The organism is Ekhidna sp. (genome assembly GCF_965228795.1).
Classification (GTDB): domain Bacteria; phylum Bacteroidota; class Bacteroidia; order Cytophagales; family Cyclobacteriaceae; genus Ekhidna.
In genome coordinates this window covers 807,400-1,268,772 of record NZ_OZ245839.1, presented here as the reverse complement: position 1 = coordinate 1,268,772, position 461,373 = coordinate 807,400, and the positions used below count along the sequence as shown (strand labels likewise).

Sequence of the window (461,373 nt, the reverse complement as noted above, 5' to 3'; positions counted from 1 at the left end):
GCGCAAAAGCAGTTGCGGTATCATCAAAATTGATTGACTCTGATTGCATATTTTTGAAAATCGGTGTGCAAAGATAGCTAACAGATTCACACCATTATCTGTTTAATCAAATGTCTAATAATCTTCCATCATATCTTACCATTTCAGCGGATGTCAATAGTGATTTAAGCAATGCAATTGAAACATTGAATCCGGACAAAATCGCCATACTGGTAGATGAGAACTCCAAAAAGCATTGTCTACCTCACTTACATCTTTCGGTAGATACCCAAATCGAAATTTCAAGCGGCGAACAACATAAAACGTTGGATACCTGTAGCCATATTTGGCAGCAGCTTACATCTATTGGTTGCACTCGAAAAAGTTTGTTGATTAACCTCGGAGGCGGGGTAATTGGCGATATGGGTGGGTTTGCAGCAAGTACATACAAGAGAGGAATGCCTTTTATCAATATTCCTACGACGCTGCTCTCACAAGTGGATGCGAGTGTTGGAGGAAAACTTGGTGTTGATTTTCAAGGGTTGAAGAATCATATTGGTGTTTTCCAGGATCCTGTCCGTGTCATAATCAATACCGAATTTCTTAAATCACTTCCGAAAAGAGAACTGAAGTCGGGATTTGCTGAAATCATTAAACACGCGTTGATTCGAAGCGAGGAGCAATGGCAATACCTGAACCGACATTCATTTGAAGCAATGGATTGGAATGAAATCATTCCAAATTCAATAGCGATTAAAAACGAAGTGGTGCAGGCTGACCCAAGAGAAGGAGGAGTTCGTAAGATTTTGAATTATGGACATACTATAGGGCATGCTTTAGAATCTCATTTTCTAAATTCTGACACTCCATTGTTACATGGAGAAGCCATTGCTTGGGGAATGATTTTGGAAAATGATATTGCGGTTGAGGCAGAGATACTTGAAAAAGAAGCGCGTGATGAAATCAATGCATTTATACGCTCTAATTACAAGCTGTCTCAAAATTTACCAAGCTATGAATCACTCAAAACTCATCTTTTACAGGACAAAAAAAATGATGCACAAGGCATCAGATTTTCATTAATAAAAAAAATTGGGGCGTGTGCCCATGATGTACTAACGGAAGAAGCTATACTTAAGAAAATTCTTAAATAAACAGATCTTCCTTGTCGCTGTTTCTGTCATCCTGAGAAGTCTGCTGTTCTTTCTTTTTTACCGTTTTTTTCGGTGTACTTAAAAAGAAAGTAAGAGCTCCTAAGGCGATAGAAGCGAAAATTGTTCCTATGGTTTTAGTCCTTGACATATTATGAATTATTGACAACTTAGCAACGAAAAAAGTTGTAAGAATGTTTGTCAAAAAGCCTGCCAAAAATTGAAGATTCGATTAAAAAGAAATAATTCCGGATTAAAAGGTGCTGCCACTCTTGAATCTTCCAAAAGTGAGAGTAACCGAGCACTCATTATTAATGCATTGGCAGGTGGAAGTATGGATAATATTAATAACCTCTCCAATGCTCGCGACACACAGACCATGCGCTCCTTACTGCAAGAGAAACCTGAAATATACGACGTGAAAGATGCAGGTACTACCATGCGATTTTTAACCGCATTTCTTGCTGTTCACGGGGACGGAGAAACCATCACCGGAACTGACCGCATGAAGAACCGCCCGATTGGTCCTTTGGTAGATGCATTGCGAACCTTAGGTGCGGAAATTGAGTACCTGGAGAAAGATGGCTATCCGCCGCTAAAGATTCGCCGAATCGAAAAACAACTGACTAATAAAATCGTTATTCCCGGAAATATCAGTAGTCAATACATCAGTGCTTTACTGATGATCGCTCCATGCTTGGAGCAAGGGCTTGAAATCACCTTAACATCTGAGATTTATAGCCGACCGTATATCGAAATGACACTTTCGTTGATGAAGGCTTTCGGAGTAGATAATGAGTGGAATGGGAACACGATTAAAGTATCCAGTCAGACTTATCAACCTACTGAATATACCATTGAAGGAGACTGGTCAGGAGCCAGCTATTTGTATTCGTTTCTTTCTCTGGCTCCCGAAGGATCTGAAATTGCTCTGCCCACATTAAGGAAAGATTCTACTCAGGGAGATATTGCCATAGCTTCCATTATGAATGACTTGGGGATTGATACACGGTTTGAATCCGATGGCGTGCACTTGAGGAAGAAACCACTCAATCAAAAGAAACTCTCAATTGACTTCCGAGGTTGTCCTGACCTTGCGCAAACGGTCATGGTTTCTGCAGCGGTATTAGGTGTCGAATTAGAAATGACCGGACTGGAGAGTTTAAAAATTAAAGAGACAGACCGCATTGCAGCCATGCAAAATGAGCTGTCGAAAATCGGAGCTACACTTACTGAAAATGAAAATACATGGCACCTGCTCCCAACCAACCAATTACCAGATTCAGTAATGATTGAAACCTATGAAGATCACCGCATGGCCATGGCTTTTGCTCCGCTCAGCATGAAGATGAACGTAACCATTGAGGACCCTTCCGTTGTTGAAAAGTCTTACCCTGGATATTGGAGTGAGGTGAAACAACTTTCAATTGAAATAGAAGAAGCCTAACTAATAACCTACTTCTAAATCCGTAATCTCCAAATCAATGACCATGCTTGGATGAAAGGTCGAAAACCATACGCTCTAACAACACATGGCTGGTGCGAGCTTATAGCTCGTACCTTTTACTTTTACTCATATAAAATCAATATCTAACAATCCTTTGGAACCAGAATAATCCACCGCACTACTATATTTCCAATGCTCAGGTTCATTTACAACCCCCGAAACAACTGGATTCATGTGTATGTAATCAACTTTCTGATCAATCACCTCTGAACTCCAAAGTTCAATCGGTTTATTGTGTTGCTGCCAAAATTGCCTTGATTTAATATTGCTGTTAGTCTTGCCTGCCTTTTCCATCATCCACAATAACCATTCTTTTCTGCTTTCTTGATTGTTGTTATAAATCTGGTTTTGGAGCTTCTTCGAAGTATATGTTTTGAAATCCCTAAGTAGGTCACCAGGATTTTCATTTTTTGCACGAAATATTAAATGTATGTGGCTCGGCATAATACAGTACGAATAGATTTCCATACCCTTTGCCGTTCTGCAATATGCCAAACTATCCAGAATCGTTTGAAAGTACTCATCCCTAACGAAAACATCCATCCAATACACAGTAGCAAAACTGACAAAATATAATCCTTCCTTATTGTAGAATTTATACTTTCTGCTCACATGACAAAAATAGTATCATGATCAATTGGTTGTGTACATCACGAGCTACAAGCTCGTGCTAGCAAGGGATTTCAACAATCTCAATACCTCTCCCAAAAGGAGAGCAGGCTGCTAAGCAAAACAAACTGAAAATTTGTATCAATCTTAGCATTGAGGTTTTAATTATTCATAATAATGAATTGTTTTTTTTCTTAAAGCTCGAGCTAGCGAGGAGTTTAACTCATTAAGGAATTGAGGAACTTGAATAAAATTTATCACAATTAAAAATTGTGATAAAAACTTAGTTCTATCTTCAAATTCCCTTCATTGGTGTTAGGTGCTCTGTAATCAATAGTATAGCTAGGTTCATAGTAGTCTCCATTTTCAATTAAAGCATCCACAACTCCAGGACCTAATGTTTTATTGTTAACTAAAATGGTATCACTTACTTCACCATGAACTCTTACTTTCAATTTATATACGTACTTTCCTTCTGGAATCGATGCTATTATCTTCTCTGATTGAGTTTTAGAAACGTCATGAATTTCAATTATAGCTTCATCTTTATTCCATTCACTACAGCTGCAAAAAAGTAAAACGGCACTTATATAAATTATTATTCTATACATGTAGAGGAAGATATAAGGTTTGAGCTACTTGTAGTCATATTATTTCGATCAAGGTTTGAAATCACTAGTAACTCTCCATCATATAGTTTTTCAAGCAGATGAGAAACTAAGTGATCTTCAGGAACACCTGGATTAAAAGTAGCAACGTTAATTCCAACATCATTGTTATGTAGATCCATATCTGTTTCAAGCTCGTCACTAGAATCGCACTCGTGTGCTTCTCCAAATTCTCTAGCGACACTTGCTCCAACATCTATTGCATTAATCATATTAAAATAAGCGTGTCTAAATGCGTCGGAACAATCATTACGGCTATTATGCCCAAATAACTCAATTGTTTTCGCATAGGCTTTTGAAACATTTTGATGTATTTTGTATGCTTGACTTGGATATTCTATAATCAATGCTACTTCACATGGATTTTGATCTTCCCCATCATTATCTAAATCAAAGCTCATTTTTTCACACCCACGATTTCCATCGGGACCGTATCCTTCAGGACATGAATTTTCATTACATGGCACTGACACACTAGGATCTAACGGACTGGGACAAAGGGATTCACTTGTATCACCGGTATTTCCACCCCCACCTTCGCCTTCGGGCGAAAGTGTCGTGAGGTTATCATAAATACCCAGATCATTGGTATATGTACAAGTTCGACTATATCCACCATATTCACAAGGATCACCAGCTGTTGGTTCCGTACCCTTCTGAGTGCAGTACCAGTAATGTGTTTTTGTACATTCCAATCCATCCAATCGACTGTTTTCATCTGCTGGTCCTTCTGATTGAAAAACTCCGTTTTCAAAATAAAAGGTATGCTTTGCTTCTCCCTCCCAGTCACTTACCGTAACAATTCCTGTAAATGGATCGCTATTGGTGGTGGGTACCATCTGAACATGCTCCAGCATCACTTTTCCATCTTGTTTATAAGCAAACGCTAGTGAAGTTGTTGCAACAGAGAATCGCCGAGTGTCTTCGCTTCCACTTACATAAATCTCCCTTTTTGGAGATACCGGGAAAAGGATAGCATCTTCATCTGTCTGCCTGAGCAGCTTATAAGCAGCTCTTTCCCATTCTATTCCTATTTGTGTTGCCCGACTCTTGGGATTCTGAGGTAGGCTATTAAAATGAGATTTTACTTCGTCAATTGTAATACTTTTGACCTGTATTTCTTCGTTTTCCTGACACCCAAAAAATATAAATGCAATTATAAAAGGTATCTGGAGGTGATTAGTGAATTTCATTTTTGAAAATAATGGTTAGCGTTAGATGTCGCTAATCTATTTAAGTACAACGCAATAACCAAATCCATTATCTGAAAATCATTCCACCTCCAGCCCTGTAATCTCCAAATCAATGACCATGCTTGGATGAAAGGTCGAAAACCATACGCCTTCTTTTTCTACCCAGCCTCCCCAGCCTACTTTCAATCCACCTAATGGCACATTGGAGGTCCAAAGTTTCCATGCTTTTGGAAATCCATCCTCATCAATAATCCACAGGTAAGAGTCTCCTGGTGTCACACCCCCGGATGTATAGGTCACCAACAGCCCTCGGCCATCTTTCAAGTCGACAGTGGATCGCATAACGCCTTTATCCCGAACTTTGAAGGGCGCTACCAACCAAAAGGTGTCATTCAGAAAATACTCATACGCCTGATACTCTGTCGCATCGTAATCATCCGGTGATTGATTTAAGTCCAGGTATACATCCTTATCATCCCATTGTACACGTACCTTATTATTTTCCTTATCCCATTCATAGGTGTGCCCTGGAGGGTAAGTAAAACGGATCATGGATAAGGTATCATAGCCAGGCTTATTAAGTGCCTGTAACATCTCGTCAGCCAGTGCCTCTGCCTCCTGACCCTGCGTGCCATCGGGTACGGACTCATCAATGTACAGGTAGGCTAAAATCCCAATGATGATGAGGACAACAAGCCCTGCTCCCAGGTATTTTAATATCGCTTTTATCATGCCAGATCTAATGTTGGTAATAGTTTAGGTGCTTTTCTCACTTTTGTCGCCTGCTCAAACGCGTAAGCCATACCGATTAGTTTCGGCTCCTGGTACTTTCCACCGAAAATAGACATCCCAACAGGCAAACCATGCACATACCCCGCTGGCACAGTGATGTTAGGATAACCCGAACGTGCAGCAGGTGAAGAACTTCCAGTACCAAAATGGTCTCCATTGATTACATCAATCGGCCAGGCCGGACCACCTGTCACACCAATAATGGCATCCATGTTATGCTCTTTCATCGCATTATCAATCCCGTTTCGAGAAACTTCAGTCACAACTTTAAGATGCTTTTTGTACTCTTCATCCGTAAGCGGCCCCTTCATCTCAGCTCGTTCCAGAATCCCTTGTGGGAAGTAGGGCATCTCTACATCTGCATTGTCTTTATTGAATTGAATGACATCAGCCAGTGACTTTACCTTGGCATCAGGGCGAGAAGCGAGGTACTTATTGAGTCCATCTTTAAATTCATAAAGCAGCAGCTCCAAGCCTGAGTTTCCAAAGGCATCATTTTCATAGAGTTTGATATCCTGAACCAGTGTTGCTCCCTGTGCTTCCATTGCTGCAAATGCTCGCTCCATGATTTCATCCACCCGCTCGTGATAGCCAAGCGTTCCACTTAGCACACCGATTCGCTTACCCTGAAGTCCATTTTCATCCAAAAATTGCGTATAATCAGCAAAGCTATTTCCTTCACTCTCCTGTGTTCGTTTATCTGATTCATCCACGCCAACACATGCTCCCAACAAACTTGCAGCATCTGCTACTGTCCTTCCCATTGGCCCGGCTGTGTCCTGCGTTTCAGAAATCGGGATGATGCCATCCCTGCTCCACAACCCTACGGTTGGCTTAATGCCTACCACCCCATTTGCCGATGAAGGACAAACGATCGATCCATTTGTCTCTGTTCCAATGGTAATCGCACACATGTTTCCGGATACTGCTGAACCTGATCCTGAGCTCGAACCGCATGGATTCCGATCGAGTGCATACGGATTTCGTGTCTGCCGTCCCCTCCCACTCCATCCGCTGGATGATCGGAACGATCTGAAATTCGCCCACTCACTCAAATTCGTCTTTCCAAGGAGCACAGCACCCGCTTCACGTAATTTCTTCACAATGAATGCATCATCCGGAGCTGTGGAGCCAGCCAGTGCCATCGAGCCGGCAGTAGTCATCATTTTATCACCCGTATCAATGTTGTCTTTGATCATCACCGGAATGCCGTGCAAAGGCCCTCTAACCTTTCCATCTGCTCGTTCTTTATCCAATTGATCAGCAATAGCCAGTGCTTCGGGATTGGTTTCAATCACACTATTGAGGCCATTTTCACTTTGGTCTTTTTCTTTGATTCGCTTCAGGTATAACTCGCAGATTTGTCGTGAGGAGTATTTTCCAGTCTCCATCGCCTCTCGCAATTGATCGACTGTCCATTCTTCCAGTTCAAAAGGTTGCTCTCCAGAATTAGAAGGTTCGTTTGTTGATTCGGTGGGCGCACATGCTTTAATTCCAAGAAAAGGAATAGCTCCGGTAATTGCACTGAGTTGGATGAAGTTTCTTCGTTTCATGTGTATAGTTTTTGTTTCAACGATTACATGGAATTCGCATGATAAAGATTCCTATTTGAGGACGTCCCTTTTGGGTTTTTATTCATCCCTCGGCTAGTATTTGTCAAACATGCTCATTTCATTTTATAATATTTAGGAAGGTTAATTCTGTCTAAACACTAAATTTAACCTTTGAACAATCGGAATCAAACCAGCTAAACAATTAAGAACTATTATGAGAAAATTTCTATTTGCGATCATTGCTCTTTTCAGCTATTCCTTTAGTCAGGCACAACCAAGCACTGAAATCTATGTCATGGATCTTCGCCGATCCCCAGAAGGTTTGCTTATAGAAAAACCACAAAATATTTCAAACAATGAAGGATACGACAATCAACCTTCCTTTTGGGTTGATGGGGAATCCGTTTTGTATGCGAGAACCATCAACGGCCAAACCGACGTAGCGCGGTATTACTTTGACTCCAAAAACACCCTCATTATATCCGATACGAAACAAGGAAGTGAGTATTCTCCTACACCTATGCCCGACAGTCGAATTTCAAGCATCCGTTTAGACACTACTGGTTTGCAATTGCTTTATGCATACAAATTCGATGGATCAAATGAAGTATTGGTCCCGGATCTGAAAATCGGATATCATGCCTGGATTGACGCTGACCGTATTGTTGCCTTTGTTTTAGGAGAGCCGGCCACAATGCAGATTGTGAACACAAAAAGCGGAGAAGCAACTGTGGTTGGAGAAAAAATCGGTCGGTCACTTCATAAAATTCCTGATTCAAAAGACTTCAGCTATTTGGACAAATCTTCTGAAAAATGGGTCATCAAGCGCATGAATCCAGCAAGCAAAGAGTCAGCTGAAATCACTACCACAATTGGTAAGGGTGAAGATTACTGCTGGACGCCAAAGGGTGAAATCCTGATGGCTGATGGTGCTAAATTATTTGTGTGGTCTGAAAACTCAGAGTGGAAGCAGTTTGCTGACTTGAGCAAACTAGGTATCACGTCAATCACAAGACTGAGCGTCTCACCTGATGGTAAAAAGCTGGCTATAGCTGCAGAATAGGTTGTTAACGATTCTCAGTAGTAAATTTTAGACAATGTTTACACCTATTATATAAGTTTTCCAACCTGGTTAGGCGAGGCACGTTACTTTTTTTCAAATCAAATTTATGATGCGAAAAAACCTAACTGCTACTTTGATTGTAACCACTCTACTATCGTGTAGCTCACAACAAGAAAAACTCGAAGCACCAGAATCAGTCTTATTCCAACTGGTCGATAACCGACCGTACATCGATGTAGAAGTCAATGGAGTAAAAGGAAAATTCATTGTTGATACTGGTGGTGTGCATGGAATGAACACTGACTTTGCTGAAAAAGCAGGAATAAAAAAAGGTCGATCATTCATGATCCAGGGTGGTGGAAACGGTGAACAGGAGGCCTGGTACGGAGAAAAAACAAATTTTGAAATTGTTGGAACCTCCATTCAAACACAATCAGATGGTCCGATAATCTTAAACCTAAATGCAATCCGAGATTCGTTATCTCTCCCTTTTGCAGATGGCGTTCTTGGTCTGGATTTATTCAGGAAGTACGATCTATCTATAAACTACCCCAATAGGCAAATGACCTTTTACGAAAAAGGTAATCATCCCACTAACGGTTACGAAGTAGTACCTTTTGAGTTTTATCGTAACCAAATTCCCATGATCAAAATGGAGATCGATGGGGTAGAAGGTGATTTTACAGTCGACACAGGAGATCGGTCAATGCTCACTACTTTCTCAGCATTTTACAATTCGCTAGATACATCCAATATTGAGTTAAGCGAGCTACGACGAACTGGTTACGGAGTTGGAGGACCAGTAATGGCCAGGGAGTATGTTTTACCCTCTGTCAAGATCAGTGAAGAATTACAATTTCGTTCCGTTAAGACACGTGTACCTGATCATTCGGCTGGCGCCTGGGCAAGAAGTACGCATGCCGGTAACCTGGGCAGTGGCATCTTAAAAGATTATGAGGTGATCTTCGACTATGACAAGCAGGAAATGCTACTTAAAAAGCCTCCCTCTCTCAATATTAAAGAGTTCATTTACAGAGCTGTAAATTTTGACTCTACTACGCAATGGTACCTAGATCGCCTGCCTTTTGAAGTAGTTGCACAGACAGACTCTTCAATGACACTTCAATATCAGAATGCTCGGATAAAATTTATCAGGGAATCAATGCTGCCGACATTGACTGAATACAAAACAGCGCGAGACAACAAAAACCCAAATGGAGTTTTCAAATTTGGTTTTGACGTCCCTAATACGCAGGATGTAATAGAAAAACACTTCCCTGGACCTGATGATTTAATGTTTGGAAGGCCAATCGTTTTCTGGGGTCAACCCATGTTTCTCGTCCGGGATCCGGAGGGCAATGTGATCCAGTTTTTTGAGGGCGGTTCTTTTTGGAAAAATAGCTTTTATGCGCTCCTTACTGATTCTGATAGCCAATATGCTCAGTTTACAGAGTTCGTAATGGAAAATGGATTGGTATTACACTCTGACTTTAGCAACGACAGTACCGGAGTGAATCAGAAAAATTTTGTTCATGGAGACGTTAAAATAGAACTACTGAAAGTAGCACGAATGGCAGAGACTCCTTACAATGAAAAAGGGGCTTCTGGAGTACAGTTGCGTGATGCACACCACAGTTTAAAAAAAGAATGAAACTGACTAAGTCGTGAAAAAATATTTCAAACCACATCGCTACTATTTTTTGTTTACGCAAGCCATGCCCAGGTAAACCTAAAAAACCTCGACGGTATCATTTCTCCTGAAGAGGATCAAAAATTAAATGAACTCGGGAGGAATGGTGACAATCAATTACTGATTGATCCTTCTTCAGATAGTTACCTTAAAATAACAGTCAAATCAAAAGAGCTCTATGTGGCAAGTCTTTGCATCTGCGATGAGCAAAATGAAGTAACCGTTTTGCATGCGTCAGCAGCATTGGGTCAAATTCTTTACAAAAAAGAGGGAGATCGGTGGGTCACAAACCAAAAGTTTGATTGGAAAATGCGAGAAGTAGACATGAAAGATGCTACCATCACTAAACGCAACCAATATCTGAAAATTAATGGATGGGGAGCCAATACCATGAGCATGGGCAATGTGGGTGAGACTGAATTCATCATCGATCGAAAGGCATTTTCAGGTGAATTAAAATTGGCCATCGGATTAATGACAGCTGAAGATCCGAATAATATTGTTGGCATACCTTCAGGTGGAGCTGGAGATTGTGCAGATCAAAGACTGGTGAGCGGAGATCCTAAATCCAGCTATTCTTTTAATTCAACCAATTGGCTTAGTTATAAATAAAGCAACCTCTTTTTTTACAAGAGGTTGCTGAATTTTGAAAGGCTATTCTGCCCGTGTATAATTGATTCTCCAGCTCAGATTCCAGTTCTCTCCTCCATCCGTAGAAGCTTCCCAATCCCATGTGAATGAATCTTTAGTGATTTCATAGAATCGCATTCGTGAAACGATCTCTTTTCCATCAGGGAGTTTTGTCGGACTTGTCATTTGGAAAATGCGTGTATCTCCGTCCATGGTGCCTATCAAATCAATGTACCCGCCATTACTATCCGCCCAAGCCTGATGCCACTTACCATCTCTCGGGTTGAATGTGCTTATACTGGTTCCCAGATATCCTTTGAAATTGCCTTCTGTTGCTTCAAAGTTTTCCTGAATGACACGGCCATTCAGTTTCTTCTCAATGAGGTTGGTTCCTTTTCCTCCATCCCAGGTCAAATCCCATTTTCCAATCCAAAAATCAAGCTTGGAAAGATCCTCTTCAGAGGGTTTTGGAGGCTGCTGAGCTGATGCCGTCAGACAAATAATCAGACCTGTAATTAGTAGTGTCGCTTTCATATTTTTTGTTTTTAGTTAGGATAATGATAACGCCACAAACCATTGATTCACTTAGTTTAACAGCATTAAGGAGTTAACATTAACGAATATTTATGCCCTAATTCCGTTTCCTGATTACATTTAGCCGTTGAGGAATAAACTATTTTGTGATATTTAATAGATGAAAAGGTTTTCTTAATGAATCTTAAAACCCCTGCCCTAAAGGGTGATATTGAAAAGTTCCTTCAGGGAATAAAAAGGGTAGTTATTTGATTCCATTTTCATAGCAAAAATCTTTTTAAAATTTTAATGGAATGACATGACCTGGGAACTCATACTCTTTCTGGCTGCTGCAATCAATGGGCTGATTCTCTCACTGATGTTTCTTGTGAGCGATAGTAAGCGCAAACGATTTTTAGGGCTATACCTACTTATGTTTTCTATTACAATCATCCACTATGTCAATTATTGGGGGCAAGTGTTTAGTTCTCCCGCTCCCATCACATGGCTATTTGTTACTTCCAATTGGTTTATGCCCTTTGCCTTCTATTATTACATAAGAAAAGGTGCCAAACTCAAACATCTTCCCTTTCATCTCATTTCGGCGCTGGTTTTTACTATTTACTGGGTATCTCTTTCATTTTTCATTCAAGCTTCTCACGGATATGTTCCGGTCATTAGAACCCTACTACCGTGGGTTAAGATCGCCTTGTTTACAGCGTATGGAATTGCAATCGTTCGATCAATGAAATTTAATATGATCAACAGATTATTTTTGGTTGCTTATACATCATTCATCATCGGTCAAATTGCCTATTTCACCTCGCTTTACTTAGGTTTTTATACGCTCCGACTCGACTATATCATTTGTGCGGGATTTGTAATCCTCACCTATGGCATCACTTACTTTGGAGAATACAGCTTCATTAAAGAGAAGGTAAAACCAAAATACTCTACCAGTAGCCTGACTAAAGAAGACGGTGATTATCTGGTGCAGAAAATCAACTCTGTGCTGGAGCAAAACAAATACTATAAAGACCCGGATTTCAATCTTTCTTCCTTTGCTGAGAAACTAGGTGTTCCAAAATACAGAATCTCCCAGGCACTCAATGCCTTCTCTGAAAAGTCGTTCTCCGAGCTGATCAATGAGTTTAGAGTGGAAGAAGCAAAAAACAGGCTCTTAAACGAATCATCAAATCACCTGAAGCTGGAAGCAATCGGAGCAGAAGCTGGATTTCGAAATAAAGTCTCATTTTACAAGAACTTTAAAAAACTGGTCGGATCATCTCCTGGTGAATTCAGAGAAGAGCACATGCAAAAAAGTGCCTAGTCGTACTGCCAAGTTTTTTTTTCAAGAGATACTGAAACAAGTTCAGCATGACAGTATTCTTTATGTGCTCAATAAACTCTTCAAGAGTCATACTGAATTAAGTTCAGTATCTAAAACATGGAAAAGTAGGACTGAAGCTAACATCTTATTACAAACGTGGTTAATTGATCATGGGACTATTTAGCAAAACAACTCCGAAAGAAAAGCTTCAGAAGAAATACGAGAAGCTGATGAAAGAATCGTACACGCTTTCAAAGACAAACCGAAAGGCCAGTGACGAAAAAGCCGCAGAAGCAGACAAAGTGCTAAAAGCAATCGAAGCACTTTAATGGGTGTAAAACGACCCTGGAATATGGTAGATATGCCGGTTTACAGCCTGGCTACCTATGATGGTGACAAGGTGAACATGAATATCTGCACGTATGTGACCGCTATAAGCATGAAGCCTAAAATGTTCATGGTAGCCATTGATTATGTAACCAAAACATTCGAAAATCTTGAAAAAGACTCTAATGTCATTCTTCAAATACTCCACCAGAATCATCAGTCGCTGGTGCGTTTGCTGGGAAAGAAAAGTGGTAAAAATGTAAACAAGCACGAGAAGCTCACTGAGAAAGGTCTGATCGGGAAATGGAATGGTCATCAAGTGCTTATAGATGCATGCGGCTACTTATCGCTGCAATTGAAAGGCAGACAGGATGTTGGTGGTGATCATGAGCTCTTCTGGTTCGAGGTACAGAAATCCAAAACAAATTCGGAAGACAACATCTTAATGTTCCAGGATTTGATACGAGCAGGGATTATTCTTTAAATCCTAACTCTTTCTTTCTTTCATTCCGAACCTGTCGGCTGCTGTCAGGCGGATGTGAGGAATTCTTCCAATAAAAGTAAAGATTTCTCCCTGTGGTCGAAATGACAAAAACTGTATGATATGGAGTTAAACGAACGAGATAAAAACAGAATCATAGAAATGGCATGGGAGGATCGTACGCCATTCGAAGCAATCGAATTTCAATTTGGAATGCCGGAGAAAGAAGTAATCAAACTCATGCGATCTGAATTGAAACAGAGCAGTTTCAATCTTTGGCGAAAGCGAGTCAACTCAGGCCCTAGTCAAAAGCATTTGAAAAAACAGCCTGATGATATGACTCGCTTCAAATCATCCAGGCAAAAACAAATCAGTTTAAACAAAATCAGCAAACGATAATGTTTACCACCGATTACAAAGATATTTTGGATCAGGTAGGATCAATCGATCCCATTAAATACGGGAAAACAAGAAACTTTATAGATGGTGCCGTCACTAAGCTTTCCCCTTACATTTCGCGAGGAGTTATCTCCACCAAACAAGTGATGAAATCAGTGCTAGATCGAGGCTATGATCCTAAAAATATTGAAAAATTTATCCAAGAGCTGGCATGGAGAGACTACTGGCAGCAAATATGGATCGCCAAAGGAGATGAGATTAACAAAGATCTTCGCAGGGAGCAACCCAATGTAAAAAATCATGAAATGCCCAAAGCATTAATTGATGCCAATACCGGAATAAAGGCAATTGATGATGCTATCAAAGAATATTACGAGACCGGATACTTACACAATCATGTTCGAATGTACATCGCAAGTATTGCCTGCAATGTCGGTGGATCTCACTGGTGGGTGCCGGCACAATGGATGTACTACCACCTCCTCGATGGTGACTGGGCAAGCAATGCACTTAGCTGGCAGTGGGTGTCGGGAGCTAATGCAGGAAAAGAATATTACGCGAATCAGGGCAACATCAACAAATATTGCTACACAAGACAAAAAGATACATTCCTGGATGTTGATTACAGTGAATTTGAAAATATGGACACACCGGATGTTCTTCGAGATACAACGATCCCCGAACTGAAAACTCCTCTTCCTAAATCTGATGAACTATCTGTTGATATCAAAAAACCAACATTGATCTACAATTTTTATAACCTGGATCCAACCTGGCATCAAAACAAGGATGTAAATAGAGTGCTTTTGCTAGAACCTAGTGTGTTTGAGAAATACCCTGTTTCTCAGAACTCCATTGACTTTATGATGAATCTGGCAAAGAACGTTGAAGATATTCAGGTATTTGTAGGTGAATACGACGAGCTGTTAGAAGAACACACGATCAATGATGTGACTTACAAAGAACACCCACTTAACAATTACAGTGGCCTGGAAGAACCCAGAGATTGGATGTTTAATGTGACTGGGTACTATCGCTCATTCTTCGCATTTTGGAAGAAGTGTAAAAAGGAACTGAAGGAATGGAACCAACCAACCTTGTTTGGCTAAAGCGAGACCTCCGTACTCAGGATCACGCTCCATTTCAGGCTGCTGAAAAAGCAGGGTTGCCTTACATTCCTGTTTACATATTCGAACCCTCGATAATCGCTCATCCTGATTCTTCACTGAGACATCATCAGTTTGTTTACCACTCGATTCTTGCACTGAATCAATCACTCAATAAGTATAATCGCCAGGTAGAAGTATTTTATGGAGAAGCTATTTCGGTTTTTAAGTTTCTTTCTACGAAAATTAATATTCAATCGATTTTTAGTTATCAGGAAACAGGCATTGGACGTACCTGGAAGCGAGATAAGGAAGTAGCGAAATTCTTTGATACCGAAGGAATTCTCTGGAAAGAATTCCAGCGGGACGGTATCGTTCGCGGCATTACCAATCGAAATGGCTGGGATAAAAACTGGTTCATCACCATGTCGCAATCTGCAATTGAAAATACTTATTCCAATTCAGATCAATTGATTATTGATCACCCCTTTAAACTGCCCACTGAATTTCAAAAACAATTAGAAGAGTATCCGTCTGTCTTTCAACCTCCGGGTGAAGAAAATGCATGGCGATATTTAAGGTCTTTCGCCAATGAGCGTGGATTCAATTACAACAAACACATCTCCAAACCAGCAGAAAGTCGCTTTTCCGGAGGACGCATTTCTCCCTATCTAGCGTGGGGCAACCTGAGTATTAAGCAGGCGTACCAGCACGTAAAGTATCATAAAAACTTTGCTTCAAACAAGCGACCCTTCGGTGCATTCCTTACGCGACTCAAGTGGCATTGCCATTTCATTCAGAAATTTGAGCAGGAATGTGAATACGAGCACACCTGTATAAACCGAGGCTATGAGTTATTGCCTCATGAGAGCGATCCTGAAAAATTGAAGGCCTGGAAAGCAGGAAAAACAGGATTTCCGATGGTAGATGCGTGTATGCGCTGTGTCACCGAAACCGGATGGATCAACTTTCGCATGCGAGCCATGCTGGTTTCTTTCCTCTGCCACCATCTGGATCAGAATTGGAGAGATGGTGTCTACCATCTCGCACAACAATTTTTGGATTATGAGCCCGGCATTCACTATCCACAGTTTCAAATGCAAGCTGGAACCACCGGTATTAATACTGTTCGTATTTACAATCCGGTAAAGCAAAGTAAGGATCACGACCCAGAGGGAGCATTCATCAAAAAATGGGTTCCTGAATTGGAAGCTGTTCCCGCAGAATATATCCATGAGCCCTGGCTCATGACAAATATGGATCAGGCGTTTTGCGGGACACAGATAGGCAAAGATTATCCTGAGCCCATTGTGGATCTAAAGGAGAGCGGCAAACATGCGAGAAACAAGATTTGGGGCCACCGAAAGAATCAGGCGGTGAAAGAGGATAGCAAGCGTATTCTCGCGAAGCATACCCGAGTTGGAAGAAGGGATCGCTAATCCTCTGCCCCTTGGAGAGTTAGCAGGACCACTTGTCATACTGAGCCTGTCGAAGTATTGACAATTGGATGTGCTCAAATTAACATCCCCCTCCTCACGCTTGACCTTGCACACCCCCCTTCGAAGGGGGAATATGCTACGTCATCGCGAGCAGCCGATAGGCAGAGAAGCAATCTCAAGCTGAGACTGATTCGTTTTACTTCCTCGCAGTGACGTTTATATCCAAACATTCCTCCCTTATTTTAGTCTTACTGACATGTACTTAACTAAATCTGACATTGAAAATTTGGAGCGTAAGAAGCGCCTCAACATCATCAATTCCGTATCCGGTATAAAACCAGCCAATCTGATAGGTACAAAATCCAAAGACGGCCAAACCAATGTAGCAATATTTAGCAGTGTCTTTCACTTAGGTAGTGACCCTGCACTCCTGGGTTTTATTACCCGTCCAACAGGAGAAGTGCCTCGACACACGTATGAAAACCTAAAAGAAACGGGATTTTACACAATCAACCACGTACCTACCACCATTGCGGATAAAGCCCATTATACCTCTGCCAAGGTGGATCGAGAAGTGTCAGAGTTTGAGCGGTGTGGGCTGACTGAAGAATACCTCAATGGTTTTCATGCTCCGTTTGTAAAAGAGAGTTCGTTGAAAATTGGCTTAAGCTTCCAGGAGGAACTGCCCATTAAAATCAATGGTACAATTATGATCATTGGACAGATTGAGGAGTTGATCATTCCTGATGAAGCAGTAGATGAAAAAGGTTACATCGATTTATCGCTTTACAACACCGCAGGAATATCCGGTTTAAATACGTACTATTCGCTCCAACCGGTGGCCTCATTCCCTTATGCCCGCCCAAGCGAAATTCCTGATTTTGGCGCATAGAAAACCACATCTACCAACCAAGATTTGTGCAACATGCGGCAAACCCTTTACCTGGCGGAAAAAGTGGGAAAAGGTATGGGGTGAAGTGAAGTACTGTAGTGAGCGGTGCAGGAGGAAAAAGTCCTAATCTAATCCAACTTTATTTGTAATGATTTCTATTCAAGGCTGTTGGATTAAATTTAATCTGCAAGCTACAATGAATAATCATGAAACGAGTGTTGGTCACAGGGGCAACAGGAAACATAGGCACTGAAGTCATTCACTATTTAACCAAATTAAAAGTTGAAGTGGAGATCATTGCTGCTGTTCGAAACATTGAAAAAGCACAACGAACCTTTCAACATCCAGGCATATCATTCGTCTCATTTGATTTCGAAAGTCCGGAATCATTCCGGGAAGCCTTCAAAGAAATAGATGTTCTTTTTTTGCTTCGGCCACCGCATATTTCACAGGTAGAAAAGGTGTTCCGGCCGCTATTGGAGGCAGCTAAAAGGTATGGAATCAAAAATGTGGTTTTCCTTTCGGTTCAGGGAGTTGAGAAAAGTAAGGTGATCCCCCACAACAAAATTGAACGGCTGATTCAATCCCTGAATTTCGACTATATTTTTGTTCGTCCCGGCTATTTCATGCAAAATCTGACTACCACGCTTCTTCCTGAGATCAGAGATCAACATTCCATTATCCTTCCTTCAGGTAATGCCAAATTCAATTGGGTGGATGTTAAAAACATTGGAGAGGCCACAGCTAAGTTGATTACCCAGTTTGAAACGTATAAAAACCAGGCATATGAAATAACCGGCACAGAAAATCTTGATTTCTCAACGGTTGCTCATCTTTTATCAGAAATAAGCGAAGTGCCAATTAAATATAGAAGCATCAATCCCATTCGTTTTTATTTTAAGAAAAAGAAAGAAGGAGTTAAAAGCGGTTTTGCAGCAGTAATGACAATTCTTCATTTTCTACCCAGACTTCAATCAGAACCGGAGATATCGGACAGTTTTGAAAAAATTACCGGCAAAAAACCTACCACCTTGTCGTTCTTTATAAAACGCGAAAAGGACACCTTTATCGGGCAGTCATGAAGATATCACCAAAAGCGAAAAGAAACCTCAATAGAATAATTCCATTCGGGTTAATCTGGTTGCTCTCCGGGTGGGTATTTCTGCTTACAGAATTCGTCGCTACTCGCAATCAGTCCGGTAGCTCAGAGACAGAAATTGAGCTAACACTTCCGGTTTTCATATTCGCCAGTATCGCAATCACTATCATTGGTTTATTTGTTGGCACATTGGAGATGGTCTACCTGGAGAAGCGATTTCGCAAACACAGCCTGCGAGGAAAAATCTTCTACAAATTCCTGATCTACTTCATTTTATTCCTTGTAATTATTGCTGTAAACTACCCCATAGCGGCTAGTTTAGAACAAGGCGTTAGCATTATCAGCTCTGACGTTTGGGAAAGAACAGGTAAATTTTTTCAAAGCATCACTTTTCTCAATACATTATTTCAGCTTTCACTTTCATTGTTTGTCAGCCTGATTTATGCCGCTATCAGCGAAAACTTAGGACATCAGGTATTTATCAATTTCTTCACAGGTAAGTATCACAAGCCAACTGTAGAGACACGTATTTTCATGTTTCTGGACATGAAGTCCTCCACTACCATTGCCGAGTCATTAGGTCACGTTCGGTATTTCAAGTTGCTTCAAGAATATTACGATTTGATGTCTGATCCAATCGTGAGCTGCCAGGGAGAAGTGTATCAATACATTGGGGATGAAATTGTTGTGTCATGGAAGCTTGAAAAAGGATTGGCCAATGCAAATTGTGTCAATTGCTTCTTTGAAATTCAAGAACAACTGAAAGACAGAAGAGACTACCTCCTAAATGAATATGGCTTTGAAGTAGGTTTCAAAGCAGGTATGCATTATGGTGAAGTGACCATCGGAGAAGTTGGCGCACTCAAAAAGGAGATTGTTTTTACCGGAGATGTGCTAAATACAACTGCACGCATTCAAAGCCAATGCAATGATCTCAACAGTGACCTGTTAGTATCCGGAAAACTCAAAGAAGCCCTGTCTCGCCATTCATATGAATTCAATTCTCGTGGAGCGATAGAATTAAGAGGCAAGGATAAAAAAATAGAGCTCTTTTCAGTGACTGCTTAATTTTCAGTCAAAAAGGCTGTAAAAATATCTTTAGTCGTAACTATCCCAACTAATTCATCATTCTCCAAAATCGGCAAAGACTGAAAAGACACATTACTAAATACCTGTGCTGCCTCCACAGTAGTCGCATTGGTTGTTAGCGATTGTACTTTCTCGGTCATTAACTCCTCAATGGAAAGTGATTTAAAAACCGTACTTTCTTCCAGTCGTTCACCAATAAAATCACAGAGGTATTGCACTTGTTTAATGTCGTTGGAGCTGAGCATTCCAACCAGCTTGCCCGACTCCATTACAGGCAAATGGTGAATTTCATATTTGTCCATCAGGTTTCGTGCATTGATCACTGGGTCATTGATATCAATGTAGTGGACTTGCTTGGTCATTATTTCGGAAATCGGTCTCGTTTTCATAGCATTATCGTTTTGTCACAACGAAGATGGACACAACCGATTTCCTTCTCTATGGGCATGATCAATCGCAAGCATGATTTATATCAATGCACTTTTTGAAACCTTATGAATAAACGGTAACCACTAGTTTTCGACTGCCTCCATGATCCCTATGCTCCCCCAAATAGATCCCTTGCCAGGTACCCAGATTCAGTCGGCCATTGGTGATAGGAATGGTCACTGAGCTTCCCAGTGTGCTTGCCTTCAGATGCGCTGGCATATCATCAGGCCCTTCATAAGTATGCTGATAATACGGTGCGTTCTCCGGTACACAAGTATTGAAATGACTTTCAAAATCCGTCCTTACAGTGGCATCTGCATTTTCATTGATTGTCAGACTTGCGGAGGTATGCTTGATGAAGACATTGAGAAGTCCTGCGTCTACTCCTTCCAGATCAACATGCTTTAATATTTCGTCTGTAATGAGGTGGAAGCCTCGAGAAAAGGGTGGAAGGTTGAATGCTATTTGTCTGATCATTTGGTAAAACTAAAAAAGCCATCAATTCAATAAACCATTCATATCAAATTCCATTCTTTCTTTGAAAAGAGATGGCTAGCTTACATAATCAGAATCTTAACCTTTCTAACATGAAACGAAACTTCTTTATTCTATTGATGCTATGCGCCACCATTCTGGTGGGGCAGTCGGCAAATGATTATTTCGCTCCGCTTAAATACCGTATGATCGGACCCTTTAGAGGTGGAAGATCTGTCTCTTCCAGTGGGGTCATTGGTGACCCGCTAACCTACTACATGAGTACCACCGGCGGAGGATTATGGAAAACCACTGATGCAGGTCAGCGGTGGAAAAACATTTCCGATGGTTATTTTGAAACCGGATCGATGGGGGCGATTGCTGTGTCAGAATCTCATCCTTACATCCTTTATGCGGGAATGGGTGAACATGCACCCAGAGGTGTGATGACCTCTTACGGTGATGGGATTTATAAGTCTACAGATGAGGGAGAAACCTGGACAAAAATGGGACTGGATGCTACCCAGCACATCGCCAGAATCGTTATTCACCCAACCAACCCGGACATTGTGTATGTGGCTGCCCAGGGAGCGCTACATGCGCCTAATGAGGAGCGAGGCGTTTATAAGTCTACCGATGGCGGTAAAACATGGAAGAAGATGCTTTTTGTCAACAACCTCACAGGATGTAGCGAACTATCTATGGATATGAACCACCCGGATATTTTGTATGCCGGCATGTGGGAGCATCAGCGTAAACCATGGAAAGTGATCAGTGGTGGTGAAGGAAGCGGCGTTTACAAAAGCATGGATGGTGGAGAAACCTGGAAAAGAATTGAAAAAGGCCTGCCAGACCCTATGGGTAAAATCGGAATATCTGTGAGCAGAGCCAATTCACAAAAAGTCTATGCCATTATCGAAGGAGATTCCCAAAAAGATGAAGGTGGATTATTTGTTTCTAACAATGGCGGAGAAAGTTGGTCTATGGTGAGTGGAGACAATAGACTTACCCAACGTGCATGGTATTACACCGAAGTATTCGCTGATCCACAAGATGAAAACACGGTGTATGTGCTTAGCGCTCCTGCACTCCGCTCCATAGATGGTGGAAAAACCTGGGAGCGTTTAAGTGGAACACATGGAGACTACCATGACCTTTGGATTAACCCTAAGAATGCAAAAAACATGGTCATATCCAATGATGGAGGTGCTGCTATCACGTTTAACAGAGGTGAAACCTGGTCTACCCAGGCAAACATGCCAACAGCTCAGATCTACCGATTAAATGCAGACAATCTGTGGCCTTACAACTTATACGGTGGGCAGCAAGACAACTCTTCAATCAAAATTGCTACGCTCTCACAGTATTCCGGTGGCATTAACCGAAAAGACTGGAGCCGGTCTGCCGGAGGGGAGAGTGCCTTCCTAGCCTTTGACCCGGACAATCCCAAGTATGTAATGGGAGGAAGCTACCTGGGTAGTATGGAGGCAATTAATCAAGAAACCGGAGCTGGAATGCCGGCAATAGCAGCACCTATTCAGTTTTTAGGTAAGGCTGCCCGTGATATGAAGTATCTCTACAATTGGAACTCTCCGATTATTTGGTCTAAACATGAACCGGGGACCTTTTACCATGGTGCCCAGCTGGTTTTGAGAACACGAGATTTGGGTCAAACATGGGATGAGGTCTCTCCTGACCTCACACGAAACATTGATGAAAAGCAAGGCAAAGGAGGTGGACCACTTACAAATGAAGCAGTAGGTGCAGAGAACTACGGGACCATTAGTTACCTGTTGGAGTCTCCACACGAAAAGGGAGTGATCTGGTCAGGGAGTGATGACGGGCAAGTATACCGTACCAACGACGGTGGAGAAAGCTGGGAAAATGTGACTCCAAAGAATTTGGGTGAGTCGTTAGTCAATGCGATTGAAATATCACCACATGATGCTTCAACTGTCTATATCGCTACCACGAAATATAAATTCAATGATTACACACCTGCCATTTACAAATCGACTGATAATGGGAAAAGTTGGAAGCCCATCAATAATGGCATCCCATATGGAGCATTTACCCGAGTGGTAAGAGAAGATCCGGGAAGAAAAGATTTGCTTTACGCAGGAACAGAAAAAGGCATCTATGTATCATGGAATGGTGGAGATTCATGGGAGCCGCTTCAGCTCAACTTGCCGGTGACACCTGTCTTGGATCTAATGGTTCATAAAGGAGACTTATCAGTAGCAACATCCGGACGATCTATCTGGATATTGGATGATCTCAATGTCTTGCAACAGAAAGCAAATGGTTCATCTACCAAACTTTACCAACCTGAAGATGCGTATTATGGCTTTTGGTATGGTCCGCTTAACAGCAGCAATACCTCCAACTTCGATGGAACTGATCCATTTGAAGGGGTGAATCCGGCTAATGGTGTCGTAATATATTATGAGCTCCCTGAGCTTGCTGACTCTGCAGCAGTTTCATTAATCATCAAAGATGCATCAGGAAATACGATAAGGGAGATTTCCTCTGAGTCCGACAAATCTTATAAACGTTATGATGGTGGTCCTCCGCCCTCACCCACGGTGAGCAAAGAGGCAGGACTCAATCGGTTTGTTTGGGACATGCGTTACCCGATCATGCCAGGTGTAACAGATGTGTACATAGAAGGTAGTTATCGAGGACACAGAGTGTCTCCGGGTACCTACACGCTGACATTAAATGTCAACGGAGAGGAAATATCTACTGAAGCTAAAATCCTGGAAAACCCGACAATGGATGTTTCTAAGGCAGATTTCGATTCGTATGATAAAATCATGACAGAGATGGAGGCCAAATTGACCGACATGCACAATACCATCAATCAGGTAAAACGAGTGAATGATCAGTTGAAAGAGATGAAGTCGGAGCTACCAAGTGATGATCTGAAAAGCACATGTACAGATCTCATCGAAAAAATCAATAAATGGGATGAGGACATGGTTCAGCGCAAATCGAAGGCATACGACGATGTAGAGAATTTTGAAAACAAGTTTACTGCAGACTATCTCTATTTGATCAATGCAACCGAATCCCAGATCCCACGGGTGAACGCTTCTTCGGTAGAACGAAAGAAGGAACTGGATGCCATTTGGAAAACGTATGAAACACAAGCTAACCAGTGGTTGAATGAAGATATTCCTGCATTCAACCAAGCACTTTGGGAAGCCGGGGTTGGGGCGATTAAGACTAAATAGAAATTGAATTAGTGATATTAAAGGGCTATCCGCCAGTTGGTGGGTAGCCTTTTTTGTTTATGTGACTCTTAAGTTATGAATGCAAGCTTCCTCTCTTACAAATCGGCTAGCCAGGATCCTACTGAGAACCTTCGATACGAATAAGAACAGGCAAGTATTTATTAACTTGAAGCACCTAATCAATCCTGATATGAAGAACCTATCATTGATTTTTCTCCTACTTTTCATTTCTTGTGCTCAGACGAAAGAGAAGGACTCTAAGTCTTTGCTATCATTTGCAAGCCCTTCAAATGTAGGAATGAATGCAGATTCGCTCACCCTTATTGATGAGGTCGTTCAGCGATATGTGGATGAGGGGAAATTCCCTGGTGCTGTCACGCTAATTGCTAAGAACGGTAAAATCATCTATGAATCTGAAATAGGCTTTGATGATTCATTGAAGTCAGAAGCATATAAAAAACACCATCTGTTTCGCCTGGCATCCATGACCAAACCCATCACCTCAGTTGCCGTGCTCCAACTGGTAGAACAGGGCAAGGTGAACTTGGATGATCCCATTTCCAAGTACATTCCGGCATTTAGCAATATTGAAGTGCTTGATGAATTTAACCCGGAGGATACCACCTGGACAACCATTCCCATCGAACGACCTCCAACCATTCATCATTTGCTTACTCATACCTCCGGAATCCCATATGCTTTTATGGACCCTCCCGTAAATGGAGCCATGTTGTTGAAATACGAAATCCCAGATCTAACTTCTCACACGGATATAACGATGGAGGAAGTCGCTGATGAGCTGGGGAAAATCCCATTAGTGCATCAGCCGGGAGTAAAAATGACGTATGGGTTAAATATTGACGTTTTAGGGCGAGTGGTTGAAGTGGCTTCCGGAAAGGATTTGTCTAGCTATATCAATGAAAACATTTTAGATCCCTTAGGCATGGACAGCACTGACTTTTTCTTTGATGACTCGTACGCTTCAATGCTTACCACATTGTACCAACCAGACACAGCTGGTAGCTATCAACCATTGATATCTACTAACCCCCTTAATCATGAAGATTTTCCTGTGTATGGTGCGAAATCACATTACTCGGGAGGCAGTGGCCTAAGTGGGACAGCCAGAGACTATTTCAAGTTTTGTCAAATGATATTGAATGATGGCACCTACAATGGCAACCAAGTACTTAGCCCTGAAAGTGTTGAAATGATGTCTTCGAATCAAATCGACACCTTATGGACGGGAAAAAATAAATTCGGTTATGGGTTTGTCATTCAGCAATCGCCTTCAACCATTCCTGAAGGTACCATTTATTTTGGAGGGGCATTCAGCACCAGCTTCTGGATCGATCCTGAAAATGAACTCATAATTATACAGCTAAGACAGGTTTACTTTAGTCCTAATGGATGGTCACTGGGTAATAAGCTTTTAAAACATGTTTATTCAGCTATGGAAACAAAAAAGGCTACTTGAAACAAGTAGCCCTTTCATTTTGAGTAGACCTTCAGAGTTCATCTACCGATTTCTTGTACATCCTGAAAAACAGGAAGGGTAAAAAACCGATTCCAAAAATCAGAAAACTGAGTCCTAACATTAGTCCTGCTCCCATAAGATGAAGTAATTTCATGGTGATGGAAGTCACCAATAATAGAAATGATATTCCTCCAAATATCCATTTCAATCGTTCGGACAGTACCTCCCTAGCAAAATTCTTATACCGATTTATTAAAAACATGGGGATAAAAATAAATGCCAGACCTAGTGCCCCAATACCAAGTAATACTCCTGCACCGGCTAGATGCAGCAATTTAAATGCAATCCCGGCCATCCAGGTCACTGTGAATAGATAGCCCACTACATACATTAGTCGTTTCATAAAAATAATTTTTGAGTAATTGAATAAAAAAATTGTTTCCTGTTGTATTTCTTCTAGTCCGTTAGGGGCGGTTTGTTGATAAGCTTTTTCCAGTGCCTTCTCGAAGGATAATCCACGGTCCATTTCGATCTCCACCAAACAACAGAAATGATCAATAAGATCATCTTTCAGCGTTTGATTTTTAATCGCGCTGTTTTCGACTTCTTCAATGATACGATCTTCATATTCTTCAGCAATCATATCGCCGGTGATGTTTTTAAGTCACTAAAAATTACTTTCTCGATCGTTTTGATGAAATCTCTCATTTCGTCAAGTAGGGTGTCTTTTTGCTTCTCCCCTTTTTCTGTAAGCTTATAGTATTTTCTCACCCGCTTACCAATACTGACCTCTTCAAAGGTGAGTATGCCGTCTTTCGTCAGCTTATGTAACGCAGGATAGAGTGATCCGTCCTTTAAATGGATCTTTCCCTCCGTCTCCTCTTTCACTCGCTGTGAGAGCTCATATCCGTACATCTTACCTTGCTCAGATAGAAGCTTTAGCACAATTACCTCCAATGTTCCCTTTAACAGTTCTTTTGAATACATAATGCAACAATACATCAAGTTATGATATATCGCAAATAAATACCTCATTATTTGAGGTATTATTTAATAAATCATTCATTAATGTTCATAAGAGGATTTTCTATGATCAAATTAACAATCGACTTGTCCAAAATTGGACGCTTATTAAAAGCAGTACCACTCCAATATAGAAATATGAGACATACTTTCATTTACAGCTTAGTATCTTGATCAGCCACTTAGCATGATTCGTATTAATTATTGCTAGTAAGGCGCTACTTTAAAGCATCAATCATTAGATATGAATCACGACAAAAAAACTACAGCAATCGCACTAGGTATATGTTTCGGCACTACTATTGGTGCGATTACAGGCAATATTGCCATATGGCTAAGTGTAGGATTAGTATTAGGGGTTGCCATTGGAACTAGTTTACAGAAAAAGGCAAACAAAGAAAAGTAAGGGCAATTCGAAGCATCGCTTAGATGATTGTTATTTCAAAAAAGTAAATTTGAATTATGCGTATCAAAGATCACTGGCAGTATACCGACGAGGAATTCGAAAATCAATTCGAGACGTATCGACTAAAACCTGGGTTGTTTTCACATGAAGCTCACCTCCGTCTGGCATACATTCATATTCAGAAATACGGATCAGAGCAGGCGGAAAAAAACATGTGTGAACAGATCAAAGGTTTTGCTGAATCACTCGGCGTTTATGATAAATTCAATAAAACTGTAACTATCGCCTCAGTGAAAGCCATGAATCACTTCATGCAAAAAGCTAAGTCGGACAATTTCAAAGACTTTATTCAGGAATTTCCTCGATTGCTTACCAACTTCAAAGACATTTTAGAACAACACTACGGTTTCAATGTTTTTGCAGATAAACGAGCCAAGAAGGAGTTTGTGGAACCAGATTTACTTCCTTTCTAAAAAATGGCCACTTTCTTCTCCACTCCCAAAGATTTCAGAAAGTGGTTGAAGGATAATCACGAAACAGAAACCGAGCTATGGGTTGGCTATTATAAAAAAGCTACCAATAAACCCAGCATCACCTGGCCGGAATCAGTAGATCAGGCGCTTTGTTTTGGATGGATAGATGGAATACGTAAGCGTATTGATCAGGAAGCCTATCAAATCCGATTCACTCCCCGGAAACCCAATAGTCATTGGAGTCATGTCAACATTAAACGAATTGAAGAGCTAAAAAAGGCCAACTTGGTTACTAAAGCCGGGTTAGCGGCTTATGCTAAAAGAGACCCTGAAAACTCCGGTAAAGCTTCTTTTGAGCAAGACAAGGTGGAACTCAGCCCCGACTTTAAAAAGCGGTTCAAGGCGAATAAGGAAGCATGGACTTTTTTCTCAAAAAATCTCGCGCCTTCTTACCAAAAGCAATCCATTCACTGGGTGATGAGTGCTAAACGAGAAGATACGAGGGAAAAAAGAATGAACACATTGATTGAATGTTCCAGTAAGAATCAAAAGGTGCCTCCACTTAAGTGGAGCCAGTAGTCTTTCCGTTATATTTATACCAAATAATAGTCACATGAAATCTTATTACCTACCTTTTATTTTGGCACTTACTCTTTCTCAATACATTATCGCACAAGATCAGGGTTTTGGAGTCCCAGCCATTCTTCAAAATAAAAGTGAGTGCTTAAGTGAAAACGAGAGAAATAGGATCCTGCAAATCTTAGCAGATTACCGAACAATCCATACAGCACGATCCCATAGTAGTATTAAGCTTGAATGGCCAGTAAGACAATCCATGAACTATGACGAAAAGGAGGTTATAGGCATATCGAATTATGTTGATTGGAATGAAGCGTATCCAAATACGCTTACCGATTATAATTGCGGCACACGATCTTATGACACAGAAGGTGGTTACAATCATAAGGGAACGGATGTTTTTTCCTGGCCTTTTACCTGGCATAAAATGGATAATGACCATGTTGAAATTATAGCTGCAGCTGCCGGCGAGATCATTTACAAGGAGGGAAATCAAGATGACAAAAGCTGTTCATTTAACAGCAACTCATGGAATGCCGTCTATATTCAACACGATGATGGCTCGGTAGCTTGGTACGGGCATTTAAAAACCGGATCACTTACCGAAAAGAATGTAGGTGAACGTGTGGATGTAGGTGAATACCTGGGTGTCATGGGGAGTTCCGGTAACTCCACCGGGCCGCACTTACATTTAGAAATTTATGATGCAAACGGAAATCTCATTGATCCTTTCGCAGGAACCTGCAATGATTCAGTTTCAGAATCATGGTGGGTGAATCAACCCGATTATTATATGTCAGGAATCAGCAGGGTACTTACTCACGATGAAGCTCCCGTGTTTGGATGTTATGGTGAGGAAGAACCAAATATTCGCGTAGACTTCACACATGGTGAACGTGTATACTTTGCTACATACTTTCGCGATCAGATGGCGGATGGAGTGAGTACTCATGTAGTATACAAGCCTGACGGATCTGTTTTCCAACAATGGAACACAGTATCTCCCCAGTTCTACGCAGGGTCATACTGGTATCGATCCTTTTTGCTGCCGACTGTTGGAGATGAAGGACAATGGCGATTCACCTCATCATATGAAGGGGATGAAGTAACATTCTATTTCTACTTAATAAGCAATGCAAGTGATAATATTGATTTCTCTGAGGATTTTCTTTTAGTTAAGGATTATGAAATTGGAGAAATGATTGAAGGTTCATTTGAAATAATTAATAGTGGTAATAATGGTGTGATCGTAACAGATATCAGATATCCGAATGAATTCAAGGGTCACTGGGATGGCATCATTGATGCTCAGCAATCAAAGGCAATCGATTTTACTTTCACTCCAAAAAGTATTGAACCGCTTGAAGACGCGATCACAGTTATTACAACTAGAGGCTCATTTAAGCTTGATGTATTTGCTGAAGCACCTATTTTAGGGTTAGCCCCTGAAAAGGAACCGGTTTTTTATCCAAATCCTGTAAGAGACGGTCATATAAACTTCCTTAAACCAATTGATGGAGCTGAGGTCATCTCCCTTAGTGGTAAAATACTATTAAACATAAGGGAAAAAGTAAACCAAATTGATGTCTCCCATCTACCAAAGGGTATCTATTTACTGAAATTAAATGATGAAGCCCAAGAATCAATCGAGAGGTTAATCATTGATAGAACTGAGTGATATTGTTGTAGGCATTTAGATGTAATTCATGAAGAATACGGATCCACTATCCCCTGAAACGTATTATCATATCTACAATCGTGGCATCAATGGAGAAGACATTTTCAAGCATGAGGAGAACTACAATTACTTCTTATTAAAGTATGAAAAGTATATAAGCCCTATAGCTGACACTTATGCGTATTGTCTTCTAAGGAATCATTTTCATTTACTCATCCGGACCAAAAGTGAAGATGAAATTCTATCGAATAATGATAACCCTAACAGGGTTCAAAACCCTGCTAGGGTTAGAAGCTGCTCACAAATAATCAGTCTGCAGTTTTCTCATTTCTTTAATGGGTACACGCAAGCAATTAACAAGCAAAATGATCGCACTGGAAAGCTATTCGAACTTCCGTTTAGAAGAATCCCAATTGAAAATGACTATTATTTTTCCAGATTGGTGTATTACATTCATTTCAATCCGCAAAAACATGGGTTAATAGATGATTTCAGAGAATACCCTCACTCCTCCTATCATACTCATTTGAGTAATAAATCCACAAGATTGCAACGCAAAGAAGTCATTGATTGGTTTGGGGGTAAAAAGTCATACAAGGAATTCCACCAATCCTTTCAGGATTTGAGGGATATCAGTCCAGTTACTTTCGAGTGAAAAAAACCCTAACAGGGTTTCAAACCCTGTTAGGGTTGGCAAACTCATTTCTTCTTCGGATGCAACTCATGGAAAAAGATGTCTCCATTTGGCACGTCAAATTCTATACCTTCAACTTTTAAGTTGTTATCAAGCTCAAATGACACAGTTCCAAAATCAAACCATGCGTGCTCTTCGTCCCATTTAATCTCATAGGTATCATAATGCCAGTGCTCCAGCGTTGCGCTCAGTAATGGCGCATCCTGAAAATCAATTCTTAAATCACCTTCATCATTGGAAACAGTGATTTCTCCATACATTGGATCATAGTAGGTACCTACCATCTCAGCTTCATCAACGGACGGTTGGGTTCCCATTTTTCGTGCCGCCCTTCTCTCCTCTACATCTTCTTTGTGACCATTTCTTGAGCGCACCCTATCCAGATACTCTGCTGACCAGTCCCGCATATCTTTTTTCATGTATTGATTGACGATGTAATAAGCCAACGGTGTAGAGATCCCTTCCATGGTATTTGTTAGAACCACCACACCCAGCTTAAGATCAGGAACCATCATGACACGTGAATACATGCCATCGTATCCGCCACCATGACTGACTGCCATGGTACCATGATAATCCATAAGGCTCCACCCTAGTCCATAACCGGCAAAGTGCCTGCCGGGAATTGATTCCTTAGAACCCTCACTCAGCTTGAAGTTATTATGAGGGGTCCATAGCAGGTTTTGTTGTTCTTTGTCAATGTATTGCTTTCCGTCCCACTCACCTCCATTCAGGTTCATCATCATCCATTTAGCCATATCCGAAGAAGATGAAATGATACCTCCGGCTGCACTTGGAGCATCCCAGCTGGCCCAATTAATCGGAACCGTGCCATTTTCTAAAGTTGGTTTATGCGGAGTAGCTGTATTTTCGGGTAAATCATTGATACTAATAACCGTATTCTCCATGCCTAGTGGGTTCATAAAATGCTTCTTCACATAAGCTTCCCATGGTTCTCCGGTCACTTTTCGTATGACCTCACCAGCAGCAATAAACATCAGGTTGGTATAGCCATAGCCATCCCGGAACTCAAAAGCCTCTGGCACATATGCTGCTTGTTTAATGATTTTTTCAGGTGATTTTTCGGTTTTATACCAGATTACATCACCACTGAAAGTTCCCAGTCCTACCCTATGGCAAAGCAGATCCTCCACAGTAACCATAGAAGAAATGTATTCATCGCCATACAAAGTGAAGTAAGGCAAGTAGTCCCTTACCTTATCTTTCCATGAAAGCTTCCCTTCCTCTACAAGCTTAGCAATGCAAGAGGCTACAAAAGCTTTGGAATTAGATGCTATTGCAAAAAGGGTATTATCATCCACTTTATCTTTTCCGTCAATCTCTTTAACACCATATCCTTTGCTCAGCACCACCTCCCCATCTTTCACGATAGCTACTGCCATTCCGGGTACGTTCCAGTCCTTACGAGCTTTCTCAATGTATTTATCAATAGACTTGACATCTACCTGTGCCTGAACGGAAGTAAATAAGACTAATAAAAATAGAGATAATAGCTTTTTCATTCTTCTTGATTTGATGAAGAACGAAAATAGTAAAGAAAAGCGATAGCAATTACCAGGTAGAACTCTTGGCGTTGAGTACCGCCTTCATAATGTCTTTTTGACTGATCTGTCCGATAAGTTTTCCTTCGTGGACAACAGGGAATCGTCTGAGCCTTTTCTCGAGAAACATTTTAGCCGCTTCGAAGATATTAAGGCCTGGACCTACAGTTACCACATTTTTGGCCATATGCTCAGCAACCAGTCCGGTAAAGATGGGCATATTATCATATTTACCCTTTACTACTTCTTTCAGGCAGTCACCTTCTGATATTACGCCGACTAATTGACCGTCATCATTCACTACAGGTCCACCGGAAATTTTATGCTTCATCAAAGCGTCCACCACTTCGTGCATGGCCTGGTCAGGCTTAAAAGTGATAAGCTTTCGTGCCATATAATCTTCTACTTTGAGTGCTTGTGTTTCCTGTATTTTTGGAGCCTCGGCTCCTCTGTAGCTCATTACCATATTTAGCTGAATTTAAATGATTAAGTAGCATAGAATCTACTCAAAAAACAGCTTATCACCAAATTTAGTGTGTTAAAGAATCAGCTTGAATGGTCGGAGACTATCACCCATTCATCACCCAATCTCCTGAAAATCAGTGTGAAATGCCCTTGAGGATTATCATTTTTTCTTTTCAAACTCCACTTGCCTATTACAGACCAGAAGTCCTCGCTTAATGGCTCAAGTAAAATAAGTTCGAAAGTAAGTTGACCCATGGCAGCCCTGTCAGGATAGCTCTTCTTGTAATTGTCCAGGGTTTTCTGCCAACCATAGGTTACCCCTTTGCTACCAATGAAAACCAACTGATCTGACTTCCAATAGCCTTCCATAAAACATTCCAGATCGCCGGCATTCCAACATTCTTCCTGCTGAGCAAGAACATCACGAATGGCTCGTTCATCAATGTTTTGAGATTTACCTATGAAATGTGAAAAAATAAGACAGAAGAACAGCAGCTTCTTCATTTTCTAAGATATGTTTGAATCTTAGCTTTTAACGTCTCTTTGTCTGTGGTAATGTGTGGATCGCTGTAAATTTTCAGCATCATCTCCCGAAGTACATCCTCATCATATCCCAACTTGCTGGCAATTTTAGCACAGAACTTTATCTCTTCTTTATAAATGCGTCCATCGATCTTCATCAGTTGAACCACATTATACAAGTAATCGTATCGCTGATCATCAGATAATGTTTCCAAACCCTCAATTACCGATGGGTCCTCAAAACATTCGCTTATCTCCTCTGCAGACATACCATTGGCTTTACCTATCTGCTTGATAAGGTCTATTTCTTCCTGCACCACCACTCCGTCAACCCTAGCAAGTTGTACCAGCATATTCAAATGTGATCGGACGATATTTGGAAAGTTACTTTCGATGATGTTTTAAGTTAATCTAATTATCGCAACCGTTTTCGTTGCTTCACAAAAGTAAGGCCACACACGTTAATCTCAAACTATAATAATTACTCCTTATCTTAGGAATAGAATGAATTTTTTAGCACATCTATATTTAAGTGGTGATGACGAGGAAATTACTGTGGGTAATTTTATAGGAGATTTTGTCAAAGGGTCTCAGTTGGATCGTTATTCTGAAAAAATTCAAAAAGGTATTCGACTGCATAGAAGCATTGATCAATTCACAGATACTAATGATATCGTTCTGGAGAGTAAAGTGAGGCTCAGAGAACAATTCAGGCATTTCGCGCCGGTTATTGTGGATGTGTTTTATGATCACTTTCTAGCAAAAGATTGGCTGAAGTATTGCCATATCCCGCTACTTGAATACACAGAAAACTTCTACCAAACCATTTCGAACTATTTCGATCAGGTTCCAAAAGGTGTAATAAGTATGCTGACATACATGTCTCGAGATAATTGGCTTTACAATTATCAATTCATTGAAGGCATTGATCGTGCATTGACAGGAATGAGTAAGCGAACCAATTACGAAAACCGTATGGATGAGGCCTCAATAGCCCTGAAAAAGCATTATTCAGAATTTGAACGAGAATTCAACTTATTTTTTCCTGAATTACAAGCTCATGTCAACAACTTTGAGCAAACTGAATAGTAAATGAAAGATATTTTGATTGTTGGGTTGGGTGGCTTCATTGGAAGTGCAGCCCGATATGGTGTGTACCTATTTACTACGAAACTGGAGCTGGACAAGCCCTATTTAAGTACTTTAATAGTCAACTTAGTCGGGTGTTTTTTAATCGGCCTATTGAGTGGTGAATTCATGAAGTTGAGTAATCAGGTTGGTCTTTTCCTTATTGCAGGACTATGTGGTGGGTTTACCACTTTTTCAACATTCGCCCTGGATGGTCTTAAACTTATCCGAGACGGAATGATTGCACAATTTATTATTTATGCAAGCATAAGTATAGTTGGAGGCCTGATTGTTTGTTTAATAGGATTCTATTTGATGAATAAGGCATAATCTTTATTTACATATATTCGTTATAAAGAAGAATTACCATTTCAGATGACCAACTATTACCATGTATTAGGGCTCTCTGAGGATGCCACACCTACCGAAATAAAAGCTGCTTTTAAGCGTCTTGCGGTAAAATACCACCCTGACAAACACCCGGGCAGGCCAGAAATGGAGGAAAAATTCAAAGAAGTTAATGTAGCACATCAAATTCTTTCGGATGAATATGAAAAAGCACGATTTGACTTAAAACTAAAATACCGTCAATTTTCTGAAAGCCAGGAAAGGACACATTCCTATCGTCCTCCAAACCCTAACCAATGGAAAAATCAAGCCAGAAGAAGATATGCAACTGCTAGAGTTGATACCCGTCAAAATGCAATTGCCACTGCATATGCTTTTGGAATTACCTTTTTAATTGCCTTGTTAGTAATGACCGGTGTGTGGGTAAAACGCAGCTACGATGATCGACAAATAGAAAAAATGCTGGCTGAAAGAAGATCCACTTACCTGGAAGCTAAAGACTACTTTGAAGCTGGGGACTATCGTTCCGCTTTTGAAATGATGACATCCTTGAAGTTTTTCAGAACTGAGGAAAAAGACATGAAGACCTTCAAGAATACCATGCTTGACCGCATCATTGAAGAAGGCAATAAGTCATTTCGCAGGGGTCAGTATGCTACTGCGATTGAATTGTATGAATTGGTGCAGGAATTTGCTCCTCACCTCCCGTTTTATGAAGTGAGACAAAGACTGGCTGATGCTTATAAACAGAATAATCAGCCGGATAAGGCCATAGAAATCCTGAAAGATTTCCTTGTTGGAGAGTATGAGATCATTGGGTCGCTTGTCAAAATAGCAGAAATTCAACGCGATGAATTCAATAATTTAGAAGAAGCGCTGGATCATTTAGTGATTGCCCACCGATTGGCAATAAAGCGCTATAAAGCAATTTATGGTGAAGGGTATGCTTTAGTGATTAACCAGAAATATGTGCCTCAATCACATTTCTATCTGTACACTAATCTGGCTGACGTATACTTAAGACTAAATGATACGGAAATGGCCATCAAGGCCGCCGATTGGAATAAATATGTTTGGCCTGACAGTGCCATTTCTTACATAACATCAGCTCAGGCATACGCTGCACTTGGCGATCTAAACAGAGCGTGTATTGAGTATAGTGGTGCCGTTGATAGAAACTGGCATGGAGAAACACCTGCTTATTGTAGATAAATGGCCGGTTATTCCAAAAACCCTCTGTGGAAGAAACTCAATATCAAAGAAGGATATAGGTGCTTTTTATATCAATCCCCTGAGAACTATTTTGAGTTACTTGAAGAAACCCCTGCAGAAACCGAATGGGATGAGGGTATTTCATCCCCGCCTTATGATTTTGAACATTTATTCGTCACAAAGCTCACAGAACTATCCGGTAATTGGAGCCAGTGGAAAAATGCATTGAAAAAAGATGGAACCTTGTGGGTATCCTGGCCAAAGGGATCTTCAACAATTGAGACCGATTTAAATGGGAATATTGTGAGAGAATTTGGACTAAAAGGAGGCTTAGTAGACGTGAAAGTATGTGCAGTAGATGAAAATTGGTCGGGACTAAAGTTTATGTATCGGAAAAAAGATCGTTGAATTCATCATCCACCTTGAATTCCACTTTACAACGTTGATCTTTTAGTAGCTCCATGTCATCTACCATGATAAACTCATCTTGTTCTTTTTGAATCTTGGCATTAGCCTCTCGCTTTACTTTTATGCGTTTAATTGCTTCTACGAAGCGTCTCATTTCCGTAATGTTTTCTAAAACTAATTCCGGAACTTTGGTTGGTTTTCCGTCATCTCCTTTGGCCACCATGGTGAAGTAGCTATTATTGGTGTGCTTTACTTCATTCGTCTTTACATTCTCAGAAGTCACTTTGATCCCCACCACTAATGAGCTATTTCCTACATAATGAACCGCACCGTCCAGTGTTACCAGCTCTCCCACCTCAACCGGCTGAAGAAACTCAACACCATCTACCGTTACAGTCACGCAATAGGTCCCGGCATGTTTGCTGGCCACCGCATATGCTACCTTATCCATCAATGAAAGAATAAGTCCACCGTGTACTTTCCCTCCAAAATTCGCGAAGGAAGGAATCATCAATTCGGTAAGCTTGGTTCTGGAAAACTGTACGGCACGTGGTTTCATAACTAAAATTCAACTTTTACATCTGCAGACTGAGAACCTAAGAATAACTTGATCAGCTCAAACTCATAGGTTACATCCTTTCCTACTTTTCCAACCAGCTGTTCTTTGGATACTTTATCCGCCTTTCTTGGTAGGTGCAGAATCAATCTGGATTTTGATTCTTTTAGTAAGGATCCAATAACCATCATGGTTGAATCACTCAAGTCTTTGATCTCCGGCATCATTACTTTTCTAGAAAATGAACTTCCATCAAAGTCAAATTTGACTCGCATTTGAGGAATATCCATGTTCATTCCGACGCTGGAGGCACTTTGATTATCGCTAAGAAAATCATTGAATTCCTGCAGCTCCTTGACGCTACTGAACGCGAATTTCATCCCTGAATTTAGATAGCCTTTTTCCTTGCTACCTTTCATGAACATCTCCATTTTATCGAGGTATTTTTTCTTATCCGGATCGTTTTTAATACTGTCCGGAACTCTTGATGAAAAATCGATAATCGAGTCAACCTCAGCAGGAAATTGCTCCCATAATTGCGCTTCGACAATTTGCCGAAGGCTATCCTCAGAAGCATCAGGATAAACACTCCCCATCATACCCATCATCATTGTTCGGGTGCTGGACACTACGTCTGTATAGGCCATATACACGCCACTACCATCTGCATTGAGATAGATTTCTTCAGTAATATTGGCGCAAGAAGATAAAATCAGCAAGAAGGCAACTAAGGTGCTTTGAGGTATTCTTTTCAGGGGTTTCATTAAGTGAAATTAGGTAAATAATCAGCCCACCAAATCCCCACTCATCTTACGGCATTTTTTGATTTTCCGATTGAGAATAAGCTTCCAAAATGGCGAACGTGTTACTACTAATTTAGTCTTTACCCAGAGGTTATTCAAAAATTTCCCTTTCCAGGTCTTACTACTGTTCATATTTGAAGGCTCGACCATGTATTCAAACCCCATTTTATGAGTAGCCTCTAAAACACATGGATTCCCATACAGTATCTTGTTGGCATCCGGAACATAGATGAATGAATAATTCTTTCTCTTTGGCCTATTTGAGCTTTTGTTAGCATCCTTGCGCATCTCCAGATTCTCTGTAGGCAAATATTCCTTTACCGCTTTTTCTTTTTGAGAAAAGCAGAAAATGGAGACCCCCATAGAGGCAAGAAAAAAGATCGTTCTATGCATTAAAGAACAAAATAGAGAAATTTTCAGCAATGATTGCTGGTAGTGAGGTGAATAAATAACTTGCGGAGCGAAATTGAGTCCAAGTGAAGTTTTTAATATCATTTTTCCTAAGAAAAATACCACGGAGATATCTTCAACTTTTCAGTCATACGGCACTGAGAATTGTGTCAGTGTTTTATCGAGGTGACAAAGTTGAGTGTCCGGTTTGTGAATCGCGCTTTAGAAAATTTCTGCCCTATGGAAGAATGAAGTCCAGACCCAATGCTTTGTGCCCAAAATGTTTGGCACTGGAACGGCACAGACTCATCTGGCTATACCTGAAAAGAAAGACTGATTTTTTCACAAAAGAGGCAAAAATGCTGCATGTTGCACCCGAACTGTGCTTCATGGATCGCTTTGAGGCGTTACCTAATCTCGAATACATCACTGCAGATATCGAATCGCCTTTGGCGAAAGTGAAAATGGATATTCACTCCATCCCTTTTGAGGATGACTCCATCGATATCATCTTTTGCAATCATGTACTGGAACATGTAGACGATGATAAAAAGGCCTTAAGTGAAATGAGAAGGGTACTGAAACCCGGTGGATGGGCCATTCTGCAGGTGCCATTCTTTTATCCCTTACCAAAAGTCACGTATGAGGATAAATCCATTGTGGACCCTAAAGAACGGGAAAAAGCATTTGGACAGGATGATCATGTACGCATGTACGGAGAAGATTATGGTGCTCGCTTAGCTGAATCAGGTTTTCAGGTAGTGGAAGAGCATTTGATTGATGAACTAATTCCGGAAGAAAAAACCAGATTTGCACTACCGGAAAAAGAGGTGATCTATAAGGTGGTGAAATAGCACCTTAATAAATCACCTCAAATCAAACAAACACCTTTACTTATGGAAGCCACGCATATCCGTGTCTGTTCTTCCACATGAAATACTTCTCTAATAATACTTTACCAAAATCATTAAAAATGTTTGGAAGCAGAATAGCGAACTGACGTGGCTTAAACAAATGATTGGCTAATAGATAGACTTCTTTGTGACCAGCATCCATGATGCAAATGGCAGGGATTTTACCCCACTCTTTTTCAATCAACTTTTTCTTACCATCAATCAATCTCACGATATTCTTCGCCACAATTTTTCCCGTGACATCACTCGGGTAACCTGTTTTAGGTACTCCAAATGGTGTCTTCTCAATCTTAAAGTTTGGTGTAACTTTCACGGCTAGTCCAGCTGCAAAAACGTTATCATATTTCACATGCTGATAAGAAGCTTTCGTTTCTACAAACCCCTTCTCATCGACAAGCTTCGGACTGTCTTTCATCACCTGTGCACCTTCGAATGGCGGCATCAGCATAGCCATTTTGTAGGGTAATACCGTTCCGTCCTTTAGGTGAATCTTATCTTCGTCAATACGATCAATGCTGGCATCAATGATATACTCAATGTTGTAGAGTTTCATAAACATCTTGAGCATGCCTTCTCCTCCTGGCATCCCATCAATTCCGAAGTTACCTAAATACGGCTCTGGTGTAATCCAATATAATTTTACCTTATCCCGCACTTTATGTCTTCTGAGTTCCTTATCCATATTAAACAGGTACTCATAAGCAGCACCCATACAGCTAGCTCCCTGGGTGGCTCCTACAATCACAGGGCCGGGATCATCCACTAGCTTTTCAAAAGCTTCCCGTGTTTTCATGGCCAACTTAGGAATTACAATGTTGTGAATTTTATTGTCCTCAGGTCTAAGACCATCGATTACATCAAAATTCATAGAGACCCCTGTAGCGATCACCAGGTAATCGTAGGTAATCTCCTGATCATCATTCAGATATACGATGTTTTTATCAGGATCAACCCGATCAGCTGCTTTTTGAATGAATTCAATATTGTTTTTCTGAAATATAGAGCGCAAGTCAAACTTGATATCTTTTACTTCACGTCTACCAAACGGAACCCAGATAAGGGACGGGACATAGAGAAAGTCATGGGTAGGAGAAATCACCACTACCTTGTACTCTTCTCTTTTTCTTTTCAATTTTTTGGCGAGCTGTATTGCTGAGGTGAATCCGGCAAAATTGCTCCCGAGTACTACGATACTTTTCATGACTTTGGTGTTTTAATTAACTACACCTAATCTAGAAATACAGCCCCAAACCCTCTATGACATTGATCATAGCTGATAATGACGTTTAACCATCCATGGCTGAATGAAACACAATTGTCACAGGTGCGACAATTTGCTATTTGAAGCTATACTCTACTCCAAAATACACTTCATAAACAAACTCATTCAACGGAATGATTGGCTTATCATCTAAAAGGAAATTGGAAGTCATTTTCAATTTAAACCGATCAGTGAGCGCATTCTTAAATTCAAGCTGACCGCTGAGTCGATTTCTAAAGGCATCAATGACTCCATCTCTTCCGGACTGGAAGTAGACGATTGCATTGATATTAATTGCTTCTGAAAGTTTGATATCAGCACTGAGGTAAGAATTCAACTTCCATAAGTTCTTGACGATTTCCTGTTCAGGCCCATTCCATCGCTCATTTTCTCTGAAAATACCTATTCCTGCAAAAAGAGAATTTCTTTTCTGAAGAATGTTCCAGCGGAGACCTCCTCCATACAGCATTCTCAACTCCATGTTTCTCGACTCATCAAATTGTCCCTGAATAAAAAACTCGGGTGTCAAAGGCGCGGATCGTCTTAAAACCTGACGCAGATGAGCTGATCCATTGTAAATGAGTGGGCCTTCTCCAATTTTAAAGTAATTCAACCCACTAATGAGAACCGTTGCAGATCGCTCAGCGATGTAAACAAGGTCCACATTATTATTCACACCTACATAGATGTTTTGCTGATTGACGGTTGAACTTCGATTATTTATGGCGAAAGTCGCATCAATCACTCCGGTAAAGTAATTAGCAGAATCTGTAGCCAGAAACCCTTTATCTACTTTAAGGATTTGACTTTCCGCATACAGAAGAGTTAGAAAAAATAAGAGGCTCAGTACATGCCGCATCGTCATCATTGAGCGCAAAACTATGAATCGGAATCCATAGAAGATAAAAAAAGCGGCTCAAAGGCCGCTTTCGTATTTACTCAGTTTCTTCCTCTTTCTCAGAGGGCGCCATCCGGTTATCATTCGAAACAACATCAATGAGCTTGTTGTATGGATCAATTCCAACTGATGTTGGTTTCTCATCCACTACCACTGTAATCTCATTGTTAATTTGATCAAACCGCCGCTTTTCAAGGTAAAGTGGGACTTCCTTCATTTTTCCCTCAATCTCCTTTTCAGTAAAAACTCCAACCTCTACCCAGTCAGCAAGTGGTAAGGAATAAGTCGGTTTTCTTGCTCCTTCCACCTGAAATGAGAGACTATCAGCTCCATCCGAATCTGTAAACATTCGCTTACCTCTTTCATCTGCTCGATATTTAGCAACTATTGCATTGATATTCACTTCGTACTTACCGTTTGGCAATTCACGATATGTGGCTTCTTTTACCTCATTGTCATAAAGGGTAATGGTCTCAAACATATCTCTCACCAGATAATTGAGTGAATCCGGTACAGCTTCTTTAACAAATTCAAGATATTCCAATGAAGTGGTGTACGGAGGTTCCTGAAACGCCACACTATCAATATATCGACTCATCGCTGCGTTGAAAACTTCATCTCCAAGGTAATCGCTCAACGCATACAATATCAGCGATCCTTTATTGTAATGAATATATTGCTGGTTTTCGTTGAAGAGTAGCGGCTTTTCTTTCAACCGCTCAAACGATCGTCCCTGAAGGTAGCTGTCCAAAGCATCCTTAAGGAAAGAGCGCATTTGCTCTTCTCCCCTTACTTTTTCTAATACTTTGAGTGAACTATACTCAGACATACTTTCTGACATTAGCGTTGCACCTTGCACATTCGCCCCGATCACCTGATGTGCCCACCATTGGTGAGCTACTTCATGAGCGGTGACACTAAATGGATAGTCCACGCCATCTGGGTCATCATCGTCAACTTTTGCTATAAAACCAATGCCTTCAGAAAAAGGAATCGTATTGGCAAATGACTGAGCAAATGACCCACTCGTGCGAGGAAACTCAATGATGCGCACCTGACGATGCTGATAAGGACTGAAATTTTCCGTATAATACTCCAGCGCCTGCTTTACCCCTTTTACCATTCGGTCCAGGTTGTACTCATGGCCCTCGTGATAGTAAATTTCAATGTTGATGTCTTTCCATTGATCTTTCAGCACCTCATATTGGGCTGATTGAAAGGCATAGAAGTTGAGCATTTTACTATCCATTTTGTAATGGAAATAGCGCCTTCCATCCTCCTCCCACTCTCGCTGTAAATAGCCAGGCGCAATCGCAATTTGATCCGGAGAAGTACTCACAGTCGTTTCAAAATCAATCCAATCTGCACTGCTGGATATATAAGTATTTCCTAACGCAGTGGTGTCGTACGGAGATTTCATTCGTTCCTTCTCCGGAAGATCATACTTTTTACGCACTTCATTATCCCTCAACTCTCCCTGTCCTGAATATCCAAACGTTGGGAAAATGCCATTATTCATAAATGTTCCATTTGAGCGAACCGGAGAGTTATTACTCAGCCAGGTGTTGGGTTCATTCCACATCTCAAAGGTGAATGAAATGGTATCACCAGGTTCCATTGGTGTATTCAAAGCATGGAAATCAAAATTGTATGTTGTATCCTCAAGCACTCGTTCATTAGGTACTGAAAATGAAAACTCGCTTGGGTAGCTATTGTGATTCAAAAGTATGGAGTCAATGGATTCCTGCGTTTTATTTACCAAAACATAGGTTCCCTTTGCTCTAAAATCCCTGGATTTTGGAAACAGGTCCAGATCAACTTTTACATCCACAATTCGAGGCTGAGCCATCGATTCGTATTTTGAATATAATTTCTCTTGCTCGACTCTTCTAAGCTCTCTTTCCTTCTGAGATACATATTCATCCACCACATTATTTTCATACCAAATGAAGGTGCCCAATCCCAAAAAGAGGATTAGAAGTGAAAAGAAAGCAACCTTCAATGGGCCTGTGAATGATTGGAAGCCAACCTTAACACGGTTTTTAAATGAGGTTGATACTCCTCTTCTCCAAAAGGCAATAGCAAAGACGTACAGCGCTCCACCTAGTAGTAGCCAATAAAATTTATACGTTAGGTATGGTCGAAGAGAAACTCCATAACCATTCATCGGTGAGTAGGTAGTTCCCGGTCCCTGATTGTATTTAAAAATTGATTGTTCGATACCTATGGAATCCAAAAACCCAATGCCAATAGCAACACCAAGTGTCACAAAGAAGCCAATCAGATAATTTGGTATCAATGTGTGAATGAAAATCGCTAATAAACTCCATACCACAATACTCCAAATGCGAATGAAGTAGAGTTCTTTTAAATACAATCCAATTTCAAAGTCATAAAACCCTGCATAAATCTGGATTAGCATTCCTGCCACCATAATCAGCAACAGTAAAACAACCTGTACTTTCAGTAGTGCTAAAAACTTTGAAAACAGCATCGTCCAGTTTGGTACCGGAGTTACATCCACCATCTGATCTATTTTCGAAAGCCGATGACGGTGAATCAACATACCTGAATAAAGGTACGTGATTGGCAAAATTGCTAATGTGCTAAACACATTTCCCGCGATTTCAAGCATCTGCCAGGTAACAGGATAGGTAGCTGTGCCAAAAATCTGCTGACCTACTGCCAATGTTGTAGTGAGAATCAGGAGCCCGATCAGAGAAATGATAATGAAAGGCCAGCTTTTTACAACAAATAGGAAATCACTATTAGATAATGTCCAGGCAGTTTTTATTCGATGAATAAAACTGTAGTCGAACGTGACTTTAGGTAGATTGATCCTCACCATGCTACCGAAATTGTTTTTGGTCACACGTACTCCAGCCTTTTTCTTGAATGAAAATGCAAATGGATTGTGTGAAAACCGAAAAACTGAAAACACAGCAAAATAGACCAATAAGCCTAGTCCTCCCCAGATCAATCTGTTGTAGATAATATAACCTTTAAAAGGAAGCAGGTTTTCGTTTTGCTCCGAAACGGTCCAGTATTCCGTATAGTAGCTACTTGCACCGGCTCCAAAAGGATCAAGTAATGCTCCCAGCTCTTTATTGTCCAACTGCCCTATTATTGTTTCTGCTACTCCCTGGAGTAAGAACAAAGCAATAATTGCCACAAATCCTGAAGCAACATTTCTGGAGAATGTAACAACCCCAAAAACAATCGCACTAAAAAACACCAGGTTAGGTATTACATAAATCAAGTATGGTTGTATGTAATTGAAAAGGTTAAATGGCCCTGATAACTCCGGATTTGTACCCGGCATATAGCCGCCAACCATGGCGCCCAAAGCGATGGAAAATAAGACTAAAATAGTGATGACCAATCCACTTAGGTACTTTGCAAATAGGTAATCCGTCTTCCGAAACGGAAAGGAATACAGCACATTGCTCGTATTTGAGGTGTAATCCTTCGCTATTGTCCCTCCGATTATTGAAGGAATAAGAAAGAATCCAATAATGGTAAATCCATTAATGAAGTTATTGAGTGAGAAGGCTGAATTGATATAAGCGATTGAGCTTCTGGTTACTGTAACTGAATCAAAAACTCCGGCACTTGAGGCCATTGCTAAAGTAGAAATAGCGAACAGCGATCCGACGTATATATAGAATAAAGGGTTCTTAACCCAATATTTTATTTCAAATGAAAATATCTTAAAAAACATATAACAGGGTGGTTTTAGGCTACTGAAACTTCTTTGTCTTTCCCAAGTGTGGTAAAGTACACATCCTCGAGGTTGGCATCCACAGACTGAAATCCATCACCCGGATTGGCATCTGCCATGACACGAATATTTACAGTATTATCATCATTGAAGCTGGATGAAATGACATTGAATTTAGCCTCTTCTGCCTCCAGATCTTCTCTGTCAATCACCTTTTTCCACATCTTTCCAGCCAAAGCTTTTACAGCCTCTTTTGGTGTCTGATGGGATAAAATGCTGCCACCATTCAGAATGGCCATATCTGTACATAGTTCCTTCACATCATCTACAATGTGAGTAGAGAAAATCACAATATTATTGGTTCCAATCTCCCTCAAAACATTCAAAAAACGTTGACGTTCTGTTGGATCTAATCCTGCAGTTGGCTCATCTACAATGATCAGCTTTGGATTGTTAAGCAGCAGTTGTGCAATGCCGAATCGTTGCTTCATACCACCGGAATATTTCGCTACATGCTTCTTTCTCACATCATACAGATTGGTCACTTCCAGAGCGCTTTTGACTATTGCATCACGCTCGGCTTTTGTCGCCACACCTTTGAGATTTGCAAAGTACTCAAGCAATGCCTCTGCAGACATTTTACCGTACACCCCAAATTCCTGTGGAAGGTATCCCAACCGCTTTCTGAACTCCATCTGATTTTGATGTACGTCCATGTCATCTATATGGATGGTGCCGGTATCTGGCGTTTGTAGAGTAGCGATGGTACGCATCAATGATGATTTACCGGCACCATTTGGACCTAGCAGACCAAACATTCCGGAAGAGATTTCCAGTGATACATCATCCAGGGCTTTAACCCCATTTTTATAGGTTTTTGAAAGGTTAGAAATCGTGAGTTTCATTCGTCTAATTTTAATTCATTGTGATTAGTGCACCGCAACTTAAAAAACTTACAGCAGTGCAAAGAAATATTATGGTAAGTTGATGAAAAAGCTGAGTGAGTGGCTAGAAGTGATGCTTATTAATTCTTTGGTATAAAGCCACTGGTTATCTAACTTCGGAATATGTCATCTATCATCACTAAACTACTAGTCGCATACCTGCTGCTGATTGCAATGAATCTTTCAGCACAAATTTCAAATGATTCACTTTTTAAAGTTCAGGATAAAGCCACCGAGCTATTCATGGAGTATCGGTTTCAAGAAGCGGTACCCATGCTCAAAGAAGTTGCGGCCTCTTCCAGGAAACGAGGGCTTTGGAAAAATTATTTCGAGTGTAAATATTACATCAATCTTACTTATGTCATTCTAGATAGAGACGTCCAGCAATCGATTGACAGCATGAATGCGGATTTAAATCTTGCCATTTCAAAAATGGGAGAAAATAGCTCAGGTGTTGGTGAAATGTATTTTGGCCTTGGCTGGCTATATGATAACCCATTAAAGCAGAAAGAAAAAGGAGAGGAATACTACAGCAAATCGCTGGAAGCCTTTGAATCAGCTTATGGTCCAAATCATAAAAAAACAGCTAAAGCAATTGCGAATTATACGCTAACTCTGATCGCGCTGAGTAGAAATAAGGAGGCAGAGGAATACTTACAAAAAGCCTTGAAAATATATGATAATGTGTATGACGAGAATGATAGTGAATGGAGCAGAGTCTACAATACTGCCTTTTACTATTACACTGGTTTAAGTCTCCGTGATCAGGCATTGAAATATGCTCAAGCACAATATGAATTAGCTTCAAATGGAGGTATGAATAAGCGAATAATGCTAACTGCCTGCAGAAACCTATGTATGAGTTATTTCTATCTTCAGGATTATGAAAAAGCAAAAGAATATGCGCTGGAAGAATTGAAAATCGGTGAAGGTGTACAGTCTGAGGAACGGAAAATTTCCGTTTACAATAATCTCGGAAGAATTTACACTTACCTCGATTATGATAAAGCCTTGGAATACACAAAAAAAGGATGGGAAGAAAAAAGGCGAATATATGGTGAAGGACACCCACTTACGGTTAGTTCAGCAATCAATTATGGCAATTTGTTATCAGGAATCGGAAGATCACAGGAAGGTCTTGAAATATTAAAAAGCCAAAAGAAATTGTCCAATGATCCTGAAAACAATTTAAGACTCACAGCCTTAATTGGAACTGCTTATAAGATGAATGAAGACTGGAGAGAGGCCATTTCACAGTGGGAAGCGACAAGAAGTGAATTTTTTCAAACGGAAATGATGAATAGGCTTCTGGCTTTTTATTTCTATGGACAGTCAGCGATAGCAGCCATTGAAAGCGGAATTAAATTGGGTGATGATGAGTCTCTCATGACCGCTTCTAGAATTTTTGAAGAAGCCGATTCTCTTGCCAGTTATTATTGGAGCAATATTGAATACTATGATAACCAGCGTAATTTCCTTGACCTCAATACGGATTTGTACACCATAGGATCTAAACTCTTTTATGAGTTGTTTGAAAAAAGTAATGACATTGCTCATGCAGATCAATTTCTCTATACAACCGAGAAAAGTAAAGCAGCCATCTCTTTCACCACATTCCAGTTGGCGCAAAAGATGGATCAACTCAACGTTCCAAAAGAAATTCTTAGCCTAAAGTCTGAAATTGAACAGGAAATTTTGAGCTTGCAAAACCAAAATGAAGGATCAAAAACAGACTTGCTTAAAAAGAGTAATCGGAGAGATAGTTTGAATCGGGTCATTCGTGAGTCCTACCCCTCCTACTACCAGGAACGAATTAACACATCATATGCGTCCATCTCACAACTTCAAGAACGACTAAATGATAAATCAGCTTTTCTAGTCTATAACAATGGAGAGTATGAAGTAGATAAGAAATCAGAAATCTATACCATGCTTATCACAAATAAGGAAGTGAAAATATGGAGTAAGCAAACCGAAGGCTTTAGTGATAAACTGGAAGCCTATTTATCAGACATTAGAAATAGAAAAGAAGACCTTCGTTTTGAAGAATCGTTGTTTGACTTATTAAGCTTATCTGAAGTTGCAGCATTCGATCAAATCTCCAGATTGAACATTGTTCCTAGCAATGAGCTTTTTTACCTGCCTTTTGATCTGCTGACCGATGAAGAAGGTAACTACCTGTTAGAAAAATATACCATTAGGTATTTGCAGTCAGCTTCAATGGATGCTTTGTTGGCTCAACCTGAGCCTCAACTTGTCCAGGTGAGCACCCTGCTTTCTCCAGGCTTCAATTCTCAGACAATTGACAACCAAGGTGTAGTTCGAGAAGACGCTCAAGCAACCCTTGTAAGTGCTAAAAAAGAGATCAATCAAATTAGAAAAATGATAGGAGGCCAAAATTTAAGTGGCAATTCGAAAAAGCAAATCATCCAGCAATTTGAACAGTCAGACTTGATACACCTTGCCACTCATGCTAAAGTGAATTTGCAGAGCCCGGGAAGGTCTGCCATCTACCTATCAGGTGCTGAAGACAGTGTGATTTATGCTTATGAACTATATAATCAAAGGTTTAATGCGGACTTAGTAACTCTTAGTGCTTGTAATACAGGTGTTGGAAAACTCCAGAATGGAGAAGGTTTGCAAAGTTTGGGTAAAGCATTTCTCTACGCCGGTTGTCCAAACTTAATTATGAGTCACTGGGAGGTGAATGATGAAGCCACAGCTGAATTAATGCGCTATTTATATGAAAACTTAAGAGAAGGGATGAATAAAGATGAAGCGCTTCGTCAGGCGAAATTAACCTATCTCAAAAACGCCGACCCGGTTAAATCCCATCCTTATTATTGGGCTGGTTTCACCTTTACGGGTAATCCCGAGCCGCTTGAGTTTGAAAATGATTTCAATCAATGGTGGTTGCTAATACTTCCGGTCCTTATCGTTGTATTTATGGCACGAAGAAAGAAGCGTCAAAGATGATCCAGGATTTCTTTTGCTTTTTTAGCTAATCCATTATCCTTTTCCACGAGTGATTCCAGCAATTCACTTGCTTCATCAATCTGATCCAATTTGATAAGTGTAAGCGACTGATACCAGATCCCAATATCGTAGTATTTAGATGAATCAGGTATTTGATTTAATACTTTCAGTGCTTCATTATACTTCTCAGTTTCTAACAAGCAAATCCCTGCATATAAATTATAACCTACTTTGTTATTCTCCCTTTGTAATTGAATGATTAGGTCATAAGCCTCACTGTATTTTCCTGCCTTATACGCTCCAAAAGCCATACTTTCCAGCTCATCACGTTCGCTTTCCCCTCTCACCTCACCAAATTCATACACTCCATAAGGTTCATAGTAATCAGCATAAATTGAATTTGTATTCTGGGAGTCATAAATGAAAAGATAACTTATGATCAAGAGTGGAATCAATGCCGCAACAACGTACCAATATTTTGTTTGGGTTTTATTTTCGTGACCAAGAGAGCTTTTTAAGCGCTCCCTCTCAGCCAAGGCAATGCCTTTCATGACCAAGCGCTCTTTCTCTACTTCCTCTCTCAAGTCAGAATCACGATCTAGACTCAGTTCAAAATCAGCCTTCTCATTCGAAGAAAGTTTATCTTGAATGTATTTCCGTATTTGCTCTATATCTTCCATACCTTATCCTTTAAGTATTTGACACACCTTGACTTTTGCACTTTCAATACATTTTTGTCAGAGTATTTTAGCGTTTCGGCAATCTGCTCTAAACTCATCGATTGATAATAAAACATTTTTAGTATCGATTTGCATGGCTCTTTCATTTCACCAAAGTGCTTTTTTAGCTGATTGATTAATCCGTTTTCATTCTCTTCTTCTTCCAGCCATTCCCGGTAATAAACCTTTATCTGATCTACCTTATCATCCTGTCTTCTCTGCATTTTAAATCGCTTCAGCAATTGGTTTCTGCAGACAGCAAAAAGGTATGTTTTTAGTGTGCACGTCAAGTCTTTCAACTTCCCGTCAAGAGCAGCTTCGTAAAGCACGATGACAGAATCCTGATACACATCCTCAAACGAAAAATCGGTACCAAAATGCTTGATCAGCCAGTTTCTTGACTCCTCTTTGTAAGTGTTATAAACTTCTTTAAAAGCAGCCTCATCGCCTTGGGCTAGCCGATCAATTACATTTTTATCGCTGGCTATTTTCACTACTTAGTATTTCTTAAGCCAAGAAAGTTAACACCTAATCGAAAAAAAATTTTCAACAGCTGTTAACCATTCCGCTCATCGGCTATCAAGGATTGAAAAAAATCGCAATAGCCATGAAAACACTTAACACTACTGATCAAGACCATAGAAGGTTAAAACAAAAGCTTTGGATAATCGAGGCACTTATTTTTATCGCTAGCTTATTTTTAGTTCATGCTAGTGAGGCTCAAAATGTTACTATACCTGATACCAACTTCAAATCTTATCTTTTAGGCAACACGTCCATAAATACAAATATGGATACAGAGATTCAGGTGAGTGAAGCGACTGCTTACACCGGAGTAATTACCTGCAATAATCTAACTATTTCAGATTTAACCGGAATTGAAGCATTTATAAACATTACCGAGCTTAACGCTTCTCAGAATGCTTTAACAAATGTCGATTTGAGTCAAAACACTGCCATAAGGATACTCTATCTATCATTTAATGATCTCACATCAATTGATCTATCTGATCTCGTCGGACTGGAGGAGCTTTATATCAATAGAAATGATCTCACAAGCCTTGACTTATCTAGTAATACTTCGCTACTGAAGCTGGAGGTTGATTACAATCCACTCTCATCACTGGATTTGAGTATGAACACAGCTTTGGAGTGGTTAAGTGTCAGAGGTGTTACATCATTGTCATCATTGGATGTGAGCTCAAACACGGCACTACACACAATTTATATTTCTGAAAGCAATTTCACATCTATTGATTTATCGCAAAACACACAACTTGAATATCTTTTTGCTAACAGTAATTCACTCACATCTCTGGATGTTTCTGCTAACACCATGCTTAAGGAACTTCATCTTTGGGGCAATGATTTAACATCACTTGACGTAACAAACAATGTGAATCTTTTGGAGCTGGGTTGCGCTAACAACTCTGGAATAACATCACTTAATATCTCTCAAAATACTGCATTAATTGATCTGGATGCCTCTGAAACAGGAATCACCACGATTGATTTGTCCAATAATACGCTTCTGGAAACTGTATCTATTACTGATAATAATTTAAGCTCAATAGATGTCACAGCTCTCACAGCGCTTGAGGAATTATATGTATACAGCACACTAATTGAAAGCATTGACCTTTCACAAAACACCAACCTTCAATACCTTGATATTGAGTATAATCAGCTAGAAGAAATTGATATTTCAAATAATACGGTGCTGGTAGAAGCTATTCTGAATGGTAATTCTCCATTACGTCATTTAAATGCTGCTAATGGCAACAATGAAAATTTATATCTTGAAGTCGATACATCTCCCAACCTGGAGTGCATTCAGGTAAGCAACGTAGACTATGCCAATGCTAACTGGGGAAAAGATGAAACTGCATCATTTAGCCTCGATTGTCCGGGTCCTTTTGAGTTGGTCTCGTTGACTCCTGGTGACAATTCGACTAATGCTTCAAAGGAATCTGTTTTGACCTTGACATTTACTCATGATGCAGCTATTGGTGCTGGCAATATCAGGGTTTATAAAGTTTCTAATGATGACCTGGTGGCACAACTTAATAATTTCAATGGTACATATATGACCATTGATGGTCCAAGCATAACCTTCGATTTTCCGGTAGATTTTCCTCAAGGAGAAGAGCTATATGTACAGGTATCTGATGCTTACCTTAGAAGTGATGAAATTAGTGAAGACTGGGAAGGGATTCAGGATGACAGAAGTTGGACTTTTACAGTAGAAGATACCCGACCCCAAATCGTTTCCTTTTCTCCTACAAGTGAAATCATACCTGCCAATGTGGAGTTGTCAATTACATATGACCGAAACATGGCATTAACCACATCTTCTATTCCAGCCATTAGGATCTATAACTCTGACGATACACAAGTTTTCTTTGCCAATAAAAACAGCCCTTACATCTCATTAGATGGGGCGATAGCTACTATTTCGCTACCTAACCCTTTAGCTTCTGGAACAGATTACTACGTCACACTGGGGGAAGGCCTTTTTGTGGATGCTGAGGATATTGCAAATGGAGGTGAGGATATCGATGACGATGAAACCTGGACTTTTAGTACAAGAGCCAATGATGGAAACGGACCTGATATTGTTTCATTAAGTCCTGCCAATGGAGCTACAAAAGTCGAACGAGCCGGAAATGCCATTGATTTTGAGATCACATTTGATGAACCGGTTTATCTGGGCAATCCAAACGGAGCTGTAAAGCTATATCGAGAAGCAGGCGAAACGGATGTGCTCTATTACAATATTGGAGCAAATGCATCAATAAGTGAAGATAACTTAACGGTAACCTTCAACTTACCCGGTAACTATACCATGCAGGAAAACACAGAATATTACATTCTGCTAGATGCGACAAACGGATCCAGTCAGGTGATCTTTGATGCAGACGGGAATAATGTCACAGCCATTGATGGAGAAAATGATTGGCGTTTTACAACGTATGGGGCAGTAGAAATTCTCTCGACTGTTCCCTCAGATGATGCTGTTGATGTCAGTACTTCTGGAGTGGTGTCATTCACAACAAATAATTATATTACTGTTGCGACGGGTGCACCGATTTATCTTAAATACGCAAGTAATAATGCAAATGCATCTGTTGTCACTACAGACTCAGAAGAGGTTACACTCAATGGTAAGGAGGTGACAATCGATTTTGGTGAGTTAAATACAAACACTTCCTATTATGTATATATTCCAAACAGTGCGTTCAGAGATGAATTCAATCAGACATTTACTATTACGGGTGCTGATACTTGGAATTTCACTACCGGTGATGAAGTCCCTCCCAGTGTCGTAACGCTTTCTCCCTCTCATCAATCTACAGACGTTGCAGCAGATGCAGATTTGGTTTTAACCTTTAATGAAGATGTTCAATTGAGCGGTGAAGGCTTATTTAAAATGTATGATCGATCCAATGATCAGCAAATAGGAACCATTTGGTCTTTCGATGGCGGAGCTTCTGTAGTTGATAATGAAGTAACATATGATATTCCTATTGACTTGCCTTATGGTACAGAAGTCTACTTTGAAATAACCAATGCGATCGAAGATTTAGCTGGTAACAGAGCAGAAAATATCACAGGCAGTGATGATTGGTATTTTACTGTCGAAGGTGAGCTGGATCCTCCACAAATAACATCTTTATCACCGACGAATGGAGCAACGGATGTTTCGATTACTTCAAATCTGGTCTTAACATTTAATGAGGAGGTTCAACTTACTGGTGCTGGCACTTTTAAGATGTTTAACAAAGTAACAGGTGAACAAATTGGGCCAAATTGGTTCTTTCCAGGTGGAGCAACGGTAGATGACAATATGGTAACATATGACATCCCTATTGACCTTCCTTATGAAACAGAGATATATTTCACCATAACCAATGCAATTGAAGATGTTTGGGGAAATGCCGCCGAAAATATCACAGGTGATGCTGATTGGGTCATCACGACGGAATTAGCTCCAGATGAAATAGCTCCAGTAATGACCAGTCTAAATCCATCTGACAACTCATTAAATGTTTCGTTGGATGAAGATTTAGAAATCACATTCGATGAGCCAATTGTAGGGAGCGCTGATGGAGGATTTGTTAGAGTCAAAAAGGTATCGAATGGGGCTCAGATATTAGGCGGTAGACCTGCGTTTGAAGAAGATCAATTTAGCATTGATGGAAACGTATTAACTATACATTTATCAGAGTACACTAATCAAGCTCCAGAATATGAAACAGAGTATTATGTAACAATCCAAAACAATGCTATCGAGGATCTTGCTGGAAATAAGTTTGCAGGCTTTGATGATACCATGACCTGGACCTTTACAACCGAAGCTGCTCCAGATGAAACTGCTCCAGTCATTACATCCTTAAATCCTACTGATGATGCAACCAATATTGCGGTAGATGAAGCCTTGACCATCACTTTTGATGAAGATATCATGATAGCTACAAGTGGTGCAACCAAGCAAGCAATTATAAAATTCGGAAGCAATCAAAATTTTGAAGTAGTTCCTCTTACAGCAGATAATATAGACGGAAACGTACTTTCCATTCCTCATCAAGATTTTGATAGAGAATCTTCTTATTACATATATCTAGCTGATGGAGTAATTGCGGATCTTTCCAATAATTGGTTTAGCGGCATCATTGAATCAACCGAATGGAACTTTACTACTGAAAGTAAGCTCGATCAGACCATCACATTCTCCGAAATAGAAGATAAAGTTTTCGGTGATGATTCATTTCAGCTTGAAGCTTCAAGTTCATCCGATCTTGACGTGCTATTTACAGTCGTTGATGGACCGATCTCATTAGATGGAAACACCGTGACAATTACAGGAGCAGGAACAGCTACTATTACAGCCAATCAGACTGGTGATGACACTTATAATCCGGCCCAAGAAGTCACTCAGACTTTCGAGATTGATAAAGCAAATCAGCTTATCACAATCACTCCAATTGATGATAAATTGATTGATTACAGTCCTTTTGAAATTGATGCTGAAGTGGACTCAGGCCTTGAACTAACCTATAGTGTTTCAGGCCCTGCCACTAATGAAGGAGCTACTGTCAGCTTAACAGGTGAAACAGGATCTGTGACAATCACAGTATCGCAGGCTGGTAATGTTAATTACAAAAGCACCTCAGCATCTGTGTCATTTGAGGTTACCGATCCATCCAAACAGAATCAGACTATTACATTCGCTGAAATTGGGAACAAAGTCTTTGGAGATGATCCATTTCAGATCTCAGCTTCAAGTTCTTCAGGCCTTGACGTATTGTTAACTATAGTTGAGGGGCCTATTTCATTGAATGGTAATACGGTGACTATTACAGGAGCAGGCACTGCAACCATAGCCGCCAATCAAGCCGGTGACGATACATTCAATCCTGCATCCGAAGTGATTCAATCATTTGTAATTGTAAAAGCAGATCAGGTTATAACAATCACTCCTATCGAGGATAAGTTGACCACCGATGCAGCGTTCGATATAGTTGCTGAGATTGATTCTGAGCTTGATTTAACTTATGAAGTGAGTGGACCTGCTACGATTGCCGGCACCACCATCACCTTAGACGGAAATGTTGGAACAGTAACCGTGACCGTCTCTCAAACAGGAAATGATAACTACAACAGTGCTTCAGCCTCTGAATCATTTGATGTAACAGATCCTTCAAAACAAGATCAAACCATTACTTTTTCTGAGATTACTGACAAGGTCTTTGGCGATGATCCGTTTCAGCTTTCCGCTTCGAGCACATCAGATCTGGATGTAACATTCAGTGTGGTAAGTGGGCCTGTTTCTTTGAATGGAATTGAGGTAACAATAACCGGAGCAGGAACTGCTGTGATTGCTGCTAATCAAGCAGGCGATGATACATACAACCCTGCACAGGAAGTAACTCAAACTTTTGAAATTGCAAAAGCAGATCAGGTTATAACAATCAATCCTATCGAGGATAAGTTGACCACCGATGCAGCGTTCGATATAGTTGCTGAGGTTGATTCCGAGCTTGATTTAACTTATGAAGTAAGTGGACCTGCTACGATTGCTGGCACCACCATCACCTTAGACGGAAATGTTGGAACAGTAATCGTGAACGTCTCTCAAACTGGAAATGATAACTACAACAGTGCTTCAGCCTCTGAATCATTTGATGTTACGGATCCTTCAAAACAAGATCAAACCATTACTTTTTCTGAGATTGCTGACAAGGTCTTCGGTGATGATCCATTTCAGCTTTCTGCTTCAAGCACATCAGGTCTGGATGTAACATTCAGTGTGGTAAGTGGGCCTGTTTCTTTGAATGGAATTGAGGTAACAATAACCGGAGCAGGAACTGCCGTGATTGCTGCTAATCAAGCAGGCGATGATACTTACAACCCTGCACAGGAAGTAACTCAAACTTTTGAAGTTGCAAAAGCAGATCAGGTTATCACAATCACTCCTATCGAGGATAAGTTGACCACCGATGCAGCGTTCGATATAGTTGCTGAGGTTGATTCCGAGCTAGATTTAACTTATGAAGTGAGTGGACCTGCTACGATTGCTGGCACCACCATCACCTTAGACGGAAATGTTGGAACTGTAACCGTGACCGTCTCTCAAACAGGAAATGAGAATTTCAATGCGGCATCTGAAAGCACCTCCTTTGAAGTGGAAGAAGCTGTGCTTTCAGCGAATCCTGGCCCCCAAATAAATATCTATCCAAATCCGGTAATTGATTATTTAACCATAGAATCAAACAATACATCAAGAATGCGGCTAGTAAACCTGAACGGTCAGGTTATGATAGAAAAAGAAATGAGCTATGGAATACTAAATCTATCAGATTTAAAAGCTGGTGTCTATGTTCTTGAAGTAGTTTCAAATGACACCATCACACGAAGAAGGATCGTGAAGGCAAACTAAGGAGGCAATAGCTTAGGCTAATGCGATTTCGGGCGGCTCCAGGAGCTGCCCTTTTTTATGACTTCAAAAAACAGCTATAATTAGTAAATTGAGGTACATTCAATGACTAAAACCTATCCTCATCATGCTAACCAAAAGACTCCTCCATTTTACATTATGCATACTATGTGTATTTATCCTTGTTGCACAATCCACGCAAAAACCTGTTCTACATGGTAAGCACTGGATAGCCATTACCGGCAAGCCCTTAGGAGCAACCGCTGGCGCTATGATCTTTAATCAAGGTGGAAATGCTGTAGATGCAGCTTGCGCCATGCTCGGTGCGACAAGCACTATGTGGGACGTACTTAGCTGGGGTGGTGAAACGCAAGCATTGATTTATAACCCCAACACTGGGAAGGTAATCGGAATCAATGCCCTTGGTGTGGCGCCTTCTGGTGCAACTGCAGAGTTCTATAAAGAAAAAGGATACGACTACCCTCCCAATTTCGGTCCACTTGCAGCAGTAACTCCCGGAACTCCCGGAGGGTTGATGACTATGCTTGCGGAATATGGAACCATGAGCCTAGAAGAGGTCCTTGCTCCTGCCATGGAAATGGCACAAGGTTATCCGATGGAAGGACAAACAGCGAGTAGAATTGAAGGATCAAAAGATGAAATAAAAAAATGGCCACCCTCTGAAAAGGTTTTTCTAACTAATAAAGGTGAAGAATGGGAAGCTCCTGAAGCAGGTGAAATTTTTGTTCAATCAGACCTGTACAATACACTATCTAAACTTGTTGAAGCTGAACAAAACGCGCTTAAGGCAGGAAAAAACAGAAAAGAGGCCATTTATGCTGCGTATGATCGATTTTATACCGGGGACATTGCCGATGATTTCGTGAATGGAGTAAAAGATTTAGGTGGATTGATCACCAAGAAAGACCTGGCAGACTGGAAAGTCTACATCGAAGAACCATTAAAGACAAACTACAAAGGGATCGATGTGTACAAGCTTACCTCTTGGGTACAGAGCCCTGTCATGCTCCAATCCCTGAACATGGTGGAGCAATTGGATGTCAAGTCAATGGGTTACAATTCGGTCAACTACATCCATGCACTTTATCAGATCATGAACCTGACCTTCGCTGATCGTGACTTTTACTATGGTGACCCTTATTTCCCCCCTGAAGAACCAATTAAAGGACTGATGTCTAAAGAGTACGCCAAAGCAAGGCTGAAAGAAATCAACTGGGAGGAAAATAACGCTGAGGTAAAACCTGGAGATCCGTACCCATTCCAGGATGGAAAAAATCCATACTTGAAATACATTGAGGATTGGACGAAGGAAATGAATGGGAAAACAGGGTTTGTTCCTGATATCCAATCTCCTCAATCAGAATTTCCAACCGGCACAGAGATATATAATGGTACCACTTCGATTCAAGCTGCCGATGAAGAAGGCTGGGTTGTATCAATCACTCCAAGTGGTGGTTGGGTGCCCGCAGCAATTGCAGGGAATACCGGGATTGGGCTAAGTCAACGAGCCCAGAGCTTTGTACTCAATGAAAGTGAAAATCCCTACAATGTCATCGAACCTGGTAAACGACCTAGAGCTACACTAACTCCGACATTGGCCTTGAAAGATGGCAAGCCATTCCTTTCATTCGCAGTACAGGGTGGTGATTCTCAAGACCAAAACCTCTTGCAGTTTTTTCTGAATATGGTAGAGTTTGATATGAATGTTCAGGAAGCGGCAGAAGCAGCAAACATCAACAGCTATCAAATGCGCGGATCTTTTGGTCAACATGAAATAGAGCCAGGGAAACTTTTAATTCGAGAAGATACTCCTGACTATGTGAGAAAGAAATTGAGAGAGATGGGTTATACGCTACAGATTCGTGAACGTACCTCAGGTCCTATCAATGCCATATTCTTTGATTGGGAAAATGGCAGCATGTGGGGTGGCAGCAGCAATTTTGGTGAGGATTACGGAATTGGTTGGTGAGCATAGCAATGCGTATTGTCAATTTCTTGAAACGTGAGTTTGGTCCCTACTTTAGGGATTTTAGTGAATATGATTTCCGGTTTTTTCGAACCTTCAGAGATTCTTTTCTAAGATCCACCAAAGTCATTGAAGCCAATGATGGTACCTATACAGGTGAATTGAAGTTTACTTTCAATGTATTTACCGTTCTTTTTGTTATTTATTACTTATACAATTCAGCAGGCTTTGATATTGGTGATTTTCAAATGTGGAAATATCCTCTTCCACATCAACGATACGTAGAGTTAAATAAGAGTATTGAAGAAGATTATTACGGCTAAATAACAGCAATTGCATTTATACCCTTCTATTTTTTTTCACTCAAACTCCTTTTTTATAGAAAAAAACCATGGGGATTTTTTCTTTCTGCCTCATTTTACCTGACGTCTGTAATGTTCACGCTTTTAATCATTTTGGTTTTCGTATTGAACAGCCTAGATATTGAATCAGAATTAATCATCATTCCTACTTTCTTCTTCATCTCTGTTTACCCTGTAATTGCACTTCGAATTCAGCATTGGTCCTGGTCAATTCTAAAAGGAGTTATCGCGGTTATTATTCCCTTTTTGATTAGTTCTGCTTTTATGATCAATATGCTGGATAACCTCATAATAAATCTCATACAGAATGAAGAGGTGTTGGAGATGAAGCCGTCCAATGAACTTGTGATAAAAGTAGATGCTTTAGAATTTGAACCAGGGAGAATTCAACAGGTTACAATGATCGATCATAAAAACTTTATCATTCTGGGAGAGAATAATATTTCCTGGTTTAAAAACCAAGAAATATCAGCCAGCATACCACTTACAGACTATCACTCAAAGAAAATGATGTTATTGAGTGATAGAGGACCATTGCTTGTGGTTTGCTACCATGAACATGATGGTGTTTTAGAACAGGGTATTATGACACTTTATTCAATGAAAGGAGATACTCTCTGGAATAAAAGGATAAATGCAAGTAATCAGCAGAAATCATTGTCATTTACTCTATCTGATAGAGATAAATATTCAATATTTTCTTTAGGCAATAGAGTTAGCCTATCCAAAACAAATAATAAATGGGTGGGTGATATAGAAGTTTTACCAACTTCACATGTATTAACAGAGTTCCAATCAACCGATAGCGGGGATATCCGCATTATCACTAAAAAAGGAAATCATCATATCATCAGTTATTCACTTGAATTTGTTGGTATTTCTGATACTGTTCAGTGGAAAAGAGACATTTATACTAAAAGTGGCCCATTTGACCCACTTGATGAACTTACCGTTTCCTATGACTCATTAAATCAAACCATTTACACCCATTATACTTTAGCCAATGATTCCACATATGAAGCATACCTGAATGCAATTGATATAAAAACCGGCCATTTGAATTGGAGTAATTCGATTACTATTCCAGCTCATGTTACTGAATATGAAGGATTAACGTTTGATTATGATTATCTCTACCTCTACGGAGAAGGACATAAATTTTATTCAGAATGGTTTTGGCAACCGACCTATCATATCGGACTTTTAGTTAAAGTGGATAAAAAAACTGGAATGAAAATGAATCATATCTTCTTGGGACCAAATGAGAATTGGGATGCTCATTCTCACATTTATGGAGTTACTTCAATAAAAGACTCCTTATTTCTTCTTACCTATGACGAACCAAAAGAATCTATTTTGGGAGAAGATACAGATGAAATTCTCTTAAAAAAACTACCACGAAATTTCTGAAATGGAACTGAAATGCACCGAGGATAGGTTGCAGAAGTAGACCTTTTACATCCAATGAAACAAATAGAATCCAGAGAGGATATTTCATTACTAGTACACACCTTTTACAATCGCATTCGGAAGGATGAGTTACTTGGGCCAATTTTTAATCATCACATTGAAGAAGAAAGATGGCCGGTACATTTGGAAATGCTGACAGATTTCTGGGAAATGAATTTGTTTGGAACCGGAAATTTCAATGGAAAACCAGGTATGAAACACATCATGGTGGATCGATCATTAAAAAATGGAGTCACAGAAGATCATTTTCGACAGTGGGTGGGCCTATGGTTTGATACGCTTGATTCACTTTTCGAAGGCTCTAAAGTAGAACTAGCCAAAAACAGAGCCATTCAAATGGCCAATGGACAATTCAATATGATTGTAAAAAGTCGTGTTTAAGACGGAGTAGAATTAGCAATCAATATCCTCACCTCTTTGCCACATTTCCAACGCTTTTGATATGAATTCCTCAATCCGTGTTTCCGCAATATTGGTGGATTTTTTAAACCTAAGGCATCCTTTACCATGATTGATACCCGCTAATAATTCACCAGATGGATCTACCTTGCTTGCATTTCCAACATATAAGGCCACATAGTTTTTCTGAGCATTCAACTGAAATATCACACCCTTATTATCTGCATAACTGAGCATTTTATATTTGATCCCTTCCATAACCCAAATTATGCGATAAGCATAATTTGCCCAATGGGCAGACGAAAGCTTTGCTTTGTCTGGGTACCCTGACAAAAATTTCCGGAAAGGAAATTTTTCGTCATTATTCAATAGAAAATTTGGCAACACTTTGACAGAAATTCTCTTGAATAATTCGGGTTAAATGGATGTAGCTCAAACAGCATTGATCTGATTTCCATTAATTTCTCTTTCCTCCAGTCAGTCTCTAACTGTTGTAAGTATTCTTTTGGGGTTTTTGCTTCGTACTGCATTACATATTTCTGCGGTATTGGCAGAGATCCTTCGCTTCGCTCAGGATAGGCGGATGTTAATTCTCCTTACATATTACGCCTATATTGTCCGCCTACCTCAAACATGGCATGCGTAATCTGACCCAGTGAGCAATACTTCGTGGCTTCCATTAGGGTTGCAAACGTATTTTCATTGTGAAGTGCTGTTTCCTGAAGCTTGCTTAACATCTCCTCAGCTTTCGTCTCATTACCTTCTTTCAACGCATTGAGGTTCGTGATTTGCTGCTCTTTTTCATCCTTCGTTGCACGAATCACCTCATCAGGGATGATGGTTGGTGATCCCTTGGAAGAAAGGAAGGTATTCACCCCTATGATTGGTAGTTCGCCTGTATGCTTTTTGGTTTCGTAATAAAGTGACTCTTCCTGAATTTTACCTCGCTGATACATGCTTTCCATAGCACCAAGCACGCCTCCTCTTTCGGTGATTCTGTCAAACTCCAACATCACAGCCTCCTCAACTAAATCAGTCAACTCCTCGGTAATGAACGACCCCTGCATCGGGTTCTCGTTCTTCGCCAGACCAAGCTCTTTGTTGATGATTAGCTGGATCGCCATGGCACGTCTCACAGAACCTTCCGTTGGGGTAGTGATCGCCTCATCATAAGCATTCGTATGCAATGAGTTACAGTTGTCATAAATCGCATAAAGCGCCTGAAGTGTGGTTCGGATATCATTGAAATCGATTTCCTGTGCATGAAGGGAACGACCGGAAGTCTGGATGTGGTACTTCAATTTCTGTGCACGCTCATTCGCTCCGTACTTCAGCTTCATGGCCTTCGACCAAATTCTTCTGGCTACTCGTCCGATCACCGCATATTCCGCATCCACTCCATTGGAGAAGAAAAACGATAGGTTCGGCGCAAAGGCGTTGATGTCCATACCGCGTGACAGATAGTACTCAACAAACGTGAACCCATTGGCCAATGTGAAGGCCAACTGAGTAATCGGGTTGGCTCCTGCTTCCGCAATGTGATACCCAGAGATAGAAACTGAGTAAAAGTTTCTGACATTATTGTCAATAAAATACTGCTGCACATCACCCATCAGTCTCAGCGAGAATTCCGTGGAGAAAATGCAGGTATTCTGTGCCTGATCTTCTTTCAAAATATCCGCCTGTACCGTTCCACGCACAGAAGAAAGTGCTTTCACTTTCATTTCCTGATATACATCTGCCGGAAGTACCTGATCACCGGTAACCCCCAGCAATATCAACCCAAGTCCATTGTGTCCCTCAGGTAAATCGCCTTTGTAGACTGGACGAGCTACACCTCTGTCTTTATAGATTTTCTCAATTTTCTTCTCTACTTCTTTTTCCAGCCCATTCTCCTTGATGTACTTCTCACACTGCTGGTCAATCGCCGCATTCATGAAGAACGCACAAATCGTTGCAGCAGGACCATTGATGGTCATGGATACTGAAGTAGTCGGATCGCACAGATCAAAGCCCGAGTACAGTTTCTTTGCGTCATCCAGGCAGCAAATGCTTACCCCAGAGTTTCCGATCTTTCCGTAGATGTCCGGACGATAATCAGGATCTTCTCCGTACAGGGTCACGGAATCAAATGCGGTAGATAGTCGTGCCGCAGGTAGGCCATGCGACACGTAGTGAAATCGTTTGTTGGTTCTTTCTGGCCCTCCTTCTCCGGCAAACATTCGGGTTGGATCTTCGCCTTTTCGTTTGAATGGAAATACTCCAGCGGTGAAAGGAAACTCACCGGGCACATTTTCCTGTAGGCTCCAATGCAGGATGTCTCCCCAGCCATCGTATTTCGGTAGGGATACGCGTGGCACTTTCGTATGGGAAAGCGTTTCGGTAGTCGTTTCTACCTTGATTTCTTTGCCGCGTACTTCGTAGGTATACTCTTCCCCTTCGTAGTTGGCTTTCTTTGCCTCCCACTCTTCCAAAAGTTTCAAGTTGTGTGGATCAAGATCCAGTTTCAATTCTTCTTTGGCTTTATCAATGGCGGCTAAAGCGTCTTTCTGATCCTTTAGAATTTCACCGGATTTCTCCAAACTGTAAAGCTTCTGCGCGACCTCCTTCTGTTCAAGGGCTTTCTCATTATAGCCTCGAATCGTTTCGGTAATCTCTGAGAGGTATCGTGTTCTTTTTGGTGGGATAATGAACACTTTTTCGCTCATCTCATCTGTGCTGGCAAACGAAGACTTCAGTTCTGCTCCGGTTTTCTCCGCGATGAGGTTCATCAGCGACAGGTATAGTTTGTTCATGCCCGGATCATTGAATTGTGATGCAATGGTTCCGAAGACCGGCAAATCTTCCTCTTTCGCATCCCACAGCTGATGGTTGCGCTGATATTGTTTCTTCACATCTCTCAAAGCATCCAAAGCACCACGCTTATCGAACTTATTGAGGGCAATCATGTCTGCAAAGTCCAGCATATCGATTTTCTCAAGTTGAGTGGCCGCCCCATATTCTGGTGTCATCACGTAAAGCGACGCATCAGAGTGGTCAGTGATCTCCGTATCAGACTGACCAATACCGGAAGTTTCCAGGATGATCAGGTCAAAACCTGCTGCTTTTACAATATCTATAGCGTCCTGTACATACTTGGATAGTGCGAGGTTAGATTGACGAGTAGCCAGTGAGCGCATGTATACACGGTTGTTGAAAATGGCGTTCATACGGATTCGGTCACCAAGTAGCGCTCCGCCTGTCTTTCGCTTGGACGGATCAACAGAGATTACTGCAATGTTTTTGTCTTTGAAGTCTACAAGAAAGCGACGTACCAGCTCATCTACCAGTGAAGACTTACCAGCTCCACCCGTTCCGGTGATTCCAAGCACCGGGGTATCAGCAGCCTGCTTGCGCAAGGCCTCCATCTCTTCTTTATTTTGGTCGGGATAGTTTTCTGCAGCTGAAATAACCCTAGCAATCGCTGCATGATCGTTGGTGTTGATCTTCTTCACCTGTCCATTCAGGTTTTCACCTACGGCAAAATCGCTTTGCTTTACCAGGTCATTGATCATACCCTGCAATCCCATGGAGCGTCCATCATCCGGGGAGTAGATACGCGTGATGCCGTGATTGTGCAGCTCTTCGATTTCTTCCGGAAGGATGGTTCCTCCTCCTCCACCAAAGATTTTGATGTCTGCCCCCCGCTCTTTCAGCAGGTCATACATGTACTTGAAGTACTCCACGTGCCCGCCCTGATAAGAAGTGATGGCGATGGCTTGTGCATCTTCCTGGATGGCACAATCCACGATCTCCTGTACGGAGCGGTTGTGACCCAAGTGGATCACCTCACAGCCGGTCGACTGGATGATTCGTCGCATGATGTTGATCGCTGCATCGTGCCCATCAAAAAGGGACGCTGCAGTTACAATTCGAATGTGATTCTTGGGCTTATAAATCTCAACTTTTTGGGTCATGTCGCTTCAAAATTTTGAACGGTAAAGTTACTGAATATGAAGGTGATTTGGAGAGATTTGGTTCACAGGGAATTAAGTTGAATAACCTTTGGCTTGACTGAATTAAAAGTGAGATTTTGTTTGGTGAATTATATCACGAGCTGTAAATCAAGAAATAATCATTTAGTTACTAATAACGCTATAATAAAATAATGACATTTCTTAAATTTAACAAATGAAGTCAACTTCCATTACTATATCATTTCTTGCAATTTTGATAATTGCATGTCAAAGTGCTAATAATGACGATATCCTTGTCGATTTAAGTCAAACTATTAATCTTCCTTCAGATTCGCTTTTTCAACAACTTGGAGAAATCACAGAGAAAGTAAATCATTCAGGCAAGTATCCTTGTGAAAAATCTGATTGCATGAAATTCACCTTTCAAGATGGGAAATATGAAGTTATTACAAGGAATGATATGGTTGAATGGTTAACCATAAACAAAATTCCAGACTACTCTGGAAATGAAAACGCACTTCAATATTTAGGTTTATCCAATGCTAACCCTGACTTTATCAATCCGGGAATAGTTACTAGATGGGAGAATTATAACAATATTCACGAAATAAGTTTCTTTCCCGATTATGCACTAATCATATTCAGCGAACCAGACTAACTTATACTATACATAAAGTGTGGCTTTTATTTTAGTTACTCATGGCAATCTCCCTAGCCCTCGAAACGTCGAACCGCTTTCCACAAAGGGGGAATACATCCATTTTGATTTGAATAAAATAAGGAAGGAATCCCCCTTTCCTAAAGGGGGGTGGCTTGGTTTTTCAAACCAAGTCGGGGGATTCGACGCAACGTTTCTATTTTTACTTCATGTACTACCTGCCGTATAATAAGAAACTGAAGCAATTCTCCCGTGACCTTCGCAATAACAGCACACTTGGTGAGGTGCTGCTGTGGCAGGAGCTGAGAGCCGGCTCCATCAAAGGCTATAAATTCAACCGGCAGAAACCGCTCGATCAATACATCGTGGATTTCTATTGTAAGAAGCTCAACCTGGTAATCGAAGTGGATGGCAGTAGTCATTATCATGAAGAAGCACGAATGAAGGATCAGGCCAGGCAAGAGGTGCTGGAAGCTATGGACTTATCCTTCCTCCGGTTTGATGATCTGGATGTGAAGCAAAACATGGCTTTTGTGTTGGGGGAGATTTATCGGTTTGTAGAGGAGTGGGAGAAAATCAAGGGAGTATAACAATCCCCCTGGCCCCCTTTAGGAAAGGAAGAATACTTCTGATTTTGAATTAACTGAATTTTGAGGGAATCCCCCTTCTAAAAAGGGGGTGGCTTGATTCTCCGAATCAAGTCGGGGGATTCGACGTAACATATAATCCTTCCCTAGCTTTACCCCATGCAAAGAACCCTCTCCTTCCTCTCTGACTTGTCACAAAACAATAGCCGAGACTGGTTTCAGGCTAATAAGGAGGTATACGATGCGGCTCATGAGGAGATGATTGCTTTTGCGGATAAGTTATTAAGTGAGATGAATTCGCATGATGTGATTGGGACGCCAAGCGGAAGGAAGAGCTTGTACCGCATATATCGGGACGTACGCTTTTCGAAAGATAAGACGCCTTACAAAACGCATTGGGCAGGGCGAATGCGACGAGCGGGAGCAGAACGCAGAGGGGGGTATTATTACAAAATCGGTTTGAAGGAGTCCTACGCTGTTGGCGGCTTCTTTGGTCCTAATGCCAAAGACCTGCTGCATTTCAGAAATCAAATCGCACTGGATGCTGACCCTTTGCGGTCGATTCTTGAATCCAAGGCATTCAAAACGACTTTTGGTGAACTACAAGGTGAGCAACTCAAAACAGCCCCCAAAGGGTTTGAAAAAGATCATCCGGAAATTGACCTACTTCGATACAAGCAGTATTTCATCCGACATGATTTTACCCAAGAACAGGTCCTGGATGCTGATTTTCCTAAAACCGTATCTGAGACATTTAGAAAAATGCGACCGTTTTTCGATTGTATGACCGAGATGATCACCACGGATTTGAACGGGATACCATTGGTTTAGAATTTCAACAAAAAATCCCGATCTCTGAGATGAAACCGGGATACCCTAAATAACTAACCTAACCTAATAACTGAATTATCATGTAAAAGGCCAGCATACAGGACTTTACCCCCAATCGATTCGTCTACATTCAAGAGCAATTGATCTAACTTTCCATACGAAATGGCTCAAATAATTGGCTTAGGTGGCGTTAGCAGGTCTGAAAAATCTACTCTGGCCAGAAGACTGAAAGAAAAACTTGAACCAAGGCAAGTGCCGTCACTGGAAATGAATGAGTATATTTTTGATGTGAAGTAAAACATGGGTTTTGTACTCGGAGAGATTTATCGGTTTGTGAAGGAATGGGAAAGACAACTTTTCCCATAGTCCATTGCCTACATAAGAAATGCTTTCTATTTGCTTTCAGCCGGTTTTAATTTCAATAAAAGGCCTACAATCCAATACATAAGAATACCTTCGTATAATGAACTTGAATAATATACGTAAGGAAGTGATGCTTACGCTCGAGAAATCGATGGATGAGCTCTTAAGTAAATACCTGAAGCCTATTGAAGAAATATGGCAGCCATCTGATATTCTTCCTGATTCTAATTCTCCGGATTTCATTGAGGAGATACGTGATATTCAAGGGCATTCAGCGGAAATGGACTATGACCTATTTGCTGTACTGATTGGAGATACTATCACTGAAGAGGCACTTCCAACGTACGAATCGTGGCTAATGGACATGGAAGGGGTAAATCAAAATGAACGAAGTGGATGGACTCAGTGGGTAAGAGGCTGGACGGCTGAAGAAAACCGTCACGGAGATTTACTAAGTAAATATCTCTATCTATCCGGAAGAGTAAATATGAGAGAAATGGAAGTGTCTACACATCACTTACTGAATGATGGATTCGATATTCAAACAGCTAAGGATCCCTACCGAAGCTTTATCTATACTAGCTTTCAAGAACTCGCAACCAATATATCGCATAGAAGAGTGGCTAGTCTGGCCAAAAAAGCAGGAAACGACTTACTAGCCAAAATGTGTGGTATCATAGCCTCTGATGAAGCACGTCATGCGAATGCATACAAAAATTTCATAAAGAAAATTTTCGAAATAGATCCAAGTGAAGTGATGCTTGCTTTTGAAGATATGATGAAGAAAAAAATTGTGATGCCTGCACATTTCCTGCGTGAATCCGGAGGGAAAATCGGAGAGCTATTCAAGCATTTTTCAGATGCAGCACAACGAACCATGGTTTATACCACCCAGGATTATATCAACATTCTGAATGCTTTAATTAAAGAGTGGAACGTTGAGAATATTAAAGGAATCAATGAAAAAGCTGAAAAAGCGCGTGATTACCTTATTGCTCTTCCGGACAGGTTGCAGCGACTATCCGAGCGAGTACAAATTCCTGAAAAACAATATCAATTTAAGTGGATTTTATAACTGCACATTAAAGCATCTGTTGAATTGATTTACGGTAATTGGAAGGGCTTTTTCCAGTAAATGACTTGAACTGATCTACAAAATGAGAATAGTTGCTAAAGCCACACTGAAAGCATATTTCCGTAATGCTGATTTCTTTCTCTGCCAGTAGTTTGGAGGCATGCACCAGGCGGTACTCATTTAAAAATTGTGTAAATGTTTTTGAGGTGATCTTCTTGAAATAGCGACAAAAAGAAGTCTCTGTCATGCTTACTAATTCAGATATCTCCATGATAGAGATTGATCGCTGAAAATTATTTCGGACATAATTTAGCACTGCGTTCAATCGATCATTGTCTTGCGGCGCTGCAACCATTGAAAAGCCATTCGCATTTAAAATACTATACTCTTGTGCCATGGATAGGTCTCTAAGGATATCCAACAGACTTAATACCTGATCGAATTTATTCTTAGCGGATAAAGCAACAATCTTCTCACCAACCCTTTCCTTACTTTTCCCGTAAAAGGCCAGGCCTTTTTTAGCCCGCTCGAATAATGCACTGATATTTTTCATTTCAGGCAATCGCAAAAACTCGTCTCCCAGAAAATCCGGACGCATCTGAATCACTGTCTCACTTTCATGACCTGATAATCTATCAGTAAATCCCTGATGTGGCAAGTTTGATCCAATCAAGACTAATTCACCATCATTGAAATAGGATAGATGACTTCCTATGTGACGTTTCCCCCTGCCCTTGTTTACAAATACCAACTCCAACTCGGGATGATAATGCCAATAAGGACGCGTATTTCGATGATTCTCGGTGAAATGACGCACAAGAATAGATCCCTCATGTGGAAAAACTACTTTTTCCAGAGGTGGACTAGTGAATTTCTTATTTGATACCTTAGGCAATCTTTTATTGAATTAAATGATAGTAAATATCAATTTCACTACAAATTTCTTCAATGAATTTTACATTTCAATGAATTTCATTCAATAATGGATAATATACCATAGATATAAGGAAATATTCAGGTGATTCATGCTGGCTGTGACCTCTAGGTTTGCATTATTACAAATTCATAAAGTAGTAAGACAATGAAAAAGCTAAGAAACTTAGTTATCGCGATGATCTTGATGGTGTCAACGATCAACGCAGGTGTAGTATTCGGTATGGGGCATTCGCTCTTTGTTCATGTAGTTGGTGAAAAGCAGATTGACCTTCATCTAACGGACATTGATGGTGATGTGAGGTTATACTTAGCTGATGAGAATGGAGAAGTTTTTCATCAGGAAAAATTGAAGGCTAAAGGAGAAATGAAGATTAAAATAGATCTTACGAATATCGAAGAAGGCAGATATATGCTCACACTGAAAGATCAGGCCAAACAGCAGCAGGTTCCTGTAATTATCAGCAAAGAAGAAGTACGTGTAGAGATGAATAAGCTTTCTAAAACTTATTTCCCAAAAGTGAAAGTAGATCAAGAGCTAGTAGTGGTTCAATTGCTTTCTGACGGAGAAAATGATTTAAATGTAAGTATTCATTCAAGTGAGGGGGAGTTGCTATTTGACGATCAAATAAAAGGAGCAGTTGGCCTTATTGGCAAACGATTCAAATTTTTACCGGGTGACTACAAATTGACTTTGACCAGCGAGGGTTACTCCGAGGTGAAGTATTATTCATTTTGATTAATTAATGGTTATTAGTATTTGGTTAAAGTATCCTGTTCTAGCAGGATATTTTTTTTGTCTTTTCAAGACCCTGATAGCCTTTAGAAATAATAATTCAATGTGAAAATCTTATCGAAAGTGAAGTGATTAATAATATTAAAGTTGACATCTACTGAATCCCCTTCGCCCTTAATCCGCTCTCCATTTTCGTTCAAGACCGAAGTGATCTCCATGTCACTGTAGCCAAGGGCAAATCGCGCAAGATTTGTCTCAATGGTCAGCTGGGATAGGATAAAGAAATATAGACCTGCTTCAGCATCAATTGATCCGGTAATTGTCCATGTATCCTGTGAACTCCATTGATCAGGAAAAGAATCATTAAAGGAAACGTTTGTAAATAAACTTTCAGACTTGGAATGTCTCAGATCGATTCCCGATTGAACAAAAACCCCAAACCTATCCGTTGAAGGAAAATACTTCCTGATAAATCCGCCAATTCCGTATGATCTTGTTGAATATTCACTAGTCCAAATAGAATTATCATCTCCATTTTCTCTGTCAATACTACTATTTGCGATATTAAGCCTAATACCTACCATCGTGTGATCCTCATAGATTCTCCCATAATAAGGTGAAAATGAAAACGATGATATACTTGTTTCTTCATCCTGGTAATAATAGTTGATAGGATGTTCACTATTTTGATCACTTTGGGTTATTGCAAATCCTCCACCAATGATTCTATTACCCGTTAATAGCGCATCTTGAGCTGTTGCATTGATCATAAAGACTAATAGAAAAGGAATGATGAGTTTCTTTTGAGTCATGGTTGTGCTTTAAATTCGTTATAAACAAAACCAGACTAACTGATTAATATTATGAATCTACTACTTTAGGGTTTTAGTTTTCATTTTAATCAACATGTCCCTGATCATCGGCATAGGCGGAGCAAGCCAATCTGGAAAATCGACTTTGTCAAAAAGGCTCGAAAAGCTTTTTTCTCAAAAGAAAGTACACATTATAGAGATGGACAAGTACACTTTTCTTGAAAAAAACATTCCTAAAATCAATGGGCTCACCAATTGGGAAGTTCCCGAATCAATTGATTTCAATAAGATTCTAGAGGCAATTAAAGACAGTCGACAGAATTACGATATCATTATCGTTGAGGGCATGCTGGCATTTATCTATGAAACATTAAATAAGGAGTATGACCTCACGATTTTCATGAAGATAGGTAAGAACACGTTCATCCGGCGAAGAGAAAAAGAAACCAGATGGGGCTCAGAGCCAGCCTGGTACTTAAAACATGTATGGGAAGCGTACTTAAGATTTGGCCAATATCCTGCTGCAGATATTGTTATTTCAGGTGAAAACATAACTTCAGCAAATGACTTAACTCCCATCATTCAAAAAATCAACGCAACCATGTCTTAGCCTTTTGTGGGTCGCATTAACTTCGCTGACTCAAATCCATCATCATGATCGAATACAAAGGTGCAAGCATCCAAGAGTTATTCTATAAAAAAATCAAAGAAGAAGCCGATGAACAGCATCTGCTACAATCCGAATTTTCTCCTTCAGAAGAGGAGACGTTGAAGAACATTTTGCTTAAGCCATTTAGTGAAACCATCAATACTTATCAGTTTAAGCATGATGTAGACCTTGAGCTTAACGTACTTTTTCAGCTTTCTAGAAAAATAGCTGGTGATGGGCAGCTTGGCAATACGCCTGAAGGCATAGTCACCCACTTACGAAATAGCTCACGACACCCAAACATCAAAGAGGGGGACCTGTTTATTGTTCATTTCAGCGACATCATGTTTGGTGGTGAACCTGTAGAAGGACTTGGAATCTTCAAAGTAGAGAAGAAAGATGCGTTTATAGAAACACCGGATTGGGTCAAGGAGCCCACTTTGCTTTTCAAAGAAGGAATTGGGGAAAAGAAACTAGATAAAGCATGCCTTATTCTATTTACGCCCGAACCCTTTACCGTGCTCGCCTATGACAACAACAGCAGTGAAGCGGTTTACTGGAAAAATGACTTTCTAAGTCTTGATTTTAAAAAAGACCATGTAAATGACACCAATCATTTTCTTCAGCTAACCAAAAACTACATTACTGATCAGATGCCTGAAGAATTTGAAGTCTCCAAAACAGATCAGATCGACCTACTCAATAAATCCATTAAGTACTTCAAAGAGGCCGAAACATTTGATAAAGGAGAGTTTGAACTTTCGGTTTTCGGTCAGGAGGAAGAAGCCATCAACTCCTTTAGGTTCTTCGACAAACAATACCAGGATGAAATGGATCTGGAACTATCTGAGAACTTTAAAATTGCTGCAAACTCAGTAAAAAAACAGGCACGAATCTTCAAAAGCGTGCTGAAACTGGATAAGAATTTCCATGTTTATATACACGGAAATCGCGAACTGATCGAGCAGGGTCAGGATGCCGATGGACGTAAATACTACAAGATCTATTATGAGAATGAGTCCTAACTAGGAAACCATAAGGAAAGTCTTTAGTACACGCATCCCCTCATCTTTATAAGAGCTTAAGTCACCATCCATCATGGATTTGTAGTAGGCCATTTTTTGATCACTTATGGAAGTATGAAAACGCACTTTGTTTTCATCTATTCTTTTACCTGCCATATTCCAGTCTGAGAAATAACGTTTAGTTACCGGCTCACAGAATCGCATAACCGAACCACCATGACGATTATCATGATTAATTTTCTCATACAGTGCTTTCACCTTACGCTCCTCGCCTTCCAACACCTGTAAAAACCGATCTTTGGTATGAATTAGAATCCCTGTAATATTTTGCTTGGCATTGTTTTCTCGAGAGATTTCAAGTATTTGCTCTATATCCTCATCCGTGCAACGAGGCATTCTGGCACTCGTATAAACCAGCCGATACAGCGGTTCGCTTTCCACAAGCGGCTGATCTTCTTTACTGTATTCTTCCCCAATAGCTAGCATTAATCGAATCAGCTTCTCATCAGCTTTGTCTATTAGGGTTATTAGCTTTGATTTAAGTTCCTCCATCATTACCTTATTCAAGAGTATAGACTATCCAAATCCATAAATGTTTGAAACCGTCGAAATCAAATGCCACAAGGAAAGAATACGCCGTATTCTATCAGATAATCCACATCAATAAAGGAGCATTTGACCAACTATTAATAATGTGAGAAAAGTCAATATTTTTATAAAAAATCTTCAAATAAGCACAATTTTATTAGTTTTAAGGTTCCAGCGCTGGCATTCACCGTTCTATTTATTATCACTCATGAACACAACTCGCTTGAATATTCCCTATGCGCGGATACTTGCTTTATTAGCACTCTGTCTGTTTAATCTAACCTTAATAGGGCAAACCACTTATTACAGTAGAAATGGAGCCACTGCTCCCAGAAATTGGGATGAAGCTGATTCCTGGACATTAAACGCTGATGGATCCGGAGCTGCAGCGGCAATACCAGGCCCTACAGATAATGTAGTAATACTAAATGGCCATAATATAATTGTCAATGCCACCACTGATAATGGAGGGGCTGGTACTTCTGCAGATGGGTTGGGACAAGCTAACGTTGGAACTTTTGCAGGCTCAGGCACAGCAAATTTCTACCATACCGGAAATATTTACATTAGAAGTGGCGGCACCTTTACAACATCAAGAGCTATGCTAGCCGGGAACCTAACTGTATATGGTACGCTTACAGCAAATAATGATTTGATTATCCTGGGCAGGATGGAAGTAACTGCCAATGCCACCACAACCATAGGTGATGATTTAATTCTATCCGGCTTTAGTGAAACCTTGATCTATAACACTTCTACTTCATCAGATGACCTTTATTTGGATCATACGGACGCATTACTTTGCGGAGATAACTCTGTAAATCTTGGAGACCAGATTCAATATTTAAACGGAGCGTCTTCAGATCAGATTTGTACAGACATAACAGTAGATGAAAATGGAACCCCAACTTCAGGAACAGGATCCAATACCATAGGTACTGAGCAAAACATGCTAAACAGAGGCGCTACATGGAGGTACTTGGATGATGGATCCAACCAGGGAACGGCCTGGCAGGCAAGTGGCTTTGACGATACCGGCTGGTCATCGGGTAATGCGGAACTTGGATATGGAGATGGTGACGAAGCAACTACTGTGAGTTTTGGAGGTGATGCTAACAACAAATACACAACCACATACTTTAGAACCAGCTTTTATGTGGAAGACCGGTCCAATTTCACTAAGATTTTGGCAAACGTAAAGTACGATGATGGATTTGTCATGTACATCAATGGCAATGAGGTATTAAGAGATAACATGCCAACCGGCACCATTTCTTCGTCGACGTTTGCTTCCGGCACAGTAGGTGAAGAAGATATCTATCATGAGTATACGCTCTCAGTCTTTGATGTTTCTAATGGCACGAACTACATCGCAGTAGAAATTCACCAGGCAAATCTGACTAGTAGTGACATTAGCTTCGATATGGAATTAGTAGGCAGTTTTTCCAATGAGCTTATTGGAAAAGGCGAGACCTGGAACTACTTGGATGACGGTACAGACCAGGGAACAGCATGGACCGGAACCTCATTTGATGACTCTGGATGGTCAAGTGGTGATGCAGAGCTGGGTTATGGTGATGGCGATGAAGTAACAACTGTTGGTTTCGGTGGTGATGCTAATAATAAATACGTGACTACCTATTTCAGAAAATCCTTTTCTAATTCAGAGGCCTCCCCTTATGCACTAAAGGTTGGATTAAAAAGAGATGATGGTGCTATTGTTTACTTAAATGGAAATGAGATAATCAGAGACAACATGCCTGCCGGAACGGTAACATATACCACACTGGCGTCAAATGCGGAAGGTGAACCCGAAGAACAAACCTATTACACCTTTGAAGTAGATCCTTCAGACTTGGTTGTTGGCACGAATTACATTGCTGTGGAAATACATCAGGCAAATGTCACCAGTAGCGATATCAGCTTCGATTTGTACTTGGAATTTGTACAGGCTGGAGCCTTATTACCGGTAACATTACTTGATTTTTCGGGAGAGCCGGAAGGAAACACCATTACACTTGACTGGAGTACAGCTACAGAAAAAAACAATGATTACTTTGTGATTGAACGAAGTGCAGATGGGAAGGCATTCACTGAGCTAGCTCGCATACCCGGATCAGGAGACTCGGATGAGGTAATTCATTACACTATATCAGATTATCAACCACTCAGAGGAGCAAATTTTTATCGGCTTTCACAATTTGATTATGACGGCACTACTGAAAGACTTAAAACGATTCGAATTGATAGCAACCCAACAGATCTTCAATCTGTAAGTGTTTACCCAAACCCCGCAAGTGATAAAGTAAAGATAGTAATGAGTGGTAGTTCTGCACCCGAGCATGTCGAGTTATTTGACCTTGCCGGGAACAAGCACAAAATCCAATTAAACAACAAAAATGGAATCATCCAATTGGATTTGGGGAGTTTAATGCCTGGAATTTATGTGCTAAAAGTGAGCAACGGAAGTGATACCTGGTCTCGGATGATTACCAAAAAATAGCTTAGAAAAGATGTATAGCATCCATTTTGCTAAACAGTATCTTTCTAAACTCACCGGGACTCTTTTCATTTAGCAACTGAAGCGGACCCTTCTCTTTAATCAATTCCTGAAAACGCTCTTCAGCTTTGTCAAAAGCCGCTCTATTGGGATACGTAGTTTTAAGAATCAGATGGAAGGGTGCTTCTGCAGATGATTTTGTTTGCAGAATCTCAAAGGAGTCGATATACCCTCTCTCAACTGCCATTTCCCGCAGTTTCAACCAGTTATTCTCATAATAAAATATGGCTTCATCGTGGTTGTTATTTTGCACCTGCACAAAGTCCATTGTACTGATCTTTTGAGCTGATGCGAATACCGAAACAAGTAGTAGCAATAATGTAAGTAGTTTCTTCATTTATTGTGAGTCTTGTTTGTTAAACAACATTCAAACGAAATCACTTATCCCTTGGATGCATTTTTCTGGCAATGAGCTTTTTCTGATACTTTCCCTGAACGATATCGATTATCACCAATATGAATATGATGAAATAAAAGGTGGTTTTACTCATCGGGGTAATATGGTTTCCAAAGATTGACAGATGTGAAAGGTGACCACCCTCTGAAAGAAGCATTACTCCAACAAGAAATAAAATGAAAAGACCTAAAACCTCATAAAGTCTATTCTTCGCCAGAAACTGAGAAACTCCGTCGGAAAGCCAGATCATCAGACCTCCACTAATTATAATAGCTGTCGCCATTACCCAGAATACGTCGCTTAGAGCCATAGCACTTAAAATGGAATCAAATGAAAAGATCAAATTCATTAACACAATCATGGTGATGGTTTTAGTAGTACTCTGACTCCTTTTTTCCTCACCCTCATGCTCTTCCAGGTAAACCAGGTGAAAAATCTCCTTCACTGCTGTGTATAGAATGAAAACACCTCCAAAAAGCACTATCAAACTATGTACGCTTATTGCTCCACTAATAAATTCAGAATCAAGCTCCAAAAAGGGATCTTGAAAGTACTTAATCACACTAACTAAAACATAGAGTAAAATGATCCTCAATGCGATTGCGATCCCTATCCCGATCGATCGGACGGCTTTTTGTTTATCCAGAGGAGCTCTTTTGGATTCAAGTGAGATATAAAGCAAATTGTCAAAGCCCAAAACTGCCTGAAGCAAAATGAGCATTAGTAGAGTAAGTATATTTTCAGCCATGCTTTGTTGAATTTACCGCAAGAAATCAAAAAGCCATGTTTCTTGCAACTCACGATGTGGTCTTGTTTGAAGTCAAGATTCTCTATTCAAGTCGAATGTGACTATTTTTAGTCCATGCGATCTCTTAGTTATTTGATTTTTCTGATTTTCACTATTTCTCTATTCTCTCAAGAGCTAAAAAAAGAGAAAGAATCTCGATTGAAAAAAGATAAAGTACCTGAATATATGTTGGAGTGCCTTCAACCGTATCTTTCAAAAAAAGCGACCTTTTATCGTGAAGTAGATGGAAACAAAAAAAGCTATGAAGCAAAACTTCAATACGATGGAGGCAAATACAGTATCGAATTTGACGATTCACTCAAACTAGAGGATGTTGAGCTCTCCATAACTATTGATCAGATAGACGTTAATGTGAAGGAAAAAATAAATGCACACCTCTCCCATTCACAAAAGTTTAAAATACTGAAAATACAGAAACAATTCTCCTCTGATAAAAGGAATGACAGAGAAGTCATTGATGAAGCACTAAAAAATAAAACCGGTGACATCATCAACTACGAATTGGAAGTGGGTATAAAACATAAAGGCAAATGGAAATTCTTTGAAATGACCTTTTCCGATGTAGGAAAATTCCTTTTCCAAAGAGAAATATCAGAACGTACCTCAGGCTATGTACTCTACTAATGAGAAAGTTTATACTCTGCTTCATTTTAGTGATGATCGTATTTACGACAAAATCCCAGGAAACTTCTCTTGCCTGGGAAAGTGCTATTGCAGCAAATTATTCGATCGACCAATGGGACCTAAACACCTCTGTAGGACACAGGACATTAAAACTAAATCAGCCAGATGGCTCATCCACAGAGTGGGCATTTTTTGATCTAAATCAATTTATTTCCCGAAGACTCTCACCTGACTTCTCCATAGCAATCGGTTATAAATACAGAAGGATTGACCCTATTGATCACATGGGAATCATAGAGCAGCGTATAACTCAACAGCTGGCTTATACTCATTTAAATGATCGAATAAGGTTGTTAAGCAGATTTAGAGCGGAACAGCGGTTTTTCACCAATGTTTTCGAACATCGCTATCGCTATCGGTTTTCAGCTGATATGCCATTGTCCGGATTTGAAATTGATGTGAAGGAATTTTATGTTTTGGCATCAAACGAAGTTTTACTGACCTTTTCAAATGAAGATTATATCCTTGACAATCGTATAAATATTGGAATAGGATATGTTGCAACTCATTTTTTGCGCTTACAGCTGGATCTGACTCAGCGTTCGGAGAATTTAAACCAATCAGCGATCCAAATTCCATTTATTACCTCATCAGCCGTTTTTAAGCTGTGAATGTCCATACTCTGTTCATATTTAGACCCAAATAGTTATATTCACTTTTGAGTGAGTACCAGCTATTGAATTTTCAAATCAAACATATTTTACCTTCGACAGACCGTTCAGCTAAAATTGAATTTCGGCTGTTTGAAGTCACTTTAGCCTTGACGGTTCTTGTGTTTATTTTTTGGTCCATCTACGGACTCATTGTAGGGTATGATTCGTTTATTCAGACTGTGTATATCAGTGGAATTTTTATTTATTCCACACTTTATATCCTTCAAAAAAGGAAAATGGCTTTCAGGCCACTTTCACTAACCTATTATTACCTGGCGTTATTTCTTTTGGCAATATCATGGCTGCCATCAGGAGGTATAAAAGCTGCTATTCCCACCTTCCTGGGATTGGTCTACCTTTCCGGTCTTCTTGTGCTACCCCTTAAAGATTACCTGATTTTCATAATCATAACTTTTGCAACTGCTTGGGGCTTGGCGGTCTATGAAATGAACTTCCCTGAAGCTGCAGTTCCTTACACCGATGATGGTCTTCTTCTGCAAGATCTTACCATTGCTACCCTTACTTCATTGGGCATTATGGGGTTTTGCCTATACATATTTAAAAGGTCATACATAGACGACCGCCGCGAGCTTAGGAAACGAAATAAAGAACTCAACGAAGAGAAAATCAAAGCAGAGTCCACCGATAAAGCAAAATCTACTTTTCTTGCTACTATTTCGCATGAAATGCGAACACCCCTCAACGGCATTGTTGGAATGACGGAATTACTTGCCAGAACCGACTTAAATAAAGAGCAAAGAGAGCTGGTGGAAAGTCTGGGGTATAGCAGCAATATCCTGCATGGACTGATCAGTAATGTGCTGGATCTTACCATCATAGAAGCTGGCAAGCTGGACTTGACCATGACCGTTTTTTCCTCTAAAGAAGAACTAAATGCAATATGGCGTGTATTCGAAAAAAGGGTTCAAAACAATAACAATCTCTCAATCCAGCTAAACGTAGATGAAAGCCTGCCGGAATATCTGACCGGAGATATTGCGCGAATCAGACAGGTGCTGGTAAATCTCCTAAACAATGCAATAAAATTTACCTGGAAAGGAAGTATCACTTTAAGTGTCGACGTAGTAGGAAAGACCGGAGACGTGATCTCTGTGAGATTCAGCATTCAAGATACTGGGGCTGGTATTCCATTAGACCAGCAAGAACATCTTTTCGAGACATTTTATAAAGCTGCACCCTCTGAAGGATATGAAGGTTCCGGTCTGGGACTTGCTATCGTAGAGCGCCTGGTCAAACTAATGGGAGGCAACATTAGATTTGAGTCTGAATCGAAAAAGGGTTCGAATTTTTATTTCACTGTTCCACTTGGAGTGGCGAGCAAAGATGACATGGAGTCATTCGACCGTATTGTAGTGCCGGGTTTAAATCAATTGAAAATATTAGTCGTAGAGGATGTGGAGATTAACCGGCTCGTAGCTAAAAAAATGCTGAAGAATATGGATATCCAGCAAATTGACATGGCTAACAATGGCACAGAAGGTGTTCAAAAAGCCACTGAAAATTTCTACGATATCATCTTCATGGACCTCCAAATGCCTGACATCTCAGGTTTTGAAACTTCTCGTCAAATTACAGAATTTTATAAAAAAGCGCCTAAAAAGCCAATCATAATTGCCCTGACTGCCAATGCAATGAAAAAGAGCATGGAAGAATGCCTTGAAGTAGGAATGAGCGACTATATCTTAAAGCCAATAAAGTCAGAAACCATCAAGCAAGTATTAATGAAATATTTGAATGACTAGTTGGCTTGCTACTTAAACCTTTCATATGCCGCTCTATCTAAATCCTCCCTATGATCAGGGTGAGCCAGATCAATCATAAGTTTGGCTCGCTCTCGTAGAGTTTTTCCATATAAATCAGCAATTCCATACTCTGTGGCAACATAATGAACGTGTGCCCTGGTAGTCACCACTCCGGCTCCCGGCTTGAGCATTGGCACTATTTTGGAATCATTCCTTGCAGTAACCGATGGTAACGCAATGATGGGTTTTCCTCCTTTAGAAAGGGCAGCTCCTCTTATGAAATCCATTTGACCTCCTACTCCACTATATATGCGTGTCCCTAAAGAATCAGCACATACCTGACCGGTAATATCTATTTCTATAGCACTATTGATACTGGTCATCTTTGGTAATTTTCGTATAACTGCCGTATCATTTACATATTGAATATCCAGCATTCTTACTGCAGGATTATCATCCACAAACTCATACAGCTTCTTTGACCCCAGCAAGAAGCCGGAAACAATCACTCCGGGATGAATGGTTTTATGTCGATTATTTATTACCCCACTTTCAACCAATGGAAGTATTCCATCTGAAAACATTTCCGTATGGACTCCCAGGTTTTTATGATTAGAAAGGCAGGAAAGCACTGCATCCGGTATGGCTCCTATTCCCATTTGGAGTGTTGCTCCATCTTCAATTATTCCGGCCACATGTTGACCAATTTTAACTTCAACTTCCGATAGACGATGAGGCTTAATCTCAGGAATTTCTTGTTCACATTCAAAGTATCGATCAAATTGACTAATGTGCAATACCCCATCCCCGTGTGTTCGGGGCATTTTGGGATTTATTTGTGCAATAACCTTTTTAGCCACGTCCACTGCTGCTTTAGATGCATCCACTGAAATTCCCATGGAACAAAAGCCATGTTTATCCGGTGGAGAAACCTGAATCAATGCTACATCAACAGGAAGAACACCATTTCGAAACATATGTGGTACCTCACTTAAAAAGCTGGGAATAAATTCAGCCCTCCCATCATTGATAGCTGACCGTACATTGGAGCCAACAAATAATGCCTTTACTTTAAAAACACCCTTATATTTCTCATCGCAATACGGTGCATTCCCTTCAGTGTGCAATTGATAAATGGTTACATCTCTCAATTCATCACCTCTATTAGTCATCGCCTTTATCAATGCTTGCGGAGCTGCTCCCGCAGTGTGGATAAACACGCTATCACCGGATTCAATAATTGAAACAGCCTTTTCTGCACTTTTCACCTCAGTTCCTTCCATCTAATTTTGATTTAAATTTCAAGCGCAAAGCTGCTTAGAGATACCTGCAGAGGATAGGACAAAAATCAGCTTTAAGGATAACTTGGGTCAGTTTTGAATAAAATCAATCAATTCATCTAACTTATTAGTTAATACAATAAATCTAACCACCCTCTTTTATTCGTATGTCACTACATCTATTAACCAAATGAGCAATAACATGTCACTTGAAAATACTAAAACTCTAAAATGGAGAGAAGTCTACAGCCTGGCTGCACTTAATGCAGCTGTAGTAATTAGCTGGATTGCATATCATGAGTACCAGCCGGTGCTTATGGAAAATCTGGGCATTACCCACCTGGTGGACTTCCTGATCATTGCGAAAGCCATTATCCTGGTAACCATCCCCCCACTGGCAGGGTGGCTCGCTGATCGAATCATGAAAAAGAACGGAAAATACATGGTGATTTTCACCGTGGGAATTGGCGCTACTGCGATGGTTTTCATGGTGGTCGCCACACTTATCGGCACCTCTCATATCATGGACGTGAGCGGAATCATTCCATTTATGATTGTAATATGGTTGATCTGTATGAACCTCTTCATTAGCCCTGCAAACTCAATGATAGAGGCATTTGCACCAGCAAAACAGCTACCAATAGTGGTGGGAGTGCTTTTCCTTGTAACAGAACTTTTATATGCGCTGGAGCCAGTAGTAGTAGCTCTTGTCACTTTCTTTGGAGATACGTTGACATTCGTTGTGGGTGGAATTTTAATTGGTGGTACAGGATATATTTTTCACAGAGTTTCACGTGATGAAGTACTTCAACGAAAAGCAGATCTAATGAAAGACGACCGTGTCAAAAGTCAGTCAATGATGTCTTATATAGCCATATTGGTGGTTGGTCTTTTATTAGGAGTTGGTAAAGCGTTTATTGTCGAGTTTTTACCGGAATACTTCGCTGAGAACTTTGCCTCATTTCAACTCAGCGGAAGCATCATTTCTTTTTCTATTTTAGGAATTTGTGCCATTGGTGGATTTCTGATTAGTAGAAAGATCGCAAAAGTAAATCTGAGAAAAGTGCTCATTAGCAGCTTCATTGTGCTTTTCGTTGGCGTATTATTGTTGATTTTCTCCGGTAACGTTTACCTATCCATCGTCTCAGCATTGATCATTGGAGCGGCATTTACCATTATGAATATTGGTGGACTTCCATTCGCCATCCAAAACCTGTCTGTGAGACACGTGACTTATGGAGTAGGTATCTACATCGGCGCATCAGAGGTAATTACCGGTCTCTTTGAATATTTATATCAATAATATTTTCTTAATCGATATTTAGAAGTCCTTCTTAATGAAGGACTTTTTTTATGGTTTACCCTGAAAAATGGCTGATTCACAGATATTTTTTTTCACTACTTTGTCAATCGATCACTTTTGAGTCATCATCAAAATTGAAACAATCATGAAAAAGCGATCAATAGTTTTACTAGGAATACTAGCTATCGTACTGAATTCTTGTGTCTATTCACTATTCCCGATTTATACAGAGGATACGATTGTATTTAAGGAAGAACTACTTGGCAGATGGAGCCTTCAAGGAGATAAAGCAGAAAATTATATCGATTTCCGACGAATAGATGAAGAATCAGAAGAAGAAAAGGAAGACAATTCCAAATATGTTTACTCCATTGAAATCCAGGATGGCTTCACCATGAGTTCCAATGAGCCACTATTCATAATGGAGGATGGGAAGAAAATTTACAATGAAGACAGCATCAAGTTGATCATGAAAAGACGTCTAACACAAGTCCGGGAAAAAAATGAAGGTGACGAAATGACTTCCGAAACATCAAAGTCAAACAAACCAGAGAAAGACAATTCCAATTCTATCAAAGAGTTTACGGGGACCATTTCTGTATATGAAGAAAAAGGCTATCGAATGACAGTTATGGAAGATGGTAAAGCGTTTGAATATACTGCTCATCTCGCCAGGATTGGCGAGGATATCTTCCTGGACATTTACCCTGAGACAGAATTCTCTTCTAATCTACTAACCAATAATTATTTCCCAGTTCATACATTTTTCAAGCTTGCTGTAGAAAACAATAAGCTTACAATTACATCATTTGACCTGGAAAAATTGAATAAACTTTTTGAAAGTAATCTGATTCGCATTAGGCATGAAAATGTAGAAGGAAGTGTGCTCATCACTGCTCAGCCGGAGGAAATGCAGAAGTTTTTTGACAAATACGCTGATGACGAGAATGTTTTTGACGAACCAAATACCTACAACCGAGTAGTGCTATGAAAAGTAAAGGCATTTCCCTTTTTATATCAAATAGAATATTACAGCACCTGGCATTCTGGGTGCTTTCTATCTATATCATTGGGAGCTATTTCTCCATCTCAAATGAGCTCAAAACGATTGATTTCATTTACTCACTGTTCTTTCATATCCCACTTCTATTGTTGGTATATGTAAATCTTAGGTATCATATCCCAAAGTTTCTGCTGAAGCAGCGATATATCATCTATTTGTTGCTAAGTATATTCAATCTCGCTACCGCATTTTTCTTACATCAGGTATTATTTGACGTTATCATACCCATCTTACCCACAGACTTTTATATGGTTTCGTTCACAGATGCGTCCGTTTTGATAGCCATATTCATAATTTATCTGGTACTAACCACACTTTTAAAGCTTTCTAAGTCCTGGTACGAACTTCAGCAACTGGAAAAAGAGAGGCTTTCATTGGAGCTTAATTCGCTTAAAATGCAGATCAATCCACACTTTCTGTTTAACAGCTTGAACAGCATGTATTCACTAGCGAGAAAAAAGAGTGATAAAGCACCGGATGCCATTCTGAGATTATCCAACCTCATGCGCTATATGATTTACGAAGTGTCTGAGGAAGTACCGATATCCAAAGAAATCGACGCTATTCAGGATTATTTAGATCTGCAAAAATTGAGATTAGAAGAGGATGCCAATATTACGTTTACAGTCGAAGGAGCAACAGAACACCAAATGATCGCTCCCCTGTTATTCTTTCCTATCATTGAAAATAGCTTTAAGCACGGCCTGAAGGGTGACAAAGGGACTAACTTCGTCAGAATCATGATTAAAAACACCAATTCTGAATTGACTTTCCATGTCACAAATAACAAAGGAACAACTGATCATTCGGAAGAAGGAAAATATGGAGGCATTGGATTAGCCAATGTTAAGAAGCGGCTTCAACTCATTTATGGAGACTCGGCTCACATGGAGGTGAACGATGCAAAAGATTCGTTTGATGTTTCAATTAAAATCAAGTGGAATGATTAGATGTCTGATCATTGATGATGAACCACCTGCAAGAGAAGTATTGGAATCTTATGTGGCTGACCTCCCAAAGCTTCAGCTGATTGCCAGTTGCACGAATGCTGTTGAGGCACTGGAGTGGCTGGATAAGGAACCCATTGATCTGATTTTTCTGGATATCAATATGCCAAAACTATCAGGCATAAATTTTTACAAGTCACTTTCAAAGAAACCAAAAGTGATCTTCACTACTGCTTACGCTGATCATGCGGTAGAAGGTTTTGAACTGGAAGCAGTGGACTACCTCCTCAAACCATTCTCATTTGAGCGTTTTGTTAAAGCAGTAAATAAAGTCGACACTGGAAAGAAAGAAGAGTCGGTAGATTTCATCATGCTCAAGGCAGATAAGAAAAATCACAAAGTAAACTTTGATCAGATTCTATATTTTGAGTCAATAGGTGATTATGTGAAAGTCCACATGAAAGACAAAACCTTGATTATTAGTGAGACCTTACGTAAACTCGAAGAAATCTTACCTGACACATTTTTGAGAGTACACAAAACTTACATTATTTCGATTCCTTGCCTTGAATATGTTGAAGGTAACCAGATCAAAATTGCCGAAACAAAAATCCCGATTGGGCAGTCCTATCGGGATAGAGTGAACAACCTACTAAAGTGATGAAATACCTATTTTTCATAATATTGACTTATCCGCTGTTTTGTTCCTCACAAAAAATGAGTTCAATTCATAAGAAAGCACATGAGTTCGCCCTTGAAAATATCTCAGAGGAGCAAATGAAGTCAATTAAAATTGACCAGGATCTGCTAATTAAAGTCAGACATGAAAACCAAAATGGAGATCTAGCCTGGAAGGGAGATTTGAAGCTCATCAAAAGAAGCAAGACTAAATTCGATTCATATCCAGTTGGAAAATGGCATCATTTCGGATTTATGGAAGATGACAACCAGGAAATGATCCTTTTTGAGACCCATGATTTATATGATCAAAATGGACGAATACTAGCAAGTCAAACCTTAGCCAAAAAGACCGGTAGGTTAATTGATCATTACAAAATCACACCTTCTGAGGATCCGGACTACTTATTCCTTTTGAATTATAAATCTTACCATAAGAACGGGAATCTCAACACCCAAAGCACTTTCGTAAGTAAGAAAGAAGTTTTACCATTTTACTCACCTTTTGAGTACTTCAAAAAGCATGGTGAGGTGCGGGTTTTTGACGAAAGTGGTCAATTGATATCCTGTTCCACTTACAGATTTGGCAAGAAAATCAATGACACTTGTGAATAAATCCCGATAGGGCAATCCTACCGGGATAAAGTAAATGAGGTTTTTAGGAAGTGATTACAGTGACTGAATACTGGTTTTAATGCCCTTTGCAATGCTTGAAGCAAGCAGCTTTTTGCCTTCGTATGAGTTCATAAAAGTAGCATCTTCGGTATTGGATAAGTATCCAAGTTCAATATGAACAGCAGGACATTGTGCCGTCTTTAATAAATAAACGTTTGACAATGCCATTCGTGCTTCCCTATTATTTACTTCTATTTCCTCTTTAAAATATTTGGCCAGCTTCAGCGATTCATCATAAAAGATGCCATTAGGGTTTAAGTACAAACCTGTGAACTTTTTAGAGTCATCTTCATCAAAATTAGCATGAATGGATATGAACAAGTCTGAATTTGCTGTTGCTTCAGATCGTGATTTTAGGTCAATAAATTCATTATTATTCCTTGTGAAAACTATTTCGATACGACTATCATCCGAAAAATACTCGCCAACCATTCTTGCAACCTCCAAATTAATATCCTTTTCCAGGATACCTAATTCAGATTTAGTACCCATATCATTACCTCCATGTCCCGGGTCTATGATGACTCGATAGGTCTGTTGATTATCTTTTATTTTCTCCTTACCCTTATTTTTAGTCTTCTGCTTATCCTTGTCCTTTTGCTTATCCTTGGTAGTAATTTCAACCACACCGTCTTTTCCCTTTTTTCCGTACTTGTTCTTTGCATCTTTCCCCTTAAGAACATTAATGCGATCGATGTTATTGGGATTCAGGTCAGTGACTTCCTCAACAACCTTTCCATCAACAACATATAATGGGTCATTACCAGTACCTTTAATACTAAGGGTGCGATCTTGCTTACTATCCTCAAACTTCAGTTTCTCTTTCCTAATCTTATCTTCGATTAGCTGCTTTTCTTTGGCTTCCTTAATATTTTTTTCTTGCCTGTTATCATTTCTGACCTCATTCCAAATTCTGTCCTCATATTCCTGATATTTTTGTGCAGCTTTCATTGCAAGCTCTTTATCATTAATAATCCAGACATATTTTTTACCATCCGGCACCTTAATACTCTCTAAATATCTTGCCTCAACTTTAGTGACCCATTCGATATTTTTTGTTTCATCATGCATATCAAAATGATCATATATTTTTCCTTCATACCAATAAGCTGACAATTCATCTTTCAAAGGATAAATCGATAAAATCACTACCCCATTTCTTCCCTCCTCACCATACTGATTTACAGCCTCATTAGCATTCAATATCTCAACACTTTTGATATCATCTGGACTTAAAAGCCAGAGATCTTCGTTCGTAACAACTTTATCTTGTAAAATGATAATTGGTGATTTATCATATCCATGCAACCTTAAAGTAGCCTCACCATTTCCTTCATTATCAGCTATGAATTCCAATACTCTTGATTCATTTTGCGATTTACTTTTTTCAGAATGAATTTCCTTAATGACCGGCTTTGGCTTAAAGTCATCAATGTAATCCATCGGATCTACGCGCTTATCACCTTTCTTTACCTCATAATGAAGGTGAGGTGCGGTAGACATCCCACTATTACCAGATAAGGCAATTACCTCACCTTTCTTTACTTGATCCCCCTCCTTCACTTTAAACTGAGAAAGCTGGGCATAGTAAGTTCTATATCCGTTTCCATGATCAATTTTTATCAACTTACCATAACCTTCCGATTTGTCTTGTAGCGATTCCACCACACCATTGGCTGTAGCCAATATTTGTGATCCAATAGGACATGAAAAATCAACCCCAAGATGCCACTGTTCTACTTTCTTAACCGGATGAATTCGTTTACCAAAACCAGAAGTTAAACGCACCAAGTCTTGACTTTTCACTGGCATAATTGATGGCACATTATCGTCCTGTTCAGTCTTGTTGAGTTGTGCTTTGGGTTCCGGCAGATTAAATGTCGGGAGCTTGAAGCTTGGTTCAGGAGTTAAAATTTCTGCCAGTTCATTCCCAACATTTTCAATCGGCTCGATGGCTTCCTTACTGGAGAAAGCGAAAATAACCGATACCAATACGGGCAGAGTCAATGCATACAGCAGCCCTGCATATTTATTTTTTTGTTTGTTCATCATGACAATTCGTTTTTTAATCATTGAAAAATTGAAATGACTCACTAAACCTGAATACGTGGCATACTGAAGCTGAGCATACAATACCTCCTGGTAACCAATCGGATCATTGTATTGGTTGATCACTGCCTCATCAGCCTGGAATTCATGGATTTCAATGAGTGCGTTTCGATACAAATAGATGAAGGGATTGAACCAAAACAGCGAAACAAGTAAATCCATCAGCAGCCGGTCAATCGAATGACGCTGCTTTACATGCACACACTCATGCGCCAGTATCTGATCAAAAGCATCTGACCCAAATACATCTTTGGGAATAAATACACTGGAAAAGAAACTAAACGGGCGAGTTTGTGACGTTTTAAAAAGTTTAAACCATCGTTTTTTTACATATTCTGAATGTTTTTTAAGTTTTTGAATAAAGAACAAATACACTATGGATCGTCCAATGAGGATTACTGTCGCCAGCACATATAGCCACGGCAGCAAATACCACATAGAAAAATTGGCTTCTCCGCTTTCTTTAGGTACAGGTACCATTACAAACTCCACAGCCGATTCTTGCATCCATACAATCACAGGAGATTCTTCCAGTGGCTGGACAGGTAATTGATCAGGTATCTCGATAAAAGGAATAGCAAAGCTTACGACCAAAGCAGCTAGCAAAAACAGCCTATTCCATCCATGACGAACAGAATTTCTCAATACGAATCTGTAAAAGGCATAGAAAATCGCTTGTATGACAAGCACTTTTCCGATATAGATCAACACTTCACTCATGATTTTCTCTGAGTTATTTGTTCGTCAATCAGTTTTCTAATAGCCTTGAGCTCCTCCACTGAGAGCTCTTCCTGGCTGGCAAAGAAGGAAGCAAACTTTTTCGCTGAGTTATCAAAAAAGCTACTCATCAGTCCATTCATGGATTGACGAGTGTACTTTTCCTTAGAAATCAGCGGATAATATTCCCTCGACTTCCCATGTGTTTCAAATCCGATGAACCCTTTTTTCACCAGTACATTTACCACCGTGGAGATGGTAGTGTAGGCAGGTGCCGGATCCGGATATTGCTCTACAATGTCCTTGAGGTAGGCTTTTTCCAGCCCCCAAAGGATCTGCATGAGTTGTTCTTCTGCTTTGGTCAATTCCTTCATAACACAATACTATAACTATAATTATAATTATACAACTATTTTTATAGTTATTATTATTCTGTGAGCATCTACTCCTAGATCAACTTTCCTGCTAATTCTTCGTAACTTTGAAATATGGAATGGCGAGAATATGTAATATCGGACAATAAAGTGCTTTTAGGTAAGCCAACGGTCAAGGGAACTAGAATTTCCGTTGAGCATATTATTGGTTTGCTTGCTCAAGGATGGTCTGAACAGCAGATTCTTGAGAATTATCCTCGCTTAACAAACGAATCCTTACAAGCCGTTTTCGCATACATACAGGACTGCATGAAGGATGGGCTTCTTTATTCCAACGCCTAACTTATTTAACCCTTGAAATTCTTAGCGAACGAAAATGTTCTATCGCAAGTGTCAACCATTTAAAATCGAAAGGATTTGACATCACTTCAATAGGGGTGGATGATTCAGGAATCTCTGATGAATATGTGATGAAAACTGCTATGGAGCAAGATCGAACCATAATCACCTATGACAGTGATTATGGCGAACTCATTTTCAAACATGGATTCAAACCAAACGCAGGAATCATTTTCATTAGGCAACAACCTGCCGATCCTCTTGAAACGGCAAAGATCGTTGACCGCCTAACTTCTAACTCCAACCTATCTTTCGAGCGTACTTTAACTGTTGTTGACTCAAACTCTTTGAGACAAAAGAAATACTAACACACCGACATAATTACTGAGTGGCCGTTACCTCACCTCGTCCTCTTCCGTGACGAGGATGTTAAAATCAATTGCATTTGAAATTCACTCAACATTACCTTAGTTCGTGTTCCAACGAAATAGAGATAAGGTTTTTGAAGACACTAAACAAGGCTGAAAGGCCTTTTCCAGCACCCATAGGATCTGCATGAGTTGTTCTTCTGCTTTGGTCAATTCCTTCATGAAGCAATACTATAATTATACAACTATTATTATAGTTATTAAAAAAATATTAGTAGCGTGTAACAATTCAATTGAGCTTGCATCCAAGGGTAAAAACAAAAATGAAAAAGCTATTATTAACACTTACATTTCTATCATTTTATTTGGCATCTACAGCCGGTTCTGCTATTCGAGTTGATAAGTCAGGTAGCGGAGAGGTGATTATGTTCTTACCAGGCTTTACAAGTCCCGGTACGGTTTGGAGTGAGACCATTCAGAACCTTAAGGGTGAATTTGAAAGTCATGTTGTTTCATATGCCGGATTCAACGGGATAGAAGCAATAGAAATGCCATGGTATAGCACCATCAAAGAAGAACTCATCGAATACATTGTTCAAAACAACCTTAAAGACCTCAATATCATAGGCCATAGCATGGGTGGCACCTTAGGCGCAGACCTTGCCGCTGAATTACCAGATCGAATCAATCGATTAATTGTCGTAGATGGTTTACCGTGCATGCGCGAAGTAATGATGCCTAATGTGCCTGCTTAGACGCTTCAATATGATAGTCCATACAATAATCAAATGTTGAGCATGGATAGCATTTCATTCAGACAAAATGCAGCAATGATGGCCAAATACATGACTCTAAAAGAAGAGAAAGTAGAAACGCTCATCCAATGGATATTGGATGCAGATAGAAAGACGTATGTCTACGGTTACACTGACTTATTAAAATTGGATATCAGGGAATCTTTGCCGAATGTAAAGGCCAAAACATTGATCATTGGTGCACCATTCCCTGATGCAGAGACAGTTCGAACGACATTCGAAAACCAATTTAAAGATGTACAGAACAAACAAGTTGTAATTGCCGAAGACAGCAGGCATTTCATCATGTTTGATCAGGAAGACTGGTTTTATGAAAAAGTAAATAGCTTTCTGGCTAAATGAGCACTCCTAACCCATCTGATTTTCAATCCATTTTTGACAAATATCAATCCATGGTCTCTCAAATGTGTCTGGGGTTTGTGTGTGGTGATCAGGACATAGCAAAGGATCTTACGCAGGAGGTATTTATCAGCACCTGGAACGCGATGGAAAGGTTTGAAGGCAGGTCTTCATATAAGACATGGATATACCGCATCACGGTAAACACCTGCCTTCAATACCATCGAAAAAACAAACGTCAAACACTTATCGATTTAAGCACGGTTGAAAATGACCTGGAAGAAGAGAGCAACATATCCAGCGTAGAAAGACAAAATGAATTGTATGTAGCCATCAATCAGCTCAATGAAGTCGATAGGCTTATTATCATGATGATATTGGAGGAACTGGAATATGAAGAGATTGCTGAGGTTATTGGTATTTCAGAAACCAATCTTAGGGTTAAGATTCATAGAATAAAAAAGAAATTAAAAAAACTAATGAGCAATGGATGACGAATTGAATAAACTCAAAAGCCAGTGGAAGGAAGTAAAGGCCTCTACCAAAAGTTCGACGCTTACTATTGATGAGGTGAGAGAACAAGCAAGGAAGAAGAAAAGAAACGTCAGGTATTCACACTATGGTAATATGTCAATACTGATCATTACGCTTATCATAATTTCATTGTTTTTCTATCATGTGACTCCATTTCAAGACCTGTTAAGTAAAATCGGGGTGGCATTAATGATAGGAGGATTAGCCTTACGAATACTCATTGAATGGGTAAGTGTGGTCAAATCGAAACAAATTGATTCAACCCATGAGGCACTTAAAAATATCAACAGCGCTTTAAAATTTTATAAATTCAGGAAGAAGATTCACGGGCCAATTACGGTTACAATAGTGTCATTGTATACGCTGGGTTTTTACATGTTAACGCCTGAATTCAGCAAATACATTGAGCTGCACTGGATGATAATTATGGATGTTGGATATGTTATTGGAGCACTTATACTAATTACTCAAATAAGGAAGAAAGGTATAAAAGTAGAAATGAACGATTTAGAAGAATTGATAGAATTGAAGAATGAAATAACAGCAACTGAAACACAAGCTTAAGCATCTCTTATCTCGATTCATACTTAAAAGAAATCAGCTCGTACCCTTGTGGTACACAATATGCCACTAACAAATCCATTAACTTTCCATATGAGACGATGGTTTATCCGTGCAAGTATTGCTTTAATTTTCATGTCATGCCAAACGAAACATGAGATGCAACCAATTGTAGTCATTGGAGGCGGATTAAATGGGAAGTGCCACTGCCTGGCACTTAGTACAAAATGGAGAGTCAGTCATTTTACTGGAACAACAAGATTCTATTTACACTTCAGGTTCTAGTCTGGGTGAAGCCCGAATCTCCCGCAGCTTAGGTCCTGCAAATGATATTTATGCCTATCTACAAATTAGAGGCATTGAGGAAACGAAAAAGTTGATCGACTTCCTGAATACCAAAGAGTCTCAAATCCATTCGATGGATGACATCTACACCACGTCTCCTGTTACATACATTTTCTATCCGGAAACCTCAGAAGAAATTGAAGTCTTCAACCTTGATCAACCCGACACACTACTTGATTCATCTTCAGATAGCATTGCCTTGGCAATGGACGCAGCAACCGCTGCTTCAAAATTTGAACTTGCGATACCTGATTCCTTAAAAATTATCCGTGAATACCGACAGTATTCAGGCACCATGAACCCTCATGCACTTATAAAAAAGCTTCATGTCGGAATTAAGTATTCAGGAGGAGAGATATTGTATAATCATCACGTAAGCAACATCAAACGTAATAGTCAAGGATATGAGGTGACTATTTATAATAAAAAGAAACAGGTTAAAAAAACCATTAAGACAGATCGTATTGTAGCAGCAGCCGGCCCATACAATGGTAGGTTATTAAAAAACCTATCACCAGCCATTGATCAACTCATCACTCCAAAGCGCTTGTTCCTTTCTTTTTTGAAAATCAAACCAACAGCTTACAATCAACTAAGTGAATTGCAAAAGAAAAAACTGATTGATGCTTACCCTGTCATCAAACTTCACTCAGAGTTATTTTACTCGATGATTGAAAAGTTTGACGCAGATGGTGTCCCGATTTTAAAAATTGGTGGCCATTTTAAGCGAACTGAAATCGAAAACCTGGACGATGTGTGGTCCCAGCCCTTAACTGATCAGGAAAAAGAATGGAGCACTGAACAAACGGTAGACTACCTGAAAATGATTGGATTAGCCATAGAGAAAAAAGATTTGGAGTACTTCGATGGTTATTCCTGCGTCTACTCGCTTACAAAATCAGAAGTACCTCTCGTTACCAACTTACCCCTTGAAGATGGGACATTTGATAAGAATGCGGTTCTCATAGGTGGAATGTCAGGAGTAGGAGCAAAAGGCACCATGACTTATGGACACATGGCTGCAAATCTTTTGCTTGGCCAGCAAGGATCTGAAGATCAGATGTACAAAAACACGCAAAAAGCTTTGGGTAATGAGCGGCTTAAAAGGGATTTAGCCAAACTTTCTATAGAATAGATCGTGCTAAACAAAAAAAGCCTCCAAATGGAGGCTTCAATATTCTTATTGCTTGATCTTATTTATTACTCGGATAAATCGCTACCTCTCCCAGCTCCTCTTCTATACGCAGCAGCTGATTGTATTTGGCCATTCTATCTGACCTACTCATCGAACCGGTCTTAATCTGACCACTATTTGTAGCAACAGCTATATCAGCAATGGTAGCATCTTCCGTCTCTCCGGAACGATGTGATACGACTGCCGTCCATCCTGCTTTGTGTGCCATTTCGATCGCATCCAAAGTTTCAGTTAGCGTACCGATTTGATTTACTTTTATCAAAATGGAGTTTGCAGCGTTTTCTTTAATGGCTTTCTCTAGAAACTTCACATTGGTTACCAACAGGTCATCACCTACCAATTGACATTTGTCCCCGATCTTCGCTGTTACCTTCTTCCAGCCTTCCCAGTCGTTTTCATCACAACCATCTTCAATACTATCAATAGGGTATTTATCTACTAACTCAGCAAGGTATTCAGCTTGCTCTTCACTAGATCGCTTAGCGCCGTTAGGTCCTTCAAATTTGCTGTAGTCGTATACGCCATTTTCAAAAAACTCAGAAGATGCACAATCGAGTGCGATAGTAACATCTTTACCCGGCTTATATCCTGCCTTTTCAATAGCCGCTAAAACACTTTCCAGGGCTTCCTCAGTACCACCTTCAAAGTTTGGTGCAAAACCGCCTTCATCCCCTACTGCTGTGCTTAACCCTTTGTCATGGATGATTGCTTTCAAATTATGAAAAACTTCGCCACCCATTCGTAATGCTTCAGTAAAAGTAGGTGCACCTACTGGGCGAATCATAAATTCCTGAAATGCTATAGGAGCATCAGAGTGAGAACCACCATTGATAATATTCATCATTGGTACAGGAAGCGTTTTCGCATTGGCCCCTCCAATATATCTATAGAGTGGCAATTGGCATGCATCAGCTCCTGCATGAGCAACAGCTAAAGACACCCCTAATATTGCATTAGCGCCAAGCTTTGACTTATTTGGTGTACCATCTAAATCAATCATCAACTGATCGATATAAGCCTGCTCCACAACTAAAAGCCCCTCAATTTCAGGAGCAATGATATCGTTCACGTTATCTACCGCCTTTTGAACACCTTTACCCATATACCGAGACTTGTCACCGTCTCTGAGTTCCACTGCTTCATGCTCTCCTGTGGATGCACCTGAAGGAACCGCAGCTCTTCCAATGTAGCCATCTTCTGTGATTACCTCTACCTCTACAGTAGGGTTACCTCGGGAGTCCATAATCTGACGGGCAAATACACTTTCGATAACGCTCATTACTTATTGTCTTTTATTAGTTGGATAAAATCGTCAAATAGATAAATAGAATCGTTGGGTCCCGGAGAAGATTCCGGGTGATATTGCACAGCAAATGCCGGCTTGTTTTTCAGTCTCAGACCTTCAACTGTATTATGATTCAAATCAATATGAGTTAACTCAGCAACATCTGATTTTTTTAAGGCATCCATTTCCACAGCAAACCCGTGATTCTGAGATGTGACTTCACTCAATCCTGTATTCAAATTCTTTACAGGATGATTGAGTCCTCTGTGTCCATGATGCATTTTATACGTTGGGATGCCTACTGCCAGTGCCAGTATCTGACTACCCATACAGATGCCGAATGTTGGCTTGTTAGCATCCAAAATTTCTTTCACCGTATTGGATGCATAATCCATCACCGCCGGATCACCAGGCCCGTTCGAAATGAAATATCCGTCTGGATTCCATTTCTCCATTTCTGTGAAAGTTGTTTTTGCTGGAAATATTCGGCAATGACAATTTCTGTTCACCAGATTTTTCAGAATAGATTTCTTTATTCCAAGATCCAACACAGCCACTTTAAAGCCATCGTTATCTTCACCTAGTTCATAAGGTTCTTTTGTTGTAACCTGAGTAGAAAGCTCTAGTGCTTCCATACTAGGAATTTTATCTAGCTCTGCCTGTAGAGCATCTCCTTCCAGTTCTGAGGAGATAATCGCATTCATTGCACCTTTAGTACGAATATGGCGGACAATTTTTCTGGTATCTACACCGGCAATGCCAACAGTATTGTTTTTCTCCAAAAATTCCTGAAGACTTTCTGTTGCCTTTGTCCGACTATAGATGTGTGAAAAATCATTGACTACCAATCCTTTGATTGTTGGTGAGTCACTTTCTACCTCTTCGTCTATTGCTCCATAGTTTCCTATGTGAGAGGTAGTATTCACAATGATTTGACCATAATAGGACGGATCAGTGTATATCTCCTGGTATCCGGTCATTCCGGTATTAAAGCAGATTTCTCCGCCTGATGTACCTTGTTTACCAATGGAGTATCCAGTAAATGTGGTGCCGTCTTGTAGTAAAAGTGTTGCTTTCTTACGGATAGGGTATTTCATACTGGGGAGCAAAAATAGTTACGGATTGGGCAATAAAAAAGCCATCCACTAAAACGTGAATGGCTTATATATTTTTGGAGAAATAGACACTTAATCTTCTTTCTTCTTGTCTTCGTCTTTAGACTCTTCCTTAGCCTCTGCTTTCGGCTCCTCTGTTTCCTCAGCTTTAGTTTCAACTTCCTCAGCCTTGGCTTCTTCCTTCACTTCTTCAGTTTTTGCTTCCGCCACTTCTTCCTCTTTCACCTCTACTGCTTCAGCTTTCGTCTCCTCTTTCTTCGTTTTACTCTTACCGCCTCTTCTCGATCTTCTGGTTTTAGCTTTTCCGCTATCCGCTTCGCTAAGAAGTAATTCATTGAAGTCAACCAATTCCATCATGCACATCTCTGCATTATCACCAAGTCTAGCACCAGTTTTAATTATTCTGGTATATCCACCCGGGCGACTTGCAATCTTTCCGGCTACATTATTAAATAGCTCAGTAACAGATTCTTTATCTTGAAGGTAAGAGAATACCACTCTTCTGGAGTGAGTATCATCTGTTTTTGACTTGGTAAGAATTGGCTCAATAAATTTTCTAAGCGCTTTCGCCTTAGCTACAGTGGTATTGATTCTCTTATGCATGATAAGAGAAGAAGCCATATTAGAAAGCATTGCACTTCTATGTGCAGTCTTTCTACCAAGGTGATTAAATTTCTTTCCGTGTCTCATTATTCTTCCTCCAATTTGTATTTGCTAAGATCCATACCGAAAGTAAGGCCTTTATCTGAAACCAATTGCTCCAATTCAGCAAGTGACTTCTTACCGAAATTTCTAAACTTCATCATATCAGAAATCTCAAGAGACACAAGGTCTCCAAGAGTTCTTACATCAGCAGCTTTCAGACAGTTGTAAGCTCTTACTGACAGATCAAGATCATTAAGATTAGTCTTAAGCATCTTTCTCATGTGCAATAGCTCTTCATCTACCTGCTCTGGCTCACCAGCTTCTTGAGTCTCCAGGATCATATTCTGATCAGAGAACAACATGAAGTGTTGAATTAAAATATTTGCTGCGCCTTTAAGAGCATTTTCAGGGTGGATAGATCCATCAGTCTCAATATCAAGCGTTAACTGCTCATAGTCAGTTTTCTGCTCTACCCTTGTGTTCTCAACGCTATATTTTACGTTCTTAATTGGCGTAAATATTGAATCGATAGCGATGAAACCAAAATTTTGCTCTGCTGGCTTATTCTCATCTGCACCTACATATCCTCTACCTTTTGAAATGGTCAATTCCATCTCAAACTTTGCTGATTCATCTAGGTGACAAATCACATGGTCAGGATTTAAGATCTCAAAGGAGGTAGTTGCTTTAGCAAGGTCACCGGCTGTTAGTTTCTTCATGTTGGAAACATTTACGGTGATAGATCCGTCAGCAACTTCTTCAATCTTCTTGAAACGAACCATTTTCAGGTTCAAGATCATTTCACTCACATCCTCAACTACACCTTCGATGGTAGAGAACTCATGCAGCACACTTGGTATTTTCACACCCGTGATTGCATAACCCTCCAAAGAAGATAGAAGAATTCTTCTTAAAGCATTACCGATTGTAACACCGTAACCTTTTTCAAGGGGTTTGAAAGTAAAGAGGCCATGGAAATCATCTGCTTTTTCCATTACCACTTTTTCCGGCATTTGAAATGCTAGGATAGACATATATCTTATTTTTTGAGTGTTTACTTAGAGTACAATTCGACGATCAACTGTTCCTTGATGTTTTCAGGGATTTCCTCTCTACTAGGAGAGTTCAAAAACTTACCAGACATGCTGGCAGAATCCCATTCCAACCAGGAATAGCTTCTAGCATTAGATGATAGGCTATCAGTAATAGCTTCAAGAGACTTTGATTTCTCTCTAACACCAATGATGTCGTTATTTCTTAATGTGTAAGAAGGTACATTAACTATCTCACCATTCACAGTAATGTGCTTGTGTGAAACGAGTTGTCTTGCAGCTCTTCTTGTAGGCGCAATACCTAATCGGAATACGGTATTATCCAATCTTGCTTCCAATAATTGAAGTAAGATTTCACCTGTAATTCCACTTTTTCTTGAAGCCTTGTCAAAGACATTAGCGAACTGACGCTCCAATACACCATACGTGTACTTCGCTTTTTGCTTTTCAGCCAGCTGGATAGCGTATTCAGATTGCTTCTTTCTTCTGCCTCTTCCATGCTGACCCGGAGGGTAAGCCTTCTTCTGTAGCGCTTTGCTAGCTCCGAAGATTGGCTCTCCAAATCGTCTTGAAATTTTAGTCTTAGGCCCAGTATATCTTGCCATTATCTATAACTATTTAATATCTTAAACTCTTCTTCTTTTCGGTGGTCTACATCCATTGTGAGGCAGTGGAGTTACATCTTTGATCATGGTAACTTCAATTCCCGTATTTTGGATAGTTCTGATGGCAGACTCTCTTCCTGATCCAGGTCCTTTCACAAAAACCTCTACTTTACGTAAACCCAGGTCATAAGCTTTTTGTGCACACTCTTGTGCAGCAACCTGAGCAGCGTATGGCGTATTCTTTTTAGAACCACGGAAACCCATTTTACCCGCTGAAGCCCAGCTGATAACCTGACCGGTTCCGTTGGTCATTGAAATGATGATATTGTTGAATGATGCTTTAATATGAGCTTGGCCAATCGCATCAACCGCAACAACTCTCTTTTTAGCTTTATCTTTTCTCTTTTGTGCCATCTATCTATTACTTAACAGCTTTCTTCTTGTTAGCAACCGTTTTTCTCTTGCCTTTTCGAGTTCGAGCATTATTCTTGGTGTGCTGTCCTCTTACCGGAAGACCCTTTCTATGACGAAGGCCTCTGTAACAACCGATATCCAATAATCGTTTGATACTCATTTGTATCTCTCCCTTGAGAACACCTTCTACCTTGTATTTTTCTCGGATAGCAGTTCTTACACTACCACCTTCATCGTCAGTCCAGTCCTGAACTTTTTTGTTCGGATCTACACCGGCTTCAGCCAAAATCTTTTGAGCTGATGTTTTACCAATGCCGAAGATGTAAGTCAAGGCAATCTCGCCTCGCTTGTTATCGGGAATATCTACTCCTGCAACTCTTGCCATAATTATCCTTGTCTCTGTTTAAACTTTGGATTCTTTTTATTGATTACATAAAGCTTCCCTTTCCTCCTGATCACTTTGCAATCAACGCTTCGTTTTTTTACGGATGCTCTTACTTTCATTTCTTTTCTATTTTATCAGTCTATGACTGTTATTTATAGCGATAAACTATTCTTCCTTTTGTTAAGTCATACGGTGACATCTCCAACTTCACCTTATCTCCCGGTAAAATCTTGATGTAGTGCATTCTCATCTTTCCTGAGATATGCGCGATCACCTCGTGACCGTTTTCAAGTTCTACTCTAAACATTGCGTTTGACAATGCTTCCACAATCGTACCGTCTTGTTCTATGGATGCTTGTTTTGCCATTATGCTGCTTGAGTTCTTCCTTTTACTCTACCTGATTTCATCATTCCTTCATAATGCCTCATGAGTAGGTAGCTCTCAATCTGCTGAAGGGTATCAAGGATAACACCAACCATAATCAATAACGATGTTCCTCCGTAGAACTGGGCAAAACCCTGATTCACTCCTGCTATCATTGCAAAGGCAGGAAGGATAGCGATAATCGCCAGGAAGATCGATCCTGGTAGTGTAATTCTTGACAAAATATTGTCTAAGAAATCAGCAGTTTGTTTACCCGGTTTTACGCCCGGTACAAAACCACCATTTCTTTTCATATCATCTGCAATCTGATTAGGATTGATTGTAATGGCAGTGTAAAAGAATGTGAATACGATAATCATAATCGCAAACGTTAAATTATACTGCCATGATGTGAAGTCCGAGAATGTGGTACCTACATAGTTAGCAAAGTCACTTTCCTCTCTCCACAATCCAGCCAACATAGCCGGAAGGAACATGATTGACTGAGCAAAGATGATAGGCATTACACCGGAAGCATTCACTTTCAATGGAATGTACTGTCTTTGACCTCCATATACCTTATTGCCAACGACTTGTTTCGCATACTGTACTGGTACTCTTCTTACAGCCTGTACTAAGGCTACTGTAACAAGTACAACAAAGAACAGCGCAACCAGTTCCAGAATAAAAAGTAACATCTCGCTCATTCCTCTTGTGATTGCTTCAGCAGCAATACTTCCAGGGAACTGAGCTATAATACCAATCATAATGAGCATTGAGATACCATTTCCAATACCTTTATCAGTAATTTTCTCTCCAAGCCACATACAGAAGATGGTTCCTGAAGTGATTATGATTACTGAAGTAAACTTCCAGAAGAAGGTATTATTTATGATCGCTTCAGCCGGCACAGCCGCTGATACGAAACTGAATCCTTGCGCAAAGCAAATGGCTATGGTCAGTACTCTTGTAAGTTGATTGATTTTCTTTCTTCCACTATCTCCCTCTTTCTGGAGTTTCTGAAAATAAGGAACAGCCACTGTCATTAACTGCAACACGATGGATGCCGAAATGTAGGGCATGATACCTAGGGAGAAAATCGATACATTGCTAAATGCACCTCCTAAAAAGGTATCCAATAATCCAAAGATACCACTCGCTTCTCCACCAAGCTGTGACGGATCCACACCAGGAAGTACTATGAAAGAGCCAATTCTAAAAATCACCAAAAACCCTATTGTATTTAGGATTCTGGTTCTTAGCTCCTCAATTGAAAAAATGTTTCGTATGGTATCTATGAATTTCTTCATTATTCAACTACTGTAATTGATCCACCAGCTTTCTCAATTGCTTCCTGAGCAGATTTTGAGAATTTATGTGCTGTAACTTTTAGTCCTGCCTTTAATTCGCCTCTACCCAAAACTTTGATAATATCGTTTTTCTGAGCAAGACCATTTTCTTTAAGGATCTCAGGAGTAACTTCTTTTAGTTTTTTTGCTTCACTTAGTTTCTGAAGATCATCCAGGTTGATTGGCTTAGATACAACTTTATTGTTGTTTTTGAAACCAAACTTTGGAACTCTTCTTTGTAGAGGCATCTGCCCTCCTTCAAAACCGGTTTTTCTTGAATAACCGGATCTTGATTGAGCACCTTTATGTCCTCTAGTAGATGTACCACCTCTTCCAGAGCCTTGTCCTCTACCTACTCGCTTTCTATTTTTTGTTGAGCCTTCTGCAGGCTTTAATGATTCAAGTCTCATGTTTACAGCTCTTTAACTTCTACTAAGTGATTCACCGTTTTGATCATCCCCTCAATTGAAGGATTTAATTCTTTTTCAACGGACTTATTGATTTTACCAAGACCTAAAGCAACCATCGTTTTTTGCTGGTTTTTAGGACGCTTGATTGTACTTCTCTTCTGTGTGATTAATACTTTTCCCATTTTCTTAGCCATTGAAAACTTTATCTAATGACACTCCTCTTTGCTGTGCAACAGCAAATGGGTCTCTCATTTTATTCAACGCATCAAAAGTTGCCTTTACCACATTGTGTGGGTTTGAAGACCCTTTCGATTTAGCAAGTACATCATGCACTCCGGCACTCTCCAATACTGCACGCATCGCTCCACCGGCAATTACACCAGTACCAGCTGCTGCAGGCTTAAGAAGTACCAAACCTCCACCAAACTTTCCAATCGCTTCATGTGGAACAGTTCCTTTGAATACTGGCACTTTCACTAGATTCTTTTTGGCATCATCGATACCTTTAGTAATCGCGTCAGTAACCTCATTTGCCTTACCAAGTCCGTATCCAACAACACCATTTCCATCTCCTACTACTACGATAGCAGAGAAGCTGAATCGACGACCACCTTTTACTACTTTCGCTACTCTTTTGATCGCAACTACTCGCTCCTGAAGGTCGATTTCACTTGCTTTTATAGATCTTATATTGCTTTGTGACATAATTTCTGTTCCTTAGAATTTTAATCCTCCTTCTCGAGCACCTTCAGCTAATGACTTAACACGACCATGATATGGATATCCGCCCCTATCAAAAACGACTGTTTCAATGCCTGCACTCTTTGCATTCTCTGCTAGCTTCTTCCCTACTTCCTTAGCTACCTCTACGTTCAAGTTTGGCTTACCAATTTCTTTCGTAGAAGCTGATGCCAATGTTTTACCATTTACATCATCAATAAGCTGGGCATAAATACCCTTGTTGCTTTTGAATACAGACACTCTAGGTCTTTCTGCAGTACCCGAAATCTTTCTTCGAATACCCAGTCTAAGTCTTTTTCTTCTTGCTGTTTTAGTAATTGCCATGTCTTATTATTTAGCAGCAGTTTTACCAGCTTTTCTTCTAATTTGTTCTCCAATGAAGCGAATACCTTTTCCTTTGTATGGCTCCACTTTTCTAAGTGACTTGATTTTTGCTGAAATCTGACCAACTAGCTGTTTGTCTATTCCTTCAACAGTCACCTTAGGATTTTTTCCTTTTTCTGTCTCAGCAGAAACCTTGATTTCTTCCGGTACAGCAAAGTATATACTGTGTGAGTATCCAAGGTTAAGCTCCAATACGTTGTTTTGAACAGTCGCTTTGTAACCAACACCTACAAGCTCCATCTCCTTCTTGAATCCATTACTTACACCTTCGACCATGTTATTTACCAATGATCGGTACAGTCCGTGTAATGACTTATGTCTTTTCTGCTCAGTTGGACGCTCTACTGTCATCACTCCGTCTTCCACTTTACAAGTGATATCCGGATCTATTTGCTGAGTCAGCTCACCTTTAGGACCCTTTACACTCACGGTATTCTTATCAACCGTGATTGAAACTCCTTCAGGTATATTTATTGGTGCTTTTCCTATCCTTGACATCTCAATTCTATTAATACACGTAACATAAAACTTCTCCACCTACATTTTCTCGACGTGCTTCCTTGTCAGAAATCACACCTTTAGATGTAGATAAAATTGCGATACCAAGACCATTCAATACTCTTGGCAGGGTATCCGCCGCGGCATATTTTCTAAGCCCTGGCGTACTAACACGCTGCAGGCTTGTTATTGCCGACTGTTTGGTCTGAGGATTGTATTTCAAGGCAATTTTAATAATGCCCTGCTTGCCATCTTCCTCAAACTTGTAGTTTCGGATGAAGCCCTTGCTGTGCAATACCTTAGTGATCTCCTTCTTTAAATTAGAAGCAGGCACCTCTACTACACGGTGGTTCGCTGTTATTGCATTGCGAACCCTTGTTAAATAATCTGCTATCGGGTCTGTTACCATTTCTTAAACACACTTATCCCCCTCTGAAAAAGGGGGTGCAAAAATAATAATTTATATTTTGAAACGAAAGGAAGATTTTAAATCTACCAGCTTGCTTTTGTTACACCTGGTATTTTTCCTTCGGATGCCATCTCTCTGAATGTCACCCTAGAGATACCAAATCTCCTCATATAGCCCTTAGGCCTACCTGTAAGCTTACATCTGTTATGCAATCTCACCTTTGAAGAGTTTCTTGGTAGCTTATCCAACGCCTGATAATCTCCAGCTTCTTTCAAAGCTTTTCTTTTCTCAGCGTATCTTGCTACAAGCTTTTCTCTTTTTCTTTCTCTCGCTTTTACTGCTTCTCTAGCCATAATTTCTTAGTTCTTCTTTGAAGTAAACGGCATACCAAGAGATCTTAATAATTCTAGACTCTCTTCATCAGTTTGTGCTGTTGTCACAAACGTGATATCCATACCTGTAATTTTGTTTACTTTATCGATACTGATTTCAGGGAAGATGATTTGCTCTTGTACACCTAGTGTATAGTTACCTCTTCCGTCAAACCCCTTTTCTCTAATTCCTTTGAAGTCTCTTACTCGAGGCAATGCGATTGTTACCAATCTGTCAAGGAATTCATACATCTTATCTCCGCGTAGCGTTACTTTAGCTCCGATCGGCATTCCTTCTCGTAACTTAAAGTTTGAAACTGACTTCTTAGCTATGGTAGGAACAGCTTTTTGACCTGAGATCATTGTAAGCTCCTCAACCCCTACGTCAACTAACTTCTTATCAGATACAGCAGCACCAATTCCTTTATTGATGGCGATCTTGGTTAGCTTCGGCACTTCCATTACCGATTTATACTGAAATTTATCCTTCAAATGAGAGATAATTTCTTTGCTATATTTTTCTTTTAATCTAGGACTAGCCATTAGTGATAAATTCTCCTGATTTTTTTGAATATCTCTGCAGCTTGTTGTCTGCATTTTTCTTTCTGCCTATTCGAGAAGCATCTCCAGAAGATGGATCAACCACCATAAGATTACTTAAATGAATTCCAGCTTCTGTTTGCTGGATTCCTCCTTCAGGATTTTCAGCAGAAGGCTTAACATGCTTGGTTACCATGTTAGCTCCCTCAACAACAGCTCTATACTTTGTGGTATCCACTTCAAGTACTTTACCGGATTTCCCTTTGTCGTTACCGGCAATGATCTTGACAGTATCTCCTTTTCTTACGTGAAATTTTATTTTGCTCATCATTAAAGTACTTCAGGTGCTAATGATACAATTTTCATAAACTGCTTCTCTCTAAGCTCTCTGGCAACCGGACCGAAGATCCTGGTTCCTCTTGGCTCATCGTTTGCAGTGAGAAGTACAGCAGCATTATCCTCGAATCGAATATAGCTTCCGTCTTTTCTTCGAACTTCTTTTTTAGTTCGTACTACAACAGCTCTTGAAACAGTTCCTTTTTTCAAACTACTTGATGAAAGTGCATGCTTAACAGTCACAATCACTTTGTCACCAACAGAAGCATATCGCTTCTTGGTGCCACCAAGCACACGGATAACTAGCACTTCTTTAGCGCCGCTATTGTCCGCAACAGATAATCTTGACTCCTGCTGTACCATTATTTTGCTCTTTCAATAATTTCAACCAATCTCCATCTTTTGCTTTTGCTCATTGGACGAGTTTCCATCACTTTTACAGTATCTCCGATATTGCAATCGTTCTTCTCATCATGAGCAGTGAGCTTAGTGGTTTTTCTCACAAACTTTCCGTAGATCGGGTGCTTAACTTTTCGTTCAACAGCTACCGTGATGCTTTTCTGCATTTTATTGCTCACCACTTGTCCGATTCTTTCTTTTCTTAAATTTCTTTCCATTACTGAAAATTATTTGCTTGCTTCAGCAACTTGGTTTAATTCTTTGGCTCTTATTTCTGTCTGAATTCTTGCCACCAATCTTCTATTCTCACGAATTTTCATTGGGTTCTCGATTGGAGTAATGCTATGTGCAAACTTTAGTTTGGCGTAGTTCTCCTTCTCTACTGCAAGCTTGTTTTTCAGCTCGTCCAGACTCAATCCTCTTAATTCAGAATTTTTCATTACTCTGGCTTATAATCTTTTGCTAATGTGAATTTTGTCGTGATTGGCAACTTCTGTGCTGCTAATCTTAAAGCTTCTTTAGCCAACTCGATATCTACTCCTGCTGCCTCGAAAAGAACAGTTCCAGGCTTAACAGTAGCTACCCAATACTCAGGAGCTCCTTTACCTTTACCCATCCTTACTTCTGCTGGCTTCTTAGTCACAGGCTTGTCTGGAAAGATTCGGATCCAAACCTGACCTTCTCTTTTCATAGCTCTGGTCATGGCGATCCTTGCCGCCTCTATCTGACGACTTGTAATCCATCCCGGCTCCATTGCCTTGATTCCAAAAGTTCCGAATGCTAGTCTATGCCCACGTTGAGCAAGACCCTTCACTCGGCCTTTTTGCATTTTTCTAAATTTCGTTCGTTTTGGCTGTAACATGCTTTACAAAACTTTACTTTCTTCTTCTATTTTCTCTTCTCCTTCTATTCGGAGCTCCACCTGGTGCGTTATTTCCGCCACCTGATTGACCTACATTCGGAGAAAGGTCTCTCTTACCGAAAACTTCTCCTTTAAAAATCCACACTTTGATACCAATTTTTCCATAAATGGTATGAGCTTCTGTGATTGCATAATCAATATCAGCTCTCAAAGTATGTAGAGGAATTCTACCCTCTTTATACTGCTCACTTCTCGCCATCTCAGCTCCACCTAGTCTTCCTGAGCATTTAATTTTAATTCCCTGAGCTCCAACTCGCATAGAAGAAGCGATTGCTTGCTTCATAGCTCTTCGGAAAGAGATTCTTGCCTGAAGCTGCTGAGCGATAGATTCACCTACTAGCTTAGCATCTAATTCAGGTCTTTTGATTTCGAAAATGTTGATCTGAAGATCTTTACCAGTCAAGTTTTTCAACTCTTCTTTGATCTTATCTACTTCAGATCCCCCTTTACCAATTACCACACCCGGACGAGCAGTATGAACTGTAAGGGTTATTCTTTTCAACGTTCGCTCAATCACTACTTTTGAAATACCGCCTTTTGGCATACGAGCAGCGATGTACTTGCGTATTTTGTTGTCTTCAACAATTTTGTCAGCATAGGACTTGCTATCAAACCAGGCAGAATCCCACCCTTTAATAACTCCTAATCTAAATCCAACTGGGTTTACTTTTTGTCCCATTACTTGTTGCTTTCTTTAGTTTCGTTTGTATCCTGATTGTGATTATCAATTACGATAGTCACGTGATTTGATCTTTTTCTGATTCTGTGAGCTCGTCCTTGAGGTGCAGGTCTTAATCTCTTAAGCATTCTCGCACTGTCTACATAGATTTCCTTCACATAAAGGTCAGCTTCTTCGATGCTGATATCTTCATTCTGCATTTGCCAGTCAGCGATTGCAGTAAGAAGCAATTTCTCAATAGTATTCGAGGCATGGTGTGCATCGAACCTAAGAATATTAAGAGCAACATTGGCACGCTCACCTCTAATCATGTCCGCAACAAGTCTCATCTTTCGAGGAGAAGTTGGAACGTTTCTCAGTGATGATTTTACCGCACCGAGCTTTCCTTTGTTCTCTTCACGGAATTTCTTATCAGCTTCTTTTTGAAGTCTGATGCGTACTGATTTCTTTAATTTCTTTTCAGCTTCCATTGGTGCTCTTATCTTTTACCTTTATCCTTCTTGGCAATGTGTCCTCTGAAGTTTCTCGTTGGTGCAAATTCGCCAAGTTTATGTCCTACCATATTTTCAGTTACGAAAACAGGGATGAATTTATTTCCATTATGTACAGCGAAAGTGTGACCTACGAAATCCGGAGAAATCATTGATCTTCTTGACCAAGTCTTAATCACAGACTTCTTTCCCGACTCATTCATCGCGTCAACTTTCTTCTCAAGACGAAAGTCTATATAAGGTCCCTTTTTTAATGATCTTGACATTATTTCCTTCGTTTAACTATCTGCTTATCAGAATACTTATTTGGTCTTCGGGTCTTCATACCCTTAGTGTAAAGACCATTTCTAGATCTTGGGTGACCTCCGGAAGATCTTCCTTCACCACCACCCATTGGGTGATCAACAGGGTTCATGGCTACACCTCTTACTCTAGGTCTCTTTCCTAACCACCTGTTTCTTCCAGCTTTGCCTAGTCTCACACTCATGTGATCAGAGTTAGAAACAGTACCCACTGTCGCAAGACATGTATTAAGTACCATTCTCATTTCACCTGAAGGAAGTTTTACTGTAGAGTATTTTCCTTCTCTCGCTACCAACTGCACATAGGTTCCGGCACTTCTTGCCATCACTCCACCTTTACCAGGTTTTAGCTCGATATTATGAATGATTGTACCTAGAGGTATATCTGAAAGGAAAAGTGCATTACCTACTTCAGGTGCAATCCCTTTACCAGAGTTTACCACTGTTCCAACTTCCAATCCGGCTGGAGCTAGAATGTATCTTTTTTCACCGTCGGCGTAGTAAAGCAATGCAATTCTTGCAGATCTGTTCGGATCGTACTCAATTGCCTTTACTGTTGCAGGAACTCCATGCTTGTCTCTTTTGAAGTCGATGATTCTAAGCTTACGCTTATGACCACCTCCTACATTTCGGACAGTCATTCGTCCCTGATTATTTCTACCACCATTTCTTTTAGTAACTGTAACCAATGATCTCTCTGGAGTCGATTTGGTTACGTCATCAAAGACAGGAGCCATTCTATATCTCTGTCCTGGGGTAGTCGGTTTAAGTTTTTTTACAGCCATTTCTTTATATTATATCCCGCTATAAAAATCGATTATATCTCCCTCAGCCACCTGCACTACTGCTTTTTTGTACGCCGGGGTTCTTCCTTCAATGACTCTTGACTTGGTATATCTTCTCTTTGATTTACCAGGCTGAATCATCGTGTTTACAGATTCAACAGTAACACCGTAAGTTTTTTCAACTTCAGCCTTAATCTGAACCTTGTTAGCATCCTTCGTAACTACGAATCCGTACTTACCGTGCTCATTCAGAGCGGATACTTTTTCAGTAACTAATGGTTTTATTAAAACTCCCATCTTAGTTCAATCTTTCTTTTAGTTGATCAAGAGACCCTTCACAGATAATCAATCGCTCTGCGTTGATTAGATCGTAAGTACTCACCTCATCAACAGTTGAAACATGTGCCTTTTTAAGATTTCTTGATGACAAGAAAACGTTCTTGTTTTTATCAGACACTAAAAACAATGCTTTTTTGTCTGATAATGAAAGGCTATTTAGGATACTGATGAATTCTTTAGTTTTTGGTGCTTCAAAAGTGAAGTCTTCCAAAATCTGAATTGCTTTTTCTTTTGCTCTTGAAGAAAGTACTGACTTTCTAGCCAATTTTTTCACCTTCCTATTAAGCTTGAATCCATAATCTCTTTGCTTAGGACCAAAAATGGTTCCTCCACCTCTGAAAATAGGAGACTTTATACTACCAGCACGGGCTGTACCTGTACCTTTTTGTTTTTTGATCTTTCTGGTAGAACCAGTGATCTCTCCTTTTTCTTTAGTTTTTGCAGTTCCTTGTCGCTGATTAGCTAAGTAACTTTTTACATCAAGGTAAACTGCGTGCTCATTTGGCTCTATGCCGAATACGCTCTTGTCAAGGCTGATTTCTCTACCTGTTTCCTCTCCTTTAATATTTAATACAGCTACCTTCATGATTACTTCTCAAGTATTACGAATGAATTTTTAGCTCCAGGGATTGATCCGGATACTAACACTAGGTTATTTTCAGGATATACCTTCACGATTCTAAGGTTCAGTACCTTCACTCTCTCACCGCCAGTTCTACCAGCCATCCTAAGGCCTTTGAAAACTCTAGATGGAAATGATGCTGCACCAATAGATCCTGGTGCTCTCATTCTATTATGCTGACCGTGAGTTGCCTGACCAACACCGCCGAAACCATGTCGTTTCACAACTCCCTGAAAACCTTTACCTTTTGTAGTACCAATGGCATCAACATAGTCTTGCTCATTGAATACGTCTTCAATTTTGATCTCATTTCCAAGTTTAATTTTATCTTCAAACTCTTCTCTGAAATCTCTGAATTCAACCACCTTTTGCTTAGGAGTAGTCTTTGCCTTCGCAAAATGACCCTGAAGCGCTTTAGGTGTGTTTTTTTCCTTTCGCTCACCGTATGCCAACTGCACAGCTCTATATCCGTCAGACTCTTCGTTCTTAACTTGGGTCACGACGCAAGGACCAGCCTCAACAAGGGTACAAGCGATGCTTTTACCGTTCTCGTCGAAGACGTTAGTCATTCCTACTTTCCTTCCTATTAAACCAGGCATTTTCTACTCGTTTATATCTTTTAATTACCCTCTCAGGCAAACTTTTCGTGAAAAGGACTGCAAAGATAGCAAATCCACATGCCGAACAAAAAATTTGATCGGTTATTTTTTAGACAAAAAAAGAACCAATCGATATAGACCAATTGGTTCTTTAGGCCGGTTAAAACCGGATTATACTTTAATCTCTACGTCTACTCCACTAGGAAGCTCAAGCTTCATTAGTGCGTCAACTGTTTTTGCACTGTTACTGTAGATATCTACCAATCTTTTGTAAGTGCAAAGTTGAAATTGCTCTCTAGCTTTTTTGTTCACGTGAGGTGACTTAAGTACAGTGAATTTTTCCTTCACAGTAGGCAATGGAATTGGTCCACTTACAACTGCTCCAGTAGTTTTTACTGCTCGAACAATTTTCTCAGAAGACTTGTCAACCAGATTGTGGTCGTAAGACTTTAGTTTTATTCTAATTTTTTGGTTCATCTTCTAATCTTTATACGTTAGCTGTGCCTTTTACTTCAGCAATAATGCCTTCAGCAATATTCTTAGGCACTTGATCGTAGTGCGAGAATGTTAATGAAGCTGTTGCTCTACCTGAACTATTTGTTCTTAGGTCAGTCACATATCCGAATAATTCTGATAATGGCACATCTGCCTTCACTACAGTTGAGGTTCCTCTTGTGTCCATTCCCTTCATCATACCTCTTCTCTTATTCAAATCACCGGTGATTGTCCCAGTGTACTCATCCGGAGTAACAACCTCAACAGCCATGATTGGCTCAAGGATTACCGGGCCACATTTTTGAGCAGCAGCTTTAAACCCTGATCTTGCAGCAAGTTCGAATGATAGTGAATCTGAATCCACATCGTGGAAGGATCCATGATACAATCTAACTTTCATATTATCAACAGGGTAACCTGCTAATGGTCCGTTAACCATTGCTTGCTCAAATCCTTTTTGGATTGCAGGGATGAATTCTTTTGGAATAACACCTCCAACAATTTGATTAACAAATTGAAGTCCTGCTTCTTCGTGATCTTCGTCTTTTGGTCCGATCTCGAATACAATATCAGCAAACTTACCTCGACCACCAGACTGCTTCTTATAAACTTCTTTGTGCTCTACAGAAGTCGTAATTGCTTCTTTATATGCAACCTGAGGAGCTCCCTGGTTGATTTCAACCTTAAACTCTCTTTTCAGACGATCAATGATAATATCAAGGTGAAGCTCTCCCATTCCTTTAAGAATGGTTTGACCCGTTTCGTGATTCGTTTCAACCTGCAGCGTTGGGTCTTCTTCAACAAGCTTACCAATCGCTACTCCTAACTTATCCACGTCAGCCTGTGCCTTTGGCTCAATCGCATATCCAATTACCGGATCTGGGAAAACCATAGATTCTAATACAATCTTAGCTTTCTCGTTACAAAGTGTATCACCAGTCTTGATATCTTTAAATCCAACTACCGCTCCGATATCTCCACAATGCAGTTGATCAATTTGATTCTGCTTGTTAGCATGCATCTGGAAAATTCTGGAGATACGCTCTTTCTTGCTTGTACGCGTATTGAAAACGTAAGAGCCAGACTCTAACGTACCTGAATACGAACGCACGAAACAAAGTCTACCTACGAATGGGTCAGTAGCAATCTTGAATGCCAACGCAGCGAATGGTTCATCCGAAGATGGCTTTCTTGATGTTTTTTCTTCTGTGTCAGGGTTAGTTCCAACAATACTGTCTCTATCTAGCGGAGATGGAAGTAATTCCATCACGTAGTTTAATAGCGTTTGAACTCCCTTGTTTTTAAAGGCAGATCCACAAAGCATTGGCACGAAAGCCAAATCAATAGTAGCAGCTCTCAAAGCAGCTACAATCTCATCTCTTGTGATACTGTCAGGATCTTCAAAATATTTTTCCATCAGCACCTCATCGTATTCAGCTACTGATTCTACCAGGTGCTCTCTGTATTCATCAACATCAGACTGCATATCTGCAGGAATGTCGATTTCTTCGAAAGTCATACCCATGTCTTCTTCATTCCAGACATAGGCTTTGTTTTCAACAAGGTCAACAACTCCCTTGAAGTTTTCCTCAGCACCGATTGGTAATTGAAGTGGCACAGCTTTGGTGCCAAGCATTTCTTTTACTTGCTTACATACATTAAGGAAGTCAGCTCCAGCTCGGTCCATTTTATTAACGAATCCGATTCGGGCTACCTTATAATTGTCTGCTAATCTCCAGTTAGTTTCTGACTGAGGCTCAACACCATCTACCGCACTAAAAAGGAATACCAAACCATCTAATACTCGTAGTGATCGGTTCACCTCAACTGTAAAGTCAACGTGTCCCGGAGTATCAATGATGTTTATATGGTAATCATCGTCTTTATATTTCCAGAATACGGTAGTCGCAGCAGATGTGATGGTGATACCACGCTCTTGCTCCTGCTCCATCCAATCCATTTCAGCACCACCATCGTGTACTTCACCAATTTTGTGCTTTACACCAGCGTAATAAAGAATACGCTCAGTAGTGGTTGTTTTTCCGGCATCAATGTGTGCTGCGATACCGATATTTCTTGTAAGTCTTAAGTCTCTTGCCATTTTGGTTCTTAGAATCTGAAGTGTGAGAATGCTTTATTAGCTTCAGCCATTCTGTGCATATCGTCTTTTTTCTTCACAGAGGCTCCTTCACCTTTTGATGCAGCAATAATTTCATTTGCAAGACGATCTTCCATGGTTTTTTCGCCTCTAAGTCTTGCGTACTTGATCATCCATTTGATACCAAGTGAAATTTTTCTTTCAGGTCGAACTTCGATTGGCACCTGGAAGTTTGCTCCTCCTACTCGTCGTGCTTTTACCTCAACAGACGGCATGATATTACTTAGAGCTGTTTTCCAAGTCTCAAGACCGCTTTCGCCAGTCTTTTCCTCAACCTGATTGATCGCATTATAGAAAATTTTGTAAGAGACACTCTTCTTACCATCCATCATAAGATTGTTGACAAATTTGGTAACAAGAGTATCCTGATAAATTGGATCAGGAAGGATGTATCTCTTTTTTGGTTTTGCTTTTCTCATTTCTCCTGCAAATTATTTTTTAGGTCGCTTAGCGCCGTATTTAGATCTTCTTTGTAGACGTCCGTTTACTCCAGCTGTATCCAACGCACCTCTAATGATGTGATATCTTACACCCGGTAAATCCTTCACTCTTCCTCCTCTGATAAGTACAATAGAGTGCTCTTGTAAGTTGTGACCTTCACCTGGAATGTAAGCATTTACTTCTTTTCCGTTGGTAAGTCTTACCCTTGCCACCTTTCTCATTGCTGAGTTTGGCTTCTTAGGAGTGGTTGTATATACACGGGTACATACACCTCTTCGCTGTGGACATGAATCCAATGCTGGGGATTTAGACTTTGAAGTCAGCTTTTTTCTACCCTTCCTTACTAATTGTTGTATAGTTGGCATACGCTATAATTTCTAATCGTCCCAAAATTTGGGAACGCAAAGATAGATATATTGAGATTATATCAAAAAGTTAAAAGATTAATTAAATGCAAATATTTAAAGAATAACATGAGAGAGCCTCAAGCTTCGCCTACAGTTCCACCGAAATTGATAGGAAACTTTGGCATGTCGTCAGCTTGTTTCACCTCTCCAAATGTATCCTCATACTTCTGAATATTGTCTTTAAGAGCTCCTAGCAGCCTTTTTGCATGCTCAGGAGTAATAACAATACGAGATTTTACTTTGGCTTTTGGAACACCGGGCATCAGTCGAATAAAATCGATAACAAACTCACTACTTGAGTGGGCAATCATGGCAAGATTCGCATAGATACCCTCGGCAGTTTCCTCCGAGAGCTCTATGTTTATCTGATTATTTTGATTTTTCTTATCTACTTTTTTGTTCTGATCGTCGCTCATAATCAATTAGGCTTCTTCAACCTCTTTAGATTCGAACTCTTCTTTAGAAGAAACCAGCTTTTCGTACTCCTCTTGTGAGTTCACGATATATTTCTGGTGCTTTCTTATTCCTGTTCCTGCAGGAATTAAGTGTCCTACGATCACGTTTTCCTTCAGACCAATCAACGTGTCCGCTTTTCCTTTGATAGAAGCCTCGCTCAATACTTTGGTAGTCTCCTGGAATGAAGCAGCTGAAATGAAACTCTCTGTTCCAAGTGACGCCTGAGTAATACCCTGAAGTGTCGGCTTACCGGTAGCAGGCTCTGCATCTCTTACCACCATTGGCTTAAGATCTCTTCGCTTCAGACTTGAAACTTCATCTCTTAAACTTCTGGCATCAATGATTTGACCTGCTTTGTAATTACCTGAATCTCCCGGATCCACAACTACCTTCTTATCAAGAATACTATCATTTTCTTCCATGAAAGCAAAACGATCAGCTAATTGATTTGTCAAGAAGCTTGTATCTCCTGGATTCTCGATGATTACTTTCTGCATCATCTGACGAACGATTGCTTCTATGTGCTTATCGTTAATCTTCACACCCTGCAGACGATATACCTCCTGAATTTCATTCACCAAGTATTCCTGAACTGCTGTTGGTCCTTTGATTTTAAGAATATCTGCAGGAGTAATTGCTCCATCTGAAAGGGCATCCCCCGCTCTTACGTAATCGTTATCCTGAACCAAGATGTGTTTTGAAAGTGGAACCATGTAACGCTTCTTTACACCATCTTTCGATTCGATGTAAATTTCTCTGTTACCTCGCTTAATTCCACCATACTCTACAACTCCATCAATTTCACTTACTACAGCTGGGTTCGATGGATTTCTAGCCTCAAATAGTTCAGTTACTCGCGGAAGACCTCCGGTAATATCTCTGGACTTACCAGTTTTTCTCGGAATCTTAGCAAGTACCTGACCTGGCTTGATCTTATCTCCTTCATCAATAGCTAAGTGAGCTCCTACCGGAATATTGTATGCTTTCTGAGTTTCCCCATCTTTACCTACAATCTCGATAGCAGGATTCTTAGTTTTATCTTTTGTATCAATGATTACCTTCTCTCTGTGTCCTGTCTGCTCATCAGATTCTTCTTTGAAAGTAACTCCTTCAATGATAGAATCGAATGATGCAGTACCGTCAAACTCAGACATAATCACTGCATTGTAAGGATCCCAGTAGCAAAGCTCATCACCTTTAGCCACTTTACCACCATCTTTCACTTTCAGTATAGCACCGTAAGGAACATGGTTAGAGATCAGCACTTTTTCTTTCTTCGCATCAAGAATTTTGATTTCGCCTGAACGCCCCATAACAACTTCTATTTTGTTGCCATCATCGTCGGTCGACTTAACCGTTCTTAGCTCATCAAACTCTATTACACCGTCAAACTTCGCTTTGATATTTGCATCAACCGCGATGTTGGAAGCAGTACCTCCTACGTGGAATGTTCTCAATGTAAGCTGTGTACCCGGCTCACCGATAGACTGTGCAGCGATAACTCCTACTGACTCACCAACATGTGATAGCTTACCAGTAGAAAGGTTTCGACCGTAACACTTAGCACAAACTCCCTGACGTGTTTCGCAAGTCAATACAGACCTGATCTCCACTTCCTCAATGCTTGACTGATCAATGTAATCAGCAATTTCCTCAGTAAACTCTGCACCAGACTCAATGACGAGTTCTTCAGTGATTGGATCGTAAATATCATGTACTGATACACGTCCAAGAATTCTTTCAGAAAGTGCTTCTACAACTTCTTCATTATCCTTCAGCGCAGAAACAGAAAGGCCTCTTAATGTACCGCAATCATCTTCATTGATTACAACGTCCTGAGCTACATCAACCAAACGTCTTGTTAAGTAACCTGCATCTGCAGTCTTTAATGCTGTATCTGCAAGTCCTTTTCTAGCACCGTGAGTCGATATAAAGTACTCAATTACATCTAGTCCTTCCTTAAAGTTTGAAAGGATCGGGTTTTCAATAATCTCACCTACTGACCCTTGAAGGTTTTTCTGTGGCTTGGCCATCAAACCTCTCATTCCTCCTAGCTGACGAATCTGCTCTCTTGATCCCCTTGCACCTGAGTGCATCATCATATAGATCGAGTTGAAGCCCTGATCATCTTCTTCCATCTGCTTCATCAGCGAGTTGGTCAACATGGTATTCGTTCTAGTCCAGATATCAATTACCTGATTATAACGCTCATTGTCTGTGATAAGACCCATGAGGTAGTTTTGCCATACTGCATCAACTTCCTCTTTTGCCTGAGCTACCAACTTCTCTTTTTCTTCAGGGATATTGATGTTATCAAGTCCCATTGAAAGACCACCTTTATAAGCCATCTTAAATCCAAGATCTTTGATATCATCAAGGAAGTGAGCTGTTCTAGCCATTCCCACAATCTTGAATACATTCGAGATGATCTTCTGTAGTTTCTTCTTGGTCAAAAGTTCATCAACGAAACCAACCTCTTCCGGTACAGATTCATTGAATAGCACTCGTCCTGCTACAGTTTCAATTATTTTAGTCTCCAGCTCACCTTTTTCGTTTCGAACCTTAGTTCTCACTTTAATGTAGGCATGCTGAGAAATTTGTTTTTCGTTTAAGGCGATGATCACCTCCTCGTGAGAGTAGAAAATCTTTCCTTCTCCTGCAACTTTTTCTTTATCTGTGCTTCTTCGGCCTTTAGTAATGTAATAAAGACCCAATACCATATCCTGAGAAGGTACCGCAATTGGTGCTCCGTTCGCAGGGTTAAGGATATTATGTGAAGAAAGCATCAATAGCGAAGCTTCCAAAATTGCTTCATGACCAAGAGGTACGTGAACCGCCATCTGGTCACCGTCAAAGTCAGCGTTGAATGCCGTACATGCTAACGGGTGAAGCTGAATTGCCTTACCTTCAATAAGCTTAGGCTGGAATGCTTGAATACCTAATCTGTGAAGTGTAGGTGCCCTGTTAAGTAATACAGGGTGTCCTTTCAATACATTCTCAAGAATATCCCAAACAACAGGATCTTTTCTATCAACAATCTTCTTCGCAGATTTTACTGTCTTAACGATTCCACGCTCGATCAACTTTCTGATAATGAAAGGCTTGAATAGCTCTGCTGCCATATTTTTAGGCAACCCGCACTCATGCATTTTCAACTCAGGGCCTACAACGATTACAGATCGACCAGAGTAGTCAACCCTTTTACCAAGTAGGTTTTGACGGAATCTACCTTGCTTACCTTTAAGCATATCACTCAAAGACTTCAATGCTCTGTTCCCATCAGATCGTACAGCGTTTACTTTTCTTGAGTTATCGAAAAGTGAATCAACTGCTTCCTGAAGCATCCTTTTCTCATTTCTAAGGATTACTTCCGGCGCTTTAATATCTATTAGTCTTTTCAGACGATTGTTTCTAATAATTACTCTTCTGTATAGGTCGTTCAGGTCAGAAGTAGCAAATCGACCGCCATCCAATGGCACCAATGGTCGTAGTTCTGGTGGAATTACCGGAACCATCTTTACAATCATCCATTCAGGCTTGTTCTCGATTCGAGTTTTTGCATCTCTAAATGCTTCAACCACTCTCAATCGCTTTAATGCCTCAGCTTTTCTCTGCTGAGAAGTATCAGTAGCAGCCTGGTGTCGTAGCTCGTAAGAAAGCTCATCTAATTGAGTTCTTGCAAGTAACATCTCAAGTGCTTCTGCACCCATCTTAGCGATAAACTTATTAGGGTCATCATCATCAAGCATTTGATTTTCCCTTGGAAGTTTATCCAGAATATCCAGATATTCTTCTTCCGTTAGGAAGTCAAGCCTAGAAATTCCATCTTCTTCTTTTGATCCCGGCTGGATAACGATGTATCGTTCGTAATAAATGATCTGATCCAGCTTTTTGGTAGGAATACCAAGTAGGTATCCGATTTTGTTTGGTAAAGATTTGAAGTACCAAATATGAGCAACAGGAACCACCAATTCGATATGTCCCATACGCTCTCTACGTACTTTCTTCTCAGTTACTTCAACACCACATCGATCACAAATGATGCCTTTGTATCTGATTCTTTTGTATTTACCACAATGACACTCCCAATCTTTAACAGGACCGAAAATTCGCTCACAGAAAAGGCCACCCATTTCAGGCTTGTATGTTCTGTAATTGATGGTTTCAGGCTGAGTTACTTCACCATGCGAGCTTTCCAAAATTGATTCTGGAGACGCAAGACTGATGGTAACCTTAGAGAAGTCGTTATGAATTTTTTTGTTTTTTCTGAACGCCATGTTGTATATCAATAAAGCCCAGGCATTAAACGCCCGGGATGATTGTCAATAATTAATTAGTCCAAAGTAATTTCAAGAGCCAATCCTCTCAATTCATGTATTAATACATTGAATGATTCAGGAATGTTCGGCTTATTCATGTTCTCGCCTTTTACGATCGCTTCATAAGCTTTTGCTCTACCAATTACATCATCGGATTTGATAGTAAGGATTTCCTGAAGGACATTGGCTGCACCGAATGCCTCCAAAGCCCATACCTCCATCTCACCGAAACGCTGACCTCCAAACTGTGCCTTACCACCAAGCGGTTGTTGAGTAATAAGGGAGTATGGACCAATGCTCCTCGCGTGCATTTTATCATCCACCAAGTGACCCAGTTTCAGCATGTAAATCACACCAACAGTCACCGGCTGATCAAAACGCTCACCAGTCAATCCATCATATAGGTAGGTTCTACCAAAGTCAGGCAGACCTGCTTCTTTCAATTCATTCTGCACCTCTTCTTCAGAAGCACCATCGAAAATTGGAGTAGCATACTTTCTATTAAGCTTTAATCCAGCCCAACCAAGTACGGTCTCATAAATCTGACCAATGTTCATCCTTGATGGTACACCTAGTGGGTTCAGTACGATATCTACCGGAGTTCCGTCTTCCATGAAAGGCATATCTTCCTCTCTAACAATCTTCGCTACAACTCCTTTGTTACCGTGACGCCCCGCCATTTTATCTCCAACCTGAAGTTTACGTTTCTTAGCAACATAAACTTTGGCAAGCTGTACAATACCGGCTGGTAATTCATCACCTACTTCTAATGTGAATCTTTCTCTCTTGAAATGTCCAGAGATATCATTTCTGTAACCGATGTAGTTTTTAACAAGCTTAAATACCTGCTCGTTAATTTTATCATCAGTCACCCAATTTTCAATGATCAAGTCAGAAATCAAGTTTGCCTCTTCAGGCACATTGTAATTACTTTCATCTCTGTACTTGTTTTTAGGTGGGAATAAGTTCGCTTCAATATTCTTTCTGCTGAACTTAACACCTTTGCTCATCACTTCTTCACCAAACTTATGTTTGATTCCTTGGCAGGTTTTGCCTTCAAGAAGGGAAACAAGCTTTTCTATCATTGTAGCTCTTGCCTCGGTCAATTGCTGACTGTACTTGTTCTTAAGTAACTCAACCTCTTTCTTAGCACGAGCTCTTACATCTTTATCCTTTTTCGGTCTGGAGAAAAGTTTGGTGTCAATTACTACTCCTTTTAATGAAGGTGAAGCTTTCAATGATGCATCTTTTACATCACCGGCTTTGTCACCAAAGATTGCCCGAAGTAGTTTTTCTTCAGGTGTTGGATCTGACTCTCCTTTTGGAGTAATCTTACCTATAAGAATGTCACCTTCTTTGATCTCAGCTCCAGTTCTTATGATTCCATTTTCATCCAAGTTTTTAACAGCCTCTTCTGAAACGTTTGGAATCTCACTGGTAAGCTCTTCCTCACCTCGCTTGGTATCTCTTACTTCAAGCTCAAATTCGTCAATATGGATGGAAGTGAAGATATCTTCTCTTACCACTCGCTCTGAAATTACAATCGCATCCTCAAAGTTGTATCCTTGCCAAGGCATGAACGCCACTTGCATGTTAATACCAAGTGCCAACTCACCTTTTTCAGTAGCGAAACCATCACAAAGCGCCTGACCTTTCTTAACCTTATCGCCTTTTTGTACGATTGGCTTCAAGTTGATACATGTGTCTTGGTTAGTTCTTCTGAACTTAACCAGGTCATACGTTACCAGGTCATCATCGAAAGAGATAATCTTCTGATCATCAGACAAATCATATTTTACTGTGATCTTCGTAGCATCTACGTATTCGATAGTTCCATCACCTTCAGCTCTTATTAAAGCCCTGGAATCAAGAGCAACTCTTTCCTCTAGTCCGGTTCCAACGATAGGTGCTTGTGGTCTCATCAATGGTACTGCTTGACGTTGCATGTTTGATCCCATCAAAGCCCTGTTCGCATCATCATGCTCTAAGAAAGGAATCATTGAAGCAGCCACAGATACAATCTGGTTAGGAGCTACATCCATATAACTCACTTCTTCCTCACCACAAAGAGGAAAATCTCCCTCAAATCGAGCTTTTATTTTATCATTCAGGAACTTACCCTTATCAGATAAAGGTGCATTTGCCTGTGCAATGTTGTGGGTATCTTCTTCTTCTGCTGTCAGATACTTTACATTACCTGACATATCCACTGTGCCTTTTGCCACCTCTCGATATGGTGTCTCGATGAATCCCATTTGATTCACTTTGGCATGGACACAAAGAGAAGAGATAAGTCCAATATTTGGACCTTCTGGTGTCTCAATGGTACATAATCTACCATAGTGTGTATAGTGAACGTCTCGAACCTCGAAACCAGCTCGCTCTCTTGAAAGACCTCCTGGTCCAAGTGCAGACATTCTTCTTTTATGAGTTACCTCAGCAAGTGGATTGGTTTGATCCATAAACTGAGATAATTGGTTGGTACCAAAGAATGAGTTAATCACTGAAGACAATGTTCTTGCGTTGATAAGATCAACTGGCTTGAAATCTTCATTGTCTCGAACGTTCATACGCTCACGGATTGTTCTTGCCATTCTTGCAAGTCCAACACCAAACTGTGAGTATAGTTGCTCCCCTACTGTTCGTACCCTTCTATTACTCAAGTGATCAATATCATCGACTACTGCCTTGCTATTAATCAGTCCGATCAAGTACTTAACAATCAGGATAATATCTTCTGTGGAAAGTACTCTTCTATCCCAATCAGTATCAATTCCTAATTTCTTATTGATTCTGTATCGTCCTACTTCTCCAAGATCATACCTTTTATCTGAGAAGAATAAGCTTGTGATTATATCACGTGCAGTTTGTTCGTCAGGAGCCTCCGTATTTCTCAACTGACGATAAATCTGCTCAACTGCTTCTTTCTCAGAGTTTGAATTATCTTTTTGAAGCGTATTATAAACGATTGAGTATTCAGCGATATTAACATCCTTTCTGTGAATGATAATTGACTTACTTCCTGAATCAATGATCGTTTCAATGTCGTCTTCTGTGATAATGCTATCACGCTCTAGAACTACCTCATTTCTATCAATCGAAACTACCTCTCCGGTATCTTCATCCACGAAATCTTCTGTCCAGGTTCTTAGCACCCTTGCAGCTAGTCTTCGATCAATAACTTTTTTAAGTTCCTTTTCTGTTGCCTCAATTTCTTCTGAGAGGCCGAATAGATCAAGTATTTCTTTATCAGATCCGTATCCAATAGACCTCAGAAGGGTTGTAATTGGAAACTTCTTCTTACGATCGATATAAGCATACATTACGTTATTAACGTCTGTAGCAAATTCAATCCATGATCCTTTGAATGGAATGATTCTGGCACTGTAAAGAAGCGTACCATTCGTATGCTTACTTTGTGCAAAGAATACTCCCGGTGACCTGTGTAATTGTGATACAATGACACGCTCAGCACCATTTATTACGAAAGAGCCTTTTTCTGTCATGTAGGGGATATTACCTAAGAATACCTCCTGCTCTATCGTTTCGAAATCTTCATTTTCTTCGTCATTACAAAGCAGACGAAGTTTTGCTTTTAATGGGACAGAGTAAGTCAAACCTCTCTCAATACATTCTTGAATGCTGTATTTTGGAGGATCTACTGTGTAGTCCACAAACTCCAATACGAAATTCTCTCTTGAATCCGTAATTGGAAAGTTTTCCATAAACACCTTGTAAAGGCCTTCACCTTCCTTGTGTTCAGCAGGTGTGTCCAGCTGGAAAAAATCAACGAATGATTTTAATTGTACATCCAGAAAATCCGGATAATCAATAACTGATTTTATGGAAGAGAAATTGATTCTCGTGTTATTGTTGTTAGCCAAAGCTTACGGAGTTTTAGTTTATAAATTTTGAAAAAGAACGTTAGCATTATATACAAACAGGAAAAGACCCTGACGAAATACAGTCAGGGCCTAATGCCATTGTATTATGTGCTAATTACTTTAATTCTACTTCAGCACCAGCTTCTTCAAGCTGCTTTTTCAATGCTTCAGCTTCGTCCTTAGCGATACCTTCCTTCACTGCTTTAGGAGCTCCATCAACAAGCTCTTTTGCTTCTTTCAGGCCTAGTCCAGTAAGTTCTTTTACCAACTTAACGATAGCAAGTTTTGCACCACCTGGAGACTTAAGGATTACGTCGAATGAAGATTTCTCTTCAGCTCCACCTTCGCCTTCAGCTCCACCGCCACCAGCAACCATTACAGGTCCTGCAGCTGCAGCTGGCTCAATACCATACTCATCTTTAAGGATATTAGCTAGTTCGTTTACCTCTTTAACTGAAAGGTTAACTAATTGCTCTGCAAATTCTTTTAAATCCGCCATTTTATTAAGTGTTAATTCTGTTTAAAAATTTTTAATTCTCTCTTTCTGAAAGTGTTTTAACAATACCAGCAAGTTTCTGTTCTCCGCTCTGAAGTAGAGAAAGAACATTCTTAGCAGGTGATTGCAATAACGTGACAACCTCACCAATAAGCTCTTGCTTAGATTTCAAGCTAGCAAGTGCTCCTAGTTGGTCCTCACCGATGAATAAATCCGAGTCTATGGAAGCAGCCTTGAATTTTGGTCTATCTTTAGAATCCCCTTTTTTGAATTCTTTAATAATTTTCGCAGGTGCGTTTGCTGTTTCGTTAACAAACATAATACCTGAAGTACCTTTCAAAACTTCATCTAAAGACGAAAAGTCTCCTTCAACATTCTCGAGAGCTTTCTTTATAAGCGTATTTTTCACCATCTTATATTCAACACCCTTGTTGAAGCACATTTCTCTGAACTTGTTAATCTCAGCCACTGTAAGGCCAGAAGTGTCCGCTATATAGAAATGATCCGTCTCCTTTAACTTTTCAGTAAGGTCACTTATTAATTGTGCTTTGTCTTGTCGTGTCATAACTATTTAATGCTCGCTATGCTACTTTTATCAATTGCTATACCACTACTCATTGTACTTGAGAGTGTAATCGACCTGAAGTATGCTCCTTTTGAAGACGCAGGCTTCAGCTTGTTCACTGTCTGAATCATTTCCAACACATTGTCTTTGATTTTATCGGCATCAAAAGATACCTTACCAACGCTTGTGTGGATAATGCCAAACTTGTCAACTTTAAAGTCGATTTTACCAGCTTTCACTTCTTTTACTGCCTGTCCAATATCCATAGTCACTGTTCCAGACTTTGGATTAGGCATCAAACCTCTAGGTCCTAGAACCCGTCCGAGTTTACCTACTTGCGCCATTACTGTTGGCATAGTAATGATTACATCTATATCCGTCCAACCTCCTTCAATCTTCTTGACGTAATCTTCTAGTCCAACATGATCAGCACCAGCATCTTTTGCTTCTTGCTCTTTATCAGGCGTGCATAGCACTAATACTCTCACATCTTTACCTACCCCATGAGGGAGAGAAACTACTCCTCGAACCATTTGGTCTGCTTTCTTTGGGTCAACACCTAAACGGATGTCAACATCTACAGAAGCATCAAACTTTTCAAAGGAAATTTCCTTCACAAGCTTTGAAGCTTCCTCCAAAGAATACTCTTTTCCGACCTCTAATAGTTCTTGAGCTTTCTTTTGATTTTTTGTAAGCTTTCCCATTACCAAATATTAATTTGCCCAAGGGGCTTTACCTGAAATTTTCACACCCATGCTTCGCGCAGTACCAGCTACAACTCTCATTGCAGACTCCACATTGAAAGCATTTAAGTCCGGCATCTTAGTCTCGGCAATTGTTTTTACCTGATCCCAAGTTACTGACCCTACCTTCAAACGGTTTGGCTCGGAAGATCCTTTCTTCAACTTAGCTGCTTCCATTATAAGGGATGCAGCAGGAGGTGTTTTAATTACAAAATCAAAAGACTTGTCAGCATAAATAGTAACAACAACCGGAAGAAGCTGTCCTGGCTTATCCTGAGTTCTTGCGTTAAATTGCTTACAGAAGTCCATGATATTCAGACCTTTAGCACCAAGCGCAGGTCCTACTGGTGGAGAAGGATTAGCCGCTCCGCCACGAATCTGTAATTTCAAATAGCCTGTTATTTCTTTAGCCATTTTTACCTTATTAATCTTCTTTTTCTACCTGTATATAATTCAATTCGACAGGTGTATTTCTGCCAAAAATCTTAACCGTAACATTAAGCTTCTTACGATCCTCAAAAACCTCCTCTACTGTACCCGTGAAGCCACTAAAGGGACCGTCCATCACTTTCACGCTTTCACCCACAATGAATGGGGTATCCAGCTTCTCTTCATACTCCTCAACCTCATCAACTTTACCGAGAATTCTATTGACCTCAGCTTGTCTCAAAGGAATTGGATCTTTTGTTGTGCTACTTCCCGTTGACCCTAGAAAGCCGATCACATTGGGAATTAGCTCTTTATTTGTAACCAGGTGTTGTACTTCACCATTGGAGAAGTCAGCTTGGATCAATACATATCCTGGAAAGAAATTTCTTTCTCTTACTCTTTTTTTGCCGTTGCGCATTTCATATACTTTCTCCGAAGGGATAAGTACCTGAGGGATATAATCAGTCAATTCCTGTCGAACCACTTCATTTTCAATGGCTTCTTTGACTTTCTTTTCCTTGCCGCTAACGGCTCTAACTACGTACCACTTGTGCTCCATCCTGTCCCGTACGTATTATAGTTCTTGATAAATAAATTCCATCAAATTCTCGAAGGCATAGTCGATTGCACCAATCATAAGTGCAAAGATCAATGATGCGACCAAAACCAAAATGGCGCTATTTTGCAAATCACCATACTTTGGCCATGACACTTTGTGTGTCAGCTCATCATATGATTCTTTGAAAAAAGTGATAACTTTAGACATAATTTCCTTCATTTAAAAGCACGGGAGGAGGGACTCGAACCCCCAACCAACGGTTTTGGAGACCGCTACTCTACCAATTGAGCTACACCCGTAAAAAACAAGCAGTCCCAAAAGGACTGCAAATTTAGAGTAATCAGTTTGTATAAACAAATCCCGGCGATGCAAGCATGCCGGGATAACTATTTATTAATCAAGAATTTCAGTTACCTGACCAGAACCTACAGTTCGTCCACCTTCTCTGATCGCAAATCGCAATCCTTTTTCTAGTGCTACAGGGCTGATAAGTTTAACTTCAATAGTTACGTTATCACCTGGCATAACCATTTCTACGTTTTCAGGAAGCATGATTTCACCAGTCACATCTGTAGTTCTTAAGTAGAACTGAGGTCTGTACTTATTAAAGAATGGAGTGTGACGTCCACCTTCTTCTTTTGATAGAACGTAAACCTCTGCTTTGAAGTGAGCGTGAGGAGTTACAGAACCCGGCTTACAGATAATCATTCCTCTTTTGATTTGATCTTTTTCAATACCTCTCAAAAGAAGACCAACGTTATCTCCAGCTTCACCTCTGTCTAGAATCTTACGGAACATCTCTACTCCCGTGATTGTAGACTTAAGACCTTCAGCTCCCATACCGATAATGTCAACACCATCTCCAGAGTTGATTACACCTCTTTCGATTCTACCTGTCGCTACAGTTCCCCGACCTGTAATAGAGAATACATCCTCTACTGGCATCAAGAAATCTTTATCTACATCTCTTTCTGGAAGTGGGATGAATTCATCCACAGCATCCATTAGCTCATCAATTTTTTCTACCCACTTAGCATCTCCGTTAAGTCCGCCAAGAGCAGAACCCTGAATTACAGGTACGTCATCACCTGGGAAGTCATAATCAGAAAGAAGCTCTCTGATTTCCATTTCTACTAGTTCAAGTAGTTCAGGATCATCAACCAAGTCAACTTTGTTCATAAACACAACCAAGGCAGGAACACCTACTTGTCTTGAAAGAAGTATGTGCTCTCTTGTTTGTGGCATTGGTCCGTCAGTAGCAGCTACTACGATGATAGCTCCGTCCATCTGAGCAGCACCAGTTACCATGTTTTTTACATAATCCGCGTGACCTGGACAGTCAACGTGTGCATAGTGTCGTTTCTCTGTCTGGTATTCAATGTGTGAACTATTGATTGTAATACCCCTTTCTTTTTCTTCAGGTGCATTGTCAATAGCTGAAAAGTCGCTTGCAGTGGCAAGACCTTTGTCTGCCAAAACTTTTGAAATTGCAGCAGTCAAAGTTGTTTTACCATGGTCAACGTGTCCGATTGTACCAATATTTACGTGTGGTTTCGATCGATCAAAGGTTTCTTTAGCCATGTTTGATAATCCTCGATTTAGTTTTAATTAATTTATTACTGTTATTACTCTAATACTATATAAAGTTCTTTCCTAGAGCCAATGAGGGGATTTGAACCCCTGACCTCTTCCTTACCAAGGAAACGCTCTACCCCTGAGCTACATCGGCTTGCTTTAGTTGATTAGTTTCAAGTTAATAGTTAATTAGTTGAAACTAAGAACTGAAAACTTGTAACGAATCGCTCAAAGTTATTGAGCGGGTGACGAGGCTCGTCGCTTCGGCGCACCGATCGCAACGGCGAACCGCCCGCATCGGCGGACCGACGACCTACAGCTTGGAAGCCGGAGTGGAACGAGCTGTCGCTCCACAATTGAGCTACACCCAGCCCATAATTTTCCATTCAAAAAACTATGAAATGAAATCCTTTGATTTCATTCATGCTCAATGTTGAAAATAATTTCAACATTTGAGCGGGTGACGAGGCTCGAACCCGCGACCTACAGCTTGGAAGGCTGTCGCTCTACCAACTGAGCTACACCCGCTTGTTTTAAACTCACTAAAAAAAATCCAGCAAGTTAGTTTTATCGGCTGTCGCTCAACCAATCGAATCGTCGACCCGGTGAGCTACACCCGCTTAATTGAAATCACAAACAACAAATGTCAAATCACAAACACGCAAAATGATTGAGACTTGTATTTTGAGATTTGATATTTCTCAAAGTGGGGAGAGCAGGATTCGAACCTGCGAAGGAATACACCAACAGATTTACAGTCTGTCCTCGTTGGCCGCTTGAGTATCTCCCCTTAGTTTATTAACACTTTTAAGAACTACTTTTTCCAGATGCTTTCCAGAAAAAGGATTGCAAAAGTATATGGTTTTTTGAACTAATCAAACTTCATTTTTAGATAAAAAGTCTAATGCAATCCATATTTTTGACAACCTATATAATAAACAGCATTTCCATGATAGAAGTACAGGTTGGAGAATCCAAAAAAATTAGTGTAGAAAACAATAAGGAAGGGGTTTTCTTAAATAACAAACCATTCGACGGTGAGATAAAACGAATTAGTGATGATTCATTTAAAGTTTATAAATCGAATAAAATTTTTCGAGTTGACATTGTAGAGAGGGATGGAAAAGCAATGAAATTAAAAATAAATGATCATGTCATGGATGTTTTAGTAACGGATCACATTGATCAGATTCTAAGTAAACTAGGCATGGATACAATTGCAGCAACTGCCGTTCAGGATATAAAAGCACCAATGCCAGGATCCATTTTAAATATCCTTGTAAATGAAGGCGATGAAGTGACCCAAGGAGATAAACTTCTTGTATTAGAAGCTATGAAAATGGAGAACGTGATCAAATCTCCGGGAGATGGGAAAGTGAACAAAATACACATATCCGAAAAAGAAAACGTAGAAAAAAATCAGGTCTTAATTTCATTCGAGTAGACCGTATCATTCAATATATATTTGCACGGTTTATCCCTCAGATTGAAAAAAATTTATGACTTATAAACGAATACTTTTAAAACTCAGTGGTGAAGCCTTGATGGGTGACCAGCAACATGGAATTGACTCGAAAAGGCTCATTCAATATGCCGAAGAAATAAAGCAGGTTGTCAATGAGGGGGTTGAGGTTGCTGTAGTGATTGGAGGCGGAAATATTTTTAGGGGAGTAGAAGGTGAAGCGTCCGGTATCGATAGAGTTCAAGGGGATTATATGGGAATGCTTGCTACGGTTATTAATGCTATGGCTCTGCAAAGCATGTTTGAGAAGAAAGGAATGTTTACCCGACTGATGTCAGGACTGAAAATGGAGCAGGTATGTGAGCCCTTTATCAGGAGACGTGCTATCAGGCATTTGGAGAAAGGAAGGGTAGTGATTTTTGGTGCCGGCATAGGCAATCCTTATTTCACGACTGACTCTACAGCGAGCTTAAGAGCCATTGAAATAGAAGCTGATGTAGTACTCAAAGGCACTCGTGTCGACGGGGTGTATACTGCAGATCCGGAAAAGGATCCTAATGCGGAGCGTTACTCTAAGATTTCTTTTCAGGAAGCCTATGAAAAGAATTTGAATATTATGGACATGACTGCATTTACACTTTGCCAAGAAAACAACTTACCAATCATTGTATTTGATATGAACACTAAAGGAAACTTACTGAAAATTGTTTCCGGTGAAGAAGTTGGGACTCTTATTCATTGATAATTTTTAATTTTCACCCATGGAAGAAATTGACATATATCTGGACACTGCAAAAGAAATGATGGAATCCGCCATCAAACATACAAAAGACGAATTTTCAAAAATCCGAGCCGGAAAGGCAATGCCAAGTATGCTGGATGGGATTGAAGTTGAATACTATGGAACCATGACGCCTTTAAATCAGGTAGCTGGTGTGACTACTCCGGATGCCCGTACTTTAAGCGTCAAGCCATGGGAAAAAGGTATGCTTCAAGAAATTGAAAGAGCAATTATCAATAGTAATCTGGGTTTCAATCCTCAAAATGATGGTGAGCAAATTCGCATCAACATTCCTCCTCTCACTGAGGAAAGACGATTAAACCTTATGAAACAAGTGAAAGCTGAAGCTGAAAAAGGCAAGGTGAGTATTAGAAATGCTCGTAAAGAAACAAATGACTCTTTAAAGAAAATGGATGGTGTTTCAGAAGATTTGATAAAGAGCGCAGAAGATGAGGTGCAAGAGCTCACCGATACTTTCACAGCTAAAATTGATGCACTAGTTGATAGTAAGGAAAAAGATATCATGACTGTCTAAAGTCAAGAAAAATTAGAAGTTTAAAGAAGCCAGGATTTCATCTTGGCTTTTTTGATGTCTCCGCTTTCCTAAAGCCAATTCATTTTACCCATCAGGGTACTCATGTTGAGAGGATTGAAATTTTATTTAGTGGAAAAATCCTTTGCTTTTAATTAAAGCTTCGACCTGATCAGGCACCAGGTATTTAATGGATTTCTCTTCTTTAATAAGCTTTCGAATCAAAGTAGCAGAAATATCTACCTCAGGTGCATCAATCATTCTAACATTTTCATGGGATGACAGATCTGAGGGTTCTGAGTTAGGCCTTGGATAAACGATCAATCCGTAGTGCTCTAAAATCATCTCATGGTTTTTCCATTTCGGAAACGAAGAAAGATTATCCTCTCCAATAATTAAGCGGAATTTTTTGTCCGGATACTTTTCCTGAAGTACTGTTAATGTATCAATGGTGTAGCTCGGGCGAGGCATGTTAAACTCCACATCACTGGATCTAAATTGATAATCATCACCAATAGCTGCATTGACCATATCTAACCGATCAAATTCATGAAGTAAGTTTTTATTCTTTTTAAATGGATTTTGAGGACTTACTATAAACCAGACTTCATCAACACTGGTCGTTTCTTTCACCAGGTTGGCAATGATCATGTGACCCGTATGAATGGGATTAAACGATCCGAAAAAAAGTCCTATTTCCATTGAGCTACTTAATAAATTCTTTTACCAATTTTTCAGCCTCATCGATGGCTCTATCCAGGTCCTCGTTTAAGACTACTTTATCAAAATGAATTTCTTCTTTCATCTCAATTGCAGCTTTATTAACTCTTTGATTCAGTGCTTCTATGCTTTCTGTATTTCGCATCTTTAGACGCTCCCTGAGTACTTCTTCGCCTCTTACTTTTACAAAAATGGAAAGGGCTTTGTCACCGAATATTTTTTTCAACTTCTTCCCCCCTTTTACATCTACATCAAAAATCACATGATTCCCTTCCGACCAAATTCGATCGACTTCACTTTTGAGCGTACCATAGAAAGTGTCCGTATACACTTCCTCCCACTCCAAAAGTTCGCCTGTCTCAAGTTTCAATTTAAAATCAGGGACTGAGAGAAAATAATAGTCTCTTCCATTAATTTCTGCTGGACGCATCTTACGTGTTGTGGCGGATATTGAGAATCTTAATCCAGGGATTCGATCCAAAAGGCTGTGAACGATTGTTGTCTTACCTGCTCCAGAGGGTGCTGAAAATATAATGGCTTTACCATCCATCCGGCGAATTTAAAGCCGAATGTCTGCCATGACAATTAAAAGTGGAAACAATAATCAGGAAACAATTTTACGGCGGATTTCATCCGCTAAGGCATCCGGCACTGATTTATTGTTGAGCTTCGTTTTCAGCAACTGCCTGATCTGTTTTTCCACATTATAATGAGCAAAACAGACCATGCAATTTTCAATGTGACCAAAGAAAAACTCCTCCTGAAGAGGAGTAGCTTCATTATCCAACATGAGATTCAATATCCTCAAGCACTTATCAAAATCACTGCAACCACAGTCGGGACAATCTGACATTTCTAGAATGTTGTTTTCGTATAAGTATGGAATGGTGAGTCTGTAAAAAAAGTTCCTACCTAGTTGTATCCCATTGAGTGAGCATACGATCCTAGCTTCTCTCTAAGTAGATTTCTAGCTCTGTGCAATCTTGACCTCACGGTACCAATTGGAATGTCTAATATTTTGGCCATTTCCTCATAGGTGAAACCTTCAAGATCACAAAGTATTACTACTGTTCGGAAATCAACCGCTAATGAGTTAAGTGCATTGCTGATCTCATCACCAATCATATCCTTGGTAGTTTCTAATCGGAGGTCAACTGTAGCATTACTTGGAGTATCTTCTGAATTATAAAATTGCTCTACTTCCTGATAATCAACCTTTGAAGGCTGCTTACTTTTTTTCCTGTAATCATTAATGAAGCTATTCTTAAGGATTCTATAAAGCCATGCTTTTGCATTCGTTCCTTCCTGGAATGAGTTTATGAATCGATAAGCTTTCATGTAAGTATCCTGAACTAAATCTTTTGCCTCATCTTCATCAAAGGTGAGCCTATAAGCAAAATTGTACATGGAGTCTATGTGTGGCATAAATTCGCCATCAAAGACTTGCACTTTTTTAGCTTCAGAATATGATCTTTTTACTGGAGTATCTACTTGATTGGTCATTCTCTTCACATTTTTGTGTGTATGTACATCAATATACGTGCCTGATTTAGATTAGTTCTAAATAAGTTCATTCTTCTCGTAATCTTCTCAACTAGAACTTAATAACTTATTGATTGTTCGACATGCGACAATCAATCAGACCTATATAAAATAAACATAAAGCCTGCCAATCCCAAAAACCTGCCAATGAGGCAGAGTTTTGAAGAATAAATAAAAAAGGATTCTCCCTTACAGAAGAATCCTTTCATTTTGGTAAAATCTAAATTTTTAATATCTGTAATATTCTGGCTTGAATGGCCCTTCAACCTCCACACCGATATATTCTGCCTGGTCTTTTGTAAGTGAATCTAGCTCCACTCCTATCTTAGATAAATGTAGTGCTGCTACTTTTTCATCTAAATGTTTTGGAAGCATGTATACTGCATTTTCATAGTTTTCATGATTCTTCCAAAGCTCAATTTGTGCCAAGGTTTGGTTTGTGAAAGAGTTTGACATTACAAACGATGGGTGACCGGTTGCACAACCCAGATTCACAAGGCGACCTTCAGCTAGAACTATAATGTCGTTTCCATTTACATTGTATAAATCAACCTGAGGCTTAATCTCAACATGTGAATTACCATGATTTTTCTTTAACCATGCCATGTCGATTTCATTATCGAAGTGACCGATGTTACAAACAATTGCTTTGTCCTTCATTTTCTCAAAATGCTCACCGCGGATGATGTCCTTATTACCAGTAGCTGTTACAACAATGTCCGCTCTGGAAACAGCATCTGACATTTTCTTCACTTCAAATCCGTCCATGGCTGCCTGTAATGCACAAATTGGATCAATCTCTGTTACAATCACTCTCACACCTGCGCCTCTAAGAGATGCCGCAGACCCTTTACCCACATCACCATAACCAGCTACAACTGCTACTTTTCCTGCTAACATCACGTCTGTAGCACGTCGAATCGCATCTACCAATGATTCCTTACAACCGTATTTGTTATCAAACTTAGACTTGGTGACAGAGTCATTTACATTGATCGCCGGCATTGGAAGTGTGCCTTTTTTCATTCGCTCGTAAAGTCTGTGCACCCCTGTAGTTGTTTCTTCTGAAAGTCCTTTGATATCCTTCACTAGTTCAGGGTATCTGTCAAGAACCATGTTTGTAAGGTCTCCACCATCGTCCAGGATCATGTTTAATGGCTTACCGTCTTCAAATGCAAAAAGTGTTTGCTCTATGCACCAGTCAAACTCTTCGTCATTCATTCCTTTCCACGCGAAAACCGGCACACCTGCTTTTGCGATTGCCGCTGCAGCATGATCCTGAGTTGAAAAAATATTACATGATGACCAGGTTACATCCGCACCCAGCTCAACAAGTGTTTCAATCAAAACTGCCGTTTGGATAGTCATGTGAAGACATCCGGCTATTCTAGCACCAGCAAGCGGTTTGCCTTTTCCATATTCTTCACGAAGAGCCATTAAACCCGGCATTTCTGCCTCTGCAAGCTCAATTTCTTTTCTTCCCCAATCGGCCAGGGCAATGTCTTTTACTTTGTACTTTTCTGTCGTTACGCTCATTACTATATACTATTTCTGATATTTATTTCCGTTTTTGGGATTGCAAAGATATAACCCTTAATTATCATTAAGGTTCCTGCAAATTCAATAAGTGTCAGCCAACAAATTCAATTTCTTTAATTCCATATTGTTTGAGGTCTCCATTGTAATTAATTGTCAGGTTACCATGTTCATTTATTCCAACAATTTCACCCACAAATTCCTTATCTTTGGCTTTAAAGTGTCGCCTTTCCCCTCTCCACATTAATAGCTCGTGATAACTACTGAGAATCTGATCTTTGTTGCCTGATTTTAATCTCATGTACCATTTTTCCAGATGCTGAAGTAATTCTTCCATGATATCAAGAATTTCAAACTTCGATCCTGTCTCCAGGTATAATGAAGTAGCTTTTGGGAAATTAAACCCACCTTGATTTACATTTAGGCCAACTCCAACAACGGATGATTCAAGTACGCTCCCTCGTATATTACTTTCAATAAGAATACCTGCAATTTTTTTCTCATTAACATATACATCATTTGGCCACTTAAGAACCAAATTGTGGCTAACATGGTTTTTCAGTGCATCAATGATTGCCAATCCAGTGATTAAGTTTAGATAATATTGGTTTTGTGGATCAAGGAAGGTCGGCTTTAATAAAACAGACATAAGCACATTTTTTCCGGGTTCAGCAATCCACAGATTACCCCTTTGACCTTTTCCTTTAATCTGGTTGTTAGTGTAGAGAACAATGCCTTCCGGCTCTTTGTTGTTTTTACTCAGAGAGGTTAACTCATCATTGGTTGAGTGACATTGTGGCAGGAAAACCACTTTTTTACCTAAGAATAAGGGTTTGGCAAAGATTTTATGCAACAGAATTAATGTAAATTTGCGGCAAAATTAATTGGAATCTATTAGTGAATCAGCAGGTAAGTAAAGACATCAGTTCAGAAATTTTAAGTGAGTGGGTGGTAGATGGGATGTTGGATAAAAAAGGCATGGACGTTGTGGTGATGGATTTGAGGGACGTAAAACACGCTATAGCAGACTATTTCGTGATTTGCAGCGGAAATTCAGATACACAAATTGATGCTATTTCAGAATCAATAGAAGAACAAATCCACAAGAAGTCAAAACAAAATCCCTGGAAAAGAGAGGGGAAGGAAAACAAAGAATGGATTTTATTGGATTATGTAGATGTGGTAGCCCACGTCTTTAATAAAGAGAAACGAACATTTTATGGATTGGAGGAATTGTGGGGAGATGCGAAAATTACACGCATTGAAGAAAACTAATAACCATGCACCTCGTTAGCTAAACAAATTTTTACAGGAGAAACAAAAATATGCCCGATAAGAAAAGAAAAGATGCACCTAAACCAAGACCAGGCTTTCAGGGCTGGTTAATTGGGGGATTACTAGCTCTAGTCATTGGATTAACAATATTTTCTAATGATAGTGGCGCAGTAACTACCACTTTCCGATCATTTGAGAAAATGGTTCGATCGAATGATGTGCAAAAAGTAGTTTTAATAAAGAATCAAGACTTCATTGAGGTGACTTTAAAGCCTGAGGCTTTAAGCAACACCAAGTATAAAATAGAGCTTGAACAAAACCGTAGTATTTTAAATCCAGGCGGTGGCCCTCATTACAAAGTAGAAATAGTAAGTATCGAGAAATTCGTAAGGGATTTTGAAGAACTTATGGCTGAGATTCCCGAAGATCAGCGTTTTGATTATAAAATCGAAGAAAGGAGTGATTACACCAACATTTTCTTCAATTGGGGATTCCTTATACTTTTAATCTTCGGATTCTGGTTTTTAATGAGACGCATGACCGGAGGCGGTGGCCCAGGTGGTCAGATCTTTAATATTGGAAAATCACGTGCTTCATTATTTGACGCACAGAATAAAGTCAAGATAACTTTTTCTGATGCTGCAGGTTTAGAGGAAGCTAAAGAGGAGATCCGTGAGATTGTTGAGTTTCTAAAAAACCCCGAAAAATTCACAAAACTTGGTGGTAAAATTCCTAAAGGCGCTCTTCTTGTAGGCCCTCCGGGAACAGGTAAAACATTGCTAGCAAAAGCAGTGGCTGGCGAGGCTGGAGTGCCTTTCTTCACGCTATCCGGGTCTGATTTTGTGGAAATGTTTGTTGGTGTAGGTGCAGCTCGAGTGAGAGACCTATTTAAACAAGCTAAAGAGAAAGCTCCATGTATCGTCTTTATTGATGAGATAGATGCTATTGGAAGATCCAGAGGAAGAGGACAGATGCCAGGCTCAAACGATGAGCGAGAGAATACACTTAACTCTCTCCTTGTAGAGATGGATGGATTCTCTACCGATGTTGGCGTAATCATTTTGGCTGCAACCAATCGACCGGATGTGTTGGATTCTGCATTACTTAGACCGGGTCGATTTGACCGTCAAATAAGTATAGATAAACCAGATATTGTAGGTAGAGAGGCAATTTTCAAAGTTCATATAAAACCAATCCAGTTATCGAAAGATGTGGACACTAAGAAATTAGCTGCTCAGACGCCAGGGTTTGCTGGTGCTGAAATAGCCAATGTTTGTAATGAGGCTGCTCTTATTGCTGCCAGAAAAGACAAGAAAAAGGTGGATATGACTGATTTCCAAGATGCTATCGATCGTGTGATTGGTGGACTTGAGAAGAAGAATAAAATCATATCTCCAGAAGAGAAGAAGATTGTGGCCTATCACGAAGCAGGTCATGCTGTGGCCGGTTGGTTCCTGGAACATGCTGATCCTTTGGTTAAAGTAAGTATTGTTCCGCGAGGTGTAGCTGCATTGGGATATGCACAGTACTTACCAAAAGAACAGTTCCTCTATCAAACGGAACAACTTTTTGATGAGATGTGTATGGCCCTTGGAGGAAGAGTTGCTGAAGATATCATTTTTGGCAAGATATCAACAGGAGCACTAAGTGATCTGGAGCGAATTACAAAACTCGCTTACAGCATTGTGACTATTTATGGGATGAATGATAAGATTGGGAATGTTTCTTTCTACGATTCTAAACAATCAGATTACAACTTCACTAAGCCATATTCTGACGCAACGGCTGAATTGATTGATAAAGAGGTAAAAGCACTTATTGACAAAGCATATGCACGAACAAAAGAGCTTCTCCTCTCTAAGAAGAGTGAATTGGAGATTTTAGCGAAGGAACTTCTGAAAAGAGAAATTATTTTCCAATCCGACCTTGAAGGCTTGATTGGTAAACGACCTTTCAAAACTCCAACCACTTACGACGCATTCACAAACGGAACTGCCGACGAAGAGAGTGATGAGAAGAAGAAAGATAATAAGGAAGAAAAGCCTGAAGATCTGGACAAGGTTAAAGATGAAGTGAAAGAGGCAGTAGAAAAAGAAGAGTCTACTGCTAATAAAGAAGAATAAGCGATGAAGGTAATTCCTGAGCTATTAAGCTCTTATAAGGAGCTACCTTCTAACAAAAAAGTATATTTCGCAAGTGACTTTCACCTTGGAGTTCCTAATAGAGAAGAAAGCATAAGACGCGAAAAGAAAATTGTTAAATGGCTGGAGCATGTTTCAAAAGATGCTTCAGCCATTTTTTTATTGGGTGATCTTTTCGACTTTTGGTTCGAGTATAAAACTACTGTCCCAAAAGGTTTTGTCAGATTTCAAGGAAAGCTCGCTGAACTACGTGACAAACACATTCCGATCCACATCTTCGCTGGCAACCACGATCTGTGGATGGAAGATTATTTCAAATCCGAACTGGGTATTGAAGTTCACAAAAAACCTATTCGATTAGAAATCAGAGATACTATTTTTCTTCTTGGGCATGGAGATGGACTGGGGCCCGGAGGTACGCGATTTAAAATCATCAAAAAAATTTTCACCAATCCTGTATGTAAGTGGATGTTTAGATGGATTCATCCTGATGTTGGTATCGCTATTGCTAAATACTGGAGTAACAAAAGCAGAACATCTACAACCGATGAGCGATTTGAAGGTGTGGAAAAGGAAAGACTGCTGTCGTACTGTAAAGCAGTAGAGCAATCATTGCATCACGACTATTACGTATTCGGTCATCGCCACCTACCATTGGAATTGGCGGTAAATGATAATTCTACTTACTTTAATTTGGGAGAATGGATCACACAATGCAATTACCTTGAATTCGATGGGCACCAAGCGTTACTTAAATCTTTTGAGGATTAGTCTTCTTTTCCTTTCTCCGCTGTTTGGTTACAGCCAAAAATGGGAAAAGGTCAAAAGCTGGCAAGTAAATAAGCAACCCACAGCCTACTCTGTAGATTATCAAAATAATATATACATAGGCTTTTCGGATGGAGGTCTTACCAAATATGATTCTGAAGGAAAATTGCTTGAAAATTTCTCACTTTCTAATGCTTCATCCATCGCACTTATTGATGTTCAGAACAATCTCAAGCCCTTTCTTTTCTATTTTGACAATCAGCAAATCACAATTCTTGATCGATTTTCTACTGTTCCCAAAAATTATTTCTTAGCAGATTTTGACGTCCAACTTGGAATGATGGCTTGTCCGGCACCTGATGGGAATTTCTGGGTAGTTGAGAATAATCCACAACGACTGAAGAAAATAAGTCCTCTAAGGAAAAGTACGGTACTGGAGGTTCAGCTTCAATTAGGCGACTCAATCAATAAAATGCAAGCTTATCAAAACTTACTTTTCATTAGTCATACAAACGGGCTTCATGTGTTGGATCAATTTGGTGGAAAGATTTACTCTGTTGATTTATTAGGCACAACCGGTTTTCAATTGATTGGGAACAAAGTGCTTGTTTTCTCTAAAAAGAAAATCACCAGACTAAACTTTACAGGCGAAGTAGAAACGGAACTTTATAAACCTGAATTATCAGAAGGCACACTGATGGTCAAAGAGAGCTTTCTCTTTATCAAAGACAGAACCATCAATTTTTATAATCCTATTGACTAATTATTTCCTCTGTAGAGATCGAGGATTCGCTTTCTTAGCACTATGGTGTATTTCGCATTAATCAATTGGGCCTCTGCTCTATTCTTATTGTTCAAGCTTTCGAGGTAAGAATAAAAATCAGTGTTTCCTGTCTCAAATCGCTTCTTGATGAATTCAAACGTTTGATTTAGTGCCTCAAAATTTTCCTGAGCGGTAACGTAAGACGTCTGTGCAGCTCTCAATGCCAAATAATCCTGTTGGGTTGAATTAGTTACATCCAGTACAGCCTGGTCTTCCGCTATTTTTGCATTCTGAAAGGCAATCTTTGTTGTTTCGATTCTATTTTGAGTCGAGTACCTATTGAAAATTGGAATCTGGATGGACGCTCCGATAAAAGAATAATTTAGGTTTTCAAATTGACTGCTAACATCACCACTGTTATTTGAAGAATATTGTGTGCCATATCCGACCCCCATACCAACAGACGGATACCTATCAGCTTTCACCTGACTTAATTGTGCACGCGTAGCTTTTTTACTTGCTGTTGCACTTTTCAATTGGAACGAATTATTTAAAACTTCTTCAAGCACAACATTATAAGAATCAAATTCAGTAAGAATCTGCATATTCTCAAAATCAAGGGGCACTACTTTCAATTCTGTGCCGTCATTCATTTGTAATAATTGGGAAAGCGACAGCAAATCTGTTTGATATTGATTTTCTAAGTTGACATTGTTTAACCGCTCCGTTGCAACTTGTGATTGGAAATTATAAACAGTCTCCAGGTTGCCAACGCCTACACTAACCCGTTTCTTTTCCCTATCAAGTTGACTTTCAAGAAACTCCATTCGTTCATTCGATACCCGCAAGTTTTCAATGTCTACAAGGACGCTTAGGTAACTTCTAATCACATTGGCCTTAATGACGATTTTCGAATCCTCTAAACGGTAAAGGTTGGAGTTGTATTCATGAGCTCGTCTGTTTAACAAATGATGATTAGCAAAAGCATTGAAAATGGTCAGATTCGAACTTATTTCTGGTCGAGAGGACCTGGTTGTAGCAGTAGCAAATTGCCCCGAGCTGTTATCAAAAAACGAACCCTCTCTTACAAAATATCCTGCGTTGGCATTCAAATCAGGAAGAAAATTGAACATTGCCTGTCTTTTGTTTGATTCAGCCGCAATCAGATTATTCTGACTTTGTTTGATTCTCAAATTTCTATTGACCGCTAAATCAATGCATTCTTCCAGAGTTAGCTCTTTGGTGTCTTGAGCCAAAAGAGTGATTCCGCTAAAAAATAATATTCCGAAAATAAATTTTCGCATCATAAAAAAGATCTTTTCAGGTTTTCAAGGTTACAGTGCACCCATCTATCCAAACCGGATAGATGGGGTACTGTTTTGTGTAAGTATGAAGAGAATTACACTAAAGCTTCTTTTGCATTGATGTTTTCAGATACAATCTGACCATCAAATAAATGAACCACTCTGTGAGAGTATTCTGCATCTACCGGAGAGTGAGTCACCATAATTACTGTAGTCCCAGCTTCATTAAGCTCAGTAAGAAGGTTCATTACTTCCTGTCCGTTTGCAGAATCCAAGTTACCAGTAGGCTCATCCGCTAAGATCAATTTAGGTTTTGCAACCACAGCTCGGGAGATAGCAACACGCTGTTGCTGACCACCGGATAGTTGCTGTGGGAAGTGATTTCTTCTATGCATAATTTTCATATGCTCCATCACCTCTTCTACCCTTTTCTTTCTTTCCGCGGCAGAGTACTTCAAGTAAATCAATGGTAACTCAATGTTTTCAAAAACAGTAAGTTCATCGATCAAGTTAAAGCTCTGAAATACGAAACCGATGTTCGCCTTTCTCAAGTCAGCACGCTGACGCTCTTTGTACCCAGAGATTTCCAAATCAGTAAAGTGAAACTCTCCTTCAGATGGGTTGTCCAATAGTCCAATTATGTTGAGTAGTGTCGACTTACCACAACCAGATGGCCCCATGATTGCAACAAACTCCCCTTCTTTGATGGTTAGGTTTACACCCGCAAGTGCTGTTGTTTCAATTTCATCTGTGTAGTAAAATTTCTTTAAGTCTTTTGTTTGAATAAGTGCTTTAGCGTTTTCCATGATATTATTGAGTTTAGTCTTTAGGTTCTATTTAATTACTTTCTTTTGTTCAATTGGTTACTTTATCACCAGGATATCTTTATCCTCATATCCTCTGTATGAAGAGACAACAACTTTCTCTCCAGGTTGCAATCCTTCCACCACTTCGTAGTATCGTTGGTTTTGACGACCCAGTCGAATATCCCTTCTCACCGCCTCAGTCTCATCTTCATTTACTACGAATATCCAGTTTCCACCAGTTGTCTGATAGAAGCTTCCTCGAGGAATCTGAACAGCAGTTATGTTTTCACTAAGCTGTAGTCTGATCTGAAGTGTTTGACCTCTACGAATTCCATTCGGAATCGTGTCAAATGCCATATCTACCTCAAACAGACCATTGTTCACTTCAGGGTACACTTTTCTAATCTCTAAACCGAAATCACCTCCGGCAAATGTGAACGTTCCATTCAGTCCCGCATATATTCTAGATATATAATGTTCGTCAATAGTTGCACGAACCTTAAATCCATTTAAATCATCTATCTGTCCGATGTTCTGTCCGGGAGCAATGGATTCTCCCACTTCTACATCTACGGTTGACAATCTGCCATCGATAGGAGCTTTGATATAGAGGTTGTTCAGATTGCGCTTGATCATCTCAAGATTTTCTCTAGTGCGCTCCAAAGTAGCTTCCGATTGCCTGATTTGTGTAACAGAAGCAATGGAATCGAATCTATTTGACTCCACCTGAATCTTCCTGTTATCAACGAGTCGCTCATACTCCCTTTTTAGATTGAGAAATTCCTGCTCCGAAATGATACTGTCATCGTATAATTTTCTTCCTCGCTCATAAGCATCTTTAGCAGCATCTATCTGATAATCCAACTGTAAAAGATTTCTCTTAAGGTCAAATTGATTTCTTTGGAGGGACAGTTTCGTATTTTCTACCTCATTCATCAAGCGAAATGCTTGGGTTTCTTCCCTTACAAAATTTTGAAGAAGCGCATTATTGGCCAATTCGAGAATGGTATCTCCTTTATCTACAAGAATACCTCCGTCGTAATGCTTCTTAGAAACAACCCCTCCTTCAATCGCATCAAGTCGAATGGTTTTAATTGGAAGAACATTTCCATCTACAGGTATGAATTCCTGAAAATCACCTTCGATCACCGTAGCGATGTTGATTTTATTCCTTTCTACATTAAGTCTGGTTCCTCCACCAGATAGGAAAAAATTGTACCCAATAAAAACTACAAGTAGTCCAGATGCACAATAAATCGCAATCTTCTTAGGCGTCCACTTTTTCTTTTTAATCTTTCTGTCCATTGACAATTTGGTCGTTTAGGTTTCGACCGACTACTATGCCAATAAGAATGCCATTAATCGTAAAAGTCTATTTAACAGCCTATTAGGAGCATTTTTGCTAAAATGAGCACGCACACTATGTACAGAATAGTACAGAAAAGTGTTCGTATTCGATCACTTGAATGTATGATGGTATGTGTTTAGAAGTGGGGAAACAATTGCCTTGAGAGAAAGGCATAAAAAAAGGTTCAGGAGGACTAACACCTGAACCCAAAGGTCAAAAACTCAAAATAAAAAGGACTAATGACTTCAATATTAGTAAAACTTCAATTGAAAAAAAAATCTAAACCAATAAGAAAATTTACCGTTATGATAGCTTTACTATTATATTTGATAGTCTAATAACATGCGATGATAGCAAAACTTCAAATACAACTAAGTCCTGCACTCTATTTAAGAGATCCTCAGACTACTGAATTGGGCCAAAAAATAGTAAATGAGAGCATTTTTCTAATAGATGAGATTGGTTTCGAAGCTTTCACTTTTAAGAAGCTTTCTAAAGTCATTAGCTCCACAGAAGCATCCATCTATCGATATTTTGAGAACAAACATCGCCTTCTGGTTTATTTAATTGCATGGTATTGGAACTATATTGAGTATAGAATCACTTTTGAAACACATAATATCTCCGACCCTGAAGAGAAGTTGAAAATAGCAATCAGATTCATAACCCGAAAGCTTAACGATGACGATAATTTCCCAGGGATTAGTGAAAGCGTATTGCAGCACATTGTGATTAATGAGTCAGATAAGACCTACCTTACCAAAAATGTAGACGAGATCAATAAAGAAGGCTTGTTTAAGGGTTACAAGTCACTTTGCATGACTATATCTTCTTACATGAAAGAAATCAATCCTGATTTTGAATTTGCAAACTCACTCACAAGTACTTGTTTGGAGGCTGCTCACCAACAAATTTTTTTCGCACAGCATCTTCCTCGATTATCCGATCTTAAAAATGATAAAGATCTTTACGAAAGAAACTTTGAATTTCTAACCACCCTGATTTTTAACTCGCTTAGAAAATGACGAACCAGCAAATTATAAGGTGTTTACAAGAATGCTCGGCCAAACTTGATATAGACCTCAATATATCAAAACTGGAGCGAGTAGATATCATTTCAAGATCTTATGATGATGATGAGTTGTCAGAGTTTCAGAGAGATCTTATAGAAGCAGGCAATGAAAGCGGCATTGTTCTGTTCGAAAAATACATGAAGAGAGATACTCTTAATGAGTTTATCTCCGATACTGCATCTCCGACTATTGTCTTCATTCAGCAGGATGGCTTTCACCCGGCTTTTATCACTAAGAAAAAGAAGGAAATCATCCTGGAATTCATTACTCCCGGTGGTCAATTACGTGAGCTTAGAACTCCTGACTTTAGTAAGTTGAGATTCTCAACGAATGCAAACGGTGAAATATTTACATTGACAGGCTTTGCCTACCAAAGTTTTACTTCTGAAAAAGATGCGTCAGTAATCACACCAATTAAGCGTTTATTCAATCTGCTATCTGCAGATAGAAAAGATATTTTCTATGTCTATGTATATGCAGCTCTTATTGGACTGGTCAGTTTGACGCTTCCGCTAGGTATACAGGCTGCAGTTGAGCTAATTTCAGGAGGAGTAGTTTTCAGTTCTGTTTACTTACTCATCACATTGATCATTCTGGGGGTTCTTGGTACTGGCGTTTTGCAAGTACTACAAATCACTGTTGTGGAATATTTGCAGCGAAGAGTTTTCACTAAAGCAGCTTTTGAATTTGCTTTCCGTGTTCCCAGAATTAAAATGGAATCTGTTTTAAATCTGCATATGCCTGAATTGATGAACAGGTTTTTTGATGTACTAACACTTCAAAAAGGGCTTCCCAAACTCTTAATTGATCTTTCAACAGGGGTAATTCAGATTCTATTTGGGCTACTATTACTTTCATTCTATCACCCATTCTTCATCATCTTTGGATTGGGTTTATTAGGACTCTTATTCCTGATCTTCTATTTAACCGGTCCGAAAGGTCTTAAGAGTTCTATTCAAGAATCGAAGTACAAATACAAAGTGGTCTACTGGCTGGAAGAGATGGCACGAACCCTCTACTCCTTTAAGCTAGCCGGAAATACCATACTTCCGCTTAAGAAAACTGACTACTATGTAAATAACTATTTAAAAAATAGAAGTGCTCATTTCAAAGTTCTGATTTCACAGTACTCATTTATTCTTCTATTTAAAGCGATTGTAACAGGTGGGCTTTTAATTCTAGGTACAATTCTCGTTGTTCAGAGAGAGATAACATTGGGTCAATTTGTTGCTTCCGAAGTAATTATCATTTTGGTACTTGGCTCTGTAGAGAAGATCATCATGTACATGGATGTAGTCTATGACATGCTAACTGCTGTTGATAAAATATCGCATGTTACCGACCTGCCTTTGGAACGACCAGGAGGAATTGACATCCCGCAATCTCAAATGGAAGATGGATTAGATGTGAAACTTGAGGATGTTTCCTACACGTATCCAGAGTCAAAAAAACCTTCTTTGAGGCACCTAAATATTGAAATACCGAAAGGTGGAACTTTGTGCATAAGTGGCGGTAGTGGAGCTGGAAAAACCACATTAACTAACATTATTGCCGGGATTCATCAGAATTATGAAGGTATTTTGACTTATAATGATTTATCCCTGAGAGATCTGGATTCCACATATATCCGAGACAGGATTGGTAAAAATGTCTCGCAAGAAGACATTTTTGAAGGGTCTATTTTAGAAAATATATTAGTAGGTAAGCCAACTTCTGATATCAATGATGCTATAGATGCAATTAAGGAGGTTGGATTAATGAAAGAGATCAATGCACTTGACCATGGGTTGCATACCCAAATGTTAAGTGCCGGCAAGGGCTTTTCTTCTTCTTTTGTCAATAAGTTGATTTTAGCTCGATGTTTGGCAAAAAGACCTGCCATGCTTATTCTCAATGATTTTTTCAGCAATTTCACCAAAGGTGATCGACTCAAATTAATAGAGATGCTGACTAGGGAAGATAAAAAATGGACATTGATTGTTGTTTCAAATGATCCGCTGGTTATGGCAGCATGTGACCGGGTACTATACCTTGAAGGTGGTGAAGCAAAAGCTTTAGAAGCATTCGACGACTTAATTAAGAAAGAAGAAATCGTTAAAGAAATCTACTAATGGATCATCTGGATAAACTTTCAGAAACTCATCTTTATTCCCTCAGGACACTAAAAACTCCGGGTGTAGGGCGAACTGTGGCCAAGGTTTTAATGGTTTTGACTGCTGTACTTATTATCATCCTATTTCTACCATGGCAGCAAAATATTAGGGGGAAAGGGACATTAACCGCGCTGAATCCTCAAAATCGACCTCAAATGGTACAGTCTGCCATCGCAGGGCGTATTACTGAATGGCATATCAGAGAAGGTGATTATGTGAGTAAAGGTGATAATCTCCTGACGATTGCTGAGATTAAAGACAAGTTTTTCGATCCAAATTTGGTGGTAAGAATTGAAGAGCAGCTCGAGGCAAAACGAAATTCACGAGATGCCAAAATGAATAAGGTTACTGCTTTGAGAAACCAGATTATGGCACTTGAAATGGCACTTAAAGCCAAAACAAGTCAGGCAAAGAATAAGCTACAACAGGCAAAACTCAAATTAGAGGCTGATAGCCTTGAGTTTGTGGCGGAAAAGGTGAATTATGAAAATGCCGAGAGCATTTTTGACCGAAATAAGAATCGATATGAAGCCGGAAACATTACTCTTACCAAATACCAGGAGATAGAGTCCAAGTTTCAAATGAGTGCTGCTAAAGTATTGAAAGCAGAGAATGAATGGCTTCAAAGAAAAGCTGATTTAGCCAACGCTGTGTTGGAATTGACATCAATAGAAGCAGACTACACGGATAAGATCAGTAAATCACAATCCAATCTGAATGAAACCATTTCTGGATTAAACGAAACGATTGCTGAGATCTCTAAAATGGAGAATGAGCTTTCCAATGTGATGATCAGAAGGGAGCAGTATCAAATCATTGCTCCACAAAGTGGATATGTTGTTAAGGCCATAAAGGTTGGTATTGGAGAAACCATTAAAGAGGGAGATGCAGTTGCGACCATTCTACCTGAATCCGAAGATAAGGCGGTAGAGATGTATGTAAAAGCAATGGATATACCGCTGATTTCTTCCGGGAAAAAAGTACGGGTTCAATTTGACGGTTGGCCTGCATTACAATTCTCAGGGTGGCCAAATGTTTCTGTTGGGACATTCGGAGGTGTGGTTGCTATCATTGACCGGGTACAAAGCAAAAACGGTATGTTTCGTATTTTGGTGAAACCCGACCCGGAGGATGAACCCTGGCCGGAGCAACTACGACTTGGTTCAGGAATTAAAGGATGGGTAATGCTTAATAATGTTCCGATTTGGTATGAAATCTGGCGACAGATGAATGGCTTCCCTCCTATGATATATGAGGATGGTGAGACACCTGAAACGTTTGATAAGAAATGAAAAGATTTGCATTCATTGTCTTATTTATTTCCGGTTCCATATTTGGGCAGGATTCAACGACTGTGATAGATACAACCTATCTATCGCTTGAGGACGTCATAAAAATGACACTGTCCTATCATCCTGTAGTAAAACAAGCAAATCTATTAGATGAAACAGCTGCTGCTGTGCTTCGTGAAGCTCGAGGGAATTTAGATCCTAAGCTTGAGGCGGACTATAGCCTGAAGGAATTCAAGGAGAAAGAGTATTATAACCTGCTAAACACCTCCTTTAAAATTCCTACATGGATCGGTATTGACCCAAAAGTTGAATTCACTAGAAACAGTGGTGAATTTCTAAACCCTCAAAACTTCATAAAGTCAACGACAGATGATTTTGGTAATGTAGTATCAGCCACTTCAGACGTTGAACAAGTGACAGTTGGAGTTTCAGTCCCACTTGGAAAAGGGTTGTTTTTTGATGAAAGGCGAAATGCCATTAGAAAGGCAGAGGCATTCTCCCAAATAGCAGAGGCTGAACAAATCAAAGAAGTAAACAAGATTCTTTTCACCGTAATAAAAGACTATTGGAATTGGTATTTGGCTAGTAAAAAGCAAGCATTAATGCGCCAGGCAATCGTCCTGGCTCAGAATCTTTTTGATCGAACTTTAATTGATTATGAATTTGGAGAGGCAGCCGTGGTTGATACTTTACAAGCCAAAATCAATTTTCAGAAACGCACCGTCGATTATCGAAAAGCAACATTGGAATTTGAGCTAGCAAAACTTAATCTCTCAAAGCATTTGTGGTCTGAAAATCTTGCTACTTTGGAACTGCTTCCGGGTGTACTTCCGGATTCTACATCTCTTTTCGCTACACCTAAGGATGAAGAAGTAAAGGAATCAATTGAATTTGCGCTTACCAGCAACCCTGAAATATCAAAGCTTGAGGGAAAAAGAAATCAACTGAATGCAGATATGCGATGGGCTCGTGAAAGCATCAAACCACAAATAGACCTATCCTACTCATTTATAGATGCTCCTATCAATCCTGAATTAGAATCCAGCACGCCTAGTTTTGGTGATAATTACAAGATGGGTTTAGACTTTTCATTTCCAATTCTTCTTCGTAAGGAGCGTGGAAAGATTCAGCAAACTCAGTTGAAGCTGCGAAGCAATGAATTTCAGATGGCACAAAGCCAGGTAGTACTAAAAAACGAAGTGCTTGGCGCATATGCTCAAAGTGTGGCATTACAAGATCTCCTGGATCAGTACCTAGGTGTTTCAAACAATTACCAAAGACTCCTAGCAGCTGAAATCATTAATCTTCAAAATGGAGAAACCGATTTATTCAAACTGAATATCCAACAGGATAAATACATTGAGGCTCAAACTGAATATTACGAAGCATTTACAAAATGGGAGAAAAGTAAAGCTGAATTTTATCACGTAGTAGGGCTACCTGTTCTCGGACTTGGCAATATGTTCGGTTTCGTAACAAATACCCCATAATACATGTTCGTTTTCGAACAGTAATTGTTTAGCTTTATCTCCAAATCAAGCCTTAGATACCTTTTTTGTGTCTTGGCACAGTTGTAGCAATTCTATAATCCTAAACCTGAAACAAAGTGGAACAAGAAATAAACAAGATATTAATTATTGATGATGATGAAGATGTGCTTTTAGCAGCTAAGATGCTGCTCAAAAAACACATTAAAGAAGTAGTCATTGAAAAGGATCCACGAAAGATCCCTTTTCTTGTCAATAATGATAGCTTCGACGTGATTCTCCTGGATATGAACTTTAGTCAGGACACAACTAGTGGTAAAGAGGGTTTTTATTGGTTGGAGCAAATTTTGGAAAAAGACCCTGAGGCAGTAGTGATACTCATCACTGCTTTCGGAGATGTAGAAATGGCAGTAAAAGCATTGAAAGCTGGTGCTACCGATTTTGTACTGAAGCCATGGCAAAATGAGAAACTACTAGCTACCCTATCCAGTGCTGCAAGGCTTAAGAATAGCAGGAATGAGGTGTCAAAGTTGAAGCAAACCAGTAAAACGCTTCAGGCAGATAGCAGTAAAGCATTCAAAGACATCATCGGCGAAAGTGATGCCATCAAAAAAGTATTTAAGCTCATTGACAAAGTAGCTTCTACTGATGCAAACGTGCTAATTCTTGGAGAAAATGGTACCGGAAAAGAGATGATTGCACGTGCAATCCATCAAAAATCCCTAAGAAAAGACATGCCATTCATTGGGGTCGATATGGGAGCCATTACCGAGTCGCTTTTTGAAAGTGAACTGTTTGGTCACAAAAAAGGATCATTTACGGATGCAAAAGAAGATCGGGCAGGAAGATTTGAAGTTGCCTCAGGTGGTACTTTATTTCTTGATGAAATCGGAAATTTAAGTCAGCCCTTGCAATCAAAGCTCCTGACTGCTATTCAAAATAGAAAGGTCACACGGATAGGAAGTAACCAGGAAATACCTGTGGATATACGACTTATCAGTGCTACCAATATGCCTGTATATGAAATGGTGAATGAAAACACATTCAGGCAAGATCTATTATATAGGATCAACACGGTAGAAATTCAACTACCTCCATTACGGGAACGTATGGAAGACATGGAAATGCTGGCCAACCATTTCGTGAAAATGTATGCCGGTAAATACCGCAAAAATATCGATAGTGTAGCTGCATCTACAGTAGGTAAGCTTCAAAAGTATCCATGGCCCGGAAATATTCGAGAGCTTCAGCATGCCATTGAGCGGGCAATCATAATGAGTGACAACTCTCAATTAATGCCAGAAGATTTTTTCTTTCTTTCTCAGAAACCGGACAGCAACCTTTCTTTGGAACCAGACTCTTATAATCTGGAGGATATGGAAAAGATGACCATTCAAAAGGTTGTAAACAAGTATGAAGGCAATATATCGAAGGCTGCCAAAGAGCTCGGTTTAACTCGAGCTTCATTATATAGAAGATTAGAAAAACATGGTTTATAAGTCATTTAGATTTCAGTTGATCAGCAGGATGATACTACTCCTGCTCACCATGTTTTTGTTTACACATCTGTATTACTCAGAGTCGTATTTCTTTACCAAATTTCTGGTGTTCTGTTTGGTTGCTTTTCAGGGGTACTACCTCTACAGTTTTCTTGAAAAGTCCAATCGTGAGATTGTGCATTTTCTGGAAAGTATCCATTACGATGATTTCACGAATACATACCCGGAACGCAAAACAGGCTCTAGTAGGGATTTGCTGTACCATGAATTCAATGAAATTTTAAGGAAATTTCGGGAGATACGAGCTGACAAAGAAGCTCAACATCAATATTTACGAACCATTGTTCAGCACATCGGAATTGGCATAATCACCTTTGATGATGACGGGGAGGTCCAAATCATGAACAATGCGGCAAAGAAGTTATTGGGATTGAAACTCATAAAAAACATTACACAAATTGGTCGCGATCAGCCTGCTCTATTGGAAACAATTAAGGAACTACGTACAGGGGGCAGGGATTTAGTAAAGATTGTGAAAAATGAAGATGAAGTGCAGCTAGCTGTCTATGCTATTGAGCTATCACTAAGGGGAAAACCCTTTAAGCTCATTTCCATCCAAAACATCCAGTCTGAACTGGAAGAAAAAGAAATGGAGGCATGGCAAAACCTTATTCGGGTATTGACTCATGAGATCATGAATTCGGTGACTCCTATTTCTTCTCTTGCTGAAACAGTAGAAAAAGAACTTGCTGAATTTTTAGAAAACGACATGGACGTCAATCAGCTAACTGATGACACCATTGAAGACTTCTATTTATCTGTGAAAACCATACATAACCGCAGTGAGAGTCTAATAAAGTTTGTCTCTGACTTTAGAAACATGACTCGCATCAAGCATCCGAATCTTGAATTCCATGAGGTTGAAGACATGATCAAGCACATTCTGGTTCTACTAAAACCAGATATCGAACAAGCCCAAATTGAGGTAAACTGCTCAGTAAAGCCCGGCTTAACTGTTAATATTGACCGTGAGCAAATTGAACAAGTGGTTATCAATGTAGTGAAAAATGCTGTTCAGGCTTTAGATGCATCAGATAAAGAAAATAAATCGCTAACAATCACAGCAATGCCTATTGAAGGTGGTGGAGCTTTTATCTCTGTGGCAGATAATGGTACAGGTATCGAAGAAGAAGCATTGAAAAAAATATTCATTCCATTTTTTACTACTAAGAAAAACGGATCCGGTATTGGCCTGAGTCTCTCCAAACAAATAATGAGGAAGCATGGAGGTAACATTACCGCAAAGTCCCAGATTGGAGAAGGCACTGAGTTTCTACTTAAGTTTGCCAGCTAAATAGCTGGATCAATTGAAATACATTTTCATCGTTCAAGGCGAAGGAAGAGGGCATATGACACAGGCCATCTCCCTATTTCACATCCTTACTTCCAATGGTCATAAAGTGACTCATGTGATCGTTGGGAAAAGTAAACGGAGAGAACTTCCCTCATTTTTTTTGGATCAAATAAAGACGTCCATCACCCAACTGGAAAGTCCGAATTTTGTAACTGATAAAAGCAATAAATCTGTAAGTGTTTTTAAGACGCTGGTTGTAAATCTTAGTAAGGCTCGTACATTCTTACGAAGCATTAATAAAATTGATCGAATAGTTAAGACGGAGCAGCCCGATGCTGTTATCAATTTTTACGATTTCCTAAGTGGGTTCTTTTTTTTGGTGAAAAAACCGAAGACAAAGCATATTGCACTTGCGCATCAGTTTTTACTAAATCATTCAAAATTTGAATTTCCAAAAGGTCGAATTTATGATAAAGCCTCACTCTTGCTTGGAAATAAATTAGCGGCTTACGGAGCTGAAAAGATACTGGCACTATCATTTCAAAAAATGGAAAATGAATCCGGAAAAAAGATTTTCGTTGTTCCACCGCTATTGAGAGAGTCGATAAAAAAACAAAATATCACCAAGGGAGACCACTTTTTAGTGTACATGGTCAATCATGGTTACTCAGAGGAAGTTTTAGCATTTCATAAAAAATATCCAAAAGTGCACATCCATTGCTTTTGGGATAAAAGAGATGAACCCATTGAGTTAAAAGTGGATGAAACCTTGACTTTTCATCAATTGGATGACGAAAAGTTTATCCATTTCATGTCTTCATGCCGAGGGTATCTTACCACTGCCGGGTTTGAGTCTGTCTGCGAGGCTATGTATCTAGGTAAACCTATTTTAATGGTTCCTGTAGCGGGACATTATGAGCAAGCTTGTAATGCACTTGATGCCAAAAAAGCAGGTGCTGGAGTGTCAAGCGAAATTTTTGACTTAGAGATTTTGTTAGACTATCTTCCAAATCATAAAGATGTTGGAGATGAATTCAGAAAGTGGTGCCACACTACTTCAGATACTTTCCTAAAATTATTGGCGTAGATGTTAATCAAGTATTCAGACAACCCATTCAAGCAAATTTTTGGCATTGCTTTCTACAATAGGAAAAACATTTTTCTATTTACCATTATCTCGATTGGAGCAACTGTTCAGTATAAGTTCGGGGAGATATTCACATTTGATCCATTTACACTACCCGTTGTTCCTGTTACCATTTTGGGTGGTGCACTAGCCATATTTCTAGGATTTAGAAACAACAGTGCATATGATCGCTGGTGGGAAGCAAGAAAAGTGTGGGGAGGAATTGTCAATGCAAGTCGGACATTCGGAGTAATGATCTGCACATTCTCTTCGGGTCATTTCTCTAAAGGCAAAGTCAAAGATAAAAAAGTTGAGGCCTGGAGGATCGAATTGATCAAACGTCATATAGGCTGGCTTTATGCACTCATAATGCACCTTAGAAAGCACAACCATTGGGACGAGTTGGAAAAATATATTGAGGAGGATGAAATCGAAGAGCTGAAGAAACTTCATAATAAACCTACTCAAATACTGCACAAGCAAGGGAAAAGACTTCAGGAAGCTTATGAAGAAAAAATCATAGAGGACTTCCGACACATGGAATTGGCCAATGTCATCAAAGAATTCTACGATTTACAAGGGAAAGCAGAGCGGATTAAGGGTACCATTTTTCCTTATTACTACAATTACTTTACCGGCGTTTTCCTATGGCTATTTGTGATCTGCCTGCCCTTTGCCTTGACTACAGAAATGGGTTGGGGGGCTATACCCATGTCTATAGCCATTTCATTTGTATTTACGATTTTGGAAAAGTCAGGGGCTGTTACTGAAGATCCTTTTGAAGGCAGAGCCGCAGATACTCCCATTTCTACTATCACGCGTAATATTGAAATTGACCTGTTGGAGATGATTGACGAAGAGGTTATCCCCGCATCAATAGAACCAAAAACGGGTCGATTTGGTGTTAAATATCTAGACTAAAAATGGCGATAATTAGTAAAAAGAAAGAGATTTTTCCAATTAGCAAATCGCTGAGGTCATATATAAAAAAGTATGATCGAGAGATAAATCTACCGATCTACTATGGTGATCTACTCCGATATGATAATTCCATCCCGCTTTATGATAAATCGGGTAATGATACGCTTTGGGAAACAGTCTTTTTCCCTCAGGGAGATATGGAGCACATCAATGCTTCATTGAAAAAAGTATATGCCATCATGAAATCAGACGGGGATCTGTCCGTAATGGATCACCTGATTATCGATCGGGTAGACTTGTGTGTGTATGGAAACACACAGCCATTCAGAATCAGGGTGGTTAATCAAATTAACGACAACTTTGACTATTTCTACATTAAAAATGCAGATGCATCTCGTATCTACGGTTTAGAACTTGAGCACCTTTTGTCTCCTAATAAAATCAGCTATGTAGTCAATAGAGAAACGCTGATAGAAGAGCATATCGTAGGAATTCCTGCCGAGCTTTTCATTAAGAAATACCTTGGAAGTGCAAACCTGAATGAAATTCGTCTTGCTAAAGAATTTGTGAAATTTAATGAACGATGTTTTGTTCGCTTACTTGGGGATATGCACAGCAGCAATTTTGTAATTGATATTACACCAGATTTTGAAGACGTGGAGTATCGTCTAAGAGCCATTGACTTTGACCAGCAATCCTATGAAGGGAGAAGAGCGATTTATTTGCCACAATACTACACACAGAACAATCCCATAATTAAAATCGGCCTAAAGCACATGACACCAGAGACCGTGAGGCAATACCAACGAGAGGAACGATCGAACATTGCTAACAGGTTAAAGGTGGAACATAAGCGTGTTGCAGATTTGCTATCCGCTATGAAAAAAGATAAGCTTTCAAAGCCTGAAAACATCAAGCGTTTGAGAAAAGAGCTGGCTGAATTCTATGAAGATCAGGATTTCCTGGAATGTGAAAATATGGGAAAGCTGGTTGAAATGAGTTTGGAGATGCTGACCAGGAAGCCGAATCTATATAAGGATTATTAAGAAACCCCCGGCCTATCAATTTTAACTACTCCCCAACCGAACCGTCAGACCGTCCTATAGGATGATGAACCCCCCGGCCCCTGAAGGGGTGCCTTAATAAGTTTGACACTTAAAAAAATGTGCGATAGATCCCTTTAGGGAATTAAAGGGTGTGCGGAGGATTTAATACTACTCCCCAACCGAACCGTCAGACCGTCCTATAGGGTGATGAACCCCCCGGCCCCTGAAGGGGTGCCTTAATAAGTTTGACTCTTAAAAAATGTGCGATAAATCCCTTTAGGGATGAAAGGGTGCGTGGAGGAATCAATTACTGATTTTTTCACTTTTGATAAAGTTTTTAATCTTTTCAAGAACTGACTGAACATCATCAAAAACTTCTTGATTCTTAAAGCGAAGTACTCTAACACCCATAGCCTCAATCTCACTTTGTCTACCTTTATCGTACACCTCTTGTTCTAATTCATCATGAATGCCTCCATCTAGTTCTATTACAAGTCTTTCGCTGTGACAATAAAAATCAGCTATAAATCCAGCCATAGGATGCTGTCTTCTGAATTTGAGTCCTTCAAGTTTCTTATGACTTAAATATTTCCACAAGTGTTGCTCTGCCTCAGTCATATTTTCACGCAAGATTCTAGCCTTTTCAAAAATTGCAGGAGTCGCTCCGTAAAACATCGGTCGATTATCAATACTCATTGTCATAAAGATATTGATTCACATCACCCCATTCAAAATCGCCTTTTTGATAATGTGTTAAATATTGGAATCCCGCCCCCACAGCGGTACAATTCAAATTTTTAATTTAACAGGTCCGAGCTGTTGGTCCCTTTAGGGATGAAAGGGTGTGTGGAGGACATGCAATTTTAATACCCCCAACCGAACCGTTGGAAGGGTGATGAAAGCCCCCGGCCCCTAAAGGGGTGCCTTAATAAGTTTGACTCTTAAAGAAATGTGTGATGGATCCCTTTAGGGAATTAAAGGGTGAGCAGAGGACAAGCAATTCTACTACCCCCGGCCCCTGAAGGGGTGCCATCTGAATTTTAATTTAATTGATCCGTGCTGTTGGTCCCTTTAGGGATGAAAGGGTGTGTGGAGGAATTGAACCTTAGGGAATTATAGGGTGTGCGGAGGAATCAATTCTACTACCCCCGGCCCCTACAGCGGTACAATCCAAAATTTTAATTTAATCGATCTGCGCACGTTGATCCCTTTAGGGAATAAAGGGTGTGCGTAGGAATTGAACCATAGGGAATAAAAGGTGTGCGCTGGATCCCTTTAGGGATGAAAGGGTGCGCAGAGGAACTATCTCAGTTCAAAAAGACTCCCTCACCAGGCTTTACTTCTACATGCTCTTTGATGGTCGTAGAAAGCTCATACCCTTTATAGTTAGCATAAATAGGGAAACGTCCGTGAGTTCGTAGAACCAGCACAGCTGTTTCAACTTTTTTTACATGTAACGTCAAAAGCTTGGTTAAGCTATAAGCCAAGGTTCTTCCGCTATTCAGCACATCATCACATAAAATGACCGATTTGTTTTTCAAATCAGAGACATCCCCATCAATGAGGATGTCCTTATTGAGGGGATTTTCTTTATCAAGAGATATGGTATGGCAAATGGATTTTTTACCAGATATCTCTTTGAGAGTTTTATTGATCTGATCAGCCAGCTTTCTTCCACCAGCATCCACTCCCACCAACACAAGGTCCTCACCCATGTTGTTTTCATAGATTTGGTAGCCAATCCGACGTACAATCTGATCGACTTTAGGCTGAGTTAAAATCTGATTATTGCTCATTCTCAGGTACAGGCATTACTTTGCTGTCCTTGAAAGTAGAGAGTATTATCATAGATTGCAAGCCGTCAACCACCTCAATTTCAGATACCTTTTCCAGCATCAGCTTTTGATATGATTGGATATCGCTACTAATGATTTTAAGAATGAAATCTCCTGATCCTGTGATATGGTGACATTCAATCACTTCAGGAATGGCATTGATTTCATTAATGAAAGCATCAATATTTCGTTTGTTATGACCTTTGAGTGATACCTGAACAAATGTGTGAACTCCCAATCCAACCTTGTCAGTATCAAGCTTGGCGTGATAACTTTTAATAATTCCTGAAGTTTCCAACTTCTTTACTCGCTCAAGGGTTGGCGCTGGCGATAGTCCAATATCTTTAGAAAGCTGAGCGTTGGTGATTTTAGCATTTGACTGTAGAATGTCAAGAATCTTCCGGTCGATCTTATCCAGCTTGATGCGCGATGATTGTATTTTCATGAGTACTTTTATTTACCTTCCACTCCTTGCTATTTAAGAGTAGAACAAAATTTTATTCGCTGCAAAATTAATAGGATTAATAAAAATTTTGGCAACCATTTAAATAAACTACAAACCTTTAACAATTAATTGATAAAAGACCCTAACGAAAGCCTACAATTAAAGTTTAATCACTTTTCGTTTAAATATGGTCCCGGATATATCGACAGTCACGAAGTAAATGCCCGGATCTAGTGTACTCATTTCAACAAAGAAATTGTTTAGACCTTCCGTCGCACTATAAGTCTTTTGAATTTGAATTTTTCCGGCTGAATTGATGAGTCTTAATGTTGCATCGCCACCATTCGGAGCAACTACCTTTAGCCTAAAACGATCTGTAACCGGGTTTGGAAATGGATTTTCAACCTTTATTACTGGCTGAATATTGATGCATTTCTCATTATCAAGCGGATTAATATCCGGGTATCCTACGTATTCAGAAACAAGGTTTACACAGAGGTATCCCGGTTCGGAATTGGTAAGTGGTACCCCAATATTCAGGCTAACTAACCTGGTTTCGCCAATTTCAACAAATTGCTCAATTTGCTCGGTAATTTTAAATTGATCCTCCAGCGTAATCTCTGCCTTTGTGATTTCTATTGGCAGATTACTAAAATTCTGAACTTCGAGAAATATTCGTCCCGTATTGTCCTCGGCAACCAACTCCAGATTACCGATGGCCAGATCGACTTCCGGTATTGCAATTAGTATTTCCTGACTTGTAGTATCAATACACCCAAGACTGTTTTGTGCCACCAAGCTAACCACTTGCGTACCGACCTCCGAAAATGTGATCGATTCAGCATCAGCGCTGGTACCGAACTGTGAACCATTCAACAACCATTGATAGTCAACCGCCCCAATCGATGAATTAGTAAAGTTTATGCGATCATTTGGCAGACCATGATTTTTTGATGCTGTAAATGAAGCAGTCGGAGCATTATTGATTTCCAGAGGTTCCGAATAGCTGGTTACACAGCCGGCTGCTGTTTGCAATTCAAGGGTTAATGTATACGTACCGCTTTCTAAACTATTTAGGAATAGCTCAGATCCGTTTCCTACAGCTTCTCCATCAAGGAGCCATGTTCTTGATACAATTGCATCATTAAAAGCCTGAGAGAGGTCAGTCGCTTCTAATATCTCATTATCACACGTACCTGATATGTCAAAATCAGCAGCAGGTAATTGCAGCACCTCTATTTGCCTCGTAATTGATTCCGAACAGAAATTCTGACCGGTAACTTCAAGTGACACATCATAAATACCAGGGCTTTCAAAGATGTGATCCACATTTTCTGAGTTATATGTTACCCCATCAATGGTCCAGACATACGAAACGATGTTCCCACTGAAAGTGGTATTGTCCATAAAACTTGAAGCCTCACCCTGACAGCCAATTTGAGTCTGAAAATCCGGCTGTGGTGCAGCTAAAATTTCAATATCTTCCGTGTAGAATGACTCGCATCCATTGGAGCTGACGGTAGTGAGTCCAATTGTTTTAATGCCTTCCGAATCAAATAGTATGGTGGGATTTTGTTCCGTTGATTCCTCTACACCATCTACCTCCCATGTCCATGATACGATATCCGCATTTTCTACCGTGGACATATCAAAGAACTGAATACCCTCTGATGAGGTGCATGGGATATCAAAATCAAAATTAGGAACCGGAGTGGCGGATACAGAAACTTCATTGACCGTTGTATTATCACAGCCATTGCTGTCAGTGGCAGTCAATGCTACCGAGTAGTTTCCGGAAGCCGTAAAAATATGACTGGGGTTTTCGGCAGTGGATGTGAATCCATCACCAAAATCCCAGAAGTAGGTATCAGCATTGGCACTTGAATTGGTGAATAGCATCGGTTCTTCCTGACAAACGGAGGTGGCTGAAAAGCCTGCTGTCGGGCTTGGATTGATTGTTATTGTTTGTTGTGTGGTTTCTTCACATCCGGGGATATTGGAAGTTAGAATGACCGTTTTAGTGCCTGAGGTATTAAATGAAAATGTAGGGTTTTCTTCATCAGAAGTTCCCACTACTGTAGAGGTTGCATCATCGATAAATTCCCATGAATAAGTCAAAGGGCCGGCATAGGAAGCATCATCGGTGGTATTATTAAAGACAATTGGTGCATCAATGCAGTACCTGGTTGCTGAAACAGTGTAAGCTGGGGCCGGAGGTGGGTTATAGATGGTGATTTCTTGCTCTATGAAATTATTACAACTACCATCACTTACATCTAATCTGACTGTGTAAGTCCCTGCTCCTCCTAAAGTATCAAACAGCACCTGTGGACTCTCTTCATTGCTGTCTTCTATGCCGTCATTATTGAAGTCCCAGGAGTAGGAAAGACCGGTAACCGATGGAGTGAAGGTGTTGGCATTGGAGATGCATTTGTTAATATCAATATTAAAGCTCGCATCCGGTGCTATATCTGATTTTACAGTTACTTGCTCTGTAGCAATATCCACATTTCCATTCTCGTCTATAGCTCTTAATTCAATATCATATACACCTGCACTCGTGTAACTAACTCCCACAGGGGCCTCCCCAGCAAAGTATCCTAAAGAACTTTCACATGACGTGTCTGAAAAACGGGCCATTGAATACTGATTCGTGTTAAACCCAATGCCTAGCATGTAATGAATACCTTCTCCTTTGATCACCTCAAAAGCAGGATTCGTATTAAATAACCCAGAAACATTGCCTAATGTATCATCAACTGTAGGTGATGTATGACTTAAACTGGCACCAAAGTTTAAGCGATTGATTACACCAATACTTGTTGTATTCACAAGTGCAACATATTCTCCCGTTTCATTAACCAAACCAAAACCAGCACTCCTTCCTATACCAAGAGATGTGACTGTCACTGAACCACTACTTAGTGATGATCCTAAAGATAAGTGATGAAAATTACTACCAGCACCGCTAACTAACCCATACCAATTACTTGATTCTCTTACCAACTGAACATCTGTTGGAAAAAGAACACCCGAAATCGTTCGTATTGAATGACTCGAAACAATTCCAAGGTAGGAGGACGAAAAGTCCAATATCAATAAAGCGCCGCTATCTCCTCCTCCACTTACTATAGCATACTTATTGCCATGGACATCTGTTACTAAATCAAATCCTCTCAAATCACTTACTCCGTATTCGCCTAATGAATCAATCGAAGGGCTTGAATCAGTGTAACTATCTAATAGTATCCGATAAACCACCCCTTCCAATGTTCCAATAAACCCAAATAACTGACTGCCCTCATGCTCTATGATTATACCACGCTTTTCTTCTCCAATTCCTAGGTCTCCCAGGTCAGTAATTGTATAATCTGATGATAACGAGTCAAAATCAATACGGAACAAATGATTATTGCCAGTGGATAGAATGTAGCTATGAAAACCTCCCGAGCTATTTAAGACAGTGGACTGATCAAATACTGATGATAAAATTTCTGGATCCAAAACTCCAAGATCAAAACCCTCAGCCGGATTTAGGTAATCCCCCAAACAAAAATCCCACTCATATGAAATCGCATTAACGCTGGTGTTTTCAATTTCTAATTGTTCGTCAACACAAACGGAAGTTGATGAAATTGAAAATGATGAGGTTGGACGAGCGGCAACAGCGACTACAACCTCTTTTTGCACAGTAAACATACATCCCTGAGCTGTTTGCACAGATAAATCAACTGTGAAACTACCCTCAGAAAAGGTGAAAATAGGATTCTGTTGACTACTATTCCCTAGCCCAGAAAAATCCCAACTCCAACTAATAATCGAATCATTCGATAACGTTTGATCCACTGCCGAAAACTGAACAGGTAAATTTTCGATTGCCTCGTCAAAAGTAAAATCAGCTAATACTCCATCATTTACGGTGATGTCTTCTGAATAAACTGTCTCACAACCTGCAACATTACCTACAGTAAGTTGAACCGTGTAGGTTCCAGCAGTTGCATATTGATAGACCGTATCCGCCTGGCTACTCGTTCCTACTCCATCACCAAAATCCCAGGCATAACTCGTAATATTTGCTCCTGTCACCTCACTTATAAATGAAATCGCTTCACCAAAACAATTGTTTGTATAACTGAAGCTTACGTCTGGCCCTTCGTCGATCGTAATATCTTGGCTTGACAGTATTGAACTACATCCGGGTAAAAAACTTTGAAGCGTAATGGTCTTTATCCCAGAGTCTGTAAAGGTGTATACCGTATCTTTTTGATTGACCTCATCCCCATCAATCACCCACTGATAACTGAGTACGTCATCATATCCCGTTTCATCTGTCGTGTTGGTTAAGGTCAATTCATTATTGGTACAAAACGTACTACCAGATGTTACCGTAAAACTTGGAATGGGTGGATCGGGATAAATCGTTATATCCTTCTCATAAAAATTATCACAGCTGCCATCACTCACATCCAGTCTGACCGTGTAGGTACCTGCTCCTCCAAGGGTATCAAACAGCACCTGAGGGTTCTCTGCGTTACTGTCTTCGATCCCGTTTCCATCAAAATCCCATGAGTAAGAGGAGAGACCAGTTATGGAGGGGGTAAAGGTGTTGGCATTCGTTATACAACGTGATGCATCCAATGATATAGATATCGAGGGAGCAAAGTTGGAAGTTATTAAAACTGAGTCTAGGTCATAATATCTAATACTATCATTTGTGGTGCTAGTTAAAGCGACTTTTCCATACCCAGCTGCCGAATAGTTTACTACGGGTTCAAATGAAGTTGAAATATGATTCCCATTAATTACACAATCATTTTCGAAATCCAATAAATATAGTCTATTAGCATTATAATCATTTACTAGCGCATAGTATTTGGATGAGTCATTAACCAATGTTAATCCAAATGAATTACCAGTAAGTGTCCCCAAATTTCCTAAGTTGGAGGAACTTTCGATTGAATTACTGTTCAATGCAAACCTATGTCTAAGCAATGAGCCATTTCTTTGAATAACATAACTATATAATTTACCCCCTTCGTAAATCATTGATACATCAGTATTTGATAGATAGCTAAGATTCGCATCAGCTGAAAACGATGGCGGATTCGATAATGAGGTAGAAATATCCAATCGCACAAGCGTATTTCCATTAAATGAAGCAATGAAACCTACATAATCAGTACCTACTCTCTTAATATCAATCCCTCTTAAAGATGAACCAAAAGGGCTGACATGCTTCATCAAAGAGTTGATTAATGAGCTGGGGTTATCCATTTCAAACTTAACTATTGAAGGATCTGAATTTGATCCATTAACAGCTAATAAGTAAAATGACTCACCTTCGTATATATATGTCAATCCTGTCGGCGAGTTAAGTTCTTCGCTAGAAACCAGAACTTCAAAACCTGGATCATTATCTAGGTTGTCACCAAAATCAATCCTGATTATTTCATCAGTATTGAAATTTGAAACAAAGCCATACCAATTATTTTCGTATTTTAAAACCTCGATGGAATTTGGTCCATCTAGAAGAGGCGATGCATAAGTCCTCTTCTCTATCAAGTTGGTAAAATCTAAATTATATTTTAATCGGATTAATTTATTACTACTAAAGTTAGCCGCGAAAACATACTGATAACTATCTGTCTTTAGAACAGAATTAGAGAAAACTTGATTAAGGTCTGAGTCAGTAAGAAGTATTGATGGACTTGGTGATTGAGATAAATCGCCAACACAAAAATCCCAATAATATTCAACAACACTAGTTGACTGATTATCTATTGATATATTTTGATCTTGACATGCCGTGTCAAGCATATTGAATTCAGCAGTTTGCGACAGTAACGTCATTGGAAGTAAACAAGAAAAGTTTACGACTCTTTTTAGTATCAAATTGACAAACTTCACAAATATTTATGCGTTTTTTCTGACTAGCTTCAGCAAATAACTTAAAAAGTTAGACTCAAAGCTGATAAGTAATACGGAATAAATTGTAATTCCTGAAATTATATCGATAAGCAGCAGAAAAGCATCTTCTAATTGATCGCTTAAGCCAATGTGAATTAGCCTCACGACAATAGCCATTACCGTAGCATATATGAAAATGGGTAAGAGATTAAGGACTAGTTCTATAAATTTAGCATTAATTAAGGAAAGTGGATATTTGAAATTATGATACATAATTAACAGAGATCCCAATCCATAACATATTACCAATGTTTTTAAACCCTGAGTTACCCCATAAGCAATAAACGCTACAACGATTAAGTGCATAATGGTGGTTACTTTGAATTGGAATTTAGTTTTCCCACAGAATAAGTAAAGATTTCCATTAAGAGTTCCTATTGATTGAGGTATTGCAATAAGGGAAAGGACCTGAACAATAAATATCATTTCGGACCAATTCTGACCAAAAACTACAGGAATAAAAACATCTGCAGTTACACATAATCCAAGCATTAAGGGAAATGAAATAAGTGCTATTGCTTTGGTGATTTTGAAATATACGGACTTAATTTTTTCTATATCATCCTGGATCATTGAGAAGGAAGGAAAGATTACTCGGGAAATAACACTTGCGATATTACTAAGGGGTAACATCATAATAGAATATGATTTGGTATAAATCCCCAACGTGTCAGGTCCTAAAAACTTACCAATAAGAAGATTATCTGCATTTCTTGTCCAATATCTAATACTATTGGTCCCAAAAAGAAACGAAGAAAATTTCAACTGATGAGAAATAGATTTTATACTGAAAGTGAATTTTGGCTTCCATTTTACAGCAAAAAAAAGAAGTAAACTCCTTAAGAAATAGGATAATAGAGATTGAACAACCAGAGCAAAAACTCCAAAACCATTAATTGCCAGATATATAGCTAAAATTAAACTGATTGCTACAACCAAGAAATTTAGAAAAAAAATTGCTTTAAAATCCATTTTCTTGCTTAGGAGTGATGAATGTACTAATCCTACTGAAAGAACTATGAAGTTCAGTCCAATGATTCTAGTGACTTCAACTAATCTTGAGTCTCCGTAAAAAGTAGCTATCGGTCCGGCTAAAACGAAAAATGTAATTGTTAATGCCCCACCAATTATTACATTTAACCAGAAAATAGATGATAGCTGTGCCTCAGAAATTCTTTTTGACTGAATTATTGCACTACCCAAACCAAAATTTGCAAAAATCATAGCAAATCCAGATATCACATTTACCATCCCGAATAACCCGTAATCTTCAGGCAACAATAGCCTGGCTAAAATAATTGAGCTTGAGAATTGAAATATGAATTGAACAACTTGATTAATCAATGACCATTTTAGTCCACTTACTGTCTTATGCCTAAACGATGATGAGTTACTCATTCTATTCCGTAATCAAATTCTGCTGCTAAAGGCCAGCAAGTCTCTTTGATTAAAGAGAAGTTAGTTGGACCAAAAAAATCTAAATAGCTTAATGAATTGTCTCCTTTGGGCTGGAATTGAATTTCAGTACTTTTCGAAATATCGTTTCTTTTTGCTGTATTCAATAGATCGCACAAAGCATAAATACTTTCGCTCTTTGAGTCAGTAAAATCCTCATACCTGATTAATGAAATATTGACATGATCCTTATAGTTTATAAAAACACTCGCTGCAAGATTCCATCTCAAAGCAAGTGCCTCAATTGGATTATCTGTTTGTTCTAAATTCCAGTTTTCTGCTTGAAACAAATTATAGTGATTACCTAGTTTAAATATCTGTTCTTGATTCAGTGCATCGATCTTACCAGACAGTTTATAACGGTTAAGTATACTTCTAATATTGCCAAAAGGGTTACGAACCACCATTGCATATTCTGCATTAGGATAAATTCTCAATAATTCTTCGAAAAGGAAAGTTAGATTTGGTTCCTTAATAAGTTCTGATTTGAAATACTTCTTGTTTGACCTTACGACATCCGATAAGTTGACTTCCTTTTTAACTAACTTCTGAATATAGGGAGGCCATAATTTAGGTATATCAATCGTTTTGGAAAGACCTCCTGCTTCTGCCGTCAAGTTAGCAATCGCAGAAGTACCTGACTTTTGATTGCCCAAAATGAAAATCTTTTTTTTAGGTCTGAAAATCATTCTTCTACTAATATCTCTAAACCATTTAACTCAATAATATAGGATAAGGGATTGTTCTTAATAATTAATGACCCAATACCTATGACATTCTTTTCAACTCCCTCAATAATGATTTTTGTATCAAAAGTCCCTGACCTGAACTTCAAAAGTATCTCTTTCTTAGTATCAGATTCAGTAATCAAGAAATCCTTTTTGCTAGGTTTCTTCATTATTGCTTTAAACTGTTTATCATTTTGAGGATAGGCTGCATCTATAAATTTCTGCGGATTCTTCAAAAAAGAACTAAATGATTTTCTGGACTCAACCCTCAAAATAGAGTTAACGTCATTTGCTGTAAATGCATCTTCTATTGGGAATGATTTTTGAAAAAGAATATATCCGCGATCTAATTCCTCTTCCAATTCATGTATTGTATAACCAAATTCAGATTCACTGTTTCGAATAGTCCAATAGACTGGATGCATACCAGCATATTTAGGCAAAAGTGACCAGTGAATATTTGAGGTAAATTTTGCTACCTCAATTTGTTCTAAAGGAATTTTCCTTAAAAATCCCAGACTAGATACATAATCTACTCTATCAGAAACAAATTCACTCCTTCTGAATTCGTGAAACTTATGTGAACAAAGACATATGTAACTATAACTAACAAATTCACTTATTTTTCTCCTCTTCAGTAGTATTAATAGTTTTTTTGCCCACTGTAGAACACTGAGCGATTTCAGCTCCGCAAATGTTTCTCTGCTTGAAGAAGAAATGTATATTTTTTGAATTTTGTAATTTGAATTCAAAGCAATTAACGGGAAATAGAGTGTATAAAAACTACCTAAATCCGTAAAGATTATGGTTCTATGCTTTCTGAAAAACATAAATATTTTCACCCGTTCTATTAATTTTTCTAATTCGGCCAATCAATGACGATTTTCGGTAATTCAATTTCCTAATCATTACTTTTCTAAATCCTACGCCTTTTACCATGGAGATATATTCCTTTGGGTCTCTATGAACAATATAGTCTTCATTCATCCCCTCCTCTCTTCGACTTAAAGCACTCCTTTCACAAAATATTAGGAACCCCTTACTTTTCAATATAGAATAAGCATAATTGAGTGTTTTGATCAGATCTTCATCCTGTATAATGTGCTGGAATACCCAAAATGAAAAGAACAAATCAACCTTAATGTTCATAATTTGTTGATCATCCGAACTAAGTACAAATCGCTGAGTGGGAAAATTATCTTTAGCTTTCTCTAACATTTTACATGACTGATCAACTCCTATATATTCGTCAAAATATTTTAGCAGAAAAGCAGTATTCCTTCCAATTCCACATCCAAAATCCAAAACCAATCTATTTTTTTTGAAATCTAGTTTCTTAAAAACACTATCCAATTGCTTTTGATGTAATTCATGAATTCCCAAGTTTTTTGTTCCAAAACGATCATTTGGATCGAGAACAGAACGAAATCCCTCTAATTCTGACAAACCGTCCCAATAGGCTTTATGATAATTCTGATAATTATCCTCAGACATTTTTTCTATTGATTAAAAATTTAAAAATCAATGCATCAATTTTAGATACAATTCTGGAACTGAAGGGCTCTTTATTTAATTGAAATACGTCCACTTTTACAGAGTCAAAACCTTCCTTAAACCTTTCAACTCCAGAATGACCTCCACTAGGATTAAAATCAAAATATGAATAATTGTTGGAAGTCAAATCATCTAAAATCTTTTTGAAAAGTATATGATTTGGCCTTTTATTGAAGAAATCTTCATCGGAAGCTCCGTGCCAATAAATTGCTACATCCTTGGAATATAGGATCAGGGCACCACTTATGATTTTTTTACCCATACATGAAATCCACAGTTTAGTGTTTGGTTTCATGCGAATTAAATCAAAGAGATTCTTGGAATAGTTTGATGATGCAGAGCTACCCCATCTCTCCAAAGTTTTTTGATAAATCTTAAAGTAGGCATTCCAGTCCGACTCACAATCTGCTACCCTCACATTTACACCCTCTTTAATTGCTTTTTTTAGTGATCTTCTATGCGAATTACTCCAATTAGATGTTTGATAGCCATCTTTTAAGGGAATCCGATGGGTACAGTCCTTAACAACACCTCTTTCATTTTCTGTACTGAACATAGGGTTGTATGGATTATCCTTGATTCTAATTGTGCTCAATCCAAGAAGGTAATGCTTTATGCATTCCAGATGAGCCAACGAAAGCTTTTGCGATGATATTGGGCCACCATATGTTCCTCCTTGCGATAAGGATTTCACTTTGCTAATTCCTTTCATCAAGTGACTTTTGCCGAAAGGAATAATACATGATTTTCCGTCCGAAAAGGAAATATAATCAGCTTTAGATTTTATATATCCCTCTGAATATGACTCCCAAATCTGTCCCCACCATGGAGATTGAAAGTATACTGCATATTCGCACTCCCGCCAATGATATAACCATTCTTCAAGTGTTGCTTCCCTTATGTCAAGAATCTTCAATCCAGACATTTCTTCAGCTTAGAAATATATTGGTCGTTTAATTGCAAACCGAACCACATAGGAAGTCTTAAGAGCCTTTCACTTTCTTTAGTTGTGTACTTATCTTCTCCAATAAACACACCGTATTCTCTACCTGCAATAGAGGAGTGAAGAGGGATATAATGAAAAACTGCACTAATCTTATTTTTTCTTAATTTTTGAATAGCAGAGGTCCGTTTTTTTAAATCAGGTAGTTTTATATAAAATAAATGTCCGTTATGCTTACAATGACCTTGGACATCCTGCCACTCAAGGCAACCCTCCTTAACTAGGGGAGCCAATAATTCCCGATACCTCCTCCATGATTGAAGGCGATTCATAGTTACTTGCTTCACCTTTTCTAGTTGAGCCATCAGGAAAGCAGCATTTAACTCACTAGGTAAGTAACTACTCCCTGCATCCACCCAGGAGTATTTATCGATTTCACCTCTTATGAACTTTGCTCTGTTAGTTCCTTTTTCACGGATAATTTCTGCTCGCTCTAATAGCCGTTCATCATTAATCAACAAGCAACCGCCCTCTCCACAATGAATGTTTTTTGTATCATGGAAACTAATTGCTCCTAAATGCCCAATAGTTCCAAGATGCTTTCCCTGATAATAGGAATCAATGCATTGAGCAGCATCTTCAACCACCCATAAACCATGCCTTTCAGCTATATTATTAATGGTTTTCATCTCACAACCTACTGCTCCATAATGAACGGGAACAATCGCTTTTGTCTTTGGTGTAATTGCCGCCTCAATTTGTGTCTCATCAATATTCATCGTATCCGGACGGACATCAACAAATACTATTTTTGCTCCTCTTAAAACAAATGGATTTGCAGTTGAAACAAATGTAAAAGAAGACATAATCACTTCATCTCCAGGCTTAATATCAATCAAAATAGCAGCCATCTCTAAGGCATGAGTACAGGAGGTAGTTAGCAATGCCTTCTTTGTTTTAGTGATTTCTTCAAGTTTTTGATTGCAAGCTTTCGTATAACTCCCATCACCTGAAAATTTATTTCCAGAATGAATCAAGTCATCAATGTATTGCTTCTCGTTTCCAAGAATGAGCGGCTTATTGAAGAGGATTTCCAAAGACTAATTATTTGCTTCGAAATTATTAATAATCTTCTTCAAATTATCTTCATAAATGGTTGAGTCTTCGAAAGCATGCTGTTTTTGGACATGCAGTATCCCTTTTTCGATCAAATGTTCCAGATTCTTGGCGAAAACCGCTTTCAAAATAACACTCTTAAGACTTTCAAGGCTTCCTTCGTGGCTTATAAAATCATGATACCCCATGACATATGGTATATCTGCGTGATCCGAAGCAATCACAGGTAAGCCTGCGGCTTGTGCCTCAATGATGATAGTCGGTGCTCCTCCCTCGGAATCACCATTCGCTGCTGTAACACTAGGGTGTAAAAAAAAATCAGAATTCTGTAAAGCTTCTAGAACCTCTTTGTGAGACCTTAGTCCTAAAAAAGTAAGACGGTCTTCCATATTATATCTTCTTGCTATAGATCGATATTCCTCTTCCATCGGACCTGTCCCAATCAAAATAATCTCAAAAAATGGAATCTTTTCTATTAACTCACCTAACGCAAGTAGTGCCAAATGAAATCCTTTTTTTTCAATAAATCTTCCAATCATTAGTACTTTCAAAAGACTCCCAAATTGTGCCTGATGACCATTTTTCGGAAGCTGAACAATCAGAGGGTTCACTATAATTCGGCTTCTGTCAGCAACAAAAAATTCAATCTTTTTGCAAAGCTCCGGGCCTTCTCCGAAAGCATACACATTAGGCAAACTCAAAAGTTGGCCAATTTCTTTAGCATATTTCTCATCTTTGAGAGGCTTTGCCGAAATATCATATCCGTAAAAGCTTACAACCACAGGTATCGAAATCTTTCCAGAAAGAATTAAGTGTTTTAGCGAAACAAATGAGGTCCCAAAATGCACATGAATAACCTCCGCTTGCTCATTATCTATTTCTTTTAGAAAGGATTTTTCCCACTTTTTTCTCACCGATAATAAACTTATCATCCATCTTATGAATCCCAAAATACTTTTCCTCTTGTAAGCGATTTGCGGCAAGATTTTGACCCGCTCATCAGAAGAAGTAGCTTCAAAACACAAGAACCTTGATTCTCCGAACTCACAAGATTTAGTAAAGAATTGACGAATAAATGTTTCAGTAGAAACGCTGTAACGCTCCGAAAAATGAATAACTCTCATCTACAATCGATTTAAAAGACCAGCAATCTTTTCAACCTGCTTCCTTCTAGAATATCTTATGATTTCTTCCTCTTTTCCATGGTATGGGATTTCTCCTTGTTTTTGCCATTCTAAATATGATTTCTTTAAGTAACTACAAACTTCTTCTGCAGTATTTGCGATCACTCCTGCGTTAGTTTTAAGAATCAAATCACCCACCACACTATGATCATCGGGTACCATTAAAATAGTCTTACGTGCTCCTAAGTAATCAAACACTTTTCCTGAATACCACCCATTAATCTGAGGATGACTTAGAAAAAGAACTATTTGTGCATCATACATTTCATCTACAACCCTACTTTTGGGTACGCGAGTAGTAATTTCCACATAGTCCTGAGGAATGTATTTCAAGATGCGTTCAACCGGATTTGAAAGAAACCCAACCCTTTTGCCACCAGGTCCACTATTCTTATCAGCCCCTAAGAACTTAATCTTGAATTTTGCGTCTGGAAAAGCACGTAAAAACTCCTTACATCCCTTCAAAAAAATAACCAGTTCTAAGTCTTCATACAAGGCGCCAGCATGGATGATTGTAAATAAATCAGATCTTCTAAATTCTTTATTAGTAAAGCATTCTTCATCAAAACCATTTGTGACCACTTCCCCTTTTGTATCAGTGATCAACTCAAGCTTGCTTCTCCAGGGATCGCTTGTAGTGGTAAAAAAAGAAGCCTTATGCAGCCATTTACTCCACCAACGCAATGTTAATTTATCTTGAATTTTCTCAACTGCCGATGGGCTGTATTTAGCATGCAGAATTCTATTATCCCATAGATCTCTAAAATCTAATACATAAGGGATTTCAAACTTACGGTGAAGCTTGTAGCACAATCGGAGATGGTGGTGAGGCGAATAGATTCCAATTACCATGTCGAATTTAGTAACATCAAGTTCTGAAAAGCAATAGGCCTTTAGTGAATAGTAGCTGTCAATCATTTCAGGTCTGCTATCAAGAAAACCAAGTATCCACCTGGTCAAAATAGAAACTTTATTAAGGATGGGCATTGTCTCAGCCTTACGAAGTAATGCTCTGAGTTTGCTTTTTCTAATCGGTACTCGAATAACCGTTCCTGTTTCATCTTTCTCTACACTCACCCCATTCTGCTCCTCCATTCCCATATAATGGGTTAGGACTGTAGGGTAAAAACCAAAACTTCGAAAATGCTTCAAATAGGCATTTGTTCTGTATGATGCAATTACATCAAACGGAAGGCTAAAGTAAGATATGATTAACACCTTTTTCATTTGCAAACTTATTGTTTGAATTAGCAAAAAATAGCCTTCAAAATACGATTGATATGTTCTTTAGAGCGGTATTCCAGGCCTACTTTTCGAATTCGAGCTACTTGTTGGTTCTTATTTTCAGTGAGCAAGAATTCAAGCTCATTATAAAACGAATCCGACGGTTGCCCGGAAAGGGATGGAGTCACTGCACCAATTTGGTAATCCCTTGCATACGAATCATCCTCCGAAATTCCCTCAGTGGAGATGTAAGGAATTCCTACTGTAATGTATTCAGCTACTTTTGTGGGTGATCGGAACTTTTGAGCATCAGTCGGAGGAATGGCATTTATACCAATATCAGCCGCAGAGATCCAACTAGCCATCTCTTCCGCAGACCTGGCTTCCCTCAAGGTGTAATCCTTGGAATCTAAGTACTTTTCAGCAAAGTCTATTATCATTTCCTTATTATCTCTGCTTACTACCAGTAGATGAGCGTGGGCGATGCGTTGCTTTACTCTTCTAAAAAATGAAAAGACCTCTTCAGTATAATAAAGTCCACCAAATTTCCCAGCATAAAGAAAGACCGCTTTCTCAACCCAACCATGTTCTTTCCTATGGGTCTGACGAATTTGCTGATCAAATAAAAAAACATTCGGATCTACTGCAGTCGGGGCGCGGTAAACTTTCGCTCTAGTTTTTCTCTTCTTCAATTCTTCTACCATCCATTTAGTACCTGTCATGATATGAGTAGCATACTTTCCTACCCATTCTTCAACTTTGTGTAACAAACGGTATTTCAAGCTTGAAGCTTTCCAGACCCCCAACTCCAACATAAAGGCACTATGAGGCTCGTACGAATAGACGACCAAATCCATTTTTAGCAGCTTGCTGTAAAACAGCCCAAAACTTGCTGCAATATTCGCAAAACAAAATATCTTCTCAATACGATACCTAATCTTTAGTGAAAGGATTAACAAAAATGACCTAAGAAAGTCAATAAGCTTTTTTACCAAAAGGAAACTACCCGTTCGGTGTTTTAGAGGATACCAATAGATACTATCTATTTGCAAAATCTTGTGAATTATTTCTGCTTCTTGCCGTGTAAGAGCGTATGCCTCCTGCTCATGAGTAATGAGATGAAAAGTACACCCACACTTCTGTCTACTCAGGGTTTTGATATAAGAAAAAACTAGGTTTTGAAAGAGGGGATCTTTAAAACTATTGTAGATATACACAATGATGTGTCTGCTTTTCAAACTCGGGCAATTCTTATTATTGACAAAAAGGCATTCCCTACATCCTTTCCATCAAAAAGGTATGACAAAAACATGATCTTAATACACTTCAGCTTCAGTATGAACCTATTCAGGCGGTTCCCAATTCCCATTTCTCGTACTTCACTTATCAACGAGATGTATCCTTTCTCAAGCCCTCCCAAATTAGACATAGCACTAGTGCCAAGCTGGCGATAATATAGAATTGGATGGTTCACGTAACAATAATAGCCATTTTGCTGATGGCAAATGCTCAAATAAAATAAGACATCTTCTGAATGGCTCATACTTTCATTGAACTCATAATGTAAGCCATCTACCTTTTTGATCATCCATGTATTGCCAAAAAAGCAGGAGGAATCGAGCCTCAGGAGCTTTGATAAAGGCAAACCGCGATATGACGGAAACGCCTTTCGCCCAGTGGGTGTCAACGTACTGTCTGTAAAAATGATACCACCATCCACATATCTCAGCTTAGGATCATTCCCAAAAAGAGCCATTCGTACGGATAGTGATTCTGGTGGGAACACATCATCTGCATCTAGAAAACAGAGGTATTCGCCTTGCATGTAATTGAGTCCTACATTTCTGGCTGCACTTACTCCTTTATTTTCCTGCTCAAAATACTTGATCCGTTGATCATCGAAAGACATGATAACTTCCTTCGATCGATCATCACTACCATCATTAATAATCAAGAGTTCCCACTTGGTATAAGTTTGATCTAAGACCGACCTAATAGCTTCAGAGAGGTATCGCTCTCCATTGTAAACTGGCATTATAATGGATACTAAACTACTCATGATATACCCATAAGATTTTCTATCCTACTTACTTGCTTGTGATAGGTATTTGCAATTGCGATCTGCATCCGCTCATTTCGCAAAGCGACTGTATCCCATACCTGCAGGTTTTGAATGAATTGTTCAAAAAGGTCCGGGAACTCGCCATTCCTTTTTGACATAGCAATACTCGAATAATTTTCGTATTCATGTGTAAGAGTAGCAATGATTGGTTTGCCTGAAGCCAGGTATTCCATCATTTTGTGTGGATTAGCAAGCTGATTAGGAAATTCATCAGCTCTATAAACAATCATTAACGCATCCATTGCTTGGTAGAATCCTGTCAGCTGTGTTTTGGTGAGTTTTCCCGAATACAAGACATTTTCTGAAAACAGTGGACCTGAACCACTTCCAGCAAAGTAGAATTCCACATCCGGATGTTTGTTAACTATTTCCTCAATCAGCTTCCAATCGATGTACCTGATATCCAGGTTTCCAGCATAGCCTACCCTTATTTTATCGGTCTTCGGTAGTGAGAAATGATCCGGCATGTGCTCAGAGTACCCATGATTGATAAAGTGCGCATTTTCATTTACCTCACGCAAACGCCTCACAATATTTCTTGTACTACCTAAGCAAAGATCAGCAGATATTGCAGCTCGTGCGAATTGAAAATTCATATTTTCATCCACTATGTGAGATATCCGATAAACATGAGAAGGGAGTGCTGACATCTCAAAAAAAACAGAATTATCGAAAGACCATAAAATGTCGATGGACGATTGAATCAACAATTCAATCTTCCTGAATACCTTCCTTGTGGAAAAAACTCTAAAGAATCGTGGAAATAATTTCAGTCCTTTCAAAAAACCGGGGTAGTTTACCTCATACAGATTATCGTATTCTGTAGACTGTAGAGAATATTTATCAGAAGGAGGATTCAAAAATAGTACCGTATGTCCCCGGTTTGCAAGCTCAATGGCGTAGTGGTGCTTAGAAACAAATATATGTTTCCATGGCTCAGGAGAGACAAGTAGAATAATGGAAGTCTTCAAGATTCGCTACTCATTAATTGATCTTTAATAAAGCTTGCAGCTAATTCAGCACTATTCCCAAAATACGCTGTTCTATAGGCAGAATTGTAATAATTAATTAGATCATACCTGTTATTCTGTGGCTTATCAATCATTCTTCTTAAGAATAACTCAAGCTCCTCGTAAGTCTCCACTGAATCGATTAGTCCATCCTGCACATAACCATAAGAATCAGTCACATTACCATCATCGATAAATTCAAAATAAACCGAACTTATTCCTAACAATGCTGCTTCAAGATGAACTGATGAATTTCCTGCAATCAGGAAATGAACGTCACTAAGAAACTCAAAAATGGAAAGTGAAGGATCCGCGTTAGTAACCAAATCCGGCTTCTCAAATTTCCTCGTATCGCGCGGGTGAAGACGAACAATAAACTTTATTTCCGGGAAAGTGGTGACTAAACGATCCAGTGTCGATTCTACGAAATCAAGATCATCCTGTTTACTAAGACAGATTCCCACCTTCGTAATTTTTGTGATCTTTTGTTCCTTCGACGCATATGGATCAAACTTCGGCATTCCGATCAACTTAACCGTACCGGAAATTGGACCGGCTTTCTCATACTGATCCAGCGTTTTTTGTCCTTCCAGAAGAGACAGATCAAAATCCAGCGGGGGGAATTCCGGTATTACCTGAGCATGCTGTAAATATACTGTTTTTAAACCCAGTTGGTCGGCTGCTTTATGAAAAGCACGGCAATGGATGCTGTGATCATTGGAAAAAACGACAACACGTGGATTGATTTTCCTTAAAATCCGCTTGTAAGTTGGTACTAATCCGCAGCTGTACAGGATCAAATCAAAAAATCGCCAGGTGTATTTTGGCGTTTTAAATAGATGAAAAGCAAATACTAACGGAAAATAAAACAGGTGTCGGAAATGAGCAGCAGGAGAGACAAAAGGTATTCTTTCTGAATAGGATGGGTAGTTTAAAGACAGAAATCCGCTGCACTCAATCTTTTCCTCTAGAAAAGATATTGCAGCATAATTATTCTGGGAAATAGTGACAAGAAGCACCTCTGTCTGCATTAGAGCTGAGCCATTATTGAGGATAGCCGGTTTAAGAATATACTTACCACCCCAATACAGATACTTCATAGCACGAACTAATCTGTTTCCTAAACCTGGGGGGCTAAATTCTTCCTTGGATCTATTTTGAAGCGAGTAGAAATAAGCAGAAAAATAGTATCTGAGTATATACGAATAATCGTTGAGCAACTCTAGAGTAGTTTTTTTATCATTGACTTCACAAAGGCAGGTTTCTCCTTGATATGACTCCAGCCTTCCTTCCTTTCAAATTGATCACCGTCCAGTGTATGACCTGGTGTCACAATCCAGTGTAAAATTTTCCTTGTAGTATTCAACTTGTAAAGAGCTCGGTGGTAGCCATTACCTGCATTAAACATATATAATGTGCCCTTTTTCCCAATCAATGGCAGAATTTGATACTTCTCAGCAATATCCTCATCTTCAAAAGAAAATCGATTGAGATCCCTAATAGTCACAGGTTCCTGGACAGATTTTAACGCATACTCCATATGCGTATCATTCTCATCAATATCGTTCAGAAGAAGCATAAAGTTGACCTGATCCAGACCATTATCCAGATGATATTTGCCCTGTATATCCTTCTTGCTTGTCTCACGGTAGGTGTGTTGTACGAGCACTGGCTGATTCCGATAGTAAGGTTGTCTTTGAAAAAAATTGTAAAGAATTCCACAGATATTCTCATCAAAAAATAAACGTTTTAGCTCAGGAATATCCATGGATAGCTTCACCGAAACTTCCTTACCCATATCCAAACCACGTTGGTTCAGCGTTGAAACCATAAAAGGTTTTCGAGAGAAGTCATCACGTAGCGCTGGTTCCAAGTATTCATTCAGAATAAAATCACATTCTTTTATATATAATGATGGGAATTTAATGATCCCATTTTCTTTGAATTCTTCAAGAAGGGCTCTGCTTTCATTCCCCAAGCTAACTGACGGTTTGAGAATATTAGGTGAGTGGTATCTTATCTTTAATAATTTTCTGGTGTATCTATTAGTTACAAGAAAATCGTTAAATCGTTTTTGTCTCGTTTTTTTGTATTGCTTAGGTTTACTTTCTTCCTTTTTCATAGCATGTTATTCAATACCTTAGAATTCTTCATCTTTCTGTCAGTAGTAATATTGATCTATCATTTTATTCCATCCAAAGCTAGGATAATATGGCTGCTTCTATCTAGCTACTTTTTTTATATGTACTGGCGAGTTGAATACATCATTTTGATAGTATTATCAACAACAATAGATTACAACATTGCTAAAAGACTTTCAAAGTTAAATAACCCAAGAGTTAGAAAAAACCTATTGCTCATAAGCATCGCTTCCAACCTAACTCTACTATTGACCTTCAAGTATCTTGATTTCATCATAACCTCGATTAATGGGATATTTTCAACTCATATTGCTGAAATAGGACTGATTTTACCTGTAGGTATCTCATTTTACACCTTCCAGACAATGAGTTATACTATAGATGTTTTCAATAAAAGATTTAAGGCTGTAAAGGATTTAAGTCAATTCTCACTTTTCGTTTGCTTCTTTCCACAATTGGTTGCTGGTCCTATTGAAAGATCTAAAAAATTAATACCGCAGCTAAGGAGTTTTGAAGCGATTACATGGAATAACTTCAGACGCGGTTCAAGGTTAATATTGTACGGATTATTCAAGAAAGTCGTAATCGCAGATAGACTAGCATATTTTGTTGACTTGGTATTTGATAGCCCCCAGGAATATGCCGGTTTTCAGGTTGCAATAGCAATAGTTTTCTTTGCTTTTCAGATCTATTGTGACTTTTCTGGCTATTCGGACATTGCCATTGGTGTTGCTAGAATTTTTGGAGTCCGACTCACCTTAAATTTCAATAAACCTTATTTGTCCTCATCTGTCACTGAATTCTGGAGAAGATGGCATATTACATTATCCACCTGGTTTAGAGACTATGTATACATACCACTCGGAGGTAACAAAAGAGGGTACAAAAGGAGCTCAATCAACTTGTTGATAACATTTGCAGTCAGTGGATTATGGCATGGTGCCAACTGGACCTTTATTATCTGGGGTGTCTATCATGGAGTAATCGTTTTTTTAGAAAGGTTAGGCTCAAAGTATATCAATATCAGCACCAATAAGGTCATCATGCAGGTGTTTACATTTATAGTAGTCTGTATTGGATGGGTTTTTTTTCGTGCTAATTCTTACGACGATATTGTTACAATTTTCTCAAACCTGCTCTACTTTGACCCTAATACTTTAAGCATTGATATGTTTCAGTATTCAAATCGGCCTGAGTTCCTTCTGTCATTTGCTTTCATTGGTTTATTGGTCTTGGAAGAAATATATATTAAAAAGTTTATTCTGTTATTTAGAGTTCGGTATAAACATTTAAAGCACATCTATTTAATTATCCTATTTCTTTTTATCCTTTTCTTTGGTATCAGAAATGAAGAACAGTTCATCTACTTTCAATTTTAGTATACGCTATTTCACGGGTGCAGTAGTCGCTTGCATGTTACTCTTTTACTTCTACATATGGTTATTTGCAGGACCAAAGACTGATCCCTTTTACAATAGATTCACATCCAAAAGGCAAGAGTCGTTGATTCTAGGCTCTTCGAGAGCTGCCCAGGGAATCATTCCTAATACTATCAATAAAAATATTGGGTCTAATCTCTTTAATTACAGTTTTACTCTCAATAATTCTCCATATGGACCGATATACAATAACTCCATTCTAAGAAAACTTTCAGAACAAGAAAGAAACGATAGTTTTTTCATTTTAGAGGTTAACCCATGGTCATTATCTACTAACAGAACCAACGAAACTGACAATCCTGAGAAGTTTATTGAAAACAATCTCTTTCTGGATAAAATGAAGTTCGTCAATTCAAAACCCAATATTGAATATGTCTTGAAATGTTACAAAAGACCATATTATTCAATTCTATACAACTATATTATTCCTAATTCCATGTATTTACATGCGGATGGTTGGCTGGAAATAAATATCGATATGACTGAGCCCGAAGTAGCTAGGAGGAAATTTGCAAAACTTTCAAGCTACCTAAAAAAACTCAATAGATCTAAACTATCAGAAAGCAGGATTGATTATCTAAGAATCTTGATCTCTAAGCTAAAAGGATATGGAAAAGTTAGTCTTGTTCGCCTTCCAGTTTCACCTGAACTACTCAATATTGAAGAAAAATATGCTCCAAATTTCGATCATTTGATGAATGAAATAGCATCTGATTATAATGTTAATTTTATCAATTTGAAATCATTAAGTCCTCAAGTCATGACTACTGATGGGAATCATCTATATAAAGAGAGCGGGGAATTCATCAGTGGCATTTTAGCAGATTCATTGAAAAAACTATAGTTCTGCAACAATCAGCTTTGCGATATACATCTCTGTCTTCCTCATCGATTCATATGTTTTCCCTCCAATATGAGGGGTGATAATCAGATTGGTAGCTTCTTTAGCGTATTTCACTAGTAAATTATCTTTTGAAAAATCATATTCATTTTGAACCACATCTAATGCAGCTCCAGATATAGTCTTATTACTTAATGCAGCCAAAAGATCTATTTCATTAATTAATTGACCCCTAGAGGTATTGATAATTACACATTTAGACGGTAGGTAAGACAAAAATTTAGCGTCTATCATCTCAAAATTTTTGTCATTAAAGTCAACATGAATCGAAAGAATATCCAAAGGTTTTAGAAATCTTTCAAGGTCATTAACTCTTTTATCTTCCCATTCCGCAGGAATATCCTCCCTTGGATCAAAGAAGGATACTTCACACCCAAACGCTAAGAAATATTCTCCAACGATTTTTCCCAGCCTACCTAACCCTAGAATTCCAACCTTTTTCTCATGCAATTCCTGACCGATAAAATTATCTCTCAACCAGCTGCCGCTCTTGACATCATCAAACGCAAATGGTATTTTTCTTAAAAGAGAAAATGTAAGTGCGATTGTATGCTCAGCTGTAGCCTTTATTGACTTTAGAAATTCGGTATGTCCTTTGAGAGAGATGACCTTTACTCCAGCTTTTTCGCAAGCATCGAGATCAATATGATCCAATCCGGTAACAGGTGTAGCAATAATCTTAATGATTGAAGACGAAGAAAAATGTTCAGGCCTGATTTGGATTCCCAACCGAAAGTAGAATACCTCATACCTTTCGAAGATTTCCTTAATGGGTAATCCTTTGAATCCCACATCTACTGTACCGTAGTTTTCAAGAAACTCAATGACAGCTTTATCAAAGTTCTCTTCTTCATAAATTAATATTTTCATATCAACCTTTCTTTTCCGATAAGACTCTTGCTAGCTCTAAATCAACCGGTGTGTCAATATTTATGGACCTCTCTAGAGGCATAATGTAGGGATATACTGGCTCTGAAAGAATCTTCTTTTCTTTTCTAAAAGCTGAAATAGAAGAACAGTATATTGCACCATTACGGTGATAAACAGGTGTCAAATCCTGTCGCAATCCACTAGAGGGTTCTTCTAAAACTTTAATTAGCTTCTCCTCCTTAATATAGTACATCCTTGATGGGTGATGATCTTCCACTTTGTATAGGCTAACGATGGAGTTATGATCTTTTTCCTTTAGGAGATCTGCACAATTTCGGATATCAATGTAGCTTCGGAAAGGAGCGGTTGGCTGCAGAATAAAAAAATAATCGAAGTACAAATTCTCTTTTTCAAAACAATTCAGAATATGCTCAATCACAAGATTCATTGGTGTATCATCCAATGCCAACTCGTCAGGTCTGACGATTGTCTCACAGCCCAAGGAATTAAACGAAGCTAAGATTTCTTCATCTTCAGAGGAACCAACAATTTTATCAAAAACGCCTGACGCCACTCCTTGCTCGTAAGCTAGACTAATCAGAGTTTTGCCATGCAGTTTCTGCAAATTTTTTCTCTTTACTCCTTTACTCCCTCCTCTGGCAGGTATGATAGCTAATATTTTCAATAGGTTAGTTGCTTTTCTATATTGAAAGAAAAATCAGAAATTATTTGAGCAATTTGCTCACCAGACTGCCCATTACCATATAAATAATCACTTTCACCAAGCTTAAGATTGCTAATGCTGTTAATGGCATCAATAATTTTATCTCTGGTATAGTCTGTATCAATTACATTTTTTCCTCTTTCTCTATTTTTTTGACGATCACCAATATTTATTGCAGGTACTCCAAGGTATGAACATTCTCTAATAGCTACACTTGAATTTCCAATAATGCCCTTGCTATGTATCAGCAATTTTAGAAAATCATCAGGGTGCATGTTCTTAAAAAAATGAATTTTCTCTGGATTGACCAATTCTCTAAATGTACGAATACCTTTTGAAGTACCATCAGAACCTGCATCTACATTCGGCCAAAACCAAAGGGTCGGCATCTCGATAGCGTTCAAGGCATGTAAAGTTTCAAGTACTTGCTCCTTCGCACTATCAAAGGAAGTGGTGACTGGATGCTGCAGTACAATGTAATATCCATTGGAAATATCGAAAAGCTCTCCGACACCCCCATATTTTTGAAATGGATCAAAATCCAAGAAATTACTTGACTCAACCACCCTTTTTGCCAAATCAATCGACGGACATCCGGTTACAAAAACCTTACTTGATTCTTCACCAAGCTTAATAACCCTCTCTTTTGCTTTTTCGGTTGCTACTAGATGCAAATCAGAAAGCTTAGTAATGGAATGCCTTACTTTCTCGTCAATATTTCCAGTGATCTCACCTCCTTGAATATGTATTAATGGAATATTCATATAGGAGGCCGCAATAGCTGTGGACATGGTTTCAAACCTATCTGCTATAGTAACCACAGCATCTGGACTTAGATTTTGAAAAACAGTACTCAATTCCAATATCCCTAGTGCGGTAGTTTTAGCCATAGATGCTTGGCTTTCTCCTTCAAGAACAGTATACAATTTGGAATGAATCTCAAATCCATCTTCCTCAAGTATATCAACAGCATTACCGTACCTATTTAGAACTGCAGAAGCTGAAACAACTATATATAGCTCCAACTTTGGATGCTTTGCTATAGCTTCCAAGGCAGTTTTAATCCGACTATAGCTTGGTCTTGCTGTAATTACTACGCAAATTTTCTTCATATCAAATCTCCAAAATTGAGAAACTCATTCATCTTCATTATACGATTGGTTTTCCTCCCAACAACATCTTTGTACATCGACGGTGAAACTCCATAGCCTGCGGGTTTCTTTGTCTCTAAATCTTCAATTGTGATGATTGCGCCTTCATCCAGATCCTTGTTTATCGCCAATGATTTACCAAAAGTCTTCCTTAGCTTTTCAAGTGCTTGCGTATCCTTTTTGACCGGGTTATTTAAAGTCTGCTCTAAAAAACGAACACCGCTTACCAGTTTCCCAAACTGATCCATATCGAGTGAAGAACTTGAATCAGGCCCAAACATAGACTTGTGAAAAGTCACATGCGCCTCAAGCAATGATGCCCCCAAAGCCACTGCTGCGAGACAAGCATAAATATCACCCGAGTGATCTGATAAGCCTACAGGAACATTATACCTATTTGCATATTCCTGCATCACGTTTAGTCCAATTTTTTCTGGAGGAGTAGGATATGCCGTGGTACATTGCAATAACCCCCAATCAACTTGACTATTTTCTAGGTGAACAGATAGCTTATCCAGCTCTTTGAAATCACTCAAACCAGAGGAAATGATGACCTTTTTTCCAGTGGAGATAATCCTATCAATCATTAATAGATTACCAACTTCGCCTGAGGCGATTTTATAGGTCTCGATTCCAATTTGTTCTAGCAACTCTACTGCCTGCATAGAAAATGGTGAACTTATAAACTCAATGTTTGCTTCGTCGCAATGCATCTTAATCTCCTTCCATTGATCAAGAGTGAACTCCATCCGCTTCCAGTAATCATATCTTGTCTTATCCTCGTAAGAAAAATTGACCCGAAACGGCTCATATTCACTACTTTCAGCATCTGCTATATGGGTTTGAAACTTGATGGCATCAACTCCAAGTTTAGCTACTGCGTCAATGTAAGAATGCAGGATTCCAAGGCTACCGTCGTGTGCCTGAGCTACTTCAGCAATTATGAAGATCGATTTATTCATCATTTCAGCCCTAATTTTAGCGAAATCCGGAAGAGCATAGCCAGTTTATGATTAAAATACTTCAACTAGAGAAATCTAAAGATGCATCGTAGACTCAAGATCTACGGTCATCTTTTTAAAAGTACGATAAACAAAAATGGCATCATAGGAATTTTATATCTCATCAATGTTCCAAAGTTACCAGTACTAATCCCAACAGCAAAGGCAAAGAGCAGGAAGAAGCCGAGGCAAAAAAGCATAAAAGGATCCTTACTCAATGTCGACCAACTACCTGATAGGAACAATCTTATTGTAAGTGTAGTAATAATCAAACTCTCTAAGGCTGCTAATAGCATCAACGGGTTTTTTACCTCCCAGGGAAAGGGTCGAAATAAACTGACAATGACTGCTTTTGGAGCTAGTGCAATCATGCTCTGCCAGGTGCCGTCTGGAATACCAATATCGTATCCTCCATCCCCACCTGTGCGGGCTCCCCACCCATATCGAATATCATAAGCTGTTACTGACGCACGTTGTGCAATGTTATCAATATTGTACTCATCGGTACCGGCGTATGTAACAGACAGATAGCCAAACCCAGCTATAATAACAGTTAGTACAGGTACCAGCAGTACCTTTAGTGCGATGTTCCTTACTTTATTCAAAAATTGAAAGTATAAGAAGAGGAAAACCATCGGAGCGAAGCAAAGCAGAATGTAAGATTTGATTTTCAGAATCAGTAAGGAAGCTAAAACTGCTATCATAATCGCAATCACCCTCCTTCTTCTTAGTATTAAGATATGAATCATCGCCCAAGTGACCCAGCCCAAGGCTCCAAGCGTTACTGTATCTTTTAGAATTCCTGAGCCCCAAAATACTAGTGAGGGGATAAAAAGAATTGCCAAATGTAGGTACTTCGCATTGGGATATCGCTTTTGCAAAGCGGTGTACATTGCCCACAAACCACTGAAACTGAATGTAGCGAAAAATAATGCAGTGGCTGAATATGTATGAAAGGTAAAAAGCCCAAAAAGTGCCGTTATTCGAACGACTGTAAAAGATTTAATATCACCGTAGTACCATATTCTGGAACTATACTCATATGTTTCAGGTGCTCTTGGATGAGAGCCATTATCTACTAATAATTGAATCCCCTTTAGAGGACTTTCTAAAAACGCCTCCCATATCCATCGGCTCCCATGCGTGAAATAGTTGAACGTATCTCCACCTCCATAGTGGAATTGATAGATTAGTCCAAGTGCAATCGCTCCTGCAAACCGCACCCATAATGCAGGTAAAAAATACTTTCTAGTAGCTCTATTCGTAACATATGGCCGTATAAAATAAGCTACCATGGTTAAAAGCACCATGTAAATAGGGGTGATAATGAGGTCCTTAACTCCCATAAATTACATTCTCAACTACTAAGGATGACGATACGCCATTCACTTCTTCATGAAGCTTATCCCCCGGCCTCAATCCCACAAACGCTATTTCACATTCAGGTGCTATTTCTTTGGCAAGATCTACTACTCGAAATGCCTCCATTTCAGGAGTGAAAATTTGTTTAAAATCTGTGGCTAATGATTGTATCACAAACTGAGCAGCATCCTTCTGCGTAATGCAGAACCGGGTGGCTTCTGGATGCGTCACTTTAATCACACCATTTTTTCGTTGCTTCGCAAAGGCTTCAAAAACAGATCCGCGTGCTCCAATAATATTACCCAAGCGAACAACATTGAATTGGCATTCGTCTTCTGTATTAGCATTTAACCATCTTTGTTCAGCCTCCTGTTTGGACTTACCATATACGCCAATAGGATTTACTGCCTTATCAGTAGAGATTAAAATCGCTCTGGTGATATTATTCACTTTACAAGCTTCTATCACATTTTGAGTCCCAAGCACATTTGTCTTATGGCACTCCTCAGGATTCTTTTCCGCCATTACCACATGCTTGATTGCCGCTGCATGAATGACATAATCGTACCCACCAAGTACCTCTTTCAACCTGGGTAGATCGCGAACATCCCCAAGTTTGAAATCCAGCATATGGAAATTATCAGAAGGAAATTCCTCCATCATCTCCAGCTGCTTGATTTCATCTCGAGAAAAAATAAGTATACGACCTACTTCTTCATTGAGTAGCTCACGAACCAAAGCTCGCCCCAGTGTACCTGACCCTCCTAAGATGGCAATTTTTTTGTTTTTTAAGTAGACCAACCTATCCATTGGATTTCTTTATCATCAATGATCCAAATTCTTCAAACACATTTAACTTGCTATTGAGAATGCTTTCAATAATATTCAAATTCAGTGTGCCGTATTCGTGAACGATGAGGTTCCTAAATCCAACCATTTTTTTCATTTCAACTGCCATTGAGTTATCAATGATTTCGGATGCTTCCAGTAAATCAAAAAGCTCTCGCGAAAATTTAGGTAATCCAAGCGCTTTTTTTCTCACAATGTGAGCCGAAAGGTCGATACAAACCTGACAAGCTCGTTCAAGATTCAACAGAAGAGCATCTTGATAAGTGAAATTACTTTTCCAGTCTTTCGTACCTTCTTCTCGTATCATATTCAAACAGCGCTCTAACGCAGCTACTTTATTCAATACCACGTCATCCATAGACTGTTCCTCTTTGCTTTATTTCATCGAGGATGATTTTCCGATCATCATTAAGCGTTAAGTACTCCTGAAAAACCTTGTTTTCAAACGTTTCCTGATCTGCACCCGAACGCTTTAAAATAAGCATACCTTTTCCCACCACTTCCATCTTCAAAACAGTATCAGCAGCTCCTAAATCAATCAAATCAACACTTCTTCCTGTTAGTTCCTGCATTCTTTCATAGAACCTAAGGTACTGTTTATCATTTGGCAATCCGTCCTTCAAGAGAAAAGCGATATCAATATCGCTCGTATCACCATATTGATCAGAAACTGCAGATCCAAAGATATACACTAAAGACACAGAGTCCTCTTGTCGATAGAACGCACTAATTTGATCGATTATACCCTTAGAAAGCATGTGAAAATCTTACTTATCTGAATACAAATAAACAAATTGATGCTAACATAGCAGTCAGAATTTCGACCTACTATCGAATGTGTGGCATAACCGGTCATAAAAGCACGTGTTTTTAATCCATTTGTTCTAATTGTTTTCAACAGTGCTAATCCTACTTTGTCAACTTCGCCCTTTTTACCCTGTCATCTCAAAAAGAAAAGGCGGAAAAAATCAATTTTGAAATCCTTTAGGGTCAGGGCACCCATAGTATACTTTTGGTGAATAAAATCACAGATAATCATTACTTTTGGTGATTATGATACCTAGATTGTTGAAATCTGTCATTGATCAAAGACTTAAGATCGCCAAAAAAGCGATCATTATTGTTGGTCCGCGACAAACAGGTAAAACCACCCTTCTAAAGGAAATTGTAGAGGAAAAAGACAATTATTTATTTCTAGATGGTGATGACCCCTTCGTACGTGAGCAGCTCACTGATATTAGCCTGGAAAAGCTGAAGCAGGTTATTGGAAAGGTTCAGACTATTTTTATTGATGAAGCTCAGCGAATATCAAATATTGGCATCACGCTAAAGTTGATCACCGATAATTTTCCGGAATGCCAACTATTTGTGACTGGCTCATCAGCCCTTGAATTAGGAGATGGTATTAACGAGCCATTAACCGGCAGAAAATGGGAATTACAATTGTTTCCAATTTCATGGGCCGAATTCCAGCAGTATTTTGGATACATGCAAGCACATGCTCAATTAGATAATAGGATCCTTTATGGCATGTATCCGGAAGTGATTAACGCAGTAGGTTATGAGCGAGAGGTTTTGATCGAACTAATGTCAAGCTATCTATACAAAGATGTACTCTCGTTATCAGGAATTCGCAGGCCGGAAATAATCGAACGCCTTTTAAAAGCATTGGCACTTCAAGTTGGTCAGGAGGTATCTTACAATGAGCTATCTAATCTTGTTGGTGCTGACAAAAACACTATCATCAACTACATTAACATTTTAGAGAAAACATTTGTGATCTTTAGGCTTTCGCCATTTAGTAGAAACTTAAGAAATGAAATAAGCACCACTCGCAAAATATACTTTTATGACAATGGTCTCCTAAACGCAGTAATTTCAAATTTTATGAATCTTGAAAACAGGAATGATAAAGGGGCTCTTTGGGAAAATTTCTTGATTTCCGAACGGAAGAAACACCTTCACTATTCCAACATTAAAGCAAATACATATTTCTGGAGAACAAAAAGTCGACAGGAAATTGACTACATTGAAGAGCGTGATGGTATCATCTCATCTTTCGAATTCAAGTTTAAACCAAGAAAAGTAAAACCTCCAATTACCTTTACTAAAGCATATCCCAATGCAACTTTTGAAATAATCAGTAAGGAAAATTTTTTGGACTTTCTTCCGATTGCAGACCCCTCCAACTAATTATCCATGTGTGGCATAACCGGCTATAAAAACTTCGCAAATGACAGTGATTTATCTCAATCACTCAAAAAGGCTACCTCAGTTCTTGATAAAAGGGGACCGGACAATCAAGCCACATTCACGCACGAATCTGTAGGATTAGGACATACACGCCTTTCAATTATTGATACTTCTGCAAGAGGCAATCAGCCCATGTCGGATAAGTCCGGAAGGTATACGCTCGTATTTAATGGTGAAATATATAATTATCGAGAGCTTGCCAACGAGTTAAACGTGGACTTTCAATCCAGCTCAGATACGGAGGTCTTGTTGTATCTTTTGATTCAGCAACGGGAGCAATGCCTTGCAAAGTTGAATGGATTTTTTGCATTTGCATTCTATGACAAAGAAACTCAGGCCCTGCTGCTGGCAAGGGATCGGATGGGAATTAAGCCGCTTCATTATTATAGGAATGAAAATTTCTTAGCTTTTGGATCAGAGTTGAAAGCCCTGATGCAATTTCCATTCGAAAGGACCATTGATCAAAGTGCACTTTACTGGTATCTGAGGCTCACCTATCTACCTCATGATATGAGTATGCTTCAGGGAGTTAAAAAACTACTTCCCGGTCATTCGATGACTATCAAAGGAAACGAGATCGAAATCAAGCCGTTTTGGGAGTTAGAAAAACCAAATCCTTTTCATGGAAACTATGAAAATGCCAAGCAAACAACTTCACAGCTTTTAGAACAGGCTGTAGAACGCAGAATGGTGGCAGACGTTCCACTTGGGTCGTTTCTTAGTGGCGGTACGGACTCATCAGCAGTGGTTTCAATGGCTACCAAGTTTAATCCAAACCTTCACACATTCTCCATTGGGTACCGGGATCACGATTTTTTTGATGAAACGAATTTTGCAGAGCTGGTCGCAAATAAGTTTCAAACAAACCATACAACTTTTTCTCTCACGAACGATGATCTCCTGAATAGTCTTGACGAGGTGATTAATTACATTGATGAGCCTTTTGCTGATTCTTCAGCAATACCTACCTTCATTTTATCTCAGCATGTAAGCCAACACATTAAAGTAGCTTTGTCAGGAGATGGTGCGGATGAATTGTTTGGCGGTTATTACAAACATTTGGCTTTTCAGCGATCCGGAGAACAAACCCTACCAAATAGCATCATTAAGTGGTTAGCACCGTTTTTAAAATCGCTTCCTTCATCAAGGTCGTCCACCGCTGGAAACTTTGCCAGACGAGCAGCCAAGTATGCGCAACTGATGCAAATGAAATCATACCAAAAGTATTGGCACCTTGCTTCATTCAATCTTTCAGCAAGTGAATTGATGGCTGATCCATTGAAAGAGGAAACAGTAAATGAGTTCATTAATCGTTTCCAGGATGGAAATGATGATTTAAGCTTAAATGAATTCCTTGATATGGACCTGCGGATTGTCTTACCTGGTGATATGCTCACTAAGGTGGATTTGATGTCCATGGCTAATAGTTTGGAGGTGCGCGTGCCATTTCTAGATAAAGACCTGGTTGCTTTTGCACGCACATTACCTCCACATTTTAAAATTGATAAAAACAGAAGAAAGACTGTTTTACAGGATGCTTTTGAGCATATTTTACCTAAGGAGCTTCATCATCGTTCCAAAAAAGGCTTTGAAGTACCCATGCTCAGCTGGATGAGAAATGAACTAAAATCCTCTGTCGAAGAGGTTGTATTCGATAAAGATTTTCTTGAAAATCAACAGGTTTTTAATCCCACGAGAGTAATGGATCTCCAGCAGAAGCTTTTCTCACAAAACCCCGGAGATGTTCATTCCACACTCTGGACGCTTTACGTATTTCAGAAATGGTATAAAAAGTGGATGCTATGAAAGCGTTGTTTTTAGTTCTTCACCGAAAAGACCGCTCACCGGGTCAACGCTATCGACATGAGCAATATTTGGAATACCTCACAGAAAATGGCATTACATGCATAATAAGCCCTCTTCTAAAAACAGCAAATGAAGACAAAACTTTCTATGGAAATAAAATGCTTCCTAAAGTTTGGGTGGGTCTAAAGGCTTTTTTAAGAAGATTTTTTAGTGTGCTTAACGCCGGTGGTTTTGATATCATTTACATCTACAGAGATGCTTTCTTCTTTGGGACATTTTTTGAAAAGTGGCTTTGTAAAAAGAATGTGAAAATCATCTATGATTTTGATGATGCCATCTGGTTAATGGATGAAAACCCGAATCAGGGAATATTCAATAAGCTAAAAACCCTGAAAAAACAGCGACTATCTGTACGCTGGCAGACCGGGTAATTGTTGGGAACGAGTACCTGAAAAAATATGCCTCTCAATTCAGCAATGATGTAGTCATCATTCCAAGTACAGTTTCTCTAAATGAATACAAGTCAAAAGATCTACTAAAAGATCGAATCTGTATTGGATGGACCGGGAGCTTTTCTACCATCAAGCATTTTAAAACTGTAATACCGGCGCTAGAGACCATTAAAAAAAAGTATGGACAGAAAGTTTATTTCAAAGTAATTGGTGACCCAACCTGTTCATTTCCTGACCTCAACATTCGTGGGGTTGAATGGCAAAGTAAGACAGAGGTAGAGGACTTATCAGAATTGGATATTGGCTTAATGCCATTACCTGACAATGAATGGACAAAAGGAAAGTGTGCAATGAAAGGCCTCCAGTACATGGCGCTTGAAATACCTACCATTATGTCTCCTGTCGGGGTAAACTCAGAAATCATACAGGATAGAGAAAATGGATTTCTGGCATCCACAGCAGAAGAGTGGGTGAAAAAATTATCCTTACTGATAGAAGATGAAGAACTGAGAAAACGTGTCGGTAAAGCAGGAAGAAAAACGGTGGAAGCAGACTACAGCGTTGAAGTAAATAAAGAGAAGTGGCTGAGGGCGTTTAGTTTTTGAATAATTTCAAAATACATGAATGCCATTTCGAACCCTCGGCACAGCCGGTGGTGAAAAATCTTTACAAAACTAATAAGTGAATTAAACTATAGAGATCTCTCCTACGTCGAGATGACATGCTTATAAAGAAGCTCCATTAAGATATTTGAGCTAACCCACCCCTACCCCTCCTAGGAGTGGATTTTTTAGTATTCGATTTATTATTAAATTGGACAGAATTACAATTCCCTCAGACGACTCCTGGCTTGCTTATGGGCAGAATGGCTTCTTTTTGCGGCTTTTTTCACCTGCTTATAATAGTCTTTAGCCAAATCCTCATCTCCTTCTTTCTCTGCTATAGTAGCCAAGTGCAGTAAGGAGTAAAAATAATACCCCATGTCCGTTGCATCTATGGCCTCAGCGAATTCCATTCCTCGCTTGTAATATGCTTTGGCCTGATCATATTTTCTTCTGAGCTCGTTGACATGACCTAAGAAAAAACAGGCATATCTCCCGCTGTTTTCTTCGTATCCTCTTTGATTTGCATCAATACGTTCAAGTATTTCGAGCGCTTCTTCTTCTGCCTCCCCATACCTGCCCATTTGATACAGAAGTCTGGTGTAGTATCGATGAAAATAGGGGTTATCCGGATAATCCTTATGTAGAATCCTGGCTACTCTCACAGCTTCCGACAAATCCTGATTCTCACCCGAGGAGAGAATTCTGATTAGATAAAATTGAGCTTCAGTTCTGGAGTAAAAAGCATTTCTGGTAACTTCCTTTAGCTGCTCGATCCCTTCCTTTTTGTCTCCTTCCGGAAAGAAAATCATAATGGGACGAAGCAACGGATACTCTTCCCTGATCCATTCGGCATAATAGTTAAACAAAGCATCACCAAATAGCAGCTCAGGACTGTAGGTTTCATGTCCTCTGCATTCGCCCAAATACTTTAAAGATCTACTACCCGCCAAAGCAGCCTTTCGGTATTCTCTTCGTTCAGAGTATAGCCTTCCTTCAAAAGCATAGGCTGCAGCTAAAAAAAAGGCTCCCTCTATTTCATTGTAATTGTCGTAGATATGTTCAGCGAGAATTTTGGTGGTATCCATGTAGGAAAGAAATTCTTCATCATAAGCTTTGTTTTCGTAGTTAGGCACTATTTGCCACCAATAGTTTAATCCTTTCAGCAGATAAGGAAGCGGGTGCCATGGATAGTTTTTTTCCAAATAGGTAAAATGAGAATCTGCTTTCTTGAATTCAAAATTGTACATGGCGTTGATGGCTTCAGTGCTTTCGACCTGGATGAAAGGATTGATAAGCAAGCTGTACTTAGCAGTATCTCCATTTAGCAAGTCTTGTGTCCACTGAGCCTTTGAACCTACCGAGAATAGGATTAGGAAAATAGCAATGATATTTTTGACGTGTAATCTCATCTGATCGCAAATCTATATGACGGAACGTTTAAGCAAATACCGAAAGCAATTTCTTGAAAACTGGTTCGACTTTAACGGAGCTGGTATGTTCTTCATTATATGCTTAACATACATTGCCCTACTTTTTGTTAAGCGAATTTTCATAATTGATTCTATTGCCGCTTTTGAGGTGCTCAATGAGCGTGGAGAAATATGGGTATTTGACATTTTATACGGAATCCAATACCTCAGCGTGCCACTTTTCCTTGCCTGGAAATGGACCTGGACAACTTTGCTCCTATGGATTGGATGTTTCATGTTTGGGTATCGGCTTCACTTTAATCAACTCTGGAAAATGGTGATGCTGGCAGAAACTGTGTTCTTCCTTCCGGAAATCGTCAAGGTATTGTGGTTTACCATGTTTTATACTGATCCTGACTACAATGACTACATGGCGTTTTATCCATTTTCACTCATCAACCTGATTGATTACACACAAATCGCACCAAAGTGGCACTACCCCTTAAAATCGATCAACATTTTTGAAGTTTTGTACTGGCCTGTATTGGTGCTTGGCATCTATTTCCTCAGTGGAAAAAAGCTGAGGATATCAGCCTACATCGTTTTGAGTACTTATGTGCTATTCTTTTTTATGTGGCTAGTGTTTTATTTGGTGGTTTATTAGGGTAATAACCATTTTAAAATCGTAATGATTGCATTATAAATCCCTTCCTGGGACGGTTTGGCGCATCGAAGGATTGCAGTGGGTCAGCGCTACCCTAATATTCCCTAAAGGGATCCAACACATTGTATAGTCCTGAAATATTTAAAAGATTTCTCCTACTGTTTTTTTGAAGCATCGAAAAGTAAATGATCACTAATTGATGAAAATAGATCACAAAGCAGTAACTAAATTCCTCCCTTTAGGTAGGTCAGGAGGGTGTTCTATATTTATTAATTCAAAACACCCCTGAAGTCCAGAAACGTCGGACCGCCTCAAGGGGACATTGAGTTATTGAACAAAATAAGCTTACACTAAATTGATAATCTTACTTCAATCGGACCCCAGCGGCCTGCCCGCAAGTGCCGGTGTGGCCGCAAGGAATGTGCGGTGGGGCGTCCCAAAGTCATTTCTTAACTTAAAAGATGTTAAAAAAACCATCTTTAGGAAGGCCTATTCGTAGAAAGTGCATTTAAAGGCTCTTTTTTCAATACCTTGCGAAACCATTTGATATACAAAATCCAATATGACTATGCCCTAAATTCTTAGGGTTAATTGCTATTTTCGCCCTTCACATTAATTCGACTATGGGATACCAAAAGATTAATATCATCACCGGCTGGATTGCCTTTCTTATTGCACTTGTAACTTATGTGCTTACCGTAGAGCCAACCGCTAGTTTCTGGGATGCAGGAGAGTTTATTGCATGCTCATACAAACTGCAGGTTCCACACCCGCCGGGAGCACCTTTTTTCCTATTAACCGGAAGAATGTTTTCACTGATGGCAGGTGGAGACGTCACTCAGGTGGCGTACTGGGTAAATATGCTCAGTGTACTAAGTAGTGCATTCTTTGTACTGTTCATTTTCTGGTCGATCACTCACCTGGCCAAAAGAGCTTTAAAGGTTAAAAAAGGGGAAGAAACCACTGCTGACACTATCATGATCATGGGAACTGGTTTGGTAGGTGCTCTTGCATGTACTTTTTCAGACTCATTCTGGTTTTCTGCAGTGGAAGCTGAGGTATATGGCATGTCTGCCTTCTTCACATCTTTCGTTTTCTGGGCCATCCTTAAATGGGAAAATATGACCAAAGAGCAAGACCGAGCTCGGTGGTTAATATTGATCGCCTATATGATGGGGCTTTCCATTGGCGTTCACCTATTGAACCTCGTAGCTATTCCGGTACTAGGACTAATTGTCTACTTCCGATATTATGAGAAAGTAACAAGAAAAGGCATCATCTACACCATGCTTATTTCTGCCGCGATCGTACTTATCGTGCTGGAAGGAGTGATTCCGGGACTGCCATCTATCGCAGGGAAAATGGAGATCTTCTTTGTAAACAGTCTGGGACTTCCTTTTGGATCTGGTGTGATTTTCTTCGGATTGGCCGTCATTGCGGGTTTGGTATATGGAATCCACTATTCCATCAAACACAACAAATATGTATTGAACACCTCATTACTCGCGCTGGCTTTCATTTTGATTGGGTATTCATCTTATTCCCTCGCGGTAATCAGAAGTAACTACAACCCACCAATTGATGAGAACAATCCGGAAGAGATCATCTCTTTCGTTTCATATCTGAAAAGAGAGCAATACGGTAGTCGTCCGCTTTTCAAAGGACCTTACTACACGGCAGACCTGATCGAAAATAAAAAAGGCGCCCCAGTATACATGAGAGGAGATGATGAGTATGTGATCAAAGACTACAAAGTCACGCAGGTATATGACCCTGCTCATACCACTATTTTACCTCGAATGTATAGCTCATCACCTGCGCACATTCAGAAATACAGACAAGTGACAGGACTGAGAGAGGGCGAAAAACCTAGCTGGGGAGATAATTTTTATTACCTCATTGTTCATCAGCTTGGTCACCAGTATTTCAGATATTTTATGTGGAATTTCTCCGGAAGAGAGCATGACATACAAGGTGCCGGATGGGTTGGAATCACCGATGCATTTGAAAAATTGCCTGATGTGCTAGCGAACAATAAAGGAAGAAATATTTATTACGGCCTTCCACTACTACTAGGGTTGTTTGGAATGTTTGTTCAGTATAAGAAAGATGTCAAGCTTTTTTCTGCTACTGCGCTGCTATTCTTCATGACAGGTATTGCCATTGTGCTTTACCTGAATACTCCTCCGATTGAACCAAGGGAGCGAGATTATATCTATGCCGGCTCATTTTACATTTTCACAATCTGGATCGGCTTTGGGGTAATGGCGCTCTATGACATGCTCAAGAATATTTCTAAACAGAAAAAGATCGCGGCTGTACTTGCATCCATCATTGGGTTATGCATCCCTGTTTTGATGGCCAGTGAAAACTGGGACGATCATGACAGGTCTGACAGATACTTTTCTGTAGATGCAGCTAAAAATTACTTGTCATCGGTAGCTCCCGACGGCATCATCTATACCGGTGGTGATAATGATACTTTCCCATTGTGGTATGCGCAGGAGGTTGAAGGCTACCGAACAGATGCCCGTGTGCTTGTTTTAAGCTATTACAATACAGATTGGTATATTCAGCAATCCGCACGTCAGGCATATGAGTCTGACCCACTTCCATATGGATTATCTATAGAACGATACCAGCAAGGCGGTTTGAATGACTATTTGCCGGTTTATGAACGAGATGAGTTAAAGGGAAATGCCGTTAATGCAAAATTGCTGCTGAAGTTTATTGAGGATGAAAACCCAGGACTGCAGATTCCAACATCCATAAGTGCATACAACTCAGTACCTGCAAGAACACTTTTCCTTGAAGTAGATACTGTGAAGGCGAAGCAAATTGTGCCGGAGGACATGCACCACATGATCGTGGATAAAATGATCTTAAATATTAAAGGACGAGCGCTGGAGAAAAAGGATCTCGCATTTTTAGATCTGCTTGTTAACTCTAACTGGGAGCGACCGATTTACTTGAACAATACATCTATTGCTCAGCTTAACATCGACATGAGGAATCATGTGGTTCAAGAAGGCATGGCATATCGTGTGTTACCGATCAGAAATACGAATCCAAGATCCGGTTACCCGGTGAATACTGAGGTGATGTATGACAATGTGATGAACAAATTCAGCTGGACAAATCTGGATGACCCAGACGTATACTATACGCAGGATTATATGGGTTTTGTGCTGAATTCAAGATCTACCTTTAATACCCTTGCAGAGAATCTCATTGCTGAGGGTGATTACGCACGTGCTTCAGAGGTCTTGAAGAAATGCCTTGAAGTAATGCCTGATGAGGCCGTGCCTTTTGATTTCTTTAGCGTACAGCAAGTGGATATGCTACTGAAAGTAGGCGAGCAAGAACTGGCGGACTATGTTGCTGAAAGAACGTCATCTTATGCTTCACAGTGGCTAGATTATTACTTCGCCAATGATCGCACAGACACCAATGAACTACAGAAGCAACTATTGTCGCTGAATGAAATTGCCAGAGCCTATCGGGCAAATGGTGATCGGGAGCAGGCAGCTGCATATGAGGAGCTCTTTAATACCTACTACTCACAACTACAGGAGTAGATTAGAAATAGACATAATAAAGAAAACCTCCGATTGGAGGTTTTTTTATGTCTTGATCTTAATAATATTTAGTGTTTCAAAAACTTGTAAGCTTTTCTGAATCGTTTATCCTCATCCTTTACAACTAAAAAGTAGTAACCGGTAGCAAGGTCCTTGACTGGAATCTTGTACTTGTTATGACCTACCTCTTCGGGTTTAATCTGAAGTTTATTTCCAATCATTGAATTCAACTCGAATTCTACTTCAGAAGATTCTCCTTCAAACTGAACGAAGATAAACTCCACTGCAGGGTTGGGATAGATGCTTATTTTGACATCCTGCGTCAATTCTGACTCTCCCTGTGCGAGGGAGGCTATGCTTAAGGTGAGCAGAAACGCTAGTATGGTCAGTTTATTGCGCATGGTAGTGTATACAAATTACGCATTTTTTTTCATATTGTTCACAATCAAAATAAAATATTAAACATACTTTAACGTTCACAGGCTCATTTTATAAAGATCTAAAACAGAAATCGTTGATTTCAATCAAAATAAGCAGGCTGAATTACTTTGTCGAATTATTGGGAGGGTTAGTCTAAAGGGTTCGATTCATAATAGAACACAAAGCTTCTGAGGTATATTCAATGATATCAGATGCTTGAATCCATGGAATTTTTGCTTCCCTTACAGCCTCATCTCCTGCTAGCCCATGCAGGTAGACTCCAAGCATTAGCGCATCGTATGGTGATAGTCCCTGAGCAAGTAAAGAACCTATTATCCCGGTTAGTACATCTCCGCTTCCTGCGGTGGCCATGCCCGGATTTCCGGTAGAGTTAAATGCAATAACCCCCTCTGAATTGCAGACAGCCGAGTAGGCGCCTTTTAACACTACATTCAACTTATATTCTTGAGAGAACGACCTCAGCTTGCCTAACTTATCAAAGTCATCTTTCCAACTCCCAACCAATCGTTTGAACTCTCCCGGATGAGGGGTTAAAATAGATTCTTTGGGTACCTGCTTTAATAATGCCTTCTTTTTGGCTAACAGGTTTAATCCGTCAGCATCTATTACCATCGGCTGCTTTGATGATCGAATGAAGTTTTCAAATGCTTCCAGTGTCTTTTTGCCTGTACCAATTCCAGGTCCTAGAAGAACGGTATCCTCAGTTGTTGGAATGGAATGAATCTCATTCGTCCCTTTTCCATCAAGAACCATGGCCTCCGAGATGGCTACCTGCATGATATCAATTCCACATTTCGGTACGCAGGCATTGACTAAACCTACTCCGGTTTTGAAAGCTGCCTTGGTACAAAGCACTGCCGCTCCCATTTTTCCTTTGCTGCCAGCCACAATCAGCAGCCTACCGACCTCATTCTTATGGGTAAACTTTTGCCTTGTTGGAAAGAGGTGAGCAACATCTTCTAATTCGATAAATCTAAAATCTGACTTCTGCTTTTGAAGAAAGGATTGATCCAGACCAATATCTATGATCTGCCACTCACCGACATATTGATGGCATTCGGGCTGAAAAAATGAAAGTTTAGGAACCTGAAATGAAAAAGTAAAATCAGGCTGAAAGGCAATCGCCTCTTTAGGTAGCGGCTGATCCGCATACAGTCCGGAAGCAATATCAATGGAAAATTTGAGGCACTGCTGATCATTTAAAAACTCAACCACCTCCTTGTAAAACCCTTCCAGCGGTCTGGATAAACCTGAACCGAATAGTCCGTCAATAACTATGTCTGATTCGGCAATTTTGGGTAAGTCCTTCTCAGAATCGATAACAGCATAAAGTTCTGATCGATCGAGGTTGGTTTTAAAGTCGTCAGACCCTTTCCTCGGGTTTCCAACCACATATATTAAAACCTCCCATCCTTTTTCTTTTAGCAATCTTCCAATCGCCAGTCCATCTCCTCCATTGTTGCCCACACCACAAAAAATCTTAACCGGTTGCTTGTCCCGGTTGACTTCAAGGAACCGTAAAACAAACTCTTCACTAGCCCGCTCCATCAAATCGATTGAGGAAATGGGCTCATGCTTTATGGTATACTTATCCGCTTCTCGTATTTGTTCTGACGTGAGGATTTTATGCATAACCTAACGATCTACTTCTCCCATAACAAAATCAAGAGAACCGACAATCGCAAATAAATCCGCAACCATGCAACCACGGCTAATTTCTCTGAGCACTGAAAGATTTGAAAAGCTGGGCGCCCGGGCCTTACACCTGTCCGGTTGATCTGATCTCCCATCTGATCTAAAGAAAAATCCAAGTTCACCTTTCGGGTTCTCAGCTCTTATATAAAAATCCTGAGCCTTTGGCCTGATTTTCTTAGGTACCAATGCTCTAGGATCAAAATCTTTGGTGCGTTTGTGTTCACCCAAAAGCTTTTCCACACATTGCTCAATAATCTTTATGGACTCCCAGCACTCCTGATACCTCACCCAATTTCTATCCCAACAATCACCAACAGTTCCCATTTTCCCTTCCCCAACCGGAACCTCAAAATCTAACTCAGGATATACACTGTAGCCATCCACTTTTCTCAAATCGAAGCGTAACCCTGATGCTCGAAGCATTGGGCCTGTAATTCCGTAATTGATTGCTAAATCTTTGGGAAGTACACCAACATTGGCTGTTCGCTCTACAAATATTTTATTTGAAATCAACAGGTCTTCCGTATCCTTCAGTTTGGGCTTTAAATAATCTACAAACTCTTTGGAGCGTTCTTCGAATCCAACCGGGAGATCAAAAAACAAGCCACCCACCCATATGTAATTGTAGAGCATTCTAGCTCCACTGGCCCATTCCAGCATTCTTAAAATATGCTCCCTGTCACGCATCATCCACAGAAATGGAGTAACAGCACCAATATCAAGACCGTAGGTCCCAATAGCAACAAAATGCGATGCTAGGCGATTTAGCTCAGAAACAAGTACTCGGATATATTCTATCCTTTTAGGAATTTCCTTATCGATCCCAAGCATTCGCTCCACCCCCATCACAAACGCCCATTCATTATTCATCGCTGCTACATAATCCATCCGATCGGTGTATGGAATGGTTTGGTTGTAGGCGAGTGATTCAGCATGCTTTTCGAAACACCGATGCAGGTAACCCAGATGAGGAATGACGTCTACAACTATTTCTCCGTCAGTCACCACCTCCAACCTCAGCACACCATGAGTGGCAGGATGTTGGGGCCCTACATTGATAATCATCTCCTCGGTTTTGAGGTCTGATTCTTTATACTTTAATGGCTCAGATTTAGTAAGGAATGACTCTACCATGATTAATATTTCACTTTTACATCATGGTACACTTCCTGCTCCTGATAATCCTTTCTTAATGGATGTCCTTCCCAGTCTTCAGGCAATAAAATTCTTCTTAAATCAGGGTGCCCCTTGAATTTAATACCCAAGAGGTCGTAAGCTTCCCGCTCGTGCCAGTCGGCTGTTCTCCATATTTCAGAGACAGAATCAACTTCAGGGTCGGATCGATCTAAAATTACTTTTAATGAAAGATGAAGTTCATACGGAATGCTGTAGAGATTATAAACCACCTCCATTGTGTTCTTTTCTTCACCGTTATCCAAGCCTGTCAAGCAGGACAATGAATCAAAGTAGAGTTGATCATGGGTATGAAGAATTTCGCATACAGATTTTAAATGACTCCCATCAATGATCAATGCCGGCGGACTTGACGCCAAATCCTCTCCAGTAACAGCGCCTGGAATTTCTTTCTCAAGAACCGTTTTAATTTCTTCAAACAGCATCCTTCTCCATTAATTTTTCTAATGCTTTCGGTCTCAGAACAGATTCAGTTCTGATTTTTTCCTGCAACTTCAAAAATCCTCCAATCAATGCTTCCGGTCTCGGCGGGCACCCGGGCACATACACATCAACGGGAATCACTCGATCCACTCCTTTCAGCACATGGTACCCATGTTCCCAATACGGCCCTCCACAGTTGGCACATGAGCCCATGGAAATAACATACTTCGGATCAGCCATTTGCTCATAAAGTCGTCTGACTCGATCAGCCATTTTAAATGTAACCGTTCCGGACACAATCATGACATCTGCCTGGCGGGGTGAGTTTCTTGGTATCACACCGAAGCGATCCAGATCATAAGCAGAGGACGATGTAGACATAAACTCAATAGCACAACAGGCCAGGCCAAAACCAACAGGCCACAAGCTACTAAGCCTGGCCCAATTCAAAAGATCATCGAGTTTGGACACAATAATTCCACCCTCACCTGTCTTTAATCCACCAATATTTATCTCTTCGCTATTGCTCATTCGAATTTTTTATAGGCGCTGTTCGGAATCTTTGAAATATAATCTGAGGCTTTTGGTTTTGGCCTTACCCATTCCAACATGCCCTTTGCCCATACATACGCTAATCCAATCAAAAGAATTCCTATAAATATGAAGGTTTCAATCATTGAGAACTTGCCCCACAGACCGTTAGTTTCTTGAATAAGTTCCTCATCCCCAAAAACGGTTGCCCAGGGAAAAAGGAAAACGAGTTCAGCTTCAAACAACAAAAAGATGAGCGCGATAATGTAAAAACGGACATTAAACTGACCCCAGGCCGTTCCAGAAGGTTCTTCACCTGACTCATAGGTGGTTTGTTTCTCTTTGGTTGGTCTAGAAGGACGCAGTATTTTTCCTACCAACAGCGTAATCATCAAAAATGAAATGCCCCCTATCAGGAACAACAAAACAACCCCAAATCCGCTGATTTCGATCATGATGGGAAATTACATGGAATCTGTGAAATTATTAATTGAATCGAGGGGTAATAGCCTGATGCTAAAATTTTAATGGATCCAAATGCTTGAAATGACCATTTTGTTTAATACGATCCTGCGCATTTTGAGCTCTTTCTAATGCTGGCAATAAATGCTCCAGGTGTTTAATTGCGAAAAGCAGTCGGTCGTTTTCATTCGGAATATCTAACAATTGGTATTCTTCTTCCGGTTTCAAACCAATTTTATGGCCAATATCATAGACTGAAGTAATGGAAGAAATATCAGGCACATCGACTTCTCCTAGCCAACCAAACAATCGTGCGCTCATTTCCTTGAATTGATAAAGTAAGCTTGGATCCGCAGGTGTATTATCTATTTCGAGATAATCGACCTTACCCCCGGCATACTCCAAATCGTTCCATGGATTCCAAAAATCATATACCTGAAAAGGTTCGAGTGCCCTGGTCTTAATGTCCATTCTCCCGTCATCGTATTTTTTGGTTACTTCAATAATTTCAACTTCTGTGCCTAAATCAATTTTATTAAGCACATAAGAGGGAATACCAAAATTTACACCCTTGTCAAGGCAATCGTTTACCAAGGCTTTGTAGCGTGGTTCGAAGATGTGAAGATTGACTGCCTCTCCGGGAAACGCTACGATATTCAAAGGGAAAAGCGCAATTTCTTTCATATGTGTCAAAAACTCGGTTGTGCGAAAATAGTTTGGTACTTTAGACGAGCAATGAAGATCGTTCGAATAAATAAAGGAAAAGTTGTGCGTCTTCCCATAAGGCTATTTTCAGTTTTAGCCATTGTGTTCATTACCATTAAACTAATGGATGCTTTGCCTGAGCCTTGGTCCATTTTTATTGCAATTGGTATAGCCTCCATACTTCCAGCCATTTGGTTTGCCTCCTATATCATCATTATCAATGAAGAAAAGAAAACCATTTTTGATGGTATTTGGACCATGGGGAGAAAGTTTGGTGCCATCAAAAAATATGACACAATTGAAAAAATCTTTATCAACAAAGTAAAAACAAAGCAAACAATGTATTCGCTCTCCAATAGGCAAAACATTGTTTCAAATCATGAGTTTCAAGCATTCATCAAATTAGATGATGGTGAAAAATATTTCTTAATAAGTCACCCCTTAGAAGAACGGATAGAGGAAAAGGTGACAATAATCAGGGAGAAGCTTGGACTAAAACAATTTTAAAACCTTTGCGATAGTTAGTTTTGCCTGACTCAAAAAATAAACATGGCAAAATTTCATACCCTTAAAGTCGCTGAGCTTTCCAGACCTACTGAAGAATCAGTAGCAGTCACTTTTGAAATACCTGGAGATTTAAGAGAAGAGTTTGCATTTACCCAGGGCCAACACCTCACACTGAAGAAAGAAATTGATGGTGAGGATACCAGAAGGTCATACTCCATTTGCTCATGCCCAATTGACGAAAAGCTGACTGTAGCGATCAAAAAATTAGAAGGTGGAAGGTTTTCTACTTGGGCCAATGAGGATTTAAAAGAAGGTGACGAAATTGAGGTAAATCCTCCACATGGACACTTTTATGTGCCATTAGACCCTGAAAATGCCAATTCTTATGTAGCATTTGCAAGTGGTAGTGGGATCACCCCTATCATGTCGATCATAGAAACCACTCTCCGAACCGAACCCGAAAGTGAGTTCACTTTATTCTATGGCAATAGAAGAACAGGTTCTATCATCTTTCAGGAAGAATTGGAAGCTTTGAAAAATCGATACATGGGCCGATTTAGTCTCTATCATGTGCTAAGCAAAGAGCGTCAAGAATCAGATCTCTTTAATGGTAGGATTGATGAAGAGAAAATTCAAGGGTATGCCAGACGTTTTTTTGATCCGGAATCAGTGGATCACTATTTCACATGTGGTCCTGAAGAAATGATGCTTGCTGTCCAGAGCGAGTTGAAAAATTTAGGTGTGCCAGAAGATCGTATCCATTTGGAGCTCTTTACTTCACCTGTTGGCAAGCTAGGAGGCAAAGAAAAAGAAGTAAAACACGAAAAGGCTCATGCAGAAATTACGGTGGTTTTAGATGGTAACAGTCTGACTTTCCCTTACGACTCTGATAAGTCTATTTTGGATGTGGCGTTTGATAATGGTGCTGATCTTCCTTACGCTTGTAAAGGAGGTGTTTGTTCTACTTGTGTGTGTAAAGTAGAAGAAGGTGAAGTGGAAATGGATGTCAATTATGCACTTGAGCCTGATGAGTTGAAAAGGGGACTTGTACTGAGCTGTCAGTCTTACCCAAAGACGGATAAGGTGAAGTTGAATTTTGATGTTTAAATCTTTAGTTGACGAGTTAATTGGTGGATTAGGAAATTCTTCAAACTAATCTACTAATCAACCAGTTATCTATATAACTAATTAACTTTAAGGCATGGATATTAAGAGTTTAGAAGATCGGTTTAACGAAAAGATTGATAAGGACATCCGAATCGAGCCAAAAGATTGGATGCCGGAGAATTATCGAAAGACATTGATCCGTCAGATTTCCCAGCACGCTCACTCGGAAATCGTAGGGATGTTGCCCGAAGCAAATTGGATTACTCGTGCACCTACATTGAGGAGAAAGGCAGCTGCATTAGCTAAAGTACAAGATGAGGCAGGTCACGGCCTTTATTTATATAGTGCATGTGAGACTTTGGGTGTTGAAAGGGATCAGTTGCTTCAGGATCTTCACTCAGGAAAAGCAAAGTATTCATCCATCTTCAACTACCCTACCTTAACATGGGCTGATATGGGTGCGATTGGCTGGCTGGTTGACGGTGCAGCTATTATGAATCAGGTGCCATTATGTAGAGCTTCATATGGTCCGTATGCTCGAGCAATGGTGAGGGTGTGTAAAGAAGAGTCTTTCCACCAGCGTCAAGGATTCGAGATTATGTTAACGCTTTGCAGAGGATCAGAAGAACAAAAAAAAATGGCACAAGATGCCTTGAATAGGTGGTGGTGGCCATCACTCATGATGTTTGGTCCACAAGACAAGGATTCTACACATACTGAGCAGTCTATGAGATGGGGTATCAAACGATTTACCAATGACGAGCTTCGTCAGAAGTTTGTTGATGTGACCAAACCTCAGGCTGACCTGTTAGGAATCACCATTCCTGACAAAGATTTGAAATGGAATGAGGAGCGGGGACACTATGATTTTGGTGAGATCGATTGGGAAGAATTTTTCAATGTGATCAAAGGTAATGGTCCATGTAATAAGCAGCGAGTAGACGCTAGAAGAAATGCATACGATAATGGAGCGTGGGTAAGAGACGCTGCAGCATCACATGCAGAGAAAAAGGCAAAGAAAAAGCAGGCGGCTGCTTAGTAATTGGTTAATTGGAAGAATAGTTAAAGAAGAGAAAAGAGGAAGAGAGAAAACCAATTAACCAATCAACTATTTAAACGAATTAATCAAAATACTATGAAAAATTGGCCTCTATGGGAAATCTTCATTCGAAGCAAGGCAGGACTTAATCACAAACATGTGGGGAGTCTCCATGCTGCAGATGAAGAAATGGCGATTCAGAATGCAAGAGATGTGTACACTCGAAGAAATGAAGGTGTAAGTATTTGGGTAGTGAAATCGGAAAACATTACAGCCTCAGATCCGGACGATTCAGATCCCATGTATGAGCCGGCGAAAGATAAAGTGTATAGACATCCAACATTTTATGACTTGCCAGACGAAGTAAAGCATATGTAATGATCGTTCTAACCTCCATCATTGCAACAATTATCACACTGATTTACAGAAGGAGAAGAAAATTGAATTAATGACACAGTCAACTAAATACAACTACGTCATTCAACATGCAGACAACTGCCTGATTCTGGGCCAACGGCTAGCTGAATGGTGCGGACACGGTCCTATCCTGGAGCAGGACATTGCAATGACCAACATCAGCCTTGACCTCATCGGTCAGGCACGCATGTGGTATCAATACGCAGCTGAAATACAGGGTGAAGGAAAATCAGAAGATGAAATTGTCGCATTCCGTGATGCATGGGATTACCGCAATGTATTGTTGGTAGAAATGCCAAATGGGGATTTTGCGCAGACCATTTTCCGTCAGTTTCTGTATGACACCTTTAGTGTTCATTTTTATGAGATGCTGATGGATAGCAATGATGAACAGCTCGCTGCTATTGCAGCAAAATCACACAAAGAAGCACTTTATCACGTCAAGTGGAGTAGTGACTGGGTGATTCGACTGGGAGACGGCACAGAAGAGAGCCACAAACGCATGAATGCAGCTATTGAGGAACTGTGGTCCTATTCCGGAGAGCTTACATTACCCAATGAGACTGAGCAAAAGGCATTAGAAGATGGATATGGTATTGATTTGGCTGTATTGAAAGAAAAAAGAGATGCTCAAATCCGGAAAGTGCTAACTGAAGCTACTTTGGAAATCCCTGAAAGTACCTACACTCATAAGGGTGGTAAAGACGGTACACACACAGAGCATTTAGGATATATCCTTTCTGATCTTCAGTTTTTGCAAAGAGCGTATCCGGGTCAGGAGTGGTGATTAGAAACTAGTCGACTAGTTAAATAGTTAATTAGGCAGATGAGCGAAGAAAGGACAAATACGAATCAACTAATTAACCAATCAACGATTTACCAAATCCTTGAAAACGTTACCGATCCGGAAATACCGGTCATTTCGGTGCGTGACCTGGGCATCATCCGTGATGTATTAATTACCAATGATTTTGTGGAAGTGATCATCACCCCCACCTATTCCGGCTGCCCGGCCATGCTGGAAATTGAAAAAAATATCCATAATGCCCTGAAAAAAGAAGGCATAGAGCATTTCAAGATCTCGACCGTCCTCTCCCCTGCCTGGACCACCGATTGGATGACGGAAAAGGGGAAGCAGCGACTCAAAGAGTACGGAATCGCCCCTCCCAACCCCACTGCTCCGGAAAACATCGAGTGTCCTCAATGCGGCTCTAAAAATACCGAGCTCGTCAGCGAATTTGGCTCCACCGCCTGCAAGTCGCTTTTCAAGTGCAAAGACTGTCTGGAGCCGTTTGATTATTTTAAGTGTCATTAAGCTTCAAGAGGCAAGCCGCAAGCTCCAAGTTCGCACTCCCAATCGTTGGAACAGCGTAACAGAAGGCATTAAATCATGAGCGTAAAAAAATTGAATTTTGTAGAATTACCCTGTAAAATCACTGTCTGACCCGCCAGTGGCGGGGAGTTTGATTTTACATACGAAACCAATTCAATTTTTTAGCAAGAGATTTACAGCCTTGATCTTTTTGCTTCGTTTTTGCATCAAGGCAAAAATGAAGAGCCCGTCGGCTTGAGACAAAATAAGAAATCATTGCAGAGAGATATAAGGGGAATAGAAAGCGTATAATATTTAACTTCGCATCCCAAACATTAACCACATGTCAGACACCCTTCAAATAACCAAAAAAGACACCCTCGGCATCCTGACGTTCAACCGTCCTGATGTCTTCAATAGCTTCAATAAAGAGCTGGCCATGGCCGCCCAAAAAGCATTGGATGATTTTGCTAAAGATGATTCCGTGCGAGCGATTAAGCTCACCGGAAATGGTAAAGCCTTTTGTGCGGGACAAGACCTGCAGGAAGCCATCGCCGATAATGGACTGGAGATTGAACAGATCGTAGATGAACACTATAACCCGATCATCCGACAAATTCGGACCATCGAAAAACCAATCATTGCAGCAGTGAATGGTGTAGCTGCCGGTGCAGGAGCGAATATCGCGCTAGCGTGTGATGTGTGCGTAGCGACTGAATCTTCCGCTTTCATTCAGGCCTTCAGCAAAATAGGTCTAGTACCCGACAGTGGTGGGACATTTACCCTTCCACGAATCATCGGATTTGGAAAGGCGTCTGCGCTGATGATGCTGGGAGATAAAGTATCTGCAACAGAGGCGGAGCAGATGGGTATGATCTACAAGGTATTCCCTGATGATTCATTCGCAGAAGAAGCAGAAAAGATTTCGCAGAAGCTGGCCAATATGCCAACGAAAGGGCTGGCCTATACGAAACACCTGCTGAACCAGTCATTCAACAATGACCTGAATCAGCAACTGGAAATGGAAAAAGAGTGGCAGTTCAAAGCCACCGAAACAAACGATTACAAAGAAGGCGTGCAGGCCTTCATGGAGAAACGAAAACCGAATTTTAAAGGAGAATAATGCCAAAATTAAGTGTGATAGGAGCCGGAACCATGGGAACCGGTATAGCGCAGGTAGCCGCCACAGCCGGATGGGATGTGGTGATCAACGATACCAATAGTGACATTCTGGAGAAATCCTCCGCCAGCTTAGTCAAGGTGATGAACCGACTTGTGGAAAAAGAAAAGATCGATCAGGCCACTGCTGATAAGATCCTCGGGCGAATCGACTTTACCGAAGACCAGCAATACTTCGAAAACTCGGACCTGGCGATCGAGGCGATCGTAGAGAACCTGGAGATCAAACAGAAAGTATTTAAAGCAGTCGAAGAGATTGTGCGGGAAGACACGATCATTGCGTCCAATACCTCTTCGCTTTCGCTGGCTTCCATCGGATCGGCACTGAAAGACCCGTCCAGATTTGTGGGCATTCACTTTTTCAATCCCGCTCCTTTGATGCCACTGGTAGAAATTATTCCAGCAGTGCAAACCGCTGAAGCAACCACCAAGCAAGCCAAAGACTGGGTCGACAGTTGGAAGAAATTGACCGTGCTTGCAAAAGACACACCCGGCTTCATTGTGAACCGAGTGGCCCGACCATTTTACGGTGAGTCGCTGCGTATGTACGAAGAAGGCATAGCTGATTTTGTTACGATCGACTGGGCGATGAAAGAGCTGGGAGGCTTCCGAATGGGACCATTCGAGCTGATGGACTTCATCGGAAATGATATCAATTACACGGTGACGGAAACAGTCTTTGCGTCATTCTTTTACGATCCACGCTACCGACCATCCTTCACGCAGAAGCGGATGTCAGAAGCCGGCTTCCTGGGACGCAAGTCAGGCAGAGGCTATTACGATTACGCCGAAGGTGCAGAGAAGCCGCAACCGAAAAAAGACGAGCAACTTGGACAAGCCATCCTGGATCGTACATTAGCGATGCTGATCAATGAAGCCGCTGATGCTTTGTTTCTAAATATCGCCAGCCGGGAAGACATTGATACCGCCATGACTAAGGGGGTGAACTACCCAAAAGGTTTGCTAAAGTGGGCAGATGAAAAAGGCATTGATTGGTGTGTGGAGAAAATGGATGCGCTGTACGACGAGTACCGCGAAGACCGCTACCGATGCAGTCCGTTGTTACGAAGAATGAAAGAAGAAGGCAAAACGTTTTATTGACGAGATGCTTCGTTCCTCAGCATGACACAAATTATATTTAGCATGTCATTCTGAGCCTGTCTGCCGACAAAGGCAGGCGCAGCGAAGAATCTCATTTTATTCAAATGCAAACCAAACCCGAAAAAATAGTCGCCGAGATGATGGCCAACGACTCCTTCAGTCAGTGGCTGGGAGTAGACGTGCTCGACGTGCGCGAAGGCTATGCGCAGATCAAAATGACCGTGCGGGAAGAAATGCTCAACGGTCATCGTGTCGCACATGGAGGTATCTCCTTTTCGCTCGCTGATTCGGCGTTTGCATTCGCATCGAACTCCCATGGCCAAAAAGCGGTTTCCATTGAAACATCGATCAACCACATCAAACCAATTTTCGAGGGAGATGAGCTGATCGCCACTGCCGAGAAAGAAAGCATCTCCAAAAGCCTGGGCCAATACATCGTGCGTGTGACCAGGGGAGACGAACTTGTGGGGCTTTTCAAAGGCGTGGTTTTCCGCAAACAAGAAGAATGGGAGGTTGGTTAGTTAGTATTTTAGTTAATCAGTTAATTAATCAAACAAAACTATGAATTTAGCATCCGATAAAGTTTTTTTTGAGATCTAGTGAAACGCTCAAGGTTACCCTTTAAATTCTCTAAAGGGCACTTTATAAACTCTCCCTTTAGGTCTGGGTCAGTTTTTGAGTTTTAAAGAAAAATCGTTTCTCGGATGCTGGGAATAATAATTAGTAACATGAACACACAAATCAACCATTCAACAAATTCACTATTTAACCAGTCAACTAATTCACCAATTCACTAGTTAACTAAACCATGAACATCCAAATACCTGACCATATAGCCGCCATCAAAAGCTACCAACCCGGCAAAACCATCCCACAGCTACAGGAAGAGTACGGCTGGAAAAAGGTTGCCATCCTATGGAACAATGAAAACACGCTCGGCTACTCACCTAAGTCCAAACAAGCAGTGATCGATGCGTATGAGTCCATCAACTACTACCCCGACCCGGTCTCTCGCGACCTGAAAGCAGCCCTGGCCAAACGATACGGCAAGTCCGAAAACCAGATTTTCATGGGCAATGGCTCTGAGTCTGTGCTTATGCACGCCATCCGCGCCATGTGCACCGGAGAAGATGAGTTCCTCACCTCTGAGGGAGGCTTTGTGATCATCTACAACTGGGCTCGCATCAACAATGTGCGTTGTGTCGCCATGCCTATGACAGAGGACTATGCTTTTGATCTGGAAGCAATCAAAAGCCGGATCAACCGCAACACCAAAGTGATCTACCTTGCCAACGTCAACAATCCGACCGGCACCATGATCACGCAGGAAGAACTTGACAGCTTCATGCAACATGTGCCCGACCACATCCTCGTGATCGTGGATGAAGCCTACTTTGAGTACTCAGAGGCATTGCACCCCGACTTCCCCAACTCCCTCGAGATGGACTACCCCAACATCCTGACGCTGCGCACCTTCAGCAAAGCCTACGGGATCGCCGGCGTACGACTCGGATTCGGGATCGGGCATGAAAAAATCATCGATGCGCTCAACAAGGTGAAGCTCACCTTTGAGCCCACGGCACTGGCACAGGCTGCCGGTATCGGCGCGCTACAGGATACCGCCTTCCTCAAAAAATCCATCGACAACAACACCCAGCAGCTCAAGTACCTCTACAAGGAATTCGACCGGCTCGGCATCCGCTACGTCCCCTCCTACGCCAACTTTGTGATGACCGTCTGGAAGGACAAAGACGAAGTAATGAAGGTCTTCAACGCGCTCATGGAACGCGGCGTGCTCGTACGCCCACTCTACGACCCCATCAGCCACTGCATCCGCATCTCCGTCGGCCGCCCCGAAGAAAACCAGATGTGTATCCAGGCATTGGAGGAGGTTTTATAAATCCCCTACAAGAAATGTCTCCCCCTCTGGAGGCGGTCCGACGTTTCGGGGGTGCGAAGGTATTGAGTGATGGCAGGGGGAGGTTAGACCCTGAAATAAATTCAGGGTGACGTTCTAATTATAAGCAGCTAACAAAATATGATGTGTCATTCTGAACTTGTTTCAGAATCTTCATCATTAACAGCAGAGAACACCCTCCATTCCACCTCCACTGATATTCGCGCCATCCGGCTTACTTCGTCCGTCGTGGAACAGGCCGGCTTCTGTCCCGTCTAATCGCAAAGAGATTTGCCTTGAATTGAGCTTTAATTAATGGCAAAGCACAAGGGGAGGTTTATGCTAGTGGAAGGAACAGATCCTCCACTGTGCCTGCCTCCCAGCAGGTAGGTTCAGGATGACGCTTCGATTTTTATCCATGCTTTAAAAAAAGAAATAATCTTCGCCTCTATTTCCGTGCTGTCATGCTGACGAAGGAAGCATCTATTCCAACCTACAGCTATGTAAACACGGAAGTAACTTCCGCGCTATTTGAGAAAGACATCAACCTGCTTACCAACAAACCAACACATCCCCCTTTATTAAGGGGGAATTGTTCTGTGTAGAGTAACACCAATCCAAATTATTTGCTGTCGCCACGCGGCTTCACCCCTCTCACTGCCTCAGCGGTCCATGGGTCGTCGGGCCAATGGTGCTTAGGGTAGCGGCCTTTCAGATCTTTGCGCACCTCGAAGTAGGTCTTGTTCCAGAAGTTTTTCAGATCAGAGGTCACTTGCACGGGCTTGAAGCCGGGAGATAACAGATGAATCAGCATGGGTGTACCATCGTTCACCGTTGGTGTCTCGGCCATCCCAAACAGCTCCTGGATGCGGGCGGCCAACACAGGTGCCTCGCCATTGTCACGGTACATGATTTTAATATTCGAGCCGCTCGGTACTTCCATTTTGGCAGGTGCTAATCGGTTCAGTTCCTGCTGCCGATCATAGTCCATTGCGTGGGTCAGCACCTCCACCAGATTAATTTTCTTTAGCTCGTGCGGTTTCTTCACGTCGTTCAAATATGGTCCCAGCCACTCTTCGTTGGTCAGCAGCAAGGTGTCGGTGCTGTAGTCCGGCCAGTCGCCGGAAGGCCTCCATTTACGGAGGCAACCCACGCGATTTTGTAACTGCTCGACATCCTCATTCCAATCCAGCAACGTGCGCCCTTCTTTCTTAATTGCCTCCACTATGGCTTCTTTCAGTCGAGAAGGATCGGGATCCGGTAGCGGCACGGATTTCAATACAATGCTCCCGATCCGCAGGTCTTTGCTGGCATTCAATCCGCCATCATCGGTATCCCATTCGATCACTTCCACTTCTTTCACGCGAGGAGCCAAATCTTTCGGGTTGAGCGGGGCAGCCATGAAAATCTTACCCATGCCATCCCTAGCATCGAGATTGGCAATCGCCAGCCACTGCTCATGCGCCAGGTCGTCGCGGTGACCTGCCATGGTTATGCGACCGTTAGCCAGCTTAAACTGGGCATTGTTGCCCGGCCGGTTGTGGGCGATGCGTTCAGGGAACGCATGCGTGATTAATAATCCGGTTTCATACGGATCAAAGTGATCATTGTCGGCTTCCGCATCAAACAGCTGTCGATAGGATTGCGCAATCTTCTCAATCCGATCAAAGCGACCACCTTTCCGGTTTTCCCTGCGATGGGTGCGTAGCGCTTCAATGCGGTTGTTAATGTCAATGCCTGCTTCTTTCCCGAGCGGATCTCGTTCCTCCAGCAGAGCCGCAACATCGGCCGCCAGCGGCACCAGGTCTTCTTCTTCCGCCATCAGCATCATGTGTGCCAGTCGCGGGTGACAAGGAAGTCGGTGCACGGCTTTCCCATGTTCGGTGATGCGACCGTTTTCCAGTGCTTCCAGTTCATGCAATGTTTGCACAGCTGCCTGCCACGCCCCTCTCGGTGGTGGCGATAGCCACGTTAAACTCATTGGGTCCATCACGCCCCAGCTGGCAAGATCAAGTGCCAGCCCCGACAGATCAGATTCCAAGATCTCCGGCGTGCGGTGTACCTGTAAGCGTTCACCTGTGGCTTTAGACCACATTCGATAGCACACGCCCGGACTCAATCGTCCGGCTCGTCCGGCTCGCTGATCCGCCGAGTCTTTGGAAATCTGCACGGTTTCGAGTCGAGATAAGCCTGATTTGGAGTCCCATTTCATGGTGCGGCCAAAGCCTGTGTCTACCACGATTTTGATACCTTCAATGGTCAAGCTCGTCTCGGCTATGTTGGTCGCCAAAACCACTTTTCGTCTCCCGTCCCGATCCGGCAGGATGGCGGCTTTCTGTTTGTTGTAGGGCAGCTGTCCGTAGAGCGGATGGATAGCCCAGCCTCTTAGTTTCGGTTTTAAGATATCTGCACACTTCGTTATCTCTCCTTGCCCGGGCAGAAACACCAGGATATCGCCCTCATGCGCCTTAGAGGCTTTGATGATCGTATTGGCTGTCATCTCCGAGATCATAAACTGGTCTTGATCACCCACATGGATGATGTCAACCGGATACTGGCGTCCTTCACTTTCCACTACGGGTGCCTTCAGTGACTGGATGAGCTGCGGCATGTTCAGCGTGGCTGACATCACCAATATTTTCAAATCAGGTCTGAGTATCTGTTGCGATTCCCGGCACAGCGCCAGCGCAACATCGGCATGGATGCTGCGTTCGTGGAACTCATCAAAGATGACTAGACCTACCCCTTCCAGCGAGTTGTCGCCGTGTAGCATCCGGGTGAGTATTCCCTCCGTCACCACCTCAATTTTCGTGTGTTCGCTGACGTTATTCTCAAACCGGATGCGGTATCCAATGGTATTACCTACCTGCTCACCCAGCAATTCAGACATACGCATCGCGATGGATTTGGCGGCCAGTCGTCGCGGCTCCAGCATGATGATTTTTTGGTCTTTGAGCCAGGCTTCTTCAAGTAGCGCCAGCGGTAGGAGGGTACTTTTTCCTGCTCCGGGAGGGGCGTGAACGATAAGCGTGTTTTCATCTGAAAGTTTCGCTTTGACATCTTCCAGGATGTCTACTATTGGCAGGTCGATAGAGGTCGGGTCGAACATGTGGCTAAGTTAGTTTGAAGACTCTGAAACAAGTTCAGAGTGACGTTCTAATTAGAAGAATAAAATATTTTAGGTCATGCCGAATTTATTTCAGCATCTACTTTCCAGAATACTTAAACCTTTCAATAGACTCTGAAACAAGTTCAGAGTGACGCTCTAATTAGTAGTAACAAATAAAATATTTAGGTAATGCTGAATTTATTTCAGCATCTACGATCCAGAATGCTTAAACCTTTCCAAGACTCTTAATCAAGTTCAGGGTGATCTTCTATATAATGCGCTACTTGGTTTTCTGTGTGTCATTCTGAATTTGTTTCGGAATCTATTTTAATTTCCCAGTCAATACTGATTCAATATCACTCTCATCAAACCAGTCTTCTGCTAAATCATTCAATTCCGGATTATGTGCTTTTATCAAATTCCATTTCCACTCTTTGTGCCAGTTCTTAAGTTGCTTTTCACGCTCAATTGCCTGTTCGATTAAAGGAAATGTTTCAAAGTGCATTAAGTATTTAAGGTGGTACTTCTTTGTGTATTTTGAGCCCATACCTGCTTTATGCTGCAAGACTCTCACTTCTATATCGTTAGTCATCCCAACATACAGTAGCGTTCTTTTCGCATTAGATAGGATGTAGGTGTAGCCGTTTCTCATAACGTTAAAATAGACCCTTAATTTAGGAGACTCTAAAACAAGTTCAGAGTGACGTTGTAAATTAAAAGCATCAAACAATTCCTCTAAGTCATACTGAGACTAGCCGTCCGCACTCGCTTCAACATCTACGTTATAGAATACTAAACCTTTCTATAGACCCTGAAACGAGTTCAGGGTGACTTAAAAATTAAGAGCACGAAACTCCCAATGTTAGTCATGCTGAATTTATTTCAGCATCTACGTTCCAGAATGCTTAAACCTTTCTGTAGACTCTGAAACAAGTTCAGAGTTACGTTCTAATTTTCTTCCCCTCCCTCCTTGACGTTGGTGAATGCTAATCGAAGCAAGTCAATCAGCGACTTAGACGGGATGGAAGCCGGCACAACGTAAGGCGTACAGCGCGAATATCTGCAGATGTGGAATGCAGTCTGTTCTCTCCAAAAAAAGAAGAAATAGAAATAAGTATTGCAGAAACGATAAAGCAACCATGCTCATGCTAATTTTGCGGTCATGAAGAAGGGAGCAACAATTGATTCTTTGGAGATAACCGGAATATCGTCGGAAGGAAAAGGTGTAGGACGTGTAGATGGCAAAGTGGTATTTGTGAAAGAAACCGCGCCCGGCGATGTGGTGAAGGCCAGGATTGTTGGTAAGAAAAAGAAGTTTCTAGAGGCTTACGCAGAGGAGTTGATTGAAAAATCAAACGAACGAATTGAGCCTTTTTGTGAGCACTTTGGCTTATGCGGGGGATGTAAGTGGCAACATATGGAATATGATGCGCAGCTGAAATACAAGCAAGGGCATGTAGAAGAAAATCTAAGAAAGCTTAGTGGATTGGATCTGCCTGATGTCAGGCCAATCATTGGCTCAGAAAAAACGTCATTCTACCGGAATAAACTGGAGTTTACTTTTTCAAATTTCCGATGGCTGACCAAAGAGGAGATTGAAAGCGGCGAGGAGCAGGTAAGAACAGGTCTTGGTTTTCACATACCAAAACAGTTTAACAAAATCGTAAATATCAATAAGTGCCATTTGCAGCCAGACCCCTCCAACGAAATTCGTTTGAAGGTAAAGGCTTTTGCTGATGCGCATAGCGTTCCATATTACGATGTGAAAAAACAAGAAGGATTTTTAAGAAACCTGATCATCCGAACTTCATCAACCGGCGAGGTGATGGTGATTCTTCAGGTACATTACCGGGATCAGGAACTGATTGACTTGATGATGAATCACATCCAAAAGGAATTTCCTGATATTGCTTCTCTGATGTATGTGGTAAATGAAAAAGGGAATGATTCATATAGCGACTTAGAGGTGGAGTTATTTGCCGGAAAAGATCACATCATGGAGCAAATGGGTGATTTGAAGTTTAAGATTGGTCCTAAGTCATTCTATCAAACGAATTCTGCTCAAGCACATGAGCTGTATAAGGTTGCAGCGGATTTTGCAGATTTGAAAGGTGATGAATTGGTTTATGACCTGTACACGGGAACCGGAACCATTGCCAATTTTGTTGCTCGATCGGCAAAAAAAGTGGTGGGAATAGAATATGTGGAAGCAGCCATTGAGGACGCAAAGATCAACAGTGAGATCAACGGGATCACCAATACAGATTTCTATGCGGGAGATATGAAAGACTTGCTCGGCAATGAATTTGTTAATCAGCATGGAAAGCCGGAGGTGATTATTACTGATCCCCCACGAGCAGGAATGCATCCAAGGGTCACACAGCTACTTGCTGATCTCAAATCTGATCGAATCGTGTATGTGAGCTGCAATCCTGCCACACAGGCAAGAGATTTGGAAGTGTTAGGGCAGTCGTACGATGTGGTTAAAATTCAGCCAGTGGATATGTTTCCACAGACGGCTCATGTGGAGAATGTGGTTCTTTTACAATTGAAAGATTGAATCAAGCATTTGAATCAAACGGGAATAGCACTCCTGTTATCAAGTAAGATATTAGTTCAATTATTAAAAGAAGCACGATTATTATAAGTAGAATTTTTATTGGCTTTCTATTCATACTATCAAAATTATGCATAACGATCCAGAATTAGATCCAAAATATTTAGGTCAGATATCCTCTGATTTTGTGAAGATATCGGAACCATTAAAAGAAGCTTCCTATGCGATCAGACGACAGGAATTTTCTGAGTATCCGGTTTTTGCTATGTGCAAGATTGACCAACCTATTGGTCAACTACTGATAGATGCGGGACAGGCAGAAAATACCTGGAAGTATTTTGCCTCGTTTATGGAGGAGTTTACACAGCGCGGAATCGTAGAGGATGAAAAGGTTTTTAAAGAAAACTACAAAGACCCAGATGAGTACTGTTGCCTATTTGTGATAGATGAGCAGTTTACAAATTTTGTTTTTGTTCCTTATCCAATAGATTAGTCAAATGGCGTTAAGTTCCTCTGATGAATCGGTCGATCGGGAACAGATATTCCGTTCCAACACACTGATGATTATAATCCCCGGATTATTATTTGGAGCGGCATTGATTCTACGAAATCAGGAAAATTTGTACGTCCTGAAGTGGGTTTTAATTGGAATTGGATTAGTGACAACCATCGCGATAGTGTCGAGCTTCACCACGTTGGCCATCACTGAACAAAATATCAGGATTAAAAACCTTAGACAGAATTATGATATTCATGTGGATGACATTGCCAGGCAGCAAAAAACAGTATCTACTTCCAAAGGCATAGAATCGATTGTTTGGAAACTGCACCTTAAGAATGGATCTATTGTAAAGATCTCGAGTGACCTGTTTAAAGAGAAGGAACGATTGAAGGAATCCCTTAACCGATTTTTAAAGAACGTATCTAAAAAGTAGTTCTCACTTCTTCAAATGCCGCTCCATCAACTTCGACTCTACATCTTCCAGTTTCAGACCCTGGTCAGCTAGTAAAACCAAAAAGTGATACAGAAGATCGGAGGATTCTTCAACCAATAAGTCTTTTTTATTATCCATAGCCTCCAGAATCACCTCCGTTGCTTCTTCGCCTACTTTCTGAGCAATCTTCTTGGTTCCCTTTTGGAAAAGCTCTGCAGTATACGATTTCTCTGAAGGATTAGCTTTTCTGGTTTGGATCACTCCTTGTAATTCGTGAAGAAATCCAGCGGGTTCTTTTTCCCCAAAGCAAGTGTAGGTGCCTTTATGGCATGTATTCCCTTCAGGAATCACTTTGATCAGGTAAGTGTCGTTATCGCAATCCTCCTGTACACTAACCACATTTAAAAAATTGCCTGAAGTCTCGCCTTTCGTCCAGAGTCGCTGCTTGGATCGGCTGTAGAAAGTTACTTTTCCTTCCTTTTTGGTTTTGGCCAATGATTCATCATTCATGTAGCCAAGCATGAGTACCTGGTTGGTTTCCGCATGTTGGATGATTGCTGGTATAAGTTCTGAGTTCTGATTTTTGATTTCTGAGTTAGTCATTTATCTAAAGTCTAATATCTAAATTCTTTTGTCTAAGAAACTCTTTGAGTTGCGGTATTGGAATCTCTCCAAAGTGAAAAACACTTGCCGCTAATGCGCCTGTTGCTTTGGTCTTTTCAAATACTTCAGCAAAATGTTCGGTGTTTCCTGCACCCCCTGAAGCAATCACTGGGATATTTAATTCTGCAGCCAATTTTTCGGTCAGCTTCAACGCAAAACCTGCTTTTGTTCCGTCATTCTGCATAGAAGTAAGTAGTATTTCTCCGGCACCAAGCGTTTCCACTTTCTTTGCCCACTCAAACACATCGATATCGGTAGCTTCTCTGCCACCTTTCACAAACACTTTCCAATCTCCACTTACCAGACCGGCATCTATGGCCACCACCACAAACTGACTTCCGAATTCGTCGGCTATTTCTTTGACCAGTTCCGGTCTTCGCACTGCAGCAGAATTGATGCTTACCTTGTCGGCACCTGCTTTCACCAATACTGCGGCATCTTCTACGGAGGATATCCCCCCTCCAACTGTGAAGGGAATATTGATTTCATGGGCAATCTCTTCTACCAGCTTCGCAAAGGTTTTCCGACCATCCACTGTGGCGGTGATGTCAAGAAATACCAACTCGTCTGCTCCTTCCTTCACGTATCTTTTTGCCAACTCAATTGGATCCCCGGCATTTCGGATGTCCACAAAATTGACACCCTTTACGGTTTGTCCGTCTTTGATGTCTAAGCACGGTATGATTCGTTTTTTTAACATATTTTCCTAATAAAACACCCCTATAATCCCCTTAAGGGGATATTTCTGAACTAAATCAGATGTGAATCCCCCTTTGAAGGGGGTTAGGGGGATGTTAATCCACCCAATTCCTTCAAACTAATTCTATTCTCATAAATCGCTTTTCCCACAATCGCCCCTTCCAGTCCCTGTTCTTTCAGCTTGATTAAATCGTCAATGGAAGAGACGCCACCACTGGCAATCAATTTCAAGTCCGGCAGTTTCTCAAGAATGGATTGGTACAGGTCAAACGAAGGTCCCTCCAGCATACCGTCCTTGGAGATGTCTGTAGAGATTATATACTCAATCCCCTTTACCGCATAGTCCTGAATGAAACTTTCAATCTCAAGATCTGACTCCTCTTGCCAGCCGGATACAGCAATCTTACCATCCATCGCATCCGCACCAAGAATGATTTTTTCGGCCCCATAAGCCGTAATCCAGGAGGTGAATTTCACAGGTTCCTTCACTGCTATACTTCCCCCTGTGATCTGCTGTGCACCACTCTCAAAAGCAATTCGTAAGTCTTGATCAGATTTGATTCCTCCTCCAAAATCAATTCTCAAACGCGTTTTATTTGTCAATTTTTCAAGCACCTTCCAATTCACAATGTGTTTAGCTTTGGCTCCATCCAGATCAACTAAATGAAGGTACTTCAACCCTGCATCTTCAAATTGCTGAGCAACTTCGAGTGGATCTTCATTGTATATTTTCTTCGTTGCGTAATCTCCCTTAGAAAGTCGCACGCACTTTCCTTCTATGATGTCGATGGCTGGTATTATTCGCATAATTTTATTTTTTACCGTCATTGCGAATCAACTCTAAGCTGATGAAGCAATCTTATTCTTGAGATCGCTTCGCAAGCTCGCGATGACGTATCTACATTTCATATTTTTAAAAAATTCTCCAACAGCTTTTGCCCCACATCCGCCGACTTCTCCGGGTGAAATTGAACTCCGTAAAAGTTGCCCTTCTGAAGTGCTGACGTAAATGGCACCAGATAGTCGGTCACTCCAACCGTATCTTCTCCTACTTCCGCATAATAGCTGTGTACAAAATACATGTTGTCATTCGTTGTGATTCCCTCAAACAAGGGACCTTCGGCTTTAATGAAGTCATTCCAACCCATATGTGGCACTATTCCATTTGAAGGAAACTTGTGGACATTTTCTTTGAAGATGCCCAGGCATTTGGTGTCTTTTTCCTCTGAATGCGCACACATCAATTGCATGCCTAAGCAAATCCCCAAAAAAGGCTGTTTCAAGGAAACAATAACCTCATCCAGTCCTCTTTCCTTCAGATAACTCATTGCAGTTGCTGCTTCACCTACCCCGGGAAAAATGACTTTTTCTGCACTATTCAATGTATCAGGATCATCTGTAATCACAGACTCCACACCAATACGATCAAGCGCATTTTTCACCGATCGGATATTCCCTGCATTGTATTTTACGATTGCGATCATAATTGTGATTTGTAACGAAACACTCATATGGTCCCGAAATGTCGGACCACCTCAAGGGGACATTTACTCAAAATAAAATTGAGAGCGAATCCCCCTTTGAAGGGGGTTAGGGGGATGTTTTTTCCTTTCATAACACTCCCTTCGTGCTTGGCATCACCCCACTATCATCTTTCCTAACTGCCATCTTTATTGCTCTTGCGAAAGCCTTGAATATCGACTCGATTTTGTGATGATCATTTTCTCCTTCTGCTTTTACATTCAGGTTACATCTTGCTGTATCTGAAAATGATTTGAAGAAGTGGGAAGCCATCTCGGTAGGCATTTCTCCCACATGTGTAGCATCAAATGAAGCATCCCACTCCAGCCATGGACGTCCGCCAAAATCGATGGCCACCTGCGCCAGGCAATCATCCATTGGAAGTAGGAATCCATACCGTTCAATTCCTTTCCGATCTTTAAGTGCATCATTAAATGCAGTTCCCAAAGCCAAGGCAGTATCCTCAATTGTGTGATGTGTGTCTATTTCAATATCTCCTTCTACTTCCACATACAATCCAATTGCTCCGTGTCTGGCAATCTGATCCAACATGTGATCAAAAAATGCCACTCCGGTAGAGATGCTTGTATTAGATGGATCATCCAGATTGACTTCAATCTTGATTTTCGTCTCTGATGTTGTTCGGACACACCTTCCAATTCTACCTTTTTCTTCGTACTCATCTTCTCTGAGAGCGGCAATGAGTCGTTGATTTTCGGAAGGAGTACCGATCGTGATTCGCAAAGTATCCGAAACCTGAACGGAACGATCACGAACCACAATGCCTTTTGACATCAGATCTGCATAGGTTTTTCGAGCATCCTCAAAAGCCACTAATAGAAAGTTAGCATCTGAAGGATAGATTTTTTTAACAGAAGGAATGTCCTTCAATGCTTGCTCCATTTTTTCTCGCTCTTCAATCAAGATAGAAACTTGTTTCTTGATTAGCTCAGGTATATTCAGCACATCAATCGCTTTTTCTTGTGTCAATGTATTGACGTTGTATGGAGGTTTGATTTTATTCAATACATCGATCACCTCTGCCGACCCAAACCCTATACCCAACCTTGCACCTGCCAATCCCATCGATTTCGAAAAGGTTTGGAGAATGAACAGATTAGAAATGTTTTCTCCAACAAGGCTTTCCCCTCCAAAATCAATGTAGGCCTCATCAACAACGACTAGTCCGGAAAATGCGGCTGGAATGGACAATATGGCTTCTTTATTGATACAATTACCCGTTGGGTTGTTTGGGGAGCAGATAAAAATGATCTTCAGATTTTCATCTAATAACTTGGGTTGTAAGCTCTCGAAATCTATTTGAAAATCATTTGTCAGCTGTTCTGTGATTACCTCCACATTATTTACATCTGCAGCCACTTTATACATGCCGAAAGTTGGCGGAAAGATCATGACTTTGTCCTGACCCGGCTCACAAAAGGCACGAATAAGTAAATCAATTAATTCGTCGCTTCCATTGCCGAAGATCAATCGGGGGATCTCCACATTCCGATACTTAGCGATGGCAGCTTTCAAGCCACTCATTGTTCCATCAGGGTAACGATTTAGACCAAACCCGAATGGATTTTCATTCGCATCCAAGGATACTTCAGCAACACCGTCAAATTCATCCCTCGCACTGGAGTAGGGTTTGAGTTTCTTGACGTTTTCGCGTGTTATTTTATTTATGTCGAACATGTTATTTTTAAATTATCTACTTCAATTTCCCCCTTTGGAGGGGGTTAGGGGGAGGTTCTTAATTTCTTCAATCAAAAAATTCCTAACTCGATCTACATTAGACAGGATAGCATCATCTGGAATTCTAATGACTTTGTAGCCCAATTCTTCAAGTTTTTTTTGTCTTATTTTATCATTCTCTGCTACATCTTCGTAGGAGTGTGTGATCCCATCTATCTCAATAATGAGTTTTAGTGGTAGAGAAACAAAATCAACAATGTAATTATCTATGGGTCTTTGCCTTCTAAACGGGTACCCTATGCCACTAGCTCTGAGCACGTGTTTCCATAGGACTGCCTCAGCTTTAGTTGCTTCATTCCTGAGTTTCCTGGCTTTCGTTTTTAGGTTTTTATTGTAGTGATGGAATTTTTCATCTTTCCTCCCCCCATCCCCCTCCAAAGGGGGAGTTGTGTATCGTCCTAAAATAAGTTTACAGTTAAACATAGTTAATCCTGACATATGTTGACAGTTTGATTGTAGTCCTGTTTTATGTTGACAGTTGTATTTTTCCAATAATTCTTCCAGAGAGGTTTGGGCTTACTATTTGTAGAGTGAACCTGATCTGGAGTCTTCATACCACAGCTTAGATGAGGTCTTCCTTGATTGTAGCGGTTCACTACACAGCTTAAAAGTTCTCTGGCTTGAGCCATGTTTTCCACTTCATAATGGTTAAGATATTCTTCTTTGAGTATTCCATTGATTCGTTCAGCAATGGCATTTTCTAATGGATCTCCATTTTCAGTCATGCTGATAAGTATACCTCTAGCGGATAACATGTCCACATATTCTTGACTGCAGTACTGGATTCCTCGATCTGAATGGTGGATTAAGCCTCTTAAAGGTTCAGGTTGGCTTTCGATTGCCATGTGTAATGCTCGCTGGTTATTGATGGCTTCCAGATTATCAGATAACTCATAACCTACTATTTTTCGACTGTAAGCATCGGTGATGAGGCAGATGTAATGGAAGCGATCTCTCCACTTCCAATAGGTAATATCACTGACCCATACCTGATTAACGCTTTGAATATCCAGTCCTTTAATCAAGTTAGGATACTTCCTAAACCAGTGCCTGGAGTTGGTCGTCGATACTCGACGTTTTTTTCGCTTAATCAGCAAGTGATGGCTGGAAAGTAGATCAAAAAAAGCATCTCTGCCTATGCGGATACCTAATCGATCAAAATCCGACTGGAGCATATGAAAGAGCTTCCTACCTCCCAAATGTGGGTGTAATGCCCGTTGCTCTAAAACTAACTGAAGTATCTGCTGGTGAGTGGATTCCAATGATCTGCTTCTTGCCTGGTATTGATAGTAGGATTGCCTACTCATACCAAACAGTCCACAAATACAATCCAGCCCCACTGATGGATAGACTTGTTTCATGATTTTGACTGTTTGGTGGACAACTTTTTTCTGATCTTCAATGAAAACTTCTCCTCGGCTATGTCAATCATCTTTGAATAAGCTTCTGACTTTAGCTCAGCTAACTTCAGCGCTTCTTCTAGTTCCTTAATTCTTGCAGATAAATCTTCAGGATGCTCCTGTTTCTTATTTGGTTTGGACATATAGACACGGGCTTTTAATGGCTCCTTCATCCCAAAACTACGCATCCAGTTGGTGATGGCGCTATGACCTCTAATTCCATACTTGCGCTGAGCTGCTTCCTTACTTAGTTTACCTGATAGTACTTCTTGTATTATTCGTAGTTTCTCTGAATCACTCCGATAAATACGGCTTCCTGTTTTTATTCTCATTTTACACTTAAATTGTGTAAACCTATTTCAGGACAAGACATTGAGAGGGTACCATTCCCCCTCTCCGAGGGGGCAAGGGGGAGGTTTTCATTACCAAGCTTATTTAGTCTCAAACTCACCGCATTCTTGTGTGCCTGCAACTGCTCCGCTTCTGCCATCTTTTCAATTGCTGGACCGAGGTTTTGAATGCCCTTCTCAGAGAGCTTCTGGAACGTAATTTTCTTAACAAAGCTATCCAGAGACACACCACTATAATTTCGTGCGTATCCATTGGTGGGTAATGTGTGATTGGTGCCACTCGCATAATCTCCTGCACTCTCACAGCTCCAATTGCCTAGAAATACACTACCTGCTATCGTGATCTGCTCTCCTAATTCCTCAGCATTCTCAGTTGCAATGATTAAGTGCTCCGGAGCATAATAATTACTGAAGGCAACTGCCTCATTCAAATCTTTAACCAGAATTGATTGACTGTTTTCAAGTGCCTTTAAAGCAATGTCTTTTCGTGGTAGCTCGTTTACTTGTTTGGCTATTTTTTCATTTACTTCTGAAATGAGTTTTTCTGAGTTGCTAACTAAGACTACCTGACTGTCGGGTCCATGCTCTGCTTGAGAAAGCAGGTCTGCTGCAACAAACTCCGGATATGCAGTGTCGTCAGCAATCACTAATACTTCACTCGGTCCGGCAGGCATGTCGATAGCTACTCCATAATTCTGAGCAAGTTGTTTGGCTGCAGTCACGTACTGATTGCCAGGACCAAAGATCTTATCCACTTTTGGTATGGATGCAGTACCAAAGGTCATGGCCGCTACTGCTTGTGCGCCTCCTGTCAAATAGATTTTTTCAATCCCTAATAGCTGACACGTCCAGCCAATAACAGGATTCAGATATTCAATAGGTTTTGATGATTTCTTATAGAAATCCCCCTCCACCGGGGGAGTATTTGCATCAAAACCTGATGAAGGTGGAGTGCAAACAACGATATTTTTACATCCAGCAATTTTAGCGGGGATGGTCAGCATTAATAGCGTTGAGAATAATGGTGCAGATCCTCCTGGAATATAGAGCCCGACATTTTGAATCGCTACACTTTTGCGCCAGCAGCTGACCCCTTCCATGGTCTCTACTTTAAGTACATCTTCTTTCTGCGAAAGGTGGAACTTTTCAATGTTCTTCTTTGCAGTCTTTATTGCCTCTGCCAGTTCAGGATCAATTTCAAATGACTGCTCCTGGGGATTAACTTCAATTGTTTCCAGTTCAACACCGTCAAATTTTTTCCCCATTTCAAGAAGAGCATCATCTCCTCTCTCTCTTACATCGGATAAAATGCCATTAACCGTGCTTTCCAACTCTGAAATATCAAAGGTTGGTCTCTCACAAAGTGAAGCCCATTGAGACGTATCCGGGTATTTTATTGTTTTCATTTTTTCCTCCCCCTTATTCCCCCTCCAAAGGGGGAAATTTGATTTTCAAACAATCATTTTTTCAATTGGGCAAACCAAAATGCCTTCTGCTCCTTTTTCTTTCAACTGGTCGATGACCTCCCAGAAATCATCCTCTTTTATAACGCTGTGAACGCTGCTCCATCCTTCATCTGCCAATGGAAGAACCGTAGGGCTCCTCATGCCTGGCAATAATGAAACAATAGCATCCAGCTTATCATTTGGGGCATTGAGAAGGATATACTTATTCTGCTTCGCCGATTTTGCCGCCTCGATACGGAAGAGCAACTTATCAAGAAGTGCTTTTTGCTCCGTGTTAAGATTAGGGTTAGCAATGAGAAGCGCCTCACTGCGAAGTACTACCTCAACTTCTTTCAGACCATTGGCTAAGAGTGTGCTACCTGTGCTTACTATATCAAAAATTCCCTCAGCTAAACCAATTCCAGGCGCAATTTCTACACTTCCGCTAATCTCCTCGATCGTGGCATTAATGCCTTTTTCCTCCAGGAACTTTCGAAGAATCACCGGATAGCTGGTAGCTATTTTCTTCCCTTCAAACCACTCCAAGCCGTTGTATTCTTCTTCTCTTCGAACCGCAAGCGATAAGCGACATTTTGAAAATCCCGGTCGATTGATGACTTCTACCTGCTCATCTTTTTCCAGGAATTCGTTTTCACCCACAATTCCTATATCAGCAACACCCTCTGCTACATATTGCGGAATATCATCATCTCTTAGATAGAATACTTCCAACGGGAAATTGGAAGCTGTAGACATCAACTTGCCTCCATTGTTGATTTTGATTCCGCACTCTTTGAGCAAGCCCATGCTTTTCTCGTTGAGTCTTCCGCTTTTTTGAACTGCTATTTTCAGTACTTGATTCATTTTAGTTTGGTTTTACCTCCCCCTAACCCCCTCCAAAGGGGGAATTGTGTATCGTCCTAAAATAAGTTTACAGTTAAACATAGTTAATCCTGACATATGTTGACAGTTTGATTGTAGTCCTGTTTTATGTTGACAGTTGTATTTTTCCAATAATTCTTCCAGAGAGGTTTGGGCTTACTATTTGTAGAGTGAACCTGATCTGGAGTCTTCATACCACAGCTTAGATGAGGTCTTCCTTGATTGTAGCGGTTCACTACACAGCTTAAAAGTTCTCTGGCTTGAGCCATGTTTTCCACTTCATAATGGTTAAGATATTCTTCTTTGAGTATTCCATTGATTCGTTCAGCAATGGCATTTTCTAATGGATCTCCATTTTCAGTCATGCTGATAAGTATACCTCTAGCGGATAACATGTCCACATATTCTTGACTGCAGTACTGGATTCCTCGATCTGAATGGTGGATTAAGCCTCTTAAAGGTTCAGGTTGGCTTTCGATTGCCATGTGTAATGCTCGCTGGTTATTGATGGCTTCCAGATTATCAGATAACTCATAACCTACTATTTTTCGACTGTAAGCATCGGTGATGAGGCAGATGTAATGGAAGCGATCTCTCCACTTCCAATAGGTAATATCACTGACCCATACCTGATTAACGCTTTGAATATCCAGTCCTTTAATCAAGTTAGGATACTTCCTAAACCAGTGCCTGGAGTTGGTCGTCGATACTCGACGTTTTTTTCGCTTAATCAGCAAGTGATGGCTGGAAAGTAGATCAAAAAAAGCATCTCTGCCTATGCGGATACCTAATCGATCAAAATCCGACTGGAGCATATGAAAGAGCTTCCTACCTCCCAAATGTGGGTGTAATGCCCGTTGCTCTAAAACTAACTGAAGTATCTGCTGGTGAGTGGATTCCAATGATCTGCTTCTTGCCTGGTATTGATAGTAGGATTGCCTACTCATACCAAACAGTCCACAAATACAATCCAGCCCCACTGATGGATAGACTTGTTTCATGATTTTGACTGTTTGGTGGACAACTTTTTTCTGATCTTCAATGAAAACTTCTCCTCGGCTATGTCAATCATCTTTGAATAAGCTTCTGACTTTAGCTCAGCTAACTTCAGCGCTTCTTCTAGTTCCTTAATTCTTGCAGATAAATCTTCAGGATGCTCCTGTTTCTTATTTGGTTTGGACATATAGACACGGGCTTTTAATGGCTCCTTCATCCCAAAACTACGCATCCAGTTGGTGATGGCGCTATGACCTCTAATTCCATACTTGCGCTGAGCTGCTTCCTTACTTAGTTTACCTGATAGTACTTCTTGTATTATTCGTAGTTTCTCTGAATCACTCCGATAAATACGGCTTCCTGTTTTTATTCTCATTTTACACTTAAATTGTGTAAACCTATTTCAGGACAAGACATTGTTTGGTGGAATGATATTTTTTATTGATTCAATTGTAGTTTATCTGATTCTCGTTCTCATTAATTCCTGTCACGTAGTGACCAACAAAAAAGGCCCGACGGTAATCCGACGGGCCTTAGTGTTATATTTTCTACAAACTACAGCATCATCTTCTTACCTCTTCGGTGAAGTGGGTATGATGTGAATGATGATGTAATTGTTCTGTTCTCATTTCTGGTCGCAAATATATACGACTTTTTTAAAAGTGTTTATCCTTCAAACTTTTTGCTTACCGCATCCCAGTTCACCACATTGAAGAATGCACTGATGTAATCCGGTCTTCTGTTTTGATAGTTTAGGTAGTATGCATGCTCCCAAACATCCAGTCCAAGGATTGGAGTGCCTGAGCATCCGGCATCCGGCATCAGAGGATTGTCCTGATTTGGAGTTGAGCAAACTTCTAATGAGCCGTCATCTTTTTTGCAAAGCCATGCCCAACCTGAACCGAATCTTGTAGCCGCTGCATTACTAAACTCTTCTTTGAATTTGTCAAAGGATCCAAACGCTGAATTAATAGCGTCAGCAAGAGCACCTGATGGCTCTCCACCGCCATTTGGCGACATAATTTCCCAGAAAAGTGAGTGATTCCAGTGACCTCCACCATTATTTCTTACTGCTCCGTTATCTGAATGGTTTTTCACTAAATCGTCTAGTGACTTGCCGGCCATATCAGTGCCTTCGATAGCTGCATTCAATTTTGAAACGTATCCTGCATGGTGCTTACCATGATGAATTTCCATGGTTTTCGCATCAATGTGTGGTTCTAATGCATCGTGTGCATAAGGTAGGTTTGGTAATTCAAAAGCCATAATTATGTGATTTATTTATAGGTTCAAAAAATGATTTGTGAAGATAACAAGACTCGGGCATGATTAGTTGCCTTGTTTGGTTAATTAGTGATTAGTTAATTAGTGATCCGTCAATTAGTCCTGGCTTTGTCAAGTTTAGATTCTGAAATAAATCCTGAATGCCGGTTTAGAATTATTATTTCCTTTATGGCCAAGTAAGTCATGCTGAACTAGTTTCAGTATTTATAAAAAATAAACTTGACAAACCAAGTTTGTAATTAATCATAAAGGTCGGTGAATTTTTACAGGAAAGCACTCAACTAGGAAAGTACTCAACATCTAATTCTTTCTAATATTCTTAAAAAAATCTTTAATTAAAAGTTCACACTCATTCGCCATCACCCCTAATTTCAGGTCTGTCTTTGGGTGGATGATGTCTTGACTATAGTTGGAGAATCCTCTGTCTTTATCCAGCGCCCCGATCACAACACGCCCTATTTGTGTCCAAAAAAGCCCTCCTGCACACATACTACACGGCTCCAATGTAACAAACAAGGTGCATTCATTTAAATATTTAGATCCCATATGATTTTGAGCCGCGGTGATCGCCAGCATTTCTGCATGAGCGGTAGCATCGTTTAATCGTTCTACTCGATTGTGATCTTTCGCTATCATTTTATTTTCACACACGACAACCGCTCCTATTGGGATTTCACCCTCATCAAAAGCATTTTGTGCCTCATTTAAGGCCTGCTTCATGAAATGTTCGTCGCTATATATACTTAGACTCATTATTTCTCCTTCACTTTTACACTTTGCATAATTTCTTTGGCGACAGATTGCCATCGATTCATCAGTCTGGCTTTACAGCCAAAATTGAACAGCAGCACCTGTTCATTGTATGAAGTATATTGAATGTAGGTATAGTTTTTCGAAGACTTGTTAGAAAATGCATTTTCGCTTTTTAGCACCCCAATAAACTCAAATACAGCGAATTTTTTGCCATTAACTTCTTTTATCCCTTGCTGGATAAACTCTACCTCATCAAACATGCTGAGGATACTCGCCTTATAAAAATCGTGGATCATTTGTTCATCACCATCCATCCATTGCATCGGATTCCAATTCACTCCATAGTTTATCTCTCCATCTATCGAAGCATGCATAGCAAGAGGCTCACGTGATGAGACATATTTTTCTATGCGATCACCCTTACTCATGAGATTAAAAGATTCGGGCACTACATAAGAAATTTCATCATTGATTTTATGTGTGACCATTTTTTCCTGAGCAAAAAGGAAAGTGCCATTTAATAGGATACTAAGGGAGATGATTTTTTTCATATGGCGAATTTAAGAAATACACCCCTGCAGTCCTCTCAAGGGGACATTTCTTTCTAGCTCTGATTTAGATTTTTAAGTAATTCCCCTTGGGAGCCATATGAAACGGTGTTAGGAGGTTGTTTTTAGTGATAAATAATTAGCTAATTCCTACTTTTGCGCCTCGTTTGATTTAAACAAAAGGATTTTATGCTACGCACACATACCTGTGGAGAATTACGATCGGAACATGTTGGGAATACTGCCACTCTAACCGGCTGGGTACAAAAACAACGAGATAAAGGAGGCGTAGTGTGGATTGACCTACGGGATCGATACGGAATCACGCAGCTTATTTTTGAAGAAGGCGTAACCGATCAGTCGATCATTGATCAGGCTAAGAAAGTGGGGCGTGAATTTGTGGTGAAGGCTACTGGTGAAGTGGTGGAGCGATACGCTAAAAATGATAAAATGCCCACAGGTGATATCGAGATTCGAGTAACTAAGTTGGAGATTCTAAACGAATCAAAAGTACCCCCTTTTACCATCGAGGATGAGACCGACGGAGGAGAAGATCTCCGAATGAAATATCGATATCTGGATATTCGAAGAAAACCGATTAGAGAGAAGCTGCAGCTGCGCCACACAATGATGCAGAAAGTGCGAGAGTATTTGAATAAAGAAGCTTTTTTTGAAGTTGAAACGCCATATCTCATCAAATCCACTCCGGAAGGAGCGCGGGATTTTGTAGTGCCTTCCCGTATGAATGAAAATGAGTTTTATGCGCTTCCGCAATCACCACAAACATTTAAGCAACTTTTGATGGTGGCAGGTATGGATCGCTATTTTCAGATCGTAAAGTGTTTTCGTGATGAAGATCTAAGAGCAGACAGGCAGCCAGAGTTTACTCAAATAGATTGTGAGATGGCCTTTGTGGAGCAGGAAGATGTACTCCAGACATTCGAAGGAATGACGAAGTTCCTATACAAGGAAATTAAAGGCATTGAATTGGATGACTTCCAGCGAATAAGCTATGACGAGGCAATGGCAAAATATGGTTCAGACAAGCCTGATCTACGATTTGGGATGGAGTTTTGTGAGCTAAATGATCTGGCTCAGGGCAAAGGCTTTGTGGTCTTTGATAGTGCAGAATTGGTTGTTGGGATCAATGCAGAAGGATGTGCGGACTACTCACGAAAACAACTGGATGCTTTAACCGATTTTGTTAAGAAACCACAAATAGGAGCAAAAGGATTGGTTTATGTGAAATACAACGAAGACGGTTCTTTCAAATCTTCCGTTGACAAATTCTTCAATCCAGATGCACTTAAAGGATGGGCTGAGATGTTTGGCGCTAAGCCCGGTGATTTGATGTTGATTTTGGCTGGGGAGACAAACCAAACAAGAAAAGCGCTTAATGAGCTCAGACTCGAAATGGGCGAACGTCTTGGTCTTAGAGATAAAAATAAGGTTGCAGCAGCATGGGTACTGGACTTTCCATTACTGGAATGGGACGAAGAAACTCAGCGATATCATGCGATGCACCACCCATTTACTGCACCAAAACCTGAAGATGTAGCTAAGCTGGATTCAGATCCTGGGGCTGTGAGGGCAAATGCTTATGATATGGTTATCAATGGAGTGGAAGCAGGTGGCGGATCTATTCGTATACATGACCGAAAAATGCAGGCCAGAATGTTTGAAGTACTGGGCTTTAGCAAAGAAGAAGCCGAAGAGCAGTTTGGCTTTTTAATGGGTGCATTTGAATATGGAGCTCCTCCTCATGGTGGAGTTGCCTTTGGTTTTGACCGTCTTTGTGCAATTATGGCTGGTGAGCAAAGCATTCGAGATTTCATTGCCTTTCCAAAGAATAATGCAGGAAGGGATGTAATGATCGATTCACCAAGTAAAATTTCAAGTGAGCAGTTAGCTGAACTAGGAATAAATTTGGTTGAAGTTGCAAAATCTTAAGAATTGGTACTTTTTTACTAACTTTTCCGGTTAAATAATCACACCTGATGACTAAGAAATTTCTTCTTTACTCTGCACCGTTCTTTATTCTATTCGGAGCATTCTCATTATTTGAGCCTTGGTTTTACAGAAATCTGTTTGCCAGCACCTCAATAGATAGGCTTGAAGGCAAGGAGTTTCAAATAATCGCACATAAAGGCGCCTCTGGTTTGGCTCCTGAAAACACCATGGCTGCATTTGAAAAAGCATTGGAGTTAGGTGTCGATCAAATTGAATTGGATGTAAGACATACGAAAGATGAAGAGATCATTGTGTTTCATGACCAACGACTCGATCGAATTGCTCGAGACACATTAGGGAATCCGATAACCGGCGATGTTCACGATTACACATTAGAAGAAATCAAACAATTTGATGTTGGATCATGGTACGACTCGCACTACGCAGATCAGCGCATTCCAACACTAAAAGAAGTTTTGGATTACATTGACGGACAAGTCACCGTACTGATAGAAATCAAACACATGGATCATCCTCATTACCATGATTTTGCTGAGAAGCTCGTCGACGTAGTGATGAGTGAGAAAAACGGTGAAGACTGGATCATTCTTCAATCGTATGAGCCTCAATACTTAGATGAAGTGCATGAACTGGATCCATACATCCAAACCAAAGCATTAATTGTGGGAGAAGACTCTGCCCCGTTAATTGCTTTTTACCTGGAAACCAGAATTCACATGGGTAGAGCCAAAGAGAGTAATCGAATGAAAGCTATCAACCCTCAATGGGAAACACTATCTCCAAGACGTGTTTTTCAAATGCATGCCAAAGGCTATGAGGTACATGCTTATCCTGTAAATACCCGTGAAGACATGATCAAAATGCTCAATGCAGGAGTAGATGGTATCATTACAGACTATCCAAACATTGCCATTCAACTGAGAAATGAGATCAAGAGATTGGGACCGGGAACGCAGTAGCTAACTCAGCTTCAGCTGCTATGTAACCAAAAGCATCCCAATACGGGCTATCCATTATTTTTAAAAAAATCTCATTGGCTTTTTCGGTATTGCCCTGCTGCTGATACCAATTTCCTATTCCATATCCACGCGTAGGGTCTAGATTTTCTTCTTCTGGAAATGCCTTTTTCATCAATTGATCGGCAGATTTTTCACCTTTAAATAGAAGCAATAAATCCAGGTAGGCATCATTTTCAACAACAATCATTTTATTATTGATTTTTCCTAATAGCTCATCTGCCAGCTTACTATTTCCTATTTTTTTGTAGGTCATATATAACCAATAGGAAGTAGCAGTCAATAGATCATTATTGTCACTAAACTCCATACACTTCTGATAAGCTGAAATGGCTTTATCAAATCGTCCGTTTAAATAATGTGCCAGACCATAATGATACCAGATATTGAACTTATCATTCCCAAGTGGCTTATTCAATTTATTTGGGATTCCATCCGGTTCGATTTCATTTTCGGCATTTACACTGTAGAAAGCTGCTAACTCAAAATCGTCTATTGCCTTGTCAAACTGCCTGGTAGAGATATATCTATGTCCCCTATGCCTTCTTAATTTATATGAGGTAGGAAACTTGTCAAGTCCTGATGTGTAAACATCAATTGCTTCCAGGTATCTTCCTAGATAAGCAAGTCTGCGACCATACCAAATGATCAACTCAAGACTGTCAGGATTTGCTTCATAATTGGAACGTGCAGTCTGCAAGTTCTTTTGAAGTTTAGCCTCTGCTTCATCGCTAAGCTGCTTAGGTGGAAGCTCTTCCCCCATCAAATTATAGATTTTAGTAGGATCCCTCTCCAGAGGAGGTGCAGATTGGTTATCCACCTCCGCACGATTTCCACCCATCTGGCATCCAGATATAATTAAAAGTAATATGATTGGTTTTTTATACATCATAATTATTCTTTCCAGTTTGGATATCCCGGTTGTTTTATTTCCTCTCCATTTTTGGCTTCTTCCACCATCTCTCGAACATCTTTCAGTAACTCTTTGGCGTCATAAACAACGCCATCTTTGATTGTGTACTTTACTCCACCAACTCTTGTGATCTCATTATCCTCGGTTAATTTGATCGCACCTGTGCCATAAAGCACCTTGAGGTTAGCCAGAGGATTCTCTTCAACGATTACAAGATCTGCCAGTTTTCCTTTTTCAATGGTTCCAATTTCCTTTTCCATTCCCAGCGCTTGAGCCCCCAACAATGTAGCAGATCGAACAACTTCAATTGGATGGAACCCAGCTTCTCGTAAAAGCTCTAATTCGCGGATGTACGCAAATCCATATAATTGGAAAATGAAGCCCGAATCAGATCCGGTCGTAACCCTTCCTCCCCTGTTCTTGTACTCATTCACAAACGTCATCCAAAGTTTGTAATTTTCTTTCCAGGCTACCTCTTCCTCAGTTCCCCAGAAATGCCAGTAAGACCCATGAGAAACCATGCTAGGCTGATAAAATTTCCAAAGCGAAGGGAGCGTATAGTCTTTATGCCAGTCAGCATTTCGTGACCTCATCAAATCCCTGCTGGCTTCATAAATATTGAACGTAGGATCCAATGTGAAATCCAGTTCAAGAAGTCGGTTCATTACAGCGTTCCATTTTTCAGAATATGGCTCTGCCGCTTGCTTCCAAAGCTTACCCGCCTCTCCAAATCGATCCTGTTCATTTTGATAATTGTAATCCAAAGGGTAATCCTGAACGACACGATCGTCAAACAATGCCTCAGGAAGGCCATACCAGTGCTCCATAGTAGTCAATCCTGCTTCTGCAGAATTTAACACATTCCACCAACCTACATTTAACTGAGCATGGTGACATGCTGATCGTAATCCAAGTCGTTTATTCTCTTTTAATGCTGCAGCCATCACTTCCGGGGAAGCTCCAAAAAATTTGATGCCGTCAGCTCCCCGGCGATAATTTGCCTGAACCCAGGAAATCGCTTCTTCTGCATTGGTGATTGGGCCTTTTAGTACTTCGTTTCCTACTGACCGCTCACCGGGTAAGTTTCTTACCACTTTTACATCCTCCAAGTTTTGTCCAAAAGACGTATAAGCAAGAATACGTGGTGCTACAATTTCATTTCTGGCACTTCTGTCTTTGTGACTTAGTACCCATTCCAATCCATTTCCGGCAGAGGGATCACGGATTGTCGTTATACCATGAGCAAGCCAAAGTTTGAATACATACTCTGCAGGAGTGCCCTGACTGGTACCTCCAATATGTCCGTGCATGTCCACAAATCCCGGAAGCACATACATGCCCTCCGCATCTATTTCCATCCCGTTTCCTTCAAGTTTAGGCCTCCGTTCCGGATTTATTTCCACTCCGGGGTAACCTACCACCTGAACTTTCGTAATCTTATTTTTTTCAATAACGATATCTACTGGTCCAATGGGTGGAGCACCATTGCCATTAATAACAGTAACGCCACGAATAATTGTCATATCAAATGGTCCATCTCCGGTTGTACGTGAAGGAGCAGGTGTTATTTGAGCAATTGTGAAGTGAATTACCAAAGAAGTAATAAGGATGGCTAGAAATTTTTTCATATATCGTGTTGTATTAAATTATAGCTTAGATTTAAAAATAATCAAATAACTAGTATGGCGGCAGTAGAATCCAATATGATGCCCCTCGGCACAGTAGCGCCGGATTTTAATTTAACTGATGTAATGTCCGGAAAAACCTTTTCCCTGGAAGATGTGAGAAAGGAATACGGAGTTGTGGTGATGTTTATATGTGCGCATTGCCCTTACGTAAAAAATATTGAAGAAGAAATCGCAGTTGTAGCCAGACAGTATATGGATTTAAAGGTCGGTTTTGTTGCGATTTGCTCTAACGATCCTACTGATTACCCTGAGGATGCACCTGATGGACTAAGAGCCCAGGCGGAAGAGTTTGAATTTGATTTCCCGTACCTGGTTGATGAAACTCAAGAAGTTGCAAAAGCTTATCAAGCTGCGTGTACACCTGACTTTTTCTTGTTCGATGAAGATCTCAAGTGTATTTATCGTGGCAGATTTGATGCCAGCACTCCCGGAAACCCTGAGCCTGTAACCGGCGATGATCTGGTCAACGCATTAGAAGCACACCTCGAGGATGAACCTGTAATTGAAGATCAAAAACCGAGTATTGGGTGCAGCATTAAATGGAAGAATTAATACTTTTCTAGTAACGCAGACTGCTCCGTTAAAGCTTCTTTAAATTCAACCTTTAGTCTTTTAACTAATTCATAAACTGAGAGTGAATCGTCAATTTTGGTAACTCCCTGTCCGGCTGACCAGATGGTTTTCCATGCTTTGGCTTCATCATTCGTAGAAAGCTCTTCTCCAAAATCGACTTTTACACTTTGGTTCCACATGTCTTCTGTGATTCCCATCACTTCAAGGCTTTGTCGAAGAAAGTTGGCATGAACACCTGAAATGGCTGCCGTGTAAACAATGTCACTAGCGCCTGCATCAATAATCATTTGCCTGTACTCCTCAGGCGCATTGCTTTCTTTGGTATTGATAAACCGTGTTCCCATATATGCCAAATCCGCTCCCATTTGCATGGCGGAAGCAACATCTCTTCCATTGGATATACACCCTGAAAGTAAAATAGTCTTATCAAAGAACTTTCTTACTTCCCCTATAAACGGCATAGGGTTCAATGTCCCCGCATGACCCCCTGCTCCTGCACATACTAAAATCAATCCATCAACTCCCGCTTCTGCGGCCTTTTCTGCATGTCTTTTCTTGATGACGTCATGAAAAACTAATCCACCATAACTGTGAACAGCATCCACCAATTCCGAAACTGCTCCCAGCGAGGTGATAACCAAAGGCACCTTATGTTTTACGACAATTGCCAAGTCAGCCTCAAGTCTGGGGTTAGTTTTATGGACAATAAGATTAACCCCAAATGGTGCGGCTTTCTTTCCTGTTTCTTTCTCCCACTTATTGAGCTCTTCTTTTATTTCAACCAACCACTCCTCGAATCCTTCAGTTGATCGATTGTTAAGTGCCGGAAATGTACCAACAATCCCGTTTTTACAGCACTCAATAACCAGTTTAGGTCCTGAGATAAGAAACATAGGAGCTGCAACTACAGGTAAGTGTATTTCAGGAATGAATGAAGCTTTCATTAGTTGGATTTAAATGATTAGTAAGTCGAAAAATATTGAAATCGCAATTTAGCCAGTTCATTCAAATATATGCCCCTACTACTCACACTCTCCCAGTACCTCGTATTGTTCTCTTAATTCCTTTATGAATGACTTTACTGAACCGGGCTCTTTCCCATATTCATAGGTCACTTTCTTTGATCCATTCACAGTGGTAATTTCAATCCACTCAGCGCCTCCATCTGCACAGTTGGGGCAGCCAATGGTTTCTTCTAATGCTAAAAATTCCGTCAGGTCGATTTTTGATGTGACCAAATTGAATCCATCATAGGATGCAGTACAGCTCTTTTCTGTTAGATCATCATCCAGTCGTGGTATGACTGTTTTAGAAATTTCTCCCTTGGTTAGGCTCAGGATTTGGGTACAATAGCCAGCACACATTCCGAAGCTTGTTCCAAACTCAATTTTTGTAACCTCTGAACTTTGTACTTGTTCCTGACAGTTAGTTATTAGGGCAGCCAAAAACACAAAAAGCACTGAAAGTAATTTCATCTTCAACTAATTTAAGACTCTCCAATTTATATCAAATAAAATGCCACACCCAAACCTTCATTTTATAGTCCATTAGTGATTTAGTAAATTGCGCATCCATTTTACGCCATGAGTATACAAGGAAAAATAAAAATCGTAACCACCCACCAACTTCAAGAAATGAAGGCCAAGGGTGAAAAAATATCCATGTTGACAGCCTATGACTACTCTATGGCGAAGATCATTGATCAGTCAGGAGTAGATGTCATTTTGGTGGGTGATAGCGCCTCCAATGTGATGGCCGGAAACGAGACCACTCTCCCAATTACGCTCGATCACATGATCTGGCATGCTACCTCGGTAGTGAAAGCTGTGAAAAGGGCTTTAGTAGTAGTAGACGTGCCTTTTGGTAGCTATCAGGGCAGTTCATCTGAGGCTTTGCGTTCGTGTATACGAATCATGAAAGAATCTGGTGGACATGCCGTAAAAATGGAGGGTGGTGTTGAAATCAAGGAGAGTATTTCAAGAGTACTTTCTGCAGGCATTCCGGTTATGGGCCATCTTGGATTGACCCCTCAGTCCATTTACAAATTCGGAACGTATACGGTTCGAGCCAAAGAAGACGCTGAAGCCAAAAAACTCATTGAGGATGCGAAAATTCTGGAAGAGCTTGGTTGTTTTGCGATTGTTTTGGAAAAAATACCGTCAAAACTTGCTAAAAAAGTTTCAGAATCAATTACCATCCCAACCATTGGTATCGGTGCAGGCCCTGACACTGATGGCCAGGTACTGGTAGTGCATGATATGCTCGGCATCACCCAAGATTTTAAACCACGTTTTCTTCGTCAATATGCAGATCTGAATAAGGTCATGAGTGAGGCGTTTGAAAACTATGTTTCAGACATTAAATCCCAAAAATTCCCCAACGAAAAAGAGAGTTACTAACAGCCTATGGCTGATGAACTCAAGAAAAATTGAATTAAAAAGTTATAAACTAAAACGATACTGATTTACAATGTCTAAAATCATTTACACACACACCGACGAAGCACCGGCTTTAGCAACCAAATCTCTACTACCTATTGTACAGGCATATGCCGGTAAAGCCGGCGTGGAAATTGAGACCAGGGATATATCGTTGGCAGGAAGAATCATCGCAGTTTTTCCGGAGTTTCTTTCAGAGGATCAGCGTATTGGAGATGCTCTTTCGGAACTAGGGGAAATCGCTAAAACACCAGAGGCCAACATCATCAAACTGCCCAACATCAGTGCCTCTATTCCTCAATTAATGGCAGCTATCAAAGAGCTACAATCACAAGGGTATGCTTTACCGGACTATCCTGTAGAGCCAAAAGATGATCGTGAAAGAGACATTAAAAGTCGATACGATAGGGTAAAAGGAAGTGCTGTTAATCCTGTATTAAGAGAAGGCAACTCAGATCGCCGGGCACCAAAAGCTGTAAAGAATTTTGCCAGAAAATTCCCGCACTCTATGGGAGAATGGAGCGCCGATTCTAAATCTCATGTGGCGAGCATGGATGAAGGTGATTTTTACGGAAGCGAAAAATCCACCACAGTACCGAATGAAACGCACGTTAAGATCAAATTTCATGGTCAGGATGGTGAAACAGAGGATTTGAAAAACAGCTTCCCCATTCAGGCCGGTGAAGTGATTGATACTTCCGTGATGAATATGTTTAAACTGAAGTCTTTCATTGAAAAAGAAATCGATGATGCCAAGGAGAAAAATATTCTTTTCTCTCTACACATGAAGGCGACCATGATGAAGGTTTCCGACCCAATCATCTTTGGCGCTGCTGTAGAAGTGTATTACAAAGACGTTTTTGAGAAGCATGCAGATCTTTTCAAGGAACTTGGTGTGGATGCTACTAGCGGTATTGGAGATGTTTACAACAAAATCCAGTCACTCGATGAAGCGAAAAGAAAAGAAATTGAAGCTGATATTGAAAAGGTTTATGAGACCCGGCCAGCATTGGCAATGGTAAATTCCGACAAAGGAATCACCAATCTGCATGTACCGAGCGATGTGATCATTGACGCATCTATGCCTGCAATGATCCGAACATCAGGTCAAATGTGGAACAAAGACAACAAAACTCAGGATGCGAAGGCGGTTATACCGGATCGTTCCTATTCCGGAGTTTACCAAGCGGTAATCGATGACTGCAAAAAGAATGGAGCGTACGATCCTACTACGATGGGAAGTGTGCCAAATGTAGGGCTGATGGCTCAAAAAGCAGAAGAGTATGGCTCACATGACAAAACATTCCAGTTTGATAAGCCTGGTAAAGTGAACGTGGTGGATGCCGATGGAAATGTATTGCTGGAGCAGGAAGTACATACCGGAGACATCTTCAGAATGTGTCAGGTTAAAGATGCCCCAATTCAGGATTGGGTGAAGCTTGCAGTAAATCGTGCAAAAGCAACCGGATCACCTGCCGTTTTCTGGTTGGACAAAAACAGGGCACATGATACAGAATTGATCAAAAAAGTGGAAACCTATTTGAAGGATCATGATACTTCCGGTCTGGAAATCCACATCATGTCACCGGTGGAGGCTACTAAATTTTCGGTGGACAGAATCAGAAAGGGACAAGACACTATCTCAGTAACAGGTAATGTGCTGAGAGACTATTTAACTGATCTTTTCCCAATTCTAGAGGTAGGAACAAGCGCAAAAATGCTTTCCATTGTTCCGCTAATGAATGGTGGTGGATTATTTGAAACCGGGGCTGGAGGCTCAGCTCCAAAGCATGTTCAGCAGTTTGTAGAAGAGGGGCACCTCAGATGGGATTCACTTGGCGAATTTTTAGCCCTGGCTGTATCGCTTGATCATCTTGGAGAAAAGTATGGCAACAAACGAGCAAAAGTTTTGGGGGAAACATTGGACAATGCCACATCCAAATTGCTTGAAGAGAATAAATCTCCTTCCAGAAAGGTAAATGAGATTGATAACAGAGGCAGTCATTTTTACCTGGCATTGTACTGGGCGGAAATGCTTGCCAATCAAGATGAGGATGCAGAATTAAAATCTGCATTTGAAGATGTTTACCGACAATTGGCAGCTAATGAAGATAAAATCAACAAAGAGCTCATTGATGCTCAAGGTGATCCTGTTGATATTGGTGGGTACTATCAACCTAATGAAGCAAAGGCTACATCTGCAATGCGAGCAAGTCAGAGCCTTAACCAAATCATCGATAGCATTTAATTAATAATGTCATTGAAATTCTTAAAGCTCACCTAAAGTGTGAGCTTTTTTTCTGAGAGCTTAGTCGTCCCACCGCTCAAAGTGGTTGGGCGGCTTTTATAGCTGTTGTGATTTTCTGATCATGACGTTTTATTATTTGGCATTCAGTTTTATCCATCTAAAAATGCAGGCGAATTACCGAAAAAGTCTCCTGATTTATTCAAACAAAAGATAATTTGTTATCCTTGTTTTTGTTTGTCACTAACTGATTTAACCAAAAGAGACCTTGAATAAGGAGCATAGAACTTCCTTTGAATATAATGTATTAGCCGTGGCGTGTGGCTTAGGGCTTCTGCGTGCAGTTATCGAGGTGATCATGGATTTGACTCAGGATAAACTCGGTCCGGACTTTTATCTTGACGTGTGCTTGCTGATACTTTTTATGTATGGATGCTACATTGGCATAACTAAACGTATTCACTCATACTTACTCCTGTATTCTTTCTATGTCCCATTTATAGGCATGATGCTTTGGATGTTTTATGACGGGGAGGGACTCAGACACTCTACGGAGATCAACATCTATGCAAGTATTATTATCATATCCCTTACCGTCGGTTTTAGATGGTCTGTAATACTCAATTCTTTATTCATCATAAGCGTTTTGGGAGTACTGGTGATTTTGGAGAATCAATTCCATTTTCTTGATAGTTTTAGTGTAGCTAATGGCAAACCTTTAAATTTTGTTTTTTCATCACTGGGAATGATTGCATTTATTCTGTATGCGAAAAATGAATTTGTCAGAAGAAAAAGAAGACTTGCTAAAGGTATAAATGCACTTCATCAAAAAAACAGCGAGATAACAGACAAGAATAATTCCCTCATCAAGCAAAAAGAGGATTTAGAACAATTGACAAACCAGTTAGACGAAAAAGTCAGGAGTGGAAATCAATTGCTTAGAAATCATAAGGATCAAGTAGAGCAGTATCTATCCCTTTCAATCACCGAATTATATGAAACTTTTGAAAATACCATTCACTGCATCGAAGAACTAAAAGAGGATGAAGATGAAATTGTTCAGATGATTATTCAATCAGGAGATAATCTAAAAAAGGAAATGTCTAACCTAAGCAACAAGATTGAGGAGGGTGTAAATGAATTTGCTTAGAAGACAGATTGCGGCAAAAAGCCTGGAACATCAGTTATTTTTAATCACACTGATTGTTGCCGTACCGTATTTTATTATGAATATCATTTTTGATCTTCTCAATGAGGCATATGGTGTTCCTCTGATCATTGATGTGGTCTTTTTGGCTATTTGCTTGGTGATGCTGCAGTTACAACGAAGTGCAAAAAACAGAAACATCCTTATTAATATTTTCTGTGTGCTGATATTGTTTGGATTTGTTTTCTTCTGGGTGTCATCTGGTGGAATCAATGGTGCAGGTCCTTACGTTTTCCCAATTATTCTGGTATTAATCCTACTGATAACCTCGAAGAAAACCAGCTATATATTCGCCGGTGGCCTGGTTGGTTTAGTATTTGTGCTTTCTTCCGACCTAATCCCGGTTAATGAGGAAATAACCTATTCCGGATTAGTCTTTGATTTTTTCATCAATCTGATTCTAGTAGTCGTTCTTATGGCCACCTTTAAACGAGCACTTGACAAAGAACAAACAGCACTAAAACGACAAAATAAAGTAATCACCAGCCTCAATAGAAAACTTAGTCGGAAAGCAGCTGAAATAGAATTATACAATCGCGACATTACTGCCATAAAAAATAACCTTGAGAAAGTGGCCGCTCGGCACACTGAAAATTTGCAGCGAGAGAATCAACGAATCATTGAATACTCATTTATAAATGCACATCTTGTCCGTGCTCCACTTACTAACATCATGGGGCTTGTTGATCATGTCGACGGCAATGCAAATACCGAAAAAATTGAAGAGTTAAAGGCAAATGCGAATAACCTAGACAGAGTAATTCGGAAGCTGGCCAACATCCTAAAACGATAATACCTGTGGATTATTTGTTCTTTTTACCAATTGAAAAGCTGGTTTGAGAATCAATTAGATTCCCATTTATATCAAAAATGTATGTCGTTTGGATTTTCTGTCTTCCCATTTGCAGGGTATTCGAAAAAGAAGTCCCTAAAAGCATATCATTCATTCTTGAAAGATCCGCCATGGGATAGCCATTTAGATTGTATTGATGAGGTGTCAAAATACTAAAATCCGAAATATCTATTTCCTGTGTTATCAAAGATTGATCGGGAAGATTAATCTGCAACGGCAGATACTCCCTCGTACTAAATCGATCCATCTTAAAATTCAATGGCTGATCATCAAAAGACTGGAGGGTTTTGAATTTGACCTGAGCGTGTATTCCACCTGCCAGCAATATGAATATAATTGTTAGATACTTCATTTGAGATGCCTTTCCTTTCTAAACGTACGTTTAGTTCATCTTGTTTAAGTGTTTTTATTCCACATTATTTTGATCAGCCAAATTGACGCATTAATCGATATTGATTGAAATCGATCAGGGGTTTATCTAAATTATCCTGGAATACTTCCCTAACTCTTTGAAAGAATCACCCAAATACCCTTTTGAGCAAAATGTATTGCTGCTTGCCTGCTCTTTAGGATTGCTAAGATCCATACTTGCAGTGATTGGAGATTTCATGGAACCGAGCCCTAGTGCTGATTTAATCACAGACATTCTTTTCACTTTGGTTTTTATATATGGACTGTTGGCAACTAAGTATAAGCTAAGCTTCAGGTGGATCTTAATGCTGTTTTATATCCCATTGACAGGACTTTTCATATACACCTTTCATCAGGCCAATGGACTTCAGGAAGGAATAGAGAATAACACCTTTGTGGGTTTAATATTCATCAATTTCACGCTCAGAGGTAAACTACCTGTTTATTTCTCTGCTCTGCTAATAGGTGGGGTGTTAGTAAGCCTTTTTATAATAATGAAAACCAATCCTGTATTCATTAATAATCACACCAATGACTTGAATTTTATTTTCTCCTCTTTCGGTATCATCGGAATTACTTTTTATGCTAAACATGTATTTACCAAACGAAGGAACACACTGAAAAGGAATCAAAAAGAGCTTGAAAACAAATCAACGCTACTTCAAAAAAACCAGGATAACCTTATTCAGCAAAAGAAAGCCCTGGAAGAGCTGGCGCTTATTTTAGACGATAAAGTGACCAAAAAGACCAAAGCACTTAATAATCAGAAAGCAAAAAGAGAAAAGTTCCTCTCTCTTATGTCAAATGACCTTATAAAAAGTGTAGATGAATCAATGAATTTGGTGGAAACACTCAAGAGTAAAACTAAAAATCAGCCTTTAATAGACATGCTTGTTAAGTCAGGTAATAGTCTTAAGGTCCAGATTGAAAACCTAAACAAGAAGGTGGATGGGGTTCGTTGAGAAATTCAAAATATGGGCGCTTAGTGAAGATGTTGAGGACAGGCTTTTTATTACTGCCCTTTTGTTTGGAATTCCATACTTTGGATCGAGCATCATTTTTGACCTTATCTATCAATTTGAAACTAATTACATTCTTCTAGATTCTGTCCTTCTGGGAATATGTCTCACATTTTATTTTTTATGCAGATTCAAAAGTATTAGGCCAATAATTATTAATATTTTTTGTGCGTTACTAATTGGGGGTTTTATTTATTTCTGGTCAACTGCTGAGGGCATTAAAGGCGGTGCTGCCTATTCTTTTCCTGTATTATCAGCATTAATTATTCTTCTCACCAAAGGTGCAGCCAGGTACATTTATTCAATTGCTCTTGTGCTTCTTCTATTCATCATTACTTCTGATATTTTTCCGGTAACAGGAGTTGCCCGCTTCGAGTCGCTCTTTTTTGAGTATCATTTAAACCTATTTATTCTCACGTTTTTATTGCTGTTTTTCAAAGTAGCTCTGGACAATGAAAAGCATGATCTAGAAGTTCAGAATCAGCAGAACAATGAGCTTAATAAAGCCCTTTCGATTAAGACTGCAGAACTTCAGGATTATAATAAAGAGATCGAATTGATCCATCAAAATCTCGAGAAATTGGTTAATCAACGAACTGAAAAACTGAGAATCGAAAATGAACGTGATCTGGAATATTCATTTATAAATGCTCATTTAGTAAGAGCTCCTATCGCTAATATGATGGCGATCGTCGAGTTAATAGAAGACAAGGATCAGCAGATCATAGACTTGAGTCAAAAGATAACAGAGTTAGATTCTACCGTCAGAAAAATTGGTGAAGTCTTATCGAAAGATCGGTGAATAATCGGATATCACGATCTATCCTTTCTAATTAATCTGACCATCTGTATGCTTTTAAGCGGATTAGAATTATTTTGAAAGTCATTCTAAAAATGACTTGAATTGAAACGAAAAAACATATTGATAACGGGTGCCAGCTCCGGTCTTGGCAAAGGCATGGCAAAGGAGTTTGCGAAACAAGGATGCAACCTGGCCTTGTGTGCACGAAGAGTCGAAAACCTGGAGGCGTTGAAAAAAGAACTTCATGAAATCAATCCCGATTGCAAAGTCTATTTAAGATCACTGGATGTCACCAATGCCCAGCAAGTATTTGATGTCTTTAAAGGTTTTAATCAGGATTTTCATGATGCTGGAGAACAACTGGATCGGGTGATTGTGAATGCAGGAATGGGGAAGGGAGCATCACTGGGAAAAGGACACGCTGAAGCCAATATGCAAACCGCAGTGACCAATTTTTGCGGAGCAATCAGCCAAATGGAAGCGGCTATGGAGATTTTCAGAGAGCAAAACCATGGGCATCTGGTAGCTATTTCATCCATGTCAGCTTTCAGGGGTTATCCTTTTGCAATGACCGTTTATGCAGCAACGAAGGCAGGACTTAAAAGTCTGGCAGAAGGTGTCCGAATTGATGTATTAAAAAAACCCATAAAAGTATCGTCCATTTTTCCCGGTTACATCGAGTCTGAAATGACAGATAATATTGGCAAGAAACCTCCATTTATAATCAGTCTCGATAAAGGATCAAAGCTTCTTGTAAAAGCAATCAACAAAGAAAAAGCGAACGCCTATGTCCCGTTTTGGCCATGGTTTTTCTTTAAGCTTTTAATGCCATTCATGACTTCAAAAATGCTTCGAAAGTTTTAGCCACACAATATGGATTTTCAACCCTCACAACGATCCCAAGAATATCTTGAAAAACTCAAATCTTTTATGAAAGAGTATGTATTTCCTTTCGAAAGGGAATACATTGAATACCATAAGGAACACAATGTCGATGGTAATTGGCAAAAATGGACCGAACACCCAAAGCTTGAAGACCTAAAAACCAAGGCGAAGGAAGCGGGACTCTGGAATTTGTTTTTACCAGACCCAGAGTTAGGTCAGGGTCTGAGTGTACTGGAATACGCTCCCCTTGCGGAGGAGATGGGGCGAGTGTACAACTCTGCTGAGATATTTAATTGCAATGCCCCAGATACCGGAAATATGGAAGTGCTCTATCATTTTGGAAGTGACGAGCAAAAAGCGCAATGGCTCAAACCATTGCTGGAAGGTAAGATAAAATCCGTCTTCTGCATGACCGAGCCGGATGTAGCCTCCTCGGATGCCACCAATATTGAGACATCTATCGAACCAGAAGGAGAGGACATTATTATCAATGGGAAAAAGTGGTGGTCTACAGGGCTGGGACACCCCGATGCGAAAGTGGCTATTGTGATGGGGAAGACGAAAGGGTCTGAGAACAAGCACCAACAACACAGCATGGTGTTGGTACCGCTGGCTACCCACGGTGTAGAAATCAAGCGCATGCTAACCACATTTGGCGCATACGATCCGCCGGCTGGTCATGGGGAGGTGCATTTCAAAAATGTACGGGTACCCAAGGAAAATCTCATCCAGGATTTTGGTGCAGGTTTTGCGATTGCTCAGGGCAGGTTAGGACCCGGAAGAATTCATCACTGCATGCGGTGCATTGGTGCTGCAGAACGAGCTCTGGAGCTTGCAATTATTCGGAGTGGCACCCGACAAGCGTTTGGTAAGTTGCTGGCCCAATTAGGTGGTAACTCCGAACGATTTGCAAAAGCCCGCATCGACATTGATCAGGCCAGGTTACTTACACACTATGCTGCCTGGAAAATAGACCAGGTGGGAGTTAAGGAAAGCATGACCGAAATTTCTGCGATCAAGGTGGTAGCGCCAAATGTATTGCAGGAAGTGACAGACATGGCTATGCAGATTCATGGAGGAGCCGGCCTTTCAGATGATTTCCCATTGACCAGTTTTTTCATTCAGGCTCGCGCACTTCGGCTGGCAGATGGTCCCGACGAAGTACACCAACGAATGATTTCTCGGTTAGAGTTTAAAAAATATCTTTCATAGTCATGGAGAAAGATCAACGCCCAGGCGAAGAACTGGACATGAATCGACTTCTTCCATGGATCAATGAGCATGTGCAGGGTTTGGAGGGAGGTCCGAATGTTACTCAATTCTCCGGAGGAGCTTCTAACTGGACGTATAGACTACAATTTGACAACAGGGACATCATTTTGCGAAGAGCTCCTCTAGGAAAGAAGGCGGCAGGAGCGCATAATATGCCAAGGGAATATCATCTTCAAAAGAAATTGAAACCGCATTACACCTATGTCCCTGAGATGATCGCTGTTTGCGAAAATGATGACGTATTGGGATCCACTTTTTATTTGATGGAACGGCTGGTGGGCATGATTCCCAGAAAAAGTCTACCTCGAGAGGTGGGTTGGAGTCCTGATATAGTGAAAAAGCTTTGTCTGTCTTTTTGGGATAAAATGATTGAGCTACATCAGGTAGATTATGAGAAACATGGCCTGGATGACCTGGGCAAGGGTGAAGGATACGTAGAACGACAAGTCACAGGATGGAATAAACGATATGCAGATGCAAAAACCTGGAATGTTCCCTCCGGGGAAAAAGTCATGAAGTGGCTGGAGCAAAACATGCCAACAGAGGAGCGTTTGTGTATCATTCACAATGACTTTCGCTTAGATAATGTGGTGCTTGATCCAAACGATCCTGCAAACATTGTTGGAGTGTTAGATTGGGAGTTAGCAGCTATTGGAGATCCACTAATGGATCTTGGAAGCAGCCTGGCTTATTGGGTGCATGATGATGATAACTTTTTTATCAAATCGATGAGACGCCAACCAAGCAACACACAGGGAATGATGAAAAGACAGGAGGTGATCGATTATTATGCTGAAAAGTCCGGCTTACAAATTGATGATTTTCGTTTCTATCGGGTGTATGGGCTCTTTAGACTTGCAGGCATTGCTCAGCAGATATATTATCGGTACTCCAAGGGATTTACAAAAAATGAGGCATTTAAGAATTTCTGGATGATTTCTATCTATCTGATCAAGACCTGTGAAAACGTAATCAAGAAAAAGCGATAGCTATGGGAGTGATCTACCTAATTCGTCATGGTCAGGCCGGTTTTCTAAAAGAAGATTATGACCAGCTTTCAGATCTTGGAGCAAAACAAACTCAACTTCTGGGAAATGCACTAAAGGAACGAAATCAAACCGTATCGAAAATCAAAAGTGGTTCTTTGGTCAGACATAGAAAATCAGCAGATCTCTGTTTGGTAAGCTGCGGGAAACAATTATCATTTACTGTAGATGATCGCTGGAACGAATACGACCACATGGAATTGCTGGTCAAGCACAATCCCCGTTTTACAGATTACAATGCAATTGGTGATCATTTGAAACAACAAGAAAATCCCATGCGATCCTTGCAGCAGATACTTAATAATTCCATTGCTGACTGGATCAAAGGCGAGAAGGAATATGCTCTGGAATGGCAATTATTCAAAGAGAATAGCTGGAATGCACTGAAAGAATTAGCTGATCAATTGAAGAGCGGTGAAAACGCCTGGGTATTTACTTCTGGTGGACCTATTTCAGTGATTTTGATTCAACTCTTATCTCTGCAAGACGAACAATTTGTCGAATTGCAGGGAAGGCTAGTAAATAGCAGTGTAACCAAAATACTCGTTGGAAGGAATGGACTTTCATTAAGCACCTACAACGATTACAGCCACTTGGAACATGATCGAAACTTGATTACTTATCGATGACCTCTTTGAAAAAACTGAACAATAAGTATCCAAACAAAACAGCATTCATTACCGGTGCAGCATCCGGACTAGGTGCGGCATTTGCACGATTATTGGCTGAAAATGGATGGTCTCTCCATTTATCTGACATTAACATCGCTTCGCTTGAAGAACTGAAAATCAAATTGAAGGGAGCTAAAGACGTGTTCACCTATGAGCTTGACGTAAGCGATAAATTATCCTACGAACGAACCGTAGAAGCGATCAGGAAAAATACCTCTCAAATAGATTTAGTTATCAATAATGCCGGTATCGGGGATGGAGAATTCTTTCAGAATTATAAATCGGATTTATGGGAGCGCATGATTCGGATCAACCTTATGGGTGTGTATTATGGTTGTCATTATTTCGTCCCCTGGATGATCGAACAGTCTAATGGAACGGTCATTAATATTGGAAGTGCTGCAGGCTTTATGAATGCCCCGGGCATGTCGGCATATAATGCCTCTAAAGCAGCCGTCTATTCACTTTCCGAAACGCTCTATCACGAATTAAAACCCAGAGGCATCCACGTAAGTGTGGTTACACCCACCTTTTTCAAGACCAATATCATGAGTCAGGCACAAGGCTCTCAGGCATTTGTGCACTTTGCGGAAAAACAAATGCACCACTCTACAACCAATGCAGAAGAAATGGCGCAAATTGTTTTGGAACATGCTGCAAACGGTAAATTCCACATCATTCATCCCAAGGAAGCAAGGAGAGCTTATTTTTTCAAAAAATGGTTCCCTTCATTGGTTTCCCGAAAATTTGAAAAAATGCTGGAGAAGTTCCTAAAGCGTTGAAATTGTCATTTCAACTTCCTGAACAGTTTGCCATCAGGCTCCAGACGGTATCCGGTTAAAATTCCTCCCTCTCTTTCGAAATAAATGGGCTCTCCATCTGCATCTGAAAAAAGATCATTGGTTTCTTGAAAAATCGGATAATAAATATCTTCGATTAAAACCTTCAGATCTCCCTCACTGAATTCAAATTTTATTTTAGCTCCATCCTTAAATTCATATAATCCCGTGTATTCACTTAGGTTTATACCTGAAGTTTTATAAGGATTATCTTCAGAAAGAATTAAGCCATCACCCGGCACCCAATTATCATATTCCATGTAATAGGCTGTGCGCTTGGCTGCATTTAATCCCTGTAGCTTAGCAACTAAATGTAACGCACCATCAATTCCTGCTGAAATTCCAGCCGTAGTGATCACATTGCCATTATCCACAAACCTGGCGTCCCTTCTTACATCGACCTTTGGGTAATTATTTTCAAGTCCATCAAGTGCATTATGAAAAGTAGTGGCGGTTTTCCCATCCAGGATACCCGCTTCTGCCAAAACAAATGCACCGGTACAAACGGAAAAATGATATTGAATGTCCTCCTGTTTCTTTATCCAATTAATCACAGATTCATCAGCATAAGCAGATCGTGCATTACCTCCAAAAAAGGCAAGTATATCTGCCTCAGGAGCATCGTTTATGCTGTAATCCGGCGTGACTGTAAGAATTCCTTGTGATTTTATGGGATCCTTATCTTTCGAAACCGTAAACACTTTGTATCCGGCATAGGAGAATACTTCCATTGGCCCGGCAAAATCCAACACTTCTACACCATCTTGTAAGTAGAATGCGATCGTTTTGGATTGATCTTTTCGAATTAAAAGCATATTACAATGTGAACAAACACCGGGTTTATCATGAACTGCTTCATCGCAATGACTTCCGCATGGCGGGCAAATGTATTGTTGAGATACCTGTACCTGAGCAGATAGCTGAAGAATGGCTAGAAGAATAAATACGTTTAAAATTGTCCTTTTCATAGTCTCTTTTGAGTTTTTTTCAAAGCTATGAAGCTTCCGTAGGAAGCAAAAGGACAATCAAGCGCAGAATCAGGACAAAGTGGAGGGAAGGATGTCTGAGTGTTTCTTAAGTAAGCTTCTCAATTGATTGCTACTTAGGCCACACAAATTACTGACGGCATCTACTTTCTGACCATTGGCCAAAAGCTGCATCGCTCGTTCTATTCGAAGTTTATCATGATATTCACCAATAGTGATTCCGGTGGTTTTTTTGAACAATCGGGTAAGGTTTCTTGGACTCATATGAACAAGGACAGCAAGGTCATCAATTTTCTGTTTGTCACTTAAGTGCTGAGCCAGATGGTCCTGAACTTTATGAATCCGATTTTCAATATGGTTTCTATACTGCAGAAATACGCTTAACTGCGGATCATCCTCAGTTCTCCTTAGGAAAACCACAATCTCCTTGGCAATCTTAGTTGCAAAAAAGGGTCCATAAAGCTCTTCAATGATATATAGTGCTAAATCAATCCCGGATGAAATTCCTGCACTAGAGTAAATGCTACCATCCTTTACAAATAGTCGATCTTTATGAAGCTTTGACTTAGGAAATCGTTTCCTAAAATCATCCGTGTACTTCCAATGGGTGGTGCATTCCATGTCGTCCATCACTCCGGCAAACGCCAAAAGATAAGCGCCTGTACAAACAGAGCAGATTTTGGCACCATTATTTCTCTGAATCTGCAGCCATTCAAAAAATGGATTCATAGATTTCTGAAATTCCTCATCAAATATCAGACGAGCATCCAATCCCGGAATAAAGATGAAGTCATTTTGATTGAGTTGATGATTTGAATAAGGTTTCAGATTATTTAGCCCAATGCCAGCACTTGACTTGATCGAATGATCGTTATTGATGGAAATAAAAACGGATTCAATATCAGCGCCATATTCAGTCGCCTCATAAAACACATGAATCGGTCCGCTTACATCCAGCAAATGAACTTCAGGAGGTACGATAAAGAACACTCGATAGCCTTGGTCGTTCTGCATTTATCAAAGCTATCGAACAATACATCTCATGACAACTTTGATGACTAACTTATCCTACTCCATTTTTAGTCGGCAAGACGTCCATATTTTTTTAAAATATCAATCACTTCCTCTTTTGGAAGAGCAAATGTTTGATTTCCATCTCTATCAGTCATGGACTCAGCGGCAAATAATGAATTTAGGATAGCCTCCTCTGTGGCTTCTATTGTTGCGATAAAAAGAGGAGTCATATCATCATTTCTTACATATGTATGGGTATGCGTTTCTTTATCAGTTTGGTAAGGAACAAGGTTATCCTTATGATTTGAAAGAGCAATCACATAATCTCCACTTCCATTGGACATTATACCCCCGGTCTTCCCTATCCCCAGCACAGCCCGTTTAGCCATCCGTTTTAAATTTCTATCTGAAACAGGCGCATCTGTAATCACCACAATCATGCACGATCCATCGGACGATTCAATAGCATTTTTATAGGGGAATCGACCTAACTCTTTTCCAACCGGAGCGCCGGCAATTTCAAGGATGCCTCCAAAATTGGTTTGAACAAGTACTCCAACTGAATACCCACCTAATGACTCAGGTAATTTCCTCGATGAGGTGCCTATACCTCCTTTGTATCCAAAACACCGAGTACCTGTACCGGCTCCTACATTTCCTTCTTCTACCGGCCCGGAAGCAGCTGAGTTTAATGCGTCAATGACGTCTGATTCTTTTACATGTTTACCCTGAATATCATTTAGATAACCGTCATTTGTTTCTCCAACAACCGCATTCACAGAACGCACCTTTTTATTCTCAGGCTGATTCAGAGTATATGTAATAAGGGCGTTGATGCCCGTTGCAACGCTCAACGTATTCGTAAGTACGATTGGAGTTTCTATGGTACCGAGCTCTTCTACCTGACTGATTCCTGCCAGTTTTCCAAATCCATTTCCTATATAAATAGCACCCGGACACTTCCTCTGAAAGACATTACCCGAATGAGGAATAATTGCAGTAACTCCCGTTCGAATCGAATCACCTTTAATCAGTGTAGTATGACCTACCTTGACTCCAGGCACATCCGTAATAGCATTTTCTTTCCCTGTCTTGAAAATTCCTATTTCAATTCCGTAATCTCTAAGCCTTTGTGCATTTAAAGAAGTGGTGAAGATTCCTAGTGCAATAATGGAAAATAGTATTTTCATCATGTGGGTACGATTCAATGGATTCCGAAATTATTACTTAAATAAAATCAAAACACTCACTAAATAGAAAAGTGACCTAACGCTTTCCTCCTTTCACCACTATGAAGCTTTATCAATCAGTTCATGATTTCACTTCCTGCATATCCCTTACCTGACTCATTACTATTTTCTTAGGAGTGATTGGAAGAAACGACATCATGATTTTTTGCGCAATTTTCAATCCGGAGATTTTATCCATTTTTCCCTGAATCATGGCATTATATCCATCCTCCGCTACACTCCTGGCACTGACCGTGTCTTTGAAGAGATCCGTTTTGTCCATGCCGGAAACTTTACCGAAATCAGTATCTGTCGCTCCGGGCATTAAATTGGTAACAGTGATATTTGTGTCCTTTAACTCTTCGGTTAGCGCATTGCTAAACGATGAAACAAACGCTTTAGTGGCAAAATAAACGGCCTGCAGAGGACCCGGCATCAAGCTGGCTGTCGATGAAACATTGAGTATCCGACCTTCATTCTTTGCAACAAAATCATTTAAAAAATGATGGGTTAGTGAAACAAGAGCTGAAATGTTCAGATTGATCATATTGATATCATCCTCGATGTTTCGTTCATGAAACTTTCCTACCCCTCCAAACCCGGCATTATTAATCAGATAATCCACTTCAATCCCCTGCTTTTTCACTTCATCATAAAGCTCTTTAGCGGCTCCAGGGTTGGCTAGATCTTTTACTAGCACATGAACAGTGATACCATGTTTACTTTCTAATGATTCTTTGAGCTCTTTCAGTTTACCCTCGCTTCGGGCTACAATGATCAGATCACCACCCTTTTCAGCGTGGATGTGTGAAAGTTCTTTTCCAATACCGGAAGAAGCTCCGGTTATTAAGGCTGTTTTTTTATTGTTCATAATTTTAATATTTAAAGTGAGTAATCACTTATTTTTAATATAAATGTTTTAAAGGTGGTATTTGTTTAAAATGCTTTGCTTGATTGCGCCGATTTGTTCAGGTTTTCGAAGCAATACGGCTACTGCAAGTCCATCAATTAAAATCAGGATTGATTCAGCCTCGGCAGCAGGATTTGAGTAATTCAGTTTTTCAAATGCAGGTACCAAAACCTGCTTGATTGGAATAGACATGGTGTCATCATAGACATTTGCTTGCCATTTCAATGCATACAATAGCTTCCAAAAGGCCTTTTGATCTTCCTCTATACTGAATGGTAATTCTATAATCCTTCGGATAACCTCTTTAGGGTCATTTACAGATTCGAGAGACCGAAACATGTGACTCACTTTTTCCTGACCCTGTGAAAGAATTGCCTGCAATAGACCTTCCTTGTTTTTGAAGTGCCTGAAAATCAATCCTTCCGAAACACCAGCTTCCTTAGCCACTTTGCTAGTGGATGTGGATGCATAGCCTTGCTCTGCAAATAACCGAAGCGCCGATGATACTATTTTTTCTTGCTTTTCTGTCATAAAGTGAGTAATCACTTACAAATATATCACTATTGATCTAAATTGGCTGCCACTCCAACGAATAAAATTTTAATTATCTCTGTTTCAACAGCTTTGTGCAGAATAAAAGCTACCTTCGCGCCTCATTTAATAATAATACGTTCTTGAATACTTTTGAAACTCTTGGGCTTTCGCCCAAAACATTACAAGCCCTTGATCTTCTGGGGTTTACAACCCCTACCCCTGTTCAAACACAGGCTATTCCTTTACTTCTAGAAAACGATCCGTGTGATTTTATAGGCCTGGCTCAAACCGGAACAGGTAAAACTGCAGCTTTTGGTCTACCGCTTATCGAATTGATTGACTCAGACAATCCTACAACGCAAGCCCTGATCATGGCTCCAACCAGAGAACTTGGTCAGCAGACAGCCAAGCAATTGGTTGACTTCTCAAAAGGGCACAAAGAACTCAATGTGGAAGTTGTTTATGGTGGCGCGGCTATCACTAACCAAATCAAAGCACTAAGAAAACCTACCCAAATCGTCGTTGCAACTCCTGGCCGTTTACTTGATTTGATCAAAAGAAAAGCGATCAAGTTGAATAACATCAGCTATGTTGTGCTTGATGAGGCTGATGAAATGCTGAATATGGGCTTTAAAGAAGCCATCGATGAAATCTTAACCCATACTCCTGATACAAAATCAACCTGGTTGTTCTCGGCAACTATGCCACCTGAAATCAGGAAGATCATCAATAAATACATGGTGCAGCCCAAAGAGGTCACCATAAATCGTGAAGAAAAAAGTAACAAAGACATCACTCACCAGTATGTCATCACCAAGTCTGCCAACAAAGTAGCTGCACTCCGTAGGTTTCTGGACATTCAGCCGGACATGCGAGGAGTCATGTTTTGTCGTACAAGACGTGAAACACAACAAATAGCAGACGAATTAAATGATCTAGGATATAGCTCAGAGCCCCTTCATGGTGAATTGTCCCAGCAGCAGCGTGATGCTGCTATGAAGCGATTTAAGTCCAGATCCATGCAGCTGCTTATAGCAACAGATGTTGCAGCACGTGGTATTGACGTGAATGATCTGACACATGTGATCCATCATACGTTACCAGATCAATTAGAGAGTTATACCCACCGAAGTGGTCGTACCGGTAGAGCAGGGAAGAAAGGTGTTTCACTCGCATTTATAAATCCAAGAGAGGGCAAAAAAATTCAGGCGCTTGAGCGAAAGATTAATGTCAAATTTGAGCAAATAGAAGTGCCAGATTCAGGTTCTATTCAGCAAGGAAGACTAGCTAACTGGTCTGACTCAATCAAAAATGCTGACATTGATCCTAAAAGCGAAAAACTTTACGAAAGCATTAAGCATGAATTTGATGGTTTGTCCAAGGACGACATTCTGAAAAAACTCATTTCATCACAATTAGAAACACTTGTAATGAATGGGGAAGAGTCTGACTTGAATGAATCGATCGGCGGATCCCCAGAAAGAAGAGATCGTTCTAAGTTCAATCGGTATTTTATTAACCTGGGAAGCGTAGATGGCATGAATAAAGGCGAGATCGTCTCTTTTGTGTCAGAGATAGGCCAGGTGGATAAGAAATTCCTCGGCTCGGTAGAGCTCAAGCAAAATCACTCATATTTTGAGCTTGATAAACGATACGATAAAGGAGTAGTAACTAGGTTCAAAAGTGTAACTTTTAATGGTCGTGATATTCGGATGAACCGTGATAACGACAGTCCAGGAAAGGATAAGAAGAGTAAGAAGAAGGTCAGATCAGATCGGAATTCAGCACGAAAGGACTTCCGCAGGGGAGGAAAAAAAAGAAGCAGAAGATAATATCTGCCTAATTAATCATGGCCAGACTAATTGATTAGGTCATGATCATAAATAAGGTATTGAATGGTATTACAGGATCATGTTTTTGGTCTGTCAGCATTTAAGTACCTTTAAGTTTTAAGCATGTCAATTGGATCTTGTGTCAGATGGAAAAATGGTATGAGCCTCAATTTGGCATCAAAACCATTTAAACATACTATATGGGAAGATCTCAAAACAGTTTTATCAAAAATCAGAAAGTGAAAAAGCGCATGCAAAAGCGCAAAGAAAAAGAGGAGAAGAAAAAGGAGCGTCAGGAAAACAATAATAAAGGTGGAGATTTGGATGATATGATCGCCTATGTTGATGAATTCGGCAACATAGTGGATGAAAAGCCAGAGGAGCCTAAGCCTGACGATAAAAAGAAAAAGGAATCTTAATGCTGAACTAGGATGTCTCTCAACATCCTTTTATTTAGTAAGCGTGATTACGATTTAATGAAAATACTCAAACGAGTCATGCTTGCATTCATCTTCATAATCCTTCTAGTTGCTGGAGCAGTATATGTTTATTTTAAAACTGCTCCACAAATAGGTGGAAACCTTCAAGGGGACCGACTCGAAAGAGCTAAAAAAGCCGCTAACTTCCAAGACGGCATCTTTCAAAATACGGTAGAAACAAAAATGAGCATGTCTTTTACAGACCTGCGAAAGACGCTTGCCCATTATCTATTTGCAGATAAATCAGACAAGTACCCAAAAAGTACGATTGAAACCATACCCTTTGACAAGAGTGCTTTTAGCAATGCGAATGACTCTTCCATTCATTTAACGTGGTTTGGTCATTCCACCATTCTCCTCAAAGTGGATGGAGTGACATTGTTAATCGATCCTGTGCTGGAAGGGGAAAGAGCTTCAATGTTCAGCTTCATGGGGCCCAAAAGGTTTCCATATACTGAATACCCGAGTATAGAAGACCTTCCCAAAATCGATGCGGTAATGATCTCCCACGACCATTACGATCACCTCGATTATGCTACTATAAAGTTGCTTAAGGAAAAAGTAAATCAATTCTACCTCCCGCTCGGAGTAGGTGCCCATTTTGAATCATGGGGGGTTCCAAAAGAAAATATTGTCGAAGTGGAATGGTGGCAGGAGACTTCTATCCAGGGATTAAAACTAGCATTCACCCCAACCCGCCACTTTTCGGGACGAGGATTTGGAGATCGATTCAAAACCCTGTGGGGATCATGGGTGATCTTGGGCAAAGAAAAAAGCATTTACTTCAGTGGTGATAGCGGATACTTTCCGGGATTTAAAGAAATCGGCGAGAAGTATGGACCATTTGATTTGACCTTTATGGAATGTGGTGCATACAATGAAGCATGGAGCGAAATTCACATGTTTCCTGAGCAAACGGCTCAAGCGCACCTTGATTTAAAAGGCAAACTCCTCATGCCCATCCATTGGGGAAAGTTTGATTTAGCATTACATCCTTGGAAGGAATCAGTAAATCGCCTGGCTAGAAGCGCCGAAGAAGCAGATATACCCCTTTTCACACCAGAGATTGGACAATTAATTTCTTTAACAGATTCAGACGAAACCGAACCCTGGTGGAAGAAAGTTGATTGAAGAAGCTTATATTTATCGGATACCTAACAGTGATTCCGATGAAAATCTTTCAAATACTCTTCATATTGATTGTTACGCTTAGTGCGTGCACTCCGTCTGCAGAAAATCCAGATCCACTTTTAGTTGAAAAAATGGAGGCATCTTATGATGACCTGGTCAGCTTATTCGTGGAGTGGAGAGATTTTGAAAATCCACCTCCATACAATGGAGCACCGGACTACCGTAAAGAAATGTTTGATTCCAGGCATTCCGAATTTCTTCAACTCCAAAAGCGGTTACTCGCCATGGATACTTCCGGCTGGTCTACTCCTGAAAAGGTTGACTGGACTATTGTCTGGGCTGAAATGAATGGTTATGACTTCAATTATCGCATTCTTAAACCGTGGGAACGTGATCCTGCTTTCTATAAATCCCTTTGGATGTACAGAAGTGATGTTCCTGCTCACGAGGGCCCGACTCATCATGCTACCACCGAAATCTGGCAATATGAATTTCCATTAGATATTCCTGCAAGAGACCAATTACTTGAAGACCTCAAAGTAATCCCTGCCATCAATCAACAGGCTAAATCCAATCTTACCGGAAATGCTCGAGACCTCTGGATCGCCGGAATACGCACCATAGAGTTTCAGAGTGAAAACCTAACGATGATCAAAGGTTGGGATGGAATTAAGGAAGATCAAGAATTGATTACAGCTATTGATGAAGCTAAAGCATCCACAGACGAATTAATTGGCTGGCTAAAAGATCAGGTTGAGTTCAAAACAGGGCCATCCGGTATTGGAAAGGAAAATTATACCTGGTATTTACAAAATGTACATCTGGTTCCGCTAACATGGGATGATGAGGTGATGATTCTTAAGCGCGAACTGGCCCGAGCATGGTCTGCTCTTAAGTTGGAGGAACACCGAAACAGAAAGCTGCCTCAGCTTCAGCCGGTTGATTCGCCGGAAGCCTATGACGCGTTAGCTGATCGGGCTGCAAAAAGTTTGATTGAATTTCTGGATAAAGATTCCATAGTGACAGTTAAAGAATATTTCGATCCGGCTTTAAGGGAACATCTTGGAGGATTTGTGCCGGAAGAAACCCGAAATTTTTTCTGGATCACTGCACACCATGATCCACGACCACTCTACTCTCATTTTTATCACTGGTTTGAACTGGCACGCATGGATACTGAGCCCCACGAAAGTCCGATCAGAAGAGCCCCATTACTTTACAATATCTTCGATAGTCGTAATGAGGGAACTGCTACTGCAGTAGAAGAAATGTTCATGGATGCCGGTCTTTATGATGACGATCCGAGAGTTCGTGAGATCGTTTACATAATGATCGCTCAGCGAGCAGCAAGAGGTCTTGGATCACTATATGCTCATGCCAATGAAATGACGATGGAGGAAGCAGGAAAGATTCATTCAGAATACACTCCAAGAGGCTGGATGAAAACAGAAAAAGAACTCCTCATCTTTGAACAACACTTGTATCTAAGGCAGCCGGGGTATGGAACCAGTTACATTACTGGGAAATACCTTTTGGAAGATGCGATGATGGCCTACGCACTGAGTCTCGAGAAACAAAAAAAGCCTTTCAGGTTGAAAGGCTTCTTTGATACGTTGAATAGCATTGGAAATATTCCAATCTCCTTAGCTAAGCAAGAAATGATTCAAGAATAATGAAGCATTAAGCTTCTTCTGTTTCTTTTTCTTTGCTCTGAGCTTCTACTTCTTCAGCAGATTCCTCAGTTTCAATTTCTTTTCGAGTAACAGTAAGTTTAAACTGCTTATCCATTTTAAACTCAAAAATTGCTTCTTCCAGCAGTGTTGCTGCCGTGTTTGATTTAAGAAGAATTTCTAACAAATCCTGAGCTACAACAGACATTTTAATGTTGTTCATAGCTCTTCTTTTGTGAGCTTCCAACGTAAACGAATGTCCACTTTTTTCCTTCGCATTTAAATCACGGAACTCATGAGGAATGAATTGATACTCTTGAGGAGCTTCAGAAGCGTCTCGCATCAATTTTAAAAGAACAGGTTTGTATTTGTTCCAAAGTAGTACGTAAAGGCTGTGATTTACTGGATATGAAGGCATCTTTTATAATTTTAAAAATCTCACAATCGATCCTGATAACAGATCGTACGCAGATGCAGAAAACTCAGTAGAATAAGTGGAAAATATCTGTACGATTGCTCTCCCCTCTCAACACCTCCGTCACTACAAAGGTAGGCATAATATATTGTCTGAGCTTCATACCAGCATATTTCCCACCAAAACGCCCGTAAAATCGGTAAATACGATAGATATTTTGGACTTAATTACCCCATTTTCCTTTTAGCATGGCAAGTTTTGCTTGCAAATCACCGTCTGGAATTTTTTCCTCTTTTGGCTTATTAGATCGTCGATTTGGTTGATCCCCCTGAGTCTTATTTCGTTGATTTCTTTTCTCCGATCGTTTAACCTGAGGTGCGTCTCCTTTCATTGATAAAGAGATTCTTTTTCTTGCCACATCTACTTCCAGAACAGTTACCTGCACCTTCTGTCCAAGCTTTACCACCTGAGCGGGATCAGAAACGAACGAATTGGAAAGGTGGCTAACATGAACCAGGCCATCCTGATGAACTCCTACATCTACAAAAGCGCCGAACTTAGTAATGTTGGTCACTACCCCAGGCAGCTTCATCCCTTCTTTCAGGTCAGTGATTTCGTTTACACCATCCTGAAATTGTACAGCTTCAAATTGATCTCTTGGATCTCTTCCCGGCTTATCCAACTCCTCTATGATATCTTTCAATGTTGGAAGTCCAACCTCGTCAGACACATAGCTTTTCAAATTGACTTTTTTTCTCAGCTCCGTGCTGGTCATCAGATCTTTGACTGTAGCCTGTGCATCTTTAGCCATTTGCTCCACCAGCGAATATCGCTCCGGGTGAACAGCACTTTTATCCAGTGGGTTAGCAGCTCCTTCAATTCGTAAAAATCCTGCAGCTTGCTCAAAAGCTTTATCTCCCAAACGAGGTACTTTCTTTAGCGCTTCACGAGACTTGAAAGGCCCATTTTCATTTCGAAACTTCACAATATTTTCAGCAATGCTGGCCCCAAGTCCGGAAACATAGGTCAATAACTGCTTACTTGCCGTATTCAACTCTACGCCTACGTTGTTTACACAGGCCATTACCACATCATCTAAAGACTTTTTCAGAGCAGTTTGATCCACATCATGCTGGTACTGGCCTACTCCAATGGATTTCGCATCAATTTTCACAAGCTCTGCCAATGGATCCATCATTCTACGACCAATTGAAACAGACCCTCTCACCGTTACATCCTCATTTGGAAATTCTTCACGCGCCGCTTCAGAAGCAGAATAAATGGAAGCACCGCTTTCATTCACCATTGCCACAATTACACTGGATGGTAAACCCAGCTTCTTTACGAACGACTCTGTCTCTCGACTTGCTGTACCATTTCCGATTGCAATGGCTTCAACTTTATGCTTTTCTACCAGATGTTTTACAGTTTCTCCTGCTCTCACTGTGTCTCTCTGAGGCTCGTTAGGGTAAATAGCTGTAAACTCCAATAACTTCCCTTGCTTATCAAGGCACACTACTTTACAGCCTGTTCTAAATCCCGGATCTATAGCCATCACAGCCTTTTGTCCCAATGGAGCAGACATTAGCAGTTGCTTCAGATTTTCAGCAAAAACAGTAATTGCTTCTTCATCTGCCTTTTTCTTGCTTTCCATTCGCACCTCTGTTTCGATACTTACACTCATCAAGCGTTTATAAGAATCTTTAATAGCGACGGCTACTTGCTCACTTGCTTCTGTATTTCCATTAATGAAAGTTCTTTCGATGATATCTAAGGCTTCCTCCTCTTCCGGAGCAATGTTCATAGATAAGAACCCTTCCTTCTCTCCTCTTCGGATGGCAAGTAATCTGTGTGAAGGAATCTTAGCAATGGATTCATCCCATTCAAAATAGTCTTTGTACTTCTGGGCATCAGCATCCTTCTCTTTACTCTTCAATACTTTAGAAGTAATAATGCCTTTCTTCATGAACAACTCACGTATTTTCTGACGTGTCTCGGCATGCTCATTGATCGTCTCAGCAATGATATCTCGTGCTCCCTGAAGTGCTTCCTCTTCTGATTCTACGCCTTTCTCCGAGTCGATATACTTCGTTGCTTCAGATTGGATATCAAAATTGCCCTGATCAAGAATTTTGATGGCAAGTGGTTCCAGCCCTTTTTCTTTGGCTACACTGGCCCTGGTTTTTCGCTTTGGCTTGTACGGAAGGTATAGGTCTTCAAGGGCAGTCATTGTCTGCGCCTCATTTATTTTCTTCTCCAGTTCCGGTGTGAGCTTCTCCTGTTCTTTAATCGACTTGAGTATGGCCTCTCTTCGGCTATCCAAATCACGAAGCTGCTGAATGCGATCCCTGATACCTGCTACCTGTAAGTCATCCAGACTTCCTGTTACTTCCTTCCGATACCTTGAAATAAAGGGCACTGTAGCTCCTTCGTCTAATAGCCCCACAGTAGCCACAACTTGTTTTGGCGTAATATTTAGCTCACTCGCAATTCGTTCTTCGTGTCTCATTGTCATGTCATTCTGAAATATTCCAGAACCTTTTAGTAAATGATTTTTTCTTTAGTTAAACCCATGCAACAAATACGGGTGATGGGTGATAATTTCCTTGTAGAAATGGTCGCCAAAAATAATCGGAAGTACTTTGATGCGACAGGAAAAATGAAAAGAGTTATCCACCGATTACCTATTTATGTAAGGGGATTGTAACGCCGAGAATTGGAAGGCCAATTGCATCCGCATTTCCGGTGCGCATTATGCCATATTCAAGGCTACTCCTACCAATGATAGACCTAGCTCCAATAAAAGTGAGCAGCTCATTATCAATCAAATAATTCTCCATCATCAAATAAAAGTTTTTACTAACTCTAATCACACCATCAATATTGAGAAAGATTTCAGAAAATTCGCCATTCACAAACCCACTACCTGCTCCGAGTGAAATATTTTTATCTCTAGGACCTACTGTTGTTACCCCGTATAAAAACCCAAAGGTTTCTCCTTCAGCAGTGCCAATAACCGCACCTCCACCAGCATTCAACTTGTTTTCTATTATTGGTGTGGATAATCTCGCCGTAACCCAAATTGGAGCAAAATCTGAAAAGAGAAATGTACTTAGAACCCCGACACCAATTGAGAAATTATCCGTGACACCATAAGAAAGATTATTGAAGAGAATCCAAATGTTTTGATAATAACCCTCTCCTTTCTTAAGCCCGTAGGCGCTATTGAGTGTGAGATAATTTACGGTTTGAAACTGGTAGGGCCAACCATTAACTCCATTCTGCTCATGACTAATTTCCGTCATTGATTTAACCTGTTTGGTGGAAATAGATATCATTCCGAGACTTGAGGTTTTAAACTCAATGGTATCCGAATTATGTTTCTGAATAGTCCCTACATATTGATTACCATCTTTTGTGATAATTCTGTAAAGTGTGGTGTCACTAGATTCCTTCTTTCCTTCCTGTCCTAAACAATTATTTGATAGAGAAAGAAAAAATATGAGTAAAAAGGTGAATGGGTGAAGTTTCATAGTTGTGAGTTAGTAGGTTGACTTTAATTACTAGTAAAACTAGTTGCTTTGCTCCCCCAACGATCAACTGTAAAATATTTAAGCAACCTTCTTAGTTGCAGGATGGAAAGTGATTAATTGCATTGACTCATGATGTATTTGGGGATGATTCACTAGATCGATTAAATGACCATCTTGGAAATGGTTAAAACCCTACGCCTATTCTTAAACCACTCCCAAAGAAATCCCCGTTTCTAAAGGCCCAGTAATAATCCACCCGCATAAATTTGAAAATATGCTCTATCCCGGCTCCCAGCTCCACGTATTGTCCGATCGTTTCATTTGTGAGATAATTAGCTGCAGCAACCGCCTGTAAGTTTAGCTTCTTCACTAATGGGATTTTATTAAATATGAATTCGTTAAAATGGTGCTCATAGTGGGCTTCAAAAAATGGCTTGGTGGTACTGAACTGATAAAATGGCAACAATTCGAATTTGAGAGGCTCATCTACCTGACTAAGCGAAGTTTGGTTTCCTGAAAAATGTCGAAAATCAACGAAAGTGATTGATTTGTCATTGAGAAATCCACCTGCTGCTATTGCGTAATTACTCGTGCCCACCAGTCCCAAACTCATTTCATCGGTAACCTTTACTTCCACAAAATCAAAATTCACATCGCTACCAAGGGTTTTTATTCCTTTCCTATAAGTGACATATACCTCCGGGTATTTGGAGCTGTATACAAACTTTCGATCAGGTCGTGTAGCATACGTCTGCTTAAATCGAAACCTGAATGTCATATCAAAAACCAATGCCTGATGACGGTCAAATCCTGTTTGAGCCAATTCCATGTTTGCAGGCTGATTACTTGTGAAATTTGTTTTCTCTTCAGATGCCCAAGTAAAATCTGTCGTGTTGGTCAATGTATCTCGCTGTGCATACTCGAGTTTGGTATTTAACAGAATGCCATTTTTTACCTCTTGCTGGTAGCGGAAATAGCCAAATGATTTTTGAAAGATCTTCATGAAATTCTCTCCATTTACTAACGTCACGTAGCTATTAATAAACGGAGTGATGGACTCTGATTCATCAAACTGAGAAATGTACCTACCGCCTCCTGCGTAGAAACGAGTGAACTTATTATCCAACTTTCGATAGCTCCCTTCGAGTTTAGCATTGAATTTTTCATTTGAAAAACCGTACCGAATCGCTGGGCGAATCCAATATTTGGTTCTGCCATCGATTTGCTTCCAAATAGTGGGTTGAATTTCAGGCACAAATCCCTCCACAGTATTGAATTGAAAAATACTGATGACGGCTGGTAATGACCAGTACTTTTCTTCCACACTGTTGAAGTGAGTAAAGCCGGATAAAAAGATCTTTCCAAGTGTGATTTTATTTCGCTCAGCGTCCACTGAATCCTTATAAGGCACACTCTCTTTTACCAATCGAATGCTGTCCTTGACCTGATAATCTTCAGCCTCGACGGTGGTCAGTGGTACTGGCCGTATGTTTCTCCAATAGGTAGTATCCCGCTCATTTGAACCCTCCTCTACTACTAGTACCTCAGGAGTGAAGTCTTTTTCTACAAACAGATCCTTTTCTTCTTTTTCCCCAAATTTTTGTTCGTATAGATCTGCCTTACGATAGGCTTCATAGTTTGGCTCTACTTCATAGTTGGAATACACACCGATGTAATAACCGCTACCCTTGAAACCAAAAGCTCCAAATCTGAAGGAGTATTTTTGAGAAATTGGCATCCAAATATCATATTCCGTAGGAGCAAAAACCTGGTTGATTTTCAAAGAATCTATGAACTCAAGCCCTCTCGCTTTAGTAACGAACAAATCGATGGTATGGAACCGCCATTCATCTTCTACGATATAGACTATCCCCTCAAACACCGGGTCCGTAGACCGTTTAGGAATTACCTTGATTTTATTTATCAGTTTGCCATTTTCCTCAAAGAATCCCAGCCATTCAAAATCATAAAAAAGGAATGATTGCGGAGCAATAGGTGACACAAACTCACGCTCCATATCCAGGTCAATGAATTTATTGTAGGCATTGATGTTAAAGTCAGAAGCACGGTTGAAGCTAAAACCCTGCTCATTACCACTCACCTTCGAACTAATCATTCGTTCGGATACTTTATCAGGGAGCTCAAAAGAAAACCTGGAAACAGATTCTGATAGATACAAAATGCCTGTATCCACAGTTACTTGTTGCCCAAGTATTTTATCTGGCTTATCGTCAAGTCTGAACAGCCCTTTTAAATATGCATCGGTCTTGAAAGCTTTTACTTCACTTTCATAGAACTTCCTCAGTTTGATCGCCTCTCGGATCACTCGATATGCCGGATCTTCATCCCCGGCAGTAACGATGACTTCCTTTAGTTGTAAGGCCTGTTCGCTTAGCTCAAAGTCATATCTGATGGTTTGATTTTGACTGATCGTGACTTGCTTTTCAAAAACTTTATATCCTACGTGTTGTGCCACAATCGTATGGGAGCCGGGAGGAGTCTTTAAGAAATACTGACCTTCGCTATTTGAGGTCGTTCCATTGGTGGTTCCTTTAATATAAACAGTAGAAAAAGGGAGTGGCTCCCCGGAAGCACTTTTGGTAAATCCCCTGATTCCTGTCTGTGAAAAAGCATGGATATATAAAATTGTAAAAAACGCTAGGGTAAGAATTCTCATTAGGCTTGTGAAAAGGTTTTAGTGATAATGCATAAAGCTCCCATTAGGTTGCATCTTTGCGTTTCTTCAAAAAGTTTTTCAATGTGAGTTAACTTGGCAAAAGTTATACCATAAGGTAAAATTGAGCATGCAAAAAGTAGCAATAATAACAGGAGGTTCATCGGGAATAGGTAAATCATTGGTGTTAAAATACGCGAATGAAGGATATGCGGTAGTATTTACCGGCAGGAATGGAGAACGTATGGCGCAAGTGGTTTCTGAATTGGGTGAACGGCCTCACCTTGCACTGGAATTAGACGCAGCTGACAAAGAGGACAATAGAAAAATGGTAGATGAAACCATTAAGAAATACGGAAGAATTGATGTACTCATCTGTAACGCCGGCATTTCTATGCGTGCCTTGTTTGAAGATGTAGAGCTTGATGTTTTCAAGCAGCTCATGGATATCAATTTTTATGGAGCAATATACGCGACCAAGTTTGCCCTGCCTCATTTACTAGATTCCAAAGGGACCATCATTGCAATTTCATCAATTAATGGATGGCGGTCTACTCCAGCGAGAACCGCTTACTCATCTTCAAAATTTGCCATGCAAGGATTTTTTGAGGCACTAAGAACCGAAGTGATGACCAGGGGGGTAAACGTCTTGGTTGTTTGCCCCGGCTTCACCAGCTCCAACATTAGAAATGCAGCATTAACTGCCGATGGCAAAGCACAGGGAGAGTCACCTCGCAACGAGAAAAAAATGATGACCTCTGAAGAAGTGGCAGAACGAACGTTTAATGCCGCCAGAAAAAAGAAACGTGATTTGATTTTAACCTTTGAAGGTAAAATGGCTGTGCTGCTGAACAAGATCATCCCATCGAGACTAGACAAAATGATCTATAACATGATGAAAAAGGAGCCGGATAATCCGCTTAAATGATTTTAAGTCTGGCGTTTCGAATAAAGACTTCTTTCCCGTCCCATTGAACTTTTGTCCAGACATTATCCTGATCGATAATTGTTAGTTTATGTCCCTTTGGTAGTATCTCAATTGGTTCTGCACCTGCTGATGGACCTGACCGAAGAAGCGTATTGTCAGCAATAATAATTCCCTGCTTCGTTGGATTAATATTATTAACACCTAAGATGAACAGGAGAATAATAATTTGAATCACTCCTGCTGCTAATGCCGGCTCCTCCATTTTAGATTTTCTGAAAATATAGACGAGTAATAAAACAGAAATAGAAATCAATATTAGAAGCATCTGCGCTCTGTACTTGCTGAGCAAAGCCAAGAAATAATCTGTGTCGTTATAAGAAAACCCTCTCAACTCATGGGCTTCTACCAGTTCTTCAATCTTACCAATGACCTGCCTGTCTGCAGATGCAGCGTAATATTTATCCAGGAAATAAAGTGCTTCTGCATAGTTTCCAAGCCCATCCTGGATAAAAGCCATCTTCAAAAGCATTGCGGATGTAAACTGTCCTGACGAGTAAATTTCTTCATACACATCAAAAGCTTCTGTGTATTGCTGCTGATTAAATAAAGAATCCCCCTGATCTAAGGTGGTGTTTTGAGCGCTTAAATCAAGAAATTGAACATAGAATAAAATTCCTACAAATAATCTCACGTTTATTCGGTCAATCATGTGGTATTATTAATTAAGATTTCTATTTTTGCATCCGCAATTTAAGGCAAGGGTCTTGAATTGCACTTCTTTTTATACGAAAGGAGATTATAAATGACTGGCTAGCTCAGTTGGTAGAGCAACGCCCTTTTAAGGCGTGGGTCCTGGGTTCGAGCCCCAGGCCAGTCACACTTTAAGCCTCAACAATAGTTGGGGCTTTTTTTTGTATCATTTGGGCGAGAAGTCTATCCCGTAAGAACGAAAGTGATCTACGGGAAGCCCCAGGCCAGTCACACTTTAAGCCTCAACAATAGTTGGGGCTTTTTTTTGTATCATTTGGGCGAGAAGTCTATCCCGTAAGAACGAAAGTGATCTACGGGAAGCCCCAGACCAGTCACACTTTAAGCCTCAACGATAGTTGGGGCTTTTTTTGTATCATTTTGGGCGAGAAGTCTATCCCGTAAGAACAAAGTGATCTAAGGGAAGCCCCAGGCCAATCACCCAACCAATCCCAACACATCTTCAAGCGTCTAATTGAAAAAGCCCCAGCTAATAATTTAACTGAGGCTTTAATTCTTCCCTTAGCTGATTTATCCCTTAGCTGATTTAGGAATTTTTATCTGAATCTTCGTCCCTCTATTCGGTTCACTTGAAACAGAGATGTTACAATTATTTTTCTCAAGCAAACCCAGACTTAGACTGAGACCTAAACCGGCTCCCATTTCCTTATCTGTACCTGCTTTTGACTTCTGTATTTCTTTTTTGATGATGGACTGAATCTGATCTGATGTCATGCCGATCCCGGAATCTTCAATGCTTACAATTGTTTCCGACTCGTTTTGATTGCCTACCACCTGAACATAACCGCCTCCATTGGTATACTTAATTGCATTATGAATCAGGTTACGAATCGCTACCTTAAAATGATTTTCATCGATCCAGGCCTCCATTTCTTTCGGAGTGTCGATTTTAAAATCAATATTTTTCTTAACTATCAAAGTGTGAAATAGATCTGCATTCTCCTTTACCACATTATTCACGTTCACCCTGGCAGGATATGCGCTGATACCTCCAAGCTGCATCCGTGCCCACTCCAATAATTCATCGACTGTGGCTGTAAGACTAGAAAGGCGCTGCTTCAAACTGGATTGATATTCTAAAAATTGCTCTTTTGAGATTACATCATCATGATTCAGGTTCAAAATGCTATGGAATAGATTCAATGGGCTTTTGATATCATGAGCAATGATCGAAAACAATTTGTCTTTGGTTTCATTTGCAACCTGCAAGGCTCGATGTGCCTTTACCAGTTCACTCACATCATCCACGCATATAGCCACTGATTCCACTTCTCCATCGGCATTTACGATTGGTTCATATTTTCCATTTGCTGATATAATCGACCCATCCGGCATAGTGCTTTCTTCTAAGAAAGAAACTTGCGTTTGGGTGTTTATCGACTCCTGAAACATTGGTTCATGCTTTTCGAAAATATCTTCAGTCAATACTTCCCTTCTGCTTCGACCAATTAAATCCCTTCGTTTATATCCAAACCGATCGGCATAGTTTTGATTTACAAGGATGAATTTACCTTCCGTATCTACCAGCGCCATCAAAATAGGCGCATTATCCAATAAGGACCTCAGCGTTTGCTCATGCTGATCTGAACGATCGAAGGCTTTAACCAAAATGGACCTAAACACAAACAAGAATAGGTACAAAATAGAAGCGACAACCAGGTTATTGACTAGTGTCATCCAATAGGCAACTCCCAGCTCCACCCCCTGTAAATCCAATAAATAGACCTTAAGGCTTATAAAAACACCGAAAATCACCCAATACGCGACATGTTTACTAATCCCATCAACCAGAAACATGGATATCGCCATGGCAGCAAATAATAAGTTTTCAGTATCTACAAATAACAGTTGATCACCATAAACTAACGTGCTTCCCATTATAAGCGTGACCCCAGTGAAAATAAAATATCGCTTTGAAAATATGATTTTACCTTTCCTGTTAAAAAAAAGTGATAATGAAAGCAAGATCGTAGCAGAAAGACTTAAGGCAGGCTGTAATGATAAACCCAGGGCAATGGTCACCAATGTCAAACAAGCACAGGATGCCATGCAGAAGAGTATCAGGTAATTAAATAGCGCAATCCTCCTCTTTTCCAAAGGGGTGGAGGCATAGTGCATGCCCGTCCTTAGTATATTTTTAAAGGAAAGCGAATTCATGGTGAATTAGGTGAACGCTGGGTTTCGTCTAGTTGATATGAGAAATTGCAAAAAAGTAACCTGCTGTTGTGAAGTTTTTATTCGATCGTTTAAACAACTTAGTTCTTTTGCAACCTGTAAGGAATTAGAATTTTTATTTCAGTCCCATTGTTCGGTTCGCTGGATATGCTCACGGTGCAGTTGTTTTTCTCAAGCAATCCAAGGCTCAAACTTAGCCCCAGACCTGTGCCAAGCTCGCCCCCGGTTCCACTCCTGGAGTTTTGAAGCTCCTTTTTCATAATAGAATTAATTTTTTTCAGATCCATTCCTACTCCGGTATCCTTTATTGACATGGTGATTTTATCGTCATTCTTTCTTACCAGGGTAGACACCTCCCCATCCTTAGGAGTAAATTTTAGCGCATTGTGTAACAGGTTTCGAACAGAAATTTTAAAATGATTTTCATCGATCCAGGCATCTAAATCTTTTGGCACGTCAACCTTTAATTTGATCTTTTTCTTATGGACGAGCTCTTTATAAAGAGAGACATTACTTTCAATAACCTGATTGACATTTACTTTAGATGGGTTCGCATTAATTCCATCGAGCTGCGATCTAGCCCACTCTAACAATGTATTCACTGTCTCTCTTAATGCGCTAAGTTTTTCCTTTACTTTCTCCTGATGTTCAAGAAATTCTTCGTTGGTAATAACTCCATCCTTAGAAACATTGATTAAGCCTTCAAACAGATCCAATGGACCTCTGATATCATGAGCTACGATAGAGAACAAACGATCCTTGGTGTCATTTGCTTCTTTCAATTTAATCTTTGCTGTCTCCAGTTTGGAAACATCATTTACAAATACGGTTGCCCCTAAAATTTTTCCTTCGTTCGATTTTATGGGAACATATTTACCACCAGCATAAAAACTACTCCCATCCGGCATATCTGTTTTTTCCAGGAATTCTGGACTTGCACCATTCAACGCTGCTTTGACCATGGGCAAATGTGTATTAAGAATATTAGCAGGAAGCACCTCTTCTACACGAGATCCAATAATTTTATCTCTTGCCATACCAAAAGCTTTTTCATAATTAAGATTTACCATCTTGTACCTAAAGTCTTTATCAATTAGGGCAATAAATAGAGGAACATTGTCGATCATCGAGTACATGATCTCATCCTTCGTTTTCATACGAACGAATGCTTTCATCAAAGAGGACCTAAAGGAATCAGCAAACAAGAAAAGCAGCAGGCAGAGAATACTTGTATTTTGAAGACCCAGATAAAAATCAAGATTGTAGGGTAGGCCCTGAAAGTCATGCTTGACAAACTTCAGCCACATGAGTAATAAGTAAATGGACAGGTATCCAATATAGCGCCACCTGCCATCAAATAGTAGGTATATAACAGCCATAAAACCGATCAGAATATTCTCTGTCTCGTTGAACCTTCCTTGTCTAAATGCCACAAATGAGGCTGCAATAAGTATACTAACTGATAGGAAAACGTAAGTAAATCGGGCTGCAAGGTATTGCTTGCGATGATTTAGAATAAGTGCCAAAAGGAATGAAACACCTCCTAACCCAGTCACCACGTATTGAGGGTATAGGCCTTCGAAGATTATAAGAATGGTGACTGAAATTGCTACCAAAAAAGTAGCTATGGCCAGATTGTTAACAAACAATACCCGTCTGTATTCTAAAGGGTCAGATATCCCCTCTAAGCCCGCATGGTTAATCTTTCTAAAAACGCTCTTCATCTACAGGGTGTTTGTACCCTGCCAGCTCTTAATGTTCTTTCAATTTAATGCATTTATGAATAGCATTAATTAATTGCTCTGCATTTTTGAGTGGCTTTTGGATGAAGGCCACATAATCTACTTCGTAATTCTCCATTACTTCTTCCGGATGACTGGAGATGACGATTGTCATTGGTTTGTGATCACTTATTTCGAGTACTTCCGGTCCTTCTAGCCCGGAAATATTGATATCCAGTAGTAAAACATCGGGCTTATCAATGTCTATTCGCTTTGCAGCGTCCAGCGTATTATCAGAAATGCCAATGAGCTTCATCTGAGGCACTTTAGCCATGACCACTTTCAGTATTTCTACAAAGGCAGGGTCGTCCTCAATGATTAAGTATTGGTATTCTTGATTGCTCAATGTGCTAGATTTCTTTTATTCAAGTTAAGGTGGTTAAAAATAGAACTTTTTCACTGATCAAAAAACCAATCACCGGGATGTTAAAATCTCATTCTTAAATAAGATTCAAATCCATTATCTTAAATAAATATTTATGATCTATGAAACAGCCGCTAGCACTCCGTTTTGACCGTATTGTTAAAGAAAATCTTCCAAAAAGAAGCGAAATGATGCAGGTTCTAAAAGAAAGCGCCATTGACTCAAGTATTTTTTATGAGAAAGGTAATGGAGTCAGATCTGTTCTTGAGCATACCGGCCGTTTAACCGATTTTAAAGGGATTTATGGTTTTATCGAAAACGACAAGTTGGTCTTTATTGATGAATCATCCTACGTCATTCGTAGGCTTATCCGTCAGTTTAAGGGCAATAGCAAGTATCAGATGAAACTAGCCCACCTCATGCTGGATTACCATGGTTCACAATCGGACTACACGGCCAAGGATGCACTGGCCGCCATGAAAAAAATGAAAATTGTCTTTATGGACGTTCCTGATGATTTAGAAAGGCAAATAACTACGCTTTATTTGCAATGCCAATATGAATGCAGATACAATCGGTTTGATTAATCGAATGACTTAAGTTTTTCAACCAGCATTTCTATGGCGCTTTTCTCTGGTGCTCTTTGAACTTCTGTAATCCGCTCACCTATCAGTGAGGCCACCGGCTCCAACTCTTCATAATGACTACATACAACTTTTAGCATGGCAACCAATGGCAAGAAAAGGATCATACCTGCTATGCCCCACAAAAATCCTCCGGCAATAAGCGAGAAAATGGAGAAAAGTGCATTTATCTGCATATTCCCACCTACAATTTTAGGATTAAGGAAATTGCCTTCAATGAACTGTATGAACCAAAAAATAAGAATTACTCCAAGCGGATACCAGTAGCTATCGAAGGCCACAAATGCATAAATGGTAGGGATGAGCCCACCAAGTGTGGTTCCCACATAGGGAATAATAGCAAGTAATGCAGCCAAAAACCCAAAGAAAAAGGCATAGTCCATCCCCAGAATTAAAAGGCCAACTGTATTGAGTACACCAAGTACTAAAATGAGTAGCAGCATTCCTGTAAAGTATTGCTGACCTACCTTCTGCACCTCTCGGAGCATATTGATAAATGATTTGCGCTTTTTCTTATCTGCAAAACGTGTCAGAGCTTCTGTTAAATGCTCACTATAAAACAGAATAAGAAATGTGTAAATAGATGCCAGAACCACAAATGATAGAAAGGATCCCGTTACACTTACCGTATCGGAAATGATCAAAAAACTACTGTCTGAAAACACATTGGTTAGCCGATCTAAAATGGTTTGCGATTCAATGTCAGGAATGATTTGAACTTTGTCATTTAAGAAGGTCACTGACTTTTCTAATGTCTCCCTGAGTTTTTCCAGGAAGTTGGAATACTGGCTTGCCATATTGATGATTTGGGCAGAGAAGAGTACCAATACTCCGGAAAAAAGTATAAAAACTCCACCCATAGTCAGGATGATCCCCAGGACTTTTTTAAGTCCTTTTTTTGTCAACCATTTTACGATAGGATATAATATGAAAGCAAACAGCATCGCAAAGAATACCGGCACCAGCATGCTCTTTGCAAAATGCATGATAGCTACAATTCCAATAATGGAAGCGATGGCATAAAAAAACTTACTGAATGATAGGTTCATATGTACTGTTTCAGAAAGTCAAAGGTACATTCTGAAAACACAAAAGGACATGCGGGGAATAAAAAATCCTTGAACATGTAAAACTCATTGCTGAGAAGACTGGACTATACAACGAGTGGGTTTTAGGTCCAGCTGAGTAGTGTGAAAAAACCTTTCGAGTTCAAGGATACCTCGGTTTTATGCTTAATTAATAAGATCATCATAATTAAGCTCCTGCTTTAGATATTGAATGTAACGTAGCTCATCAATATTGAACTTGGTCGCCTCGGAAAGAGAAATGAATTTATCAAGTCCTTGGATTAACCATTCAAGTTCAACATTAAAGTAATTTGTAAGAATTCCTAATGTTGAATTGTTTGGCACTCTATCACCTTCACACCAATAAGTTACAGTAGTGGAACTTAAATTGAGATCTTTAGATAATTGAAGTGGAGTAATTTTATTGTTCCAAAGTAGCCAAACAAGCTTTTCGGGGAATGAACTATGGAACGACTTTATCAAATCTTCTTTTGTTGTATATAGATCACCTTGATCAAATTTTAACCATAGATAGGACACGTTAAGGTGAAATGATAGCTGCTGAATAACTCCTAGTCTGGGATAAGCCTTACCTCTACAGTAATAGGATATTTCAGGCTGACTAACACTTATTAGATCACTAAGTCTTAGTTGAGTCATAGATCGTAGGCTCATAGCTCTTTTGATTCTTTGATCAAAACCTTGCATTAGTTGGTGGCGAACTGAATTCTTGTATTTATCGGTAGATTGTGACATTTGATAAGTTCTATACTATAATAATGCCAAATTGAGTTTTTGGAAAAACGATCCTTTGAGTTCAGGAATACGACCGTTTTATTATACTTTAATAAAGTAAAGAGTTATATTTAATTTATTCGAATAAAAAACATGTCTGAGAAAAATAATGTCGGTATAGACATCTTTGGAATTGGTGAATTAAGTAAAAACTCAATGGAGATTTTGAAATTAATTTACCCTGATGTTTTAAAACCAGGCTTAAGTCAAGTAGGAAAGGCATTGGGTGATGTATTGGAGTTTAGCGTTTTGCCAACACTTTTATTAAAGGGGGTATCCGAAAAGGCTAAAATACACTTCATAAGGCATATGGATAAATATAGAGAAAAAATGAGTGGAGTTCAGGAGTCAGAGGTTATAGAACCCCCTACAGAAATTTCTCTAGAAATTCTAGAGCATTTGTCCAAAGTAAAGGATGAGAAACTTGCCGATCTTTTTATTGATCTACTATCAAAAGCATCTAATAAAGCTACTGTTAGCCACATACACCCAAGGTATGTTTACGTTTTAAAGCAAATTTCTAGTGATGAGGCAATAATATTGAGAAGTTTGATGAAAAGGCATTGGTTCCCCATATTGAAGTTTAAGACTTATGATTCAAGATTTTTTATATATCTACTTGATGAAAATTGTATGAATGATATAAAGAACAAAAAGGCCATTAGTCTGTACTGGAACAATCTCGAATCTTTAGGAATACTGAAGGTGGATGATCAGGTTAAAACAGAAGGATTTGGGGTGAGTCTGGATTTAAAATCCAAAATAGAATTAATTGATAATTATATCAACCCTCAAACTGATGTTATTCAAAGATATATTCAATCTGGCTCTACTGTTTCCCAATCAGATGGTGAAGAATTTGTAAGTATGAGAAATACGGAACACTCGATTAAAATAGATCAGCCGTTTTCATATTCAACTTGTACCCAATTTGGAATTAACTTTTTATATGCACTGAAAATCGAAGTTAAAGTGTAAAGAAACGAGGCTTTGAGTCTCACAAAACGAAGATTAAGAAAACTTTCTCATTCTTTCATTATTCTAAATACGATTCGTTCAGAATCTTTTCCTTCAAGAGTAATCAGATAAACTCCAGTGTTCAGCGCTCTCAAGTCAAGTGTTCGATTGAGAGATCTTAATAACTTCCTTCCAGAGAGATCAGATACTGTAGCCCGTTCAAGTTTTTCCCATTTTATGACTAAATAATCTCTTGCCGGATTTGGGTAAATAATAACATCATCATCCAATTCATCTAACCCTAGCACATCTCCTTCCACGTCAATAATTGTAATATCGAAAGTCTTAGAAAAGCTCAATCCACCATTATCAGTTGTAGTAATCTCAAGAGAATGTGATCCCGACTCCTCATAATCAAACTCTACCTTAGACAAAAGTTCATCAACAGCAATTTCGAACAAGTCATTTTCAGTAGGAAAGCTATATGTAAATGATTCATCGCCATCCTCATCTTCTGTCGATAGTATACCAATTAAAGTCCCAGCTTCTCTATTTTCTGAAATTGTATCAGATGATATGAATATGTCACTTGGAGCTTCGTTTATATCGTTTAACGATACACTTATGGTTGCAGTATTTGTAAATTCTCCGTCATCTACTTCTACTATGTATTCAAAATTGGAATTGGTCTCAAAGTCCAGCGGTTCAGAATCTACAACTGTAACCTCAGCAGTATTAGCATCAATTTGAAATGCTCCAAGATCGTTACCAGTAGTGATCGAAAAGGTAAGATCATCATTTTCAGGATCAGATGAGGTTAGAGTTCCAAGAGAGGTCCCAACCGCGGAGTTTTCATCTATTGTAAAAGAAACATCAGTAACGGATGGAGCTTCGTTTCGGTCGCTCAGGCTAACTGAAATTGTCGCTTCACTGGTGAGCTCTCCATCGTTCGCAGCTATAGTAATTTCAAAAGTCGGGTTGGTTTCAAAGTCCAATGGAGTTGCATCGGATACTGTTACTTCAGCAGTATTAGCATCAATTTGAAATGCTCCAAGATCGTTACCAGTAGTGATCGAAAAGGTAAGATCATCATTTTCAGGATCAGATGAGGTTAGGGTTCCAAGAGAGGTCCCAATCGCGGAGTTTTCATCTATTGTAAAAGAAACATCAGTAACGGATGGAGCTTCGTTTCGGTCGCTCAGGCTAACTGAAATTGTCGCTTCACTGGTGAGCTCTCCATCGTTCGCAGCAATAATAATTTCAAAAGTCGGGTTGGTTTCAAAGTCCAATGGAGTTGCATCGGATACTGTTACTTCAGCAGTATTAGCATCAATTTGAAATGCTCCAAGATCGTTACCAGTAGTGATCGAAAAGGTAAGATCATCATTTTCAGGATCAGATGAGGTTAGGGTTCCAAGAGAGGTCCCAATCGCGGAGTTTTCATCTATTGTAAAAGAAACATCAGCAACGGATGGAGCTTCGTTTCGATCGTTCAGGCTAACTGAAATTGTCGCTTCACCGGTGAGCTCTCCATCGTTCGCGGCAATAGTAATTTCAAAAGTCGGGTTGGTTTCAAAGTCCAATGGAGTTGCATCGGATACTGTTACTTCAGCAGTATTAGCATTAATTTGAAATGCTCCATGATCGTTACCAGTAGTGATCGAAAAGGTAAGATCATCATTTTCAGGGTCAGATGAGGTTAGAGTTCCAAGAGAGGTCCCAACCGCGGAGTTTTCATCTATTGTAAAAGAAACATCAGTAACGGATGGAGCTTCGTTTCGGTCGCTCAGGCTAACTGAAATTGTCGCTTCACTGGTGAACTCTCCATCGTTCGCGGCAATAGTAATTTCAAAAGTCGGGTTGATTTCAAAGTCCAATGGAGTTGCATCGGATACTGTTACTTCAGCAGTATTAGCATCAATTTGAAATGCTCCATGATCGTTACCAGTAGTGATCGAAAAGGTAAGATCATCATTTTCAGGGTCAGATGAGGTTGGAGTTCCCAATGAAGTCCCAATTGCTGAATTTTCATCAATTGTAAAAGAAACATCAGCAACAGATGGAGCTTCGTTTCGATCGATAATATTAATTGTAATTCTAGCTGAAATTGGATCTGTATTTCCATCAGAAACACTAACCTCAATTTCTAAATTCTGCAAAGACTCGTAATCTACAACAGAGGAATCTAACAGAATTAATTCACCATTTGATGAGTTTATCTCGAAAGTATTAGAATGATGCCCTGACAATATGGAATAAGTTAGACTTTCTCCATCTGCATCATCAGCTTGAACAATCCCAATCAGTGTATTCACTGGAGAGTTTTCGGTTAAATCAAATTGTTGATCACTAATTGATGGACTTGAATTTGTAAAAACTTCTAGGTTTTTACTGTAAGAAATACCTCTTTGGTTTTTTGAATAAGATCTAAAATAATAAGTAGCATTTGGACTGAGATTGGATAAGGTTAGATTGAAAGTGTCTGTATTAACCTGAATTGCTTCTTGAACTACATTCATTTCTCCTATAGTCGGATTTTCATTTAGTCCATAAACAAATCCGTATTCTGTTATATTTCCACCACCATTAGAAGTAACATATCCTTCTACAGTGGTAGATTCGTTTGAAGTGAATAATAAACTGATACTAGATTTAGACTTAGATATGTCTCCATAGAAAAGTGAAGTTTTATCAATATCATATTGGGTAACTATTATATCCCCAAATCCATCTCCATTTACATCTGATATACCTTCTACATTATCGTAAAACTCTGTCCCAAATGTTGAAAATCCCCATATCGTATCGGGATTTTCGGGTATTCCGTTGATGCTCCCAAAAAAGACTTGCACAGAATTGTAATTTTCTTCATCATATCCTAGAATCAAATCATCAAAACCATCATTATTAAAATCTACTTGAGAACTTATGTAAGAGGCTATATAGCCATTATCAACATTTCGCGTGCTAACTTCATCATTGAAATTTTGCAAGTACGCAACTGAATAGTCAGAACTTATTCCATTATCAGAACCATAGAAAATAAACACATCATTAAAGTCAAGACCAAAAGTTCTATTTTCTCTCGCTCCAACGACAATATCATCAAATCCATCACCATTCAAGTCTCCGACTTTATTCAGAGAAGTGTATCCAAAACCAAAATAGGTGTTGTTAGCAATTTCGAAACTTGGTGAAGCAGAAAAGAAACTTGATTGACTTAGGCCACTATCAGATCCTAAATAAACTTCGATCGACTTAGCAGCTCGCCTTAAGTATACATCATCATATCCATCATTGTTGACGTCTCCGCAAGAGGATACCGAAGAGCCGAGGTAGTCAAAAGTTAAATCTGTGGTAAGCTGCCAATTTGGTTCTGTTTCAAATCCGGAAGAATTCCCGTAGAAAACAACTACTCGTCCTTTATTAAAACTACCAAAATCAGCATCGCCTACAATAAGATCATCGATACCATCCCCATTAACATCCCCAGCATTTTTGATTTCCATTTCATAAGCTGCTCCAGGGTCACCACTAACAGCATACGACCAATTGCTAATTTCTAAATCATTCTGTATCCCTAATAGTAGAACCACCTCATCATTGAACATCAAAACAACATCTGTAAAGGAATCTCCATTAAAATTTCCTGAAACAAAATCTGTAAAGTCTTTCCCCCCAAAGTCTGAATTTGTGATTAAGGTGGTAGGTTGACTTGAAGGGCCATTGGTTGAACCATAAAATATGTCTAAAAATCCGTTATCAATAACAGCAAAGTCGGGAAAACCATCTCGATCAATGTCCCCGATATTTCTAGCATACGCCTCTCTTGATAAACCAGATGTGTATTCATATTCCCAATTAGTTTGTCCAAAAATTGGCAAGCATGTTATAAATAAAAAAAATGATAAGGCAGTGAATTTAAGTTTCATGATTTATGGTGGATTTTTTTGTTTTAGCTCCCAACTAAAAGAGTTCGTGCTTAGAATAGCAAATAATTATATCGCTAATCAAATCACCATCACTAAGTTTTCATATACTCATTTATGAGTATATTATGACTATGGAAAACGTTAGTTCCAAAAATGAACTGGATAGATATTACAGGACTAGGCAATTCGCTAAAGAAACTTCTTTAGGCCTAGATAACTATGACTCTATATTTAGCATGTACAATCAATTCTTCTACATAGTTGATTATAGGACTCATGAGATTTGCTATGTGGGTGGTGAAATAGAGCCTTTAATAGGTATAAATCGAAGTAATTTTAACATGGATTATCTATTAAATCATGCTGTTCACCCATTCCATAGGATGCAAGTATTAAATATTTCTACCTGGTCTTATGGTATTGCATGGAAGTTTAAGGATGAATGGGGTAATGAAAATAGAGATTTCAACCTTAGTGCATTTTATAAGATGAAGAAATCAAATGAAAGACCGATATATATTCATAGAAATACACAAATACTAAGTAGAGATTCAAAGAATAATGTAACTAAAGGTATAACATTTATTACGGATGTATCTGGCAATTTCAACCTTAAACAATCAGCCCTAAGTGCCTGTATAATCTCTCCCTATGGAAATAAAATCACCTATAAAAGCAAGCAAAGTAAGATTCACATTACTGAATCGGAACAAAAAATTTTACATTATCTCTATCATGGAAATACCTCGAATCAAATAGCATCAAGATTATCCATTAGCAAGCATACTGTAGATACTCATCGAAGGAATTTGTTAAAGAAATTCCAGGTTAATAACACGCCGGAAATGCTTCATGAAGCAATAAATCAGTCATTTATTTAGGGGATTAGAAAAGAAATTAACAATTCATTAAATACTTCGGGACTCTCATAGCATGGACTATGAGTAGAGTGTGGAATTTTTACAATATCATCCCTCCAGAGTCCATTCAATTTAAGGCTTTTCAAATAATCCAAATTGACGAGCTTATCATCAGAACCGTGAAAAATAGCTTTCTTTCCTCTAAATGAATTCCAAATTGCTATCTCATCTCCAAATTGCTGCCTAGCAACAGATTGCCCCAAATAAAGTCTTGCATTCGAGTCAGTCTCCTTAAACCATTGTTTGAATAATGTCTGATCTTTAATTGTTAAACAGTTAACATAGCTTTCGAGCTCGCTGGAGCTAACGACAGACTGATATGGGATTCCATCTAAAATATCTGGAAATGCTTTTCCTATAGTATCTAAGGAGTTAATCGGAGGTGCTTGGAAAATCACAATACCATTCAAGTTTTTAAGAAGCGGTAAAATCTCAATCGCAATATGCCCTCCAAGAGAGTGACCAACTAAGGTTGTATTCGATTCCTTCAAGCCCAACTTGTCAAACAAATCAGATATCACTTTTGTATATCCTTCCAAGCAGTAATCTAATGGGTTTTTAAATGGCTTGCTATTATAATGCCCAGGCAGATCAATTGCTATAATTCTAAATGTTTTACTGAGCAACTCATCATCTATTTGATATTTAAAAACTTGATGACTAGACGAATTTCCATGAATAAAGAGAAGAGTTGGATCTCTTTGATTCAAGTTATCGTAGTATGAAACTTGACTATTTCCTATTTGGTCAATTTTAAGCATATCTGAAATATAGCCAACCCATGCTAATTCGTTTTCGCTACATACCTAAGAAAACCTGCGGCCGTTCCGGCCGCTAAAATTTTAGGTTTTTTAAGGCATAAGGCGAATCAGAATATTCATTAAAAAAAATTTTCTCCACCAATATTGCCACCTAAAAATCAAAAACCCCTGAAAATCAAATGATTAACAGGGGCTTGAGTACCTGAGGATGGACGGTCCGACGATTCGGTCGAACCAGCATTTTTTGTGGAGCATAAAAAAATCCTCCTCAGAAAACTGAGAAGGATTCGTACCTGAGGCCGGAATCGAACCGGCACTCCTTGCGGAACACGAGTTTGAGTCGTGCGCGTCTACCAGTTCCGCCACTCAGGCAAATATCTTTTTCCTAATGAGTGAGAACAGTAGAATCCTACAGAACAACAGCTCACATTTCGTGCGCGCCTGTACCGACATTTCGTCGGGATCTACCAGTTCCGCCACTCAGGCATCATCCGTAAACGGTGGGCAAAAGTATCCAAACAAAAATAAGATTGCAATAAGAGCTGGTCTTTAAATCTTAACCACCAAGCATTACAAAGGCTCCCCAATAAATGGGATCCTTGTATTTCTTCTTGATCTTACGCTGCGCATTCAAAAATGCCTCTCGTTTATTCCCATTTTTCAGATAGTCCTTATAAAAAGTGGTCATCAAATCCTTCGTTGCTTCATCATCTACCTTCCACAAGGACATCACCACAGATTTGGCTCCACCCACAAAAAAGGCTCTTTGCAAACCATAGATTCCTTCTCCAGAAGCAATCTCACCCAGGCCAGTCTCACATGCACTCAACACAACCATCTCCAGGTTATTCAGGCCAAGATTCATGATTTCATAGGCTGTCAGAATACCGTCCTCTGAACTATCATCCATTTTTTCATTACTTACTCCTGCTAGTAAAAGACCTGAACTTAGCATTGGATCAGCACTTGGTGCTTTGTCATCCTCCATAAAAAATCCATGAGTAGCTATATGAACGAGCTCTTTATTCAATTCTGCTTTCACAGCCTCCTCTTTCGCATCTTCTTTTAATAGGGTCGTACATGTCGCATCAGCTTTGGATACCAGTTCCTGTATTTCAGTAATTTCTTCCTCTGTGCCGGGCAGGTCAGCTACATTGCTAATCATAGCAAAGCTCCTGGTAGAACCGGAAACACCATTAGATCCGCCAATTTTGTAAGCAGGCCTCCCTACCAAAAGCACGTTTTGGATATTATCAGAATCTTCCGCATTCAGATTTAAGGACAAAATATCTTTGGATGAACTGATCTGAACAATCGCTAATTCATCGATCAAATAATCTTTAGACAATGGATTATAGAGCGTATTGATACTGATCTTGTGATATATACCATCGGGGGAATAGAAAATTTTCTCTATCCCATTGGCGGTTAAGTAATCATGAATTTTCCTCCAATAAATCTCAAATGATTTAGGATCTTCCAGCTTATACTTAATGGCATTTTTATAAACATTGAATCCCTTCTTCTCTATCTCATCACCTTTACCGATGACTATGAGTTCCGGATTATCTTTTTGATTGGTTCCGACTAATGCCGTGTAAATTCCCTCACCATTTAGTTCTGTTCTGATGATCTCTACCGAAGCTTCACCCGACCCAATTTTTTGCCTGATCTGATCAAAGGTTGGTGATGTCTTTGCAAATGAACTGCCAAATTCTGCTGACTTCCTGGACAGCTCTTTTTCCAAATTATTGGTTTTCTGAAGCAAACTATCCAACCGCTGCTGACTCTTCTGCTTTACGTCACTTTTCAGTGATTGCAGGTCAGCTATTTGCTTTCGTGCTACCGTCCATTCCGAAAACAATTGGATTAACTCCTCATCTCCGCTATTGAAAATTTGCTCCCTCACTTGCTTTGTGGAATTCAGAAGCATGCCTTTGGTACTTAATTCCAAATTGTACCATTCTTCTATGACATCAGGGTCAATGCTTCCTTCTTCTTCCGTGGATCGTGCCACCACATAGACTTTAAAGTTATTCAGCAACTTCTGCTTCTCTTCCACGAAGGTTTTTTTCTCAGACTCAGAAAGGTATGTGAACGAGTCATTGATTTCCTTTACTTGTACTTTTGCCAGTGAAATAAGTAAGGGTTCTGCTAATTCATACTGCTCTGTTTTCGTATACAGGTTTGCCAGATTGTTCACTGTTCGTATATATCCAGGATGAGTCTCAGAATAATATTTAGCATACTTTTCTTTGGCAGACAGCATGGTTTCCAGCGCTTCATCCTTTCTATCCATTAAATCATACAGCAACCCAATGTTTGAAAGTGCCGACAGGTATTGAGGATGATCTTCCCTTACCGTGTATTTAAATATTTTAATTGCCTCCTCATAATCTTTTAAGGCTAAATCGTAGACTTCATTTTTCTGGTAGTATACTGCCCGGTTACTCAACAAGTTAGCATATGCAGGATGCCCGATCCCTGATGACTCCTTTTGCCAATCAATCGCCTGATTCAACAACACTAAAATGGAATCGTTTTTCGGGTTGGTTCGGGTAAGAATATTCGCAAGGTTTGTTGCTAGTGCAACACGTAACCCGGAATTTTCGCTTAAAGAAATTTTCAGTGCGGTTCGATAGCTGGATTCCGCCTTCTCATAATTGGCCAGTGCTTCATATAGCGCCCCTAAACTATTGAGTACCGAGGCATATTCATTTGTATCAGTAAGCCCTTCTTTTTGCAGAATACCACGTGCTTTTGTTAGGTATTTATCAGCATCTTTAAAGTTTTGAAGTAGATACCGCTGGTTACCCAGGGATTGATAAGCTACAGCAAGCTTTTCCGGAGCTGTCTCAGCGTTCGCCTCCAGGTCAGATATGTAGCTGGAAAATAATTCATCAGCTCGTTCGAAGCGCCCCATCTCAGTGTGCAGCTTACCAAGCTCTAGCACAGTTTTGGTGTAGGTGCCGCTATCCGTTAGATTCCTACTCCTATGAGCTATCAGGGATTTACTTAGTTCATTTAGCTGCTTGTACTTCTCTCCGGTAGCCCCGAATAGTTCCGCCTGCTCCAAAAGCAAAGAAATATAAGTGGGAGAATCTTCATAAACAGTTTCGGCTTGATCATAATATTTCTCCGCCTCCTCATACCTAAACAGCAAGACTGACAATCGAGCGCTATTAAGTAAAAAATCATCTACCTGAATTCCGGCTTGCTCACAAATTGCTCCATTCTTTTCGCACCACGAAAGTAGTTCAGATGCAGCCTCGAGTGCTTTCACATAGTCTTTTAAGTGAACAAACACATTGTAATAATCTTTCAAATAAGCAGGGTACTCAGCCTTTTTGGACATGTAACCTTTCAAGTCCTCATAGAACTGTGAAGCTTTTTCGTATTTTTCCGAAGACATCAAAAGTGCACTGTAATTTTCTGCCACGTGCAGATAAAACGAACTTTTACCATCCCCTAAAAGCCCCAAAAGCTCATCGTAATTCTTCTCTGCTTCGCTGATATTTCCAAGCCTGCCCTCTACATAGGCCAAATCATCCAAGGATCGTGCATAGAGCTCATCAGGTTGTCCAATTTCTTCACGATGGATTTGGACTGTTTCGGTTAGTATTTCCTTAGCTCGCTCTACAGAATCACAGTTCAGGTAGTAAATGCCAAGATTTCTGTTAGCAGATAATGTAATGGGGTCACCCACACCGTAAATTTCTTTGCGCAGGTCAATGTCCTCTTTGCTACGCTCAATGGTGCTTTTACAATCTCCTAGCTGGTAAGCAATAAAAGCCAACTTCGAAGTGAAAAATAGCTTTACAGTATCCTGCGTGATCAGCGATGTATTTTCTAAAGATTGCTGTAGGTTGATTAAAGCTTCTTCTGCCTGTTCAAATTCTCTATTATCTATGAGTGATTCTACTTTGTCTACCTCAGTATCAAAATCAACCTGATCTTGAGCCAATACAAATGGTAGCGTCAATAAGAATATTAATGGACTAAAAAATAGTTTCTTGTTCAATTTTCCCTTCATAATTCATCAAAGCGTAAACAATTTCCTCTTCTGCGTCATTATTCGACGCGATTAAAGTAAGGTATTCATTATCATTCTTAATTACGGAAGGATTTATTAAGGAAGCATTTAGTTGATAGCCTACAGTATCAATGACTGCATTCTCTTTTTCATTGTAAACTGTTGCATTGAGGTAAGATCCTTCCGAATTTTTATTGTGAGTAAACAACCATAATGATTGCTCTTGTCGGATCATTCCTGCGTACTCACCCTGCAGTTCAATTCGACTGGTTGATTCAACCTTTCCATTAAAATTCATTCGTGATAACGTATAATAATCAGTACCTTTTTGAAGAATTGTAGCAACTCCCTGCAGCTGATTTACGATGACATTCTTGATCGTATCGTTATTCTTGAGTAGAGCTGTAAAATATTCATTTCCACCGGTAGACAGCTGAGTAATCCATGCTTTCCCATTATAACCTCCAATAATCATAGAACTGTCCCCTACGATTTTAAAATAGGAAACTTCGCTGTTCTTGTAAGGGCTTAACTCCCACACTTTCTCATAGTCTTCACCCATGGGAATGGCTCCTATCAGCAGGTTATCTTCTCCTCTGATTCCTTGAATAAGGTGCAAACTATCATTTAACTGCAGCTTCTTTTTTGCACAAAAACTATCTTCTTGAAAAGCCCCGGGGATAAGGAAAATGCTATCTGCTTCGTAGCATTCTGTCAAAGAGTCAGTATTGAAAGATTGAATACGCATTTGTTGCATCAGCCCTTCTAACTCCTCCTTAAATGATGTGTAGTTTTCTTCTTTCTGATTCTCAGCAAAGGTCTCACTGCCGTTTCCTTCGGGCATCATTTCATCAAAAAACCATTGGAAAGTTTCCTGACCATGATCTGTAGCGATGATTTGCTCATCGAGACTATCCGCCTTATTGAAAGAGGTATATAGATTTTGATAAATCCGTGCTTTCCGTGAAATATAATCGTCAGTCGGAGGCACATTCAATTCATTGCAATTTTTCTCATATGTAAGCTTGTTGCCATACTCCAACTTAGCGATTAGGTATTGGAAGATGTCTATTAAAACTGATTCGTTATCATATTTCGTAATCAGGTTGATGATGCGCTGAAATTTTAGATCATCTAGCTCTGCCTGAATGCATTCATCTCCATTGATCATCCGATCATTAGTTGCCATGAAAAATTTGTAGGCATTTTTTATTTCATCTTGCAGGCCATCCACTTCCACTTTCAGCAGATTTAAGAATCGATCTGACCATTGTTTATAATCCCATACGTCAATGTTATCAGCAAGGAAATTCGCAGGGGTGATCCCATTCATTCGGAAGTGGTCAATCTTCTTCTTATTCACGATCACTTCTCGTTTTTTCTTGTATGGAATCTCCTGATACAACTGTCTGTAAATATCCAGGTGATACATGGAAGAATCGAAACTCACACCTACAGACCGAACAGCAATCTTGAGCGAATCATCCGCTTTGAGGAAAAGTTGTCTTAAGTTGTCTGCGCTCGTGTTGATATCGATAAACCCCTCTCGAGCCTTTAAATAATGATATACTGCTCGGTCATAGTTTTCTACAAGCTCTTCATACTTCGTAGAATATTCCTGGGTATTTTCATAATTGCTTTCAATCTTGCGGACTCCCATTCGGGTAACAGAGTCCCTATCCTTCAAATCAGGCACATCATACCAATCCGGATTTTTTGCAACCTCTTTATCATCCAAATAGTTTTTGGCCAGACCAAAATTCGTTTTTGCATTATAAATTCTTTGCCTCGAGGCAACACGATCAACTACTGGATCTAAATCCGTAAAAATGTTAAGCTCAATCTTGCCCAATTGATAGTATACATTGGAGAATTCAACATTTTCTTTTTGAAACTGAATGAGCTGATCATAAAAAACTTCCTTATTAACAGTGGCTCTGTCATTCATGATTTTTTTGAATGCGCCAGTTTGTGCGTAGGCGGAAGTGCCTATCAGGAATATGAGAAATATGCAGTGCTTTTTCATATTAATTATCAGATAGGATTTTAAATTCTACTCGTCGATTTTTGGCCATGTTTTCTTCCGTGTCATTCGGAAATCGTGGTTGTGATTCACCATATCCAACTGCCACTAAGCGGTCTTTATTGATGGCATTGTCCTGCAAGTATTGCAATACTGAGTTAGCTCTAAGATTGGAAAGTTGAAGGTTATATTTTTCTGGCCCGGCATTATCTGTATGAGCAGATATTTCAACTTTGTATTGCTCATTCTCCTGCAGGTAACTGACCAGCTTGTTTAGCTCCTCGTAGGATCCTGCATTCAATTCGTAGGAATTGTATTCAAAGGTGATGTTCTCTAAAACAAGCGAAATATTCTCTACAGACTGAAGCGTTGCGCTCATTTCCTTTAATTCCTCCTCCTCCGAAAGATCTAACTCTGCTGAATAATAGCTATACCCTTCCGCTGAAGTACTTATTTCATATACTTCACCATCCCTCAGTTGTAAAGTGATTTTTCCATCCTTTACATTCCGTTTGGTCTTCTCATTTCTTGTAACATTATAGACCGTAATTTCTAACCCTAAATTGTTTCCCGATTCATCGGCAAAAGAAAGAGAGACATCTTTCAGCTTTCTCTTCAATTCAATATCAAAATCGAAAAAGTCAAAGATTACCTCTTCATCAAAAGGGAGGTTAAGGGTGTCAGGGAAATAGTTTTCTGAATTAAAAATGATGTTTAATTCCTGTCCCAGTGCAATGACCGTCTCTTCACCTCTGGTGATATCCATATTCTCGATGAGTTGGAAATCTGAATCATACAGAGACAAACTCGCATCGATAGGAAAATAAAACTCTTCATCAAAAACATTGAATGTAACATCCACGCTAGGGAATAACTCGAAGTTATTCGTCAAAGACAACTCAGTGGTCTCAATCAACTTTGACTGTGCAGAATATTGATCCTTATAGGCAAGAAGCGAAAACTGTTCATTCATTGGAACAAATAATTGGTAGTTACCATCTGCATCGCTGAGTGCCTCTTGAAAGACTTTTGTTGTGTATGGATTGATCACCTGAATGGTGGCTGAAAGTGGATTTCCCTGCTCATCGAGTACCTGGCCCGAAACCAAGGTCATTTCCACAGGCTGAAAATCTCTACTCAGCTCTTTTGACAGAATCATTGACTCAATGCGATCTTCTCCTTTCGAGAACTCTCCAGAGTTAAAATAAAGGGTGCTATCACGATCTATGGACGGATACACTAAATCATCGTCACCAATAATTGACACAATTGGCTTAGGGTTATACCTAAATAAGCCATCAATTTTTGCCCAGAAAATGGAGAATTGTTTTTTAGCGATCCGCTTTCCCTCGGCATCTTCAATGTCTTCATAGGAAGAGTAATAGAAGGACTTGTTATCCCTGGCATAATATGGCGAGCAAATACAACCTGTATTGTATACCGGTGGAAGCAGTTCTGGATCTGTCCATGTACCTGACTCTGTCAGTTCTGTATAGTATAGCTGACCACAAAAGTCATCTGCTTTTGCGTCCGGTGGCAGTGGACGAGTAAAGAGTATCTTTTTTTCGTCTGCCGAAATTGCAGGTCCTTTTTCATCTTGTATGGTATTGATGCCAATGTCCAACGGCTGAGGTGCTGTCCAGCCACCATTTTCAAATTCCGAATAATAAATATCGAAATCAGGTTTTACTTCATTTTTAGCAGCAAAATATAGCTTTGAGTTATCAAAATTTAGCTGGAGATCTCTGATTTCGAATCCGCTGATTATATCATCTTCGAAGATTTTAACTGGTTTTTCCCAATGAGAAGAATCATACGAATAGTCGGAAATATAAGGCTTGAAGCTCCCGTAATAGTTTGCTACAAAAACCATTTTGGTGCCGTCAAAGCTAACTCTCGTCTGCTTGACAATTGCACCCGTATTTATGTGCTTTAACTCCTGGGCGGATATGGTTAAAACAGATATAAATATGACAAGTGTAACAACTACTTTAAAGGTAGACTTGTGAACTGGCATTTTCAGGTTAGGTTATTAGTGCGAAAGGTAAAAAAATGGTGATTGTTTTACACTACCTATGTCGGGGTATAATTTTCATCAAATGAATAGCCCCCCAATAAGGGGGCTTATAACAGTCTGATTTATTTTCTACTTAATTGGAAAGTATATCTCTGTCATCCATTCTGCAGTATCCTTAACAATGGATGGATCGGTAATGTATATTTCCCATGGATTACCGTTTGCTTCATATCCATAAAAACTCATGTAATCCATAAGGTCATTGTATGCACTTTCCATTAAATCATAATTTCCCTTATGAATGGTTTTAACTGCCAAACCTTCATAGGTATTGTCGCTGATAATATTTTCGTCTTCAACTGTTACAAGTTCAGCGGTTGGAATGCCACAAATCATCTCTGTAGATGCTTCGTCATAGCTTAGCACAATACTTATGGGTGGTCCTGCCATTTCAATGTCATTTGAGGAAACGTAAGCCATAGCTGCACCAAATCCCCCACTCATTGCTTCACCGATTTCAGCCGGATCTACCGATGAAGATGCTTTAACTCCGATATACGGCTGTGCTTCAGTTTGAACTTCATCTATTTCATATGTGAAATCCGGTCGGGACTCAACACGTGTTTTCAATTTGACCAATGTCCTTTCATACATTGGACCTATCATACTTTCAGTTGCTAATGAAAAGAGCTTCATGATACCTGAAATATTGGTTTCATCATAAGTGTAGGTGACATTCGTTGAGCCATCCTCTTCATTTAAAATCCAGGAAACCGTAGGTTCACCGGGATAACCTTCAAAACTCATGGTGGATGTAACCAGCATGTTTTCGTCAGACTCGATAATCTCCATCTTGCCCTTTCCAAGATCAGGATTATCACTATCCCAGCTGTATTGTGCTCCTACACCTGAAGCAGGCCCTTCAATAATCACTTCTGCCGTAGTGTCTATTTCAGACCATGCCGAAAACTGATCGAAGGTTTTGAAGCTATTAACTTCCTTAAAAACAGCTTCCACCGGTGCGTCGATGGTTATCTGGCGCTCCATGTGATTTTCTGATGGGCCAAAAACAATGACTCCAAGACCTAAAACCAAAAGTATCAATACAATGACTCCAATAATTTTTAAGACTTTCATAGTTAGTTTGTTGATTTTTGTGATACAATAAAGTTAATCATTGAAAGAGACAAATCGATATGCTGATTTTTGGAAGAGGTTGTTGGCACACAACATAGACCTGCTGCCTATATTGTTTCTTTTTTATGTGATTACCATTTTCTTCCCATCTCCTGAATACGATTATTTAATTGTAGGCAGTGTCTACTTTGGATATTACATCCTTTTCGAATCAAGTAAATTAAGAGCTACTCCCGGTAAATTACTGATCAAAATCAGAATCGTAAATGATGACAAATCCAGAAGCTCCATCATTCAGGTTACGCTTAGAAACCTCTCTAAGGTACTTTCCCTTCTAATTTGCTTTGGAGGCTTTATAATGATCTTTTTCGATAAGAAAAACAGAGCTTTACATGACTATATCGGAGGTACTGTGGTATTATTTGATGAAGAATAACTTAATTTCGCCAAGTAAAAGGACTTCCTTCAAATTATCATTTATATTTCTGGTTAAATTTTAACAGGTAAGGATCTAATGGATAACAACAATAATTCACTACTAAGCCGATTTGAAAGTTTTTTCGAAGGTTTCATCTTCTGGAGTAGATGGGTACAAGCACCCCTTTATACCGGGCTGATTATAGCCTCATTCCTTTACTTATATAAGTTCTTTCAAGAGCTTCTGTATATGATGAAATACATCACCATATGGGATGAGACAGAAGTAATGATCAAAGTTCTTGGCTTGGTAGATATTTCCATGGTAATGAACTTAGTAGTAATGGTTACCATTGGTGGATATTCCATTTTCACCAGTAGAATTGACGTGGATATGCATGAAGATAAGCCGCTTTGGCTCGAAGGTCTTGATGCCGGTCAATTAAAGATCAAACTTGCAACCTCACTTGCCTCCATTTCCGGGGTTTATCTATTGAAGACATTCATGAACTATAGAAATGAGGTTGAAAAAACCAGTACGGAGGGAGTAATCATTGAGATTGTTATCCACATGGTATTCATCATCTCCGCACTATTATTATCACAAACTGAAAAAATCACGCACAGTTATCATTCTTCACACACACTTCCTGCTTCCGATGAGGAAGAAGAAGGTGAAGGACACCATTGATAACTTGCTTTAATAGCACAATAGAAGCCGAAACATTTGTTTCGGCTTTTTTATTGCAACTGGATTGTATTTATAAGCAAAAAGTTATTTTTGCGATCCCTCATGCGCACGTGGCGGAATTGGTAGACGCGTCAGGTTGAGGGCCTGGTGACCGTTTTAGGTCGTGGAGGTTCGACTCCTCTCGTGCGCACTTACTTATTTTTGGTCTTAAAGGTCGGTTTATGATACGATACAATCGTCTCCACCGATTCTTACTATCATCCCTTCTCCCAGAGCACATCAGCGAACCAACTTTCAGAATCAAGAAAGTCTTGTTTTATGGAAAACGCTGATGCTGCTGCTAATTTTGTCAATTGCTTGTGATCGTATTTCTTTGATATTTCCATGAAAATTGCCTCCCAGGCTCCAAAGTGGACCTTTTCATCCATTAGATTCACTACCTGATCAATCTTACTAATTAAGTAACTCCTGCACTCACCTGTATGTGGGTTGTAGTATGGATAATGCAAGAATTGATTACGGTCGAAATCAGCACCAAGCTCGTCATTGATTCGATCAAGCAAGTTTAGATTGAATTCACGTGTTACACCCTGACTATCATTGTAAGCATTTAAAATGATGGATGGATCTTTTTTAAGATCTACACCCATAAACAACAAATCGCCTTTTTTGAGGAAATTTTGAAGCTTAGAAAGAAATGAAACAGCTTCCGATTCAGAAAAATTTCCAACATTAGAACCCAGAAAAAACACAATATCTTTTTCCGGACTCTCTGCTATCTCTGCCAAGGCATCAAAATAATCTCCTTCATAAGATTCTATTTTCAATCCGGGAATTTCTTTTTTCAGGTTGCTTTCCAGGATCGATAGTACATTACCAGAAATATCCACAGGAGTGTAAGTGAAGTCCACTTTCGCTTCCATAAAATGTTTAAGCAACACCTTGGTTTTCAATCCGTCTCCCGCACCTAACTCGATGATCCTGAAAGTTTCCGTTCCATTGATCGCCCGTAGAATTGCGTCTTTATGTGTTTTGAATATTTCGAGCTCCTTCCTGGTCAGGTAATACTCGTCTAGGTGCATGATTTGCTGAAATAACTTATCTCCCTTTGCGTCATAGAAATATTTGGAAGGAAGACACTTATTGTCTGCATGCAGTCCTTGCATAACATCCTCCGCAAAGGGTGACAGTGTAGTGAGTACTTTGGTCATATGGTCTTTATATGTGCTTAGCTAAACGAATGCCTGAAAACATCCATCTTAAATGAGGATGAAAAAAATTACGATAAGTGGAGCGAATATGATTTCTTGACGTACCAAAAGAGCCTCCTCTAAGCACCATTTGATTCACCATAAACTTTCCATTATACTCTCCCAGTGCTCCTTCCGGAGGATTATAATAAGGATATGCTGTATACGGACTAGAAGTCCATTCCCACACGTTTCCAAAGAAATCAAAATCTGAGGTTTGTATTGGCCTAAATTGTTTGCTATCTACAAAATTTGTCTCTTTTAGAACATTTGGTGAATAGATATTGCAAGCCACCTCCCATTCCTGCTCCGTAGGTAATCGGCAGCTTTTCCACCGAGCAAAAGCATCAGCTTCATAGTAAGAGATATGGCAAAGAGGATCGTCCTCATTGACTTTTTTATATCCTCCTAATGTATAACTCCACCACTCTCCTCCATCTTCCTGATGCCAGTATCGAGGTGCCTTTATTTGATTTTCATTTACCCAATCCCATGCTTCAGAGAGCCATAGCATGTGATCTCTGTATCCACCATCCTTAATAAATTCAATGAATTCCCCATTGGTAACAAGGCCAGATGCCATCTGATATTCATGTAGAAATATTTTATGTCTTCCTCTTTCATTATCAAAATGAAATCCATCACCTTCAAATCCTATTTCATAGATACCCTCATCGACATTTAACCATTCCGATTTCACATCGATTTTCTTCACATCCTGAATATCTTCCCTGTAATGAGGGTGCAAAGGGTTGTCTCCTAATATCCGCTTAATATCATATAATAGTAATTCCTGATGCTGCTGCTCATGGTTGCATCCAAGGACTACAACCTCCTTTACCTCTTCTTGTAATTCATTTGATTGCAAGTAGTTCTTTATTGCGGCATCCACATGCTGTCGGTAGCTAAAAACTTCTTTAACCGTTGGTCTGGTAAGCTGCCCTCGATTTTCTCTCGTCCATCGATCCCCGGCTGATATGTAGTAGCTATTGAACAGGTAAGGAAATTTCGGATGAAACTCTTCATAGTCAGTAACATTAGGCTTTAGAACAAAGGTCTCAAAGAACCAGGTCGTGTGTCCTAAATGCCATTTCAGTGGGCTTACGTCCATTACCGGCTGAACAACAAAATCTTCAGTTTCCAGCGGTTCACACAAGTATTCAGTATGTGACCTGACCTGTTTATAAGTTTCTAAAAGGTTTGATTGCGTTGAAATAGTAGATTCCAAAACGATTTCAGGATTTTTTTCAATTTATATATCTCTACAACGGAATCCACGTAAAAATGTCTTTTATTAGAAAAAAGAAACCCTATCCGCCGGCTGGCAGACAGGGCCCTCAACTAACCAAAAAAGACTAGAACAAATTTTTGTTCTTAGCTATCTATGTAAGGGAATCAAAATCCCTGCCAGTTAGTTAATCGTATAGTTAAAGAATCTTAAAAGCAAAGGATTTTTATGCAAACACAACTGCCCACAGATGGAGGGCCTATATACGCCGAAACCGATCTTACCGCCTTTATCACAGAGCCATGGAATGCACTTTCTTCACTTGCCATTTTGCTACCAGCAGTGTACTGGGCGTTTAAACTAAATTGGGAAATTCGGCAATTCGGGTTTCTATACTTTCTCATGCCTTTACTTTTTTTAGGTGGAACAGGCAGCCTGCTTTACCATGCTTTTAGATCCTCAAAATTTCTTTTATGGATGGATGTGTTTCCAACAGCCATTGTCACGTTATCAGTTAGTATTTATTTCTGGGATAAAATTTTGCCTAAAAAATGGCAGGTAGCAACAGTGGTGATTCCGTTTACATTCATGCGATTTGCAGTTTTGGACTATTTCACCGGTCAGCTCGCATTGAACCTCAATTACCTTTTAACAGGCTTTCTGATATTCTTTCCAATTCTATTCTATCTCTCAAAAAACAGGTATAAGCATCTGTCATCAATTCTCATTTCAGTCATATTTTTGTCACTGAGTTTGATATTCCGGAGAATCGATTACTCAGTTGCGTTGCTAATCCCAATGGGGTCTCATTTCCTGTGGCATATCTTTAGCGGCATTGGTGCGTTTTATTTAGCTAAGTACCTTTATTTAATCCGAAAGGATGAACTGCAACAGAAAACCGCATGAAAACAGTATTCTTAATTGTAAGCTTTTTGTGGATTACTCCTCATCACACTTCAGATCAAACGGCCGTAACAAACGAGGAAATCCAGATAATTCTTGATCGCCATAATTACTGGCGGGCGGAAGTGGGAGTACAGCAAAAGCTTGAGTGGTCAGACGATATGGCAAAACTCGCTGCTGACTGGGCAAAAAAACTCAAACGAAAAGGGTGTGCGTGGGAGCATCGTCCGGATAATAAATTTGGTGAAAACCTATTTAAAGGAACTGCCGGAGCATTTGATGCAGCGTATGTGGTAGATGCATGGGCCAGTGAAAAAGCAGACTATAATTACAATAAAAACAAATGCAAGCCTGGGAAGATGTGCGGCCACTACACCCAGATTGTTTGGGATACAACCACCAAAGTAGGCTGTGCCAAGATTACTTGTGATGGCATGGATATTTGGGTGTGTAATTACGACCCCCCGGGCAATTGGGTGGGCGAAAAGCCTTATTGATACTCATCCCACATTCTTATTTATTGCTCACCTGAATGAGTAAATTCATCTAATTCATAATCCAACTTCATTTGTATGCAATAGATTTTCGTTAAAGTTGATTAATGAAAATCGTGACTTTCATAATAGGGTTAGCATGCATAACATCAGCGTTTACTCAGGATATTTTTGATAAGAAAATCTTATCTAACCCCTATGTCACTTGCCAGGATGTTACATACAATGCACCAGATTTAATTGTAGACTATTATAAATCCGATCAACCAGATAGCATGCTGCTTTTCATCAAATATTGGAAACGTAAGTGCATGAATCCTAAAGAGGCAGATTGGTTAAAAACATTAACTCATATTCGATTTGGGAGATATGACTCAGACCAAATTACAATGAGTCAGATTAATGAATTGATCAGTTATAAAAGAATAAATGAGATTATTTATTATTACAGTTGCTTCGCGGAGGCAAGTTTTCAGGAAAACAGCTATGATCACGAAATAGATTATGCAATAGACAGCATAGTTAGGCTAATTGCCCATGAAACAACTTCAGAAAACATAGACGAGCAGCTAATACTTAACTTCTATGCTTCTAAAACTCCATCATTTAAAGAAATAAGTAATGCTCCTACTTCAAGTAAGCTAAAACAACTTTATGAAGAAGCAATAAGCAGAACACTTAATGAACCACAAACTCATATTGGTTTTATAACAGGAGCTGTTCAACATTATGAAAATATTTCATTTTTTGGAAGTCGCCCGACAATGGGTTTTGTAATCGGAGGCAAGACCATGAGACATAATTATGACTTCATTATGGACTTTCGAATAGGAGCTTCGAAAGAACCATATTCGTTTATTTACAATGACTCGTTAATTACTGATGATAAATGGACCGGTATGTACGTGGGATTTGAATACACGTTTGATTTTTTACAATCTAAAAGAATAGATATCGGCATATCACCGGGAATAGGGTATGATCGAATTACTGCTTTAACAGCTGACAATGATTATGGAGAGGATCCAAAGTTTTTAAACAGTTTCAATCAAAATGTAGGCATGGTTCTTAAGTACAAGTTTCTATCCGAAAATTTCATTGGAATTCATTTTAGATATAATTGGACCGATTATAAAAATCCTGGCGGCACAGCGTTGGATGGAGAGTATTTTAACATTCGAATAACCTTCAGCATGCTAAGTAATTTTTGGAGATCACAAAGACTGAAAAATCTTGAGTGGAGTAATAATTAACTTTCAGATGCAACCTTCGTTGTAATATGCTGTCATTTAAAATAAATCAGACACATGAAAACACTCATACCAACTCTAATTACCCTCATATTAACACTTCCATCTTTCAGCCAGAAAAAAACATTAGATGTCGGAAATTTCTCTGAGCTTTCACTTGGAATATCGGCTAATCTATACCTGAAACAAGGCGCTACAAACCGAGTAGAAGTGGAATGTGATGATGACATTTTTGAAGACATTGAATTCGAAGTAAAAGGTGATCGGTTAGTGATTAAACGAGAAGGAGGCTGGAGCTGGGGGAACGGGTGGAGACGTTCGGAGGTAACTATTTATGTGACTATGGAAAATATTGAAGGACTATCTGTAAGTGGTAGCGGCAGCATTGAAAGCGATGGCCAATTAAATGTCGAAGACATCCGCATATCAGTAAGTGGATCCGGTGATTTGGATCTTGACATTGAGGGAGATGAAATGGATTTACGAATTTCCGGTTCAGGAAGCATTCGACTGAATGGTACAGCTGAAGAGGCTGAAGCAAGAATTAGTGGTTCTGGCAGAGTAAAGGCAGAAGATTTGACCGTAAAAACATTTCAAGCACGGATCAGTGGGTCCGGTAGCTGCTACATTACAGCCATAGACGAAGTGGAGGCAAGTATCTCCGGTAGTGGAAGCGTGTATTATGCCGGTGACCCTAAAAGAGTAATTAGTAATTCTTCAGGCAGTGGTAAAGTGAGGAAAATGTAGTCTGGATTTTAGACACTAGACGTTAGATGTTTGACATTAGAGGCTCGGGAGACTAATTTTTTTATCCCCCCGATTTTATCGGTGGACGAATTCACATTAACATATGGGCGTTATCCTGAAGATTAATTTGTTAGATAAAGCAATCTCAACATTTACAATACCCACTGGATTTGTGCCTCTATACCCACTGAGCTAAAAAGTAAACCGATGATTTAGGAATTTTCATACAAACATTCATAATCTAAGGAACACTAACAGCTATGAAAGTAAACCTGACAGGGTTTTGAACCCTGTCAGGTTTGTTGAAATTTGAAAAAAGTAAACTCACTAGTGATCAAATGAACCTCAAGCAAAAGCCGGATCACCCAGCTCATTTTAAACTTCCAATTTCGACCTCAATTCTTATAAATCTTCCCCTCTTTCATCACAAACTTCACATCTTTCATCACTTCAATATCATCCAGAGGATTTCCAGGCACTGCGACAATATCAGCAATAAACCCTTCCTTAAGGGTTCCAATTTGATCTCCCATACCTAGAAGAGCAGCATTGTTAGACGTGGCAGCAATGATAGCTTCCATTGCAGGCATTCCGGCTTCCACCATATAGGTGAATTCACGAGCATTTTCACCATGCCTAAACACTCCGGCATCTGTACCAAATGCAATTGGTACTCCTTTTTTATAGGCCCTGGCAAATGTGCCCTGAATTTTAGGGCCAATCACTCTGGCTTTCTCAGCAACTACTTTTGGATAATAACCCGGTTTTTTAGCATTCTCTGCTACTTCCATACCTGCAGTAATAGTGGGAACCAGATAAGATTTTTTCTGAATCATTAATTCCATCGTAGCATCGCTCATGTAAGTCCCATGCTCAATGGTTTTTACCCCATTTGCTACTGCTCTGCGCATACCTTCATCTCCGTGTGCATGTGCCGCCACATGAAAACCCAGATCTGTAGCCGCATCCACAATCGCTTTTATTTCCTCTTCCTGAAAATGAGCGCCATCTCCGTCTTTGGCCACACTCAATACTCCGCCAGTGGCAGTGATTTTAATCAGATCTGCTCCATTTTTATATCGTTGGCGAACTGCTTTCCTTGCATCTGAAACGCTGTTAACCACACCTTCTTTCGGTCCAGGGTCACCCATTAGATCATCTCTATACCCGTTTGTCGGATCCCCATGACCGCCGGTTATGGAAAGTGCCTTCTCAGAAGTAAAAATCCTTGGTCCATCAATTAGCCCTTTACTTATGGCATCCCTTAATGAAACATTAACCCCACTTCCACCAACATCTCGTACGGTAGTAAATCCAGCCATAAGCGTTCGTTTTGCTATGTCAACAGAAAGAAATGCCTTATCTGCAGGATTGTCAGTAAAGGTTCGAATGTATCGATCAGGACTTGTCTCTCCCTCGATATGCACATGCATATCAATCCATCCCGGCATCACCGTATGATTTTTCAAATCAATCACCTGATCATTTTCTGAAGGGGTCATATACCCATTCTCAATCGCGACAATGTTCTTGCCGTCTACAACAATTGTTTTCTCATTCATAGACTTGGTAGAAACTCCATCTATGATAGTACCTGCGTGAATGATCGTTCGCTGGGCAAAGAGCGAAAGACAGAATAAAAGGGTAAAAAAGGTTAGGTTAAGTTTTTTCATCGTTATGCCATTAATTTCTTGTATTTGATCCGCTTTGGAGCTTCGTCTCCCAGTCTCTTCTTTCTGTTTTCTTCATACTCTGTGAAGTTTCCTTCAAACCAATAGGCTTGAGAATTTCCCTCAAAAGCTAGAATATGAGTAGCGATTCTATCAAGGAACCACCTATCGTGACTAATCACAACTGCACATCCTCCAAAGTTTTCTAGTGCTTCTTCAAGCGCTCGTAAAGTATTTACATCCAGATCGTTGGTCGGCTCATCCAGTAAAATCAGATTGGCTCCACGCTTAAGTGTAAGTGCCAGGTGCACCCTGTTGCGCTCCCCCCCTGATAAACTACCTACTTTCTTTCCCTGATCCTGTCCTGAGAAATTGAACTTACTCACATAGGCGCGCGCATTCATTTCTCGACCACCTAAGTCAATAATCTCGTTTCCTTCGGAAATTACCTCGTAAACTGACTTATTCGGGTCAAGCTGATCATGTTCCTGATCTACATAACTCATCACCACCGTTTCACCTACTTCAAAGGTTCCCTTATCAGGTTCCTCTTGCCCGGTGATCATTTTGAATAACGTGGATTTACCAGCACCATTTGGCCCGATAACTCCCACAATTCCACCTTGAGGCAGACTAAAAGACAAGTCTTCGTATAATAACTTATCACCATACCCCTTAGAAACGCCATTCGCCTCAATCACCTTCGCTCCAAGTCGGGGACCTGGCGGAATGTATAGCTCCAGATTACTCTCTTTTTCCTTCGCCTCTTCTCCAAGTAACTTATCATAAGCGCTCAATCTGGCTTTTGCTTTTGCCTGACGGCCTTTCGGGCTCATTCTCACCCATTCCAATTCTCGCTGAAGTGTCTTTTGACGTTTTGATTCTTGCTTATCCTCCTGAGCCAGCCGCTTCTCTTTCTGCTCCAGCCAGCTACTATAGTTTCCTTTCCACGGTATACCTTCCCCACGATCCAGCTCCAATATCCATCCGGCTACATTATCCAGAAAGTACCTATCGTGAGTAACTGCAATTACAGTCCCCTCATATTGTTGCAGGTGCTGCTCCAGCCACAATACAGATTCAGCATCCAGGTGGTTAGTAGGTTCATCTAAAAGCAAAACATCAGGTTGCTCCAAAAGCAAACGGCAAAGGGCTACCCTCCTTTTTTCTCCTCCGGAAAGGGTTTTAATTACAGCATCCTCCGGTGGTGTCCTCAAAGCGTCCATTGCTCTCTCCAGTTTGTGATCGATCTCCCACGCTCCTGTTGCATCCAGTTTTTCTTGAATTTCACCTTGCTTTTCTATGAGCTTATTCATTTTATCTGGATCATCAAGCACCTCCTGATCCGTGAATTTGGCATTCACTTCTTCGTATTCTTTTAGAAGGTCATTGATTTCCTTCACTCCCTCTCTCACAATTTCTATGACTGTTTTATCTGGATCTAGTTCCGGCTCCTGCTCCAGCATTCCCACAGAAAATCCGGGTGAAAAGGCCACTTCACCTTGAAAATCAGTGTCTTTTCCTGCGATAATTCGTAACAATGAAGATTTTCCTGCACCATTTAGTCCTAAGACGCCTATTTTAGCACCATAGAAAAATGATAAATAAATATTCTTAAGTACTTGTTTCTGCGGAGGGTGAATCTTGTTTACCCCCGACATTGAGAAGATGATCTTTTCGTCTGACATGCTTAAGTTTGATTTGAAATCGAATATACCACGCATTTAAGAATTACACTCACCCTTGGACATCTTACAGGTACCATTTGGATTTATTAAAGAAGACAAAGTCTTTTTAAGTGGCTGGGGAGCTAATCCCGATCGCGAAATAGGAGAAGTCCGTGATGAAGACATAGAAAAGTCCGTTCAATTTTTTAATGACAGATTTTCAGACCTAGAGAAGAAAATTAAAGAAGTCACAGAAAAAATAGATAGCACGGAAAACAAAGGATCCTTTTTGATGAAGCTGGTTCATTTACGGGAGCATTTACCGCAGCATGACGGACTTGGAGATTATCAGAAACTCCATGATGAAATCGTGAAGTACGAAAACCTGGTAAAAGACATCATTCAAAAAAATCGGGTAAGAAACACAGAGATCAAATCGGCTTTGGTAGAGGAAGCAAAACAGATCGCTGAAATCATCAATTGGAAGGAAGCAACAGAGAAAATTAATGATATAAAAAGCCGCTGGATAAAAACCGGTAGCGCTGAAGATGACAAAAACGAGGGCCTGGAAGAGGAATTCTGGGGAATCATAAAAGAATTTTTTGATAGAAAGAAGCAATTTTTTGAAGACAAGCAAAAACTTACTGAACATCGAAAGCGCCAATATGCAGAACTGGTGGAAGAAGCTAAAAAGCTATCAGGTATGCATGGGCAAGAACGGTTCAATAAAGTGAAAGAGCTAAAGGAACGATGGAAGGAGATAGGAGGAATCCCTGCCGAGTTTTACAAACCTTTGAATACTGAGTTTAATCAGCAGTTGAAGGGAAAGAAATTCACACCGGTTGACTACTCTGAGACTTTAACTAAACTAAAAGCATTTAAACAGGGGAAGGTAGCATATAACAAAGATGAACTTGACAAGTACAAAAAGACGCTCTTCAGAGATAAATCAAGAAGTGCCGATAAACACGAATGCCTACAATTGATTCAGTTGCTCCATGAAAGAGAATTTGTGAAAAAGCTATCTCAAAAAAGATTCCCTGATTTCGCCAAACTTGATGCAGACAAGAAAAACAGCATCCGTAAGGGAATAATCAATGACCTCATCGCTCGGGATAAAGAAGACTTAAGGACCTACGAAGAAAATTCAGCAAATTTTTCATCCGTTGATGGAAAAATGAACAAAATCGTTGAAAATAAGATTAAAGGTCAAAGGCGAAAGATCGAAACCAAGTCAAAATTGCTTGAATGGGTTGATTCTGGAGATTTTTAAAATTTCTGACAACTTTTTCTGGACTTTTGGTGTAAGAAAATTACCTTTCGTTAAACGAATTTTTGAATAAGGCGTGTATAAATTATAATAATATATATTTGCGCGCATTATTAAAACAGGACTTAAAACAGAGGCTATAATATGTATTGGACACTAGAACTTGCATCATACTTAGAAGACGCACCATGGCCGGCCACCAAAGATGAGCTAATTGATTACTCTATCAGATCTGGAGCACCGCTGGAAGTAGTAGAAAACTTGCAGGAACTAGAAGATGATGGGCAGCCGTTTGAAAATATTGAGGAAATTTGGCCGGATTATCCAACTAAAGAGGACTTCTTCTTTAATGAAGACGAGTATTAAGTCCATCCAAATGAGAAATTAAACTAAAGCTCCTACATAGGAGCTTTTTTTTTTGAAGCTATTTTCGGCCTGAACAACTGCTTTTTTCATACACCCGAATTCTCCTATTTGTAAAAATGGAAGAGTAGTAATTATTCTCTTTTCTAACCCAGAGGACAAAATGCCTCCATCAATCTCTCCTGTAATCTCTTCAGGCCTTAAAAAATTATCAATTGATAAAAATACCCCGAACGAGGTATTGCCAGATTGCCAATTGATAAATATGTTAGAGGTTAAAGCATTTAAACCTTAGAACATGAAGAAACTTTATCTAACTCTATCCATTTTATTAGTTACTGGTACTGTATTCTCACAGAAACTGCCTTTTCAGGGCAGATTGCTGGATGGTGGGAAACCGTACACAGGGAGCGCTACCATTGAGTTCAGCATTACTGAACCTGCATGGTCAGAAACTATATCAAATATCAGTGTTACTGATGGCTACTATTCTGTGGTGCTTGGTGAAACTACGCCTTTACCTGATACACTATTTAAAGAAAGTCCAGAGGTCATAATGAACCTCACTGTAAATGGGGAGGCGCTCAGTCCGGTGACGTTATATTCTTCATTCCTTCCTTATGCTGATGGGCCGGTTCAAATAGATACGGTTCGAAGTTATGCTGTGGAAGCAATCGGAGTGAATGATGAAGGAAAGGCCAGAATCACATCTACCAATGGTGGTTATGATGGAGTCATGTCTTTAACAGATTCTTTGGGAAGAACAGGCAACTTTATTAGAACACGCAAAACCGGCGGGTATCTTCAATTAGCTCAGCAAGATTTCACAGATGATTCGTTCAAAAGTGCTGCTTTAATGGGAACGACAGGTGATCAGAATAGCTTCATGGAGCTATATGGGGGTAATTCAACCGATGACGGTCTAGCAACCTTAGTTCTCGCATATGGAAGCAATATTGATTTGGATGGTCCTATTCCTGACGGCTATAGAAGAGGAGGAATTGATATTAAAAACTACTACGGAAATTTCACCCACAACATTTTCTCTGAACATATAGGAGAATCAACCATAAGTCACATCAATCTTAATGCGTCCCAAGACAATGGCGGACCTCAATATACCCTTAATCTCAATAGTGGAGATGGTGTTACTTCCGGAGGGTTTATCTCCCTTAGAGATGCTGGAGAAGCAGAGACCATTTCACTTGACGGATCTACAGGTACTATTAACGCACAGCAAATTTTAATTGACGGAGCGCCTATTGAGGGATCCGGTGGAGGAACCATTCAGCCGGATTCAGTTCGATCCAAGAGTGTAATTGTTGTAGGAAATTCCGGAGAAACGAAAGCTGATCTAAACTTTTTTGAACCAAACAATGCCGGAAGCCTTGTTCTATATGGAGCCAATGATTCAACGAAGGTAATCCTCGGTAGTTCCTCAGGAGGATACGGTGGTTTTCTCGGACTGTATGACTCAACGAGAAATATTGGAGCACAACTCAGAGTAACCAATAAAGGACGAGGAAATCTCTTTACTTATAATGAATCACATGCAAACACTGGATGGTTCGGTGGATTGAGTAATGATGGGTTCGTGCAGTTGATTTCGTATGACTCAGCAGAAGCAGTTTCTGGTGCTGCTCTCATCGGTTCGTTTGCAGATGGTCGTTTGCCTGAGTATTACCTGGAAGGTTCAGCACAAGAAAATTTTGGGTTAGGAAGATTCAGAGTTACTCCTTTAGGTAATTCAACTGAGGAAACAGGAAGACTGGAAATCAATCGAAGTAATGGTGGTGGGCAAGCAGTAATGACAATCGCACAAGATGATGGTGGTTCAGACCCAACAGGAACGAATGGTATCGTTGAGTTATGGGGTGACAACAGCATCAATTTTCAACTTGGTTCAGAAGGATATGAAGATCACGATATGGCATCCATTAACATGTATGGATCAATCGATGACGGTGGCGGATGGTGGTATAATTCTGCTCAGATGGCCACTCGCAGAACAGCCGATGACTCACAAGAGTATGGTGATGTTTCATTATTCAAGAATGAAGCAGGTTCGAATATGATCACCGCATACCTTACAGCAGGCTATGCAGATCAAGGAGGCGGAGGATTGGAACTGATGGACTCCCTTGGTACATTAAGAGTCTCTGCAGAAGCAAACAATGGTAGACTTAGTGTATCTAACATTTTGTCGATTGATCGAGGAGACGGCTCTTCTGCTGCTAACCTTTTCTTCGATGGAAGCGATGGTGGAGGAATCTCCATTCAAAATAGTGCCGATTTCGGAACACTATTCTTTAGTGGTAATGAGGGTGTATTAAGGTTGAATGATGCGTCTGGAGCTACTCAAATCAATATGGATGGAAATACCGGAACTATAGATGCGCAGCAAATTCTTGTGCAGGGAGTCCCAATATCCTCTGCCAGCGGTAATATTTCACCTGATACCATTACTACTAGCTCCATAAGAGCGCTTAATGGAGCAGGAAATGAAGGCGTTTACCTCCAGGGAAATACAGAAGGTGGAACTTTACAGCTAAGCAGCCCGGATGCTACCAATTCTTACAACCGCGCTACATTCTTTGCCGGTACAACAACAAATGGTGAAAACTCATTTGCCAACCTTTATGGTATGAATCCAACATCAGATGGTCAACAGCTATTGATTAATAATTATACTACAGCAAATGATGTATTTAACTCACCATTCACTGGAGGCTATCGAAGAGGTGGTACCGACTACTATGATAATGAAGGTACATTCTTGTCAGGCATTGGATCAAACAGAGATGACGTAGGAGGTAAGAGTGGTCTTGTTCTTGTAAATAGTGATGCAACTAGAAACGCCTACTTATCAGGCAAGTGGTGGGAAAATGCCAACTTGGGAATTCTTCAAATTTTTGGACAAAATGATGACGGCAGTGGCCTGAATGGTACACTATCTGTTGTCGAACTGGAAGCAGTAGATCAGAGTGGTAATACAAGCGCACAACTTTCATTAAAAAACACAATTTCAGCAGGCACTTCCATTGAAACGATTTTAATTCAATCTAACAACGGAACAGGTGCCGCCTCGATAATAGTGAATGATAGCTCTGGTGTTGCAGCTATTGACATGGATGGTGCCACCGGAAATCTTAATGCTTCGGGTACTGTTGCTGCAGACATTCTTCAATCAACTTCAGGAGGAGTACAAACTTCAGATAGAAGACTTAAGAAGAATATCCAAAACCTGGATAATCCATTAGAGAATACGCTAAAATTGAGAGGTGTCTCTTATCAGTGGAAGGATGAAAGCATTGCCATGCAAAATCAAATTGGAGTAATTGCGCAGGAAGTGGAAGAAGTTTACCCTGAATTTGTTCATACCAATGATAAAGGGATGAAAGCAGTCAACTATGCGCAGATGACCGCAGTATTGATTGAAGCAATCAAAGAGCTGAATGCTAAGGTTGAGAAGCTTGAAAGCGAAAACTCCAGCTTAAAAGCATCGCTTTCTGAAGTTGAAACGCTTAGAAAAGAAATGGACCAGTTGATGAAAATGTTAGGTGCAAATAAAGCAGCGAGCAAATGAAAAAGCTGATCCATAAACTGATATTTTTCAGCTTTGCTTGTGTGCTGTGCTTATCACTTAAGGCACAGTTTACGCAGCAAGGATATGCAACAAATACTGCGGGAGGCACGCTATCAGGAGGAAGTCTTTCCACCGAAGTGGGAACATCCACATTTGGAGGACGGCCAAGAAGCGAATCATTTAGATTCATAAATGGATTGCCTGCTTACAACCTGGAAAGTGCTATCGTAACAGTAGAGTCCAGAGCTGGATCAAATCCCATTACTGATGAAGTAGAAGCAATATTGCTTAGGGTACGACCTTCTGGTAAATATGACACTCTTGATATTATTACAAACACAGGAGGTGATTTTTCATTCAATCCTGTTTTCGTCAGTAACTATTTAGTGAATATCGATTCGGATCCTGAAAAGTACGTTGCTACTTATTACGGAGATGCATTTTTATGGGAAGAGGCTGAGGTTTTAGAACTCTCCGGTGATTCTACTGTACAGATACAAATTACTGCTGCTCCTCAAGAACGTGGACCGGATACTGGAGAAGGTATCGTGCGAGGAACCATTGAAGAAGATCTGGAGGATGATAACGGCCGAATAATGGCTCGTAGAAGAGCAGCCAAAAGAAAGTGCGGATTAAGAAAAAGAAGAAGAGGTGGACGCCTTGGCCAAGACAATGATGAATTTGAACTAATTGCATATGGTGAAACAAATGACAATGGTGAGTTTGAATACGGATTTCTTCCGGAGGGCACCTATCGATTCTTTGTAGAGTATCCAGGTATTCCATTGGATGAGTCCTCTTTCGTGCAATTTGAAATTGGTGAAGCCGGGGTGTCAGACGATGAGTTTGTTCTTGCAGCTTTCGTAAGCGAAGAAGGCATTGTTGTTGAGCTGGTGCTGGGTATTACTGATGAGATTTTCACGAATTTCAACATTTATCCAAACCCGACAGTCGGAACAATCACTGTCAAGTACGACAGAATCATTCGAAATAGCATGAATATGCAATTGGTTGATGCCAAAGGAAATGTGCTGATGACGAAGACCATTGACAAAAAAGAAGGTTCTGAGGAAAAAGTCAGTTTAGAAAACTATCCTGATGGAATGTATTTTTTGAAGTTTACTGATGAGAAAACACAAAAAAATACACTGACATTTAGGGTTATCAAGCAATAAAAACCTAATTACCGCCTAACTTCAAAATCCACTCTTTACGGAGTGGATTTTTTTATTTTAAATCCTCAGGTGTTGTTATTTTAATGTTGTCATAGGAACCTTCAACTAAAGAAACAGTATATCCGGCAGCTTCGTAAACGCTTGCATCGTCTGTAAAAATGCCAGACCCTGCCTTACCATAAGCATCTTTCAGCTCTGAAACATTAAAGGTTTGCGGGGTTTGAACCAGTACATAGTTGGATCGATCTCGGGCTATTGAAGTGTTTTGTTCTAATTCTCTAATGGAGTCCTTTAGCTCTACCACTGCTACTCCGGAACCTTGAGATTTGGCGGAATCGAATGATGTGGAAATTGTGTCTACCGAGACGAATGGTCTTACAGCATCATGTATAGCAACCAGACCCTCCCCTTTTATTATGGAAAGACCTGAGAGCACCGATGCACTCCGTGTGATCCCTCCAGACGTTACATGAATTTCTCTATCAGGAAAATATTGAAATTTTAATGCTTCCCACTGCTTTATATGAGCCTCAGGAAGCACTATAATTACTTCAATTCCGTGATCATATTCGAGGAATTTCTTAATCGACCTAACAAGAATTGGTTCACCATCTATCAGCAAGAATTGCTTTGGCACCTCACTCTTCATGCGAGTGCCAACACCTCCGGCAACTATAATGGCGTACTTTTTCAAGCTCAATTAGATGATAAGCATCGCATCTCCATAACTGAAGAAGCGGTACTTTTCCTTGATTGCCAACTGATATGCCTCTTTAATTAGGTCATATCCTCCAAATGCAGACGCCATCATCAGCAAGGTAGACTCTGGCAAATGGAAATTAGTAATCAACGCATCGCAGATTTTGAAATCATACGGAGGGAAAATGAATTTGTCTGTCCACCCAGAATTGTCTTTTAATAAACCATTGGCAGATACTGATGACTCCAGCGTTTTCATTGCCGTGGTTCCAACAGCACAGATCTTAGATTTCTCAGCCAAAGCTCTATTTACTCTATCCGCAGTTTCTTTCTCTACCCAATAGTTTTCAGAATCCATCTTATGCTTGGTAAGATCCTCTACATCCACAGGACGGAAGGTTCCTAGCCCAACATGGAGCGTAATAGCTGCCACATCTATACCGATAAGCTCCAGTCGCTTCATCAACTGAGGTGTGAAGTGTAATCCGGCAGTAGGAGCTGCCACCGCACCAATATTCTTTGCGTAAATCGTTTGAAAACGTTCACGATCTTCCGGCTCTGCTGAGCGCTTTATCTCTTTCGGAAGAGGAGTTTCTCCCAATGCATCGATCATTTTATAGAATTGCTCCTGATCCCCGTCAAATAGAAATCTAATGGTTCTCCCTCTACTGGTGGTATTATCGATAACCTCAGCTACCAATTCACCATCTCCGAAATACAGTTTATTTCCTACCCGAATTTTTCTTGCAGGATCAACGAGCACATCCCACAGTTTCATTTCTGTATTAAGCTCACGAAGTAGAAATACTTCGATCTTAGCACCAGTCTTTTCTTTGTTTCCATATAGTCTGGCTGGAAATACTTTAGTGTCGTTAAGAACAAATACATCATCTTCACTGAAATAGTCAACTACATCCTTGAAAACTTTGTGTTCTATCTCCCCAGTGTCTTTGTGTACGACCATGAGACGAGAGTCATCTCGGTTCTCAGTTGGGTGAAGGGCAATAAGGCTTGATGGTAAATCGAACTTGAATTCGGATAATTTCATTCCCATAGGAAAAAGGATCTATTTTAATGATCAAAAGAGCGCAAAATTAGCAAATATGTTTCACGTTTGTAACGTAAATGCATTGAATCTCGTCAACTTAGTGTATTGACCGTTTGAAATTACCATTTACCGATCCCAATTTAATTTAAAAAGCGGCACATCGATTTACTACTTTTGTTATAAGAAAATAAGCACGTGAAAGTATTTAAGCTAATAATTGAAAGTTTCCGCTTCGCATGGAGTGCACTAAAAACAAACCTACTTAGAACCACACTTTCTTTATTGGGGGTGACTGTTGGCATATTTTCAATAATAGCTGTTTTCACAGCTGTAGACTCTCTCGAGCGAAGCATTAAAGACAGTCTGAACTTTCTGGGAACCAATAACATCAATGTAGAAAAATGGCCTTATGGATTTGGTGGACCTTATCCGTGGTGGACTTATTTAAAGCGACCATATGTCACCTTTGATGAATATCGATTCTTAAAAGAAAATGTAAAAAACGCCGAAGCGGTATCAATATTTACAGTAAGGGGCGGAATCATTGCCAAACATAAGAGTAGCAGTGTTGCTGACCTTTCGTTACTTGGCGTAGTATATGATCACAAGGACACCTATGAAATACCAATCGAAAAAGGACGGTATTTCACTCGTGAAGAAGCAGGAGGTGGCTCCAATGTTGTAATCATTGGAAACAGAACAGCTAGCGAACTATTTCCTAATGTATCTCCGGTTGGAAAGGAAATAAAAATCAAAGGGCTTAAGTACTACATTATTGGAGTCATTAAGGAGGAAGGTGATAGCTTTTTAGGAGCCCCTAGTAATGACGATAACATTTATATGCCGTATCGTTCTTTTCAAAAAATCTACTATTCCGGCAGAAGGACAGGCGTTCAACCACGCATTACAGTAAAAGGCTTATCAACAGACGTGGGCCTTGTAGAGCTTGAAGCTGAGCTCAGAGGATTGATGCGAAAAAAGCGATCACTGAAGCCAAGAGAAGATGACAACTTCGCACTGAATCGCCCGGAAGCGATATCAAACTTCATCGGATCGACATTTGATGCCATCAGTGTTGCCGGGGCAATCATTGGTGGGTTTGCCATACTCGTTGGTGGGTTTGGAATAGCCAATATCATGTTTGTGTCTGTTCGTGAACGTACCAATATCATCGGGATTCAAAAATCACTCGGGGCAAAAAACTATTTCATTTTATTTCAATTTTTGTTTGAAGCAGTTTTTCTAAGTCTAATCGGTGGAGGGGTTGGCGTATTTCTCGTCTACTTAATATCCTTTGCAAGCCTGGGCAGCCTCGACTTAGTCATGACAACAGGAAATGTCATTTTAGGATTAGGTATTTCAGCAATCATAGGGGTACTCTCTGGAATAGTGCCAGCATTGATGGCTGCCAGATTGGATCCGGTTATTGCCATTCGAACAACAGGATAATGTCATGAACATCTTTAAGCTGATCATCGAGAGTTTTCGATTTGCATGGAGTGCACTCAAAATGAACATCCTGCGGACAACACTCTCCTTGCTCGGGGTTACAATAGGGATTTTCGCGATCATTGCGGTATTCACATTGGTAGATTCTCTGGAAAGAAGCATTAAAGACAGCCTCAGTTTTCTGGATGCAAACAACCTGGATATCCGAAGGTTTCCTTATGATTTTGGTCCAAATTTCAAATGGTGGGAATATATCAAACGACCATACACCAACTACGAAGAATACGAGTTTTTAAGAAAGAACCTGAAAAATTCAGAAGGCATTACCATTTTCGCTGTAGTTGGAGGTGAAACAGTAAAGTACCAAAGCAGCAGTTATACCAACGTCTCACTTTTTGGTATTGCCCACACCCATCAAGATGTGTATGACATGGCCAGTGATGTAGAAAAAGGCAGGTATTTTACTGCCGCTGAATCATATACGGCAAAGAATGTAGCTATGATTGGCCATTTAATCGCCGACAAGCTCTTCCCGAGAGGCGATGCAATTGGCAAAGAGATTAAAATCAAAGGACTGAAATATGTAGTCATTGCCGTATTTGAAGAAGAAGGTGAAGGCATTTTTGGTGATACAGGCAATGATGAAAGCATTTACATCCCCTACCTCTCATTTAAGAAGATTTTTTATTCAGGGCGCAATAGAGGCGTAGAGACGCTGGTGAGCGTAAAAGGATCACCGGAAGACTTTGGACTGGTAGAGCTAGAGGCAGAAATAACCGGCCTACTCAGAACTAAAAGAGGATTAAAACCCAAGGAAAAGAATAACTTCTCAGTCAACAGGCAGGATGCCATTATGAATATTATTGGCTCTACCTTCGATGTGATAGGCATTGCAGGCTGGGCCATAGGAGGTTTTTCCATCCTTGTAGGAGGATTTGGAATTGCTAACATCATGTTTGTCTCCGTTAGGGAGCGTACGCATATCATTGGTATTCAAAAATCTCTAGGAGCAAAAAATTTCTTCATTCTTTTTCAATTCCTTTTTGAGGCCATCTTCCTTAGTCTGATCGGAGGAGGGGTTGGGCTATTCCTGGTATGGTTACTTTCATTGGCCAGCCTTGGCAATCTGGATTTAGTGCTCACCTTTGGTAATGTAGTGCTGGGACTCGGTGTAGCTGGTATTATTGGAGTGATCTCCGGGATTGTACCTGCACTTATGGCTGCCCGTTTAGACCCGGTGATTGCGATTAGGACGACCGGTTAGGTTTCCGTGATTATATAAGGCTACTCCCGCAGGGAGTCTTTGGAAAACTCGAGGCGCTACCAATATTCAAAGGCAAAGATTCTTTGCTTTCAATGCTGATTACGTTTTTTCATTTTTCCATGGACTCCATTCTGGAGTAACCTTGACTAACGATGACATTTGAAGGACAAAGTCCGTCTTAATCCCTAACTCTTATATAATGATTCTGCACCAGCTGATTCAGATGAACCCTTGAAGTGACCAACTCAAACTTTAGCTGTTTAGGCAATTCTCCAAAAAGCGAAGTTCCTCCACCAAGCAGAATCGGTATTTGCGTCAAAATCATTTCATCAATTAAGTCTTCCCTTAGAAACTGTTGCACAGTGATACCCCCATCAATGTATAGGCGATGATATCCCTTTTGATGGATAGCATCTAAAACGTCTGACAACTGCCCTCCTATCAAAAAGGCTTTGCCTTCATATTTCCCAGGCAGCTCCTTTAGTGAATTGCTCAGGACGAAAACCGGCTTTTGATACGGCCATTCTACATCAAAACTGTCTACAGTTTCAAAGGTATTTCTACCCATCACCAACGCATCGATGCGATCCATGAAGTCATAATACCCCATGGAATCTCCCTCCGGATTGAGAACCATGTCCAGCCAGTCCAGCCCATCGGCTTTATCTGCGATGTAGCCATCCAGGCTGACGCCTAAGTAAATGCTGTTTTTGGGGTGCATGGGATGCAATATCATATGATCCTATAAAAAAACCTCACAAGAAGTGTATCATTTAAATAACTCTGATATTCTTTTTGGATCAAAATTCTTAGCTTTATTTAGTTATTCACACTAACCGCCTACAATTATGAAGAATAAATTCAAAAAGCTTGTTAATATCTCATATGAAGATTTTGGAGATTCTATTGCCAATAATGAAATTCAATTAAGGCCGGCTAGACTTATCCCTCTAGTTAAAGTTGGTGATGAAATGGCTTTGACTTCAATTTTTCTCTCAGCATTAAAATATGTTGATGAGTACAGGAATAGTTTTTTCAGCGATATTAAGCTAAGTAAAGCAGGGACGGCCCATTTTTATACTGAGGTATGTTTCCCAAAACTATCCAAGCATCGTTTTGATGGACTGGTTATTGTTGTCAGTGCTGGTAAAATTAAGGATGCAGCATTCTTTGAAATGAAGAATAAGAATAATGAGATTGATTCTAAGCAAATACAATCGTACATGGAGGTGATTAAGAGCATTTGTGCTGACAAAATGATCACTGTATCCAATCAATTTGCACCCAATCAGTCTCAGCTACCATATGTTATCAAAGGAATGTCCAAGATGAATAATTATCATTTTTCATGGACATATCTCCTGACCATTGCTCATTTACTTATAACCAAAAATGAAACAAACATCGAAGACAATGATCAAAATAACATTATGAATGAAGTGCTTCGGTATTTAGAAGCACCAGAATCAGGTGTTACTAACTTCAATAAAATGAAACCTGGCTGGAAAGAAGTTGCTGAGAGAATCATGTCTAAGAGTATTCTTAAACCAAAAGACGACAAAGTCATTGAGGCAGTAGAGAGTTGGGTGCAGGAGGAAAAGGATATGGGACTAATGCTTAGTCGCGAATTGGGAGTCATGGTAAAACTAGGTCGAGATTCAAAAAAATATAAGATAGACTCTGATATTAAGAAGTTGATAAAATCAAACCATCTTGAATCTAGGCTGAAAGTGATTGGTTCGGTATCTGAGATTTTGATTGAAGCCGATTTCACCTCAAGAACGGTATCTATGTCCGTTGAAGTAGATGCTCCTTTGGATAAAGGCACTAAAGGCCGATTGGGTTGGATCCTTCGCCAAATTGAGAGATGTAAACAAAAGTATGACAAGGAATTTGACTCAATTGCAAATGAATTATATGTTGATGCTGCAATTAAATATCGTAGCAATGGCGTCAGGCATAAGTTCTCTGATTTTGAATCATTTTATGAGCTTGAAAAATCAATAGAGATAACACAGTTCAAAATTCTTGTTATTAGAAACTTTGGAAGAAATTTTGAAAGTGTTCGGAAATTTGTTGAGATGATTGAATCAATGTTGCTGGAGTTTTATAAAGTCATAATTCAAAATTTATCTAATTGGGATCGACCTGCGCCTAAGCTTAAGAATGAATCGAACAGCTAACAAAAAAGGCAAGCCTGACAGCTCACCTTTCTCCTAATAAAAATCCTTCAAAACAAAAAAGGCTAGCCTCTAAGCTCGCCTTTCTAATAATTGATAAGTCGTCCCACCACTCCGAGTGGTAGGACGACTCGTTTAAGTTACCCATTCAGCTTCTCCTTAATCTTTTTCTCAAGCTCATCCATTAACTCAGGATTGTCTTCTATCAGCGCTTTTACCGCATCACGTCCCTGCCCCAGCTTGTTTCCATCATAAGAGAACCAGGAGCCTGACTTCTGAACCACATCCAGCTCCACGCCAATATCAATGATCTCTCCACTCTTACTGATGCCTTTGCCATACATGATGTCAAATTCTACCATTTTGAATGGAGGTGCTACTTTATTTTTTACCACCTTCACTCGTGTACGGTTACCCATCACATTATCAGCAGACTCTTTGATTTGACCTATACGACGAATATCTAATCGCACAGATGCGTAAAATTTTAGTGCATTACCTCCCGTTGTAGTCTCCGGGTTTCCAAACATCACTCCGATCTTCTCTCGTAGCTGGTTAATGAAAATACATGAGCAACCAGTCTTATTAATGGTACCTGTTAGCTTTCTCAATGCTTGAGACATTAAACGCGCCTGAAGTCCCATCTTACTATCACCCATCTCTCCTTCAAGTTCACCTCTTGGAACTAATGCCGCTACTGAGTCTATAACAATAATGTCCAATGCACCTGAACGTATTAAGTGTTCGGCAATCTCCAGCGCCTGCTCGCCATTGTCCGGCTGAGAGATCAATAAGTTCTCAGTATCAATACCCAGTTTCTCTGCATAAGATTTATCAAAGGCATGCTCTGCGTCAATGATGGCCGCCATCCCTCCTGCCTTCTGTGCCTCGGCAATGCAGTGCATCGCAAGGGTAGTTTTTCCTGATGATTCCGGTCCGTACACCTCAATGATTCTTCCACGAGGAATACCACCTACACCCAGCGCAATATCAAGGCTTAGTGAACCGGTTGAGATGGTAGGTACATCCATTACTTTCTCATCGCTGAGTTTCATGACGGTTCCTTTCCCATAGGTCTTCTCCAGCTTATCGATGGTGATCTGAAGGGCTTTCTGTTTTTCTGATGCGTCGGCCATATTTATTTGTTGCTGTAGTTTTAAAATCAGACAAAAATAGTCTTTTAGGCTTGAAGTAAAATGAAAATTGCTAAAAATATTAGGAAATATTTTAGCTTAAGTTTAAATTAAGAAAATAGTCATAATGCTTAGCCTATAGTAAGCACTTACACTTATCTAAGAAAATCGGCCTTCCATCGAAGGGAATCAACTCGCATCAGTTTTTTGAGTTTAATTTATGCAATAAACCGCCGGAAATATGACAAATGCTTTACTCATCAAGAATGAGGGGCTGATGTATTCAGTATCATTCCCCTCCAGAACTTCCCTGATTGATTTTATTGAATCGGATATTCAGCATACACGATCGTCCTTTGATCATAAAGTAATGATCTACGAGGATCAATTGGAAGACCTAAGATTATGGGCTGATACAAAAAATCTGGAGACATTAGAGTTTACTCCTGCTCAAATCAGCGCTTAATATCCAATTGAACACCCCTGGATACTTTTAAAACGAAGCTTAGATATTTCATCTACAAAGCTTCTTCATTATCTTGTCCATTTATTAACCTGATCAGTGATTATGGACAGTACCGGTTATGAACAAGTATATAAACAGCTAAAGCACTTAAAGACTGTCATCTCTTTTAAGAAGATGATGACCGAATCCAGCCTCAATGTTGTATATATGGGTAATGTGACCCAGGCAACTATTGATGGCATAACCGACATGATCTCAGAAGATCTAAGCACCCGCAATGAGAATAGGAGGGTAACCAAACGCGTCTATCATGTCATGATGGAATCTCTCCAGAATATTTGCAAACATGCAGATAGCCAGTCAGATGAAGAATCCAATTCCCTCGAACAAGGGCTGGTGAAAAAAGGGATTTTTCTAATCGGTCATAACGAAAACGAATATTTTATTACTACTGGGAACAACATCGATATGAAAAGCGCAGTAACGCTTCGTGATGTTTTGGACAATATCAATTCGTTGGACGCTGCAGGAATCAAACAACTCTATTTTGAAGCAATGGAAAACTCAGAACTTGGTGATACTGGAGGTGCCGGCTTGGGCTTTATCGATATTGCCAAGAAAACCGGCACCAAATACGAGTATTACTTTGAGCCCGACAGTGAGACCTCTTGTTTTTTTATCCTCACTATGCGAGTTGAAAAGGCCTCCGAATAATAGAGAACTGTTTTACGAGGGTTGGTTGTGCTATAGGCAAAATAATTTCCCACTCAAAAAAATCTAATTCATCGTTCTAAACTTCATAGACTTCCTTCGGGAGTGACATTAAATTAATACTTATTCTGGTGCAGAGAATTATCTCTGAAGGGAATCTATCTTAATCAGTAAACTATGAGTCGACCCCATTTGCCACCTGCTCTTCTTTCGGCACGTAATGGATCGCATAGATCATATACCCACCGAGTGCCGTTCCAATAGGAAACTTAAACAATAACAAAACTGCAGGTACGATTGCAAATTTCTTACCCCATGACTGCTGTGTCGAAAGTCCATAGCCGGAAACCAGAAATATCAGCGATGAAACTGTTTGCAAAATGGGGAACATGTAAAGTAGGTTTTCCGGAGGCCTAACTTCTAAAAATAATACGTCAAAATCCTTTACATCCAGCCAGAAGTCGCTGTGGCTGATCATATCCACGAAGAAAAATGTTGATATCGAAATAGGTACCAATATGAGACCTATTACAATAAAGATTTTACCAATGATCCGAAGGTTATTGTCGTGATTTTTTAAATCCATGAGTGAAAAAGGTTGATTTCATTACTATGCATTGCAAGGTATCTTACGATAAACAATAAATAAAGTTGTGGCATGCTAAAGAAACTCAGTTGGGCTGTCCTGATTTTACTTACCATTCTAATGATCATCTATTGGGACCTCATTACCTATGGATTTCAGCAGGCAAAAGGACAATTGGAAATAACATTCAATACCATTCCTGTGGAAGAAGTACTGAAAGACACCACTGTTGCAGACAGCATCAAACAAAAAATTAAGATTATACAGGAAACCCGATTATTTGCCTTTGATAAGTTAGGACTGCAAAAGTCCGAAAACTACACGTCTTTCTACAACCAGGAAGGCGAGGTAAGTCTGTGGAATCTTTCCGCATCGCAGCGCTATGCGCTTGAACCCAAGCTATGGACACTTCCTTTCCTTGGTTCATTCCCCTATAAAGGATTTTTCGACTTAGATCGTGCAAAGAATGAAATGCAAGAGCTGAAAGAAGGTGGCTATGACGTACGCATTCGCCCAGTGAGTGGCTGGTCTACCTTAGGCTGGACCAGTGATCCAATCCTTTCCAATATGCTTGCGAGATCGGAAGGTGCTCTCGCTGAATTGATTATTCATGAACTCACTCATTCGACCATATTTGTCAAAGATCAAATAGAATTAAATGAAAACCTTGCCTCATTCATTGGAGAACAAGGTGCCATACAATTTTTAAACGAGAAGTATGGCAAAAACTCAGCCTCTTACTTTGAATACATTTTATCTGAAGATGATAGCAAAACATTTCGAAATCAAATGCTGCTTGCGACCGATAAGCTTGACTCACTTTATCAATCCCTGGAAGGAGCCGATGATTCGGTCAAAGCAGTGAATAAACACATCATGATAGACCGTATCATATCCTCAATAGACACCCTACATTTTCATGATTCCAGATACTATCAAATATTTAATTCTAGCCGACCAAATAACGCTTATTTCATGTCATTTCTTAGGTACTATTCCTCCAAAGACTCACTCAAAACGATATTTGTAAAGGATTTCAATTATGATCTAAAAGCATTTATTCAAGGGATGAAAGATTACCATAAATAAAAAAACGCCAGAGGAATACTCTGACGCTTTTTGGTGAGGAGAAAAATAAAAAACTAATAATTGACTGCTGCATCAGCGTTAAGTGTTCCCCATCCAAATGAAGAACTACGATTCGGATAAAGGTCAGCAGTGTATTTCATTTTATTCAGGACCTGCTCCCGAGACATTCCCGGATTTTTAGCCCATACCAATGCTGCAATTCCTGCCGCAGTAGCAGTAGCAACGGAAGACCCTCCTACTGTGGATGGTTGGTTGCCGCTCATTGCAAGAGATAGTGGGTGATTTTCAGTTCCTGTTCGCTCCATAATCACAGTAAAATCGACTTTGCTTCCTGAATGACAAACATCACATCTGGTGTAGCCACTCTCCTTGATTCCAGTAACGGCTACTGTTTCATTCATAGATGCTGGGAAGATCACACCATACCAGTTAGTCCAACTGGTGGAAGTGCCTGCAGCAGCAAAAATCAGTTTTCCTTTGCCGTAGGCATACCTCACAGCATCAGCAACCTTGGAATTAGAAAACACATCCCCAATGGACATGCTAATGATTTTAACATCGCTTCTGTTCCCTAAGAATACAAGAGCATCAGAAACTCCCGTTTTTTCTTTTCCTCCGTTTATCACCACATCTCCGGTACCTCTTACTGAGACAAGATTTGCATTATACGCCACTCCTACTGACGATCCATCCGTACTTCTGGGAGCTGCCATTACTCCAGCCATAGCAGTACCATGACCACAATCATCATCTGGCCCATCAGGATTAGCCCACCACCACCATGAGCTGACATAAAACCCATATTTATTTACGGATCTTCCACTTGAGTAACCGGAATTGAAGTTGCTGTTTAGGTTGTCTTGGTTTGGTGAAATGCCCGTATCAATTAATCCAATACCGATACTACTTCCTGTACTTGAACTCCATGCATTGACTACATTGTTGGCATATAAATGCCAGGAAGCCTTGGCTCCCGGTGAAATATTAGTGTAGTCTGAACTTGGAATGCCATAGTTAGCATCATTGCTACAACCCTTACTGCTTTCAATTCTTCCATCATCAGTAACAGGGAAGTCCACTTCATAACCAAGTGGTTCTACATACCGAACGTTATCAAGAGATCGGAAATATTTTACAACTTCCAAACTGCTGACTTTTAAATCAATAAAAGGCAAGACCTCATGTCTTCTGATAACTACTCGATCTTCATCAAGATCCGGATTCTGGTTTTGCATCATCAGGATAGCATCATCAATGATTCTATCAGATGCTGATATCCAGGCTTGTTGCTGAATGTCTATTTCTGAAATTCTTCCATTGATATCGGACTCTCCCGCTGGTTGATACCCTAAGGTCAATACAGAATCACCGTGGATAAGGGCACTCCAAAGCATTTCATCAGATGCCTCACTCCACTTAAATTCATCATCTTCCTGCAGAGAGGAGATAATTGTTTTGTCAATTTCAGACTTTGCAATTGGATCTTGCTGATCAATTAAAGGGGTTACGCTGGTTTCTTCGTTACATGCTAGCAATAGAAATCCTAGCAACACCAAGCTGATTTTAGTGTGTTTCATTACGATTAGGTTAAGGTTATTAAACATATCACTCAACATGCGAATTAGTATGCATGCAGAGTATTTGTTTTCTAAATTAATTAAAAAATAAGAATAGACCTTTGTGTTCTTCTGCTTTCATGGGTTTTTGCAGAAGATTTACCTGATATAATTTCAGCTTTACCAAATTGTTACTTTTTTAACATACAGATGATTTCTGAGTAATTTTGAATAATGTTGAAACATATCAATTGATACAGAAGAAACTAAGCATAGAGTCACTTCTGATTTACCAAATTGTAAAGAACGATTTAAGAAAAAGTTACTTATACAATCACCTCTAAATAATGGCTAAAAACAATCAAAAAATTCTTGTAGTAGACGATGAAGCAGATATCCTGGAATTGCTAAAGTACAATCTTAGTAAAGAGGGTTATGAAGTGAAGACTGCCGTTGACGGCATCAAAGGCGTTGATATAGCAAAAAGTTTTGTGCCCGACCTCATCTTGCTTGACATCATGATGCCAAAGCAAGACGGTGTAGAAACCTGTCGTCAAATAAGGGAACTGCCGGAAATGGCGAATACATTCGTGATTTTTTTAACTGCACGATCAGAAGAATACTCCGAAGTTGCTGCCTTTGATATGGGTGCTGATGATTATATCACTAAACCTATCAAACCAAGAGCCTTGGTTTCCAGAATCAATGCACTATTCCGAAGGGAATCAAAAAAGAAGAAAGAGTCCAACACCATCACTGTTGGTGATTTAGTGGTAGACCGCACCAGCTACACGGTGAAGAATGGTGAAGAGAAGATATCTCTTCCTAAAAAGGAATTTGAACTACTATACTTCCTCGCTCAGAATCCCGGGAAAGTTTTTAGTCGGGATGAGCTCTTACAAAACATATGGGGCACTGATGTTTACGTATTGGCCAGAACTGTTGATGTGCACATTAGAAAGGTGAGAGAAAAGATCGGTAACGATCACATAACTACCGTTAAAGGTGTAGGTTACAAGTTTGACGCTAATTAAAAACTTTCTCTAAATGCAGTTTAACTCGAGAGCCATCGCTTTATTAGTTGCACTATGTGTTGCGGCTATAACCACTGCATTTTTGTACCTGGTTCCGAACATCACTACCACAGCAATCATCATTGCTTTCTTACTTGGATTTTCATCTTCCTATATTCTGGTGCGGTTAGTGCTTGAGTTTCTGTTTTTTCGGCAGATTGAAACCATCTATGAATCACTTAAGAAATTAAAAGAGAGTGAGGTAACTCTCCGAGGAAGAGCATCATCGATCAACCCTTTAAAAAGGATCAATAGAGAAATTTCAAACTTTGCGAAAAGCAAGGAAAAAGAAATCGAAGAACTAAAAGAGCGAGAGAACTTCCGGAGAGAATTTATTGCCGATGTTTCACATGAACTAAAGACTCCAATTTTTGCTGCCCAAGGTTTTGTGCACACCTTGCTGGATGGCGCTATTAATGACAAGGAAGTAAGAAAGAAATTCTTAAAAAAAGCAGCCAAAAGTCTAGACGCATTGGATTTACTGGTTCAGGACATTTTAACTATCTCTCAGATTGAATCCGGTGAGATTAAAATGCATTTCGAAAATTTTGACATGCGAGATATGTGTAATGAGATACTAGATCAACTGGAGGGTAAAGCTGAGAAAAAAGGAATTACGCTAAAGCTTTCAAAAAAATATAAAGATCCGATTATCGTAAGAGGAGACTACCGAAGGATCTACCAGGTAATGCTCAACCTCATCTCAAATGCCATTAAATACACACGTAAGGGCGGGGAAGCTAAAATAGCTTTTACCGATATTGACAATTCAAAAATCAGGATTACGGTAACCGACAATGGAAGAGGCATTCCAGAATCTGATATTTCCCGTATTTTCGAGCGCTTTTATCGCGTAGAAAAAAGTAGGTCACGTGAAAAAGGTGGAACAGGACTGGGCTTATCTATCGTGAAGCATATTCTTGAGAGCCATAATTCAGAAATATTCGTGGAGAGTGAGTTTAAAGTGGGATCTAAATTTTACTTCGATTTAGATAAAGCAAACTACATTGACAAAGTAGATCAAGGATGGGAAGAGGAAGAATACTATGCATAAAAACATAAAAAACATTTCATTCAATGATCTTATTGTATCCGAAAGCGATGATTACATCCTTGTAAACAAGCCTCCCTTTCTAGCCAGCCTGGACGATCGAGCCAATAATATCAATTTATTATCACTGGCAAAGTCTATAAATGAAGACTATCAGATTTGCCATCGATTAGATAAGGAAACATCAGGTATTGTTGTTTTTGCAAAAAATGCCGACGCTTACAGGAATTTTGCCATGCAGCTTGAAAACAGGGAGGTGAAAAAAGTATACCATGCGGTCATTCATGGCCTGCACAAGTTTGAAGATTTCGAATCAGATGAGCCACTCCATACTACGTCAACAAAATCACGAGTGGATTTCAGAGCAGGAAAACCTGCTTTCACCCTGATCAGCACACTTGAGTTATATAAAAAACATTCACTTGTAAAGTGCTTTCCGGTAACGGGAAGAATGCATCAAATACGTGCCCATCTGGCACACCATCAAGCGCCGATAATCAACGATCCAGGATATGGAGGTGATCCTGCCTTTCTTTCTGAACTAAAAAGAAACTACAATCAAAAGAAATGGGAGGAAGAAAAGCCGATGATCCAACGAGTTGCATTACATTCGCATCAGGTTGCATTTAGAGACTTAGAAGGAAAAATTGTAGAGGCTGAGGCGGACTACCCTAAAGATTTCGCCGTGTTACTCAAGCTCTTAAGGAAATTTAATTAGAGCACCGGGTTTGTTTTCTCGAAACAAACTTCTATTTTTGTGTCCCTTTTTCAAGAGGACAGATTTTGACATTATAAAATCAATATAAAATTGGATACTAACAGCTTTAAAACTGTATCATTAAACAGTGCAACTGTAGAAAAGAATTGGGTGATCGTAGACGCTGATTCTCAGATACTTGGTAGAATGGCAAGTGAGGTTGCTAAAATGATTCGAGGCAAACACAAGCCATCGTACACTCCACATGTAGATTGTGGAGATAACGTTATTGTGATCAATGCTGATAAAATCAGATTAACTGGCAGCAAGTGGACCGACAAGCAATATGTTCGTCACACAGGATATCCTGGCGGTCAGCGCATTGAAACTCCAAATAGCATTAAGGCAAAGTCCTCTACTATTTTAGTGGAAAAAGCAGTGAAAGGCATGTTGCCAATCAACAGACTTGGACGACAGCTTTTCAAAAATTTATATGTATATGAGGGTGCAGAGCATCCACATGCAGCTCAAAAACCAAAAGAAGTAAAACTATAAACCTGAATGGACAGAATTAATACCATAGGGAGGAGAAAGACCTCAGTAGCTCGTATCTATATGACGAGCGGGAAAGGTGTAATAACCGTAAACGATAAGGAACTTAACGTTTACTTCCCTTCCGAAATTCTTCAAACCATCGTAAAGCAACCGCTAGCAAAAGTGGAGCAGGATGGAAATTTCGACATAAGTGTAAACGTAACTGGCGGTGGACCTGCCGGACAAGCCGAGGCAGCCAGATTGGCTATCGCTCGAGCGCTTACAGAGGTAGACGCTGAGTTTAGAAGCCCGCTTAAATCCGAAGGATTCCTAACCAGGGATTCCAGAATGGTGGAGCGTAAGAAGCCAGGTCGAAGAAAAGCAAGAAGAAGATTCCAGTTCAGTAAACGATAATTTTGAGATGCAAAAACTAGAACATAAAGATCTATTGGATGCAGGTGTTCATTTCGGACACCTTACCAGAAAGTGGAACCCTGCCATGGCTCCTTACATTTTCATGGAGAAAAATGGCATTCACATTATCGACCTTCACAAAACATTAGTGTGTCTTGATGAAGCTACTGAAGCAATGAAAGCAGTGGTTCGATCCGGACGTAAAGTAATGTTCGTAGCTACCAAGAAGCAGGCTAAAGAGGTTGTAGAGCAAGAAGCGCAGCGACTAAACATGCCATACGTTACAGAAAGATGGCAAGGTGGTATGCTTACCAATTTCGCAACAATCAGAAAGTCATTGAAAAAAATGGCCGGTATGGAGAAGTTGATGAAAGAAGAAGCTTACCAAAACATGGCAAAGCGTGAGCGATTGATGGTTAGCCGTGCGAAAGATAAATTAGAGAAAGTACTAGGTGGTATTTCTGATCTTAACAGATTGCCTGCTGCACTTTTTGTGGTTGATATCAAGCGAGAGCACATTGCAGTAGCTGAAGCACAAAAATTAAACATCCCTGTTTTCGGGATTGTTGATACAAACTCTGATCCTACCAAGATCGACTACCCTATCCCGGGTAACGATGATGCTTATAAGTCAATTAAATTGATCACTAGCTACATCGGAAAATCTCTTGAAGAAGGATTAGCAGAGCGTAAAAAAGATAAAGAGGAGCAATCTCAAGCTGAAGAGCAAGCGGCTAAAAAAGCAGCTGACGAAAAGTCTGAGGTAGCAGAATAAAATTTATTACCATAGAATCTTAACATAAAGATTGAACATCGTCTATTTCGGTGTTCAATTTTTGTTTGTAGAATATTAAAACCAAGAAATAAAATGGCTATTACAGCACAAGACGTAAACAAATTAAGGCAAATGACTGGTGCCGGCATGATGGACTGCAAAAAGGCGCTAACAGAAGCAGAAGGTGATTTTGATAAAGCAGTAGAGCTTTTGAGAAAGAAGGGACAGAAAGTATCAGCATCAAGAGCTGACAGAGAGACTTCTGAAGGAGTAGTATTTGCGAAAACAAACGACGCTGGAACTGAGGGAGCACTCATCGCATTCACTTGTGAGACTGATTTCGTTGCTAAAAACGATGAATTTGTAAAACTTGGGAATCAAATTGCTGAAGCAGCATTTGCTGAAAAACCAGAAAATATTGAAGCGCTAAATGGCCTTAGCTTAGGTGACCTTACTGTTGGTGAGAAAATCGTTGAGCTTACTGGAAAGATTGGTGAGAAACTAGAAGTGAAGGCTTTTGAAGTACTTACCGGAGAAGCTGTAGTACCATACATTCACATGAATGGTAAACTTGGTGTGATGGTAGAGTTGAAAAATGTGAACGGAGCTGACGTAGAAGAAGCTGGTAAAGATGTGGCAATGCAAATTGCAGCAATGAACCCGGTAGCTGTAGATAAAGATGGTGTAGATCCTGCAATCGTAGAAAAAGAGATCGAAATCGGAAAGGATCAAGCAAGACAGGAAGGTAAACCTGAAGAAATCATAGAAAAAATCGCGATGGGTAAGTTGAACAAGTTCTACAAAGAGAACACCTTACTTAGCCAGGCTTTTGTGAAAGACAATAAACAGTCGATTGCTCAGTACCTGGATTCAGTGTCTAAAGGATTGACAGTGTCTGAGTTCAAGAGAGTTTCTATCGGATAATCCGAATAAAACATCATAAAAAGCCATTGGACAAATTGTCCAATGGCTTTTTTTATACCCTATCGGCAATGGGTGTGACTTTTCGGGATAACCTGATTCATCGAGAATATCAGAGGTAAGGTACCAATGATGTGGTGATTCATCGATCTAAATCAACTTCTAAAAGTGACAGTAGTTTAAGTAAGTATGAATTAAACGAATACGTTTAACTAACCCTAAAAGCTATGAACAATCACACTAATTACGTTGAACACCGAATTCTCACTAGAAAGTTTATCAAAACAGGCACTTTGGTGCGCATCGCATCCTTAGGAATTGCCTATTTGGCTATCCTGGCTATGTCTTTTTAAGATTTAAGCACTTTATAAGCCTCCATTCCTAAATTTTTCACTAAGTATTATGCTTACGTGTATCTAGGAGTAACTCACATACCGAATGCGAGGTGATATTCGGACTTTTACATAAAGAATGTTATGGACAAACAGGTGAACTATATCGATCCGGCCGTACTTACTCGCAAGTTTGTGAAAACCGGAACTTTAGTAAGAATCGCATCGCTTGGCCTTGCGTATCTTGCTATCATAGCAATGTCAATATAAGGGTCTTTTCAACCAGCAAGACCTGACAAGCCAAGGATAACTATGCCTTGGCTTTTTTTATTTAGTACTATTTCAGCACTTATAAGCCTAATCTCCCCCTATTCCCGCCTCATGATTTCGAAGTTGTAGCTTTGGATCTACCACAAAAGTAGAGTCCTGAAACTCAACATCTGTCAACAAGCCTGAAAGGTCAGGCTGTCCGGCCTTCACCCAACAACTAAACCAAAAATCACCTACCATCTTGATGGAAGACCTCATCCTTCGCTCAACCATACCGTTTAATCTCCGATGATAATCTCTTGAAAAATCATAGGAGTAGGTTCTGATGGTAGAGTTTCCTCGCTCCTCATAGCCATATTTCTTCGATTCAGGATATTTTATTGTTAGTTGCTTTTCAAATAAAAGTACCGAATCAAGTGCTTCATGCGCTTTCACTACCGCATCCCAGACATAAAGCTGCAAATTTTCAACGTATTCTGCTTTGCCAGTCAATAGATCATAGTTTTCAGCAAACAGTTCCGGCAGCCTCGACTCCCAAAACCCATGGATGCCATACTGTCCGGTAAACTGACCATTGTAATTTTCTGTAGTATGGAGAGGCACATTGGCATCAGCAATGTAGTGTCCCATATCAGAGGAGAGTCTTAAAATCTGATCTGCATTTTTATCTTGAAACGCTTTGATCAGCCAATAGGACATACGGTTTACATGGTATGGCACTATTCCATACGCTTGAAGCGTGTCTTCCGTGTATTTTTCAACCGCATCATCCCAATATCGAGGCATTTTGTATACGGCAGAATCACCATAAATATCTATATCAATGTAGTGTTTTGGTGCCTCATTCTTTACAGCATATCTTCTCATGTCCGGATTAACCGCCTTATCAGTGATATACTGAATGTTTTGCTTATAGAATACGATCATCTCCGGGGGTAGTGTAAAAACCGCCAAACGATTGATTTTTCTATGTGCAAAGAACCCCCAGCTTTGGGAAAAGCAAGGAAAAACCAGTGCAATTAGAAGTAGCAGCAATCTCATTTAATGAAATTAGAAAAAAATGAATAGCTTAAAACACCAATCACAATTAAGTTTTTAAGATGTATAGAATTTTGCTACTATTTAGTATCGCTCTGCTTGGTTGCACCTCCGAAAGTCCATTCACTGAAAAAACATGCAATGAATCTGCCGGACACATGGTTTTTAAGCCATGCAGAGAGCTCACTTACATGGCTAAATTTTGGGACACTGAAAATAATCTTATCTCTGAGAGTAGAGTTTGGATAATGGCAACAGGAAATGCCTGGGAATTTTCTGACAGACAAAATGAGTTGCTTATCGCCTATGAATTCGACAGCACAGATGTGGAACGAATCAACGAATATGCTATAAATAAAGGGTTAAATGATAGATTATGGCAGAAACAAGAGGCGACAGGAGTGATTGAAAATGAGAATCAAATTTGGATGCATCCATTCAGATCCAATCAGTACAATTTCACTGAAGTGGCACCATTCCCGAGTATTCGATTGCGAATCGAGCCCGGTGTGCAATGGTCAAGTACCTTAAGCATCTACGATGGCTGGGGGGACTGGGCCAATTCAACATTGACAAATAATTACGAAATCGTCGGTTATGAGGAAATTGAAACACCCTTTAGCTCCCTCGAAGCGTGGCATGTTGACTCATACACATCAGCGCCATTCGGTATATCGACACATAATTTTTGGTTTCATCATGACCTGGGTTTTGTGAAAATGATCATTCACAACTATGCCGGTCAAACATTGCAAATAGAGCTAATCGACGTAAAAGACAGCTAAGCAATAAATTCCACTACAATAGCCATTAATGCGCCAGCTAAACTGATTAGAATCTTATTTAAACCAAAGTGGTGTTCGGGACTTGCTTCTACAAAAATGGTAGTGGAAATATGAAGAAAGCTGCCGCAAACAATAGCAAAGACAATGAGAACAACATCTTCTGACATCAAGATAAAATCGCTTAATATCAATCCGATTGGTGATGCCAGACTAAACAATACTAGCAGGTAGATTGCTTTCTTACCAAGTCCCTGCATAGTGGCCATCAGCGCAAATGCTGCCGGCATTTTATGTAAGACGATTCCAAGCAATAATGAATAAGACTCGTGCTTTTCATGGAATGGTGAATCATGCGTTAACAATGTTCCTTCCAGTAAACTATGGATCATTAGTGCGGTAATAATGGAGAACCTGCCTCCTGTTGAAACCGCCTTATGCGTGTGTACATGTCCATGTTCTACTCCTGAAGAAAAATACTCCAAAAACTGCTGCATGAAGAATCCTATAAGCACATAAAGTCCAATAATAGAAGGCTCATCGCTTAGAGAAAACAATTCAGGTATGATGTGGATGATAGTGATCGCAAATAAATACGACCCGGCAAATATCAATGGAAGCCGAAGGTTGTTTTTAAGCTTCGGAACAAGGTTTATGCTTAACCCTCCGAGTATTGTACAGCCAATAAGAATTATTAAGGTTAACGTCATTTTTGATTAGGTCGAAATACGCAGAATGTGATAACTAATACTTTAAATGATTAATTCCCTCCTGCTTTATTCATTTCCAAAAATGGTCGAATACCTTCGGAAACAAAACTTTCAATTCCATTTTCTGAACGATAAATCAGAATTGCATCCAGATTCTGAGCCTTGAGTATTTCTTTAGAATAATCTAATCCAAGCACCATAAATGCTGTAGCGTACGCGTCTGCCATCATGCAATTTTCTGCAAAGACAGATGCACTTAACAAGTTATGTTTTGCGGTATATCCGGTTCGCGGATCTATGATGTGAGCATAGATCTTCCCCTCTTTCTCATAATAGTTGCGATAATTACCAGAGGTTGCTAGTGACAAATCTTTCAGCCTTACAATTGCCATGAGTTCTTGCTCATTAGACGCAACCGTTGGGTCTTCAATGCCTAATGCCCATGGTTTCTCCTGATCATTTTTCCCTCTACACCTTACCTCTCCTCCTATTTCTACCATGTAATTGTCGATATCTTTTGATTCCAATAACTCGGCTACCGCGTCTACCGCATAGCCTTTGGCAATGGCACTGAAATCCAACTGAAATTTTGGTGGAAGTGATACTTTTTCCCTATCAAACCTCACTTTTCCAAATCCAATTACGCTCTTTAAGGAATCTACTTTTGTTGAGTCCAGGTTTGGAATCCTTTTATCCGGACCAAACCCCCATGCTTGCACTAATGGGCCTATACTTGGATCAAACGTGCCATTGGTGTTTTCATAAACTTCCTGACTCGCCTCTAATACTGGCAGAAAAAAATTTGATTCATAAGTCAGCGTTCCTTGTTTATTTAATCTTGAAATCTCAGAGTCCGGGATGTAAGTTGAAAGCGACTGATTAAAATCTACCAGCTTTTGGGCAATCATTTGATCCAACCCATTAATCTCACTATCCACATATTTCACATTGTAGATAATTGTTCCCATCGTTTGCCCCTGAATGTGATGTAAACCCGGTGAATCCCTTCGTAGGTATGAGACGATCAAAAAGGTCATCGCAAGTCCAATACCAAAAATAATTAGTCGCTTTTTATTCATTGCCTTTATCTTAATCGCAAAACTAAATCAATCGCCTTCAACCGCATTGTAGATTATATTTGAGGCTGATGAGAGAAGACTACTTACAAGCAGACGGAGATGGAATGGAATCCACTGAAAAAGAAATTGAAAAGGCATTACGGCCTCTCTCTTTTTCTGATTTTACCGGGCAAAAGAAGGTAGTCGAAAATCTGAAGATTTTTGTGGAAGCTGCCAAGCAGCGAACCGAACCCTTGGATCACGTATTACTACACGGTCCTCCGGGTCTTGGTAAAACCACCCTCTCATTCATTATCGCCAATGAATTGCAGTCAAACATCAAGGTAACTTCGGGACCTGTGTTAGATAAGGCAAGTGAACTAGCCGGACTTCTCACCAACCTTGAGCCACACGATGTGCTGTTCATTGATGAAATCCATCGACTGAATCCGGTTGTTGAGGAATACTTATACTCTGCGATGGAGGATTATCGCATCGACATCATGTTGGACTCAGGCCCAAATGCCCGTTCTGTTCAAATTGAGTTAAATCCATTCACACTCATTGGGGCAACTACACGATCGGGTCTATTAACCTCTCCGCTACGCGCACGCTTCGGCATCAATGCGAGGTTGGAATACTATGATTCAAAACTGCTCACAAAAATTGTTGGTCGATCTGCAGATATCCTCAATTCCATAATTGACGAAGAGGCTGCATTTGAAATTGCTCGGCGAAGTAGGGGCACCCCTCGGATTGCCAACAACCTCCTTAGAAGAACCCGTGATTTTGCTCAAATTAAGGGTGATGGCTCAATTACACTGGATATCTCAAAAGTGGCGCTTAAGGCACTGGATGTAGACGATCATGGATTGGATGAAATGGATAATCGAATCTTGTCAACCATCATAAATAAGTTTAAAGGTGGACCGGTAGGATTAGGCACCATTGCTACAGCATGTGGTGAAGAATCGGAAACCATAGAAGAAGTCTACGAACCTTTCTTAATCCAGGAAGGGTACATCAAGCGAACATCCAGAGGTAGAGAAGCCACTGAATTGGCTTATAAACATTTGGGAATTTTACCACCCTCACAAACCGGGTCGTTGTTTTAATGGTTTAATTTTTGTGAATTGTTAATCATAAAAGATTTCCAAATGAGAATAACGAGCGTACTACTGATTTTGACCCTGACATTAATTGGTTGCAAAAGTGACGATCCAGCTCCTGAACCGGGACCTTTAGTTTTAGCCAATGCAGCTATATTTTGGGTAGATGCTCAAGACGATGAAACCTATGAACTAGGCGATCAGATGGGTTTTGTCACATTCGCTTTTCAAGATGGAGTAACAACCTTTAAGCTAAGAGTAAATGGCATGGAGCCAAATACAGCTCATGCCATGCATTTGCACATGGGGACACTAGAAGAACCCGGAAGACATTGGAATCAAGGGAAATTTGTTGCTTTTTGTGAAGTAAAAAGTATGGGGAGGCTTTGGCTAAAACCTTTCGCAGGGGATGTTGGAAATATCCAGGTGGACGATAATGGTGATGGTGAGTTTGAGCTACAGACAGATCTGTGGAGCGTTGGCACACAAGATGAGACTGACATATTAGGCACGGTATTATTTATTCATCATAAATCTCAAGATTTCGCAAATGAATGTGATCCCAATCACAAACATGAGCCAGGTGCTCATATGAACGCCAAAATTGCAGGTGGCACTGTCACGCTAGCTCCAACCATTGGCATTTAGATTGAATAGTGTCCGCATGAATTCTGATTCTATTGCCAGCTAGCAGTTTACCAAACATTTTGGATACTACATTTGTCATGTGGCTCATTCAAACCATAAAGCATTCATCAAAAGCATAGCGTCCGACTTAGGTTTTTCTTTTTGCGGTATTTCAAAGGCTGAATTTCTGAAAGATGAAGCCCCTAAGGTCGAAGAATGGCTATCCAGAGGCTATCAAGGAAAAATGGGCTATCTCGAAAATCACTTCGATAAACGATTAGATCCGACCAAGCTCGTGCCAGGTGCAAAATCAGTCGTCTCGCTGGTTTACAATTATTATCCCGAAAAAACCCACCAATCAGAGGATAAACCGAAAATTGCAAAGTACGCTTACGGACAGGATTATCACTTTGTGATCAAGGATAAGTTGAAGACTTTCATGAACAGAATTCAGGAGGAAATTGGTCAAGTAGAAGGCCGGGTATTTGTGGATTCTGCCCCCGTGCACGAACGAGCCTGGGCGGCCAAAAGTGGACTTGGGTGGGTCGGAAAAAATTCATTGCTTCTTAATCGCGAGATGGGAAGTTTTTTCTTTTTGGCCGAGTTAATCATCGATCTAGAATTGGAACCCGATGGTCCGATGAAGGACTATTGTGGAACTTGCACAGCTTGTCAAGATGCCTGTCCAACAGATGCGATTCCTGAACCTTACGTTGTGGATGGCAGCCGGTGTATCTCCTATCTGACGATTGAATTGAAAGATGAAATCCCAACCGAATTCAAAAACAAAATGGAAGGCTGGGCTTTTGGTTGTGATATTTGTCAGGATGTATGCCCATGGAATCGATTTTCAAAACCACACGCCGAACCCGCCTTCAAGCCACAGGGCTGGGAAGAGTTTTCAACTCAGGAGTGGCAAGAAATGACGAAAGAGGTATTTCAAAAGGTGTTTAAGAAATCTGCTGTGAAACGAACAAAGTTTGAGGGATTGAAAAGAAATATCAAGTTTATTGAAGACTAGAAGTATTCCTTGCATATTCGGATGGCTTCACTCCGAACTCATTCTTGAAAAACTTGTAAAAAGTTGTCTTGGATTTAAAGCCTGATTGATTTGCTATGGCTTCCATTGTTAGTTTATCAGCTACTCCATCATCCAGTAATCGTTTTGATTCATTCACCCTTAACTTATTAATCAGGTTGTAAAAAGTAACATCCAATTCCTCACTCAATACTCGAGATATTTTTTCCTCCGAAACTCCCATTAAATCTGCCAGGTCTCTGCGGCTAAGCTCCGAGTTGGTGTAAAGCTTTTTATCGTGCAAAAGTGTAAGCAACGGGTGCGAGTTACCTCCATTCTTTGATAGTGTAGGAAGTTTATTGCTATACTTATTGGGTGCCATCAAATTGCGATAGCCAAGAATGAAAAAACAGGAAAGATCCATGAGCCAGAAAACGAATTGCAATTCAAATGACAGCAAGGAAGGCATGAAAAAGTCAACGGCGTACAGGCACATCCACCTGAAGAGCACAAAAATCAAAAAATAAAATGCAAACTGATAAAATCGATAGGTAGCGTTTTGCTTGAGCTGCGATTTACGGACGAGCAGGTAAATCTGTGAAAAACAAAACGCACTGAGAACAATCCCAATTCCCTCATAAATGAAAAATTCTTGCCGATCATCTAACGGAAAGTAATACCCCCCACCCTCGATTAATGCTGTTACCCACTTATACAATTGATAAATGGTGTCAGCTACTCCTGGTATAAAGAATAGTTTGTCTCTAAAAGTGAATGCTTCATTTCCTCTCGTAATTGATTGGGCAAAGAAGTAAGCAAGAGTTGGCAAAAAATAGAGAGAAGGAATCCATAAAGGTGGCACATCATAATGCGCTGTTATGGATGGAATGACGGTCCAATTTGCCACATAAATACTATAGCCTAAGACAAAAAAACCGAGAAATCTTCCAGGCCGTCTAAACCTTCCAGGCAAACCAGACAGAGTTATAAGAAGAATGAACCCATTGATGAGTCCTAGAAAAATAATCAGCTGATAGGTGTTGAATAATGGCATCCGGTTTTGTTCACCTGAATGTGAACGGACAAATTACGAAGAAAATTCTCAAAATTGTTGACCAGATTTGTCTCAAACAAGCTTCGACAAAAGTATGCGTATTAATATCCTGTTCATTTTACTTGCCATCTCCATGATCGGCAGATCTCAGCAGCCATTAACCTCTCAAATGATAGAGGAATCTGCCTTTCGCTTCTCGCTTAATGCAGAAAACCAACTGGAAGGAGAAGCCAGAGAAAAATGGCTGAACTGGGTTGGAGATAATCAATATGTTGGACTTGCAGAAGTCCACAATTCTGCTCAATTGAGCTTCTTTACCAAAGCTTTACTCAATGTTTTAGATGAAAAAGGGTTCGAGCATTTCGCCATTGAAATGGGTCCCAATTCAGCTGGAATTTTACAGGAAATAACCGAAAACTCTGATGAGACGCTCAATGGCATAAAAGAATTAAACAGAAAATACGGGAAAAAAGGGCAGTCCAAAACACCTATGATCTTCGCAAATAAGATAGAGGATGCTGTTTTTGTAGAAGAAGCCGCTAGACTAGGGTTCACCTTCTGGGGCCTGGATCAGGAATTCGCTTATTCCCACGAAATGTTGATTGATCATCTGCATGCAAATAGTGGCTTACAAAATGAGGCCTACAAACAAGCTTACCAGGAAGCTAAATCAACCATCAAAAAAGTCATTTACAAAAACAAATACAAAGGGCAATACATCGATTGTTGGTATCCCGAAAGTAAGGCACTCAATCACTTTTTCAGCTTTCTTGAGGATTCTACAAGCCAAAAAATCATAAGTGATCTAAAGACCAGCTGGGATATTTATTGCAAATCAGCGACCGGTCAAGGGAGCAACCAGCAGCGAGCTGATTACATGAAACAGAATTTTGAAAAATACCTGGATCAACACGGTCCTAAGTCAAAAGTGTTTTTAAAGCTGGGAGGCATACACCTCACTCATGGTCTATCTCATTTTAGAGTGAATGATATGGGTAAATTCCTGACAGAAAAAGCTGCTTCAAATAATACTGAATTACTGAACATCCGCCACCTGATCACCTATCGAAACGGAAAAAGCAATGTGGGAAAAGCTGCATGGAAAAACACCTCGTTGTTCCTTGAGGTTGGCTCAAAAGATCAATGGACGGTGGTTGATCTTCGACCTTTAAGGGAAAAGCTACAGCGAGGAGAAATTACAACAACCAAAAGCTATGCGTTTGAACTCATGAGTTACGACCTGCTATTGATTTCTCCTGATGACCAATATCCAAAAGTTAATTATTGACTAGACTGGATGTCCAAGAGCTGTTCTTTAATTCTATTTAATCGCTCTCGGCTCATCACAAACTCCGTTTGCCCTTCATCCTTCATTCGGAGAATATATTTATCATTTTCCCAGAAGGAATAATTCAGTACCCATTCCAGGTTTACGATGGTGCTTCTGTTGATTCGCAAGAATTGCTCAGGATGTAGCTTCTCTTCTAGTTGTGAAATATTTTCTTTTAGGCGGTACTTTTCCGATTCTGTGACTGCAAAGGTTTTTCGGTCTTCGCGAACAATCCACCGAATTCGCTCTACATCCAAAAAAACCTCACCAAAATCATCAGTTGCCCAAAGTCGTTCCTTCTTTTTCCGATTCTTCTCTTTGATCAGCGTGGATTTCGTTTCGTTCAATTGCTGATTATATTGAATGATCAGGTTCACATTTAATATCCCATAGCCAAACAGCAATGACGGAAATAGGTAAACAATGTAGAGTTGGGTGCTGTAAAAATATTCGTCGAAGTATTCTGACCAATCCGGATCAGGAAGTGAGTGATAAAGAAAGCGAACCGTCAGGGTAAACGGAGCAAACACAAAAAAAGCCAGCAATAGAACAGGGAGAAATTTCAGCTCATAAAGCAGTATTTCCCTGGGTTGCAACTTGATCTGATTCAGCGACCGAAACTGTGCATACTTTCTGATTAGAAAGAAAATAATTGCGACCGTAATACACTCAATCAGCATCTGATCGATAAAAACAAAGCGAAACAAATTAGACCAGGAAAAATATTCGCTCTCCGTCCACCCCAGATTTTCAGGGTGGAAATAAACCAGCACCTGATAGATCAATACCACCACGGCAGAGGTGAGAATCACTGCTTTCCAGTTTTTGAGCAAATCATAGTTGAGCGATAGCCACATAGCTGTCAGATTTCAGACGTCAATATAGTGGTTTCAGACAATCCCGCCCTTACAGCCTATTTCGAAATACTCCGATTTCAGACAATCAAAACCGGAATTGAGACAACATTCTAACAATGCGATTTTAAACCAAGCGTGATTTGAAGAAAAACAAACGCAATGAAAACAATCATAACACTCCTCTTTGCAATAACCAGCAGCTGGTCAATTGCTCAGAAAATCAACGTTACAATTATTGGTACTGCCCACAGCTTTAATAAAGACTACCAGCCGTTGCAAAGCTTTAATGAGGCTCAATCATTCATTGAAGAACTAAGCCCGGATATGATTTGCATTGAGGCTATTCCAATAACTGATACTGCCAGCCTTAAAGAAATCTGGCCCAATACGATGAAGAGAGCCGATCGACTAAGAGATACATTGAAAAATACTGAGTCGAGTCATGATAATCTGCCTAATCATGGAAACATTGATTTCTGGACAGCATACAGTGCTAATAAAAAAATAATGAAAGGCGCAAAGGCTTATGCAAGCTATGATTTCTGGAATGGCTATTATCAATGGTTCCAGGTCTTGAATGATGGAGATTCATTGGAATATTTTTCCAAATACTATCGTGACCAGTCAAAATCAGAGTATGGCCTCATTGTGTTTCCGGCAGCTCAGGGATTAGGAATAGATCACTTATATGGGATCGACTACCGGGATGGTGAAAAGGAATTCCTTGCAGCAAATAGTAAGGTGATGAAGAAGCTTTTCTTCAGTTTAAAATGGAAGCCGATACGTGTTTATCTCAAAACCCAGAAAAAGTATAAGAAGGCAGAAAAAGCTGGAAAACTCATCGAATTCATTAATAGTGACGAATTTCAAGATGCATTTTCAAACCTGATCGATGATCTTCCCAACAGACTTCCGAAATCGGAAGAAGCCCAGTTCATCAAAGACTATTGGTTAAATCGAAATGAAATAATGGCCAATCGAATTATTGAAACGGCAAACGCAAATGGTGCTCAAAACATCCTCCTGACAGTAGGTAGTGCGCATGTCACGCACATCAAACGATTCCTGGAAGCAGAAGGTCATAATGTCACCACATACGGTCAAATACTAAACACTCAAAATCAATAATCATGGAAGAGATCATGCAATCAAACGCGTTTTTCATTATACCACTCACGATCGCTTATATGAGTATTTGCTTATTGTGGTTTTTACTCAACAAGAAAGGGTGGTCATGGGAGGTTGATCCCATTCAGTCACCTTACCGTCCATGGATTGATTTTGGAATAGGCATAATCGCCTGCATAGGTGTGATGGGAGTTGGGCAGCTATTCTCAGCAGGCTACCTGATTCCAAAAACAGATAGCCCATTCATGAATCAGGCATTCATTTGGCCTTTGAATAATGTGATCATTTTTTCACCCATATTTTTGGCGTTGGTCATTCGTAGGCAATCACTCAAAACGATTTTTATTTCCTCAAATGGAATTCTTCTGAAGTTGGCATATGGTCTTATTGCTTCAGTTATTGGAATCGTTATTTTCACAGGAATCAGAGGAGAGTGGGCACGCATTCCGGAGATTTTCACCTCCTCGGTACAATTGAAAACGTTATCCAATTTTCCAGCTATCTTCTTCGAAAACGTGGCACTTGCGTTCCTTTTCGTTCGACTGAAGTGGGCCGCAGGAATCAAATGGGCAATCGGAATTCCTGCAGTACTTTTTGCCTTCGCTCATGTGCCAGGCTCCATTGCCGAGGGAGATCCTATAAGCCATATCGTCACCTTCTTCTTCCTGACTGGTGGATTAACCACATTCATTTTGTACACAGCATACAGAAGCAGGGATATCATTTGGCTTGGAGTAGTGCATTATCTGATGGATGTGGTGATTAAAGCTGTGTAAGAATTTTAGAAGAAATGGTGTGAATTTAATTCACACCATTTCATTCCTGCCGAAGGGCATTTATCGGATTTCTCCTAATAACCTTAAGCGCCTCGACACTGACTGTTGAAAAGGTGATAAGAAATAGAAAAACACCAGCTAAAGCAAAGTAGATGAGGTTCATATCAATTTGATAAGCATAATCTTGAATCCAGTTCTTTAAAAAATATACGCTAAGGCTAGATGCTCCCACTGTAGAAATTAGTATCAGGAGTACGTATTCTTTATTGAAATGGATTAGCAAATGCCAACTAGAGGCTCCTAGCACCTTACGAACTCCTATTTCTTTGACCTTCAGGGTGGTCATGTAAGAAGTCATACCAATTAGTCCAAGAATTGCAATTAGCATAGCTATGACCGAAAGCACGGTGCTAATGTTGGCAGTTTTTTGATCATTAACATATGCAGACTGAATATCGTCCTCCACAAAAGCATAATCCAAAGGGGTATCCGGCATATAGTCATTCCAGACCTTCTCTATCCATTCAAATGCCTCCTTCGATTTTTCAAGATTGATGCGAACCAGTACATTTCTATTCATGTATTCTCGCTCATTCCGGATAAATAGAAAAATTGGAGATACTTCCTGGTGAAGGGAGAAAAAATTAAAGTCCTCAAACACACCTCTTACGGGGATCCATTTTGGATTTTCGGAAGTAGGATTTGCATTGATCTTTTTACCTATTGGATCGTCCCAGTTCATCTTACGTACAAAAGAATCATTGACTAGTAAGGATAGATTCGGATGCTGCTCTTCGTTGAAATAAGGCCCGTACATTTTCTTGATTTGCAACGTCTTCAAATAGTTTGGATCGGTCGGAATACTCAAAGCATCCTCAAAGAGGTCATCCACTCCTTCTGCTTTATACTTCATAGGATAATCTTCATCACCAGGAACCTGGCCCTCGGAAACAGATAAAATAAATGCCTGACTTGCCAGGTCATTTTTGAATGCCCTGATCTTTTCGGCTCCTTCTATATCCCAGGCACGCTTAATTTTAAGTAACCCTTCCTTCTTAAATCCTGTCTTCAAATTGGATATGTGATGCATTTGCTGATTCACAAAAAATGAAGCGGTACCTAACCCCACTAATAATGCAAACTGAAAAGTGACGAGCAGCTTTCTGATATGAAGTTTCCCTGGTCTGGTATGATTCTTGAAAAGAGCGAGAACATTTATTTGCGGCATGACCACTGATGGATAAATCCCACCAAGGAAACCGACCAAAAAAGCAACACCAAATGTGAGCATGACCATCTCTGGAGCTAGTAAATGCCTCGGCGAAAAGTTGATTCCGGTGAAATCATTAAAGTAAGGCAGTAAGTAAAATGAAAGTATAAAAACGACTGGAATGGTGAACGATGCAAGAAGAATCGATTCAAATAGAAATTGAAAAGAGAGACTGCTTTTGCGGCTCCCCAGCACTTTTCTCACTGCAATTTCCTTTCTTCTTTTAGCAAAAATAGCTGCTGAGATATTGGCAAAATTGGCACTGGAGATAATCAAGACAATAACCGCAATGAGTATGAAGATGGAAAGTTGTTCTTCGTTTCCTCCAGGCTTCATCTCGAATGTAAGGTTTGAACCCAAATGAATGTCTTTAATGTTTTGAAGGTCAGCTTCTACCAGTGTTTTTCGTCCTTCCACATTTTGGGCATAAGCCATGATATCATTCAGAATTTTCTCTTTTGGAGTAGCATTTTTCTCGAAATAGATGAAGGCAGATGCTTTTGTAGAAAAATATTCATTATTGACTAGCAACATATTGAAATCGAAATGCGTGTTAGTCGGAAGACTCTCCATAACACCACTAACCACCACCTGCACAGAATCAAAATAGATGGGTTTTCCAATTGGATTTTCCTGACCAAAAAAACGTGAAGCACTCTCCTGTGTTAAGATAACGGTGTTGTTGACCTTTGTTGCTTCATCGCTGGTTACTCCACTTTTCAGTCTGAAATCGAACAGATCAAAGAAGGGATCACCCGATTCCAAAACCAATGCTTTAGACTCGCTGAATCTATTTTCTCCAACAGTGACGTAACGATCAGGTACTCTCGACAACCTGGACACTTTGGTGGCCCATGAAAAATCCTGATTCTTAATTGGTGTACTGTGTTTTAAGCTAATGTGAGGGAACCAGGCACCATAGATTCGCTTTCCTACAATTCGATAGATGTTATCGGCATTCTTGTGAAAATGATCATAGGTAGTTTCATTTTTAACATAGGTTAAAATGAACAAAGCCACTGTAAGACTGATAACCACTCCTATGACATTGATGCTGTAAAAGGATATGTTTCTTTTGGTCGATCGGAAAAACACCTTCATGAAACTCCGGATCGGGAAAGAGTAATGAATACGACTGGATTGATTTCGTTTTAGGATTCCATACCTCAAAAATCGCAGCACATTGTAGCTAAGTAAGAATGACGCTAATAGCCGTGACCTTGAGGATCTATTCATTTCGTACTGTTCTTCCAAATCACCCAATATTGCCTCTTGCAAGGATTTCGGACAAAATAATTTGAAGAATCTGATAATCGGCCTTTGTTCAAAATGCTTCATTTAGCTAAGTTTTAGTTCTGGTATAGCATTCCAGATGTTTACCTTATTTGCTTTTAGCTCCTGGAGTACTTCCATTCCTTTGTCAGTAGGTTCAAATATTCTTTTTCTTCTACCCCCTCGATCTGATGTAGTGCCTCCCATGTATGATTTCGCCAGACCTTTATCTTCAAGTCGATATAGGGTTACATGGACAGAGCTCAGATTTACAGATCTGGACATCCTTTGCTTTATTTCATTCACGATATTGATTCCATAGGCATCCTCCTTTAAGATGAGGCAGGTCAGTAGAACTAATTCTTCAAATTCACCTAGATATTCACCTTTCATTATTATATGATTTGTCAAAGTAATATTTCTATATACTTTGTCAAAGTAGAAAGGGTTGCACGGTTTATGGTTTAAATTATTTTTATTGGGTTTGATGATAAAGGCACTGGTAGCAATAAGCACCATTGGGTTTTTCCTATACATAAAAAGAAGGAAGCCATCATGACTTCCCTCCTACCTAACCGTATGAGAAGATCGAATTAGTAACCTAACTTTTCCTTGGTTAGGAGATATAATTTTGAAATTTATTGCTGATTTAGATAGAAATACGACTTGCATTTGTTTCAAAATCTGAATTGAGACATGTAGGTAAAATAAATATCTAGTCAATTTTTTCTGAATCTATCAGGGTGTCTAATCCTATTTTTGAATTTGATCTACATTTTTTTAGGACTTGCGCCAGTATCAAATCGTATTCCCTTATTCTTTTAATTTAATCAGCTTACCACCGGCCTTCTTCAAATCTTTCCTAAGGGTGACGAGCAAAAAGATAAATTCGTATTTTGCGTACCTATTTAAGACTTTACTAGTAGCTCATAGAATTCACGAATAAATGGGGCATACAAAACGAACAGAAATAATCTATGGAGCAGCTAACATTCACTGATGGATTTACTGCCTTGTTACTTCTTCAATCACTGATTGTTGGGACATTATTGATTTTAGACGTTACGGTTCAAAATCGATTTCTTGGACTTTTTGTAATTATTTATGCCTCCAATTCTTCTCGAATTGTTCTGTATAAGCTTGTTGGGCAGACACCATTTTTAGATTTTTATGTGGGTCTATCATTGGCAGGTTTCTTTTCTCCATTACTATACTTCTTCATGAAAAGTCATATTGCCTCCGTGCAAATGAAGTCGATTTTGTACCATTCAATTGTCCCAATATTGCTCTCGGTTTTTTCCTTTTTATATTCCTCCGGCAGCACCCTGCAAAGTGTGTGCAGCAACGAGGTTTATAACCTCATTTCCTATACGACTCTTTTCTGCTTAAGTGTATTCTATGGGGGATTAATGATTAGTATAATTAGAACTAATTCTTTGTGGAAGGAAATATTAAAAAGTGTTAGGTTCAAAATTGCTTGGTTCGTTTTTGGTATTACTGTTTATGTGCTTTTTATCTCATTGAGAATAATCATTAGCATTGTTTTTGACATTAGTTCCAATCCTGATGATCCATTCTACTTATTTCAAAAACTCTTCTTTTACATTGTGTTTGCTATAATTCCATTTTACGCATACACTGTTCTCATCCGCTTTAAAAAATTTATTCAACCAAAAAACGTGACTTATGGAGTTGGACTACCAGGTGATCTAAAACCAAGGCTTGATGCACTTATAGATAAGGAGAAAATCCATACGAATGTCGGTTTAAACGCCAATGCTTTAGCCAATGTGCTTAACGTCCCCCAAAAAGACCTTAGAGTTTTTTTTAAAAATACATACAGTAAAACCATACCGGAATTCCTCACTGATAAGCGACTAGCAGAATTCATCTCAATGGCAGAGAATGATACAAACAATATCTACAATATCGAAGGTATCGCGAAAAATGCCGGGTTCAATTCACGCCCCACATTCTATCGGGCATTTAAGAAGAGGTACGGCGTAACTCCTGCTGAGTATTTAGCGAATCGATAGTAGTCTCTTGCCGGCAAGAAAACTAAAAGAATAACAACGCTTGGCTTCAAAGCATCAATTGTTTTGTATTTATTGAATCGTAGTTTTCATGTCATTCTAGCATCCATTCTAATGATTGCTCCAGTGCTTGACTCCACCCATCTAAATGGGTGATATTTGAGGAATTAAATGAGTGATCCGCATCTTCGATCATCAGAAGTTTTGACTTTACCCCTTTAGCCAATAAACCTGAATACAATATCCGTGCTGATTCTGGAGCTACGTGAGTGTCTTTTTCACCTTGCATAATGAGTACAGAACCCCTAAATGAAGAAAGCTCCTCGAGAACGGATGTCCGAAGAAAACTATGCCATCGCAAATAGGTAAAGCCCCAGAAGAATTTAGTAGTACTTGTTGAATCGGCTCGTATATCATTCCACGTTTTCAGCAGATACGTGAGTCTCTCATCTTCAGTTTTCCCATATTCTTTGAAAAAAACACCTGATTTAGCAAAGGTATATAGGCTGTATAGCTGCGAGGTTCCTTCTCCTGCCAGGATACAAACTTTGGAAATGCTGCCTTGCATTAATTTGGCCACCTTGGCTGCTACAACCCCTCCTTCTGAATGACCGATTAGCATTATGCTATCTGATTTGACTTGTTCAATTGAAACTACGTGCTTAATGGTTTTTGCTACCCTTCTGCTCCACGAATCCAATGAGAAATTAGCATCAAAATACATATTCCTTTCTCCTGGTCCATATTCATCCAGGTATCTAACACCAGGCTTCTCAACGATTAGTATTTTCGCTTTTCCCTTTGCTAAATAAGTTAGATCTATATGTCCGCTTGTGGGTATTATTGATGATTGCTGCCGAGAAAATAATGAGTTAAAACCCGATCCCTGAATAAAAACAATAAGAGGGAGTTTTCGGTCTTTATTAAATTCAGAAAGGTAAAACGTAGTGCTATCTCCGCTACCTGGTAAGACATATTTAAAATAAGGATTTCTGCTAACCTTTTTCTGACTAAACACAGTTCCTATGGTAACGGCTAATAGGAATGAAAGCACAATGTGTTTAGATACACCTGTTGCACACTCCATGATTCGATACCTACTCATCGAAGTTCTGTAAATTCTTAACTTGCTTGTATAACCTAAACACTGTTTCTCTGAACTCTTCAGAAAATTGATAGAAGACCTTACCATCATCAGCAGAATACTTCAAGTAGTCTACCATCAGAGTAATTGGATTTAGATCCATATAATAGGTCAAATCATTTCCGGATTTCTCCAGCACATAGTCAGTAATTTTCATGCCCATGTAGTATCCGGCTTCATCAAATTTTGTGGTAAAAAAAGTATTGTAAATCCAATTAAGCTCTGTATCTGAAGGTTTTGATTGTACATCCACGATCAAACGATCAAAGAGATAGAATATATATTTACCTCTCTGAGCGCTACGCCTCCCTCTGTCAATAAATCCTTCATTGGCTGCCGTTTCCTTTTTATCCATCCATCGATCCAGGTAAGTGGCGGTCCCCTCCAGGTATAGTGCTTCAAATAACAGATAGCTCACATAGTCAGCATTGTATTCGCTCTCCCCCTGCCCTTTTAGTTCATCATAAATCCTTCTGCCATCAAACCTGAAGGACTGGATATTATGAAAAAGCTCATGCTTAAATATCGAAAGCATGAAATCAGGATCACCCTTCATGTGATGAAGGCTGATATAAAACTTATCCCAATCTCCAAACGTGTAACCGGTAGAGTGACCACCCAGAATTCCTACTATTTCGACTTCTATATTTTGTTCCTTTGAGATATAAGGTCCCAGCTCATCATTGAGCCACTTCTCATAAAATTTTTCATTTGATTTCAAGTCTGAAACGAATCTCTCTAACTGATCCAGGTCCTCAACAATCATTTCATACTGCATCCTAGCCTGATTGCTGTTTGCCGACTGGCCTGCCTTTGCTGCGAGCAACGATGAAACTACAAGCGAATCTCCTGTTTGCATCTTCTTCAACAGGGCCTTGGTAGACTCGAGGTTTAATAATCGTTCAAGATCAGCTCCATTCAATTCAGCTTTTTTAAACAATCGGATAGTCTCTTCCGGATTGGTCAGGTCAAAGGAAATGTTAATTTGCTGTGATACTGCATTGTGTACAACTGTATGTGTAAAGAATGCTATTAGTATTGATTTCAAAATGGTTTTCATACTACTTGGTTGAATGATTCGATGAAACAAACTGATCTAGTCCATACAGATACTTCGGAGGACCTTTTTCAAACTGAGGCTTTAAAAAGAGGTTCATGAATTTGCCCAAAAGTCCAAACTTTAAGGCATATGAAAATGTAAAGTGAACTTCACACCCTTCTTCCGATGGTTGTAACTGAACAATTCCCCTCATGAAATGACAAGGTGGTAACATTTTCCCTCCCATTACTTCTGAGACAAAAGACCTGCCATCTTCCCAATTGGTGATTTTTTCTTCCATAGCCCCCATCGGTAGTAAATCACAGTGTCTTGTTGCCCCCAAGCCCCTAATTGTATTGGTAGCATATGATCGCTTCACCAATGGGTGGAAGTTGGCAATATTTCCGTAATCCGAAAGCACTTCCCAAACGCGAGAGGATGGGCAATTTATCTTTCGAGAAGCAGTAATAGTTGTTTCGTTCATTTGGTATAACTTTTTAACCAAATGTAGGCTAACACTTAAATGATCAGTGACAAATTAGATGGTCTCAGTTGTCTCAAATCACTTATGACACAAAAAGTATGATTGTTTTGTGAATTAAGCTCCCAATCTCCTAATCCGGTCTATTAATATGTACCCTATAGACGCCACCTTTATCTAGTCCTAAGAATAAACTTTGATTACCATTATCTATGTATGATGTCATATCCAAAACTCCACCATATATTTTGTCATCACTAAATGTATGATCACTCCATGTTTGACCATTGTCATTGGAAACCGATAGGACAAGTGGTTGTGGTTTATCACTTCCTTTTTTTAACCATCCACCTGAGTAAATAATATTTGAATTATAAAAATCCTTCTCCAAGCCAAAAGTGAACTTATAATTATCACGATCATTTTTGGACAATTGCCAGGTCGCCCCACCATCTCGGGATACAGTAATACCTGCCTCTGCTCCCACCATAACAAAGCCCGTATCCTCCTCATCAAACAATACATCCTTTGCAGAACTTACCGGATCTAGTAAGTCTATCATGCAGTTTTCAGTCCCACTATTCAAATTATACTGACATAATATAATTCCTTCGATCGCATTCTGTCCACCGGTCCAAAGCTCATTTTTATTAGGGTGTTTTTCTACGAAATCAAGCCCAGTTGCTAAATAGTCCCAGTCACCAATTAGTGTTTTCCAGGTTTCTCCAGAATCATCTGAATATGCCACAACAAAATAGCCTGTCGCATATAGCCGTTTTTGATCATGATCGTATTCAAGATCTAATATGTTTTGATCATACTCCCGTCCGAAATTGTTCTCTAGGAGGTTCCATGAACGACCACCATCCTTTGTAAAATAAAGATTACCATCCTCCAATTCCCATTCAGATACAATCCAATGAGTTGATGATAAAAACTCGATTGCCTTCAAGTTTTTGCCACTGAGTGTAGTCATAGACTGCCAATTTGGTTCATCTATATTGGTTATGAATAGACCACTAGTTGTTGCTGCAATCAATTGATTTTCAAATATTCTGATCTCGTTTACTGTCTCTCCCTCTAAACCAAATGACTCAAATGACAGTGACCGATCCATCGGAGTAATGGGGCAATCCTCTCGACACGAAACAAAACCGGAAATTAAAACAATGCAAAGTATTAGCAACAAGCCTGCATATGGACTGCCTTGCTTTATTCGGCAATTAATTTTTCTCATAAAAAGAAGTAAAGTTTTAATAGGTCATTCATCCAAAGAAACGATTAACGCTACGTTTCAGGATAACTGAAACTGTCTCAAGTTGAGATTGATACAAATCAAATATTAAACTCCAAGTAAAAAGTAGGTTAGTTTGAAAGGTGGAGATCGGAACTCAAGGTTTATATCATTTGGGGTGATAGCTGAGCATGAAGGTCTCAATTATTTCTTCAACAATTTTAATAGAGTAACATGAAAAATGTAGCCTTAGTCATTCTTATAGAATTTCTCCTGGTTGGGTGCGCACCAAGTATTCCAGAGAGAAAACAAGAATTTGAAATCCCACAAAACCCAAAATATTACAATCATCAGGTAATGGTGCTTGGTTCCTTTCACTTTCAGAAATCCGGAGATGGTAGTGACGTGGTTGGGAATGCTGAAACCGAAATTCTTTCTAAAGAAAATCAATTGACAATTGACAGCTTTACAAATCGAATTATCCAAGAATTCGACCCTACTATAATAGCCATTGAATGGATGCCAAAGTACCAGGGTTTGGTCGACTCTTTATATCGATCTTACAAAGATGGGATGTGGAAACTAGAGGAAAATGAAGCATTCCAAATCGGTTTTCGTATCGCAAAATCACAAGGTCTTACCAGCGTGTATTGCGTTGATAATCGTCCCATTCAGCCCCGTTCTGTGTTGAAAATGGACGATTGGGAAGCATATGCAGACAGTATTGGTCATAGAGCTAAGATGGAGGAATATGACAGTTCCAATGCTGCTTATAACCAATATCTAGACAGCATTCGAATGGAAATGACCATATATCAATACCTGGAATTACTAAATTCTCCTGACAATATTTCTCGAAACAAGGAGCTCTGGTTTGCCGGGTTGGTAAACCTTGGGCATGGCGACACGTACGTAGGTGCGGATTTAACGGGCCATTGGTATCAACGTAACAGTCGGATATTTACGAATGTCAGAAATTTAGCTCAGACGAAAAATGAAAGAATCCTGATTATTTACGGTATGGCTCACAAATGGGTGCTCGATGAGATGTTTGAGGCATCTCCCGAATTTGAAGTGATTCAGCCATCAGAAATATTATTTTAGTCAAAAAACAAAAACATGAACTTAGGACAATTTTCAATAAGCCTTCCAGTCAAAAACATGGAAGCAAGCGTAGACTTTTATCAAAAACTAGGGTTTGAAATTATCGATGGTGGGCACATGAACGATGGCTTCCCAGATGGAGAAAATACTTCCTGGAGAATCATGAAATCAGACAGTGTAGTTATTGGACTTTTCCATGGCATGTTCGAAGAATCCATCATGACCTTCAACCCAGTGGACGTTAGAAGTATCCAGAAAGAGCTAAAAGCAAAAGGAATAAAGCTGATTAAAGAGGCGGAGGAGAATACAGATGGCCCGGAACACTTAATCCTAACTGATCCTGACGGCAATCAGATCATGCTTGATCAGCATTAAGCCTTTTTATGAAAAATGGGAGACCGACAAATAAAATCAATAACCAAACGGCAGCTAATGGCCCGACATCAAAATAGCCTTTTAAACCGGGGTTAATCGGGAAGGTGGATAGGTTGAAAAATATCTGAAGTACTTGAGTAATCAGGCCAATGATACCCAACCACATTATCATCCCTTTCATTTTTATCATTTGGATACAAAGCAGAATCAGACCAATACCAATGAAGAAATCAAAGGCAATATCGGTTGATAGTTGGATGTAATTGTAAATCTGCATGTTTTCGCCAATTTCATAATCCATGTTCATGGCAACCATACCATGCTGTAACATCAGCATGTAGGACATAAATATGCCTCCTGTTAATGATAGTATTCCTCCGACATCAGAAAGAACCGTTTTTGGGAGTGACTTAGATAATGAATAGAGTGCTATACCCAGCAAAACGCCGATTGAAAAACTATTTAGATGCCAAATGAATCCATCGAGATCTATGATTAGAGCTACAGTGTAAGAGACGAGTGATAAACATCCAGTAATGGAAGATGTCAGAATCCAGTTCTTATTCTCCATAAAAGTCATACTTTATAAAAAGTACGAAAAAGCTAAACTATGGTTTGTAGCATCCGATTTAAACGGAAGAATTTACACATTCATGTTACATTCGCCCCGTGACTATTCTTTATTTCATCGATATTGTCGGAACAATGGTTTTTGCCATCTCAGGGGCTCTTGCTGGTCGCGATAAGAAGCTCGATTTCTTTGGTATTGCAGCAGTAGGTCTCATCACTGCTATTGGAGGGGGAACCATGCGAGATATCCTGCTAGGTAGCACACCAGTCGGTTGGATGAAAGACCTTATCTATCTGGCCATGATCGGTTCCGGAATTTTGATCTCTTTACTTTTTGGAAAAGTAGTGTTGAAATTGAGAAGGACATTTTTCATGTTCGATACAGTGGGAATCGCTGTTTTTACCGTATTAGGCTTGCAAAAAGCACTGACATTAGGTGTTCATCCGATCATTGCCATTATGATGGGCATGGTATCAGCTGTCTTCGGTGGTGTGCTTCGGGACATTGTTTGTAATGAAATTCCACTCATATTCCGAAAGGAAATCTACGCACTTACTTGCCTGTGTGGCGGCATCCTCTATGTCATTCTTCAGCGAGCTGGGCTAGACCAGGGGTGGAACATTCTTGTAACCGTACTTTTCATTGCCTCTTTTCGAATTTTTGCAGTGAAATTCAAATGGCAATTGCCGGATATTTCCTGAGAGCATACCCTTTCACTAAATTTAAACTTCAACCAAAAACTAAACCATGAAAAAATTGCTTTATATGGCGGCTGCATTATTCATAATCAGCTGCCAAACTCAATCTGAAAACACAGATATGCAAACAGAAAATCCATTCTATCAGGAATGGGACACCCCTTATGGCGTACCACCTTTTGACCAAATCAAGGATGAGCATTACATGCAAGCCTTTGAAGATGGCATTCAGCAACAGCTCGAAGAAGTAGCTGCTATTGCCAGCAATGAGGAAGAACCCACATTTGAAAACACCATAGAGGCATTCGAAAAGTCAGGGGAGCTTTTAACCAAAGTGGGAGGTGTCTTTTTCAATCTATCATCCGCTCATACCAATGATTCCATACAAGGAATTTCAAGAGCCATTAGCCCCAAACTATCCGCTCATAATGACAATATTTTCCTGAATGGTGATTTCTACGCTAGGGTTAAGTCCCTTTATGATCAACGTGAAGAGCTAGACCTTACGGTAGAGCAAGCTAAACTTTTAGAAAACTATCACACCCGATTTGTTCGTGCAGGAGCTGCTTTGAGTTTGGAAGAGCAGGGAAAAATGCGTGAGCTAAACGAACAACTTTCTTCGCTTTCTGTCAAATTTGGAGAGAACGTATTGAAAGAAGACAATAAGTTTGAAATGCTGATTGAGAATGAAGCAGATCTTGATGGCCTATCTGACAACATCATTAATGCTGCACGAGAAGCCGCTCAGGAAAGAGGCTATAATGAAGGCTGGTTATTTACTCCTCATAAGCCAAGCATGATCCCATTCATTACCTATTCTAACAATCGAACCTTGAGAAAGCAGCTGAAAAAAGGCTACATCATGCGAGGCGATAATGATGATGAGTTGGATAATAAGGAATTAGCGAGAAAGCTGGCTAATGTGAGACTTGAAAAGGCAAACCTCCTAGGTTACGAAACATGGGCCGATTACATCCTCGCTGAACGTATGCTTGACACACCAGATAAAGTGTATAATCTTCTTGATAAAGTATGGCCTGCCGCACTCGAAGCTGCTAAAAAAGAGCGAGGCATGATGGTTGAAATGGCATTTAACGAAGGTCAAGAAGTCAATATAATGCCATGGGACTGGTGGTACTATGCTGAGAAAATCAAAATGGAGAAGTATAACCTGGATGAGAATGAAATCCGCCCATACCTCAAAGTCGACAATGTAATCAACGGTACTTTCACGTTGGCTAATAAGCTTTTTGGGCTAACCTTCGAGGAGCAAACCAACATCCCAAAATACCACCCGGATGTGCGTACCTATACAGTGAAGAATGAAGACGGTGAGCTGATCGGCATCTACCTATCAGACTGGTTTTACCGAGGAAGTAAGCGCGGCGGTGCATGGATGAATACCTTCCGTGACCAAAGTAATATGGGAGGTGAAAGAGTTATTCCTATTGTAACCAATGTTGGAAACTTCACCAAACCAACAGGTGATACGCCTTCCCTACTATCCCAGGATGAAGCCAGCACATTGTTTCATGAGTTTGGACATGCACTTCACGGGTTACTATCAGAATGTACCTATCCTTCCATTTCAGGCACCTCCACTCCCAGGGACTTTGTGGAGTTCCCATCTCAGGTGATGGAAAATTGGTTGTTTGAACCAGAGATGTTGGAGCTATATGCATTCCATTATGAAACCGGAGAAGTGATGCCTACAGAGCTGGTGGAGAAGATTAAAAATGCCGGCAAGTTCAACCAGGGTTTCTCCACAGTAGAATACATGGCGGCAGCATACCTGGATATGGCTTTTCATACAATCACCGAGCCAATCGAAGGAGATGTGGATGCGTTTGAGAAAGCGGCAATGGATGAAATCGGACTGATAGATGCGATCGTTCCAAGGTATCGAACCGGATATTTCAGACATGCATTTTCAAGTCCGGAAGGTTATTCATCCGGATACTATAGTTACCTGAATTCTGAGGTAATGGATGCTGATGCGTTCGGGGCATTTAAAGAAAATGGCCTTTTTGATAAGGAGACAGCCAATGCCTACAAAGAACACATTCTTTCCAAAGGCGGCACACGAGATGCGATGGAAATGTATGTAAACTTTAGAGGCAGAGAACCAAAATTTGAAGCGATCCTTGAAAGAAGAGGGTTTAATTAAGCTTTTAACCGCAGAGTAAGCTGAGTTTTCACTCAAAGAACGCTGTAGTTTTAGTAAGTCGTCTTTCCACTTTGAGTGGTGGGACGACTTTTTTATTGATTACACTCAAGATGGCCTCATTGTCTTGTACTCGTAGTAGTTAAAGCCTACCGCTCAAGTAAAAACTTATCCAATTCCTTCGGTTCATAGTTAAGTTGGCATTCGAAAACTAAACCCGAAAGAGTATGAAAAGAGTACTAATGTTTTCTTTGGTGATATTGCTAATCGGCTTCTCAACCGATCTTGAAGCACAGAGAAAGAAAAAGAAGAAAAAAGGTGACACTGAACAAGAAGCACCTAAAAAGAAAAAAAATGGTTTGAAAGATTACTCCGAAGTAATTACGGATGAAGCAATTTCAGACCAGGGATTAATTACATCTCATCAGGTAGGTGATGATTTCTACTTCGAAATTCCCACGGATTTATTGGAAAAAGAAATCCTGATCGTGTCCAGAATAGCCGGTCATGTAAAGGGACTAAATTTTGGTGGGGCTGGTATGAAATCGCGTCCACAGCAGGTGATCCGTTTTCAGAAAATGGGTGGAAAAATCCTTATGCGATCTGTATCATACAACAACGTGGCTAATGAAAATGAGCCTATCTACACATCTGTAAAGAACAACAATTTCGAGCCGGTTATTGAATCATTCTCCCTGGAAACCATGAAGGATGATTCATCTGCCTACGTTATTAAAGTAACTGATTTTTTCTCAAGCGACATCCCAATGATCGGAGGACTTAGGGATTCAGAAAGAAAGCGGTTTAAGATCAAAGGAATTGACAAATCACGATCGCTCATTACTTCTGTGAAATCCTTCCCGGAAAATGTAGAAGTAAGACATATCCTTACTTACCGCGGAGATGAGCTCCCGGCAAACGGACTTACTGAGACGCTTTCCATTGAAATGAATCAGTCTATGATTCTGCTACCCGACGATCCAATGGTGCCACGATATCATGATGAGCGTGTTGGATTCTTTTCATTACGCCAGATCGACTACAGCTCCGATGAACAAAAGGCTGCACAACAAAGATTTATCACCAGATGGAGATTAGAGCCAAGCGATTGGGCAGCTTTTAATAATGGTGAATTGGTTGAGCCAGTTAAGCCTATCGTCTATTACATCGACCCGGCAACTCCTGAAAAATGGAGAAAATACATCAAGCAAGGAGTGGAAGACTGGCAGATAGCTTTTGAAGCAGCTGGTTTTAAGAATGCCATATTAGCCAAAGACCCTCCAAGCAAAGAAGAAGATCCGGAATGGAGTCCGGAAGATGTGAGATATTCAGTGATCCGATACATAGCCACAGATATTCAAAATGCGCAAGGTCCTCATGTTCATGACCCTCGAACAGGTGAAATCCTTGAAAGTGATATTCTTTGGTATCACAATGTAATGAACCTGCTTCGTAATTGGTATTTCATCCAGACTGCCGCAGTAAATCCTGAAGCTAGAAGCACCAAGTTTGATGATGATCTAATGGGTGAGCTCATTCGGTTTGTAGCTGCGCATGAAGTAGGTCATACTTTAGGCTACCCTCACAATATGGGATCTTCCCCTGCTTACACCGTGGATCAATTAAGAGATAAAGCATTCACTGACACACATGGTGTGGCTCCATCAATCATGGATTACGCACGTTTCAACTATGTGGCACAGCCGGAAGATGGAATCACAAACTTCTTCCCCAAAATTGGGGAATACGACCTGTGGGTGACTCAGTATGGTTATAAGCCAATTCCAAATGTAGACTCTCCGGATGATGAAGAAGATATCCTCAATGCGTGGATTAAAGAGAAAGGCGATGATCCAATTTACCGTTATGGTCGTCAGCGCAGGCTCCCTGTAGATCCCACTGCTCAGACAGAAGATATCGGGCATGATTCCATGATTGCAAGTGAATTAGGTATCAAAAACCTAAAACGCATCTTAGATCAACTGATGGAGTGGACCACTGAAGAAGGGGAGAATTACGAAGAGTTAGAAGAGTTGTATGGACAAGTGGTTAATCAATTCAATCGCTATAATGGACATGTAGTCTCGAATGTTGGCGGTGTTTACGAATACTACAAAACAGCAGATCAGGATGGAGCTGTATACACCCATGTAGAGAAGGATAAACAGAAGCGAGCTGTTAAGTTTTTAAATGAACAATTGTTCGCGACCCCAAATTGGCTGGTAGATGCTGAGATCCTTGGTAGAATCCAGCAAGATGGGTTAGTTGAACGCATGAGGGGAATTCAGGTAAGAATTCTCAATCGTTTAACTATGGAAGAAATGCTGATGCGTATGATTGAAAACGAAGCGCTCAATGGTAGCGATGCATATACACTGGCAGCATTTTTTACTGATATGCGTCAGGGCATCTGGGGTGAGTTGTACAATGGGAGTCGAATCGATACCTATCGAAGAAATCTTCAGAAAGAGCATATTGACAGGTTAGGTGAATTGGTCAATCTGGAGGAAGAAAAATATGCTAACTCTGATATTCCATCGGTCGCTATGGCAACTCTTACCCGGTTGGAAAGAGATGTGAGAAGTGGTTTGGCTCGTCAAAATGATTCAACGTCCCGATTCCACTTGCAGGATATTCAAAAGCGAATCGATGCAATTTTGAATCCGAAGTAATTGATATTTAAAACCGCAGAGAAAACAGAGAATACCTCTGAGTTCTCTGTGGTTTTTTCTTTGAGTCCTTTGTGGTTAAATTTCTGCACATGAAAAAGCTCCTCATTACTACCTTCCTTATTGCGATTGCAATTATTTCATATTCGCAAGAACAAACAACCTTCATCCTTGTGCGTCACGCAGAAAAAGCGCTGGATGGGACAAATAATCCACCACTGAGTGAGGCCGGACTACAAAGAGCCAATGAATTAGCAGCACTGCTGACTAGTCAGGAAATTGATGCGCTTTATAGCACACCCTTTATTCGAACGGAGGCAACATTGACCCCAATTGGGAGAGCCAAAGGAATGGAGGTTCAAACCTACGATCCTTATGCGGGAGAAAGTTGGCTAAAAAAAGTTCTAAATAAGCACAGTGGAGGGACGATAGCTATTTCCGGTCATTCTAACACCATTCCTAAACTTGCTAATGCACTCCTTGGAAAGGAGGAATTCCAACAATTTGATGATAATGATTACTCAAACCTGATCATCATTGTGACGAATGAAGTTGGTAAGGGGAAGTTGGTTCGGTTGAAGTTTTGACACCCTCCTTACCTCCCTCAAGGGAGGAATTGTCCCCTTGAGCCGTCCGCGGAAGCGGGGACCACAGGGGGTTAATACAACTCATACTTACAAAAGTCACACTCCAGCTTTCCATTATAAAGCTTAATTCGCTCAGAATCTTTGAGGCCAATTTGCTTCAATGCCTGCTTATTTGAGCTGATCAGCCAGGCATCATACCCAACAAAGTTTTGCTTGAAAGCATCCCCCATCGTTTTATAAAACTCCAAAATATCATCTCCTATACGCTCTCCATATGGTGGATTTGTAATGATCGTTCCCTGATCATTGATCGGTTTGAAATCCCGAAAATCCATCGTTTTTATTTTCACTTCTCTTCTTAAACCGATCTTTCCTAAAGCTTTTCTTGCAAGCGTTACCGCGCTATCATCAATATCAATCCCTGTTATGTCCAGGGTTGGTTTACGCATTTTATTCTGCTCCTCATTCTTCACATTATTAAAGAGAATAGGACTGTACTCCGGCCAGGTTCTAAAGCCGAAATCCTTTCTTTTCAGATTGGGCGCCATATTCATGGCAATCATGGCAGCCTCTGTCAGAATGGTACCACTTCCGCACATCGGGTCTACCAACGGTGATTTCTTGTCCCAACCAGATAGCGTAATCATACCAGCTGCCAGCACTTCATTCATCGGAGCTCTATGACCTTCTTCGCGATAGCCTCGCTGATTCAATGGTGCTCCCGAACTATCCATAGAAATCGTGAAAAAATCATTTGCACAATGGACATTGAAAAGTACATCCGGTTTATCTGTATCAATATTTGGTCGTCTTCGGTATTTATTTCGAAATTGATCTACGATTGCATCCTTCGATTTATAGCCCACGTATTTGGAGTGGGTGAAAACCTCAGAGAACACCACTGTATCAATCGCAAAAGTCTGATCCACATCCAAAAAGATCGACCAGTCAAACTCCATCATTTTGTCATAAAGTTGCTTCTCGGTTTTCGCTTGAAAACTATGGATTGGCACCAATATTTTCAATGCTGTCCGAAGCGCAAGGTTGGCGCGATACAAGAAAGCAGGATTGCCTTCACATTTAACACCTCTTGTAATTTTTTCAATCTTTTCTCCTCCCAGAGCCTTGACTTCCTCGGCAAGGATATCTTCAAATCCAAAAAGTGTCTTGATGGTTAGTTTCATTGCAGTTTCGAGTTTCTAGCCTTTAGCTACGAGTGAACTGCAAAAGTAGACCTTTCAATTATTCTTAACCTGTCATTTCTTACGGATATGAGAACAATAGCAAACTATTTGTTAATCCTTTCTTGAATCCGACCGCTTTTGAAAACGGTATTAATTTCCAGTGTATTCTTAATATTGGCTAACGGGTTTTCATCCAACAAAACCATATCTGCAAGTTTTCCTACTTCAATACTCCCCAGACTATCTTCTGCATGCATCATTTTAGCCGCATTCAAAGTGCCCATCCTCAAAATATCAATCGGGTCAATTCCTCCCATCTGCATAAGCTGCATTTCTTCATGCAAGCTGTATCCGTAAAAGTTAAAATCATTTCCTGTATCCGTACCAAGAGTCATATTCATACCTTTATCAAGAAGCCTTTGAATGTCTTCTACTTTCGGCAAGAAAACAGCATCCAAAGAGACTGAATCCAGGCCATACTCCATCTTGGTCAGATTTTCCATCCTCTTCGCAAAGGCAATAGCATCGGATGTTAATAGTTTTTTTAATGTATCTGATGGGTATACTTCATTAAGCGCAGTTACCTCCATCCAATGTGGATTTAATGGATATAAAAAGGATTTATCAATCATCAGAGTTGAGACAATGGAAGCATCTCTTTCAAGCAATTTTTGCACAGCTCCTGCATGTTCATCGTCACCCCAGTCAATGTCTATACCAACATAATGGATGATGTTCTGAGCACCTGATTTCACAGCCATCAAGAACTCCTCATTATCACTGGCATGCGCAAAAACCTCCAAATCGTACTTTTTTGCTTCCGTCACGGTTTTGTCAATGAACTCTTGCGGGATTCGTTCCACAAACGGAGGAGCAGGACCATCTTCAATAGTGATTTTTATTCCGAGTATCGGATATTCAGAAACCTGCTTTACCAGCTTAGATATTTGAGCAGTGTCCTTCAGAAAAAAGACGGTTTCACCTTCGCGCCAATTACTACTCACATATGTCCTGACAGGATGCCTTCCTTCTATTGTAAAGTGCTGGCTGGTATGAAAAACACGTGGTGCAGAAATCGAATCCTGATTCCCTCTGGCTCGCATTTCTGCATAGTATTCATTCGTACAGGTACTTCCACCTGGTATAAATACAGAGGTCACGCCATAATGCATCAATTTCGGAAAGTCCCTATTGAAGTCTGTCGTGTGTACATGACAATCAAATAAACCAGGAATGAGGTATTTACCAGTGCCATCGATTTCGTCACCTTCCCCAATGATTACTCCAGAATCAATTTTAGTGATTATTCGATCGTTGATGTAGACATTAGCTCCCTCAACTAAATGCGCACCTGTTCCGTCTATCAGGTTGACGTTTGTGATGATGAGGTCATAGGGTTCAAAGTCTTGATTTTTAATACAACTGACTAGAATAAACACCAAAAGGAAGCAGGTAAGTGAGGTTTTCATAAAACCAATTTACCTCATTTTACTTAACCTTTATAGCCGTATAACTAAAGTAGTTCTTCATCCAGGTTTTACCTCCATCATATGATCGGTCCATTTTCCATTTGTACTGATCATCGGAGATGTCATAGAAAGTAATCTTTTCCAGGTACTCTCCACGTTGGTCTTTTCCTTTCCCATCAAAGTAGAATTTCCCATCACGAAACTCTCCGGTCATGCTCGTGCTGATGGCCAGATTGCTTTCAATCCACATCATCCGCCATTGTTTTGTTTGTTCATCATAGGTTCGAATGGTTGTTCCATAGCAAATCAGATTGCCATTTGGATCGGTATAATAAAAATCATCTTTGTGAGCCGATTCATTAAAGAGGTATGAACATTTAGTAAAAAACTTCTGCTCCACGAAAGAACCATCTGGAGTGAGTGATTTAGCCTCGTACGTCCAATCCCCAATCAGAAAATCCATCTTACTGAATTCGTCCGATTGTGCCTGAAGGTTGAAACAAATAGAAAAAAGGAGATAGGTGAATATCAGTTTCATAGGTTTTTGAGTTTGAGGGTAGAACAAGACTGAATGCTCAAACTCTTATTCATTTGATCTCATCTTGAGCGCTGCGAAAGACCTTATACTCCTCTACTTTTTCTTGATAAAAAGTAGCCAAAAATCAAGGCTGGAAACCCTTCACTAAAAAATTGAATCAATCAGGTAAGCAAAACCAAACCTCGCTGCGCTCAAGCAGTGGTTTTGCATCTTGTGAATCTACAATTCAATTTTTCTTAACGCTCATGATTTAAGGCCCTCCCAATCGCCGGAACGGCGAACTGTCAAAATCACGGGGTTGGGGTGTGAGGATGGCCGGGATTTGATTTTGACCGCAGCGGCGGACCGTTTGATCTTTTTGCCTCGTTTTTGCATCAAGGCAAAAATGAGGAGCCCAGCGGCTTGAGCGATAGAAGAGAAACTCTCTCAAAGATCCTTTACCTTGCTCAGGAATGATTCTGTGGTGTCATGCTGAGGAACGAAGCATCCCATTAATTAAAGAAGACTTCCGAGGTTTAAAACACCTCGGAAGTCTATCACTCAAAGCAAAAACCCTCCCCGATCGCTCGAAGAGGGTCTATCACTACCTAAATATTAGAAAACAAATTATCTGACCCTATTGAGGTTATTCAAAATCTTTTGCGAGAGCGAGAGCTGGCTATCATCAAACGAATACAAAACATCGTCATACGAAAGTGCAAACTCACTAGATCGCCCGGTCACGTATCTTCTTTTCATTTCGTCATACCATAAGTAAATTTTCATAGCGCAATTCTTTTTAAGTGATTACACTATTCAAACGGTTAGCCTGCTTTTTACCCTACCCCAACTAGTTACGAGATGTAAGTAATAAGTAGCAAGTCTTTCTGGCCATCTCAATCGCCGGAACGGCGAACTGCCAAAATCACGTGAAGGCCAAGTGGGTAAGCTGGATTGATTTTGGCGAGATTTTTTTGCTAGCGTTTTTTCATCGAGTGGAAAAAATGCGAAGAAACAGAATGTGCTAAAATGATTCTAGAATATAAAACATGCCTCCAATTAGGCTGAATATCCCACCAAATAATAGCATTATATCACCCCAATTCTTGAATTTTTTATAGCCCCCATCCCTTATCTCAATAATTAATAGGATAATTCCGAATAGAATAAATGCTATACCGATTAGGAGTTTAAACCAATCCATAAGCTGTAAAAATATAAAACCCTTGACGGTAACCGCCAAGGGTATAATCTATATCCAGGGTAAAATCAGAGCCAAAAGCTAACTGCTAAAGGCTAATATAGCCAACAGCTACTTCTTCTCCTCTTCTACCTCTTCGAATTCTACGTCAGACACATCGTCTGCAGAACCATTTTCAGCAGCACCTGCATTCGCATCCGCACCTGCTGCACCAGCGTCAGCTCCACCAGCTTCCTGCTGTGCTTGGTACATCTCCTGTGAAGCATTTTGCCATACGTTGTTCAGCTCTTCCATCGCTGCGTCAATTGCAGCAAGGTCTTGCTTACCATGTGCTTCTTTCAACTTGGTCAAGCCACCCTCGATAGCTGTTTTATTGCCATCAGAAAGTTTATCACCAAACTCTTTCAACTGCTTCTCCGTCTGGAAGATCAGCGAGTCAGCCTGGTTGATTTTCTCAACTTGCTCCTTCGCTTGCTTATCCGCTTCGGCATTTGCCTCAGCCTCCTGCTTCATCTTTTCGATTTCCTCATCGGTCAAGCCGGATGATGCCTCGATTCGGATGTTCTGCTCTTTACCAGTGCCTTTGTCTTTCGCGCTCACATTCAGGATACCATTCGCATCAATATCGAAGGTTACTTCGATCTGAGGAACACCACGTGGTGCTGGCGGAATGCCATCCAGGTGGAACTTACCAAGTGACTTGTTGTCTTTCGCCATTGGTCGCTCACCTTGTGTAATGTGAATCTCAACAGATGGCTGGTTGTCCGCTGCAGTTGAGAACGTCTCAGATTTTTTCGTTGGAATGGTTGTATTCGCCTCTATCAATTTCGTAGCTACACCGCCCATGGTTTCGATACCAAGAGAAAGTGGAGTCACATCAAGAAGCAATACATCTTTCACCTCTCCGGTTAGCACACCACCCTGGATCGCAGCACCAATCGCTACCACCTCATCAGGGTTCACACCTTTAGAAGGCTTCTTACCGAAGAACTTCTCAACTTCTTGCTGGATGATTGGGATTCGGGTAGAACCACCAACCAAGATCACTTCGTCAATATCTGAAGTAGATAGGCCAGCATCTTTCAGAGCTGCCTCTACCGGCTTCATAGATCGCTTGATCAAGTCATCAGCAAGCTGCTCAAACTTAGATCGAGTTAATTTTCTTACAAGGTGCTTAGGCACACCATCTACTGGCATGATATACGGCAAGTTCACCTCTGTTTCAGAAGAGCTTGAAAGCTCGATTTTTGCTTTCTCAGCAGCCTCTTTCAATCGTTGAAGCGCCATTGGATCTTTTCTTAGATCAATGCCTTCATCGTTTTTGAATTCATCTGCCAACCAGTTGATGATTACTGAATCAAAGTCGTCACCACCAAGGTGAACATCACCATTGGTAGACTTCACTTCGAATACACCGTCACCAAGCTCAAGGATTGAAATATCGAATGTACCACCACCAAGATCGTACACCGCGATCTTCATATCCTGATCTTTCTTGTCAAGACCATAAGCCAAAGCCGCGGCTGTTGGCTCGTTGATGATTCTTTTCACATCAAGACCCGCAATCTGTCCGGCTTCTTTTGTCGCTTGACGCTCAGAGTCATTGAAGTATGCAGGAACTGTAATTACCGCCTCTTTCACTTCTTGACCCAAGAAGTCCTCAGCAGTAGATTTCATTTTCTGCAAGATCATCGCAGAAATTTCCTGCGGCGTATACTTTCTGTCACCAATTTTCACTCGCACTGTGTCGTTACTTCCTGACTCCAGGCCGTAAGACACATTCTTCATTTCTTCTTTTACCTCTGAATATTTCTTACCCATGAATCGCTTCACGGAGCTTACTGTATTCTGTGGGTTGGTGATCGCCTGTCTCTTGGCTGCATCACCTACTTTTCTTTCGCCTTTGCCATCTTCGAGGAATGCCACGATTGATGGTGTTGTTCTTCTACCTTCACTGTTCTGGATCACCACCGGCTCATTACCCTCCATCACAGAGACGCAAGAGTTGGTAGTTCCTAAGTCGATACCTATGATTTTTCCCATGTCTATGATTTATTTCTTATTCGTTTAATTCAAGTTTCGCTTTCTATTAATCAATGGATGTGCCAAAGGAAAAATCGTGACACATTGGCAGGACCACATAGTGGCCTTTTATTATTTTTTGCCAAAATGGTGCATTAATGGCATCAATTCTCCCTTTGAAGGAGGGTGAGGTTGGATTGAGGGATTGGAGGGGGATGTTAGGAGAGAACTGGCAGCTTTTCACATCAACGGATATTCGGGCTGTACGGCTTACGTTGTGCCGCCTTCCATCCCGTCTAGGTGGATAGGGATTCTCTTCGAGTCACATTTTTTATCGTCATTGCGAACCTGAGGAACGAAGGTGAAGCAATCTCATCCCAGAAATGTTATGCTATTCCCTTGCGCCAGTCCGATCCTCCGACGGAAGTGAGACACGAACAAGACTTGGGAATCTCTTTTCTGCGAAACCAAGCAAGATCAAAATCAACACCCCTGTCGTCCCCTCAAGGGGACATTCTCCTTATTAAACTAGAACTGAATGTCTTGTCCTGAAATAGGTTTACACAATTTAAGTGTAAAATGAGAATAAAAACAGGAAGCTCCCCCTTTGAAGGGGGTTAGGGGGATGTTAGAGTTAATTTATCATTCTTTACCTCTATCATCATATCTACTCTTAATCACCCGAACAATCAGTAGTAATACAAACACAGTAATCATCGCAATCACGAGTGTGTTTTTAACCTCCTGATGAGTAAAGCCTGATTCTCCAGAATCTATGACCTGATAAATTAGGAAGCCTACCATAATATAAAGAACGTATCTGAATGATTTTCTCATGATGCTATTTTAAATAATTTATGCTTACAGTAGCCAGTTCAGAGTTTGGAAACTTGGTTCGGTGATCAAGATCAATAGTCAGGCCGACCTCCCTGATCACTTTATCAAAACTGTCTACCTCAAGTATGTATTGATCTGAAAATCCATGAGTCGCTTCATACGCGGAACTGGCTGTTTTCCCAAGATTAGCAGCTGTGAGCTTAGGATCTAATCCATGCAGCTCAATTACGATCAACCCAAACTTATCAATGTAGGGTTTCCATTTATTAAAGTGAGCCTTCAAATTGGCCTCAACATCATCATTGCTAAGTAGTCGGCCTTTTGAAGCGAAGGCTCCAGTGGATATACTGGTTTCTGAGATTTGCTCATCAGTGTCCTCCCACATTCTGTTGTGATCAAGGAAAGTTCGAACATTCAAGAGGTTGGAAAGATCCATCTCATAGTTTTCTTTAAGGTCATGGGCCAGCCTTTCCGGATTTCCAATATCTCCCCAAATCACTTTTGCCCATACATCCGCATTGATCAAATTTTCTCGAGTGACCTTTAGAGCTGCCTCATTGTAATCGGCACCTACCAGGAACAACGGATACTCATCAAGCATCTCTCCTCTTTTCGTTTTATGATATACTACATCAAAAATGTGGATGAGAAACGCTCCATTTCCACATCCCATATCCAAAATACCTTTTGGCTGCTCATCAATGGGTTTGTTGAACAAGTCGATGATGATATCATCCACTTTCTCAAAGTATGCAATATGTGCCCCACCGCTCCCCCACACATTCATCTCTCGATCCACGCCTTTTTCTTTCTCACCCTCCGAAACCTTCAAAATCTCTGGATTTCCAAAAATTAGCTCGTCCAGATTTCTAAAAGTAGGAATGTATGAAACAGTTACCCCATAAGCAGATGAACGCTTGGCAAAGAATAACCCTTTCTCTGTGAATTTGTAGGTCGTGTTTTTCTTTTCAAACCAACCCAGGTGCGTAAAGAAGTCGAGGATTTGCTCAAAGCTCTCCGGATCCTGGTGATATTCTGCCGGACTAAAGGACATTTCCATAAAGTATTTATGAAACATTCCACCCATTCCTAATTGAACGGTACTTGGTCCCACCAAAACACCCTCAATGTGCTTTAATATTTGTCCCTGAACTTCTTTTTCAATTTTATCATCCGAAAGGGGGAAGTAGCCATTCATGAATTTCTTCGCTATCCGATTCCATACTTCAAATGGTTCTTTCTCGAACTTGCGAGGGTGGTACTGAGCAGAAAGCTTCATCAACTCTACCACATCTTTGAAATATAATAGGTTAGCAAACGCTTTTTCACTCTTTTCATTTGTAGAAATAGTGACCTTCTGAGTTGCGTTATCTACCTGATATTCCAACCATCCCTGACAAGCGATCAGCCGAAGAGCTACATTTAAATATCCTTGATTGGCCTTAAAAAGATCGCTTAGCTCCTTAAGATCGATACTCGACGCTTTAACAATTGGGTTAAAAACTCCTTTCTGGTAAAGCTCATAGGCAACCGGCGCAATGGCGATTCCATCCAGATGCCGGAAAAGCTCACTTCGATATGTTGCGTTCCTTTTCTTAATTGAATCCATAGTGTTAGTGGCCTGAAAATTATCTTAATTATCCTTCTTAGCAATGATTCTTTTTATCCCTCGTGACATGCTCCTGCCTATTGCCTAATTTTGCGCCTCAATTTGATCATTATGACGCTGGAGCAGGAAATAGGCAGACGCAGGACTTTCGGAATCATCGCCCACCCCGATGCAGGTAAAACAACCCTCACGGAGAAATTGCTACTCTTTGGAGGTGCCATCCAAACCGCAGGAGCTGTGAAGTCTAACAAAATAGACATGGGTACCCGTTCCGACTGGATGGACATTGAGAAACAAAGAGGTATCTCAGTGGCCACTTCCGTAATGGGATTCGAGTACAAAGACCTGAAAATCAATATTCTGGATACTCCGGGTCACAAAGACTTTGCAGAAGACACGTACCGTACCCTAACCGCCGTAGATAGTGTAATCATGGTGATCGACTGTGTGAAAGGCGTAGAGGAGCAGACAGAGAAGCTGATGGAGGTCTGCCGTATGCGAAACACTCCTGTAATCTGCTTCATCAACAAGCTGGATCGAGAAGGACAAGATGCTTTTACGCTACTCGATGAAATTGAAGAAAAACTAGACATCAAAGTTCGCCCCATGAGCTGGCCGATTGGTATGGGTAAAACGCTTCGTGGTGTTTATAATATTTATGAAAACAATGTCAATCTATACGAGCCCAACAAGCAAAAACGTGTAGATGATGTAGTGAACATCAAGGGAGTGGATGATCCGGAATTGGACAAGCATTTGCCGGAATCATTGGTGAAAGAGCTTCGTGAAGAAATTGAGTTGGTAAATGGAGTGTACGACGAGTTTGATGAAAAAACCTATTTAAGCGGCGAGGTGGCACCTGTTTTCTTTGGAAGTGCGGTGAATAATTTCGGGGTTCTTGAGCTCCTGGATTGCTTTACACAAATCGCTCCTCCACCAAAACCAAGAGAAACGGAAGAACGGGAGATTAAGCCTTCTGAGAAAAAATTCTCCGGATTCATTTTTAAGATCCACGCAAACATGGATCCGAAACACCGAAACCGAATTGCATTCGTTAGGGTGTGTTCAGGAAAGTTTGAACGTGGCAGCAATTACTATCATGTAAGAGACGACAAAAAAATTCGCTTTTCAAATGCAACTGCTTTCATGGCTCAGCAAAAAGAAACGGTGGAAGAAGCATTTCCAGGTGATATCGTAGGACTTTATGATACAGGAAACCTAAAGATCGGAGATACCCTGAGCGAAGGAGAGAAAGGATTCTATAAAGGCATTCCGTCATTCTCTCCGGAAATGTTCCGAGAGGTGATCAATATGGATGCGATGAAGTCCAAACAGCTGGATAAAGGGCTGAACCAACTAATGGATGAAGGTCTCGCGCAGCTTTTCACGTTTGAGCTGGGCTCCAGAAAAGTGGTGGGAACGGTTGGTGCACTTCAATTTGAAGTACTGCAACACAGACTTTTGAATGAATATGGCGCCAACGCAAAGTTTGAGCCTGTCAATATTTACAAAGCGTGCTGGATCAGCTCGAAAGAACCGGGCAAACTAGATGCATTTATCAAAGACAAGCAGCGGCATATTGCCAAAGACAAAGAAGGTAAGCTGGTCTTCATGGCAGAATCTAAGGCATGGTTACAGATGGTAGAGGATAACTTTCCTGATATTGACTTCCATTTTATCAGTGAATTTTAACAAGCGCGTCGCTGACCCAATATGAATAAACCAATTGTTAAATACGAAGACAATCATCTACTAATCGTGGAGAAGCCAGCCGGATGGTTGGTGCAGGGAGATGATTCCGGTGATGGTACATTGACCGATTGGGCTACCGAATACATTCGAAAAAAATACAACAAGCCTGGTAATGTTTTTTGTCAACCTTGTCACAGACTCGACCGCCCTGTAGGTGGACTAGTAATATTCGCTCGTACTTCAAAAGGGTTAGAGCGGATGAACAAATTGTTTAGGGATCAGGAAATAACGAAAACTTATCTTGCAGTGGTGGATGGCGCACCGAAACACCCTGAACAGGAGCTTGTTCACTGGCTGGATAAAGATGGAGGTAAAAACAAGGCGCATGTTCGAAAACCCGGAAAAGGAAATGCCAAAAAAGCTTTGTTGAGTTATTCAATGCTGGCCTCTCTCGGTAAGGTGTCTCTGTTGGAAGTAAAGCCAAAAACCGGACGTCCTCATCAGATCCGAATTCAAATGCGGGAAAATGGTACATCCATTCGAGGGGATGTAAAGTATGGCTTTAACAAACCTAATGCTGATAAAAGCATTGATTTGTATGCGTACAAGCTAGAGTTCGTACATCCGGTAAAGAATGAACCGATTAAAGTGATCTCTAAACCAAAATGGCCGGATTTCGAAGCATTTATTAAAGAATTGAAATGAGCTGGATTGAAAAATTAAAAGATAAGTGGGGCCTGGAAAGCAACTGGCAATTGGTGATCATTATGATTGTATTTGCCTGTACTGGAACTACCGTTGTATTAATCAAAAAGCCGTTGATCAATTTACTTTTTGAAGATGGTGTTCGTCCACTCTGGTTTCAGATATCCTACTGGGTGTTAATACTCCCAGTTTACAATGTCATCTTACTTTTTTACGGATTCCTCTTTCGACAATTCGACTTCTTCTGGAAGTACGAGCAAAAAATGCTTAAGCGCTTTGGCATTAAAGTGAATGCTGACAAAGAATGAAGCGATATCGAAGCTAAATAATCTTGGATCGGCTGATCAGCCGTTTTCTTTTTATTGTGATTTTTTTGGGGAGAGGTGGTGTATTCAAAGTAGTGATCAGGCAAGCAAATTTTACCTGAATATTGAGAATAAAGTTCAAGGTATAAATCAGTCGACAGTCGACAGTCGACAGGTTAACTTTGAAAAATATCCAGTAAAATATTCACTATTTAAATCGGCCTTCGATCAGGTCATCCACCAAATCAACATAGGCAATTCATTCCTTACCAACCTCACTTTTGAAACCACGATAGAAACGAATCTGAACCTGGAAGAAATCTTCCAGTATTCTCAAGCTAAGTACAAACTGCTGGTGCCTGATCAATTTGTTGTTTTCTCTCCTGAGACGTTTGTGAAAATTCAGGATGATCACATATACTCCTATCCAATGAAAGGAACCATCGATGCTTCGATCCCTAATGCTGAGCAGACCATCCTCACTGACCCAAAAGAAACAGCCGAACATGTCACCATTGTGGATTTGATAAGGAATGATCTCAGCCAGGTAGCTAAAGAAGTGCTGGTCACAAAGTTTCGATACATCGACCACCTGGAGACTAATGACAAACAGTTGCTACAAGTAAGCTCTGAAATCAAAGGGTACCTTGGAAGCAAATGGAAAAGAAGTCTAGGAAACATTTTAGCCAAGCTTCTTCCTGCTGGTTCTGTTTCCGGAGCGCCGAAACCTGAGACCATCAAAATCATTCAGCAAGCAGAGTCCTACGATCGAGGATATTACACAGGTATCTGCGGACATTTTGATGGGGAATCATTGGATACAGGTGTGATGATTAGATTCATCAAACAAGAACAAGATCGAATGATGTTTTGTAGTGGTGGTGGAATCACTTCATTTAGCGAAGCAGAAAAAGAATACCAGGAAATGGTGGATAAGGTGTATTTGGCTATATAGAACATTAAGAGACCTCCGAAGTTTTGAAAACTTCGGAGGTCTTATTGAAGAAGGTAGAAAAAAGTTGATTTACCTCCCCTCTACCCAGGAACCTCCTGCTTCTACCACTTTATCAGCGATGCTTTGCGCTTTGATGCGCTGCGCTTCCAGCCTTGCCATCATGTCCGTCCACTGCTCCTTAATAATGCGCATGGTTTCTTCGTGAGTTTCAGTTGGACCGTAAGTAGAAGTTGTGATTCCTCTATTCAATGCAAATAATCTCGCGCCAATCGTAGGTCTGCTCTTTTCACCAACCTGATTTTTAGCAGGATTACCATTGAATTCAGTATCCAGCTTTCCTAATTCACTTCGAAGTGTGGCAACCTCAGCTAAAACTTCGCTACTCACATTCGCATGTCCTGCAGCTTTATGGAGCATGTCTGCCATTTTCATGGTTTTCGACAACTGGATGCCCAGCTTGCCTACATCCCTGCTCAGGTCCTCATATGCTCTCCAGAAGGCAACCACTTCGTCCATTGGATTTCCTTCCAGCGTCCCTTCGTACAATGGCTCTACCGCTACATTCACCGGGCCGGCAATCTGACTAAAGCTTCCTCTTTCATATTTATGGAGGGTAGCTGTGTAAGTGCCTGGTGCACATAGAAGCCCGTTGACATTACCAAAATCACCTTCTAAATCAACAACCTTTGTTACCCCCACTCGTAGATTCCAAGCCACACGATTGAAACCCTTCTTGTTGGTCGCCTTCACTCGATTGACGATGTTTCCAGCCTGATCTTTGATCTCCAGATAAACGAACGGATCCATTTCTCTTGTCTCGTCCTCCAGTGCATCCCAACCCGGGAATGGAATATTACCAGTTTTTCCTTTCTCACTGGCTTGCCTTTGCTCCTCCAGGCTATTGTATTTGTCTTTTAAGTAATAGGTGAATACAGCTCCAAAATCAGGATTAGGTGCCACATAAAGTTGCGATCCTTGAGACCCTCGCTTATCATCGAAGCTCAACACCGGACGTTCAACATACCACCATGCTTTTCGGGGTTCAAACAAAGTAGCTTCCTGGCCAATCTGATTTTTATTCACGTTTCGAAGTGCCGAATAGTCATCCAGGATATAAAATCCTCTTCCAAATGAAGCGGCTACCAAATCATTTTCTCTTCGCTGAATAGCTAAATCCCTGAAGGAAATCGTAGGAATACCACCTTTGAGCTCAGTCCAGCTTTGAGCTCCATCAACTGTGAAATACACACCAAACTCAGTAGCAGCAAACATTAGGTCTTTATTGACATGATCCTGTACAATTCTCCAAACCAGATTCTTGCTTCCAAGACCATTCTCTATTCTTGTCCATGTTCTTCCTTTATCTGTACTTTTCACCAAATATGGACGATAGTCACCTTCCTTGTGGTTATCTAGTGCCACATACAGCGTGTTTTCATCAAAAAGATCTGCCTTCACATCATTTACATAGCATCTGGATGGAACTCCCATCGCACTCACTTCGACCTTCCTCCAGTTTTGGCCCTCATCTTCGGTCACCTGAATGAGTCCATCGTCTGTACCAATGAAAATGACTTGCTCGTTCTGCGGAGAGACGGCAATAGAAGTGATCGTGTTGAAATTAGACATAGCTCCCACATCCCAAGGAGAATCCCAGCTCTGAGTTCCTCCCATGATTGGTAATGCCAAACGCTCTTGATCTCGAGTCAAATCACCCGATAATGCTGTCCAGCTATCACCTCGGTTTGTCGACTTCCACAATCTTTGAGATCCATGGTAGATGGTCGCCGGATCGTGTGGTGATACCAAAATAGGTGCATCCCAATTGTATCGCTCAAAGTCTTCGTCCGGGCCAGGTTGAGGCATAATGTCTGTTACTTCACCTGTCTTCAGATCAATTCGGGAAAGCGTGCCTTGTTGCCGCTGACCATACATGATGTTTGGATTTCCAGGTTCGGTGGCTGGCTGGTGACCGTCCCAGTTTAAAACAACTTGCCAATCGGCGTTTCGGATGCCGTGCAGATTATCTGTCCGTGAAGGACCTCCCTGTGTACTGTTATCTTGAGTACCACCATATACATTGTAAAATGGTTCAGCATCATCCACTGCTACTTTGTAAAACTGGGTGATCGGAAGGTTTTCCATGTATCTCCACGTAGCACCCAGATCAAAACTTTCATAAACACCACCATCTGTTCCAACCATCACATAATTTGGATCAGACATTTTAAACGCCACCGCATGATTGTCACCATGCTTTGCGGTTTCGTCCATGTTTTCAAAAGTCTTTCCTCCATCTTCTGATTTCATAAGCCTGTTATTCATCATATACAGGCGATCAAATTTGTGAGGAGATGCATATATTTCCTGATAGTAATGAGGTCCTGTGGCTCCTGCTACTGCATCAGACATCTTCGTCCAACTGCCACCTCTATTTGCTGACCTCCACACACCTCCGGTCGTTCGGTTCAGTTCAATAGCTGCGTACAATACATCCGGGTTGATGGGTGAAATAGCTAAGCCTGTTTTTCCCCATTTGCCTTCTGGCAGACCCGTTTTTAGCTGAGTCCAGGTATCTCCACCATCTTCGCTTAGGTATAATCGTGATTTCTCACCTCCACCCATCCAGGCAGCAATGGTTCTGTGGTGCTCCCAGGTCACTGCATACACTCTATTAGCATCTCTTGGATCAACAACCATATCTGTCACTCCGGTGTACTGATCATCACCTAGTGTCTTTTTCCAGGTTTTGCCACCGTCGGTTGATTTAAAAAATCCACGATCGCCTCCAGGGCTCCAAAGTGGTCCTTGTGAAGCGACATAAATGACATCTGAGTTGTCCGGGTGTACAATAATTTTAGAAATATGTTCGGAGTTTTTCAGCCCCATATTGGTCCAACTGGCTCCACCATCAGTACTTCGGTAAATGCCATCACCGAAACCGGCATGTCTACCTCCTACATTTTCTCCGGTACCGACCCAAATCGTGTATGGATTGCTCGGATCAATGGTGACACACCCAATGGAATACACGGGCTGATCGTCAAAAATGGGCTCGAAAGTGGTCCCTGCATTGATGGTCTTCCAAACACCGCCTGAGCCAACAGCCACATACCAAACATTTTCATTGGTAGGATCAATGGCCAGGTCTGCAATACGTCCTGACATGAATGCCGGCCCAATGTTTCTGAATTTTAGATTTGAGAAAAGCTCCGAATCAATCGGTTTCGTAGCTGAACTACTTGACCTTCTTTGAGCTTCAAGAGTAAAAACGGTTCCTATCACAAACGATAGGAGCAAAAGTGAGGATAAACGCTTCATGATTTTAAGGTTTAGGTTTCTTCTAAGTTAGGCAGAAATCAAAATAGACACCACACGCATATTTATTGACGGCTTTAAAGCTATGAGAATGGTAATCATAAATTCCATCCAAAAAATCGTCAGAAACAGGTGATCAGCCGATGTATCCGATTGGGGCTCAGGCGTTTTGTTAGTAACTTTGCGCTTTCAACCCAAATTATGCAATAAGCATAATTTGCCCAAAGGGCAGACGAAAGCTTTGCTTTGTCTGGGTTACCCTGACAAAAATTTTCAAAAAGGAAATTTTTCGTCAGGGTTCAAAACAAAAAACATTCTCGTGTTAGGGGTGTTTGCTTGAAAAAGAAACATATACGCATGATTATCAGATACAAATTTGAGAATAAGTTAGACAGGGAGTTTGCGGCTGCATTACGAACAAGAGTAAATGCATACTTTCAGGATAACCAAATCCAAAGAAATGCAAACAGCCAAATGATCATCAAGACCATTTCTGTTTTGGCTATGTACCTGGTGCCTTACTTCCTATTGATATTGGCTGGTTTCACAAATCTCTGGTTACTCATGGGACTTTGGATGCTGATGGGTATTGGCAAAGCATTTATCGGAACAACCATCATGCACGACTCCATTCATGGTTCTTATTTTAAAAATCAGACCATGAATAACCTAATGACTTTTTCTGCAACCATAGTCGGGGTAGATAAGCTCATCTGGCACATCCAGCACAATGTACTTCACCATACATACACTAACCTTGAGCATTCTGATGAGGATATTTTACCTCGATTTGTATTCAGGTACAATACCAATCAGCCTCACAAATGGTTTCACAAGTTTCAACACATTTATGCCCCAATATTTTATTGCGTGCCATTATTGGAGTGGATCACAACTAAAGATTTTGTCAAGGTATTTGATTACAGAAGAGACGGACTGATCAAGAAAAAAGATTTTCCAAAGGAACTGACCAAAGTAATCCTGAGAAAGGTGTTTTACTGGGTGGTGTTTCTTGTTCTTCCAGTTATGCTCATTTCGGTTCCTGCATGGATCACCATTCTCATGATATTTGCTTCTCACTGCATTACTGGGATCATGCTCGCCATGATTTTTCAAACTGCCCATGTAGTAGAGCCTGCTGAGTTCTTCGAAGAAGAAGATGAGCGTGTAAAGCACAGCTGGGTAGCACATCAACTGAAAACTACCTGCAACTATGGCATGGACGATAAAGTGCTATCTTGGTTTTTGGGAGGGCTAAACTTTCAGATCGAGCACCACTTATTTCCAGATATTTGTCACGTGCATTACCCGGCTATTTCCAAACTAGTGCAAAAAACTGTCAAGGAATTTGAACTCCCTTATTATGCGTTTCCTTCTTTTGGTGCAGCGGTGGCAAGCCACTTCAGACACATGAAAGAAATGGGAAGTGCCAAGGATTTGAAGGTGCAGGTTGCTTAAAACATCCAATTATATTCCCTAATTAATTCAAAATGACGCCAATAGTCTCCTCATAGGAGAAGGAAAAGTTGGACTGTGTTAATTCTTTCATTTTGAATTGATTAGTAGAATTCCAATACCCACCCCAAACCCCTCCAAGGAGGGGATTTTCTAATTCAACATCACAAAAGCACCCCAATAATAGGGTTCAGGGAAGGTTTCTCTGAGCTTTTTTTGTGCGGCAAAGAATGCCTGTTCTTTCGGCTTTCCTCCCATCCATTCTTTATAAAAAGTTGTCATCAGTTGCATGGTGGCTTCATCGCTCACTTTCCACAGGCTCATAATTACTGATTCTGCGCCTGCTACCTGAAAGGCTCTCTGCAATCCATAAACTCCTTCACCGGATTTTATTTCACCCAATCCCGTCTCACATGCACTCAGCACTACTAAGTCTGTATTTTTCAGATCCAATGTAATCACTTCATAAGCAGTCAGAACGCCATTATTAGTCGTATTTACCTCATTTCCTTGTGTAGCTTCGGTCATCGTTTGTTCTGCGTTTGCGAGCATTAGTCCAGATCGAAGTAGCGGGTTGTCTTTAGCCTCACTTACCTCAACACCAAATACCTTTTCCCCGGAAGCTTGACTCTCCGGCAGGAAAAACCCGTGAGTGGCCACATGCAACAATGACGGAGATTTTATTTCTTTGAATTGCTCCTCTGTTGCCTGATTCTGCATATAAATATCGGTGGCGAATCCTTTTGTCCTGGTAATCTGACTTGCTGCCTCGATCTCTGCTTTTGTCCCCGGAAGAGCAGCTAATAACCCCTTTGCACCAAAGTCAGGATATCCAAAGAAATCAGCTCGCTTGGAGGCAAAACCATCTTTCTTAGACTTGACTATATCCCTCGTGCTAGTGTACAAATGAAGGTCGAACGCATCTGAAACATAGGATCCATCCGGTCGCTGGAGTGCGCCAATATTGACCTGAAAATAAATACCGTCAAGAGATAAATGCACATTCTCTTTCCCGCCTAGCAATTCATCCACAGGTTGCCAAAATTTATCATAAGTGATACGATCCTTGGCCTTTACCTTGATCATATTCAGGTAAGCTTTGGCATACTTAGTATCTAACTCCTGACCATCCTCAATAACCACAAGATCAGGGTGAACCGTATTTAACTCGGCAATAAGAAAGGCGTATTGTTTTTGATCAGTAAACGTATTTTCAAACACAGGGTATCCTATGATTTCAACCGCAGCATCTTGTGGCCCTAATTTGGCTTTCACATCAGCCAGGGTAGTAGAAGGAAGCTTATTTGATTGCGCAAACGCAGTAGAAAGTTTATTCAACTCCTTTTCTAACTTATTGGCCTTTGCTTCCACTTCTGCCAGATCAATTTTTTGCTCTTGAAGTTGCGATTTCGAAAACGAGTAATAAAGCAAAAGGTTTTCTTTAGCTTCAACCCATTCCCGATAGGTATTTTTAAGATCCTCATTGTCACTGGAAAGTATCTGTTCCCTCACTTTTGAGGATGCGCTCAATAAAATCCCCTTAGTTTTCAAGTGCAGGTTATACATATCTGTCAACAAAGAAGGATCGGTTGACCCCTGGTCAACAGCATAGGCATAAAATTTCAATATGGAAGGTCTGACTTTCGCCCAGTACTGCCCCTTCTCATACTCACTCATCGCACCGAAGTATTTCTCAACTAGCTCCAGATTCGTATTTATCACTTGTTGAAACCGTGACTTTGCTAAAGGATATTCTTTCAATTTCCATGAAGTAACGGCTAGATCCTCCAAGGAACTTAGAAAATCAGGGTGTTGCTCGCCAAAGAATGAACGATAGGTTTCGTTCACCTCTGATAAAGTCGTTGATGCATTCGCATAATCACCTGACGCTAAGTAGTACCTTCCGAGATTATGCTTGGTCTTGATATAAGCTGGGTGACTTGTTGAATATTTTCTTTCAAATATGCTTAGTGCATCATTCAGCAACTCTGGAACTTCTCCTGGCTTTCCTGATTCCATCAAGGTAGCAGCCAAAGCATTTTTTATATTCCCAACGTCAGTTTGATTTTTGGCGAATCGTTTCTCTTTCAGTTCAATGATCTCTCTAAAAACACGCTCTGCTTGTTCATAATTCCCAGAGCTGTAATAGATCAGCCCTTGATTAATCTGAAAGCTTACATTATCTCGCCCTTTTTGTCTCAATTCACCGGAAGCCATGTCAATGGCACGCTGAATCGCTGATTTAGCCTCTTCATACTGACCAATTTCATTGTAAAGCAATGCCCTGTTACTAGTAATTATCGCATGTGAAAGAGATCCAACACGATCATTTATCCGAATGATTTCTTCTGCTACATTGAAATAATTTTCAGCCTCTGTAAATCGTCCCTGGGACTGTGCTATTACCGCGTGATTGTTATTTAGCGATGCTAATGCAATGCTATTTTCACCGATATGTTCATTGAAATACCTGGTGGTTTGGACGATAAAGTCCTCCGAAAGATTGTATCGGCCCTCGGCGTGAATAACAATGGAAATATTAGCGATGGTTTTTCCAAGTGCATATTTTTCAGGCATACTCATAGTGTCAACATCTACCAAATCAGCAATTTCAAAGGCTGAATCAAGTAACACCTCAGAGTAAGACAATTCGTTAGTCAACAATCCAAGTGCTTCCAAAAAACTCAGGTTAGCTGACCATGGATTGACATAAATTAATCGCTCTCCGGTCCTGTTTGCATCAAACGCTTGTTCATATATTTCTAAATCTACTGCCTCTATTCCTTCTTCCTCATCTTCATAGTTCTTAGCCAAGGTCAGTAGAATACTTTCTTTTCCTTCCCTGTTTGCAAAAAAAGATGCCCTACTCCCTTGAGAAAAAATATAATTGTAATTGGAGGTATCCTTTATTAATTGCTTGTTTCGAAAATCCTCCATCCGATCATCTTTGTTGATTAAAGACTCTGAATCCACATCTTCGACCTGATCTTCTACTGCTTCTTTCAATTTTTTGAAAAAACTTTGTGAATAAGAGATGGTGCTTATGCAGAGTAAGCAAATAAGTAATTGGAATCTTCTCATGGGTGTTAGGAATATTTTAATATAAAGTTAGAATTTTGCAAGGAGAGAAAAAAAATGAGATTCATAGAAAGTATTCTTTTAAGAGATGGCAATTACATTAACCTGGAACTCCATCAGCAGCGCATGGATAATACTTTCAAAACCTATGCGGCTGAAGAGCTTTCTCATGATCTAATTCAAATTTTACCGCATATCAAATTAGAAGGCACCTATAAGGTACGTTTGATTTATGATCTTGACTCGGAGGATGCGGAGTATGACATAGAATTTGCAGCGTATCATCCAAGAAAAATCGAATCGCTACAAGTGGTTTCTTCCAAGCCGTTTGACTATGCTTTTAAATATGAAGATCGGAATCATATTAATAAATTAATATCGCAGAGCTCTGCAGATGATATACTAATCGCAATAAACGATCGAATAACTGACGGGTCATACTTTAATCTGGCACTTTGGGATGGGGAAGCATGGCTCACACCGGACAGCTTTTTATTAAATGGCGTGCGGAGACAGCAGCTTTTAAATGAGGCTAAAATCAAAGAGTCCACCATTCAAATTCAGGATTTAAAAAATTTTGAAAGGATCAGTTTAATCAATGCCATGATGGACTTAGGAGAGTTGGAGCTGCCTATATCAGCTATCGATATTCCCAAAAACCACGGTTGATTTTAAATACTTCTTTCCGCCGCTCTTTTGAAAAAAGGTTTTTAACCACTCCATGATAGACTTCCAGCGAGTCTCCAGAAAGTGCGATAACGATCATTGACAGTGTAAAATCAGCCTTATAATTAAAAACCAATAGCAGATAGATCATTAACGTAGCAAGTCCTGCAACTTCTATCAATTGAAAGATTTTAGTAATTCCATCATACCATCTGGGCATAGCACCGTAAATAATTTTAAATAAAAAGACATTGAATAGGCAGAAGAATATGGCTAATGCTATTTGTGCTTTTTCAGACATCTGATCAATGGGGTCATCGTCCAGAATTTGAGAAATAATATTCGCATGGACTACTCCACCGAACATATCATTCTTTGCTTTTCCGACATAGTTTTCGTTCATCGGGGTAAAGTAATAATCCTCAGTTGTCTCAGTGTCTCCGATGTACTTACCCAAGAAACACATAATGACAATTTTGTCTTTGAAAAGATCCTCAGTGAAGTTTTCATCAAAAACATCGTATACATCCAATGCGAAATACTTCATTCCATATTGAGCAGCTGAAAAGCTGATAATATTTCCTTTATAATTAACGACTTCTACATCATTTCCTCTGGCTAAGAATTTCTCTGTCATTGCTGAATCATACGCATACGCCAACCGTACAGGGAAAGAATATCGTGTCTCTCCAGCTACCGTTTCAAAAGGGGTAAAATCCCGACACATCTTTAAATCTTCTTGAGTTCTAGCATCTGTAATCATATTCACATATCCTAATGCTGACTCTTGTACGATATGGTCTTCAGGCTTGATGGTCGTTTCAAACTCTCCCAATTCCTCATTGTAATTAATTAGTTTCTCCCCAATGATAATATTTGGTGTCTCAGATAAGACCCGTGTGAGCGCGCTATCCTCAGGCCATTCCTTTGGAGCATCCAGCATTACATCTAATCCTATGACTTTCGGATTGTATTTATTAATTATCTCAATTTGACGCGCAATTCCTTCTCTGGGTATTTCACCGATATTCACTATTACGATTCGTTCATCGGCAATCGGATCATCCTGCAGCTGCGAAAAAACAATATCTGTTAGTTCAAAATCTGCAAACATTTCACCAATTGGATCAAATGCATCAAATACTTTCAAAAATGTGAGTGAAGCAAATGCTCCCATAATTCCAAAAATGAATAGGGAGCATAGGATGGTGTCGGCGATGAATCGTTTCATTTGTTAAAAATAGTTGATTCATTCGTTGCTCAAAATCCCCAGTTTGGGGTATTTCGTTAGAATGTCAACCCAAACCTCAGTGCTGGAAATGCTTTTTTGAACCCATCTGTAAATATCAATTCGGGAGTTAAGCTGGTTTTTGAAGATTTCCGATTGTAAACAGTCATTTTATAGGTGTGACCCTGGTAGAAACCTCCCTGCTGATTGATCAAGTAACCAAAGCCAACTCCATATTCTTTCTCACTCGATGTGTTAATCGCAAAATACCCCGATAAAAAGCCATTCAGGTCAATGTTAAGATCATTTTCCTCACCCCTCGAAACGAAGTAATGCTGCGTATATAGCAATCCAAATTTGGTGGAAGGCTTCCCAAACCTATCCTGAAACCGAAACGAAATATCATAACTAATGTCAGGCACAAACCGATCTGCATAGTAACCCAGGCCTACGCCTGCGCTGAATTCAATGAAATCTTTTGGGGTCCCCTTATCAATTTTTTTGACATTTAGTTGCCCGAATTTCAATTCTCCGGACATATCATAGGTCGTTCTCCTGAAGTCAATCTCTTCTTGCTTTTGCTTTAAACCTTTCCAAATTGCTTCAACACTTACTTTCTTGATTAGATCAAGATCATCCAGATCATTGAGTGTAAAGGAAATGGCAACCTTCGACTGATATAATTCAAACTCATATCTATCCGATCTATACTCCTTCATTTCATCCTTTCCTATTAAAAAAATGTCCGAATTTTCTTCGATGGGTTTGATTTGAACTTTAGCTGCTTCCTCACCCAAATGTTCAACATTGCGATAACTCACTACGACTCCTCCACTATAATCAGAAGATTGTGCTGCGGTTTCCATCACACTAAGGATAGAATTCCACAATTGATCGGTCAAGTAGGTGTTACCACTTGATGCACGATAAAATGCAACCTTAAGGTTAATTTTCGCTTCTGTTTCAACGAGTAATGTGTCCGGATAAGTGGGTTGCTTTGACCTCTGAGCCAGAACCGCAGAGACTAAAAGGAATGTAGAGACAGATATTATTATTTTAAGTTTATTCATCTTTTTCATAGAGCTTAATTTTTAATGCTTGATAATTGACAGGTACTTCGTTGGGAGATTTTTGCCATTGAGCTCTTATGGTCACTTTTCTTCCATTTTCAATTGTTGGTGATTCTAGACTCGCCTGGATTATTGAAATATCGTTTTGATTAAATACTACTTGTTCTTTTGAAGGCTCACTTAGTTCTATCGGAACCAAAGTGAGGTTTGGATTACTTATTACAGCAGCTTTCAATTCCGCATGCTTTCTTAGTCGAGGCGTGATCACAGGAACTATATGAGTATTTAATTCCAAAGGTTCTTCTTGAATTTCATGAATTGGTTCTTGAATCTTAGATTTAACCACAGCCGATTTATCGTACACATTAATAACCGGTTGCGTCTCCTTGAGTATCGTAATAGGCAGCAAGGTTAACAGGAATAAACTTGCAGCGGCCATCCACCAATAGTACGGATATCTCCTACTACTTAATCGTTCATTTAGCCGGTTCCATACACGCGCTTCATCGAAATCAATTCCAATATCTTTACTATCGAGCGTATCTAATTTTTCAGAAAGTTGATTAAGAGCCATATCCTTGATCTTTACTGTTCAACATGTCTTTCAGGAGTTTTTTCGCCTTAAAAAGTTGTGATTTGGAAGTGCCTACAGAAACACCAAGCTTCTCTGCTATCTCCTGATGCGAGTAACCCTCTACTTCATATAGATTAAATACTGTTCGGTATCCAACCGGAATGGATCGGATTAATTTCAGTAGATCAGCAGCTTGCAATTCAGATAAAGGAGAAACATCAATCTCTTTATCCAAATCTTCATTTATTGCCAGGATTTGGATATCCTTATTTTTTCGAAGCTTCATCAGCGCTTCATTGACCATAATCCGCTTAACCCACCCGAAAAAAGCGTTCTCACTTTCGTAATTAAATCCGTTAAGGTTTTTAAAAACTTTATAAAAGCCTTCGAGCAAAACATCCTCTGCATCTTCCACGCTTTTCATGTACCTGATGCAGACTCCCATCATTGGTACATTTAGCCGTTGATAAAGTATCTGCTGAGCCTTGCGGTCACCTGATTTACATTTATCGATTAGGTCGTTGGTGTTCAAAAGAAGCATTTGATAGGAGAATGCAAATTAGGTACGGTTGGTTGTCTACTATCAAAAAAGAATCCACAATTAAATTCACATCGGATTGGTTCGTGTATAAAAACAAAAAGCCATTCCAACATAAATCGTCAGAATGGCTTTTGAACCTTATAAAGTTCAGCTTATTCGCTGAATATCTTTTCTACCAGAACATTCACTTTGTTGTTCATCACTTCCACAACTCCTCCTTCTACAAGGAGGTGAATTTCTTCTTTCTTTTCGGGCTTGTAACGAATATCACCTTTACCAAGCGTCGAAACCATAGCAGCGTGATTGTTCAAAATCTGGAAAGATCCATCACTGCCTGGAAAGGAAGCGCTCACTACTTCGCCTTCAAATACTTTTTCGTCTGGTGTTACTATCTCTAGAAACATAATTATTTATTCTATTTTCCTACCCCTAACCCTCGAAACGTCGAACCGCTCCATGGAGGGGGAAACGATTTTTAAAGTTGAGATGATATGTAGGTGGAAAACCAAATCATCTCAATTATTTCCTATCGCGTTGCGATTAGGCGTTGGCTTCAGCCATTAGTTTTTCACCTTTCTCAATTGCCTGCTCAATCGTACCTACAAGGTTGAAAGCTGCCTCAGGCAAGTGATCTAGCTCACCATCCATGATCATGTTGAATCCTTTGATGGTGTCTTTGATATCTACAAGTACTCCTTGAAGTCCTGTAAACTGCTCTGCAACGTGGAACGGCTGAGATAAGAATCGCTGTACTCTTCTTGCTCTGTGTACCACTTCCTTATCCTCATCAGAAAGTTCGTCCATACCAAGGATGGCGATGATATCCTGAAGTTCTTTGTATCGCTGAAGGATCTCTTTCACTCGCTGCGCACAATCATAGTGCTCATCACCAAGGATGTCTGCACTCAAAATTCGAGAAGTCGAATCCAATGGATCCACCGCTGGATAAATTCCTAACTCAGCAATTTTTCTTGAAAGTACTGTCGTAGCATCCAAGTGAGAGAATGTTGTAGCCGGTGCTGGATCAGTCAAGTCATCCGCAGGTACGTAAACCGCCTGTACAGAAGTAATTGACCCTCGCTTCGTTGAGGTAATTCTTTCCTGCATCAGACCCATCTCTGTAGCTAGCGTAGGCTGGTATCCTACCGCTGATGGCATACGACCAAGAAGTGCTGAAACTTCTGAACCAGCCTGTGTGAATCGGAAAATATTATCAACGAAGAAAAGAATGTCTTTTCCTTTTCCTTCACCGTCACCATCTCTGTAGTGTTCTGCAACTGTCAATCCTGAAAGTGCTACTCGAGCCCTTGCACCAGGAGGTTCGTTCATCTGACCGAACACAAATGTTGCTTTGGAACCCTTAAGTTTTTCTTTATCTACTTTTGACAGGTCCCATCCACCTGCTTCCATTGATTCTTTAAATTCGTCTCCGTAATCAACGATTCCAGCTTCAATCATCTCTCGAAGAAGGTCATTGCCTTCCCTTGTTCTTTCACCTACACCAGCAAATACAGACAAACCACCGTGTCCTTTTGCAATGTTGTTAATCAACTCCTGAATCAATACGGTTTTACCAACACCCGCACCACCAAAAAGACCAATTTTACCTCCTTTTGCATAAGGCTCAATCAAGTCGATAACTTTAATACCTGTAAAAAGCACTTCCGTAGAAGTGGAAAGATCTTCGAAGGCAGGTGCGTGCCTGTGAATCGGTAAACCATTCGTATTATCTACCTGCTCCATTCCATCAATTGCCTCACCTACTACGTTGAAAAGACGACCTCTGATCGCTTCTCCAGTAGGCATCTTGATTGGTGCACCAAGGTCAGTCACCTCAGTTCCTCTTTGAAGGCCGTCAGTTCCTTCCATCGCAATGGTTCTCACTGCCTCCTCACCCAAGTGCTGCTGCACTTCCAAAATCACTACTGTGCCGTCCGGACGGACAACTTTGAGTGCATCCATAATCTGTGGAAGTTTTGATCCCTCGGCGCTGAAGCTTACGTCTACTACCGGACCAATAACCTGGGTTACTTTACCTGTATTTGCCATTATTTCTTGTGGTTATATTAATGGGGTTGTTTGAAATTTGGTGCGAAATTAAGGGAAAAAACTATAAGGAAAAAGGGTTTTCGTCATCATCCATTCAGGTAAATTCTGAAAGTAGTGCCCTTGTTCATTTCTGAGTGTTTTACAAAAATTTTTCCTCTGTGATAATGACCAATAATACGCTGGGCGAGCGTTAACCCCAATCCCCACCCTCGCTTTTTCGTAGTGTACCCTGGTCTAAATACATTTTTTATTTTCGTTTTTGGAATTCCCTTACCAGTATCCTGAACGTCCACAGCGATACGACCCTCATTTGCTCGCAAAATACTGATATGAATCGATCCTATTCCCTCCATTGCGTCTGCTGCGTTTTTACAGAGATTTTCTATCACCCAGGCAAAAAGTGAGGCATTAACCTTTGCTTCAATATCCCTATTTGGGAAAACAGAAACAGTGATCAAAATCTTAGAAGAAAGCCTTTTTTGGAGATACATGACAATTTCATCAATGACTTCTGCCAAATTCAACATGGATAGTTGTGGTTCGCTACCTATGCTTGAAAACCGGTCGGTAATCAACTTTAGCCGGTCGATATCTTTATCAAGCTCCAGTAATGCCTCTAGCTGATCCGGATATAAATCTTTAAAATACTGAGACCATGCCATCAAAGATGAAAGCGGTGTGCCTAGCTGATGAGCTGTTTCCTTTGCTAATCCCACCCACACTCTATCCTGCTCTACTCGCCGTATGTAATTCAGGATCATAAAAGTAATCACGCCAAATAGGCCAATAACAGAAAGCTGTATGTATGGGTAATACCTGAGCTGATTTAATAAGAATGAGTTTTTATAATAAATGTATTTATAACCATAAATACGATCCTGATCATCTTTCAGTGTAACTTCTATTGGAGGGTGGGCTTCCCTCATTTCTTCTACCTCCTCCTTAAGAAATTCAACTCGTTCTTTCCCTTCCGGTATTTTATCTGCTTTGCTCAGATTTCTGTAATCTTCAGGATTTGCATTTTCATCGGTGAGAATAACAGGAATTGAATTGTTTGCAGCAACAATTTCATCTAAAATCAAGAAGAAATTGACGTTTTCGCTCTCATTGGCAAGAAACTCAAGTGAACTGGCATATATCTCAATCTGACGCTGCTCACGCTCTCTGATCTGCTCAACAAGCCGATTGGTATATAAAATTGATCCAAAACTTATAAAAACGGCAAACCCCACTACGAGCCACTTTAAATGTGGTCGAAGTGGGGCTAGCGTGTTGCTTGTTGCTTCTTTAAAGTTTTTTTTCAATGCAGATTCCCTTATAGCTATTCTGACAAAGTAAGCGCTTCATCAGGATTAAAAATAACGAGGAATCTGTGATCTATTTTAATTCTTCTGCATGAACCACTTGGCTAACACCTTATAGTTCACTTTAGCTCCATGCATTAAAATACCAATTCGATAGATTCTACCTGCTAACCATAAGGTGAAAATAAATCCACCTACTAGCAATACCATACTCAAAGCAATCTCCCATGCCGGTACTCCAAATCCTATTCGACCCATCATAACGATTGGCGAAGTAAACGGAATGATTGAGAGCCAGAAACTGATGGATCCATGAGGGTCATTGAAGACAAACATGAATAGCCCCATCAAGGCAACAATAATTGGCAACATGATCGGCATCATAAACTGCTGTGCATCCGCAGGAGTGTCTACTGCAGAGCCTACTGCCGCAAAAAGTGCTCCGTACAACATATAACCTCCTAAGAAAAAGAAGACAAAAAGCAGTACAATTTGTGTGATAGGCGTATCGCGGATAATCGTCATGACCTCCTGAACTTTTTGATTGGACTGTATCGCGGAAGCTTCATCTCCTGATTGTTGCATCATTTGAGCCGTTTCAGCAGGATCCATGCTTAAGCCGAATACCGCCATGGCTCCTCCGATAATAACAGTAAACAAAAGCATCCATATCAAAAACTGGAAGATACCAACAGAGGCAACACCCACTACTTTTCCTATCATCATATGAAATGGACGTACAGATGAGACAATCACCTCCACGATCTTATTGTTCTTCTCTTCGATGACACCTTGCATCACTTGTGATCCGTAAACGAACAAGAAGATGTAGATTAAAAAGCCCATTGCATAGCCAATACCGAAGGTGAAGCCGGCATCACTCTTTTTCTCATCTCCGGTTTCGGAAATGTTAAAGGAATCGATACTTACATAGGTTTTCAGTTGATCCAACTGCTCTTCAGTCAATCCTGAGCGCGTAAGCTTGATGTCCCTGATTTGAGCTTCAATATTATTTTCGAACCGATTTACCAGATTAACTCCCGGACTGGTTTTCGCATAAAAGAGTACCCCTTCAGGGTTATCAATGTCAATGTCCGGAATATAAATCAGAGCAAAATCCTCAGATTTACTGAATCCCTCCTTAGCAGATTCCAATGGACCCTCGACCTCCTTGTAGGTATAACGATCTGAATCCTCGAAAGTGAGCAAACCACTCTCATCCAATACACGGACTACTTCTGTTTCTTTGCTCTTTTCATTTTGAATAGCCAGGTAAATCATTCCTCCCATTACGGCAGGAAAGATCAATGGCACTAAGATGGTTGCAAGCAGGAAAGACTTCTTCTTAACCCTGCTCATGAATTCACGCTGTATTACTAATAATATCTTATTCATTACTTGCTTCTTTTTCGGTGATTAGGCTTCTATTAATTCAGGATCTTCTTTTACCAATGAAATGAAAATGTCATTCATGCTTGGGATACGCTCCACAAATGAATGAATTTCCACCTGACCAATTAATGACTTCAAAAGCTCATTTGGATTGCCGTCAGGTTTAAACTGAATCAACGATCGTTTCAGGGAGCGACCAATGTCTTCTGTATTGACTACCTCAAAGCCATTCCCATTTTTAAGTTCCCCTTCTTTGTATTCCACATAATACGTTCCATCACGATACTGCTCTTTGATTTCAATCTTTGGCCCATCCAAAATCTTTTCAGACTTATGAATCATAGCTACGTGATCACAAAGCTGCTCTACGGATTCCATTCTATGCGTAGAGAAAATGATTGTAGCACCCTTTTCTCTCAACTCAAGTATCTCATCTTTAATCAAATTGGCATTAACAGGATCAAAACCAGAGAAAGGTTCATCCAGAATAATCAGTTTAGGCTCGTGCATCACCGTAGCGATGAACTGTATTTTCTGAGCCATTCCCTTAGAAAGATCTTCTACTTTTTTACCCCACCAATCAATGATGTTTAGTTTTTGGCACCATGATTTCGCTCTTTTTGAAGATTCTTTCATGGAAAGTCCTCTCAGCTGACCCAGGTAAACCAGCTGCTCACCAACTTTCATTTTCTTGTACAACCCCCGCTCTTCCGGGAGGTATCCAATTTGCTTGATGTGCTCAAGGTTTAGTGGTGTGCCTTCAAATAGTACGGCTCCTTGATCAGCCTCAATAATCTGATTAATAATTCGGATTAATGTGGTCTTTCCCGCCCCATTAGGGCCCAACAATCCAAAAATTGTTTTTTCAGGAATCTCCATACTTACATTAGACAGGGCCTGATGCTCGCTGTATGCTTTACTTACGTTTTCTACTTTTAATAGACTCACAGTGAATTCGGTTTTATGATCATTAGTGCACGAAAGTATGAAAAAATTACACAGTCATTGATTTTTTTCTACTGACTGGATTTTGCGACTAATTTAGTGGCTCAATTGTGCATCTAACCGGCAGTATGTTTTTAAGACGCTTGTATTCTCTATGGGCCATTTTTTCGATGGTTTTCTTTTTTGCCCTTTTGATCATTCCATTGCTTTTAATGGTTCCGATACGACCATTGCACAAAGTAGCTCTTAAGATTAACTATATCTGGGCATGGTGTTTTTTGAAAATGGCTTTTATCCCGGTAGATAGGCAGTACCATTTCAAAATAGATAAAAAGCAACAATACATCCTTTGTGCAAATCACTTTTCATACCTCGACATCCCGATCTTAGGTCTGTTCCCACTTCCTTTCAAGTTTGTGGGGAAAAGCTCACTGGCACGCATTCCTATTTTTGGATACATGTACCGAACACTGCACATTACTGTAAACAGATCCAGCTACAGAAGCCGTGCGCGTAGCTTAGTGAAAGCACGTGAGGCTATTGCTGATGGATTTAATCTTGGATTTTTTCCGGAAGGAGGCATTCGTCTTACAGAATACCCAAATATGGTAGATTTTAAAGATGGGGCTTTTAAACTTTCTGTTGAGAATAATATTCCTATCGTACCCGTTACCTTACCGGATAATTATTTAATTCTTCCGGATGATGACCTTTTCAACATTAGAAGAAAAAAATGTCGCATTACTTATCATGAACCTATCTGGCCAAATGGAGACACAGAAAATGATGTAAAACAACTTAGGGAAGAAGTTTTCCGTGTCATTCAATCGGGACTAAACAATTCATTGGCTAAGACTTAATTTTAAGCTTTAATGAAAATCACAAAAGAAATTCTCCATAAGACTGCCCACCTTGCCAGACTTCATGTGGATGAGAATAAAGAGGAAGAGATGATCAACGATCTTCAAAAAATGGTGGATTGGGTAGATAAGCTGCAAGAGTTAGATACTGAAGGTGTGAAACCTCTTACCGGTATGTCTTCTGAACAAAATCAATTCAGGGAAGACAAAGTCAACGAGCACCTTCCAATTGATCGGGTTTTTAAAAATGCGCCAAAACACGATGAGAAATATTTTCGAGTGCCTAAAGTGATTAAATAGTTAATTATTCTATGAGAAAATTTTTAGCAGGTCTATTTATACCCTGTTTACTGGCTATGCTGTGGAGTTATCACAATGGATATAGCTCTAGCATAGATTGGGAGGTTACCACTACAGGTGAAATCATTGAATTTCCAGCCTGGTCGCTGGAGACTGACTTGATGACTCATGAAATCAAAGGTGAAAAATACCTTCTCAGTGAGAATTACTCCGGGAGTGAAATCAAAAGAAACCTGAATGTTGATAAAGCCTTTATGGCGCTAATGTGGATTGGGTTGTGTTTAACACTTGCAGCATCCACCTATCTAAAAAGGTATGCATTTTTTGTGATTGCAGCTCTATTTGCCCTTTTCCTCAACAGACTGAATTTATTTGAAGTCGGCCTTTTCGAAATCCAATCTAAAATGGTGATTCTAATACCATTTATTGGCTTGATTGTTCCTCTAATCATCTTTCATGAATACAAAAAAAATATTCCTTTTACAATTAGAGCTGCGGTTCTCATTGGAATAAGTGGTCTGTTGTTAGTAGGAGTTGGTAATGCTACACTTTTTACTGACCACCTTATCGCTCATTCAGTTTTCGGCTACACCATTTGTGGCATATTGTTTCTATTCATCATATCAGAAGAGATTATTTTCACCATTTTATATGTGGTGACATCAGGAAAAGGAGGAAGAAGTAACCATATCCACTTTCTTGTATTATCACTTATCTATTTAGGCAATCTGGTGCTTTACTATCTGAATAAGTCAGGGTTATATGAAAACAGTTTCTTTTACTTTGACCCATTCGTTTTACTTACAATCACTTGCCTGATCAGCATGTGGAGTATTAAGTACAAAGCAAATTTTCTTTCCAGATACTTTACCAATGACATTGCATATTTATTGACATTCAGCCTGGGGATTGTCACTTTATTGTTCATCGCACATCAAATGATTCGTGGAAACGATGGCGTTTATGAAGCGTTTCACTACTTCATTCTTTATTTCCACATCGGTTTTGGTGCCTTATTTTTCTTATATATCATAGGCAATTTCATCGATCCATTGATCAAGGGGTTTGAAGTTCATAAAATCGTCTACAAGGAGCGTAATTTTCCTTATGCTAGCGCCAGGCTGGGAGGTGTATTCGCCGTTTTAGCGTTCTACTTTCTTGCAGGTCAAGAACCATACAATCTGCTACGCACAGGGTATTATAATTATCTGGCTCAAGAAGCAAAAACGGATAACAATCCGCTACTTGCCAAGGAGTACATCTTACAGGCTAGTTTTCTAGGGTATAACACACACTACGCCAACTACACATTAGGTTGGTACGAGTTAGAAAAAGGTGCAGATTTTCCTGCTAAAACTTTTTTTCATAGTGCTGCTCAGCGATTCCCTTCTCCTTATGCACTGGTTAACTATGGAAATCTTGATGCTGAAATTAATCCGAATAAGGTTCAGGCGATTTATGAAGAAGCGCTAAGAACCTTGAATAGCGGTGAAATGAAAAATAATCTTGGCCTGATTCACCTAAATAAAGGAGAACTCATTCGAGCCTTAGAATATTTTGAAAATGCCAATCAATCCGATGAATGGAACGATGCGCCATTGGTAAATAAATGGGCTGCTTTGAGAAAAATAGAAGCCATTGACAGTGTAAACATTCAATCAGACTATTACGAAGGAAATTTTGGGGTGAAGAGCAATATACTCACCTCTCAGACTAGTAATACTGAGTTATCCTTTGAATATGAATCATTAGATAAAGCAGAACCTTTGCACCAAAAGGTATATTTACTCAATGGAGCCTTCTTGTTTGATCATGATTCATTAGAGGTTTTTGCGAAAAGAGTGATTGAGGAGTCCTCGGATGCCACCTTTAATTCCAGACTTAGAAAAGCATTGGCTTTGCACCTGTATAAGAAAGGTGAAGTAAATGACGCATTTCTTATTCTCGATTATTTACAGGCAAATGCACACCAGCTTTATAAAGGAATTTATTTAGATGCATTGGGAAAGCTTGCATTGGATCAGCAGGCAAATAGGCTTGCGTTGGAGTTTTTCAATAAAGCTCTGGAGCTAAAATATAATGAGGCACTGTTCGGTAAAATCGAAGCGATGGCACGTCTGGGGACTATTGAGAAGATTCCCACTGTTCTACTTTCTGCGTTGAAGCAAAACCCTGAGTTAACTAACCGGGCAAACCAAGTATTAGCCCGATTAGATGATTATGAGAAACCAGATCGAGGCAGACAGCCCGTCCCTACCTTAGACAGCCTATCCGCAAAAGCATTAATCCAACTGGGCAGATCTAATGCATTTCATGAGTCGCAAGTAGTCGCTGTAGTAGAAGAACTGACTAAACGTGAAGCCTCAGGAGGCTATGAACTGTTGGTGGATGCTACCGAAATAAACCCATACAGTGATGTCCTTCTTAAGAAATATGCTTTGCTGGCATTAGACTGGAGCCTAATAGAGTATGCTGATCAAGCGGTTGACAAACTAAAATCACTTCTCCCGGAAGATGCTTTCATAACCTTTAAGCAGGAATACGACCAACGGAAAGAAGAGCTGGAAGATGAAACATGGTGATTCATTTTATTGAATAGATATGTTCGAGCTTAAGTCTAGTATAAAAGAATTAGAGCTTCGCAACCCCTATAGAATACTGCGGTGCGTTAGCTAATCTTCCTATCCTACTCTGGAATTTGATGGCACAAAAAAAGCCTCTTGATTGCTCAAGAGGCTATTTAGTGTTTTATTCCTATTCTTAGTTAGCAAACTTAAATAGGATGTTCTGAATCATCTTCTGACGAACAGGCTTTCCTCGTTGCTTTCCTGGCTTCCACTTAGGAGAGTTTTTAAGTACTCTCACAGCTTCTTCATCACATCCGGCTCCAATTCCTTTCACCACGTGAATATCAGTAAGAGATCCATCTCTCTCTACAACGAACTGTACGAATACACGACCTTCGATACCCATACGCTGCGCTTGTCTTGGGTACTTCAACTCTTTCTGAAGGTACTCATAGAAAGCTGTGATTCCTCCAGGGAATGATGCAGACTCTTCCACAATTGTGAAAATTTCATCTACATTTTCTTCTTCGGGAGCTTCTTCGAATACAATTTCTTCTACCACAGTCTCCTCAGTTACTTCCACGTCCAATTCAACTTCGATCTCTTCCTCGATTTCTTCTTCATCAGGAACCTCTATGATCTCAGGTACTTGAACTTTGGGAGGTGGGGGAGGTGGCTGCTCGGTTGGTGGAATATCGATGATATCTTCGAAATCATCGTCAATGTTACCAAGGTCCATAAGACCGGTATCGTCGTAAGTTCTCCACTCGAACGCCAATATTACTAGTAATAAACTTGCTGCCATTCCAATATTCAGGAACAAGCCTGATTGTCTGGAAAGGTCAATTTTTGGATTTTTTTTCGGTTCCATATTCCTTCTTTTGTGAAGTTGAACATCAAATATATGCCCTTCAATTTTTATATACCAAAAGGACGATGGTATTTCCTTAATTCATGCAAAAAACATTCCAAAATTTCCTAACCCCCTACTTCTGCCTTATAATCTTCGGCTGAAATCAGGTGATCACCTTTATCAGAAATTTTGATCTTGATCATCCACCCATCTCCATACGGATCTGAGTTGACCACTTCGGGATTAGACTCCAGATCACCATTTACTTCGATGACTTCACCGGAAACAGGCATAAAAAGATCAGAAACAGTTTTCACTGCTTCTACTGTTCCAAATACATCACCGACATTAAGTGACTCCCCTTCTGTCTCTATTTCAACATAAACGATATCACCTAGCTCGCCCTGAGCAAAATCTGTAACACCAACGGTAGCAACATCTCCGTCGATTTTTACCCACTCGTGATCTTTGGTGTAATGTAAATCTGAAGGAATATTCATTTTTATAATGGATTTAATAACGGGCGTCAAAAATACCATATTGAATTGAACTGCCCTACTGTGCGAGACCAAATCTTAGCTGAACACCAAAAGCAGTGGTGGCTCGTTTGTATGAACTGAGCACTTTAGGGTCTGTGACGTTTCTTTCCATGTAGAAAGTAAAGTCAAGCTGGTTATTGATTTTATAAGTGATGGTTGGCCTGACTTGCCAGGTTAAATTACCATTTGTGACTGTGCTGCTATCAAAGATTTTTCTTTGTACCGTCTTACTTTCCCTTACGGATGCAGCAACTCTCATCGTAAGATCATTTTCTAATGTAATCGTTCTTCCCTGAAACTTCCACGGTAACTTGAACCCTACTTTTGAGTATCCAATATCCAGTGTAACATCATTATTCACTGTCTCGGTGATTTGCGCATTCGACATATTCAAAGCCAGGTTACGACTTTTTCTAAATTCTAGTCGAGTAGAAATATTGTTTTTCGTTCGGACGTTGAATCCGATTAATGGAACGAATTGTTCAGAGATCATCACTTGATTGATAATGTAGACCGGTACTAATCTGCCTGTACTATCATCCTGCGCCAGTGGATAATCTAGAATGTCGTTTTGCAAACCAATAACATCCTCACCATAATTCAGTGAATTTGTGAAGCTGGAAACACTATATGATGAATTATATCCATGAGAAACAGTGAAAGAAGAAAAAAGCTCTGACAAAGCAGGGATATTAACCAGTCCTGTGTAGTCTACTCTCCAATTCGGTAGCGGCGTTTTTGGAAATGGAGATAGCTCTACCGTATTAACATCTTTTCCGGAGTAGGCTGCAATAAAGGAGGGGATCAGCACATCTTGAGAAAGGGTATCGTAATCACCATTTGGATTGACTCGATTCAACCTTTCCCTTATATCTAACAGGTTTTGCTCAAACTGCATAAATGCTTCAGAATTGTTATCAGGGCCATCCTTTTGAAATGCCGTATTAATTGATAAAAATGAAATAGCATAACTTCCACTTCTGGATGGTGTAAGCGTTTCAAACCCACCCTCTCCGTCAAATCTAAATATCTCCTGATACTGATTGTTCAACCCTCTGTTCCATGTCAACTGCATTCGCATTTCTTTAAAAGGCTCTAAATCTGCCTTCACATCGATATCCGTACCATAAGTCTGTTGAAATGGTGAGTTGAGATTTTCATTTTCAACCAGCCACCCATTATGAGCTGCCTTTCTTTTTATGCCGGGATCCTGACTTCCTAAAATAAACTCAATGCCAGGTGCATTGAAGCCGCTATCAAGACCAAGTAAGAATGGCTGAGGTGCAAACCCGGAAAGTGACGTACTTTCATTGATGCTATAGGTTCCATTGACAGATTTCAGCATCATGAGGAATTTTAATACACTGTTTACCGGACTAACTGATTCATCTCTACCGGGAGGTGTATTGGCGTTTTTCAGGAAGGTGACTTTGTCATAAAGTTTATTCATATCCACCCTGCCTGTAAGACCAATGGTTCGCTGATTATTGATAAAGTTCCCAAAAAATAATGAGTCTGGTGTATCAACTCCTTGGTCTATCGCACCTGCCACCCAACCATATCCTACGGAGTATCGTGCGTCAGAAGAAAACCAATCTGTAAACGGAATCTTATCGAATGGAAGCGAATAGTTAAGTTGTATGCTTTGATTGAAGTTTTTCATCCTGCCAAGAGTGAAAATTTGATCCCAGATATATTCACGCTCAAAACTTGTATCGATATCACCCTCTATTATTCCTTCCGGCTCATCGATTACAGCATTTGCAGTAGCACTATATGTTAGGCCAAGACTTTTGGTAAAATCCCACCTAAATCCATAGTTTCTGGAAAATGAGAATGTCTTCTCATACAGCGGATCCACTCCATCGGTTGTCAGGTCATTATTATAATATTGGGTAAGCCTAAAGTCACGTCTTAGGTTGGAAGAAAATGACAGATTTGAAGGCACGGGTGAGAAATTAATATCCTTAATCAATGCGAAGTAAGGTGATGAGAGCTTTTCAGAATTACCAAAAGGTTCAATACTGAAAGACGCAGGTGAGAAATTATAATTCACCCCTCCACTTACTGTTTTATTCAGAAGTGTTTCAGTACTCACATTACTTGAAAATCGATCACTGTATGCATAGCTAAAGGAGAAATTTTCAATATCGTAAATATGACTTCTTGCATCAGGATTAACTTTTTCTTTTCTCACATTGGTGAAATTGATGCTTCTTCTGGTCGTTCTGTCCTGCACAATTCTTTTATATTCCTCGCGCTCTGTAGGATTGTCAAAAGCTTCTAGCGATGCTTCTAGCGGAACATCGGGATCCAATGGATCAAACTGTGGAGTTATTGTTGTTTTTTCATAACTCACAAACATAGGAATCACTAAGCCTGTCTTATCCGGTCTTAGAAACTTATCCAGATTCATGTTGGCAGAGATGTCATATTGCCTTGTCTCTGCCCGGGATCGTTCGGAGATTCGCTGCTGAATACCTCCAAACCCAATGGATGTATATCTGGTTGAAGCTGAGATCGTGCCTAAATCTGCCAGCTTTGTGCTGACTCTTGCATTTGCAGCCCACCCTGCATTGCTATCGAAATCTGTTACCCTAAGTTCATTAGCCCAAATACATACAGATTTAGGAGTGTTCGATTCATCTCCCGGGTTTTTAACTCCGATCATCATTACTTTGATGGCACTGATATCAGGCCTTCCCTTAATTGTAAATGTATATTTCCCGTCATTGGATGGAACTGAGTACAACTTATTCTCATCTAAGTCGGCCCTGTTTCTTTCAGATTTTATCCCAAGTAATTCTTTAATTGAGATATCCAATTCGTTTTGAAGCGGCCATACTCGTCTTCTTATTTGATCCTGTGAACCAGTAAGATCTTCAGGCCGGGTTATTTGTAATGGAACCTCTATTTCATAATAATTCTCATCAAAGTCTGTTCCCAATCTTATGATTGCAGAAACTTCATTATCAAGAACCATATCATCATTATGTGCTTCTGCGTGAAAGAACATCTTCATTCTACCATAATTAATAAGATCATAAGAAACGTTTTTATAAACAGCTCTTGCGTCTTTATCATCTAAATCTTCCACACACACCTGCAAGGACTGCTCATTGAATCGGATATTTTGCGGTGTTGTGTTGTCAATATCCCTGTCAAGGCCAGGTGGAAGTACATATCTAACACCTCCTGAAGTAGACGTACTGTTTTCTTCGATACTAACAACAGAAACGGAAAAATCAGATGTCTCAATGTTTGGAAGTGCATCTAAGCCCGGCTCATTCAGTGCTCGTTCAAACTTTCGCCATTGACTGCCTACCAATCGCATTTGAGCAAAACGAAGGACCACCGGCTGACTCCAACCGGTCAGATACATCCTTACGTATTTTATATTCTCAAAGGATGGGGAGCCTATGGGTTTACCAACATTCTTAATAGGGATTCTAAATAGATACCAATTAGAGCTCTCCTCATTAGGAGCCGATATCTGATCAACAATGTAATCGCTTAGCACCAGGTTTCCATCACTTGGATTATTTGCACCCTGTTTTGGTCTTAAGTCTATTTCATATTCAAAATATTCTTCCAGATCAGAGATCGTGTTGTCTTGGTTTAAGTCTTCATTATCCGGAAGTGTAGTAGAAGCAGGTATGAACGCTCCCCCACCTGCAGCTGCAATGGGTGAGTTATTCTCCATGCCATTCCAGTTTTTGTAGCGCTGAACAATAGTCGCATTTACTTCATCGTAAAAATCGTCCAGAATATACCTGAAATTATCTGCTGAAATATCAGTAATATCAGGGCTTAGATTAAGAGCTACGTTATTCTGATCCAATATCAGTTGCTCATCATCGTCCGTCAGACCATCGATACCCACATCTTGATTATCTCTTGCTCCCGGAGAGTTTTCGAAAAAATTGGTTAAGTACTGATCTTCGGTTATTTGGCCCCAAGTTGTAATTGCACCTATTTCACCGTTAGCAGGAAGTCCATTTTCAAAAGCATGTTTATCATCCGGGGCAACATCCTCTGAGACACTACCGAGGTTGAAATACAGTTTCCCTCCATCGGTATCTTCTCTTGCGTTTCCGTTTATCAGACCGTCTTTAACTACTCCGTTTTCTCCATCAATAAACGGGTCTAAAAGCCAGAATTCCAGGTATTCAATATTCGTTTTATTGAAGTTGACTTCATTCGTAATTGCACGTGTAACCCCACCCCAATTTTGCTCAGGGTTTGGCAAAGTATTATCTGGATTAGTAGCAGGGTTGTAGTTATACTGTCCTCTTTCATTCGGGAAAAATGCCACATCAAAAATCGGCTCGTTAAAGTTGACAATCGTCTGATCTCTCTGCCTGAAAATTTCCTGTGGTAAAACAGCCCGTTCATAATGATTTTCGAGATCTGTGTCAGAAATGTTGGAAGGACGAGCATTTCCTCCTGCTCGATAGAAAATACTATTATCTACCGTATACCATGCGATTTTTGCTTTTCTATAGTTGTAATTAAGGCCTTGATTTCCGCTTTGAGCTTCAGGGAAAACCCTCGGTGTAGAGGCTAATTTCCACGCTTGCCAACCCATGATATTGATGGGTGTTATCGCATTTTCGAAATCATCAATGTAAGAAGTGCCTTCTCCGTTTACGATATTACTCGTGCCCGGAACCAGCTGCGCTACCTCTGCATTGATGGTAATAGACGATGGTGCTTTGGTACTTACCATTGGAAGCGCATCCACCATTTTTGTCAGAAAGCGTGATTCATTTTGATAATTGATATCAAACCCGTACTTCGTATTTCGGGTCGGTTCATTTCCAACAGCATACCGGGTAATACCTCCCGGCCGCTCGTTTAGGTGAAGTACTGTTGCTCCTATATTGAAGTTCTCATTAAAACGATAATCAAAACGTGCTCCTGTCAGCGTCCTTGTCTGGAAATTAAAAAGGTCCGCCTTTTCATACGAAACCTGGATAGTCTTACCTGAACTAAGTATTCCCTCATTTAAAATACGCACACGACCCAGGTTATAGTCTACGGTATAATCCAACCCTTCAGTCAGTGGGGTATTTCCGGCGGTAACTATGACGGATCCTTCTGCTATATTGATACCCGGGAGTGTGATTTCACTGGAAGATCCGGCAGTTAGCCTTCCAGATATCACAAATTTATTTTGAGTAGCATTTAATTCTGCTGTTGCTTTTGGTTCAGTGTAGAGCTCATCATATACATATTTCTCTACCAGGTTGCCCTCATCCGATTGAAATTGCTCTTCCAGCGTATTTCCAAATGGCTGTAATACCGGAAAGATGATATTTCCGTTCTGAGGATCTATTGTATAGCGTTCGACAAAATCGAAATTTCCATCAGGTTGCCGATCTCCTTGTGGATTGAGCCTATCAAGACTGAAAACCTCTACAAGTGGCTTATCCTTTAACTGCCTTCCCTCATGCAGTGAAGGATTGTCCTGACCTGTAGCATCATCGCGATAGATGATTCTCAGCTGAAATCCTTCTTTTCCAACCTGAGCAGCGTTGAGGCTGTAGATGTTTTTCATCATCAACTCCCATGTAGGCACAGTCGTATTGATTTTATTCGGACGCAAAAGTTTTAAATAAATCACCTTGTCATCAGACCTGCTCTGATAGTCTTCTGTAAGCTCTCCCACCTTATAGGCCGTTCCATTAAATGTGTATTCATAGGCAACAGCTAGTATTTCATCACTCTGAAGACTTCTCGTAAGCGTGATATATCCTAGCTCACGATTGATCTTATATTCAGAGTCATCGAGCTTTCTGGCGGTAGTTACCTTTACATAATCAACTGAACTTTCAAATGAAGGGAAGGTATTGGAGATGAACTGATCCACTCCGTCAGCTGGCTGCACGGTTAAATTTCTAAAAAGTGAATTGGCGTTGTTTCTTGTAGGCCCTCCCTGTCCGGGACCTACATTGTTGTCATCTGCATAAATAACACTGCCTTCACCCAAATCCATAAATCCAACAATGTTTCGGGTGGTCTCTGTATCATTGTTTCTATTCAACACATATACCTCTGCTCTTGTGACATTTACACCTGAAGTGACCTGGGGCAATGTAGCTAGCCATCGTTCATAGTTATCCCTGAAGAAGTGCCCCAGAAAGAAATGTCTGTTTTCCTGATAGTCAGAGGCCTGAACTTCAAACTCTCTTCCCTGAAATCCACTTTCGATGGTTAACGTCTCATTTCTTCCCCGCTGCTGTGAAAGCACGGTAGTCACAAATAGTTTTCCAAACTGAAGTTCGGTTTTGATTCCAAACAAGGACTGTGCGCCACTCATCAATGAATTGGAAACCGGCATGCTCACATTACCTATTTCTATCCGTTTGATGATATCCTCTTCATAGCCCGTGTATTCAACTTTGAGATTGTTTTGAAAATCAAAGGTGTTGTTGTTATCAAAATTGGCTGTGATGGCAAGCTTCTCACCAACTTTTCCCACCACATTCATACTTATCTGCTGATTGAAATTGAATGCTCCATTTCGTTGCTGACGCAATGGAATGGCTGGGTTATCAATTCGCTGAAAGCGTGCACCAAAATCCAGATTCACAAATCCATTTGGCTGGATATCTACATAGCTACCTCCAAAAATTCGGTCAAATACCGGACTTATATAAAGGCGTGGGATTAAGCTTCTGCCACTAACTGCACTTTCACCATCAAGACCGGCCGACCGTTCTTTAAAATATTCCCTATTTAGCTGTGAATTATTATAGCGGTTAAACTCGCTAAATGTCATGAATGAAGCCGGTCGGAAATCCAGTGCACCAATGTTTTCATAGACAGAATAAGTAACACCGGCATCTTCGGACGTAGTATCAGGATTGAACTGTACCTGCATGTCTACTTGCGAAGGATCTCTTAGAAACAGTGGTGATCGGGAACTCCTAAAAGAAAACGGATCTCCAAACCGATAACTTGGCTGAAAGGTTGGTTTTTTACTAGGCTCATAAGGGCCAATCGTATCACCCTTCACCGTATCCTGCTGTTGAAAATACAGCGCATTCGCTTGCGACCAACTGCCCAAAATTAGAAACGCTAGAAGGAATCGTATATGCAGATTTTCTTTCAAAAAAGAGCCCTTAGTAGTTAGATTAGGTTATGACCGCTTCAGTGCTTGTTTGATCAATTCTTCAAGTTTAATCTCCTCTCCGTATTCTTTCAAAATCTTATCAACAGTTTTTTCTGCTGTTGACTTATTTATTCCTAAAGTTGTCAAGGCTGATAACGCCTCAGAACGCAGTGTATTATCAAAACGAGGCTGAATTTCTACAGATTTATCCAGTAATCCCTCTTTTTTCATTTTATCCTTCAATTCAAGAATAATTCGCTGAGCTGTTTTGCCTCCAATGCCCTTGACTGACTGGATGGTTTTGACATCTTCTTGTACAATTGCCGCCTGCAATTCCTTTGCATCCAATGAGGATAAAATCATTAACGCAGTGCTAGGTCCAACACCATTGATGGACAATAAGTCAAGGAATCTTTTCTTTTCTGATTGCTCATAAAATCCGAACAGGGTATGCGAATCTTCTTTGACGTGTAAATAGGTTTGAATAAGGATATCTTCCTTATCCTTTACCTGAGAATAGGTGATCAGGCTAATTTTTACTTCATATCCTACACCTCCTACATCCACTACAAGGTGCGTTGGATCTTTGAAGGCTAACCTTCCTTTTAAGTATGTAATCATAGACCCTCTCTGTTTCCTACTCCCGCATCTACCACAGCAATAGCAACCATATTATAAATTTCTTTGACTGAGCTACCTAATTGAAGCACCTGTACAGATTTCTTCATTCCCATCAAGATTGGCCCAATAACCTCTGCACCTCCAACTTCCATCAATGTCTTATAGGCAATGTTTCCTGATTGAAGATCCGGGAAGATCAAAGTGTTTACATTATGGCCTCTCAGAGAGCTGAACGGGTACATTTCATCCCTTAGGTTTTTATTCAAGGCTACATTTGCCTGGAGTTCACCGTCAATGATCATATCCGGCCAACGTTCTTTCGCCATCTTAATTGCTTTTGCCATTTTGCTAGGCACTTCTCCTTTTGCCGATCCAAAATTTGAGAATGATAAACCGGCAATTTTTGGCTCATAATCAAAAAAGCTCACTGCGCGATGTGTCAGTCCTATTATTTCTACCAGTTCTTCCTCAGTTGGATTCATGTTAACGGTAGTATCTGCAAAGAAAAAATTACCTTTTGGAGTATTCATGATGTACATCCCTGCCACCCGGTTAACTCCTTCTTCCATACCAACAATCTGAAGAGCCGGAAGCACCGTCTTTGGATAATCATTGGAAAGTCCGGAGATCAAAACATCAGCCTCACCTTTCTCAACCATCATCATCCCAAAATAAGTACGACTAGTCATCGCTTTTCTGGCGAGATGCATAGTCATTCCTTTACGTTGACGAATCAGCGTGTATTCCTTGGCATATTCCTCCACTTTATCCAAGTGTTCGTTTGGATCAATAATGTCGCAATCTTTAATTGCCTCTAATTCATGCTCTTCGATTAACTGCTTGATGATTTTTTGCTTCCCCATCAGGATCGGTGTTCCAATACCTGTATCGAGGGTCATTTGAGCAGCTTTGAGGATATTTATGTGATCTGCTTCTGCGAACACCACTTTCTTCATAGGGTTCTGACGTGCTCGATAAACGAATCGTGATATCAATCGTTGATCAATACCTACACGTTCAAGCAATTCATCCTCGTATTGCTTCCAGTCCTTAATTTGAATGCGGGCTACTCCGGAATCCATTGCCGCCTTTGCCACAGCCGGAGAAATGGTCGTAATCAAGCGAGGGTCCATTGGTTTTGGAATCAAATACTCGCTTCCAAACTTGATGTTTGATTTTCCATAGGCTTTAAGTACAATATCGGGTACTTGTTCCTTAGCCAGTTCTGCAATCGCCTTTACTGCGGCAAGCTTCATTTCCTCATTGATTGCAGTAGATCTAACATCCAATGCACCTCTGAAGATATATGGAAAACCAAGCACATTATTTACCTGGTTAGGATGATCTGATCTACCAGTAGCCATCACTACATCCTTACGGGTTTTAACGGCCAGATCGTATGCTATTTCCGGATTTGGATTTGCCAAGGCAAATACGATCGGGTTCTCCGCCATTGATTTAAGCATTTTAGGACTCACCACATCGGCAATAGATAGTCCTAAAAACATATCGGCACCCTTCAAAGCATCTTCGAGTGTATCAACTTTTTGTTTAGTGACATATTTTGACTTGATTTCATCCAAGCCTTTGCGGCTTTCATTCAATATCCCCTTGCTATCAGCCATGAGAATATTCTCTTTCTTTGCGCCGAGTGCCACATAAAGATCAGTGCAAGCAATTGCGGCAGCTCCAGCTCCGCTTACTACGATCTTGATATCTCCAATTTTTTTATCAACGACTTCAAGCGCATTCAATAATGCAGCGCTGGAAATAATGGCAGTCCCGTGTTGATCATCATGCATGATCGGGATATTCATCTGCTCCCGTAGTGTTTGCTCAATCTTGAAGCTTTCCGGGGCTTTAATATCCTCTAGGTTGATACCTCCAAATGTTGGCTCCAGGGACCTTACAATTTCAATGAATTTGTCAGGATCTTCTTCATTGATTTCGATATCAAAAACATCAATCCCAGCAAATTTTTTGAATAACACGCCCTTACCTTCCATTACCGGCTTGGATGCTTCCGGGCCGATATTACCCAGACCGAGGACAGCAGTTCCATTTGAAATAACGCCGACTAAGTTTCCTTTGGCTGTGTATTTGTAGACATCTTCCGGATCATCTGCAATTTTTTTACAGGGCTCAGCCACTCCCGGAGAGTATGCAAGTGCCAGATCGTGTTGTGAACTCACCGACTTAGTGGCGTTCACTTCTATTTTTCCTGCAGGTTTATTTGAATGATATTCTAATGCCTCCTTCGGCCTAATCTTCGTGGTACTCATTCTTTATTGGTTAAAGTTGCTCAGATTTCCATCTGGCCTTCAAAGGTCACCAACTAAAAATGAATAAGCAATTATTAGAATAAATTAAGAGGCTTCTTCTTTAGAAGATGTTAGATCTCCTTTAGTCTTAAAAGTCGAAAGAATGGCTTCCAGCTCTCTTACCAAATTCTTCTTCCTGGTCCCAGGAGAATCCACATATCCTTCGATGTAATAAATCAGCCCTTCTTCTTCATCTACTATGGTATAGCTTACAAATGGTCCTCCCCTGGAGTTGTCACTGATTTTCCATAGCCCTCTGGCTTCTACCGCAAAATGACCGTTGAAATTGACACGCTCTGTAAACACGGGAATGATCTCTTGACGCTTGATGTATACATCCGGATGCTCTCCATCATAGAGATTTCGCTGGGTGATTTTATCTCTAAACTCACCTATTTCGTTGAACACCCCTCTATCAGTGTAAGGCTCATAGTATATGAATATGCTCTGCTCGGTTTCTGCATCCATTTTGCGTAACCACACAAAATTTTTCAAGTCTCTGGCTTTTTCCCATCCGTATGGAATGGTAAGCTCTACGTTATGATTTTCTTTGATACGCTGAGCTAACTGTTTCTTAGGGCTGTTGAAGATTTTGTCCTTAATGGTCTCCCGGGCAGAAGCCTCAAAAAATTCACGAATTTGAGACCGATTGTAGTTGATTTTTTTTGCCAACTGTTCCTCTGTAGAAGAAAACAGAAACATGACTGTTTGACCCTTTGCGAAAAGGTCACGCTGCGACCGATAGAAAATTGAAGTGTCCCTTTTAATCTGATTTAGTGACTGATCGGTGAAATATTTTTGCAGCACCCTACTGTCAGGAGTTTTGCTATCGAGGGTCATCACAAACACCAGGTTCTTTGCTTTTTTCAATACAGAATTGAGTCTTTGCGGACTTACTTTACTCACATTGAAAAGTGACTCATCCTGGGGTAGACCAAGCATTGGCGCTAAAAATGTTTTCCGTAATTCGGCACCTAGTCCCACTGAATCAACCCACTGAGTAGAATCAACTACCAGTATAATTTCATCTGCTTCCCCCTTGGCAGTTGGAAGCATATCTTTTCTCCTATTCTCTCTATCTTCCTCGCTGCACGCAAAAACACCTAAAACCAATAATAGAAGAATAAATCGCTGCATAATGATATTATTTTTTAGCTCGAAGTATAGCAAAAACTATTCCGAGGAGTTCAAACTTAGGGCATAAGAAGAAAACTTTTCAGTTTAATTCGGAATCACCAGTGATTGCCCGGGCTTAATGGTATTTGAGGTTAATTTATTGGCTTGCTTTAGCTTCTCAATACTGGTATTGTTATTTCTACTAATGCTCCATAGCGAATCACCCGACCTCACGGTGTATAATTTACCTGATTGCGAGTTTGGTACGGTTGCAGTCGGTTTAGGAGTGTTTGCAGACGCAGTATACAGATTTTTTGTTTGAGAATTATATGTCGGCAATACCCAAATGCTTAATCGCTGACCTACCCGAATCAGGTTCCCATTCAGTCGGTTCCATTTTCTGATATCAGACACCCTTACCCCGTATTTTCTGGCTATTGTACCTAAAACATCACCACTTCTAACTCGATAATACAATCGCTCACGACCATAGGTGCTGCCCGGGGTGTTCCGCGCCAAATATTCAAGTTGTGCTTTTCCTACCTTAGAGGCCGTGTCGTACAGGTGAACTCTATTTGCCACAATATCTTCTTTCCATTCAGCAGGCACTCTCAACGCAAAGTCCTTAGTCCCTTCAGGTAGCGCTCCTCTTTTTATCTGCGGATTCCAAAGTAGCATATCATCTAAACAAAGACCTAGCTGATTACAGAAGGTCTCTACATGAAAATATTGAGATATCATGATGGTATCCATTTCCGGATAGAAAATTTCCGGCTGAGGGTCAAATCCATGTTCTTCCAGGTGATTGAAAATGTAAGTGATCGCTACAAACTGAGGAACGTATGACCTTGTTTCTCGTGGGAGGTATCGATAAATCTCCCAAAAATTTCTTTTGTAGCCACTTCTTCTAATTGCTTTACGGACATTTCCCGGACCGCAATTGTAGGCGGCCAAAGCAAGTTCCCAGCTGTCAAACATTCTGTAAAGATCCATAAGGTGTCTGGCGGCAGCATCTGTCGCCTCCACAGGATCCATTCGATCGTCAACATACCAATTGCTATGCAATCCATACATTTTTCCGGTTGAGGAAATGAACTGCCAAAGCCCTACAGCATTGGCCCGTGAAATGGCATTTGGACGTAACCCTGACTCGACAATGGCAAGGTATTTAAGCTCATCGGGCATATCGTAGCGAGCGAGGGTTTCAGAAAAGAGTGGGAAGTATAATTCCTTCTTTTTGACAATGTCTTGGGTGTAGGCTCGATCCTTAATTGCGAAATAGTCAATGAATGCGAGCACTCGTTCATTAAATTCAAGTGGCACCTCAGACTCGAGGCATGAAATTCTATCAGCAACTTCGTCATACGTGTAATCCGGTATCACTTCAGTTAGCCGAAATTCCTGTGCTTTCCCCTCTAACGAAATGAAAATTATTCCTAACAGGAGCCATTTTCGTATCATATCCTAGCTATTTTGATCTTTGAAAGTAATGATTTGATTTGAAATATCAAGCAATTTTTGCTCATTAAAGCTATTTGCCATGATTTGTACGCCGATCGGTAAGCCTTTGTTATCAAATCCATAGGGTATTGAAATAGCAGGAATACCTGCAACATTGGCTTGAACCGTATATAAATCCTCCAAATACATACGGATCGGATCGTCGTTAAGGGCACCTATTTCAAATGCAGTAGTTGGAGTGGTTGGCGATATGAGAAAATCATAGTCTTGCAAAATATTTTCAATTTCGTCTTTTATCAGTCGCCTGACTTGCTGCGCTTTATTATAATATGCATCGTAATAGCTTGCACTTAGCACAAATGTACCTGTAAGGATTCTTCTTTTTACCTCAGCTCCAAAACCGTCTGATCTGGAGCGCTTATACATCGACTCGGGACTGTCACTCGGTGACCGTTTACCATACCGAACGCCATCGTAACGTGAGAGGTTAGAGCTAGCCTCTGCTGCGGTGAGTACGTAATAAGTTGGTAATACATAGTCCATCAAAGTGGTGTCTACTGCCTCAACATTGTGTCCGTCTAATTTTAATTTCTCGATACATTGGAGTGTAGCAGCCTTGATTTCAGGGTTTAGTTCATCATGCTCCAGGGTCTGACGCATATACGCAACTTTGTATTTTTTATCCATTCTTTCAGTAGAATAGACGGGCACTTCTTTATGTGAGACCGTGCTATCAAAATTGTCTGCCCCTGCCATCACTTCCAATACTAACGAGGCATCCTCAACACTTTTTGAAATAATTCCAACGGTATCAAATGAGCTTGCATATGCAGCCAGACCATATCGAGAAATTCTTGAATAGGTAGGCTTAAGCCCGATCACACCACAAAAAGCAGCCGGTTGCCTCACAGAGCCTCCTGTATCGGAACCAATGGATACCTGACACATATCTGATGCTACTGCGACTGCTGAGCCACCTGACGAGCCACCTGGCACCCGGGCTTCATCTATTGGATTTCTTGCAGTGGCGAAAGCAGAATTTTCGTTTGAAGATCCCATCGCAAATTCATCACAGTTTTGATGGCCAATAATAATGGCATCTTCATCAAGCAGCCTTTGGATGCAAGTGGCCGTATATTGAGATTCAAAACCTTCCAGTATTTGGCTGGCACAAGATAAGGGGTGGTCTTGGTACGCAAAGACGTCTTTTATCCCTACTACCAAACCGGCGAGCCTACCTGCTGTTCCTTTTGAGATCTTAGTGTCGATCTCAGCTGCTCGTTTTTGAGCTTCACGACCATAAACAGAAAGGAAGGCATTAAGCCTTCCATTATTTTTTTCAATCTGCTTTAAATGATATTGAATCAATTCGGAAACTGTCAGTTTGCCCGAATCGATCTCTGATTGAATCTCAGAGAATGATTGAAACGTTTTCAAGGGTTTAAGCTTTTTTTTCTTCGCTTGAACCTTCGTTTATTTCATTTTTGATTTCCTTGGTGGCATCCTTAAACTCTCGGATTCCTTTTCCCATGCCTCGTGCTATCTCAGGTATTTTTTTCGCTCCAAAAAATATGATAATAAATAGAGCGATGATGATCATCTCAGTCCACCCTGGCATTGCAAATAATAATGATGTATGCATTGCTTTAAAATTTTAGATTACAAAGATAAGTATTAAACGAGGAGCTCTCAGAAATTATCGCACATTATTTCATTGCTAACCAATTTTCAGGGTTGAGGTTATTTAATCCCTTATAAACATGAAACTCCATCTCTGAAACTCCATCTCTATTCGTGTAAACCTCCCCCAAAACATCTCCTTTTTTTACTTTTTGACCCTTCTTGACATTGACCGTTTTCAACTGAGCATATAAGGTCTTATAATCACCATGACGAATGATAATCACCTGATTTTTACCTGGAATCACAGCAATTTCACTCACTACTCCATCAAATACTGCGGTGACCAAAGCTCCTGACTCAGTTTGAATATCTACCCCAGGATTAACGATCGTGATCCTTTTCAAAACGGGGTGTTTTTGTGTTCCAAACCCCATTGAAATAAAACCTGATTTTACAGGCCATTCCAACTGATTTTTAAAGGTTTCAAACTGTTTTGTTAGTTCAGCATCACTTGCTGCCTCTGCAACTGAGATCGTTGATGACCGTTTTTCCTCCTCTTTCACAATATCGGCGATTAAAGTATTTAACCTATTGTTCGCCTCCTTTCTCTCCTCTACTTCTTTTCTAAGCTGCCTTTCCTTTTTAGTTAATTGAGCCACTAAGGTTGACTGCCTTTGTTTGGATTTAGCAAGCTTTCTATTCTCCCTCACCTGTTGGTTTAACAACTGCTGCTGCTCAGCACGTTTCGCTTCCACTTTGCCCCTTTGATCATTCAATTCTTTTGCGACCACTTCAATTTGTTCTGCCTGAAGTCTTCGTGCATCTGCATATTGCTCCAAGTACTTCAGCCGCTGAAGAAGCTGGTTGAAATTGCTGGAAGAAAATAAAAACATCAATCTGCTATTTCCTCTATTTGCCTTGTAAGATGAATAAATCTGTGCAGCATATTCCTCTTTTAGATGCATGAGGTCATTCTGAAGAGAGCTCACTACTATCCTTAGATCAATAATTTCTCCGTCGAGTATTTGAATCTCCGATCCGATGGAGCGTATTAAAGATTCCCGTGCATTGATCTGTTGATTTAAAGCTTTCAACTGACCTAAAGTTGCTTTTTTAGCATCCGCAGTTTCGTTAAGAATTCGTTCAGCTTCTGCTATTTTTCTTAGGTTCTCTTTTTTTTCCTGCTCAAGCTGACTTTTGGTCTTTTGTGCTAAAACCGCAGGTCCAGATGCCAGAAATAACAATAAAAATGAAGCGAATACTAACTTATTTCTTTTCATACTTGCTAGGAACAGCATATGGAAAGCTGATTGGAGCGTCTTCAATGACCATTTTATTATAGGAAATACTGACTTCCGTATTCGGTTTAGTTTCAGCCTCATAGTCTATAACTGCAGAGATTTCATTGGGAAATACCTGACCGTCTACTAGGACAAAATCACTGTAATTTACTGAAATCGTATTGTTTGTTCCCTCATCGAATACCTTAACTTTTTCAAGTTTCATGCTTTTGGCACCAATGAAATTGTGAAAAAGGTAGACTCCCTTAGATGCCGTATAAGAAAAATAATTCTCTGATCGCTCAACTCGCTGCTTTTTATATGGCTCCACCAGGTTTCCCAAAATGACGGATTGGATCATTTGAAAATTGAAATCAAAATCAAATTCTTTTGAAAGCTCATCAAATGTATACTCGTAGTATTGCTTGTTTATTTTATCGAGAACAAACACGTTTTCTGTATCTATCAATACTCTTGCAACTTCGATTCCTAGTCCCGGAGTAATTGATAACCAGATGATACTGTCTTTTTGAATTCTAAAATTGGCAGTGGCGGAAACGCTTTTTTCACCATCGTCAAATTTAAATTTTGCCTTAGCGGAGAAATATTCAAATTCAGGATTTACTACTTCAAGATTATCTTTCTTTTTACCAAAAATGGCTCCCATTTTCCTGTTACAGGAGGATAAAACCAGAGTAGCCATCAAACACATTAAAATCAGTTTATTCATATAGCTTACGATCTGCTATTTTCTTTTCTATCAATTCGGAGGCATTTCCTAGTTCTCGCGCTTTTTCCCATTGCCTGATCGCTTCTTCTACTTCTCCTAATTGAAACAGTACATCTCCATAATGTTCAATGACTGTGCCATCTTTATCGAGTGAAGCTGCCTTCTCAAGAAATTTTCTTGACTCTTTATACTTTCCCGAAGCGTATAGTACCCAACCATGTGTATCTAGATATGTTGCATTATTAGGGTGCTGATCAATCAGTTTAGAAGACATTTCCAACGCTTTGTCCAAATCTCTATTAGCAACAGAAAGAAAGTAACTGTAATTATTCAACACATGATCGTTATTTGGACTGTTTTCAAGCGCTTTTTCGTATGCTTTGAACGATTTATCCAGCTCTTCTAGCCCATTATATGCATCGCCTATCTGGCCATAGAAAACCGTCAATAGATTCGGGTCTATGGTATATTTTCGGCCCTGCTCAAGCATTCGAACAGCCTTTTTGTGTTCATTCTTGATCAGGTATCCCGTTCCTGCGAAATAGTAAAGCAATGCCTGATTTGGAAAATACTCAAGTGCTACTTCTGCATGAGCAATTAGGCTATCGTTTTGATTCAAATCAGCTTCTATGTTCAAGATATTCTGCCATACTGAATAATTGGCTGGGCTGAGATCAACTGCTTTCAGGTAATAAACTACTGCCTCCTGGCTTTTGCCGTCCTGATACAAAAGATCTCCAACAAATGCTTGTGCTTTGAATTCATCCTCATACTGATCTGCCAGTGAAACGGCAATTTGAGTGAGTTTGCTTTTTTCCTCAGGGCTAGGGTCCATTACCAGGTAATTGGACAAGATTTGAAACTTTGACTGGAAGTCAATCGAGCTTGTTTCAAACGCCTCACTTAACAACTCTAAGGATTCTGATCTTTCGCCTTGCATCCATGCCAGCTCACTTTTCATTAAAGTGATGCGCGAAGAAGTAGACTCAGAAGCTTCATATTCAGCTATTGCTTCTTTGGCCTGATCCAATCTTCTATTTTGAATCAAGAAATTGATTAATTCAGCCTTATACGAAGATTCGTTTGGATATGCATCGATTAGCTTTTCAAACTCAGCGATTACCTCATCAAGTTTTCCTTCCTTCATGTAGATGCGCTGCTTCTCTCTGGTGATTTCCTCTTTAATGCCTAATTGAGATTCGATCAGATCAAAAACACGGAACATATCGTCCCTTCTTCCGGTCAGTTGATAGAGTTCTGCTAGTTCATATAACGCATTTTCCTCAGATGGAAATCGCTCAAGTAGCTCTTCATAGGTTTTTGCTGCATCTATGTAAAATCCGATTGACTGATAAATGCGAGCCAATCCTAACCGATAGTACTTATTCTCCGGATCCAACTCAATGGCTTTTAATCCATAAGGAAGGGCTTTTTGACCTTCGTCACTTTTTGCAAGCACCTCTGCTATTTTGAAATGAATCGCAGCACTTTCAGTGTTCATTTCAAGAGCTACATGAAAGTTTTCTAGTGCCTTGGCAAAATTTTCCAAAATCAATTGCTTCTCAGCTTCCACCAACACCCCTTCAAGCTTGAGTGAATCTTCTTGTGTCTGAGGGATCACAACATCCTTCTTTTTCTTTTGCGCTGACGCACAAAAGAGAATAAGTGAAAAAACTGAAAATAGAATTATTCGCATGGTTTTACCATTCACTGTAGTCTCCCAGGCTCACTGATTTTGGTTGACCTTTCAAATTAACGAAGTTTCCAATCATTGAGTTGGTTAATTCAACGTCCTCCAGTGTCGTGTTATTTTGAATGAGTGATTCAGACACCTTAGAGTTACTGACTTTACAATCCTTACCTATAGAAACATTAGGTCCGATGGTGGAGTTCGAAATTTCCGATCCTTCTCCAATAAAAACAGGCTCAATGATTTCGCAATTAGTTAATGTGGCCTCATTAGAAACAAGATTTTCTTCCTTTAGAAATCCAAGGTATTGTGAGTTTGATTGTACGGTTATTTCCTTGTTTCCACAATCCAACCATTCATCCACTGTGCCAATTGTGAAGTTGGTTCCTTTATTTTTTAGGTTTTCCAGAGCCATAGTCAACTGAAACTCTCCTCCTCCACGTATATTATTTTGGATCAGATAATCGATTTCCTCACGCAAATCTTCACCTCTCTTGAAGTAATAAATTCCAATAATAGCCTGGTCGGAAACATAGTCTTTTGGCTTTTCAATGAAATCAGTGATGATTCCTTCTTCATTTGTCTTGACCACACCAAAGGAGCTTGGGTCCTCTATTTGCTTGGTCCAAATAATGCCATCATCCTCAGGATTCAATGTGAAGTCTGCTCTGAAAAGAGTGTCTGAGAATGCAACTGTGACTTTTCCTTCCAAAATATCGTTTGCACAAGCGATTGCATGTGCGGTTCCTTCTGCAGTTTCCTGAACAAAGAAGTGAGCCTCAGCTCCTACTTCTTTAGCGATCTGTCTAAGCTTATCTTTAATTTCTTCATCAAAATCACCGATTACAAACCCTATTTTGTCAATTTTCTCCGGTGTAACTTTTGAGATGTCTTCAACCAACCGTTGCACAATTGGCTTTCCCGCAATAGGAATCAGTGGCTTGGGTGTAGTCAACGTATGAGGCCTCAGGCGTTTGCCTTTTCCGGCCATCGGAATAATGAGATTCATAAAATGTTGTTGATTTATCGCTAGTTAGCTCTAAGATTTCGAAATGATTTTCGCTCTAAAACAAACAGCAAAGTTAGAAAGATTAATACGATCAAGGAGGACTTAAGGATTGATTCTTCAGTCATTCCGTCGATAAGAATTCCTGATCCGGCTAAAACGATGTATCCTGTAATCTTTAACGTCTGATATGGAACCGGATAGTGCTTCATTCCCCATACATAAGAAATAATCACCATCAATAAGTATGAAATAAAAGTGGCAATGGCACTACCCATATATCCCAAGACCGGAATAAGCGACCAGTTTAGAATAAATGTGGCTACTGCACCGATGAGGCTAATATATGCCCCATACAATGTCTTATCCGTCAGTTTGTACCACAGGGATAGGTTGTAAAAAACCCCCAAAAACAATCCTCCTCCTAACAACAAAGGCACAGCATCTAATGCGATTAGATAGTTTTCTTGCCTAAGGAAAACAGGTGCGTAATATGGCATAAACACACACAATACTAACCAGCTAAAGGAGGTGAAAATCACAAACCACGTCATCACCTGACTGAAAACCTGAGGTGAGTTTTTTTCTTTTGCCTGGGCAAAAAAGAAAGGCTCAAAAGCATACCTAAACGCCTGAACGGCTAGCGTCATAAACACCGCTAGTTTATAACATGCACCAAATATTCCAAGGATTTCAAGATTTGAAAATCCCTTATAAAATTCTTCCGGCAACCGATACTTAAGAATTGCGCGGCTTAGCATCTCATTCGTTACACCTGCAAATCCTATGATCAAGACCGGCCAGGCATACTTCATCATTCGCTTCCACTCGGATGAATTGAAGGTGAGTTTTACCTTTAGCCAATCAGGAATGAAGAAAAGAAGATACAGCCCGTTTGCGATCAGGTTAGAAAGAAAAACATAGCCAACCCCAATTTCAGGGTTATAAACTTTGCTGATAAAGCTATCCGGATTGTCCTTTAAAATCATTGGACAAAGAAGAATGAAGAATAAATTCAACAGAATGTTGACACCAATATTCGACAATTTAAAAACTGCAAAATGATACGCTTTTCCATCCTGTCGTAATCGAGCAAACGGTATGGCCACAATGGCGTCAATGGCTAAAATTGCGGCTAGCCATCTAATGAAATGAGCTCTATTGGGATACTGCAATACATCAGCAATTGCATCAGAAAAAAGCCAAATAACCCCGGAAAACAAAAGCGACGAGATGAGAATGCTGGTAAATGCCAGGTTGAAATAATTGTATCCTTTCTCTTGAGATGAAAACCGGAAATAGGCTGTCTCTAATCCATAAATAAATAAAATATTGAGAAAGGCTACATACGCATAAAGCTCTGTAACGATTCCATATTCCGCTGGTACAAAAACTGATGTATAAAGTGGAACGAGCAGGTAATTGAGCAACCTCCCAACCACACTGCTTAAACCATATACTGCCGTTTGACCGGCTAGTTTTTTAAGAATTGACAAGGGTTATTCGCCTTTAAAATCAGCTTTACGCTTTTCAAGGAATGCGGCAACACCCTCCTTGAAGTCATTGGTACCAAAACAACCGGCGAAAGCATTTGCCTCGGTTTGATAGCCTTCTACGCCTGTTTCAAAATAAGCATTGACAGAGTCGATAACCAAACCAATAGCTAAAGGTGCTTTGGAGGCAATTTTTGAAAGTATTTCCACCGCTTTTGCATGAGCAGCTTCTTTGTCGGCTTCTACATAGTTTGCCAGACCCATTTGCTCTGCTCTCTCGGCTCCAATCATATCTGCACTCATCAAAAATTCGAACGCTCGGCCCTTTCCAATTAATTGAGTCAATCGCTGAGTACCTCCATATCCGGGAATTAATCCAAGATTAACTTCAGGCTGACCAAATTTGGCTGCTGAAACTGCAATTCTCATATGGCAGGCCATTGCCAATTCACACCCACCACCTAAAGCGAAACCATTAACTACGGCAATTACCGGAGTATGGCAATTCTCTATTTCCTGAAAAATCTCCTGTCCCTCCTCTGCAAACTTCCTCGCGTGCATTTCACTAAGACCAGTGAATTCACTAATATCTGCACCAGCCACAAATGCTTTTTCTCCGGCTCCTGTTAAAATAACGCCTCGAACTTCTTTTGGATTATCCTGGACGTACTGGAAAGCGTCTTTTATTTCGAGCATGGTAGCTCTGTTAAGCGCATTCATTTTACTTTCTCTATTGATAGCAATCGTTAAAATGCCATCAACTAAATCAAGTGCCAGATTTTCGTAAGATTCCATGGTCGATTGGTTTTTATTGAAGCGGAAAGAAAAAGCAAAATTGCCTTAATCAAAAACAATTGTCCTTTTCAGATTGCTAATCATTGTTTCCACCAGTTCAGTTAATCCATATTCGTGTTGCCACCCCCAGTTATTTCTAGCGGTACTATCATCAATGCTTCCAGGCCAGCTATCAGCGATTTTTTGTCTGAAATCAGGATTGTAAGAAATGGTAAATTCCGGATAATGCTTTCTAATCTCCGCAGCAATTTCTTTTGGAGAAAAGCTCATAGCTGCCAGATTGTATGAGCTTCGCACTTTCACATTTTCTTTGTCGGTTTCCATCAAATCGATGGTCGCTTTCACCGCATCGTCCATGTACATCATTGGAAGCATGGAATTTTCTGACAAAAAGCATTCATAGTGCTCACCTGCGATTGCCTTGTGAAAAATATCTACTGCATAATCGGTAGTCCCACCACCAGGCATTGCCTTGTATCCAATCAACCCGGGATACCTAAGGCTTCTTACATCCACATCATATTTTTCATGATAATATTCGCACCACCGTTCACCTGCTAGTTTCGAAATACCATAAACCGTATTGGGACTCATTATAGTGTTCTGTGGAGTATTATCCTTTGGCGTGTCCGGACCAAAAACTGCAATGGAACTGGGCCAATAAATTTTATTCAGTCGATCTTTTCCGGCTTCCAGTACAGTCAGCAGGCTATCCATGTTTAGCTGCCAAGCGAAATGCGGATTTTGCTCCCCTTTGGCAGACAATATTGCTGCAAGGTGATAAACCTGATTAATGCCATGCTCTTCAAGAATAATTTGAAAAGACTCTTTGTTGAGAATATTGAGTTTTTCGTAGGGCCCATCCTGTAAAAGCTCCACAGGATCATCCAATAGATCCGAAGCAATCACATTTTCAACTCCTTTTAGCTCTCTCAATTTTAGTGTGAGCTCTGTACCTAATTGTCCGCAGGCACCAATAATCAGGATTTTATCCATGGGTTAGTTGTTTATTCATTTCTTTTTTGGGTTTGCAAATTTACACGCCATTAGAAAACTGGCTTCCATTAAATTTGCCGTGATGGAGTTTGACGAATATCTGAAAGAAAAAAAGATCGATCCAAAGAAATTCAAATCAGGTGAACCTGATCAATACACGGATTTCAAACGGATATTTGATCAGATACATCCAAACAGCTTCACTCAACAAAAGCTTTTCTTAATTAATAACATTCGCCGACACTATAAACTGGAAGAACAGCAGGAGGTGAAAAAACCAAGTGCAGCTAAGGCGATGCGACCAAAAATTAAACCTTTAAAACCCAAAACAAGCTGATATGTACAAATCACTGAAGCCAAGACTGGAGAAAGAAATTGAAGAGATTAAAGATGCCGGACTCTATAAAAGAGAGCGAATCATTGCTTCTCCGCAGGCAGCTGACATCACACTTGAAGACGGATCTCAGGTAATCAATTTCTGCGCAAATAATTATTTGGGACTGTCCTCACACCCCAAAGTGATAGAAGCGGCTAAACAAACCATTGACTCTCACGGTTTTGGTATGTCATCTGTTCGATTTATCTGCGGAACACAAGACATTCATAAGGAGCTGGAACAAAAGATTTCAGAATTCCTGGGCATGGAGGACACTATTCTATACGCTGCAGCATTTGATGCGAATGGAGGTGTATTTGAGCCGCTATTAGGACCTGAAGATGCTATCATTTCCGATTCCTTGAACCATGCTTCGATCATAGATGGTGTAAGGCTATGTAAAGCGGCACGCTACAGGTACAAAAACAATGACATGGCTGACCTGGAAGAACAGCTGAAGGCAGCTTCTGATGCTAAAGTCAAAATCATTGTGACAGATGGGGTATTCTCAATGGATGGCACCATTGCGCAGCTAGATAAAATATGTGACCTGGCTGATAAATATGATGCACTCGTAATGACCGATGAATGTCACTCCACCGGGTTTATTGGCAAAACCGGACGAGGCGTACATGAGTACAGAAACTGTATGGATCGTGTTGATATTATTACAGGAACTTTAGGAAAAGCCATGGGTGGTGCTTCCGGTGGATTCACTGCTGCTAAAAAAGAGATTGTTGACATTCTTCGTCAGCGTTCAAGACCATATTTGTTCTCTAACACACTTGCTCCATCAATTGTAGGTGCATCGATTGCTGTAATTGACATGCTGAGTGAAACAACCGAGCTAAGAGACAAACTGGAAGACAACACCAAATATTTCAGAGAGCAAATGACTGCAGCCGGGTTTGATATCAAACCAGGTGAACACCCGATTGTCCCGGTAATGCTGTATGATGCGAAGCTGTCTCAGCAGATGGCAGATAAGCTATTGGAAAAAGGAATATATGTGATTGGTTTTTACTACCCGGTGGTTCCAAAAGAACAAGCCAGAATCCGTGTCCAAATCTCTGCTGTTCATGATCGCGAGCACTTAGATAAAGCGATTCAAGCATTTACAGAAGTAGGGAAAGAGCTCGGAGTGATATAAAAAAACAAAACGGCTCCCTTGGAGCCGTTTTTAACTTCTCTTCAAAATATTTGAAGAGAGCTGCCTTAGTTTGCTTTCTTTATTCGCAATCGAGTGATTTCATTAGCAATCTCAACTTCCAAAATGTACATCCCTTCATCAAGTGAACTTACTTCCATCTGATCTTTAACTCCACTTTTCGACCATACTACTGACCCATCTAATGCATATATTCTAATGTTGACAGGTTCATGATAATCTAGATTTAGAATATTTATGAAGGGGTTAGGGAATATGGAAATTGTTTCATCTAAAACTCCAAGAGCTGTTGCAGTAATTTCCAATGTCTGACTTACAGGCTCAGCTTGATTCCAATTGTCATCTCCTTGTTGAGAAGCGGTGATAGTAACCGTTCCTTGATCCAGAATAGCAAGACTATTCCCATCCAAAGAAGCGGGTCCCTCAACTTCAAACGATACTTCCAATCCGCTAGAAGCGGTTGCTGATAAAGTGATAACATCTCCTATTGAAGGAGTTTCTAAGTCATCAAAGGTGATCGTTTGATCTCCTTTTGATACGGTGAGCACCTGACTTACTTCCGTTGCTGCGCTATAAGTAGCATCTCCTTCCTGTGAAGCTGTTAGGGTGGTAGTACCGGCACCAACAATCGTTACTGTTAGTCCCTCAACAATTGCAACTTCTTGATTTGAGCTCACTAGTGTCACTTGCAAGCCGGAGGAAGCGGTAGCAGATACTTCAAAAGAATCTTCACCGAATGTTTTATCAGGCAATTCATCAAAGGTGATTTCCTGTTGAAGTTTACCAACACCAAATGTTAGGGTTTTTTCAACCGATAAATAATTATCATTACCAGGATGCGTCACCGTGATCACTGCATCTCCAGCTGAGAGAAGTGAAACCAAATATTCTCCAGGATTAGGGCCTTCACTCAATTCGATTACGTTGTTGCTAGTAACCTCAGGAGTCAGGCCAGAAGAGTTTGTTATCTGAATGAAAAAGTCGTCAAAATCTAAATCCAAATCTGCAATTACAGCAGGATTAAAGGTGATAACCTGAGGTGCTTTTTGTACCGTAAGCGTTCTATTTACGCTTGCTGCCGCATTAAAATTTTCATTTCCAGATTGTGAAACAATGATATTCGTTGAACCTGCATTTTTTATAGTTATGGTTTGTCCATCAATTTCAGCAACTGATTCATCTAGTATCACAATATCAACCGGAAGTCCCGATGATGCTGATACTTGCAAATCGAAATTTTCATCACCAAATGTTTTATCATCCAGTTCTGCAAAGGATATGGTTTGATCAGCCTTGTTGACTATCAGTTCTCTACTCACACTTGTAGCGGCACTGTATTCCTCATCTCCCGATTGAGAGGCAGTAATCGTTGCGGTTCCTGCTCCTACAATAGAAATTGTTTTTCCTGAAATTGTGGCAACATCCAGATTTGAGCTCTCGAGCTCAACCGACAGTCCCGAGGAGGCTGAGACACTCACTTCAAAATCGTCATCACCAAATGTCTTTGCGGGAATTTCTTCAAATGTAATTTCTTGAGTGAGTCCTGCAATGTTAAATGATAGAGATTCCTCAACGGCTAGGTAATTCGAGTTACCACTTTGAGAAACAGAAATAACAGCCTCTCCGGGTGACAGTATGGATACAATGTATTCACCTGCACTGGTTCCCTCAGAAAGGGAGATGATGTCATTGCTAGAAACATCAGGGGTTAACCCTGAAGAGTTTGAAATAGTCACAGAAAAATCATCAGCGTCAGGAGTTTTATCCTCAATTTGAGATGGATTGAAAGTGATAACCTGAGCAGCTTTGTTTACTTGAAGTGATTGTGTGACATCAATCGCAGCATTATAATTGTCATCACCAGCCTGTGAAGCAATGATATTGGTGGATCCGGCACTTTTGATAGTCACTGTATTTTCATCAACTTCGGCTACAAAAGTGTTTTCTATGGTGTAGGTAATTGGCAGGCCAGAGGTAGCTGTACCTTCTAATTCGAAGCTCGAATCACCAAATGACTTATCTGCAATTTCACTAAACGAAATGGTTTGATCTGCTTTACCAACTGTTAAGGTTTGAGAAACGGGTGTGGCTGGATTAAACTCATCATCTCCCGATTGACTTGCGGTAATGCTGGTTGTACCTGCACCTACAATTGTCACCTCTGACCCGGAAACAATGGCTACTGATTCATCTGAACTCATAAAGGTTACAGGAAGCCCACTAGACGCAGTTGCTGTAATCGAAAACAAATCATCACCAAAAATCTTATTTTGATCAGCACCCAAATCAAACGTTATGGTTTGATCAGATTTACTATCATCGATTACATTGAAAGATATCGTTTCTGTAGTTGAAGCGTAATCATCATCTCCAGCTTGTGCTGCTTCGATAGTGACCGTTCCAGATGAATTATAGGTAATATCATAAGTTCCCTGAGTTGAGGATTCCACTATTGTGGCATCCCCACTCAAAATAGATACTGTAAGAGGAAGTCCTGTATCTACTGAGATATCAAGTGCCAGTGACCCATCAGACAAATTTTGATCTGGAATAGGGTCTGGATCAAAAGTTATTGTTTGACTAGCCTTCCCGACCGTGAGCAACTGTTCTACTGATGGCGCAGCATTGAAATTGCTATTTCCTGCTTGAGAAGCCGTTAAGGTAGTTGTTCCACTACCGACAATAGATACTACATTTCCAGAGACCGTTGCTACCGTTTCATCGCTACTGGAAAATGAAACCTCAAGTCCACTGGTTGCAGAGGCTGCCAATGTGAAGTCTGCATCACCCAATGTTTTGTTAGCATCGGCACCCAGATCAAAGGAAATGGTCTGATTTTGCTTAGCTCCTGTTGAAACAGTTATCACATTCGAATTGGGTGTTTGACCGGTAGTGTTTTCGGCTCTTACACGATAATAGTATGTCTGATTCTCATTTAATCCATCTACCAATTGTGAAATTCCATCGACAATTAAATTTTCGAATCCGGTCAGGTAGCTGGAGAATTCAGCGTTATTGCTCACATCTATACGATAATTATCTGCTCCATCTACTGCTTCCCATTTAGCAGTAAACCTATCTGACAAGACAGATTCACCATCTAGGGCCACTGGCGTTACAGGTAAGGTGGTTAATGAAACAGAAACAGAATTAGATGAGGTACCGCTTACATTGACCGCTCTCACTCTCCAGTGATACTCGTCTGCATCATTGAGTCCGGTAAAAACATGACTTGTTCCGGTTACTTCCAAATCTTCAACCTCGGGTGTCGCAAATGCAGGGAAGTTGTCCAAATCAATTCGATAACTATCAGCGCCATCAACAGCATCCCACTGAGCGGTAAAACCAGATGATGTAATGTTGGAGCTTACCAAATTGGAAGGAGCAGCGGGACTATTTGGTGGAGCCGTAATCGTCCACCCTGTATTGTTTCCGTTATCATAGCTGTTAGTGGCGTTAAATGTAGCACCAGACACCTGACTGTCTTTTAGTTCGAGCCACTCTGCATTTACGGTATTTCCAGAAAGACTAGCTATCAAATGAGGCGTTCCTTCATTCAAACTTCTAAAGATGATATGGTCATCTGATGTACCTGATGCCACTAAATCATCGATATTCAAAATAGAACTTCCTACATCTTGAAACACAACTTCTACTCCTGGGTCAATAGAAAATTCATTCACCGTGAAATCACTTGCATAATAAACATCCACCTGGTTCTTGAATACCACATTTCCAAATGATACAGGGTTATCAGTTGCTATTTCAAAAGAATGAATGGAACGAACGGCACCTGTAAGAAATGTTGTTGGCTGAATAGTAAGCGTCCCTCCCGTAAAAGTATGAACTGGATCATCAACTAGCTGATAAGTCGCTACTGACATATTTGTATTTACAGCACTAAAACTTCCGCCATTTTCAGAACCGAAATCATCAGTCATTTTAAAGAAGACTACATCAAGGCTCTGATTGTCAGCTATCAATGCCCCATCGTATATGGTTAGATAGTCAAAATGAATCTCATCTCGTATGGTATAGGTTCCTGAACCTGTTAATGATACATTTTCTAGCCCAGTCGAACCATTTGAAGTTATGGTTTCGGAACCAATTGAAGTCAATTCAATATTTCCTTCAACTTTTACTCCTGCACTCAGAGAAATTGAACCAAATACATCTATTTCAGAAACTGAAAGCGTTGGTGAATTCGTAGCTGCTGAAAAGTCCAGGTCCTTTATCGTAATCGCATCATTATCTGTCACCTCCTGATTGGATAAACTAAAGGAGTTTTCATCAAAAATTACATTATCGAATGAACCCGGAAGCTCAGAGTGAAAGGTGGTCCCTCCGCTGGTTGTTGCCCAGTGAGAAAGATCGGTCCATTCTCCACCATCTCCTACCCAGAAGTAATCCTGACCGGTTGGAGCCGTAATATTCCAACCAGAATTATTACCACCATCAATACTATTGGTGGCATTAAACGTAGCACCTCCAGTTGCTATCATATCTGTGAGATCCAGGTAGGTCGTGTTAACCGTACCTGAAGCTACATTAATGGTGGCTTGTGTTCCGCCAACATCAGTTCGGAACTTAATAAAATTAAATTTGGTACCATCAGCTTGAAGAGCGGTCATCGTTTGTGTTTGATTCGCCTGGAAATCAATGGTCACGCCTGCATCAATAATTAGCTGATCGAATGTATTTGATCCATCGAGGCGAATGGTCTGCCCTGGATTTTCTATTCGTAACATAGGGTAGGTATGACCTCCTCCATTAAAATCTCCAAATGAGTCAAACAAATTGAACTGCTTCATTATCAGCTCAGTGCCAGACCCAAAATTCATATTTGTATTTCCTCTCCAATCTTCAAAAGTGATCGTTGCATCGGTTCCTGAGTTGAATGTTGAAGCCCCTAAAAGCAAGATATCTTCTGTATACATCGGCTTGCCATCTAAGTTTAGCGTGGCATTGTTCTGAACCAAAATGGTACCTTCCGAGGTAAGGTGGTCAACGATCGTCCAATCTCCATCGCCTTCAAAAGAAATGCGAGTTCGGTTATTACCGGTGTTTTTCCTGACTTCAGGATTATCTCCCATTGAAAAGGTCTCAGAGTTTGCAGATAAAAATGTAAGATCTACGTCATTACCGATTTCAACCAGATTTGACAGCACAACTGATCCATGAATTTGGATTTCATGTTCAGCACCTTCCAGAATAGACACGTCAAATGAGATGCCAGTCCAATCCATATCATCACAGATGGCCGTAACGTCTAAGGTAACTGATTGACCATCTGCAGAAAATGAGTTTGAATCAAAAATCACTCGATCATCTGATCCGGGCAAAACACCATAATTGGTTGAACCCCCACTAGTTGTAGCCCAGTGATTTAAATCACCCCAACTCCCCGAACCGCCGACCCAGTAGTAGTCTGATTGTGCGATAGCAGGTGTGAGAAATAGAATAAAAAGAATTTTGAATAAGGCTTTCATGGCAGCAATGAGTTTGATTAGGCCATGAATTTGTCTTACAATACATTCAACAAAAAGCTAGTTTTAGTGAACGACATAATGATTTTAGTAAACGACAATTAAAGTATTGCAAGCCTTTTAAGAAAGTCTTCTTTGTAAGCTCTTCCAACAGGAATCTTTATTTCCCCAATAAAGGTGTATCCTTCATGAATACTGGTGATCTTTTGAAAATTGACAAGAAATGATTTGTGAATCCGGATAAATCCGAATGGAGTTAATTGCTCTTCTACACTTTTAAGCGTGTGACTGACGACCAACTTCTTTCCTTCAATGTAAATATTAGCATAGTTGTCTTCGCTCTCTGCGTATAAGATTTCTGATGGATCTATGGCTTGAAGCTGACCTTGATTTCTTACAAAAAATTTGTCTGTTGAAACCTCAATGTTTGCATGCTTTTTTGAAAGGGCTAACTCAATATTTGCAATCAAATCTCCTTCATCAAATGGTTTCACCACATAACCACCCGGATTTGTTGCTTTAGCCCTAGCCAAGGTATTTTTATCATAATAGGATGTCAGAAAAACAAAAGGAATGTGATGTTTTTGATTGATGAGGTGGGCTAAGTGTATGCCATCTTTTTCACCTTCAATATTAATGTCCAGAAGTGCTATATCGGGCTTGTCCCCGCTTAATGAAAGTATTGCATCATCCGCATTGTCTACAATACTAAAAATGTCATATCCAGCTTTTTCTATGATTAGGGCTATATCATCTGCAATCAACGGCTCATCTTCCACAATCAAGACTGATGTTTTGCTCATGCTACTAATTTATATCTCGAAAGCACAAGGTTGACTCTTGTCCCATTTTCGGCATTCACATTAATGTTCGCTTTCAACTTTCTACCCAGCGACTGGATCATTTTCCACCCAAATGCATTTGAATGAGCCAATGCTTGCTCATCAAGGCCCTTGCCATTGTCGGCTACTACTACATTAAGATTCTCACCTTCCTCCTTCATTTGGATCTCGAGTAAACCATTCTTATCGTCCTCAAAGGCATATTTGATCGAGTTGGTGATCAATTCGTTGATAATGAGTCCTAGGGGAATGATTGTGTCGATATCCAGTTTTAAGCCATTTGTATTTACTTTCCAATTGATCTTTTCCTCATTTACACCGAATGCTTTGAACAATTCTTTCGATAAGTTCTCTAGATAATCTTGCACATCAACACCTCTTACATCATCTGCTGAATAAAGTTTCTGGTGAATTAATGCCATGGACTTTACACGTTGCTGACCTTCTTTCACAGCATCTTTTGCGGCATCACTTTCAAGGGAATCCGCCTGGAGGTTTAAGAGACTTGAGATTACCTGGAGATTGTTCTTTACACGATGATGAATTTCTTTTAATAGTATGTCTCTTTCATTCAATGATTTTTGTTTAATCCTATAAAGTCGATATAGTAACAAGGCAATGCCTATGACTAAAAGAGAAAAAATGATCCATCCATTTCTATCCCTCAAGTTCTTTTCTATTCTTAAATTTTGAATTTGATTTTCCGCGTTTAATGTCTCAATCTCCAATTCTCTTTTCTCTTTTTGATATAACTGCTCTAATTCGCTTGTCCGGCTGATTAATTCTTGGGAGATGAATTTTTCATTTAAATCGAGATACTTTTCCAGACTCTTAAGAGCACCAGCTGAATTCCCATTCTTTTTATTGAGTGCATAATCCAAATGATAATGCTTCAATGCGGTTTCAAGATATTTTTCTTCCAGTAAAACTTCTCTTGTTTTTTTGACATAAACTTCTGCCTGGTCGAAATCATTTTCCTCAAAATAGAATTCTCCAAGGTTGTGAAAAATCTGTGATAAAACATAAGGATCTTCATCTTCCAGAATTAGTGACTCAGCTTCCTTAAAGGCATTTATAGCTTTCTCTTTATTTTCTTGATTTTTATAGATGATTCCTAGGTTTACAAGTTCTGATTTGTAGGCGACCAAATCACCAACTTCCTTTGCCTTCTTTATGCACTTTTCTGAATAAACCAGAGCGGAATCATAATTGTCTTGGCGCTGAAAGATTGAACTCATGTTCGTATAGGTGTTAAGAAGACCTCTTGTATCTCCCAACCGTTCTTTAATCACAATTGAATTTCTGGAAACCTCAAGAGCATGCTCCAACTGATTGGTTTTCTCATAAATCCTTCCAAGATTATTATAAAGCCGTGACAAATTTGGTTCATCATTTAAAGCTTCGAATTTCGGTTTTGAAGCTAAATAATAGTACAATGCCGAATCAAGCTGCCCCTGGTAATAGAAGACTACCCCAACATTGAACAAAGAGGTCGCAACTCGCTTGGTATCCTCGTGTTGTAAAGCATAGTTGTATGATTTCGTGTAATAATGTATTGCACTGTCAAACTGATAGTTGTAATCAAACGCCCATCCAATACTTGTCAGACCCAGACCAATTGATTTTGGTCTCTCGGAAAGCTTTGCATATTGATAGCTTTTTTGAGCATGATGCATAGCAGAATCAAAATTAATTCCACACCATTGATAGCAGATTTCACTGTGTAGAAACGAGCGAAGACTATCAGATTTTGCGACATTTAATTGTGAATGCAGAGAAGAAATCTCATTCAGATCTTGAGCCCAAGCGTGGGCACTAAGAGTGAATAAAAAAAGAAAACTAACTCTGGACATTCAGTTAAGATACTGAATTTGAAAATTTTATGGGTTTAAATAGAGTAGATAGTTTTTTATAGCGAAATGAAAGATGATAGAGGGGGTCAGTAGGGTATTTAAGCGACCTCTTCTTTTACCTCTAGCTGAGGCTCTTCTTTTTTCTCCTTCTCTTTCTTGAGCTCTTTCGGCTCGTTGAGGTATTGATTGATTTGACGTCTGAGCTCCTGGGCGGAAATGTTGTGGAACACTTCACCATTTTGCATGGCTGATATCTGGCCTGTTTCCTCAGAAACGACAATAATAAACGTTTCTGTGTTTTCTGACATTCCCAGACCTGCCCTGTGTCTCAATCCGTATTGCGCAGGAACATCTCTTTCAGTAACAGGCAAGATGCATCGTGCAGCTACAATACGATCTTTATGGATAATAACAGCACCGTCATGTAATGGGCTGTATTTATTAAAGATTGCCAGAAGTAATCTCTTAGAGAGCAAAGAATCCATTGCATCTCCTGACTCAGCATAGAATTTTAAAGGAGAATCCTCCGAAAGCACAATCAGTGCTCCGGTATTTGATCCTGCCAATGACTTTACGGCCTCTACAATAGGTGTAATGTTGGCACGCTTTGCTTTCCCATTTTGTGACCAGAACCGAACATTCTTAAAAAATTTACCTTCTTCGAAAATATTCGTTCGGCCAACCAGCAATAAGAACTTTCTAATTTCTTGCTGAAAAAGAATGATTACTGCAAGCACCCCAACTCCCATGAACTGACCTAAAATGGTACTTAATAGCTCCATTTGAAGGGCATTTACCACCAGGTAAATCAGGTATATGGACAAGAAGCCAACAAATACTTTGATCGCTACACTTCCCTTCATCAACTTGTACACCTGAGCCAATAGGAATGTCACAAGAAGAATATCCAAAATATCCTTCCAGCCGATATCTAAAAATCCTATTTGAAATCCTAAAATCAACTCAGTTTACTTACAAGTTTAACCGCTTCAACAGCCTCTCTTACATCATGCACCCGCAAAATCTGTGCACCTTTTAACAAAGCTACGGTATTTAATACCGACGTACCATTCAAAGCTTCCTCAGCGGTCGAATTCAGTGTTCGGTAGATCATGGACTTGCGTGAAACACCCACTAACAGTGGCCGATCAAGGTGGTGAAAATGATTCAGCTTGTTGAGCAAATCAAAACTTTGTTCGGCGGTTTTTGCAAATCCAAACCCCGGGTCTATTATGACATCCTTAATTCCCAACTGGTTGCAATCACTAATAACGGACGAAAAATATTTCATCACTTCATTTAGCAAATCACTGTAATTAGTCAACTTCTTCATTGTCTGAGGAGTTCCACGCATGTGCATGGCTATGTATGGAACACCCATTTCTGCCACTGAAGACAGCATCTTATCATCAAGGTGACCAGCCGAAATATCATTCACAAGAGATGCGCCAGCACTCACGGCTTGTCTTGCTACTTCTGAACGGAACGTATCAATAGAGATAATGGCTTCAGGAAATCGATCGATGATCGCTTTGATAGGATCAACCACTCGCTCCAACTCCTCTTCAATTGAAACATCCTCAGCATCTGGTCTGGACGAATAGCCCCCAACATCTAAAAAATTGGCTCCTTCTTCCAGCATTTTTTCTGTTGTGCGGAGGATCTCATCCGAATCAACTTTTCTACTTCCTTTAAAAAAAGAATCTGGAGTTAAGTTAATGATCCCCATCACTTTCGGTGTGGATAGGTCAATAATTTCTCCTCTAATATTGATAGTATGTTTGGGGCTCAATGGATTAGTTTTGCTTTCACGTCAATAGTCGACAGCTTTCAGTCAACAGTTGTTTCAAAAATAGAGAACTGTGGACTATCGACAGCCCTGGAAAGTGCACAAAAAATGAGAAAAGAGACTGAACTGCAATACAAAGAAATCATTTCTGAATGCAAGGAGATTTTTGCAAAAAAGACCACAGACTATGGGACTGCATGGAGAATTCTAAGGCTGCCTTCCATTACCGATCAAATATTTATTAAAGCCCAACGCATCCGATCCATTCAGGAGAAAGGTGAAAACAAAGTAGGCGAAGATATTTCCAATGAATTCATCGGAATCATCAACTATTGCATCATTGCTATCATTCAAATGAAGCTCAATGGAACAGAAGAAATGGAAATTCCATTTGCAAAACTGGAGCCCATGTATGATGAGGTAGCCGATGATACCAGAAGCTTATTAACTGCTAAAAATCACGACTATGGAGAAGCATGGAGGGACATGCGCGTTAGCTCCATGACTGACATCATTTTGATGAAGCTGATGCGAGTAAAGCAAATAGAGGACAATGCAGGAAAGACATTAATTTCGGAAGGAATTGATGCCAACTATCAGGACATGATCAATTACTCCGTTTTTTGTTTGATTAAATTGAAAGAATCATAAAAACTGATTGATTCGTATATTTGAATATGGATTTCACAGTGCAATATCTTCAGGATGAAAAAGGTAAGCGAACTGCCGTTCAGATACCTATCAAAGAATGGGAAGCTCTACAAAAGAAACTTCGCCATGACAAGGAGTATAGCGAACTAAAGGAGTCGCTGACACAGGCATTTAAAGAAGTTAAGTTGATGCAAGAGGGGAAGCTTCCTAAAAAAACACTTGATGAATTTCTAAATGAGCTATGAAATTCTCACTACCTCACGATTTGATCGTGAGTTCAAGGCACTAGCAAAAAAACATAAGTCTCTTCCTGAGGATATTTTAAAACTCAAAAGGCTACTTATTGATGATCCCAAGCTTGGTGCAGGCCTGGGAAATAACGTTCGTAAGGTCAGGATCAGCATAAAAAGTAAAGGATCAGGTAAAAGCGGAGGCGGACGAGTTATCCTACTTGATAGATAATGATAATGAAATCTACCTATTATCCATTTACGATAAATCTGATAAGGAAACGGTCAGTGATAAAGAAATTAAACAATTGATTAAGGAGATTAACCAATGAACATCATTAAAGAATTCGCACGATACGCTGTGGGTGCCCTTTTCATTTTTTCGGGAGCCATTAAGGTAAACGATCCGGTAGGAACAGCGATTAAGCTTGAGGAATATTTTCAGGTCTTTGCAGCCGACATTGCACCCTTCTTTGAGTGGTTTGTTCCGGCTGCTCTTTTCCTGAGTGTAGTACTAAGCGTGCTCGAGGTAGTGTTGGGGGTTGCGTTAATCATTGGCTATCGAATGAGAATCACTTCATGGATTCTGCTTGCCATGATTGTGTTCTTTACGTTCCTCACCTTCTATTCTGCTTATTTCAACAAAGTAACTGACTGTGGATGTTTTGGTGACGCTATTAAGTTAACCCCTTGGCAATCGTTTTATAAGGACATTATTCTACTTGTTTTGATTGGAATCATTTTCTGGAAAAAGGATAGCTATAAACCGATGCTTAGCCCGGTGTTTAGTGAAGTAAAAGTGATCGGAACCACTGTAGTTTTTACGGGTCTGGCCATCTACGCCATCCTTCACCTTCCTTTTATTGATTTCAGAGCGTACAAGGTGGGCAATCATCTGCCTTCTTTAATGAAGAACTCTGAGCCACTGAAGTACATGTATATCATGGAAAAAGATGGAGAAACGTATCAGTTTGAGACCTACCCTTCTGAGGAAGGCTATGAGTATGTGGAAGCCACATTGATGAACCCAGATGCAGCCGCCAAGATTACGGATTTGAATGTTTGGCAAGGAGATGAAGATTATACCAATGAGCTTCTGTCCGGCACCAAATTGGTGATCATCATTCACCAGGTTGAAAAAACATCGCTTGATAAAATTGATCGAATCAGGAATCTGACATATGAAAACCCTCGATTTGACACCTGGATTCTTACTTCGTCCGGATATGAAAAGTTTGAAGCCTTCCGTCATAAGAATCAATTAGCCGCTCCTTACTTTTTTGCGGATGCTACCGTTTTAAAAACCATGGTGCGATCCAATCCGGGTATTTTATTGCTTAAAGACGGAACTGTGTTGGCTAAGTGGCACTACAACGACACACCGCTAGCAGATGATGTGATTGAAATACTAAATCAGCAGTGAGTCAAAAAATCTTTTTGATAGGGCTGCCGGGTGCAGGTAAAACTACCATGGGATTGGACTTAGCTGTTCACCTGGGGGTTCAGTTCGTAGATCTGGATCAGGATATTGAAAAGGCTAACAAACTAGCAATCAAAGAAATTTTTGAACAGAAAGGGGAAGCTCATTTTCGACAATTAGAAAAACTGCATTTAGAAAAAGTACTGGATGAGCTCGAGGATTTTGTAATGGCCACAGGTGGTGGTACTCCATGCTTTTTTAATAACATGGAAACCATGCAAAATGCAGGCACAATCATTTATGTAAATACCCCAATTGAAGAAATCCATCAACGACTGGAGAAAGACACCACCCGACCATTGATGCAAAGCAATACGCTCGAAAACTTACTGGATAAAAGAAAAGAATGGTATAATCAAGCTGACCATACCATTCAGAAATACAAAGATCTTATTTCGCTTTTCTAAAAATTGAAGCCAAAGCTCACCGAAACAGTGGTATTGTTTATATCAGAAGTAGCTGCCGGCTGATCATTATCAATGAAGTAAGGGACCGCCTGCCGCTGCTGATTGCTGGAAACCACCGCAAAATCTATGAAGTAATCGAATGTTCGGTATCCAAAGCCAAAAGTAATATTCTCCCTGTCCGATAAACCTGAATCTTTCACCGGATCAGGAAAATACGCATAGCCCGCTCTTAGTCTAAAATTATCAAAACGATATTCACCCCCTACGCGCACATTCATCACAGATTCATACGTTTCGTTGATGATATCATTATCTACGGAAGTCGAGAAATCATCAGAATTTAGGTTGGCTCTGCTATAGTCAACAAACTCTAGGTCACCGGATAGGAACCCGCTCTTTCCCACAAACAAAGCAGCTCCAACACCCACTTTTGAAGGTGTTCTCAACCTATATTGGTTAACAAATAAATCGCTTTGATAAGGATTGATATTGGCTAAATCATAGGTCACCTGCTCACCGTCTACTTCTTCTGTATAGGTCGTCCCTGCATCCCAATCTGCCTCCAAATCAATGAAACTCTCCTCATCCAGTGACATGAAGGATGGTGATGTATATGATGCTCCAATTGTAAGGAAAGGTGCCGGTCTGAAGATTGCTCCAGCATTGAAATTTATTCCGGAACCTCTTACACTGATTTCGTCATCAATGAAAATAGCATTCAAAGAATCCAGATCAGAACCTCCTTGCAAAAAATCAAACTCTTCATAAAAACGCTCTTGTCTGTAATTCAAAATCTGCACACCCATTCCGCCACCGAAATAGAAGATATCATCATAATTTCCTCCCCATGCCATGTTTAGTTGGTAATGAGAACCTTGTTCTTTGATTGTCTCCCGTTGTATCGGGTATCCTCCAACAAAGGCACCATATCCATTTTGCGTGGGGGTAATTAAGAACTGATCATAGGCTGCATAACCCAGTTCACTTAAATCATCAACCGGTATATTCCCAGCACCTTGCAAAATGTTGTCAACGATTGAGTTGTAGCCATTCGGCCCCTCATACGTTCGATCGAGATGAAATGTATTGTTTCTGCTCAAAGAGATTGCAAGTGATCCTCCTTTGAATTTATCATCGGTAAAGCGGCCTTTATTAAAATTGATTACCGTACCAATATTGGCGAAGTTGAAATTATTCTTGAAGGTCTCCTCTGAACCATGACGCTCAACTCCATCTGATCTGAAAATTCCATATTCAGTGTTTGCATTTACAAAATCCAATGAAGGGGTGAAAACAAATACACTTTTGTTATAGAATCCTAACCCGGCAGGATTTGAAACCGCTGAGCTAATATCGCCACCAAGTGCTATCTGTGCACCCCCCACAGCCTGCATTCGAGCTGTACTTCCCAATCCATAATTGGCATTGCTGAAGCGTAATGCATCCTCGTAATACTGCGCATTAGATATAACTGAACAACCTATCAGCGAAAACAAGAGTATGGTAAGTTTCTTTTTCATTTATTTTTTGCAATGAATGTTAATTAATTGCCACCTCTTCGTCCTGAGCTTGATCTTCCGGACGAAGACCTTGAACCAGAAGATCTACTGCTCGAAGACCTCCCTCTACTTACAGAGCCTGAGCTCCTGGAACTGGACGATCTACTAGGTGTATAGCTTCTGTTGCTACTTCCCCTGGATGATGCAGGCGGAGTATACGACCTTGAGCGCGTATTGGTGCTTGGTCTGCTGAAGCTACTATTCGTATTAGATCTGCTATTATTTGAGTTATTAAAGATCGAACTTCTTGAGCTAGCTCGTGAATTAATCGTCTCTGCACCTCTTGATGTATTCGAATTATAACGAGTGTTACTTCTTGATCTATTCAAATAGTCTGCCTGCTGCCTATTATAATTCACTTGACGGCTACTCACATTTCCTTCACTGGCTACACCACTTCTTCTACCTGAAGAAGATCTGCTAGATCGGGTTGCAACAGACCCTCGGGAATTCCGAGCTCCCCTCACAACGTTTCTTCCACGGCGATCACTTCCAACTACATAGACAGGTCTGTTGTAAATTCCTCTGTAAGGTGCACACCAGTAAGGATCATAGATTCCACCCCAACCCCAGCCGGCGTTCCATGCCCATCCTGTGTTCCAGCCCCATCTTGGACCCCATGCATTCCAGCCCCACCATGGATCCCAAAATGGATCATACCAAGGGTTACCCCATGCGTTTCCGTATGAAACAGACCAGAAGTTTCCACCCCAGCTATTCCATCCAAAACCTACATTCAATCCTGGTCGGTTCCATCTGTTCCAGGTGTTCCAATTGTCATTGTAATAATTATTGATAATGACAGGCTGCTGTCCATTAGCGTCACTAAAGTTGCCATTGTTATCATAAACGCTTCCATCATTGAAATGAACAGAAGATTGTGGATTGCTGAAGTTTGGATTTTGTTGCTCCTGTTGCTCAGCATTGATGTAATCTTCCTGCGTTTTTTCCGGTTTATAGTAATCCAGAGATTCCTCGCTAACTCCCTCTAGATGAGGATTGGTCTCCTTGAATTGCCGACCCAGAAAGCTGAGATCTTCATCGCTTTGATCGGATTGAAAATCCGAGCCAATATATTCTCTTGATTCATTTGCAGGATCAGTCATAGCAACTTCCACCTGCTTCTTTTTCTTTCGATCTTTTTTAGTGAAGTACAAGTCATCGTACTCCTGACCGAACGCTCCGATCACGGTAAATCCTAAGATGAAAACCAGTGTGTTTTTTAAATAATGTCTCATGACGATCCTCCTTTGTTTAATTTAACGATTCTCAAGGGCTCTCTGTTCTATACCTCCGCTATATTTGCGTCCCTTATAAAATCTTATTTACTAAAGGAGCAAACTCCATACCAAAAAGAAACATTTATTCATGGCTAAAGCTATTCCATCTCGTTCAGAAGATTACTCACTCTGGTATAATGAATTGGTAAAAAAGGCCGGTTTGGCCGAAAATTCACCTGTAAGGGGCTGTATGGTCATCAAACCGTACGGTTTTGCCATCTGGGAAAAGATGCAGCAAACGCTGGATAAAATGTTTAAAGATACCGGGCATGAAAATGCCTATTTCCCCCTATTAATTCCAAAATCCTTCTTAAGCAAAGAGGCAGATCATGTAGAAGGGTTTGCAAAAGAATGTGCAGTAGTCACCCATTACAGACTTAAAAATGATGAAGATGGCAAGGGTGTGATTGTTGATCCGGAAGCGAAATTGGAAGAAGAACTGATCATCCGCCCAACCTCTGAGACCGTAATATGGGACGCTTATAAAAACTGGATACAATCATACAGAGACCTTCCGATTCTCGTGAATCAGTGGGCCAATGTGATGCGATGGGAAATGAGAACCCGATTATTTCTAAGAACTGCCGAATTTCTTTGGCAGGAAGGCCACACAGCACATGCCACTAAGCAGGAAGCCATTGATGAAACCAGACAAATGCTGGATGTTTACGCAACATTCGCTGAAGAATTTATGGCCATGCCGGTAATTAAGGGAGTAAAAACGGAGAGCGAGCGTTTTGCAGGGGCCGTTGATACCTACTGTATCGAAGCGATGATGCAGGATGGTAAAGCACTTCAAGCGGGCACCTCGCACTTCCTGGGACAGAATTTTGCTAAAGCATTCGATGTGAAGTTCGCAACCAAAGAAGGAAAAGAAGAATTGGTGTGGGGAACTTCCTGGGGAGTCAGCACCCGGTTAATGGGCGCATTGATTATGGCTCATTCTGACGATGATGGATTGGTACTTCCTCCAAAATTGGCTCCAATTCAAGTCGTGATTGTCCCAATCTTCTTTAAAGACGAGCAGCTAGCTCAAATAGAAGAAGTGGTCTCCCCGATCGTATCACAACTAAAAGAAAAAGGCATCTCGGTGAAATTTGACACCCGAGACACGCATAAGCCGGGATGGAAGTTTGCGGAGTATGAACTGAAAGGGGTGCCCGTTCGTCTGGCTGTTGGTCCAAAAGATTTAGAAAAAGGTACAGTAGAAATAGCCAGAAGGGATACGAAAGAAAAAGCATTTCACCCTATTGATGGAGTAGTGGATCATGTGACTCACTTATTGGAAGACATTCAGAAAAACATCTACGACAAGGCTAAAAATTTCCGTGAGGAAAATACCAGGGAAGCGAATTCTTACGATGAGTTTAAAGAACTAGTGGAGCAAGGATTTGTCTATGCACACTGGGATGGAACAGCAGAGACAGAAGATAAAGTCAAGGAGGAAACCAAAGCAACCATTCGCTGCATTCCTTTACACCGTGAAATGGAAGAAGGAACGTGTATCTTTACAGGCAAGCCTTCGAAAGGCAAGGTTTTATTTGCTAAAGCATATTAATGGAGTGGTTAATAATTATTGGTCTGATGCTTTTAGGCACGTTTCTAATCGTGGCTGAAATCATTTTTGTGCCGGGTACTACGGTAGTAGGCATACTCGGATTCATTTTTTCTGCATATTGCATCTATTTAGGGTATGACTACTTTGGAGCTACTACAGGTACTCTAATACTCCTTGGAGGCCTGTTCCTGAATGTCATTGCGTTGATTTTTGCATTCAAAGGACGATCATGGGAGCGATTTTCATTGAAAGGCACCATGACCGGCAAATACAACGACGATTATAAATTTGAATTAAATACTGGTGATAAAGGCATGACTGTTTCATCATTGAAACCTGTAGGTAAAGCCATCTTCAACGATCAGGAAATAGAAGTAAGGTCTAATGGTGGATTTATCGGTGAAAATGTAGAAATTGAGGTCTTAAGAATAGAGTCATCAAAAATTTTTGTACAACCTGTAAATAACTAAATATCATGGGTAGCAGCGTTATGCTCATATTACTTATTGTAGGGGGAATTATCCTCTTTTTTATCTTCCTCTACTTTGTTCCGGTCAATCTCTGGATTACAGCTATTTTCTCCGGAGTACGAGTTGGGCTTTTGGAGCTTGTTTTCATGCGAATCAGAAAAGTGCCACCATCAATCGTGGTAAACTCATTAATCACAGCAACTAAAGCAGGTCTGACGATTCAGGAAACAGAAGAAAGTGCCCCACGGCAACTTAAGACACAAGAACTTGAAACTCACTACCTGGCAGGTGGTAATGTGCCTCAGGTTATCAAAGCATTGATTTCTGCCGATAAAGCAAACATCAACCTAACATTTAAGCAGGCTACTGCTATTGACCTTGCCGGAAGAGATGTATTTGAAGCGGTACAAATTTCAGTAAACCCTAAAGTAATCAACACGCCATCTGTAGCAGCTGTAGCGGCGGATGGTATCCAGTTGGTAGCCAAAGCGAGAGTCACTATTCGTGCAAACATCCAGCAATTGGTTGGAGGAGCAGGTGAAGAAACGATCCTTGCAAGGGTAGGTGAAGGTATTGTAACCTCTGTTGGTTCCGCGTCTACTCACAAGGAGGTGTTGGAAAACCCGGATAAAATATCAAAGCTGGTGCTACAAAGAGGGTTGGATGCTGGTACCGCATTTGAAATCCTTTCCATTGATATCGCCGACGTAGATGTAGGAGCAAACATTGGAGCTAAACTGCAAACAGATCAGGCATCTGCTGACTTGAAGGTAGCGGAAGCGAAAGCAGAGGAGCGAAGAGCGATGGCCGTAGCTGAAGAGCAGGAGATGGTAGCTAAGGCACAAGAAGCACGAGCTAAAGTAATTCTAGCTGAGGCAGAAGTTCCTAAAGCGATTGCTGAAGCATTCAGAAGCGGTAACCTCGGAATCATGGACTACTATAAGTTCCAGAATATTGAAGCCGATACCGATATGAGAAGCTCAATTGCAGGATCAGGAAGCAAAAAAGGCGGATCCAAGAAAAAAGACTAGACCATAACTAACCTAGATGAAAGCCTCTTGGATAATATCTGAGGGGCTTTTTATTTATCTATGATTCTGGCTTTTTCGGGATCTCCACGAAGTACAGATTCTTTCTTTATTGATTGTTTTCTACCTTCTCAGGAGTAAACTCACCTTCTAGTTCTATGGCTTGTTTGATATGTGCCAAATGGTGTTTACAGTGCCAATCATAAAGTCCTAACATCCACTCAAGGGTAAACTCACGGTCGTATTCCGGGTGGAAATACGTTCGTTTCCTATGCTCCTCTTTTAAAGAGCTAAGAAGTGTTACCCATCTTTTGTGCAGCCCTTCAAGTATATCAATCGACTCCATAATGTCTTCATTATCGGCATCAGCAGTTTTGGCCCATGCCGCTTCATCGTAGGGTTTGATAGTAGGATTATCCTCTGTAAGTATCAACTTAAATCGAATAAAGCTGTTCATATGGCTATCTGCCAAATGGTGAACGACCTGCTTTACATTCCACCCTCCCGGACGATATTGTAGCTCTAGCTCATCGTAAGATAAGTTGCTCACCATTTTCTTTACTCGCTCAGGCAAGCTTCGAATGGTTTCAATCCACTGATTGAATACTTCTTCGGTGATCTCTGCCGGGGCTTCATACTTCCCAACAGGGTATTTTAAAATATCGATATCCACAAGTAGGTTATTTTTTTCGCTTAAAGATAGGAACAGTACTGCAAGGTTCGCCATACATCAGGCTGCTTACAATGGGAAATAGCTTTGCAGTAATTTGGGTGTATGCATATTCGATGTTCTTCACATTACCACAGCCTTTGATTACCACTTTCTTGTCTGACAGTTCATTTGCAGCCAGGCAGTTTTCAATAGCCTGATCAATCAATGCCTTTTCGATGGCTTCCTCATTTCCAAAAGTTACCACATTGGCAAATTCCTTGATTTTGGTTACGAGCAACATATACGCCCAGGTGGGTACAATGGCATCAGCCGTACAAATAAGGCCGACATTTTTACCCTGATACTCAGACCAGTCGTTTTCTTTCAAAAAGTTTCTAAAATCCTTTTCACGTAAAATGATACCCTCATAAAGGGTGTCTTTTACATCAAATACGGTGTATTCACCCTTGTGTAAAAACTCTTCAAGGTCAATTGATACTAGTGGGCTTTTGGCAACTCTGTTGACTATTTCCTCCATTGTTACAGCAACTGTTTTTTAGGAGTGGTAGTTCGCCATTCTTTCAAATAATTAGGCTCAAAGTAGGCAACATCTTCAAATGTTTCGTTTTGGTATTTCTCAAAAGCCAAACGACCCATATTTTGTGCGTCCGGAAATATGCCATCTATGAAAATCAAATTATCCTGATCGACGATTTCACGAAACTTGGGCATTCCATCTCCAAATAGATAAAGTGGTTTCTCAAACTCCTTAAATGACTGCTCATCCAGAATCTTTGGCTGTAAATCCCATATTTTCTTTCCGTCCTGATCCTCAAGCTGAGTATAGACCTCCATTCGCCTGGCATCCATCATGGGGCACAGTAAGTGATCACCAAGAAATTTTCCCCGAACCGCTTCAGTCATGACATCCAATGAAGGAATAGCTATCAACGATTTTTTAAGTGTGTAGCAGATGCCTTTGGCTGTAGATACCCCGATTCTAAGTCCGGTGTAAGATCCGGGCCCTGCGGATACCGCAACAGCATCCAGGTCATTGAACGTGACATCCGCTTCTTTGCAAACCTCCAACCCTATGCCCGGAAGGAGCGAAGAATGAGATTTTTCTACCTGATGTGACTGGGTAGCCAGGAGTTCCCCACTTCTATGCAAAGCAACAGAGCAGACTTTAGTGGAAGTCTCTATGCTGAGTATGAGCGCCAAGTTAGTTAGGGTTTAAAATTGCCCGATATTTAGCGGTATCATTAAGCACCGTAATAGCCGCCTGAATATCCGGATCTTTCCCGAAAGTTGATTCTATGATTCCTCGTTCATAGAAATAGCGACCGGCAATTTCCTGCTCTAAGAGCATAACGATTTCTTCTTTGAAGGTTTCAAGATCCCGCTCTTTATTATGCTGAGTAGCTTTTTCAAGGCTATCAAAATAGCTCTTAAGCACTGTATATTTCTTTTCTTCCTTAGCTATTTCAATGAGATCTTTTGTTTCCTGCTCCACTCGTGTCACATAGTCAAAGTCCCGGCCTGACAGCCATTTTTTGAAAGCTTCATAATCTGCATCTGATAAACGTAAATCATCCGGTGATTCAGGATTCAAATCTTCATTCGCGTAATAGTATTCGGTGGCGTAATAAAAAAGGTGATCGTTTTTGAGTAGGCTTTTAGTAATCGGGGCAAACTCCAGTTTTTCTACTTCTACATCCGGATCGATTCCACCTCCGTCATACACCTTTCGACCATTGAGTGTGTAAAATTCATTTTTCAATGAATCCGGAATTTTTCCAACACTTCCATCTTCATTTCTATTGCTGTAATCGATCGCCTGAATGCATCTTCCGGTCGGTGTGTAGTATTTAGCTGTTGTGATCTTGACAACTGCATCGTAGGAAAGCGGTCGCTCTATTTGCACCAGACCTTTTCCAAAGGTCTTTCGACCAATAAGTACTCCTCTGTCATAATCCTGCATCACGCCTGAGACGATTTCAGATGCAGATGCACTTCCATTATCCGTCAATACAACCACTGGAATGTTGGAATCAACCGGATCATTCAGCGTATTGTATGTCCAGTCATTGGCCCGAACCTTTCCTTTTTGCGTCACAATCTTCCTTCCTTTCTCTATGAAAACATTGGAAACATTGACCGCTTCATGAAGCAGTCCTCCGGGGTTACCTCTAAGATCCAAAATAATTTTATCAGCACCCTCTTCCATTAGATCAAGTACCTTGATTCCGATGGATCTCCCCACATTTTGTGTGAAGCTTGTTAGCCTTACATAACCAATATCATCAGTAACCATTCCGGCATATGGCACACTGTCTACAGCAATTTTTTCTCGCTTTACATTCACATCAAACAACTCATCTTGCCCGAATCGCTTGATAGTCAATGTGATTTCAGAGTTGGATTGTCCTTTCATTAGGAACCTCACCTCTTCCTGAGATTTACCTTCCAGCGGTATACCGTTGATGGCATGGATTTCGTCTCCTGCTTTTAGTCCTGCTTCATGAGCTGCGAATCCTTCATACGGCATAACGATGGTACTCACACCATCTTTTCGCTCTACCACTGCTCCAATGCCTGAATACTCGCCGGTAGTCATCATGCGGTATGCTTCAATGTCGTCTGCCGCTATGTAGTTTGTATAGGGATCCAGAGTTTCCAGCATATTATCTATGCCGGCCTTCATCAAAGTAGTTGGATTGATTTCATCAACATAGTGCGAATTCACTTCTTTGAACAGGGTAGCGAAAATGTCGAGGTTTTTCAGGATCTCAAAGTATCGATCGGTGGGGGGCTTTACTGCCGCTACCGTTACTAAAAGAATGATAATGGAAGGAAGGATTATTCTAGCTTTTCTACTCATATTCAATCTGTGTTGATAGTACCCAAACGTTCCAGACACTTAATTAGTTGAGCCTGAATGTCATGAAAGGTCAAAATCTGCTTTGAAAGATAAATGAATCCTATGTAAAGGCTCGATTCATTGGTACTTGAATCGATTAAACCTTTATTTAATCGATAAGCTTCCCGAATTCTTCTTTTCAGGAGATTCCGATCTACGGCTCTTTTAAAATTTCGTTTTGGTACGGAAACAAGGATTTGGTGAGGGCCGGGAATGCCGGACGGCAAATGACGAACCTGGAAGGCCCCCAAATAAAAAGAGGAACCTTTTTTGAATAGTCCCTCAATTTTTTTCTTACCTGTTAGCTTTTCCTGTTTGGAAAAACTGTATTTGGAAAGGCCCATAGGCCGGTTATTTACTTCTTGTGGATTTCGTCAGAAACTGTCAGTCTCTTACGACCTTTAGCTCTTCTTCGTGCGATCACAGATTGCCCATTTACGCTCTCCATTCTCTTTCTGAATCCGTGCTTGTTTTTCTTCTTTCTTACTGAAGGTTGAAATGTTCTTTTCATGTGTAATGCTATTTTTCAACTGTCACATGGAATTCGACCCCAGGGGTCTCATTTCATGACTTTGTTGCTTCTCCCTTAAAAACGGAGGGCAAAGATAGATAAATCCTTGCCCTCTGTGCAAATTATTAGAAAATTAAATGTAGAAACTATTCTACTTTGAAATCTTCTTTAGAAACGTCTTTATTGACAATCACATCTGTGACTTTAATATCCATCTTCATTTGGGCGTTCATAGGCTGTTTAATAGAAGTTGGGAAAAGTACACCACCGTATTCTTTGTAGTCACCAAAATCAGTTGAGAGAGTCATGGATCCTTGTGGACCCTCCAAAACATTGGATGTTTTAATTAAAAGATTAGACTCTGAGTCATAATACCGGGTAGATTTTTTACCAGAGGGCATAGTTACCTCAATTCCGTAAGCCTCACTTCCATTTACATTTTCAACTGAAGTCAGTTTAAGACCCACATTTTTGTCTAGATATGACAATTCTTCAACTACCGCTGAATTTATCGCCATATCTTTTGCGTCTTCACCTTCGAATTTTTGGGTACCCTGCATACCACTACTCACACCTTTTTCTCCGTCAAACACTTGCTTTTGGACAATATTTCCTCCCAATTTCACTTCTTGACGCGACATGTTTGGAGACATCTTAGCAGACTCTATCTCTATAGATTGTCCCATTACAGAAGCTTCCATCTTCATTTTAACAGAACTAAGGGAATTAATTGCCTCTCTACCACCAATTGCTTTGATATAGTTCTGGATTACTGTTTCTGCAGTTAAACCGTCAGGCAGTTTGGAAAGTGATGGATCTACTTCATTACCGTAGGTATCGTAATAAGTAAGCTCACCGAATTGCTTCAGATTCTCTGCTACCTCGCTCGCCTTACCAACCACGTTGATGTAAGCGTTTTCCGGCTTTAAGTACTTCTGTGCAGTTGCTTTCACGTCCTCAATAGTCACAGCCTGTACCTTTTGAAGATAGGTGTTGTAGTAATCTTCCGGCAGGTTGTAAATCGCAGTATTCAAAGCAAAGTTTGCCACTGTTTGAGGTCTTTCCAGTGATTGAGAAAAGCTTCCGGAAATGGAGTTCTTCGCTAGCTCAAGTTCCTCTTCAGTGACCTCTCCGTTTTTCATTTGATCCATTTCGTAGATCATCTGAACGATGGCACTGTCAGTCACTTCGTTTCTCACATCTGCATTTGCATTGAACCTGGATACTAATTCATTTGATGATAGATTGGATCTACTACCATACGTGTATCCTTTGTCTTCTCGAAGATTCATGTTAAGCTTTCCTGAGAATGAACCACCTAAAATTTGATTCATCACACGCACTTTGATTTCATCATCCGATCCGACAGGTAATTCAACAGGATAAGTGATGTTGATGACAGACTGTACAGAACTAGGTCTGTTTACTATCCCAACTTTTACCTTTTCCGGAGCTTCTGGTGTATCGTACGTCGGTGTAGGTACTTCACCAGCTTCCCAGCTTCCAAAGTAGGTTTTCACCATCTTTTTCATTGCTTTCGGATCTACATCACCTACAATCGCCAGATATGAAATATTTGGCTTGAAATAGGTGTTGTGGTATGCTTCTAAATCTTCTACTGAGATGTTATTGGTGGTTTCTTCCGTTTGGATTTCACCATATGGGTGATCTTTACCATACACCAATGCTTGATTTAGGTTACCAGCAATAGCTCCCGGATCATCCTTAGCTTGTGCCAATCCTGAAAGTGTTTGCTTTCTGATTTTCTCAAGCTCTTCTTCAGGGAAAGTAGGGTTGAAAGCTACATCTGTCATCAACTCCATGATTTTCTCCTGGTACTTAGAAAGACCTGAAGCGAATACATTTGTAGAACCTGTAAAAACAGATGCTCCAATGAAGTCTATCTCTTCATCCAACTGCTCTTTGGTTCTGGTCTCAGTACCGCGCATCATCATCTGACCGGCCATACTTAAGTATCCTACTTTATCACCTTCAAGAAGTGGCTCTCTATCCACTAGTAAGTTGTAGCTCACTCGTGGCAACTTATGGTTTTCAATGATGAATACCTTAAGTCCATTTTTCAATTCGAATGTTTCGTAATCTCCAATATTAATTGGTCTTGGAGTAGCCGGTTCCGGCAATTTGCTCCGATCCACCTGTGCAAAAGCACTTACCATTGCGATGGTCAGAACAAGAGTTAGTATATTTCTTAAGTTCATAATTTCTTGCTTTTATTCGGTTTATTGATCGTCTAGTTTTTCATCCTCAGGCTTTTGCTGCGCTGATTTTGGCAGATAATAAAGGGTCACTCTGTTATCTGGAGTCAGATACTTTTTAGCAACTCGCTGTATATCCTCTTTCGTCACAGACATGTATCGCTCAATCTCACTATTGATCAAATCGGCATCTCCATAATACACATGGTAATCCGCCAGGCTCTCTGCAATTCCTCTCACAGTACTGTTTGAGCTCACAAAATCGTTTTCAATTTGATTTTGAAGCTTTTGGAATTCTCGATCACTGATTGGTTCTGTTTTCACTCGCTCGATTTCAGCAATCATAGCCTCTTCCAATTCCTCCGGTGTTTTGCCAACATTAACTAGGCCTAGTGAAACGAATAGTCCACCGTCTTCCAATGCAAATGGGAATGAGCCCACAAATGCAGCGATCTCTTTGTTGTCAACAATTTCTTTCTGAAATCTTGAGCTTTGACCACCTGAAAGCAACGTGGTTAACATTTGCATCGCATAGTAATCTTCTGATCCTTGCTCTGCCATTCGATAAGCCTGGAATACACCCGGAAGCTGTACATTATCAAATACTTCTTCTCTAACTTCTCCACCCAAATCCGGAGCTTCGATTTCAGGACGAGGAATTTCTTTAGTGCCTCGTGGGATTTCAGCAAAGTACTTTTCAACTAGCTTTTTTGTTTCTTCAATCTGGATATCTCCGGCTATTGAAAGTGTCGCATTATTTGGTACATAAAATGTCTCAAAGAAGTCTTTGAAGTCTTCTTCAGTAGCATTATCTATATCCTCAAACGATCCGATTGGCGTCCATGAATACGGAGTTCCTTCATATGCCTTTCCGAAGATTTTTGACTGGAAAGACATGTAAGGCTGGTTATCAATTCGCGTTCTTTTTTCCTCTTTCACAACTTCCTTTTGAGTTGCTACACCAGTAGAGTCAATTTTTGCATGAAGCATTCTTTCAGACTCCATATACAAGCCAAGTTCCAGCTGATGGGAAGGAAGTGTCTCGTAATAGAAGGTTCGATCAAAAGAGGTGTTTGCATTCAGCTGACCTCCTGCGTTTTGAATAATCTTGAAGAATGATCCTCTTTCAATATTCGGAGATCCTTCAAACATCAAATGCTCAAAAAAGTGAGCAAAACCTGTTCTACCATCCGGTTCGTTTTTGGAACCTACGTGATACAGAACAGATACGTTAACAATCGGTGTGGAATTGTCCTGATGTAGGATTACATGCAATCCATTGTCCAGGTCATACTCCACAAAATCGATTCGCTTTTCCTGAGCCATTGCCCCGAAAAGTGCGAATGTCAAAATTAAGATTAGGGTATTTCGCATATTTAATTGGGTTTTACAAAAATGATTCAATTTAAATTTTCTATTTAATTCTGTCAAGCACCTCATTTACATGATTTTTGCTCAATCGAGGGCCATATTTACTAACAACTGCTGAACTTGCTGCACTTGCCAGCTTGCCGGCTTCAGCATGCGTCTGGCCATTTGTAATGCCATATAAAAAAGCACCTGCAAACATGTCACCGGCACCTGTTGCATCCACAGCTTTTGTAGGGAACGGTGATATTTCATGGTAATCTGTGCCGTCAAATACCAGCGCTCCATCTTTTCCTTTTGTAATCACAAATTCCTTGGCCACTTTACGAATAGCTTCTTTAGCTGCATCCATTCCTTCTACACCTGCAAAAAGCTCTGCCTCGTGAATGTTGCAGAATAGCAGATCAACTCCATCACCCACAATCTCTTTCATTTGATCGCCAAAGTATTTGACCATTGACGGGTCTGAAAAAGTAAGACTTACTTTAACATTATTTTCCTGAGCGATTTTTTTTGCTTTTTTCATCGCTTCCAACCCTGTTGGAGAGGAAACCAAAAATCCTTCCATAAATAAATAGTTGGAATTTTTTATTGCTTCCTCGCTAAGCTCATTGGCTGAAAAATCAGTGGTGATTCCAAGATACGTATTCATGGTGCGCTCGGCATCAGGCGTTATCATCACCAGGCACTTGCCTGTAGTGCCCTTATATAGGTTGTCAGGATCAAGGTTGGTGTCGATTCCAGCCTGAATCAAATCGTTGACATAAAGCATGCCATCAGAATCATTGGCCACCTTACACGTGTAAAATCCTTTTCCCCCAAATTCTGCCAGGCCAAAAATGGTGTTAGCCGCTGATCCTCCTCCTTGTTTCTTTTTTACTTTTCCTTCCACACCTTCCAGTAATTCAGATTGTCTATCCTCCTCTACCAGTGTCATCAATCCTTTTTCTACATTATTTGCTGTAAAAAATTGATCTTCTACTTCGATTTCATAATCAACCAGCGCATTACCAATAGCGCATACATCGTATTTTTTATTCATCATTATTGGTTATTCTCAAAGCTCGATCCGGATAATCGGTAATAATTCCATCAACTCCCCATGCTATCAATTGTTCCACTTTAGTCGGCTCATTTACTGTCCATGGAACTACTTTCATCCCCGCATCTTGTATTTCTTTTACTACAGCACGCGAAAGTAATGGATAATATGGTGAATAAACCTCCGGATTGAATCCTAATGAATCAACATTGACTGCCCAGTCAAGTTCATTTTCTATCAGCAATACAAGTTTGATGTCCGGATACTTTTGATTGAAGTATTGGAGAATTCGAAAGTCAAATGATTGAATTGTTACGCGATTCAATATATCCTGCTCTTTGAGTAATCCATAAACCAGATCTGAAAAATTTTCGGGGTACGGATGAAATTCTCCCTCTGTTTTTCGTTTTGATTTAAGCTCAATATTGTATTGGATGGGGTTTAATTGATTTGTTTGAGTGAACGATTCTACCGTATCTATTACGTTTTTTAAGAGTGGTTTATAAACAGCTATTTTTTTCTGTTCAGGGTATTTTTCATTTCCGGATGATCCACAATCAAATGCTCTGATTTCACTATAATTAAGTTTGTACAAGTTAATGACAGAGTCTTCCGGAAGTTTATTTCCTTCGCTATCAAGACAGAAGATCGGAGAAAAATATGGCTCATGACTCACTACAACCCGATCATCTTTAGATATTACGACATCCATTTCCAGAGTAGTAACCCCTAATTCTGTTGCCAGAATAAATGCGGGAATGCTATTCTCAGGAGCCAGACCCCTTGCACCCCGATGGCCCTGGATATCTATTGAGCGAACTTCTTGATCTTGTGGAGCACAGCCAAAAATGAGCATAATGAATAAAGACCAGATTCTCATGACAGAAATTTAATTCGTGTAAAAATGTAATGGAGCGATTCCTCATTTATCACCAATCGGTAGAAATCAGAATCCCCCAATTGCTCCGGTTGATAACCTCCTTTCTTTAGGTATTTTTTACTGATGTTTTTATCAAACCAATGAACCAGCCGTATTTTATCATCTTCTATTTCTATACAGGTCATGCCTCGCTTGCCTACTACACATCCTGAATTAAAGAGACATGGTATGTGGAAAAGCGTGTTGTAGACATAGTTTTGGAAACTATGATCCTTATTTTCCTTATAGTATTTCCTAAGTTCCTTTTTGTGGGATTTTATCTCGGATTTGATTTCATCTAATTCATCCTTGTCTGCAGTAGCGTAATCCCTACATAGTTGCTCTATTTTGTACCTTAATCGCTCTACTTTATGAAGAGACTCAAACAATGGCCGATGGGTATGGCCGATGATTGATACCACTTTATTGAAGGAAGAAAAACCATACACTCGCTTTTCAATTTTGTACTGTTTTTTACTGCTGTGCGAAACAGAGTAGCTCTTAATCCCGAGTGGATTAGCGAAATACTTAAGTGTAAAGCCAATTAACTCATTATGCTCCTGATACTTTTTGCTGGCTTGATGACCGTGGAAAACAAATAGATTTTCTTTTCCAAAGCTAAGTCTGAGTGATTCATACAACTTGTAATCAAACGGAAGCTCTTTCATCAGTTGCAGTTCCAGATCATGGTTTCCTATGGTCTTGAACAGAGCGCTTTTAGCATTAAACTGATCAAAAAGATCATAAACCTGCCTCCACTTGTTTACTATTTTTTTTACCTGAAATCGCTGAAGCTCTTCTACATCTCCATTTAATATGAGTGCATGATCTTTTTTCAAATAGTACTTTTCAAGGGCTGAAATAAAAAGCCCTGAATTTTGTTTAAAGTCGTCGGTTGAGCCACCATCACCCATGTGCAGGTCAGAAAAGATGACCCACCTCTTTTGCGAGTGAATATCAAAAGACGGACTTTGCTCAAAGAGTTTATCTAGCTTTCTATATAGTGCTTTGGTACTGACCTGATTCTTCTTAGACATCTACAATTTGACTACAATCCAAACTGCCAAGTTAGAGATAATGAAGGCAAAAGAGGCTTTTAAATTGATCGGAGGATAGAAAGTTAACATTCCGATAAAATGAATCTTTAAATACATGTTGTTTTCGGTCTTTGTATTTTTCTAAAACTACTTATTTTCGTGATTCACACATACCTAACTACTATGCCGGGATTTCAAAAAATATCTCACAAGGGAAAAGAAATAGTGTACGTAGACTACAGAGGACAATCTGAAGAAGAAATGCTTAATACAGCTTCCAAGCTTAGGGATTTTCTTTTATCTGAACCCGGTGAGCACCTAAGATTAGTCAACATCACTGATACCCCGGCTACCAGGAAATTCACCTCATTTATACGTGAGCTTGGAAAGGAAACAAAACATATTCCAGTGAAAGGCGCTGTGGTTGGCATTACAGGTGCAAAAAAAGTATTGCTTTCCGGTTACAACAGACTACTTGGTGGAGCTATGAGACCTTTTGATAATGAGGAAACAGCAAAAGACTACCTGGTGAGCTGACAAATAAAAAAGCCCGATACAGAACGCATCGGGCATCACAAATAATCAATACTTAACCCTATCTCAATATTTTAAACGATATGACTTCCTTGGAAATGTTATAGAAGGAATCATACGACGTAACTTCAATCTTGATTATTTCATCCTGAATGTTGGTGAGTTTCTCACTCAAATCAATTGAATGTAAGTCTTTACTTACAGTTTTTACACCATCATTAATTTTGTAAGTGACTTTTTGAACATCCGTATGTTCATCGGCTACCTCAATGACTAAACCAGTGCCTTTAGGCAATACCGGCAATCCATTTTCGAACATCAGTGGCGAGTTGTTAAAGTGCGGATAAACGGAAGGACCCATTTTATCAATATAGATAGTATCACGACGAACCTGCTCCTGATTACCTTCTTTATCTACACTATAATATAGCATTCTATATGATCCATCTGGAAGGTCATGAGGCATCATCTGACGACCATCGGATTTCATATACGGATGATCAGCCACCTTAAAGTAAGTTGTCTTTACACCTGACTCCTCTTCAATGATTTTGAATTTGATACGTGTAGCTGGCCCAAAAACGAAACCACCTGAACCAGTTCTTAATAAGTCTGTTCGTGGTGCAGTAAAATCTTTCATTGGTGATTCTGTAGCAGCCTCTTCTCTGTAAGTATTTTCCAATGCCATTTGGGCTGTGGCAAAAAAGCTGAATGCTGTGAGTAGAACGCTTAAGAATCGAGTAAATAAATCCATGCTTGAACTGTTTAATTGAATTAATGCAAAAGTCGATCTAATGCGATCCAATTCATATCAGTGGAAGAATGGCTTTTAAATTAGGTGATTTAATTAGGTGTTTATCCGTGATTTTTTAATTCAAAATATCATAACCGACTGAAAAATAGATACATAAGTTTTACAACTAATAGCTATACTTAGAGTATGAAATTTGATACCGCGGTGATTTGGCTCAGAGGTTACTCGTACCCGATCCTTGCCGCATAGCCCCTCGTGAACCTTGCTTCGCTGCGGTTTCGATCGCAGCGGCGAACCGCCACAGGGGTTCTCATCCCTCATGTAACTAAGTTCTTTAAACGAAAAAATCCTGACTCAATTTCATGAATCAGGATTATTGTTGTGGGCTCTGAGGGATTCGAACCCCCGACCCTCTGGGTGTAAACCAGATGCTCTGAACCAACTGAGCTAAGAGCCCAAATTTTCTTTTCTGCTCTACGCAGCGATAACACTCTCAAGGTGCTCTGATGCTAACGATTCTGTCAGCATACTGACAAGCTTTACTTCGTCAGTAACGAACTGAGCTAAGAGCCCCTCCTTAAAAGGACTGCAAATTTAGTACGCTTTATTTTCCGTGCAAGCCCTTAATGAAAATATTTTTTAGTCGAGTGACTTAGAAAGAAATTGATTGAAAGGGAACAATACTTTGAAGTCTCTGGCAACATTCTCAGGAAAGCCTTTTGAGGTCACTTCCTTGTCTGTAGCCTGACGCATAAATACATAATGCTTAAGCTGGAGCAATTCGATATGCTCATGATCCTTTGGATATCCCTTTGGTGCTGTTTTCAAACTATCTGCTGAATGAGGCTCAGGGTACGTTTCAGAAAAGGTTTTATCATTGATAATTGACTTTAACTCTTTCCCATTATAATCAATCTCCTGCCTCACCTTTTGCAAAGTTTCAGAAGGTGGCTGATAGATGCCTCCACCTAAAAAATTATTTCCAGGCTGAATGTGTATGTAATACCCCGGGTTCCCGGATTTTTTGCCACCCTCCACTAAGAAGGCGCCAAAATTGGTTTTATAAGGGTCTTTATTTTTACTAAATCGGATATCCCGATTGATTCGAAACAGACACTTTTTAGGCTCAAGCGTACTAATTGAGGGGTCGAAGGAAGACACTTTGGTAATCACATCATCAACCAGCTCAATTACATTCGATTTTGCCTCTAAATACCTTTTCTTATTGTCATCCATCCACTCTTTGTGGTTGTTTTGAGCAAGGTCTTTCAAAAAATCCAGGGTAAACTGAAGGTCCATCATGTAAAAGCGTTTAAGATTGTTTCTAATTTGATCGAACGGGATGCTTTTAAAAGGACAGTTGAATTAGAAAAATTCATTTTTGAGAGCTCTTTCGTCAAATCATCCTTATTTTCATAATGAAAGTTCGGATTAGCAACCTTTCCAATCTTCTCACCAACGGTCATCACATGTTTTATTCCTAGCTTTCTTGCGTGTTCCAATACTTCGCTGTGCTGGTCATCCGGGTTTTCTAGCTCATTCATATCTCCCAATATGGCCAACGTGTTTTTGCCTTGCTCAGCCAAATTATCAAGGGCTACTTTCATGGAATCCGGATTGGCATTATAAGCGTCCAAAATGATCGTAATACTTCCCTTTTTAATGATTTGCGAACGCGCATTATCGGACTCATAGCTACTGATTGCGTCTAAAATGAGATCATCGGATATGCTGAAATGTCTTCCTATAGCTACTGCAGCAGCCATGTTTGAAAAGTTATAACGCCCTGCGACATTCGTTTCTCTTTGCTGCTCTCCAAGCTGTACCTTCAAAAATGGTGATGAATTTAAAAGCTTGAATTCTTTTGGTGGGAATGTGACAGGCGAATCAAAGCGCTTTGACATGTTAGATAGAACCGAATCAGACATGTTGATAAATGGTGTTCCGCCATTTTTTCTTAGAAAATCAAATAGCTCACTTTTTCCCCTGATAACACCTTCAATTCCTCCAAATGTTTCAGTATGTGCTCTTCCAATATTGGTAATTAACCCGTGTGTTGGTCTGGCTATTTCACAGTAGCTGCCAATCTCTCCCACATGATTGGCTCCCATTTCTATGATGGCAATTTCTACTTGTGGATGAATATGTAGCAGGGTCAGTGGCACTCCAATGTGATTATTGTAATTCCCTTTGGTTGCATGAATTATGTACCGCTGAGATAAAACCCTGGCTACTAATTCTTTGGTTGTAGTTTTCCCATTTGATCCTGTGATTCCTAAAACTGGTCGTTTGAATCGGTCTCGGTGGAATTTAGCTAATTCTTGCAAAGCCTCAAGGCCATCTTTTGCATGAATGATTCGTTCGTTAGTGACATATTTTTTGTCATCAACAACAGCGTAGGATGCCCCTTTTTTTAGTGCCTCCTCTGCAAATTCATTCGCATTAAAATTTGGTCCATTGATCGCAAAAAAGAGATTATCCTTTTCCAATGTTCGGGTATCAATCGACACCCCATCGCTCAAAAGAAATCTAGAATAAAGAAATTCAATAAAATCGCCCATTGAAGACAAAAATATCCCGAACGGACCGAACCTACCTTTATATTTACTTTATGAATTTGAAAGAAATGCGAATACTGGCCTTTGCCGGAATTTTGCTGGTACTATTCCTAAGTATTTGGTACCTGATGAAAACTTACAAAGAGGGAGATCCTCAATGGATCTATTTAATACTGGCTTTTGGTATAGCCATCTTATTATCACTGAATCTATGGACTGGAGGACGCAGAAAGGATTAATCCTGGCTGAAAAGGGTGCGAGTTGCTATGCTTCTTCCCAGAGTCACCTCATCAGCAAATTCTAATTCACTTCCCACCGGAATACCTCTAGCAATGGTGGTAACTTTTATTCCAAACTCTTTCAATAGCTTGGTAATATAGAAGGAAGTGGTGTCTCCCTCCATAGTTGCACTTAGAGCTAAAATGACTTCTTTTATCTGATCATCATTTTTTATGCGACTAATAAGAGAGTCGATTTTTACATTCTCAGGACCTATACCATCCATTGGAGAGATTCTTCCTCCTAACACATGAAATAGTCCATTGTATTGTCCCGTATTACGGATTGCGAGCACGTCAGGGGTGTCTTCTACGACACAAATAACCGAAGTATCGCGATATGCAGTTTGGCACGTGCATTCGTCAGTATCAGCGATGATGTGACAGGTTTTGCAGTATTTAATGTTTTCGCGAAGCTCTTTTAACGCACCGGATAAATCCGTGGTAGCATTTTCTGGTTGTTTCAATAAATGCAAGGCAAGACGGAGAGCGGTTTTCTTTCCGATTCCCGGCAATCGGGAAATTTCCTCAACCGCCCGCTCTACCAACTGAGATGGGTATTCCATTGATTATACGATAGAGGCTTTGATCCCTGCTTCAGTAATCCCTTCGCGCATAGGCTTTAATTCCTCATAAATTCCTTTTTTAACAGAGCATTTGCCTTTATAGTGTATCAAAAAAGTGCATTGCTCCGCCTGGTGAATGTCATGCTTACAAACCTTGACTAAGGTATTGATCACATGATCAAAGGTGTTAAAGTCATCGTTGTAAACCATGAGATCCCGCACACTTTCGCTACCGATATCCTCGCCCGTCTTTACTTCTTCTTCAATATCAAAATCAATACTGCTCATATCTCTTGATTTTTTTACAAAATTAATAATTGCCCAACAACCGAAGTTGATTTGTAATTTGCAATCGCATTTTAACCTACAAACACAATGAATCCCATTTTCGTTGGCTCCATCGTATTAGGATATTTCATTTTGCTAATAGGCATCTCCTGGCTCACCTCCAAAAATGGAAAACCCACTGACTTTTATACTGCGAGCAGGGAGTCTAAATGGTATTTGGTAGCCTTCGGCATGATTGGAGCTTCTCTTTCCGGGGTAACCTTTATCTCGGTTCCGGGAGAGGTAGCTAACTCCAACTTCTACTATTTTCAGGTAGTCTTGGGGTACCTGGTCGGATATTTTGTGATCGCTAAAGTTTTGCTTCCCCTCTATTATCGACTCAACCTTGTTTCCATATACACCTACCTGGAGCAACGATTCGGTTTCTGGTCGTATAAATCTGGGGCCTTTTTCTTTTTGATTAGCCGAATCATCGGTGCGAGTTTCAGGCTATTCCTTGTTGCAGGAGTTTTACAAATTGCTTTCTTCGATGCGTATGATCTTCCATTTTGGATATCGGTGCTTACCACTATTATTCTCATTTGGCTGTACACATTTAAAGGTGGTATCAAAACCATTGTATGGACCGATACTCTTCAAACCACATTTATGCTAGTGGCTGTCGTAGTAAGCATCCTGTTTATTAAAAATGAGCTTTCATGGACCTGGACAGAGCTTACCTCCAGCCTCTTCCAAGATGAACGATCTACGATCTTCAACTGGGACTGGCAAAGTGGAAGAAACTTCTTTAAACAGTTTTTTAGTGGTGCCTTCATTGCGATAGTGATGACAGGTCTTGATCAGGACATGATGCAAAAGAACCTGACGTGTAAGAATATTGGTGAAGCCCAAAAGAATGTCTTTTGGTTCTGTGTCATACTCGTGATTGTCAATTTCCTGTTTTTGAGTCTTGGGGTGCTCCTGTATCAGTATGCTGAGATTGGAGGAATAGCCCTACCAGAGAGATCTGACAATTTATTCCCAATGCTTGCGGTCAATGAGTTTTCAACAATTGGGACAGTAACCTTCCTTCTTGGGATTACCGCAGCTGCCTACTCAAGTGCCGATTCTGCCCTTACAGCTTTAACAACCTCTTTCTGTGTGGACTTCCTTGGTTTCAAAAAAGAAAATTATGACGCCAGGAAAACGCTCAGAAAAGTTGTTCACCTGGGATTTTCGTTTATCCTTTTCATTGTTATACTCATCTTTCAGGCCATCAATGATGAGAGTGTAATCAATTCCATTTTCATTGCTGCCGGCTATACCTACGGACCACTACTTGGGCTTTTCACCTTTGGGATATTTACTAAATGGGATGTGAAAGATCGCTTAGTACCAATAGTTTCAATTGCCTCACCGATATTGAGTTACATCATAAATATCAACTCTGAAGCACTGCTCGGTGGATATAAATTTGGATTTGAAATTTTGATTCTGAATGGACTGATTATGTTCCTTGGACTGATGCTGATTAGAAGGTCAAAGCCCTAACTCCGTCATGGGATCCCAGAAGTGTTTCTCAAAATCAATGATCTGATCATTTTTCACTTTTATTCCTTCAGCCTCCAGCAGCTCTTTCATTCGGGTTGGGGATTGAAAATGATTTTTACCTGTTAGCAGTCCGATGCGATTCACCACCCGGTGCGCTGGCACGTCATGTTTGGCCACCGCTCCGTTCATTGCCCAGCCCACTACTCGCGCTGAACGAGCCACCCCTAAATATTTGGCTATGGCCCCATAGCTGGTCACACGGCCTTTGGGAATCAGCTTGGCAACTTCATAGACATCTTGAAAGAAACTCTCCTTGTCCATCAAAATTTTCTTTCCCTAATAGAATTGCCATCTATTACCACCAACCTAGCGCTAAAGGAGCTATAAGACTCCAATATTTCAAGCAAAATTTTCCCAGGATCAGAAGGTTTAAAACTAGATAATCGGAAATAAATAACGCCTGAATTTGGTTTATGTCCGGACTTGTAAATTAACTCACCATAGTCACTATCATGAGTTAAAATAGTTCTCCCTTCTTTATTGGAGAATTTTATTACTTCTTCATCGGAAATACCAGGCGAAACTTCGGAAATCCATCTTACATCAATGTTACGCTCTCGAAGAAAAGCGACACTGGAGCCAGGGAAGTTTTCATCAGCAAGGAATTTCATACATGCTTATGATCTCAGTTCGGCAATTAAACCGTCTTTGGCAAACTCATTTAAATAGGCAAATACGGCTTGAATATCCTCCCTTTTTAGCTGTGGATAGCTTTCTAAAAGCATCGACTCAGACCACCCGTCAGCAAGACGTTCTAAAATAAACGCAACAGATAAACGAGTTCCTTTTATTACAGGTGTACCCGATAAAATATCTTTTTTTGACTCTATTCTTTCTTGCCAATTCATACTATAAAAATAATCAATCCAGTCTTGTCACCTTACAGTCTTCAAGGATGTAGAACAGGTGAAGCGGATTATCATCATTGAGTCGGAGCTTCCCGATTACCCTTACGCGCTCATCTGTATACCTGAATCCCCGATCTGAATAGACCTCTACAACCGTCTCAGGACCTGCCGCACCGCAGAAGAAACAGTTTTGATATGGGAAGCGTGAAAGCACAAAATAGTCCTGATCGGCTTCCTGCTGAAGCGGGATAATAAACCCTTCAAGGGTCAGCTCCTTCCCTTCCCGTAATTTTAGTTGCTCAGAAAATTTAGGTTGCTCAACTTCGGCTCCCATAAAGTCATCATACCCCATGACTATCTCTACAGAGGATAGTAATTCCCAGCCGGAAAGCTGAGGGGTAAACAAAAGACTTAAAAATATTGTCAACATAAGTGTAACATTATTCGAACCAAAGCTATCTAAAAAACGTGCAAGTGTCTTGCAATGGCATCAGCTTAAATTTTTACTTTAGCCGAACATAACTATTAATATGAGCAGTATCATCTCCACTTCGGAAATTTCCAAAAAATATGTGATGGGCAGTGAGATAATCATGGCCTTAAAATCGATCACAATCAATATTGATGAGGGCGAGTATGTTTCATTTATGGGTCCTTCCGGTTCCGGAAAATCTACCTTGATGAACATTATCGGCTGCCTGGACACTCCTACGGATGGAACTTATATCCTAAATAACCATGATGTGAGTGATCTCACTGAGAATGAACTTGCGGAGATTAGAAATAAAGAAATTGGATTTGTATTCCAGACATTCAACCTGCTGCCTCGTGCATCAGCTCTTGAAAATGTAGCCCTACCATTGGTCTATGCCGGATACAACTCAGCAGAAAGAGAAGAAAAAGCACTGGCTTCTTTGGCCGGTGTAGGGCTTGAAGACAGAGCTTATCACAAACCAAATGAACTTTCAGGTGGTCAGCGACAAAGAGTTGCTATTGCCCGGGCACTTGTGAATGACCCATCCATCATATTAGCTGATGAGCCTACAGGAAACCTGGATTCGAAAACCTCTTATGACATCATGGATCTCTTTCAGGAATTACATGACAGAGGGAATACGATTATAATGGTTACTCACGAGGAAGACATTGCAGAATACTCTCACCGAATCGTAAGATTACGAGATGGTTTGATCGAAAGCGATGAATTAAATAAAAACGTACGAACAGCTAGAACACCGGCATGAGTGCAAAACTCTATACCAAAACAGGAGACAAAGGACAAACATCACTTTTAGGAGGTAAGAAAGTATCCAAGGCGGACCTTCGAATAGAAGCGTATGGTAATGTGGATGAGCTCAATTCATTCATTGGTCATTTAAAAGATCATGAGGCGGTGGAGAATCGATTGAAGCAACAGCTTTATTGGATTCAGGAACATCTTTTTTCAATTGGAAGTATACTAGCAACAGAATCCGATTTCAAAGGCTTTGAATTACCCAAAGTATCCCAAACTGAAGTGCAACAGTTGGAGGTTTGGATTGACAAATTTGATGGTGAAGTGCCTCCATTGAAGAATTTCATTTTACCAGGAGGACACCCCGCTGTTTCTCTTTCGCATATATGCCGAACAGTGTGCAGGAGAACCGAAAGAAGCATCATTTCGTTAGCTAATCATGAGTCGGTAGATGAGTCAATTTTGCAGTTCATGAATAGATTGTCTGATTATTTGTTCATCTTTGCGCGCGCAATCGGCCACATATTGGGTGTGAAGGAAGTACCCTGGGCGCCCGGGTCAGATTGAAATAAACCCCATTTCAACCCAAATTGTAAGAAAATGACTGATACGTTGGATATTCAAATCACCGAGACTAGCCAATCTAAATTATCCGAAATCGATTTCGACAACCTGGCTTTCGGAAAGACTTTCTCAGACCACATGTTTGTGGCCGACTATAAAAATGGTGAGTGGACAGATTTAAGAATTACCCCGTATCAAAACCTTTCTTTGAGCCCTGCAAACGCAACACTTCACTATGCACAGAGCATTTTCGAAGGACTAAAAGCACACAAAAGTGAAAATGGCGAAATTCTGATTTTCCGTCCGGAAGCAAACGCCAAACGAATGATCAAAAGTGCTGAGCGCATGTGCATGCCGCCAGTGCCGGAAGAGCTTTTCATGGAATCTATCGAAGCGTTGGTATCGCTTGATAAAGATTGGGTGCCAAGCAAGTCGGGAACCTCTCTTTATATCAGACCTTTTCAATTTGCTGATGATCCATTTATTGGCGTTCGTCCTTCAGAGACATACAAATTCATCGTATTAACCGGGCCAGTTGGGGGATATTACTCTGAACCGGTGAAGGTTAAAATCGAAAAACAATTCACCCGTGCTGCTAAAGGTGGTGTAGGATCGGCTAAGACCGCTGGTAATTATGCTGCATCTCTTTATCCAGCTAAGCAAGCTCAAGCTCAAGGCTACCATCAACTTGTTTGGACAGACGGAAAAAACCACGAATTCATCGAGGAGTCAGGAACCATGAACATTATGTTCGTGATCAACGATACGCTTATTACTCCACCAACATCCGATTCAATACTTCCGGGTATCACGCGAGAAAGTGCATTGATCCTCGCCAGAGACTGGGGGTTGAATGTGGAAGAGCGACCAATCAAAGTTGACGAAGTGATTGAGGCAATTGAAAACGGCTCACTTACAGAAGCTTTTGGTATCGGAACTGCAGCTACCGTTTCACACATTGCGGTGATCGGCTATGAAGGAACAGACTATGAGCTTCCGGCCATCGAAACCCGCACCATCTCCAACCGACTCCTTGACGCCCTTACCGGCATCAAAATGGGTACGGAAGAAGATAAGTATGGGTGGATCAAGAAGATTGGGTGATTAACCCGCGTTTCAAACTTGTCATTTCGACGTTAGGAGAAATCTTTACTAAGAATGTGATATCCAGCTACGTCCTTCCACAACCCCCGAAGCGTCGGCCCGGCTCCAGAGGGGGATAAATCAAGGGAATTTGTTGACTTAAAATATTGATTCTAAAAGACTACCATTATCTTCGCCTCTGCAATTTTTAGCATGTTATGACAACAGACGAATTGAAAGATTTAAAGGCTCGTGTTAATGCCTTGAGGGGGTATCTTTGACTATGATGGTCGTAAGAAAAACCTTGAAGAATTAGAGCTTGTTACCGCCCAGCCAGACTTCTGGAACAACCCCGAAGAGGCGGAAAAAACCATGAAAAAAATCCAGCTTCTCAAAGGCTGGACCGAGAGCTACGAAGAAGTAGAAACAGCCCTTGGCGATGTAGAAACGCTTTTTGAGTTTAATCAGGAGGGTGAAGCATCTGACGAAGAATTAGAAGAAGCCTATGATGCTGCCTCTAAGCTACTGGAAGATCTGGAGCTAAAGAAAATGCTCAGCGAAGAGGAAGATCAACTTTCAGCGATGCTTCAAATCACTCCGGGTGCCGGAGGTACGGAGAGCAACGATTGGGCCGGTATCCTTATGCGTATGTACATCATGTGGGGTGAAGCCAATGGTTATAAGGTGCGTGAGGTTGACTACCAGGCCGGTGATGTGGCAGGCGTAAAATCCGTGACACTCGAATTTGATGGACCGATGGCTTATGGCTATTTGAAATCCGAAAACGGTGTACACCGATTAGTTCGAATTTCTCCTTTTGATAGTGGTGGCCGAAGACACACTTCTTTTGCCTCTGTGTATGTATATCCAGTAGCGGATGACTCCATTGAAATTGATATCAACCCATCTGACATTGAATTACACACCTCCCGATCAGGAGGTGCCGGTGGGCAGAATGTAAATAAAGTAGAGACTAAAGTACAGCTGACACATAAGCCGACCGGTATTGTGGTGGTCTGCCAGGTGGAGCGATCACAGCTGGCAAACCGGGAACGTGCGATGCAGATGCTAAAATCTCAGCTCTACCAAATGGAAATTGAAAAACGCAATAAAGAACGAGCGAATATAGAAGCAGGTAAAAAAGCCATTGATTTTGGATCGCAAATCCGGAATTACGTGTTGCACCCCTACAAACTCATCAAAGACGCCCGAACCGGCTATGAGCGAACGGATGTGCAAAACGTACTGGATGGGGATTTGAACGATTATATTAAAGCTTATCTGCTTCATGATGAGGAGTAGGTTACTTAGTGAGATGTATTCAATTTTTTAAAAAGACTTCTCAGGGATTGATTTGTCATCCTGAACTTGTTTCAGGATCTATTTGTGGGTAAGAAAATCCAACTCAATAGATTCTGAAATAAATTCAGAATGACTTTTTAAAAAATGAGATTGCTGCACGACTAACAAATGAAAAAATATTCGCTGAATTTCTGGTTACTCTCCTTAAGTTCCTTCCTGTTTTTTGGCTCATTTAACATGGTGCTCCCTGAACTCCCGGATTTCATGCGGACGTTTGGAGGGGAGGACTACATCGGGCTGCACATTACCTTTTTTACCTTGACGGCCCTCATCTCCCGCCCCTTTAGTGGAAAGCTAACTGACACCTGGGGCCGCCTTCCGGTGATGATCTTCGGCTGTGTGGTAACTGCTGTTGTATCACTTTTCTATCCCTTCTTCCTGAATATCTATGCTTTCCTCTTCATCCGATTTTTACATGGATTCTCTACCGGTTTCAAGCCCACAGGAACAGCGGCATATGTAGCTGATATTGTCCCGATAGACCGAAGAGGCGAAGGAATGGGCATTCTTAGCTTCTTCGGCATGACTGGAATGGGCATTGGAAACTATGTGGGTGGCGTGATTGCGATCCACTATGACATTAATGTCTTGTTTTACAGTAGTGCCGCTGTGGCAATTCTATCTGTATTCACTATCATGGGCATGAAGGAGACACTTGAAAACAAGCAACGCTTTTCCGGTGGTTTACTAAAAATCAAAAAAGGAGACATCTACGAGCCAACTGTACTTGTCCCATCTGTTGTGATGATGCTGGTGACCTTTTCGTTTGGGGCAGCACTAACACTCGCACCTGACTTGAGCGTTCACCTTGGGATTGCTAACAAAGGGTTATTCTTTTCTTATTTCACAGCCACTTCCTTGATCTCAAGAGTGGTTGGAGGGCGACTGTCTGATGAATTTGGACGCAGGAAAGTACTTATTGCTGCGATGCTAATTGTTGGTACCGGGTCCATTTATATTGGCTTCTCCACCTCTGCATTCCAACTATTTACCGGAGCACTAATTTTTGGCGCAGGATATGGCTTATCATCACCTGCACTCTTTGCCTGGGCAGCTGATTTAGCACCGGATAAGTTTCGAGGGCGAGGGTTCTCCACATTATTTATGGCACTTGAGATAGGTATAGGCATGGGTGCCATGCTTGCAGGACAGATTTATAATGGCAACCCTGCCAACTTCCCTGTGGTGTTTGCTGGATGTGGGAGTTTGGCTTTTCTTGCCTTTGTGTATCTACTTTTTAAGGGGAAGTAGGCTATCCATTCCTATCTTTTCAGAGTTGTTGTAAGGGTGTGGTGTTGCCGGTTTTGAGTGGTAATCAATAACCAAATGTCATTTCGAACCTGCCAGCAAGCAGGCGCAGTGAGAAATCTCTCCCTTTTGTAACAACAGTAAAGATTTCTCCTTTCAGTCGAGATAACATCTAAAAAAATGGCCAACCAACCGGTCGGCGGATGTGGCAGCATGGCCCTTCTAGTGTTTGTGTATCTGCTTTTTGAATAGAGGTGATGTACAACCAAAGAACGTCATACTGAGACTAGCCATCCGCACTTGATTCGGCATCTATCTCATACTACTTCAGAGTATTTTACAACTTCAAAAAAATTGGAGAAAGGGTAAGGCTGCCTTCCAGTTTACAACTTAGAAATTCCATACCTTTAGTGGTGCTGAAATCTTAAATCATCTATCATGCAAACCATACTGGGCGCCAATGGCATCATTGGTGAGGAGCTCGCCAAAGAGCTCAAAGCAAAATACACCTCTGACATCCGCATTGTAGGGAGAAAGCCACAGAAGATCAATGAAAGTGATACGCCGCACAAAGCGGACTTGCTAAAACCGGATGAGGTCAAAGAAGCGGTCGAGGGTTCAGAGATTGTTTTCCTCACGGTAGGGCTTCCCTACAACTCCAAAATCTGGCTAAGAGACTGGGGACCATTGATGGAAAATGTTATTCTGGCCTGCATGGAGCACAAGGCCAAGCTGGTCTACTTTGATAATACCTACGCCTACCCACAAGATGCGATAGAGCAAACCGAAGAAACCCCTATGACCTCTAAAGGAAAAAAGGGTATAGCCAGGGCAACTGCGGCAAAGTTGATGCTGAAGGCCATGGGGGAGAAAAAGATCGAGGGTGCTATTTGCAGAGCACCGGAGTTTTACGGCCCAGGCAAAACCAAAGGATTTACCAATGCACTTGTATTTGAAACTCTGAAAGCTGGAAAAAAACCGAAGATCTTTCTGAGAGACGATGTGTTGCGCACGCTCATCTACACCCCGGATGCAGGTAAGGCCATGGCGCTGATTGGAAATACACCGAGCGCATATGGCACCACTTGGCACCTGCCCTGTGACGACAACAGACTGACATACAAAGAATTTATTGAGGAAATCTCCACCCAATTGGGCAGGAAGATTGATTATATGGTACTTAAACGATGGTTGATCAACATCCTGCTTTGTTCAATTCGAACCTGAAAGAAACCAAGGAATTGCTTCCGCGATATGCTATCGACAACCTGTTTGTTTCAGACAAATTCAAAAAGGCTTTTCCTGATTTCAAGGTGACGACCTATGAAGAAGGGATCAAAGCAATTCTGAACGATTACGATATATCGTAGGGGTTAATAAGTTGAAAACTGAGTGATTTAGGAATCCTCGGCACAGACTAGGACTAGACAGTGAACCTCCCAGTGGTCTTCGCTGGCTGTGGCAGTTTGGCTTTTTTAGCGTTCGTTTATTTACTGTTTAAGGTTAAGTGAGTTTTGCAAAGCTGATTACTCCGAGTAATTAGTTTACTGATTATAATTGCATCATGCCGAACCTAATAATCTGGATCTACATCGCAGTATCTGCAGCTAACATAATCGCAAAAGTCATTCCATCGGAAGAACTCGATCAGTACACCAAGCCATTACTGATGCCTTTATTGATGTTTTATGTTTACAAATCCAGCATTGGAAAAACAACTGCCAGAATTCTAATGATTAGCGGAGCTCTTTTATTTTCGTGGCTGGGGGATGTGGTGCTTATGTATCAGGCCAAAGAAACCTTTTTTATGGCAGGAATTGGTTTGTTTTTAATCGCTCAGGTTATATATGTGGTCGTTCTAAGAAAATCAACCTATCAAAAACCTCCATTAAATCTATATCGCATCTTTCCTTTTCTACTTTATGGAATAGCATTGTTTTATCTGCTATTACCTGCCGGAGATTTTACTCTTCCCATAGTGATATATGGGTTGGTGATTATGACAATGGCGATTATGGCCAGGTTAAGAGAAGGGAATACGTCTCAGGAGAGCTATCGATTGGCATTATACGGCAGTATTCTATTTGTTCTTTCTGATTCCATCCTGGCGGTTAATGCGTTTCATACCTCCATCCCTTATGCAGGGGTGTTTATCATGTCTACCTATTGTGCAGCGCAGCTATTGTTGGTAAAAGGCTTATTGGGACATGTAGAATAAGGGTTTATTAACCACAAAGAGCACAAAGAATATCACTAAGAGCACAAAGAGGTATATCAGAAAACTCCGAGTCCTCTGTGGTTAGTTAAAATTAATCGGTGTACTTAAAGCGTACCATGCCTAGTGCGACATCTACGTCAAAAGAAAGCAGGTTTTCAGCGTTCGCATCATAGCTCATGTTTACGAACACATTTTTCTCCACCTCCTCAAATCCCTTAGCAATCTTTACGGCACATAAAGGAGAATCACGAATATGTATGATTACAGGTGTGCCGTCTTTAGGTAATAAAATTTCAAGGTTACCGGCACCAACAGATGCATCTACGCTGCATTTTTCTATCATCTCCCGCTCAAAATCAAGAAGCACATTACCAAATCCAATTTTAGTAATTACATTTTTTGCCCTGGCAAGCTCCATTCTTTTTGCCACTATTGAGCCAAAATCTGCCTTTACATAAAAGGTATCCATCTGGATAGGATTCATATTGCCGTCATCATAACCGACTACAATATCTGCACTTCCAGATTTAATCTTCATCCGCTGAACGGATGATCCGGTAAGATTAACATCTGCGTTTCCAAACCCATAAATCAAATTCAGTTTATAGATCTGCTTATCATTAAGGTTTACTTTCCAGAAGTCATTGTCTTTATCACTACGTGAAACAGCCATTGAAAAGCTGTCTCCAAATCCGGAAGAACTGTATTCATCTAAAATCAACTTCGCGTGTAATGTATTATTCTTCACCTTATTTGCGAATGAAGGATTAATCTTTTCCAGATTAGGATTTCCGTAAATGGTTAAAGGATTGTTATCTGAATCAGCCTGCTTGAGTAAGCAATTTGTAGCTGTGGCTTTAAGATAAAAATTAACGGTATCGAATTCTTCTGACTCCTTTACTGTATAGAATTTTTTAAGTTGTGCAAACGCACTCTGACTAGTTAGCAGGATCGTGCCTGCTAGCAATACCAACCGCAACATGGATTCTTATTACGGAAAGGTTATGCAGAGGTTACACTTCTTGCGACGAATCCGCATAAATGTTCGGGGTATTCCAAAAAAAAGAGCTGATATGAACAAAACATCATACCAGCTCTTAAAATATTTAACTTCTTAAGCCTAGAAGTATTCCTTCATCCGTTCGAAGAAACTCTTATCAGACTTTCCGGGATCCGGTTGGAAATTTGGGGAATCTCTTAACGCTTCCAGCGTACTTTTCTCTTCGTTGCTTAGCTTTTTAGGAGTCCAGACATTTACATGCACCAATTGATCTCCCTGACCATAACCTTCTACAGATTTAATGCCTTTTCCTCTCAATCGAAGGATTTTTCCACTTTGCGTTCCCGGATCAATCTTGATTTTCACTTTGCCATCAATGGTTGGTACTTCAATGGATGTACCCAGGGCAGCATCAATGAAGTTGATGTACAGATCGTAAATAATATTATTACCATCCCTTTTCAGGATATCATGTTCTACTTCTTCAACCAGAATCAATAGATCTCCAGGTATCCCTCCTGCTACTTCATTTCCTTTTCCTGACATAGAAAGCTGCATGCCATCAGTAACACCAGCAGGTATCTTAATTGGAATGACTTCCTCTTGTCGTTTTAATCCTGAACTATCTACTCCAGCTGCTCTACTTTCGACTGTCTGTCCACTACCACCACATGCAGGACAAGTAGAAGTACTCATCATCTGACCCAGCATGGTGTTCATAACCTTTCGAACCTGACCTGTACCATTACAGCTGGAACAGGTCTGGAATTTTGTATCCGGATCAACGATGAGACGGTTTACTTTGATTTTTTTCTCAACTCCATGAGCTACTTCTTCAAGCGTCAGTTTGAGCTTAATGCGAAGGTTGGTTCCTTTTCTGGTTCTTCGACCTCCACGGCTTCCTCCGCCCCCAAAGAAGCTTTCAAAAGGGCTACCTCCACCGAAGATATCTCCAAATTGTGAGAAGATATCGTCCATGTTCATGTTGCCGCCACTGAAGCCACCACCTGCACCACCAACACCCTGATGGCCAAACTGGTCATATCGCTGACGCTTTTCATCGTTGCTGAGCACCTCATAAGCTTCAGCTGCTTCTTTGAATTTATCCTCGGCTTCTTTATCATCCGGGTTTTTATCCGGGTGATATTTAATCGCAATCTTCCGATAAGCCTTTTTCAGCTCATCCTTGCTAGCCGAACGATCAACTCCTAATATTTCGTAATAATCTCTTTTTGCCATGTTATTGCTTAGCTCCTACAACCACTTTTGCAAATCGTACCACTTTATCTCCCAACGTGTATCCAGGCTCAACCACATCTACGATCTTTCCTTCAAGATCTTTCTCTGCAGGTATCTGGGTTATCGCTTCATGCTTTTCATCATCAAATTCATCCCCTTTACCTACTTCCATTTTTTTAAGCCCTCTATTCTGAAGCGATTTGTTGAGCTTATTTTGAATCAATGTCATTCCCTCTCTCAAAGCTTTAATGTCTTCACTCTCCTCAGAGGCATTCATAGCTCGATCAAAATCATCCAACACAGGTAGTAAATCAGCCATTAAGTCTTTATTAGCTGTACTGATCAGATCAAGTTTCTCTTTAGAAGTTCTTCTTCTGAAATTTTCAAACTCAGAATATAATCTCAGGTATTTATCTTTAGCTTCTCCTAGCTGCTCTTCTAGCGTAGGTTCTACAGACGCTTCTTCTTTTGCTTCTGCCTCTTCCATTTCGTCTGCAGTTTCTTGCTCTTTATTTTCTTCCACCTGCTCGTCCTTCAACTGAGCTTCCTGCTCTTCTACTTCCTGTTCTTTATTCACTTTTTCTTTTGTTTCCTTCATTCTGTCATCATGCTTAAAGACGTTCAATTATTGACAATTTCTTTGCCAATGCCCGTGGGTGTGCCAATATGTCAGTTATTTAAAAACCCCCAGATTTTATCCTTGAGCTCTTGAATTCCCTGATTGGTAATACTGGAAATAAATAAGGTTTCAATTTCCGGAAGCTCTGCTTTCATTTCGGTTATGAGCTCCTCATCCAAAAGATCCGATTTGGTGATGGCCAGTAAGCGATCTTTATCCATCAATTCCGGATTATGCTTTTGCAGCTCTCCTAGCAGGATGTCATATTCTTTTCGAATATCGTCTGCATCCGCAGGAATCATGAATAGCAGAATTGAATTTCGTTCGATATGTCTTAGAAACCTATTCCCCAATCCTTTGCCCTCAGCAGCTCCCTCTATGATTCCGGGTATATCTGCCATCACAAACGATTTATAATCTCTATAGGGAACTACTCCAAGGTTTGGGACCAGAGTAGTGAAAGGATAGCCTGCTATTTCAGGTTTTGCTTCAGAAACTACTGAAAGCAACGTGGATTTACCTGCATTGGGAAAACCTACCAACCCCACATCTGCAAGGATTTTTAACTCGAGAATGATCCATGCTTCCTTGCCTTCGATACCAGGCTGAGCATATCTTGGCGTTTGATTGGTAGGGGTTTTATAGTGGACATTACCCCTTCCTCCCTGACCGCCAGGAAGTAGCACTTTTTCTTCTCCATCCTCCATGATTTCTACCAATTTTTCATTGGTTTCAGAATCACGTGCTATAGTTCCGATAGGTACTTCAAGGATGATATTGTCACCATCTTTGCCGAATTTTCGATTTCCCTCACCATGCCCACCATTCTCTGCGGTAATATGCTTGCGATATTTGAGATGTAGGAGTGTCCAAAGCTGACTATTTCCACGCAGGATAATATTACCTCCATGGCCGCCATCACCACCATCGGGACCTCCTTTGGGTACATGTTTTTCGCGCCGAAAATGCACAGACCCAGCTCCGCCATCACCGGATTTGGCGTAAAATTTTACGTAATCTATAAAGTTGGATTCCATAGGTCTTTAGACCTCTAAGGCAGAGACCTTTTTATCGATCTCTTTAGATATTTCCTCTATATCCCCAATGCCATTAACAGTAGCAAGCCTTCCTTGTTCCTCATAGAAAGGTAATACGTGCACCGTTTTATTGAAATACTCGTTGATCCTTCGATCCAGTTTATCAGAAGCATCATCCGCTCTATTCTCTAACTGCTTTCGTTTGGCGATTCTTTGTCTTACTTCTTCTTCTGTCACCTTCAATTCAATCACTGAATGAATCTTAGTTCCCATCGATTCCATGAGATTATCCAATGCCTTGGCTTGATCTACAGTTCGTGGAAAACCATCAAATAAAAAGCCCTTAGCTTCCGGATTCTTTTCTACCTCATGTTTCAGCATGGCTATGGTAATGTCATCTGAAACTAGCTGACCACTGTCCATGATCTCCTTCACTTTCTGGCCAAGCTCTGTGTCATTCTTGGTATGCCACCTGAATATATCACCGGTAGAAATGTGACACAACCCATACTTCTCAATTAGTCGCTCACTTTGAGTTCCTTTCCCCGCACCCGGAGGACCAAACAAAATAATATTTAGCATACCTTCAATTTGTAAAAAGCGACAAAGATAAGGGCTAAAAATGTTTCGGGCAGCCTGATTTTAAACTAGTATCACTAAGTTAGCTCACGAATATGGCAACAGTGTTAAAATACTTCACCGTTTACTTCCTAAGTGGACTAAAATTTGTGTTCGGTCCGACCTTTGGAGTGGCTAATGGATTGCCAACAATTGCTACGATCATACTTACTTCATTAGGTATGATGACCACAATTTATCTATTCACTTTCTTCGGTGATGAGATCAGAGGATTCTTTTCCCGGTTTAGAAAAAAGAAACGGCGAGTGTTCACCAAACGAAACCGAAGATTTGTCATGTTATGGAAAAAATTTGGTCTCAAAGGGATCTGTCTACTTACTCCACTCATTTTAACGCCTCCGGGAGGAGGTTTACTGATCAATTTAATAAGCAGTAAGAAAAATCTTATCCTGAAATGGATGTGGATTAGTGCGATCCTTTGGAGTGTGATCATCACTCTCCTAATAAAACACGCTTTTTGGCTGGTTGAAGATTTTATCCCCACTTAATATCAGGACTGTTAATCTTCTTCAGTCTCATCTTCCATCACCTCAATATCCTGTATTAGGACTCGTTTCGAGATTGCTCTTCCTGTTGGTGTTGCCGCTAAGCCACCTTGAGCTGTTTCTTTATAGCGTGCCTCCATACTTTGACCTACTTCTCCCATAGCATCCACGCATTCATCAACCGGAATAACCGGGCTTACATCTGCCAATGCTATTTGCGCCGATGAATTAGCAATAGCCGCTGCGCTAGCATTTCGTACGACACATGGAATCTCGACAAGCCCTGCTACCGGATCGCATACCAACCCAAGCATACATTGAATGGTTATTGCCACTGCGTTAAATACCTGATCATTATTTCCACCTAAACAATAGGTGATCCCTGCGGACGCCATTGCTGCTGCAGATCCAGTCTCTGCCTGGCATCCTCCTACCGCTCCGGCTATTGAAGCCCGTTTTTCCAAAATAAGTGCTACACCAGCCCCAATCAACAGCGCTTCATATATTTTCCTATCCGAAATGTCATGTATTTCCTGTAAGGTTACCAAGGTGCCTGGAAGAATACCACTCGCTCCGGCAGTAGGGGCTGCTACCACTCTACCCATGCAGGAGTTTACTTCTTTAGCCGCAAGTGCCCGAGCTACCAATTTTTGAAATTCAGGAGAAATAACAGACTTTGGAAAGTTCATGACTTTTTTAGCTCCATTGTTGATCATACCGGAGTATGAACTCATATCCTCATCCAAACCTGATTTCACGGCTTCCTTCATAACCTGATAGGCCTGGTCTATACCTGACCAGATATCATCTTCCGCTTTACCTTTTTGATTTATCTCAAAATCAAGGACTGGTTTGAATAATGGGATGTCATTTTTCTCACATTCCTTTTTCCACTCTTCGAAACTGTTAAATAGTACGCCCATACTCAAAGATACAATTTGTTTGGCCCAATAACTTCTGCATTGAGGTAGGAGTTTCACTATCATTCGTATTTTTGCGGCCATGCTAAAAAATGACCTTATTCTGAGAGCTGCCCAAGGGGAAAAGACAGAACGAACACCAGTGTGGTTGATGAGACAGGCGGGAAGAATTCTGCCAGAATACCGAGCAGTTAGAAATAGTTTGTCAGGATTTAAAGAACTGGTTGAAACCCCTCAATTTGCAGCTGAGGTTACAGTTCAGCCGGTGGATATACTTGGAGTAGATGCTGCGATTATTTTCTCAGACATATTAGTTATTCCTGAGGCAATGGGACTCACCTATGAAATGGTGGAAAAGAAGGGCCCACACTTCCCTAAAACTGTTCGGAATGAATCCGATATTCAATTACTTAAAGTAGCAGATCCATCTGATCTGGGATATGTGTATGAGGCAATTAAGCTAACAAAAAAGGAGCTGGACGGAAGGGTGCCTTTAATTGGTTTTGCAGGCGCTCCTTGGACCATTTTCTCGTATATGATAGAGGGAGGTGGCAGTAAAACATTTTCTAAGGCTAGAAGGCTTTTATATTCAGAGCCAGCTCTCGCAGATAAGCTTTTGGATATGATCACTGAGTCTACTATTGGCTATCTTAAAAATCAAGTTGCCGCCGGAGCTGACATGATTCAAATATTTGACTCTTGGGCGGGAGTGCTTCCGACTGAGCATTATTCCAAATTCTCACTTAAATACATCTCGAAGATTTGTGACGCGATAAATGATGTACCCGTGACCGTTTTTGCAAAAGGAGCGTGGTGGGCGTTACCGGAAATGAAAGATATTAATTGCCGAACAGTAGGGTTAGATTGGAACATGGATCCAAAAGAAGCTCGTAAAACTTTGCCAAATAAAACCCTGCAGGGAAATCTTGATCCGTGCGCCCTATATGGTAGTAATGAGCTAATTAAAGAAGAAACAAAGAAGATGCTAGCCGCTTTTGGAGATCATCCGCACATTGCCAACCTTGGACATGGTGTCTATCCTGATACTAATCCTGAAAAAGTGAAGTATTTCATCGAGTCAGTAAAAGAGCTATCCTCTCACTGATATTTGATATATGAGGCAATTTTACGTTTCAGCTCATTTGGATCAAAAGGCTTAGTGATGTAGTCATTCATCCCTGCTGCGATTACATCCTGTCTTACTTTTAACAAAGCAGATGCCGTGAGCGCTATGATAGGTGTTTTTTCATCAAACGTTCTAATTTTCCGTGTGGCTTTATAGCCATCCATAATTGGCATTTGAAGATCCATCAAAACCAGATCATACTTATTCTCTTGCATCATCTCGACCCCCTCTTTGCCATTGTGAGCTACCTCAACACGTAGTTCCCATTTTTTGAGGAATTTTTCTGCAACCATTATATTCATCTGGTTGTCTTCCACCAAAAGGATCTTTTTGCCCACTATAATATTTGAATCTGCTTCTTCCTGTTCAGCCTGATCTACTTCTTCATGCAACACTTTCTTGAAACTTAAATCAAACCAAAAAATCGTCCCTGATCCAGGCTCACTTTTGACATAAATCTCTGACCCAACCATGTTTAATATCTTTCGAATGATTGCCAATCCCAAACCCGTACCACCAAACTCCCTTGTTGTGGAAGAACCGGCTTGGGTAAACCGTTCAAATATCAGTTTTTGCTTATCGTAGGGAATTCCTATTCCTGAGTCCAACACCTCTGTGCGTACAGTTTGGATTCGCTCATCCTCACTTATCAGTGTCGTCTTCAGCTTCACGTATCCTTTAGAGGTGAATTTCAGCGCGTTATTAATCAGATTGTTCAATACCTGGTAGATTCTTGTCTGATCTGCCAGAACCAAAGGATGCATCTTTTCATCTAATTCGAGATCTAGAATCAGTCCCTTTTCTTTGGCAAGGGCACTGTGGGCCTTGATGATTTTAGCTGATAGCGTTTTAAGATTTACCTCGGTAAATTCAAACTCAATTGCACCGGATTCCAGCTTGTTGTAATCCAAAATATCATTGATCAGAGCTGTCAAGTGCTCTGCTGAAAATTGCAATGATTCAAGGCTTTCCTTTTGATCTTTTCTTGGGTTCTCGTTGATCAAAAAATGCGAGATTCCCACCACCGCATTGAGCGGGGTTCTTATTTCATGAGATATTGTACTCAAGAAATCTGTCTTTGCTTTTGACGCTGACTCAGCGGCATCTTTCGCCTTTTTAAGTGAGTGAGCAAAGCGGTAAGACAGGATGAGCGACTGAAAGAAAAAGAAGAGTATGAATCCAATAAAAGTTAGAAAAGTGTTCTCTTGAACCGGGGTTAAGTATACCGATATCAAATAGACAGCTACCATAAAAACAATCCCGGTACTAGCAAACGCATACTGGGCTCCCGTTCGATTCCGCTTATAAGCGATCCAGTAGACATAGATCAAATAGA

General features: G+C 40.2%; 442 protein-coding genes and 9 tRNA genes (2 of these 451 cut by a window edge). 190 read left to right on the top strand and 261 right to left on the bottom strand.

Features of this window, described 5'->3' with window-relative positions; genetic code table 11:
- Positions 1-49, bottom strand: partial view of a proline dehydrogenase family protein gene (locus tag ACQK2H_RS05920; RefSeq protein WP_425390533.1) — the start only. Its footprint begins 1,130 nt before the window's first position; only the first 49 of its 1,179 coding nucleotides appear in the window; it begins with the start codon at positions 47-49; its stop codon lies beyond the left edge, outside the window.
- Between the two features lie 61 nt (positions 50-110).
- On the opposite strand from ACQK2H_RS05920, the gene aroB reads away from it, so the two are divergent.
- Complete coding sequence (gene aroB / locus ACQK2H_RS05915) at positions 111-1,133, top strand: 3-dehydroquinate synthase (protein WP_425390532.1); 1,023 nt, start codon at positions 111-113, stop codon at positions 1,131-1,133.
- On the opposite strand, the gene ACQK2H_RS05910 is transcribed toward aroB, so the two are convergent.
- Positions 1,126-1,281, bottom strand: coding sequence for a hypothetical protein (locus ACQK2H_RS05910; protein ID WP_420316308.1), 156 nt, complete (start codon positions 1,279-1,281; stop codon positions 1,126-1,128). The genes aroB and ACQK2H_RS05910 overlap by 8 nt on opposite strands.
- Before the next feature lie 69 nt (positions 1,282-1,350).
- On the opposite strand from ACQK2H_RS05910, the gene aroA reads away from it, so the two are divergent.
- Positions 1,351-2,577 carry a 3-phosphoshikimate 1-carboxyvinyltransferase gene (gene aroA / locus ACQK2H_RS05905; protein WP_425390531.1) on the top strand — a complete coding sequence of 409 codons (1,227 nt, stop codon included), beginning with the start codon at positions 1,351-1,353 and terminating at the stop codon, positions 2,575-2,577.
- Between the two features lie 126 nt (positions 2,578-2,703).
- Here aroA and ACQK2H_RS05900 read toward each other — a convergent pair whose 3' ends face one another.
- From ACQK2H_RS05900 to ACQK2H_RS05880, 5 genes are all read right to left on the bottom strand, one after another.
- The gene (locus tag ACQK2H_RS05900) at positions 2,704-3,249 is read right to left on the bottom strand and encodes an REP-associated tyrosine transposase (protein ID WP_425390530.1); all 546 of its coding nucleotides are present in this window, start codon (positions 3,247-3,249) and stop codon (positions 2,704-2,706) included.
- A gap of 260 nt (positions 3,250-3,509) precedes the next feature.
- Positions 3,510-3,857 carry a hypothetical protein gene (locus ACQK2H_RS05895; RefSeq protein ID WP_425390529.1) on the bottom strand — a complete coding sequence of 116 codons (348 nt, stop codon included), beginning with the start codon at positions 3,855-3,857 and terminating at the stop codon, positions 3,510-3,512.
- A complete protein-coding gene (locus tag ACQK2H_RS05890) occupies positions 3,845-5,107 on the bottom strand; it encodes a DUF6973 domain-containing protein (RefSeq protein WP_425390528.1) in 1,263 nt (420 codons plus the stop codon). The genes ACQK2H_RS05895 and ACQK2H_RS05890 overlap by 13 nt, the downstream gene beginning before the upstream one ends.
- Positions 5,108-5,185: 78 nt before the next feature.
- On the bottom strand, positions 5,186-5,839 hold the full coding sequence (locus tag ACQK2H_RS05885; RefSeq protein ID WP_425390527.1) for a hypothetical protein: 654 nt from the start codon (positions 5,837-5,839) through the stop codon (positions 5,186-5,188).
- On the bottom strand, positions 5,836-7,452 hold the full coding sequence (locus ACQK2H_RS05880; protein ID WP_425390526.1) for an amidase: 1,617 nt from the start codon (positions 7,450-7,452) through the stop codon (positions 5,836-5,838). The genes ACQK2H_RS05885 and ACQK2H_RS05880 overlap by 4 nt, the downstream gene beginning before the upstream one ends.
- Before the next feature lie 214 nt (positions 7,453-7,666).
- Here ACQK2H_RS05880 and ACQK2H_RS05875 point away from each other — a divergent pair, with 214 nt between their 5' ends.
- From ACQK2H_RS05875 to ACQK2H_RS05865, 3 genes are all read left to right on the top strand, one after another.
- The gene (locus ACQK2H_RS05875; RefSeq protein ID WP_425390525.1) at positions 7,667-8,515 is read left to right on the top strand and encodes a TolB family protein; all 849 of its coding nucleotides are present in this window, start codon (positions 7,667-7,669) and stop codon (positions 8,513-8,515) included.
- A 109-nt stretch (positions 8,516-8,624) separates the two neighbouring features.
- The gene (locus ACQK2H_RS05870) at positions 8,625-10,166 is read left to right on the top strand and encodes a hypothetical protein (protein WP_425390524.1); all 1,542 of its coding nucleotides are present in this window, start codon (positions 8,625-8,627) and stop codon (positions 10,164-10,166) included.
- A gap of 219 nt (positions 10,167-10,385) precedes the next feature.
- On the top strand, positions 10,386-10,817 hold the full coding sequence (locus ACQK2H_RS05865; protein ID WP_425390523.1) for a hypothetical protein: 432 nt from the start codon (positions 10,386-10,388) through the stop codon (positions 10,815-10,817).
- Between the two features lie 42 nt (positions 10,818-10,859).
- Here the strand turns inward: ACQK2H_RS05865 and ACQK2H_RS05860 are convergent, their stop codons facing one another.
- Positions 10,860-11,369 (bottom strand): hypothetical protein, encoded by a 510-nt coding sequence (locus tag ACQK2H_RS05860; RefSeq protein ID WP_425390522.1) that lies wholly within the window; start codon positions 11,367-11,369, stop codon positions 10,860-10,862.
- A 298-nt stretch (positions 11,370-11,667) separates the two neighbouring features.
- Between ACQK2H_RS05860 and ACQK2H_RS05855 the strand changes: the two genes are divergently transcribed.
- From ACQK2H_RS05855 to ACQK2H_RS05810, 10 genes are all read left to right on the top strand, one after another.
- The gene (locus tag ACQK2H_RS05855) at positions 11,668-12,678 is read left to right on the top strand and encodes a helix-turn-helix domain-containing protein (protein WP_425390521.1); all 1,011 of its coding nucleotides are present in this window, start codon (positions 11,668-11,670) and stop codon (positions 12,676-12,678) included.
- A 170-nt stretch (positions 12,679-12,848) separates the two neighbouring features.
- Positions 12,849-13,007, top strand: a complete 159-nt coding sequence (locus tag ACQK2H_RS05850; RefSeq protein WP_425390520.1) for a Lacal_2735 family protein — start codon at positions 12,849-12,851, stop codon at positions 13,005-13,007.
- On the top strand, positions 13,007-13,489 hold the full coding sequence (locus ACQK2H_RS05845; RefSeq protein ID WP_425390519.1) for a flavin reductase: 483 nt from the start codon (positions 13,007-13,009) through the stop codon (positions 13,487-13,489). Before ACQK2H_RS05850 ends, ACQK2H_RS05845 begins: the two co-directional genes overlap by 1 nt.
- A gap of 120 nt (positions 13,490-13,609) precedes the next feature.
- Positions 13,610-13,885, top strand: a complete 276-nt coding sequence (locus tag ACQK2H_RS05840) for a TIGR03643 family protein (protein WP_425390518.1) — start codon at positions 13,610-13,612, stop codon at positions 13,883-13,885.
- A complete protein-coding gene (locus tag ACQK2H_RS05835; protein ID WP_425390517.1) occupies positions 13,885-14,994 on the top strand; it encodes an FAD-binding domain-containing protein in 1,110 nt (369 codons plus the stop codon). Before ACQK2H_RS05840 ends, ACQK2H_RS05835 begins: the two co-directional genes overlap by 1 nt.
- Positions 14,967-16,430 carry a deoxyribodipyrimidine photo-lyase/cryptochrome family protein gene (locus ACQK2H_RS05830; RefSeq protein WP_425390516.1) on the top strand — a complete coding sequence of 488 codons (1,464 nt, stop codon included), beginning with the start codon at positions 14,967-14,969 and terminating at the stop codon, positions 16,428-16,430. Before ACQK2H_RS05835 ends, ACQK2H_RS05830 begins: the two co-directional genes overlap by 28 nt.
- Positions 16,431-16,686: 256 nt before the next feature.
- The gene (locus ACQK2H_RS05825) at positions 16,687-17,322 is read left to right on the top strand and encodes a flavin reductase family protein (protein WP_425390515.1); all 636 of its coding nucleotides are present in this window, start codon (positions 16,687-16,689) and stop codon (positions 17,320-17,322) included.
- Positions 17,285-17,449 (top strand): DUF2256 domain-containing protein, encoded by a 165-nt coding sequence (locus tag ACQK2H_RS05820; RefSeq protein ID WP_425390514.1) that lies wholly within the window; start codon positions 17,285-17,287, stop codon positions 17,447-17,449. The genes ACQK2H_RS05825 and ACQK2H_RS05820 overlap by 38 nt, the downstream gene beginning before the upstream one ends.
- Before the next feature lie 79 nt (positions 17,450-17,528).
- Positions 17,529-18,404: an SDR family oxidoreductase gene (locus ACQK2H_RS05815; protein ID WP_425390513.1), complete on the top strand. Its 876-nt coding sequence runs from the start codon at positions 17,529-17,531 to the stop codon at positions 18,402-18,404.
- Positions 18,401-19,489, top strand: a complete 1,089-nt coding sequence (locus tag ACQK2H_RS05810; RefSeq protein ID WP_425390512.1) for an adenylate/guanylate cyclase domain-containing protein — start codon at positions 18,401-18,403, stop codon at positions 19,487-19,489. The genes ACQK2H_RS05815 and ACQK2H_RS05810 overlap by 4 nt, the downstream gene beginning before the upstream one ends.
- Here the strand turns inward: ACQK2H_RS05810 and ACQK2H_RS05805 are convergent.
- Both ACQK2H_RS05805 and ACQK2H_RS05800 read right to left on the bottom strand, forming a co-directional pair.
- Complete coding sequence (locus tag ACQK2H_RS05805) at positions 19,486-19,899, bottom strand: CBS domain-containing protein (protein WP_425390511.1); 414 nt, start codon at positions 19,897-19,899, stop codon at positions 19,486-19,488. The two genes, ACQK2H_RS05810 and ACQK2H_RS05805, sit on opposite strands and share 4 nt — an antisense overlap.
- A gap of 103 nt (positions 19,900-20,002) precedes the next feature.
- Positions 20,003-20,416: a secondary thiamine-phosphate synthase enzyme YjbQ gene (locus ACQK2H_RS05800; protein WP_425390510.1), complete on the bottom strand. Its 414-nt coding sequence runs from the start codon at positions 20,414-20,416 to the stop codon at positions 20,003-20,005.
- Between the two features lie 110 nt (positions 20,417-20,526).
- Here ACQK2H_RS05800 and ACQK2H_RS05795 point away from each other — a divergent pair, with 110 nt between their 5' ends.
- Both ACQK2H_RS05795 and ACQK2H_RS05790 read left to right on the top strand, forming a co-directional pair.
- On the top strand, positions 20,527-23,649 hold the full coding sequence (locus ACQK2H_RS05795; RefSeq protein ID WP_425390509.1) for a VPS10 domain-containing protein: 3,123 nt from the start codon (positions 20,527-20,529) through the stop codon (positions 23,647-23,649).
- Between the two features lie 190 nt (positions 23,650-23,839).
- Positions 23,840-25,126, top strand: coding sequence for a serine hydrolase domain-containing protein (locus ACQK2H_RS05790; protein ID WP_425390508.1), 1,287 nt, complete (start codon positions 23,840-23,842; stop codon positions 25,124-25,126).
- Between the two features lie 31 nt (positions 25,127-25,157).
- Here the strand turns inward: ACQK2H_RS05790 and ACQK2H_RS05785 are convergent, their stop codons facing one another.
- Both ACQK2H_RS05785 and ACQK2H_RS05780 read right to left on the bottom strand, forming a co-directional pair.
- Positions 25,158-25,769 (bottom strand): hypothetical protein, encoded by a 612-nt coding sequence (locus tag ACQK2H_RS05785; RefSeq protein WP_425390507.1) that lies wholly within the window; start codon positions 25,767-25,769, stop codon positions 25,158-25,160.
- Positions 25,766-26,113, bottom strand: coding sequence for a PadR family transcriptional regulator (locus tag ACQK2H_RS05780; protein ID WP_425390506.1), 348 nt, complete (start codon positions 26,111-26,113; stop codon positions 25,766-25,768). Before ACQK2H_RS05780 ends, ACQK2H_RS05785 begins: the two co-directional genes overlap by 4 nt.
- A 280-nt stretch (positions 26,114-26,393) precedes the next feature.
- Between ACQK2H_RS05780 and ACQK2H_RS05775 the strand changes: the two genes are divergently transcribed.
- The 5 genes from ACQK2H_RS05775 to ACQK2H_RS05755 are packed head-to-tail and all read left to right on the top strand — an operon-like array spanning position 26,394 to position 29,940.
- A complete protein-coding gene (locus ACQK2H_RS05775; RefSeq protein ID WP_425390505.1) occupies positions 26,394-26,555 on the top strand; it encodes a hypothetical protein in 162 nt (53 codons plus the stop codon).
- A 56-nt stretch (positions 26,556-26,611) separates the two neighbouring features.
- Positions 26,612-27,028, top strand: coding sequence for a hypothetical protein (locus tag ACQK2H_RS05770; RefSeq protein ID WP_425390504.1), 417 nt, complete (start codon positions 26,612-26,614; stop codon positions 27,026-27,028).
- 3 nt (positions 27,029-27,031) lie between these two features.
- The gene (locus tag ACQK2H_RS05765) at positions 27,032-27,607 is read left to right on the top strand and encodes a YdeI/OmpD-associated family protein (RefSeq protein WP_425390503.1); all 576 of its coding nucleotides are present in this window, start codon (positions 27,032-27,034) and stop codon (positions 27,605-27,607) included.
- A 34-nt stretch (positions 27,608-27,641) separates the two neighbouring features.
- Complete coding sequence (locus ACQK2H_RS05760) at positions 27,642-29,285, top strand: peptidoglycan DD-metalloendopeptidase family protein (RefSeq protein ID WP_425390502.1); 1,644 nt, start codon at positions 27,642-27,644, stop codon at positions 29,283-29,285.
- Positions 29,286-29,313: 28 nt separating this feature from the next.
- The gene (locus ACQK2H_RS05755; RefSeq protein WP_425390501.1) at positions 29,314-29,940 is read left to right on the top strand and encodes a transposase; all 627 of its coding nucleotides are present in this window, start codon (positions 29,314-29,316) and stop codon (positions 29,938-29,940) included.
- 44 nt (positions 29,941-29,984) lie between these two features.
- Here ACQK2H_RS05755 and ACQK2H_RS05750 read toward each other — a convergent pair whose 3' ends face one another.
- The 4 genes from ACQK2H_RS05750 to ACQK2H_RS05735 form a co-directional block, all read right to left on the bottom strand.
- Entirely contained in the window at positions 29,985-31,502 is a 1,518-nt protein-coding gene (locus ACQK2H_RS05750) for a serine hydrolase (RefSeq protein ID WP_425390500.1), read from the bottom strand.
- Positions 31,503-31,551: 49 nt separating this feature from the next.
- Positions 31,552-32,001, bottom strand: a complete 450-nt coding sequence (locus ACQK2H_RS05745; RefSeq protein WP_425390499.1) for a CBS domain-containing protein — start codon at positions 31,999-32,001, stop codon at positions 31,552-31,554.
- 86 nt (positions 32,002-32,087) lie between these two features.
- Positions 32,088-32,510 (bottom strand): YybH family protein, encoded by a 423-nt coding sequence (locus ACQK2H_RS05740; protein ID WP_425390498.1) that lies wholly within the window; start codon positions 32,508-32,510, stop codon positions 32,088-32,090.
- Entirely contained in the window at positions 32,507-32,881 is a 375-nt protein-coding gene (locus ACQK2H_RS05735; RefSeq protein ID WP_425390497.1) for a TerB family tellurite resistance protein, read from the bottom strand. Before ACQK2H_RS05735 ends, ACQK2H_RS05740 begins: the two co-directional genes overlap by 4 nt.
- Positions 32,882-33,032: 151 nt before the next feature.
- On the opposite strand from ACQK2H_RS05735, the gene ACQK2H_RS05730 reads away from it, so the two are divergent.
- Genes ACQK2H_RS05730 through ACQK2H_RS05715 form a run of 4 tightly spaced genes read left to right on the top strand, consistent with a single transcriptional unit; the run spans position 33,033 to position 35,624 of the window.
- Positions 33,033-33,617, top strand: coding sequence for an ACP phosphodiesterase (locus ACQK2H_RS05730; protein ID WP_425390496.1), 585 nt, complete (start codon positions 33,033-33,035; stop codon positions 33,615-33,617).
- 3 nt (positions 33,618-33,620) lie between these two features.
- A complete protein-coding gene (locus ACQK2H_RS05725; RefSeq protein ID WP_425390495.1) occupies positions 33,621-33,986 on the top strand; it encodes a fluoride efflux transporter FluC in 366 nt (121 codons plus the stop codon).
- A gap of 45 nt (positions 33,987-34,031) precedes the next feature.
- Positions 34,032-35,216, top strand: a complete 1,185-nt coding sequence (locus tag ACQK2H_RS05720) for a J domain-containing protein (RefSeq protein ID WP_425390494.1) — start codon at positions 34,032-34,034, stop codon at positions 35,214-35,216.
- Positions 35,217-35,624, top strand: a complete 408-nt coding sequence (locus tag ACQK2H_RS05715) for a DUF3052 domain-containing protein (protein ID WP_425390493.1) — start codon at positions 35,217-35,219, stop codon at positions 35,622-35,624.
- Here the strand turns inward: ACQK2H_RS05715 and ACQK2H_RS05710 are convergent.
- From ACQK2H_RS05710 to ACQK2H_RS05700, 3 genes are read right to left on the bottom strand one after another with little or no spacing between them, the layout of a single operon-like run.
- Positions 35,599-36,183 carry an acyl-CoA thioesterase gene (locus ACQK2H_RS05710; RefSeq protein WP_425390492.1) on the bottom strand — a complete coding sequence of 195 codons (585 nt, stop codon included), beginning with the start codon at positions 36,181-36,183 and terminating at the stop codon, positions 35,599-35,601. The two genes, ACQK2H_RS05715 and ACQK2H_RS05710, sit on opposite strands and share 26 nt — an antisense overlap.
- A gap of 2 nt (positions 36,184-36,185) precedes the next feature.
- Positions 36,186-36,944, bottom strand: coding sequence for a hypothetical protein (locus tag ACQK2H_RS05705; RefSeq protein ID WP_425390491.1), 759 nt, complete (start codon positions 36,942-36,944; stop codon positions 36,186-36,188).
- Between the two features lie 21 nt (positions 36,945-36,965).
- Positions 36,966-37,376 carry a hypothetical protein gene (locus ACQK2H_RS05700; protein WP_425390490.1) on the bottom strand — a complete coding sequence of 137 codons (411 nt, stop codon included), beginning with the start codon at positions 37,374-37,376 and terminating at the stop codon, positions 36,966-36,968.
- A gap of 83 nt (positions 37,377-37,459) precedes the next feature.
- On the opposite strand from ACQK2H_RS05700, the gene ACQK2H_RS05695 reads away from it, so the two are divergent.
- The gene (locus ACQK2H_RS05695; RefSeq protein ID WP_425390489.1) at positions 37,460-38,227 is read left to right on the top strand and encodes a class I SAM-dependent methyltransferase; all 768 of its coding nucleotides are present in this window, start codon (positions 37,460-37,462) and stop codon (positions 38,225-38,227) included.
- Between the two features lie 40 nt (positions 38,228-38,267).
- Here the strand turns inward: ACQK2H_RS05695 and ACQK2H_RS05690 are convergent, their stop codons facing one another.
- The 4 genes from ACQK2H_RS05690 to ACQK2H_RS05675 form a co-directional block, all read right to left on the bottom strand.
- Positions 38,268-39,488 (bottom strand): NAD(P)/FAD-dependent oxidoreductase, encoded by a 1,221-nt coding sequence (locus ACQK2H_RS05690; protein WP_425390488.1) that lies wholly within the window; start codon positions 39,486-39,488, stop codon positions 38,268-38,270.
- A gap of 136 nt (positions 39,489-39,624) precedes the next feature.
- Positions 39,625-40,407, bottom strand: a complete 783-nt coding sequence (locus ACQK2H_RS05685) for a hypothetical protein (RefSeq protein WP_425390487.1) — start codon at positions 40,405-40,407, stop codon at positions 39,625-39,627.
- Positions 40,408-40,483: 76 nt separating this feature from the next.
- On the bottom strand, positions 40,484-44,167 hold the full coding sequence (locus ACQK2H_RS05680; RefSeq protein WP_425390486.1) for a M1 family aminopeptidase: 3,684 nt from the start codon (positions 44,165-44,167) through the stop codon (positions 40,484-40,486).
- A gap of 14 nt (positions 44,168-44,181) precedes the next feature.
- The gene (locus ACQK2H_RS05675) at positions 44,182-45,072 is read right to left on the bottom strand and encodes an ABC transporter ATP-binding protein (protein ID WP_425390485.1); all 891 of its coding nucleotides are present in this window, start codon (positions 45,070-45,072) and stop codon (positions 44,182-44,184) included.
- A 162-nt stretch (positions 45,073-45,234) separates the two neighbouring features.
- Between ACQK2H_RS05675 and ACQK2H_RS05670 the strand changes: the two genes are divergently transcribed.
- A complete protein-coding gene (locus ACQK2H_RS05670) occupies positions 45,235-48,087 on the top strand; it encodes a CHAT domain-containing protein (RefSeq protein WP_425390484.1) in 2,853 nt (950 codons plus the stop codon).
- Here ACQK2H_RS05670 and ACQK2H_RS05665 read toward each other — a convergent pair.
- Both ACQK2H_RS05665 and ACQK2H_RS05660 read right to left on the bottom strand, forming a co-directional pair.
- Positions 48,078-48,767: a tetratricopeptide repeat protein gene (locus ACQK2H_RS05665; RefSeq protein ID WP_425390483.1), complete on the bottom strand. Its 690-nt coding sequence runs from the start codon at positions 48,765-48,767 to the stop codon at positions 48,078-48,080. The genes ACQK2H_RS05670 and ACQK2H_RS05665 overlap by 10 nt on opposite strands.
- On the bottom strand, positions 48,755-49,300 hold the full coding sequence (locus tag ACQK2H_RS05660; RefSeq protein ID WP_425390482.1) for an RNA polymerase sigma factor: 546 nt from the start codon (positions 49,298-49,300) through the stop codon (positions 48,755-48,757). Before ACQK2H_RS05660 ends, ACQK2H_RS05665 begins: the two co-directional genes overlap by 13 nt.
- A 113-nt stretch (positions 49,301-49,413) precedes the next feature.
- Here ACQK2H_RS05660 and ACQK2H_RS05655 point away from each other — a divergent pair, with 113 nt between their 5' ends.
- The 5 genes from ACQK2H_RS05655 to ACQK2H_RS05635 all read left to right on the top strand — a co-directional run bounded on the left by ACQK2H_RS05655 (position 49,414) and on the right by ACQK2H_RS05635 (position 59,943).
- Positions 49,414-55,746 carry an Ig-like domain-containing protein gene (locus tag ACQK2H_RS05655; RefSeq protein WP_425390481.1) on the top strand — a complete coding sequence of 2,111 codons (6,333 nt, stop codon included), beginning with the start codon at positions 49,414-49,416 and terminating at the stop codon, positions 55,744-55,746.
- A 124-nt stretch (positions 55,747-55,870) separates the two neighbouring features.
- A complete protein-coding gene (locus tag ACQK2H_RS05650; protein ID WP_425390480.1) occupies positions 55,871-57,733 on the top strand; it encodes a gamma-glutamyltransferase family protein in 1,863 nt (620 codons plus the stop codon).
- Positions 57,730-58,053 (top strand): hypothetical protein, encoded by a 324-nt coding sequence (locus ACQK2H_RS05645; RefSeq protein WP_425390479.1) that lies wholly within the window; start codon positions 57,730-57,732, stop codon positions 58,051-58,053. Before ACQK2H_RS05650 ends, ACQK2H_RS05645 begins: the two co-directional genes overlap by 4 nt.
- 111 nt (positions 58,054-58,164) lie before the next feature.
- Entirely contained in the window at positions 58,165-59,502 is a 1,338-nt protein-coding gene (locus ACQK2H_RS05640; protein ID WP_425390478.1) for a hypothetical protein, read from the top strand.
- A gap of 54 nt (positions 59,503-59,556) precedes the next feature.
- On the top strand, positions 59,557-59,943 hold the full coding sequence (locus tag ACQK2H_RS05635) for a group III truncated hemoglobin (protein WP_425390477.1): 387 nt from the start codon (positions 59,557-59,559) through the stop codon (positions 59,941-59,943).
- Between the two features lie 12 nt (positions 59,944-59,955).
- Here ACQK2H_RS05635 and ACQK2H_RS05630 read toward each other — a convergent pair whose 3' ends face one another.
- On the bottom strand, positions 59,956-60,219 hold the full coding sequence (locus tag ACQK2H_RS05630; RefSeq protein ID WP_425390476.1) for a DUF1801 domain-containing protein: 264 nt from the start codon (positions 60,217-60,219) through the stop codon (positions 59,956-59,958).
- A gap of 338 nt (positions 60,220-60,557) precedes the next feature.
- On the bottom strand, positions 60,558-63,917 hold the full coding sequence (locus ACQK2H_RS05625) for a methylmalonyl-CoA mutase family protein (RefSeq protein ID WP_425390475.1): 3,360 nt from the start codon (positions 63,915-63,917) through the stop codon (positions 60,558-60,560).
- Positions 63,918-64,131: 214 nt separating this feature from the next.
- Here ACQK2H_RS05625 and ACQK2H_RS05620 point away from each other — a divergent pair, with 214 nt between their 5' ends.
- From ACQK2H_RS05620 to ACQK2H_RS05600, 5 genes are all read left to right on the top strand, one after another.
- A complete protein-coding gene (locus ACQK2H_RS05620; RefSeq protein WP_425390474.1) occupies positions 64,132-64,575 on the top strand; it encodes a hypothetical protein in 444 nt (147 codons plus the stop codon).
- Positions 64,576-64,784: 209 nt separating this feature from the next.
- Entirely contained in the window at positions 64,785-65,165 is a 381-nt protein-coding gene (locus tag ACQK2H_RS05615; protein ID WP_425390473.1) for an endonuclease domain-containing protein, read from the top strand.
- Between the two features lie 156 nt (positions 65,166-65,321).
- Complete coding sequence (locus ACQK2H_RS05610; protein WP_425390472.1) at positions 65,322-65,993, top strand: DUF2461 domain-containing protein; 672 nt, start codon at positions 65,322-65,324, stop codon at positions 65,991-65,993.
- 162 nt (positions 65,994-66,155) lie between these two features.
- On the top strand, positions 66,156-66,290 hold the full coding sequence (locus ACQK2H_RS05605; protein ID WP_425390471.1) for a hypothetical protein: 135 nt from the start codon (positions 66,156-66,158) through the stop codon (positions 66,288-66,290).
- Positions 66,291-66,456: 166 nt separating this feature from the next.
- Positions 66,457-67,431, top strand: coding sequence for an acyl-ACP desaturase (locus tag ACQK2H_RS05600; protein ID WP_425390470.1), 975 nt, complete (start codon positions 66,457-66,459; stop codon positions 67,429-67,431).
- A 7-nt stretch (positions 67,432-67,438) separates the two neighbouring features.
- Here ACQK2H_RS05600 and ACQK2H_RS05595 read toward each other — a convergent pair whose 3' ends face one another.
- Positions 67,439-68,326: an AraC family transcriptional regulator gene (locus tag ACQK2H_RS05595; RefSeq protein ID WP_425390469.1), complete on the bottom strand. Its 888-nt coding sequence runs from the start codon at positions 68,324-68,326 to the stop codon at positions 67,439-67,441.
- Between the two features lie 186 nt (positions 68,327-68,512).
- Here ACQK2H_RS05595 and ACQK2H_RS05590 point away from each other — a divergent pair, with 186 nt between their 5' ends.
- A complete protein-coding gene (locus ACQK2H_RS05590) occupies positions 68,513-69,103 on the top strand; it encodes a hypothetical protein (protein ID WP_425390468.1) in 591 nt (196 codons plus the stop codon).
- Positions 69,104-69,186: 83 nt separating this feature from the next.
- Here the strand turns inward: ACQK2H_RS05590 and ACQK2H_RS05585 are convergent, their stop codons facing one another.
- On the bottom strand, positions 69,187-69,912 hold the full coding sequence (locus tag ACQK2H_RS05585; RefSeq protein WP_425390467.1) for a hypothetical protein: 726 nt from the start codon (positions 69,910-69,912) through the stop codon (positions 69,187-69,189).
- A 94-nt stretch (positions 69,913-70,006) separates the two neighbouring features.
- Between ACQK2H_RS05585 and ACQK2H_RS05580 the strand changes: the two genes are divergently transcribed.
- Both ACQK2H_RS05580 and ACQK2H_RS05575 read left to right on the top strand, forming a co-directional pair.
- A complete protein-coding gene (locus ACQK2H_RS05580) occupies positions 70,007-70,522 on the top strand; it encodes a uridine kinase family protein (protein ID WP_425390466.1) in 516 nt (171 codons plus the stop codon).
- Between the two features lie 44 nt (positions 70,523-70,566).
- The gene (locus ACQK2H_RS05575) at positions 70,567-71,586 is read left to right on the top strand and encodes a nucleoid-associated protein (RefSeq protein ID WP_425390465.1); all 1,020 of its coding nucleotides are present in this window, start codon (positions 70,567-70,569) and stop codon (positions 71,584-71,586) included.
- On the opposite strand, the gene ACQK2H_RS05570 is transcribed toward ACQK2H_RS05575, so the two are convergent.
- Positions 71,587-72,138: a BLUF domain-containing protein gene (locus tag ACQK2H_RS05570; RefSeq protein ID WP_425390464.1), complete on the bottom strand. Its 552-nt coding sequence runs from the start codon at positions 72,136-72,138 to the stop codon at positions 71,587-71,589.
- A 244-nt stretch (positions 72,139-72,382) separates the two neighbouring features.
- Here ACQK2H_RS05570 and ACQK2H_RS05565 point away from each other — a divergent pair, with 244 nt between their 5' ends.
- On the top strand, positions 72,383-74,677 hold the full coding sequence (locus ACQK2H_RS05565; RefSeq protein ID WP_425390463.1) for a T9SS type A sorting domain-containing protein: 2,295 nt from the start codon (positions 72,383-72,385) through the stop codon (positions 74,675-74,677).
- 1 nt (position 74,678) lies between these two features.
- On the opposite strand, the gene ACQK2H_RS05560 is transcribed toward ACQK2H_RS05565, so the two are convergent.
- Positions 74,679-75,071: a hypothetical protein gene (locus ACQK2H_RS05560; RefSeq protein WP_425390462.1), complete on the bottom strand. Its 393-nt coding sequence runs from the start codon at positions 75,069-75,071 to the stop codon at positions 74,679-74,681.
- 40 nt (positions 75,072-75,111) lie between these two features.
- Complete coding sequence (locus ACQK2H_RS05555; RefSeq protein ID WP_425390461.1) at positions 75,112-75,879, bottom strand: TerC family protein; 768 nt, start codon at positions 75,877-75,879, stop codon at positions 75,112-75,114.
- Positions 75,880-75,993: 114 nt separating this feature from the next.
- Here ACQK2H_RS05555 and ACQK2H_RS05550 point away from each other — a divergent pair, with 114 nt between their 5' ends.
- Genes ACQK2H_RS05550 through ACQK2H_RS05540 form a run of 3 tightly spaced genes read left to right on the top strand, consistent with a single transcriptional unit; the run spans position 75,994 to position 79,039 of the window.
- Complete coding sequence (locus ACQK2H_RS05550; RefSeq protein WP_425390460.1) at positions 75,994-76,563, top strand: hypothetical protein; 570 nt, start codon at positions 75,994-75,996, stop codon at positions 76,561-76,563.
- Positions 76,563-77,234: a DUF2490 domain-containing protein gene (locus ACQK2H_RS05545; protein WP_425390459.1), complete on the top strand. Its 672-nt coding sequence runs from the start codon at positions 76,563-76,565 to the stop codon at positions 77,232-77,234. Before ACQK2H_RS05550 ends, ACQK2H_RS05545 begins: the two co-directional genes overlap by 1 nt.
- 47 nt (positions 77,235-77,281) lie before the next feature.
- On the top strand, positions 77,282-79,039 hold the full coding sequence (locus ACQK2H_RS05540; protein ID WP_425390458.1) for an ATP-binding protein: 1,758 nt from the start codon (positions 77,282-77,284) through the stop codon (positions 79,037-79,039).
- A gap of 8 nt (positions 79,040-79,047) precedes the next feature.
- On the opposite strand, the gene ACQK2H_RS05535 is transcribed toward ACQK2H_RS05540, so the two are convergent.
- A complete protein-coding gene (locus tag ACQK2H_RS05535) occupies positions 79,048-80,322 on the bottom strand; it encodes an acetyl-CoA hydrolase/transferase family protein (RefSeq protein WP_425390457.1) in 1,275 nt (424 codons plus the stop codon).
- A 187-nt stretch (positions 80,323-80,509) separates the two neighbouring features.
- On the opposite strand from ACQK2H_RS05535, the gene ACQK2H_RS05530 reads away from it, so the two are divergent.
- From ACQK2H_RS05530 to ACQK2H_RS05510, 5 genes are all read left to right on the top strand, one after another.
- Positions 80,510-81,622, top strand: a complete 1,113-nt coding sequence (locus ACQK2H_RS05530; RefSeq protein ID WP_425390456.1) for an MFS transporter — start codon at positions 80,510-80,512, stop codon at positions 81,620-81,622.
- 145 nt (positions 81,623-81,767) lie between these two features.
- Entirely contained in the window at positions 81,768-82,613 is an 846-nt protein-coding gene (locus ACQK2H_RS05525) for a hypothetical protein (protein WP_425390455.1), read from the top strand.
- The gene (locus ACQK2H_RS05520) at positions 82,610-83,635 is read left to right on the top strand and encodes a sensor histidine kinase (RefSeq protein ID WP_425390454.1); all 1,026 of its coding nucleotides are present in this window, start codon (positions 82,610-82,612) and stop codon (positions 83,633-83,635) included. The genes ACQK2H_RS05525 and ACQK2H_RS05520 overlap by 4 nt, the downstream gene beginning before the upstream one ends.
- On the top strand, positions 83,628-84,293 hold the full coding sequence (locus ACQK2H_RS05515) for a LytR/AlgR family response regulator transcription factor (protein ID WP_425390453.1): 666 nt from the start codon (positions 83,628-83,630) through the stop codon (positions 84,291-84,293). Before ACQK2H_RS05520 ends, ACQK2H_RS05515 begins: the two co-directional genes overlap by 8 nt.
- 56 nt (positions 84,294-84,349) lie before the next feature.
- Positions 84,350-84,925, top strand: coding sequence for a hypothetical protein (locus ACQK2H_RS05510; RefSeq protein ID WP_425390452.1), 576 nt, complete (start codon positions 84,350-84,352; stop codon positions 84,923-84,925).
- 54 nt (positions 84,926-84,979) lie between these two features.
- Here ACQK2H_RS05510 and ACQK2H_RS05505 read toward each other — a convergent pair whose 3' ends face one another.
- Together ACQK2H_RS05505 and ACQK2H_RS05500 are read right to left on the bottom strand one after the other, a co-directional pair.
- Entirely contained in the window at positions 84,980-87,814 is a 2,835-nt protein-coding gene (locus ACQK2H_RS05505) for an N-acetylmuramoyl-L-alanine amidase (protein WP_425390451.1), read from the bottom strand.
- A complete protein-coding gene (locus tag ACQK2H_RS05500) occupies positions 87,811-88,185 on the bottom strand; it encodes a BlaI/MecI/CopY family transcriptional regulator (protein ID WP_425390450.1) in 375 nt (124 codons plus the stop codon). Before ACQK2H_RS05500 ends, ACQK2H_RS05505 begins: the two co-directional genes overlap by 4 nt.
- 114 nt (positions 88,186-88,299) lie before the next feature.
- Here ACQK2H_RS05500 and ACQK2H_RS05495 point away from each other — a divergent pair, with 114 nt between their 5' ends.
- The 7 genes from ACQK2H_RS05495 to ACQK2H_RS05465 all read left to right on the top strand — a co-directional run bounded on the left by ACQK2H_RS05495 (position 88,300) and on the right by ACQK2H_RS05465 (position 92,621).
- On the top strand, positions 88,300-88,527 hold the full coding sequence (locus ACQK2H_RS05495) for a DUF433 domain-containing protein (protein ID WP_425390449.1): 228 nt from the start codon (positions 88,300-88,302) through the stop codon (positions 88,525-88,527).
- Positions 88,458-88,892: a DUF5615 family PIN-like protein gene (locus ACQK2H_RS05490; protein ID WP_425393126.1), complete on the top strand. Its 435-nt coding sequence runs from the start codon at positions 88,458-88,460 to the stop codon at positions 88,890-88,892. Before ACQK2H_RS05495 ends, ACQK2H_RS05490 begins: the two co-directional genes overlap by 70 nt.
- A 323-nt stretch (positions 88,893-89,215) precedes the next feature.
- Positions 89,216-89,647, top strand: a complete 432-nt coding sequence (locus ACQK2H_RS05485) for an alpha/beta fold hydrolase (RefSeq protein WP_425390448.1) — start codon at positions 89,216-89,218, stop codon at positions 89,645-89,647.
- 42 nt (positions 89,648-89,689) lie between these two features.
- A complete protein-coding gene (locus ACQK2H_RS05480; RefSeq protein WP_425390447.1) occupies positions 89,690-90,049 on the top strand; it encodes an alpha/beta fold hydrolase in 360 nt (119 codons plus the stop codon).
- Positions 90,046-90,540, top strand: coding sequence for an RNA polymerase sigma factor (locus ACQK2H_RS05475; protein WP_425390446.1), 495 nt, complete (start codon positions 90,046-90,048; stop codon positions 90,538-90,540). The genes ACQK2H_RS05480 and ACQK2H_RS05475 overlap by 4 nt, the downstream gene beginning before the upstream one ends.
- A complete protein-coding gene (locus tag ACQK2H_RS05470; RefSeq protein WP_425390445.1) occupies positions 90,533-91,144 on the top strand; it encodes a hypothetical protein in 612 nt (203 codons plus the stop codon). Before ACQK2H_RS05475 ends, ACQK2H_RS05470 begins: the two co-directional genes overlap by 8 nt.
- A gap of 190 nt (positions 91,145-91,334) precedes the next feature.
- Positions 91,335-92,621 carry an FAD-dependent oxidoreductase gene (locus tag ACQK2H_RS05465; RefSeq protein WP_425390444.1) on the top strand — a complete coding sequence of 429 codons (1,287 nt, stop codon included), beginning with the start codon at positions 91,335-91,337 and terminating at the stop codon, positions 92,619-92,621.
- 58 nt (positions 92,622-92,679) lie between these two features.
- Here the strand turns inward: ACQK2H_RS05465 and eno are convergent, their stop codons facing one another.
- The 49 genes from eno to ACQK2H_RS05220 form a co-directional block, all read right to left on the bottom strand.
- Complete coding sequence (eno, locus tag ACQK2H_RS05460; protein WP_425390443.1) at positions 92,680-93,960, bottom strand: phosphopyruvate hydratase; 1,281 nt, start codon at positions 93,958-93,960, stop codon at positions 92,680-92,682.
- The gene (gene carA, locus ACQK2H_RS05455; RefSeq protein WP_425390442.1) at positions 93,960-95,063 is read right to left on the bottom strand and encodes a glutamine-hydrolyzing carbamoyl-phosphate synthase small subunit; all 1,104 of its coding nucleotides are present in this window, start codon (positions 95,061-95,063) and stop codon (positions 93,960-93,962) included. Before carA ends, eno begins: the two co-directional genes overlap by 1 nt.
- Positions 95,064-95,153: 90 nt before the next feature.
- A complete protein-coding gene (gene rplQ / locus ACQK2H_RS05450) occupies positions 95,154-95,771 on the bottom strand; it encodes a 50S ribosomal protein L17 (RefSeq protein ID WP_425390441.1) in 618 nt (205 codons plus the stop codon).
- Positions 95,771-96,760, bottom strand: a complete 990-nt coding sequence (locus ACQK2H_RS05445; RefSeq protein WP_425390440.1) for a DNA-directed RNA polymerase subunit alpha — start codon at positions 96,758-96,760, stop codon at positions 95,771-95,773. The genes rplQ and ACQK2H_RS05445 overlap by 1 nt, the downstream gene beginning before the upstream one ends.
- Positions 96,761-96,780: 20 nt before the next feature.
- Positions 96,781-97,383: a 30S ribosomal protein S4 gene (gene rpsD / locus ACQK2H_RS05440; protein WP_425390439.1), complete on the bottom strand. Its 603-nt coding sequence runs from the start codon at positions 97,381-97,383 to the stop codon at positions 96,781-96,783.
- Positions 97,384-97,404: 21 nt separating this feature from the next.
- Positions 97,405-97,797, bottom strand: coding sequence for a 30S ribosomal protein S11 (rpsK, locus tag ACQK2H_RS05435; protein WP_350217613.1), 393 nt, complete (start codon positions 97,795-97,797; stop codon positions 97,405-97,407).
- A 7-nt stretch (positions 97,798-97,804) separates the two neighbouring features.
- Positions 97,805-98,182: a 30S ribosomal protein S13 gene (gene rpsM, locus ACQK2H_RS05430; protein ID WP_350217612.1), complete on the bottom strand. Its 378-nt coding sequence runs from the start codon at positions 98,180-98,182 to the stop codon at positions 97,805-97,807.
- Positions 98,183-98,184: 2 nt separating this feature from the next.
- Entirely contained in the window at positions 98,185-98,301 is a 117-nt protein-coding gene (gene rpmJ / locus ACQK2H_RS05425) for a 50S ribosomal protein L36 (protein WP_089356819.1), read from the bottom strand.
- Between the two features lie 29 nt (positions 98,302-98,330).
- Positions 98,331-98,549 carry a translation initiation factor IF-1 gene (gene infA, locus ACQK2H_RS05420; RefSeq protein ID WP_089356818.1) on the bottom strand — a complete coding sequence of 73 codons (219 nt, stop codon included), beginning with the start codon at positions 98,547-98,549 and terminating at the stop codon, positions 98,331-98,333.
- A complete protein-coding gene (gene secY, locus ACQK2H_RS05415; protein WP_425390438.1) occupies positions 98,549-99,856 on the bottom strand; it encodes a preprotein translocase subunit SecY in 1,308 nt (435 codons plus the stop codon). Before secY ends, infA begins: the two co-directional genes overlap by 1 nt.
- Positions 99,856-100,305 (bottom strand): 50S ribosomal protein L15, encoded by a 450-nt coding sequence (gene rplO, locus ACQK2H_RS05410; RefSeq protein WP_425390437.1) that lies wholly within the window; start codon positions 100,303-100,305, stop codon positions 99,856-99,858. Before rplO ends, secY begins: the two co-directional genes overlap by 1 nt.
- 2 nt (positions 100,306-100,307) lie before the next feature.
- Positions 100,308-100,487: a 50S ribosomal protein L30 gene (gene rpmD, locus ACQK2H_RS05405; protein WP_425390436.1), complete on the bottom strand. Its 180-nt coding sequence runs from the start codon at positions 100,485-100,487 to the stop codon at positions 100,308-100,310.
- 4 nt (positions 100,488-100,491) lie between these two features.
- Entirely contained in the window at positions 100,492-101,010 is a 519-nt protein-coding gene (rpsE, locus tag ACQK2H_RS05400; RefSeq protein ID WP_425390435.1) for a 30S ribosomal protein S5, read from the bottom strand.
- A gap of 12 nt (positions 101,011-101,022) precedes the next feature.
- A complete protein-coding gene (rplR, locus tag ACQK2H_RS05395; protein WP_425390434.1) occupies positions 101,023-101,370 on the bottom strand; it encodes a 50S ribosomal protein L18 in 348 nt (115 codons plus the stop codon).
- Positions 101,371-101,376: 6 nt separating this feature from the next.
- Positions 101,377-101,928: a 50S ribosomal protein L6 gene (gene rplF / locus ACQK2H_RS05390; protein WP_425390433.1), complete on the bottom strand. Its 552-nt coding sequence runs from the start codon at positions 101,926-101,928 to the stop codon at positions 101,377-101,379.
- A gap of 10 nt (positions 101,929-101,938) precedes the next feature.
- Positions 101,939-102,337, bottom strand: a complete 399-nt coding sequence (gene rpsH / locus ACQK2H_RS05385; RefSeq protein ID WP_425390432.1) for a 30S ribosomal protein S8 — start codon at positions 102,335-102,337, stop codon at positions 101,939-101,941.
- Positions 102,338-102,420: 83 nt separating this feature from the next.
- Complete coding sequence (gene rpsN / locus ACQK2H_RS05380; protein WP_349564666.1) at positions 102,421-102,690, bottom strand: 30S ribosomal protein S14; 270 nt, start codon at positions 102,688-102,690, stop codon at positions 102,421-102,423.
- Positions 102,691-102,696: 6 nt separating this feature from the next.
- Positions 102,697-103,251, bottom strand: coding sequence for a 50S ribosomal protein L5 (rplE, locus tag ACQK2H_RS05375; protein ID WP_425390431.1), 555 nt, complete (start codon positions 103,249-103,251; stop codon positions 102,697-102,699).
- Complete coding sequence (gene rplX / locus ACQK2H_RS05370) at positions 103,244-103,576, bottom strand: 50S ribosomal protein L24 (RefSeq protein WP_425390430.1); 333 nt, start codon at positions 103,574-103,576, stop codon at positions 103,244-103,246. The genes rplE and rplX overlap by 8 nt, the downstream gene beginning before the upstream one ends.
- Positions 103,577-103,578: 2 nt before the next feature.
- Positions 103,579-103,947: a 50S ribosomal protein L14 gene (gene rplN, locus ACQK2H_RS05365; RefSeq protein WP_089356808.1), complete on the bottom strand. Its 369-nt coding sequence runs from the start codon at positions 103,945-103,947 to the stop codon at positions 103,579-103,581.
- Entirely contained in the window at positions 103,947-104,201 is a 255-nt protein-coding gene (rpsQ, locus tag ACQK2H_RS05360; RefSeq protein ID WP_089356807.1) for a 30S ribosomal protein S17, read from the bottom strand. The genes rplN and rpsQ overlap by 1 nt, the downstream gene beginning before the upstream one ends.
- A gap of 9 nt (positions 104,202-104,210) precedes the next feature.
- Positions 104,211-104,423: a 50S ribosomal protein L29 gene (gene rpmC, locus ACQK2H_RS05355; RefSeq protein ID WP_425390429.1), complete on the bottom strand. Its 213-nt coding sequence runs from the start codon at positions 104,421-104,423 to the stop codon at positions 104,211-104,213.
- On the bottom strand, positions 104,423-104,845 hold the full coding sequence (gene rplP, locus ACQK2H_RS05350; protein WP_425390428.1) for a 50S ribosomal protein L16: 423 nt from the start codon (positions 104,843-104,845) through the stop codon (positions 104,423-104,425). The genes rpmC and rplP overlap by 1 nt, the downstream gene beginning before the upstream one ends.
- 13 nt (positions 104,846-104,858) lie before the next feature.
- Positions 104,859-105,584, bottom strand: coding sequence for a 30S ribosomal protein S3 (rpsC, locus tag ACQK2H_RS05345; protein ID WP_425390427.1), 726 nt, complete (start codon positions 105,582-105,584; stop codon positions 104,859-104,861).
- The gene (gene rplV / locus ACQK2H_RS05340; RefSeq protein WP_425390426.1) at positions 105,584-106,054 is read right to left on the bottom strand and encodes a 50S ribosomal protein L22; all 471 of its coding nucleotides are present in this window, start codon (positions 106,052-106,054) and stop codon (positions 105,584-105,586) included. Before rplV ends, rpsC begins: the two co-directional genes overlap by 1 nt.
- A gap of 8 nt (positions 106,055-106,062) precedes the next feature.
- Positions 106,063-106,341 (bottom strand): 30S ribosomal protein S19, encoded by a 279-nt coding sequence (rpsS, locus tag ACQK2H_RS05335; RefSeq protein ID WP_349564682.1) that lies wholly within the window; start codon positions 106,339-106,341, stop codon positions 106,063-106,065.
- Positions 106,341-107,162 carry a 50S ribosomal protein L2 gene (gene rplB, locus ACQK2H_RS05330; protein WP_425390425.1) on the bottom strand — a complete coding sequence of 274 codons (822 nt, stop codon included), beginning with the start codon at positions 107,160-107,162 and terminating at the stop codon, positions 106,341-106,343. The genes rpsS and rplB overlap by 1 nt, the downstream gene beginning before the upstream one ends.
- Positions 107,163-107,171: 9 nt before the next feature.
- Positions 107,172-107,459 carry a 50S ribosomal protein L23 gene (gene rplW / locus ACQK2H_RS05325; RefSeq protein ID WP_425390424.1) on the bottom strand — a complete coding sequence of 96 codons (288 nt, stop codon included), beginning with the start codon at positions 107,457-107,459 and terminating at the stop codon, positions 107,172-107,174.
- Between the two features lies 1 nt (position 107,460).
- Positions 107,461-108,087: a 50S ribosomal protein L4 gene (gene rplD, locus ACQK2H_RS05320; RefSeq protein ID WP_425390423.1), complete on the bottom strand. Its 627-nt coding sequence runs from the start codon at positions 108,085-108,087 to the stop codon at positions 107,461-107,463.
- Between the two features lie 2 nt (positions 108,088-108,089).
- Positions 108,090-108,722 carry a 50S ribosomal protein L3 gene (gene rplC, locus ACQK2H_RS05315; protein ID WP_425390422.1) on the bottom strand — a complete coding sequence of 211 codons (633 nt, stop codon included), beginning with the start codon at positions 108,720-108,722 and terminating at the stop codon, positions 108,090-108,092.
- Positions 108,723-108,893: 171 nt separating this feature from the next.
- Positions 108,894-109,199 (bottom strand): 30S ribosomal protein S10, encoded by a 306-nt coding sequence (rpsJ, locus tag ACQK2H_RS05310; RefSeq protein ID WP_089356797.1) that lies wholly within the window; start codon positions 109,197-109,199, stop codon positions 108,894-108,896.
- A 10-nt stretch (positions 109,200-109,209) separates the two neighbouring features.
- A complete protein-coding gene (fusA, locus tag ACQK2H_RS05305) occupies positions 109,210-111,318 on the bottom strand; it encodes an elongation factor G (RefSeq protein ID WP_425390421.1) in 2,109 nt (702 codons plus the stop codon).
- An 8-nt stretch (positions 111,319-111,326) separates the two neighbouring features.
- Positions 111,327-111,794, bottom strand: a complete 468-nt coding sequence (rpsG, locus tag ACQK2H_RS05300; protein WP_425390420.1) for a 30S ribosomal protein S7 — start codon at positions 111,792-111,794, stop codon at positions 111,327-111,329.
- 12 nt (positions 111,795-111,806) lie between these two features.
- Complete coding sequence (rpsL, locus tag ACQK2H_RS05295; RefSeq protein WP_089356794.1) at positions 111,807-112,181, bottom strand: 30S ribosomal protein S12; 375 nt, start codon at positions 112,179-112,181, stop codon at positions 111,807-111,809.
- Between the two features lie 119 nt (positions 112,182-112,300).
- Positions 112,301-112,639: a DUF3467 domain-containing protein gene (locus ACQK2H_RS05290; protein WP_425390419.1), complete on the bottom strand. Its 339-nt coding sequence runs from the start codon at positions 112,637-112,639 to the stop codon at positions 112,301-112,303.
- Between the two features lie 6 nt (positions 112,640-112,645).
- Entirely contained in the window at positions 112,646-116,956 is a 4,311-nt protein-coding gene (gene rpoC / locus ACQK2H_RS05285) for a DNA-directed RNA polymerase subunit beta' (protein ID WP_425390418.1), read from the bottom strand.
- 56 nt (positions 116,957-117,012) lie between these two features.
- Positions 117,013-120,882 carry a DNA-directed RNA polymerase subunit beta gene (gene rpoB, locus ACQK2H_RS05280; RefSeq protein ID WP_425390417.1) on the bottom strand — a complete coding sequence of 1,290 codons (3,870 nt, stop codon included), beginning with the start codon at positions 120,880-120,882 and terminating at the stop codon, positions 117,013-117,015.
- 115 nt (positions 120,883-120,997) lie between these two features.
- A complete protein-coding gene (gene rplL / locus ACQK2H_RS05275; RefSeq protein WP_425390416.1) occupies positions 120,998-121,381 on the bottom strand; it encodes a 50S ribosomal protein L7/L12 in 384 nt (127 codons plus the stop codon).
- 31 nt (positions 121,382-121,412) lie between these two features.
- Complete coding sequence (gene rplJ / locus ACQK2H_RS05270; RefSeq protein ID WP_425390415.1) at positions 121,413-121,943, bottom strand: 50S ribosomal protein L10; 531 nt, start codon at positions 121,941-121,943, stop codon at positions 121,413-121,415.
- Positions 121,944-121,945: 2 nt separating this feature from the next.
- Positions 121,946-122,647 carry a 50S ribosomal protein L1 gene (gene rplA, locus ACQK2H_RS05265; protein WP_425390414.1) on the bottom strand — a complete coding sequence of 234 codons (702 nt, stop codon included), beginning with the start codon at positions 122,645-122,647 and terminating at the stop codon, positions 121,946-121,948.
- A gap of 9 nt (positions 122,648-122,656) precedes the next feature.
- Entirely contained in the window at positions 122,657-123,100 is a 444-nt protein-coding gene (rplK, locus tag ACQK2H_RS05260) for a 50S ribosomal protein L11 (RefSeq protein WP_425390413.1), read from the bottom strand.
- Positions 123,101-123,110: 10 nt separating this feature from the next.
- Positions 123,111-123,674: a transcription termination/antitermination protein NusG gene (gene nusG / locus ACQK2H_RS05255; protein ID WP_425390412.1), complete on the bottom strand. Its 564-nt coding sequence runs from the start codon at positions 123,672-123,674 to the stop codon at positions 123,111-123,113.
- Positions 123,675-123,689: 15 nt separating this feature from the next.
- Positions 123,690-123,881, bottom strand: a complete 192-nt coding sequence (gene secE, locus ACQK2H_RS05250) for a preprotein translocase subunit SecE (protein ID WP_349564714.1) — start codon at positions 123,879-123,881, stop codon at positions 123,690-123,692.
- Positions 123,882-123,900: 19 nt separating this feature from the next.
- A tRNA-Trp gene (locus ACQK2H_RS05245) sits at positions 123,901-123,973 on the bottom strand.
- Positions 123,974-124,067: 94 nt separating this feature from the next.
- Positions 124,068-125,255: an elongation factor Tu gene (gene tuf / locus ACQK2H_RS05240; RefSeq protein WP_425390411.1), complete on the bottom strand. Its 1,188-nt coding sequence runs from the start codon at positions 125,253-125,255 to the stop codon at positions 124,068-124,070.
- A 76-nt stretch (positions 125,256-125,331) separates the two neighbouring features.
- A tRNA-Thr gene (locus ACQK2H_RS05235) sits at positions 125,332-125,403 on the bottom strand.
- Positions 125,404-125,489: 86 nt separating this feature from the next.
- Positions 125,490-125,621, bottom strand: a tRNA-OTHER gene (locus ACQK2H_RS05230).
- An 83-nt stretch (positions 125,622-125,704) separates the two neighbouring features.
- Positions 125,705-125,777: transfer RNA gene (locus ACQK2H_RS05225), tRNA-Gly, on the bottom strand.
- A 179-nt stretch (positions 125,778-125,956) separates the two neighbouring features.
- Positions 125,957-126,039 (bottom strand) — tRNA-Tyr (locus ACQK2H_RS05220).
- Positions 126,040-126,198: 159 nt separating this feature from the next.
- Here ACQK2H_RS05220 and ACQK2H_RS05215 point away from each other — a divergent pair.
- Genes ACQK2H_RS05215 through frr form a run of 3 tightly spaced genes read left to right on the top strand, consistent with a single transcriptional unit; the run spans position 126,199 to position 128,027 of the window.
- Positions 126,199-126,693, top strand: coding sequence for an acetyl-CoA carboxylase biotin carboxyl carrier protein subunit (locus ACQK2H_RS05215; protein ID WP_425390410.1), 495 nt, complete (start codon positions 126,199-126,201; stop codon positions 126,691-126,693).
- Between the two features lie 55 nt (positions 126,694-126,748).
- Positions 126,749-127,453 (top strand): UMP kinase, encoded by a 705-nt coding sequence (pyrH, locus tag ACQK2H_RS05210; protein WP_425390409.1) that lies wholly within the window; start codon positions 126,749-126,751, stop codon positions 127,451-127,453.
- Positions 127,454-127,472: 19 nt separating this feature from the next.
- Complete coding sequence (frr, locus tag ACQK2H_RS05205; RefSeq protein WP_425390408.1) at positions 127,473-128,027, top strand: ribosome recycling factor; 555 nt, start codon at positions 127,473-127,475, stop codon at positions 128,025-128,027.
- Positions 128,028-128,153: 126 nt separating this feature from the next.
- Here the strand turns inward: frr and nadD are convergent, their stop codons facing one another.
- The 6 genes from nadD to ACQK2H_RS05175 form a co-directional block, all read right to left on the bottom strand.
- On the bottom strand, positions 128,154-128,726 hold the full coding sequence (gene nadD / locus ACQK2H_RS05200; protein WP_425390407.1) for a nicotinate (nicotinamide) nucleotide adenylyltransferase: 573 nt from the start codon (positions 128,724-128,726) through the stop codon (positions 128,154-128,156).
- A 4-nt stretch (positions 128,727-128,730) separates the two neighbouring features.
- Positions 128,731-129,294, bottom strand: a complete 564-nt coding sequence (gene gmk / locus ACQK2H_RS05195) for a guanylate kinase (RefSeq protein ID WP_425390406.1) — start codon at positions 129,292-129,294, stop codon at positions 128,731-128,733.
- 54 nt (positions 129,295-129,348) lie between these two features.
- The gene (locus ACQK2H_RS05190; RefSeq protein ID WP_425390405.1) at positions 129,349-129,534 is read right to left on the bottom strand and encodes a hypothetical protein; all 186 of its coding nucleotides are present in this window, start codon (positions 129,532-129,534) and stop codon (positions 129,349-129,351) included.
- Between the two features lie 122 nt (positions 129,535-129,656).
- Complete coding sequence (locus ACQK2H_RS05185) at positions 129,657-130,247, bottom strand: sigma-70 family RNA polymerase sigma factor (protein ID WP_425390404.1); 591 nt, start codon at positions 130,245-130,247, stop codon at positions 129,657-129,659.
- Between the two features lie 267 nt (positions 130,248-130,514).
- Positions 130,515-131,822 (bottom strand): adenosylhomocysteinase, encoded by a 1,308-nt coding sequence (gene ahcY, locus ACQK2H_RS05180; RefSeq protein ID WP_425390403.1) that lies wholly within the window; start codon positions 131,820-131,822, stop codon positions 130,515-130,517.
- Positions 131,823-131,916: 94 nt separating this feature from the next.
- A complete protein-coding gene (locus ACQK2H_RS05175; RefSeq protein WP_425390402.1) occupies positions 131,917-132,675 on the bottom strand; it encodes a biotin--[acetyl-CoA-carboxylase] ligase in 759 nt (252 codons plus the stop codon).
- A gap of 44 nt (positions 132,676-132,719) precedes the next feature.
- Between ACQK2H_RS05175 and rsfS the strand changes: the two genes are divergently transcribed.
- The 4 genes from rsfS to ACQK2H_RS05155 are packed head-to-tail and all read left to right on the top strand — an operon-like array spanning position 132,720 to position 136,769.
- The gene (gene rsfS / locus ACQK2H_RS05170; RefSeq protein ID WP_425390401.1) at positions 132,720-133,097 is read left to right on the top strand and encodes a ribosome silencing factor; all 378 of its coding nucleotides are present in this window, start codon (positions 132,720-132,722) and stop codon (positions 133,095-133,097) included.
- Between the two features lie 50 nt (positions 133,098-133,147).
- On the top strand, positions 133,148-135,220 hold the full coding sequence (ftsH, locus tag ACQK2H_RS05165; RefSeq protein ID WP_425390400.1) for an ATP-dependent zinc metalloprotease FtsH: 2,073 nt from the start codon (positions 133,148-133,150) through the stop codon (positions 135,218-135,220).
- 3 nt (positions 135,221-135,223) lie between these two features.
- Positions 135,224-136,009 (top strand): UDP-2,3-diacylglucosamine diphosphatase, encoded by a 786-nt coding sequence (locus tag ACQK2H_RS05160; protein ID WP_425390399.1) that lies wholly within the window; start codon positions 135,224-135,226, stop codon positions 136,007-136,009.
- Positions 135,972-136,769 carry a hypothetical protein gene (locus ACQK2H_RS05155; RefSeq protein WP_425390398.1) on the top strand — a complete coding sequence of 266 codons (798 nt, stop codon included), beginning with the start codon at positions 135,972-135,974 and terminating at the stop codon, positions 136,767-136,769. Before ACQK2H_RS05160 ends, ACQK2H_RS05155 begins: the two co-directional genes overlap by 38 nt.
- Here the strand turns inward: ACQK2H_RS05155 and ACQK2H_RS05150 are convergent.
- The 3 genes from ACQK2H_RS05150 to ACQK2H_RS05140 form a co-directional block, all read right to left on the bottom strand.
- The gene (locus tag ACQK2H_RS05150; protein ID WP_425390397.1) at positions 136,766-138,073 is read right to left on the bottom strand and encodes a TolC family protein; all 1,308 of its coding nucleotides are present in this window, start codon (positions 138,071-138,073) and stop codon (positions 136,766-136,768) included. The two genes, ACQK2H_RS05155 and ACQK2H_RS05150, sit on opposite strands and share 4 nt — an antisense overlap.
- A 95-nt stretch (positions 138,074-138,168) precedes the next feature.
- Positions 138,169-138,879: an ABC transporter ATP-binding protein gene (locus ACQK2H_RS05145; RefSeq protein WP_350207692.1), complete on the bottom strand. Its 711-nt coding sequence runs from the start codon at positions 138,877-138,879 to the stop codon at positions 138,169-138,171.
- A gap of 57 nt (positions 138,880-138,936) precedes the next feature.
- The gene (locus ACQK2H_RS05140) at positions 138,937-140,184 is read right to left on the bottom strand and encodes an efflux RND transporter periplasmic adaptor subunit (protein WP_425390396.1); all 1,248 of its coding nucleotides are present in this window, start codon (positions 140,182-140,184) and stop codon (positions 138,937-138,939) included.
- Positions 140,185-140,574: 390 nt separating this feature from the next.
- Between ACQK2H_RS05140 and ACQK2H_RS05135 the strand changes: the two genes are divergently transcribed.
- The 9 genes from ACQK2H_RS05135 (at position 140,575) to ACQK2H_RS05095 (ending at position 152,178) form a co-directional block, all read left to right on the top strand.
- The gene (locus tag ACQK2H_RS05135) at positions 140,575-141,252 is read left to right on the top strand and encodes a TetR/AcrR family transcriptional regulator (RefSeq protein WP_425390395.1); all 678 of its coding nucleotides are present in this window, start codon (positions 140,575-140,577) and stop codon (positions 141,250-141,252) included.
- Positions 141,249-143,411 carry a peptidase domain-containing ABC transporter gene (locus tag ACQK2H_RS05130; RefSeq protein WP_425390394.1) on the top strand — a complete coding sequence of 721 codons (2,163 nt, stop codon included), beginning with the start codon at positions 141,249-141,251 and terminating at the stop codon, positions 143,409-143,411. Before ACQK2H_RS05135 ends, ACQK2H_RS05130 begins: the two co-directional genes overlap by 4 nt.
- On the top strand, positions 143,411-144,745 hold the full coding sequence (locus ACQK2H_RS05125) for an HlyD family secretion protein (protein ID WP_425390393.1): 1,335 nt from the start codon (positions 143,411-143,413) through the stop codon (positions 144,743-144,745). Before ACQK2H_RS05130 ends, ACQK2H_RS05125 begins: the two co-directional genes overlap by 1 nt.
- The gene (locus tag ACQK2H_RS05120) at positions 144,742-146,235 is read left to right on the top strand and encodes a TolC family protein (RefSeq protein WP_425390392.1); all 1,494 of its coding nucleotides are present in this window, start codon (positions 144,742-144,744) and stop codon (positions 146,233-146,235) included. Before ACQK2H_RS05125 ends, ACQK2H_RS05120 begins: the two co-directional genes overlap by 4 nt.
- A 182-nt stretch (positions 146,236-146,417) precedes the next feature.
- The gene (locus ACQK2H_RS05115; protein WP_425393125.1) at positions 146,418-147,731 is read left to right on the top strand and encodes a sigma-54-dependent transcriptional regulator; all 1,314 of its coding nucleotides are present in this window, start codon (positions 146,418-146,420) and stop codon (positions 147,729-147,731) included.
- Between the two features lie 28 nt (positions 147,732-147,759).
- The gene (locus ACQK2H_RS05110; RefSeq protein WP_425390391.1) at positions 147,760-149,085 is read left to right on the top strand and encodes a sensor histidine kinase; all 1,326 of its coding nucleotides are present in this window, start codon (positions 147,760-147,762) and stop codon (positions 149,083-149,085) included.
- A gap of 13 nt (positions 149,086-149,098) precedes the next feature.
- Positions 149,099-150,172, top strand: coding sequence for a glycosyltransferase family protein (locus ACQK2H_RS05105; protein ID WP_425390390.1), 1,074 nt, complete (start codon positions 149,099-149,101; stop codon positions 150,170-150,172).
- Complete coding sequence (locus tag ACQK2H_RS05100) at positions 150,173-151,132, top strand: bestrophin family protein (protein WP_425390389.1); 960 nt, start codon at positions 150,173-150,175, stop codon at positions 151,130-151,132.
- Positions 151,133-151,134: 2 nt separating this feature from the next.
- Complete coding sequence (locus ACQK2H_RS05095; RefSeq protein WP_425390388.1) at positions 151,135-152,178, top strand: hypothetical protein; 1,044 nt, start codon at positions 151,135-151,137, stop codon at positions 152,176-152,178.
- A 303-nt stretch (positions 152,179-152,481) separates the two neighbouring features.
- On the opposite strand, the gene ACQK2H_RS05090 is transcribed toward ACQK2H_RS05095, so the two are convergent.
- The 17 genes from ACQK2H_RS05090 to ACQK2H_RS05010 form a co-directional block, all read right to left on the bottom strand.
- Positions 152,482-152,874 (bottom strand): endonuclease domain-containing protein, encoded by a 393-nt coding sequence (locus ACQK2H_RS05090; RefSeq protein WP_425390387.1) that lies wholly within the window; start codon positions 152,872-152,874, stop codon positions 152,482-152,484.
- 611 nt (positions 152,875-153,485) lie between these two features.
- A complete protein-coding gene (locus ACQK2H_RS05085; protein WP_425390386.1) occupies positions 153,486-153,974 on the bottom strand; it encodes a phosphoribosyltransferase family protein in 489 nt (162 codons plus the stop codon).
- Positions 153,964-154,458 (bottom strand): Lrp/AsnC family transcriptional regulator, encoded by a 495-nt coding sequence (locus ACQK2H_RS05080; RefSeq protein WP_425390385.1) that lies wholly within the window; start codon positions 154,456-154,458, stop codon positions 153,964-153,966. Before ACQK2H_RS05080 ends, ACQK2H_RS05085 begins: the two co-directional genes overlap by 11 nt.
- A 159-nt stretch (positions 154,459-154,617) precedes the next feature.
- Complete coding sequence (locus ACQK2H_RS05075) at positions 154,618-160,308, bottom strand: PKD domain-containing protein (RefSeq protein WP_425390384.1); 5,691 nt, start codon at positions 160,306-160,308, stop codon at positions 154,618-154,620.
- A gap of 63 nt (positions 160,309-160,371) precedes the next feature.
- Positions 160,372-161,823 (bottom strand): MOP flippase family protein, encoded by a 1,452-nt coding sequence (locus ACQK2H_RS05070; protein WP_425390383.1) that lies wholly within the window; start codon positions 161,821-161,823, stop codon positions 160,372-160,374.
- Positions 161,820-162,569: a hypothetical protein gene (locus tag ACQK2H_RS05065; protein ID WP_425390382.1), complete on the bottom strand. Its 750-nt coding sequence runs from the start codon at positions 162,567-162,569 to the stop codon at positions 161,820-161,822. The genes ACQK2H_RS05070 and ACQK2H_RS05065 overlap by 4 nt, the downstream gene beginning before the upstream one ends.
- On the bottom strand, positions 162,566-163,480 hold the full coding sequence (locus ACQK2H_RS05060; RefSeq protein ID WP_425390381.1) for a formyltransferase family protein: 915 nt from the start codon (positions 163,478-163,480) through the stop codon (positions 162,566-162,568). The genes ACQK2H_RS05065 and ACQK2H_RS05060 overlap by 4 nt, the downstream gene beginning before the upstream one ends.
- The gene (locus ACQK2H_RS05055) at positions 163,419-164,102 is read right to left on the bottom strand and encodes a class I SAM-dependent DNA methyltransferase (RefSeq protein ID WP_425390380.1); all 684 of its coding nucleotides are present in this window, start codon (positions 164,100-164,102) and stop codon (positions 163,419-163,421) included. The genes ACQK2H_RS05060 and ACQK2H_RS05055 overlap by 62 nt, the downstream gene beginning before the upstream one ends.
- Positions 164,095-165,087 carry a GNAT family N-acetyltransferase gene (locus tag ACQK2H_RS05050; RefSeq protein ID WP_425390379.1) on the bottom strand — a complete coding sequence of 331 codons (993 nt, stop codon included), beginning with the start codon at positions 165,085-165,087 and terminating at the stop codon, positions 164,095-164,097. The genes ACQK2H_RS05055 and ACQK2H_RS05050 overlap by 8 nt, the downstream gene beginning before the upstream one ends.
- Positions 165,075-166,202 (bottom strand): dTDP-4-amino-4,6-dideoxygalactose transaminase, encoded by a 1,128-nt coding sequence (gene rffA, locus ACQK2H_RS05045; RefSeq protein WP_425390378.1) that lies wholly within the window; start codon positions 166,200-166,202, stop codon positions 165,075-165,077. The genes ACQK2H_RS05050 and rffA overlap by 13 nt, the downstream gene beginning before the upstream one ends.
- Before the next feature lie 3 nt (positions 166,203-166,205).
- Positions 166,206-167,345: a glycosyltransferase gene (locus ACQK2H_RS05040; protein ID WP_425390377.1), complete on the bottom strand. Its 1,140-nt coding sequence runs from the start codon at positions 167,343-167,345 to the stop codon at positions 166,206-166,208.
- Entirely contained in the window at positions 167,346-168,632 is a 1,287-nt protein-coding gene (locus ACQK2H_RS05035) for a hypothetical protein (RefSeq protein ID WP_425390376.1), read from the bottom strand. It lies immediately after the preceding gene.
- Positions 168,633-168,652: 20 nt separating this feature from the next.
- On the bottom strand, positions 168,653-169,867 hold the full coding sequence (locus ACQK2H_RS05030; protein WP_425390375.1) for a hypothetical protein: 1,215 nt from the start codon (positions 169,865-169,867) through the stop codon (positions 168,653-168,655).
- Positions 169,864-170,688 carry a glycosyltransferase family 2 protein gene (locus ACQK2H_RS05025; protein ID WP_425390374.1) on the bottom strand — a complete coding sequence of 275 codons (825 nt, stop codon included), beginning with the start codon at positions 170,686-170,688 and terminating at the stop codon, positions 169,864-169,866. The genes ACQK2H_RS05030 and ACQK2H_RS05025 overlap by 4 nt, the downstream gene beginning before the upstream one ends.
- Entirely contained in the window at positions 170,685-171,722 is a 1,038-nt protein-coding gene (locus ACQK2H_RS05020) for a hypothetical protein (RefSeq protein WP_425390373.1), read from the bottom strand. Before ACQK2H_RS05020 ends, ACQK2H_RS05025 begins: the two co-directional genes overlap by 4 nt.
- Positions 171,719-172,861: a hypothetical protein gene (locus ACQK2H_RS05015; RefSeq protein WP_425390372.1), complete on the bottom strand. Its 1,143-nt coding sequence runs from the start codon at positions 172,859-172,861 to the stop codon at positions 171,719-171,721. Before ACQK2H_RS05015 ends, ACQK2H_RS05020 begins: the two co-directional genes overlap by 4 nt.
- 122 nt (positions 172,862-172,983) lie before the next feature.
- Positions 172,984-173,883, bottom strand: coding sequence for a hypothetical protein (locus ACQK2H_RS05010; protein WP_425390371.1), 900 nt, complete (start codon positions 173,881-173,883; stop codon positions 172,984-172,986).
- 120 nt (positions 173,884-174,003) lie between these two features.
- Between ACQK2H_RS05010 and ACQK2H_RS05005 the strand changes: the two genes are divergently transcribed.
- The gene (locus ACQK2H_RS05005) at positions 174,004-175,281 is read left to right on the top strand and encodes an MBOAT family O-acyltransferase (RefSeq protein ID WP_425390370.1); all 1,278 of its coding nucleotides are present in this window, start codon (positions 174,004-174,006) and stop codon (positions 175,279-175,281) included.
- Positions 175,250-176,185 carry a hypothetical protein gene (locus tag ACQK2H_RS05000; RefSeq protein ID WP_425390369.1) on the top strand — a complete coding sequence of 312 codons (936 nt, stop codon included), beginning with the start codon at positions 175,250-175,252 and terminating at the stop codon, positions 176,183-176,185. The genes ACQK2H_RS05005 and ACQK2H_RS05000 overlap by 32 nt, the downstream gene beginning before the upstream one ends.
- On the opposite strand, the gene ACQK2H_RS04995 is transcribed toward ACQK2H_RS05000, so the two are convergent.
- The 8 genes from ACQK2H_RS04995 to mntA all read right to left on the bottom strand — a co-directional run bounded on the left by ACQK2H_RS04995 (position 176,180) and on the right by mntA (position 182,957).
- Positions 176,180-177,112, bottom strand: coding sequence for an NAD(P)-dependent oxidoreductase (locus tag ACQK2H_RS04995; protein ID WP_425390368.1), 933 nt, complete (start codon positions 177,110-177,112; stop codon positions 176,180-176,182). The two genes, ACQK2H_RS05000 and ACQK2H_RS04995, sit on opposite strands and share 6 nt — an antisense overlap.
- A gap of 1 nt (position 177,113) precedes the next feature.
- On the bottom strand, positions 177,114-177,797 hold the full coding sequence (locus ACQK2H_RS04990) for a cytidylyltransferase domain-containing protein (RefSeq protein WP_425390367.1): 684 nt from the start codon (positions 177,795-177,797) through the stop codon (positions 177,114-177,116).
- Entirely contained in the window at positions 177,794-178,948 is a 1,155-nt protein-coding gene (gene neuC, locus ACQK2H_RS04985; protein WP_425390366.1) for a UDP-N-acetylglucosamine 2-epimerase, read from the bottom strand. The genes ACQK2H_RS04990 and neuC overlap by 4 nt, the downstream gene beginning before the upstream one ends.
- Positions 178,945-179,952 (bottom strand): N-acetylneuraminate synthase family protein, encoded by a 1,008-nt coding sequence (locus ACQK2H_RS04980; protein WP_425390365.1) that lies wholly within the window; start codon positions 179,950-179,952, stop codon positions 178,945-178,947. The genes neuC and ACQK2H_RS04980 overlap by 4 nt, the downstream gene beginning before the upstream one ends.
- A gap of 104 nt (positions 179,953-180,056) precedes the next feature.
- Positions 180,057-181,334: a hypothetical protein gene (locus tag ACQK2H_RS04975; RefSeq protein WP_425390364.1), complete on the bottom strand. Its 1,278-nt coding sequence runs from the start codon at positions 181,332-181,334 to the stop codon at positions 180,057-180,059.
- On the bottom strand, positions 181,324-182,160 hold the full coding sequence (locus ACQK2H_RS04970) for a polysaccharide biosynthesis protein (RefSeq protein WP_425390363.1): 837 nt from the start codon (positions 182,158-182,160) through the stop codon (positions 181,324-181,326). The genes ACQK2H_RS04975 and ACQK2H_RS04970 overlap by 11 nt, the downstream gene beginning before the upstream one ends.
- Positions 182,153-182,557: a type VII toxin-antitoxin system HepT family RNase toxin gene (gene hepT / locus ACQK2H_RS04965; RefSeq protein WP_425390362.1), complete on the bottom strand. Its 405-nt coding sequence runs from the start codon at positions 182,555-182,557 to the stop codon at positions 182,153-182,155. Before hepT ends, ACQK2H_RS04970 begins: the two co-directional genes overlap by 8 nt.
- Positions 182,550-182,957, bottom strand: coding sequence for a type VII toxin-antitoxin system MntA family adenylyltransferase antitoxin (gene mntA / locus ACQK2H_RS04960; protein WP_425390361.1), 408 nt, complete (start codon positions 182,955-182,957; stop codon positions 182,550-182,552). Before mntA ends, hepT begins: the two co-directional genes overlap by 8 nt.
- Positions 182,958-183,252: 295 nt before the next feature.
- Here mntA and ACQK2H_RS04955 point away from each other — a divergent pair, with 295 nt between their 5' ends.
- The 4 genes from ACQK2H_RS04955 to ACQK2H_RS04940 are packed head-to-tail and all read left to right on the top strand — an operon-like array spanning position 183,253 to position 187,315.
- Entirely contained in the window at positions 183,253-184,392 is a 1,140-nt protein-coding gene (locus tag ACQK2H_RS04955) for an ATP-binding protein (RefSeq protein WP_425390360.1), read from the top strand.
- Positions 184,393-184,398: 6 nt separating this feature from the next.
- Positions 184,399-186,258: an asparagine synthase (glutamine-hydrolyzing) gene (gene asnB / locus ACQK2H_RS04950; RefSeq protein WP_425390359.1), complete on the top strand. Its 1,860-nt coding sequence runs from the start codon at positions 184,399-184,401 to the stop codon at positions 186,256-186,258.
- Positions 186,255-186,689, top strand: a complete 435-nt coding sequence (locus ACQK2H_RS04945) for a hypothetical protein (protein WP_425390358.1) — start codon at positions 186,255-186,257, stop codon at positions 186,687-186,689. The genes asnB and ACQK2H_RS04945 overlap by 4 nt, the downstream gene beginning before the upstream one ends.
- On the top strand, positions 186,665-187,315 hold the full coding sequence (locus ACQK2H_RS04940; RefSeq protein WP_425393124.1) for a glycosyltransferase family 4 protein: 651 nt from the start codon (positions 186,665-186,667) through the stop codon (positions 187,313-187,315). The genes ACQK2H_RS04945 and ACQK2H_RS04940 overlap by 25 nt, the downstream gene beginning before the upstream one ends.
- Before the next feature lie 218 nt (positions 187,316-187,533).
- Here ACQK2H_RS04940 and ACQK2H_RS04935 read toward each other — a convergent pair whose 3' ends face one another.
- Positions 187,534-188,724, bottom strand: coding sequence for a tetratricopeptide repeat protein (locus ACQK2H_RS04935; protein WP_425390357.1), 1,191 nt, complete (start codon positions 188,722-188,724; stop codon positions 187,534-187,536).
- Positions 188,725-188,740: 16 nt separating this feature from the next.
- Between ACQK2H_RS04935 and ACQK2H_RS04930 the strand changes: the two genes are divergently transcribed.
- Together ACQK2H_RS04930 and ACQK2H_RS04925 are read left to right on the top strand one after the other, a co-directional pair.
- On the top strand, positions 188,741-189,388 hold the full coding sequence (locus tag ACQK2H_RS04930) for a hypothetical protein (protein WP_425390356.1): 648 nt from the start codon (positions 188,741-188,743) through the stop codon (positions 189,386-189,388).
- 623 nt (positions 189,389-190,011) lie between these two features.
- A complete protein-coding gene (locus ACQK2H_RS04925; protein ID WP_425390355.1) occupies positions 190,012-192,966 on the top strand; it encodes a glycosyltransferase family 117 protein in 2,955 nt (984 codons plus the stop codon).
- Positions 192,967-193,034: 68 nt separating this feature from the next.
- Here ACQK2H_RS04925 and ACQK2H_RS04920 read toward each other — a convergent pair whose 3' ends face one another.
- The 7 genes from ACQK2H_RS04920 to ACQK2H_RS04890 form a co-directional block, all read right to left on the bottom strand.
- On the bottom strand, positions 193,035-193,367 hold the full coding sequence (locus ACQK2H_RS04920) for a T9SS type A sorting domain-containing protein (RefSeq protein WP_425390354.1): 333 nt from the start codon (positions 193,365-193,367) through the stop codon (positions 193,035-193,037).
- A 172-nt stretch (positions 193,368-193,539) separates the two neighbouring features.
- Entirely contained in the window at positions 193,540-195,039 is a 1,500-nt protein-coding gene (locus tag ACQK2H_RS04915) for an NAD(P)H-hydrate dehydratase (RefSeq protein WP_425390353.1), read from the bottom strand.
- A 3-nt stretch (positions 195,040-195,042) separates the two neighbouring features.
- Positions 195,043-196,236: an NADH-quinone oxidoreductase subunit D gene (locus tag ACQK2H_RS04910; protein WP_425390352.1), complete on the bottom strand. Its 1,194-nt coding sequence runs from the start codon at positions 196,234-196,236 to the stop codon at positions 195,043-195,045.
- A gap of 2 nt (positions 196,237-196,238) precedes the next feature.
- The gene (locus tag ACQK2H_RS04905; RefSeq protein ID WP_425390351.1) at positions 196,239-196,721 is read right to left on the bottom strand and encodes an NADH-quinone oxidoreductase subunit C; all 483 of its coding nucleotides are present in this window, start codon (positions 196,719-196,721) and stop codon (positions 196,239-196,241) included.
- Positions 196,711-197,250: an NADH-quinone oxidoreductase subunit B gene (locus ACQK2H_RS04900; RefSeq protein WP_425390350.1), complete on the bottom strand. Its 540-nt coding sequence runs from the start codon at positions 197,248-197,250 to the stop codon at positions 196,711-196,713. Before ACQK2H_RS04900 ends, ACQK2H_RS04905 begins: the two co-directional genes overlap by 11 nt.
- Positions 197,247-197,705 carry an NADH-quinone oxidoreductase subunit A gene (locus tag ACQK2H_RS04895; RefSeq protein ID WP_425390349.1) on the bottom strand — a complete coding sequence of 153 codons (459 nt, stop codon included), beginning with the start codon at positions 197,703-197,705 and terminating at the stop codon, positions 197,247-197,249. Before ACQK2H_RS04895 ends, ACQK2H_RS04900 begins: the two co-directional genes overlap by 4 nt.
- Before the next feature lie 61 nt (positions 197,706-197,766).
- A complete protein-coding gene (locus ACQK2H_RS04890) occupies positions 197,767-198,396 on the bottom strand; it encodes an LON peptidase substrate-binding domain-containing protein (protein ID WP_425390348.1) in 630 nt (209 codons plus the stop codon).
- Here ACQK2H_RS04890 and ACQK2H_RS04885 point away from each other — a divergent pair, their 5' ends adjacent.
- From ACQK2H_RS04885 to hisC (ACQK2H_RS04840), 10 genes are all read left to right on the top strand, one after another.
- Positions 198,397-198,924, top strand: a complete 528-nt coding sequence (locus ACQK2H_RS04885; protein ID WP_425390347.1) for a hypothetical protein — start codon at positions 198,397-198,399, stop codon at positions 198,922-198,924.
- Between the two features lie 42 nt (positions 198,925-198,966).
- Complete coding sequence (gene paaE / locus ACQK2H_RS04880) at positions 198,967-200,031, top strand: 1,2-phenylacetyl-CoA epoxidase subunit PaaE (protein WP_425390346.1); 1,065 nt, start codon at positions 198,967-198,969, stop codon at positions 200,029-200,031.
- Positions 200,032-200,125: 94 nt separating this feature from the next.
- The gene (gene paaA, locus ACQK2H_RS04875; protein ID WP_425390345.1) at positions 200,126-201,070 is read left to right on the top strand and encodes a 1,2-phenylacetyl-CoA epoxidase subunit PaaA; all 945 of its coding nucleotides are present in this window, start codon (positions 200,126-200,128) and stop codon (positions 201,068-201,070) included.
- Between the two features lie 96 nt (positions 201,071-201,166).
- The gene (gene paaB / locus ACQK2H_RS04870; RefSeq protein WP_424963322.1) at positions 201,167-201,448 is read left to right on the top strand and encodes a 1,2-phenylacetyl-CoA epoxidase subunit PaaB; all 282 of its coding nucleotides are present in this window, start codon (positions 201,167-201,169) and stop codon (positions 201,446-201,448) included.
- Between the two features lie 70 nt (positions 201,449-201,518).
- Positions 201,519-202,274, top strand: a complete 756-nt coding sequence (gene paaC / locus ACQK2H_RS04865; protein ID WP_425390344.1) for a 1,2-phenylacetyl-CoA epoxidase subunit PaaC — start codon at positions 201,519-201,521, stop codon at positions 202,272-202,274.
- Positions 202,275-202,313: 39 nt separating this feature from the next.
- The gene (paaD, locus tag ACQK2H_RS04860; RefSeq protein ID WP_425390343.1) at positions 202,314-202,802 is read left to right on the top strand and encodes a 1,2-phenylacetyl-CoA epoxidase subunit PaaD; all 489 of its coding nucleotides are present in this window, start codon (positions 202,314-202,316) and stop codon (positions 202,800-202,802) included.
- A 340-nt stretch (positions 202,803-203,142) separates the two neighbouring features.
- The gene (locus ACQK2H_RS04855) at positions 203,143-203,922 is read left to right on the top strand and encodes an enoyl-CoA hydratase-related protein (RefSeq protein WP_425390342.1); all 780 of its coding nucleotides are present in this window, start codon (positions 203,143-203,145) and stop codon (positions 203,920-203,922) included.
- Positions 203,922-205,079: a 3-hydroxyacyl-CoA dehydrogenase NAD-binding domain-containing protein gene (locus ACQK2H_RS04850; protein ID WP_425390341.1), complete on the top strand. Its 1,158-nt coding sequence runs from the start codon at positions 203,922-203,924 to the stop codon at positions 205,077-205,079. The genes ACQK2H_RS04855 and ACQK2H_RS04850 overlap by 1 nt, the downstream gene beginning before the upstream one ends.
- Before the next feature lie 104 nt (positions 205,080-205,183).
- Positions 205,184-205,600 carry a hydroxyphenylacetyl-CoA thioesterase PaaI gene (paaI, locus tag ACQK2H_RS04845; RefSeq protein WP_425390340.1) on the top strand — a complete coding sequence of 139 codons (417 nt, stop codon included), beginning with the start codon at positions 205,184-205,186 and terminating at the stop codon, positions 205,598-205,600.
- A 287-nt stretch (positions 205,601-205,887) separates the two neighbouring features.
- Positions 205,888-206,979 (top strand): histidinol-phosphate transaminase, encoded by a 1,092-nt coding sequence (gene hisC, locus ACQK2H_RS04840; protein WP_425390339.1) that lies wholly within the window; start codon positions 205,888-205,890, stop codon positions 206,977-206,979.
- Between the two features lie 619 nt (positions 206,980-207,598).
- Here the strand turns inward: hisC (ACQK2H_RS04840) and hrpB are convergent.
- Together hrpB and ACQK2H_RS04830 are read right to left on the bottom strand one after the other, a co-directional pair.
- Positions 207,599-210,085 carry an ATP-dependent helicase HrpB gene (gene hrpB, locus ACQK2H_RS04835; protein ID WP_425390338.1) on the bottom strand — a complete coding sequence of 829 codons (2,487 nt, stop codon included), beginning with the start codon at positions 210,083-210,085 and terminating at the stop codon, positions 207,599-207,601.
- Between the two features lie 322 nt (positions 210,086-210,407).
- Positions 210,408-210,737 (bottom strand): GIY-YIG nuclease family protein, encoded by a 330-nt coding sequence (locus ACQK2H_RS04830; RefSeq protein ID WP_425390337.1) that lies wholly within the window; start codon positions 210,735-210,737, stop codon positions 210,408-210,410.
- 510 nt (positions 210,738-211,247) lie between these two features.
- Here ACQK2H_RS04830 and rlmD point away from each other — a divergent pair.
- The 3 genes from rlmD (at position 211,248) to ACQK2H_RS04815 (ending at position 213,577) form a co-directional block, all read left to right on the top strand.
- Positions 211,248-212,645, top strand: a complete 1,398-nt coding sequence (rlmD, locus tag ACQK2H_RS04825) for a 23S rRNA (uracil(1939)-C(5))-methyltransferase RlmD (RefSeq protein WP_425390336.1) — start codon at positions 211,248-211,250, stop codon at positions 212,643-212,645.
- A gap of 127 nt (positions 212,646-212,772) precedes the next feature.
- Positions 212,773-213,135 (top strand): hypothetical protein, encoded by a 363-nt coding sequence (locus ACQK2H_RS04820; RefSeq protein WP_425390335.1) that lies wholly within the window; start codon positions 212,773-212,775, stop codon positions 213,133-213,135.
- Between the two features lie 4 nt (positions 213,136-213,139).
- Positions 213,140-213,577 (top strand): hypothetical protein, encoded by a 438-nt coding sequence (locus tag ACQK2H_RS04815; protein WP_425390334.1) that lies wholly within the window; start codon positions 213,140-213,142, stop codon positions 213,575-213,577.
- A 3-nt stretch (positions 213,578-213,580) separates the two neighbouring features.
- On the opposite strand, the gene hisIE is transcribed toward ACQK2H_RS04815, so the two are convergent.
- The 15 genes from hisIE to ACQK2H_RS04740 all read right to left on the bottom strand — a co-directional run bounded on the left by hisIE (position 213,581) and on the right by ACQK2H_RS04740 (position 225,879).
- Positions 213,581-214,180: a bifunctional phosphoribosyl-AMP cyclohydrolase/phosphoribosyl-ATP diphosphatase HisIE gene (hisIE, locus tag ACQK2H_RS04810; protein WP_425390333.1), complete on the bottom strand. Its 600-nt coding sequence runs from the start codon at positions 214,178-214,180 to the stop codon at positions 213,581-213,583.
- 4 nt (positions 214,181-214,184) lie between these two features.
- Positions 214,185-214,940 carry an imidazole glycerol phosphate synthase subunit HisF gene (hisF, locus tag ACQK2H_RS04805; protein WP_425390332.1) on the bottom strand — a complete coding sequence of 252 codons (756 nt, stop codon included), beginning with the start codon at positions 214,938-214,940 and terminating at the stop codon, positions 214,185-214,187.
- A gap of 83 nt (positions 214,941-215,023) precedes the next feature.
- Positions 215,024-215,746 (bottom strand): 1-(5-phosphoribosyl)-5-[(5-phosphoribosylamino)methylideneamino]imidazole-4-carboxamide isomerase, encoded by a 723-nt coding sequence (hisA, locus tag ACQK2H_RS04800; RefSeq protein WP_425390331.1) that lies wholly within the window; start codon positions 215,744-215,746, stop codon positions 215,024-215,026.
- Positions 215,747-215,844: 98 nt separating this feature from the next.
- Positions 215,845-216,423, bottom strand: a complete 579-nt coding sequence (gene hisH / locus ACQK2H_RS04795; protein WP_425390330.1) for an imidazole glycerol phosphate synthase subunit HisH — start codon at positions 216,421-216,423, stop codon at positions 215,845-215,847.
- A 127-nt stretch (positions 216,424-216,550) separates the two neighbouring features.
- A complete protein-coding gene (hisC, locus tag ACQK2H_RS04790) occupies positions 216,551-218,158 on the bottom strand; it encodes a histidinol-phosphate transaminase (protein ID WP_425390329.1) in 1,608 nt (535 codons plus the stop codon).
- A 21-nt stretch (positions 218,159-218,179) separates the two neighbouring features.
- Complete coding sequence (locus ACQK2H_RS04785; RefSeq protein ID WP_425390328.1) at positions 218,180-218,656, bottom strand: endonuclease domain-containing protein; 477 nt, start codon at positions 218,654-218,656, stop codon at positions 218,180-218,182.
- Positions 218,644-219,579 (bottom strand): IS3 family transposase, encoded by a 936-nt coding sequence (locus ACQK2H_RS04780; RefSeq protein WP_425389433.1) that lies wholly within the window; start codon positions 219,577-219,579, stop codon positions 218,644-218,646. Before ACQK2H_RS04780 ends, ACQK2H_RS04785 begins: the two co-directional genes overlap by 13 nt.
- Positions 219,576-219,950, bottom strand: coding sequence for a hypothetical protein (locus ACQK2H_RS04775; protein ID WP_425389432.1), 375 nt, complete (start codon positions 219,948-219,950; stop codon positions 219,576-219,578). The genes ACQK2H_RS04780 and ACQK2H_RS04775 overlap by 4 nt, the downstream gene beginning before the upstream one ends.
- Positions 219,947-221,374 (bottom strand): histidinol dehydrogenase, encoded by a 1,428-nt coding sequence (gene hisD, locus ACQK2H_RS04770; RefSeq protein WP_425390327.1) that lies wholly within the window; start codon positions 221,372-221,374, stop codon positions 219,947-219,949. The genes ACQK2H_RS04775 and hisD overlap by 4 nt, the downstream gene beginning before the upstream one ends.
- Positions 221,375-221,419: 45 nt before the next feature.
- Positions 221,420-222,277 (bottom strand): ATP phosphoribosyltransferase, encoded by an 858-nt coding sequence (gene hisG, locus ACQK2H_RS04765; protein ID WP_425390326.1) that lies wholly within the window; start codon positions 222,275-222,277, stop codon positions 221,420-221,422.
- 83 nt (positions 222,278-222,360) lie between these two features.
- A complete protein-coding gene (locus tag ACQK2H_RS04760) occupies positions 222,361-223,296 on the bottom strand; it encodes an IS3 family transposase (protein ID WP_425389433.1) in 936 nt (311 codons plus the stop codon).
- Positions 223,293-223,667, bottom strand: coding sequence for a hypothetical protein (locus ACQK2H_RS04755; protein WP_425389432.1), 375 nt, complete (start codon positions 223,665-223,667; stop codon positions 223,293-223,295). Before ACQK2H_RS04755 ends, ACQK2H_RS04760 begins: the two co-directional genes overlap by 4 nt.
- Positions 223,668-223,957: 290 nt before the next feature.
- Complete coding sequence (locus ACQK2H_RS04750; protein WP_425390325.1) at positions 223,958-224,557, bottom strand: superoxide dismutase; 600 nt, start codon at positions 224,555-224,557, stop codon at positions 223,958-223,960.
- Positions 224,558-224,875: 318 nt separating this feature from the next.
- Positions 224,876-225,328: a nucleoside deaminase gene (locus ACQK2H_RS04745; RefSeq protein WP_425390324.1), complete on the bottom strand. Its 453-nt coding sequence runs from the start codon at positions 225,326-225,328 to the stop codon at positions 224,876-224,878.
- Positions 225,328-225,879: a hypothetical protein gene (locus ACQK2H_RS04740; protein ID WP_425390323.1), complete on the bottom strand. Its 552-nt coding sequence runs from the start codon at positions 225,877-225,879 to the stop codon at positions 225,328-225,330. The genes ACQK2H_RS04745 and ACQK2H_RS04740 overlap by 1 nt, the downstream gene beginning before the upstream one ends.
- Positions 225,880-226,065: 186 nt before the next feature.
- Between ACQK2H_RS04740 and aspS the strand changes: the two genes are divergently transcribed.
- Together aspS and ACQK2H_RS04730 are read left to right on the top strand one after the other, a co-directional pair.
- A complete protein-coding gene (gene aspS, locus ACQK2H_RS04735; RefSeq protein WP_425390322.1) occupies positions 226,066-227,826 on the top strand; it encodes an aspartate--tRNA ligase in 1,761 nt (586 codons plus the stop codon).
- A gap of 47 nt (positions 227,827-227,873) precedes the next feature.
- Positions 227,874-228,806, top strand: a complete 933-nt coding sequence (locus ACQK2H_RS04730; RefSeq protein ID WP_425390321.1) for a glycerophosphodiester phosphodiesterase — start codon at positions 227,874-227,876, stop codon at positions 228,804-228,806.
- On the opposite strand, the gene ACQK2H_RS04725 is transcribed toward ACQK2H_RS04730, so the two are convergent.
- Together ACQK2H_RS04725 and ACQK2H_RS04720 are read right to left on the bottom strand one after the other, a co-directional pair.
- Positions 228,778-229,755, bottom strand: a complete 978-nt coding sequence (locus ACQK2H_RS04725) for a tetratricopeptide repeat protein (RefSeq protein WP_425390320.1) — start codon at positions 229,753-229,755, stop codon at positions 228,778-228,780. The two genes, ACQK2H_RS04730 and ACQK2H_RS04725, sit on opposite strands and share 29 nt — an antisense overlap.
- Before the next feature lie 2 nt (positions 229,756-229,757).
- Positions 229,758-231,404 carry an amidohydrolase family protein gene (locus ACQK2H_RS04720; protein WP_425390319.1) on the bottom strand — a complete coding sequence of 549 codons (1,647 nt, stop codon included), beginning with the start codon at positions 231,402-231,404 and terminating at the stop codon, positions 229,758-229,760.
- 54 nt (positions 231,405-231,458) lie between these two features.
- On the opposite strand from ACQK2H_RS04720, the gene ACQK2H_RS04715 reads away from it, so the two are divergent.
- Positions 231,459-232,016 carry a thioredoxin family protein gene (locus ACQK2H_RS04715; RefSeq protein ID WP_425390318.1) on the top strand — a complete coding sequence of 186 codons (558 nt, stop codon included), beginning with the start codon at positions 231,459-231,461 and terminating at the stop codon, positions 232,014-232,016.
- Here ACQK2H_RS04715 and ACQK2H_RS04710 read toward each other — a convergent pair.
- Both ACQK2H_RS04710 and ACQK2H_RS04705 read right to left on the bottom strand, forming a co-directional pair.
- Positions 232,013-232,981, bottom strand: a complete 969-nt coding sequence (locus ACQK2H_RS04710; protein WP_425390317.1) for an NAD(P)H-dependent flavin oxidoreductase — start codon at positions 232,979-232,981, stop codon at positions 232,013-232,015. The two genes, ACQK2H_RS04715 and ACQK2H_RS04710, sit on opposite strands and share 4 nt — an antisense overlap.
- A gap of 78 nt (positions 232,982-233,059) precedes the next feature.
- Complete coding sequence (locus ACQK2H_RS04705; protein ID WP_425390316.1) at positions 233,060-233,512, bottom strand: hypothetical protein; 453 nt, start codon at positions 233,510-233,512, stop codon at positions 233,060-233,062.
- A 108-nt stretch (positions 233,513-233,620) separates the two neighbouring features.
- On the opposite strand from ACQK2H_RS04705, the gene panB reads away from it, so the two are divergent.
- The 4 genes from panB to ACQK2H_RS04685 all read left to right on the top strand — a co-directional run bounded on the left by panB (position 233,621) and on the right by ACQK2H_RS04685 (position 238,720).
- The gene (gene panB / locus ACQK2H_RS04700; protein WP_425390315.1) at positions 233,621-234,436 is read left to right on the top strand and encodes a 3-methyl-2-oxobutanoate hydroxymethyltransferase; all 816 of its coding nucleotides are present in this window, start codon (positions 233,621-233,623) and stop codon (positions 234,434-234,436) included.
- Positions 234,437-234,506: 70 nt separating this feature from the next.
- The gene (locus ACQK2H_RS04695) at positions 234,507-236,723 is read left to right on the top strand and encodes an NADP-dependent isocitrate dehydrogenase (RefSeq protein WP_425390314.1); all 2,217 of its coding nucleotides are present in this window, start codon (positions 234,507-234,509) and stop codon (positions 236,721-236,723) included.
- A 265-nt stretch (positions 236,724-236,988) separates the two neighbouring features.
- Positions 236,989-237,870, top strand: a complete 882-nt coding sequence (locus ACQK2H_RS04690; RefSeq protein WP_425390313.1) for a hypothetical protein — start codon at positions 236,989-236,991, stop codon at positions 237,868-237,870.
- Entirely contained in the window at positions 237,857-238,720 is an 864-nt protein-coding gene (locus ACQK2H_RS04685; protein ID WP_425390312.1) for a hypothetical protein, read from the top strand. The genes ACQK2H_RS04690 and ACQK2H_RS04685 overlap by 14 nt, the downstream gene beginning before the upstream one ends.
- Positions 238,721-238,730: 10 nt before the next feature.
- Here ACQK2H_RS04685 and ACQK2H_RS04680 read toward each other — a convergent pair whose 3' ends face one another.
- Positions 238,731-239,132, bottom strand: coding sequence for a hypothetical protein (locus tag ACQK2H_RS04680; RefSeq protein ID WP_425390311.1), 402 nt, complete (start codon positions 239,130-239,132; stop codon positions 238,731-238,733).
- A 157-nt stretch (positions 239,133-239,289) separates the two neighbouring features.
- On the opposite strand from ACQK2H_RS04680, the gene ACQK2H_RS04675 reads away from it, so the two are divergent.
- From ACQK2H_RS04675 to ACQK2H_RS04645, 7 genes are all read left to right on the top strand, one after another.
- Positions 239,290-240,153, top strand: coding sequence for a hypothetical protein (locus ACQK2H_RS04675; protein ID WP_425390310.1), 864 nt, complete (start codon positions 239,290-239,292; stop codon positions 240,151-240,153).
- Positions 240,140-241,012, top strand: coding sequence for a hypothetical protein (locus tag ACQK2H_RS04670; protein WP_425390309.1), 873 nt, complete (start codon positions 240,140-240,142; stop codon positions 241,010-241,012). The genes ACQK2H_RS04675 and ACQK2H_RS04670 overlap by 14 nt, the downstream gene beginning before the upstream one ends.
- Before the next feature lie 102 nt (positions 241,013-241,114).
- Positions 241,115-241,876 (top strand): SDR family oxidoreductase, encoded by a 762-nt coding sequence (locus ACQK2H_RS04665; protein WP_425390308.1) that lies wholly within the window; start codon positions 241,115-241,117, stop codon positions 241,874-241,876.
- A 66-nt stretch (positions 241,877-241,942) separates the two neighbouring features.
- Positions 241,943-243,109, top strand: coding sequence for an acyl-CoA dehydrogenase family protein (locus ACQK2H_RS04660; RefSeq protein ID WP_425390307.1), 1,167 nt, complete (start codon positions 241,943-241,945; stop codon positions 243,107-243,109).
- A 2-nt stretch (positions 243,110-243,111) separates the two neighbouring features.
- Entirely contained in the window at positions 243,112-244,158 is a 1,047-nt protein-coding gene (locus ACQK2H_RS04655) for a phosphotransferase family protein (RefSeq protein ID WP_425390306.1), read from the top strand.
- 2 nt (positions 244,159-244,160) lie between these two features.
- Positions 244,161-244,844 carry a histidine phosphatase family protein gene (locus ACQK2H_RS04650; protein WP_425390305.1) on the top strand — a complete coding sequence of 228 codons (684 nt, stop codon included), beginning with the start codon at positions 244,161-244,163 and terminating at the stop codon, positions 244,842-244,844.
- A complete protein-coding gene (locus tag ACQK2H_RS04645) occupies positions 244,841-245,668 on the top strand; it encodes an SDR family NAD(P)-dependent oxidoreductase (protein ID WP_425390304.1) in 828 nt (275 codons plus the stop codon). The genes ACQK2H_RS04650 and ACQK2H_RS04645 overlap by 4 nt, the downstream gene beginning before the upstream one ends.
- Positions 245,669-245,673: 5 nt before the next feature.
- On the opposite strand, the gene ACQK2H_RS04640 is transcribed toward ACQK2H_RS04645, so the two are convergent.
- The 5 genes from ACQK2H_RS04640 to ACQK2H_RS04620 all read right to left on the bottom strand — a co-directional run bounded on the left by ACQK2H_RS04640 (position 245,674) and on the right by ACQK2H_RS04620 (position 250,395).
- Entirely contained in the window at positions 245,674-246,693 is a 1,020-nt protein-coding gene (locus ACQK2H_RS04640; RefSeq protein WP_425390303.1) for a DJ-1/PfpI family protein, read from the bottom strand.
- A gap of 69 nt (positions 246,694-246,762) precedes the next feature.
- Complete coding sequence (locus ACQK2H_RS04635; RefSeq protein WP_425390302.1) at positions 246,763-247,725, bottom strand: GlxA family transcriptional regulator; 963 nt, start codon at positions 247,723-247,725, stop codon at positions 246,763-246,765.
- Between the two features lie 65 nt (positions 247,726-247,790).
- Positions 247,791-248,918, bottom strand: coding sequence for a P1 family peptidase (locus ACQK2H_RS04630; protein ID WP_425390301.1), 1,128 nt, complete (start codon positions 248,916-248,918; stop codon positions 247,791-247,793).
- A gap of 118 nt (positions 248,919-249,036) precedes the next feature.
- The gene (locus ACQK2H_RS04625) at positions 249,037-249,825 is read right to left on the bottom strand and encodes an SDR family NAD(P)-dependent oxidoreductase (protein ID WP_425390300.1); all 789 of its coding nucleotides are present in this window, start codon (positions 249,823-249,825) and stop codon (positions 249,037-249,039) included.
- 48 nt (positions 249,826-249,873) lie between these two features.
- A complete protein-coding gene (locus ACQK2H_RS04620; protein WP_425390299.1) occupies positions 249,874-250,395 on the bottom strand; it encodes a TetR/AcrR family transcriptional regulator in 522 nt (173 codons plus the stop codon).
- Between the two features lie 143 nt (positions 250,396-250,538).
- Between ACQK2H_RS04620 and ACQK2H_RS04615 the strand changes: the two genes are divergently transcribed.
- From ACQK2H_RS04615 to ACQK2H_RS04600, 4 genes are all read left to right on the top strand, one after another.
- Entirely contained in the window at positions 250,539-252,230 is a 1,692-nt protein-coding gene (locus tag ACQK2H_RS04615; protein ID WP_425390298.1) for a DEAD/DEAH box helicase, read from the top strand.
- Between the two features lie 200 nt (positions 252,231-252,430).
- Positions 252,431-252,649, top strand: a complete 219-nt coding sequence (locus ACQK2H_RS04610; protein WP_425390297.1) for a cold-shock protein — start codon at positions 252,431-252,433, stop codon at positions 252,647-252,649.
- 57 nt (positions 252,650-252,706) lie between these two features.
- Entirely contained in the window at positions 252,707-253,840 is a 1,134-nt protein-coding gene (locus ACQK2H_RS04605) for an MBL fold metallo-hydrolase (protein ID WP_425390296.1), read from the top strand.
- A 38-nt stretch (positions 253,841-253,878) separates the two neighbouring features.
- Complete coding sequence (locus ACQK2H_RS04600; RefSeq protein WP_425390295.1) at positions 253,879-255,513, top strand: hypothetical protein; 1,635 nt, start codon at positions 253,879-253,881, stop codon at positions 255,511-255,513.
- A 7-nt stretch (positions 255,514-255,520) separates the two neighbouring features.
- On the opposite strand, the gene ACQK2H_RS04595 is transcribed toward ACQK2H_RS04600, so the two are convergent.
- From ACQK2H_RS04595 to ACQK2H_RS04580, 4 genes are all read right to left on the bottom strand, one after another.
- Entirely contained in the window at positions 255,521-255,928 is a 408-nt protein-coding gene (locus tag ACQK2H_RS04595) for a hypothetical protein (protein ID WP_425390294.1), read from the bottom strand.
- Positions 255,929-256,148: 220 nt separating this feature from the next.
- Entirely contained in the window at positions 256,149-258,440 is a 2,292-nt protein-coding gene (locus tag ACQK2H_RS04590; protein WP_425390293.1) for a Tex family protein, read from the bottom strand.
- Between the two features lie 169 nt (positions 258,441-258,609).
- Entirely contained in the window at positions 258,610-259,458 is an 849-nt protein-coding gene (locus tag ACQK2H_RS04585) for a hypothetical protein (RefSeq protein WP_425393149.1), read from the bottom strand.
- Between the two features lie 184 nt (positions 259,459-259,642).
- Positions 259,643-262,135, bottom strand: a complete 2,493-nt coding sequence (locus ACQK2H_RS04580) for a DUF5686 and carboxypeptidase regulatory-like domain-containing protein (protein WP_425390292.1) — start codon at positions 262,133-262,135, stop codon at positions 259,643-259,645.
- A gap of 127 nt (positions 262,136-262,262) precedes the next feature.
- Here ACQK2H_RS04580 and ACQK2H_RS04575 point away from each other — a divergent pair, with 127 nt between their 5' ends.
- Positions 262,263-263,060 carry an SDR family oxidoreductase gene (locus tag ACQK2H_RS04575; RefSeq protein WP_425390291.1) on the top strand — a complete coding sequence of 266 codons (798 nt, stop codon included), beginning with the start codon at positions 262,263-262,265 and terminating at the stop codon, positions 263,058-263,060.
- Here ACQK2H_RS04575 and ACQK2H_RS04570 read toward each other — a convergent pair.
- Positions 263,053-263,769, bottom strand: coding sequence for an SH3 domain-containing protein (locus tag ACQK2H_RS04570; RefSeq protein ID WP_425390290.1), 717 nt, complete (start codon positions 263,767-263,769; stop codon positions 263,053-263,055). The genes ACQK2H_RS04575 and ACQK2H_RS04570 overlap by 8 nt on opposite strands.
- Before the next feature lie 95 nt (positions 263,770-263,864).
- On the opposite strand from ACQK2H_RS04570, the gene ACQK2H_RS04565 reads away from it, so the two are divergent.
- Positions 263,865-263,937 (top strand) — tRNA-Lys (locus ACQK2H_RS04565).
- A gap of 401 nt (positions 263,938-264,338) precedes the next feature.
- Here ACQK2H_RS04565 and ACQK2H_RS04560 read toward each other — a convergent pair.
- Positions 264,339-265,706, bottom strand: coding sequence for a PAS domain-containing sensor histidine kinase (locus tag ACQK2H_RS04560; RefSeq protein WP_425390289.1), 1,368 nt, complete (start codon positions 265,704-265,706; stop codon positions 264,339-264,341).
- A gap of 43 nt (positions 265,707-265,749) precedes the next feature.
- On the opposite strand from ACQK2H_RS04560, the gene ACQK2H_RS04555 reads away from it, so the two are divergent.
- A complete protein-coding gene (locus tag ACQK2H_RS04555; protein WP_425390288.1) occupies positions 265,750-265,896 on the top strand; it encodes a hypothetical protein in 147 nt (48 codons plus the stop codon).
- 187 nt (positions 265,897-266,083) lie between these two features.
- Here the strand turns inward: ACQK2H_RS04555 and ACQK2H_RS04550 are convergent, their stop codons facing one another.
- Both ACQK2H_RS04550 and ACQK2H_RS04545 read right to left on the bottom strand, forming a co-directional pair.
- A complete protein-coding gene (locus ACQK2H_RS04550; RefSeq protein ID WP_425390287.1) occupies positions 266,084-267,727 on the bottom strand; it encodes an ATP-binding protein in 1,644 nt (547 codons plus the stop codon).
- A gap of 28 nt (positions 267,728-267,755) precedes the next feature.
- On the bottom strand, positions 267,756-268,130 hold the full coding sequence (locus tag ACQK2H_RS04545) for a LytR/AlgR family response regulator transcription factor (RefSeq protein ID WP_425390286.1): 375 nt from the start codon (positions 268,128-268,130) through the stop codon (positions 267,756-267,758).
- Between the two features lie 140 nt (positions 268,131-268,270).
- On the opposite strand from ACQK2H_RS04545, the gene ACQK2H_RS04540 reads away from it, so the two are divergent.
- The gene (locus ACQK2H_RS04540; RefSeq protein ID WP_425390285.1) at positions 268,271-268,735 is read left to right on the top strand and encodes a hypothetical protein; all 465 of its coding nucleotides are present in this window, start codon (positions 268,271-268,273) and stop codon (positions 268,733-268,735) included.
- Here the strand turns inward: ACQK2H_RS04540 and ACQK2H_RS04535 are convergent.
- Together ACQK2H_RS04535 and ACQK2H_RS04530 are read right to left on the bottom strand one after the other, a co-directional pair.
- Positions 268,732-269,841 (bottom strand): AI-2E family transporter, encoded by a 1,110-nt coding sequence (locus ACQK2H_RS04535; RefSeq protein WP_425390284.1) that lies wholly within the window; start codon positions 269,839-269,841, stop codon positions 268,732-268,734. The two genes, ACQK2H_RS04540 and ACQK2H_RS04535, sit on opposite strands and share 4 nt — an antisense overlap.
- Before the next feature lie 183 nt (positions 269,842-270,024).
- A complete protein-coding gene (locus ACQK2H_RS04530; protein ID WP_425390283.1) occupies positions 270,025-270,615 on the bottom strand; it encodes a helix-turn-helix domain-containing protein in 591 nt (196 codons plus the stop codon).
- Between the two features lie 132 nt (positions 270,616-270,747).
- On the opposite strand from ACQK2H_RS04530, the gene ACQK2H_RS04525 reads away from it, so the two are divergent.
- Positions 270,748-271,632, top strand: a complete 885-nt coding sequence (locus ACQK2H_RS04525; RefSeq protein WP_425390282.1) for an Abi-alpha family protein — start codon at positions 270,748-270,750, stop codon at positions 271,630-271,632.
- Positions 271,633-271,679: 47 nt separating this feature from the next.
- Here the strand turns inward: ACQK2H_RS04525 and ACQK2H_RS04520 are convergent, their stop codons facing one another.
- Positions 271,680-275,543, bottom strand: coding sequence for a cadherin domain-containing protein (locus tag ACQK2H_RS04520; RefSeq protein ID WP_425390281.1), 3,864 nt, complete (start codon positions 275,541-275,543; stop codon positions 271,680-271,682).
- Between the two features lie 341 nt (positions 275,544-275,884).
- On the opposite strand from ACQK2H_RS04520, the gene ACQK2H_RS04515 reads away from it, so the two are divergent.
- Complete coding sequence (locus tag ACQK2H_RS04515; RefSeq protein ID WP_425390280.1) at positions 275,885-276,424, top strand: response regulator transcription factor; 540 nt, start codon at positions 275,885-275,887, stop codon at positions 276,422-276,424.
- Here ACQK2H_RS04515 and ACQK2H_RS04510 read toward each other — a convergent pair.
- The 6 genes from ACQK2H_RS04510 to ACQK2H_RS04485 all read right to left on the bottom strand — a co-directional run bounded on the left by ACQK2H_RS04510 (position 276,421) and on the right by ACQK2H_RS04485 (position 286,434).
- Complete coding sequence (locus tag ACQK2H_RS04510) at positions 276,421-277,224, bottom strand: alpha/beta fold hydrolase (protein WP_425390279.1); 804 nt, start codon at positions 277,222-277,224, stop codon at positions 276,421-276,423. The genes ACQK2H_RS04515 and ACQK2H_RS04510 overlap by 4 nt on opposite strands.
- A gap of 290 nt (positions 277,225-277,514) precedes the next feature.
- Positions 277,515-277,596 (bottom strand) — tRNA-Leu (locus ACQK2H_RS04505).
- Positions 277,597-277,780: 184 nt separating this feature from the next.
- The gene (locus tag ACQK2H_RS04500) at positions 277,781-281,257 is read right to left on the bottom strand and encodes a CHAT domain-containing protein (RefSeq protein WP_425390278.1); all 3,477 of its coding nucleotides are present in this window, start codon (positions 281,255-281,257) and stop codon (positions 277,781-277,783) included.
- Positions 281,223-283,283, bottom strand: a complete 2,061-nt coding sequence (locus ACQK2H_RS04495; RefSeq protein WP_425390277.1) for a hypothetical protein — start codon at positions 283,281-283,283, stop codon at positions 281,223-281,225. The genes ACQK2H_RS04500 and ACQK2H_RS04495 overlap by 35 nt, the downstream gene beginning before the upstream one ends.
- A gap of 1 nt (position 283,284) precedes the next feature.
- A complete protein-coding gene (locus ACQK2H_RS04490) occupies positions 283,285-285,297 on the bottom strand; it encodes an OmpA family protein (protein ID WP_425390276.1) in 2,013 nt (670 codons plus the stop codon).
- 129 nt (positions 285,298-285,426) lie between these two features.
- Positions 285,427-286,434: an SRPBCC family protein gene (locus tag ACQK2H_RS04485; RefSeq protein WP_425390275.1), complete on the bottom strand. Its 1,008-nt coding sequence runs from the start codon at positions 286,432-286,434 to the stop codon at positions 285,427-285,429.
- 40 nt (positions 286,435-286,474) lie between these two features.
- Here ACQK2H_RS04485 and ACQK2H_RS04480 point away from each other — a divergent pair, with 40 nt between their 5' ends.
- The 3 genes from ACQK2H_RS04480 to ACQK2H_RS04470 all read left to right on the top strand — a co-directional run bounded on the left by ACQK2H_RS04480 (position 286,475) and on the right by ACQK2H_RS04470 (position 287,732).
- Positions 286,475-286,870: an RDD family protein gene (locus ACQK2H_RS04480; protein ID WP_425390274.1), complete on the top strand. Its 396-nt coding sequence runs from the start codon at positions 286,475-286,477 to the stop codon at positions 286,868-286,870.
- A gap of 78 nt (positions 286,871-286,948) precedes the next feature.
- Positions 286,949-287,542, top strand: coding sequence for a TIGR00645 family protein (locus ACQK2H_RS04475; RefSeq protein WP_425390273.1), 594 nt, complete (start codon positions 286,949-286,951; stop codon positions 287,540-287,542).
- 104 nt (positions 287,543-287,646) lie between these two features.
- A tRNA-Leu gene (locus ACQK2H_RS04470) sits at positions 287,647-287,732 on the top strand.
- A gap of 67 nt (positions 287,733-287,799) precedes the next feature.
- Here ACQK2H_RS04470 and egtD read toward each other — a convergent pair.
- Positions 287,800-288,753, bottom strand: a complete 954-nt coding sequence (gene egtD, locus ACQK2H_RS04465; RefSeq protein WP_425390272.1) for an L-histidine N(alpha)-methyltransferase — start codon at positions 288,751-288,753, stop codon at positions 287,800-287,802.
- Positions 288,754-288,760: 7 nt separating this feature from the next.
- Entirely contained in the window at positions 288,761-290,020 is a 1,260-nt protein-coding gene (egtB, locus tag ACQK2H_RS04460) for an ergothioneine biosynthesis protein EgtB (protein ID WP_425390271.1), read from the bottom strand.
- Positions 290,021-290,248: 228 nt separating this feature from the next.
- Between egtB and ACQK2H_RS04455 the strand changes: the two genes are divergently transcribed.
- From ACQK2H_RS04455 to ACQK2H_RS04440, 4 genes are all read left to right on the top strand, one after another.
- Positions 290,249-290,926 carry a hypothetical protein gene (locus ACQK2H_RS04455; protein ID WP_425390270.1) on the top strand — a complete coding sequence of 226 codons (678 nt, stop codon included), beginning with the start codon at positions 290,249-290,251 and terminating at the stop codon, positions 290,924-290,926.
- Positions 290,923-291,420: a CAP domain-containing protein gene (locus ACQK2H_RS04450; protein ID WP_425390269.1), complete on the top strand. Its 498-nt coding sequence runs from the start codon at positions 290,923-290,925 to the stop codon at positions 291,418-291,420. The genes ACQK2H_RS04455 and ACQK2H_RS04450 overlap by 4 nt, the downstream gene beginning before the upstream one ends.
- Positions 291,421-291,524: 104 nt before the next feature.
- On the top strand, positions 291,525-292,670 hold the full coding sequence (locus ACQK2H_RS04445; protein ID WP_425390268.1) for a hypothetical protein: 1,146 nt from the start codon (positions 291,525-291,527) through the stop codon (positions 292,668-292,670).
- A 54-nt stretch (positions 292,671-292,724) separates the two neighbouring features.
- Positions 292,725-293,414 carry a head GIN domain-containing protein gene (locus ACQK2H_RS04440; protein ID WP_425390267.1) on the top strand — a complete coding sequence of 230 codons (690 nt, stop codon included), beginning with the start codon at positions 292,725-292,727 and terminating at the stop codon, positions 293,412-293,414.
- 395 nt (positions 293,415-293,809) lie between these two features.
- Here the strand turns inward: ACQK2H_RS04440 and ACQK2H_RS04435 are convergent, their stop codons facing one another.
- The gene (locus ACQK2H_RS04435; protein ID WP_425390266.1) at positions 293,810-295,087 is read right to left on the bottom strand and encodes an amidohydrolase family protein; all 1,278 of its coding nucleotides are present in this window, start codon (positions 295,085-295,087) and stop codon (positions 293,810-293,812) included.
- Positions 295,088-295,089: 2 nt separating this feature from the next.
- Complete coding sequence (gene ettA / locus ACQK2H_RS04430) at positions 295,090-296,772, bottom strand: energy-dependent translational throttle protein EttA (protein ID WP_425390265.1); 1,683 nt, start codon at positions 296,770-296,772, stop codon at positions 295,090-295,092.
- Positions 296,773-296,827: 55 nt separating this feature from the next.
- Between ettA and ACQK2H_RS04425 the strand changes: the two genes are divergently transcribed.
- The 4 genes from ACQK2H_RS04425 to ACQK2H_RS04410 all read left to right on the top strand — a co-directional run bounded on the left by ACQK2H_RS04425 (position 296,828) and on the right by ACQK2H_RS04410 (position 303,145).
- On the top strand, positions 296,828-298,024 hold the full coding sequence (locus tag ACQK2H_RS04425; protein WP_425390264.1) for a DUF349 domain-containing protein: 1,197 nt from the start codon (positions 296,828-296,830) through the stop codon (positions 298,022-298,024).
- 141 nt (positions 298,025-298,165) lie between these two features.
- Positions 298,166-298,387 carry a DUF2795 domain-containing protein gene (locus ACQK2H_RS04420; RefSeq protein WP_089356648.1) on the top strand — a complete coding sequence of 74 codons (222 nt, stop codon included), beginning with the start codon at positions 298,166-298,168 and terminating at the stop codon, positions 298,385-298,387.
- A gap of 295 nt (positions 298,388-298,682) precedes the next feature.
- Positions 298,683-301,970 (top strand): tail fiber domain-containing protein, encoded by a 3,288-nt coding sequence (locus ACQK2H_RS04415; protein WP_425390263.1) that lies wholly within the window; start codon positions 298,683-298,685, stop codon positions 301,968-301,970.
- Positions 301,967-303,145: a T9SS type A sorting domain-containing protein gene (locus tag ACQK2H_RS04410; protein ID WP_425390262.1), complete on the top strand. Its 1,179-nt coding sequence runs from the start codon at positions 301,967-301,969 to the stop codon at positions 303,143-303,145. Before ACQK2H_RS04415 ends, ACQK2H_RS04410 begins: the two co-directional genes overlap by 4 nt.
- A 52-nt stretch (positions 303,146-303,197) precedes the next feature.
- On the opposite strand, the gene ACQK2H_RS04405 is transcribed toward ACQK2H_RS04410, so the two are convergent.
- Both ACQK2H_RS04405 and queA read right to left on the bottom strand, forming a co-directional pair.
- On the bottom strand, positions 303,198-303,839 hold the full coding sequence (locus ACQK2H_RS04405) for a 2-C-methyl-D-erythritol 4-phosphate cytidylyltransferase (RefSeq protein WP_425390261.1): 642 nt from the start codon (positions 303,837-303,839) through the stop codon (positions 303,198-303,200).
- A 6-nt stretch (positions 303,840-303,845) separates the two neighbouring features.
- Entirely contained in the window at positions 303,846-304,892 is a 1,047-nt protein-coding gene (gene queA, locus ACQK2H_RS04400) for a tRNA preQ1(34) S-adenosylmethionine ribosyltransferase-isomerase QueA (protein WP_425390260.1), read from the bottom strand.
- A 195-nt stretch (positions 304,893-305,087) separates the two neighbouring features.
- Here queA and ACQK2H_RS04395 point away from each other — a divergent pair, with 195 nt between their 5' ends.
- Together ACQK2H_RS04395 and ACQK2H_RS04390 are read left to right on the top strand one after the other, a co-directional pair.
- The gene (locus ACQK2H_RS04395) at positions 305,088-306,341 is read left to right on the top strand and encodes an ABC transporter permease (RefSeq protein ID WP_425390259.1); all 1,254 of its coding nucleotides are present in this window, start codon (positions 305,088-305,090) and stop codon (positions 306,339-306,341) included.
- 4 nt (positions 306,342-306,345) lie between these two features.
- The gene (locus ACQK2H_RS04390) at positions 306,346-307,605 is read left to right on the top strand and encodes an ABC transporter permease (RefSeq protein ID WP_425390258.1); all 1,260 of its coding nucleotides are present in this window, start codon (positions 306,346-306,348) and stop codon (positions 307,603-307,605) included.
- 178 nt (positions 307,606-307,783) lie between these two features.
- Here the strand turns inward: ACQK2H_RS04390 and ACQK2H_RS04385 are convergent, their stop codons facing one another.
- Entirely contained in the window at positions 307,784-308,326 is a 543-nt protein-coding gene (locus ACQK2H_RS04385; protein ID WP_425390257.1) for a dihydrofolate reductase family protein, read from the bottom strand.
- 127 nt (positions 308,327-308,453) lie between these two features.
- On the opposite strand from ACQK2H_RS04385, the gene ACQK2H_RS04380 reads away from it, so the two are divergent.
- Positions 308,454-309,788 carry a hypothetical protein gene (locus tag ACQK2H_RS04380; RefSeq protein WP_425390256.1) on the top strand — a complete coding sequence of 445 codons (1,335 nt, stop codon included), beginning with the start codon at positions 308,454-308,456 and terminating at the stop codon, positions 309,786-309,788.
- Positions 309,789-309,925: 137 nt separating this feature from the next.
- On the opposite strand, the gene recA is transcribed toward ACQK2H_RS04380, so the two are convergent.
- Positions 309,926-310,921 (bottom strand): recombinase RecA, encoded by a 996-nt coding sequence (gene recA / locus ACQK2H_RS04375; protein WP_425390255.1) that lies wholly within the window; start codon positions 310,919-310,921, stop codon positions 309,926-309,928.
- Positions 310,922-311,159: 238 nt separating this feature from the next.
- On the opposite strand from recA, the gene ACQK2H_RS04370 reads away from it, so the two are divergent.
- A complete protein-coding gene (locus ACQK2H_RS04370; RefSeq protein ID WP_425390254.1) occupies positions 311,160-311,384 on the top strand; it encodes a hypothetical protein in 225 nt (74 codons plus the stop codon).
- Between the two features lie 102 nt (positions 311,385-311,486).
- Positions 311,487-312,098, top strand: coding sequence for a SiaB family protein kinase (locus ACQK2H_RS04365; RefSeq protein ID WP_425390253.1), 612 nt, complete (start codon positions 311,487-311,489; stop codon positions 312,096-312,098).
- 172 nt (positions 312,099-312,270) lie between these two features.
- On the opposite strand, the gene ACQK2H_RS04360 is transcribed toward ACQK2H_RS04365, so the two are convergent.
- On the bottom strand, positions 312,271-312,681 hold the full coding sequence (locus ACQK2H_RS04360; RefSeq protein ID WP_425390252.1) for a hypothetical protein: 411 nt from the start codon (positions 312,679-312,681) through the stop codon (positions 312,271-312,273).
- Between the two features lie 72 nt (positions 312,682-312,753).
- Between ACQK2H_RS04360 and ACQK2H_RS04355 the strand changes: the two genes are divergently transcribed.
- Entirely contained in the window at positions 312,754-313,770 is a 1,017-nt protein-coding gene (locus ACQK2H_RS04355; protein WP_425390251.1) for an aminopeptidase, read from the top strand.
- A 53-nt stretch (positions 313,771-313,823) separates the two neighbouring features.
- Here the strand turns inward: ACQK2H_RS04355 and ACQK2H_RS04350 are convergent, their stop codons facing one another.
- Positions 313,824-315,347 carry a S8 family peptidase gene (locus ACQK2H_RS04350; RefSeq protein ID WP_425390250.1) on the bottom strand — a complete coding sequence of 508 codons (1,524 nt, stop codon included), beginning with the start codon at positions 315,345-315,347 and terminating at the stop codon, positions 313,824-313,826.
- 326 nt (positions 315,348-315,673) lie between these two features.
- Here ACQK2H_RS04350 and ACQK2H_RS04345 point away from each other — a divergent pair, with 326 nt between their 5' ends.
- The 8 genes from ACQK2H_RS04345 to ACQK2H_RS04310 all read left to right on the top strand — a co-directional run bounded on the left by ACQK2H_RS04345 (position 315,674) and on the right by ACQK2H_RS04310 (position 321,144).
- Positions 315,674-316,360 carry a response regulator transcription factor gene (locus ACQK2H_RS04345; RefSeq protein WP_425390249.1) on the top strand — a complete coding sequence of 229 codons (687 nt, stop codon included), beginning with the start codon at positions 315,674-315,676 and terminating at the stop codon, positions 316,358-316,360.
- Positions 316,361-316,373: 13 nt separating this feature from the next.
- On the top strand, positions 316,374-317,453 hold the full coding sequence (locus tag ACQK2H_RS04340) for a sensor histidine kinase (RefSeq protein ID WP_425390248.1): 1,080 nt from the start codon (positions 316,374-316,376) through the stop codon (positions 317,451-317,453).
- Complete coding sequence (locus ACQK2H_RS04335; RefSeq protein WP_425390247.1) at positions 317,446-318,168, top strand: RluA family pseudouridine synthase; 723 nt, start codon at positions 317,446-317,448, stop codon at positions 318,166-318,168. The genes ACQK2H_RS04340 and ACQK2H_RS04335 overlap by 8 nt, the downstream gene beginning before the upstream one ends.
- A 90-nt stretch (positions 318,169-318,258) precedes the next feature.
- Entirely contained in the window at positions 318,259-318,702 is a 444-nt protein-coding gene (gene rplM, locus ACQK2H_RS04330) for a 50S ribosomal protein L13 (protein WP_425390246.1), read from the top strand.
- A 6-nt stretch (positions 318,703-318,708) separates the two neighbouring features.
- A complete protein-coding gene (rpsI, locus tag ACQK2H_RS04325; protein ID WP_425390245.1) occupies positions 318,709-319,095 on the top strand; it encodes a 30S ribosomal protein S9 in 387 nt (128 codons plus the stop codon).
- A 7-nt stretch (positions 319,096-319,102) separates the two neighbouring features.
- Positions 319,103-319,870, top strand: a complete 768-nt coding sequence (gene rpsB, locus ACQK2H_RS04320; RefSeq protein WP_425390244.1) for a 30S ribosomal protein S2 — start codon at positions 319,103-319,105, stop codon at positions 319,868-319,870.
- 93 nt (positions 319,871-319,963) lie between these two features.
- Entirely contained in the window at positions 319,964-320,794 is an 831-nt protein-coding gene (gene tsf / locus ACQK2H_RS04315) for a translation elongation factor Ts (protein ID WP_425390243.1), read from the top strand.
- 224 nt (positions 320,795-321,018) lie between these two features.
- Entirely contained in the window at positions 321,019-321,144 is a 126-nt protein-coding gene (locus tag ACQK2H_RS04310) for a hypothetical protein (protein ID WP_425390242.1), read from the top strand.
- A 336-nt stretch (positions 321,145-321,480) separates the two neighbouring features.
- Here the strand turns inward: ACQK2H_RS04310 and ACQK2H_RS04305 are convergent, their stop codons facing one another.
- Positions 321,481-322,434 (bottom strand): zinc dependent phospholipase C family protein, encoded by a 954-nt coding sequence (locus ACQK2H_RS04305; protein ID WP_425390241.1) that lies wholly within the window; start codon positions 322,432-322,434, stop codon positions 321,481-321,483.
- A 59-nt stretch (positions 322,435-322,493) separates the two neighbouring features.
- Here ACQK2H_RS04305 and ACQK2H_RS04300 point away from each other — a divergent pair, with 59 nt between their 5' ends.
- Complete coding sequence (locus ACQK2H_RS04300; RefSeq protein ID WP_425390240.1) at positions 322,494-323,216, top strand: hypothetical protein; 723 nt, start codon at positions 322,494-322,496, stop codon at positions 323,214-323,216.
- Here ACQK2H_RS04300 and ACQK2H_RS04295 read toward each other — a convergent pair.
- Both ACQK2H_RS04295 and ACQK2H_RS04290 read right to left on the bottom strand, forming a co-directional pair.
- On the bottom strand, positions 323,213-323,923 hold the full coding sequence (locus tag ACQK2H_RS04295) for a zinc permease (protein ID WP_425390239.1): 711 nt from the start codon (positions 323,921-323,923) through the stop codon (positions 323,213-323,215). The two genes, ACQK2H_RS04300 and ACQK2H_RS04295, sit on opposite strands and share 4 nt — an antisense overlap.
- A gap of 50 nt (positions 323,924-323,973) precedes the next feature.
- Positions 323,974-325,002, bottom strand: coding sequence for an FAD:protein FMN transferase (locus tag ACQK2H_RS04290; RefSeq protein ID WP_425390238.1), 1,029 nt, complete (start codon positions 325,000-325,002; stop codon positions 323,974-323,976).
- Between the two features lie 68 nt (positions 325,003-325,070).
- On the opposite strand from ACQK2H_RS04290, the gene ruvB reads away from it, so the two are divergent.
- The 3 genes from ruvB to queG all read left to right on the top strand — a co-directional run bounded on the left by ruvB (position 325,071) and on the right by queG (position 327,738).
- On the top strand, positions 325,071-326,096 hold the full coding sequence (gene ruvB, locus ACQK2H_RS04285; RefSeq protein ID WP_425390237.1) for a Holliday junction branch migration DNA helicase RuvB: 1,026 nt from the start codon (positions 325,071-325,073) through the stop codon (positions 326,094-326,096).
- Positions 326,097-326,138: 42 nt separating this feature from the next.
- Positions 326,139-326,738, top strand: a complete 600-nt coding sequence (locus tag ACQK2H_RS04280; RefSeq protein ID WP_425390236.1) for a superoxide dismutase family protein — start codon at positions 326,139-326,141, stop codon at positions 326,736-326,738.
- 79 nt (positions 326,739-326,817) lie between these two features.
- Positions 326,818-327,738 carry a tRNA epoxyqueuosine(34) reductase QueG gene (gene queG, locus ACQK2H_RS04275; protein WP_425390235.1) on the top strand — a complete coding sequence of 307 codons (921 nt, stop codon included), beginning with the start codon at positions 326,818-326,820 and terminating at the stop codon, positions 327,736-327,738.
- Here queG and ACQK2H_RS04270 read toward each other — a convergent pair.
- Positions 327,725-328,789, bottom strand: coding sequence for a helix-turn-helix domain-containing protein (locus ACQK2H_RS04270; protein WP_425390234.1), 1,065 nt, complete (start codon positions 328,787-328,789; stop codon positions 327,725-327,727). The two genes, queG and ACQK2H_RS04270, sit on opposite strands and share 14 nt — an antisense overlap.
- Before the next feature lie 94 nt (positions 328,790-328,883).
- On the opposite strand from ACQK2H_RS04270, the gene ACQK2H_RS04265 reads away from it, so the two are divergent.
- A complete protein-coding gene (locus ACQK2H_RS04265; protein ID WP_425390233.1) occupies positions 328,884-330,077 on the top strand; it encodes a hypothetical protein in 1,194 nt (397 codons plus the stop codon).
- On the opposite strand, the gene ACQK2H_RS04260 is transcribed toward ACQK2H_RS04265, so the two are convergent.
- Entirely contained in the window at positions 330,071-330,976 is a 906-nt protein-coding gene (locus ACQK2H_RS04260) for a LytTR family DNA-binding domain-containing protein (protein ID WP_425390232.1), read from the bottom strand. The genes ACQK2H_RS04265 and ACQK2H_RS04260 overlap by 7 nt on opposite strands.
- 159 nt (positions 330,977-331,135) lie before the next feature.
- On the opposite strand from ACQK2H_RS04260, the gene ACQK2H_RS04255 reads away from it, so the two are divergent.
- Together ACQK2H_RS04255 and ACQK2H_RS04250 are read left to right on the top strand one after the other, a co-directional pair.
- Positions 331,136-332,104: a DUF5694 domain-containing protein gene (locus ACQK2H_RS04255; protein ID WP_425390231.1), complete on the top strand. Its 969-nt coding sequence runs from the start codon at positions 331,136-331,138 to the stop codon at positions 332,102-332,104.
- Positions 332,105-332,106: 2 nt separating this feature from the next.
- The gene (locus tag ACQK2H_RS04250; protein WP_425390230.1) at positions 332,107-332,880 is read left to right on the top strand and encodes a CPBP family glutamic-type intramembrane protease; all 774 of its coding nucleotides are present in this window, start codon (positions 332,107-332,109) and stop codon (positions 332,878-332,880) included.
- A gap of 40 nt (positions 332,881-332,920) precedes the next feature.
- Here the strand turns inward: ACQK2H_RS04250 and ACQK2H_RS04245 are convergent, their stop codons facing one another.
- Together ACQK2H_RS04245 and ACQK2H_RS04240 are read right to left on the bottom strand one after the other, a co-directional pair.
- Entirely contained in the window at positions 332,921-335,488 is a 2,568-nt protein-coding gene (locus ACQK2H_RS04245) for an FtsX-like permease family protein (protein ID WP_425390229.1), read from the bottom strand.
- On the bottom strand, positions 335,489-335,815 hold the full coding sequence (locus ACQK2H_RS04240) for a PadR family transcriptional regulator (protein WP_425390228.1): 327 nt from the start codon (positions 335,813-335,815) through the stop codon (positions 335,489-335,491).
- Positions 335,816-336,399: 584 nt separating this feature from the next.
- Here ACQK2H_RS04240 and ACQK2H_RS04235 point away from each other — a divergent pair.
- Positions 336,400-337,458 carry a helix-turn-helix domain-containing protein gene (locus ACQK2H_RS04235; RefSeq protein WP_425390227.1) on the top strand — a complete coding sequence of 353 codons (1,059 nt, stop codon included), beginning with the start codon at positions 336,400-336,402 and terminating at the stop codon, positions 337,456-337,458.
- Positions 337,459-337,549: 91 nt separating this feature from the next.
- On the opposite strand, the gene ACQK2H_RS04230 is transcribed toward ACQK2H_RS04235, so the two are convergent.
- From ACQK2H_RS04230 to ACQK2H_RS04215, 4 genes are all read right to left on the bottom strand, one after another.
- On the bottom strand, positions 337,550-338,560 hold the full coding sequence (locus tag ACQK2H_RS04230; protein ID WP_425390226.1) for an alpha/beta hydrolase family protein: 1,011 nt from the start codon (positions 338,558-338,560) through the stop codon (positions 337,550-337,552).
- Complete coding sequence (locus ACQK2H_RS04225; protein WP_425390225.1) at positions 338,553-339,659, bottom strand: hypothetical protein; 1,107 nt, start codon at positions 339,657-339,659, stop codon at positions 338,553-338,555. Before ACQK2H_RS04225 ends, ACQK2H_RS04230 begins: the two co-directional genes overlap by 8 nt.
- A gap of 1 nt (position 339,660) precedes the next feature.
- Positions 339,661-340,122, bottom strand: coding sequence for an SRPBCC family protein (locus tag ACQK2H_RS04220; RefSeq protein WP_425390224.1), 462 nt, complete (start codon positions 340,120-340,122; stop codon positions 339,661-339,663).
- A 130-nt stretch (positions 340,123-340,252) separates the two neighbouring features.
- Entirely contained in the window at positions 340,253-341,356 is a 1,104-nt protein-coding gene (locus ACQK2H_RS04215; RefSeq protein WP_425390223.1) for a hypothetical protein, read from the bottom strand.
- 231 nt (positions 341,357-341,587) lie between these two features.
- On the opposite strand from ACQK2H_RS04215, the gene ACQK2H_RS04210 reads away from it, so the two are divergent.
- On the top strand, positions 341,588-342,457 hold the full coding sequence (locus ACQK2H_RS04210) for a DUF5694 domain-containing protein (RefSeq protein ID WP_425390222.1): 870 nt from the start codon (positions 341,588-341,590) through the stop codon (positions 342,455-342,457).
- A 57-nt stretch (positions 342,458-342,514) separates the two neighbouring features.
- Positions 342,515-342,832: a VOC family protein gene (locus tag ACQK2H_RS04205; RefSeq protein WP_425390221.1), complete on the top strand. Its 318-nt coding sequence runs from the start codon at positions 342,515-342,517 to the stop codon at positions 342,830-342,832.
- Here ACQK2H_RS04205 and ACQK2H_RS04200 read toward each other — a convergent pair.
- Positions 342,813-343,403 carry a hypothetical protein gene (locus ACQK2H_RS04200; RefSeq protein WP_425390220.1) on the bottom strand — a complete coding sequence of 197 codons (591 nt, stop codon included), beginning with the start codon at positions 343,401-343,403 and terminating at the stop codon, positions 342,813-342,815. The genes ACQK2H_RS04205 and ACQK2H_RS04200 overlap by 20 nt on opposite strands.
- Positions 343,404-343,501: 98 nt before the next feature.
- On the opposite strand from ACQK2H_RS04200, the gene ACQK2H_RS04195 reads away from it, so the two are divergent.
- From ACQK2H_RS04195 to ACQK2H_RS04180, 4 genes are all read left to right on the top strand, one after another.
- On the top strand, positions 343,502-344,104 hold the full coding sequence (locus tag ACQK2H_RS04195) for a trimeric intracellular cation channel family protein (RefSeq protein WP_425390219.1): 603 nt from the start codon (positions 343,502-343,504) through the stop codon (positions 344,102-344,104).
- A gap of 46 nt (positions 344,105-344,150) precedes the next feature.
- Positions 344,151-346,268, top strand: coding sequence for a M3 family metallopeptidase (locus ACQK2H_RS04190; RefSeq protein WP_425390218.1), 2,118 nt, complete (start codon positions 344,151-344,153; stop codon positions 346,266-346,268).
- Between the two features lie 224 nt (positions 346,269-346,492).
- Positions 346,493-348,937, top strand: coding sequence for a zinc-dependent metalloprotease (locus ACQK2H_RS04185; protein ID WP_425390217.1), 2,445 nt, complete (start codon positions 346,493-346,495; stop codon positions 348,935-348,937).
- Between the two features lie 89 nt (positions 348,938-349,026).
- Positions 349,027-349,521 (top strand): SixA phosphatase family protein, encoded by a 495-nt coding sequence (locus ACQK2H_RS04180; RefSeq protein ID WP_425390216.1) that lies wholly within the window; start codon positions 349,027-349,029, stop codon positions 349,519-349,521.
- A gap of 71 nt (positions 349,522-349,592) precedes the next feature.
- Here the strand turns inward: ACQK2H_RS04180 and ACQK2H_RS04175 are convergent, their stop codons facing one another.
- The 5 genes from ACQK2H_RS04175 to dnaK form a co-directional block, all read right to left on the bottom strand.
- The gene (locus tag ACQK2H_RS04175) at positions 349,593-350,705 is read right to left on the bottom strand and encodes a THUMP domain-containing class I SAM-dependent RNA methyltransferase (protein WP_425390215.1); all 1,113 of its coding nucleotides are present in this window, start codon (positions 350,703-350,705) and stop codon (positions 349,593-349,595) included.
- Between the two features lie 104 nt (positions 350,706-350,809).
- On the bottom strand, positions 350,810-352,174 hold the full coding sequence (locus tag ACQK2H_RS04170) for an amidohydrolase family protein (protein WP_425390214.1): 1,365 nt from the start codon (positions 352,172-352,174) through the stop codon (positions 350,810-350,812).
- A gap of 19 nt (positions 352,175-352,193) precedes the next feature.
- Positions 352,194-352,712: a hypothetical protein gene (locus ACQK2H_RS04165; protein WP_425390213.1), complete on the bottom strand. Its 519-nt coding sequence runs from the start codon at positions 352,710-352,712 to the stop codon at positions 352,194-352,196.
- Between the two features lie 606 nt (positions 352,713-353,318).
- Positions 353,319-353,477 (bottom strand): hypothetical protein, encoded by a 159-nt coding sequence (locus ACQK2H_RS04160; protein WP_425390212.1) that lies wholly within the window; start codon positions 353,475-353,477, stop codon positions 353,319-353,321.
- 526 nt (positions 353,478-354,003) lie between these two features.
- The gene (gene dnaK / locus ACQK2H_RS04155) at positions 354,004-355,935 is read right to left on the bottom strand and encodes a molecular chaperone DnaK (RefSeq protein ID WP_425390211.1); all 1,932 of its coding nucleotides are present in this window, start codon (positions 355,933-355,935) and stop codon (positions 354,004-354,006) included.
- A gap of 137 nt (positions 355,936-356,072) precedes the next feature.
- Between dnaK and ACQK2H_RS04150 the strand changes: the two genes are divergently transcribed.
- Complete coding sequence (locus ACQK2H_RS04150) at positions 356,073-356,222, top strand: hypothetical protein (RefSeq protein ID WP_425390210.1); 150 nt, start codon at positions 356,073-356,075, stop codon at positions 356,220-356,222.
- Positions 356,223-356,556: 334 nt separating this feature from the next.
- On the opposite strand, the gene ACQK2H_RS04145 is transcribed toward ACQK2H_RS04150, so the two are convergent.
- Complete coding sequence (locus ACQK2H_RS04145; protein ID WP_425390209.1) at positions 356,557-356,751, bottom strand: hypothetical protein; 195 nt, start codon at positions 356,749-356,751, stop codon at positions 356,557-356,559.
- A 4-nt stretch (positions 356,752-356,755) separates the two neighbouring features.
- Positions 356,756-358,360: a class I SAM-dependent methyltransferase gene (locus tag ACQK2H_RS04140; protein WP_425390208.1), complete on the bottom strand. Its 1,605-nt coding sequence runs from the start codon at positions 358,358-358,360 to the stop codon at positions 356,756-356,758.
- Between the two features lie 111 nt (positions 358,361-358,471).
- Here ACQK2H_RS04140 and ACQK2H_RS04135 point away from each other — a divergent pair, with 111 nt between their 5' ends.
- Genes ACQK2H_RS04135 through ACQK2H_RS04120 form a run of 4 tightly spaced genes read left to right on the top strand, consistent with a single transcriptional unit; the run spans position 358,472 to position 362,017 of the window.
- Positions 358,472-360,052, top strand: a complete 1,581-nt coding sequence (locus tag ACQK2H_RS04135) for a peptide chain release factor 3 (RefSeq protein WP_425390207.1) — start codon at positions 358,472-358,474, stop codon at positions 360,050-360,052.
- Between the two features lie 21 nt (positions 360,053-360,073).
- A complete protein-coding gene (locus ACQK2H_RS04130) occupies positions 360,074-360,757 on the top strand; it encodes an RluA family pseudouridine synthase (protein WP_425390206.1) in 684 nt (227 codons plus the stop codon).
- On the top strand, positions 360,754-361,065 hold the full coding sequence (locus ACQK2H_RS04125) for a DUF6787 family protein (RefSeq protein WP_425390205.1): 312 nt from the start codon (positions 360,754-360,756) through the stop codon (positions 361,063-361,065). Before ACQK2H_RS04130 ends, ACQK2H_RS04125 begins: the two co-directional genes overlap by 4 nt.
- Positions 361,049-362,017, top strand: a complete 969-nt coding sequence (locus tag ACQK2H_RS04120; RefSeq protein ID WP_425390204.1) for an aminodeoxychorismate synthase component I — start codon at positions 361,049-361,051, stop codon at positions 362,015-362,017. Before ACQK2H_RS04125 ends, ACQK2H_RS04120 begins: the two co-directional genes overlap by 17 nt.
- Positions 362,018-362,086: 69 nt before the next feature.
- Here the strand turns inward: ACQK2H_RS04120 and ACQK2H_RS04115 are convergent, their stop codons facing one another.
- Entirely contained in the window at positions 362,087-365,338 is a 3,252-nt protein-coding gene (locus ACQK2H_RS04115; RefSeq protein ID WP_425390203.1) for a VPS10 domain-containing protein, read from the bottom strand.
- Between the two features lie 354 nt (positions 365,339-365,692).
- On the opposite strand from ACQK2H_RS04115, the gene ACQK2H_RS04110 reads away from it, so the two are divergent.
- Positions 365,693-366,793: a fatty acid desaturase family protein gene (locus tag ACQK2H_RS04110; protein ID WP_425390202.1), complete on the top strand. Its 1,101-nt coding sequence runs from the start codon at positions 365,693-365,695 to the stop codon at positions 366,791-366,793.
- A gap of 150 nt (positions 366,794-366,943) precedes the next feature.
- On the opposite strand, the gene ACQK2H_RS04105 is transcribed toward ACQK2H_RS04110, so the two are convergent.
- Positions 366,944-369,796, bottom strand: coding sequence for a CHAT domain-containing protein (locus ACQK2H_RS04105; RefSeq protein WP_425390201.1), 2,853 nt, complete (start codon positions 369,794-369,796; stop codon positions 366,944-366,946).
- A gap of 129 nt (positions 369,797-369,925) precedes the next feature.
- Between ACQK2H_RS04105 and ACQK2H_RS04100 the strand changes: the two genes are divergently transcribed.
- On the top strand, positions 369,926-370,537 hold the full coding sequence (locus ACQK2H_RS04100) for an aminotransferase class IV (RefSeq protein WP_425390200.1): 612 nt from the start codon (positions 369,926-369,928) through the stop codon (positions 370,535-370,537).
- Here the strand turns inward: ACQK2H_RS04100 and ACQK2H_RS04095 are convergent.
- The 9 genes from ACQK2H_RS04095 to ACQK2H_RS04055 all read right to left on the bottom strand — a co-directional run bounded on the left by ACQK2H_RS04095 (position 370,509) and on the right by ACQK2H_RS04055 (position 379,640).
- Positions 370,509-371,765 carry a CHASE2 domain-containing protein gene (locus ACQK2H_RS04095; protein ID WP_425390199.1) on the bottom strand — a complete coding sequence of 419 codons (1,257 nt, stop codon included), beginning with the start codon at positions 371,763-371,765 and terminating at the stop codon, positions 370,509-370,511. The genes ACQK2H_RS04100 and ACQK2H_RS04095 overlap by 29 nt on opposite strands.
- A gap of 56 nt (positions 371,766-371,821) precedes the next feature.
- On the bottom strand, positions 371,822-372,841 hold the full coding sequence (locus ACQK2H_RS04090; RefSeq protein ID WP_425390198.1) for a hypothetical protein: 1,020 nt from the start codon (positions 372,839-372,841) through the stop codon (positions 371,822-371,824).
- A complete protein-coding gene (locus ACQK2H_RS04085; protein ID WP_425390197.1) occupies positions 372,825-373,406 on the bottom strand; it encodes a hypothetical protein in 582 nt (193 codons plus the stop codon). Before ACQK2H_RS04085 ends, ACQK2H_RS04090 begins: the two co-directional genes overlap by 17 nt.
- Complete coding sequence (locus ACQK2H_RS04080; protein WP_425390196.1) at positions 373,396-373,938, bottom strand: RNA polymerase sigma factor; 543 nt, start codon at positions 373,936-373,938, stop codon at positions 373,396-373,398. Before ACQK2H_RS04080 ends, ACQK2H_RS04085 begins: the two co-directional genes overlap by 11 nt.
- Positions 373,939-374,099: 161 nt before the next feature.
- Positions 374,100-374,351: an ATP synthase F1 subunit epsilon gene (gene atpC / locus ACQK2H_RS04075; RefSeq protein WP_420316665.1), complete on the bottom strand. Its 252-nt coding sequence runs from the start codon at positions 374,349-374,351 to the stop codon at positions 374,100-374,102.
- Positions 374,352-374,487: 136 nt separating this feature from the next.
- Complete coding sequence (gene atpD, locus ACQK2H_RS04070; RefSeq protein ID WP_425390195.1) at positions 374,488-375,996, bottom strand: F0F1 ATP synthase subunit beta; 1,509 nt, start codon at positions 375,994-375,996, stop codon at positions 374,488-374,490.
- 86 nt (positions 375,997-376,082) lie between these two features.
- Positions 376,083-377,300 (bottom strand): sensor histidine kinase, encoded by a 1,218-nt coding sequence (locus ACQK2H_RS04065; protein ID WP_425390194.1) that lies wholly within the window; start codon positions 377,298-377,300, stop codon positions 376,083-376,085.
- A 78-nt stretch (positions 377,301-377,378) separates the two neighbouring features.
- Positions 377,379-378,695, bottom strand: a complete 1,317-nt coding sequence (locus ACQK2H_RS04060; protein ID WP_425390193.1) for an ABC transporter permease — start codon at positions 378,693-378,695, stop codon at positions 377,379-377,381.
- Positions 378,696-378,716: 21 nt separating this feature from the next.
- Positions 378,717-379,640, bottom strand: a complete 924-nt coding sequence (locus ACQK2H_RS04055) for an ABC transporter ATP-binding protein (protein WP_425390192.1) — start codon at positions 379,638-379,640, stop codon at positions 378,717-378,719.
- Between the two features lie 125 nt (positions 379,641-379,765).
- On the opposite strand from ACQK2H_RS04055, the gene ACQK2H_RS04050 reads away from it, so the two are divergent.
- The 3 genes from ACQK2H_RS04050 to ACQK2H_RS04040 are packed head-to-tail and all read left to right on the top strand — an operon-like array spanning position 379,766 to position 383,379.
- Positions 379,766-380,497, top strand: coding sequence for a lysophospholipid acyltransferase family protein (locus ACQK2H_RS04050; RefSeq protein ID WP_425390191.1), 732 nt, complete (start codon positions 379,766-379,768; stop codon positions 380,495-380,497).
- 12 nt (positions 380,498-380,509) lie between these two features.
- Positions 380,510-380,797 carry an Asp-tRNA(Asn)/Glu-tRNA(Gln) amidotransferase subunit GatC gene (gatC, locus tag ACQK2H_RS04045; protein WP_425390190.1) on the top strand — a complete coding sequence of 96 codons (288 nt, stop codon included), beginning with the start codon at positions 380,510-380,512 and terminating at the stop codon, positions 380,795-380,797.
- A gap of 11 nt (positions 380,798-380,808) precedes the next feature.
- Positions 380,809-383,379, top strand: a complete 2,571-nt coding sequence (locus ACQK2H_RS04040) for a tetratricopeptide repeat protein (RefSeq protein WP_425390189.1) — start codon at positions 380,809-380,811, stop codon at positions 383,377-383,379.
- Positions 383,380-383,557: 178 nt separating this feature from the next.
- Here the strand turns inward: ACQK2H_RS04040 and ACQK2H_RS04035 are convergent, their stop codons facing one another.
- The 16 genes from ACQK2H_RS04035 to ACQK2H_RS03960 all read right to left on the bottom strand — a co-directional run bounded on the left by ACQK2H_RS04035 (position 383,558) and on the right by ACQK2H_RS03960 (position 407,005).
- Complete coding sequence (locus ACQK2H_RS04035) at positions 383,558-384,235, bottom strand: energy transducer TonB (RefSeq protein WP_425390188.1); 678 nt, start codon at positions 384,233-384,235, stop codon at positions 383,558-383,560.
- A 107-nt stretch (positions 384,236-384,342) separates the two neighbouring features.
- Positions 384,343-384,717 (bottom strand): glycine cleavage system protein GcvH, encoded by a 375-nt coding sequence (gene gcvH / locus ACQK2H_RS04030; RefSeq protein WP_425390187.1) that lies wholly within the window; start codon positions 384,715-384,717, stop codon positions 384,343-384,345.
- A 55-nt stretch (positions 384,718-384,772) separates the two neighbouring features.
- Positions 384,773-391,828, bottom strand: a complete 7,056-nt coding sequence (gene sprA, locus ACQK2H_RS04025; RefSeq protein ID WP_425390186.1) for a cell surface protein SprA — start codon at positions 391,826-391,828, stop codon at positions 384,773-384,775.
- A gap of 72 nt (positions 391,829-391,900) precedes the next feature.
- Positions 391,901-392,494: a Holliday junction branch migration protein RuvA gene (gene ruvA, locus ACQK2H_RS04020; RefSeq protein ID WP_425390185.1), complete on the bottom strand. Its 594-nt coding sequence runs from the start codon at positions 392,492-392,494 to the stop codon at positions 391,901-391,903.
- Complete coding sequence (locus ACQK2H_RS04015; RefSeq protein ID WP_425390184.1) at positions 392,491-394,776, bottom strand: NADP-dependent malic enzyme; 2,286 nt, start codon at positions 394,774-394,776, stop codon at positions 392,491-392,493. The genes ruvA and ACQK2H_RS04015 overlap by 4 nt, the downstream gene beginning before the upstream one ends.
- 84 nt (positions 394,777-394,860) lie before the next feature.
- Positions 394,861-395,952, bottom strand: coding sequence for a DUF4837 family protein (locus ACQK2H_RS04010; RefSeq protein ID WP_425390183.1), 1,092 nt, complete (start codon positions 395,950-395,952; stop codon positions 394,861-394,863).
- Positions 395,953-396,036: 84 nt separating this feature from the next.
- The gene (locus ACQK2H_RS04005; RefSeq protein ID WP_425390182.1) at positions 396,037-397,392 is read right to left on the bottom strand and encodes a LysM peptidoglycan-binding domain-containing protein; all 1,356 of its coding nucleotides are present in this window, start codon (positions 397,390-397,392) and stop codon (positions 396,037-396,039) included.
- Between the two features lie 3 nt (positions 397,393-397,395).
- The gene (gene gatA, locus ACQK2H_RS04000; protein WP_425390181.1) at positions 397,396-398,829 is read right to left on the bottom strand and encodes an Asp-tRNA(Asn)/Glu-tRNA(Gln) amidotransferase subunit GatA; all 1,434 of its coding nucleotides are present in this window, start codon (positions 398,827-398,829) and stop codon (positions 397,396-397,398) included.
- Positions 398,830-398,833: 4 nt separating this feature from the next.
- Entirely contained in the window at positions 398,834-399,034 is a 201-nt protein-coding gene (locus ACQK2H_RS03995) for a twin-arginine translocase TatA/TatE family subunit (protein ID WP_348279362.1), read from the bottom strand.
- Positions 399,035-399,098: 64 nt separating this feature from the next.
- Positions 399,099-400,295 (bottom strand): murein hydrolase activator EnvC family protein, encoded by a 1,197-nt coding sequence (locus tag ACQK2H_RS03990; protein WP_425390180.1) that lies wholly within the window; start codon positions 400,293-400,295, stop codon positions 399,099-399,101.
- The gene (locus ACQK2H_RS03985; RefSeq protein ID WP_425390179.1) at positions 400,282-401,025 is read right to left on the bottom strand and encodes a DUF4292 domain-containing protein; all 744 of its coding nucleotides are present in this window, start codon (positions 401,023-401,025) and stop codon (positions 400,282-400,284) included. Before ACQK2H_RS03985 ends, ACQK2H_RS03990 begins: the two co-directional genes overlap by 14 nt.
- Complete coding sequence (locus tag ACQK2H_RS03980; RefSeq protein WP_425390178.1) at positions 401,018-402,721, bottom strand: tetratricopeptide repeat protein; 1,704 nt, start codon at positions 402,719-402,721, stop codon at positions 401,018-401,020. The genes ACQK2H_RS03985 and ACQK2H_RS03980 overlap by 8 nt, the downstream gene beginning before the upstream one ends.
- 4 nt (positions 402,722-402,725) lie before the next feature.
- Positions 402,726-403,724, bottom strand: a complete 999-nt coding sequence (locus ACQK2H_RS03975; protein ID WP_425390177.1) for a sugar phosphate nucleotidyltransferase — start codon at positions 403,722-403,724, stop codon at positions 402,726-402,728.
- A 20-nt stretch (positions 403,725-403,744) separates the two neighbouring features.
- Positions 403,745-405,217 (bottom strand): lipopolysaccharide biosynthesis protein, encoded by a 1,473-nt coding sequence (locus ACQK2H_RS03970; RefSeq protein WP_425390176.1) that lies wholly within the window; start codon positions 405,215-405,217, stop codon positions 403,745-403,747.
- 3 nt (positions 405,218-405,220) lie between these two features.
- Positions 405,221-406,009, bottom strand: a complete 789-nt coding sequence (locus ACQK2H_RS03965) for an enoyl-CoA hydratase/isomerase family protein (protein ID WP_425390175.1) — start codon at positions 406,007-406,009, stop codon at positions 405,221-405,223.
- 45 nt (positions 406,010-406,054) lie between these two features.
- Entirely contained in the window at positions 406,055-407,005 is a 951-nt protein-coding gene (locus tag ACQK2H_RS03960; protein WP_425390174.1) for an NAD-dependent epimerase/dehydratase family protein, read from the bottom strand.
- 82 nt (positions 407,006-407,087) lie between these two features.
- Here ACQK2H_RS03960 and ACQK2H_RS03955 point away from each other — a divergent pair, with 82 nt between their 5' ends.
- Positions 407,088-407,342, top strand: a complete 255-nt coding sequence (locus ACQK2H_RS03955) for a hypothetical protein (protein ID WP_425390173.1) — start codon at positions 407,088-407,090, stop codon at positions 407,340-407,342.
- 1 nt (position 407,343) lies between these two features.
- Positions 407,344-408,531, top strand: a complete 1,188-nt coding sequence (gene kbl, locus ACQK2H_RS03950) for a glycine C-acetyltransferase (RefSeq protein WP_425390172.1) — start codon at positions 407,344-407,346, stop codon at positions 408,529-408,531.
- Positions 408,532-408,596: 65 nt separating this feature from the next.
- On the opposite strand, the gene ACQK2H_RS03945 is transcribed toward kbl, so the two are convergent.
- The 5 genes from ACQK2H_RS03945 to folP form a co-directional block, all read right to left on the bottom strand.
- A complete protein-coding gene (locus tag ACQK2H_RS03945) occupies positions 408,597-414,038 on the bottom strand; it encodes a fibronectin type III domain-containing protein (RefSeq protein WP_425390171.1) in 5,442 nt (1,813 codons plus the stop codon).
- A 98-nt stretch (positions 414,039-414,136) separates the two neighbouring features.
- Entirely contained in the window at positions 414,137-414,838 is a 702-nt protein-coding gene (locus tag ACQK2H_RS03940) for a LytR/AlgR family response regulator transcription factor (protein ID WP_425390170.1), read from the bottom strand.
- Positions 414,835-416,553, bottom strand: coding sequence for a tetratricopeptide repeat-containing sensor histidine kinase (locus tag ACQK2H_RS03935; protein WP_425390169.1), 1,719 nt, complete (start codon positions 416,551-416,553; stop codon positions 414,835-414,837). Before ACQK2H_RS03935 ends, ACQK2H_RS03940 begins: the two co-directional genes overlap by 4 nt.
- A 275-nt stretch (positions 416,554-416,828) precedes the next feature.
- The gene (cdaA, locus tag ACQK2H_RS03930) at positions 416,829-417,692 is read right to left on the bottom strand and encodes a diadenylate cyclase CdaA (protein WP_425390168.1); all 864 of its coding nucleotides are present in this window, start codon (positions 417,690-417,692) and stop codon (positions 416,829-416,831) included.
- The gene (gene folP, locus ACQK2H_RS03925) at positions 417,689-418,522 is read right to left on the bottom strand and encodes a dihydropteroate synthase (protein WP_425390167.1); all 834 of its coding nucleotides are present in this window, start codon (positions 418,520-418,522) and stop codon (positions 417,689-417,691) included. The genes cdaA and folP overlap by 4 nt, the downstream gene beginning before the upstream one ends.
- Positions 418,523-418,627: 105 nt before the next feature.
- Between folP and ACQK2H_RS03920 the strand changes: the two genes are divergently transcribed.
- The 5 genes from ACQK2H_RS03920 (at position 418,628) to ACQK2H_RS03900 (ending at position 421,287) form a co-directional block, all read left to right on the top strand.
- On the top strand, positions 418,628-419,170 hold the full coding sequence (locus ACQK2H_RS03920; protein WP_425390166.1) for a DUF1599 domain-containing protein: 543 nt from the start codon (positions 418,628-418,630) through the stop codon (positions 419,168-419,170).
- A 26-nt stretch (positions 419,171-419,196) separates the two neighbouring features.
- The gene (locus ACQK2H_RS03915) at positions 419,197-419,415 is read left to right on the top strand and encodes a hypothetical protein (protein WP_425390165.1); all 219 of its coding nucleotides are present in this window, start codon (positions 419,197-419,199) and stop codon (positions 419,413-419,415) included.
- Positions 419,405-419,632 carry a hypothetical protein gene (locus tag ACQK2H_RS03910; RefSeq protein WP_425390164.1) on the top strand — a complete coding sequence of 76 codons (228 nt, stop codon included), beginning with the start codon at positions 419,405-419,407 and terminating at the stop codon, positions 419,630-419,632. Before ACQK2H_RS03915 ends, ACQK2H_RS03910 begins: the two co-directional genes overlap by 11 nt.
- Positions 419,633-419,728: 96 nt before the next feature.
- Entirely contained in the window at positions 419,729-420,823 is a 1,095-nt protein-coding gene (locus ACQK2H_RS03905; RefSeq protein WP_425390163.1) for a BT_3928 family protein, read from the top strand.
- Positions 420,820-421,287 (top strand): shikimate kinase, encoded by a 468-nt coding sequence (locus ACQK2H_RS03900; RefSeq protein ID WP_425390162.1) that lies wholly within the window; start codon positions 420,820-420,822, stop codon positions 421,285-421,287. The genes ACQK2H_RS03905 and ACQK2H_RS03900 overlap by 4 nt, the downstream gene beginning before the upstream one ends.
- Here ACQK2H_RS03900 and ACQK2H_RS03895 read toward each other — a convergent pair.
- Both ACQK2H_RS03895 and ACQK2H_RS03890 read right to left on the bottom strand, forming a co-directional pair.
- Entirely contained in the window at positions 421,284-422,807 is a 1,524-nt protein-coding gene (locus tag ACQK2H_RS03895) for an OmpP1/FadL family transporter (RefSeq protein WP_425390161.1), read from the bottom strand. The genes ACQK2H_RS03900 and ACQK2H_RS03895 overlap by 4 nt on opposite strands.
- 23 nt (positions 422,808-422,830) lie before the next feature.
- Positions 422,831-424,084: a hypothetical protein gene (locus tag ACQK2H_RS03890; protein WP_425390160.1), complete on the bottom strand. Its 1,254-nt coding sequence runs from the start codon at positions 424,082-424,084 to the stop codon at positions 422,831-422,833.
- A 130-nt stretch (positions 424,085-424,214) separates the two neighbouring features.
- On the opposite strand from ACQK2H_RS03890, the gene proS reads away from it, so the two are divergent.
- From proS to floA, 3 genes are read left to right on the top strand one after another with little or no spacing between them, the layout of a single operon-like run.
- Entirely contained in the window at positions 424,215-425,684 is a 1,470-nt protein-coding gene (gene proS / locus ACQK2H_RS03885; RefSeq protein ID WP_425390159.1) for a proline--tRNA ligase, read from the top strand.
- Complete coding sequence (locus ACQK2H_RS03880; RefSeq protein ID WP_425390158.1) at positions 425,684-426,154, top strand: NfeD family protein; 471 nt, start codon at positions 425,684-425,686, stop codon at positions 426,152-426,154. Before proS ends, ACQK2H_RS03880 begins: the two co-directional genes overlap by 1 nt.
- Positions 426,155-426,159: 5 nt before the next feature.
- Entirely contained in the window at positions 426,160-427,185 is a 1,026-nt protein-coding gene (floA, locus tag ACQK2H_RS03875; RefSeq protein ID WP_425390157.1) for a flotillin-like protein FloA, read from the top strand.
- 106 nt (positions 427,186-427,291) lie between these two features.
- Here the strand turns inward: floA and ACQK2H_RS03870 are convergent, their stop codons facing one another.
- From ACQK2H_RS03870 to ACQK2H_RS03820, 11 genes are all read right to left on the bottom strand, one after another.
- Positions 427,292-427,909, bottom strand: a complete 618-nt coding sequence (locus ACQK2H_RS03870) for a YfiT family bacillithiol transferase (protein ID WP_425390156.1) — start codon at positions 427,907-427,909, stop codon at positions 427,292-427,294.
- Positions 427,863-428,372, bottom strand: coding sequence for a DUF2480 family protein (locus ACQK2H_RS03865; protein ID WP_425390155.1), 510 nt, complete (start codon positions 428,370-428,372; stop codon positions 427,863-427,865). Before ACQK2H_RS03865 ends, ACQK2H_RS03870 begins: the two co-directional genes overlap by 47 nt.
- Positions 428,373-428,374: 2 nt before the next feature.
- Complete coding sequence (gene tsaB / locus ACQK2H_RS03860) at positions 428,375-429,055, bottom strand: tRNA (adenosine(37)-N6)-threonylcarbamoyltransferase complex dimerization subunit type 1 TsaB (protein ID WP_425390154.1); 681 nt, start codon at positions 429,053-429,055, stop codon at positions 428,375-428,377.
- A gap of 1 nt (position 429,056) precedes the next feature.
- Positions 429,057-430,715 (bottom strand): S41 family peptidase, encoded by a 1,659-nt coding sequence (locus tag ACQK2H_RS03855; protein WP_425390153.1) that lies wholly within the window; start codon positions 430,713-430,715, stop codon positions 429,057-429,059.
- Between the two features lie 2 nt (positions 430,716-430,717).
- The gene (locus ACQK2H_RS03850; protein ID WP_425390152.1) at positions 430,718-431,098 is read right to left on the bottom strand and encodes a ribonuclease P protein component; all 381 of its coding nucleotides are present in this window, start codon (positions 431,096-431,098) and stop codon (positions 430,718-430,720) included.
- 11 nt (positions 431,099-431,109) lie between these two features.
- On the bottom strand, positions 431,110-431,265 hold the full coding sequence (gene rpmH, locus ACQK2H_RS03845; protein WP_348279338.1) for a 50S ribosomal protein L34: 156 nt from the start codon (positions 431,263-431,265) through the stop codon (positions 431,110-431,112).
- A 146-nt stretch (positions 431,266-431,411) separates the two neighbouring features.
- Positions 431,412-433,484: a M16 family metallopeptidase gene (locus tag ACQK2H_RS03840; RefSeq protein ID WP_425390151.1), complete on the bottom strand. Its 2,073-nt coding sequence runs from the start codon at positions 433,482-433,484 to the stop codon at positions 431,412-431,414.
- A 21-nt stretch (positions 433,485-433,505) separates the two neighbouring features.
- On the bottom strand, positions 433,506-434,855 hold the full coding sequence (locus ACQK2H_RS03835) for a M16 family metallopeptidase (protein ID WP_425390150.1): 1,350 nt from the start codon (positions 434,853-434,855) through the stop codon (positions 433,506-433,508).
- A gap of 40 nt (positions 434,856-434,895) precedes the next feature.
- Positions 434,896-435,891: an adenosine kinase gene (locus tag ACQK2H_RS03830; protein WP_425390149.1), complete on the bottom strand. Its 996-nt coding sequence runs from the start codon at positions 435,889-435,891 to the stop codon at positions 434,896-434,898.
- Entirely contained in the window at positions 435,884-436,771 is an 888-nt protein-coding gene (locus ACQK2H_RS03825) for a glycerophosphodiester phosphodiesterase family protein (RefSeq protein ID WP_425390148.1), read from the bottom strand. The genes ACQK2H_RS03830 and ACQK2H_RS03825 overlap by 8 nt, the downstream gene beginning before the upstream one ends.
- Positions 436,768-437,847, bottom strand: a complete 1,080-nt coding sequence (locus ACQK2H_RS03820) for a hypothetical protein (RefSeq protein WP_425390147.1) — start codon at positions 437,845-437,847, stop codon at positions 436,768-436,770. Before ACQK2H_RS03820 ends, ACQK2H_RS03825 begins: the two co-directional genes overlap by 4 nt.
- A 159-nt stretch (positions 437,848-438,006) precedes the next feature.
- Here ACQK2H_RS03820 and ACQK2H_RS03815 point away from each other — a divergent pair, with 159 nt between their 5' ends.
- Complete coding sequence (locus tag ACQK2H_RS03815; protein WP_425390146.1) at positions 438,007-438,384, top strand: hypothetical protein; 378 nt, start codon at positions 438,007-438,009, stop codon at positions 438,382-438,384.
- 58 nt (positions 438,385-438,442) lie between these two features.
- Here the strand turns inward: ACQK2H_RS03815 and ACQK2H_RS03810 are convergent, their stop codons facing one another.
- From ACQK2H_RS03810 to ACQK2H_RS03795, 4 genes are all read right to left on the bottom strand, one after another.
- Positions 438,443-439,135 carry a hypothetical protein gene (locus ACQK2H_RS03810; RefSeq protein WP_425390145.1) on the bottom strand — a complete coding sequence of 231 codons (693 nt, stop codon included), beginning with the start codon at positions 439,133-439,135 and terminating at the stop codon, positions 438,443-438,445.
- A 382-nt stretch (positions 439,136-439,517) separates the two neighbouring features.
- Positions 439,518-439,592, bottom strand: a tRNA-Val gene (locus ACQK2H_RS03805).
- A gap of 182 nt (positions 439,593-439,774) precedes the next feature.
- A complete protein-coding gene (locus tag ACQK2H_RS03800) occupies positions 439,775-440,437 on the bottom strand; it encodes a DUF2461 domain-containing protein (RefSeq protein WP_425390144.1) in 663 nt (220 codons plus the stop codon).
- The gene (locus ACQK2H_RS03795; protein WP_425390143.1) at positions 440,434-441,696 is read right to left on the bottom strand and encodes a UDP-N-acetylmuramoyl-tripeptide--D-alanyl-D-alanine ligase; all 1,263 of its coding nucleotides are present in this window, start codon (positions 441,694-441,696) and stop codon (positions 440,434-440,436) included. Before ACQK2H_RS03795 ends, ACQK2H_RS03800 begins: the two co-directional genes overlap by 4 nt.
- A 50-nt stretch (positions 441,697-441,746) precedes the next feature.
- On the opposite strand from ACQK2H_RS03795, the gene ACQK2H_RS03790 reads away from it, so the two are divergent.
- Positions 441,747-441,932, top strand: a complete 186-nt coding sequence (locus ACQK2H_RS03790; protein WP_425390142.1) for a hypothetical protein — start codon at positions 441,747-441,749, stop codon at positions 441,930-441,932.
- Here the strand turns inward: ACQK2H_RS03790 and recR are convergent.
- Together recR and ACQK2H_RS03780 are read right to left on the bottom strand one after the other, a co-directional pair.
- Positions 441,929-442,537 carry a recombination mediator RecR gene (recR, locus tag ACQK2H_RS03785; RefSeq protein WP_425390141.1) on the bottom strand — a complete coding sequence of 203 codons (609 nt, stop codon included), beginning with the start codon at positions 442,535-442,537 and terminating at the stop codon, positions 441,929-441,931. The two genes, ACQK2H_RS03790 and recR, sit on opposite strands and share 4 nt — an antisense overlap.
- 3 nt (positions 442,538-442,540) lie before the next feature.
- Entirely contained in the window at positions 442,541-442,825 is a 285-nt protein-coding gene (locus ACQK2H_RS03780; protein ID WP_425390140.1) for an ATP-dependent Clp protease adaptor ClpS, read from the bottom strand.
- Positions 442,826-442,912: 87 nt separating this feature from the next.
- Here ACQK2H_RS03780 and ACQK2H_RS03775 point away from each other — a divergent pair, with 87 nt between their 5' ends.
- Positions 442,913-444,355 (top strand): sodium:solute symporter, encoded by a 1,443-nt coding sequence (locus ACQK2H_RS03775; RefSeq protein WP_425390139.1) that lies wholly within the window; start codon positions 442,913-442,915, stop codon positions 444,353-444,355.
- On the opposite strand, the gene ACQK2H_RS03770 is transcribed toward ACQK2H_RS03775, so the two are convergent.
- From ACQK2H_RS03770 to ACQK2H_RS03755, 4 genes are read right to left on the bottom strand one after another with little or no spacing between them, the layout of a single operon-like run.
- Positions 444,344-444,676, bottom strand: a complete 333-nt coding sequence (locus ACQK2H_RS03770) for an MGMT family protein (protein ID WP_425390138.1) — start codon at positions 444,674-444,676, stop codon at positions 444,344-444,346. The genes ACQK2H_RS03775 and ACQK2H_RS03770 overlap by 12 nt on opposite strands.
- Entirely contained in the window at positions 444,676-445,026 is a 351-nt protein-coding gene (locus tag ACQK2H_RS03765) for a DUF5615 family PIN-like protein (RefSeq protein ID WP_425390137.1), read from the bottom strand. The genes ACQK2H_RS03770 and ACQK2H_RS03765 overlap by 1 nt, the downstream gene beginning before the upstream one ends.
- 6 nt (positions 445,027-445,032) lie before the next feature.
- Positions 445,033-445,263, bottom strand: coding sequence for a DUF433 domain-containing protein (locus tag ACQK2H_RS03760; protein WP_425390136.1), 231 nt, complete (start codon positions 445,261-445,263; stop codon positions 445,033-445,035).
- Positions 445,264-445,276: 13 nt separating this feature from the next.
- Positions 445,277-445,693, bottom strand: coding sequence for a hypothetical protein (locus tag ACQK2H_RS03755; RefSeq protein WP_425390135.1), 417 nt, complete (start codon positions 445,691-445,693; stop codon positions 445,277-445,279).
- A 100-nt stretch (positions 445,694-445,793) separates the two neighbouring features.
- Between ACQK2H_RS03755 and ACQK2H_RS03750 the strand changes: the two genes are divergently transcribed.
- The 8 genes from ACQK2H_RS03750 to ACQK2H_RS03715 all read left to right on the top strand — a co-directional run bounded on the left by ACQK2H_RS03750 (position 445,794) and on the right by ACQK2H_RS03715 (position 452,972).
- Positions 445,794-446,507 carry an ABC transporter ATP-binding protein gene (locus ACQK2H_RS03750; protein ID WP_425390134.1) on the top strand — a complete coding sequence of 238 codons (714 nt, stop codon included), beginning with the start codon at positions 445,794-445,796 and terminating at the stop codon, positions 446,505-446,507.
- Positions 446,504-447,064: a cob(I)yrinic acid a,c-diamide adenosyltransferase gene (locus ACQK2H_RS03745; protein ID WP_425390133.1), complete on the top strand. Its 561-nt coding sequence runs from the start codon at positions 446,504-446,506 to the stop codon at positions 447,062-447,064. Before ACQK2H_RS03750 ends, ACQK2H_RS03745 begins: the two co-directional genes overlap by 4 nt.
- A gap of 33 nt (positions 447,065-447,097) precedes the next feature.
- Positions 447,098-448,165, top strand: a complete 1,068-nt coding sequence (locus tag ACQK2H_RS03740; RefSeq protein WP_425390132.1) for a branched-chain amino acid aminotransferase — start codon at positions 447,098-447,100, stop codon at positions 448,163-448,165.
- A 197-nt stretch (positions 448,166-448,362) separates the two neighbouring features.
- Positions 448,363-449,446 (top strand): peptide chain release factor 2 gene (gene prfB, locus ACQK2H_RS03735; RefSeq protein WP_425390131.1). Its coding sequence is split into 2 segments (ribosomal slippage): positions 448,363-448,422 and positions 448,424-449,446, totalling 1,083 coding nucleotides; the frame shifts between segments, so codons are not numbered across the junction.
- 168 nt (positions 449,447-449,614) lie between these two features.
- Complete coding sequence (locus tag ACQK2H_RS03730) at positions 449,615-450,757, top strand: MFS transporter (protein WP_425390130.1); 1,143 nt, start codon at positions 449,615-449,617, stop codon at positions 450,755-450,757.
- A 435-nt stretch (positions 450,758-451,192) separates the two neighbouring features.
- A complete protein-coding gene (locus ACQK2H_RS03725) occupies positions 451,193-451,981 on the top strand; it encodes an NAD-dependent epimerase/dehydratase family protein (protein WP_425390129.1) in 789 nt (262 codons plus the stop codon).
- Entirely contained in the window at positions 451,963-452,124 is a 162-nt protein-coding gene (locus tag ACQK2H_RS03720) for a hypothetical protein (RefSeq protein ID WP_425390128.1), read from the top strand. The genes ACQK2H_RS03725 and ACQK2H_RS03720 overlap by 19 nt, the downstream gene beginning before the upstream one ends.
- Positions 452,125-452,318: 194 nt before the next feature.
- The gene (locus ACQK2H_RS03715; protein WP_425390127.1) at positions 452,319-452,972 is read left to right on the top strand and encodes a lysoplasmalogenase; all 654 of its coding nucleotides are present in this window, start codon (positions 452,319-452,321) and stop codon (positions 452,970-452,972) included.
- 91 nt (positions 452,973-453,063) lie between these two features.
- Here the strand turns inward: ACQK2H_RS03715 and ACQK2H_RS03710 are convergent, their stop codons facing one another.
- The 5 genes from ACQK2H_RS03710 to ACQK2H_RS03690 all read right to left on the bottom strand — a co-directional run bounded on the left by ACQK2H_RS03710 (position 453,064) and on the right by ACQK2H_RS03690 (position 457,449).
- Positions 453,064-453,954 carry a hypothetical protein gene (locus ACQK2H_RS03710; RefSeq protein WP_425390126.1) on the bottom strand — a complete coding sequence of 297 codons (891 nt, stop codon included), beginning with the start codon at positions 453,952-453,954 and terminating at the stop codon, positions 453,064-453,066.
- Between the two features lie 138 nt (positions 453,955-454,092).
- Entirely contained in the window at positions 454,093-455,211 is a 1,119-nt protein-coding gene (gene dnaJ, locus ACQK2H_RS03705; protein WP_425390125.1) for a molecular chaperone DnaJ, read from the bottom strand.
- Between the two features lies 1 nt (position 455,212).
- The gene (locus tag ACQK2H_RS03700) at positions 455,213-455,809 is read right to left on the bottom strand and encodes a nucleotide exchange factor GrpE (protein WP_425390124.1); all 597 of its coding nucleotides are present in this window, start codon (positions 455,807-455,809) and stop codon (positions 455,213-455,215) included.
- A 71-nt stretch (positions 455,810-455,880) separates the two neighbouring features.
- Positions 455,881-456,867: a GTPase ObgE gene (gene obgE, locus ACQK2H_RS03695; RefSeq protein WP_425390123.1), complete on the bottom strand. Its 987-nt coding sequence runs from the start codon at positions 456,865-456,867 to the stop codon at positions 455,881-455,883.
- Between the two features lie 6 nt (positions 456,868-456,873).
- Entirely contained in the window at positions 456,874-457,449 is a 576-nt protein-coding gene (locus tag ACQK2H_RS03690; RefSeq protein WP_425390122.1) for an adenylate kinase, read from the bottom strand.
- Positions 457,450-457,541: 92 nt separating this feature from the next.
- On the opposite strand from ACQK2H_RS03690, the gene ACQK2H_RS03685 reads away from it, so the two are divergent.
- A complete protein-coding gene (locus ACQK2H_RS03685) occupies positions 457,542-457,994 on the top strand; it encodes a hypothetical protein (RefSeq protein ID WP_425390121.1) in 453 nt (150 codons plus the stop codon).
- 11 nt (positions 457,995-458,005) lie between these two features.
- Here the strand turns inward: ACQK2H_RS03685 and sdaAA are convergent, their stop codons facing one another.
- The gene (gene sdaAA, locus ACQK2H_RS03680) at positions 458,006-458,914 is read right to left on the bottom strand and encodes an L-serine ammonia-lyase, iron-sulfur-dependent, subunit alpha (RefSeq protein WP_425390120.1); all 909 of its coding nucleotides are present in this window, start codon (positions 458,912-458,914) and stop codon (positions 458,006-458,008) included.
- Between the two features lie 79 nt (positions 458,915-458,993).
- Between sdaAA and hemE the strand changes: the two genes are divergently transcribed.
- Positions 458,994-460,016, top strand: coding sequence for a uroporphyrinogen decarboxylase (gene hemE / locus ACQK2H_RS03675; protein WP_425390119.1), 1,023 nt, complete (start codon positions 458,994-458,996; stop codon positions 460,014-460,016).
- Here hemE and ACQK2H_RS03670 read toward each other — a convergent pair.
- A protein-coding gene (locus tag ACQK2H_RS03670; protein WP_425390118.1) for a response regulator crosses the window boundary here: on the bottom strand, positions 460,010-461,373 show its 3' portion. It continues 976 nt past the right edge of the window; only the last 1,364 of its 2,340 coding nucleotides appear in the window; the start codon falls outside the window, past its right edge; its stop codon occupies positions 460,010-460,012. The genes hemE and ACQK2H_RS03670 overlap by 7 nt on opposite strands.

Coding starts and splice junctions, on each gene's coding strand:
- aroB (WP_425390532.1), top strand. CDS start 111: ATGTCTAATAATCTTCCATCATATCTTACCATTTCAGCGGATGTCAAT.
- ACQK2H_RS05910 (WP_420316308.1), bottom strand. CDS start 1,281: ATGTCAAGGACTAAAACCATAGGAACAATTTTCGCTTCTATCGCCTTA.
- ACQK2H_RS05895 (WP_425390529.1), bottom strand. CDS start 3,857: ATGTATAGAATAATAATTTATATAAGTGCCGTTTTACTTTTTTGCAGC.
- ACQK2H_RS05890 (WP_425390528.1), bottom strand. CDS start 5,107: ATGAAATTCACTAATCACCTCCAGATACCTTTTATAATTGCATTTATA.
- ACQK2H_RS05885 (WP_425390527.1), bottom strand. CDS start 5,839: ATGATAAAAGCGATATTAAAATACCTGGGAGCAGGGCTTGTTGTCCTC.
- ACQK2H_RS05880 (WP_425390526.1), bottom strand. CDS start 7,452: ATGAAACGAAGAAACTTCATCCAACTCAGTGCAATTACCGGAGCTATT.
- ACQK2H_RS05875 (WP_425390525.1), top strand. CDS start 7,667: ATGAGAAAATTTCTATTTGCGATCATTGCTCTTTTCAGCTATTCCTTT.
- ACQK2H_RS05870 (WP_425390524.1), top strand. CDS start 8,625: ATGCGAAAAAACCTAACTGCTACTTTGATTGTAACCACTCTACTATCG.
- ACQK2H_RS05860 (WP_425390522.1), bottom strand. CDS start 11,369: ATGAAAGCGACACTACTAATTACAGGTCTGATTATTTGTCTGACGGCA.
- ACQK2H_RS05855 (WP_425390521.1), top strand. CDS start 11,668: ATGACCTGGGAACTCATACTCTTTCTGGCTGCTGCAATCAATGGGCTG.
- ACQK2H_RS05850 (WP_425390520.1), top strand. CDS start 12,849: ATGGGACTATTTAGCAAAACAACTCCGAAAGAAAAGCTTCAGAAGAAA.
- ACQK2H_RS05845 (WP_425390519.1), top strand. CDS start 13,007: ATGGGTGTAAAACGACCCTGGAATATGGTAGATATGCCGGTTTACAGC.
- ACQK2H_RS05840 (WP_425390518.1), top strand. CDS start 13,610: ATGGAGTTAAACGAACGAGATAAAAACAGAATCATAGAAATGGCATGG.
- ACQK2H_RS05835 (WP_425390517.1), top strand. CDS start 13,885: ATGTTTACCACCGATTACAAAGATATTTTGGATCAGGTAGGATCAATC.
- ACQK2H_RS05830 (WP_425390516.1), top strand. CDS start 14,967: ATGGAACCAACCAACCTTGTTTGGCTAAAGCGAGACCTCCGTACTCAG.
- ACQK2H_RS05825 (WP_425390515.1), top strand. CDS start 16,687: ATGTACTTAACTAAATCTGACATTGAAAATTTGGAGCGTAAGAAGCGC.
- ACQK2H_RS05820 (WP_425390514.1), top strand. CDS start 17,285: ATGCCCGCCCAAGCGAAATTCCTGATTTTGGCGCATAGAAAACCACAT.
- ACQK2H_RS05815 (WP_425390513.1), top strand. CDS start 17,529: ATGAAACGAGTGTTGGTCACAGGGGCAACAGGAAACATAGGCACTGAA.
- ACQK2H_RS05810 (WP_425390512.1), top strand. CDS start 18,401: ATGAAGATATCACCAAAAGCGAAAAGAAACCTCAATAGAATAATTCCA.
- ACQK2H_RS05805 (WP_425390511.1), bottom strand. CDS start 19,899: ATGAAAACGAGACCGATTTCCGAAATAATGACCAAGCAAGTCCACTAC.
- ACQK2H_RS05800 (WP_425390510.1), bottom strand. CDS start 20,416: ATGATCAGACAAATAGCATTCAACCTTCCACCCTTTTCTCGAGGCTTC.
- ACQK2H_RS05795 (WP_425390509.1), top strand. CDS start 20,527: ATGAAACGAAACTTCTTTATTCTATTGATGCTATGCGCCACCATTCTG.
- ACQK2H_RS05790 (WP_425390508.1), top strand. CDS start 23,840: ATGAAGAACCTATCATTGATTTTTCTCCTACTTTTCATTTCTTGTGCT.
- ACQK2H_RS05785 (WP_425390507.1), bottom strand. CDS start 25,769: ATGATTGCTGAAGAATATGAAGATCGTATCATTGAAGAAGTCGAAAAC.
- ACQK2H_RS05780 (WP_425390506.1), bottom strand. CDS start 26,113: ATGTATTCAAAAGAACTGTTAAAGGGAACATTGGAGGTAATTGTGCTA.
- ACQK2H_RS05775 (WP_425390505.1), top strand. CDS start 26,394: ATGAATCACGACAAAAAAACTACAGCAATCGCACTAGGTATATGTTTC.
- ACQK2H_RS05770 (WP_425390504.1), top strand. CDS start 26,612: ATGCGTATCAAAGATCACTGGCAGTATACCGACGAGGAATTCGAAAAT.
- ACQK2H_RS05765 (WP_425390503.1), top strand. CDS start 27,032: ATGGCCACTTTCTTCTCCACTCCCAAAGATTTCAGAAAGTGGTTGAAG.
- ACQK2H_RS05760 (WP_425390502.1), top strand. CDS start 27,642: ATGAAATCTTATTACCTACCTTTTATTTTGGCACTTACTCTTTCTCAA.
- ACQK2H_RS05755 (WP_425390501.1), top strand. CDS start 29,314: ATGAAGAATACGGATCCACTATCCCCTGAAACGTATTATCATATCTAC.
- ACQK2H_RS05750 (WP_425390500.1), bottom strand. CDS start 31,502: ATGAAAAAGCTATTATCTCTATTTTTATTAGTCTTATTTACTTCCGTT.
- ACQK2H_RS05745 (WP_425390499.1), bottom strand. CDS start 32,001: ATGAGCTACAGAGGAGCCGAGGCTCCAAAAATACAGGAAACACAAGCA.
- ACQK2H_RS05740 (WP_425390498.1), bottom strand. CDS start 32,510: ATGAAGAAGCTGCTGTTCTTCTGTCTTATTTTTTCACATTTCATAGGT.
- ACQK2H_RS05735 (WP_425390497.1), bottom strand. CDS start 32,881: ATGCTGGTACAACTTGCTAGGGTTGACGGAGTGGTGGTGCAGGAAGAA.
- ACQK2H_RS05730 (WP_425390496.1), top strand. CDS start 33,033: ATGAATTTTTTAGCACATCTATATTTAAGTGGTGATGACGAGGAAATT.
- ACQK2H_RS05725 (WP_425390495.1), top strand. CDS start 33,621: ATGAAAGATATTTTGATTGTTGGGTTGGGTGGCTTCATTGGAAGTGCA.
- ACQK2H_RS05720 (WP_425390494.1), top strand. CDS start 34,032: ATGACCAACTATTACCATGTATTAGGGCTCTCTGAGGATGCCACACCT.
- ACQK2H_RS05715 (WP_425390493.1), top strand. CDS start 35,217: ATGGCCGGTTATTCCAAAAACCCTCTGTGGAAGAAACTCAATATCAAA.
- ACQK2H_RS05710 (WP_425390492.1), bottom strand. CDS start 36,183: ATGAAACCACGTGCCGTACAGTTTTCCAGAACCAAGCTTACCGAATTG.
- ACQK2H_RS05705 (WP_425390491.1), bottom strand. CDS start 36,944: ATGAAACCCCTGAAAAGAATACCTCAAAGCACCTTAGTTGCCTTCTTG.
- ACQK2H_RS05700 (WP_425390490.1), bottom strand. CDS start 37,376: ATGCATAGAACGATCTTTTTTCTTGCCTCTATGGGGGTCTCCATTTTC.
- ACQK2H_RS05690 (WP_425390488.1), bottom strand. CDS start 39,488: ATGAAAAGTATCGTAGTACTCGGGAGCAATTTTGCCGGATTCACCTCA.
- ACQK2H_RS05685 (WP_425390487.1), bottom strand. CDS start 40,407: ATGCGGCATGTACTGAGCCTCTTATTTTTTCTAACTCTTCTGTATGCG.
- ACQK2H_RS05680 (WP_425390486.1), bottom strand. CDS start 44,167: ATGTTTTTTAAGATATTTTCATTTGAAATAAAATATTGGGTTAAGAAC.
- ACQK2H_RS05675 (WP_425390485.1), bottom strand. CDS start 45,072: ATGAAACTCACGATTTCTAACCTTTCAAAAACCTATAAAAATGGGGTT.
- ACQK2H_RS05670 (WP_425390484.1), top strand. CDS start 45,235: ATGTCATCTATCATCACTAAACTACTAGTCGCATACCTGCTGCTGATT.
- ACQK2H_RS05665 (WP_425390483.1), bottom strand. CDS start 48,767: ATGGAAGATATAGAGCAAATACGGAAATACATTCAAGATAAACTTTCT.
- ACQK2H_RS05655 (WP_425390481.1), top strand. CDS start 49,414: ATGAAAACACTTAACACTACTGATCAAGACCATAGAAGGTTAAAACAA.
- ACQK2H_RS05650 (WP_425390480.1), top strand. CDS start 55,871: ATGCTAACCAAAAGACTCCTCCATTTTACATTATGCATACTATGTGTA.
- ACQK2H_RS05640 (WP_425390478.1), top strand. CDS start 58,165: ATGTTCACGCTTTTAATCATTTTGGTTTTCGTATTGAACAGCCTAGAT.
- ACQK2H_RS05635 (WP_425390477.1), top strand. CDS start 59,557: ATGAAACAAATAGAATCCAGAGAGGATATTTCATTACTAGTACACACC.
- ACQK2H_RS05630 (WP_425390476.1), bottom strand. CDS start 60,219: ATGGAAGGGATCAAATATAAAATGCTCAGTTATGCAGATAATAAGGGT.
- ACQK2H_RS05625 (WP_425390475.1), bottom strand. CDS start 63,917: ATGACCCAAAAAGTTGAGATTTATAAGCCCAAGAATCACATTCGAATT.
- ACQK2H_RS05620 (WP_425390474.1), top strand. CDS start 64,132: ATGAAGTCAACTTCCATTACTATATCATTTCTTGCAATTTTGATAATT.
- ACQK2H_RS05615 (WP_425390473.1), top strand. CDS start 64,785: ATGTACTACCTGCCGTATAATAAGAAACTGAAGCAATTCTCCCGTGAC.
- ACQK2H_RS05610 (WP_425390472.1), top strand. CDS start 65,322: ATGCAAAGAACCCTCTCCTTCCTCTCTGACTTGTCACAAAACAATAGC.
- ACQK2H_RS05605 (WP_425390471.1), top strand. CDS start 66,156: ATGGCTCAAATAATTGGCTTAGGTGGCGTTAGCAGGTCTGAAAAATCT.
- ACQK2H_RS05600 (WP_425390470.1), top strand. CDS start 66,457: ATGAACTTGAATAATATACGTAAGGAAGTGATGCTTACGCTCGAGAAA.
- ACQK2H_RS05590 (WP_425390468.1), top strand. CDS start 68,513: ATGAAAAAGCTAAGAAACTTAGTTATCGCGATGATCTTGATGGTGTCA.
- ACQK2H_RS05585 (WP_425390467.1), bottom strand. CDS start 69,912: ATGACTCAAAAGAAACTCATCATTCCTTTTCTATTAGTCTTTATGATC.
- ACQK2H_RS05580 (WP_425390466.1), top strand. CDS start 70,007: ATGTCCCTGATCATCGGCATAGGCGGAGCAAGCCAATCTGGAAAATCG.
- ACQK2H_RS05575 (WP_425390465.1), top strand. CDS start 70,567: ATGATCGAATACAAAGGTGCAAGCATCCAAGAGTTATTCTATAAAAAA.
- ACQK2H_RS05570 (WP_425390464.1), bottom strand. CDS start 72,138: ATGGAGGAACTTAAATCAAAGCTAATAACCCTAATAGACAAAGCTGAT.
- ACQK2H_RS05565 (WP_425390463.1), top strand. CDS start 72,383: ATGAACACAACTCGCTTGAATATTCCCTATGCGCGGATACTTGCTTTA.
- ACQK2H_RS05560 (WP_425390462.1), bottom strand. CDS start 75,071: ATGAAGAAACTACTTACATTATTGCTACTACTTGTTTCGGTATTCGCA.
- ACQK2H_RS05555 (WP_425390461.1), bottom strand. CDS start 75,879: ATGGCTGAAAATATACTTACTCTACTAATGCTCATTTTGCTTCAGGCA.
- ACQK2H_RS05550 (WP_425390460.1), top strand. CDS start 75,994: ATGCGATCTCTTAGTTATTTGATTTTTCTGATTTTCACTATTTCTCTA.
- ACQK2H_RS05545 (WP_425390459.1), top strand. CDS start 76,563: ATGAGAAAGTTTATACTCTGCTTCATTTTAGTGATGATCGTATTTACG.
- ACQK2H_RS05535 (WP_425390457.1), bottom strand. CDS start 80,322: ATGGAAGGAACTGAGGTGAAAAGTGCAGAAAAGGCTGTTTCAATTATT.
- ACQK2H_RS05530 (WP_425390456.1), top strand. CDS start 80,510: ATGAGCAATAACATGTCACTTGAAAATACTAAAACTCTAAAATGGAGA.
- ACQK2H_RS05525 (WP_425390455.1), top strand. CDS start 81,768: ATGAAAAAGCGATCAATAGTTTTACTAGGAATACTAGCTATCGTACTG.
- ACQK2H_RS05520 (WP_425390454.1), top strand. CDS start 82,610: ATGAAAAGTAAAGGCATTTCCCTTTTTATATCAAATAGAATATTACAG.
- ACQK2H_RS05515 (WP_425390453.1), top strand. CDS start 83,628: ATGATTAGATGTCTGATCATTGATGATGAACCACCTGCAAGAGAAGTA.
- ACQK2H_RS05510 (WP_425390452.1), top strand. CDS start 84,350: ATGAGTTCAATTCATAAGAAAGCACATGAGTTCGCCCTTGAAAATATC.
- ACQK2H_RS05505 (WP_425390451.1), bottom strand. CDS start 87,814: ATGAGTGAAGTGTTGATCTATATCGGAAAAGTGCTTGTCATACAAGCG.
- ACQK2H_RS05500 (WP_425390450.1), bottom strand. CDS start 88,185: ATGAAGGAATTGACCAAAGCAGAAGAACAACTCATGCAGATCCTTTGG.
- ACQK2H_RS05495 (WP_425390449.1), top strand. CDS start 88,300: ATGGAATGGCGAGAATATGTAATATCGGACAATAAAGTGCTTTTAGGT.
- ACQK2H_RS05485 (WP_425390448.1), top strand. CDS start 89,216: ATGAAAAAGCTATTATTAACACTTACATTTCTATCATTTTATTTGGCA.
- ACQK2H_RS05480 (WP_425390447.1), top strand. CDS start 89,690: ATGGATAGCATTTCATTCAGACAAAATGCAGCAATGATGGCCAAATAC.
- ACQK2H_RS05475 (WP_425390446.1), top strand. CDS start 90,046: ATGAGCACTCCTAACCCATCTGATTTTCAATCCATTTTTGACAAATAT.
- ACQK2H_RS05470 (WP_425390445.1), top strand. CDS start 90,533: ATGGATGACGAATTGAATAAACTCAAAAGCCAGTGGAAGGAAGTAAAG.
- ACQK2H_RS05465 (WP_425390444.1), top strand. CDS start 91,335: ATGGGAAGTGCCACTGCCTGGCACTTAGTACAAAATGGAGAGTCAGTC.
- eno (WP_425390443.1), bottom strand. CDS start 93,960: ATGAGCGTTATCGAAAGTGTATTTGCCCGTCAGATTATGGACTCCCGA.
- carA (WP_425390442.1), bottom strand. CDS start 95,063: ATGAAATACCCTATCCGTAAGAAAGCAACACTTTTACTACAAGACGGC.
- rplQ (WP_425390441.1), bottom strand. CDS start 95,771: ATGAGACACGGAAAGAAATTTAATCACCTTGGTAGAAAGACTGCACAT.
- ACQK2H_RS05445 (WP_425390440.1), bottom strand. CDS start 96,760: ATGTCTATCCTAGCATTTCAAATGCCGGAAAAAGTGGTAATGGAAAAA.
- rpsD (WP_425390439.1), bottom strand. CDS start 97,383: ATGGCAAGATATACTGGGCCTAAGACTAAAATTTCAAGACGATTTGGA.
- rpsK (WP_350217613.1), bottom strand. CDS start 97,797: ATGGCACAAAAGAGAAAAGATAAAGCTAAAAAGAGAGTTGTTGCGGTT.
- rpsM (WP_350217612.1), bottom strand. CDS start 98,182: ATGGCAAGAGTTGCAGGAGTAGATATTCCCGATAACAAGCGAGGCGAG.
- rpmJ (WP_089356819.1), bottom strand. CDS start 98,301: ATGAAAGTAAGAGCATCCGTAAAAAAACGAAGCGTTGATTGCAAAGTG.
- infA (WP_089356818.1), bottom strand. CDS start 98,549: ATGGCAAAACAAGCATCCATAGAACAAGACGGTACGATTGTGGAAGCA.
- secY (WP_425390438.1), bottom strand. CDS start 99,856: ATGAAGAAATTCATAGATACCATACGAAACATTTTTTCAATTGAGGAG.
- rplO (WP_425390437.1), bottom strand. CDS start 100,305: ATGAGACTTGAATCATTAAAGCCTGCAGAAGGCTCAACAAAAAATAGA.
- rpmD (WP_425390436.1), bottom strand. CDS start 100,487: ATGGGAAAAGTATTAATCACACAGAAGAGAAGTACAATCAAGCGTCCT.
- rpsE (WP_425390435.1), bottom strand. CDS start 101,010: ATGTCACAAAGCAATATAAGATCTATAAAAGCAAGTGAAATCGACCTT.
- rplR (WP_425390434.1), bottom strand. CDS start 101,370: ATGGCAATTACTAAAACAGCAAGAAGAAAAAGACTTAGACTGGGTATT.
- rplF (WP_425390433.1), bottom strand. CDS start 101,928: ATGTCAAGGATAGGAAAAGCACCAATAAATATACCTGAAGGAGTTTCA.
- rpsH (WP_425390432.1), bottom strand. CDS start 102,337: ATGGTAACAGACCCGATAGCAGATTATTTAACAAGGGTTCGCAATGCA.
- rpsN (WP_349564666.1), bottom strand. CDS start 102,690: ATGGCTAGAGAAGCAGTAAAAGCGAGAGAAAGAAAAAGAGAAAAGCTT.
- rplE (WP_425390431.1), bottom strand. CDS start 103,251: ATGGCTAGTCCTAGATTAAAAGAAAAATATAGCAAAGAAATTATCTCT.
- rplX (WP_425390430.1), bottom strand. CDS start 103,576: ATGAGCAAAATAAAATTTCACGTAAGAAAAGGAGATACTGTCAAGATC.
- rplN (WP_089356808.1), bottom strand. CDS start 103,947: ATGGTACAGCAGGAGTCAAGATTATCTGTTGCGGACAATAGCGGCGCT.
- rpsQ (WP_089356807.1), bottom strand. CDS start 104,201: ATGGAAAGAAATTTAAGAAAAGAAAGAATCGGACAAGTGGTGAGCAAT.
- rpmC (WP_425390429.1), bottom strand. CDS start 104,423: ATGAAAAATTCTGAATTAAGAGGATTGAGTCTGGACGAGCTGAAAAAC.
- rplP (WP_425390428.1), bottom strand. CDS start 104,845: ATGTTACAGCCAAAACGAACGAAATTTAGAAAAATGCAAAAAGGCCGA.
- rpsC (WP_425390427.1), bottom strand. CDS start 105,584: ATGGGACAAAAAGTAAACCCAGTTGGATTTAGATTAGGAGTTATTAAA.
- rplV (WP_425390426.1), bottom strand. CDS start 106,054: ATGGAAGCTGAAAAGAAATTAAAGAAATCAGTACGCATCAGACTTCAA.
- rpsS (WP_349564682.1), bottom strand. CDS start 106,341: ATGTCAAGATCATTAAAAAAGGGACCTTATATAGACTTTCGTCTTGAG.
- rplB (WP_425390425.1), bottom strand. CDS start 107,162: ATGGCTGTAAAAAAACTTAAACCGACTACCCCAGGACAGAGATATAGA.
- rplW (WP_425390424.1), bottom strand. CDS start 107,459: ATGGGAGTTTTAATAAAACCATTAGTTACTGAAAAAGTATCCGCTCTG.
- rplD (WP_425390423.1), bottom strand. CDS start 108,087: ATGAAGGTAGCTGTATTAAATATTAAAGGAGAGGAAACAGGTAGAGAA.
- rplC (WP_425390422.1), bottom strand. CDS start 108,722: ATGCCTGGTTTAATAGGAAGGAAAGTAGGAATGACTAACGTCTTCGAC.
- rpsJ (WP_089356797.1), bottom strand. CDS start 109,199: ATGAACCAAAAAATTAGAATAAAACTAAAGTCTTACGACCACAATCTG.
- fusA (WP_425390421.1), bottom strand. CDS start 111,318: ATGGCAAGAGACTTAAGACTTACAAGAAATATCGGTATCGCAGCACAC.
- rpsG (WP_425390420.1), bottom strand. CDS start 111,794: ATGAGAAAAGCAAAACCAAAAAAGAGATACATCCTTCCTGATCCAATT.
- rpsL (WP_089356794.1), bottom strand. CDS start 112,181: ATGCCAACTATACAACAATTAGTAAGGAAGGGTAGAAAAAAGCTGACT.
- ACQK2H_RS05290 (WP_425390419.1), bottom strand. CDS start 112,639: ATGAGCGACGATCAGAACAAAAAAGTAGATAAGAAAAATCAAAATAAT.
- rpoC (WP_425390418.1), bottom strand. CDS start 116,956: ATGGCGTTCAGAAAAAACAAAAAAATTCATAACGACTTCTCTAAGGTT.
- rplL (WP_425390416.1), bottom strand. CDS start 121,381: ATGGCGGATTTAAAAGAATTTGCAGAGCAATTAGTTAACCTTTCAGTT.
- rplJ (WP_425390415.1), bottom strand. CDS start 121,943: ATGACACGACAAGACAAAGCACAATTAATAAGTGACCTTACTGAAAAG.
- rplA (WP_425390414.1), bottom strand. CDS start 122,647: ATGGGAAAGCTTACAAAAAATCAAAAGAAAGCTCAAGAACTATTAGAG.
- rplK (WP_425390413.1), bottom strand. CDS start 123,100: ATGGCTAAAGAAATAACAGGCTATTTGAAATTACAGATTCGTGGCGGA.
- nusG (WP_425390412.1), bottom strand. CDS start 123,674: ATGGAGCACAAGTGGTACGTAGTTAGAGCCGTTAGCGGCAAGGAAAAG.
- secE (WP_349564714.1), bottom strand. CDS start 123,881: ATGTCTAAAGTTATCACTTTTTTCAAAGAATCATATGATGAGCTGACA.
- tuf (WP_425390411.1), bottom strand. CDS start 125,255: ATGGCTAAAGAAACCTTTGATCGATCGAAACCACACGTAAATATTGGT.
- ACQK2H_RS05215 (WP_425390410.1), top strand. CDS start 126,199: ATGATAGAAGTACAGGTTGGAGAATCCAAAAAAATTAGTGTAGAAAAC.
- pyrH (WP_425390409.1), top strand. CDS start 126,749: ATGACTTATAAACGAATACTTTTAAAACTCAGTGGTGAAGCCTTGATG.
- frr (WP_425390408.1), top strand. CDS start 127,473: ATGGAAGAAATTGACATATATCTGGACACTGCAAAAGAAATGATGGAA.
- nadD (WP_425390407.1), bottom strand. CDS start 128,726: ATGGAAATAGGACTTTTTTTCGGATCGTTTAATCCCATTCATACGGGT.
- gmk (WP_425390406.1), bottom strand. CDS start 129,294: ATGGATGGTAAAGCCATTATATTTTCAGCACCCTCTGGAGCAGGTAAG.
- ACQK2H_RS05190 (WP_425390405.1), bottom strand. CDS start 129,534: ATGTTGGATAATGAAGCTACTCCTCTTCAGGAGGAGTTTTTCTTTGGT.
- ACQK2H_RS05185 (WP_425390404.1), bottom strand. CDS start 130,247: ATGACCAATCAAGTAGATACTCCAGTAAAAAGATCATATTCTGAAGCT.
- ahcY (WP_425390403.1), bottom strand. CDS start 131,822: ATGAGCGTAACGACAGAAAAGTACAAAGTAAAAGACATTGCCCTGGCC.
- ftsH (WP_425390400.1), top strand. CDS start 133,148: ATGCCCGATAAGAAAAGAAAAGATGCACCTAAACCAAGACCAGGCTTT.
- ACQK2H_RS05160 (WP_425390399.1), top strand. CDS start 135,224: ATGAAGGTAATTCCTGAGCTATTAAGCTCTTATAAGGAGCTACCTTCT.
- ACQK2H_RS05155 (WP_425390398.1), top strand. CDS start 135,972: ATGGGCACCAAGCGTTACTTAAATCTTTTGAGGATTAGTCTTCTTTTC.
- ACQK2H_RS05150 (WP_425390397.1), bottom strand. CDS start 138,073: ATGCGAAAATTTATTTTCGGAATATTATTTTTTAGCGGAATCACTCTT.
- ACQK2H_RS05145 (WP_350207692.1), bottom strand. CDS start 138,879: ATGGAAAACGCTAAAGCACTTATTCAAACAAAAGACTTAAAGAAATTT.
- ACQK2H_RS05140 (WP_425390396.1), bottom strand. CDS start 140,184: ATGGACAGAAAGATTAAAAAGAAAAAGTGGACGCCTAAGAAGATTGCG.
- ACQK2H_RS05135 (WP_425390395.1), top strand. CDS start 140,575: ATGATAGCAAAACTTCAAATACAACTAAGTCCTGCACTCTATTTAAGA.
- ACQK2H_RS05130 (WP_425390394.1), top strand. CDS start 141,249: ATGACGAACCAGCAAATTATAAGGTGTTTACAAGAATGCTCGGCCAAA.
- ACQK2H_RS05125 (WP_425390393.1), top strand. CDS start 143,411: ATGGATCATCTGGATAAACTTTCAGAAACTCATCTTTATTCCCTCAGG.
- ACQK2H_RS05120 (WP_425390392.1), top strand. CDS start 144,742: ATGAAAAGATTTGCATTCATTGTCTTATTTATTTCCGGTTCCATATTT.
- ACQK2H_RS05115 (WP_425393125.1), top strand. CDS start 146,418: ATGCTGCTCAAAAAACACATTAAAGAAGTAGTCATTGAAAAGGATCCA.
- ACQK2H_RS05110 (WP_425390391.1), top strand. CDS start 147,760: ATGATACTACTCCTGCTCACCATGTTTTTGTTTACACATCTGTATTAC.
- ACQK2H_RS05100 (WP_425390389.1), top strand. CDS start 150,173: ATGTTAATCAAGTATTCAGACAACCCATTCAAGCAAATTTTTGGCATT.
- ACQK2H_RS05095 (WP_425390388.1), top strand. CDS start 151,135: ATGGCGATAATTAGTAAAAAGAAAGAGATTTTTCCAATTAGCAAATCG.
- ACQK2H_RS05090 (WP_425390387.1), bottom strand. CDS start 152,874: ATGAGTATTGATAATCGACCGATGTTTTACGGAGCGACTCCTGCAATT.
- ACQK2H_RS05085 (WP_425390386.1), bottom strand. CDS start 153,974: ATGAGCAATAATCAGATTTTAACTCAGCCTAAAGTCGATCAGATTGTA.
- ACQK2H_RS05080 (WP_425390385.1), bottom strand. CDS start 154,458: ATGAAAATACAATCATCGCGCATCAAGCTGGATAAGATCGACCGGAAG.
- ACQK2H_RS05075 (WP_425390384.1), bottom strand. CDS start 160,308: ATGACGTTACTGTCGCAAACTGCTGAATTCAATATGCTTGACACGGCA.
- ACQK2H_RS05070 (WP_425390383.1), bottom strand. CDS start 161,823: ATGAGTAACTCATCATCGTTTAGGCATAAGACAGTAAGTGGACTAAAA.
- ACQK2H_RS05065 (WP_425390382.1), bottom strand. CDS start 162,569: ATGATTTTCAGACCTAAAAAAAAGATTTTCATTTTGGGCAATCAAAAG.
- ACQK2H_RS05055 (WP_425390380.1), bottom strand. CDS start 164,102: ATGTCTGAGGATAATTATCAGAATTATCATAAAGCCTATTGGGACGGT.
- ACQK2H_RS05050 (WP_425390379.1), bottom strand. CDS start 165,087: ATGTCTGGATTGAAGATTCTTGACATAAGGGAAGCAACACTTGAAGAA.
- ACQK2H_RS05040 (WP_425390377.1), bottom strand. CDS start 167,345: ATGAGAGTTATTCATTTTTCGGAGCGTTACAGCGTTTCTACTGAAACA.
- ACQK2H_RS05035 (WP_425390376.1), bottom strand. CDS start 168,632: ATGAAAAAGGTGTTAATCATATCTTACTTTAGCCTTCCGTTTGATGTA.
- ACQK2H_RS05025 (WP_425390374.1), bottom strand. CDS start 170,688: ATGAGTAGTTTAGTATCCATTATAATGCCAGTTTACAATGGAGAGCGA.
- ACQK2H_RS05015 (WP_425390372.1), bottom strand. CDS start 172,861: ATGAAGTATCTGTATTGGGGTGGTAAGTATATTCTTAAACCGGCTATC.
- ACQK2H_RS05010 (WP_425390371.1), bottom strand. CDS start 173,883: ATGAAAAAGGAAGAAAGTAAACCTAAGCAATACAAAAAAACGAGACAA.
- ACQK2H_RS05005 (WP_425390370.1), top strand. CDS start 174,004: ATGTACTGGCGAGTTGAATACATCATTTTGATAGTATTATCAACAACA.
- ACQK2H_RS05000 (WP_425390369.1), top strand. CDS start 175,250: ATGAAGAACAGTTCATCTACTTTCAATTTTAGTATACGCTATTTCACG.
- ACQK2H_RS04995 (WP_425390368.1), bottom strand. CDS start 177,112: ATGAAAATATTAATTTATGAAGAAGAGAACTTTGATAAAGCTGTCATT.
- neuC (WP_425390366.1), bottom strand. CDS start 178,948: ATGAAGAAAATTTGCGTAGTAATTACAGCAAGACCAAGCTATAGTCGG.
- ACQK2H_RS04980 (WP_425390365.1), bottom strand. CDS start 179,952: ATGATGAATAAATCGATCTTCATAATTGCTGAAGTAGCTCAGGCACAC.
- ACQK2H_RS04975 (WP_425390364.1), bottom strand. CDS start 181,334: ATGGGAGTTAAGGACCTCATTATCACCCCTATTTACATGGTGCTTTTA.
- ACQK2H_RS04970 (WP_425390363.1), bottom strand. CDS start 182,160: ATGGATAGGTTGGTCTACTTAAAAAACAAAAAAATTGCCATCTTAGGA.
- hepT (WP_425390362.1), bottom strand. CDS start 182,557: ATGGATGACGTGGTATTGAATAAAGTAGCTGCGTTAGAGCGCTGTTTG.
- mntA (WP_425390361.1), bottom strand. CDS start 182,957: ATGCTTTCTAAGGGTATAATCGATCAAATTAGTGCGTTCTATCGACAA.
- ACQK2H_RS04955 (WP_425390360.1), top strand. CDS start 183,253: ATGATACCTAGATTGTTGAAATCTGTCATTGATCAAAGACTTAAGATC.
- asnB (WP_425390359.1), top strand. CDS start 184,399: ATGTGTGGCATAACCGGCTATAAAAACTTCGCAAATGACAGTGATTTA.
- ACQK2H_RS04945 (WP_425390358.1), top strand. CDS start 186,255: ATGAAAGCGTTGTTTTTAGTTCTTCACCGAAAAGACCGCTCACCGGGT.
- ACQK2H_RS04935 (WP_425390357.1), bottom strand. CDS start 188,724: ATGAGATTACACGTCAAAAATATCATTGCTATTTTCCTAATCCTATTC.
- ACQK2H_RS04930 (WP_425390356.1), top strand. CDS start 188,741: ATGACGGAACGTTTAAGCAAATACCGAAAGCAATTTCTTGAAAACTGG.
- ACQK2H_RS04925 (WP_425390355.1), top strand. CDS start 190,012: ATGGGATACCAAAAGATTAATATCATCACCGGCTGGATTGCCTTTCTT.
- ACQK2H_RS04920 (WP_425390354.1), bottom strand. CDS start 193,367: ATGCGCAATAAACTGACCATACTAGCGTTTCTGCTCACCTTAAGCATA.
- ACQK2H_RS04915 (WP_425390353.1), bottom strand. CDS start 195,039: ATGCATAAAATCCTCACGTCAGAACAAATACGAGAAGCGGATAAGTAT.
- ACQK2H_RS04910 (WP_425390352.1), bottom strand. CDS start 196,236: ATGGTAGAGTCATTCCTTACTAAATCTGAGCCATTAAAGTATAAAGAA.
- ACQK2H_RS04905 (WP_425390351.1), bottom strand. CDS start 196,721: ATGCTGTTTGAAGAAATTAAAACGGTTCTTGAGAAAGAAATTCCAGGC.
- ACQK2H_RS04900 (WP_425390350.1), bottom strand. CDS start 197,250: ATGAGCAATAGCGAAGAGATAAATATTGGTGGATTAAAGACAGGTGAG.
- ACQK2H_RS04895 (WP_425390349.1), bottom strand. CDS start 197,705: ATGATCGAAATCAGCGGATTTGGGGTTGTTTTGTTGTTCCTGATAGGG.
- ACQK2H_RS04890 (WP_425390348.1), bottom strand. CDS start 198,396: ATGAAAGAAATTGCGCTTTTCCCTTTGAATATCGTAGCGTTTCCCGGA.
- ACQK2H_RS04885 (WP_425390347.1), top strand. CDS start 198,397: ATGTGTCAAAAACTCGGTTGTGCGAAAATAGTTTGGTACTTTAGACGA.
- paaE (WP_425390346.1), top strand. CDS start 198,967: ATGGCAAAATTTCATACCCTTAAAGTCGCTGAGCTTTCCAGACCTACT.
- paaA (WP_425390345.1), top strand. CDS start 200,126: ATGGATATTAAGAGTTTAGAAGATCGGTTTAACGAAAAGATTGATAAG.
- paaB (WP_424963322.1), top strand. CDS start 201,167: ATGAAAAATTGGCCTCTATGGGAAATCTTCATTCGAAGCAAGGCAGGA.
- paaC (WP_425390344.1), top strand. CDS start 201,519: ATGACACAGTCAACTAAATACAACTACGTCATTCAACATGCAGACAAC.
- paaD (WP_425390343.1), top strand. CDS start 202,314: ATGAGCGAAGAAAGGACAAATACGAATCAACTAATTAACCAATCAACG.
- ACQK2H_RS04855 (WP_425390342.1), top strand. CDS start 203,143: ATGTCAGACACCCTTCAAATAACCAAAAAAGACACCCTCGGCATCCTG.
- ACQK2H_RS04850 (WP_425390341.1), top strand. CDS start 203,922: ATGCCAAAATTAAGTGTGATAGGAGCCGGAACCATGGGAACCGGTATA.
- paaI (WP_425390340.1), top strand. CDS start 205,184: ATGCAAACCAAACCCGAAAAAATAGTCGCCGAGATGATGGCCAACGAC.
- hisC (WP_425390339.1), top strand. CDS start 205,888: ATGAACATCCAAATACCTGACCATATAGCCGCCATCAAAAGCTACCAA.
- hrpB (WP_425390338.1), bottom strand. CDS start 210,085: ATGTTCGACCCGACCTCTATCGACCTGCCAATAGTAGACATCCTGGAA.
- ACQK2H_RS04830 (WP_425390337.1), bottom strand. CDS start 210,737: ATGAGAAACGGCTACACCTACATCCTATCTAATGCGAAAAGAACGCTA.
- rlmD (WP_425390336.1), top strand. CDS start 211,248: ATGAAGAAGGGAGCAACAATTGATTCTTTGGAGATAACCGGAATATCG.
- ACQK2H_RS04820 (WP_425390335.1), top strand. CDS start 212,773: ATGCATAACGATCCAGAATTAGATCCAAAATATTTAGGTCAGATATCC.
- ACQK2H_RS04815 (WP_425390334.1), top strand. CDS start 213,140: ATGGCGTTAAGTTCCTCTGATGAATCGGTCGATCGGGAACAGATATTC.
- hisIE (WP_425390333.1), bottom strand. CDS start 214,180: ATGACTAACTCAGAAATCAAAAATCAGAACTCAGAACTTATACCAGCA.
- hisF (WP_425390332.1), bottom strand. CDS start 214,940: ATGTTAAAAAAACGAATCATACCGTGCTTAGACATCAAAGACGGACAA.
- hisA (WP_425390331.1), bottom strand. CDS start 215,746: ATGCGAATAATACCAGCCATCGACATCATAGAAGGAAAGTGCGTGCGA.
- hisH (WP_425390330.1), bottom strand. CDS start 216,423: ATGATCGCAATCGTAAAATACAATGCAGGGAATATCCGATCGGTGAAA.
- hisC (WP_425390329.1), bottom strand. CDS start 218,158: ATGTTCGACATAAATAAAATAACACGCGAAAACGTCAAGAAACTCAAA.
- ACQK2H_RS04785 (WP_425390328.1), bottom strand. CDS start 218,656: ATGTCAGGATTAACTATGTTTAACTGTAAACTTATTTTAGGACGATAC.
- ACQK2H_RS04780 (WP_425389433.1), bottom strand. CDS start 219,579: ATGAAACAAGTCTATCCATCAGTGGGGCTGGATTGTATTTGTGGACTG.
- ACQK2H_RS04775 (WP_425389432.1), bottom strand. CDS start 219,950: ATGAGAATAAAAACAGGAAGCCGTATTTATCGGAGTGATTCAGAGAAA.
- hisD (WP_425390327.1), bottom strand. CDS start 221,374: ATGAAAACAATAAAATACCCGGATACGTCTCAATGGGCTTCACTTTGT.
- hisG (WP_425390326.1), bottom strand. CDS start 222,277: ATGAATCAAGTACTGAAAATAGCAGTTCAAAAAAGCGGAAGACTCAAC.
- ACQK2H_RS04760 (WP_425389433.1), bottom strand. CDS start 223,296: ATGAAACAAGTCTATCCATCAGTGGGGCTGGATTGTATTTGTGGACTG.
- ACQK2H_RS04755 (WP_425389432.1), bottom strand. CDS start 223,667: ATGAGAATAAAAACAGGAAGCCGTATTTATCGGAGTGATTCAGAGAAA.
- ACQK2H_RS04750 (WP_425390325.1), bottom strand. CDS start 224,557: ATGGCTTTTGAATTACCAAACCTACCTTATGCACACGATGCATTAGAA.
- ACQK2H_RS04745 (WP_425390324.1), bottom strand. CDS start 225,328: ATGAGTCTAAGTATATATAGCGACGAACATTTCATGAAGCAGGCCTTA.
- ACQK2H_RS04740 (WP_425390323.1), bottom strand. CDS start 225,879: ATGAAAAAAATCATCTCCCTTAGTATCCTATTAAATGGCACTTTCCTT.
- aspS (WP_425390322.1), top strand. CDS start 226,066: ATGCTACGCACACATACCTGTGGAGAATTACGATCGGAACATGTTGGG.
- ACQK2H_RS04730 (WP_425390321.1), top strand. CDS start 227,874: ATGACTAAGAAATTTCTTCTTTACTCTGCACCGTTCTTTATTCTATTC.
- ACQK2H_RS04725 (WP_425390320.1), bottom strand. CDS start 229,755: ATGATGTATAAAAAACCAATCATATTACTTTTAATTATATCTGGATGC.
- ACQK2H_RS04720 (WP_425390319.1), bottom strand. CDS start 231,404: ATGAAAAAATTTCTAGCCATCCTTATTACTTCTTTGGTAATTCACTTC.
- ACQK2H_RS04715 (WP_425390318.1), top strand. CDS start 231,459: ATGGCGGCAGTAGAATCCAATATGATGCCCCTCGGCACAGTAGCGCCG.
- ACQK2H_RS04710 (WP_425390317.1), bottom strand. CDS start 232,981: ATGAAAGCTTCATTCATTCCTGAAATACACTTACCTGTAGTTGCAGCT.
- ACQK2H_RS04705 (WP_425390316.1), bottom strand. CDS start 233,512: ATGAAATTACTTTCAGTGCTTTTTGTGTTTTTGGCTGCCCTAATAACT.
- panB (WP_425390315.1), top strand. CDS start 233,621: ATGAGTATACAAGGAAAAATAAAAATCGTAACCACCCACCAACTTCAA.
- ACQK2H_RS04695 (WP_425390314.1), top strand. CDS start 234,507: ATGTCTAAAATCATTTACACACACACCGACGAAGCACCGGCTTTAGCA.
- ACQK2H_RS04685 (WP_425390312.1), top strand. CDS start 237,857: ATGAATTTGCTTAGAAGACAGATTGCGGCAAAAAGCCTGGAACATCAG.
- ACQK2H_RS04680 (WP_425390311.1), bottom strand. CDS start 239,132: ATGAAGTATCTAACAATTATATTCATATTGCTGGCAGGTGGAATACAC.
- ACQK2H_RS04670 (WP_425390309.1), top strand. CDS start 240,140: ATGGGGTTCGTTGAGAAATTCAAAATATGGGCGCTTAGTGAAGATGTT.
- ACQK2H_RS04660 (WP_425390307.1), top strand. CDS start 241,943: ATGAAAGAGTATGTATTTCCTTTCGAAAGGGAATACATTGAATACCAT.
- ACQK2H_RS04655 (WP_425390306.1), top strand. CDS start 243,112: ATGGAGAAAGATCAACGCCCAGGCGAAGAACTGGACATGAATCGACTT.
- ACQK2H_RS04650 (WP_425390305.1), top strand. CDS start 244,161: ATGGGAGTGATCTACCTAATTCGTCATGGTCAGGCCGGTTTTCTAAAA.
- ACQK2H_RS04645 (WP_425390304.1), top strand. CDS start 244,841: ATGACCTCTTTGAAAAAACTGAACAATAAGTATCCAAACAAAACAGCA.
- ACQK2H_RS04640 (WP_425390303.1), bottom strand. CDS start 246,693: ATGAAAAGGACAATTTTAAACGTATTTATTCTTCTAGCCATTCTTCAG.
- ACQK2H_RS04635 (WP_425390302.1), bottom strand. CDS start 247,725: ATGCAGAACGACCAAGGCTATCGAGTGTTCTTTATCGTACCTCCTGAA.
- ACQK2H_RS04630 (WP_425390301.1), bottom strand. CDS start 248,918: ATGATGAAAATACTATTTTCCATTATTGCACTAGGAATCTTCACCACT.
- ACQK2H_RS04625 (WP_425390300.1), bottom strand. CDS start 249,825: ATGAACAATAAAAAAACAGCCTTAATAACCGGAGCTTCTTCCGGTATT.
- ACQK2H_RS04620 (WP_425390299.1), bottom strand. CDS start 250,395: ATGACAGAAAAGCAAGAAAAAATAGTATCATCGGCGCTTCGGTTATTT.
- ACQK2H_RS04610 (WP_425390297.1), top strand. CDS start 252,431: ATGGGAAGATCTCAAAACAGTTTTATCAAAAATCAGAAAGTGAAAAAG.
- ACQK2H_RS04605 (WP_425390296.1), top strand. CDS start 252,707: ATGAAAATACTCAAACGAGTCATGCTTGCATTCATCTTCATAATCCTT.
- ACQK2H_RS04600 (WP_425390295.1), top strand. CDS start 253,879: ATGAAAATCTTTCAAATACTCTTCATATTGATTGTTACGCTTAGTGCG.
- ACQK2H_RS04595 (WP_425390294.1), bottom strand. CDS start 255,928: ATGCCTTCATATCCAGTAAATCACAGCCTTTACGTACTACTTTGGAAC.
- ACQK2H_RS04590 (WP_425390293.1), bottom strand. CDS start 258,440: ATGACAATGAGACACGAAGAACGAATTGCGAGTGAGCTAAATATTACG.
- ACQK2H_RS04585 (WP_425393149.1), bottom strand. CDS start 259,458: ATGAAACTTCACCCATTCACCTTTTTACTCATATTTTTTCTTTCTCTA.
- ACQK2H_RS04580 (WP_425390292.1), bottom strand. CDS start 262,135: ATGAGAATTCTTACCCTAGCGTTTTTTACAATTTTATATATCCATGCT.
- ACQK2H_RS04575 (WP_425390291.1), top strand. CDS start 262,263: ATGCAAAAAGTAGCAATAATAACAGGAGGTTCATCGGGAATAGGTAAA.
- ACQK2H_RS04570 (WP_425390290.1), bottom strand. CDS start 263,769: ATGATTGACCGAATAAACGTGAGATTATTTGTAGGAATTTTATTCTAT.
- ACQK2H_RS04560 (WP_425390289.1), bottom strand. CDS start 265,706: ATGGGAAGCACGTTAGTTTATGGTGATCAACTGTTATTTGTAGATACT.
- ACQK2H_RS04555 (WP_425390288.1), top strand. CDS start 265,750: ATGATTTTACCTTTCCTGTTAAAAAAAAGTGATAATGAAAGCAAGATC.
- ACQK2H_RS04550 (WP_425390287.1), bottom strand. CDS start 267,727: ATGAAGAGCGTTTTTAGAAAGATTAACCATGCGGGCTTAGAGGGGATA.
- ACQK2H_RS04540 (WP_425390285.1), top strand. CDS start 268,271: ATGAAACAGCCGCTAGCACTCCGTTTTGACCGTATTGTTAAAGAAAAT.
- ACQK2H_RS04535 (WP_425390284.1), bottom strand. CDS start 269,841: ATGAACCTATCATTCAGTAAGTTTTTTTATGCCATCGCTTCCATTATT.
- ACQK2H_RS04530 (WP_425390283.1), bottom strand. CDS start 270,615: ATGTCACAATCTACCGATAAATACAAGAATTCAGTTCGCCACCAACTA.
- ACQK2H_RS04525 (WP_425390282.1), top strand. CDS start 270,748: ATGTCTGAGAAAAATAATGTCGGTATAGACATCTTTGGAATTGGTGAA.
- ACQK2H_RS04520 (WP_425390281.1), bottom strand. CDS start 275,543: ATGAAACTTAAATTCACTGCCTTATCATTTTTTTTATTTATAACATGC.
- ACQK2H_RS04515 (WP_425390280.1), top strand. CDS start 275,885: ATGGATTATCTATTAAATCATGCTGTTCACCCATTCCATAGGATGCAA.
- ACQK2H_RS04510 (WP_425390279.1), bottom strand. CDS start 277,224: ATGCTTAAAATTGACCAAATAGGAAATAGTCAAGTTTCATACTACGAT.
- ACQK2H_RS04500 (WP_425390278.1), bottom strand. CDS start 281,257: ATGAAGGGAAAATTGAACAAGAAACTATTTTTTAGTCCATTAATATTC.
- ACQK2H_RS04495 (WP_425390277.1), bottom strand. CDS start 283,283: ATGAAAAAGCACTGCATATTTCTCATATTCCTGATAGGCACTTCCGCC.
- ACQK2H_RS04490 (WP_425390276.1), bottom strand. CDS start 285,297: ATGCCAGTTCACAAGTCTACCTTTAAAGTAGTTGTTACACTTGTCATA.
- ACQK2H_RS04485 (WP_425390275.1), bottom strand. CDS start 286,434: ATGAAAGTCTTAAAAATTATTGGAGTCATTGTATTGATACTTTTGGTT.
- ACQK2H_RS04475 (WP_425390273.1), top strand. CDS start 286,949: ATGGATAACAACAATAATTCACTACTAAGCCGATTTGAAAGTTTTTTC.
- egtD (WP_425390272.1), bottom strand. CDS start 288,753: ATGACCAAAGTACTCACTACACTGTCACCCTTTGCGGAGGATGTTATG.
- ACQK2H_RS04455 (WP_425390270.1), top strand. CDS start 290,249: ATGCAAACACAACTGCCCACAGATGGAGGGCCTATATACGCCGAAACC.
- ACQK2H_RS04450 (WP_425390269.1), top strand. CDS start 290,923: ATGAAAACAGTATTCTTAATTGTAAGCTTTTTGTGGATTACTCCTCAT.
- ACQK2H_RS04445 (WP_425390268.1), top strand. CDS start 291,525: ATGAAAATCGTGACTTTCATAATAGGGTTAGCATGCATAACATCAGCG.
- ACQK2H_RS04440 (WP_425390267.1), top strand. CDS start 292,725: ATGAAAACACTCATACCAACTCTAATTACCCTCATATTAACACTTCCA.
- ACQK2H_RS04435 (WP_425390266.1), bottom strand. CDS start 295,087: ATGAAAAAACTTAACCTAACCTTTTTTACCCTTTTATTCTGTCTTTCG.
- ettA (WP_425390265.1), bottom strand. CDS start 296,772: ATGTCAGACGAAAAGATCATCTTCTCAATGTCGGGGGTAAACAAGATT.
- ACQK2H_RS04420 (WP_089356648.1), top strand. CDS start 298,166: ATGTATTGGACACTAGAACTTGCATCATACTTAGAAGACGCACCATGG.
- ACQK2H_RS04415 (WP_425390263.1), top strand. CDS start 298,683: ATGAAGAAACTTTATCTAACTCTATCCATTTTATTAGTTACTGGTACT.
- ACQK2H_RS04410 (WP_425390262.1), top strand. CDS start 301,967: ATGAAAAAGCTGATCCATAAACTGATATTTTTCAGCTTTGCTTGTGTG.
- queA (WP_425390260.1), bottom strand. CDS start 304,892: ATGAAATTATCCGAATTCAAGTTCGATTTACCATCAAGCCTTATTGCC.
- ACQK2H_RS04390 (WP_425390258.1), top strand. CDS start 306,346: ATGAACATCTTTAAGCTGATCATCGAGAGTTTTCGATTTGCATGGAGT.
- ACQK2H_RS04385 (WP_425390257.1), bottom strand. CDS start 308,326: ATGCACCCCAAAAACAGCATTTACTTAGGCGTCAGCCTGGATGGCTAC.
- ACQK2H_RS04380 (WP_425390256.1), top strand. CDS start 308,454: ATGAAGAATAAATTCAAAAAGCTTGTTAATATCTCATATGAAGATTTT.
- recA (WP_425390255.1), bottom strand. CDS start 310,921: ATGGCCGACGCATCAGAAAAACAGAAAGCCCTTCAGATCACCATCGAT.
- ACQK2H_RS04370 (WP_425390254.1), top strand. CDS start 311,160: ATGACAAATGCTTTACTCATCAAGAATGAGGGGCTGATGTATTCAGTA.
- ACQK2H_RS04365 (WP_425390253.1), top strand. CDS start 311,487: ATGGACAGTACCGGTTATGAACAAGTATATAAACAGCTAAAGCACTTA.
- ACQK2H_RS04360 (WP_425390252.1), bottom strand. CDS start 312,681: ATGGATTTAAAAAATCACGACAATAACCTTCGGATCATTGGTAAAATC.
- ACQK2H_RS04355 (WP_425390251.1), top strand. CDS start 312,754: ATGCTAAAGAAACTCAGTTGGGCTGTCCTGATTTTACTTACCATTCTA.
- ACQK2H_RS04350 (WP_425390250.1), bottom strand. CDS start 315,347: ATGAAACACACTAAAATCAGCTTGGTGTTGCTAGGATTTCTATTGCTA.
- ACQK2H_RS04345 (WP_425390249.1), top strand. CDS start 315,674: ATGGCTAAAAACAATCAAAAAATTCTTGTAGTAGACGATGAAGCAGAT.
- ACQK2H_RS04340 (WP_425390248.1), top strand. CDS start 316,374: ATGCAGTTTAACTCGAGAGCCATCGCTTTATTAGTTGCACTATGTGTT.
- ACQK2H_RS04335 (WP_425390247.1), top strand. CDS start 317,446: ATGCATAAAAACATAAAAAACATTTCATTCAATGATCTTATTGTATCC.
- rpsI (WP_425390245.1), top strand. CDS start 318,709: ATGGACAGAATTAATACCATAGGGAGGAGAAAGACCTCAGTAGCTCGT.
- rpsB (WP_425390244.1), top strand. CDS start 319,103: ATGCAAAAACTAGAACATAAAGATCTATTGGATGCAGGTGTTCATTTC.
- tsf (WP_425390243.1), top strand. CDS start 319,964: ATGGCTATTACAGCACAAGACGTAAACAAATTAAGGCAAATGACTGGT.
- ACQK2H_RS04310 (WP_425390242.1), top strand. CDS start 321,019: ATGAACAATCACACTAATTACGTTGAACACCGAATTCTCACTAGAAAG.
- ACQK2H_RS04305 (WP_425390241.1), bottom strand. CDS start 322,434: ATGAGATTGCTGCTACTTCTAATTGCACTGGTTTTTCCTTGCTTTTCC.
- ACQK2H_RS04300 (WP_425390240.1), top strand. CDS start 322,494: ATGTATAGAATTTTGCTACTATTTAGTATCGCTCTGCTTGGTTGCACC.
- ACQK2H_RS04295 (WP_425390239.1), bottom strand. CDS start 323,923: ATGACGTTAACCTTAATAATTCTTATTGGCTGTACAATACTCGGAGGG.
- ACQK2H_RS04290 (WP_425390238.1), bottom strand. CDS start 325,002: ATGAATAAAAAGCGACTAATTATTTTTGGTATTGGACTTGCGATGACC.
- ruvB (WP_425390237.1), top strand. CDS start 325,071: ATGAGAGAAGACTACTTACAAGCAGACGGAGATGGAATGGAATCCACT.
- ACQK2H_RS04280 (WP_425390236.1), top strand. CDS start 326,139: ATGAGAATAACGAGCGTACTACTGATTTTGACCCTGACATTAATTGGT.
- ACQK2H_RS04270 (WP_425390234.1), bottom strand. CDS start 328,789: ATGCCATTATTCAACACCTATCAGCTGATTATTTTTCTAGGACTCATC.
- ACQK2H_RS04265 (WP_425390233.1), top strand. CDS start 328,884: ATGCGTATTAATATCCTGTTCATTTTACTTGCCATCTCCATGATCGGC.
- ACQK2H_RS04260 (WP_425390232.1), bottom strand. CDS start 330,976: ATGTGGCTATCGCTCAACTATGATTTGCTCAAAAACTGGAAAGCAGTG.
- ACQK2H_RS04255 (WP_425390231.1), top strand. CDS start 331,136: ATGAAAACAATCATAACACTCCTCTTTGCAATAACCAGCAGCTGGTCA.
- ACQK2H_RS04250 (WP_425390230.1), top strand. CDS start 332,107: ATGGAAGAGATCATGCAATCAAACGCGTTTTTCATTATACCACTCACG.
- ACQK2H_RS04245 (WP_425390229.1), bottom strand. CDS start 335,488: ATGAAGCATTTTGAACAAAGGCCGATTATCAGATTCTTCAAATTATTT.
- ACQK2H_RS04240 (WP_425390228.1), bottom strand. CDS start 335,815: ATGAAAGGTGAATATCTAGGTGAATTTGAAGAATTAGTTCTACTGACC.
- ACQK2H_RS04235 (WP_425390227.1), top strand. CDS start 336,400: ATGGAGCAGCTAACATTCACTGATGGATTTACTGCCTTGTTACTTCTT.
- ACQK2H_RS04230 (WP_425390226.1), bottom strand. CDS start 338,560: ATGAGTAGGTATCGAATCATGGAGTGTGCAACAGGTGTATCTAAACAC.
- ACQK2H_RS04225 (WP_425390225.1), bottom strand. CDS start 339,659: ATGAAAACCATTTTGAAATCAATACTAATAGCATTCTTTACACATACA.
- ACQK2H_RS04220 (WP_425390224.1), bottom strand. CDS start 340,122: ATGAACGAAACAACTATTACTGCTTCTCGAAAGATAAATTGCCCATCC.
- ACQK2H_RS04215 (WP_425390223.1), bottom strand. CDS start 341,356: ATGAGAAAAATTAATTGCCGAATAAAGCAAGGCAGTCCATATGCAGGC.
- ACQK2H_RS04210 (WP_425390222.1), top strand. CDS start 341,588: ATGAAAAATGTAGCCTTAGTCATTCTTATAGAATTTCTCCTGGTTGGG.
- ACQK2H_RS04205 (WP_425390221.1), top strand. CDS start 342,515: ATGGAAGCAAGCGTAGACTTTTATCAAAAACTAGGGTTTGAAATTATC.
- ACQK2H_RS04200 (WP_425390220.1), bottom strand. CDS start 343,403: ATGGAGAATAAGAACTGGATTCTGACATCTTCCATTACTGGATGTTTA.
- ACQK2H_RS04190 (WP_425390218.1), top strand. CDS start 344,151: ATGAAAAAATTGCTTTATATGGCGGCTGCATTATTCATAATCAGCTGC.
- ACQK2H_RS04185 (WP_425390217.1), top strand. CDS start 346,493: ATGAAAAGAGTACTAATGTTTTCTTTGGTGATATTGCTAATCGGCTTC.
- ACQK2H_RS04180 (WP_425390216.1), top strand. CDS start 349,027: ATGAAAAAGCTCCTCATTACTACCTTCCTTATTGCGATTGCAATTATT.
- ACQK2H_RS04175 (WP_425390215.1), bottom strand. CDS start 350,705: ATGAAACTAACCATCAAGACACTTTTTGGATTTGAAGATATCCTTGCC.
- ACQK2H_RS04170 (WP_425390214.1), bottom strand. CDS start 352,174: ATGAAAACCTCACTTACCTGCTTCCTTTTGGTGTTTATTCTAGTCAGT.
- ACQK2H_RS04165 (WP_425390213.1), bottom strand. CDS start 352,712: ATGAAACTGATATTCACCTATCTCCTTTTTTCTATTTGTTTCAACCTT.
- ACQK2H_RS04160 (WP_425390212.1), bottom strand. CDS start 353,477: ATGAAAATTTACTTATGGTATGACGAAATGAAAAGAAGATACGTGACC.
- dnaK (WP_425390211.1), bottom strand. CDS start 355,935: ATGGGAAAAATCATAGGTATCGACTTAGGAACTACCAACTCTTGCGTC.
- ACQK2H_RS04150 (WP_425390210.1), top strand. CDS start 356,073: ATGGCATCAATTCTCCCTTTGAAGGAGGGTGAGGTTGGATTGAGGGAT.
- ACQK2H_RS04145 (WP_425390209.1), bottom strand. CDS start 356,751: ATGAGAAAATCATTCAGATACGTTCTTTATATTATGGTAGGCTTCCTA.
- ACQK2H_RS04140 (WP_425390208.1), bottom strand. CDS start 358,360: ATGGATTCAATTAAGAAAAGGAACGCAACATATCGAAGTGAGCTTTTC.
- ACQK2H_RS04135 (WP_425390207.1), top strand. CDS start 358,472: ATGACGCTGGAGCAGGAAATAGGCAGACGCAGGACTTTCGGAATCATC.
- ACQK2H_RS04130 (WP_425390206.1), top strand. CDS start 360,074: ATGAATAAACCAATTGTTAAATACGAAGACAATCATCTACTAATCGTG.
- ACQK2H_RS04125 (WP_425390205.1), top strand. CDS start 360,754: ATGAGCTGGATTGAAAAATTAAAAGATAAGTGGGGCCTGGAAAGCAAC.
- ACQK2H_RS04120 (WP_425390204.1), top strand. CDS start 361,049: ATGCTGACAAAGAATGAAGCGATATCGAAGCTAAATAATCTTGGATCG.
- ACQK2H_RS04115 (WP_425390203.1), bottom strand. CDS start 365,338: ATGAAGCGTTTATCCTCACTTTTGCTCCTATCGTTTGTGATAGGAACC.
- ACQK2H_RS04110 (WP_425390202.1), top strand. CDS start 365,693: ATGATTATCAGATACAAATTTGAGAATAAGTTAGACAGGGAGTTTGCG.
- ACQK2H_RS04100 (WP_425390200.1), top strand. CDS start 369,926: ATGAGATTCATAGAAAGTATTCTTTTAAGAGATGGCAATTACATTAAC.
- ACQK2H_RS04095 (WP_425390199.1), bottom strand. CDS start 371,765: ATGAAACGATTCATCGCCGACACCATCCTATGCTCCCTATTCATTTTT.
- ACQK2H_RS04090 (WP_425390198.1), bottom strand. CDS start 372,841: ATGAAAAAGATGAATAAACTTAAAATAATAATATCTGTCTCTACATTC.
- ACQK2H_RS04085 (WP_425390197.1), bottom strand. CDS start 373,406: ATGGCTCTTAATCAACTTTCTGAAAAATTAGATACGCTCGATAGTAAA.
- atpC (WP_420316665.1), bottom strand. CDS start 374,351: ATGTTTCTAGAGATAGTAACACCAGACGAAAAAGTATTTGAAGGCGAA.
- atpD (WP_425390195.1), bottom strand. CDS start 375,996: ATGGCAAATACAGGTAAAGTAACCCAGGTTATTGGTCCGGTAGTAGAC.
- ACQK2H_RS04060 (WP_425390193.1), bottom strand. CDS start 378,695: ATGAATAAGATATTATTAGTAATACAGCGTGAATTCATGAGCAGGGTT.
- ACQK2H_RS04050 (WP_425390191.1), top strand. CDS start 379,766: ATGTTTTTAAGACGCTTGTATTCTCTATGGGCCATTTTTTCGATGGTT.
- gatC (WP_425390190.1), top strand. CDS start 380,510: ATGAAAATCACAAAAGAAATTCTCCATAAGACTGCCCACCTTGCCAGA.
- ACQK2H_RS04040 (WP_425390189.1), top strand. CDS start 380,809: ATGAGAAAATTTTTAGCAGGTCTATTTATACCCTGTTTACTGGCTATG.
- ACQK2H_RS04035 (WP_425390188.1), bottom strand. CDS start 384,235: ATGGAACCGAAAAAAAATCCAAAAATTGACCTTTCCAGACAATCAGGC.
- gcvH (WP_425390187.1), bottom strand. CDS start 384,717: ATGAATATTCCTTCAGATTTACATTACACCAAAGATCACGAGTGGGTA.
- ruvA (WP_425390185.1), bottom strand. CDS start 392,494: ATGATTACATACTTAAAAGGAAGGTTAGCCTTCAAAGATCCAACGCAC.
- ACQK2H_RS04015 (WP_425390184.1), bottom strand. CDS start 394,776: ATGAGTACCACGAAGATTAGGCCGAAGGAGGCATTAGAATATCATTCA.
- ACQK2H_RS04010 (WP_425390183.1), bottom strand. CDS start 395,952: ATGCAGCGATTTATTCTTCTATTATTGGTTTTAGGTGTTTTTGCGTGC.
- ACQK2H_RS04005 (WP_425390182.1), bottom strand. CDS start 397,392: ATGATACGAAAATGGCTCCTGTTAGGAATAATTTTCATTTCGTTAGAG.
- ACQK2H_RS03995 (WP_348279362.1), bottom strand. CDS start 399,034: ATGCATACATCATTATTATTTGCAATGCCAGGGTGGACTGAGATGATC.
- ACQK2H_RS03990 (WP_425390180.1), bottom strand. CDS start 400,295: ATGAAAAGAAATAAGTTAGTATTCGCTTCATTTTTATTGTTATTTCTG.
- ACQK2H_RS03985 (WP_425390179.1), bottom strand. CDS start 401,025: ATGAATAAACTGATTTTAATGTGTTTGATGGCTACTCTGGTTTTATCC.
- ACQK2H_RS03980 (WP_425390178.1), bottom strand. CDS start 402,721: ATGCGAATAATTCTATTTTCAGTTTTTTCACTTATTCTCTTTTGTGCG.
- ACQK2H_RS03975 (WP_425390177.1), bottom strand. CDS start 403,724: ATGAATCTCATTATTCCGATGGCCGGAAAAGGCAAACGCCTGAGGCCT.
- ACQK2H_RS03965 (WP_425390175.1), bottom strand. CDS start 406,009: ATGGAATCTTACGAAAATCTGGCACTTGATTTAGTTGATGGCATTTTA.
- ACQK2H_RS03960 (WP_425390174.1), bottom strand. CDS start 407,005: ATGGATAAAATCCTGATTATTGGTGCCTGCGGACAATTAGGTACAGAG.
- ACQK2H_RS03955 (WP_425390173.1), top strand. CDS start 407,088: ATGGAGTTTGACGAATATCTGAAAGAAAAAAAGATCGATCCAAAGAAA.
- kbl (WP_425390172.1), top strand. CDS start 407,344: ATGTACAAATCACTGAAGCCAAGACTGGAGAAAGAAATTGAAGAGATT.
- ACQK2H_RS03945 (WP_425390171.1), bottom strand. CDS start 414,038: ATGAAAGCCTTATTCAAAATTCTTTTTATTCTATTTCTCACACCTGCT.
- ACQK2H_RS03940 (WP_425390170.1), bottom strand. CDS start 414,838: ATGAGCAAAACATCAGTCTTGATTGTGGAAGATGAGCCGTTGATTGCA.
- ACQK2H_RS03935 (WP_425390169.1), bottom strand. CDS start 416,553: ATGCATCATGCTCAAAAAAGCTATCAATATGCAAAGCTTTCCGAGAGA.
- ACQK2H_RS03920 (WP_425390166.1), top strand. CDS start 418,628: ATGAGAAAAGAGACTGAACTGCAATACAAAGAAATCATTTCTGAATGC.
- ACQK2H_RS03915 (WP_425390165.1), top strand. CDS start 419,197: ATGGATTTCACAGTGCAATATCTTCAGGATGAAAAAGGTAAGCGAACT.
- ACQK2H_RS03910 (WP_425390164.1), top strand. CDS start 419,405: ATGAGCTATGAAATTCTCACTACCTCACGATTTGATCGTGAGTTCAAG.
- ACQK2H_RS03905 (WP_425390163.1), top strand. CDS start 419,729: ATGAACATCATTAAAGAATTCGCACGATACGCTGTGGGTGCCCTTTTC.
- ACQK2H_RS03895 (WP_425390161.1), bottom strand. CDS start 422,807: ATGAAAAAGAAACTTACCATACTCTTGTTTTCGCTGATAGGTTGTTCA.
- ACQK2H_RS03890 (WP_425390160.1), bottom strand. CDS start 424,084: ATGAGACATTATTTAAAAAACACACTGGTTTTCATCTTAGGATTTACC.
- proS (WP_425390159.1), top strand. CDS start 424,215: ATGGCTAAAGCTATTCCATCTCGTTCAGAAGATTACTCACTCTGGTAT.
- ACQK2H_RS03880 (WP_425390158.1), top strand. CDS start 425,684: ATGGAGTGGTTAATAATTATTGGTCTGATGCTTTTAGGCACGTTTCTA.
- floA (WP_425390157.1), top strand. CDS start 426,160: ATGGGTAGCAGCGTTATGCTCATATTACTTATTGTAGGGGGAATTATC.
- ACQK2H_RS03870 (WP_425390156.1), bottom strand. CDS start 427,909: ATGGCGAACCTTGCAGTACTGTTCCTATCTTTAAGCGAAAAAAATAAC.
- ACQK2H_RS03865 (WP_425390155.1), bottom strand. CDS start 428,372: ATGGAGGAAATAGTCAACAGAGTTGCCAAAAGCCCACTAGTATCAATT.
- ACQK2H_RS03855 (WP_425390153.1), bottom strand. CDS start 430,715: ATGAGTAGAAAAGCTAGAATAATCCTTCCTTCCATTATCATTCTTTTA.
- ACQK2H_RS03850 (WP_425390152.1), bottom strand. CDS start 431,098: ATGGGCCTTTCCAAATACAGTTTTTCCAAACAGGAAAAGCTAACAGGT.
- rpmH (WP_348279338.1), bottom strand. CDS start 431,265: ATGAAAAGAACATTTCAACCTTCAGTAAGAAAGAAGAAAAACAAGCAC.
- ACQK2H_RS03840 (WP_425390151.1), bottom strand. CDS start 433,484: ATGAACTTAAGAAATATACTAACTCTTGTTCTGACCATCGCAATGGTA.
- ACQK2H_RS03835 (WP_425390150.1), bottom strand. CDS start 434,855: ATGCGAAATACCCTAATCTTAATTTTGACATTCGCACTTTTCGGGGCA.
- ACQK2H_RS03830 (WP_425390149.1), bottom strand. CDS start 435,891: ATGAATAAAAAATACGATGTATGCGCTATTGGTAATGCGCTGGTTGAT.
- ACQK2H_RS03825 (WP_425390148.1), bottom strand. CDS start 436,771: ATGAGAATCTGGTCTTTATTCATTATGCTCATTTTTGGCTGTGCTCCA.
- ACQK2H_RS03820 (WP_425390147.1), bottom strand. CDS start 437,847: ATGTCTAAGAAGAATCAGGTCAGTACCAAAGCACTATATAGAAAGCTA.
- ACQK2H_RS03810 (WP_425390145.1), bottom strand. CDS start 439,135: ATGGATTTATTTACTCGATTCTTAAGCGTTCTACTCACAGCATTCAGC.
- ACQK2H_RS03800 (WP_425390144.1), bottom strand. CDS start 440,437: ATGATGGACCTTCAGTTTACCCTGGATTTTTTGAAAGACCTTGCTCAA.
- ACQK2H_RS03795 (WP_425390143.1), bottom strand. CDS start 441,696: ATGGGCGATTTTATTGAATTTCTTTATTCTAGATTTCTTTTGAGCGAT.
- ACQK2H_RS03790 (WP_425390142.1), top strand. CDS start 441,747: ATGAATTTGAAAGAAATGCGAATACTGGCCTTTGCCGGAATTTTGCTG.
- recR (WP_425390141.1), bottom strand. CDS start 442,537: ATGGAATACCCATCTCAGTTGGTAGAGCGGGCGGTTGAGGAAATTTCC.
- ACQK2H_RS03780 (WP_425390140.1), bottom strand. CDS start 442,825: ATGAGCAGTATTGATTTTGATATTGAAGAAGAAGTAAAGACGGGCGAG.
- ACQK2H_RS03775 (WP_425390139.1), top strand. CDS start 442,913: ATGAATCCCATTTTCGTTGGCTCCATCGTATTAGGATATTTCATTTTG.
- ACQK2H_RS03770 (WP_425390138.1), bottom strand. CDS start 444,676: ATGGACAAGGAGAGTTTCTTTCAAGATGTCTATGAAGTTGCCAAGCTG.
- ACQK2H_RS03765 (WP_425390137.1), bottom strand. CDS start 445,026: ATGAAATTCCTTGCTGATGAAAACTTCCCTGGCTCCAGTGTCGCTTTT.
- ACQK2H_RS03760 (WP_425390136.1), bottom strand. CDS start 445,263: ATGAATTGGCAAGAAAGAATAGAGTCAAAAAAAGATATTTTATCGGGT.
- ACQK2H_RS03755 (WP_425390135.1), bottom strand. CDS start 445,693: ATGTTGACAATATTTTTAAGTCTTTTGTTTACCCCTCAGCTTTCCGGC.
- ACQK2H_RS03750 (WP_425390134.1), top strand. CDS start 445,794: ATGAGCAGTATCATCTCCACTTCGGAAATTTCCAAAAAATATGTGATG.
- ACQK2H_RS03745 (WP_425390133.1), top strand. CDS start 446,504: ATGAGTGCAAAACTCTATACCAAAACAGGAGACAAAGGACAAACATCA.
- ACQK2H_RS03740 (WP_425390132.1), top strand. CDS start 447,098: ATGACTGATACGTTGGATATTCAAATCACCGAGACTAGCCAATCTAAA.
- ACQK2H_RS03730 (WP_425390130.1), top strand. CDS start 449,615: ATGAAAAAATATTCGCTGAATTTCTGGTTACTCTCCTTAAGTTCCTTC.
- ACQK2H_RS03725 (WP_425390129.1), top strand. CDS start 451,193: ATGCAAACCATACTGGGCGCCAATGGCATCATTGGTGAGGAGCTCGCC.
- ACQK2H_RS03715 (WP_425390127.1), top strand. CDS start 452,319: ATGCCGAACCTAATAATCTGGATCTACATCGCAGTATCTGCAGCTAAC.
- ACQK2H_RS03710 (WP_425390126.1), bottom strand. CDS start 453,954: ATGTTGCGGTTGGTATTGCTAGCAGGCACGATCCTGCTAACTAGTCAG.
- dnaJ (WP_425390125.1), bottom strand. CDS start 455,211: ATGGCAAAAAGAGATTATTACGAAATATTAGGAGTTGATCGTTCGGCT.
- ACQK2H_RS03700 (WP_425390124.1), bottom strand. CDS start 455,809: ATGAAGGAAACAAAAGAAAAAGTGAATAAAGAACAGGAAGTAGAAGAG.
- obgE (WP_425390123.1), bottom strand. CDS start 456,867: ATGGAATCCAACTTTATAGATTACGTAAAATTTTACGCCAAATCCGGT.
- ACQK2H_RS03690 (WP_425390122.1), bottom strand. CDS start 457,449: ATGCTAAATATTATTTTGTTTGGTCCTCCGGGTGCGGGGAAAGGAACT.
- ACQK2H_RS03685 (WP_425390121.1), top strand. CDS start 457,542: ATGGCAACAGTGTTAAAATACTTCACCGTTTACTTCCTAAGTGGACTA.
- sdaAA (WP_425390120.1), bottom strand. CDS start 458,914: ATGGGCGTACTATTTAACAGTTTCGAAGAGTGGAAAAAGGAATGTGAG.
- hemE (WP_425390119.1), top strand. CDS start 458,994: ATGCTAAAAAATGACCTTATTCTGAGAGCTGCCCAAGGGGAAAAGACA.